Source organism: Cobetia sp. PDI-12MA (genome assembly GCF_059507695.1).
On record NZ_CM183351.1, the window covers coordinates 2812358 to 3273730 of the forward strand.

The 461373-nt window shown below is 63.4% G+C and carries 371 protein-coding genes, 18 tRNA genes, 1 other RNA gene, 1 pseudogene and 2 riboswitches (2 of these 393 only partly in view); of the genes and pseudogenes, 166 read left to right on the forward strand and 225 right to left on the reverse strand.

Annotated features, from left to right (window positions below; all coding sequences use genetic code 11):
• On the forward strand, window positions 1–591 hold the 3' portion of the coding sequence (locus tag AC5WNI_RS12010; RefSeq protein WP_175088627.1) for a LysR family transcriptional regulator. It extends 372 nt beyond the left edge of the window; only the last 591 of its 963 coding nucleotides appear in the window; the start codon falls outside the window, past its left edge; the stop codon is at window positions 589–591.
• Between the two features lie 159 nt (window positions 592–750).
• Here the strand turns inward: AC5WNI_RS12010 and AC5WNI_RS12015 are convergent, their stop codons facing one another.
• Complete coding sequence (locus AC5WNI_RS12015; protein WP_175088626.1) at window positions 751–2478, reverse strand: putative bifunctional diguanylate cyclase/phosphodiesterase; 1728 nt, start codon at window positions 2476–2478, stop codon at window positions 751–753.
• Between the two features lie 707 nt (window positions 2479–3185).
• Here AC5WNI_RS12015 and queC point away from each other — a divergent pair.
• From queC to AC5WNI_RS12035, 4 genes are read left to right on the forward strand one after another with little or no spacing between them, the layout of a single operon-like run.
• Complete coding sequence (queC, locus tag AC5WNI_RS12020) at window positions 3186–3929, forward strand: 7-cyano-7-deazaguanine synthase QueC (RefSeq protein ID WP_368449593.1); 744 nt, start codon at window positions 3186–3188, stop codon at window positions 3927–3929.
• Window positions 3929–4621: a 7-carboxy-7-deazaguanine synthase gene (queE, locus tag AC5WNI_RS12025; protein ID WP_175088624.1), complete on the forward strand. Its 693-nt coding sequence runs from the start codon at window positions 3929–3931 to the stop codon at window positions 4619–4621. The genes queC and queE overlap by 1 nt, the downstream gene beginning before the upstream one ends.
• A gap of 8 nt (window positions 4622–4629) precedes the next feature.
• Window positions 4630–5529 carry a 6-carboxytetrahydropterin synthase gene (locus AC5WNI_RS12030; RefSeq protein ID WP_368449595.1) on the forward strand — a complete coding sequence of 300 codons (900 nt, stop codon included), beginning with the start codon at window positions 4630–4632 and terminating at the stop codon, window positions 5527–5529.
• Entirely contained in the window at window positions 5526–5813 is a 288-nt protein-coding gene (locus AC5WNI_RS12035) for a YkgJ family cysteine cluster protein (RefSeq protein ID WP_175088622.1), read from the forward strand. The genes AC5WNI_RS12030 and AC5WNI_RS12035 overlap by 4 nt, the downstream gene beginning before the upstream one ends.
• Window positions 5814–5842: 29 nt before the next feature.
• Here the strand turns inward: AC5WNI_RS12035 and AC5WNI_RS12040 are convergent, their stop codons facing one another.
• From AC5WNI_RS12040 to AC5WNI_RS12050, 3 genes are all read right to left on the reverse strand, one after another.
• The gene (locus AC5WNI_RS12040) at window positions 5843–7066 is read right to left on the reverse strand and encodes a CobW family GTP-binding protein (RefSeq protein ID WP_495928511.1); all 1224 of its coding nucleotides are present in this window, start codon (window positions 7064–7066) and stop codon (window positions 5843–5845) included.
• A 213-nt stretch (window positions 7067–7279) separates the two neighbouring features.
• A complete protein-coding gene (locus tag AC5WNI_RS12045; protein ID WP_495928512.1) occupies window positions 7280–8431 on the reverse strand; it encodes an iron-containing alcohol dehydrogenase in 1152 nt (383 codons plus the stop codon).
• A 412-nt stretch (window positions 8432–8843) separates the two neighbouring features.
• The gene (locus AC5WNI_RS12050; protein ID WP_175088619.1) at window positions 8844–9842 is read right to left on the reverse strand and encodes an NADP-dependent oxidoreductase; all 999 of its coding nucleotides are present in this window, start codon (window positions 9840–9842) and stop codon (window positions 8844–8846) included.
• Between the two features lie 264 nt (window positions 9843–10106).
• Between AC5WNI_RS12050 and AC5WNI_RS12055 the strand changes: the two genes are divergently transcribed.
• Window positions 10107–11063 carry a LysR family transcriptional regulator gene (locus tag AC5WNI_RS12055; protein ID WP_285461446.1) on the forward strand — a complete coding sequence of 319 codons (957 nt, stop codon included), beginning with the start codon at window positions 10107–10109 and terminating at the stop codon, window positions 11061–11063.
• A 205-nt stretch (window positions 11064–11268) separates the two neighbouring features.
• Here the strand turns inward: AC5WNI_RS12055 and AC5WNI_RS12060 are convergent, their stop codons facing one another.
• From AC5WNI_RS12060 to AC5WNI_RS12105, 10 genes are all read right to left on the reverse strand, one after another.
• On the reverse strand, window positions 11269–13083 hold the full coding sequence (locus tag AC5WNI_RS12060; RefSeq protein WP_487885934.1) for a SurA N-terminal domain-containing protein: 1815 nt from the start codon (window positions 13081–13083) through the stop codon (window positions 11269–11271).
• A 277-nt stretch (window positions 13084–13360) separates the two neighbouring features.
• Window positions 13361–13633 (reverse strand): HU family DNA-binding protein, encoded by a 273-nt coding sequence (locus AC5WNI_RS12065; RefSeq protein WP_043331296.1) that lies wholly within the window; start codon window positions 13631–13633, stop codon window positions 13361–13363.
• A 177-nt stretch (window positions 13634–13810) separates the two neighbouring features.
• The gene (gene lon, locus AC5WNI_RS12070) at window positions 13811–16219 is read right to left on the reverse strand and encodes an endopeptidase La (RefSeq protein ID WP_487885935.1); all 2409 of its coding nucleotides are present in this window, start codon (window positions 16217–16219) and stop codon (window positions 13811–13813) included.
• A gap of 232 nt (window positions 16220–16451) precedes the next feature.
• Window positions 16452–17741, reverse strand: coding sequence for an ATP-dependent Clp protease ATP-binding subunit ClpX (gene clpX / locus AC5WNI_RS12075; protein WP_043331299.1), 1290 nt, complete (start codon window positions 17739–17741; stop codon window positions 16452–16454).
• Between the two features lie 85 nt (window positions 17742–17826).
• Window positions 17827–18447: an ATP-dependent Clp endopeptidase proteolytic subunit ClpP gene (gene clpP / locus AC5WNI_RS12080; RefSeq protein WP_043331300.1), complete on the reverse strand. Its 621-nt coding sequence runs from the start codon at window positions 18445–18447 to the stop codon at window positions 17827–17829.
• Between the two features lie 122 nt (window positions 18448–18569).
• On the reverse strand, window positions 18570–19922 hold the full coding sequence (tig, locus tag AC5WNI_RS12085) for a trigger factor (protein ID WP_487886379.1): 1353 nt from the start codon (window positions 19920–19922) through the stop codon (window positions 18570–18572).
• Between the two features lie 315 nt (window positions 19923–20237).
• A tRNA-His gene (locus AC5WNI_RS12090) sits at window positions 20238–20312 on the reverse strand.
• Window positions 20313–20380: 68 nt separating this feature from the next.
• A tRNA-His gene (locus tag AC5WNI_RS12095) sits at window positions 20381–20455 on the reverse strand.
• A gap of 93 nt (window positions 20456–20548) precedes the next feature.
• Window positions 20549–20625, reverse strand: a tRNA-Arg gene (locus AC5WNI_RS12100).
• A gap of 86 nt (window positions 20626–20711) precedes the next feature.
• Window positions 20712–20788: transfer RNA gene (locus tag AC5WNI_RS12105), tRNA-Pro, on the reverse strand.
• A 598-nt stretch (window positions 20789–21386) separates the two neighbouring features.
• On the opposite strand from AC5WNI_RS12105, the gene folD reads away from it, so the two are divergent.
• Together folD and mtnN are read left to right on the forward strand one after the other, a co-directional pair.
• Window positions 21387–22256 carry a bifunctional methylenetetrahydrofolate dehydrogenase/methenyltetrahydrofolate cyclohydrolase FolD gene (gene folD / locus AC5WNI_RS12110; protein WP_175088614.1) on the forward strand — a complete coding sequence of 290 codons (870 nt, stop codon included), beginning with the start codon at window positions 21387–21389 and terminating at the stop codon, window positions 22254–22256.
• 85 nt (window positions 22257–22341) lie between these two features.
• Window positions 22342–23052, forward strand: coding sequence for a 5'-methylthioadenosine/S-adenosylhomocysteine nucleosidase (gene mtnN / locus AC5WNI_RS12115; protein WP_176677555.1), 711 nt, complete (start codon window positions 22342–22344; stop codon window positions 23050–23052).
• A 106-nt stretch (window positions 23053–23158) separates the two neighbouring features.
• On the opposite strand, the gene cysS is transcribed toward mtnN, so the two are convergent.
• Complete coding sequence (cysS, locus tag AC5WNI_RS12120; protein WP_487886380.1) at window positions 23159–24541, reverse strand: cysteine--tRNA ligase; 1383 nt, start codon at window positions 24539–24541, stop codon at window positions 23159–23161.
• 202 nt (window positions 24542–24743) lie between these two features.
• On the reverse strand, window positions 24744–26423 hold the full coding sequence (locus AC5WNI_RS12125; protein WP_487886378.1) for a glutamine--tRNA ligase/YqeY domain fusion protein: 1680 nt from the start codon (window positions 26421–26423) through the stop codon (window positions 24744–24746).
• Window positions 26424–26661: 238 nt separating this feature from the next.
• Between AC5WNI_RS12125 and AC5WNI_RS12130 the strand changes: the two genes are divergently transcribed.
• A complete protein-coding gene (locus AC5WNI_RS12130) occupies window positions 26662–27156 on the forward strand; it encodes a peptidylprolyl isomerase (RefSeq protein WP_175088611.1) in 495 nt (164 codons plus the stop codon).
• A 152-nt stretch (window positions 27157–27308) separates the two neighbouring features.
• A complete protein-coding gene (locus AC5WNI_RS12135) occupies window positions 27309–28082 on the forward strand; it encodes a UDP-2,3-diacylglucosamine diphosphatase (protein ID WP_175088610.1) in 774 nt (257 codons plus the stop codon).
• A 123-nt stretch (window positions 28083–28205) separates the two neighbouring features.
• Here the strand turns inward: AC5WNI_RS12135 and AC5WNI_RS12140 are convergent, their stop codons facing one another.
• From AC5WNI_RS12140 to AC5WNI_RS12150, 3 genes are all read right to left on the reverse strand, one after another.
• Window positions 28206–32120 (reverse strand): ATP-binding protein, encoded by a 3915-nt coding sequence (locus tag AC5WNI_RS12140; RefSeq protein ID WP_495928513.1) that lies wholly within the window; start codon window positions 32118–32120, stop codon window positions 28206–28208.
• Window positions 32121–32261: 141 nt separating this feature from the next.
• A complete protein-coding gene (locus AC5WNI_RS12145; RefSeq protein ID WP_495928514.1) occupies window positions 32262–33023 on the reverse strand; it encodes a MiaE family protein in 762 nt (253 codons plus the stop codon).
• Between the two features lie 4 nt (window positions 33024–33027).
• Window positions 33028–33522 (reverse strand): DUF1289 domain-containing protein, encoded by a 495-nt coding sequence (locus AC5WNI_RS12150; RefSeq protein ID WP_495928515.1) that lies wholly within the window; start codon window positions 33520–33522, stop codon window positions 33028–33030.
• A 592-nt stretch (window positions 33523–34114) separates the two neighbouring features.
• Here AC5WNI_RS12150 and acnB point away from each other — a divergent pair.
• The gene (acnB, locus tag AC5WNI_RS12155) at window positions 34115–36718 is read left to right on the forward strand and encodes a bifunctional aconitate hydratase 2/2-methylisocitrate dehydratase (protein ID WP_285461485.1); all 2604 of its coding nucleotides are present in this window, start codon (window positions 34115–34117) and stop codon (window positions 36716–36718) included.
• A 163-nt stretch (window positions 36719–36881) separates the two neighbouring features.
• On the opposite strand, the gene AC5WNI_RS12160 is transcribed toward acnB, so the two are convergent.
• Window positions 36882–37502 carry a porin family protein gene (locus AC5WNI_RS12160; protein WP_284892873.1) on the reverse strand — a complete coding sequence of 207 codons (621 nt, stop codon included), beginning with the start codon at window positions 37500–37502 and terminating at the stop codon, window positions 36882–36884.
• 409 nt (window positions 37503–37911) lie between these two features.
• Between AC5WNI_RS12160 and rraA the strand changes: the two genes are divergently transcribed.
• Window positions 37912–38412: a ribonuclease E activity regulator RraA gene (rraA, locus tag AC5WNI_RS12165; RefSeq protein ID WP_043331314.1), complete on the forward strand. Its 501-nt coding sequence runs from the start codon at window positions 37912–37914 to the stop codon at window positions 38410–38412.
• Between the two features lie 91 nt (window positions 38413–38503).
• Here rraA and AC5WNI_RS12170 read toward each other — a convergent pair whose 3' ends face one another.
• Both AC5WNI_RS12170 and ppsA read right to left on the reverse strand, forming a co-directional pair.
• Window positions 38504–39784 carry a dicarboxylate/amino acid:cation symporter gene (locus AC5WNI_RS12170; RefSeq protein ID WP_495928516.1) on the reverse strand — a complete coding sequence of 427 codons (1281 nt, stop codon included), beginning with the start codon at window positions 39782–39784 and terminating at the stop codon, window positions 38504–38506.
• A gap of 434 nt (window positions 39785–40218) precedes the next feature.
• The gene (gene ppsA, locus AC5WNI_RS12175; protein WP_282627779.1) at window positions 40219–42606 is read right to left on the reverse strand and encodes a phosphoenolpyruvate synthase; all 2388 of its coding nucleotides are present in this window, start codon (window positions 42604–42606) and stop codon (window positions 40219–40221) included.
• Window positions 42607–43001: 395 nt separating this feature from the next.
• On the opposite strand from ppsA, the gene ppsR reads away from it, so the two are divergent.
• Together ppsR and ppnP are read left to right on the forward strand one after the other, a co-directional pair.
• Window positions 43002–43835, forward strand: coding sequence for a posphoenolpyruvate synthetase regulatory kinase/phosphorylase PpsR (gene ppsR / locus AC5WNI_RS12180; RefSeq protein WP_043331317.1), 834 nt, complete (start codon window positions 43002–43004; stop codon window positions 43833–43835).
• Between the two features lie 102 nt (window positions 43836–43937).
• A complete protein-coding gene (ppnP, locus tag AC5WNI_RS12185) occupies window positions 43938–44225 on the forward strand; it encodes a pyrimidine/purine nucleoside phosphorylase (RefSeq protein ID WP_166018755.1) in 288 nt (95 codons plus the stop codon).
• Between the two features lie 135 nt (window positions 44226–44360).
• Here ppnP and AC5WNI_RS12190 read toward each other — a convergent pair whose 3' ends face one another.
• The 7 genes from AC5WNI_RS12190 to AC5WNI_RS12220 all read right to left on the reverse strand — a co-directional run bounded on the left by AC5WNI_RS12190 (window position 44361) and on the right by AC5WNI_RS12220 (window position 52201).
• On the reverse strand, window positions 44361–45740 hold the full coding sequence (locus AC5WNI_RS12190) for an MATE family efflux transporter (RefSeq protein WP_487885769.1): 1380 nt from the start codon (window positions 45738–45740) through the stop codon (window positions 44361–44363).
• 120 nt (window positions 45741–45860) lie between these two features.
• Window positions 45861–46274: a rhodanese-like domain-containing protein gene (locus AC5WNI_RS12195; protein ID WP_487885770.1), complete on the reverse strand. Its 414-nt coding sequence runs from the start codon at window positions 46272–46274 to the stop codon at window positions 45861–45863.
• Between the two features lie 62 nt (window positions 46275–46336).
• A complete protein-coding gene (gene mmsB, locus AC5WNI_RS12200) occupies window positions 46337–47251 on the reverse strand; it encodes a 3-hydroxyisobutyrate dehydrogenase (protein ID WP_175088604.1) in 915 nt (304 codons plus the stop codon).
• A gap of 85 nt (window positions 47252–47336) precedes the next feature.
• On the reverse strand, window positions 47337–48521 hold the full coding sequence (locus AC5WNI_RS12205; protein ID WP_487885771.1) for an enoyl-CoA hydratase/isomerase family protein: 1185 nt from the start codon (window positions 48519–48521) through the stop codon (window positions 47337–47339).
• A complete protein-coding gene (locus AC5WNI_RS12210; protein ID WP_487885772.1) occupies window positions 48518–49336 on the reverse strand; it encodes an enoyl-CoA hydratase in 819 nt (272 codons plus the stop codon). Before AC5WNI_RS12210 ends, AC5WNI_RS12205 begins: the two co-directional genes overlap by 4 nt.
• A gap of 52 nt (window positions 49337–49388) precedes the next feature.
• Window positions 49389–50555, reverse strand: coding sequence for an acyl-CoA dehydrogenase family protein (locus AC5WNI_RS12215; RefSeq protein WP_495928517.1), 1167 nt, complete (start codon window positions 50553–50555; stop codon window positions 49389–49391).
• 65 nt (window positions 50556–50620) lie between these two features.
• Window positions 50621–52201, reverse strand: a complete 1581-nt coding sequence (locus AC5WNI_RS12220) for a CoA-acylating methylmalonate-semialdehyde dehydrogenase (RefSeq protein ID WP_285461462.1) — start codon at window positions 52199–52201, stop codon at window positions 50621–50623.
• Window positions 52202–52497: 296 nt separating this feature from the next.
• Here AC5WNI_RS12220 and AC5WNI_RS12225 point away from each other — a divergent pair, with 296 nt between their 5' ends.
• From AC5WNI_RS12225 to AC5WNI_RS12235, 3 genes are all read left to right on the forward strand, one after another.
• Window positions 52498–53019, forward strand: coding sequence for a MerR family transcriptional regulator (locus tag AC5WNI_RS12225; protein ID WP_348994677.1), 522 nt, complete (start codon window positions 52498–52500; stop codon window positions 53017–53019).
• A gap of 392 nt (window positions 53020–53411) precedes the next feature.
• Window positions 53412–55109, forward strand: a complete 1698-nt coding sequence (locus AC5WNI_RS12230; RefSeq protein ID WP_487885786.1) for an AMP-binding protein — start codon at window positions 53412–53414, stop codon at window positions 55107–55109.
• A complete protein-coding gene (locus tag AC5WNI_RS12235; protein ID WP_175088599.1) occupies window positions 55106–56101 on the forward strand; it encodes an SAM-dependent methyltransferase in 996 nt (331 codons plus the stop codon). Before AC5WNI_RS12230 ends, AC5WNI_RS12235 begins: the two co-directional genes overlap by 4 nt.
• A gap of 439 nt (window positions 56102–56540) precedes the next feature.
• On the opposite strand, the gene AC5WNI_RS12240 is transcribed toward AC5WNI_RS12235, so the two are convergent.
• The 3 genes from AC5WNI_RS12240 to AC5WNI_RS12250 are packed head-to-tail and all read right to left on the reverse strand — an operon-like array spanning window position 56541 to window position 59013.
• Complete coding sequence (locus AC5WNI_RS12240; protein WP_285461463.1) at window positions 56541–57503, reverse strand: 5-oxoprolinase subunit C family protein; 963 nt, start codon at window positions 57501–57503, stop codon at window positions 56541–56543.
• Window positions 57500–58246, reverse strand: a complete 747-nt coding sequence (locus tag AC5WNI_RS12245) for a 5-oxoprolinase subunit B family protein (protein WP_175088597.1) — start codon at window positions 58244–58246, stop codon at window positions 57500–57502. The genes AC5WNI_RS12240 and AC5WNI_RS12245 overlap by 4 nt, the downstream gene beginning before the upstream one ends.
• Window positions 58246–59013 (reverse strand): 5-oxoprolinase subunit PxpA, encoded by a 768-nt coding sequence (locus AC5WNI_RS12250; RefSeq protein WP_054555509.1) that lies wholly within the window; start codon window positions 59011–59013, stop codon window positions 58246–58248. The genes AC5WNI_RS12245 and AC5WNI_RS12250 overlap by 1 nt, the downstream gene beginning before the upstream one ends.
• Window positions 59014–59296: 283 nt before the next feature.
• Here AC5WNI_RS12250 and AC5WNI_RS12255 point away from each other — a divergent pair, with 283 nt between their 5' ends.
• From AC5WNI_RS12255 to AC5WNI_RS12275, 5 genes are all read left to right on the forward strand, one after another.
• A complete protein-coding gene (locus AC5WNI_RS12255) occupies window positions 59297–59737 on the forward strand; it encodes a VOC family protein (protein ID WP_054555510.1) in 441 nt (146 codons plus the stop codon).
• Window positions 59738–59869: 132 nt separating this feature from the next.
• Window positions 59870–60781 carry a LysR family transcriptional regulator gene (locus tag AC5WNI_RS12260; protein ID WP_285461465.1) on the forward strand — a complete coding sequence of 304 codons (912 nt, stop codon included), beginning with the start codon at window positions 59870–59872 and terminating at the stop codon, window positions 60779–60781.
• Window positions 60782–61005: 224 nt separating this feature from the next.
• Window positions 61006–62025 (forward strand): TRAP transporter substrate-binding protein, encoded by a 1020-nt coding sequence (locus tag AC5WNI_RS12265; RefSeq protein ID WP_487885774.1) that lies wholly within the window; start codon window positions 61006–61008, stop codon window positions 62023–62025.
• Window positions 62026–62285: 260 nt separating this feature from the next.
• Window positions 62286–62843 (forward strand): TRAP transporter small permease, encoded by a 558-nt coding sequence (locus tag AC5WNI_RS12270; protein WP_043331335.1) that lies wholly within the window; start codon window positions 62286–62288, stop codon window positions 62841–62843.
• Window position 62844: 1 nt separating this feature from the next.
• The gene (locus AC5WNI_RS12275) at window positions 62845–64149 is read left to right on the forward strand and encodes a TRAP transporter large permease (RefSeq protein ID WP_175088593.1); all 1305 of its coding nucleotides are present in this window, start codon (window positions 62845–62847) and stop codon (window positions 64147–64149) included.
• Window positions 64150–64518: 369 nt separating this feature from the next.
• Here the strand turns inward: AC5WNI_RS12275 and AC5WNI_RS12280 are convergent, their stop codons facing one another.
• From AC5WNI_RS12280 to AC5WNI_RS12290, 3 genes are all read right to left on the reverse strand, one after another.
• A complete protein-coding gene (locus AC5WNI_RS12280) occupies window positions 64519–64704 on the reverse strand; it encodes a hypothetical protein (RefSeq protein ID WP_487885775.1) in 186 nt (61 codons plus the stop codon).
• 252 nt (window positions 64705–64956) lie between these two features.
• On the reverse strand, window positions 64957–66534 hold the full coding sequence (locus tag AC5WNI_RS12285; protein ID WP_495928518.1) for a glycine betaine ABC transporter substrate-binding protein: 1578 nt from the start codon (window positions 66532–66534) through the stop codon (window positions 64957–64959).
• Window positions 66531–67271, reverse strand: a complete 741-nt coding sequence (locus AC5WNI_RS12290; protein WP_285461469.1) for an ATP-binding cassette domain-containing protein — start codon at window positions 67269–67271, stop codon at window positions 66531–66533. Before AC5WNI_RS12290 ends, AC5WNI_RS12285 begins: the two co-directional genes overlap by 4 nt.
• Before the next feature lie 441 nt (window positions 67272–67712).
• Between AC5WNI_RS12290 and AC5WNI_RS12295 the strand changes: the two genes are divergently transcribed.
• From AC5WNI_RS12295 to AC5WNI_RS12320, 6 genes are all read left to right on the forward strand, one after another.
• Window positions 67713–68882 carry an isovaleryl-CoA dehydrogenase gene (locus tag AC5WNI_RS12295; RefSeq protein WP_487885776.1) on the forward strand — a complete coding sequence of 390 codons (1170 nt, stop codon included), beginning with the start codon at window positions 67713–67715 and terminating at the stop codon, window positions 68880–68882.
• 56 nt (window positions 68883–68938) lie between these two features.
• Window positions 68939–70546 (forward strand): carboxyl transferase domain-containing protein, encoded by a 1608-nt coding sequence (locus AC5WNI_RS12300; protein WP_225347061.1) that lies wholly within the window; start codon window positions 68939–68941, stop codon window positions 70544–70546.
• A gap of 83 nt (window positions 70547–70629) precedes the next feature.
• Window positions 70630–71469 (forward strand): enoyl-CoA hydratase-related protein, encoded by an 840-nt coding sequence (locus tag AC5WNI_RS12305; protein WP_487885777.1) that lies wholly within the window; start codon window positions 70630–70632, stop codon window positions 71467–71469.
• Between the two features lie 154 nt (window positions 71470–71623).
• Complete coding sequence (locus AC5WNI_RS12310; RefSeq protein ID WP_495928519.1) at window positions 71624–73891, forward strand: acetyl/propionyl/methylcrotonyl-CoA carboxylase subunit alpha; 2268 nt, start codon at window positions 71624–71626, stop codon at window positions 73889–73891.
• Window positions 73892–73897: 6 nt separating this feature from the next.
• Window positions 73898–74824 carry a hydroxymethylglutaryl-CoA lyase gene (locus tag AC5WNI_RS12315; RefSeq protein WP_487885779.1) on the forward strand — a complete coding sequence of 309 codons (927 nt, stop codon included), beginning with the start codon at window positions 73898–73900 and terminating at the stop codon, window positions 74822–74824.
• A gap of 262 nt (window positions 74825–75086) precedes the next feature.
• Window positions 75087–75422: a zinc ribbon domain-containing protein YjdM gene (locus tag AC5WNI_RS12320; RefSeq protein WP_487885780.1), complete on the forward strand. Its 336-nt coding sequence runs from the start codon at window positions 75087–75089 to the stop codon at window positions 75420–75422.
• A gap of 212 nt (window positions 75423–75634) precedes the next feature.
• Here AC5WNI_RS12320 and AC5WNI_RS12325 read toward each other — a convergent pair whose 3' ends face one another.
• Window positions 75635–76003, reverse strand: coding sequence for a hypothetical protein (locus AC5WNI_RS12325; RefSeq protein WP_175088584.1), 369 nt, complete (start codon window positions 76001–76003; stop codon window positions 75635–75637).
• A 467-nt stretch (window positions 76004–76470) separates the two neighbouring features.
• Between AC5WNI_RS12325 and AC5WNI_RS12330 the strand changes: the two genes are divergently transcribed.
• A complete protein-coding gene (locus tag AC5WNI_RS12330) occupies window positions 76471–77325 on the forward strand; it encodes an SDR family oxidoreductase (protein ID WP_175088583.1) in 855 nt (284 codons plus the stop codon).
• 159 nt (window positions 77326–77484) lie between these two features.
• Here the strand turns inward: AC5WNI_RS12330 and trxC are convergent, their stop codons facing one another.
• From trxC to AC5WNI_RS12345, 3 genes are all read right to left on the reverse strand, one after another.
• Complete coding sequence (trxC, locus tag AC5WNI_RS12335; protein ID WP_487885781.1) at window positions 77485–77922, reverse strand: thioredoxin TrxC; 438 nt, start codon at window positions 77920–77922, stop codon at window positions 77485–77487.
• A 249-nt stretch (window positions 77923–78171) separates the two neighbouring features.
• Window positions 78172–79239 carry a YeiH family protein gene (locus AC5WNI_RS12340; protein ID WP_282627777.1) on the reverse strand — a complete coding sequence of 356 codons (1068 nt, stop codon included), beginning with the start codon at window positions 79237–79239 and terminating at the stop codon, window positions 78172–78174.
• Between the two features lie 79 nt (window positions 79240–79318).
• Entirely contained in the window at window positions 79319–80962 is a 1644-nt protein-coding gene (locus AC5WNI_RS12345; protein WP_487885782.1) for a GMC family oxidoreductase, read from the reverse strand.
• 635 nt (window positions 80963–81597) lie between these two features.
• On the opposite strand from AC5WNI_RS12345, the gene AC5WNI_RS12350 reads away from it, so the two are divergent.
• The 4 genes from AC5WNI_RS12350 to AC5WNI_RS12365 all read left to right on the forward strand — a co-directional run bounded on the left by AC5WNI_RS12350 (window position 81598) and on the right by AC5WNI_RS12365 (window position 85624).
• The gene (locus tag AC5WNI_RS12350; protein ID WP_176677586.1) at window positions 81598–82824 is read left to right on the forward strand and encodes a TRAP transporter substrate-binding protein; all 1227 of its coding nucleotides are present in this window, start codon (window positions 81598–81600) and stop codon (window positions 82822–82824) included.
• A complete protein-coding gene (locus AC5WNI_RS12355; protein ID WP_175088580.1) occupies window positions 82824–83405 on the forward strand; it encodes a TRAP transporter small permease in 582 nt (193 codons plus the stop codon). Before AC5WNI_RS12350 ends, AC5WNI_RS12355 begins: the two co-directional genes overlap by 1 nt.
• Window positions 83406–83415: 10 nt before the next feature.
• Complete coding sequence (locus AC5WNI_RS12360; protein WP_166018783.1) at window positions 83416–84693, forward strand: TRAP transporter large permease; 1278 nt, start codon at window positions 83416–83418, stop codon at window positions 84691–84693.
• A 172-nt stretch (window positions 84694–84865) separates the two neighbouring features.
• Window positions 84866–85624, forward strand: coding sequence for an IclR family transcriptional regulator (locus AC5WNI_RS12365; RefSeq protein WP_175088578.1), 759 nt, complete (start codon window positions 84866–84868; stop codon window positions 85622–85624).
• A gap of 206 nt (window positions 85625–85830) precedes the next feature.
• Here AC5WNI_RS12365 and AC5WNI_RS12370 read toward each other — a convergent pair whose 3' ends face one another.
• The 4 genes from AC5WNI_RS12370 to AC5WNI_RS12385 form a co-directional block, all read right to left on the reverse strand.
• A complete protein-coding gene (locus AC5WNI_RS12370; RefSeq protein ID WP_175088577.1) occupies window positions 85831–86307 on the reverse strand; it encodes a universal stress protein in 477 nt (158 codons plus the stop codon).
• A 45-nt stretch (window positions 86308–86352) separates the two neighbouring features.
• A complete protein-coding gene (locus AC5WNI_RS12375) occupies window positions 86353–87696 on the reverse strand; it encodes a TRAP transporter large permease (RefSeq protein ID WP_217485790.1) in 1344 nt (447 codons plus the stop codon).
• Window positions 87693–88271, reverse strand: a complete 579-nt coding sequence (locus tag AC5WNI_RS12380) for a TRAP transporter small permease (RefSeq protein ID WP_495928520.1) — start codon at window positions 88269–88271, stop codon at window positions 87693–87695. The genes AC5WNI_RS12375 and AC5WNI_RS12380 overlap by 4 nt, the downstream gene beginning before the upstream one ends.
• Window positions 88272–88424: 153 nt before the next feature.
• The gene (locus tag AC5WNI_RS12385; protein ID WP_254626987.1) at window positions 88425–89501 is read right to left on the reverse strand and encodes a TRAP transporter substrate-binding protein; all 1077 of its coding nucleotides are present in this window, start codon (window positions 89499–89501) and stop codon (window positions 88425–88427) included.
• 486 nt (window positions 89502–89987) lie between these two features.
• On the opposite strand from AC5WNI_RS12385, the gene pdxR reads away from it, so the two are divergent.
• Window positions 89988–91553, forward strand: a complete 1566-nt coding sequence (pdxR, locus tag AC5WNI_RS12390) for a MocR-like pyridoxine biosynthesis transcription factor PdxR (RefSeq protein WP_175088576.1) — start codon at window positions 89988–89990, stop codon at window positions 91551–91553.
• Between the two features lie 237 nt (window positions 91554–91790).
• Here the strand turns inward: pdxR and AC5WNI_RS12395 are convergent, their stop codons facing one another.
• The 3 genes from AC5WNI_RS12395 to thiO form a co-directional block, all read right to left on the reverse strand.
• A complete protein-coding gene (locus AC5WNI_RS12395; RefSeq protein ID WP_487886324.1) occupies window positions 91791–93254 on the reverse strand; it encodes an NAD(P)/FAD-dependent oxidoreductase in 1464 nt (487 codons plus the stop codon).
• Window positions 93255–93370: 116 nt separating this feature from the next.
• Window positions 93371–93757, reverse strand: a complete 387-nt coding sequence (locus AC5WNI_RS12400; protein WP_175088574.1) for a nuclear transport factor 2 family protein — start codon at window positions 93755–93757, stop codon at window positions 93371–93373.
• A 260-nt stretch (window positions 93758–94017) separates the two neighbouring features.
• Complete coding sequence (thiO, locus tag AC5WNI_RS12405; protein ID WP_487886325.1) at window positions 94018–95157, reverse strand: glycine oxidase ThiO; 1140 nt, start codon at window positions 95155–95157, stop codon at window positions 94018–94020.
• A gap of 216 nt (window positions 95158–95373) precedes the next feature.
• Here thiO and AC5WNI_RS12410 point away from each other — a divergent pair, with 216 nt between their 5' ends.
• Both AC5WNI_RS12410 and AC5WNI_RS12415 read left to right on the forward strand, forming a co-directional pair.
• Complete coding sequence (locus tag AC5WNI_RS12410) at window positions 95374–96489, forward strand: AAA family ATPase (RefSeq protein WP_282627774.1); 1116 nt, start codon at window positions 95374–95376, stop codon at window positions 96487–96489.
• The gene (locus AC5WNI_RS12415; RefSeq protein WP_487886326.1) at window positions 96486–98237 is read left to right on the forward strand and encodes a cobaltochelatase CobT-related protein; all 1752 of its coding nucleotides are present in this window, start codon (window positions 96486–96488) and stop codon (window positions 98235–98237) included. The genes AC5WNI_RS12410 and AC5WNI_RS12415 overlap by 4 nt, the downstream gene beginning before the upstream one ends.
• A 34-nt stretch (window positions 98238–98271) precedes the next feature.
• On the opposite strand, the gene AC5WNI_RS12420 is transcribed toward AC5WNI_RS12415, so the two are convergent.
• From AC5WNI_RS12420 to xsc, 4 genes are all read right to left on the reverse strand, one after another.
• Window positions 98272–99417 (reverse strand): UvrD-helicase domain-containing protein, encoded by a 1146-nt coding sequence (locus tag AC5WNI_RS12420; RefSeq protein ID WP_495928521.1) that lies wholly within the window; start codon window positions 99415–99417, stop codon window positions 98272–98274.
• Entirely contained in the window at window positions 99410–101071 is a 1662-nt protein-coding gene (locus AC5WNI_RS12425) for an ATP-dependent nuclease (RefSeq protein WP_495928522.1), read from the reverse strand. Before AC5WNI_RS12425 ends, AC5WNI_RS12420 begins: the two co-directional genes overlap by 8 nt.
• 213 nt (window positions 101072–101284) lie before the next feature.
• Window positions 101285–102295: a phosphate acetyltransferase gene (pta, locus tag AC5WNI_RS12430; RefSeq protein WP_495928523.1), complete on the reverse strand. Its 1011-nt coding sequence runs from the start codon at window positions 102293–102295 to the stop codon at window positions 101285–101287.
• Window positions 102296–102459: 164 nt separating this feature from the next.
• Entirely contained in the window at window positions 102460–104280 is a 1821-nt protein-coding gene (gene xsc, locus AC5WNI_RS12435; RefSeq protein WP_254626986.1) for a sulfoacetaldehyde acetyltransferase, read from the reverse strand.
• A gap of 253 nt (window positions 104281–104533) precedes the next feature.
• Between xsc and AC5WNI_RS12440 the strand changes: the two genes are divergently transcribed.
• Window positions 104534–105385 carry an IclR family transcriptional regulator gene (locus tag AC5WNI_RS12440; RefSeq protein WP_175088567.1) on the forward strand — a complete coding sequence of 284 codons (852 nt, stop codon included), beginning with the start codon at window positions 104534–104536 and terminating at the stop codon, window positions 105383–105385.
• A 132-nt stretch (window positions 105386–105517) separates the two neighbouring features.
• Window positions 105518–106402 carry a DMT family transporter gene (locus AC5WNI_RS12445; protein WP_495928524.1) on the forward strand — a complete coding sequence of 295 codons (885 nt, stop codon included), beginning with the start codon at window positions 105518–105520 and terminating at the stop codon, window positions 106400–106402.
• Window positions 106403–106575: 173 nt separating this feature from the next.
• Here AC5WNI_RS12445 and AC5WNI_RS12450 read toward each other — a convergent pair whose 3' ends face one another.
• The 5 genes from AC5WNI_RS12450 to AC5WNI_RS12470 all read right to left on the reverse strand — a co-directional run bounded on the left by AC5WNI_RS12450 (window position 106576) and on the right by AC5WNI_RS12470 (window position 112994).
• Window positions 106576–108429, reverse strand: coding sequence for a dihydroxyacetone kinase subunit DhaK (locus AC5WNI_RS12450; RefSeq protein ID WP_495928525.1), 1854 nt, complete (start codon window positions 108427–108429; stop codon window positions 106576–106578).
• A 312-nt stretch (window positions 108430–108741) separates the two neighbouring features.
• The gene (locus tag AC5WNI_RS12455) at window positions 108742–109944 is read right to left on the reverse strand and encodes a GGDEF domain-containing protein (protein WP_217485788.1); all 1203 of its coding nucleotides are present in this window, start codon (window positions 109942–109944) and stop codon (window positions 108742–108744) included.
• A gap of 412 nt (window positions 109945–110356) precedes the next feature.
• A complete protein-coding gene (locus AC5WNI_RS12460) occupies window positions 110357–111061 on the reverse strand; it encodes a glutathione S-transferase (RefSeq protein ID WP_285461263.1) in 705 nt (234 codons plus the stop codon).
• A 53-nt stretch (window positions 111062–111114) separates the two neighbouring features.
• Window positions 111115–111402, reverse strand: coding sequence for an HlyU family transcriptional regulator (locus AC5WNI_RS12465; protein ID WP_306424366.1), 288 nt, complete (start codon window positions 111400–111402; stop codon window positions 111115–111117).
• Window positions 111403–111728: 326 nt separating this feature from the next.
• Entirely contained in the window at window positions 111729–112994 is a 1266-nt protein-coding gene (locus tag AC5WNI_RS12470) for an argininosuccinate synthase (RefSeq protein WP_282627791.1), read from the reverse strand.
• A gap of 267 nt (window positions 112995–113261) precedes the next feature.
• Here AC5WNI_RS12470 and rnt point away from each other — a divergent pair, with 267 nt between their 5' ends.
• Window positions 113262–113957, forward strand: a complete 696-nt coding sequence (rnt, locus tag AC5WNI_RS12475) for a ribonuclease T (RefSeq protein ID WP_175088563.1) — start codon at window positions 113262–113264, stop codon at window positions 113955–113957.
• Between the two features lie 167 nt (window positions 113958–114124).
• Here rnt and grxD read toward each other — a convergent pair whose 3' ends face one another.
• Window positions 114125–114457 carry a Grx4 family monothiol glutaredoxin gene (gene grxD, locus AC5WNI_RS12480; protein WP_166018798.1) on the reverse strand — a complete coding sequence of 111 codons (333 nt, stop codon included), beginning with the start codon at window positions 114455–114457 and terminating at the stop codon, window positions 114125–114127.
• A 316-nt stretch (window positions 114458–114773) separates the two neighbouring features.
• Here grxD and argF point away from each other — a divergent pair, with 316 nt between their 5' ends.
• A complete protein-coding gene (gene argF, locus AC5WNI_RS12485) occupies window positions 114774–115691 on the forward strand; it encodes an ornithine carbamoyltransferase (protein WP_495928526.1) in 918 nt (305 codons plus the stop codon).
• Between the two features lie 129 nt (window positions 115692–115820).
• Entirely contained in the window at window positions 115821–116900 is a 1080-nt protein-coding gene (locus AC5WNI_RS12490; RefSeq protein WP_217485787.1) for an ABC transporter ATP-binding protein, read from the forward strand.
• 87 nt (window positions 116901–116987) lie between these two features.
• Here AC5WNI_RS12490 and AC5WNI_RS12495 read toward each other — a convergent pair whose 3' ends face one another.
• From AC5WNI_RS12495 to AC5WNI_RS12505, 3 genes are all read right to left on the reverse strand, one after another.
• Window positions 116988–117860: an AraC family transcriptional regulator gene (locus AC5WNI_RS12495; RefSeq protein WP_495928527.1), complete on the reverse strand. Its 873-nt coding sequence runs from the start codon at window positions 117858–117860 to the stop codon at window positions 116988–116990.
• Window positions 117861–118121: 261 nt separating this feature from the next.
• Window positions 118122–118197, reverse strand: a tRNA-Ala gene (locus AC5WNI_RS12500).
• 75 nt (window positions 118198–118272) lie between these two features.
• Window positions 118273–118348, reverse strand: a tRNA-Ala gene (locus AC5WNI_RS12505).
• A gap of 301 nt (window positions 118349–118649) precedes the next feature.
• Between AC5WNI_RS12505 and uvrY the strand changes: the two genes are divergently transcribed.
• The 7 genes from uvrY (at window position 118650) to AC5WNI_RS12540 (ending at window position 124200) form a co-directional block, all read left to right on the forward strand.
• On the forward strand, window positions 118650–119312 hold the full coding sequence (gene uvrY / locus AC5WNI_RS12510; protein WP_043331360.1) for a UvrY/SirA/GacA family response regulator transcription factor: 663 nt from the start codon (window positions 118650–118652) through the stop codon (window positions 119310–119312).
• A gap of 270 nt (window positions 119313–119582) precedes the next feature.
• On the forward strand, window positions 119583–121616 hold the full coding sequence (uvrC, locus tag AC5WNI_RS12515; RefSeq protein WP_285461261.1) for an excinuclease ABC subunit UvrC: 2034 nt from the start codon (window positions 119583–119585) through the stop codon (window positions 121614–121616).
• A gap of 250 nt (window positions 121617–121866) precedes the next feature.
• Window positions 121867–122415 carry a CDP-diacylglycerol--glycerol-3-phosphate 3-phosphatidyltransferase gene (gene pgsA, locus AC5WNI_RS12520; RefSeq protein ID WP_043331361.1) on the forward strand — a complete coding sequence of 183 codons (549 nt, stop codon included), beginning with the start codon at window positions 121867–121869 and terminating at the stop codon, window positions 122413–122415.
• A 156-nt stretch (window positions 122416–122571) separates the two neighbouring features.
• Window positions 122572–122646 (forward strand) — tRNA-Gly (locus AC5WNI_RS12525).
• A 112-nt stretch (window positions 122647–122758) separates the two neighbouring features.
• Window positions 122759–122832 (forward strand) — tRNA-Cys (locus AC5WNI_RS12530).
• Between the two features lie 489 nt (window positions 122833–123321).
• Window positions 123322–123406: transfer RNA gene (locus AC5WNI_RS12535), tRNA-Leu, on the forward strand.
• A gap of 341 nt (window positions 123407–123747) precedes the next feature.
• Window positions 123748–124200 (forward strand): SpoIIAA family protein, encoded by a 453-nt coding sequence (locus AC5WNI_RS12540; protein ID WP_175088560.1) that lies wholly within the window; start codon window positions 123748–123750, stop codon window positions 124198–124200.
• A gap of 44 nt (window positions 124201–124244) precedes the next feature.
• Here the strand turns inward: AC5WNI_RS12540 and AC5WNI_RS12545 are convergent, their stop codons facing one another.
• Complete coding sequence (locus tag AC5WNI_RS12545; protein ID WP_487886304.1) at window positions 124245–125678, reverse strand: hypothetical protein; 1434 nt, start codon at window positions 125676–125678, stop codon at window positions 124245–124247.
• Window positions 125679–125943: 265 nt separating this feature from the next.
• On the opposite strand from AC5WNI_RS12545, the gene AC5WNI_RS12550 reads away from it, so the two are divergent.
• Together AC5WNI_RS12550 and AC5WNI_RS12555 are read left to right on the forward strand one after the other, a co-directional pair.
• Window positions 125944–127674: a proline--tRNA ligase gene (locus AC5WNI_RS12550; RefSeq protein WP_487886305.1), complete on the forward strand. Its 1731-nt coding sequence runs from the start codon at window positions 125944–125946 to the stop codon at window positions 127672–127674.
• 174 nt (window positions 127675–127848) lie between these two features.
• Complete coding sequence (locus AC5WNI_RS12555; RefSeq protein ID WP_495928528.1) at window positions 127849–128781, forward strand: lytic transglycosylase domain-containing protein; 933 nt, start codon at window positions 127849–127851, stop codon at window positions 128779–128781.
• 133 nt (window positions 128782–128914) lie between these two features.
• On the opposite strand, the gene AC5WNI_RS12560 is transcribed toward AC5WNI_RS12555, so the two are convergent.
• The 4 genes from AC5WNI_RS12560 to yrfG all read right to left on the reverse strand — a co-directional run bounded on the left by AC5WNI_RS12560 (window position 128915) and on the right by yrfG (window position 132952).
• Window positions 128915–130474 carry a phosphoenolpyruvate carboxykinase gene (locus AC5WNI_RS12560; RefSeq protein ID WP_487886307.1) on the reverse strand — a complete coding sequence of 520 codons (1560 nt, stop codon included), beginning with the start codon at window positions 130472–130474 and terminating at the stop codon, window positions 128915–128917.
• Window positions 130475–130783: 309 nt separating this feature from the next.
• Complete coding sequence (gene hslO / locus AC5WNI_RS12565; protein WP_175088555.1) at window positions 130784–131698, reverse strand: Hsp33 family molecular chaperone HslO; 915 nt, start codon at window positions 131696–131698, stop codon at window positions 130784–130786.
• 154 nt (window positions 131699–131852) lie between these two features.
• Window positions 131853–132245, reverse strand: coding sequence for an RNA-binding S4 domain-containing protein (locus AC5WNI_RS12570; RefSeq protein ID WP_175088554.1), 393 nt, complete (start codon window positions 132243–132245; stop codon window positions 131853–131855).
• The gene (gene yrfG / locus AC5WNI_RS12575) at window positions 132242–132952 is read right to left on the reverse strand and encodes a GMP/IMP nucleotidase (RefSeq protein WP_175088553.1); all 711 of its coding nucleotides are present in this window, start codon (window positions 132950–132952) and stop codon (window positions 132242–132244) included. The genes AC5WNI_RS12570 and yrfG overlap by 4 nt, the downstream gene beginning before the upstream one ends.
• A 201-nt stretch (window positions 132953–133153) precedes the next feature.
• On the opposite strand from yrfG, the gene nudE reads away from it, so the two are divergent.
• On the forward strand, window positions 133154–133750 hold the full coding sequence (gene nudE / locus AC5WNI_RS12580; RefSeq protein ID WP_175088672.1) for an ADP compounds hydrolase NudE: 597 nt from the start codon (window positions 133154–133156) through the stop codon (window positions 133748–133750).
• A gap of 257 nt (window positions 133751–134007) precedes the next feature.
• On the opposite strand, the gene AC5WNI_RS12585 is transcribed toward nudE, so the two are convergent.
• Window positions 134008–134367: a hypothetical protein gene (locus tag AC5WNI_RS12585; protein ID WP_175088552.1), complete on the reverse strand. Its 360-nt coding sequence runs from the start codon at window positions 134365–134367 to the stop codon at window positions 134008–134010.
• Between the two features lie 646 nt (window positions 134368–135013).
• Between AC5WNI_RS12585 and AC5WNI_RS12590 the strand changes: the two genes are divergently transcribed.
• Together AC5WNI_RS12590 and AC5WNI_RS12595 are read left to right on the forward strand one after the other, a co-directional pair.
• Complete coding sequence (locus AC5WNI_RS12590; protein WP_495928529.1) at window positions 135014–136591, forward strand: helicase HerA-like domain-containing protein; 1578 nt, start codon at window positions 135014–135016, stop codon at window positions 136589–136591.
• An 833-nt stretch (window positions 136592–137424) separates the two neighbouring features.
• On the forward strand, window positions 137425–139038 hold the full coding sequence (locus AC5WNI_RS12595) for a diguanylate cyclase domain-containing protein (RefSeq protein WP_285461255.1): 1614 nt from the start codon (window positions 137425–137427) through the stop codon (window positions 139036–139038).
• 214 nt (window positions 139039–139252) lie between these two features.
• Here AC5WNI_RS12595 and ilvD read toward each other — a convergent pair whose 3' ends face one another.
• Window positions 139253–141097, reverse strand: coding sequence for a dihydroxy-acid dehydratase (ilvD, locus tag AC5WNI_RS12600; protein WP_175088549.1), 1845 nt, complete (start codon window positions 141095–141097; stop codon window positions 139253–139255).
• Between the two features lie 430 nt (window positions 141098–141527).
• On the opposite strand from ilvD, the gene AC5WNI_RS12605 reads away from it, so the two are divergent.
• Complete coding sequence (locus AC5WNI_RS12605; protein WP_043331370.1) at window positions 141528–141869, forward strand: YegP family protein; 342 nt, start codon at window positions 141528–141530, stop codon at window positions 141867–141869.
• Between the two features lie 303 nt (window positions 141870–142172).
• Here the strand turns inward: AC5WNI_RS12605 and lon (AC5WNI_RS12610) are convergent, their stop codons facing one another.
• The 9 genes from lon (AC5WNI_RS12610) to nrdR form a co-directional block, all read right to left on the reverse strand.
• Window positions 142173–144620, reverse strand: coding sequence for an endopeptidase La (gene lon / locus AC5WNI_RS12610; RefSeq protein WP_175088548.1), 2448 nt, complete (start codon window positions 144618–144620; stop codon window positions 142173–142175).
• A 237-nt stretch (window positions 144621–144857) separates the two neighbouring features.
• Entirely contained in the window at window positions 144858–146138 is a 1281-nt protein-coding gene (locus AC5WNI_RS12615; protein ID WP_175088547.1) for a DUF945 family protein, read from the reverse strand.
• 115 nt (window positions 146139–146253) lie between these two features.
• Window positions 146254–146727, reverse strand: a complete 474-nt coding sequence (locus AC5WNI_RS12620; RefSeq protein WP_043331372.1) for a phosphatidylglycerophosphatase A family protein — start codon at window positions 146725–146727, stop codon at window positions 146254–146256.
• Window positions 146724–147842 (reverse strand): thiamine-phosphate kinase, encoded by a 1119-nt coding sequence (gene thiL / locus AC5WNI_RS12625; RefSeq protein WP_495928530.1) that lies wholly within the window; start codon window positions 147840–147842, stop codon window positions 146724–146726. Before thiL ends, AC5WNI_RS12620 begins: the two co-directional genes overlap by 4 nt.
• A 1-nt stretch (window position 147843) precedes the next feature.
• On the reverse strand, window positions 147844–148359 hold the full coding sequence (nusB, locus tag AC5WNI_RS12630) for a transcription antitermination factor NusB (protein WP_175088545.1): 516 nt from the start codon (window positions 148357–148359) through the stop codon (window positions 147844–147846).
• The gene (gene ribH / locus AC5WNI_RS12635; protein ID WP_043331374.1) at window positions 148356–148838 is read right to left on the reverse strand and encodes a 6,7-dimethyl-8-ribityllumazine synthase; all 483 of its coding nucleotides are present in this window, start codon (window positions 148836–148838) and stop codon (window positions 148356–148358) included. Before ribH ends, nusB begins: the two co-directional genes overlap by 4 nt.
• A 111-nt stretch (window positions 148839–148949) precedes the next feature.
• On the reverse strand, window positions 148950–150104 hold the full coding sequence (ribBA, locus tag AC5WNI_RS12640; protein WP_285461252.1) for a bifunctional 3,4-dihydroxy-2-butanone-4-phosphate synthase/GTP cyclohydrolase II: 1155 nt from the start codon (window positions 150102–150104) through the stop codon (window positions 148950–148952).
• Window positions 150105–150260: 156 nt separating this feature from the next.
• Window positions 150261–151415, reverse strand: coding sequence for a bifunctional diaminohydroxyphosphoribosylaminopyrimidine deaminase/5-amino-6-(5-phosphoribosylamino)uracil reductase RibD (ribD, locus tag AC5WNI_RS12645; RefSeq protein WP_495928531.1), 1155 nt, complete (start codon window positions 151413–151415; stop codon window positions 150261–150263).
• A gap of 275 nt (window positions 151416–151690) precedes the next feature.
• A complete protein-coding gene (nrdR, locus tag AC5WNI_RS12650) occupies window positions 151691–152179 on the reverse strand; it encodes a transcriptional regulator NrdR (protein ID WP_043331377.1) in 489 nt (162 codons plus the stop codon).
• A 397-nt stretch (window positions 152180–152576) separates the two neighbouring features.
• Between nrdR and AC5WNI_RS12655 the strand changes: the two genes are divergently transcribed.
• Both AC5WNI_RS12655 and AC5WNI_RS12660 read left to right on the forward strand, forming a co-directional pair.
• Complete coding sequence (locus AC5WNI_RS12655; protein WP_166018817.1) at window positions 152577–152825, forward strand: GlsB/YeaQ/YmgE family stress response membrane protein; 249 nt, start codon at window positions 152577–152579, stop codon at window positions 152823–152825.
• 363 nt (window positions 152826–153188) lie between these two features.
• Complete coding sequence (locus AC5WNI_RS12660) at window positions 153189–155087, forward strand: sugar phosphorylase (RefSeq protein ID WP_495928532.1); 1899 nt, start codon at window positions 153189–153191, stop codon at window positions 155085–155087.
• Between the two features lie 88 nt (window positions 155088–155175).
• On the opposite strand, the gene AC5WNI_RS12665 is transcribed toward AC5WNI_RS12660, so the two are convergent.
• From AC5WNI_RS12665 to AC5WNI_RS12710, 10 genes are all read right to left on the reverse strand, one after another.
• On the reverse strand, window positions 155176–156387 hold the full coding sequence (locus AC5WNI_RS12665; protein ID WP_175088541.1) for a glycosyltransferase family protein: 1212 nt from the start codon (window positions 156385–156387) through the stop codon (window positions 155176–155178).
• Between the two features lie 41 nt (window positions 156388–156428).
• Window positions 156429–157325: an HAD-IIB family hydrolase gene (locus AC5WNI_RS12670; protein WP_495928533.1), complete on the reverse strand. Its 897-nt coding sequence runs from the start codon at window positions 157323–157325 to the stop codon at window positions 156429–156431.
• A gap of 296 nt (window positions 157326–157621) precedes the next feature.
• Complete coding sequence (locus tag AC5WNI_RS12675) at window positions 157622–158923, reverse strand: TRAP transporter large permease (RefSeq protein ID WP_495928534.1); 1302 nt, start codon at window positions 158921–158923, stop codon at window positions 157622–157624.
• Entirely contained in the window at window positions 158923–159567 is a 645-nt protein-coding gene (locus AC5WNI_RS12680; RefSeq protein ID WP_175088538.1) for a TRAP transporter small permease subunit, read from the reverse strand. Before AC5WNI_RS12680 ends, AC5WNI_RS12675 begins: the two co-directional genes overlap by 1 nt.
• A 169-nt stretch (window positions 159568–159736) precedes the next feature.
• On the reverse strand, window positions 159737–160801 hold the full coding sequence (locus AC5WNI_RS12685; protein WP_175088537.1) for a TRAP transporter substrate-binding protein: 1065 nt from the start codon (window positions 160799–160801) through the stop codon (window positions 159737–159739).
• Between the two features lie 102 nt (window positions 160802–160903).
• Window positions 160904–161788 carry a FadR/GntR family transcriptional regulator gene (locus tag AC5WNI_RS12690; protein ID WP_495928535.1) on the reverse strand — a complete coding sequence of 295 codons (885 nt, stop codon included), beginning with the start codon at window positions 161786–161788 and terminating at the stop codon, window positions 160904–160906.
• A 221-nt stretch (window positions 161789–162009) separates the two neighbouring features.
• Window positions 162010–162291: a hypothetical protein gene (locus AC5WNI_RS12695; RefSeq protein ID WP_107336213.1), complete on the reverse strand. Its 282-nt coding sequence runs from the start codon at window positions 162289–162291 to the stop codon at window positions 162010–162012.
• A 276-nt stretch (window positions 162292–162567) separates the two neighbouring features.
• Window positions 162568–163830 (reverse strand): serine hydroxymethyltransferase, encoded by a 1263-nt coding sequence (gene glyA / locus AC5WNI_RS12700; RefSeq protein ID WP_495928536.1) that lies wholly within the window; start codon window positions 163828–163830, stop codon window positions 162568–162570.
• A gap of 232 nt (window positions 163831–164062) precedes the next feature.
• Window positions 164063–166804, reverse strand: coding sequence for an ABC transporter permease (locus tag AC5WNI_RS12705; protein ID WP_495928537.1), 2742 nt, complete (start codon window positions 166802–166804; stop codon window positions 164063–164065).
• The gene (locus AC5WNI_RS12710) at window positions 166797–167600 is read right to left on the reverse strand and encodes an ABC transporter ATP-binding protein (RefSeq protein ID WP_495928538.1); all 804 of its coding nucleotides are present in this window, start codon (window positions 167598–167600) and stop codon (window positions 166797–166799) included. Before AC5WNI_RS12710 ends, AC5WNI_RS12705 begins: the two co-directional genes overlap by 8 nt.
• Window positions 167601–167692: 92 nt before the next feature.
• Between AC5WNI_RS12710 and AC5WNI_RS12715 the strand changes: the two genes are divergently transcribed.
• Both AC5WNI_RS12715 and ppk2 read left to right on the forward strand, forming a co-directional pair.
• Window positions 167693–168433, forward strand: coding sequence for an arylesterase (locus tag AC5WNI_RS12715; RefSeq protein WP_352230734.1), 741 nt, complete (start codon window positions 167693–167695; stop codon window positions 168431–168433).
• A 214-nt stretch (window positions 168434–168647) separates the two neighbouring features.
• Window positions 168648–169568, forward strand: a complete 921-nt coding sequence (gene ppk2 / locus AC5WNI_RS12720) for a polyphosphate kinase 2 (protein WP_495928539.1) — start codon at window positions 168648–168650, stop codon at window positions 169566–169568.
• A gap of 39 nt (window positions 169569–169607) precedes the next feature.
• On the opposite strand, the gene AC5WNI_RS12725 is transcribed toward ppk2, so the two are convergent.
• Window positions 169608–170528, reverse strand: coding sequence for a DMT family transporter (locus tag AC5WNI_RS12725; RefSeq protein WP_175088531.1), 921 nt, complete (start codon window positions 170526–170528; stop codon window positions 169608–169610).
• A gap of 144 nt (window positions 170529–170672) precedes the next feature.
• Between AC5WNI_RS12725 and AC5WNI_RS12730 the strand changes: the two genes are divergently transcribed.
• The gene (locus AC5WNI_RS12730; RefSeq protein ID WP_285461244.1) at window positions 170673–171698 is read left to right on the forward strand and encodes a zinc transporter ZntB; all 1026 of its coding nucleotides are present in this window, start codon (window positions 170673–170675) and stop codon (window positions 171696–171698) included.
• Between the two features lie 27 nt (window positions 171699–171725).
• Here AC5WNI_RS12730 and AC5WNI_RS12735 read toward each other — a convergent pair whose 3' ends face one another.
• Window positions 171726–172049 (reverse strand): Rdx family protein, encoded by a 324-nt coding sequence (locus AC5WNI_RS12735; protein WP_175088529.1) that lies wholly within the window; start codon window positions 172047–172049, stop codon window positions 171726–171728.
• Between the two features lie 354 nt (window positions 172050–172403).
• Here AC5WNI_RS12735 and AC5WNI_RS12740 point away from each other — a divergent pair, with 354 nt between their 5' ends.
• From AC5WNI_RS12740 to AC5WNI_RS12760, 5 genes are all read left to right on the forward strand, one after another.
• On the forward strand, window positions 172404–173711 hold the full coding sequence (locus AC5WNI_RS12740; RefSeq protein WP_285461273.1) for an MFS transporter: 1308 nt from the start codon (window positions 172404–172406) through the stop codon (window positions 173709–173711).
• A gap of 269 nt (window positions 173712–173980) precedes the next feature.
• Window positions 173981–174421, forward strand: a complete 441-nt coding sequence (locus AC5WNI_RS12745; protein WP_043331389.1) for a PAS sensor domain-containing protein — start codon at window positions 173981–173983, stop codon at window positions 174419–174421.
• Between the two features lie 300 nt (window positions 174422–174721).
• Window positions 174722–174967 (forward strand): PA3496 family putative envelope integrity protein, encoded by a 246-nt coding sequence (locus AC5WNI_RS12750; RefSeq protein WP_175088527.1) that lies wholly within the window; start codon window positions 174722–174724, stop codon window positions 174965–174967.
• Between the two features lie 193 nt (window positions 174968–175160).
• Window positions 175161–176822, forward strand: coding sequence for an energy-dependent translational throttle protein EttA (ettA, locus tag AC5WNI_RS12755; RefSeq protein WP_175088526.1), 1662 nt, complete (start codon window positions 175161–175163; stop codon window positions 176820–176822).
• 290 nt (window positions 176823–177112) lie between these two features.
• A complete protein-coding gene (locus AC5WNI_RS12760; RefSeq protein ID WP_175088525.1) occupies window positions 177113–178462 on the forward strand; it encodes a DUF2254 domain-containing protein in 1350 nt (449 codons plus the stop codon).
• A gap of 173 nt (window positions 178463–178635) precedes the next feature.
• On the opposite strand, the gene AC5WNI_RS12765 is transcribed toward AC5WNI_RS12760, so the two are convergent.
• The 14 genes from AC5WNI_RS12765 to ftsB form a co-directional block, all read right to left on the reverse strand.
• Window positions 178636–178797 (reverse strand): DUF1328 domain-containing protein, encoded by a 162-nt coding sequence (locus AC5WNI_RS12765; protein WP_043331394.1) that lies wholly within the window; start codon window positions 178795–178797, stop codon window positions 178636–178638.
• Window positions 178798–179224: 427 nt separating this feature from the next.
• The gene (locus AC5WNI_RS12770; protein WP_285461243.1) at window positions 179225–179608 is read right to left on the reverse strand and encodes a TlpA family protein disulfide reductase; all 384 of its coding nucleotides are present in this window, start codon (window positions 179606–179608) and stop codon (window positions 179225–179227) included.
• Window positions 179609–179616: 8 nt separating this feature from the next.
• Complete coding sequence (gene lpxL / locus AC5WNI_RS12775; protein ID WP_495928540.1) at window positions 179617–180534, reverse strand: LpxL/LpxP family Kdo(2)-lipid IV(A) lauroyl/palmitoleoyl acyltransferase; 918 nt, start codon at window positions 180532–180534, stop codon at window positions 179617–179619.
• A gap of 60 nt (window positions 180535–180594) precedes the next feature.
• Window positions 180595–181746 carry an alanine racemase gene (gene alr / locus AC5WNI_RS12780; protein ID WP_495928541.1) on the reverse strand — a complete coding sequence of 384 codons (1152 nt, stop codon included), beginning with the start codon at window positions 181744–181746 and terminating at the stop codon, window positions 180595–180597.
• Window positions 181747–182126: 380 nt separating this feature from the next.
• The gene (locus AC5WNI_RS12785; protein ID WP_495928542.1) at window positions 182127–183497 is read right to left on the reverse strand and encodes a TolC family outer membrane protein; all 1371 of its coding nucleotides are present in this window, start codon (window positions 183495–183497) and stop codon (window positions 182127–182129) included.
• 374 nt (window positions 183498–183871) lie between these two features.
• Window positions 183872–184849: an RNA polymerase sigma factor RpoS gene (rpoS, locus tag AC5WNI_RS12790; protein ID WP_043331399.1), complete on the reverse strand. Its 978-nt coding sequence runs from the start codon at window positions 184847–184849 to the stop codon at window positions 183872–183874.
• A 61-nt stretch (window positions 184850–184910) separates the two neighbouring features.
• Window positions 184911–186164 (reverse strand): peptidoglycan DD-metalloendopeptidase family protein, encoded by a 1254-nt coding sequence (locus tag AC5WNI_RS12795; protein WP_495928543.1) that lies wholly within the window; start codon window positions 186162–186164, stop codon window positions 184911–184913.
• Complete coding sequence (locus AC5WNI_RS12800) at window positions 186157–187110, reverse strand: DUF368 domain-containing protein (protein ID WP_495928544.1); 954 nt, start codon at window positions 187108–187110, stop codon at window positions 186157–186159. The genes AC5WNI_RS12795 and AC5WNI_RS12800 overlap by 8 nt, the downstream gene beginning before the upstream one ends.
• Window positions 187107–187763, reverse strand: a complete 657-nt coding sequence (locus tag AC5WNI_RS12805) for a protein-L-isoaspartate(D-aspartate) O-methyltransferase (protein ID WP_254626994.1) — start codon at window positions 187761–187763, stop codon at window positions 187107–187109. The genes AC5WNI_RS12800 and AC5WNI_RS12805 overlap by 4 nt, the downstream gene beginning before the upstream one ends.
• Window positions 187764–187948: 185 nt before the next feature.
• Window positions 187949–188695, reverse strand: coding sequence for a 5'/3'-nucleotidase SurE (surE, locus tag AC5WNI_RS12810; protein ID WP_043331401.1), 747 nt, complete (start codon window positions 188693–188695; stop codon window positions 187949–187951).
• Between the two features lie 51 nt (window positions 188696–188746).
• Complete coding sequence (truD, locus tag AC5WNI_RS12815; protein ID WP_348994674.1) at window positions 188747–189922, reverse strand: tRNA pseudouridine(13) synthase TruD; 1176 nt, start codon at window positions 189920–189922, stop codon at window positions 188747–188749.
• A complete protein-coding gene (gene ispF, locus AC5WNI_RS12820) occupies window positions 189915–190421 on the reverse strand; it encodes a 2-C-methyl-D-erythritol 2,4-cyclodiphosphate synthase (RefSeq protein WP_175088667.1) in 507 nt (168 codons plus the stop codon). Before ispF ends, truD begins: the two co-directional genes overlap by 8 nt.
• Before the next feature lie 85 nt (window positions 190422–190506).
• Entirely contained in the window at window positions 190507–191304 is a 798-nt protein-coding gene (locus AC5WNI_RS12825; RefSeq protein WP_254626982.1) for an IspD/TarI family cytidylyltransferase, read from the reverse strand.
• Window positions 191301–191705: a cell division protein FtsB gene (gene ftsB, locus AC5WNI_RS12830; RefSeq protein WP_225347115.1), complete on the reverse strand. Its 405-nt coding sequence runs from the start codon at window positions 191703–191705 to the stop codon at window positions 191301–191303. Before ftsB ends, AC5WNI_RS12825 begins: the two co-directional genes overlap by 4 nt.
• 123 nt (window positions 191706–191828) lie before the next feature.
• On the opposite strand from ftsB, the gene AC5WNI_RS12835 reads away from it, so the two are divergent.
• A complete protein-coding gene (locus AC5WNI_RS12835) occupies window positions 191829–192140 on the forward strand; it encodes a YqfO family protein (protein ID WP_166018843.1) in 312 nt (103 codons plus the stop codon).
• Window positions 192141–192192: 52 nt separating this feature from the next.
• On the opposite strand, the gene AC5WNI_RS12840 is transcribed toward AC5WNI_RS12835, so the two are convergent.
• Entirely contained in the window at window positions 192193–192777 is a 585-nt protein-coding gene (locus tag AC5WNI_RS12840) for an NUDIX hydrolase (RefSeq protein WP_175088518.1), read from the reverse strand.
• Between the two features lie 142 nt (window positions 192778–192919).
• Between AC5WNI_RS12840 and AC5WNI_RS12845 the strand changes: the two genes are divergently transcribed.
• On the forward strand, window positions 192920–193549 hold the full coding sequence (locus tag AC5WNI_RS12845) for a CoA pyrophosphatase (protein ID WP_175088517.1): 630 nt from the start codon (window positions 192920–192922) through the stop codon (window positions 193547–193549).
• A 197-nt stretch (window positions 193550–193746) separates the two neighbouring features.
• Window positions 193747–194412 carry a 2OG-Fe(II) oxygenase gene (locus tag AC5WNI_RS12850; protein WP_285461233.1) on the forward strand — a complete coding sequence of 222 codons (666 nt, stop codon included), beginning with the start codon at window positions 193747–193749 and terminating at the stop codon, window positions 194410–194412.
• 56 nt (window positions 194413–194468) lie between these two features.
• Here AC5WNI_RS12850 and AC5WNI_RS12855 read toward each other — a convergent pair whose 3' ends face one another.
• Window positions 194469–195959, reverse strand: a complete 1491-nt coding sequence (locus tag AC5WNI_RS12855) for an MFS transporter (protein ID WP_217485786.1) — start codon at window positions 195957–195959, stop codon at window positions 194469–194471.
• Between the two features lie 269 nt (window positions 195960–196228).
• Window positions 196229–196963, reverse strand: a complete 735-nt coding sequence (locus AC5WNI_RS12860; protein ID WP_175088515.1) for a class I SAM-dependent methyltransferase — start codon at window positions 196961–196963, stop codon at window positions 196229–196231.
• Window positions 196964–197292: 329 nt separating this feature from the next.
• Between AC5WNI_RS12860 and AC5WNI_RS12865 the strand changes: the two genes are divergently transcribed.
• The 6 genes from AC5WNI_RS12865 to thiC all read left to right on the forward strand — a co-directional run bounded on the left by AC5WNI_RS12865 (window position 197293) and on the right by thiC (window position 205217).
• The gene (locus AC5WNI_RS12865) at window positions 197293–198327 is read left to right on the forward strand and encodes a lysophospholipid acyltransferase family protein (protein WP_254626981.1); all 1035 of its coding nucleotides are present in this window, start codon (window positions 197293–197295) and stop codon (window positions 198325–198327) included.
• 271 nt (window positions 198328–198598) lie between these two features.
• Window positions 198599–199735: a PQQ-dependent sugar dehydrogenase gene (locus AC5WNI_RS12870; RefSeq protein WP_254626980.1), complete on the forward strand. Its 1137-nt coding sequence runs from the start codon at window positions 198599–198601 to the stop codon at window positions 199733–199735.
• A 479-nt stretch (window positions 199736–200214) separates the two neighbouring features.
• Window positions 200215–200976, forward strand: coding sequence for a TIGR04283 family arsenosugar biosynthesis glycosyltransferase (locus AC5WNI_RS12875; RefSeq protein ID WP_254626979.1), 762 nt, complete (start codon window positions 200215–200217; stop codon window positions 200974–200976).
• A gap of 16 nt (window positions 200977–200992) precedes the next feature.
• A complete protein-coding gene (locus AC5WNI_RS12880; RefSeq protein WP_175088512.1) occupies window positions 200993–201694 on the forward strand; it encodes a TIGR04282 family arsenosugar biosynthesis glycosyltransferase in 702 nt (233 codons plus the stop codon).
• 153 nt (window positions 201695–201847) lie between these two features.
• Window positions 201848–201974: riboswitch (TPP riboswitch) on the forward strand.
• A 146-nt stretch (window positions 201975–202120) separates the two neighbouring features.
• Window positions 202121–202780: a thiaminase II gene (gene tenA / locus AC5WNI_RS12885; RefSeq protein ID WP_043331406.1), complete on the forward strand. Its 660-nt coding sequence runs from the start codon at window positions 202121–202123 to the stop codon at window positions 202778–202780.
• Between the two features lie 160 nt (window positions 202781–202940).
• Window positions 202941–203081, forward strand: a riboswitch (TPP riboswitch).
• Window positions 203082–203207: 126 nt separating this feature from the next.
• A complete protein-coding gene (gene thiC, locus AC5WNI_RS12890) occupies window positions 203208–205217 on the forward strand; it encodes a phosphomethylpyrimidine synthase ThiC (protein ID WP_175088511.1) in 2010 nt (669 codons plus the stop codon).
• A gap of 132 nt (window positions 205218–205349) precedes the next feature.
• Here thiC and AC5WNI_RS12895 read toward each other — a convergent pair whose 3' ends face one another.
• The 5 genes from AC5WNI_RS12895 to AC5WNI_RS12915 all read right to left on the reverse strand — a co-directional run bounded on the left by AC5WNI_RS12895 (window position 205350) and on the right by AC5WNI_RS12915 (window position 210058).
• Complete coding sequence (locus AC5WNI_RS12895) at window positions 205350–205628, reverse strand: peptidylprolyl isomerase (RefSeq protein ID WP_495928545.1); 279 nt, start codon at window positions 205626–205628, stop codon at window positions 205350–205352.
• 87 nt (window positions 205629–205715) lie between these two features.
• Complete coding sequence (locus AC5WNI_RS12900; RefSeq protein ID WP_153636380.1) at window positions 205716–206222, reverse strand: hypothetical protein; 507 nt, start codon at window positions 206220–206222, stop codon at window positions 205716–205718.
• Window positions 206223–206542: 320 nt separating this feature from the next.
• Window positions 206543–206911, reverse strand: coding sequence for a phasin family protein (locus AC5WNI_RS12905; protein ID WP_175088510.1), 369 nt, complete (start codon window positions 206909–206911; stop codon window positions 206543–206545).
• A gap of 412 nt (window positions 206912–207323) precedes the next feature.
• A complete protein-coding gene (locus AC5WNI_RS12910) occupies window positions 207324–208619 on the reverse strand; it encodes a nuclease-related domain-containing protein (protein ID WP_175088509.1) in 1296 nt (431 codons plus the stop codon).
• A 122-nt stretch (window positions 208620–208741) separates the two neighbouring features.
• Window positions 208742–210058 carry a GNAT family N-acetyltransferase gene (locus tag AC5WNI_RS12915; protein WP_282627758.1) on the reverse strand — a complete coding sequence of 439 codons (1317 nt, stop codon included), beginning with the start codon at window positions 210056–210058 and terminating at the stop codon, window positions 208742–208744.
• A gap of 238 nt (window positions 210059–210296) precedes the next feature.
• Between AC5WNI_RS12915 and AC5WNI_RS12920 the strand changes: the two genes are divergently transcribed.
• Together AC5WNI_RS12920 and pncB are read left to right on the forward strand one after the other, a co-directional pair.
• Window positions 210297–210539, forward strand: a complete 243-nt coding sequence (locus AC5WNI_RS12920; RefSeq protein WP_175088508.1) for a DUF4190 domain-containing protein — start codon at window positions 210297–210299, stop codon at window positions 210537–210539.
• Window positions 210540–210698: 159 nt separating this feature from the next.
• Window positions 210699–211871, forward strand: coding sequence for a nicotinate phosphoribosyltransferase (gene pncB, locus AC5WNI_RS12925; protein ID WP_175088507.1), 1173 nt, complete (start codon window positions 210699–210701; stop codon window positions 211869–211871).
• A gap of 307 nt (window positions 211872–212178) precedes the next feature.
• Here pncB and AC5WNI_RS12930 read toward each other — a convergent pair whose 3' ends face one another.
• The 4 genes from AC5WNI_RS12930 to gap form a co-directional block, all read right to left on the reverse strand.
• Entirely contained in the window at window positions 212179–213045 is an 867-nt protein-coding gene (locus tag AC5WNI_RS12930; RefSeq protein WP_254626978.1) for a dienelactone hydrolase family protein, read from the reverse strand.
• Between the two features lie 95 nt (window positions 213046–213140).
• Window positions 213141–215546 (reverse strand): PAS domain-containing protein, encoded by a 2406-nt coding sequence (locus tag AC5WNI_RS12935; protein ID WP_175088506.1) that lies wholly within the window; start codon window positions 215544–215546, stop codon window positions 213141–213143.
• Between the two features lie 316 nt (window positions 215547–215862).
• On the reverse strand, window positions 215863–216306 hold the full coding sequence (locus AC5WNI_RS12940) for a hypothetical protein (RefSeq protein WP_175088505.1): 444 nt from the start codon (window positions 216304–216306) through the stop codon (window positions 215863–215865).
• A gap of 696 nt (window positions 216307–217002) precedes the next feature.
• Window positions 217003–218007, reverse strand: a complete 1005-nt coding sequence (gene gap, locus AC5WNI_RS12945) for a type I glyceraldehyde-3-phosphate dehydrogenase (protein WP_175088504.1) — start codon at window positions 218005–218007, stop codon at window positions 217003–217005.
• 365 nt (window positions 218008–218372) lie between these two features.
• Between gap and edd the strand changes: the two genes are divergently transcribed.
• The 5 genes from edd to AC5WNI_RS12970 all read left to right on the forward strand — a co-directional run bounded on the left by edd (window position 218373) and on the right by AC5WNI_RS12970 (window position 225090).
• Complete coding sequence (gene edd / locus AC5WNI_RS12950; RefSeq protein ID WP_175088503.1) at window positions 218373–220223, forward strand: phosphogluconate dehydratase; 1851 nt, start codon at window positions 218373–218375, stop codon at window positions 220221–220223.
• Between the two features lie 55 nt (window positions 220224–220278).
• The gene (gene glk / locus AC5WNI_RS12955; protein WP_175088502.1) at window positions 220279–221304 is read left to right on the forward strand and encodes a glucokinase; all 1026 of its coding nucleotides are present in this window, start codon (window positions 220279–220281) and stop codon (window positions 221302–221304) included.
• 37 nt (window positions 221305–221341) lie between these two features.
• Window positions 221342–222220, forward strand: coding sequence for a D-hexose-6-phosphate mutarotase (locus tag AC5WNI_RS12960; protein WP_175088501.1), 879 nt, complete (start codon window positions 221342–221344; stop codon window positions 222218–222220).
• Window positions 222221–222424: 204 nt separating this feature from the next.
• A complete protein-coding gene (gene pgi, locus AC5WNI_RS12965; RefSeq protein WP_175088500.1) occupies window positions 222425–224107 on the forward strand; it encodes a glucose-6-phosphate isomerase in 1683 nt (560 codons plus the stop codon).
• Window positions 224107–225090: a carbohydrate kinase family protein gene (locus AC5WNI_RS12970; RefSeq protein ID WP_175088499.1), complete on the forward strand. Its 984-nt coding sequence runs from the start codon at window positions 224107–224109 to the stop codon at window positions 225088–225090. Before pgi ends, AC5WNI_RS12970 begins: the two co-directional genes overlap by 1 nt.
• A 242-nt stretch (window positions 225091–225332) precedes the next feature.
• Here the strand turns inward: AC5WNI_RS12970 and AC5WNI_RS12975 are convergent, their stop codons facing one another.
• The 10 genes from AC5WNI_RS12975 to AC5WNI_RS13020 form a co-directional block, all read right to left on the reverse strand.
• Window positions 225333–226376 (reverse strand): porin, encoded by a 1044-nt coding sequence (locus AC5WNI_RS12975; RefSeq protein WP_175088498.1) that lies wholly within the window; start codon window positions 226374–226376, stop codon window positions 225333–225335.
• 495 nt (window positions 226377–226871) lie between these two features.
• Window positions 226872–228257 (reverse strand): TRAP transporter large permease, encoded by a 1386-nt coding sequence (locus tag AC5WNI_RS12980; protein ID WP_175088497.1) that lies wholly within the window; start codon window positions 228255–228257, stop codon window positions 226872–226874.
• On the reverse strand, window positions 228254–228838 hold the full coding sequence (locus tag AC5WNI_RS12985; protein WP_175088496.1) for a TRAP transporter small permease: 585 nt from the start codon (window positions 228836–228838) through the stop codon (window positions 228254–228256). Before AC5WNI_RS12985 ends, AC5WNI_RS12980 begins: the two co-directional genes overlap by 4 nt.
• A gap of 97 nt (window positions 228839–228935) precedes the next feature.
• A complete protein-coding gene (locus tag AC5WNI_RS12990) occupies window positions 228936–229925 on the reverse strand; it encodes a TRAP transporter substrate-binding protein (RefSeq protein WP_175088495.1) in 990 nt (329 codons plus the stop codon).
• Between the two features lie 432 nt (window positions 229926–230357).
• Window positions 230358–231338, reverse strand: a complete 981-nt coding sequence (locus AC5WNI_RS12995) for a ProQ/FINO family protein (protein ID WP_495929208.1) — start codon at window positions 231336–231338, stop codon at window positions 230358–230360.
• Window positions 231339–231441: 103 nt separating this feature from the next.
• Window positions 231442–231993 carry a dihydrofolate reductase gene (locus AC5WNI_RS13000; RefSeq protein ID WP_253061289.1) on the reverse strand — a complete coding sequence of 184 codons (552 nt, stop codon included), beginning with the start codon at window positions 231991–231993 and terminating at the stop codon, window positions 231442–231444.
• Window positions 231990–232784, reverse strand: a complete 795-nt coding sequence (locus AC5WNI_RS13005) for a thymidylate synthase (protein ID WP_043331428.1) — start codon at window positions 232782–232784, stop codon at window positions 231990–231992. Before AC5WNI_RS13005 ends, AC5WNI_RS13000 begins: the two co-directional genes overlap by 4 nt.
• A 214-nt stretch (window positions 232785–232998) precedes the next feature.
• Entirely contained in the window at window positions 232999–233802 is an 804-nt protein-coding gene (gene lgt, locus AC5WNI_RS13010; protein WP_175088492.1) for a prolipoprotein diacylglyceryl transferase, read from the reverse strand.
• A 127-nt stretch (window positions 233803–233929) separates the two neighbouring features.
• Window positions 233930–234712 carry a sulfite exporter TauE/SafE family protein gene (locus AC5WNI_RS13015; RefSeq protein WP_175088491.1) on the reverse strand — a complete coding sequence of 261 codons (783 nt, stop codon included), beginning with the start codon at window positions 234710–234712 and terminating at the stop codon, window positions 233930–233932.
• Window positions 234713–234785: 73 nt separating this feature from the next.
• Window positions 234786–237599: a response regulator gene (locus AC5WNI_RS13020; protein WP_175088490.1), complete on the reverse strand. Its 2814-nt coding sequence runs from the start codon at window positions 237597–237599 to the stop codon at window positions 234786–234788.
• A gap of 162 nt (window positions 237600–237761) precedes the next feature.
• Between AC5WNI_RS13020 and AC5WNI_RS13025 the strand changes: the two genes are divergently transcribed.
• Complete coding sequence (locus AC5WNI_RS13025; RefSeq protein WP_175088489.1) at window positions 237762–238724, forward strand: NRDE family protein; 963 nt, start codon at window positions 237762–237764, stop codon at window positions 238722–238724.
• On the opposite strand, the gene ptsP (AC5WNI_RS13030) is transcribed toward AC5WNI_RS13025, so the two are convergent.
• Both ptsP (AC5WNI_RS13030) and AC5WNI_RS13035 read right to left on the reverse strand, forming a co-directional pair.
• Entirely contained in the window at window positions 238717–241017 is a 2301-nt protein-coding gene (gene ptsP, locus AC5WNI_RS13030; protein WP_175088488.1) for a phosphoenolpyruvate--protein phosphotransferase, read from the reverse strand. The genes AC5WNI_RS13025 and ptsP (AC5WNI_RS13030) overlap by 8 nt on opposite strands.
• A 308-nt stretch (window positions 241018–241325) precedes the next feature.
• Window positions 241326–241799 (reverse strand): annotated as a pseudogene (locus AC5WNI_RS13035) (RNA pyrophosphohydrolase); the annotation flags it as partial.
• Window positions 241800–242059: 260 nt separating this feature from the next.
• Between AC5WNI_RS13035 and AC5WNI_RS13040 the strand changes: the two are divergent.
• Together AC5WNI_RS13040 and AC5WNI_RS13045 are read left to right on the forward strand one after the other, a co-directional pair.
• The gene (locus AC5WNI_RS13040) at window positions 242060–242716 is read left to right on the forward strand and encodes a histidinol-phosphatase (RefSeq protein ID WP_175088487.1); all 657 of its coding nucleotides are present in this window, start codon (window positions 242060–242062) and stop codon (window positions 242714–242716) included.
• 258 nt (window positions 242717–242974) lie between these two features.
• Window positions 242975–244366, forward strand: a complete 1392-nt coding sequence (locus tag AC5WNI_RS13045; RefSeq protein WP_175088486.1) for an FAD-dependent oxidoreductase — start codon at window positions 242975–242977, stop codon at window positions 244364–244366.
• 93 nt (window positions 244367–244459) lie between these two features.
• Here AC5WNI_RS13045 and rsd read toward each other — a convergent pair whose 3' ends face one another.
• The 6 genes from rsd to AC5WNI_RS13075 form a co-directional block, all read right to left on the reverse strand.
• The gene (gene rsd / locus AC5WNI_RS13050) at window positions 244460–244963 is read right to left on the reverse strand and encodes a sigma D regulator (protein WP_175088485.1); all 504 of its coding nucleotides are present in this window, start codon (window positions 244961–244963) and stop codon (window positions 244460–244462) included.
• 126 nt (window positions 244964–245089) lie between these two features.
• Entirely contained in the window at window positions 245090–245650 is a 561-nt protein-coding gene (locus AC5WNI_RS13055; RefSeq protein WP_175088484.1) for a disulfide bond formation protein B, read from the reverse strand.
• 275 nt (window positions 245651–245925) lie between these two features.
• Complete coding sequence (gene gshA / locus AC5WNI_RS13060) at window positions 245926–247524, reverse strand: glutamate--cysteine ligase (protein WP_175088483.1); 1599 nt, start codon at window positions 247522–247524, stop codon at window positions 245926–245928.
• Between the two features lie 164 nt (window positions 247525–247688).
• Window positions 247689–250067, reverse strand: coding sequence for a Tex family protein (locus AC5WNI_RS13065; RefSeq protein WP_175088662.1), 2379 nt, complete (start codon window positions 250065–250067; stop codon window positions 247689–247691).
• A 205-nt stretch (window positions 250068–250272) separates the two neighbouring features.
• Window positions 250273–250770, reverse strand: a complete 498-nt coding sequence (gene msrB / locus AC5WNI_RS13070) for a peptide-methionine (R)-S-oxide reductase MsrB (RefSeq protein WP_175088482.1) — start codon at window positions 250768–250770, stop codon at window positions 250273–250275.
• A gap of 143 nt (window positions 250771–250913) precedes the next feature.
• Window positions 250914–251675, reverse strand: coding sequence for an SDR family oxidoreductase (locus tag AC5WNI_RS13075; protein ID WP_054555586.1), 762 nt, complete (start codon window positions 251673–251675; stop codon window positions 250914–250916).
• Window positions 251676–252204: 529 nt separating this feature from the next.
• On the opposite strand from AC5WNI_RS13075, the gene AC5WNI_RS13080 reads away from it, so the two are divergent.
• From AC5WNI_RS13080 to AC5WNI_RS13100, 5 genes are all read left to right on the forward strand, one after another.
• Window positions 252205–252768 carry an FxsA family protein gene (locus tag AC5WNI_RS13080; RefSeq protein ID WP_175088481.1) on the forward strand — a complete coding sequence of 188 codons (564 nt, stop codon included), beginning with the start codon at window positions 252205–252207 and terminating at the stop codon, window positions 252766–252768.
• Between the two features lie 636 nt (window positions 252769–253404).
• Window positions 253405–253698: a co-chaperone GroES gene (locus AC5WNI_RS13085; protein WP_043331438.1), complete on the forward strand. Its 294-nt coding sequence runs from the start codon at window positions 253405–253407 to the stop codon at window positions 253696–253698.
• Between the two features lie 57 nt (window positions 253699–253755).
• On the forward strand, window positions 253756–255405 hold the full coding sequence (groL, locus tag AC5WNI_RS13090) for a chaperonin GroEL (protein ID WP_175088480.1): 1650 nt from the start codon (window positions 253756–253758) through the stop codon (window positions 255403–255405).
• Window positions 255406–255757: 352 nt separating this feature from the next.
• Window positions 255758–256576, forward strand: coding sequence for an RNA methyltransferase (locus AC5WNI_RS13095; protein ID WP_175088479.1), 819 nt, complete (start codon window positions 255758–255760; stop codon window positions 256574–256576).
• Window positions 256577–257019: 443 nt separating this feature from the next.
• Window positions 257020–257223: a hypothetical protein gene (locus tag AC5WNI_RS13100; RefSeq protein WP_175088478.1), complete on the forward strand. Its 204-nt coding sequence runs from the start codon at window positions 257020–257022 to the stop codon at window positions 257221–257223.
• A 257-nt stretch (window positions 257224–257480) separates the two neighbouring features.
• Here the strand turns inward: AC5WNI_RS13100 and rpsA are convergent, their stop codons facing one another.
• The 7 genes from rpsA to AC5WNI_RS13135 form a co-directional block, all read right to left on the reverse strand.
• Complete coding sequence (rpsA, locus tag AC5WNI_RS13105; protein ID WP_043331442.1) at window positions 257481–259160, reverse strand: 30S ribosomal protein S1; 1680 nt, start codon at window positions 259158–259160, stop codon at window positions 257481–257483.
• 306 nt (window positions 259161–259466) lie between these two features.
• Window positions 259467–260186 carry a (d)CMP kinase gene (gene cmk / locus AC5WNI_RS13110; protein WP_175088477.1) on the reverse strand — a complete coding sequence of 240 codons (720 nt, stop codon included), beginning with the start codon at window positions 260184–260186 and terminating at the stop codon, window positions 259467–259469.
• Window positions 260183–262414 (reverse strand): bifunctional prephenate dehydrogenase/3-phosphoshikimate 1-carboxyvinyltransferase, encoded by a 2232-nt coding sequence (locus AC5WNI_RS13115; protein ID WP_175088661.1) that lies wholly within the window; start codon window positions 262412–262414, stop codon window positions 260183–260185. Before AC5WNI_RS13115 ends, cmk begins: the two co-directional genes overlap by 4 nt.
• A gap of 68 nt (window positions 262415–262482) precedes the next feature.
• Window positions 262483–263622 (reverse strand): prephenate dehydratase, encoded by a 1140-nt coding sequence (gene pheA, locus AC5WNI_RS13120; RefSeq protein WP_175088476.1) that lies wholly within the window; start codon window positions 263620–263622, stop codon window positions 262483–262485.
• A gap of 13 nt (window positions 263623–263635) precedes the next feature.
• Complete coding sequence (gene serC, locus AC5WNI_RS13125; RefSeq protein WP_175088475.1) at window positions 263636–264730, reverse strand: 3-phosphoserine/phosphohydroxythreonine transaminase; 1095 nt, start codon at window positions 264728–264730, stop codon at window positions 263636–263638.
• A gap of 58 nt (window positions 264731–264788) precedes the next feature.
• Window positions 264789–267566 carry a DNA gyrase subunit A gene (gene gyrA, locus AC5WNI_RS13130; protein WP_175088474.1) on the reverse strand — a complete coding sequence of 926 codons (2778 nt, stop codon included), beginning with the start codon at window positions 267564–267566 and terminating at the stop codon, window positions 264789–264791.
• Between the two features lie 247 nt (window positions 267567–267813).
• Window positions 267814–268308, reverse strand: a complete 495-nt coding sequence (locus AC5WNI_RS13135) for an acyl-CoA thioesterase (RefSeq protein WP_175088473.1) — start codon at window positions 268306–268308, stop codon at window positions 267814–267816.
• A gap of 351 nt (window positions 268309–268659) precedes the next feature.
• Between AC5WNI_RS13135 and AC5WNI_RS13140 the strand changes: the two genes are divergently transcribed.
• Both AC5WNI_RS13140 and AC5WNI_RS13145 read left to right on the forward strand, forming a co-directional pair.
• A complete protein-coding gene (locus AC5WNI_RS13140) occupies window positions 268660–269580 on the forward strand; it encodes a recombination-associated protein RdgC (RefSeq protein WP_175088472.1) in 921 nt (306 codons plus the stop codon).
• A 62-nt stretch (window positions 269581–269642) separates the two neighbouring features.
• Window positions 269643–270911, forward strand: a complete 1269-nt coding sequence (locus tag AC5WNI_RS13145; RefSeq protein WP_175088471.1) for a 1-acyl-sn-glycerol-3-phosphate acyltransferase — start codon at window positions 269643–269645, stop codon at window positions 270909–270911.
• 85 nt (window positions 270912–270996) lie between these two features.
• On the opposite strand, the gene AC5WNI_RS13150 is transcribed toward AC5WNI_RS13145, so the two are convergent.
• Entirely contained in the window at window positions 270997–272538 is a 1542-nt protein-coding gene (locus AC5WNI_RS13150; RefSeq protein ID WP_175088470.1) for a TrkH family potassium uptake protein, read from the reverse strand.
• A gap of 331 nt (window positions 272539–272869) precedes the next feature.
• On the opposite strand from AC5WNI_RS13150, the gene AC5WNI_RS13155 reads away from it, so the two are divergent.
• The 20 genes from AC5WNI_RS13155 to AC5WNI_RS13250 all read left to right on the forward strand — a co-directional run bounded on the left by AC5WNI_RS13155 (window position 272870) and on the right by AC5WNI_RS13250 (window position 292755).
• Window positions 272870–273583 (forward strand): beta-ketoacyl synthase chain length factor, encoded by a 714-nt coding sequence (locus AC5WNI_RS13155; protein WP_052384260.1) that lies wholly within the window; start codon window positions 272870–272872, stop codon window positions 273581–273583.
• An 8-nt stretch (window positions 273584–273591) separates the two neighbouring features.
• Window positions 273592–274395: a lysophospholipid acyltransferase family protein gene (locus tag AC5WNI_RS13160; RefSeq protein ID WP_175088469.1), complete on the forward strand. Its 804-nt coding sequence runs from the start codon at window positions 273592–273594 to the stop codon at window positions 274393–274395.
• A gap of 145 nt (window positions 274396–274540) precedes the next feature.
• Complete coding sequence (locus AC5WNI_RS13165; RefSeq protein WP_043331448.1) at window positions 274541–274810, forward strand: phosphopantetheine-binding protein; 270 nt, start codon at window positions 274541–274543, stop codon at window positions 274808–274810.
• Window positions 274800–275072: an acyl carrier protein gene (locus tag AC5WNI_RS13170; RefSeq protein WP_043331449.1), complete on the forward strand. Its 273-nt coding sequence runs from the start codon at window positions 274800–274802 to the stop codon at window positions 275070–275072. The genes AC5WNI_RS13165 and AC5WNI_RS13170 overlap by 11 nt, the downstream gene beginning before the upstream one ends.
• Before the next feature lie 65 nt (window positions 275073–275137).
• Window positions 275138–275686 carry a COG4648 family protein gene (locus tag AC5WNI_RS13175; RefSeq protein WP_282627753.1) on the forward strand — a complete coding sequence of 183 codons (549 nt, stop codon included), beginning with the start codon at window positions 275138–275140 and terminating at the stop codon, window positions 275684–275686.
• A 124-nt stretch (window positions 275687–275810) separates the two neighbouring features.
• Complete coding sequence (locus AC5WNI_RS13180; protein ID WP_175088467.1) at window positions 275811–277811, forward strand: ApeI family dehydratase; 2001 nt, start codon at window positions 275811–275813, stop codon at window positions 277809–277811.
• Complete coding sequence (locus tag AC5WNI_RS13185; RefSeq protein ID WP_254626977.1) at window positions 277808–278671, forward strand: glycosyltransferase family 2 protein; 864 nt, start codon at window positions 277808–277810, stop codon at window positions 278669–278671. Before AC5WNI_RS13180 ends, AC5WNI_RS13185 begins: the two co-directional genes overlap by 4 nt.
• Window positions 278668–279708 carry a lysophospholipid acyltransferase family protein gene (locus AC5WNI_RS13190; protein ID WP_175088466.1) on the forward strand — a complete coding sequence of 347 codons (1041 nt, stop codon included), beginning with the start codon at window positions 278668–278670 and terminating at the stop codon, window positions 279706–279708. Before AC5WNI_RS13185 ends, AC5WNI_RS13190 begins: the two co-directional genes overlap by 4 nt.
• Before the next feature lie 113 nt (window positions 279709–279821).
• Window positions 279822–281426 carry an HAL/PAL/TAL family ammonia-lyase gene (locus tag AC5WNI_RS13195; protein WP_175088465.1) on the forward strand — a complete coding sequence of 535 codons (1605 nt, stop codon included), beginning with the start codon at window positions 279822–279824 and terminating at the stop codon, window positions 281424–281426.
• 65 nt (window positions 281427–281491) lie between these two features.
• Window positions 281492–281989 carry an acyl-CoA thioesterase gene (locus tag AC5WNI_RS13200; RefSeq protein ID WP_175088464.1) on the forward strand — a complete coding sequence of 166 codons (498 nt, stop codon included), beginning with the start codon at window positions 281492–281494 and terminating at the stop codon, window positions 281987–281989.
• Window positions 281989–282585, forward strand: coding sequence for a LolA-related protein (locus AC5WNI_RS13205; RefSeq protein ID WP_175088463.1), 597 nt, complete (start codon window positions 281989–281991; stop codon window positions 282583–282585). The genes AC5WNI_RS13200 and AC5WNI_RS13205 overlap by 1 nt, the downstream gene beginning before the upstream one ends.
• A complete protein-coding gene (locus tag AC5WNI_RS13210) occupies window positions 282582–284948 on the forward strand; it encodes an MMPL family transporter (protein WP_175088462.1) in 2367 nt (788 codons plus the stop codon). Before AC5WNI_RS13205 ends, AC5WNI_RS13210 begins: the two co-directional genes overlap by 4 nt.
• 96 nt (window positions 284949–285044) lie before the next feature.
• A complete protein-coding gene (locus tag AC5WNI_RS13215) occupies window positions 285045–286424 on the forward strand; it encodes an NAD(P)/FAD-dependent oxidoreductase (protein WP_175088461.1) in 1380 nt (459 codons plus the stop codon).
• 9 nt (window positions 286425–286433) lie between these two features.
• Window positions 286434–287204 (forward strand): DUF3261 domain-containing protein, encoded by a 771-nt coding sequence (locus AC5WNI_RS13220; RefSeq protein ID WP_175088460.1) that lies wholly within the window; start codon window positions 286434–286436, stop codon window positions 287202–287204.
• Window positions 287197–288540: a beta-ketoacyl synthase N-terminal-like domain-containing protein gene (locus AC5WNI_RS13225; RefSeq protein ID WP_175088459.1), complete on the forward strand. Its 1344-nt coding sequence runs from the start codon at window positions 287197–287199 to the stop codon at window positions 288538–288540. Before AC5WNI_RS13220 ends, AC5WNI_RS13225 begins: the two co-directional genes overlap by 8 nt.
• Entirely contained in the window at window positions 288534–289142 is a 609-nt protein-coding gene (locus AC5WNI_RS13230; protein WP_175088458.1) for a hotdog family protein, read from the forward strand. Before AC5WNI_RS13225 ends, AC5WNI_RS13230 begins: the two co-directional genes overlap by 7 nt.
• Complete coding sequence (gene fabG, locus AC5WNI_RS13235) at window positions 289142–289915, forward strand: 3-oxoacyl-ACP reductase FabG (RefSeq protein ID WP_175088457.1); 774 nt, start codon at window positions 289142–289144, stop codon at window positions 289913–289915. Before AC5WNI_RS13230 ends, fabG begins: the two co-directional genes overlap by 1 nt.
• Entirely contained in the window at window positions 289915–291168 is a 1254-nt protein-coding gene (locus AC5WNI_RS13240; protein WP_175088456.1) for a beta-ketoacyl-ACP synthase, read from the forward strand. The genes fabG and AC5WNI_RS13240 overlap by 1 nt, the downstream gene beginning before the upstream one ends.
• A 183-nt stretch (window positions 291169–291351) precedes the next feature.
• A complete protein-coding gene (locus tag AC5WNI_RS13245) occupies window positions 291352–291864 on the forward strand; it encodes an excinuclease ATPase subunit (RefSeq protein WP_368449715.1) in 513 nt (170 codons plus the stop codon).
• 9 nt (window positions 291865–291873) lie between these two features.
• Window positions 291874–292755, forward strand: a complete 882-nt coding sequence (locus AC5WNI_RS13250; RefSeq protein WP_175088454.1) for a 4'-phosphopantetheinyl transferase family protein — start codon at window positions 291874–291876, stop codon at window positions 292753–292755.
• 7 nt (window positions 292756–292762) lie between these two features.
• On the opposite strand, the gene AC5WNI_RS13255 is transcribed toward AC5WNI_RS13250, so the two are convergent.
• From AC5WNI_RS13255 to AC5WNI_RS13315, 13 genes are all read right to left on the reverse strand, one after another.
• Entirely contained in the window at window positions 292763–293065 is a 303-nt protein-coding gene (locus AC5WNI_RS13255; protein WP_175088453.1) for a hypothetical protein, read from the reverse strand.
• A gap of 1 nt (window position 293066) precedes the next feature.
• Window positions 293067–293687 (reverse strand): nucleotidyltransferase, encoded by a 621-nt coding sequence (locus AC5WNI_RS13260; protein ID WP_175088452.1) that lies wholly within the window; start codon window positions 293685–293687, stop codon window positions 293067–293069.
• A gap of 1 nt (window position 293688) precedes the next feature.
• Window positions 293689–294522: a pentapeptide repeat-containing protein gene (locus AC5WNI_RS13265; protein ID WP_175088451.1), complete on the reverse strand. Its 834-nt coding sequence runs from the start codon at window positions 294520–294522 to the stop codon at window positions 293689–293691.
• A gap of 135 nt (window positions 294523–294657) precedes the next feature.
• Window positions 294658–295017 (reverse strand): RidA family protein, encoded by a 360-nt coding sequence (locus tag AC5WNI_RS13270; protein WP_175088450.1) that lies wholly within the window; start codon window positions 295015–295017, stop codon window positions 294658–294660.
• A gap of 289 nt (window positions 295018–295306) precedes the next feature.
• Window positions 295307–296197 carry a universal stress protein gene (locus AC5WNI_RS13275; protein WP_175088449.1) on the reverse strand — a complete coding sequence of 297 codons (891 nt, stop codon included), beginning with the start codon at window positions 296195–296197 and terminating at the stop codon, window positions 295307–295309.
• Window positions 296198–296376: 179 nt separating this feature from the next.
• Entirely contained in the window at window positions 296377–297864 is a 1488-nt protein-coding gene (locus AC5WNI_RS13280; protein ID WP_175088448.1) for a SulP family inorganic anion transporter, read from the reverse strand.
• A gap of 261 nt (window positions 297865–298125) precedes the next feature.
• Window positions 298126–299187 carry a DMT family transporter gene (locus AC5WNI_RS13285; protein ID WP_175088447.1) on the reverse strand — a complete coding sequence of 354 codons (1062 nt, stop codon included), beginning with the start codon at window positions 299185–299187 and terminating at the stop codon, window positions 298126–298128.
• A 6-nt stretch (window positions 299188–299193) separates the two neighbouring features.
• On the reverse strand, window positions 299194–300054 hold the full coding sequence (locus tag AC5WNI_RS13290; protein ID WP_175088446.1) for an HAD family hydrolase: 861 nt from the start codon (window positions 300052–300054) through the stop codon (window positions 299194–299196).
• Between the two features lie 134 nt (window positions 300055–300188).
• Window positions 300189–301202: a cyclodeaminase gene (locus tag AC5WNI_RS13295; protein WP_254626976.1), complete on the reverse strand. Its 1014-nt coding sequence runs from the start codon at window positions 301200–301202 to the stop codon at window positions 300189–300191.
• A gap of 58 nt (window positions 301203–301260) precedes the next feature.
• Window positions 301261–302370 carry a pyridoxal-phosphate dependent enzyme gene (locus tag AC5WNI_RS13300; RefSeq protein ID WP_175088445.1) on the reverse strand — a complete coding sequence of 370 codons (1110 nt, stop codon included), beginning with the start codon at window positions 302368–302370 and terminating at the stop codon, window positions 301261–301263.
• A gap of 3 nt (window positions 302371–302373) precedes the next feature.
• Window positions 302374–303849 (reverse strand): aminotransferase, encoded by a 1476-nt coding sequence (locus AC5WNI_RS13305; RefSeq protein ID WP_175088444.1) that lies wholly within the window; start codon window positions 303847–303849, stop codon window positions 302374–302376.
• 96 nt (window positions 303850–303945) lie between these two features.
• Complete coding sequence (locus AC5WNI_RS13310; protein WP_495928547.1) at window positions 303946–305499, reverse strand: NAD-dependent succinate-semialdehyde dehydrogenase; 1554 nt, start codon at window positions 305497–305499, stop codon at window positions 303946–303948.
• Window positions 305500–305751: 252 nt separating this feature from the next.
• Window positions 305752–306300, reverse strand: a complete 549-nt coding sequence (locus AC5WNI_RS13315; protein WP_043331576.1) for a hemerythrin domain-containing protein — start codon at window positions 306298–306300, stop codon at window positions 305752–305754.
• Between the two features lie 311 nt (window positions 306301–306611).
• On the opposite strand from AC5WNI_RS13315, the gene AC5WNI_RS13320 reads away from it, so the two are divergent.
• A complete protein-coding gene (locus AC5WNI_RS13320; RefSeq protein ID WP_175088442.1) occupies window positions 306612–307979 on the forward strand; it encodes a replication-associated recombination protein A in 1368 nt (455 codons plus the stop codon).
• Window positions 307980–308110: 131 nt separating this feature from the next.
• On the opposite strand, the gene lolA is transcribed toward AC5WNI_RS13320, so the two are convergent.
• Together lolA and AC5WNI_RS13330 are read right to left on the reverse strand one after the other, a co-directional pair.
• Window positions 308111–308779 (reverse strand): outer membrane lipoprotein periplasmic chaperone LolA, encoded by a 669-nt coding sequence (gene lolA, locus AC5WNI_RS13325; RefSeq protein ID WP_175088441.1) that lies wholly within the window; start codon window positions 308777–308779, stop codon window positions 308111–308113.
• Window positions 308780–308979: 200 nt separating this feature from the next.
• Window positions 308980–312978: a DNA translocase FtsK gene (locus AC5WNI_RS13330; protein WP_175088440.1), complete on the reverse strand. Its 3999-nt coding sequence runs from the start codon at window positions 312976–312978 to the stop codon at window positions 308980–308982.
• Window positions 312979–313148: 170 nt separating this feature from the next.
• Here AC5WNI_RS13330 and aat point away from each other — a divergent pair, with 170 nt between their 5' ends.
• The 3 genes from aat to infA all read left to right on the forward strand — a co-directional run bounded on the left by aat (window position 313149) and on the right by infA (window position 315247).
• Entirely contained in the window at window positions 313149–313865 is a 717-nt protein-coding gene (gene aat, locus AC5WNI_RS13335; protein ID WP_175088439.1) for a leucyl/phenylalanyl-tRNA--protein transferase, read from the forward strand.
• 36 nt (window positions 313866–313901) lie between these two features.
• Window positions 313902–314705: an arginyltransferase gene (locus AC5WNI_RS13340; RefSeq protein WP_175088438.1), complete on the forward strand. Its 804-nt coding sequence runs from the start codon at window positions 313902–313904 to the stop codon at window positions 314703–314705.
• A gap of 323 nt (window positions 314706–315028) precedes the next feature.
• Window positions 315029–315247, forward strand: a complete 219-nt coding sequence (infA, locus tag AC5WNI_RS13345; protein ID WP_024953359.1) for a translation initiation factor IF-1 — start codon at window positions 315029–315031, stop codon at window positions 315245–315247.
• A gap of 534 nt (window positions 315248–315781) precedes the next feature.
• Here the strand turns inward: infA and clpA are convergent.
• The 3 genes from clpA to icd form a co-directional block, all read right to left on the reverse strand.
• Window positions 315782–318046, reverse strand: a complete 2265-nt coding sequence (clpA, locus tag AC5WNI_RS13350) for an ATP-dependent Clp protease ATP-binding subunit ClpA (RefSeq protein WP_175088437.1) — start codon at window positions 318044–318046, stop codon at window positions 315782–315784.
• 33 nt (window positions 318047–318079) lie between these two features.
• Window positions 318080–318481, reverse strand: a complete 402-nt coding sequence (clpS, locus tag AC5WNI_RS13355; protein ID WP_175088436.1) for an ATP-dependent Clp protease adapter ClpS — start codon at window positions 318479–318481, stop codon at window positions 318080–318082.
• A gap of 486 nt (window positions 318482–318967) precedes the next feature.
• A complete protein-coding gene (gene icd / locus AC5WNI_RS13360; RefSeq protein ID WP_043333852.1) occupies window positions 318968–320230 on the reverse strand; it encodes an NADP-dependent isocitrate dehydrogenase in 1263 nt (420 codons plus the stop codon).
• A gap of 100 nt (window positions 320231–320330) precedes the next feature.
• On the opposite strand from icd, the gene AC5WNI_RS13365 reads away from it, so the two are divergent.
• The 11 genes from AC5WNI_RS13365 (at window position 320331) to AC5WNI_RS13415 (ending at window position 332093) form a co-directional block, all read left to right on the forward strand.
• Window positions 320331–321101, forward strand: a complete 771-nt coding sequence (locus tag AC5WNI_RS13365; RefSeq protein ID WP_175088435.1) for a pseudouridine synthase — start codon at window positions 320331–320333, stop codon at window positions 321099–321101.
• Entirely contained in the window at window positions 321101–321550 is a 450-nt protein-coding gene (locus tag AC5WNI_RS13370; RefSeq protein WP_175088434.1) for an NUDIX domain-containing protein, read from the forward strand. The genes AC5WNI_RS13365 and AC5WNI_RS13370 overlap by 1 nt, the downstream gene beginning before the upstream one ends.
• Window positions 321551–321751: 201 nt before the next feature.
• Window positions 321752–322933, forward strand: coding sequence for a tRNA 2-thiouridine(34) synthase MnmA (gene mnmA, locus AC5WNI_RS13375; RefSeq protein WP_175088433.1), 1182 nt, complete (start codon window positions 321752–321754; stop codon window positions 322931–322933).
• The gene (gene hflD, locus AC5WNI_RS13380; RefSeq protein WP_175088432.1) at window positions 322930–323565 is read left to right on the forward strand and encodes a high frequency lysogenization protein HflD; all 636 of its coding nucleotides are present in this window, start codon (window positions 322930–322932) and stop codon (window positions 323563–323565) included. Before mnmA ends, hflD begins: the two co-directional genes overlap by 4 nt.
• Before the next feature lie 143 nt (window positions 323566–323708).
• Entirely contained in the window at window positions 323709–325076 is a 1368-nt protein-coding gene (gene purB / locus AC5WNI_RS13385; RefSeq protein ID WP_166018922.1) for an adenylosuccinate lyase, read from the forward strand.
• A 269-nt stretch (window positions 325077–325345) separates the two neighbouring features.
• Window positions 325346–326590: a JmjC domain-containing protein gene (locus AC5WNI_RS13390; protein WP_495928548.1), complete on the forward strand. Its 1245-nt coding sequence runs from the start codon at window positions 325346–325348 to the stop codon at window positions 326588–326590.
• Complete coding sequence (locus tag AC5WNI_RS13395; protein ID WP_175088430.1) at window positions 326587–327018, forward strand: GNAT family N-acetyltransferase; 432 nt, start codon at window positions 326587–326589, stop codon at window positions 327016–327018. Before AC5WNI_RS13390 ends, AC5WNI_RS13395 begins: the two co-directional genes overlap by 4 nt.
• A 339-nt stretch (window positions 327019–327357) precedes the next feature.
• Window positions 327358–328110 carry a hypothetical protein gene (locus AC5WNI_RS13400; protein ID WP_175088429.1) on the forward strand — a complete coding sequence of 251 codons (753 nt, stop codon included), beginning with the start codon at window positions 327358–327360 and terminating at the stop codon, window positions 328108–328110.
• A 195-nt stretch (window positions 328111–328305) separates the two neighbouring features.
• Window positions 328306–329616: an isocitrate lyase gene (aceA, locus tag AC5WNI_RS13405; RefSeq protein ID WP_175088428.1), complete on the forward strand. Its 1311-nt coding sequence runs from the start codon at window positions 328306–328308 to the stop codon at window positions 329614–329616.
• Between the two features lie 518 nt (window positions 329617–330134).
• A complete protein-coding gene (locus tag AC5WNI_RS13410; RefSeq protein ID WP_175088427.1) occupies window positions 330135–330638 on the forward strand; it encodes an outer membrane lipoprotein in 504 nt (167 codons plus the stop codon).
• A 354-nt stretch (window positions 330639–330992) separates the two neighbouring features.
• Window positions 330993–332093 carry a lipid A deacylase LpxR family protein gene (locus AC5WNI_RS13415; RefSeq protein WP_217485784.1) on the forward strand — a complete coding sequence of 367 codons (1101 nt, stop codon included), beginning with the start codon at window positions 330993–330995 and terminating at the stop codon, window positions 332091–332093.
• Window positions 332094–332279: 186 nt separating this feature from the next.
• Here the strand turns inward: AC5WNI_RS13415 and AC5WNI_RS13420 are convergent, their stop codons facing one another.
• The gene (locus tag AC5WNI_RS13420) at window positions 332280–332564 is read right to left on the reverse strand and encodes a hypothetical protein (RefSeq protein ID WP_166018928.1); all 285 of its coding nucleotides are present in this window, start codon (window positions 332562–332564) and stop codon (window positions 332280–332282) included.
• Window positions 332565–333056: 492 nt separating this feature from the next.
• Between AC5WNI_RS13420 and AC5WNI_RS13425 the strand changes: the two genes are divergently transcribed.
• Entirely contained in the window at window positions 333057–333539 is a 483-nt protein-coding gene (locus tag AC5WNI_RS13425) for an FKBP-type peptidyl-prolyl cis-trans isomerase (protein ID WP_043333860.1), read from the forward strand.
• A 202-nt stretch (window positions 333540–333741) separates the two neighbouring features.
• Here AC5WNI_RS13425 and AC5WNI_RS13430 read toward each other — a convergent pair whose 3' ends face one another.
• The 5 genes from AC5WNI_RS13430 to AC5WNI_RS13450 all read right to left on the reverse strand — a co-directional run bounded on the left by AC5WNI_RS13430 (window position 333742) and on the right by AC5WNI_RS13450 (window position 340541).
• The gene (locus AC5WNI_RS13430) at window positions 333742–334440 is read right to left on the reverse strand and encodes a DUF3047 domain-containing protein (protein ID WP_175088426.1); all 699 of its coding nucleotides are present in this window, start codon (window positions 334438–334440) and stop codon (window positions 333742–333744) included.
• 82 nt (window positions 334441–334522) lie between these two features.
• A complete protein-coding gene (locus AC5WNI_RS13435) occupies window positions 334523–335170 on the reverse strand; it encodes a CDP-alcohol phosphatidyltransferase family protein (RefSeq protein ID WP_175088425.1) in 648 nt (215 codons plus the stop codon).
• A gap of 59 nt (window positions 335171–335229) precedes the next feature.
• Window positions 335230–336993, reverse strand: a complete 1764-nt coding sequence (locus tag AC5WNI_RS13440) for an ABC transporter permease (protein ID WP_175088424.1) — start codon at window positions 336991–336993, stop codon at window positions 335230–335232.
• Window positions 336969–338252 (reverse strand): ABC transporter substrate-binding protein, encoded by a 1284-nt coding sequence (locus AC5WNI_RS13445; RefSeq protein WP_175088423.1) that lies wholly within the window; start codon window positions 338250–338252, stop codon window positions 336969–336971. The genes AC5WNI_RS13440 and AC5WNI_RS13445 overlap by 25 nt, the downstream gene beginning before the upstream one ends.
• A gap of 66 nt (window positions 338253–338318) precedes the next feature.
• Window positions 338319–340541 (reverse strand): dihydrolipoyl dehydrogenase family protein, encoded by a 2223-nt coding sequence (locus tag AC5WNI_RS13450; RefSeq protein WP_175088422.1) that lies wholly within the window; start codon window positions 340539–340541, stop codon window positions 338319–338321.
• A gap of 297 nt (window positions 340542–340838) precedes the next feature.
• Between AC5WNI_RS13450 and msrA the strand changes: the two genes are divergently transcribed.
• Complete coding sequence (gene msrA, locus AC5WNI_RS13455; protein WP_175088421.1) at window positions 340839–341516, forward strand: peptide-methionine (S)-S-oxide reductase MsrA; 678 nt, start codon at window positions 340839–340841, stop codon at window positions 341514–341516.
• 85 nt (window positions 341517–341601) lie between these two features.
• Here the strand turns inward: msrA and AC5WNI_RS13460 are convergent, their stop codons facing one another.
• The gene (locus AC5WNI_RS13460; RefSeq protein WP_175088420.1) at window positions 341602–342927 is read right to left on the reverse strand and encodes an MFS transporter; all 1326 of its coding nucleotides are present in this window, start codon (window positions 342925–342927) and stop codon (window positions 341602–341604) included.
• Window positions 342928–343114: 187 nt separating this feature from the next.
• On the opposite strand from AC5WNI_RS13460, the gene AC5WNI_RS13465 reads away from it, so the two are divergent.
• Complete coding sequence (locus AC5WNI_RS13465) at window positions 343115–344080, forward strand: LysR family transcriptional regulator (RefSeq protein WP_175088419.1); 966 nt, start codon at window positions 343115–343117, stop codon at window positions 344078–344080.
• 133 nt (window positions 344081–344213) lie between these two features.
• Here the strand turns inward: AC5WNI_RS13465 and AC5WNI_RS13470 are convergent, their stop codons facing one another.
• From AC5WNI_RS13470 to AC5WNI_RS13530, 13 genes are all read right to left on the reverse strand, one after another.
• A complete protein-coding gene (locus tag AC5WNI_RS13470) occupies window positions 344214–344813 on the reverse strand; it encodes an NlpC/P60 family protein (protein ID WP_175088418.1) in 600 nt (199 codons plus the stop codon).
• Between the two features lie 310 nt (window positions 344814–345123).
• The gene (locus AC5WNI_RS13475) at window positions 345124–347751 is read right to left on the reverse strand and encodes a DUF1266 domain-containing protein (protein ID WP_175088417.1); all 2628 of its coding nucleotides are present in this window, start codon (window positions 347749–347751) and stop codon (window positions 345124–345126) included.
• Between the two features lie 228 nt (window positions 347752–347979).
• A complete protein-coding gene (locus tag AC5WNI_RS13480) occupies window positions 347980–351063 on the reverse strand; it encodes an efflux RND transporter permease subunit (protein WP_175088416.1) in 3084 nt (1027 codons plus the stop codon).
• A gap of 3 nt (window positions 351064–351066) precedes the next feature.
• Complete coding sequence (locus AC5WNI_RS13485) at window positions 351067–352335, reverse strand: efflux RND transporter periplasmic adaptor subunit (RefSeq protein ID WP_487885760.1); 1269 nt, start codon at window positions 352333–352335, stop codon at window positions 351067–351069.
• A gap of 84 nt (window positions 352336–352419) precedes the next feature.
• The gene (locus AC5WNI_RS13490; protein WP_175088415.1) at window positions 352420–353046 is read right to left on the reverse strand and encodes a TetR/AcrR family transcriptional regulator; all 627 of its coding nucleotides are present in this window, start codon (window positions 353044–353046) and stop codon (window positions 352420–352422) included.
• Window positions 353047–353363: 317 nt separating this feature from the next.
• Complete coding sequence (locus AC5WNI_RS13495) at window positions 353364–353843, reverse strand: YcgN family cysteine cluster protein (RefSeq protein WP_054555633.1); 480 nt, start codon at window positions 353841–353843, stop codon at window positions 353364–353366.
• Between the two features lie 69 nt (window positions 353844–353912).
• Window positions 353913–354269, reverse strand: coding sequence for a YcgL domain-containing protein (locus AC5WNI_RS13500; protein WP_306424362.1), 357 nt, complete (start codon window positions 354267–354269; stop codon window positions 353913–353915).
• A 115-nt stretch (window positions 354270–354384) separates the two neighbouring features.
• Entirely contained in the window at window positions 354385–355566 is a 1182-nt protein-coding gene (rnd, locus tag AC5WNI_RS13505; protein ID WP_175088414.1) for a ribonuclease D, read from the reverse strand.
• Between the two features lie 219 nt (window positions 355567–355785).
• Window positions 355786–356412 carry a recombination mediator RecR gene (gene recR / locus AC5WNI_RS13510; protein ID WP_043333870.1) on the reverse strand — a complete coding sequence of 209 codons (627 nt, stop codon included), beginning with the start codon at window positions 356410–356412 and terminating at the stop codon, window positions 355786–355788.
• A complete protein-coding gene (locus AC5WNI_RS13515) occupies window positions 356412–356744 on the reverse strand; it encodes a YbaB/EbfC family nucleoid-associated protein (protein WP_175088413.1) in 333 nt (110 codons plus the stop codon). The genes recR and AC5WNI_RS13515 overlap by 1 nt, the downstream gene beginning before the upstream one ends.
• A gap of 163 nt (window positions 356745–356907) precedes the next feature.
• The gene (dnaX, locus tag AC5WNI_RS13520) at window positions 356908–359130 is read right to left on the reverse strand and encodes a DNA polymerase III subunit gamma/tau (RefSeq protein ID WP_175088412.1); all 2223 of its coding nucleotides are present in this window, start codon (window positions 359128–359130) and stop codon (window positions 356908–356910) included.
• Between the two features lie 416 nt (window positions 359131–359546).
• An RNA gene (ffs, locus tag AC5WNI_RS13525) (signal recognition particle sRNA small type) lies at window positions 359547–359643 on the reverse strand.
• Window positions 359644–359772: 129 nt separating this feature from the next.
• On the reverse strand, window positions 359773–360951 hold the full coding sequence (locus tag AC5WNI_RS13530; RefSeq protein WP_254626974.1) for an AbrB family transcriptional regulator: 1179 nt from the start codon (window positions 360949–360951) through the stop codon (window positions 359773–359775).
• A 179-nt stretch (window positions 360952–361130) separates the two neighbouring features.
• On the opposite strand from AC5WNI_RS13530, the gene AC5WNI_RS13535 reads away from it, so the two are divergent.
• From AC5WNI_RS13535 to AC5WNI_RS13545, 3 genes are all read left to right on the forward strand, one after another.
• A complete protein-coding gene (locus AC5WNI_RS13535) occupies window positions 361131–361964 on the forward strand; it encodes a response regulator transcription factor (RefSeq protein ID WP_175088411.1) in 834 nt (277 codons plus the stop codon).
• Window positions 361961–363658 carry a sensor histidine kinase gene (locus AC5WNI_RS13540; RefSeq protein WP_487886209.1) on the forward strand — a complete coding sequence of 566 codons (1698 nt, stop codon included), beginning with the start codon at window positions 361961–361963 and terminating at the stop codon, window positions 363656–363658. The genes AC5WNI_RS13535 and AC5WNI_RS13540 overlap by 4 nt, the downstream gene beginning before the upstream one ends.
• A gap of 92 nt (window positions 363659–363750) precedes the next feature.
• Complete coding sequence (locus AC5WNI_RS13545) at window positions 363751–364962, forward strand: ABC transporter substrate-binding protein (RefSeq protein WP_175088410.1); 1212 nt, start codon at window positions 363751–363753, stop codon at window positions 364960–364962.
• Window positions 364963–365107: 145 nt separating this feature from the next.
• Here the strand turns inward: AC5WNI_RS13545 and mscK are convergent, their stop codons facing one another.
• Window positions 365108–368653: a mechanosensitive channel MscK gene (gene mscK / locus AC5WNI_RS13550; RefSeq protein ID WP_282627747.1), complete on the reverse strand. Its 3546-nt coding sequence runs from the start codon at window positions 368651–368653 to the stop codon at window positions 365108–365110.
• A gap of 436 nt (window positions 368654–369089) precedes the next feature.
• Between mscK and AC5WNI_RS13555 the strand changes: the two genes are divergently transcribed.
• From AC5WNI_RS13555 to AC5WNI_RS13570, 4 genes are all read left to right on the forward strand, one after another.
• Window positions 369090–370304: a phospholipase A gene (locus AC5WNI_RS13555; RefSeq protein ID WP_254626973.1), complete on the forward strand. Its 1215-nt coding sequence runs from the start codon at window positions 369090–369092 to the stop codon at window positions 370302–370304.
• Window positions 370305–370731: 427 nt separating this feature from the next.
• Complete coding sequence (locus tag AC5WNI_RS13560; RefSeq protein WP_495928549.1) at window positions 370732–371070, forward strand: ElaB/YgaM/YqjD family protein; 339 nt, start codon at window positions 370732–370734, stop codon at window positions 371068–371070.
• Complete coding sequence (locus AC5WNI_RS13565; protein WP_043333873.1) at window positions 371070–371492, forward strand: phage holin family protein; 423 nt, start codon at window positions 371070–371072, stop codon at window positions 371490–371492. Before AC5WNI_RS13560 ends, AC5WNI_RS13565 begins: the two co-directional genes overlap by 1 nt.
• 34 nt (window positions 371493–371526) lie before the next feature.
• A complete protein-coding gene (locus AC5WNI_RS13570) occupies window positions 371527–371877 on the forward strand; it encodes a YqjK-like family protein (RefSeq protein WP_175088409.1) in 351 nt (116 codons plus the stop codon).
• 94 nt (window positions 371878–371971) lie between these two features.
• Here AC5WNI_RS13570 and AC5WNI_RS13575 read toward each other — a convergent pair whose 3' ends face one another.
• Window positions 371972–373168, reverse strand: a complete 1197-nt coding sequence (locus AC5WNI_RS13575; RefSeq protein WP_175088408.1) for an MFS transporter — start codon at window positions 373166–373168, stop codon at window positions 371972–371974.
• Window positions 373169–373414: 246 nt separating this feature from the next.
• On the opposite strand from AC5WNI_RS13575, the gene AC5WNI_RS13580 reads away from it, so the two are divergent.
• Entirely contained in the window at window positions 373415–374323 is a 909-nt protein-coding gene (locus AC5WNI_RS13580; protein ID WP_175088407.1) for a LysR family transcriptional regulator, read from the forward strand.
• A 28-nt stretch (window positions 374324–374351) separates the two neighbouring features.
• On the opposite strand, the gene AC5WNI_RS13585 is transcribed toward AC5WNI_RS13580, so the two are convergent.
• From AC5WNI_RS13585 to AC5WNI_RS13665, 17 genes are all read right to left on the reverse strand, one after another.
• Complete coding sequence (locus AC5WNI_RS13585; RefSeq protein ID WP_175088406.1) at window positions 374352–375548, reverse strand: BaiN/RdsA family NAD(P)/FAD-dependent oxidoreductase; 1197 nt, start codon at window positions 375546–375548, stop codon at window positions 374352–374354.
• Between the two features lie 181 nt (window positions 375549–375729).
• Complete coding sequence (locus AC5WNI_RS13590) at window positions 375730–377319, reverse strand: ABC-F family ATPase (RefSeq protein WP_175088405.1); 1590 nt, start codon at window positions 377317–377319, stop codon at window positions 375730–375732.
• Window positions 377320–377413: 94 nt separating this feature from the next.
• Window positions 377414–377695 (reverse strand): peptidylprolyl isomerase, encoded by a 282-nt coding sequence (locus tag AC5WNI_RS13595; protein ID WP_175088404.1) that lies wholly within the window; start codon window positions 377693–377695, stop codon window positions 377414–377416.
• 275 nt (window positions 377696–377970) lie between these two features.
• Window positions 377971–378058: transfer RNA gene (locus AC5WNI_RS13600), tRNA-Ser, on the reverse strand.
• 201 nt (window positions 378059–378259) lie between these two features.
• On the reverse strand, window positions 378260–378835 hold the full coding sequence (locus tag AC5WNI_RS13605; RefSeq protein ID WP_175088403.1) for a YiiD C-terminal domain-containing protein: 576 nt from the start codon (window positions 378833–378835) through the stop codon (window positions 378260–378262).
• A gap of 8 nt (window positions 378836–378843) precedes the next feature.
• Window positions 378844–379404 carry an NAD(P)H nitroreductase gene (locus AC5WNI_RS13610; RefSeq protein ID WP_175088402.1) on the reverse strand — a complete coding sequence of 187 codons (561 nt, stop codon included), beginning with the start codon at window positions 379402–379404 and terminating at the stop codon, window positions 378844–378846.
• A gap of 131 nt (window positions 379405–379535) precedes the next feature.
• Complete coding sequence (gene queF / locus AC5WNI_RS13615) at window positions 379536–380414, reverse strand: NADPH-dependent 7-cyano-7-deazaguanine reductase QueF (RefSeq protein ID WP_175088401.1); 879 nt, start codon at window positions 380412–380414, stop codon at window positions 379536–379538.
• Between the two features lie 133 nt (window positions 380415–380547).
• Complete coding sequence (locus tag AC5WNI_RS13620) at window positions 380548–381321, reverse strand: ABC transporter permease (protein WP_043333883.1); 774 nt, start codon at window positions 381319–381321, stop codon at window positions 380548–380550.
• Complete coding sequence (locus AC5WNI_RS13625) at window positions 381318–382286, reverse strand: ABC transporter ATP-binding protein (protein WP_175088400.1); 969 nt, start codon at window positions 382284–382286, stop codon at window positions 381318–381320. Before AC5WNI_RS13625 ends, AC5WNI_RS13620 begins: the two co-directional genes overlap by 4 nt.
• Window positions 382287–382655: 369 nt before the next feature.
• Window positions 382656–382730, reverse strand: a tRNA-Gly gene (locus AC5WNI_RS13630).
• A gap of 35 nt (window positions 382731–382765) precedes the next feature.
• Window positions 382766–382841 (reverse strand) — tRNA-Glu (locus AC5WNI_RS13635).
• Between the two features lie 74 nt (window positions 382842–382915).
• Window positions 382916–382990 (reverse strand) — tRNA-Gly (locus tag AC5WNI_RS13640).
• A gap of 70 nt (window positions 382991–383060) precedes the next feature.
• A tRNA-Glu gene (locus AC5WNI_RS13645) sits at window positions 383061–383136 on the reverse strand.
• Window positions 383137–383209: 73 nt separating this feature from the next.
• A tRNA-Gly gene (locus AC5WNI_RS13650) sits at window positions 383210–383284 on the reverse strand.
• A 37-nt stretch (window positions 383285–383321) separates the two neighbouring features.
• A tRNA-Glu gene (locus AC5WNI_RS13655) sits at window positions 383322–383397 on the reverse strand.
• Window positions 383398–383470: 73 nt separating this feature from the next.
• Window positions 383471–383545 (reverse strand) — tRNA-Gly (locus AC5WNI_RS13660).
• A 26-nt stretch (window positions 383546–383571) separates the two neighbouring features.
• Window positions 383572–383647: transfer RNA gene (locus AC5WNI_RS13665), tRNA-Glu, on the reverse strand.
• Window positions 383648–383916: 269 nt separating this feature from the next.
• Between AC5WNI_RS13665 and msrB (AC5WNI_RS13670) the strand changes: the two genes are divergently transcribed.
• The 4 genes from msrB (AC5WNI_RS13670) (at window position 383917) to htpX (ending at window position 388122) form a co-directional block, all read left to right on the forward strand.
• On the forward strand, window positions 383917–384339 hold the full coding sequence (gene msrB, locus AC5WNI_RS13670; protein WP_175089283.1) for a peptide-methionine (R)-S-oxide reductase MsrB: 423 nt from the start codon (window positions 383917–383919) through the stop codon (window positions 384337–384339).
• A gap of 233 nt (window positions 384340–384572) precedes the next feature.
• Entirely contained in the window at window positions 384573–385550 is a 978-nt protein-coding gene (ylqF, locus tag AC5WNI_RS13675; protein WP_175089281.1) for a ribosome biogenesis GTPase YlqF, read from the forward strand.
• Between the two features lie 238 nt (window positions 385551–385788).
• Window positions 385789–387027, forward strand: a complete 1239-nt coding sequence (locus tag AC5WNI_RS13680) for a pyridoxal phosphate-dependent aminotransferase (protein ID WP_166019970.1) — start codon at window positions 385789–385791, stop codon at window positions 387025–387027.
• A 195-nt stretch (window positions 387028–387222) separates the two neighbouring features.
• Window positions 387223–388122, forward strand: coding sequence for a protease HtpX (gene htpX / locus AC5WNI_RS13685; RefSeq protein WP_175089279.1), 900 nt, complete (start codon window positions 387223–387225; stop codon window positions 388120–388122).
• Window positions 388123–388233: 111 nt separating this feature from the next.
• Here the strand turns inward: htpX and AC5WNI_RS13690 are convergent, their stop codons facing one another.
• Together AC5WNI_RS13690 and AC5WNI_RS13695 are read right to left on the reverse strand one after the other, a co-directional pair.
• Window positions 388234–388857, reverse strand: coding sequence for a TetR/AcrR family transcriptional regulator (locus tag AC5WNI_RS13690; protein ID WP_175089278.1), 624 nt, complete (start codon window positions 388855–388857; stop codon window positions 388234–388236).
• Between the two features lie 10 nt (window positions 388858–388867).
• Window positions 388868–389761, reverse strand: a complete 894-nt coding sequence (locus tag AC5WNI_RS13695; RefSeq protein WP_217485844.1) for a dimethylarginine dimethylaminohydrolase family protein — start codon at window positions 389759–389761, stop codon at window positions 388868–388870.
• A 189-nt stretch (window positions 389762–389950) separates the two neighbouring features.
• Between AC5WNI_RS13695 and AC5WNI_RS13700 the strand changes: the two genes are divergently transcribed.
• The 5 genes from AC5WNI_RS13700 to argE are packed head-to-tail and all read left to right on the forward strand — an operon-like array spanning window position 389951 to window position 394208.
• Entirely contained in the window at window positions 389951–390727 is a 777-nt protein-coding gene (locus AC5WNI_RS13700) for an ATP-binding cassette domain-containing protein (RefSeq protein WP_175089320.1), read from the forward strand.
• Between the two features lie 18 nt (window positions 390728–390745).
• Window positions 390746–391519: a transporter substrate-binding domain-containing protein gene (locus AC5WNI_RS13705; protein WP_175089277.1), complete on the forward strand. Its 774-nt coding sequence runs from the start codon at window positions 390746–390748 to the stop codon at window positions 391517–391519.
• Window positions 391520–391562: 43 nt separating this feature from the next.
• Window positions 391563–392288: an ABC transporter permease gene (locus tag AC5WNI_RS13710; protein ID WP_175089275.1), complete on the forward strand. Its 726-nt coding sequence runs from the start codon at window positions 391563–391565 to the stop codon at window positions 392286–392288.
• Window positions 392281–393045 carry an ABC transporter permease gene (locus AC5WNI_RS13715; protein ID WP_175089273.1) on the forward strand — a complete coding sequence of 255 codons (765 nt, stop codon included), beginning with the start codon at window positions 392281–392283 and terminating at the stop codon, window positions 393043–393045. Before AC5WNI_RS13710 ends, AC5WNI_RS13715 begins: the two co-directional genes overlap by 8 nt.
• Before the next feature lie 8 nt (window positions 393046–393053).
• Window positions 393054–394208 carry an acetylornithine deacetylase gene (gene argE, locus AC5WNI_RS13720; protein WP_487885898.1) on the forward strand — a complete coding sequence of 385 codons (1155 nt, stop codon included), beginning with the start codon at window positions 393054–393056 and terminating at the stop codon, window positions 394206–394208.
• 97 nt (window positions 394209–394305) lie between these two features.
• Here argE and nhaC read toward each other — a convergent pair whose 3' ends face one another.
• A complete protein-coding gene (nhaC, locus tag AC5WNI_RS13725; RefSeq protein WP_175089269.1) occupies window positions 394306–395862 on the reverse strand; it encodes a Na+/H+ antiporter NhaC in 1557 nt (518 codons plus the stop codon).
• 303 nt (window positions 395863–396165) lie between these two features.
• Window positions 396166–397344 (reverse strand): 4-phosphoerythronate dehydrogenase PdxB, encoded by a 1179-nt coding sequence (gene pdxB / locus AC5WNI_RS13730; protein ID WP_175089268.1) that lies wholly within the window; start codon window positions 397342–397344, stop codon window positions 396166–396168.
• A 211-nt stretch (window positions 397345–397555) separates the two neighbouring features.
• On the opposite strand from pdxB, the gene AC5WNI_RS13735 reads away from it, so the two are divergent.
• Window positions 397556–397834: a WGR domain-containing protein gene (locus AC5WNI_RS13735; RefSeq protein WP_043334304.1), complete on the forward strand. Its 279-nt coding sequence runs from the start codon at window positions 397556–397558 to the stop codon at window positions 397832–397834.
• 93 nt (window positions 397835–397927) lie between these two features.
• Here AC5WNI_RS13735 and AC5WNI_RS13740 read toward each other — a convergent pair whose 3' ends face one another.
• Window positions 397928–398278, reverse strand: a complete 351-nt coding sequence (locus AC5WNI_RS13740; RefSeq protein WP_175089266.1) for a glutaredoxin family protein — start codon at window positions 398276–398278, stop codon at window positions 397928–397930.
• A 3-nt stretch (window positions 398279–398281) separates the two neighbouring features.
• Window positions 398282–400498 (reverse strand): bifunctional 23S rRNA (guanine(2069)-N(7))-methyltransferase RlmK/23S rRNA (guanine(2445)-N(2))-methyltransferase RlmL, encoded by a 2217-nt coding sequence (rlmKL, locus tag AC5WNI_RS13745; RefSeq protein WP_495928550.1) that lies wholly within the window; start codon window positions 400496–400498, stop codon window positions 398282–398284.
• A gap of 487 nt (window positions 400499–400985) precedes the next feature.
• Between rlmKL and rmf the strand changes: the two genes are divergently transcribed.
• The gene (rmf, locus tag AC5WNI_RS13750; protein ID WP_043334308.1) at window positions 400986–401195 is read left to right on the forward strand and encodes a ribosome modulation factor; all 210 of its coding nucleotides are present in this window, start codon (window positions 400986–400988) and stop codon (window positions 401193–401195) included.
• Between the two features lie 833 nt (window positions 401196–402028).
• Here the strand turns inward: rmf and AC5WNI_RS13755 are convergent.
• From AC5WNI_RS13755 to doeA, 8 genes are all read right to left on the reverse strand, one after another.
• Window positions 402029–403072, reverse strand: a complete 1044-nt coding sequence (locus AC5WNI_RS13755) for a quinone-dependent dihydroorotate dehydrogenase (protein ID WP_175089263.1) — start codon at window positions 403070–403072, stop codon at window positions 402029–402031.
• A gap of 231 nt (window positions 403073–403303) precedes the next feature.
• A complete protein-coding gene (locus AC5WNI_RS13760) occupies window positions 403304–404428 on the reverse strand; it encodes a hypothetical protein (RefSeq protein ID WP_175089262.1) in 1125 nt (374 codons plus the stop codon).
• 335 nt (window positions 404429–404763) lie between these two features.
• Window positions 404764–409602, reverse strand: a complete 4839-nt coding sequence (locus AC5WNI_RS13765) for an NAD-glutamate dehydrogenase (RefSeq protein ID WP_175089261.1) — start codon at window positions 409600–409602, stop codon at window positions 404764–404766.
• A 357-nt stretch (window positions 409603–409959) separates the two neighbouring features.
• On the reverse strand, window positions 409960–411090 hold the full coding sequence (gene trmA / locus AC5WNI_RS13770) for a tRNA (uridine(54)-C5)-methyltransferase TrmA (protein WP_175089260.1): 1131 nt from the start codon (window positions 411088–411090) through the stop codon (window positions 409960–409962).
• Between the two features lie 207 nt (window positions 411091–411297).
• Window positions 411298–412242 (reverse strand): glutamate racemase, encoded by a 945-nt coding sequence (gene murI, locus AC5WNI_RS13775; RefSeq protein WP_175089259.1) that lies wholly within the window; start codon window positions 412240–412242, stop codon window positions 411298–411300.
• Between the two features lie 49 nt (window positions 412243–412291).
• Window positions 412292–412795 (reverse strand): Lrp/AsnC family transcriptional regulator, encoded by a 504-nt coding sequence (locus tag AC5WNI_RS13780; protein ID WP_175089258.1) that lies wholly within the window; start codon window positions 412793–412795, stop codon window positions 412292–412294.
• Window positions 412792–413877 (reverse strand): N(2)-acetyl-L-2,4-diaminobutanoate deacetylase DoeB, encoded by a 1086-nt coding sequence (gene doeB, locus AC5WNI_RS13785; protein WP_175089257.1) that lies wholly within the window; start codon window positions 413875–413877, stop codon window positions 412792–412794. The genes AC5WNI_RS13780 and doeB overlap by 4 nt, the downstream gene beginning before the upstream one ends.
• A 45-nt stretch (window positions 413878–413922) precedes the next feature.
• A complete protein-coding gene (gene doeA, locus AC5WNI_RS13790; protein ID WP_175089256.1) occupies window positions 413923–415233 on the reverse strand; it encodes an ectoine hydrolase DoeA in 1311 nt (436 codons plus the stop codon).
• 457 nt (window positions 415234–415690) lie between these two features.
• On the opposite strand from doeA, the gene AC5WNI_RS13795 reads away from it, so the two are divergent.
• Window positions 415691–416707, forward strand: coding sequence for a 2-hydroxyacid dehydrogenase (locus AC5WNI_RS13795; protein WP_175089255.1), 1017 nt, complete (start codon window positions 415691–415693; stop codon window positions 416705–416707).
• 54 nt (window positions 416708–416761) lie between these two features.
• On the opposite strand, the gene AC5WNI_RS13800 is transcribed toward AC5WNI_RS13795, so the two are convergent.
• Window positions 416762–417217 carry an Lrp/AsnC family transcriptional regulator gene (locus AC5WNI_RS13800; RefSeq protein WP_043334316.1) on the reverse strand — a complete coding sequence of 152 codons (456 nt, stop codon included), beginning with the start codon at window positions 417215–417217 and terminating at the stop codon, window positions 416762–416764.
• A gap of 132 nt (window positions 417218–417349) precedes the next feature.
• Here AC5WNI_RS13800 and AC5WNI_RS13805 point away from each other — a divergent pair, with 132 nt between their 5' ends.
• Complete coding sequence (locus AC5WNI_RS13805; RefSeq protein WP_487885897.1) at window positions 417350–418528, forward strand: PLP-dependent cysteine synthase family protein; 1179 nt, start codon at window positions 417350–417352, stop codon at window positions 418526–418528.
• 106 nt (window positions 418529–418634) lie between these two features.
• Here the strand turns inward: AC5WNI_RS13805 and AC5WNI_RS13810 are convergent, their stop codons facing one another.
• Complete coding sequence (locus tag AC5WNI_RS13810; protein ID WP_175089253.1) at window positions 418635–419195, reverse strand: DJ-1/PfpI family protein; 561 nt, start codon at window positions 419193–419195, stop codon at window positions 418635–418637.
• A 257-nt stretch (window positions 419196–419452) separates the two neighbouring features.
• On the opposite strand from AC5WNI_RS13810, the gene AC5WNI_RS13815 reads away from it, so the two are divergent.
• The 3 genes from AC5WNI_RS13815 to AC5WNI_RS13825 all read left to right on the forward strand — a co-directional run bounded on the left by AC5WNI_RS13815 (window position 419453) and on the right by AC5WNI_RS13825 (window position 422551).
• Window positions 419453–420316, forward strand: coding sequence for a hypothetical protein (locus tag AC5WNI_RS13815; protein ID WP_175089252.1), 864 nt, complete (start codon window positions 419453–419455; stop codon window positions 420314–420316).
• Window positions 420317–420510: 194 nt separating this feature from the next.
• Window positions 420511–421437: a LysO family transporter gene (locus AC5WNI_RS13820; RefSeq protein WP_054555660.1), complete on the forward strand. Its 927-nt coding sequence runs from the start codon at window positions 420511–420513 to the stop codon at window positions 421435–421437.
• Between the two features lie 76 nt (window positions 421438–421513).
• On the forward strand, window positions 421514–422551 hold the full coding sequence (locus tag AC5WNI_RS13825; RefSeq protein WP_175089251.1) for a LacI family DNA-binding transcriptional regulator: 1038 nt from the start codon (window positions 421514–421516) through the stop codon (window positions 422549–422551).
• Window positions 422552–422567: 16 nt separating this feature from the next.
• Here the strand turns inward: AC5WNI_RS13825 and AC5WNI_RS13830 are convergent, their stop codons facing one another.
• The gene (locus tag AC5WNI_RS13830; RefSeq protein WP_487885896.1) at window positions 422568–423158 is read right to left on the reverse strand and encodes a gluconokinase; all 591 of its coding nucleotides are present in this window, start codon (window positions 423156–423158) and stop codon (window positions 422568–422570) included.
• Between the two features lie 293 nt (window positions 423159–423451).
• Here AC5WNI_RS13830 and AC5WNI_RS13835 point away from each other — a divergent pair, with 293 nt between their 5' ends.
• From AC5WNI_RS13835 to betT, 8 genes are all read left to right on the forward strand, one after another.
• On the forward strand, window positions 423452–424810 hold the full coding sequence (locus tag AC5WNI_RS13835) for a GntT/GntP/DsdX family permease (protein WP_043334321.1): 1359 nt from the start codon (window positions 423452–423454) through the stop codon (window positions 424808–424810).
• 358 nt (window positions 424811–425168) lie between these two features.
• Window positions 425169–426551 (forward strand): efflux RND transporter periplasmic adaptor subunit, encoded by a 1383-nt coding sequence (locus tag AC5WNI_RS13840; protein WP_175089249.1) that lies wholly within the window; start codon window positions 425169–425171, stop codon window positions 426549–426551.
• The gene (locus tag AC5WNI_RS13845; RefSeq protein ID WP_254627050.1) at window positions 426548–429673 is read left to right on the forward strand and encodes an efflux RND transporter permease subunit; all 3126 of its coding nucleotides are present in this window, start codon (window positions 426548–426550) and stop codon (window positions 429671–429673) included. The genes AC5WNI_RS13840 and AC5WNI_RS13845 overlap by 4 nt, the downstream gene beginning before the upstream one ends.
• On the forward strand, window positions 429670–431088 hold the full coding sequence (locus AC5WNI_RS13850) for an ATP-binding protein (RefSeq protein WP_175089248.1): 1419 nt from the start codon (window positions 429670–429672) through the stop codon (window positions 431086–431088). The genes AC5WNI_RS13845 and AC5WNI_RS13850 overlap by 4 nt, the downstream gene beginning before the upstream one ends.
• Before the next feature lie 33 nt (window positions 431089–431121).
• On the forward strand, window positions 431122–431865 hold the full coding sequence (locus tag AC5WNI_RS13855; RefSeq protein ID WP_175089247.1) for a response regulator: 744 nt from the start codon (window positions 431122–431124) through the stop codon (window positions 431863–431865).
• Window positions 431866–432064: 199 nt separating this feature from the next.
• The gene (locus tag AC5WNI_RS13860; protein ID WP_175089246.1) at window positions 432065–432460 is read left to right on the forward strand and encodes a hypothetical protein; all 396 of its coding nucleotides are present in this window, start codon (window positions 432065–432067) and stop codon (window positions 432458–432460) included.
• Between the two features lie 259 nt (window positions 432461–432719).
• Window positions 432720–433904, forward strand: coding sequence for a Spy/CpxP family protein refolding chaperone (locus tag AC5WNI_RS13865; RefSeq protein WP_175089245.1), 1185 nt, complete (start codon window positions 432720–432722; stop codon window positions 433902–433904).
• Between the two features lie 963 nt (window positions 433905–434867).
• Window positions 434868–436907 carry a choline BCCT transporter BetT gene (gene betT / locus AC5WNI_RS13870; RefSeq protein ID WP_043334330.1) on the forward strand — a complete coding sequence of 680 codons (2040 nt, stop codon included), beginning with the start codon at window positions 434868–434870 and terminating at the stop codon, window positions 436905–436907.
• A 167-nt stretch (window positions 436908–437074) separates the two neighbouring features.
• Here betT and AC5WNI_RS13875 read toward each other — a convergent pair whose 3' ends face one another.
• The 3 genes from AC5WNI_RS13875 to ptsP (AC5WNI_RS13885) are packed head-to-tail and all read right to left on the reverse strand — an operon-like array spanning window position 437075 to window position 442985.
• Window positions 437075–438865 carry a PTS fructose-like transporter subunit IIB gene (locus AC5WNI_RS13875; protein ID WP_175089244.1) on the reverse strand — a complete coding sequence of 597 codons (1791 nt, stop codon included), beginning with the start codon at window positions 438863–438865 and terminating at the stop codon, window positions 437075–437077.
• Window positions 438862–439905: a 1-phosphofructokinase family hexose kinase gene (locus AC5WNI_RS13880; protein ID WP_175089243.1), complete on the reverse strand. Its 1044-nt coding sequence runs from the start codon at window positions 439903–439905 to the stop codon at window positions 438862–438864. The genes AC5WNI_RS13875 and AC5WNI_RS13880 overlap by 4 nt, the downstream gene beginning before the upstream one ends.
• Entirely contained in the window at window positions 439905–442985 is a 3081-nt protein-coding gene (gene ptsP / locus AC5WNI_RS13885; protein WP_175089242.1) for a phosphoenolpyruvate--protein phosphotransferase, read from the reverse strand. The genes AC5WNI_RS13880 and ptsP (AC5WNI_RS13885) overlap by 1 nt, the downstream gene beginning before the upstream one ends.
• Window positions 442986–443372: 387 nt before the next feature.
• Here ptsP (AC5WNI_RS13885) and cra point away from each other — a divergent pair, with 387 nt between their 5' ends.
• A complete protein-coding gene (gene cra / locus AC5WNI_RS13890) occupies window positions 443373–444380 on the forward strand; it encodes a catabolite repressor/activator (protein WP_054555669.1) in 1008 nt (335 codons plus the stop codon).
• Between the two features lie 69 nt (window positions 444381–444449).
• Here cra and AC5WNI_RS13895 read toward each other — a convergent pair whose 3' ends face one another.
• Window positions 444450–447194 (reverse strand): sensor histidine kinase, encoded by a 2745-nt coding sequence (locus AC5WNI_RS13895; RefSeq protein ID WP_175089241.1) that lies wholly within the window; start codon window positions 447192–447194, stop codon window positions 444450–444452.
• Window positions 447195–447245: 51 nt separating this feature from the next.
• Window positions 447246–447902 (reverse strand): putative pterin-binding protein, encoded by a 657-nt coding sequence (locus AC5WNI_RS13900; protein ID WP_242007689.1) that lies wholly within the window; start codon window positions 447900–447902, stop codon window positions 447246–447248.
• Window positions 447903–448174: 272 nt separating this feature from the next.
• Between AC5WNI_RS13900 and AC5WNI_RS13905 the strand changes: the two genes are divergently transcribed.
• Together AC5WNI_RS13905 and AC5WNI_RS13910 are read left to right on the forward strand one after the other, a co-directional pair.
• Window positions 448175–450394 carry a metallophosphoesterase family protein gene (locus AC5WNI_RS13905; RefSeq protein ID WP_495928551.1) on the forward strand — a complete coding sequence of 740 codons (2220 nt, stop codon included), beginning with the start codon at window positions 448175–448177 and terminating at the stop codon, window positions 450392–450394.
• Window positions 450378–451352, forward strand: a complete 975-nt coding sequence (locus AC5WNI_RS13910) for a histone deacetylase family protein (RefSeq protein WP_254627049.1) — start codon at window positions 450378–450380, stop codon at window positions 451350–451352. The genes AC5WNI_RS13905 and AC5WNI_RS13910 overlap by 17 nt, the downstream gene beginning before the upstream one ends.
• Window positions 451353–451494: 142 nt before the next feature.
• Here the strand turns inward: AC5WNI_RS13910 and AC5WNI_RS13915 are convergent, their stop codons facing one another.
• The 4 genes from AC5WNI_RS13915 to modA form a co-directional block, all read right to left on the reverse strand.
• Complete coding sequence (locus AC5WNI_RS13915; protein ID WP_175089239.1) at window positions 451495–452310, reverse strand: MOSC domain-containing protein; 816 nt, start codon at window positions 452308–452310, stop codon at window positions 451495–451497.
• 59 nt (window positions 452311–452369) lie between these two features.
• On the reverse strand, window positions 452370–453593 hold the full coding sequence (modC, locus tag AC5WNI_RS13920; protein ID WP_487885686.1) for a molybdenum ABC transporter ATP-binding protein: 1224 nt from the start codon (window positions 453591–453593) through the stop codon (window positions 452370–452372).
• On the reverse strand, window positions 453586–454278 hold the full coding sequence (gene modB, locus AC5WNI_RS13925; RefSeq protein ID WP_043334370.1) for a molybdate ABC transporter permease subunit: 693 nt from the start codon (window positions 454276–454278) through the stop codon (window positions 453586–453588). The genes modC and modB overlap by 8 nt, the downstream gene beginning before the upstream one ends.
• Before the next feature lie 174 nt (window positions 454279–454452).
• Window positions 454453–455253 carry a molybdate ABC transporter substrate-binding protein gene (modA, locus tag AC5WNI_RS13930; protein WP_175089237.1) on the reverse strand — a complete coding sequence of 267 codons (801 nt, stop codon included), beginning with the start codon at window positions 455251–455253 and terminating at the stop codon, window positions 454453–454455.
• A gap of 516 nt (window positions 455254–455769) precedes the next feature.
• On the opposite strand from modA, the gene AC5WNI_RS13935 reads away from it, so the two are divergent.
• Window positions 455770–456684, forward strand: coding sequence for a LysR family transcriptional regulator (locus AC5WNI_RS13935; protein ID WP_175089236.1), 915 nt, complete (start codon window positions 455770–455772; stop codon window positions 456682–456684).
• A 75-nt stretch (window positions 456685–456759) separates the two neighbouring features.
• Here AC5WNI_RS13935 and AC5WNI_RS13940 read toward each other — a convergent pair whose 3' ends face one another.
• Both AC5WNI_RS13940 and AC5WNI_RS13945 read right to left on the reverse strand, forming a co-directional pair.
• Window positions 456760–457449, reverse strand: a complete 690-nt coding sequence (locus AC5WNI_RS13940; RefSeq protein ID WP_175089235.1) for a glutathione S-transferase C-terminal domain-containing protein — start codon at window positions 457447–457449, stop codon at window positions 456760–456762.
• A gap of 86 nt (window positions 457450–457535) precedes the next feature.
• Window positions 457536–458255, reverse strand: coding sequence for a glutathione S-transferase N-terminal domain-containing protein (locus AC5WNI_RS13945; RefSeq protein ID WP_166020010.1), 720 nt, complete (start codon window positions 458253–458255; stop codon window positions 457536–457538).
• A 389-nt stretch (window positions 458256–458644) separates the two neighbouring features.
• Here AC5WNI_RS13945 and AC5WNI_RS13950 point away from each other — a divergent pair, with 389 nt between their 5' ends.
• Together AC5WNI_RS13950 and AC5WNI_RS13955 are read left to right on the forward strand one after the other, a co-directional pair.
• The gene (locus tag AC5WNI_RS13950; RefSeq protein ID WP_054555679.1) at window positions 458645–460204 is read left to right on the forward strand and encodes a carbon-nitrogen hydrolase family protein; all 1560 of its coding nucleotides are present in this window, start codon (window positions 458645–458647) and stop codon (window positions 460202–460204) included.
• 4 nt (window positions 460205–460208) lie between these two features.
• A complete protein-coding gene (locus AC5WNI_RS13955) occupies window positions 460209–461054 on the forward strand; it encodes a M90 family metallopeptidase (protein ID WP_175089234.1) in 846 nt (281 codons plus the stop codon).
• Window positions 461055–461267: 213 nt separating this feature from the next.
• Here AC5WNI_RS13955 and AC5WNI_RS13960 read toward each other — a convergent pair whose 3' ends face one another.
• A protein-coding gene (locus AC5WNI_RS13960) for a LysR family transcriptional regulator (protein WP_153636487.1) crosses the window boundary here: on the reverse strand, window positions 461268–461373 show its end. It continues 818 nt past the right edge of the window; 106 of the gene's 924 nt are visible here — the last part of the coding sequence; its start codon lies off the right edge, out of view; the stop codon is at window positions 461268–461270.

Consider the following 461373-nt stretch of genomic DNA (forward strand, 5'->3'; position numbering starts at 1 on the left):
GTGCGCCTGGAAGATCACCTCACCGACCTGATCGGCGGCGGTTATGACCTGGCCATTCGCATGTCGGAGCTGGAAGACTCCAACCTGATCGCGCGTCCGCTGGCGGCACACCGTCACCTGATCTGTGCCTCGCCGGCCTTCATCGAGCGTCATGGCATGCCCCAGACCCCCGCCGACCTGTCTGGCCTCCCGGCAGCGGTGTATTCCCGCGATGGCTTCATTCTCGATCGCCTGCGCGTCTGCACCGAGAGCGGTGTCGAGGAAAAGGTGGCGCTGGATTCGCGCCTCAAGGTCAATGATGCCGACGTGCTGATCGGTGCCATCAAGTCGGGTGCCTGCTATGGCATGGTGTCCGCGATCAACATCAAGGACGAGATCCTGGATGGAGAACTGGTGCCGCTGTTGACCAACGTGCCGATGAAGCCCTTGCCTTCGATCCACCTGGTCTACCCGCACCGCCAGTACCTGCCGCAGAAGACACGTCGCTTCAGCGATTGCCTGCAGGAGGTCGTCGGCACCCCCCCCGTCTGGGAGCAGCGCATTCCGGGCTTCGAGAACATGTACGGCTACGGTAGCGGTTGCAGCGAATGAGACATCGCCACGACTCCCGAGTCTGAATGCAAGCCGTCCCCTCCCACGGCCACTGCCAGACCCGAACGTCCAGCATGAAAACGCCCGCCATGCAGAATCACTGCGTGGCGGGCGTTTTCATTCAAGGCTCCCTTCTCTTATCCCCTCAGGACAAGGCACTCAGGGGCAGGGATGGATTGACGGCTTGCGCTTGAGCCACTCGACCAGCTCCGGCAGGCGCTTGGGCCGTGCATAACGGAAGCCCTGTACCAGATGACAGCCCATCTCGACCAGCAGGCGCTCCTGCTCTGCGGTCTCGACGCCTTCCGCCAATACTTCCATGCCCAGGCTGTCGGCCAGCGAGATCGCATGAGAGACGATGGCGCGGTCGCGGGCATCATGATCAAGACTACCGACGAAGCGCTGATCGACCTTGAGGCGGCAAGCACGCAGGTCGCGCACGTAGAGCAGTGACGCGAAGCCGGTGCCGAAGTCATCGATCGCCAGGCGCACACCGCGTTCGATCAGGCCGGTGAGACGCTCCACGACGCGATCGAGATCCGGTACGCGTGAAGATTCGGTGATCTCAAGCTCCAGGCGTTCCGGCGCGAAGTCATGACGTGCCAGGGCCTCCGAGACGCGCTCGGGGAAGCCGGGGTCACGAAACTCCTGAGCCGAGACATTGATCGCCACCGACAGCGGCTTGCCGTTCGGCGTCACCAGGTCACGCGTCGCCGAGAGGGCCGTGTCCATCACCCGCGCGCCGACGGTGCCGATCAAGCCGTACTGCTCCGCCAGCGGGATGAAGCGCCCCGGGCCGATGGTGCCAAGCTCGGGATGGTCCCAGCGCACCAGTACCTCGACACCGACGGCCTCGCCACTGGCGAGGTCGAACTGGGGCTGGAAGGCGAGATCCAGCTCTTCGAGATGCTCGCGCAGGTCACTGGTCAGGCGATAGTCGTTGAGGTGCTGCATGTGCGCGCCGGGCGAGAATACATGCAGGGGGCCGCAGACATCGATGTCATCGTATTCCCCATGCAACATGGCGAGTTCGGCCAGATGCATGAGGCGATGGGCGCGCCGCGCGTGCTGCGGTGCCAGACTGATGCCGACCCGCGCCGTGACCGGCAGGGCCTTGCCATCCAGTCGCATCAGCATCACCAGCCGTTCGCACAGCTCGTTGGCACGCGCGATCAGGCTGGCCTCATCCCCGATGAAGAACAGCGCGAAGGCGTTGCCTAGGGGGCGGCAGACCAGAGCGTCGCGATACTGCAGGGACATGGCTTCTGCCACCCGCTCCAGCAACGGATCGATGCGTTCGGCTCCGTGCGCCGAGTTGATGATTTCCAGGTGGGTCAGCGACAGGTAGATGATGCCGCCATCGATGCTACCGTCGACGCTTTCTTCCAGCAGCAGTTCATCGATCTGGGCATTGAAACGATCGCGCGACAGCAGGTTGATGGGCTGCAGCCGGCGCAGGGCGATCAAGACCTTGTCATCCACCCCGGCCGCCCGAGCCTCCGCCAGCCCCGAGAACGGCGCCTTGAGGCGGACTCGCCGCTCGCTGACCGGTTCGAGACGCGGCCGCTCTGTACCGAACAGCTCCTTCCAGCCACAGGTGTTGGCCACCAGACACTCGGCATCGAAGATCGCCATGCGCCACGGCAGATTGGCCTTCTGCACCAGCAGCCATTCTCCCAGCTCTCCGGTAATGCCCATCAACCAGAAGCCGGGCTGGCCGCTGATGCCACAAGGCTCCGGCTGCTTGGGCAGCGGAGATGGCAGCTCCGGCACCCTGTCTTCCTGGCGAGCGCGCGGCGACGTCCAGGCGAGTTGGCCGAAGCGGTCATGAATCCACAACGGCTCTTCGATGGACGACAGCAATTTGATCAAGATATCGAGAGGCACGCTCACTCCACCTGCAGTCATAAGGAAAATGGCTTGATGCCCCGCAATGGCCGCCTGTCGCCAGTGGTGCTGGCCGTAGGCTGCGCAACGCGGGCAACACCACCGGGACATGACACGTCATTCACGCTACCGGCTGTTCTCGCGCTTATCTGCTTACACCTGCTTTCTTTGTCGCCGCTGGCTGCAGCAAGGCCCGGCCAGCATGGCTAGTGCGGCAATGTCCGAGCGTCCATGCGACTCTTCCCATGGCCATGGACAGGCGCCAGAGTGCTGCACCTTGTCTTTTCTGATCGCCCTTTTGAACGCACCATCGAACGCCAGACGCCTCCCCGCTACGCATGTCACTTAGAAGCTGCTCCAGACGGCATTCGATAGCCATTCAACCGGCTCCTCGATCAGTCATCCCGAAGTCCGTGCCGTCAGGGAAGGCACTACATGTACCAGCATGCAGCACGCAGTCGACACTCTCTACGCTTCGCTAATACTCCGAGTCTATGCCAGCCTGTGGTGCGGGTACCAAGGCTATTTTCTCGCCGACTCAACGCTTGGTTGCCATGGCCGCTGCAAAACCTGACGACAGGCGACGTATCCGCGGCCCGCGCCAGTGCACGAGTGGCATCAAGGCGTGTGGAAGAGTAGGATAGGCGCCCGTTTCGCCCGGACCGGATCCCGGGCGCCGAATCCATCGGTCAAAGAAATTCTCCGTCATGACTCTCAACGCCCAGAATTCCGCTGTACCCGCTTCTGCCTCCTCTGCAGAGCGCCCCCGCGCCGTCGTCATCTATTCCGGTGGCATGGACTCCTTCACTGTCCTGCACCAGGCACTGCAGGAGGGCTTCGAGGTACACGCTCTCTCCTTCCATTATGGCCAACGTCACTCGCGTGAGCTCGACGTCGCGCGCCAGGTCTGCGAGTCGTTGGGCGTCGCCCACGAAGTCGTCGACATTCGCGCCATCCATGGCCTGATCGACAACTCCGCACTGACCAACAGTGACCAGGCGATGCCCAAGGCCGACTACGACGAGGCCTCCATGACCTCGACCGTGGTGCCCAACCGCAACATGATCCTGCTGTCCCTGGCCATCGCCAAGGCCGTCAACATCGAGGCCGAGGTCTGCTTCTATGGCGCCCACGGTGGCGATCATGTGCTCTACCCGGATTGCCGTCCGGAGTTCGTCGACAAGATGAACGCCGTCGCCGCGATCGCCAACTTCTCGCCGGTGGAGATTCGCGCGCCCTTCCTGCACGCGAGCAAGGACGAGATTCTGGCCGCGGGCATCGCCATGCAGCTCGATTACGCCCAGACCTGGACCTGCTACGAAGGCCGTGAACTGGCCTGCGGGGAATGCGGCAGCTGCCGTGAACGCCTCGAGGCCTTCGCCGCCCATGGACTGAGCGATCCGCTCGGTTATGAAACGACCGACTCCGTCAAGGACGCAGGCACTCGCTGATGTATACGGTAAAGGAAGCGTTCTACACCCTGCAGGGCGAAGGTGCTCGCGCAGGGCGCGCCAGCGTGTTCTGCCGCTTCGCCGGCTGCAATCTGTGGAGTGGCCGCGAGCAGGACCGCGACACCTCGGTCTGCCGCTTCTGCGACACCGACTTCGTCGGCACCAACGGCCAGAATGGCGGCAAGTTCCGCACCGCAAACGCGCTGGCGGACTTCCTGGCCAGCCTGTGGCCGGAGCACACCGGCATCGCCACGCCCTATGTGGTCTTCACCGGCGGTGAGCCGCTGTTGCAGCTCGACAGTGAGCTGGTGGACGCGATGCACGCCCGCGGCTTCGAGATCGCGGTGGAGACCAACGGCACCGTCGAGCCGCCTGCCGGCATCGACTGGCTGTGTGTCAGCCCCAAGGGCGCCAGCGAGCTGGTCCTCACCGGCGGCGATGAGCTCAAGCTCGTCTACCCGCAACCCGAGGCCCTGCCGGAGCGCTTCGTCAGCCTGGACTTCGCGCACTTCTATCTGCAGCCACTGGATACCGCCGCCCTCGACGCCCTGCCCGCGCCTGCCGCGGCCCGCGAGCATTACCGCGAGGTGCTGGCGTGTGACACGCCGATGAGCCAGTGCGTCAGCTACTGCATGCGCAATCCCCAGTGGCAGCTCTCGCTGCAGACCCACAAGATCAGTGGTATCGATTGATGACCGCAATGACTCCCAAGACCCTGTTCGTCAGGGCCCTCACCGCGGTGGATGCCTCGGTGTGGAGCAATACCCGCGGCCTGTACGGCATCAGCCAGCATCTGGATCTGGAGCTGGACGGTGCCGTCGGCCATGACGGCATGCTGTTCGACTTCGGCGACGTCAAGCCGTGGGCCAAGCGCATGATCGACCAGGATGCCGACCACACCCTGATCGTGCCCAGCCAGGCCGAAGGCGTGAGCGTCACGGACTGTCCAGAGGGACTGTGCCTGCGCTTCACCCAGCCCTATGCCATGGAAGTGCGCGGCCCGCGTCAGGCCTTCTGCCTGCTGCCGGTAGCCGAAGTCACCACCAAGGTGCTGGCCAGCCACTTCGAGAAGCTGCTGACTCGCCGCCTGCCGCCGCGCGTCGAGGCGCTGCGCGTACGTCTGCGCGACGAGACCATCGAGGGTGCCGCCTACACCTACAGTCATGGCCTGCGCCATCACAGCGGCAACTGCCAGCGTATCGCGCATGGGCATCGCTCTCCGCTGATCATCGAACGCAATGGCGTGCGGGACACGGCACTGGAAGCCGAGTGGGCCGAGAAGCTCAACGACCGCTATCTGGCCGAGGAAGGCGATCTGATCGATCGCCCGGGACGTGAGCTGGTATTCAGCTATGAGGCGCCGCAGGGCAGGTTCCGCATCCGCCTGCCGCGCAAGCAGGTCTGGCTGTTGCCGACACCGACCACCATCGAGTGGATCGCCGACTGGCTGGCGCGTCAGATCGCCCTCGACAGCGGTGACAGCATTCGCGTCGAGGCCTACGAGGGCATCAACAAGGGCGCCATCGCGCGGCATACCCCGCAGACGGCGCGCGAGCCTCTCGTCCTCCCCGAGCACGAAGACGCGTCCGCTACCTCATGACGCAGACCCTCTCCCCTTCTGCGGATGCTGCCGCTCCCGGCTGTCGTGCCGGTTGTGGCGGCTGCTGCATCGCCCCTTCGATCTCGAGCCCGATTCCCGGCATGCCCGATGGCAAGCCGGCGGGGGTGCGTTGCGTGCAGCTGGATGACGACAACCTGTGCAAGCTGTTCGGCACGCCGCAGCGCCCGGCGGTGTGCGGTGACTTCGATTTCGATCACGAGCTGTGTGGCGATTCCCGCGAAGAAGCTCTGCACCTGATCGGCGAATGGGAGCGCCTGACGTGAAAGGCGCGCCCTGAGGGGCCCGCCTCAGCTCACTCGCCGAAGAAGTTGAAGGGCCTGGCGGCACCGTCGCTGCGACAGGCCAGCAAGGCTGCATTCAACTGACGGGAATCCTCTAGCGGCAACGCAGCCACCATCCCCTCCTGCTCCTCTCCGGCCAGCGGTGCAATCAGCTCAAGCCGCGAATCCTCGCGCCAGCAGGACGGAGCAAGCTCGGCACGTCCATTGGCGCGGTTATAGCTGCGCCAACCATCCTGGGTGTGAAAGACGCCCTTGATGCGCCACTCACGCGGCAGGGCATCGAGCCACTGGGTCAGCTGATCGAGATCGAACACCTCGCTGGCGGCGATTCGCCAGCCCAGACTGGCATGCTCAAGCCCCTCGGCCTGTTCGATCACCGGTGCCCCGGGCAGCGGCATCACGTCTGAGGCGGGCGATTCATCACCTGCGGACGCCTCAAGAGCCTGGCCCGCATTGGCGTATGCGGCACGATGCGCGGCCGGCATCGTCACATTCACCTGTTCTGCCAACGGCTCATCGACACTTCCGCTCGCGCCCTGTCCTGCCATCAACCAGTCAATGATCCGGGCTTCCTGACCGTTCATGAGTGCCTTGAGTACATGGGTCTCGCCGTCGGCTCTGCCCAGCTCACCGACCCAGCGCTTGCGCGGCCACATCCCCGCCAGAAACTCATGCGCGGCCGCCAGCTGCTGCTCGGTCGCCAGATCTCGCTTGCTGAGCACCACGCCTCCTGCCAGCGTCAGCTGGTCCTGGAAAGTACCGTGTTCGCGCGTGCGGGTATCGTCCAGTGCGCGCGGGTCCAACAGGGTGATGACTTCCTCAAGCGCAAGTGCCGAGGCCAGCCCTTCGCTGCGCAGCACATCGATCAGCCCCGCCGGATGGCCCAGCCCTGAGGGCTCGATGATCAGACGATCAGGCCGGGTCTGATGGATCAGGCTGACCAGCCCCGCCTGCAGTACGAAGGCCAGCTGACAGCACAGACACCCGCCAGGCAGCCCCTTGACGCTGACATCCTCGCGCCCGGCAAACAGCGCCTGATCGATCCCCACCTGTCCGAACTCATTGACCAGGATTGCCCAGTGCTCATCCGCTGGCTTGGCCGCGACCAATGCCTGGATGAAACTGCTCTTGCCTGTTCCCAGGAAGCCGGTGATCAGATGCACTGGTATCCGCGTTTGGCGTGCAAAATCCGTCGGGGCGTCGCCGGTATCGGCGCCGCGTGAATCCAGAGACATGCTGAAATCTCCGCAAGATGAAGGGCGTGCAAAAGGTTATAGGGTAACAAAAACCGGCCGACGACGAAGTCTCGTCAAGCGAATCCGGCCTTCTGGCATGACGCGATCTGGCGGACGGCAAGCTGCGGCAAGGGGGAGATATGCAAAACCCCTCGCCACCAGGGGTGACGAGGGGTTTGAAGCTGACAATCGGGCCAGACTGACGTGCGGTGATCAGGCAGCGCGGGTCAGGATACGACGCGCCACGTCCGGCGTGATATCGCCGTGCTCACCGATGGCGGTGAAGCCGTGACGGGTCAGGTTGTCGACCAGCTGATCGATGCTGTCGGCACTGATACCGGCTTCGCTCAACGACACCGGCGCGCCCAGACGAGTGAAGAAGTCACGGGTCCTGTCGATGGCGGCGCGCGCGACGCTCTCCTCATCGCCTTCCAGCGCCCAGACGCGACGTCCGTATTGCGCCAGCTTGGCACGCTTGGCCTCGAACAGCTCCTCCCACAGTGCCGGCATCACGATGGTCAGGGTGCGACCATGATCGACACCGTGCAATGCGGTGATCTCGTGACCGATCATGTGGGTGGCCCAGTCCTGCGGCACGCCACGCCCGATCAGGCCGTTGAGGCCCAGGTTGGCAGCCCACATGATGTTGGCGCGCACGGCCAGATCATCCGGTTGACTCAGCACCTTGGGGCCTTCCTCGATCAGCGTCATCAGCAGCCCTTCGGAGAAGCGGTCCTGCACCGGCGCATTGACCGGACAGGTCAGGTACTGCTCGCTGACGTGGATGAAGGCATCGACGACGCCATTCACGCTCTGACGCTCCGGCAGGGTCAGGGTGGTGGCCGGGTCCAGCACCGCGAAGCGCGGGTAGGCCAGCTCACTGAACATCGGCAGCTTGTCGTGGGTCTCGTAGTTGGTGACCACGGCGTTGCCATTGGACTCGGAGCCCGTGGCCGGCAGTGTCAGCACCACGCCCAGCGGCAGCGCCGTCTCGGGGTGCTTGCCCTCGGCGAGAATCTCCCACGGATCACCGGCGTGACAGGCGGCGAGCGCGAGGAACTTGCTGCCATCGGCGACGCTGCCACCTCCTACCGCCAGCAGATAATCGATCTTCTCGCGCTTGATGACTTCCAGGGCTTCGAGCAGGGTGTGATAGCTCGGGTTAGGCTCGATGCCGCCGAAGCTCCACCACTGACGGCCTTCCAGCGCGGCTTCGATCTGATCCATCACGCCGTTGCGCTTGATCGACCCGCCACCGTAGGTGACCAGCACGCGGGCATCCGCCGGAATCTCGTCACGCACCTTGGCGATCTGGCCGGCACCGAAGTGCACGCGGGTCGGGTTCTGATAGGTAAAGTCCTGCATGATGCTCTCCTCGCGGAGTCAGGGGCGACACGGCAACATGAGATGACAGAGCCGTGGTCAGGCGCCACCTGACACAGAGTGACATGTGGGCAAATGACAGATAAACGCGACGATGACGCCACCTGCCCACGAACGATGGCCTGCATTCTAGAGCAGTGACCAAGACCAAAGTAGAGCGCAGGCCGCACGTCTTTGGTTCGTGAGAGTCACCAATCCTCACGACCGGTGATATTTGAGGACCAGTAATGCCTGGTGACCAGTAACGTGTGATGAACAGGAATGCGTGATGACCAACGCCGGGCCACCCACGCAAAAGGCCCGCCGCAGCGAGCCTTTCGTAAGTGCCTGAGCAGCGCGCATACGCGCGACGTCAGGTATTCGGGTCTTCAGTAATGCTGTGTCAGTTCTCAGATCAAAGACGCACCAGCATCTTGCCCTTGTTGCCACCCGAGAACAGCTGGAGGAAGGCGTCCGGCGTCTGCTCGAGCCCTTCTTCCACCGTCTCTTCATAGTCGATATCGCCCTTGGCGACCTGCGGCCCTACCTCTTCGAGGAAGCGGCTGTAGTTCTGCCAGTGATCAAAGACGATGAAGCCTTGCATGCGCGCACGACGGATCAGGATCATCGAGATGTTCGAGGGGCCAGGCGCCGCCTCGGTATCGTTGTAGCTGGAGATCATGCCGCAGACGGCGATGCGTGCGCCGACATTCAGGTTGTTCAGCGCCGCCACCAGGCAATCACCGCCGACATTCTCGTAGTAGACATCGAAGCCGTCCGGGCAGGCTTCCTTGAGCGCCTTCGTCAGCTGCTCGGCATCCTTGCCCTTGTAGCTGACCGCCTTGACGCCCCGCGCTTCCAGCCAATCGAGCTTTTCCTGGCTGCCGGCGATGCCGACGACAGTGCCGCCCTTGGCCTTGGCCAGCTGGACGGCGAGCGAGCCGACCGCACCGGAGGCCGCGCTGACCAGCACGTTATCGCCCTCTTTCATCTCGGCGATGATGTTGAGGCCGGTCCAGGCGGTCATGCCCGGCATGCCCAGTACGCCCAGGTAGGCCTGCTCCGGCACCTCGATGCTCGGCAGCGCCTCGACCTGGTCACCCGACAGCTGTGCGATGTCGCGCCAGCCGCCCATGTGACGTACCTTGTCGCCGCGCTTGAAGCGAGAGTCACGTGACTCGATCACTTCACCGACGGCTGCGCCCTGCAGCGGCTCATTGAGCTCGAAGGGGTCGATATAGGTCTTCACGCCGCTCATGCGGCCACGCATGTAGGGATCGACGGACAGCCAGCTGTTGCGAATGCGCACCTCGCCTTCGCCGAGCTCGCTCAGCTCTTCCTCACGCAACTGGAACAGGTCGCGTTCCGGGGTGCCTTTCGGATAGTCGGTGATCGTGTAATAGCGTGTCTGCATGCGATGCTCCTTGCGAATGATCTGGTCAAACGACTTGTGATCAGAATCGTCATCAGGCCGCTGGCCCGAGGCCTCAACCCTGTGACGACTGGTCGCCGCAAGCGTTGCTCGGCGACGAAGTGCCCCCAGATTACGCGCGCTCCCGATATCACACCAATGACAGAAACTGAATCCCGGTATGCATGAGACTGATATCATGTGCGGTTGAAACTGCACACTTTCATCCCAGTGACTGGGTCGCCTCGCTACCGGGAACCGCTTGCCATGCACCTGGCTGAACTTGCCCGCCATGATCTCAATACGCTGGTTGCGCTGCATGCGCTGCTGGAAACCCGCAGCGTGTCGCGGGCCGCTGAGCGCCTCAACCTGAGCCAGCCTGCGGTGTCTCGCACCCTGGGCCGTCTACGCGAGGCCTTCGATGACCCCCTGTTCGTGCGGGCGCAACGCGGTCTGCGTCCCACCGCACGCGCAGAGGCCCTCAGGCAGCCCCTCGCCCGTCTGCTGCAGGAGCTGGGTGCCCTGCTGGCGCCACCCGAGTTCTCGCCTGGAGATAGCCAACGGCGCTTTCAGCTGGCCACCACCGATTACGGCATGCACGCCTTCGTGGCACCCCAGATCGCCCCGCTGCACGAGCAGGCACCCGGCATCCGTCTGGATATCCAGGCCTATGGCGGCAATGTCGAACAGCAGCTGGAAGAAGGCGGGCCGGAGCTTGCAATGTGCGTGCCCACCGCCAGGGTGCCGGCTGGCGTGCATGGTCGCGAAATCGGGGATGACCAGTTCGTCTGCGTGATGCGCCAGGACCATCCGCTGGCAGCGAAGGAGACCTTGAGCCTGGAGGGCTTCCTCGCCGCCAGTCACCAACTGATCAGCATGGGCGGTGATGAGCGAGGCGCGGTGGACCTCAAGCTGGCGGAACTGGGGCTGAGTCGTCAGGTCGTCATGCGCCAGCCCCATTTTCTGGCCGCCTTCAGTGTCAGCTGCCACAGCGATCTGTTGCTGTGCGTGCCGGGCTGTCTGGCCATCAGCATGCTCGATCAGCTGCCGCTAGCCCTGCGTCCGTTGCCCATCCCTCTCAACCGCTTCTCCTACTGGCTGGTGTGGCATGAACGCCTGCACCATGACGCTGGCCACCGCTGGCTACGCCAAACGCTCTCCACGGGCATTCAGGCCCGTCACCGCGAACTCTCCCGGCAGCTGCGTCAGCGGCTGGGCTCGTGACTTGATACATGACTCGTGATCTGACACCAAGCTCGTGACCTGACGCCACCCCCGCACGTAGCCTCGCGGCCTGAGCTTCGATACCTGAGTCTGCGAGGCTTGAACCCAATGGCTTGAACCAAAAAAGACCGCCCCCCCCAAGGGGTGACGGTCTCATTGGCAGGCAACGCTGCCCACGCCAGTTGCCTGGCTCATTTGCGCTCGATCAGTTGCGCTCGATCTCGGCACGCTCGCGCAGAGATTCCTGCAGGCCCGTGACAGCGGCCTGAGCACGCAGACGCGTCGCCAGACGCGAGAGGAACCGATCCATCTCGCCCGGCTCAGCCTCGCCGATCTCGGTCAGAGCGATCAGCGCGATGCCACCACTCAGCGACGCCTTGCCGTAGACCGGCTGGCCATCCTGCGGGTGCGCCAGCGTGAAGGCCTGCTTGACCAGACTCTGCGGCAGCTGGGTGCTGGCCTGACGGCTGACGTCATCAGCCTGCTGCCAGTCGATCCCCTCGAGTGATCCACCCTGGCGCAGCGTCTCCAGACGCTTCTCGGCCAGTGCCTCGAGTGCCTTGGCAGTCTTGTCGGCCTTGGCTTCGCGCTGAACCTGCTGCTTGACCTCATCCAATGCCAGCGTTGTGGCCTCACGCTGCTCGAGAACGCGCAGCACCAGACGACGGCTGTCATCCAGTTCGATGACATCACTGTTGTAGCCCTCTTTCAGCACTTCGTCACCGAAGGCTGCCGCCATCACACCCGGCTCGGACAGCAGTTCATCATCGTTTTCCTGCGCGACCCAGTCGGTCTTCTCAAGCGGCAGGTCCAGATCCTCGGCGACGCTGGCCAGATCATCCGCCGCGAAACTCTCATCCTTCAGCTGCTGCGCCTTCTCGTTGAAGGTATCACGGGAAGCGGCCCGACGGGCTTGCGTCAGCAGCTCGTCGCGCATGTCCTCGAAGGGCGCGATGTCCAGACCGGTCACCTTGATCAGGTGCAGGGTGTCGCCGGTATCGACGATACCCGACACCTGGCCTTCATCCAGCGCGAAGGCCGCATCATCGAAGTCTTCGCCGAAGATACCGCGGGTGATCACGCCAAGCTCACCGCCGTCCTCGGCCGTGGAGCTGTCTTCGGAGACCTCGGCCGCCACCTTGGCGAAGTCTTCGCCGTTGGCGAGTGCGTCACGTGCGCCCTCGAGCTTGGCACGTGCCGCCGCATCATCGTCACCCTTCTCGACCATGATGTGCGCGATCTCCCGCGGCGCGTCGGCACGCTTGGCCTCATATTCAGCCTTCAGCGTGTCTTCGCTGATATCGCCACCGCTGGCCAGCTCGTTCTGGTCCAGCAACACGTAGGCCAACTTGACCTGTGCCGGGCGACGGTAGTTGTCCTGGTGGCTGTCATACCAGGCCTTGAGCTCGTCTTCGCTGACCGTCACCGGCGCATCGAGGTCCGCGCTGCTCAGCGTGGCATAGCGGAAGGTGCGCGTCTGGCGCTGCAGCTGGCTGAGCTTCTCTTCTTCGCCCGGCAGCACGAAGGCACTGGCGGCAAAGCCGTCGGTCAACTGCTGGCGCAGGGTGTCGCTGCTCAGCTGCTGGCGGAAGGAGGTGGGAGAGTAGCCGGCGCTGGCCAGACGATTGCGGAACAGGTCGGCGTCGAAGCGCCCCTTGTCATCCTGGAAGTCCGGAATGCTCACGATCAGTTGATCGAGCTGCGCATCGGACATGTGCAGGCCGCCTTCCTCGGCGTATTGATCCAGCAGGCGGGAATCGATCATCTGGTTGATGATCTGATTGCGCGCTTCGCGCTCCTGTTCCGGCGCTACCTGGCCAGAACGGATGGCACGCTGGACTTCGGTTTCCACCGCCTGACGGCTGATGGTGTCGCCATTGACCGTGGCCACGTCGTCACTGCTGGCAGTGAAGGCGCCAATGATCGACTCAACACCAAAGAAGGCAAAGGTGACGACAATGAAACCAACGATCGTCTTGGCCACCCAGCCATGCGACCGGTCTCGAATTCGTTGCAGCATGCAGGCCTCGAACTACAGGGATTGGAATGGCCACAAGGGCCGCGACTCAGTGACTGATGATTATACGCATGCCGCAGACAGATGCAGGTGACTTTGCACGACTGACTGACTCGCCAGGGTCATCAAACGCTTGCGCCCTTCCGACATGGCCGGTTTCAGCCACAAAAAAAGCGCATCGCCAGGCGATGCGCTTCGATGTTCTGGTGCCGGTTCGGCAGTCATCAGACCACTCCCGAACCGGTACCGCGCCACCGGGTGCCTGCGAAGCAGGCAGACCTCAGTTGACGGCGTCTTTCAGTGCCTTGCCAGCCTTGAAGCTCGGCACCTTGGCAGCACTGATCTCGATCGGAGCGCCAGTCTGCGGGTTACGGCCAGTACGTGCAGCACGCTCCTTGACGATAAAGGTGCCGAACCCGACCAATGCCACGGTCTCACCCTTCTTCAGGCTATCAGTGACGGTGTCGACCATCGCATCGAGTGCACGGCTAGCTGCTGCTTTCGGAATATCGGCAGATGCAGCAATGGCTTCGATCAGCTCGGATTTATTCACTCTTCACCCCTTGAATTTGCAAAAATTACCAGAAATCAGCGCGAAAATTACGGGTGCTAAACGCGATCGCGACGAAGCGGAGTTTATAGCAACGCCCTCAAACGACTGTCAAGCAACCTCACGCGCAAAACCGCACCACGCCGCCGTTTCGACAGCGGCATGGCCAAAAAAATCCCGTCAATGTGTACTGATCATTGTCTGACGACCACCGGCATCGTCTGAACGAGAATCGTCCTTCTCAGCAGTAGACTTTTCTGCTAGAGCCACCTCAAGCACTTCGTCGATCCAGCGCACCGGCCGAATATCGAGTGCATCCTTGATGGTGTCCGGAACCTCCTTGAGGTCACGGCGATTTTCCTCGGGAATCAGCACAAGCTTTATACCACCGCGTCGCGCCGCCAGCAATTTCTCCTTGAGGCCACCGATCGGCATGACTTCGCCACGCAGGTTGACCTCACCGGTCATTGCCACCTCACAGCGCACGGGGCGTCCACAGTAAGCGGATACCATCGCGGTGACCATGGCAGCGCCCGCACTGGGGCCGTCCTTGGGCGTGGCGCCTTCCGGCACGTGAATGTGCAGGTCTTCCTTCTCGAAGCGCTCAGCCTCGATACCGAAGGCCTCGGCACGCGCACGCACCACGGTGTGGGCCGCACTCACCGACTCCTTCATGACGTCGCCCAGTGACCCGGTCTTGCTGACACGCCCCTTGCCCGGCGTGACGACAGACTCGATGGTGAGCAGCTCACCGCCGACGGAGGTCCAGGCCAGGCCAGTGACACGGCCGATCTGGTCCTCGGCATCGGCGAGGCCGAAGCTGTACTTGCGGACACCAGCGTAGTGCTCGACCTGCTCGGCCTCAAGGTGCATGGAAGACAGTGCGCCCTCCTTTGCCTCGGCGACCACACGCTCGCGCACGATCTTGCGGCAGACCTTGGCGAGCTGGCGCTCAAGCTCACGCACACCGGCTTCACGCGTGTAGTAACGGATCAGCTCGAGCACGGAGGCTTCGCTGAAGGTCAGCTCGCCCGGCTTCAGGCCATTGGCCTTGAGCTGCTTGGGCGCCAGGTAGCGCATCGCGATGGCCAGCTTCTCGTCTTCGGTGTAACCCGGCAGACGGATGATTTCCATGCGATCGCGCAGCGGGCCGGGAATGTTCATCGAGTTGGACGTACAGATGAACAGGGTCTCGGACAGATCGTAATCAAGCTCGAGATAGTGATCGGCGAACTTGTCATTCTGCTCCGGATCCAGCACCTCAAGCAACGCCGAGGCAGGATCACCGCGGTGGTCCATGCCCAGCTTGTCGATCTCGTCGAGCAGCACCAGCGGATTCTTCACGCCCGTCTTGGCCATGCGCTGGATGATCTTGCCCGGCAGTGCCCCGATATAGGTGCGGCGGTGACCGCGGATCTCGGACTCATCGCGCACGCCGCCCAGCGCCATACGGGTATAGTGGCGGTTGGTGGCACGTGCGATGGACTTGCCCAGCGAAGTCTTGCCGACACCCGGCGGGCCGACCAGACACAGCACCGGCCCCTTGAGCTTCTTGACGCGCTTCTGCACGGCGAGATACTCGAGGATGCGTTCCTTGACCTCATCCAGACCGTAGTGGTCCTCGTCCAGCACCTTGGCGGCGTGGTCGATGTCATGACGCACACGCGTGCGCTTCTTCCACGGCACGTCGCACAGCCAGTCCAGGTAGGTGCGCACCACGGTCGCCTCGGCGGAAGTCGGCCCCATCATCTTGAGCTTGTTGAGCTCTTGGGTCGCCTTCTCCTCTGCCTCCTTCGGCATGCCGGCGTCCTTGATGCGACGCTCGTACTGCTCGACCTCGTTGGGCACGTCATCCAGCTCACCCATTTCCTTCTGGATGGCCTTCATCTGCTCGTTGAGGTAGTACTCGCGCTGCGACTTCTCCATCTGCTCCTTGACGCGGGTACGAATGCGCTTCTCGACCTGCAACAGGTCGATCTCCGCTTCGATCAGCGTCATCAGGTGCTCGATGCGGTCACGCACCTTGTCCATCTCGAGCAGCGCCTGCTTGTCATTGATGCCCAGCGACAGATGCGCGCTGATGGTATCCACCAGACGGCTCGGGTCTTCAATGCCCTGCAGGCTGCCCAGCACTTCGTTGGGCACCTTCTTGGAAAGCTTCACATACTGCTCGAACTGGTTGAGCAGCACGCGCACCAGGGTTTCCTGCTCTCGCTCGGACAGCGGCTGGCTGTCACGCAGCGCGACGTCGGCGATGCTGTGGCCGTCGTCGTGCAGGCGAATCGCCTGGATATCGGCGCGCGAGCTGCCCTCGATCAGCACCTTGACAGTGCCATCGGGGAGTTTGAGCAGCTGCATGATGTCGGCAACGGTGCCGATGGCGAACAGGTCTTCCGCCGTCGGGTCGTCCTGGCTGGCTTCACGCTGCGCCGCAAGCAGGATCTTCTTGTCGCCTTCCATGGCCACTTCGAGGGCCTGGATCGACTTTTCCCGGCCGACGAACAGCGGAATCACCATCTGGGGATAGACCACCACATCCCGCAGCGGCAGCAGCGGAAGTGTCAGGGTCTGATCTTCGTTCTGCTCCATGGCAGACGTTCCTCGGTATTCTGTGGGTGGGCCGCCTCACACGGCACTTTGATACTGAGACCATGGGGGCAAGGCCATGATTTTGCAATGATCCCGACACGCCTGGCGGTAACTCAACGCTGAATGAAGCCGTGCGTGACCCGCGAATGCATCACAGTAAGAATGGCTTGCGAGCGCAAACGCAACGGGGGGCCTTGCGGCCCCCCGTTGGTGCGACTCAGGCCCGGACGTTTCAGCCGTCCTTGCCGGCCACCTTGCCCTGACTCTCTTCGTTCTTGGAGTAGATCAGCAGCGGCTTGCTGTCGCCGGCAATCACCGACTCATCCACCACCACCTTGCTGACACTCTCCTCGGACGGGATGTCATACATGGTGTCGAGCAGCACGGACTCGAGGATCGAGCGCAGACCACGTGCGCCGGTACGACGCTCGATGGCCTTGCGAGCCACGGCACGCAGCGCATCCTCACGCAGGTCCAGCTCGACATCTTCCATCTCGAACAGGCGCGAGTACTGCTTGACCAGCGAGTTCTTCGGCTCGGTCAGAATCTGCACCAGGGCATCTTCGTCCAGCTCGGTCAGTGTCGCGATGACCGGCAGGCGGCCAACGAACTCGGGGATGAGACCGAACTTGACCAGATCACCCGGCTCGACGTCTGCCAGCACGCGGCCCACGGTCTTCTCGTCCTGCTTGCTCTTGACCTCGGCATTGAAGCCGATGCCACCCTTCTCGGCGCGTTCGCGGATCACCTTGTCCAGGCCAGCGAAAGCACCGCCGACGATGAACAGGATGTTGCCGGTATTCACCTGCAGGAATTCCTGCTGAGGGTGCTTGCGACCGCCCTGCGGCGGCACCGAGGCAGTGGTGCCCTCGATCAGCTTGAGCAGCGCCTGCTGCACGCCTTCACCCGAGACATCACGCGTGATGGAGGGGTTGTCGGACTTGCGCGAGATCTTGTCGATCTCATCGATGTAGACAATGCCGCGCTCGGCCTTCTCGACATCGTAATCGCATTTCTGCAGCAGCTTCTGGATGATGTTCTCGACGTCCTCACCGACATAACCCGCTTCGGTCAAGGTGGTCGCATCCGCGATGGTGAACGGGACGTTCAACAGGCGCGCCAGCGTCTCGGCCAGCAACGTCTTGCCGCTACCGGTCGGGCCGATGAGCAGAATGTTGGACTTGCCCAGCTCCACTTCATCCGCGGCCTTCTGACCGGCGCGCAGACGCTTGTAGTGGTTGTACACCGCCACGGACAGCACACGCTTGGCGCGGTCCTGGCCGATCACGTAATCGTCGAGAGTGGAACGAATCTCACGCGGCGCCGGCAGGCGATCATCATCACCTTCGGCGTCGGCTTCGAGGACCTCTTCGCGAATGATGTCATTGCACAGATCGACACATTCGTCGCAGATGTAGACGGAAGGTCCCGCGATCAGCTTGCGCACTTCATTCTGGTTCTTGCCACAGAAGGAGCAGTACAGCAGTTTGCCGTTCTCGTCCTTGCCTTTGCCGTCAGCCATTCGCGTACCTCTCAATGGCGGCGACTCCCCGGGGAGCCGCCGGAAATGCATGTTTGCCGACGTCAGGTCAGCCGTTTACGCGGGATCATTCCACGTCGGGACGGCGTTCCAGCACGGCATCGATCAGGCCGTACTCCACTGCCTGATTGGCCGCCATGAAGTTATCACGGTCGGTATCATTGGCAATGGTGTCGAAGTCCTGGCCAGTGTGATGCGCGAGAATGCGATTGAGCTTCTCACGGATGGTCAGGATTTCCTTGGTGTGAATCTCGATATCCGTGGCCTGACCCTGATAGCCGCCCAGCGGCTGGTGGATCATGACGCGGGAGTTCGGCAGCGCGTAGCGCTTGCCGGCGGCACCGCCTGCCAGCAGCAAGGCACCCATGCTGGCTGCCTGGCCGATGCACACGGTGGACACGTCGGGCTTGATGAACTGCATGGTGTCGTAGATCGCCATCCCTGCAGTCACGGAGCCACCCGGCGAGTTGATGTACAGATGGATGTCCTTGTCCGGGTTTTCAGACTCGAGGAACAACAGCTGAGCCACGACCAGATTGGCCATGTAATCCTCAACCGGACCCACAAGGAAGATCACCCGTTCCTTCAGCAGGCGGGAATAGATGTCATAGGCCCGTTCGCCGCGAGCATTCTGCTCGACAACCATCGGAACCAGACCGCCAGCATTCTTGATGTCGAAGTCGTTCATGGGGGCTTCCTTCATCCGATGACATTGATATCCATTGAGCATGCCACTTTACCCCGCCCACTGACCAGAGACCCGGCCGTAGCCGGGTCCTGGTCTAGCAAGCACTAGGGGTCAACCAAGCTTCAGGCTTGCTCGCCTTCGGCTTCAGTAGCCTCTTCTTCTGCTTCTTCCTGCTGCTGTGCAGCCTGCAGGGCTTCCTGGTAGGACATGGCAACGTCCTTAACCTGAGCCTGTGCCAGCAGCTTGTCAACGGCCTTCTCTTCAAGCAGCACGGACTTGAGCTGGTTGCGAGCCTGTTCGTTGGAACCATAGTACTCGGTGACCTGAGCCGGGTCCTGGTACTGCTGAGCCATTTCTTCAACGCGAGCATTCAGCTCTTCGTCGCTGACGTCCATCTCGTTGCTGCTGACGACTTCGCTGAGCAGCAGGCCAGTCTTGACGCGCTGTACCGCCTGGTCCTGGAACAGCTCGCCCGGCAGCTGGGAGACGTCGAAGTCTTCGCCCAGACCGAACTGCTGTGCAGCCTGACGCTTCAGACCGTCGATTTCCTGGTCGGCCAGGGCCTGCGGCACGAAGATGTCGTTGGCCTTGGTCAGTTCGGCCAGCACCTGCTGCTTGACGCGATTCCCGATCGCGTTCTTCAGCTCACGCTGCATGTTCTTCTTTACTTCCACCTTGAAGCTTTCGACATCGGCAGCTTCGAGGCCAAACTGGGCGATGAACTCTTCGTTCACTTCCGGCAGTTCCTGAGCCTTGACGGCGTGGACCTTGACCTTGAAGGTCGCTTCCTGACCGGCGAGGTGCTCGGCCTGGTAGTCAGCCGGGAAGGAAACCTTGATTTCCTTGTCGTCGCCGGCAGCAGCGCCGACCAGCTGCTCTTCAAAGCCCGGGATGAAGCTGTTGGAGCCCAGCACCAGCTCGTGACCTTCTGCCTTGCCGCCTTCAAAGGCCTCTTCACCGAGGAAGCCTTCAAAATCGATCTTGACCTGGTCGCCGTCAGCGGCAGCGCGCTCGACGTCGGTCCAGGAAGCGTTCTGCTTGCGCAGGGTCTCAATCATCTCTTCGACGTCGGCGTCGGTCACTTCGGCCTGCGGACGCTCGATTTCAGCGCCTTCGATCGGCTTCAGTTCGATTTCCGGGTAGATTTCCAGAGTCGCGACGAACTCCAGATCCTTGCCGGCTTCATCGACGGTCGCATCGATCTTCGGCCAGCCAGCCGGGTTCAGTTCGTTTTCGGTGACGGCGGTCACGTAATGCTGGCGCATAATCTCGCCAACGATCTCGTTGCGCACGTCCTTGCCGTAACGCTGTTTCACCACTGCCATCGGCACGTGGCCCTTGCGGAAGCCGTTCAGACGAACGGTCTTGGCGGTTTCCAGAAGACGGGCGTTGACGGCCTGGTCGACTTCAGAAGCCGGCACCGTGATGGTGACCGTGCGCTCGATCGGAGAAGTCGTTGCGACAGAAGCTTGCATGAAAGTTCCTCTACCCACTGGTGGCGTTCGAATCATAAAGGCGAAGATTGTAGAAACCCCGCCACGCGCTGGCAAGCGCGGATATGACCCCTTCATATGGTGCCTTGGTCCAAGTTATTCAAGGACCCCGGCCATTTTCTGCTCCACCTACCCGCCAGACAGGCGCCTGGAGCGCCCGGCGACTCGGAATCGTCATGCATGGAGCAGTGCGAAAAAACCAAAAAAAAGGAGGAGAAAGCCATTGGCCTTCTCCCCCTTTTGCGGCATGCCGCCCGCCCAAGTGGGCCAGGCAGCATCCTGATATTCATCGAGACGTGGGGTGGATGATGGGGTTCGAACCCACGACCACCGGAGTCACAATCCGGGGCTCTACCACTGAGCTACACCCACCACTTCTGGAGGTTGGACAGAAAGCCTGCCGTCTCCATCTCGTTGATACTGCTCAAGCTGACATGCAATGGGGTGGATGATGGGGTTCGAACCCACGACCACCGGAGTCACAATCCGGGGCTCTACCACTGAGCTACACCCACCACTGCATGAACATCTTCACATCGTCTGGTCGCAGTCATCAGGCTCAATGAAGAGCATTCCGACATCCACTTCGATGACAAACGTCATCTCGATGGCACGCCCAGCAGGACTCGAACCTGCAACCTACGGCTTAGAAGGCCGTTGCTCTATCCGGTTGAGCTATAGGCGCAGAAACTAATGCTGCGAGTCAACCTCCGGACAAAGCCCTGAATACTGTTTCAAAAGGCCGAAGCCTTGCAATACATTGCATTCAAGTGGTCGGGATAGAGGGATTCGAACCCCCGACATCCTGCTCCCAAAGCAGGCGCGCTACCAGACTGCGCTATATCCCGAAACCGTCTTCAACCGACCGTCGAACCCCGTCGATGCGAGGCGTATTCTACCGAACTTTCGTCTGCGGTCAAGCCCTTACGTGAATTCTTTCCAAAAGAATCGTTTGCCCCTCGCGCTGTCATGCCAATGTCATGTCGCGAGCTTTCATCCATGAAACTCCCCCAACTTCTCTGCTTGCTGATACAGGACGCCTTACCTGTCATCGCTTCTGCCACTGACGCAGTGATGACTTGCGACGGCTGAGTGCCGCCGGTGGACTGACTATCGTCCTCACGCCTTCTACTTCTCCGCCCTACAACCTCCCCTTCCACCCCACCCTTCTCCTTTCCTTGCTTCTACCTATGCCTCTACCTTTATCTTGGCCTTTACTTGCACCCCTGAAGATGGAGCGTCAAGGCGACAATCGCATGGCATGCCCCCACTCTCGCCTGCCTCCTGACGCCGTCACCTGGCCTGTGGGCGACTGCGGAAGACCTGACGCCCATGACAGCTTTCGACCAAGGTCGTCATTCGGCGTTGACTGGAGGGCGAGGCATGCGAAAATTGGCCATCGTTGTCCCTCCTGCATTTATCGCCCACGAGAAGGAATGATCGCTGATGTCAGCACAACTGATAGATGGCAAGGCCATTGCCGAACGCGTACGCCAACAGGTAGGCCGTCAGGTCGATGCGCGTCGTGATGCCGGTGAACGTATTCCGGGGCTTGCCGTCGTGCTGGTCGGCGAAGACGCGGCGTCCGAGGTCTATGTCCGCAACAAGCACCGCGCCTGCGAGAAGGCTGGCATCCTCTCCACCCAGCACCGGCTGTCCGCTGACACCACTCAGCAGGAGCTGGAAGCCCTGGTCGACCAGCTGAATGACGACACCAGCATCGACGGCATCCTGGTACAGCTGCCGCTGCCGGCGCATCTCGATTCACGCCCGATTCTCGAGCGCATCCGCACCGACAAGGACGTGGACGGCTTCCACCCCTACAACCTCGGCCGTCTGGCGCAGCGCCTGCCGGTGATGCGCCCCTGCACGCCCAAGGGCATCATGACGCTGCTGTCCGAGAGCGGTCTGCAGGTGCGCGGCATGGACGCCACCATCGTGGGAGCTTCCAACATCGTCGGTCGCCCGATGTCACTGGAGCTGATGCTGGCCGGCTGCACCACCACCGTCTGTCACCGCTTCACCAAGGACCTGGAAAGCAAGGTCCGCCAGGCCGACCTCGTCGTGGTCGGCGTCGGCAAGCCGGGCCTGGTCAAGGGTGAATGGATCAAGGAAGGCGCCATCGTCATCGATGTGGGTATCAACCGCCTCGACAACGGCTCACTGGTCGGTGACGTGGAGTTCGCCCCGGCAGCGGAACGTGCAGGCTGGATCACGCCAGTACCGGGCGGCGTCGGCCCGATGACCGTTGCCTCTCTGCTGGAGAACACCCTGTTCGCCGCCGAGCTGCACGATGCCCAGCTGGCCGGCAAGTAAGTACAAGCCCTCTCGCTGACACCTCCCCTGGCCACGGGGCATCGCGTGACAGGATGCCCCGCAGGCCCTGCTTCAGGATTTCACCATGTCCCTCAAGACACTTGGCATCATCGGCGCCATGGCCGAGGAAGTCGCCATCCTCGCCGAACTGCTGGAAGACAGCACCACGACTCGTCATGCCGGCTCCACCTTCCACGTCGGTCAGCTGCATGGCCTCAAGGTCGTGCTGCTGCAGTCCGGGATCGGCAAGGTCAATGCCGCCGTGGGCGCCTGCCAGTTGATCGAGCGCTACCAGCCGGACGCCATCATCAACACCGGTTCCGCCGGGGGCTTCGCCTCTGATCTGGAGATCGGCGATGTGGTCATCTCCAGCGAAGTGCGTCACCACGACGTCGATGCCGTGGTGTTCGGCTACGAATACGGCCAGGTGCCGCAGATGCCGGCCGCCTACCCGTCAGACCCGGCACTGGTGAAGATCGCGCGCGAGTGCGTCGAAGCCCAGGGCGAGATCAAGGCACGTGAAGGCCTGATCTGCACCGGAGACATCTTCATGGCAGACCCGGAACTGGTCGCGCTGACTCGCTCACGCTTCCCGGACATGCTGGCCGCCGAGATGGAAGCCGCCGCCATCGCCCAGACCTGCTTCGTCTATGAGATGCCGTTCGTGGTCATCCGCGCGCTGTCTGACATCGCCGGCAAGGACAACAACAGCCAGTCCTTCGAGGAATTCCTGCACGTCGCCGCACGTCAGTCCTCGCGCATGGTCGAGGCCATGGTCAAGCGCCTCGCCAGCTGATCAGCCGCTGCCTGAGAGCGACCCCGCCCGACCGGCCATGAAAAAACCGCCGCCCCTCTCGGGACGGCGGTTTTTTTCGCGGTGACAATGTGTCATGCCAACCGTGTCAGCCTTCCAGCACCCAGGTCGTCCCCTCGCGGGAATCCTTGAGGATGATGCCCTGAGCGGCCAGCTCGTCACGAATACGGTCAGCACCCGCGAAGTCCTTGGCCTTCTTGGCAGCAGCACGCGCCTCGATCTGCGCCTGGATCTCGTCTTCCGACAACGCCAATGCGGCTGTGTCACCCTTGAGGAAGACCGCCGGGTCCTGCCCGAACAGCCCCAGCAGGCCGCCCAGCGACGTCAGCTCGAAGGCCAGCGCCGGCGCCTGATGCGGCGCCTCCTTCTTGGCACGGTTGAGCTCGCGGGCCAGCTCGAACAGCACCGACAGCGCACCGGCCGTATTGAAGTCGTCATCCATGGCAGCCACGAAGCGTGCCCGCCAGTCACCTGACACCTCACCCTGTTCGGGCGTGACGTTCTCCAGCGCATTGTAGAAACGCTCCAGCGAACGACGCGCCTCATCCAGCGAGTTGGTCTCGTAGCTGATCGCGCTGCGGTAATGACTGGCCACCAGCAGGTAACGCACCACTTCCGGGTTGTGCTGCTCCAGCACATCACGAATCGTGAAGAAATTGCCCAGCGACTTGGACATCTTGTCCTGCCCGACACGCACTGCACCGGCGTGCATCCACACGTTGGCATACTGCTGACCAGTGGCGGCTTCGGACTGGGCGATCTCGTTCTCGTGATGCGGGAAGGTCAGGTCCGGACCGCCGCCGTGGATATCGAAGGTGTTGCCCAGGCAGCAGGTCGACATCGCGGAGCACTCGATATGCCAGCCCGGACGGCCCGCGCCCCAGGGGGATGGCCAGCTGGCCTCGCCCGGCTTGGCGGCCTTCCACAGCACGAAGTCAAGCGGGTCTTCCTTGGCCTCTTCCACTTCCACGCGCGCGCCGGACTGCATATCATCGAGCTGACGGTTATTGAGCTTGCCATAGCCCTCGAAACGACGCACACGATAGTAGACGTCCCCGTTGCTGGCCGCGTAGGCAAAGCCCTTGTCGATCAGCGTCTCGGTCATCGCGATGATATCGCCGATGTGCGCGGTCGCCCGTGGCTCGCGATCAGGCCGCAGGATACCCAGACGCCCCTCGTCTTCGTGCATCGCCTGGATCATGCGCTCGGTCAGCGCCTCGAAGGCTTCGCCATTCTCATCGGCTCGCTTGAGGATCTTGTCGTCGATATCGGTAATGTTGCGCACATAGGTGACGTCATAGCCACGCGCACGCAGGTAACGCGTGATGATGTCGAAGGCCACCATCACACGCGCATGGCCGATGTGACAGAGGTCATAGACCGTCACGCCACAGACGTACATGCGCACCTTGTTGCCTTCCAATGGCACGAAGGGTGCCTTGGTCCGGCTCAGGGTACTGTAGATGGACAGTGTGCTCGCGGCATCTTCGAGTGAAATCATTCAGTCATCGCCCTTGGCTACTTTGCTGACAGCGCTCTGTCAGCCTTGCGAAATGGAGCGACCCGCAGGCCGATCATGCAACTTCGTCATCGAAGGTACAGGATCCGCCTGCGGGCCGTGAAGCGGGTCAAAAGTCATGCCAGCAGACCTCCCGCAGGAGGCCTGGCTGCCATCAACCCTTCTTCTGGGCCTTGGCCCAACCGTCCTTCAGGCTGACGGTACGGTTGAAGACCAGCGCGCCATCGACGCAGTCATGGCGGTCGGCGACGAAGTAGCCGATACGCTCGAACTGGTAACGCGTTTCCGGCACGGCATTGCGCAGGCTCGGCTCACCGAAGCCCTTGACGATGCTCAGCGAGTTCGGATTGAGATGCTCAAGGAAGTCGACATCCTTGTCACGGTCCGGCTCGGCTTCCAGGAACAGGTTCTCGTACTGACGCACCTCGACCGGTACCGCGTGCTCGGCGCTGACCCAGTGGATGACACCCTTGACCTTGCGGCCTTCCGGGTTCTTGCCGAGGGTATCGAGGTCGACACTGCAACGCAGCTCGACGATCTCGCCGGCTTCATCCTTGATCACTTCATCACAGCGGATGACGTAACCGTTGCGCAGACGCACTTCCTTCTCGGGCGCGAGACGGAAGAACTTCTTCGGCGCATCTTCCATGAAGTCATCGGCGTCGATCCACAGCTCACGGGTCAGCGGAATCTGGCGCGTGCCCATGTCGTCACGTGCTGGATGGCCGGGCACCTCGAAGACTTCCTCATGGCCTTTCGGCAGGTTGGTCAGCACCACCTTGAGCGGATTGAGCACGCACATGGCACGCAGCGCGTTGTCTTCTAGGTCCGAGCGAATGGCGTGGTGCAGCATGCCGATCTCGACCATGCCACCATCCGCACGGCTCACGCCGATCATGTCGCAGAACTTGCGGATGGAAGCGGCCGTGTAGCCACGACGACGCATGCCCGAGATGGTCGGCATGCGCGGATCATCCCAGCCATCGACGACGCCTTCGTCCACCAGCAACTTCAGCTTGCGCTTGGAAGTGACGGTGTAATCCAGATTCAGACGCGCGAACTCGATCTGACGCGGCGTGCTCGGCACCGGCAGGTTAGCCAGGAACCACTCATACAGCGGACGATGGTCCTCGAATTCCAGCGTACAGATGGAATGCGTCACGCCTTCCAGTGCATCGGACTGACCGTGGGTGAAATCATAGGACGGATAGATCTTCCACTTGTCGCCGGTCTGGTGATGGCTGGCATGACGGATGCGGTAGAGGATCGGGTCGCGCAGATTGATGTTGGGCGCCGCCATGTCGATACGGGCACGCAGCACCTTCTCGCTCTCGCCGAATTCACCCTTCTTCATGCGCTCGAGCAGGTCGAGGTTTTCCTCGGGGCTACGCTCACGGTAAGGGCTCGGGCGACCCGGCTCCTTCAGCGTGCCACGATACTCACGAATCTCGTCCGGCGACAGGTCATCGACATAGGCCTTGCCTTCACGCACCAGGTGCTGGGCCCAGGCATAGAGCTGGTCGAAGTAATCGGAAGCGAAGCGCACCTTGCCGGCCCACTCGAAGCCCAACCATTCGACGTCTTCCTTGATGGCGTCGATATAGGCCTGCTCTTCCTTGGCCGGGTTGGTGTCATCGAAGCGCAGGTGACAATCGCCACCGAGCTGCTGCGCCAGACCGAAGTTCAGACAGATCGACTTGGCGTGCCCGATATGCAGGAAGCCGTTGGGCTCCGGCGGGAAACGCGTGACAACCTTATCGGCACGGCCGGCCTCGAGTTCTTCGCGGATCTGGTTAAGCACGAAGTTCGGGGCGCTCTGGGTCTCGGTACTCATGAAGTTTCGCTGCACCTCTGTGTGGTTCCTGGGCGTCGTATTGCGGGTCGTCATGTGGTTGAACGAACGTGCGCAAGGACAACAAGACGGATGATCGGGGCTGCATCCACGCGCCTGCCGCCCGCTCAGGCTTTCGTGTCTGGATGCAAAGCCGCTATTATAGCGCGACGCCCGCAGGCGATGCCATGAAGCCGCGCCTGCCTGACACTTGAGCAAGACAGATGACCGGGAAGCCCGAATGATCGTTCTTCACACCAACTACGGCGATATCACCCTCGAACTCAACCACGAGAAGGCCCCGAAGACCGCGGCCAACTTCGAGCAGTACGTGCGTGAAGGCCACTACACCAATGTCCTTTTCCACCGCGTCATTCCGGGTTTCATGGTTCAGGGCGGTGGCTTTGACACCGACTTCAACCAGAAGCCGACCAATGGCGTGATCGAGAACGAAGCCGACAACGGCCTCAAGAACGACCGCGGCACCGTGGCCATGGCTCGCACCATGGACCCGCACTCAGCCAGCGCCCAGTTCTTCATCAACGTCAATGACAACGACTTCCTGAACTTCACCAGCAAGACCAGCCAGGGCTGGGGTTACTGCGTGTTCGGCAAGGTCGTCGAAGGCATGGACGTGGTCGAGAAGATCGAAGCGGTCAAGACTACCCGTCGCGACGGCCACGCCGACGTGCCGGCAGAAGACGTGATCATCACCAGCGCCGAAATCACCGAATAAGCGATTTCGCCTGATCACGCCGCAAGGCGTGCCTGCCGCCCGGCCTTGCCTCGTGATCGCGAGTGTCAGGCTGGGCGGTTTGCGTTATGAACCCCAACGGCAGTGCGCCCTTGCGATGCCCTGCTGACCGCCCACCTTCGCGGACCCCGACCATGAACACGACTGCCACCACCCTCTTCATCTCCGACCTGCACCTGCAACCCGACACACCCGAGATCGCCCAGGGCTTTCTCGACTATCTGGCACGCCTGGCATCCTGCCAGCCTGCCGTCGAGCGTCTGTTCCTGCTGGGTGACATCTTCGAGGTCTGGGTCGGCGATGACTATCGCAACGACTTCACCGACAGCATGAGCGCTGCGCTCAAGCGCATCGCCGAGCGCGGCACCGCGATCTTCTTCATGCACGGCAATCGCGACTTCCTGGTCGGCGAGACCTTCGCGGCCGAGGCCGGCGTGACACTGCTGCCCGACCCGAGCGTGATCGAGCTGGACGGCGAGCGTGTGCTGCTGATGCATGGCGACAGCATGTGCACCCGCGACGAAGCCTACATGAAGTTCCGCGCCATGACCCGCGACCCTCAGTGGCAGGCACAGATTCTGGCCATGCCGCTTGAGCAGCGCCTGGCGCTGGCCCAGTCACTGCGCATGCAGTCCGGCGAGACCAACAGCGAGAAGGACGAGGCGATCATGGACGTCACGCCCGAGGAAGTGGTGCGCGAGATGCGTGAGCACGACGTGCGCACGCTGATCCATGGCCATACGCATCGTCCGGCGGTGCATGAACTCGAGATCGATGGCGAGCCGGCGCGCCGGATCGTGCTCGGCGACTGGCGTCCGACCCAGGCCTTCGACATCATCGCTCGTGGCCAGGGGCCAGAGCTGCGCGAATTTGCGCTGCCGCTGGTCGATGCGATCACTCACGACTGATCGCCGCTGAGCACCCAACGCATGTGACAACACCACTGAGCGCTCCGCACACACCAAAAAGCCCCGCTGCCGATCACGGCAACGGGGCTTTTTCTCACGCTCTCACGGCGCCAGACGCTTCGCTCAGGCCGGCGACGACGCCTTGCGGCGCGCACGTCCCTCGGCAACCTCCACCAGCTGATGCCACCCCAGCACCGCAGGGGCATCGGCGCTCGGCAGCTCTTCCAGCAACACCTTCAGACGCTGACACCGCTCGGCATCATGGGCATCGACCAGACGCAGCCAGGTGGCAAGCCCCATGGCTTCATGGTGGGTGTTTTCCTGTTCGATGGAGTAGGACAGCCCCTGCTCGATCAGGGAGCGCACCTTCTCCAACGGCAGTCCCTGAGCACTGCGCAGGCTCGCGACCAGATAGCTGACTTCTGACAGGTAGAAGGAATTGCGCTCCTGGGCGACCAGCAGCACCTTCTCCATGTATTCCTCAGCGGCAGCGTACTCGCCCAGCGCCATCACGGCGTCCATGTACCACAGATTGGGACGCTGATGACGCTCGCGCCCGGTCAGCTCGGCGAACTCGTTCATGCTCGACTGCAGCATGGACAGGCCATCACGGTCGCCATTCATCGCCCGCGCCCAGCCCAGCACACCATGCGCGGCCATGTGCCAAAGGTGAAGGTCCGCTGAACGCGTCACTTCCAGGGCCCGCTCGGCACGCTGGGTCGCCAGATGGGTGTGGCCCAGCTGACGATACAGGGAGGTGGAGAACATCAGCGCCATCGCCAGCGAACCGGGCTGACCGATCTGCTCGGCCATGCGAATCGCCGCTTCGGCCTGCTGCTCGGCCTTCACATAGTCGCAGCGCAGGCACGATGTCCAGCTCTGCAGACAGGACGCCGCCACCTGCGGGTGATCGCTGAACGGCAGCCATTCGAGGACCATCGGATGGTTGACCGGATCGATCTCATCCAGGTGCTCGCCCGCCACACGCACGCGACCGGCCCAGAACTCGCAGTGGGCACGTGCATAATCGGCCAGACGGCGATAGCGATCATCGGAAAGCTCTTCCGCCAGCTCGCTGAGGCCTGAGGCCAGCGCGAAGGCATCGGCGTGGGCATGACGCTCGCTGCAGCCGACCCACAGGCCCCACTTGACGATGAAGGCCTGTTCGAGGTCCGGCTCGTCGTCCTCTACCAGCGCAGGACTGCTGAGCAGGTTGCGCGCCTGCACGAAGCTCTCGTGGGCGATGCGTGAGCCATGGCCTTCCAGCGCGAAGCCGGATTGGCCACGTACCGTCAGCAGGCTGACCTCGCGTTCTTCCTGACCATCGACATGCTTGAGGCAGGCCAGGCCGTTGTCCGCCATCTTGAGCGCGGTGCGGTTGGCGCTGATCTTGAGCGCCTCACGCGCCGAGAGCTCAAAGTAACGCGCGGCACGGCTGAAGTTCTGCGACTTGCGCAGGTGAACGGCGAAGTAGCCGGGGTGACGACTGACCCAGGCGGGATACTTGTCCTCGATCAGCGCGACCACCTGATGGTGAATCCGGCGCCGCACGTCCCGCGGGCAGGACAGATAGGCCGCTTCCTGGATCAGCTGATGGGTAAACTGGTAGTCGAATTCACTGTCGCTACTGCAGGCTTCGATGATCTCCAGACGCTGCATGTTCTCGATGGCACGCTTGAGGCGGCCCTCCTCGAACTCACAGCTCTGGCGCACGAAGCTCAGCTTGAAGACACGCCCCAATACCGCGGCGGCGTGGGCGACATCACGCCCTTCTTCCAGTTGATCGATACGGCTGGAGAGCAGGCCGATCAGGCCCTTGGGCAACTCGTCCAGCTGCACCGGACGCCCTTCACGGCGGTCCATGTCGAGACGACGGCAGATTTCCTGCAGGTAGAGCGGCACGCCATCGCAGCGCTCGATGAGCTGGCTGCGCATGCGCGGACTCAGGTGCAGGCGATAACGACGTGACAGGTGCGACAGCAGGCGCGAGACCTGCATCGGGTCGAGACGACCCAGTGCGATATGCTGATCCCAGTTGAGCTTGACTGCCAGGCTGTCGCGACCGTTGTGGCTCGCGGCCAGCATGAAGCCGATATTGATCGGCAGACGTGCCTGCAGGCCAGCCAGCACCTTGAGCGACGGCTCGTCGAGCCACTGCAGGTCATCGATCATCATCACCAGCGGGCGCAGGCTGGCTGACTTCTCGATCACCAGATGCAGCACGCGCACGACGCGCTCGACCGTCTCGCTGGACTGGATCAGCACTTCGTCTTCCGCAGTATCTTCCGCCGTGCCGAGCACCGCATGGAAGGAGCGACGCACTTCCTCGCTGATGCCCTGCAGCGCCTCGGAGGACTCGAACAGCTGCTCGACGCTTTCGCGATCGATATTGCCGTCCAGACGCCAGCGAATCAGCGCCGATACGACACTGTAGGGTTCCAGCTGCGAGAGGCGCGTGGTCGGCATCCAGCACAGCCCGACATCCTGGCTCTGCTCCAGCTGACGGAAATTGACCATCAGGGCCGACTTGCCCATGCCGGTGTTGCCACTGACCAGCACGCTCTGACGCAGGCCGATGCTGGCGCGGGCCAGCGCATCGCGCAGACGACGCAGCTCGCCCTCACGCCCGATCAAGGTCGGCAGCGAGGATTCGCGGGTGGCGACGCTGCTGCCCAGCACCAGCGCACGCAGACGCACGCGACCGTCAGCGGCCAACAGGCGCGAGGTCAAGCGGGGCTGCAGGTCCAGTGCCGGCGGCATGTGCTGACTGGCTTCCTGGGAAATCACCAGCTCGCTGCCTTCGGCGGCGGTCATCAACTCGAGGGAATATTGCGTGACCTGACCCAGCGGATCGGCCAGCTGACGCTCCGGCAGGTAGATCACCTGGCCGGAGTGCAGGCCCGCCGACAGCGAGAAGACCGGCGGTTTGCCTTCGCCGTCCCACAGCTTGGCGATCTCATCGGGGATCGCCTTGCTGCAGTGCTCATAGAGCGCGACCAGCTCGGCGAGCTGATGCGCCGGGCCGTGGGTACCGAAACATGCCAGACCCACGCCCCCCGTGGCACCCGGCAGCCAGAAGCCGCCCAGGTGGTGGCACTGCTGCTCCAGCCAGCGCAACAGCTCGATCTGCAGCGTCAGGCAGGCACGCGCCCAGACGCGGTCACGATGGCTGTCCTTGACGCTCAGGCGAATGGCCATGACCGACAGCTGACGGTGATCGATTTCCTCTTCACGCAGCGGCGCACTGTCCAGCGACAGGGTCCGTGAGATGGCGCCCTGCGGCGTCATGGCGCTCATGGTCTCGCTCTTGCCATCGGACCAGTAGCGCGCCAGCTGCAGGAAGCCGGGGTCCGGCTGCTGACCGGAGAGCGCCAGCTGCTGCAGGAAGGCATTGAACTGCTCATGGGCCGCGGCCGACTGGCCGCCTTCGGCCAGCTGACGCACGAGACGCTCATGGAAGGGGCCATAACCGGAGAAACGGCTGACCAGCGTGCGCAGTACGTCATCGGGCAGCGGCTCGTCCGTGGCCAGCACCCGCTCGGCGAACTGGATGACGCGCTGACGCCACTCGCCACGCACCTTGATCATCCAACGCTGGAAGTCAGGGCACTGGGTCAAGGAAAGCTCCTCGACCAGGTCGCCACGATACAGGGTGAGAATCTCCCCCAGGGTTGCGACGGAGGGCGGCGCCAGCAGCAGGCCGTTGAGCTCGTCGAGATCAAGCTCCCAGTGCTCCGGCAGCGAGAGCGCGATGGTCTGGCGCGACACCGTCAACAGGTTGTCGGCCTCCTCGCCAAGACTCTGACGCAGACAGTGCAAGGCGTGGCGAAGGTTGGTCCGTCCGGAGGACAGCCCCTGATCCGGCCAGAGCAACTCCGCCAACCCGGCACGGGAGACGGCCTGATCATGCAGCAGCAGATGCAGAAGTAGCGCCTTGACCTTGTCGTAGCTGAACTGAGTCAGCGTGTCATCACCCAACGTCAGCTGGAAATGTCCCAGCAGTGCCAGTTGAGCTTGACCAGATGTTTCCTGCGTCATGTGTCATCCATTTCAAAGTCGCGAACGAAACGCCAGCCCTGCCACGGCGCCGGTGATCCCCTGTCCTTTATCCTTGCTTTGGCCTCTCGTGCCTTGCCCCATCGCGTCCCGCCCCATCCTGGCCGAGGCGCGCGCTGCCCGTCATGCGCTCGGCTGACCACTGTGGAAGCGGAAGACAGCGTCGGGGGTTTCGATCAGCTCTCGTTCCACTTCACGCAGCACCGCGAGACGGGGCTCCAGTGGTTCATTGGTATATTGCTCTGCCAACATGAGGTAATCCTCATAGTGACGTCCTTCTGACTTAACCAAAGTGCGATAGAACTTTGCAAGCTCTGGTTCCAGATACGGGATCAGGCGCGCGAAGCGCTCACACGACCTTGCCTCTATCAGGGCGCCGATCAGCAGGATGTCCACCAAGCGTTGCGGGTCTTCGTCCCTGACCTGCTGACGCAGGCCTTCGGCATAGCGCGAGGCCTTGATATGCCGATAGACGATGCCCCGCTTCTCCATCAGCCCGACCACCTGCTCGAAGTGCAGCAGCTCCTCGCGCGCCAGCTGTGACATCTTGGTCAACAGCAGTGGCCGGTTCACGTAACGGTACATCAGGCTCATGGCGGTAGAGGCGGCTTTCTTCTCGCACTGCGCATGGTCGATCAGCAACAGCTCCGGGTTCTCAAGCGCCGCCTCAACCCAGCTCAGGGGCGTCCTGCAGGGCAGAAAGGCCAGCAGCGACGCCGGCAGCAAGGCATCGGTATCTTCATCGCTTGGCCCATGCGACGCTGCGATCACGAGCGCCCCAGCCTCACTCTCGCCATGCTGCCCAGCATGAACATCATCATGCTGCTTGCTCTGCTCAGGCGCAATAACATTGCGCTCGGTCACGTCGGTCATTGAATTCATCATCACGTCAGTCTTTTGCCTCGTTCGCTTGCGTCTGCTGCTGACTGACAGGAGACACCTCAACGACGGAGTTCATATCATTATCGGCACGCTTTGCCGCTTCCACCATGATTTCATCGTTTATTCGGGCAAAAAGCTGTTCGGGCTCAAGTTCTCGCACATGGGCCAGTGGCGCGATGCCATACGCCGACAGGACCTTGATGCGGGTGCGCCCGACGCGCAGCAGCTCAACGGCGCGTGACAGCGCCGATTGATCGGCACGAAAACGGATACGATGGCGTGTCAGCTGCTCGGCCAGCCTGGTGTCATCGGCGACACGCAGCCAACGGGCAGCGACCTGGCTGCGCAGCTCGTCCAGTTCCAGCATGCGTTGGGCACGCTGGTCACTGTCATAACCGAACCAGGCAAGGATCTCATGATCATGACGCTGGCAGCCGCGGCAGACGCTATCGCCGACCGTAGTGGAGCAGACACCTACGCAAGGAGAAAGAATACGGCTCATGTTGCCCTCGGGGGAGGCGGAAAGTGTGATTCGGGGTAGCCCCATCATACCGTGCGTACCCGAGAGCCGACAGCATCGCGCCATCGGTGCCAAAAGGGCATCTCGTCAGCGCCGCGCTGCGCCACTCCTCACGTCATTCATCGCGCCCTGCCATTGCCCCGGCGCTCCCTCTGAAGCCTCTTCCCTGACTCTCTCCCTCTTATTGCCTCGCTTCCTGCATCATGCCGGCTGCCCTTTACCGGCCGGCTGACTCTCCATGTCCTGCGCGGGTGACTCTTTATCTCGAATGGTGAGCACTCGCTGGGGGTCATCAGGGTAGCCTTATCGTGTTTACTCAACGTGACTTCCTGACAATCAGAAGCAATATCAGAATGTTACGTCGTAATGGGCGACCAAAGTCTCAGCCCCCGTCACTGAGCGCTCCTTAACATTGTCGACAAAGTTGAGTAGACTCGCATTCGCCCCGTAGCGCCTGATTCGCTCGCAATAAGACGCTTGAATTACCCGCAAGAAGCCTCGAGGTGCCCCGCCCTGCGTCTTCAAGACGACTGGCCCGCGCATTTCGACACGATTACAGATGAGGGTCTCCCACGTGCTTGAAGCCTACCGTCAACAGGTTGAAGAACGCGCCCAGCAGGGCATCCCGGCAAAGCCGCTGACTGCCGAGCAGACCGCAGAACTGGTCGAACTGCTCAAGAATCCGCAGGCCGGTGAAGAAGAGTTCATCCTCGATCTGTTCACCAATCGCATTCCCCCGGGCGTTGATGAAGCCGCTTACGTCAAGGCTGGCTTCCTGACCGCCATCGTACGTGGCGAAGCCGCTTCTCCGCTGATCGACAAGACACATGCCGTCAAACTGCTCGGCACCATGCAGGGCGGCTACAACATCGCCACGCTGGTCGAGCTGCTGGACGACGAAAGCCTGGCCAAGGAAGCCGGCGAACAGCTCAAGCACACCCTGCTGATGTTCGACGCCTTCCACGACGTCGCTGACCGCGCCAAGGCCGGCAACGCCGTCGCCCAAGCCGTGCTGCAGTCCTGGGCCGACGCCGAATGGTTCCTGTCCAAGCCGGCGCTGGCCGAGAAGATCTCGCTGGCCGTCTTCAAGGTGCCGGGCGAGACCAACACCGATGACCTGTCTCCGGCGCCTGACGCCTGGTCACGCCCGGACATCCCGCTGCACGCCAACGCGATGCTCAAGAACCCGCGTGAAGGCATCAACCCGCAGGAAGATGGCGTTGTCGGCCCGCTGGCCCAGATCGAGGAAGTGAAGGCCAAGGGCTTCCCGGTCGCCTACGTCGGTGACGTGGTCGGCACCGGTTCCTCACGCAAGTCCGCCACCAACTCCGTGCTGTGGTTCTTCGGCGACGACATCCCGTTCGTGCCCAACAAGCGCGCCGGCGGTTTCTGCATCGGCAGCAAGATTGCCCCGATCTTCTTCAACACCATGGAAGATGCAGGCGCCCTGCCCATCGAGATGGACGTCGAGAAGATGGCCATGGGCGATGTCATCGACATCTACCCGTACGAAGGCAAGGTCTGCCGTCACGACACCGATGAAGTCATCTCCACCTTCTCCCTCAAGACTCAGGTCCTGCTGGATGAAGTGCGTGCTGGCGGCCGTATCCCGCTGATCATCGGTCGCGGTCTGACCGACAAGGCGCGTACCGAGCTGGGCCTGGAGCCGTCTGACGTCTTCCGCCTGCCTGAGCAGCCGAAGGACACCGGCAAGGGCTTCACCCTCGCACAGAAGATGGTCGGCAAGGCCTGCAACCTGGAAGGCGTGCGTCCGGGCATGTACTGCGAGCCGAAGATGACCACCGTCGGCTCCCAGGACACCACTGGCCCGATGACCCGCGACGAGCTGAAGGATCTGGCATGTCTCGGTTTCCAGGCCGACCTGGTGATGCAGTCCTTCTGCCACACCGCTGCCTACCCGAAGCCGGTCGACGTCGAGACTCACCACACACTGCCCGACTTCATCATGAACCGCGGCGGCGTCTCCCTGCGTCCGGGCGACGGCATCATCCACTCGTGGCTGAACCGCATGCTGCTGCCGGACACCGTCGGCACCGGTGGTGATTCCCACACCCGCTTCCCGATGGGTATCTCCTTCCCGGCGGGTTCTGGCCTGGTGGCCTTCGCCGCCGCCACTGGCGTGATGCCGCTGGACATGCCGGAATCCATCCTGGTGCGCTTCAAGGGCGAACGTCGTCCGGGCATCACACTGCGTGACCTGGTCCACGCCATCCCGCTGTACGCCATCAAGCAGGGCCTGCTGACCGTCGACAAAGCCAACAAGAAGAACGCCTTCTCTGGCCGCATTCTGGAAATCGAAGGTCTGGAAGATCTGACGGCCGAACAGGCCTTCGAGCTGTCCGACGCCTCTGCCGAGCGTTCCGCCGCCGGTTGTACCATCACGCTGTCCGACGAGAGCGTGACCGAGTACCTGAAGTCCAACATCACCCTGCTCAAGTGGATGATCGCCAACGGTTACGGCGATGCCCGTACCATCGAGCGTCGTATCGCGGGCATGGAAGAGTGGCTGGCCAATCCGAGCCAGATGCGTGCCGACAAGGACGCGGAATACGCCGAGATCATCGAGATCGACCTCTCCGAGATCGATCAGCCGGTGCTGTGTGCGCCGAACGATCCCGACGATGCCCGCCTGCTGTCCGACGTCGCCGGTCAGAAGATCGACGAAGTCTTCATCGGCTCGTGCATGACCAACATCGGTCACTTCCGTGCCGCAGGCAAGCTGCTCGAGAAGCAGCCGGCCGGTAGCCTGAAGACCAAGCTGTGGCTGGCTCCGCCGACCAAGATGGACCAGCACCAGCTGACCGAAGAAGGCTACTACGGCATCTACGGCCGTGCCGGCGCGCGCATGGAAATGCCGGGCTGCTCACTGTGCATGGGTAACCAGGCACGTGTGGCCGCCAAGTCCACCGTGGTGTCCACCTCCACGCGTAACTTCCCGAACCGTCTGGGCGACGGCGCCAACGTCTTCCTGGCCTCTGCCGAGCTTGCGGCCATCGCGGCCGTGGTCGGTCGTCTGCCGACTGTCGAGGAATATCAGGGCTACATGGGCGAATTCGATGCCATGGCGGGCGAGATCTATCGCTACCTGAACTTCCATGAGATCGAAGAGTTCCAGAACGCCGCTTCCAACGTGATTCCGGTCACCCAGGAAGCCTGATCAGGCGGGGAGTCATGCTGCCCCCCCTGCATGGCTCCCCTCTGACAGCAGCATTGGCATCATGCAACTGGCGTCATGCCAGACAACGAAACGGGCCGCCCCTCAAGGGACGGCCCGTTTTTTTCATGCCTGCGACAAGCTTAGCGGATGCAAGGGCCCTACCTCAGAACTTGTAGCCGACCGAGGCGGTGAAGGCATCCACCTGATAATCACTGTCGAAGTCATACCGCTCGTACTCGGCACGGATCAGGAACGGGTCCAGATTGACCTGTGCGCCGGCGCCATAGACCGGATCAAAGCCGTCGTTGTCCTTCAGGTCGACGCTGGAATTGCCCAGATTGCCATCGACATCGGTTTCCCACTTGGCCATCCCCGCCTTGGCGAACAGCGAGAAGTACTGACCGATGGGCAGGATACCCACCACGTTCACACCGTAGGCCTTGGACTCGAGCTCGGTATTGCTGAAGTCATTGCCCTTGAGCTGGACGGTGCCCAGGTCGGTATAGAAGGCCTCAGTGGCGAAGTACGGATTGTACTGATATCCCACGAAGGCCTTGTAGACGTTGTCGTCATCATCCACATCGAAGTCATCGCTGCCGGACTCGATGAAGTCACCGGCTTCATCGGAATCATCGTTCTCAAGGCTGGAGAAGCCGGTACCGGCACCGATGTAGAGCCCTTCGCTGGCATTGCCAGCCGCCTGAGCATGACCACTGAGCGCCAGAGCGAGAGCGGCGAAGGAAACGGTAGCCAACGGGGCGGCCAGAAGACGTGACTTGCTCATGTATTGCTCCTTGATCCAATGGGCGGCACAGGCAGCTGCCTGCCAGACACTGATGGCGAGACCGCGCCTGTCATGGGTTGAAGAGGCATCGTGGTAGATATAGAACAGTGTTTCAAGAGTGGCGTTTTGACTACTTGTGACGTCGCAAGCCGGCAACATCCGCCTGCCGCTGCCCTTTTGCGACCAGTTCGGCTGATCACCAGCTCAGTTGATTACCATTTCATCCAGCCGCCAGGCCGCTTGCCTACCAGCTAGCCTGTCGAGGCGCTGGTGTCACTTTGCCGCCAGGCCTTGGTAGAGATGCAAAGCCCTGGCGTATCGGGCATTCTCGGGGTTGTGGCATTGCAGCAATCATAGCGCTCCGTCCCTCAAGCGGCCCGCCTCGGCCGCCCAGCACAAGGAATCTGACATGACGCATCCCATCTCCACCCCCGACCTCTGCGATGAGTTCCCCGACGTGCAGGTGCTCGAGCCACTGTTCATCAATTACGGCGGCGTCGAGTCCTTCGGCGGCGAAGTCGTGACCATCAAGTGCTTCGAGGACAACTCGCTGGTCAAGGAAGCCGTCGCGGAGCCCGGCGCAGGCCGCGTCCTGGTCGTCGATGCCGGCGGCTCGATGCGCTGTGCGATGTTGGGCGACATGCTCGCCGAACAGGCTGCCAAGAGTGGCTGGGCCGGCGTGATCATGTATGGCTGCATCCGCGATGTGGATGAGATCCACGCCACCAACCTCGGCGTGCAGGCCCTGGGCTGCTACCCGCGCCCCAGCATCAAGCGCGGCGAAGGCCAGCGCGATATCCCGGTCACCTTCGCCGGCGTCACCATCGTGCCGGGCGACTACCTCTACGCCGACAACAACGGTGTCATCACCGCCAAGGAAGCGCTGATCCGTACCCAGCCGACTCCCTGAGTCGCCGTCTCGCGCCGCTGTGCGCGCCGCAATGAAAACGCCCCCGCAACCAGGCTGGTTGCGGGGGCGTTTCGCGTCCAGAGTCGCGGACTCAGCGAGTGCTGGCGGGCTCAGCGGCCTGTGAACCAGCTTGAGCACTGGCCTGAGAGGCCGCAGCCGCATCATCGGCACGCGCGAAGCGATCCACCACGGCGGCGCAGGCAGCGTCACCAGTGATGTTGAGCGCGGTACGCGTCATGTCGAAGATACGATCCAGCGCGAACAGCAGCGGCAGGCCTTCGATGGGGATACCGGCGGCCAGCAGCACGGCGACCACCAAGAACGACGGCCCCGGTACACCGGCCTGGCCGATAGCACCCAGAGTCGCGGTGAACACGATGGCGGCGTAGGCGGAGAATCCGAGATCGACATTGAAGACCTGGGCGAAGAACATCGCCACCAGCCCGTAATAGATGGCATTGCCGCTCATGTTGATGGTCGCGCCCAGCGGCAGCACGAAGGCAGAGGTGGCATTCTTGAGGCCCAGTTCCTTCTCGCAGACTTCCATGGTGACCGGCAGGGTCGCCATGGAGGACGCCGTGGACAGCGCGACGGCCTGTGGCTTCTTCATCGCGGACATGAAGCGACCCAGCGGCACGTCAGAGCCGAACTTGACCACCAGCGGGTAGAACACGAAGCCGTAGATGAGGATGGCGCCCATATAGACGAGGAACAGCTTCATCACCAGCGTCAGTACATCGAAGCCGAAGGTGCCGACGGCGTCCGCCATCAGGCCGAAGACGCCGATCGGCGCGATCAGCATCACCACGTTGATCATCCACACGAAGGCTTCGATGACGGAGTTCAGGCCTTCGATCAGCGGCTTGCCACGCTCACCGGTCTTGGACAGGCCAATGCCGAGGAACAGGCAGAACACCAGAATCTGCAGGATATTGGCATCGGTGAGTGCACCGAAGATATTGGTCGGCACCATGCCAAGAATGGTGTCCATCACGCCTGGCACGCTGCCCTTGTCAGCGTAGGCATTGGAGAACATGCCCTTGGCGCTTTCCAGGTCCACTCCGCTGCCCGGCTGGAAGACATGCCCCATCACCAGCGCCAGCATCACGGCCACGGCAGAGGTCAGCATGAAGAAGGCGAAGGTGGAGATACCGATCTTGCCGGCGGAAGGGCTGTCACCCAGATTGGCGGCTCCCGACACGATGGAGACCGCGATCAGCGGCACGACCAGCATCTTGATCAGGTGAATGAACAGCTCACCCAGTGGCGCGAACATCGAGGCGTCTTCGCCCATGTAAGCCCCGACACCGGCACCCAGGATCATGGCGATGACGACCTGGACGCCGATGTTTTTCCATAAAGACTGTTTCACGTTACGACTACCTTGGATTGTGTCTGAAAGGTCGGTTGTTGCGTGCCACCGCGCTGCTGGCTACCGGTGAGGCCTGCCGTCATGGTCACCAAGGACTCATGGTCACCTTGGACTCATGGTTACCTTGGATTCATAGGCACCATGAATATTGTGGTCAGCAGGGTGGCTGGGATTATAAATGACTGCCTTTTTTACATAAGGCAGAAGGATAATCCTTTAGTCGCGCAATCGAGATCGTTTTGTTGCTATTTATTACTAACTGACGTCTTTGGGCCGCACTCTCCCCCATTGGTCTAATGTTTGAGCTGACCAATCTTTCAGGTTTCAGGCACGAAACGAAAAGCGCCCACCGCACGTCGAGTGCGATGGGCGCCCTGGGTGACAACGACCGTCTGCGCCTCAGCGTGTCAGGTCACCGTCGTGGAGAGTCTGGGTCATACCAGCTCCTTGTCCGCCAGCATGAACCAGGTTTCCAGCACGGAATCCGGGTTGAGAGAGACGCTGTCGATGCCCTCTTCCATCAGCCATTTGGCCAGCTCCGGATGATCCGACGGCCCCTGACCACAGATGCCGACATACTTGCCCTGCGCCTTGCAAGCACGGATCGCCATCGACATCAGCTGCTTGACCGCCGGGTTACGCTCATCGAAGAGGTGAGCGACGATGCCGGAGTCGCGATCCAGCCCCAGGGTCAGCTGGGTCAGGTCGTTGGAACCGATGGAGAAGCCATCGAAGTGCTCGAGGAACTGATCCGCCAGCAGCGCGTTGGTCGGCAGCTCGCACATCATGATGACTCGCAGGCCGTTCTCGCCGCGTACCAGACCATTCTCGCCCAGCAGCTTGATGACCTGCCCCGCCTCGCCGGTGGTGCGCACGAAGGGCACCATGATCTCGACGTTGGTCAGCCCCATCTCGTCACGCACGCGCTTGAGAGCACGGCATTCCAGATCGAAGCAGTCACGGAAGGTGTCGGACACGTAGCGCGAGGCGCCACGGAAGCCCAGCATCGGGTTCTCTTCGCCCGGCTCATACATCTTGCCGCCGATCAGATTCTCGTACTCGTTGGACTTAAAGTCCGACATGCGCACGATGACCTTCTGGGGGTGGAAGGCGGCCGCCAGGGTGGAGATGCCCTCGACCAGCTTGTCGACGTAGAAGTCGACCGGGCTTGCGTAGCCTGCAGTGCGCGCATCGATGGTCTGCTGCAGATCGATGGGCAGGGTAGCGTAGTCGAGCAGCGCCTTGGGGTGCACGCCGATCATGCGGTTAATGATGAACTCGAGACGCGCCAGCCCCACACCGGCATTCGGCAGACGCGAGAAGCTGAAGGCGCGGTCCGGGTTGCCGACGTTCATCATGATCTTGAACGGAATCTCCGGCATCTCGTTGACGCTGGTGACGGTGCGATCGAAGTTGAGGATACCGTCATAGACGTGGCCGGTATCGCCTTCGGCGCAGGAGACCGTCACTTCGCGGCCTTCGGCGAGCACCGAGGTCGCGTCGCCACAGCCGACCACGGCCGGGATACCCAGCTCACGCGCGATGATCGCCGCGTGGCAGGTACGTCCACCACGGTTGGTGACGATGGCGGAGGCGCGCTTCATGACCGGCTCCCAGTCCGGATCGGTCATGTCGGTGACCAGCACGTCGCCGACCTGCACCTTGTCCATCTGCTCCGGGTTGTCGATCACGCGCACCGCACCCTGGCCGATACGCTGGCCGATGGCACGTCCGGTGACCAGAGTGCGGCCCTTCTCGCGCAGCTGGAAGCGCTCGAGGTTGCCGCCCTCTTCCTGGCTGACGACCGTTTCCGGACGCGCCTGGACGATGTAGAGCTTGCCGTCGTCACCATCACGCGCCCATTCGATGTCCATCGGACGCTGGTAGTGCTTCTCGATGATCATGGCCTGTCGCGCCAGTGCCTCGACATCGGCATCGCTGATGCAGAAACGGTGGCGGTCCGGCACCGGCACGTCGACGGTCTCGACGGAGCGACCCGCACTGGTGTCGTCGGTGTAGACCATCTTGATCAGCTTGGAGCCCAGGTTGCGGCGCAGTACCGCCGGGCGGCCGGCGGCCAGCGTGCTCTTGTGGACGTAGAACTCGTCAGGATTGACCGCGCCCTGCACCACGGTCTCGCCCAGGCCCCAGGAGCCGGTGACGAAGACGGCGTCGCGGTAGCCGGATTCGGTGTCCAGGGTGAACATCACGCCGGAAGCGGCCGTCTCGGAGCGCACCATCTTCTGTACGCCGGCAGACAGCGCGACCAGTGAGTGATCGAAGCCCTTGTGCACGCGGTAGGAAATGGCGCGGTCGTTGAACAGTGACGCGAACACCTCGTGAACCGCACGCTTGATGTTGTCGAAGCCTTCGATGTTGAGGAAGGTTTCCTGCTGACCGGCGAAGGAGGCGTCGGGCAGATCTTCCGCGGTGGCGGAAGAACGCACGGCGACCTTCAGGTTCGGGTGCCTGGCCTGAAGCTCGGCATAGGCACGCTCCATCTCGGTCTCGAAGGCCGGCGGCAGCGGCGTATCGATGATCCACTGACGAATCTCGGCACCGACGCGCGCCAGCTCGACCACGTCATCGACATCGAGGGCATCGAGGGCGGCATTGATACGCTTGTCGAGGCCTTCGTGAGCCAGAAACTCGCGATAGGCATAGGAGGTGGTCGCAAAGCCGCCGGGCACGGTGACACCGGCATCGGCCAGATTGGAGATCATCTCACCGAGCGAGGCGTTCTTGCCGCCAACGCGATCAACATCGTTCATGCCGAGCTGATCGAAATCGACGACGTATTCGGATGTGGCTTGCTGTGACAAGGGAACCCCCTGGTACCAATGGATGGAAACGAGTGACCGATGGAGGACGATGAACCGCCTTCCGTTCAGCAATGACGCCACCCTAACAAGCTCTCTCTAGCATTAGCCATTGGTCTAACCGGCTAGTCAGTGGAGGAGGACTACAACCCTGAGCCTGTTCCAGACGTTCTGCCCCCATCGTCGGCGAACATGTCGACAAGCCAGAGATGGCCGCTACAGGAATGTAGTCATGAGGCGCTTTGGTGGAGAACGGGAACACGGGATTTCTCATATCGCGCCACTGGCCCTGTGCCGGATATTGCAAGCGCGACAGTGAACACCGACACTTGGGATCTTCACGGGGCAACAGCCTGAGCGGGCTGGTGTCTTCGATTCGTTCTTCACGAGTGCCCGTCATGACCCGAACCGCCTTCTTCATTTCCGATGGCACCGGCATCACCGCCGAGACACTGGGACGCAGTCTGCTCGCCCAGTTCGAGAATACCGACATCCGCATGGTGACCAAGCCCTACATCGATTCGGCCGAAAAGGCGACGGCACTGGTCAAGGCCATCGAGAGCGCACATGCCAACGACGGCGAGCGCCCGATCATCATCGACACCATCGTCGACCAGAACATCCGCGACATCATCTCCGAGTCCTCCGGTTTCAAGGTCGACATCTTCTCGACCTTCCTCAAGCCGCTGGAAGAGGAACTGGACACCCACTCGTCCTACAGCGTCGGCAAGACCCACTCCATCGGGCAGGACGATGTCTACATGAATCGCATCGATTCGGTGCATTTCGCCCTCGACAACGATGATGGCGCGCGCACGCATCAATACGACAAGGCCGACGTCATCCTCATCGGCGTCTCACGCTGCGGCAAGACGCCGACCTCGCTGTATCTGGCGCTGCAGTTCGGTATCCGCGCGGCCAACTATCCACTGACCGAGGATGACCTGGACGAGTCCGGCACCCTCAAGATGCCCGCCTCACTGGCGCAATATCGTCACAAGCTGTTCGGGCTGACCATCGACCCGCGCCGTCTGGCCGCCATCCGTACCGAGCGTCGCCCCAACAGCCGCTACTGCTCGATCGACCAGTGTCTGCAGGAAGTCGAGCAGACCGAGGCACTCTTCCGCCGCTCCAAGGTGCCCTACATCGATACCACGCGCTTCTCGATCGAAGAGATCTCCACGCGCATGATCGCCGAGACCGGCCTGGCGCGCCGCTTCTCACCGCGCTGACCTCGACGCCAGGTCATCACTAATCGAACAACACGACACACGTCGGCCACGACGACAGACATCGACCACAACAACAGCGCTACTCACCCAGGAAGTCCTCCTATGTTCAACACCAACCACTACTTCGACGGCCAGGTGGCCTCCATCGCCTTCCAGAGCGCAGACCTTCCTGCCACGGTCGGCGTGATGGCCATCGGCGAATTCGTGTTTTCCACCAGTCAACGCGAATACATGACCCTGATCAGCGGCGACATGCAGGTACTGCTGCCGGGCGCGGAAGAGTGGTATCAGCTCGCCGCCGGCGAAAGCTTCATCGTCGAAGCCAACCAGAGCTTCGAGGTGCGCACCACGGTCGAGTCCGCCTATCTGTGCAAGTATGAAGACGCTTAAGGCACTGGAAAACAACCGCCTGAGGCACTGGAAAACAGCCGCCTGAGGCGCTGAAAGCCAGGCATGAAAAAGCCGCCGTGACCCGAGAGGGTACGGCGGCTTTTTCGTCACGACAGCGGCTTCTCGATACCAGGCTCAGGCCCGCTGCCTGAGGACCGAACGCAGCGCCAGATAACTGATGCCACCCATCAACAGGTAACTTGTCGCTACCCCGGCAAAGATGCCGATCACGCCATACAGAGCGCCGCCCAGCCAGGCCAGCGGCACCAGCAAGGCGAACAGACGCACCAGCGAGAGCATCATCGCGCGGCGTGGCTTGTGCAGCGCATTGAGGCTGGAATTGGCGAGAATGATCACACCCTGGGCCCCGAGTGCGGCGGGAATCAGCCACAGATAGGTACTGACCAGCCCCGCGACCTCCTGACTCTCGGCGAAACGCGCCGCGATCCACTCGCCGCCCAGCCCGAGTCCCAACCAGACGACCAGCTGCCAGACGAGAATGAAGGCCAGCACGCCATGGATGGCGCGCCACACGCGCTTCTGCTGCCCGGCACCATCGTTCTGGCTGATGAAGGGCGACAGCGTCATGGACAGCGCCAGCACCAGAATCAGGGCCAGCGACTCGATGCGTGAGCCGATACCGTAAGCCGCCACCGCTGCGTGGCCATGCTGACTGACGATACGTGTGACCAACGCGGTGGCAATCGGCGTCATCACGCTGGTCAACGCGGCAGGCAGACCGATCGCCCCGATCTCGCGCCATGACGTCACCAGCCGCATCACGCTCAGGTGACGAAAATCGAGCCGCGCGCGCAGTAGTGGCAATGCCAGCAAGCCCAGCGTCATCGCAAGCCACGACAGCACCGTGGCCAGCGCCGCACCCGCCACGCCCATGCCCTGCCAGCCACCGATACCGAAGATCAGCAGCGGGTCGAGCAGCGCATTGAGTACACCCGCCGCCGCCATCACCAGCGAAGGCACCAGCGTATTGCCCTCGGCGCGCAGCACGCTGCCCAGCACACGCGGCAGCAACACGAAGGGCGCGCCGAAATACCACACCTGCATGTAGTCGCGGATATGCGGCATCAGGGTGTCATCGGCTCCCAGCAGCCCGAACAGCGGCTCGATGCTGGCAAGCCCCGACACCAGCATCACCAGCCCCAGCAGCAGCCCCAGCAGACTGGAATCCGTGGTGCGCGCCTTGACGGTCTCGAGCTCGCCTCGTCCCAACCGACGCCCCACCACTGCGGTGGTGCCGATGGACAGCCCGATGGCGATGCTGATCACGCCGAAGATGACCGGGAAGGTCATGGTCACCGCCGCCAGCTCCGCGGTGCCCAGCTGGGCGATGAACCAGGCGTCCACCAGGTTGAACAGCATCATGGTGACGATGCCGCCGATCACCGGCCCCGTCATGCGGGCCAGCGTCGAGGCAATCGGGTCACGCAGCAGATCACGCGTACCACGCCGAGACGAGGCATGTTTGGGGGTGACAGGGGTAGCAGGGTCAGGCATACAGGCTCCGGACAGAAAACGACCCCGACCGGCGAGGCGCCAGCGGGGTCGAACAGTGTAAAGCATCAGCGTGTCAGGTGAGGGGCAACGCTGGATCGCGCCGAGCCTCCCCGCGCGGCATCAGTTGCCCTGCATGAAGGGCGAGACGACCTCTCCCCCCGCCTCACGCCAGGCCGCGAAGCCGCCACCCAGATGGGCCACCGGCCCGAAGCCCATGTCCTTGAGCGACTTGGTGGCCAGTGCCGAGCGTAGCCCGCCGGCACAGAACAGCACATAGCGCCCTTCGCGCGCGAAGTCGGCACGGTGATAGGGCGAGGCCGGGTCGACCCAGAATTCCAGCATGCCGCGCGGCGCGTGGATGGCGCCGGGGATGCGCCCTTCCCGCTCCAGCTCACGCACATCGCGGATGTCCACCAGCGTCAGAGGCGTGCCGCCAGCGCGGGCCTTTTCCAGCGCCTCGCGCAGCTCACGGGGCGACAGGGTCTCGATCTCCATCTCGGCGGCTGCCACCAGCTCACTGACCGGTCGAATCATGGGGTGCTCCTTGCAGATGATGTTGTCCTGGGATGCCTGTCAGCGACTGGCGACGTGACAGTTCACGCCTCCGCCTCGCCGCAGCGATAGAAGCGCTGGATGCTCGAGAAATCGAGGCGCCCTGCGCCCTGGGCGGCATGCTGGGCGAACAGATTACGCGCCTGGGAGCCCATTGGCACCGCCGATTTCGAGCCCAGCGCCATCTCCCAGGCAAGGCCGAGATCCTTGGCCATCAGGTCGACCAGGAAACCACCCTGATAGTCATTGGAGGCCGGCGCCGCCTCCATCACCCCAGGCCAGGGGTTGTAGACGTTGAGCGCCCAGTTGCCGCCGGATGACTGCTTCATCACCTCCGAGAGCACGGCCGGGTCCAGCCCGTTCTTGACCCCCAGCGCCAGCGCCTCGGCGGTTCCGCTCATCAGGATACCCAGCAGCATGTTGTTGCAGATCTTGGCGACCTGACCGCTGCCGGCCGGGCCTGCATGGAACAGATTCTTGCCCATCACTTCCAGCAGCGGCATGGCACGCGCATAGCCGTCGGCCTCGCCGCCGACGATGAAGCTCAGCGTGCCGGCACGCGCACCACCGACCCCGCCGGACACCGGGGCATCCATGAAGGTGATGCCACGCTCGGCGGCGTGGCGCGCGACCAGACGGGCATCATCCGGCGCGATGGTCGAGGCGTCGATCACCAGTACCGAGGCGTCGAGCGTGGCCAGAAGCCCCCCCGCCCCGTCTTCCTTGTCACCCAGATAGAGCTTTCGCACGTGCTGGCCGGCCGGCAGCATGCTGATCAATACCTCGGCCCCCTCAGCGACCTCGCCGGGAGATGCCGCGCGGGTGGCGCCCGCCTCGACCAGTTCGCTCATGGCCGACTCGACCAGATCGAAGACCCTTACCGCATGGCCAGCCTTGACCAGATTGAGCGCCATGGGCCCGCCCATGTTGCCGAGTCCGATGAAACCGATGGATGTCATGGCAATGCTTCCTTGTGAACAGATTCTTGTTGTCATTGGCGTACAGCAGCAAGTCTGCGCCTGCCGCCTTTGCTGAAAAGCGCGCTCAGAGGTCCATCAGCGGATGCTCATCCTCTTCCCATAGCGGTGCGAAGAAGCCATCGATGTATTCCTCGGAGACCTGGGCGATCGAGGCATAGGCCCACTGCGGCTGCTTGTCCTTGTCGATCAGCAGGGCGCGCACCCCTTCGGCAAGCTCGGTGCCCATGCAGCAACGCACCGACAGGGTCAGCTCGTCGCGGAAGGCTTCCGCCAGCGAGGAGTGGCGATGGCGCCCCAGCATGCGAAATACCAGATGCGGTGAGCTGGGGCAGCCGGCCAGCAGACGCTCGCGGTTGGCGTTCAGCCACGCGTTGCAGTCACTGCGCGCCTGGGGATCATCGAGGATCCGCTGGCAGGCCTTCAGCACTTCGCGCCCGGCGACCAGCTGCTGAATGTGATCGAAGAGCGGCAGCACCTGCCCCGGCGGTGCCAGTTCGCGGCGCTCGAACTCGCTCAGCACCTGGCTCAGATGACGCGACGGGTGACGACCGAATTCCCCCTCGCACAGCGCCTGCTTGAGCGCCTCGCGTTGCTCATCGGGAATCAGGCGTGTCGCAAGCCCCAGATCCAGCGCATCGCGGGCATTCAGCTGTGCGCCGGTCACGCCGAGATATTCTCCGATGCCACGCGGCAGGCGGTTGAGCAGCCAGCTGGCACCGACATCCGGGTACAGGCCGATGCTGACTTCCGGCATCGCCAGTCGCGAACTCTCGGTGACCACGCGCTCACAGCCGCCGGCGAACAGCCCCATGCCGCCACCCATCACGATGCCGCCCCCCCACACCAGCAGCGGCTTGGGGAAGGTATGCAGCCGGTGATCGAGCCGATATTCGGCAGTGAAATACCGGGTGGCGAAGAAATCATCCAGCGCCTCGAGGGGGTCTTCGCCTTCACTGGCAGGCGCCGTGGTCATCGCCTGATAGAGCGCCACGATATCGCCACCGGCACACAGCGCACGCTCGCCGGCACCTTCCAGCCACACCATGGCGATGCTGCTGTCCAGCTCCCAGACATCCAGCTGCGCCTCGATGCGCTCGATCATGGCCAGCGACAGCGCATTCAGCGAGCGCGGCGCGTTCAGACGCACGATGCCCAGCTGCTTGCCGTCGCGGGCGCGACGCGTCTCGAACACCACAGGCGCCTCGACCTCGGTCGCGGCCCTGGCGGTGACACCTTCTATTTGGCTCATGAGCGCCCTCCTTCCTTCGCCTCTTCCTGACGCGAGACCCATTGCGGGGCGCGCTTCTCGAGGAAGGCACTCACGCCTTCCTTCTGGTTGGGGTCATCGAACAGCTCGACGAACAGCTCGCGCTCCATGCGCAGGCCATCGCTCATGCCGCGATGGCGCGACGACATGATCAACGCCTTGCAACGTGCCACTGCGCTCGGACTCTGGTTGGCGACGCTCTCGGCGATCGCCAGCGCGCGCTCGAGGCTCTCGCCGGTCTCGACCATCTCTTCGGCCAGCCCGATGCGACCGGCGGTCTCGGCGTCCACCTGTTCACCACACAGGATCATGCGCTTGGCCCAGCCTTCGCCGACCAGCCACGGCAGGTGCTGGGTGCCGCCCGCGCACGGCAACAGCCCCACCTTGGCCTCCGGCAGCGCCAGCCGGGCCTGACGCTCGACGATACGCATGTCACAGGCCAGCGCGCACTCGAGCCCGCCGCCCATCGCGTAGCCATTGACGGCGGCGATCGTCACGCCCGGGAAGTTGGCGAGCCGCTCGAAGGCCAGACCGAAGCGGCGCGCCATGGTGGCGGCGACGCCCTTGTCACCATCGGCGAAGGTCTTGAGATCGGCACCGGCAGAGAAGAACTTGTCCCCCTCACCGGTGATCACCACGGCACTTATGCTGCCATCGCCCTCCAGCTCGTCGAGCAGCTGCTCCAGCTCGATCAAGGAAGCTTCCGTCCAGGTGTTGGCCGGCGGGTTGTTGATGGTGACCCGGGCGATATGACGATCCTTCTCGAGAACGAGGCATGGCCCTTGACTGGATGACATCATGTAACTCCCTGAAAGATGGTAACCAATGACAAATGAAGTGGAGGTGGCGTTACGCCAGCGACTCGATCATGCCCGGGGTCAGAAGACGGCGCGCGATGATCAGACGCATGATCTCGTTGGTGCCTTCCAGAATCTGGTGCACACGGGTGTCACGCACCAGCCGCTCCAACGGGTACTCGCGGATATAACCGTAGCCGCCATGCAGCTGGAGTGCCTGATTGCAGACCTCGAAACCCATGTCGGTGGTGAAGCGTTTGGCCATCGCACAGTGAGCGCTGGCCTCGGCGTCGCCCTCATCGAGCTTGAAGGCCGCCAGCCGCACCAGGGTGCGCGCCGCGGTCAGTTCGGTGACCATGTCGGCCAGCTTGAACTGCAGAGCCTGGAACTGGGCCAGCTCGCGCCCGAACTGCTTGCGCTCGCCGAGATAATCCCGCGACAGCTCCAGCGCCTTCTGGGCCGCCCCCAGTGAGCAGGTGGCGATGTTGATGCGACCACCATCCAGCGCCTTCATCGCGAAGCGGAAGCCCTCGCCCTCCTCGCCCAGACGATTGGCCGCCGGGACCCGCACACGATCGAAGCTCACCAGCCGGGTCGGCTGGCTGTTCCAGCCCATTTTGTCTTCTTTCTTGCCGTAGCTGATGCCTTCGGCGTCAGCCGGCACCACGAAGGCCGAGATACCCGCCGCGCCGCTGTCCGGCTCGCCGGTGCGCGCCATCACCACCAGCACGTCCGTGGCGCCGGCACCGGAGATGAACATCTTGGAGCCACTCAGATAGTAGTCATCGCCCTCACGCTTGGCGCGGGTACGCAGGCTGGCGGCATCACTGCCGCTGCCCGGCTCGGTCAGGCAGTAGGAGCCGAGCTTGTCGCCCGCCACCATCGCCGGCACCCACTGCTCGCGGCAGCTCTGTGTGGCGAAACTGGCGATCATCCATCCCACCATGTTGTGGATGGTGATGTAGGCGGTGGTCGAGATGCAGCCAGTCGCCAGCTGCTCGAGAATGATGGAGCTGTCGAGGCGCGGCAGGCCAAGGCCGCCGTGCTCCTCGGGGACGTAAAGCCCCATGAAGCCGGCCTCGCCCGCCTTGCGAAGTGTCTCGATGGGGAAGTGGGCCGTGGCGTCCCACTCGGCGGCATGCGGGGCAAGCTCGGCATCCGCGAAGGCACGCGCCCCCTCCTGGAGGGCACGCTGGTCATCGGTCAGCGAAAAGTTCATGCAGCTGCCTCCTGTTGTCCTTGTTCTGTCGGCCCGGGTCTACCGCCCGGGCCTGTCAAAGCGGCTCAGCGCATTTGAATAGAGAAGTTGGGCTGATTGCCCTCCGCCGGCGCGTCATCAAACCAGCGCGCCGTCACCGTCTTGGTCTCGGTATAGAAGCGCACCGCCTGCTTGCCATAGGCATGCAGGTCGCCGAAGAAGCTGCCGCGCCAGCCGGTGAAGGAGAAGAACGGCAGCGGCACTGGAATCGGCACGTTGATGCCGACCTGACCGACCGCGATCTCGTTCTGGAAGCGCCGCGCCGCGCCGCCGGAGCGCGTGAAGATGGAGGTGCCGTTGCCGTAGGGGTTGTTGTTGATCAGCTCGATGGCCTCGGACAGGTCCGCCGCCTCCATGCAACACAGCACCGGTCCGAAGATTTCCTCGCGATAGAGCACCATCTCCGGCGTCACCCTGGAGAACAGACACGGCCCCAGCCAGTTGCCGTCGGGGTAGCCCGCCACCGAGACACCGCGGCCATCCAGCAGCAGCTCGGCACCTTCCTGCTCGCCCTGCTGGATCCAGCCGGTCACGCGCTCCAGCGCCTGCGGCGAGATCAGCGGCCCGTAGCTGGCGCCCTTGTCATCCCAGGCGCCCGGGCGCACCTCGGCCAGCGCATCGCGCACCCGCTCGATCAAGGCCTTCGAATCACCGACGAAGACCGCCACCGAAATCGCCATGCAGCGCTGACCCGCCGCGCCGACACTGGCACCGACCAGCGCATTCACTACCTGGTCCGCCGGAGCGTCCGGCATGATCACCATGTGATTCTTGGCTCCGGCGAAGCACTGGGCGCGCTTGAGGTTGTCGGTAGCGGTGCGATAGATGTGCTGCCCCACAGGCACCGAGCCGACGAAGCTGACGGTGCGCGGAATCTCGTGGGCGAGCAGATGATTGACCTGATCGCGCCCGCCCTGCACCACGGTCAATATGCCCTCGGGAGCCCCCGCCTCCATGAACAGCTCCGCCAGCCGTAGCGTGGTCAGCGGCACCTGCTCGGAGGGCTTGAGCACGAAGGCATTGCCACAGGCGATGGACAGCGGGAACATCCACAGCGGTATCATGGCGGGGAAGTTGAACGGCGTGATCCCCAGGCAAACCCCAAGCGATTGGGTCACGGAATAGCTGTCGATGCCGGTGGCGACATTCTCCACCGTCTCGCCCATCAGCAGGCTGGGGATGTTGGCGGCATGCTCGACCACCTCGATGCCGCGCCACACATCACCCTTGGCGTCCTCGAAGGTCTTGCCTAGCTCGTGGGAAATGATCTCGGCCAGCTCGTCATGATGCTGCTTGAGCAGATGCTGATAGCTGAGCATCAGACGGGCGCGGGTCGGCACCGGCGTGTTGCGCCAGCGCTGGAAGGCCTGTTCGGCGTGGTCCAGCGCCTCATCCAGCTCACTCAGCGGTGACAGGGGCACGCGGGCGATCTCGCCGTTGGTGGCCGGGTTGGTGACGCTCAGGTGCTGATCGGCGCGACTTTCGACAAACTGACCATTGATCAGCTGTGGCAGCACCAGCGGCGCGCCGTCACCGGCGACGACGGCGCGCAGGCGTGACAGCAGATCCAGTGAACCGGTAGAGGGCGTGAGAGATGTCGATGACATGGCGTGGCATTCCTGTGGCTGTTGTTATTGGGAGGAAGACAGTGTGTCAACAGAGTCGAAGTCATCAGGCAGACCCGTTTCGCAGAACCGGGCCGTCCTGCAGAACCCGGCAAGCCGAGACTGTGATCTGACTCAACCTAGCATCTGCTTGGTTGGCTGCAAATACTATTCCCCTTTACGTTAACGTAAACAATGCTAGTCTGTAGAAAATTCACGGCCAGACGCCGCTGGCACCCACTGCGCCAGGGAGCACTCCCCTCTCCCTGGCGCGCACAGCATCCGGAGCGGCAGCGCCCATGACAGATACGATGATGACCCCGAGTCCTGACCCCAGATCCCGAGCAACGCCTGATGGCACGAGGCACGACGCCGGTACGGAGTCCCTGCTGAGCACCACCAGCACCAGCGATGCCATCCGTCCGACCCAGCGCACCTGGAGCATCGGCGAGCTGGCACGGCATTTCGACGTGACCACGCGCACCATCCGCTTCTACGAGCAGGAAGGACTGCTGCACCCGGAGCGACGCGGTCAGACACGCGTCTATCGCGACAAGGACCGCGTGCGTCTCAAGCTGACCTTGCGCGGCAAGCGACTGGGCTTCTCGCTGGCCGAGATTCGTGAAGTGGTCGACCTCTACGACGCCGCCGACGGCGGTGGCGAGAAACAGCTCACGCGCCTGCTTGGCATTCTGAGCGAAAAGCGCGAGGGCCTTGAGCGTCAGCTGCGCGATCTCACCGCCATGCAACGCGAGCTGGATGACGTCGAGACACGTGCCCGCGAAGCCCTCGCCCGCCTGGCTGGCGACAGCGAGAGCTGATTGGAGTCCATAACGCCAAGCCCCACTCGCGCCAGCAACAGCTATATAGCTGACAGTTATATAAATAACAGCCATACAAGTGACAGCGACTAGACTGTCCATGGAAAACTGCCCATCAGGAGAACATTCACCCCGGGAGAGACCAGCGCCTCGCGAGTGCGGGCGACAGCAGGCTGCCGGAGAGCAGCGCGTCGCCCGCTGACCAAGCGACTCACGACACGACAGCACGACCAGACGACAAAAACGATAAGAACGATAAGAACGACAACACAGCGTCACCGCCTCCCTGAGGCGGCTCCCCCTGACAAGCCTTGCCTCACCAATAACAATCAAGGACACAGGAAAGCATCATGTCACAGGACGCCATCGCCACACGCCAGCCTGCCAGCGAAATGACACGCGCAAGCCGGTCAGTCAGCTATCTCAGCACCACCTCCGACACGCCACTGATGGGAGAAACCATCGGTGATTGCCTTGATCGCATCTGCGCGCGCTGGCCCGAGCGCGATGCCCTGATCAGTCGCCATCAGGGACTGCGCTACACCTGGGCCGAACTGCACGCAGAGGTCGAGCGCGTGGCGCGCGGCCTGCTGGCGATGGGCATCGAGCGCGACGACCGCGTCGGCATCTGGGCGCCCAATCGCGCCGAATGGACGCTGATCCAGTACGCCACCGCCAAGATCGGCGTGGTGCTGGTCAATCTCAACCCGAGCTATCGTGGCCATGAACTGGCCTACGCCCTCAAGCAATCCGGCGCGGCGACGCTGATCTTCCAGTCTCGCTTCAAGGCGTCCGACTATGTGACGATCCTCGAGGAGCTGTTCCCTGAGGCCAAAGAGGCCCGCGGTCGTGATGGCATCCACAATGGCGCGCTGCCGGGCCTCAGGCGCCTGATCTGCTTCGAGGCCGAGGATGCCCTGCCCGGCATGCTCAACTGGCAGGATGTGCTCAGCGGAGCCGATAGCGTCTGCGTCGAGACACTCAAGGAGCTGCAGGCCAGTCTGACCTTCGATGACCCGATCAACATCCAGTACACCTCCGGCACCACCGGCGCCCCCAAGGGCGCGACCCTCTCGCATCACAACATCCTCAACAACGGCTTCTTCGTCGCCGAGCGCATGAATCTCAGCGAGCACGACACGCTGGTGATGCCGGTGCCGCTCTATCACTGCTTCGGCATGGTGATGGGCAATCTGGGCTGCCTGACCCACGGCGCCGCCATCGTCTATCCGGAAGCGGGCTTCGATCCGCTGGCCACCCTGCAGGCGGTCAGCGAGGAAGGCGCCACCGCGATGTTCGGCGTGCCGACGATGTTCATCGCCGAACTCGAACACCCGCGCTTCGCCGAATTCGACCTCACCAGCCTGCGCACCGGCACCATGGCCGGCTCCATCTGCCCCATCGAGGTGATGCGACAGGTCATCGAGCGCATGCACATGCGCGAGGTCACCATCGCCTACGGCATGACAGAGACCAGCCCGGTCAGCTTGCAGACCACGCGTGAGGCGCCACTGGACAAGCGCGTCTCCACCGTCGGCACCCTGCATCCGCATCTGGAGATCAAGATCATCGACCCTGACAGCGGGCGCGTGGTGCCAGTCGGCGAGAAGGGCGAGCTGTGCACGCGAGGTTACAGCGTGATGCTGGGCTACTGGAACAACCCGGAGGCCACCGCCAAGGCCATCGATGCCGGCCGCTGGATGCATACCGGCGACCTCGCGACGCTGGATGAAGACGGCTACGTGACGATCGTGGGACGTATCAAGGACATGATCATCCGCGGGGGCGAGAACATCTATCCGCGCGAGATCGAGGACTTCCTCTACACCCACCCTGCGGTGTCGGATGTGCAGGTGATCGGCGTGCCCGATGAGCGGTATGGCGAGGAAGTGATGGCATGGGTCAAGCTCAAGGAAGGCGAGCAACTCGATGAACCGACGCTCAAGGCGTTCTGCCAGGGACGTATCGCTCACTTCAAGGTGCCGCGCTACATCAAGTTCGTGGAGGAATTCCCGATGACCGTGACCGGCAAGATCCAGAAGTTCAAGATGCGCGAGGCCGCGACACAAGAGCTGGGGCTGGCCAGGTGAGTACGTCACGTGAGGGGGAGGATGACACTCCCGCCACACGCCACCTGAGCAGCGCTCGTCAGCAGGTCGCCCACTATGCGGCGAGTCATCATCATGCGGCCCTCGACGAGGCGCTCGAGACGCTGATCGATGCCCACCCGAGCGGCGAACTACCGGTCATGGCACTGGCCGGGCTGGACCAACTGCACCTGGGTGGCGTGACGGGCACTCGCGAGCTGCTGGCCCTCGCCCGGCTGGAACCCCAGTCGCGGGGGCTTTCGATGCTCGAACTCGGCGCAGGCCTCGGCGGGCTGGCGCGACATGTTGCCAGCCAGTCGCGTGACACCGGCGCTGACCATCACATCACCACGCTGGATCTCTCGAGCAGCCTCTGCGAGCTGGCAATCGCCCTCAACCGGGCCACCGGACTGCGCGAGTCGATTCGCGTGCTGGAGGGCGACGCCTGCTACCCCGAGTTGCATCCGGCACTGTCGGGTCGCCGCTTTGATCGCCTCTTCAGCCAGCACCTGCTGGTGCATCTGAGCGACAAGGCCAGCACGCTCACGCAGTGGCATGACTGTCTCGAGCAGGATGGCTACCTCCTGCTGCACGAGCCGGTGCTCAGCGTGCAGGCGCAGGCGTTTGGCGAGCGTCCTGCCCTGCCACTGCCGTGGGCACTGTCACCGCGCGGCGACCAACTGGCCAGTTGCGAGGAGCTGCATGAGGCAATGGCCAGCAGCGGCTTCGAGGTCGATGCCCATGTCGAGCTGACCGATCAGGTGCTGAGCTGGCAGGCGCGCCGCATGCGCGAGAGTACCGGCGAGCAGCCCATCGCCTACCGCGAGGACGCGCCTGCGCCCTCGCCGGCCATGCTGGCCGCCCGCGGCCTGACGCCGGAACTGGTCTTCGGCCCGGCCTTTTCCCTGATGCAACGCAACCTGATGCTGGCCCTGGAAGCCGGCTGGCTGGAGGTTCACCTGTGGCGCCTGCGCAAGCGTTCTGCCAGGCAGTGAAGGGCGCGATGAATCAGCAGAACTCACCGCAGGGATGTGACGAGAAAAAATTAGGAAACAGCGCTCGCAAATGACTGGCATCCGCCTGCTTCAACCGTTATTCTTGCCAGTACAGTCCCGTTCGGGGGAAAAGCCGTTCGTTACCCGTCAGCATGTGAGGGTAATGTGCCCGACATGATGACCGCATTGCTTCGTGTTTCATCGATACCCACGAGTCAGTGCAACGTTTCCCGATGCTCGCGCAACGTTTCTCCGGGAATCTGTTCATCAAGGGCGTGATCTGATCAATCACTCCCAACAGCATCAAAGATTCCCTCACGGGAAAACCGAAAGGGCCTCCACTTGGAGGCCCTTTTTTTGTCTGCGCGCTTAGATCCAGTGGCTCAGGTCTGTACGTTTTGGCCTGCAGGCGTCGAGCTGAAAGATACGCTGAGGCGCATCAAGACTGCCAGCCGGCCAGCACCTCGAGGTGATCGCGACGCGCCTGGCCCGGCGTCGCGGCCGCCAGTCGCACCCGGGTACCCGGCACACATTGTCCGAGCCGTGCGCAGGCCAGTGGCGTCAGCGCGCCAAGGCGCGGGTAGCCGCCGATGGTCTGGCGATCATTGAGCAATATGATGGGCTGGCCATCGGCCGGCACCTGCACGGCGCCCAGCGGGATACCCTCGGACACCATGCCCGCTCCTTCACGCTCGAGACGCGGGCCGGTCAGGCGCACGCCCATGCGATCGGCTCGCCCATCCACTGCCCATTCGCTGTTGAAGGCGCGATAGAGGCTGTCGCCACTGAACTCGGCGATCTGCGCCCCCACGACCAGCGGCAATTCGAGCGCCTCGCCTTCCTCGGGGGGCAGCGACTGCTGCCATGCCTGTGCCGACGCCGGCAGCTCGCGCAGCGACAGCTCATTGCTGGCAGCCGTCAGCACATCACCGCTGGCCAGGGCTCGCCCTTCGCCATCCAGCCCGCCGAGGCCGTCGCGCACCGTGCTGGCGGCGCTGCCCAGCACCGGGGCGACATCCAGGCCACCGGGGAAGGCCAGATAGGCGCGCAGCCCGGCGACGGGACGCTCGAACTTTAGCTGCTGTCCGCAGGCTACCTCGAAGGCCTGACCCGGCGCGAGCACCTCGCCGTCGAGGGTCGCGGCCAGGTCCGCGCCGCACAGCGCCAGGGTGCCGGCCTGTTCGACCTTGAGCAGCAAGCCGCCGCCCATGGTGATCTCGAGTCCCGGCGCATCATGGGCGTTGCCCAGCAGCCAGTTGGCCCAGCCCAGCGACACCCAGTCCGCCGCGCCACCCTGGGTCACACCCAGATGACGCACGCCCAGACGGCCAGCGTCCTGCACCAGTGCCAGGGCACCGCTGCGCTCGACGCGCAGCGTCGTCTTCGTCTTCACGTCGCTCATGCGCGTTCCTCCAGCGGGGTGACATCGCCGCCCAGGCGAACGAATTCCTCTCGGCTCACGGAGACAAAGCGCACGCGATCACCGGGCATGAAGCGACTGGACGGTTCACCGGCTTCATTGCGCCCGAACAGGGTGATGGGCGTACGGCCCAGGATGTTCCAGCCACCGGGAGAGCGAGACGGGTAGATCGCGGCCTGACGGTCGGCGATGCCGACGCTGCCGGGGGCGATCTTCTGGCGCGGCGTCTTGAGACGCGGCGTGGTCAGCGCCTCTTCCAGCACGCCCATGAAGGCGAAACCGGGCGCGAAACCGAGGGCGAACACGCAGTAGTCATGCGCCCCGTGGCGCTCGATCAGCGCCTCGACACTGATGCCCAGCCGCGCGGCGATCGGCGCCAGCTCCGGCCCGACACTGTCGTCATACCAGACGGGCACTTCATGCAGCTGTCCCTGCTGGCCACTGCCCGGCGCGAGATCCGCCAGCGCGGCCTGGATGCGGGCACGCGCCTCGCCTTCTTCCAGCGCGGCCACATCGTAGTGCAGCAGCAGCGTGGTGTAGGACGGCACCAGATCGACCAGCGCCGCGCCGAAGGCCTCACGCAGCGCACTGTCGGCGGCCAGCACCCAGGTCATGTTGGATTCCTCGATGCGATCGAACAGCCGGATGATCAGCGAGTCCATGCCGACGGTCTCGAGGCGCAGTTGCGGTGACGTGCCACGGCCGTGGCTATCAGCCCCCGCCATCAGGCACCCGCCAACGTATCGAAGGCTTCACGGATGGCGCGCACCGCGGCCACGGACTCGGCGTTGTCACCGTGCACGCACAGCGTATCGGCGGACAGCACCAGGTCACCGCCGCTGCTGTCGGTCAGCGCTTCACCACGTGCCAGCGTCACGGACTGGGCGATGATCACCTCGCTGTCATGATGCACGGCGCCCGGCTCACGGCGCGATACCAGGTGGCCGCGTGAATCGTAGGCGCGGTCGGCGAAAGCCTCGAACCACAGCGTGATGCCCATCTCGTCGGCCAGTGCCTGCATCGGCGCGGGGTTGGCGGTCGCCATCACCATCAGCGGCAGGCTGGCGTCATAGCGCACCACGGCCTGCATGACGGCGCGCAGCAGCGTCGGGTCGGCGGCCATGTCGTTGTAGAGCGCACCATGCGGCTTCACGTACTGGACACGAGTGCCCTCGGCGCGACAGATGCCATCCAGCGCGCCGATCTGATAGAGCAGCATGTCCTCGACTTCGGCAGGCGAACACGCCATCGAGCGACGACCGAAGCCTTGCAGGTCCGGGTAGGCCGGGTGCGCGCCGATGCGCACGTCATGCTTGACCGCCAGACGCACGGTGCGGCGCATGATGGTGGGGTCGGAAGCGTGGAAACCACAGGCGATGTTGGCGCAGTCGACGAAGGGCATGACCTCTTCATCCAGACCGATCTTCCAGTTGCCGAAGCTTTCGCCCATATCGCAGTTGAGCAGGGGGAGGGAGGGAGCAGAGCGGGACATAGCAAAACCTCACAGGTCAGATCTTGTGTGTTGTTATGCCTCCACTCTATGTAAGGGGCCGCCTTGGTATCCAATCGTATTTTATGATTCGTCATATCGGTGAAATCTTTCATCATCTTGCGCCATGAAAGCACCGGCCGTGTATCGCTTGCCCGACAGAGCGCGTCATGCTTCTGTCTTGGGCGAGCCGAGCAGTGGCGGCAGGGCCTGTCTCCCCGCCCACCGCCTGTCTGAAGTCACGCTTTGCTCAGCCGAATCCCCCTACAACAACAGGAGTTTCACCATGGCCGTCAGCGATCCGTTCCACCTCGCCATCCAGGTCCGCGATATCGCCGAGGCACGCCGCTTCTATGGCGAGTTTCTGGGCTGCCCCGAGGGCCGCTCGTCCGACAGCTGGGTCGATTTCGACCTCTATGGCCATCAGTTCGTCTGTCACCTGAATCCGGCGCTGGCCGACCCGGCAAGCGCCGTCGCTCAGCACCGCAATCCGGTCGATGGCCATGGTGTGCCGGTGCCACACTTCGGTGTGGTGCTGGAGATGGACGCCTGGCAGGCACTGGCGGACCGCCTCATCGCCGAGGGCGTCACCTTCGAGATCGAGCCCCATATCCGCTTCAAGGGCGAACCCGGCGAACAGGCGACGATGTTCTTCCTCGACCCCACCGGCAATGCGCTGGAATTCAAGGCCTTCAAGGACCGCGAGAGCCAGCTGTTTCGCAAATGACCTGAGCGACCCGCGCAGGCGCCCGAGCCCACGCCCGGTCTGACGCGGGCCGGACCCCGTGATGAAAGCTGACGCCCCGCGCTGCATGCGGCAAGATGGGCGGTCACAACGATTCATCACGGGGCATCTGCCATGTTCGACTTCAAGGAACTCGAGGCCTTCGTCTGGGTGGTCCGGCTTGGTTCGTTCCGCAAGGGCGCGACCAAGCTTCACCTGACCCAGCCCTCCATCTCGGACCGCATCAACCGCCTGGAAGCCACCGTCGGCGAATCCCTGCTGGAACGCGCCACCCGCCCCATCCAGCCCACCCTGCGCGGGCGTGAGTTCTTCGCCCACGCCGAGCGCCTGCTCAGTGGCCGCGACGAGGCCATGCGCCTGTTTCAGGAAGAAGGCGCCTTCTCGGGCACGCTGCGCCTGGGCGTGATCGAGACCATCGCCAACAGCTGGTTTCCCGCCTTCATGCGCCAGCTGGCCGAACGCTATCCCAAGCTGACGCTGGAAATGACCGTCGATATCTCGCCCTCTCTGCATCAGCGTCTGGCCGACAATGATCTCGACATGCTGTTCGCGATGGACAGCGCCGCCATGGGGCCCTACGCCACCCAGACCCCGCTGTGCACCTTCGAGATGGGCATGTTCGCCTCACCGGCCCTCGCCGAGCAGCTGGCCGAGGATGGCGAACGCTTCGCTTCCACGCCATTCATCTCCTTCAGCAAGCAGGCGCGCCCCTATACCGAGCTGGTCAGCTATCTGTCGGACCAGGGCATCACCCAGCCCAAGGTGCACTGCACCAGCACCCTGATGACCATCCTGCGCATGAGCAGCGAAGGGCTTGGCATCGGCGTACTGCCGGTCGCTACGGTGGAGGATGTCATCAGCCACGGCGAACTGGTGCGCCTGCCACTGAGGATCCCATTGCCGCCAATGGTCTATGAAGCCATCTGGCGCAATGCCAACTACCCCGATTTCTGTGCCAGCGTGGCACGCCTCGGCTGCCAATGTGCCGAGACCTACTCGCAGCAACACGCGCATTCCACTCCCTGATCAGACCGCCTGTCATGCGCTGAGTCAGGGTTGATCGCGCCCCGCTCCGCATCAGGCCAGCATCAGACCAAGGTCTAACAATATCGCCAAAGGCTTTCATGCGACGACACTATGAAAGATTTCATCGATACTGCGAATCAGAATTAACGATTGGACGGGATGGCCCGTCGCTTGAAGAATGAAATTGTCTGCCGACAACATTCAATAATAATGAGGAACAAGACATGCGTAAGCCCAACGATTCCCTCACTCGCAAGACCCCGACAGTCAAGTCCTTCGCCTGGCTGGCGACAGTGGGTGCCCTGGCCTTCAGTGGCTCGGCACTCGCGGCACAGTGGAACCTCGCCACTCCGTATGGCGATGCCAGCTTCCACACCAAGAACACCAAGCAGTTCGCCGAGGAGGTCACCGAGGCCACCGATGGCGAGCTGACCGTGACCGTGCACAGCGGCGGTTCCCTGATCTCCCACGGCGAGATCAAGCCTTCCGTGCGTCGTGGCACCGTCCAGGCCGGTGAAATCTTCCTGTCGATACTCTCCAACGAATCGCCGGTCTACGAGCTGGACACCCTGCCGGGCGTCGCCTCCAGCTACGAAGAAGCCTTCGCCCTCTGGCAGGCCTCCAAGCCGGACATCACCGAGCTGTTCGCCAAGGAAGGCCTGATGCCGCTGTACGCGGTCGCCTGGCCGGCCCAGGGTATCTACACCGACTTCGACCTGTCCGACGTCTCCCAGCTCAAGGGCCTGCGTATCCGCGCGCCCAACATCAACACCCAGCGCTTCGTCGAGAACGTCGGCGGCAAGCCCACCGAGACCGAAGAAGCCGACATCCCCACCGCCTTCAGCACCGGTCGTGTCGACGCGATGATCACCTCCAGCTCCACCGGCAAGTCCATGTCGGCCTGGGATTACGTCGAGCACTACAACGACGCCAAGCTGTGGCTGCCGAAGAACATCGTCTTCGTCAACAAGCGTGCCTTCGATCGCCTCGACGAGAGCACTCAGCAAGCCGTGCTTGATGCCGCCAAGGCCGCCGAGACCCGCGGCTGGGAAGCCAGCAAGGCCGATGCTGCCGAGAGCGCCAAGGTGCTGACCGAGAATGGCTTCACCATCACGGAGCCCGACGCCAAGCTGGCGGAAGACTTGAAGGCCGCCGGTGACAAGCTATTCCAGGACTGGAAGTCGCGTGCCGGTGAAGAAGGCCAGCAGCTGCTCGAGCGCTACCGCGCAGATCTGGATGCCTGAGATCCCCTCGCAAGCCCGACTGCCCGGCGCTGAATGCTGGACATGTGGCCAAGCGCATCGACCGTGCACTGCCTGAGCAACGTCTGAGCATTGCCTGAGCGCTGCGGATGTCCTGACTGACCCCAGCTGCAGCGTTGCTATCCCGCCACGCGGTACGCCACTCGAGACTCCGACACCTGCCGCCCGCCGGCAGGTGACCCACGGACAAGCCTGTGCGCAGCATCGCGTGGCCACCCTCACCTTCCCTGTGAGCGCCCGTCATGACCTATTTCTTCGACAGACTCTATCGCCTCGGCGCGTGGGGTGCGGCGGCCTGCATGCTGCTGATCTGCACCCTCGTCAGCCTGCAAGTCTTCCTGCGCCTGATCGACGCCATCATGGTGATGTTCGGCGCCGAGCGTCTCGGCTTCGAGATCTCCGGCGTGTCGGAAATGGCTGCCTTCCTGCTGGTCGGCGCCACCTTCCTGAGCCTCGCCTACACCTTCACGCATCACGCCCATATCCGCGTGACGCTGGTCATCAACCGCCTGCCGGCCGCCGTGCGCGTGTGGATCGAAAGCCTCGCACTGCTGATCGCACTCGGCCTGAGCGTCTTGATCACCCATGAACTGGTACTGCTGGTCGGCGAGAGCCTCGAGTACCACGACATCTCCTCCGGCCTGCTGGCGCTGCCGCTGTGGATTCCGCAGAGCGTGCTGGTCGCCGGTACCGGCCTGCTGTGCCTGGCGATTCTCGAGACCCTGATCGCCACGCTGCGCACCGCCTTCACCGCGCCCTCAAGCTACGTGGCGCCCGAGCCCGAAGACGGAGCCGAATGACATGCTGACACTCATCCTCGTCACTCTGCTGGCCCTCGCCTTGCTGCTCGGCAGCGGCGTGTGGGTCGCCTTCTCGCTGATCGGCACCGGCTGGATCGTGCTGACCTTCTTCTCCACCTTCGAGACCGGCCCGATCTTGGCCTCCGATTTCTGGGGTGCCAGCTACGGCTGGGACCTGACCGCCCTGCCGATGTTCGTGTGGATGGGCGAGATCCTGTTCCGCTCGGGACTGGCCGACAACATGTTCCGCGCCCTGGCGCCGTGGCTCAATCGCCTGCCCGGCCGTCTGCTGCACTCCAACATCATCGGCAGCGGTCTGTTCGCCGCCGTGTGCGGCTCCTCCGCCGCTACCTGCGCCACCGTCGGCAAGATGACGCTGCCGGAACTTGAGCGCCGCGGCTACGACAGCAACCTGGCCATCGGTACCCTCGCCAGCGCCTCGACCCTCGGTCTGCTGATTCCGCCGTCGATCATGATGATCGTCTATGGCGTGGTCACCGAGCAGTCCATCTCGCGTCTGTTCATCGCCGGTGTCCTGCCGGGCATGCTGCTGCTGGCCCTGTTCATGGGCTACCTGGCGATCTGGTCAAAGGTCGTCGGTGAGCCGCAGGGCCGTGCCGGCCATGACGAGCCGCACATGGGCTTCATGGCCAAGCTGCGCAACAGCGCCCAGCTGATTCCGCTGCTGGCCCTGATCGGCGGCATTCTCGGCAGCATCTACGGTGGTCTGGCGTCACCCACCGAAGCGGCCGCGGTCGGCGTGGTACTGTCGCTGATCATCGCGCGCCTCAACGGCCACATGACGGCCGCCACCTTCAAGGCATCGCTGTTCGCGGCGCTGCGCACCTCGTGCATGATCGCCTTCATCATCGCCGGTGCCTCCTTCCTGTCCTCCGCGATGAGCTTCACCCAGATTCCGATGCAGCTGGCCGAAGGCATCGCCACCCTGGGGCTGTCCCCGACCATGCTTCTGGTGGTGCTGACACTGTTCCTGCTGGTTCTGGGCTGCTTCCTCGACGGCATCTCGCTGATCCTGCTGGTGACCTCCATCATCATGCCGGTCATCGAAGCCGCCGGTTTCGACCTGATCTGGTTCGGTATCTACCTGATCATCGTGGTCGAGATGTCGCAGATCACCCCGCCGGTAGGCTTCAACCTGTTCGTGATCCAGAGCCTGACCGGCAAGGACATCATCACCATCACCAAGGCGACGCTGCCGTTCTTCCTGCTGATGATCTTCTCCATCGTGCTGATGCACGTCTTCCCGGAGATCGTGCTCTATCTCCCCCAGGCCATGAACGGCTGATCAGGTGACACAATGCCATGGATGGCAGCTGGTAGCGCTTCCGGACTCGGAAACCGCAGCTGTCGGCACCTCTATCGGTCGTCCCTTGTCCCAAGGGCACCGAGCGTCACGGCAGACATACGGTGACGTGCTTGCAGGCCTCCCATAGGGAGGCCTTTTTTATGCCGCCTGCCTGGCACCTGCTGCTCGCCGCTCACAGAGCACCGCTACTCAAAGCATCGCGACGGAAAGCACCGTCCTCGCACACCCAGCCCAGCCCCATACAGCTCAGCTCAGATAGGCACATGGACACGAAACAAGAAAGCCACCCCTTCCTTGCCGTGAGGCAGAAAGGGGCGGCTTTTTCGTCAACCGACAGGCGAGGCTAGATCAGGACAGATGATCTGCCGGTGCGCTGGCCGGGGTGTCGATCATCGCGTGACCTTTGCCACCGCCACCATGCCCACCATGGCCACCATGGCCACCATGGCCGTGGCCATGATCGAACAGGCCACAACCACTCAGGGCCAGAGTCGCCGCGACCAGTGCAATCGGAAACAGATTTTTGATACGCATGAATCTCTCCTTCAAAGGGGGTAGAGGCTGCTGCACGTTCGAGCCGTCCAGGACTGCCCGGCGCTGTCTGCAAGCTCTGTTTGCAAACCCTGTCAGCAAGCCCTGTCTGCAAGCCCATACTTTCCCCTCCACATTACGCTGATCGACGACCAACGTTAAACCTTCACAGCAGCCTTTCCTTTTTTTCTGCACGCCTTGTACAAGAGTTGCGACATGATTGTCGTGTAATGTACCGCGCCGCTTTTTCCCGGCTCAGCGAGCCTTCAGCCCGCGCATGTGGGCAGGTATCACCAGACGCTCGAACAGCTCGAACAGCAGCTCGGCACAGATGGCCAGCAATGCCGCAGGAATCGCCCCGTAGAGCACCAGATCATAGTCATTGAGCGAGAGCCCGGTGACGATCGGTTCGCCCAGACCACCGGCACCAATGAAGGCTGCCAGCGTCGCGGTACCGATGTTGATGATGGCGGCTGTCTTGATGCCGGTGAGCAGGTTGGGCGTCGCCAACGGCAGGATGACATGACGCAGCTGCTCACGACGCGTCAGTCCCATGCCACGTGCCACCTTGACCAGCAGCGGGTCCACCGTCAGCAGCGCGGTGATCGCCGCGCGGATGATCGGCAGCAAGGAGTAGACGAACAGCGCGATCACCGCCGGCACCACGCCGATGCCGAACAGCGGAATCATCAGTGCCAGCAGCGCGATGGAAGGGATGGTCTGCAGCAGGCCGGTGACGTAGAGCACCACCCGCGAGACCTTCGGATTGCGATAGACAAGCAAGGACAGCGGCAGGCCGACCAGACACGCCAGCAGCAGCGCGGACAGCGTCAACTGCAGGTGCTCGATCAGATTGGTGCCCAGCTTGTCCCATTTGGCGCCGCTGACTTCCCGCTGCTCGGTGGTGATGCCCTGCTCCTGAATGAAGCGACTGGCGACCTGGGCGAAGCTCTGCTCATCAGTAGAGACGCGGGCATTGAGCGCCTGCATGCTGTCTTCATCGAGGCTTCCCGCCAGCTGGTTGAGCGCCGCGACGGCATCCTCCGGCAAGGCGGCATTCACGAAGGGCGCCGCCAGATACTCAGGGAAGTAGCCCTTGTCGTCCTCAAGCAGCACGAAGTCGAAGCGCTTGATGTCGCCCTCGGTGGAATAGGCATCGGTGGCGTCGATCTTGCTCTCGCGCAGCGCCTGATAGGCGATGCCGTGCTCGATGCCACGCGGCACCTGGGAAAGCCCGTATTCCGCCGCCAGTCCCGGCCAGCCATCCGGCCGCTTGATGAACTCATGCGACATCGCGACGGACAGGTCCGGGTGATCGGCCATATCGCCGATGGTACTGATGCCCAGCGACTCGGCCTGATCGCGGCGCATGCTGACGGCGTAGGTGTTGTTGAAGCCCAGCGGCTCGAGCACGCGCAGGCCCCGCTCGCGACTCAGCTCATCGAGCGTCTCGAGCGGGGGCACATCATCCAGATTGAGAATGGCGTGGGCCAGAGTGCCGGTGTATTCGGGATAGACATCCAGCTCGCCTTCCGCCAGCCCCTGATAGGTGATGATGGTCTGCCCCAGTCCCAGACGGCGCTCGACCGTGAAGCCGGCGTCCTCCAGCACCTGTGCGAATATCTCGCCCAGCAGATGGCCTTCACGGTCAGCCTTGGAGCCGACCACGATCGGCTTGTCCTCTGGCCATGCCGCGGCTTCCTCTTCCGCGCTCACAAGCGGACTGCTTGCCAGAGCGGCCAGGCTCGCAAGCGCCAGACCGGCGACCATCAAGGCGCCAGACAGCCCGCGGCGCGAGCGTTGCAGGACGGGAGTCGTCATCAGCGTCTTCATGCGCGTGCCTCCAGCAGTCGGGCCACGCGCTCATCCGCTGGCGCCGTGGTGATGGTGTCGGGGCTGGCGGCCTGCAGCACCACGCCGGGTGCCATCACCACCATGTGATCAGCCAGGCTCAGCGCCTCGTTCATGTCGTGGGTGACCATCACCACGCTGCGCGGCTCCTCCTGCTGCATGCGCTGGAACTGGGCATGCACCTCGATGCGCGTGATCGGATCGACGGCCGAGAAGGCCTCATCGAGCAGCAGCAACGGTGGCTCCAGCATCATGGCGCGACACAGCCCGACGCGCTGAGCCTGACCGCCGGAAATCTCGTGGGGATAGCGGGCCAGCAGCGCCATGTCGAGGTCCATCATCTGGAACAGGCGCGCGATGCGTGCCTTTACGCGTTCGGCGCTCCAACCTTCGCGGTCAGCGAGAATGGCGACGTTGTCGCGCACGCTGAGATGGGGAAAGAGGCCGATCTGCTGAACGGCATAGCCGATGCGGCGACGCATGGCTGGCAGGTTGGCGTAATCGACGGCGGCGCCGAATACCTTCACCTCGCCTTCATCCGGGCGGATCAGGCCGTTGACCAGCTGCAGCAGGGTCGATTTGCCACAGCCGCTGGCACCGACCAGGGCGGTGATGCGATCACGCGGCAGTTCAAGATCAATGCCTTCAAACAGGCGCTGACCGGCAAAGCCCTTGTGCAGGCCGCTGAAGCGGACTGCCGGGGCGGTGTCATCACTCATCGAGTAGGTCCTTCTAGGCAGGTGAGCATGAGTCTGAAATGGCGGAAAGCGCTGGCGAGTCGGCGCACTTGCACACCAAAGAGTGCCGGTGACACCAGGCAGGTGACGGGAATGCTCCCCACTGACGCCCTCACGACTTCCTCAATCAACAGTGACTACAGCGTCTCAGCTTATCAAGTCACCCCGGCGATGCCGGAGCAATTTCGTTTCCTGAACTGACTTTCTCTCCCCTGACGTCATTCAACTGAGCTACTCGACCTGGCGCTCCCCCTCGAGCCCCCTCCAGGCCTTCTGTCACAGGTCCTGCGACCTTGGTCAAAGCGCTGCATAATGACCTTTACGTTAACGTCAACTTTGACCTAGAGTAATCCCATCACACGCCAAGGCGGCCCGTGGCGGGCCTTGCTCATCGCGCCTCACCGATCTACAGGATGCCAGATCATGCACAGCCTCTATTCACCGCTGGATTTCGGACTCGACGAGACACACACCCTGCTGCGTGAGCAGGTCAACGCCTTTGCCCGCGACGAGATCGCCCCGCGCGCCGCCGAGATCGATGCCAGCAATGCCTTCCCCGATGACCTGTGGCAGAAGTTCGGCGACATGGGCCTGCTCGGCATTACCGTGTCCGACGAGGACGGCGGCAGCGGCATGGGCTACCTGGCGCACTGCATCGCGATGGAGGAGATCTCGCGTGCCAGCGCCTCGGTGGCACTCTCCTACGGCGCGCATTCCAACCTGTGCGTGAATCAGATCAAGCTCAACGGCACCGCCGAGCAGAAGGCACGCTACCTGCCGAAGCTGATGAGCGGCGAGCATGTCGGCGCGCTGGCGATGTCAGAACCCGGCGCCGGCTCCGACGTGGTCTCGATGCAGCTCAAGGCCGAGCTGCGAGGCGATCACTACGTGCTCAACGGCAACAAGATGTGGATCACCAACGGCCCGGATGCCCACACCCTGGTGGTCTACGCGAAGACCGACCCGGACGCCGGTTCCAAGGGCATCACCGCTTTCATCATCGAGCGTGACTTCCCCGGTTTCTCCACCGCCCAGAAGCTCGACAAGCTCGGCATGCGCGGCTCCAACACCTGCGAACTGGTCTTCCAGGATTGTCAGGTGCCGGTCGAGAACGTGCTGGGTGAGGTCAATCGCGGCGTCAAGGTGCTGATGCGCGGGCTCGATTTCGAGCGCACCGTACTGGCCGCCGGCCCCATCGGCATCATGCAGGCCTGCATGGACATCGTGGTGCCCTACCTGCATGAGCGTCGTCAGTTCGGCCAGGCCATCGGTGAATTCCAGCTGGTGCAAGGCAAGGTCGCCGACATGTACACCACCCTCAATGCCTGTCGCGCCTATCTGTATGCGGTCGCCAACGCCTGTGATCGTGGCCAGACCTCACGCAAGGACGCCGCGGGCGTGATTCTCTACTGCGCCGAGAAGGCCACCCAGATGGCGCTGGATGCCATCCAGCTGCTCGGCGGCAATGGCTACATCAACGAGTACGCCACCGGGCGCCTGCTGCGTGACGCCAAGCTTTACGAGATCGGCGCCGGCACCAGCGAGATCCGCCGCATGCTGATCGGGCGTGAACTGTTCAACGAGAGCGCCTGAGACCTCTCGTCACCCCCTACTCTTTTTCGTATCCCTTCGCCGCTGGAGCTTGCTCGATGGCCATACTGACCTCCCTGATCAATCCGCGCAGTGACCAGTTCCGCGCCAATGAAGCGGCGATGCAGGCCGAGGTCGATCGCCTGCACCAGCTGCTGGAGACCGTCGCGGCCGGTGGCGGTGACAAGGCGCGTGAACGTCACGAGTCGCGCGGCAAGCTGTTCGTGCGCGAACGCATCGACCACCTGATCGATGAAGGCTCGCCCTTCCTCGAACTCTCTGCGCTGGCGGCCCACGACGTCTACGACAGCCCCGTCCCCGGCGCGGGCCTGGTCACCGGCATCGGCCGCGTCAGCGGCGTGGAGTGCGTCATCGTCGCCAACGACGCCACCGTCAAGGGCGGCACCTACTTCCCGATGACGGCCAAGAAGCATCTGCGCGCCCAGGAAATCGCCCGCAAGCATCGCCTGCCCTGCCTCTATCTGGTCGATTCCGGCGGCGCGCATCTGCCCCACCAGGACGAGGTCTTCCCGGACCGCGACCACTTCGGCCGCATCTTCTACAACCAGGCCACGCTGTCTGCCGAGGGTATCCCTCAGATCGCCGTGGTGATGGGCTCATGCACCGCAGGCGGCGCCTATGTGCCGGCGATGGCGGACGAATCCATCATCGTGCGCGAGCAAGGCACCATCTTCCTGGCGGGGCCGCCGCTGGTGAAGGCCGCCACCGGTGAGGACATCAGCGCCGAGGCGCTGGGCGGTGCCGAGGTGCACTGCAAGATCAGCGGCGTGGCCGACCATCTGGCCGACAACGACGCCCATGCCCTGCAGCTGGCTCGCCGCGCCGTGTCGCGCCTCAACTGGCAACGCAAGGGCCAGCTCGCGCTGCGTGAATCGCGTCCGCCACGCCTGGACCCGCAGGAGCTCTACGGCATCGTCGGCACCGACCTCAAGAAACCCTACGACGTGCGCGAAGTGATCGGCCGCCTGGTGGATGACTCGGACTTCGACGAATTCAAGCGCGAGTACGGCGAGACGCTGGTCACCGGCTTCGCGCATCTGCATGGCCATCCGGTCGGCATCCTCGCCAACAATGGCGTGCTGTTCTCGGAAAGCGCCCTCAAGGGCGCGCACTTCATCGAGCTGTGCACCCAGCGCCGGATTCCACTGATCTTTCTGCAGAACATCACCGGCTTCATGGTCGGCTCGCGCTACGAGCACGAAGGCATCGCGAAGCACGGCGCCAAGCTGGTGGCGGCGGTGGCCTGCGCCAAGGTACCCAAGTTCACGGTGCTGATCGGTGGCAGTTTCGGCGCGGGCAACTACGGCATGTGCGGGCGCGCCTATGACCCCAACCTGCTGTTCATGTGGCCCAACTCGCGCATCTCGGTGATGGGCGGCGAGCAGGCCGCCAACGTGCTGGCACAGGTCAAGCGCGACCAGCATGCCCGCGAAGGGCGCGAGTGGCCCGCCGAGGAAGAAGAGGCCTTCAAGGCGCCGGTGCGCGAGCAGTACGAGCGTCAGGGCCATCCGACCTATGCCAGTGCGCGCCTGTGGGATGACGGCGTCATCGACCCGCTGCAGACCCGCGACATCCTCGGTCTGTCACTGGCCGCGGCCATGAATGCCGAGATCGAGGACAGTCGCTTCGGTGTGCTACGCATGTAACCCGTCAAGCGCCACAACAATCCTTGTGGCCTGCACTGAATAGCGATAGTCATCTTCAAGCTAACCAAATGGAAGAAAGCACGATGACAGAGCCGCGCCAATCGAGTCGACTCGAGATAGATCAACACGGCGTCGCCCGCCTCACTCTGCTGCGCCCCGAGGTGCACAACGCCTTCGATGACCTGCTGATTGCAGAGCTGAATCAGCACCTGGAGAGCCTGCACGCCAGGGCGAGCCGCGACGAGGTGCGTGTGGTGGTGGTGGCCTCCGAGGGCAAGAGCTTCTCGGCCGGCGCCGACCTCAAGTGGATGCAGCGCATGGTCGAGTATTCGCTGGAGGATAACCTCGCCGACTCACGCGAGCTTGCGCGACTGATGCAGCTGCTCGATGAGCTGCCCTGCCCCAGCGTGTGTCGTGTCCAGGGCGCCACCTTCGGCGGTGCCGTCGGCCTGGCGGCCTGCTGCGACATCGTGATTGCCGCCGAGCGGGCGCGCTTCTGTCTCTCCGAAGTGCGCATCGGCCTGGCACCGGCTGCCATCAGTCCCTATGTGCAGCGCGCCATCGGCTCACGCCAGATGCGCCGTTATGCCCTCAGCGCCGAGGTGATCGACAGTGCCACCGCGCAGCGTATCGGCCTGGTCCACGAGACCTGCCCCGATGAGCTGCTGGAGGCACGCGTCACGGAAATGGTGCAGACCCTGCTGGCCACCTCGCCTGCCGCCAGTCGCGCCACCAAGGCGCTGCTCAGCGAGGTGGCTCAGGCACCTGACAGTGCCGCGACCCGTGAACGCTGCTGCGAGGTGATCAGCCAGCTGCGCGTCAGCGAACAGGGCCAGGCCGGTCTGGCCGCCTTCTTCGCCGGCACGCCGGCGCCCTGGGTGCCGACCGAGACCCAGACACCCCAGACGTCGAAATCCTCATGAGCACCAGAGGCCTGAAGCCGCTGACGGCGTGTCGATTCTCTCGGCGCTGGTCATCACTCTCGGCCATCCACCTCGGCCATGCCTGCCGGATTTTTTCATAAGAGCTTTTCTCTTCCTGAATTCCCCTTGCCACCTTCGCCACAGGACGCTTGCCATGAACGCCAACCGCGAGACAGACCAGACCCTCCCCGCCGGTTGCGGCGAGATCCGCAAGCTGCTGGTCGCCAACCGGGGTGAGATCGCCGTACGCGTGATGCGCACCGCTCGCGCGATGGGCATCCAGACAGTGGCGGTCTACTCCGATGCCGACGCCGATGCCCTGCATGTGCGCGAGGCCGACGAGGCAGTGCGTCTCGGGCCCGCCAGCGCCCGCGAAAGCTATCTGGACATCGACAAGGTGATCGCTGCCGCGCGTAAAAGCGGCGCCGATGCCGTGCACCCCGGCTATGGCTTCCTGTCCGAGAACGCCGCCTTCGTCAGCGCGCTGGCCGAAGCCGGCATCATCTTCGTCGGCCCGCCCCAGAGCGCGATCGCCGACATGGGCGACAAGTCAGCCGCCAAGATGCGCATGCAGGCGGCCAATGTGCCGCTGGTGCCCGGCTACCACGGTGAGGACCAGCAGGATGAGCTGCTGCAGGCCGAAGCGGACCGCATGGGCTATCCGGTACTGATCAAGGCCTGCGCCGGCGGTGGCGGCAAGGGCATGCGCGTGGTCGAGAGTGCGCAGGAATTCGCGGCGGCGCTGGCCAGCTGTCGTCGTGAATCCCGCGCCGCCTTCGGCGATGAGCGCATGCTGATCGAGAAATACCTGACCCAGCCGCGCCATGTCGAAGTCCAGGTGTTCTGCGACAGCTACGGCAGCGGTGTCTATCTGTTCGAGCGCGATTGCAGTGTCCAGCGTCGCCACCAGAAGGTGCTGGAAGAGGCCCCCGCGCCGGGCCTGACGCCCTCGCTGCGCCGTGAGATGGGCGAGGCCGCCGTGCGGGCAGCGCGCGAGATCGGCTATGTCGGCGCCGGCACCATCGAGTTTCTGCTCGATGCCCCGCAACCGGGCAGCGAAAGCCACGGTGCCTTCTACTTCATGGAAATGAACACGCGCCTGCAGGTCGAGCACCCGGTGACCGAGATGATCACCGGCGAAGACCTCGTCGAATGGCAACTGCGCATCGCGCGGGGTGAACGCCTGCCGCGTCAGCAGGATGAGCTGACGTTGACCGGTCACAGCTTCGAGGCGCGGCTCTACGCCGAAGACCCGGACAACGACTTCCTGCCCGCCACCGGTGTGCTGGAACGCTTCCGGCTGGATCTGGCAGGGGGCGGACTGACCGCCCGGCAGGTACGTCTGGACAGCGGCGTCGCCGAGGGCGATGAAGTCTCGATGCATTACGACCCGATGCTGGCCAAGCTGATCAGCTACGGACCGACTCGCGAACAGGCGCTCGAGATACTGCTGCGCGCGCTGGCAGCGCTGGAGGTGCGTGGCGTCACCACCAACCGCGCCTTCCTGTCCCGCCTGGCGGGGCATCCTGACTTCCGCGCCGCCGAGCTGGATACCCGCTTCATCGAGCGCCATCACGACAGCCTGTTCCCCGGCGCGACGCTGGACCACGCAAGCCTGGCGGCCAGCGCCTTGCTGGCGCTCTCACGCCTGGATGAGCAAGCCAATCACGCATCACATTCGATCCGCACATCACATTCACGCCAGCCCTGCGCCAGCCCGTGGGAGCGCCGTGATGGCTGGCGCAATGGCCTGCCACACCAGGTGCGCCTGGCGCTGTGTCTACCCGCTGACGCCGATGCCGATGAGCGCAGCGACAAGGTGGCGCATATCCTCGCACGCCGCCCCGTAACGCATGCCTCCATGGCGAACACGCACACCTCAAATACGTCATCGGTGAGCGATTCGCGCGGCGACTGGCAACTGGAAGTGACCACTCACTACGGAGATGAAAGACTGACCACACGCCATCTCGGTCGGCTCACTCGCCTTGAAGGCAATGCCATCGCCGTGACGCTGGATGGCCATCGCCGTCGCTTCCAGGCAAGCCACGCGCCGACCCGCGGCGGTGAAGTGCTGATGTTGTCGTCTGCGCAGCAAAGCCAGTCCGGCAGCGCTCCACAGGGGGAATCACGCCTGCTGTGGCGGCGCGCCGACGCCGTGGACCACGCGCGCCACGAGACCCAGGCGACCCTGAATGCGCCGATGAATGGCACCGTGGTCGCGCAGCTGGTCGCACCGGGCAGCCATGTCCCGCAGGGCACGCCTTTGATGGTGATGGAGGCGATGAAGATGGAGCACACCCTCAATGCCCCCGCTGATGGCGAGGTTGCCCAGTTCCACTTCTCGGCCGGTGACAGCGTGGTCCAGGGCGATGTGCTGCTCGAGTTCACGGCCGAACAAGCCGCGACGGACAAGGAGTAAGTCAGCATGCACTTTCCCCGCAAGGTACGCATCGTCGAAGTCGGCGCGCGCGACGGGCTGCAGAACGAGTCCGTGCCCGTCTCGACTGCCACCAAGCTTGAGTTGATCCGGCGTCTGAGCGACAGCGGCCTTGCGCATGTCGAGGCCGCCAGCTTCGTCTCGCCCAGGTGGGTGCCGCAGATGGCTGATCACCGCGAGATCATGCTGGCGCTGCGCGACGGCCACGCCAAGTCAACAACTGCCAAGTCAGCGACCACTTACTCCGTTCTCACGCCCAACATGAAGGGGCTTGAGGCGGCGCTTGAGTGTGGTGTGCGCGAGGTGGCCGTGTTCGGCTCGGCCAGCGAGTCCTTCTCGCAGCGCAACATCAACTGCTCGATCGCCGAGTCGCTAGAGCGCTTTGCGCCGGTGATGGAACACGCCCTCAAGGCCGGTGTGCGTGTGCGCGGCTATGTGTCCTGCGTGCTCGGCTGCCCCTATGAAGGCGAAATAGCCCCCGCCGAGGTGGCCGCCGTCGCTCGCGAGCTCAAGGCCATGGGCTGCTACGAGGTCTCGCTTGGCGACACCATCGGCGTCGGCACGCCGCTCAAGGCCAAGCACATGCTGGAGCAGGTCAATCGCGAGGTGCCGATCACGCAGCTCGCCGCGCACTTCCATGACACCTACGGCCAGGCGCTCGCCAATCTCTACGCCGTGCTGGAGGAAGGCATCGCGGTGATCGACAGTTCGGTGGCGGGCCTGGGCGGCTGCCCCTACGCCAAGGGCGCCTCAGGCAATGTCGCCAGTGAAGATGTGCTCTATCTGCTTGAGGGCATGGGCATCGAGACGGGGGTGGACCTGGCAGCACTGGCCCGCACCGGCGACTGGATCAGTCGCACGCTTGGGCGGCCGAATGGCTCACGCGTCGGCCAGGCGCTGATGGCCAGTGACTGATGGCCAGTGACTGATGGCCAGTGACTGATGGCCAGTGGCTGAGGGCGAATGGATTGAGGCGCTGCCAAGCGAGGCCGCAATGGCGCGCACCGATTGCGACCAAGAGCCGCACTGGATGGTCGCTGTCATGGAATCGGTGTAGGCTTGCCGCCGTTCGCGCACCGCTTGAGCCCGATGCGCGCCTTCCAACACCATGTCTCTGCCTGAATCTTCGCCCGCCTTCTGATCGGGTGAAGCACGAGACAGCTTCCAGGACACCGTGATGAGCGCCCTCCCGAACTGCCCGGCCTGCAATTCCGAATACACCTACGACGACGGCATGCAGTACGTCTGCCCTGAATGTGCCCATGAGTGGTCCAAGGAAGCCACCGTCGAGGAAGCCGGCCCGGTATTCCGCGATGCCAACGGCAACGAGCTGGTCGATGGCGATACCGTCACCGTCATCAAGGACCTGAAGATCAAGGGCACTTCCTCCGTCGTCAAGGTCGGCACCAAGGTCAAGAACATCCGCCTGGTGGATGGCGATCACGATATCGACTGCAAGATCGATGGCGTCGGCCCGATGAAGCTCAAGTCGATCTTCGTCAAGAAAGCCTGATCGGACTGCTTGCCTGACACGACGATGCCCCGCCTGCGCCATGTGCGCGACGGGGCATCGTCGTTTGCAGACTGCCGTTTGCAGACTGCCGTTTTCGGACTATCGTTTCCAGTCCGTCATTTCCGGCTTGCCGAGGCACCTTGTTCAGCCCGGGCTGGCCCGCTCCAGTCCGCTTCAGTCCGCTCTAGCCCACCACCCCAGCAAGTGCTCACTCACTCCTCAGGCGACGACTTGTCGAGCGGCGTGACCTTGGACAGGCGTATGCGGCGCTGGCCGCCGACCTCGAATTCAAAGCGGCCACTCACCTGGACCTCGCGCCCGATATAGGCGCCGATGCGCTCCGGTGGCAGCAGTTCCAGGCGCTGCTGTCCTTCGCCTTCCAGCCAGTAGCGGTTGGGCACGTCTTCGCTGCGCACCCTGCCCTGCACGGCTACCTGCTCGCCCTGCCAGGCCTCGGAGTGTTCCAGCAGCGTCGCCACGCTGGTAGGGCGTGGGCCATTGACGCCATCGCACCCCGCCCCGGCCATCAGCATCACCGCCACGGCCACCATCGCCAGCCAGTGTTGCATCCCCTTGTTCATCTTCATTCCTCGCGCGACTGATACTTCATCGGGGGCTACCCGCTCGCTCATTCACTCGCTTGCGGTTTGAGGGGACTCGGGCACGGCCCGGCAGTCGAGTTCCTCGCCCCTCACGTCGAATGGCGATCTCTCGTGGTCACCCAGACGCACCTGACGCCTGACGTGGACTCATGCACAGTCTGACAGCTGCCACGCGAGGCGATAACTCCCTGACCAATAGAATCAGCCATCAGGATCAGTCTTCAACGCAGGCCGTGAGGCGCCGCGCCACCCGTCAGTCCCATCACGACTCTGAGGCCTGTCATGCTGAGGCATGGTCGCCGCGTGCGGTGTCTGCGGGCACCGCCCTTGTCTCGCGCGCCAGCCGCACCTATATCATTGCCCGCAGGGACACACCGCGCCATCGACGAGACGTGAATGGAGCGCTTCGTCACATCGCCCTGCCGGCACCTCATCAGGAGAATGACATGAAGACAGCCAAGGTGGCCTATATCACCGGCGGTGCTCAAGGCATCGGCCGCGGCATCAGCGACTACCTGCTCGCCCACGGCTGGCGCGTGGCCGTGGCGGATATCGATGCCGAGGCAGGCCAGCAATATCGGGAGATGAAGAAACGACAGGCGAGCGGGCTCGCAGAAGAGCCCGCAGCGCCGTCGGAGGATCTTGCAGAACGCACGGGAGCGCCGTCTGGTGAGCAGCCCACAGAGGACATCGGCGAGCGCCTGCGCGTCTTCACGCTGGATGTACGTGACGAGAAATCCGTGGCCGCCAGCCTCGCGGCTACCTGCGAGGCCTTCGGGCGGCTGGACGCGGTGATCAACAATGCCGCGATCGCCGACCCCTTCCAGGGCAAGCTTGAGGAGCTGTCACTCGAGCGCTGGCATCAGGTACTCGATACCAGTTTGACCAGCAGCTTCCTGACCGCCAAGCATGCGGCGCGTCATCTGCGCGAGACTGGCGGCAGCATCGTCAATCTGGCCTCCAGCCGCGCCCTGCAGTCCGAACCGCACAGCGAAGCCTACGCCGCCAGCAAGGGCGGTATCGTCGCCCTCACCCATGCCATGGCGATGAGCCTGGGGCCGGAGATTCGCGTCAATGCCATCAGCCCGGGCTGGATAGACGTCAGCGCCCTGCAGAAAAGCGGCGAAGCCGAGTCGCTGAGTGACCAAGACCATGCCCAGCACCCCGTCGGGCGCGTCGGCCATGTCGATGACATCGCCGCGTTGGTGGCCTTTTTGATCTCGGAAAAGGCTGGCTTCATCACCGGCCAGAATCATGTCGTCGATGGCGGCATGACACGCAAGATGGTCTATTCCGACTGAGACCAAAAGGCCGACTGATACGACAACGCCGACTGATATGACAACGCCGACTGATATGACAACGCCTGACGCAAAGTCGCGTCAGGCGTTGTCAGTTCACAGACGGCAATCGGGTTTCCCTGAACGCTCAACTGCGGACTTCTCTCGCGCGGGCCGGGGTCACACTGCGTGCGGGGCCAGCCACTGCTTGAGCTGACCGGCCTGCATCACGCCGGATTCGCGCGCCAGCTCCTTGCCCTGCTTCATCACCAGCAGCGTTGGAATGCTGCGGATGCCGAAACGACCGGCCAGCGCCTGCTGGGCTTCGGTGTCGATCTTGGCAAAGCGCACACGTGTACCCACCTGCGCCGCGACTTCATTGAAGATCGGCCCCATCATCTTGCACGGGCCACACCAGCTGGCCCAGAAGTCGATGACCACCGGCATTTCACTGCGCACCACCAGGGCCTCGAAGTTGTCGCTGGTCAGTTCCAGCGGCTCCTTGGGCAGTACGGCGGCGCTGCACTTGCCGCAGCTGGGGTTGTCATCCAGACGCGCGGTGGCCACACGATTGAGAGCGAGACATTGCGGACAGGCCAGCACGAGGGATTCAGACATGATCGGACTCCAGAGAAATGGGGATGCGGCGCGCCACGTGAGGGTCAACCGTCAGACGCGTACCGGTAAGCGCAGATCATACGACTCGTGAGCCAGGAAGCAATTGAGCGATCTTATCGCCGTGATTGGCTGACTGCATGAGCCCGCCTGACCTGAATGTCCGCCGGAACCTGAACCTGTCTGCCCTCAACCGAAAAGCCCCGCCAGTCACGGCGGGGCTCTTCGCGCTTGAGCACACCCGGGAGTCGGTCAGATGCTGGCCAGCCCGAACTTGATGCACAGTGTCACCAGCACCAGCAGGAAAAGCGTTTCCACCACCATCAGGATCACCGGCTTCCAACCGACCACCGCCAGCTTCTGGAACGACGTCTTGACGCCCAGCGCGGCAATCGCCGCCACCAGACACCAGCGCGACAGGTCGGTGAAGCCTTCCACGGCAACGCTCGGCACCCAGCCGAGGCTGTTGATCAGCACCAGTGCCACGAAGGCGATCAGGAAGGTGGGGAACATCGGCACCTTGCCGCCTTCATCGCCATTGGCCTGGCGCGCACTGCGGAACAGCAGCATGAAGACCATCACCGCCGGCACCAGCATCGCCACCCGCAGCAGCTTGACGAAGGTCGAGACATCCCCGGTGTGCTCGGAGATGATGTAGCCCGCCCCCACCACCTGCGCCACATCGTGGATGGTACCACCGAGGAAGATGCCGGCCTCGGCATCATCCAGCCCCAGCAGTCTGACGATCAGCGGATAGGTGATCATCGCCACGGTCGAGAGTGTGGTCACCCCGACCACGGTCATGATGGTGTGCCGCTCACTGGTGGCGTTGCGCGGCATCACCGCCGACAGTGCCAGTGCCGCCGAGGCGCCACAGATCGCTACCGAGCCACCGGTCAGCAGCCCCATGTCGCGGTCCAGCCCCATCACGCGGGCCAGCAGCGCGCCGAACAGGATGGTCGCCACCACCCCGAGCACCACCGTGATCACCGGGCCGAGGCCGAGACTCGCGACCTGCTCCAGCGTGATGCGCACCCCCAGCAGGGCTACGCCGAGGCGCAGTACCGTCTTGGAGGCGAACTCGATGCCCGCCTTGCACGGGCCCTCCTCGGAAAGAAAGTGCAGTGACATGCCGAACAGCAGCGCATAGAGCAGCGTCGGGCCACCGTAGTGATCGGCGATGAAGGTGGTCGCCAGCGCGATGATGATGCAGATCAGAAGGCCCGGCATGATGGTGCGCACGCGCCCTTCCAGGGACCGCCACAGGCTGGTGGGCGGAGTGGGTGTGTCGTGCAGTGATGAACTGTTGTCAGTGGCCACGCGAATTCCTCAATCAAACCAGCAAGCGGTGACGGGCAAGCTGCCCCGCCGCGATGTGTCGTTCAGGCACATAGGCCTGCTAGCTGACCTGGGCCATGTTCACCTGGGCGGCCTTGATCATGTCGGCGGCCTTCTCGGCGATCATGATGGTCGGCGCATTGGTATTGCCGGACACGATCACCGGCATGATCGAGGCATCCACCACACGCAAGCCGTGCAGGCCATGGACACGCAGCTCGTCATCCACCACCGCCAGCGCATCGTGGCCCATCTTGCAGGTGCCCGCCGGGTGGTAGATGGTCTGGCTGAACTGACGCGCGGCCTCCAGCAGCTCCTCATCACTCTGATATTGCACGCCCGGCACATACTCTTCGCTGATCACCGAGGACAGCGGCTCCGCCTGGGCGATGCGGCGCGCCACCTTGATGGCGTCGACCACCACGCGGCGGTCTTCCTCGGCGCTGAGGTAGTTGGACTGGATGGAGGGATAGACGCTGGCATCGGCGCTGGTGATGCGCACCTGGCCGCGGCTATGCGGGCGCAGCTGACACACCGAGGACGTGAAGGCCGAGAACGGGTGCACGCCGTCGGCGGGCTTGTCAGCGCTCAGCGGCTGCATGTGGAACTGGATATCCGGACGCGTCAGACCCTCGCGTGACTGGGTGAAGGCACACACCTGACTGGCCGCCAGCGTCAGCGGGCCGGTGCGCGTGAAGAGGTACTGGGTACCGACCGCCAGCTTCTTGAGCGGATGACGCACCTCGTCATTGAGGGTGCGGCATTGGGTCTTGAACACCAGTCGTACCTGCAGGTGGTCCTGGAGGTTTTCCCCGACGCCCGGCAAGGCGTGCAGACATTCCACCCCGACACTGGCCAGGTGCTCAGGGTCGCCGATACCGGAGCACTGCAGAATCTGCGGACTGCCGATGGCACCGCTGGACAGCAGCACCTCGCGCTCGGCGCGCGCCGTATGGATCGTGCCCTTCACCTCGTATTCCACTCCCACAGCGCACTTGCCTTCCAGCAACACACGGCGACAGTGCGCATGCTTGACCAGCGTCAAGTTGCTGCGCGTGAGTGCCGGGCGCAGAAAAGCTTTGGCCGTGCTGCAGCGCAGGCCCTTGTAGGTGGTCTGCTGAAAATAGCCGACTCCTTCCTGGCGCTCGCCGTTGACGTCCTTGTTGAGCGGAATTCCCACCTCGACCGCCGCCTTGATGAAGCGCTCGGCGATCTCGCGCTTGAGGCGCAGGTCAGAGACATGCAGCGGCCCATCGGCACCGTGCCACTGATTGGCACCACGCGACTGACATTCCGACTTGCGGAAATACGGCAGCACTGAGTGGAAGTCCCAGCCCTTGTTGCCTGCCGCCGCCCAGTCATCGTAGTCCTCATGCTGCCCGCGGATATACAACAGGCCGTTGAGTGAGCTGGACCCGCCCAGCACCTTGCCGCGCGGCCACTGAAGGCGACGGCCGTTGATGCCCTTGTCAGGGTCGGTGAGATAGCACCAGTCGGTGGCCGGGTTGTGCATCGTCTTGAAATAGCCCACCGGCACATGGATCCACGGGTTCCAGTCCGAGCCACCGGCTTCCAGCAACAGCACCTTGATGGAAGGGTCTTCGGTTAGACGATTGGCTAGCACGCAACCGGCTGAACCCGCTCCGATCACGATGTAGTCATAGGCGGCTGATGCGTCGGCATTGGCGTAACGTGTTGTTTTCATTATTTTATATACCATATCGAGACATATTGTCTCATAATAATGGCATCAAAATTGGAATTCGTCAAATACGAAACGTATTGTCTCAATATCTTTGCCAAAGCTGAAAAAGTGCCCTACATTGAGATTTGAAACGCCGGTAACGGTACTTTTCGTCTCGTTATACGACCAACTATGTAAGACGAACTAGCGAGAACGACACAGACCGCCATCAATGGCAGTCACCAGAGAGGCCAGAAGCAGGGCTCATGGGCTCTGCAGACGTGCTTGAGGAGAGCCAGAAAAGGGCTTGAGGAGACTTTGAAGAGAAATTGAAGAGACTTTGGATTGGCTTTGAAGAAATAGCGGTTTGTCTGACAAGCGCTCCAGCACTCTCTGAAGAGACACGCTCTGAACAGGCACTGCGAAAACGCCTGACAAATAAAGACGGGCATATAAGGACAGAAAATAAGAATGGATAAACAAGCACTTGGCTAAAGAAGTGAGCAACGAACGGCTTGCCAGACAAGCAGCGGAAGCAAGCCCCGCACCGCAAGATCCATAACAACGCCAGCACAGGGCCAGTGATACGACATCACTTCCCGGCCGCCAGGCCTGCATCCCACCACAAAAGCAAACACAATACCGGGAGCACTACCATGCCATCGCCACTCAGCAAGCTGTCACGCCGTGACTTCCTCGACATCTCGGGTCGCTTCGGCCTGACCTCGACCCTGCTGGCCGCCACCGGCCTCGGCGCAGGTCTCACCGCGTCCACGCTGGCGCGCGCCGCCGACCAGGAGCAGCAGCGACGCTACAAGACAGCGCCCAAGTTCCAGCTGCGCTTCGGTGCCTCGGGCTTCAACGAGCGCAATCTCGACATCCAGAAATCCGGTCAGCTGTTCTTCGCGCGCGATCTCGAGGAGCGCACCAACGGCGCGATTCGCGTCGAGTTCATGGGCAGCAACGAGGTCTGCAACCAGCTGGACTGCGTCGGCAAGACCCAGCAGGGCATCGTCGACATCTACTCGGCCTCCACCCAGAACTCCTCGGGCAGCGCGCCATATCTGAACGTGCTCGATTTCGCCTATCTGTTCCCCACCGTCGCCTCGATGTTCCACTTCTTCTATCACAAGAAGAGTGAGCAGCTGCTGCGTGAACCTCTGCGCCAACGCCACAACCTCCAGTTCCTGTTCACCCACTGTGACCTGCGCGGCATCATGCTCGGCCTCAAGTGGCAGGACAAACCGCTGGTCACCAGCATCGATGACCTCAAGGGCACCAAGAACCGTGTCACCGGCACCCAGATGGGCCGTATCGCGATGGAGCAGCTGGGCCTCAACCCGGTGCCGGTCGCCTGGGAAGAAACCCTCGATGGCCTGCGCCAGGGTCTGCTGGATGGCGCCGAGACCTGGATGAGCGCCGTAGCCTACGCCGGTATGGCACCGGTGGTATCCCAGGCCGTCGACCTGCGCTTCTTCGCCGGCACCGAGCACACCGGCATGAGCCTGCCCAAGTTCGACAGCCTCGGCTCCGAACTGCAGGACCAGGTGATGGAGTCCGCCTACTGCGCGCAGATCTTCACCCAGGGCATGAACGAGGCTGGCCGCTTCGAGATCGTCGGTGCCACCGAGCACCCTGCCGCCGGCACCGTCTTCGCCGAGAACAATGTACGCGTGGCACCGCTGTCTGACGCCGAACGCTCACGCGCCGAACAGATGTGCTCGCCGGAATTCAATCCCGAGCCGTGGGAACAGTGGCGCGAACGCCTCAACAAGTGGTCCGGCGGTCTCGACATCTATCAGGAAATCCACACCATCGCGCGCGAGATTCCGCGTGATGTCGCCGCCGTCAACGTCAAGCCGCAGCGCTGGTGGAGGGGGTAATGGGCGATACCACCATCTTCAGCCAATCGACGAAGCAACCTGCCATCAAGAAGGCCGCGCCCTGGGCGCGTCCCTTCCTGTGGCTGGACGCCCATCTGGAACAGGTCGTGATCCTGATCGCCTATTCCGGCATGGCCGGCATCATCTTCGTCGAAGTCATCCGCCGCTTCTTCTTCGGCCTGCAGGCGCCCTGGAGTACCAGCATTCCGGTGCTGCTGTTCCTGTGGCTGACCTGGTTCGGCGCCTCGCTCAACGTCAAGAAGCGTACTCACCTGAGTCTCAACGAGATCCGCATGAAGCTGCCGCGCGGTGGCCAGTTTGCCTGCCTGATCCTCGATGCCGTGCTGTGGATCGGCTTCGGCATGATGGTGATCTACTTCACCACCACCCAGGTCACGCTGGCCTACGACAACTACGCCATCGTGCCGGGCACCGACAATGTCATGCAGTGGTGGTTCTACCTCGCCACGCCGCTGGCATGGGTAATGATCATCTATCGCGTACTGCAGAACCTCTACTCCGACTGGGCGCGCTATCGCCGCGGCGATTCCTTCAACCTGCAACCGTCCATCATGGACTGAGGAGGTCAGCATGACAGACGGTATCTGGATCTCCCTGATCACGGCGGGCGTGACCGCCTTCTTCCTGCTCGGCGTGCCCATCTTCCTCGTCATCGGCCTGTGGGTAGTCGGCACCAGTCTGGTGATCGACTTCACGCTGGCCAACGTCGGTGTCACCCTCTTCCAGGGGCTGAGCTTCTTCGGCCTGCTCGCGTTGCCGCTGTTCATCCTCACGGGGGACCTGATCAACGCGGCGGGCATCGCCAAGCGACTCTCCGACTTCGCCTACTCGACGCTGAGCTGGATGCGCGGCGGGATGGGCATGTCGACCCTCGGCGCCTGCGGGTTGTTCGCGGCGATTTCCGGCTCCAACGCCGGTACCACCGCCACCATCGGTTCGATCATGCAGCCCGAGATGGTCAAGAACGGTTACGACGAGCGCTTCGCCGCTGCCACGGCGGCTTCCGGCGGCACCGTGGGCATCATCATTCCGCCCAGCATCATCTTCATCGTCTACGGCTTCATGATGAACCTGTCGATCAGTGACCTGTTCATTGCCGGCATGGTGCCGGGCGCCCTGATGGTGGTCGCGATGATGGTGGCCTGCTATCTGGTGGCACGCAGGAATGGCTGGGGCCAGCTGCAGCCCTTCAAGGCCGGGGTCAGTGCCAGGCTGGCGCGCAAGGCCTACCTGGGCTTCGCGACCATCGGCGTGGTGGTCTACGGCATTTACTCGGGCAAGTTCTCGCCGACCGAAGCCGCCGCCATCACCGTAGGCTTCACCATGATCGCGGGGCTGTTGATCACCCGCGAGATCAGCCTCAAGAAGCTGCCGACCATCATGCTGCGCTCTGGTCAGATCGCCGGCATGCTGGCACCGCTGATCGCCATCTCGGTGGTCATGCAGCAGCTGCTGTCGGTGCTGGGTGCCGGTCAGGCACTGAGCGAGATGCTCAGCGGCATCGACAACTACTACCTGACGCTGGGCACCTGCATGCTGATCATCCTGCTGGCGGGCATGATCCTGGAGAGTCTGCCGGTGACGATCATCCTGGCGCCGATTCTCGCGCCCATCGCCCAGCAGGCCGGGGTCGACCCGATCCACTTCTCGGTCATCTTCCTGGTCGGTGCCGCCATCGGCTTCGTCACGCCACCCTTCGGGCTCAACCTGTACGTGGCCAGCAGCATCACCGGCATCTCCTACGTCAGACTGGTGAAATACGTGATTCCCTATTTCATCGCGTTGATCGCCTGCTGGCTGGCCATCTGCCTGGTGCCTTCCCTTTCCCTGTTCCTGGTAAACCTGTAACACTAGCCTCATCGACAGCCCCGCGAGGGGCTGTCTTCGTCTCATCACGCAAGCCATCAGCGGATGTCGGCCTGCGTGATGAATCGATGCACTGACGCCTTGCCACCCTGCCCCCTGTCGGCCGCGCTGATCGCCCACGACATGCCCCCGACAGTCAGGATGAGGACACTAGATGAGCAAAGACATCACGACGAATTCGACCCTCTTTCGGGCCCTGAGCCTGCTGGAAGACATCGTCACCACCCAGCATGCCGTCAGCGCCGCCGATCTCGAGAAACGCTTCGATATTCCCAAGCCGACCATCCACCGCCTGCTCAAGCAGCTGGAAGAACAGCAGCTGATCAGTCGTGATCTGGATGGCCGTCACCTGCTGCCCGGCCCGCGCTTTCGGCGCATGTCGCTGGGGGCACTGGCCAATGAAGGCCTCAAGGTGCCGCGCCGCGTCCTGCTGGAACGGCTGGCCAGGGAAGTCGGTGAGACCTGCAACCTGACGCTGCTCGATGGCCACGAGGTGATGTACTACGACCGCGTGGAAACCAACTGGCCGGTGCGCATCCAGCTGGCGCCCGGCTCACGCCTGCCGCTGCACTGCACCGCGAGTGGCAAGCTGTTTCTGGCACTGATGCCGCTGCATCGTCGCCGTGCCCTGCTGGCCCATCTGGCGCTGGAGGCGCACACGCCCTGCACCCTGACCTCGCGGGCCACGCTGGAAGAAGCGCTCGATATCGTGGCGCGCAATCAGCTGAGCACCGACGATGAGGAGTTCATCCAGGGCATGGTCGCCATCGCGGTGCCAGTCTTCGATGAGGTTGGCCAGATCCAGGCGACATTGGCGATCCACGCACCGCGCCTGCGCCATTCCATCGACTCCCTGCTGGAGTGGGCACCGCTGATGCGCCAGATCGCCACTGAGCTGGAAGGCACGCTGTGAGGCGTGCACCTTGGGCGCACATGACCCATGAGACGGTCCAGCCAAGTCCCGGGTGACACCTGAGCCACGCTGAAGATGGGCCATGACCCAGAAAGCTCGCCCCCGCAGACAGTCACTGTCTGCGGGGGCGAGCTTTTGCCTGCGAGCTTGTTTCATCTGCAACCTTGCTGCGTCCGTCTAGCCTTGAGGCGTTTCTTTCCTGCGACTCAAGGCGTCGGTACCACCACCACCGGAATGCTGGCGCGCTTGATCACTCCCTTGGTGACCTTGCCCGCATAGGAGGCCACGAAGCCGCGCTTGTTGGTGGCCATGATGATCATGTCGCAGTCATGGCGTGTGGCGTAGCGGATGATCTCCGAGGCCGGATAGCCCTCCACCACATTCAGCCCGGCGATCACCGGGCGCGGATCGCCATCGTCATGGGTGCTCCAGAAGTCCTCCAGCATCTTTTCCAGGCTCTCCCTGGCCTGATCGAGCCGCTGCTGCATCAGACCCTCCAGCGTCGGCTTGTGTCGGATATTGACCTTGAGGGTATTCATCACATCATCCGACAAGGCCTTCACCGCATGCAGCACATGCAGCTCGGCACCCGTCGCCCCCGCCAACCACACCGAGCGCGCCAGTACCCGCTCACAGTCTCCGCGCAGACCTACACAACACAGAATTCGTTTGACTGCCGGCATCGTCCTTCTCCTCGTTCATTGCAGGGCTAGCGTACGGATGGCACTTCAGTACCCCATCACCCTGGGTAGCCACAGCGAGATTTCAGGCACATAGGCGATCAGGAAGATGGCCGCCACCGAGCCCGCCGCGAACGGCAATGCCTTCAGGGAAATCTCCTCGATCGAGGCGCCGCCTATCCCCGAGGCCACGAAGAGGTTCTCCCCCAATGGCGGCGTCTGGAATCCGATGGCCAGCGCGCAGACCACCACGATACCGACGTGCACCGGGTCCATTCCCAGCATGTACATGATCGGCAGCAGCACCGGGGTGAGAATCATGATCGCGGCCAGCGTCTCCATGAACATGCCGACGAACAGCAGGAAGAAGATGATCATCGCCCAGATGAGGTAGAGGTTGTCGGTCATCGCCAGCATGCCCTCGGCGATATGGGCCGGCACGCGTTGCTCGACCAGCAGCCGCCCGAAGACCGTCGCCGTGAAGAGGATCAGCAGCACGCGACCGGTGATCCAGGTGGTGGTTTCCAGGGTGCGCAGCGTCGGCTTCCACTTGAGCTCCTTGTGCAGGAAGATGCCGACGATCAGGGTATAGACGATGGCAACGATGGCGGACTCGGTCGGCGTGAACAGACCGCTGTAGATCCCGCCAAGGATGATGAAGGGTGCCAGCATCGACCAGATACCCTTCCTCAAGGTGGCGCGAATATGTGTCCATGACCAGCTGTTGGTCAGCCCGCGATAGCCGCGTTTCTTCGAGATCACGTAGTTGATCAACAGCAGGAACCCGGCGATCACCACGCCTGGCATGACCCCGGCGATGAACAGTTTCGGGATGGACAGTGTCTGGAAATCCCCGTGCATGGCCACCGCTTCAGGTGGCGGTTGCAGGCCCATGCCGGAAATCCCGAAGATCACCATCGGAATCGATGGCGGAATCACCACCCCCAACCCACCGGAAGAGGCCGTGATCGCCGAGGCATAGCCACGGTCGTAGCCGCGCTTGGCCATCGCCGGAATCATCAGCATGCCAACCGCTGCCGTGGTGGCAGGCCCTGAGCCGGAAATCGCGCCGAAGAACATGCAGGCAAATACCGTGGCGGCGGCCAGCCCGCCCGTCACCGGCCCGGCGAAGGCCTCGGCGATATCGACAAGACGCCGCGAGATGCCGGCGGCCTCCATCAACGCCCCGGCCAGTATGAAGGCCGGCAAGGCCATCAGCGGGAAGGAGCCCACTGAGGTAAAGGCGATCTGCACGAACGCCATCGGGTTTTCATCGATGCTCAGATAGGTTGCAAGCGCCGCGACACCCAGCGAGACGGTGATCGGTGCGCCCAGCACCAGCAGCAGGAAGAAGACGCCAAACAGGATGTAGATGATGGTGGAATCGATCATGACTTGCCGCCCTCCTGTCTTTCACTGGCCTGTCTTTCACTGGCCTGTCCATCACCACCCTGCTTCAATTCCTCCATTGCCTGGGAATCCGGGTCCACGATGTCTTCCTTGCGCACGAACTTGAGATAATTGGTCTGGATGATGCGCACCGTCATGGCAGTAAAGGCCAGCGGCAGAATCAGATAGAAGTACTTCATCGGCACACCCAATGTCTGTGACTTCCAGAACAGATTCATCTTGTTGAACACGAAGTCGTAGCTGTAATAGATGAACACCGCATTGAAGGCGATCCAGATGATATCGGTCAGCACGCCGCAGACGGTTTCCACCCATCGCGGCAGGAATCGAAACTGGAAGGTCACACGGTTATGCGCCGACATGCGTGTGGCGTAGACGGCGCCTAGATAGGCAAACCACACGAAGGCATAGGTCGCCAACTCGTCTCCCCAGGGGATCGAGTAGCTGAAAAGGTTACGCAGCATGATCTGCGTGAAGAGAATGATGACGAACACCACCAGCAGAAACTGGCAGAGATAGTTCTCGAGATTATCCAGAAACTTCAACAATACCCGCATGGAAATACATCCCCCGACATCGCCAGCGATGACCACTCGACGCCACGCATCCCCTGCCAGGGGACATATCGATGACATGCTTCTGTCATGCGACTTGCAGGTGCAGGCAGGGGAATACGGGCGGGCCTGGAGCCTCAGCAGTTCAGCGAATCATCAGGGCGCGGTGGACGGATCGCGTCCGAGGGTCTCGAGCACTTCGACCAGCTTGTCGCGGCCGCCGATGCTGTCGTAGAAATCCGGCCAGATGCTGGAGGCCTTGGCGATCCATTCCTTCTCATCATTGGCGGGCTGGGTGATGGTCATGCCGTGCTCTTCCACCAGTGATTTCTTGATGGAATCCTCGGTGGCCAGCAGGTAGTCGTAGCTATGGGCCGTCGCCTCTTCACCAGCGGCCAGCACCAGCTTCTGCTGCTCTTCGCTGAGACTCTGGAAGGTGCCTTCGCCCATGATCAAGGGTTCCATCGAGAACACGTAACAGCTGTCGGTCACGTATTTCTGCACTTCATAGAACTTCATCGCATCGATGGTGATGTAGGGGTTGTCCTGACCATCGACGACTCCCTGTTGCAGGGCGGTGAAGGTCTCGGACCACGCCAGCGGGTTGGGATTGACGCCCCAGGACTGATACGAGGAGATCATGATCTCGTTCTTGGGCACGCGGATGACCATGCCTTGCAGGTCTTCCGGGGAGGCGACCTCCTGCTTGGAGTTGGTCAGACGGCGGCAGCCGGAATAGGCCCAGCCCAGAATGCGGATACCGGAATCACGTAGCGTATTGTCGCGCAGCTCATCGCCGATCTTGCCGTGGGTCAGCGCCTTGGCATCCTCGGGGCCGTGAATCACATACGGCAGGGTCAGCACGCCGACGGTCGGTGAGAAGGGCGTCAGGTTGTTGATCGCCACCACGGACAGGTCGACGAGGCCCATGCTGGCATTGTTGACGGTGTCCTGCTCACTGCCCAGCTGGCCGTTGGGGAACAGATCCACCTTGATGTCGCCGCCGGATTTCTCTTCCACCAGACTTGCGAAGGTCTTGCCCAGTTCATACTGGGTGCCGCCGGCGGCATCGCCGAGGGCCATCTTCCAGGTCGCGGCATTTGCGCCGGTGGCCATGGCCAGACTCGCGGCAGTCACCGCGATGGCCAGCGTGGACTTGAAGCCGCCGGTGCGAGACACGCCAGTGCGACCGTGGGAGCGGAGGTTTGAAAGGGTCTGTGTCGAGTCGATCATCTTGTCTGTCCCGTCGTTATTGTTGTTGCGGGCTCCTGACGGCTGCGCGTGATAGCGAGCGGGGTACTGCACTTCATATCGTCAATGACCTGGCGTCTGCACCGTTGTCTTGCAGCGCGTCATGTCATCCACGATTGCCATCACCTGCTCATCTACAGCCCCAGGAAAGGGAGTGTGAAATCGCGTCGTGCTAGAACTGTGCTTTCGTTGTACCTGCCGGATCACTTTCCCCCCGTGCGCCATTCCTCGATAGAACCAGTCCGTCGGCATCGATGGGGCCAGTCCCGGCTGACTATTGCTCTCCCGACGGGGGTCTGCCTCAATGATGTCAGGCTGGGCCCGGCGGTCGGGTCGCCCGCGCCGACCTGTGCCTCTCCTCCAGGCGCTTTATGCCAACAAGAAAGCTATGAAAAATGCATATAAAACGAGAACTTGTGATATGAAGTCCTCGTGACGACACTCTCGCGACAACAATAGAGAACATGCATGAGTCATCCGCTGTTTCACCTCGATTCCTCACGCAAGGAAAGTCTGCAATTCCAGATTCGTGAGCAGATCTCCCAGGCGATTCTCGAGGGCCACCTACCGCCCGATGTGGCGCTGCCTTCCAGTCGCAAGCTGGCCCGTGAGCTGAATGTCGCGCGCAATACCGTGATGCTGGCCTATGAGCAGCTGCTGGAAGATGGCTTTCTGATCGCGCGCGAGCGTAGCGGTTATTTCATCAATCCCGAGATTCTCAAGGGCCGCGCCGACACGCCGGTGCGCCTCAATGACATCGATGCCGACAGTCTCGACTGGGATGAGCGGCTGACCTTCAAGCCGTCTGGGCAGCGCGCCATCGAGAAACCCGGTGACTGGCACCAGTACGACTATCCCTTCCTCTATGGTCAGCTGGACCCGGAATTCTTCCCCACCCAGCACTGGCGCGAATGCAGCCGTGATTCGATGAGCGTGCCGTCGATCCGCAGCTGGTCGGTGGACCACCTCAACAACGACGACCCGCTGCTGATCGAGCAGATCCATCAGCGGTTGCTGCCGCGCCGCGGAGTCTGGGCAAGCCCGGAGGAAATCCTGATCACGGTGGGCACCCAGCAGGCGCTGTGGATCAGCTGCATGCTGCTGCTCAAGCAGGGTCAGCGCTTCGCGATGGAGAACCCCGGCTACGTCGACATGTACAACATCGCCAGCACTTTCACGGACGATATCCAGCTGCTGCCCATCGACGACAAGGGCATGCAGCCGCTGGAATCGCTCAAGGACTGCCGCCTGGTATATGTCACGCCCAGCCACCAGTCGCCGACCACCGTCACCCTGCCGCTGGAGCGCCGCCGCCAGCTGCTGGACCTGGCCGAGACCGGCAACTTCCTGATCATCGAGGATGACTACGAGAGCGAAAGCAACTATGCCGACAACCCGACACCGGCGCTCAAGAGCCTCGATCGCCACAAGCGCGTCATCTATGTCGGCAGTCTGTCCAAGACCCTGGCCCCCGGCCTGAGACTGGGCTACATGGTGGCGCACCCGACCCTGATCCGAGAGGCCCGCGCCCTGCGCCGTCTGATGCTGCGCCATCCGCCGACCAACAATCAGCGTGCGGTAGGGCTGTTCATCGCGCGCGGCTATCACGACAGCCTGATCAATCAGATGCATCAGGTGATGCAGCGGCGCTTCCTGCTGATGCGTGACGCCATCCAGCGCCATCTGCCGATGATGAGCACGCCCGCGATCTACGGCGGCTCGTGCTTCTGGATGCAAGGCCCGAAAGCTCTGGATGCCCACCGCCTGGCCGTCCTCGCCCGTGATCGCAGCATCCTGATCGAGGTCGGTGACCTGCACTTCTTCCACGATCGCGACAACCATCGCCACTTCTTCCGGCTTGGCTTCTCGGCGATTCCGGAAGCGCGCATCGAGACCGGCATTCTCAAGCTGGCCGAGCTGGTACCACTGGCGATGCAGGAGACGATGGAAGACTCACCGCCCGAGGCAGAGACAGCCGCGTTGTCCGTCCTGCCCACGGCACATGGCAAGTCAGCCCATCAGCGCGCCAGCTAGCTCCTGGATACGCCCTGACGTACGCCCTGACGCCCCCCCCCTGACATAGGCCCTGACACTCCCGCCTGTAGCCGCCAGTGATGACAGACGGGTGCATCTCCGCTTGATTATCTTTTCGATAACAAAAATGCTCCCGTATTGATCGAATCATCGATCAGTACGGGAGCATCGTGTTCATCGTGATATCAGTGCCGAGTCGCGCCCTACTTCGCATCGCACCCTGTATTTAATCGCCCCCTACCTGGCCTCATCCTTGAAGGCGTACCAGCGATACAGACAGCGCTGGCCGGTGCGGCGGAACGGCGCGAACAGCGGCGACTCGACCTTGTTGAGCACATTTGGGTACGGCAGACGCGACTGGAAGATCGGCAGCACCAGGTCCGCCGCGTCCCTGGCGATCCACTGGGCGAGGCGCTTGCCCGCCTGGGCGGAATACATCACGCCGTTGCCGCCATAACCCATGGCGTAATAGATGCTCTGCTTCGGGTCCGGCTGATGGATGCGCGGCATCATGTCGTGGCTGACATCCACCCAGCCCCACCAGGAGTAATCGACCTCGATGCCGCTCAGCGCGGGGAACTTGCGGTGCATGTCGGCGATCAGCAGCTGCTCGTATTGCGCCTTGGGCGCGTCACGCCCCGAGACGGCACTGCGACTTCCGATCTGCAGGCGATTGTCCGGCAGCAGGCGATAGTAATGACGCAGCACCCGGGTGTCGGTAAGCACCTGATGGGTATGGAAGCGGGTCGCCTCGATTTCCTGCGCCGTCAGCGGGCGCGTCACCAGCGAGTTGGAGAGCACCGGCATCAGCCGCTTGTCGAGCTCCCGATGCAGCTTGCCAGAGGTGTAGCCGCCAGTCGCCATGCCCACCGAGCGCGCCTTGACCACGCCACCCGGCGTCGTCAGGTAGTGCACGCCATCGCGGGTCTCCCAGCTCTCCACCGGACTTGCCGGGTGCACCTTGACGCCCAGGCGGCGCGCCTTGCGCAGATAGCCGAAGGCCAACTTGCCGGGGTGCACGCCGATACCTTCCGGCTCGTGCATCGCACCGCAGGCCTCTTCATCCCCGACCCACTCGTTGCGCACCGTGGCGCCATCGATGATGCGGGCATCGTAATTGAAGGTCTCGCGCAACAGGCACGCTTCCTTCTCCAGCCCCGGCATCATGCGATCGCGGTGGGCGATGTACAGGTGGCCGCCCGGCTGCGGATCGCAGTCGATGTCCTTGATCAGCTCCTTGAAATTCTCCATGCCCTCGACGCACTCGCGGTGCAGGCCGTGGGCGGCCTCGAGACCGTAACGCTCGATCCACTGCGAGCGCTTGAGGCGACCGGTGGCACACTGCGCCTGACCGCCATTGCGGGTCGAACAGCCCCAGCTGACCCGATTGGCCTCCAGCACGGTGGCCTTGATGCCGTACTTCTCGGCCAGCACGATGGCGGCGGTCAGCCCCGTGAAGCCGGAACCGACGATCACCACGTCGGCGTCGATATCGCCCATCACCGGGCCGTCGTCTGCCGGCGGCTCGCCAGCGGTGGCGACCCAGTAGGTCGGCGCGTAGTCACGCCCTTCGCCGGGGGTGGCGCTCACCAGCGGGTCATAGGCCGGGTCATACGGCCGGGAGGCCTGAGTGGCCGGGCGCTGTGGTGACTCGCTGCCCACCTCATCTGGCCGGGCGCCGTGCTGCACGATAGTTTCCATCTCGAACACCTCCTCTCACCCACGGGGCGCACGCCACGACCTGACGCCGTGACGCGCTGCCCTCTGGGCAAAGACAGCTTCAGAAACCTCATCCCTGATCGATACGCCGCTGGCGCTCAGACGTTGACGGGCGGACGGTTCTTGCGGAAGGCGTTCTTGATCGCGATCTTGCCGTCACGCAGCGTGAAGGCGTCGATCATGCGCGCTTCGCTGCGCGCGCCATCGGCGGTGGTGCCGGTGTAGGTGCTGATGACGAAGCCACGGTCGCCATCGGCGAAGATTTCCGCGTCGATCCACTGGGCATCCGGCGCGTTCTGCCATGCAGCGGAGAGACCCGCACGCACGGCGTCCTGACCGGCGAAGGTCTTGCCTTCGAGTTCCGGCCCGGCGATGGCGAGGAATTCACAGTCATCGGTCATCATCGACAGGCAGTCGTCGATGTCGTGACGGTTGAGGGCATCGCAGAAGGCAGTCAGCAGTTCGATGGTGGCTTGGTGAGTCATGGGTCGGGCTCCGCAGTCTTGTTGTTGGGTATGTTGTCGAGCTTGTGGTTTGAGCAAGTGACAAGGGCGGCAGCAAGCGCTGCGCCATGACCCGAGACTACGCCGACACCTGCACTGCCCTTTAGCACCAGTTGACCACCAGCGATTGGGCCAGTTGGTACCAGCGCTGCTGCCCTGGTGCCAACTGGTCCCATCGCGCCGTTCTAGCCCCGCCTGTGGCGGCCATGATCAGCCATAGAGAGCATCAGCCATCGAAAGCATCAGCCAGCCAGAGCGGTGGGCGCCATCACGCCCGGGGGCGTGATGGCCTCCGCTGACATGAAGCTCTCGCGGCCGAGCAGCATGTCACTGAGCAGGCGCGTGGCGGCGGGTGCCAGCACCAGGCCATTGCGGTAGTGACCGGCATTCACGTAAAGGCCATCAAGCCCTGGTACCGCGCCGATGAAGGGCGTGCCATCCGGCGTGCCCGGACGCAGACCGGCCCAGTGATGCTCCGGCGCCAGCTCACCCAGCGCCGGCAGAATGCTCGCGGCGCTGGCATGCAGCGACTCACGCGCCTGCGCGGTGGTGGACTTGTCGAAGTCCTGATGTTCCAGCGTCGAGCCGATCAGAATCCGTCCATCGGCGCGCGGAATCACGTAGCGGCCATCGCACAGCACCACCCGCGACAGCAGCGGCTCATCCACACTGCAAAGCCCCGCCGCCACCGGATTGAACACCATCATCTGCCCCTTCACCGGGCGTACCGGCAGCAGTACACCGGCCGCGGCCAGCAGCCTGCCGCTCCAGGCGCCGCCACATACCACGACGTTGTCTGCGCTGACGGTCTCATCAACAAGCTGCACGCCCGTGACACGCGACGGCGTGGCAAGCACCAGCTGCGTGACCTCGCACTCTTCACGCACCCGGATACGCGGATGCGCCAGCAGGCGCGCACGCAGCGCCTGGCCGAGTCGCGGATTGCGGATGCTGCCGAGCGTCGGCATCCACAGCGCCTGCTGGTGGCCACTGACCAGATGCGGCTCGCGCGCGTAGAGCGCCTCACGCTCGATCACCTCCAGCGGCTTGTGTTGAGTGCGTGCCCAGTCCAGCGCCAGCGCCTCATCCTCGACCCGCAGATAGATCAGGCCCTCCTGGCGGTATTCCGGGTCGACCCCGGTGGCCTCCTTGAGCGCCTCGGCAAGCCTCGGGTATTCGCCTTCCGACCAGCGTGACAACGACGAGATGGCACTCGAGTAACGCCACGGATACAGCGGCGAGACGATACCGCCGCCGGCCCACGACGCCTCGCGTCCGCACTGGCCGCGCTCCAGCAGCGTGACCGTCTGACCGGCCTCGGCCAGCTGCCACGCCATCATCATGCCGATCACGCCGCCACCAATGATCAGGGTATCGCTCATCTGCCTTGCTCCTGCGGGGAATGAATAATCACAAATCTCATATTTCGATACGATTTGCATTATTTTTAGAAACAAAGCTATATTCAAGCCATTACCGCCGCCCGGCAGACCTGTCTCCCCGTGACAGGTCTGCCTACAAGCCTGATACAGGTCTGCCTACACGCCCGATACAGGTCCGCCGGGCAGCCACCGACAAGAATGACGAGGGAGACACCCGTGAGCGACGCCACCTTGACGCCTTCCAGCAGTGATGAAAGCTCTGCCAATGATGCAAGCCCTGCCAGCGATGCAGGCCCCGCCTCCCCGGCCGAGCAGCCGCTGCCCGCCGGTCAGTTGCAGCCCACTGAGCTTCGCGGCGTGCGTGAGCTGTTCGGCATCGACAGCGACCTCAAGGTGCCGGTATTTCTGGAGCGCGACGCCCACGTGCCGGAAATCGACACGGCCTATCGCTTCAATCCCGATGTCACCCTCGCCATTCTCGCCGGCTTCACCAACAACCGCCGCGTGATGGTTCAGGGCCTGCACGGCACCGGCAAATCGACCCATATCGAGCAGATCGCCGCGCGCCTCAACTGGCCGTGCCTGCGCGTCAATCTCGATGGCCATGTCAGCCGGCTGGATCTGGTCGGCAAGGACGCCATCGTGATTCGCGATGGCGTACAGGTCACCGAATTCCAGGAAGGCATCGTGCCCTGGTCGCTGACCCGCCCCATCGCGCTGATCTTCGATGAGTACGATGCCGGCCGTCCGGACGTGATGTTCGTCATCCAGCGCATTCTGGAGCGCGACGGCCACTTCACGCTGCTGGACCAGAACCGCGTGATTCGCCCGCATCCGCAGTTCCGCCTGTTCGCCACCGCCAATACCGTGGGGCTTGGCAATCAGGATGGGCTCTATCACGGCACCCAGCTACTCAACCATGCGCAGATCGACCGCTGGAACATCGTCGCCAAGCTGGATTACCTGCCGCGTGAGGAAGAGGTGAAGATCGTGCTGGCACGGGTACCCGCCAAGGACAACGAGCGTGGCCGCGCCCTGATTCGCGCGATGGTCGCGGTGGCCGACCTCACCCGCAAGGGCTTCGCCAATGGCGACCTGTCGAGCCTGATGTCGCCGCGTACCGTGATCACCTGGGCGGAGAACTGCGAGATCTTCCGCAACCCGGCGCTGGCCTTCCGCCTCTCCTATCTCAACAAGTGCGATGAGCATGAGCGCCCGCTGGTCGCCGAGTTCTATCAGCGTTGTTTCGCCAAGGAGCTGGAGGAATCCGCGGCGCTGATGGAGAGCGATCTGATGGATGAACAGGACAGCGACAAGGGAGCCCGGGCATGAGTGCGGCCCAGCAGGTACGCCGTCGTCAGCAGTATCTCGAGGAGCTTTCGGCTGCGAGTCTCGGGGCACTCAGCGGTCAGGCCGGCTGGGCCTATCGGGGGCGGCGCCTGAGTCGGCATGCTCAGGCGCTGCCATTGCGCACGCCGCATCTGCGCCTTGAGGAAGATGACTGCACGCTCGACAACTATCGCGCGGTCAGCGATGCCATCGCGCTGCGCCTGATCCACACCGACGAGGCGCTGCATCTGGCGGCGCGGCCGGCGCTGCCGGAAACCCGCCTGATCTATGACCTGCTGGAGCAGCTGCGCGTCGAGGCGCTGGTCGACCCTGACATGCCCGGCGTGAAGGAGAATCTGGCGCGGCGCTTCACCGACTGGTGCCTGGCCTTCTATCACGCGGGCCTGACCGAGACGAGCAGCGGCATCCTCATCTACAGCGTCATCCAGTCGTGCTGGTCGCGCCTGATGGCCTGTGCGGTGATCCACGAGACGGAGGATTACATCGAGACGACGCGCGCCTCCTTCTATCAGGCGCTGGGCGCTGACATGGCGGGGCTGAGACGCACGCGTTTCGATCAGGCGGCCTATCAGCAGCACGCGCTGAACATCAGCCTGTGGCTGGAACAGGAACTGGCCGAATCGCTGGATGAGCAGGAAGACGATGAGGACGAAGATGCCTCCGCCGCCAAGCAGCGCTTTGCCCTGTTTCTGGAAAACGAGGATGAGGAAGCGAGTCTGCTCGAGGAGCAGGCGGCATCACAGCTGCCGAGTCATCGGCGTGGCGCGCCGGAGGAATTGCTGCCCTATCAGGTGTTCACCACGGCCTATGACCGCGAGCTGGAGCCTGCCAGACGCATGCGCGCGGCCCTGCTCGACGAGTATCGTCAGGCGCTGGATACACGTCTGGCGGAGCAGAAGATCAACGTGCGCCGCCTGGCACGTCAGCTGGCGCGCCATTTCAGCTCACCGCAGCGTGAAGGCTGGCACTTCGGGGAAGAGGAAGGAATCATCGATGGCCGGCGGCTGAGTCAGGTGATTTCCTCGCCGGCCGAGCGGCGGGTCTTCCAGCGCGAGCGCTGGGTGCCCGAGGCCAGTGCCCAGGTCAGTTTCCTGATTGACTGCTCCGGTTCGATGAAAGTGCATGGCGAGGCGGTGGCGATGCTGATCGAGATTCTCACCCGCGCGCTGGACATGGCCGGCGTGCCCACCGAGGTGCTCGGCTTCACCACGGGTGCCTGGAATGGCGGCCGCGCCCTGAAGGACTGGCGACGCGCCGGCAAGCCCGCGCGTCCGGGTCGCCTGAATGAAGTGCAGTATCTGGTCTTCAAGCCCGCGTCACTGGCGTGGCGCCGTGCACGCCGCAACTTCGGCGCCCTGCTCAAGGCCGATCTCTACCGCGAAGGCGTGGATGGCGAAGCCGTGCAATGGGCCTGCTCACGTCTCGCAGACAACGCCCCTGCCGATGAAGGCGCGCGCCGTCTGCTGGTCGTCATCTCCGATGGTAGCCCCTGTGACAGCGCCACCAACACCGCCAATGACGAGCAATACCTCGACAGCCACCTCAAGCAGGTGGTCGCGCAACAGACCCGCTCCGGCCGCCAGGCCATCCTCGGCCTCGGCGTCGGGCTGGACCTCAGCGCCTACTACCCCAACCAGCTGATCATCGACCTCGAACGCACCCTCGACAACGCCCTCGCCGATGAAATCGTCTATCACATGGCGCTGGCGTGTCGACATCAGGGGATGTGAAATTAATATTCTCGCTATTATTAATCACAACATATCATCTCCCCCACACTACAAAATCAGTTTCATGAACTTGCTTGTCAGGTATAACAAACGCCAAGCTATACTTAGCCCTAGTAACTGCCACATAGAATTTATTTCTTATCGCCTCTGAAACTAGTAAATTCTCTTCTTTGCTAAGAATAAACTTTAGAATATTAGATGTGGGAATAATTACTACTCGATTGAAACCCATCCCCTTACTATCGCCGTAATTATAACACTTCGCATGTTTGGGGAGAATTTTATTACCCGACCGTACATTCCACCTAAGCACTACAGCATTAAACTCATCCAGATAATCACATACATCCGACTCCTTAACTACAAATATCCCCGTGTGCCCCTTAAAACAATCAGGTATTTCTTCAACACCAGAAGCTATATCATTACACATGTCGGCATGTATCATGTTAGAGAATTCACAAATTTGACTTACGCTTCTCATGTTAATATTGAGATATTCAGATTTGAAATTCATTTTACTAAATTCAGCTATTTTCTCATCCATAGTAGCAGGAGTTTTTTTGGCAAATGTAGTCGAATAGACAGTTTGCCTAAAATCTCCCACACAAGTTATAGAGGAATTTATAACTTCGCTTAGTTGCTTTATAACAGTATAATCCCAACCAGCCAGATCTTGAACTTCATCGAAGTATATGTGCGAATAGATATTATTTATTCTTTTGGAAGTCGCATTATTAGTCTTTTGAGAGACACGTGCTGCTAATTTTGCCAAAAAACCTGTATGCGCTTTCTTACCATCACCTGTCAGGAAATGCTGACTATTTATGGTGTCATCTTTGTTTTTTTCAGCTCGCCCTATTCTATACCTTGCTGTTCCTGGTATAAGGTGAGGGTTACTTTCATTAAAGAAAATTCCTTCAATACGATTATTAAAAAATACACTCTGGTAGGGTCTGACAATATCTTCTAGGTAGAAGCTATATAAACCTTTAACTATAAAGCTATCACTTTGCCCACCATTTAAAATTGAAAATCTATGCTTTAGCTCCTTTTGATTATTAGTGGTAAACGTAACAACCAATACTTTACCACCTTCTTTTATTTTCTCTATAGATTCAGTAATAACTTTATGAGTCTTCCCTGAGCCAGCACTGGCCATACATATAATATTAGGCAAAATCAAATACCTCGTCTAGGAATGCCGGGTACTTAAAATGCTCATCCGTATCGAAAAGCTTAATAGCTGAATCAACTTTCTTAGCACCTTTCCCGTCACCATCTTTACTTCTAAACCAGTCTACGAGAAATTCTTTTTTGTTTTGTAATCCAACATTCCCACTATATTTTTTTAAAGTCTGTACTGATAACACTATTTTAGCATAAGAATCTAGATCTATTTCAGAAACAGCATTAGATATGATCAAAGCAGGTTCTAAAGAAAACATCTCATTGTCGGATGATGAAATCATTTTAATATTAGGATAACTTGCATACTCTTCTATGGCTGTCACTACATTCTGAGTATAATCTCCATCATTATCACGCAAAACGTTAATCTTAGTCCCTATCTCTTTTCCAATTTCAATAAATGTTTTAAATCCTACCCCTCGCACTACAATAACATCTATACCATCATGCTCAGGAAGTTTATTATTATGCTTATCCTTATATATTTTTTTGATTACAAGCTCATCTGAGGGGCCTTCTACAAGAACTACTTTTTCAGTCAAAGCTACTCGAAGTGTGTCATATCCTGGTAGCCTTTTTAATACTCTGACAACACTTTTGTCTAGTGAATCAAGTTTCTTATAAGTCTTACCAAGAAGACATATTTTATCAATACTTAATTTATTTAAAACATAAGAACTATGTGTTGTTAAAAAAAGCTGCTTGTTCTCTCTATGCTCATCAATATCACGTATCAACTTATTAAGTTCTATATGAGACAAATGGTTTTCAGGTTCTTCCATCATAATTACATCTACATCTTCAGATTTATTGTAGAAGGCTAGTTTAATTTGCACTTTACTTTGCTCACCCTTACCAACCATATGAAATGGAATCTTATCGACGGCAAGCTGAAGACTACTATTAAGCGAATAAGGGGGTAAGGAATTTGCAGAGAGCGATAATTTTTTCTCAGTTATTTTATTATCAGAATCTAAACCTGCATTTACAGAAACAACTTCAGCGGTATTATTTAATGACTGAAACATTTCTCTATAATTTAAATCCAGACGATACCTTGCATCCTTATCTAACACACTGTCCAAAACGTTTGAAATATATTTATTTTTCCCATGCGTTGGGTGAATTCGTGTAGAATCAACATATAAAGACTTAAACCTTTTAGTTATAGGTTTAATTTTATTCCAAGCAAAATCCAACCACTCAATTTTATAAAACTCTACTGGAATACTAGTTATTGCCTCCCCCGAGTCTCTATACTCATAATAGGCAGTTTCATAATCTTCATCGAATTTTGCTATAACCATCACACCTTGCGCATCAACACCTGCTATGTTATTAGCGCCTTGATACTCCGGCACTCCAGATAAAAAGACTTCAATTCTTATCTCAGGGAAGTCATTTATATTTTTAGGTGAATTTAAGAATTTTGATACGGCACTAGCATTAAAAAAGTCAGATGAAAACTCAGCATTTAGTTGTTTTCCTCGAAATTGAAAATTCAATGCTATTTCGAGAGCTTCAAGAACTGTACTTTTCCCCGCATTATTATCTCCAACCAAAATATTAATATCATCATTAAAGTCAAACTCATCACTTTCAAATCTTTTAAAGTTTATAACTTTCATCTTTTTAACTAACATTTAATTCTCCCTGTCCGAGAAAAACAACATATGCTAAAAACTTAAACACAATCAATTAAGCACATTATAGTGTTTGCAACAACATGAAATTAGCCTCATTAATACTCTAAACAGACTGAAATCAATTTTTTATTGAGTCACTGCATAGCGGGCAAGCAGGGCTTTCGCCAGCTCACCCGCCTAAAACAGCTATCAATAAAAGCTGCAAGCTTTCTATGTACGCTGCTGTGCCTGAACGACAGTGACCGCAATGACATTGAGGATGTCGGCGGTGGAGCAGCCGCGCGAGAGGTCGTTGGCGGGTTTGGCGAGGCCCTGGAGCAGCGGGCCGATGGCTTCTGCGCCGCCGATGCGTTCGGCGAGCTTGTAGCCGATATTGCCGGCTTCCAGATTGGGGAACACCAGCACGTTGGAGGTGCCTTTGACGCGTGAGGTGGGCAGCTTGCGCTCGGCGATTTCCGCCACGATGGCGGCGTCGAGCTGCACGTCTTCATCGATGGCGATATCCGGGCGTTGCTCGCGTACCCGATGCGCGGCCTGCACCACCTTGTCCACCGCGGCGTGATGCGCGCTGCCATTGGTGGAGAACGACAGCATCGCCACCCGTGGGTCTTCCCCGAGCAGTGCCTGGGCGCTGTCGGCGGCGGCCAGCGCGATCTGCGACAGCTCTTCCGCGTCGGGGTCGATCACCAGCCCGCAGTCCGAGAAGATCATCCCGCCCTTCATGTTGTGGAACGGCTTGCACAGCATCATCAGAAAGAAGCTGGAGACCAGCTTGCTACCCGGCGCCAGGCCCAGCAGTTGGATGGCGGTGCGCACCACATCGGCAGTGGTGAGCACGGCGCCGGCCACCGAGCCATCCGCCAGCCCTTCGCGCACCAGCATGTTGGCGAACGTCAGCGGGTCACGAATCTTCTCGGCAGCCTGCTCCGCCGTCATGCCCTTGGCCGCGCGATGCGCGTGCAGCGCCTCGGCAAGCCTGGCGGTGTGCTCGGAGGTGGCGGGGTCGATCAGCTCGAGCCGTGCCAGTGCCTGATCCCCAAGCCCGGCTTCTCTGGCGGTGGCGGCGATGACGGTCGGGTCGCCCACCAGCATCACCTGCGCCAGTCCCTGCTCCGCCGCGTTCACCGCCGCCTGCACCACCCGCATGTCCTGCCCTTCGCAGAGCACGATACGGCGCGGGTCTGCCTTGGCCCGCGCCAGAATGTTGTTGAGTGCCTTCATGTCTGTCTCCTCGCTGCCCTTGCAGGCAGCCGACACATCCAAAAAGCCCCGGACATCAGAAATGGCCGGGGCAAGGGAGAGTTCCAGTCCTGCTTGCGCGTCGCGCTACACCCGCTTCATCACGCTGCCATCCATGACCTGCACAGCGCGATCAGCGACGGGCGTTACACGTAATCCTGATACTTCTCGAGCAGACGCACCGGCTTCTTGAGGGCGTCGCGGCGGAACGGGTCGCCCAGTTCGCGAGTACACATCACTTCGATGACGCAGGTCTTGCCTTCGTTCATCTGCATGTCGACGGCCTTCTTGAGGGCCGGGCCCACGTCTTCCAGACGGTCGACGGTGATACCTTCGGCACCCATGGAGCGGGCGATCTCGGCGAAGCTCTGGTTGTCCAGCTCACCGGCGACGAAGCGACGGTTGTAGAACTCGACCTGGTTCTTCTTCTCGGCGCCCCACTGACGGTTGTGGAAGACGACAGCCGTGACCGGAATGTCGTGACGCACGGCGGTCATGATTTCCATCAGGCTCATGCCCCAGGCGCCGTCACCGGCGTAGGCGATGGCCGGACGTTCCGGCGCGGCAGTCTTGGCCCCCATGATGGTCGGCAGCGCGTAGCCGCAGTTGCCGAAGCTCATCGGGGCGAAGAAGCTGCGCGGCTTGTCGAAGCGCAGGTAGCTGTGGGCCACGGAGTTGATGTTGCCGATGTCGGTGGACACCATGACATCTTCCGGCATCGCCTTTTCCAGCTCGCGCAGTACCTGACGCGGGTGCAGGTATTCGCCGCCGGAGAACGGCTTCTCGTCCTTGGCTTCGTCGATGGCGTCGAGGCTGAAGGCGTCCTTCTCGTGGGTCCACTCGTCAAGCTCGGCTTCCCAGGCGGCCTTCTCTTCGCGGATGGTGCTGAGGCGCGAATCCTTGGTGGCATCGCACTCGAGATTGCGACCGGACAGGCGCTCGGTCAGGGCGATGGCCGCTTCACGCGCATCGCCGCAGATGCCGACGGAGATCTTCTTCACCAGGCCCAGCATCTTGTGGTCGGCGTCGATCTGGATGATCTTCGCGTCCTTCGGCCAGTAGTCCATGCCGTGCTGCGGCAGGGTACCGAACGGCCCGAGGCGCGTGCCCAGCGCGATGACGACATCGGCCTGGGAGATCAGCTTCATGCCCGCCTTGGAGCCCTGATACCCGAGCGGACCACACCACAGCGGGTGGCTGGCCGGGAAGGAATCGTTGTGCTGGTAGCTGTTGACCACCGGCGCGCCGAGACGCTCTGCCAGCGCCTTGCACTCCTCGACGCCATCGGCCATCACCACACCGCCACCGGAAACGATGACCGGGAACTTGGCGCTGGCCAGCAGCTCGGCTGCCTCATCCAGACTCTTGCTGCCACCCGGGCCGCGGTCGACACGTGCCGGCTTGGGAATCTCGCATTCGATCTCGCCATAGAAGTAGTCACGCGGAATGTTGAGCTGGGTCGGGCCCATCTCGGACATGGCGCGATCGAAGCAGCGACCGGTGTATTCCGCCATGCGCGACGGGTGCGTCACGTGGCCCTGGTACTTGGTGAATTCCTGGAACATCGGCAGCTGCTTGCATTCCTGGAAGCCGCCCAGGCCGATGCCGGTGGTGCCGGCTTCCGGCGTGACGATGACCACCGGGCTGTGCGCCCAGTAAGCGGCCGCGATACCGGTGACGCAGTTGGAGATGCCCGGGCCATTCTGGCCGATGACCATGCCGTGACGACCGGAGACGCGAGCATAGCCATCGGCCATGTGGGCAGCGCCCTGCTCATGCACCACCGGAATGAGGCGAATGCCGGCCGGCGCGAAGATGTCCATCGCATCCATGAAGGCGGAGCCCATGATACCGAACATGTCGGTGACGCCATTGGCGACCATGGTTTCCACGAAGGCCTCGGAAGGGGTCATCTTCTGCTTGCCCTGCACGACCTTGCGATTGTCTGCGCTGTCTTGAGTGCTCATGGCGTCTCCAACTCTAGATTTTATGTTTATTGATACATTTAGTTCCGATTACCGAAACATGTGACCAAAATTAGCCCTCACTGAGCGGTCCGTCAAGCCCGATTTCAGAAAATGATCAAAAACACTCCTTTTTTAGAAACTTCTTCCGATGAATGGAGTACTGTTAAAGTAGGCACAGCAACGCAAGGCACTGACGGGCCGAGCGTTTCGGCGCCACACTGCCCCGCGCACGGATTGAAGGAGGGAATAGCCCATGAACAGTGCCACCCAGCCCCAGGCAAGCCTGCCGCGTGACCGCAAGGACGCTGACAGGGAGGCCAGCAAGGAAGGCAGCAAGATAGAAGGCGATACGCCCGCCCAGCGCCTGCTGGCGTTGCTGGAAGTGATCGCCGCCAAGGACCAGTTCTTCACCCTGCAGGGACTGGTGGAAGAGACCGGCCTGCCCAAGCCGACGCTGCACCGCATGCTGCAGCAGCTGGAAGGCAGCGGCATGCTGCAGCGCGAGGCGGACAACCGTCATTACAGCAAGGGCAGCCGTCTGCGCCGTCTGGCGGAGAACCTGCTGCTCAACGACACCGTACAGGGCGCACGCCACGGCGTGCTCAACCGGCTGATGGAAGAGGTTGGCGAGAGCTGCAACATCACGGCGCTGTCCGGCAGCGAAGTGCTGTATCTGGACCGCGTCGAGACCCAGGCCCCGCTGCGCTTCTATCTGCACCCCGGTTCACGGGTGCCGGTGCATTGCTCCGCCAGCGGCAAGCTGTTTCTGGCCCAGATGCCACCCGCCCAGCGCCGTCGCCTGCTGACCGGCACGCCGCTGAACGCGATGACGCGCAACACCCTGACTGACATCGAGTCCGTCGAGGCCGAGATCGAGCAGGTCCGCCAGCAGGGCTTCGCGCTGGATGATGAGGAATTCCTGCCCGGGCTGGTGTGCATCGCGGTGCTGGCACCCAATCCCGATGGGCCTTCCAACATCGGCGTGGCGATCCAGGCGCCGGTAATGCGCCAGTCGCGCGAGGACATGCTCAAGCACCTGCCGGCTTTGGAGCGCGCCGCCCGCGATATCGCCGCCATCCAGCGCGGTGCGATTCCGTCCGCCTGAGGCCAGTGAACTGGGACCAAGGTTGGAGCTGAGCAGAAACCGGGCAGCAACGAACACAAGGTCGTGCTTCCCGTGACGCGCATGAGGGGCTAGCCTGTCGGACTGCCTTTCACACGCCACGTCGAGAACACCATGTCCGCCAGCGATGCCTTGCGTCTTGTCCTGCTATCCACCCTGTGGGGCATGTCTTTCATCTTCATGCGCGTGGCCGCGCCGGAATTCGGCCCGACCACGCTGATACTGCTGCGCATGGGCATCGGCGCGCTGGTGCTCGCCCCGCTGCTGCTGGGCGCGGGCCGGTTGAAGATGCTGTGGGAACACAAGGGCCCGCTTGCGGTGCTGGGGCTGACCAGCCAGGCGCTGCCCTTCTGCCTGCTGGCGCTGGCTACCACCCAACTGGAGGCCGGTTTCACCTCGCTGATCAATGCCACCACGCCGCTGTTCACTGCCTTGCTGGGCATGGCGCTTTTCGCCACACCGATCCAGAAGCAGCAGTATCTCGGCCTAGCCGCGGCCTTCAGCGGCGTCTATGTGCTGTCGAGCGATCGTCTCGATTTCCAGCTCGGCGGCGATGGCTGGTTCATCCTCGCCGCCCTCGGCGCGACCTTCTGCTACGGCTTCGCCTCCAACTTCTCGCGCCAGCGCCTGAATCACCTGCCCTCACCGGTGCTGGCCGCGGGCAGCTCGCTGATGTCGTCCCTGCTGCTGCTGGTTCCGGGCCTGTGGATGTGGCCACAGGCCAGCGTCAGCCTGGAAGCCTGGGGCAGCGCGATCGCGCTGGCGGTACTCAGCACCAGCCTCGCCTTCCTGATCTTCTTCCGCCTGCTGGCCAGCGCCGGCGCCACCGCGACCACTTCCGTCACCTTCCTGGTACCGGTCAGCGCGCTGCTGTGGGGCAACCTGCTGCTCGATGAGGTGATCGATGCGCGCATCCTCACCGGCATGGGCATCACTCTGCTGGGCACCGCCATCGCCACCCGCCTGATCCGGCTGCCGACACGTCAGAAAGTTGCCTGACCGCTTGCCGCATGACGCTTGCCCCATGAACCCAAAGGCCCGCCCCTGAACACGAGGTTCATGGGCGGGCCTTTTTGCGTCATGCGGCTTTGGCTCTAGAGCTTTATGGGGCTGGAGAGCTCAGACACTCGTCATTCGGGTCAACCAGCTCAGCGGGTCAATGGAAGCTTCAATCAACCTGCGGCTTCCTCGGCGGCATCGGCCAGCGCTTCGAAAACACGCGCCACGGCTTCCGCGCCCGGGTCGCTGTTGCCGACCAGATGGGCGGAAGGCACGTAGGCGGAGCGCCCGGCCCGCGCCTTGGCCATCTCGGCGGTGGCATCCGCGCCCTGACGGGCGGCGCACGCCATCGCGGCCCAGTCGACACGAACGCTCGGGGTCGTCTGCAGCGAAGACTGCAGTGCTTCCAGCGCCGGTAACAGCGCATCCAGCAGGCTGCGGTCGCCGCGTGAGGCACCGCCGTAATGCTGCATGCGGGCGACGCCGTGACTCAGGGCATCGTGCCAGCGCTGGCTCATTGGCGCCTGGCCATTCGTGTTCGACTGCTCCTTCCAGCGGGTGGCCGCTGCGGTGAACAGCGTCGAGAGCAGCACACCACTGGAGCCGCCCATGCCGTGGGCCAGCTGCTTGCCGATGGTGGCCATCAGCTCGCCGGAATCACCACATGCCAGCTCGCAGTCTTCCAGCGCCTCGATCACCGCACGCGCACCGCTGGCGAAGGTACTGCCGGTATCACCGTCACCGCTGATGGCATCGAGTCGGTCGAGATCCGCCTCGCTGGCAAGCAGGACTTCCAATGCCGCGCGCAGGCGTTGCTCGACCTGCGGATCGCCCGGCAGGCCGGCACGCGATTTCACGCCACGGGCGGCACGCTCCCGGCAGTCGGCCCTGGCCTGGGCACGTCTGGCATCCGAGGCTTCGTCGCTGGCCGTTCTGACGGCGTCCTGACTCGGGGTGAAGTGCGCCAGTGGCGTCACCGGCTGCACACCCGGCCAGGCGACCGGCGCGCAGCTGGCGCTGAGCGCCTCTTCCAGCAGGCTATCCAGCGGCAGCAGCGTCAGCGAGAAGCCGTGCATGTCCAGCGAGGTCATCAGCGGTTGCGGGCCGACCACGGCATGGATGCCCAGCGCCTGCAGCGACGGATGCGTCAGCGCTTCTTCCAGCAGCAGACTGCGCTCCAGCGCCGAGCAACCGCCCAGATCATTGATCAGCAGCAGATGGCCGCTGGCCGGCAGGTCGCCGCCGACATCCTTGCGCGAATGGCCCTGCACCAGCGCCGTGACCACGGTGTCCATGACGGCATGCACGCCGTGGATGCCCGAGTCGCTGCCAAGCTCCAGCGCCATGGCGCCCGGCTCGCCGTGAATGCCCAGCCCCAGTTCCGGTGCGCGCTGCTCTCGCGGCTTGCCGGGATGGCGGCCGACATTGAAGGCAACGCCCAAGGTTGAACAGCTGTCGGCGACGCGACGCGCGACGGCGGTGATTTCCTTGAGGCCCGCCCCGCGTGCCGCCAGCGCACCGGTGACCTTGTGCACCAGCAGCGTCCCGGCCAGCCCGCGTGGCTGCGGGTTATCGGGCAGCGCCACATCGTCGGCGACGATGACCATCTCGACCTTGAAGCCTTCCTGGCGCGCCCGCTCGGCCGCCAGTCCGAAGTTGAGGCGATCCCCGGTGTAGTTCTTGACGATCAGCAAGGCCCCGGCCTCTCCGGTGACTTCGCGGATCGCCGCCAGCACGGCGTCCACCGTCGGCGAGGCGAACAGCTCACCACACACGGCGGCTGTCAGCATGCCCGCGCCGACGAAGCCTGCGTGCGCGGGTTCATGCCCCGAGCCGCCACCGGAAATCAGCGCGACCTGATCGCGCGCCCAGTCATCACGCACTACCAGGCGCATGCCACTGGCGGGGTCTGACAGCCGCACGCCACTGCCATCCGGGTGGCGCAGTCGTGCGCAGCCTTCCAGCGCCTCGCCGACGACCAGGCGTGGCTGATTGATGAACTGTCGGCCAGACTCGCTGCTACTCATCCTTCTCTCCTTGAGGACACTCGCCCTGCTGATAAAGGCGGCACTTGAGGCCGCCGTTCATGCCTGTCTTGCGTCACGACGCTTCCATGACGCCGGGGGGCCTCGACTCATCCTGCCTTGCCGTCCCCCCAGCGTCGTTCGCGACTTTGCCGGATGCAATAGTCATATCAGAAAATGATGGCATTCGCGCTGCCGCGTTGCGCCACGCCCGTCAATCGAGTGGCCTGAAAGACAAAAGCCCCCGACGCTTGCGCGTGCAGGGGGCTTGGGATGTCGGGAGCCAGCGGGAAGCAGGCAGGCTTGTCATGGCGTTCACCTGGCCTCCTTGGCCCTGGCATCGGCAGACTCGGAATCAGCCGATACGCTATCGCCACGCTCGGTATCGGCAGGAGCGGGCTGCTGCCTTGGCGGCGACTGGGGGGCTGGCCGGGGGGCCGGCGCCTGCTGCGTTAGCGGTGCATGCTGTGGGTGCAGCCAGGAAGGCAGCCGACTCGCGGGGGCCTGCAGATTCGAGGCCTGGTATTCGCTGGCAGAGCATTCCACCGGCGCGTGCACCCTGTAGCCGTGCTTGCCATGGTGCTTGACCCGATACATCGCCTGATCGGCCTGTTCCAGCGCCAGCCCGAAGCGATTGTCGGCATCGCGCCCGAAACAGATGCCGATGCTCAGGCCGACGCAGCCGAGACCACCGCTGATCTCGAGGGGATGCGCGAAGCGCTCCAGCCAGCGACGGGCGATATGTTCAACACGCGGCAGTGTCATGCGGGGCAGCTGAAAGAGGAATTCATCGCCGCCGAAACGCGCCGAGAGATGCTGGTGGATGCCCAGTCGATGCAGCTCATCGTTCAGGCCATGCGCGACCAGCACCAGCACTTCGTCACCGGCACGATGACCGAACTGATCATTGACCTGCTTGAAGCCGTCGAGGTCGATGAAGATCAAGGCACTGTCATCGGCCAGCGGTCGCTGATGCCAGCTGTTGATGGCCTGGCGATTGGCAAGCCCCGTCAGGGCATCGGTACTGGCCAGTGCATTGAGGCGCGATTCGTAGTCCTTCTCATGACTGATGTCGGTATGCGTGCCCAGCAGCCGCAGGGCATTGCCGTGCTCATCGCGCTCGACCACCCGTCCGCGATCGGCGACCCAGGTGATGCTGCCATCGCGGGCCAGCATGCGATGCACGACCTGATAGACCTCGGTGCGCCCCTCGAGGTGATCATTGAGATTGGCGAGCACTTCGTCGCGGTCTTCCGGGTGCAGGTGCTCGCGCCAGACATCGAAATGGGCGTTCAGCTCGCCGGGCTGATAGCCCAGCATACGTCCCCAACGATAGTTGAAGATGGTGAGCTTGCCGCTGGGCACTTCGAGCTGCCAGAGGCGCAGGCCGGTACCGTCGAGCGTCGTCGACAGTTTCTCTTCCAGCCCCGCTAGTCGGCGTTCAAGGCGAGCCTTGTCGCGTTCCATCTGCTGGAGTGCTTGTTCCAGTGATTGTTCACGCAGACTCTTGCGTGCCATGCCAGGCCCCCGGTCGACTCCTTGTCCTGCATCCTGTTTATCCATCGGCACACGGCGGACTCCCCCACTCGCTTGCCGATGCATCGCTCACGGTCTAGTGCTATGTCTTGTTGTCCAGACTTGTTGTTATGCCATGTCGTTCTGTCTTGCGATGCTTATCCGCCTGTTGTGCCTGGCATCCTTGGCGCTTCGCCGCCCAGCCTGGTGGCTGGGCGGCTGTCGCCCGCTCGAGATCAATAAGCATTAACTGTAGCTTAAATATCTAAAACAGAACCTATCGATATAACGTTCAGATGTGACAGCCCGAATGCCGAAAGAATCCCGACGAAAGTCTCAATCACATCAATAGCGCAAAAATGCGCAAGCCATATAATGTTTGCGACTCGCACCCGAGCATCAGCACCTCAGCACCTCAGAGCGCCAGCTCGCCACCCTTGGCCACGGCACGCTGAAAGGCCTCGCGCTGACGGATGCGGGCCAGCCATTCCTGGATATTCGGGTGATTCTTGAGCCCCTGGCGCGCATCAAGCGCCTGGATAGGGAAGCTCATCTGGATATCGGCACCGGTCAGCGAGTCACCGGCAAGCCACTGGCGATGCTCGAGACAGGTATCCATGTAGGCGAGATGCGCCTTGATCTCCGGGCTGATGAAACTGTCATTCACCCCCTTGGCCAGCTTGCGCGCGATCGGACGCACCAACCACGGCACCGGTGGCTTGTCGAGGCGCGAGAATACCAGTCTGAGCATCAGCGGCAGCATCGCCGAACCCTCGGCGAAGTGCAGCCAGAAGCGGTAGTCACGCTCGGCCTGGCTGCCGGCGGGTGGGCGCAGATGGGCAGTGCTGCCGCTGCCCTGGCCGGCGTACAGATCGATCAGGTATTCGATGATCGCACCGGACTCGGCGACCACCACCGGCTCGGCATTCTCTCCCGTCAGGGTGGTGTCGGTGATGATCGGCGCCTTGCCTAGCGGGTGAATCTCCTTCAGCGCCCTGGGCGCACGCATGCTGTTGCTGTCGCGGGCATAGGTCTGCAGACGGTATTCAAGATTCAACTCTTCCAGCAGCCACAGGATGCGCTGCGAGCGCGAGTTTTCCAGATGGTGAACCGTGATCATGGGCGTGCTCCTGAAGGTAGGGTCAAGTGCGCAGCGGTCAGCTCCGGGGGCGATCAGCGCTCGAAGATGCTGTCACCCAGGTCATCGATGGTGCGCTTCGCCTTGAGCAGGGTCAGCTCCACGGCGCCCTCTTCGCCCGGCACGGTGTCGGAGCGCTCGAAACGGTGCTCCAGCATCTCGCCGCCTTCCACCGGCTTGCGGATCACGCCCGACACCCGGTATTGACCATCGTGCTTCTGCGGCATCGCCACGATCAGATAGCCCTTGTATTCAGTGGCTTCCGGTTCCTTGACCGGCGCAGGCTCGCCTGCGGCAAACAGTTTCTTCAGCATACCCAGCATGAGACATCTTCCTTGGCCGGCCGCCATGACGGACGCCGGCACTCTACGTGCAGAAATGACAATGAAAAGGGGCTGTGGCCAGCATCGCATGCACCCACGAGGGAGAAAAGCGCCCAGCAACGCCGCTGAGCGCCATGCGTGCCCTGGATGATCAGCACCTCATCAGACGAAATCGCGCCCGGCTCTGGCCGCCGGCAGCGTGACATCCACAGCCGGTTGACGCGGCACGGACAGCCGGATAGCACGACGCCGACCCCTATGGCAGCGAATGGCTGCAGCAGGGGCCGGCGTCATGGTGTTCCGAGATCAGGCTATCGGATCAGAGATTACTCGATGCCACGTCCCTTGCTGGCCGCGATACGCAGGCGCAGGGAGTTCAGCTTGATGAAGCCGGCAGCATCTTTCTGATCGTAGGCGCCCGCGTCGTCTTCGAAGGTCGCGATGGACTCATCGAACAGCGAATCTTCGGACTGACGGCCGACGACGATCACGTTGCCCTTGTAGAGCTTGAGACGCACGACGCCGTTGACGACCTTCTGGGACTCATCGATGGCCGCCTGCAGCATGCGACGCTCCGGGCTCCACCAGTAGCCGTTGTACACCAGCTCAGCGTACTTGGGCATCATCTCGTCCTTCAGGTGGGCCGCTTCGCGGTCCAGAGTGATGGATTCGATGGCACGGTGAGCACGCATCATGATGGTGCCGCCCGGTGTTTCGTAGCAGCCACGCGACTTCATGCCGACGTAACGGTTCTCGACGATGTCGAGACGGCCGATGCCATTCGCGCCGCCGACCTTGTTCAGGTACTCGAGCACTTCGTGAGCGGCCATTTCCTTGCCGTCGATGGCAGTGATATCGCCCTTGGTGTAGGTCAGATCGATGTAGGTCGCGTCATTGGGCGCCTGCTCCGGGCTGACGCTCCAGCGCCACATCTCTTCTTCGCACTCGGTCCACGGGTCTTCCAGCACACCACCTTCATAGGAGATGTGCAGAAGGTTCGCATCCATGGAGTACGGAGACTTCTTCTTGTTCTTGGCGTAGTCGACTTCGATACCGTGCTGCTCGCAGTATTCCATCAACTTCTCGCGGGAGTTCAGGTCCCACTCACGCCACGGCGCGATGACCTGGATGCCCGGCTTCAGCGCGTAGGCGCCCAGCTCGAAACGCACCTGGTCGTTGCCCTTGCCGGTCGCGCCGTGAGAGATGGCGTCGGCGCCGGTCTCGTTGGCGATCTCGACCAGACGACGCGCGATCAACGGACGTGCGATGGAGGTGCCCAGCAGGTACTCGCCTTCATAGATGGCGTTGGCACGGAACATCGGGAAGACGTAATCGCGGACGAAGGTCTCGCGCAGGTCTTCGATGTAGATCTCCTTCACGCCGAGGGCTTCTGCCTTGGCACGCGCCGGCTCGACTTCCTCGCCCTGACCGAGGTCAGCTGTGAAGGTCACGACTTCACAGTTGTAGGTTTCCTGCAGCCACTTGACGATGACTGAAGTGTCCAGGCCGCCGGAGTAGGCGAGAACGACCTTTTGCACGTCGGACATGCTTGACTCCTGAGTTGATGCTTGTAGTTCCCGCGTACCACTGATGAACGCCGTGGCCGCAGGTGGGGTTGGATCGCCCGGTCCAGACGAGCGAAGACCGCGCAAGCGCAGCCGCTCATCTACCCGAATCACGATGTGACGCCGATTATAGCGAGGCTGGCACCTCACCGATACTGCCAGGAGGGCCAGAGACACCCCGGCACGCGGCCAGCGCCGCGACGCGCCCTTTTCGCCCTGCTACAATTGGCCACCTTGAGCGTCGGCAATACGCACGACGCAGCACGAGATGCTATGACGGGATTGGAGATCTTGATGACCCAGGCGAGCGAGCGCACGCAGATGGCACAGCGCTTCCGTGGCTTTCTGCCAGTGGTGGTCGACCTCGAGACGGGTGGTTTCAATGCCGCCGGTGATGCACTGCTCGAGATCGCTGCCGTCACGCTGACCATGGACGACGATGGCAACATGGTGCCGGATGCGACCTATGCCTTCCACGTGGCCCCCTTCGAGGGCGCCAACATCGAACAGTCGGCACTGGATTTCACCGGTATCGATCTCGACAACCCGGTGCGCAAGCAGGTCGCGGTGGCCGAGAATCAGGCGCTGGGCGAGATCTTCAGCCCGGTGCGCAAGGCCATCAAGGCGCACGGCTGCACGCGTGCGGTGCTGGTCGGCCACAATGCGGCCTTCGATCAGGGCTTCCTGAACGCGGCAGTCGAGCGTTGCGGTATCAAGCGCAATCCGTTCCACCCGTTCTCGTGCTTCGATACCGCTTCGCTTGCGGGTCTGGTCTATGGCCAGACGGTACTGGCGCGCGCCTGCCGTGCCGCCGGCATCGAGTTCGACAACGCCTCCGCCCACTCGGCGCGTTATGACACCGAACGCACCGCGGAGCTGTTCTGCGCGATGGTCAATCGCTTCAAGGACCTGGGCGGCTGGGACCTGGCGATGAAAGAACAGGGCATGAATGACGAGGTGCCGGTCTCGCTCGACGCGCCCGCGCCCTGACTGGCAGAGCTTTTGACAAGCCCTCCAAGCATCAGACATGAAAACGCCCCCGCAGCCTGGCTGCGGGGGCGTTTTTTCTGCTCGGCACTGATCTACCAAGAGCAAGCATGATCAGAGCGGCTCCTATCAGAAGATGCGGATCAGGGGTGCCGATCAGAAGATGCCGATCACTCGGCAGACGCTTCCTGAGCGGCCTGCTTGATCAGCGGCTCCAGCTCGCCGTTCTGGTACATCTCGACCACGATGTCGCAACCGCCGACCAGCTCGCCGTTGACCCACAGCTGCGGGAAGGTCGGCCAGTTGGCGTATTTCGGCAGCTCGGCGCGGATGTCCGGGTTGTCGAGAATGTTGACGAAGGCGAAACGCTCGCCGCAGGACATGACGGCCTGCACGGTCTGCGCAGAGAAACCACACTGCGGCAGCTGCGGGGTGCCCTTCATGTACAGGAGGATCGGGTTCTCGCCAATCTGCTTTTCGATCGATTCGATGGTAGTGCTCATGTGCAATCCTCGGACGGTGGGCGCAAGGCCCGTGAGTGTCATTCCCTCATTCTACTGGGGGTAAGCCATGAATTCAGCCCCCGATAGTGCCCGAGTTGTGGATTGCTGTCTGCAGCAGCGCGCATCGGCCCTGCAGCGCGCGTCATGGCCGCCCTGATAACGGCATGAGCGTTGCACGCTCGAGCCGAGCTGGCTAGGATGGCTCTTTTGACAGGCAGCGCCATCCGGGCGCCGTGATCGTCGGCGACTTCCTTCCCTCCGACGCATGGCGCCCTTTTCGATGGTGCTGCCCGAGACCCTGACAGGAGCCCGCTCGATGGCCACCCGGCACTTTCTGACCCTGCTTGACCTTTCTCCGGAAGAACTCGACTACCTCATCCAGCGCGCCATCACCATCAAGGATGGGCTGAAGAAGGAAGGTCCGGTCTATACGCCGTTCGCCAACCGCACCTTGGCGATGATTTTCGAGAAGTCCTCTACGCGCACCCGCGTGTCCTTCGAGACGGCCATGGCGCAATTCGGTGGCCATGCGCTGTTCCTGTCACCGCGCGACACCCAGCTGGGCCGTGGCGAGCCGATCGGCGACACTGCCCGCGTGCTGTCCGAGATGGTCGATGGCGTGATGATCCGCACCTTCGCCCACTCCGACATCGAAGCCTTCGCCGACGCCTCCAGCGTGCCGGTCATCAATGCGCTGACCGATGACTATCATCCGTGCCAGCTGCTGGCGGACGTGATGACCTGGACCGAATGCCGTGGCTCCGTGAAGGGCAAGACAGCGGTCTGGATCGGCGATGGCAACAACATGTGCCACTCCTGGATCAACGCCGCGCGTCAGTTCGATTTCAACCTGCGCATCTGCTGCCCGGAAGGCTACGAGCCGGACAGCGAGATCGTCGCGGCGGCTGGCCAGCGCGTCAGCATCCATCGTGACCCGCAGCAAGCCGTGCAGGGCGCGGACATGGTGACCACCGATGTCTGGGCCTCCATGGGCCAGGAAGAAGAGCAGCTCAAGCGTGAGGCCGACTTCGCCGGTTTCCAGGTCGATGAAGCCATGCTCGACAAGGCCGCCGACGATGTCATCTTCCTGCACTGCCTGCCGGCACACCGCGGCGAAGAGATCAGCATGGGTCTGCTGGATGACCCGCGCGCCGTCGTCTGGCAGGAAGCAGGCAATCGCCTGCATGCCCAGAAGGCACTGCTCGAGTTCCTGATGCTGGGTCGCCAGGACTGAGCCATCAGCACTGAAGCTCAGGACTGAGCCGCCGCCTGCATCCACGCAGGCGGCGCTCGCGTATGCTCAAGCGAGACGGACACTCCCCTGCCCCGCTGCCTTCATCGCCATCCGGACTGACCTGCCATCATGCAACCGCTCCTTCAGATCGATTCGCTGGAATGTCGCTACGACACCACCGTCGTGACCCGCGACATCAATTTCTCCCTCAACAAGGGTGACATTGCCTGCCTGCTCGGCCCCTCCGGCTGTGGCAAGACCACGCTGCTGCGCGCGATTGCCGGCTTCGAACCGGTGGCAGTGGGCGAGATTCGTCTCGAAGGCGAGGTGCTGTCCAGCGCGACTCATCTGACCGCGCCGGAGCAGCGCCATGTCGGCATGGTCTTTCAGGATTACGCGCTGTTCCCCCATCTGAGCGTGGCGGACAACGTGGCCTTCGGCGTGCGCCGCATGACCCGAGAAACGCGCAATGACAAGGTGACGGAGCTGCTGACCCTGGTCGGCCTCGCCCACCTCGGCGAGCGCTTCCCGCATGAACTGTCCGGTGGCCAGCAGCAGCGCGTGGCCCTGGCCCGCGCGCTGGCACCGGAGCCGCGCATTCTGCTGCTCGATGAGCCGTTCTCGAATCTGGACGTGGAGCTGCGCCGTCAGCTGAGCCAGGAGGTGCGGCGGATTCTCAAGCACCTCGGCATCAGCGCGGTGCTGGTCACGCATGACCAGAATGAGGCCTTCGCGATGGCCGACCAGATCGGCGTGATCCACGGCGGTCATCTGCAGCAGTGGGACACGCCGTTCAACCTGTATCACGAACCCGCCACGCGCTTCGTCGCCAACTTCATCGGCCAGGGCTATTTCATCCCCGGCACGCTGAAGGACAACGAATGCGTGAGCACGGAGCTGGGCGTGATTCGCGGCAACCGTGCCTATCCGTATGCACCCGGCACGCCGGTGGATGTGCTGCTGCGCCCGGATGATCTGGTGTTGGCCGAAGGAGATTCGGAAGCGACCGACCTCAAGGCACGCGTGCTCAGCGCGACCTTCGCCGGTACCAGCACCCTCTACCGGCTGGCGCTGCCTTCCGGGCGGGCAGTCGAGGCGGCCTTCAACAGCCATCACGACTATCAGCCCGGAGAGCAGGTCATGCTGCGCATCCAGGCCGATCATCTGATCCTCTTCGAGCGTGTCGAGGAGAGTGAAGCGGTGCTCTAGCGCGCCACGCACAGGATGATCGCCAGCCATGAAAAAACGGCCTCCTTTCGGATGGCCGTTTTTTCATGGCTCGCTCATGGAGGGCCGCTATTTGAACTGACTCCATTGCTTGGGCGACTGCCCGTACAGGCGCTTGAATTCACGACTGAATTGCGAGGAGCTGACATAGCCCACGGCCATGGCCGCCTCGCTGACGGTCTTGCCATTGGCGATCTGCATGGCGGCGGTATTGAGACGCATGGACTTCACGAACTGGATCGGCGACATCGTGGTCGCCTGCTTGAACTTGCGGTGGAAGACGGCGCGGCTCATGCCGACCCGCCCGGCCATGTCTTCAATGCTGACCGGCTCATCCAGACGGCTGGAGAGGTAATCGATCGCCCGCGCGATCTCATTGCCCACACCGAAGGCGCGTCGCGCCGACTCCCCCGCCTCACCCTTCAGGACGGAGTAGTAAAGCTCCCGCAGCCGCCCTTCTCCCAGTATCGCCGCATCGGTGGGGCTCTGTGCCACCTGCAGCAGTCGCAACAAGGCATCGCTGAAGGCGGCGTCCCAATGCGCCAGGGCAAGCCCCGGCGGCAGTGGGCCGCTGCCCGGCTTGCGCACAAGCCCCGCAGCGCTTTCCATCTCGATGGCAAGCTCCGTCATCACCCGCGTGTCCAGCGAGACGTACACGCCCAACAATGGCGTCTCTGGCGAGGCCGTGGGGGCGCCCGCCTCGACCGGCATCGAGATGGGGCAACATAGATACTGACGGCTGTCATAGACATGTCGCTCGCCGTCCAGTATCGCCTCCTTGGCACCGTTGACGATCACCACCACGGCGGGCTCATAGATGGCCGGCGCGCAACGCACGGGCTCCGTCATGCGAAAGAGCTGCACGCCCTTCACTGCGGTCTCTCGAATGCCTTCTTCGTGGGCGAGGCTCGCCACGAGTCGTGTGATCTCTTGTCTGCTCATGTCGCCAATCTAGCGCCATGCCTGCCTCTCATCAACAACTTGAGACGATCAGGCAATGATTGGCGGCAATTTCAGCCGATCACGAGACTGGATGAGATTTCTCGCCTATCTTCCTCAGCGTTGGCAGACCCGGGAAATGGCGGCTATATATGTGAAGCAGACAGGGGCGAGCTGCAGACAGGGGCAAGCTGACAGGGCCGAGCTGAAAGCCGGGCACAAAAAAGTGGCCACCCCGAAGGATGACCGCTTTTTCAACAATTCTGGTGGAGCCTAGCGGGATCGAACCGCTGACCTCAACACTGCCAGTGTTGCGCTCTCCCAGCTGAGCTAAGGCCCCTCATCAGACTGTCATGTCATGTGTCACCTGCAGGCAAGTGGGCACGTGAAACCTGGACAGACTTGTCGTGAATCATGGTGGAGCCTAGCGGGATCGAACCGCTGACCTCAACACTGCCAGTGTTGCGCTCTCCCAGCTGAGCTAAGGCCCCGTCTTCACGATGGAGCGCATATTACAGAGCGACGAATACGTCGTCAACCTCTTATTTTGGCTGCGCTTTGTGGAGTGCGTGAAGTCTGGGCATCGCATCGCGGAGCACGATTTACCACAGCGGCTCGCTCACTGCCTCACGGCCGACGAAAAGGAGCAGGAATCACGCTAGCACTATATCAGTAGTGGTTATCCTGAACGCGACGCACTGGATAACAGGGGCATCGACAAGCCCTTGTCCAATGGGTACATTGGATCCCGCATTCACTTCATTGCTTATTGACATCTTTACTGGAGCCGCCTTGATCAAGGTTCTTGTCGCTGACGACCACCACCTGGTGCGTACCAGCATCGTCCGTACCATTGAGCTAGAGGATGGGCTCAAGGTGATTGCAGAAGCCTCGGATGGCGAAACCGCGATCAAACTCTGCCGTGAGCACAGCCCGGATATCGTGCTCATGGACATACGCATGCCCGGCGTCGATGGCCTGGAAGCCACACAGAAGATCGTGCGCAGCCTGCCCGACGTCAGAGTCATCGTGCTGACCGCCTATCTGGAAGAGTCCTTCGCCAAACGCCTGCTGGAAGCGGGAGCCTTCGGTTTCATCTCCAAGGGCACGCCCTTTGACGAGATGATCCGCGCCATCCATCAGGTGGCCGCAGGCGAACGCTATCTGTCCCCGGAAATCGCCCAGCGCCTGGTGTTCTCGGGCATGGACACCCAGCGCAGCAATCCCTTCGATCAGCTATCGAGCCGAGAACTTCAGGTGGCGACGATGATCGTCAATTGCCATCGCGTCAGCGAGATCTCGGACCGCCTGCACCTGAGCCCGAAGACGGTCAACACCTACCGCTACCGCATCTTCGACAAGCTTGGTGTGACCAGCGACGTGGAGATGACGCACCTGGCCATGCGTCACCAATTGCTGGATGACTACGTGCTGGACCGTCCTGACGAGGCCTGAGCAAGCACACCTTGCTGGCCTGCCACACGCTGCAGGCCCGCGCTGCTCGTGACACTCCCGAGCAGCGCCGATAACGCCTCATGCAAGAACGCCACCTTCCCCGGGTGGCGTTCTTGCATGAGGTGTTTCTGTCTGAGACCTTCATGCATGGCACGTCCCGACAGGCGCCTTTCCTGCCAGCAGGCATTGCAGCATGGCTCTGCTGCCCCCATGCCTGCGAGCAATCGCCCTTGTTTGATAGACTCGAGGCATCTCTGGACGAGGAACCTCATGGCCAAGCAGCACACTGATCCCACGATGACGGACACCACTTCCCGGTCGTCCGAGAATGAGGACCCGGCAGGCACCGCCAGCCAGCCTGATGCCCAGCCGGCCTCATCAGCGAGTGCGCACGCTGACAGCCGCGCGCGCAGAGACGCCGCGCGTGTCTCCAGCCGCCTGATCACCAGCGACGCGAGCAGTGACCTGCTGCAGGGCAGCGAGGCAACCGGCTTCGACGCCCGCCATTTCCTCAAGCATGTCAGCGACGCGCCCGGCATCTATCGCATGCTGGATAGCGCCGGTGACGTGCTGTACGTGGGCAAGGCCAAGCGTCTCAAGGCGCGCCTCTCCAGCTATTTCCGCAATACCGGCCTGAATGCCAAGACCCAGGCGCTGGTCGGACGCATTGCCGATGTACAGGTCACCATCACGCGCAGCGAGACCGAGGCCCTGCTGCTGGAGCAGACCCTGATCAAAGAGCTGCGCCCGCCCTACAACATCCTGCTGCGTGACGACAAATCCTACCCTTACGTCTTCATCAGCCAGCATCACGACTATCCGGCGATGGAGTTCAAGCGCGTGCGCCACAAGCGCAATGACGGACGCTACTTCGGCCCCTACCCGAGCAGCGTCGCGGTGCGCGAGTCCCTGACGCTGATGCAGAAGATCTTCCGCCTGCGCAATTGCGAGGATTCGGTGTTCGCCCACCGCGAGCGCCCGTGCCTGCAATATCAGATCAACCGCTGCACCGCGCCGTGTGTCGACTACATCAGCAAGCAGGATTATCGCCGCGACATGGAACATGCGGTGATGTGCCTGAACGGCCAGAGCGACAAGGTCACCGACGAGCTCAGCCAGGCGATGGAAGACGCGGCCATGCGACTGGAATTCGAGGAAGCGGCTCGCCTGCGTGATCAGGTCGCCCAGCTGCGCCGCATGCAGGAGAAGCAATACGTCGACACCGGCACCGGCAACGCCGACATCCTGGCGCTGGCCGAGCGCCCCGGCGGACTCTGCATCAGTGTGGTCTCGGTCCGCCAGGGTCGCATGCTCGGCGCGCGCCACTTCTCGCCGGGCAATGGCCTGGACCTGACCAGCAGCGAGCTGCTGACCAGCTTCGTCAGTCAGTACTATCTCGGCCAGGACAGGGAGATGCCCGATGAGGTGCTGACCTCGCTGGCCCTCGAGGACGCCAACCTGCTGGAAGGCGCCTTGAGCGAGAAGGCCGAACGCCGGGTACGGGTCGCGCATCAGGTGCGTGGCCATCGCGCCCAGTGGCTGACACTGGCGCAGACCAACGCCGAGCAACATCTGGCCACCCAGCTGGCCAGCCGCCAGCAGCTGTCCAACCGCTTCCTGTCGCTGCGCGATGCGCTGGGACTCGATGAAGTGCCCAAGCGACTGGAATGTTTCGACATCTCCCACAGTCATGGCGAGGCGACCGTGGCCAGCTGCGTGGTCTTCGATCATGACGGCCCGATCAAGTCGGATTACCGGCGCTTCAATATCGAAGGCGTGACGGCCGGCGATGACTACGCCGCCATGCAGCAGGCGCTGACGCGGCGCTTCAAGCGCCTGCAGGAAGGCGAAGGCAAGCGCCCGGACATCCTGCTGGTCGATGGCGGCAAGGGGCAGCTCAACATGGCGCGCGGGGTGTTCGAGTCACTCGGCGTGACCGACATCATCCTGCTCGGGGTGGCCAAGGGCACCACACGCAAGGCAGGGCTCGAGACGCTGTTCATCGAGACGGTGCACGACACCCTCGACCTCGACAGCCACTCACCGGCGCTGCACTTGATCCAGCATGTGCGCGATGAATCGCACCGCTTCGCCATCGCCGGTCACCGCGCCAAACGCGACAAGGCGCGGCGTACCTCAAGTCTGGAGGGAATCGCGGGAGTCGGCCCCAAGCGGCGCCGCGAGCTGCTCAAGTTCTTCGGCGGTCTGCAGGGGGTGAAACAGGCCTCCAAACCGGAACTGGCCCGCGTGCCCGGCATCAGCGAATCGCTCGCCGAGCTGATCCACCAGGCGCTGCATGGTTGATGAATCAGACGCTGAATGGCTGCCTCCCGTACACGACATGGTGGCCTCTGGCACCATCGACTCAACGCTCAAGGAAGAGTGACAGAGCGTTGGCTTGAATAACCTGCCGTTTGGCATGGCTGAATGCGCCGCCGGCAGGCTAGAATAGACGACTTGTGCGGCGTCAATCGAACGGCTTTCTTCAGGGGCTCGACTCGCCCTCGATTGCGCCCAGCCACCTACGCTTCATGCAAGGACTCGTGCCGTCACGATGAGCATCCCCAATATCCTGACTCTGATCCGCATCCTGTTCATTCCGCTGCTGGTGGTATGTTTCTATCTGCCTTATGCATGGAGCCTGCCGCTGACGGCGCTGCTCTTCGCACTGGCCGCCATCACCGACTGGTTCGATGGCTATCTGGCCCGTCTGTGGAATCAGACCACGCCCTTCGGCGCCTTCCTGGACCCCGTCGCCGACAAGCTGATGGTCGCGGTGGCACTGGGCCTGCTGATAGAACGCTACGACAGCCTGTGGATGACCATCCCGAGTCTGGTCATCATCGGTCGCGAGATCGTCATCTCGGCACTGCGTGAGTGGATGGCCGAGATCGGCAAGCGCGGCAGTGTCGCGGTGTCCTGGGTCGGCAAACTGAAGACGGCTGCCCAGATGCTCGCCCTGTTCATGCTGCTGTTCTTCGCCCCGGGCAGTGTCGGAGGGGACGCCGGCCTCGCCCTGCTGTATATCTCGGCTGCGCTGACGCTGTGGTCGATGATCAGCTACCTGCGCGCCGCCTGGCCGGAACTGGTGCGCTCGGTCTGACACCCCGTTCAGCCACGAGATGCTGCGAATGCCTCAACGCTCACCGCCCCTATGGCCGGTGGGCGTTTTCGTTTCCAGCGACCTGACTCGCGAGACAATTTTTCATTAACTGTTTGACAGCATGGGAATTATCCGTATAATTCGACCTCGAGTTCAGCGGGAATAGCTCAGTGGTAGAGCACAACCTTGCCAAGGTTGGGGTCGCGAGTTCGAATCTCGTTTCCCGCTCCAGTAACACAGGTAGCGCAACATCCACCTGATTTACTGACTCATGTATCTGCAGCAGCATCAGTGGATACTCCTCGGATCAGGCATCAGTTTCGACTGACATCTCGATCATTGAGGCTGGATGGCAGAGTGGTCATGCAGCGGACTGCAACTCCGTGTACGCCGGTTCGATTCCGACTCCAGCCTCCATTTCAGATACCGAAACATCCCCTGTTTCTCTCTGGAATGGCTATGACACCCACCCCCTTCGGGTCGTCACACTTCCCTTGCTTGTTTCGATTTGCATTGCTGCAACCCTGGCGCTTTTTTCGCCTGACTATCACCTGGTCTACGTCTTGCCAAGTCGTTGCCTTGCCACGTGATATCTCTGTTTTCATCTGTCCAGTGATTCTGACAGCCGCCCTGATCCCATGAATGATTCCCCCTGTGCGCCTTCGCGCTCGGTGCTGATCCTCTGTTTTCCTGCCCTTCTCCACCGCGCACCTTTTCGCGTCGCTTGCCGTGATCATGCCGGGTAAAAATCGCTCTGCTCTCCTGTCTCAATGTCACCGCTCACGATGACCATTCAGCGTCGCAATTTCATTGCATAACAGTCAGTTGAATCACGTATTAAGCAAGGTGTCATTGCCATTAAAGTTGACCTTGATCTGAAATATGATAAGTTATGCGCCAGTCTGCGCGGCCATGGTGGAATCGGTAGACACCGGAGACTTAAAATCTCCTGCCTTCGGGCGTGCCGGTTCGAGTCCGGCTGGCCGTACCAGATCAAGCGAGAGTCATACTGAATTCAAGAGCGCCGCTCCTCTCACGAGGGGCGGCGCTTTTTCATGCCTGATACTTTTCAAGCCGGTCACTTTTCATGCCTGATACTTTTCGAGTCTGATGCTTTTGGTGCCTGAGCACTGCTCCGCTCGTCATGCCTCGCGGCCAGATGCCGAAGGAGATAGCCGTTGCTGGCAGCTCCTCGACACGAACAGTGCCGACAATCGCTCGGCCAGACGCCAGCAAGCGGCTTACATGCGACTACACTGAAGAGGTAGCGACGCCAGCGCTGGTTTCCAGCACGGCTCGCCCAGCCAACATGCATCAGTGCAGGAGCCAAACATGCTGACACTGCTCAAGAGTCCCGCCGATCACGTTGTCGCCCTGCATCTCGCGGGGCATATCGATCAGGCTTCGCTCGCCCCCATCATCAAGGAATGCGACGAACGCCTGGCGCGCCATGAGCGAATCTCGCTGCTGGTGGAAATCGAACGCTTTGGCCTGATCACGCCCGCCGCCCTGCTCAATGATATCGGCTATGCCCTGCGCCACTTGGGAGACTTCGAGCGCGAAGCCATCATCAGCAAGGCCGACTGGTTGCGCCATGTCACTGAGTTCAGCAAGCATCTGGTGCGCTCCATCGAGGTGCGCCACTTCTCGCCCGACGAGCGCGAGGCTGCCTATGCCTGGGTCGCCGAGCCACCGCGTGGTGGCTCTGGCATCGGTGCTGGTGCCAATAAAACCCCTACCGGTCATGATGCCCAGACCCCGGCGGCGAAACGCCATCAGGCCTGAAGCCCCCGCCATCGAGTGAGCCTCCAAAACATCCTGCCACCGCCTCATGGCAGGGTGCGCGTCAGCACCAATCCCGCCATCAGCAGCGCTCCCATCGAAACTGCCCAGAGCGTCATCGCGCGCTCCACTTCCGCTCGCTCTGCACAGCGCAGCAGCTGGAAGATCGTGACCAGGGGCAGCATGTAGCGCGTCTCGATCAGCTCACGCGTGCAGACCATCAAGGCAAGCATCACCAACAGCAGGCCAGCATGCCCCAGCCGTAGCGGCGCCCTCAGCCACCAGAGTGCCATGCTGGTGGTCAGCAACATGGTGACCCACAGCCCCACCGGGTGGTCATTGAGCCATAACAGCCAGGTATTGCGGATCGTCCAGCGCTGGAAATTGTAGTCATGCGTCACCTCAAAGCTCATCACCAGCATGACCCACACGCCCGCCAGCGTCATCAGCAGCAGAATGCCCCGCCATGGCCAGGCACCCTGGGTGCACAGACGCCACAGCAGATGCCACTGCCTCGGCAAGTCGGCCAGCCACAACGGCAGAAACACCACGCCGATCACGCCCAGGTAATAGCCGAGATTGCCGGTGTGCCAACCGGCCTTATGACGGCCGGTATCGCCCATGGCAATGCCGTCGTTCCAGAGAACAAACCCGATGAAGGCGGCCACCGGAATCACGGCCACCCACCACCAGCGCACGATCAGGCCCCACCAGACAGAAAGCTGACGCAACGGCGAGCGCAGCGGTGGCGCCATGCCGACAGCCTGAGAGTGAGCCCCAGACTGCGCATGCGCCATGAACAGCAATAGACCGCCCCACAGCCCGAGCAGCACGATGCTGTCCTGCCGCAAGCCGAGCCCGACCAGGATCAAGGCCAGCAACGCCAGGCGCCGCTCATGCACCAGCGCGACGAGCTGCAGCGCGACCAGGGCGATGATCCACGGGTCGGTATACACCAGCGCCAGATAGGGAAAGATGATCGGCAGCCATAGCCACTGCCAGCTCTGACGATTCGCCTGTTGCCGGGCGCCGCTCTCATCGAGCATGGGGTACAGGCGCCGATAGACGCTCGGCAGCGCCCGCCAGACCATGCATGCCATGGCACTGAAGCCCAGCAACGACAGACCTCGCACCCAGTCAACCGAGGGCATCTCAGGCCAGCGTCCGGCCATGGCGTCGGCTGCGAGAGGAAGATTGAGCCACTCCCCCAACGTCTGGAGCGTCATCAACGTCACCGCCATGGTGGCGTGATATAGCGTCAGGGTGGTCAGCTTGGGATGCTGACCCCAGTCGCTGGCGAGAAACTGGCGAACCTGCGCGAAATGCACTCCCTCATCGACGAAAGGGATCGGCAGGAAAAGACTCACCAGCCACAGGGAGGCGCTCAGGCACGCTCCCAGTACGAGCAACACAAGCCCCACCTTCAAGGGCCAGCGATGTCTGGCGCGCACGCATCCCAAGCGCTGATCGAGCGACGACATATCCTTGTCTCCTTGTCAGACCTCCCCGAGAAACCCGTTCACGGCTCTCTCCAAAGGGAAATCCCGTGTCACCAGTATCGGCAGGCCGGCGCGGATTTTTCCAGTCAGGCCATGCACTTTGCCCCTCCAAGGCTCGCGGCAGTACAATGCGCTCAGTCTGCTTCGCTGATACGCCTGTAAAAGGCGTGCCGAAGACCTGCCTGTTCATGCTTCGCGACTGCGAAGCGTACCGATCAAAGCGACAAGTCGAGGGATCGCTGAGCCCATGCGTGCCAGTCAACTGCTGATTTCCACTCTCAAGGAAACCCCGTCCGACGCCGAAGTCGTCAGCCACCAGCTGATGCTGCGGGCCGGTTTCATCCGTCGCCTGACCTCCGGCCTCTACACCTGGATGCCACTGGGCCTGCGCACACTGCGCAAGGTCGAGCGCATCGTGCGTGAAGAGATGGACCGCTCCGGTGCCCAGGAACTGCTGATGCCAGCCGTGCAGCCAGCCGAGCTGTGGCAGGAGTCCGGTCGCTGGGAGCAGTACGGCCCCGAGCTGCTGCGCGTGGTTGACCGTCACCAGCGCGACTACTGTGTCGGCCCGACCCACGAGGAAGTCATCACCGACCTCGCGCGTCGTGAGCTGAACAGCTACAAGCAGCTGCCGGCCAACTTCTACCAGGTCCAGACCAAATTCCGCGACGAGATTCGTCCGCGCTTCGGTGTGATGCGCTCACGCGAGTTCGTGATGAAGGATGGTTACTCCTTCCACCTGGGCGAAGAATCCCTGAAAGAGACCTATCAGGTGATGTATGACACCTACGTGCGCATCTTCACGCGCCTGGGTCTCGACTTCCGTCCCGTCATCGCCGACAACGGCTCCATCGGTGGGACCGGCTCCCACGAATTCCACGTGCTGGCCGCCTCCGGTGAAGACGCCATCGCCTTCTCCACCGGCTCCGATTTCGCCGCCAACATCGAGAAGTGTGAAGCGCTGCCGGCTCCGCTGGGCGAGACGCCTGAGCGCGCGGCACCGACCCAGGAGATGCAGCTGGTCGACACGCCGAACGCCAGGACCATCGCCGCGCTGGTCGAGCAGCATGGCCTGGACATCAAGAAGACCGTCAAGACGCTGATCGTCAAGGCGGCCGAAGGCGTCGAAGGTGGTCTGATCGCGCTGATGGTACGTGGCGACCACGAGCTGAACGAGATCAAGGCCGAGCACCTGCCACAGGTCGCCGAGCCGCTGACCATGGCCAGCGATGAGGAAGTGCGCGCCGCCGTCGGTGCCGGTTTCGGTTCCCTCGGCCCGGTCGGCCTCGAGATGCCGATCATCATCGATCGCAGCGTCGCGCTGATGAGCGATTTCGGTGCCGGTGCCAATATCGAAGGCAAGCACCACTTCGGCCTCAACTGGGAGCGTGATCTGCCGCTGCCGGAAATCGCCGATATCCGCAACGTCGTCGCCGGTGATCCGTCACCGGACGGCCAGGGCGTGATCGATATCGCACGCGGTATCGAGGTGGGTCACATCTTCCAGCTCGGCACCAAGTACTCAGAGGCCATGAACGCCACCGTGCTCGACGAGAACGGCAAGGCACAGCCGCTGTCCATGGGCTGCTACGGCATCGGCGTGACCCGCGTGGTCGCCGCTGCCATCGAGCAGGGCTACGACAAGGGCGGCATCGTGCTGCCGGAAGCCATCGCGCCCTTCCAGGTCGCCATCGTGCCGATGAACGCCCACAAGTCCGTGCGTGTCAGCGAGACTGCCGAGCGCGTCTATCAGGAGCTGACGGCTGCCGGTTACGACGTGCTGCTGGATGATCGTGATCTGCGCCCGGGCAACAAGTTCGCCGACGGCGAGCTGCTGGGCATTCCGCATCGTCTGGTGATCGGTGATCGCGGTCTCGACAATGGCGAGTACGAGTACAAGGGTCGCACCGATGACGAAGCGACCATGATCGCCGTCGACAGCCTGCTGGACTTCCTGGCCGAGCGCAGCGCGAGCTGAACTCGAGCCGCCTGAGCCACTCGCTCGCGGCTGACGCTAGCGCAGTACCCGGGACAGCCCGCTCCTCTTCTCGAGGGCGGGCTGTCTCGTTATGTGCCTTCCTTGAACATCCCATTACCGTCAACGCCGCGGTAACGGCATAATGGCGCCATGATTGATACGCAGGGACTGCGCATGACCATCTCATCGATTTCCCCTTCAGCGCCGCCCGTGACAGGCGCTGCAGGCGACACCTTACATCGCCGCCTGCGCCCATGGCTGGCCGCTGTCCTGCTGACGCTGAGCGCCGCGTCTACCGGCCTGACAAGCCCCCCTGGGCAGGCCGCCGCCGCGATCCCCGAGCATGGGTTGTCGCCGGGGCTGCGTGACAGCCTGCGCGAGGCCTTGGCCGAGCCCGAGGCCTTCGAGGACCCCATCGATGCTCTGCACTGGGTATTGAGCATGCAGCAGCGGCTGGAGCGCTACATGCCCGACCGCGCCGCGCGCATCGACCTGTTGCGCAAGGTGCGCCGCGAAGCGACGCGCACAGGCCTGGCACCGGAGCTGATCCTGTCCGTTATCCAGGTCGAGAGCGCCTTCAAACCCACCGCGGTCTCCCACGCCGGGGCGCGCGGCCTGATGCAGGTCATGCCCTTCTGGAAGCGTGAGATCGGCGAGCCCGGCGACAATCTGCTCGATCAGGACACCAGCCTGCGTTACGGCGCGACCATTCTTGCCCACTACCTCAAGCGCGAGAAAGGTGACATCACCGATGCGCTGGCGCGCTACAACGGCAGCCTCGGCAAGACCTGGTACCCGGAGCGAGTGATGCGAGCCTGGACAACCCGCTGGTGGTATCAGCCGCCGGCGCCCTTCGTCGCCGAGCGCTCGCCCGAAGGCCTGGTCGACACCGCCGACGAAGACCTTGCCAAAACCGCCAACGAAGGCGCGTCACGCCGCACCGAGGCCAGCAACACTGAGCCCGGCCTCGAGCAAAGTGGTGGTGTTGAGCAAGGTGAGGGTATCGAGCAACATACCGGCGCTGCGCAAGGCTCGGAGCCGCTCGCTGCCGAAGATACCTTCGACGGCCCTGCCAACCGCTCGCTGGCCGCCGGAGGCAGTCCCTGACAGCCCCCTGACAGGCCCGACAGCAGGTGATGACGGCAGCTGTTGACGAGAAAGGCAGCAGACACGAAAAAGCCTCGCCCGGAATACCGGACGAGGCTTCTTGCTTAACGCTTGCGATCAATCCCGTTGATCGTCAGACCAGGGTCGGGCCTGCCGCGATGATCGCCTCATCCACGCCGGCGAACTTCTTGAAGTTCTCGACGAACTTGGCTGACAGGTCACGTGCCTTGCTGTCGTAGGCGGCGCGGTCTTCCCAGGTCTCACGCGGGTCGAGCAGGCTGGAGTCGACGCCCGGCACGCGCACCGGCACATCCAGGTTGAGCACGTCGATGTGACGCGTCTCGATGTCCGCCAGAGCACCGTTCTGAATCGCGCTGATGATGCCGCGCGTGGTCGGGATGGAGAAGCGTGAGCCGCCCTCACCGTAGGAGCCACCGGTCCAGCCGGTATTGACCAGGTAGACGCGTGAACCGAAGGCCTCGATGCGCTTGATCAACAGGTCAGCGTATTCACGTGCCGGGCGCGGGAAGAACGGCGCGCCGAAGCAAGTGGAAAAGGTCGCTTCCAGACCAGCGGTGGAGCCCATCTCGGTGGAGCCGACCTTGGCGGTGTAACCGGACAGGAAGTGGTAGGCAGCAGCCTGCTTGCTGAGCACGGACACCGGCGGCAACACGCCGGACATGTCGCAGGTCAGGAAGACGATGGCATTCGGCTCGCCGGCACGGTTTTCCGGCACGCGCTTCTCGATGTGCTCCAGCGGGTAGGCGGCACGCGAGTTCTGGCTCAGACGGTCATCGCCGTAATCCGCACCACGACGGTCATCCAGCACCACGTTTTCCAGCACGGCACCGAACTTGATCGCGTTCCAGATCACCGGCTCGTTCTTCTCGGACAAGTCGATGCACTTGGCGTAGCAGCCGCCTTCGATGTTGAAGACGGTGCCTTCGCCCCAGCCATGCTCGTCATCACCGATCAGATGACGCGCAGGATCGGCGGACAGGGTGGTCTTGCCGGTGCCGGACAGGCCGAAGAACAGCGTGGTCTCGCCGTCGTCACCGACGTTGGCGGAGCAGTGCATCGGCAGCACGTCCTTTTCCGGCAGCAGGAAGTTCTGCACCGAGAACATGGCCTTCTTCATCTCACCGGCATAACGCATGCCCGCCAGCAGGACACGGCGACGCGCGAAGTTGATCAGCACGACGCCGTCGGAGTTGGTGCCATCACGCTCAGGCTCGCAGGTGAAGTGCGGCGCGTTGAGGATGGTCCATTCACTCTTGTCCTTGGCATTGAAGCTGTCCGGACGCACGAACATGGTACGCGCGAACAGGTTGTGCCAGGCCGTCTCGGTGGTCACGCGGATCGGCAGGTAGTGCTCGAGGTCAGCCCCGACATGCAGCTCGGAGACGAAGCTGTCGCGCTCGCCGAGATAATCCTCGACGCGCTCCCACAGGGCGTCGAAACGCTCCGGGCTGAACGGGCGATTGACGCTGCCCCAGTCGATGGCGTCCGAAGTGGACGGCTCGTCGACGATGAAGCGGTCGTTCGGGGAGCGTCCGCTACGGGCTCCCGTCTCCACGACCAGCGCGCCGTTGTCGGCCAGACGTCCTTCGCCGCGAGCCACTGCCAGCTCGATCAGCTCTGCGCTGCTGAGATTGGTGTGAGTGGTCACCGCACTGTCTTGATGCTTGCTCATTCGCGTCTCCGCGGCTCAGGGCCGCCCTCTCTCTTGATGGCTGAAGCCAGATGCCCGAGGTACATGCCACAGGCTTATTTTGTGATCGATCGTTGCTGCCCGATCGCGCATGACGGCATGCCATGACACCGTCGATACCACCAGCACAGGGCATCCGGCCCTGTGCTGGCAAGGCATTATGGCAAAAAGGGTGTCGGGCGGAAACGCCCATTGTTGCAACACCTTGGCGCAGGCACCGCCGCCTGACGGACGACGATATGTCAGACGATCATCGTCCCTGGGGCCAGTCGCCGGCGCGTTGGGAAAAGCTCAATGCACGACGGGACTTTCGGCGTCAGGATCTTCGATGATCGCTTCCACTTCCGCGGCACTGAAGGAATAGCGGGTATGACAGAAGTGACACTGGGTGGCCAGTTCGCCCTGCTCGGCGACGATCTGACGCAGCTCGTCGGCGGCGATACTGTGCAGGGCAGCGCCCAGACGCTCGCGCGAACAGGTGCAGCCGAAACGCAGCGCCTTGGGCTCATAGATGCGCACGGTTTCTTCGTGATAGAGACGATGCAGCACTTCCTGCTGGTCCAGCGCCAGCAGCTCCTCGGCCTTGAGGGTCTCGGCCAGGTGCACGACGCGCTCCCAGGCATCCGGGTCCTTGTTGGCCTCATCGTTGGGCAGCTGCTGCAGCATCACGCCGCCAGTGCGCTTGCCATCGGCCATCAGCCACAGGCGGGTCGGCAGCTGCTCTGACTGGCTGAAGTAACTCTCCAGACAGCCGGCGAGGCTGTCCTGATCGATGGCCACGATGCCCTGATAGCGCTTGCCTTCACGTGGGTCGAGGGTGATCACGATCTGCCCCTGGCCGACCAGCTCCTGCAGACTGGACTCTTCCGTCGGCAACACCGCTTCATCGCCGAGACGAGCGATGGCGCGCAGCTCACCGCCGGGGTTCGACTCGGCCATCAGCTGGCGCACGATACCGGTGCCGCGCACTTCCAGCGTCATGGTGCCATCGAGCTTGATGGTCTCGGTCAGCAGCGCCACGGCCGCCAGCATCTCGCCCAGCTGGCGCGAGATGGCCTGTGGGTAGGAGTGACGATCGAGCACCTCGGCGTAGGCCTTGTCGAGTGTGACGATCTCGCCACGCACGTTGGTGGCATCGAACAGGAAGCGCTGGATCTGATCGAAGCTCGGCGCGGCCGCATCGTCAGTGGAATGGGAATCTTGCATGTCGTGTTCGCTCATTGAGGGACCTCAAGGCAGGCGTGAAGGGAGAGCGCACAAGCGCCCCCATGTCAGGCCGCCAACAACGATGTGCTGACACACATCGGTATGGAAATTCTGCCGGTCGGTGCCAAGGCACCCGGCGGTGACTCGCGCTGGCTCAGCTATCGGCATCCTGACGCTGGAAGCGATGGATGTTGCGGCGCTGTTTCTTGTCAGGACGGCCGGGAGGCGGCGTCATGCCCTGATTGCCGAGGCGACGCGTCTCGGCCTCACGCTCACGGCGCTCGCGGGACTCCTGCGTCTCCTGATAGAGCTTCTGGGCCTCGGGCGCGCCACGGCGCTGGTCGCTGAGGGCCAGCACCTCGACGACAAGGCGATCCCAGCCCTGCGGCACCTCGATCACGGCGCCGATCTCGACGGTCTTGGAGGTTTTCACCTTGCCGCCGTTGTACTGGATCTTGCCGCCCTCGATGGCCTTCTTGGCCATGCCACGCGTCTTGAAGAAGCGCGCTGCCCACAACCACTTGTCGATACGTACCTGATCGCTCATGACGCCCCCTTGCCCTCCCCGTCGCTCGAGACTCCGGCATTGTCCACCTCGGGCCCCGCGCCTTGTGTCAGCACTGCAAAGCCGTCCAGGCCGTGCACACGTTCGAAATCACGCGCAGGGCGCTTCGAATCCGGCTGACGCACGCCCAGCAGATGGGCAATGCCATAGGTGTGGGCACTTTCCAGCACCTGCGGATTGTCATCGATGAACAGGGTACGCGCCGGATCGAAGGGCTCGATCTCGTTGAGCTTGTGCCAGAAGGCCTGCTCTTCCTTGGCGTGGCCCAGATCCGCGGACGACACCACGGCGTCGAAGTAGTCGCCCATGCCGGTCAGCGCGAACTTGAGATCGATGCCATGACGGTCGGCGTTGGTCGCCAGCACCACGCGTTGCGGCTGATCGCGCAGCCAGGCGAGGAAGTCCTCGGCCTCATGGCGATAGCCGATCAGGTGCTGCACTTCACGCTTCAGGGCGACGACGTCGAGCTCGAGCTCACGGCTCCAGTAATCGAGGCTGTACCAATTGAGCGTGCCGGACTCGCTGATGATGCGCGCCTTGAGATCGGCCTGCAGCGCCTCATCGAGTCGGTGCAGCTCGCAATAGCGCCTGGGCAGATGTTCGAGCCAGAAGTGGCTGTCGAAGTGAAGGTCAAGCAGAGTGCCGTCCATGTCCAACAGCACGGTGTCGATAGTGTTCCAGTCAAGCATCGGGTTCTGTCAGCCAGAGGGAAATTTGGCCACATAGTGTAAAGCATGGCCCACGGGCGCGCATGTGCAACAAGGGGGGATGGCGGCTTGTGATTGCCCCGCTCGCGGCGGCCTGCCACGATGAGCGACAGTATTCTCTCTTCTCATACTGCCTCGCGAGGACTTGCGATGGATGATGCGCCAGATACCGTTCACCCGACCATGAATCAATCAGACACCAGCCACACGCTGACGCCGCCGCGGATCGACTCACGCCGCGAGGTCGCTCGCTCGCGCCTGTTCGCCGTCGAGGCGCTGGAGTTGACCTTCTCCAATGGCGCCACCCGTAGCTTCGAGCGCCTCAAGAGCGGCGGTCACGGCGCGGTGATGATCGTCGCCATGCCCGACCCCGACCACGTGCTGATGATCCGCGAATATGCCGCTGGCCCTGAGCAATATGTGCTGACCCTGCCCAAGGGACTGATCGACCCGGGCGAGGACCCGGTGACCGCCGCCAATCGCGAATTGATGGAAGAATGCGGTTATGGCGCACACAACATCGAACCACTGGCCGAACTGAGCCTGGCGCCCAACTACATGGATCACCGCATGAACGTGATGCTGGCGCGCGATCTGTTCGAAAAGCGCCTGCCGGGCGATGAACCGGAACCGCTGGTCGTCGAGCGCCACCGCCTCGATGAGCTGCCGGCGCTGCTGGCACGTGAGGACTTCCACGAGGCGCGTGCGGTCGCGGCGCTGTTCATGGCCCGCGAACGCCTGCTGGCCGGGGAAGATACCTACAGCCCTCGCTGGTGGTAGGGACTTGCTGGCAAGCGCTGTTGGCAGGCATTGATGGCAAGCACTGGCAACAAGGCACTGGCCACAAGCGCCCAGCCCCCCTTCTTTCCTGCCCCCACACCCTGCCTTGCATGCCCCCATACGACGACAAGCCCCCGCCAATGGCGGGGGCTTGTCGTTTCACTCGCGATGCGCTCAAGCGGGTCGTGCTGGCGACTCGTTCAGGCACCGCAAGATCCATTGCGGGTCTGACCTGGGACCAGACCGTCAAGACACGTTTATTCGGTCTTCATGCTGCCATCGGCGGTGTTGGACGAGCCGGATTCCGGGCTGACGCCCATGTGGTCTTCGCCCTTGTCCATGACCTTGCCGTGCTTGGCGGACTCGGACTGGGCCGTGCCACCTTCCACCATCATGGAATCCTTCTTGGTGTTGGCAGAACCACTCTCGGTGTTGCGTTCGGTATCATTATACACCTTGCCATCTTCATGACCCGCAGCGGTACCGCCCTCTACCTTGGTGGAGTGGGCGCCAGTGTTGGCGGAACCGGTGTTGCTGGATTCGTGGTGCTCGGCAAAGGCAGCAGTGGTCGGCAGTGCCAGGGCAGTCGCGAAAAGTGCAGCAGTCAGCTTCTTCATGATCCATCCTCCAGTAGCGGTCTGTTGCAAGAGACGAGCAGATGATCCGCTCGGCCGTTGCCGGTAAGCCTTCAAGAATCCCGAGACTGGATGTCTCGAGTTCCAGGCTCCACAAGACGCTTCTACCAATCTCAACGACGTCTTGTGGTACTGCGTCAAATCTTTGCGGCGCATGTCTCAGACATCCTCTAGCGCGTCGGCTGCTTGTCGGAGCATTCTTGAAAAACGTCACCAGAGTTGTACTCGAGCCTGCTGGTGTCATTCTTGACGAAAGCGTCAATCTGCCGAGGCGTGTTGCGTCACATGCCCCCTGATGCCTAAAGATATGGAACTACAGGGCCTGACTTTCAAGCAGAGAAGGGAAAGAAAAATATCTTTTCTCCAGATTTCCTATACAAGAGTGAGATATCGACTCGCGTTTAATTAGCGCCCATATGGGCTTCTGGCCGCTCATCAGGCGGCTTTCCGCATGTCGATTTCCTGACGCCATGCGTCAAGTGGCGCAAGATGGCTTGCAGTATTTTACTCAACGAAACATTTTGTAACCCTACAGCTCCATGACATCGCCCATCTCTGCGGTCATCGCCAGTGGTCGCCACACCTCCCTCTGCAAGCACCGCTACCACCTGAATGACAGGAGACTCACATGCCAGACGTGCTGATCGGGGGACTCGCCGGACAGGGACCCAAGGGCCACATCACGCTAGCCGGGGCACTGGCCAATCGACACGGCCTGGTCGCCGGTGCGACAGGTACCGGCAAGACCGTCACGTTACAGGTGCTGGCAGAAGAGTTTTCGCGCATGGGAGTGCCGGTGTTCACCGCCGACGTCAAGGGTGACCTCTCCGGCATCGCCGCGGCGGGTAACCCGCATCCGCGCGTCGATGAACGCCTCGCCAGCCTCGGCATCAATGACTGGCAGCCTCAGGCCGCTCCCGTCAGGCTGTGGGATCTGTTCGGCAAGAGTGGGCATGCGGTGCGTGCCAGCGTGGCTTCCATGGGGCCTGAGCTGATGTCGACCCTGCTGGAATTGAACGACACCCAGAGTGGCCTGATGCACCTGGCCTTCGATCATGCCGAGCGTGAAGGGCTGGAGCTGATCGACCTCAAGGACCTGATCAGCCTGCTGAAGCATATCGAGCGTGAGCGCGAAAACTTCGAGGAGCGCTATGGCAGTGTCAGCCCCCAGAGCCTCGGTGCCATGCTGCGCCGGGTGCATGTGCTGGCCACCCAGGGCGGCGAGCGCTTCTTCTCCGAACCGGCGCTCGACATCAATGACATGCTGGCAACCACGGGCGAGGGAGAGCAGACACGCGGCTTCATCAATCTGCTCGATGGGCGTGAGCTGATGCAGAGCCCACGCCTCTATACCACCTTCCTGCTGTGGTTCCTGTCGACGCTCTTTCGCACCCTCCCTGAGCGCGGCGATGCCGATCGCCCGGTGCTGGTGTTCTTCTTCGACGAGGCCCACCTGCTGTTCGATGCCGCTCCCAAGGCATTGCTTGAGCGCCTCGAGCAGACGGTGCGCCTGATTCGCTCCAAGGGGGTCGGCGTCTACTTCGTGACCCAATCCCCCGCCGACATCCCCGATGACGTGCTCGGCCAGCTGGGCAATCGGATCCAACATGCCCTGCGCGCCTTCACTCCGCGCGACCAGAAGGCCGTCAAGACCGCTGCCGAGACTTTCCGCCCCAACCCTACCCTCGATACGGCTCAGGTGATCACGGAGCTGGGCGTGGGCGAGGCACTGGTCTCGGTGCTCGACAGCAAGGGCACGCCCACCCAGGTGGAGCGCACCTTGATCGCCCCACCGCGTGGACGGATCGGCCCGTTGAGTGACGGCGAGCGCGCAGCGCTGCTGGCAAGCTCATCATTGGCCGGTCGCTACGATGAGGTGATAGACCGTGAATCGGCTCACGAGCGTCTCGAGGCGCAACTGACGAGCTCGGCGATGGCCCAGGCTCGGCCGGAGGAGACGCCAGCGACAACGCCTGACACCACGCCGCCTGCTACAGAACGTGATGGAAGCGCTCAAGCCGCTGCCAGCGCTACCCGCCGCGACACCGAGCACACAAGTCCGGTGGCCGAAAGCGCCCCACACTCAGGCGGCAGACAGCGTCAGGGCGTCATGGAGACCCTGCTCAAGTCCGTGATGCGCGCCCTGGGGTCGCAGCTGGGTCGGTCACTGATTCGCAGTCTGCTGCGCTCCTTCACTCGCCGCTGAGGATCGCTCCTTTCAGTCTGAGACCACGCCTACAGCGTGACGCCACGCCAGCAGCCTGAAGCGCTCCTTGGCAAATAGAAGCTTTCCTTGGCAAGCAGCATCTCTCGAGACTGAGAGACTCACCCTTCACGAAAAGCAGGACATCACCCATGGGAATTTGACCATGGGTGATGTCCTGCTTTCGCTATCCAAGACTGCTGACATCATATCGTCGCGCAAACTTCATTCGCTCTCGGCAAGGAGACGCCATACTGATGATTGCTGCTTACCGGCAGCACACCATGACACACACGCGCTTGCCACTACTCTCGGGGAGACTTGACGATGTGCATGAGCAATGAAGCATTGGAATTGTGGCTGAACGACAACTGGTTCTCGATCGAACTGGCGTTGGAAGCCATCGATATGGAAGCGACAGCGGAACCTCAGCTGGCAGAAGCCGCCTGAGCCAGGAGCGTTACGCATGACACCAGCGGGATCCTGCCTGCCCCCACCGGTGATACAAGGTGTGAAACGGCACAGGACACGGATGACAGGACAAGCGGCACACAGACTCTGCCACGCATGACGACGCATCATGGTGGGCAGAGAAAGAACTTGTCGGGGAGGCCGTCGATCAGCCATCGACCGGTCTCCCCGTTTCTTTTGTACCACCACCAGAGTCACGTCCCGGCGCGCCTCTGATCCAGTCGCACCTCAAAAGGCCCCGCCAGTCTTACGTGTATGAACAGTTGATTTCCTGCCCCGGCAAAACGCCCGTTCATCGCTCCCAACCGCCATACTCTTTCTTTGGTCATTCCCTCTCCCCGCAACATGCAAGATAAGGATGTCACATGCTGCCTACTCCGCCCGCGCGACCACCCTTCTCGGGGCACTCGAGTCCAGTTGATACCTCAGATCTCTCGCCACAGGCCGCCGCCGCGACTGTCTTCCTCAATGAGAATCTCGTTCCCGCCCAGCTGCAAGCGTTGTTTGCCCTGACACTCGCCCCTGCGGGAACCTTCAACGAACAGCTCAGAGAGTACCTGGTGACCGCTTGCCGCCTGCTGGGGATGACCACCGGCATCCTGGGTCACGCAGAGGCCAATCGCTATGAAATCATGGCGGCGGTCAATCCGCCGCCCGGCAAGGTCGAGGGCGCGATAGCACCGCTGAACGAGACCTACTGCAATGAAGTCGTTGAGCAGGCTGGCTGCATCGCCTACGCCAATATCGCGACCACGTCAGCACTCGAGGCGCATCCGGCCCTCAAATCGATGCCTTTCCAGAGCTATATCGCCGCCCCGGTATGGACCGAAGGCCGTCTGACCGGCACCGTCTGCTTCGGCGACAGCTCACCGCGCGCGGCAGATTTCAGCGCCAGCGATCGTGCACTGGTCGAGACACTGGCCAGCCTTCTGGGAGGCTTGATCGATCGCGAGAATGAGCGCAAGCGGCTTGCCAGTGAACTGAGCAACCTGCGCCTCGCCTACCAGGAGATGGAGCTGCTGTTCTCGCGCTGCCAGCTTCCGATGGCGATCATGGACTTCCATGGTCATTGGACACGTCTCAACCCGGCGCTGGCGCAGCTGCTGGGGACGGAGAGGAGTGAACTGCAGCGTGGCGCGCTGGAGGATGTCTCTCACCCTGCTGACATGCAGGCCTGTCAGGAGGCGCTTCTGGCCATGCAAGCCGGCGAGATCACCCACTTCGAGCAGCCGCATCGCTATCTGGGCAGACAGGGGCAGATCATCGAAGTCATGCTGCATTTGGATATCATCGACGGCCACTCCGGCGTCATTCTCAGCCAGCACCAGGACCTCAGCGAGCGACGCTCCCACGAGGAAAGCCTGGCCCGCATGCGGCACAAGCTGGCCAGCATGGCACCCTCGGGCCCGGCCGCGCCGTCGGTGCTGGACAAGCTGTTGCCCGCCGAGATCTTCGAGCAGCAGCTGGATGGCGAGATCGCGCGCAGTGCACGTCATGGGCAGCCACTGTCGATCCTGCTGCTCAACGTGGATGCCTTCACCGACTTCAATCGCCAGTACGGCCGCACCGCAGGAGACCGCGCACTGCAACAGGTCTCCACCATCCTGCGCAACGCGACACGCAAGAGCGACCTGCTCAGCCAGCGTGATGATGGCTCGCTGATTGCGGTGCTGGGCCAGACCGATTCCAGCGGCGCCATCATACTCGCCGAGCGCGTCCGCCATGCCACGGCAGAACTGCATGGTCTCGATGGGCCGGTCACCTGCAGCATCGGGCTGACCTGCTATCACCCGGCGCCCGATACGCTCACGCTGGCCAATCGACTCGAGCTCTGTGAGCGCGCCCAGCACGCACTCAAGAAAGCCAAACGCCAGGGACGCAATCGCGTGCGTTTCCTGGAGCTTGAGCCGGTCATCCCGACCGACACCTTCGCAAGCCCCCAGTCACCGTCCGGCTTCCCCTCGCCCGATCTGCCCTGAGTGGCGCCTTTCGTGTGTGCGACCTGCCACGGATGCCCTTCAGACACATTCCCATCAACGACAACGGCCACCCCGAAGGGTGGCCGTTGTCGTTTGACTCACTCAGTACTCACTCAGTACTCACAAAGGAGACATACAGGAGTCACACAGGCTTGCGCGGTGTTTCAGTGCAGAGGCCTGCTCAGAGACCGAGTCAGATATCCGAGACCGACACTCAGTCCAGCTTGCTCAGGTCACGCACGGCGCCCTTGTCAGCGGAAGTCGCCAGCAAGGCATAGGCCTTGAGCGCGGCGGAGACGCGACGGTTGCGCTGGATGCTCGGCTTCCAGGCATCCTTGCCGCGGGCATCCATCGCTTCACGGCGCTCATGCAGCTCGCTGTCGCTCAGCTTGACGTTGATGGTGCGGTTCGGGATGTCGATCAGGATGGTGTCGCCATGCTCGACCAGACCGATGGCGCCGCCCGCCGCCGCTTCCGGAGACGCGTGGCCGATGGACAGGCCTGAGGTACCGCCGGAGAAACGACCGTCGGTGAGCAGCGCACACGCCTTGCCCAGCCCCTTGGACTTGAGATAGGAAGTCGGGTAGAGCATTTCCTGCATGCCCGGACCGCCCTTCGGCCCTTCGTAGCGGATGATCACGACGTCGCCTTCCTTGACCTTGTCGGCCAGGATGTCTTCCACCGCCTGATCCTGTGACTCACAGACGTAGGCACGGCCTTCGAAGACCAGGATGGAGTCATCGACGCCAGCGGTCTTCACCACGCAACCATCGAGTGCGATGTTGCCGTACAGCACGGCCAGGCCGCCCTGGGTGGAGAAGCAATGGTCGTAGTCGCGGATACAGCCCTGGGCGCGATCACCATCCAGGCTCGGCCAGCGCGCGCTCTGCGAGAAGGCGGTCTGGGTCGGGATACCACCCGGGCCGGCGCGATAGAACTCGATGACTTCATCAGTGGGCGAACGCATGATGTCCCACTCTTCCAGCGCCGCAGACAGCGAGTCGCCATAGACGGTCGGCACTGAGGTATCCAGCACGCCGGCACGGTCCAGCTCGCCCAGAATCCCCATGATGCCGCCGGCACGATGGACATCCTCGATGTGATATTTCTGGGTGTTCGGCGCCACCTTGCACATCTGCGGCACGCTGCGGGACAGCTTGTCGATGTCGGACATGGTGAAGTCGACACCGGCTTCCTGAGCGGCAGCCAGCAGGTGCAGGATGGTGTTGGTCGAGCCACCCATGGCGATATCCAGCGTCATCGCGTTGGCGAAGGCGGCGCGGGAGCCGATGGCACGCGGCAACAGATGCTCTTCGTTGCCTTCGTAGTAACGGCGCGCCAGCTCGACGATGCGATGCCCGGCGTTCTCGAACAGGCGACGACGATCGGAGTGCGTGGCCAGCACGGTGCCGTTGCCCGGCAACGCCAGACCCAGTGCTTCCATCAGGCAATTCATGGAGTTGGCCGTGAACATGCCCGAGCAGCTGCCGCAGGTCGGGCAGGCGCTGCGCTCGATCTCGGCGACCGTCTCGTCGTCAACGCTGTCATCGGCGGCGATGACCATGGCATCGACCAGATCGAGGCCGTGATCCAGCAGCTTGGTCTTGCCGGCTTCCATCGGGCCGCCGGAGACGAAGATGACCGGGATGTTGAGGCGCATTGCAGCCATCAGCATCCCCGGGGTGATCTTGTCACAGTTGGAGATGCACACCAGCGCATCCGCACAGTGGGCATTCACCATGTATTCGACGCTGTCGGCGATCAGGTCACGCGACGGCAGGGAATACAACATGCCGTCGTGGCCCATGGCGATGCCATCATCGACCGCGATGGTGTTGAATTCCTTGGCGACGCCGCCGGCCTTCTCGATCTCTCGCGCGACCAGCTGCCCCATGTCCTTGAGGTGGACGTGGCCCGGCACGAACTGGGTGAAGGAGTTGGCAACGGCGATGATCGGCTTCTGGAAGTCGCCATCTTTCATGCCGGTGGCGCGCCACAGGGCGCGAGCGCCGGCCATGTTACGACCTGCAGTGGTCGTACGGGAGCGATACTCTGGCATGGTGTCCTCGTCAAGATGCTTGGCCGCTCTCCTGCGCGAAGAGGGACTGATTCATGGAATTGCGCCTGACAGGGTCAGATAATTGACACAGCTCTTTCTGCGCAATCCTCTGCAGAATCACTCCGCACGGGAGCGGCTTCTGTTTTGGTCAGGCGGCGCCCCGCTCGGGGTACGCACACCTGGTGTCCAGAGGAGACGCGTGCCTCTTGGGTCAACGCTGTCTACCTAGGGTCAATTCTGTCATGTCCCGGCCCTGCTTGCCTACCAGATAGCACCGCCCACGCCATCAGCAGCCCAGAAAGATGCCGACAAGCGCCAAAAGCGTTGAATGAAGCGGCCTCTAGCGTGGGCCTGCGGCGGGAGGCGCTGATTACACTGAAGGACGACACATCAGGCAATGCCAGACACTCACAAGGAACAGGAGTCACCCATGGCCGGAAAATTCGTCATCACACGGGGCAAGGACAGCAAGTTCTACTTTGCGCTGAAGGCAGGCAACGGCGAGAAGATCCTGCAAAGTCAGGGCTATGCCGACAAGCGCGGCTGCCTGAACGGCGTGGAGTCCGTGCGCAAGAATGCCGTCGAGGAAAAACGCTTCACCCGTGAAGTCGCCAAGGACGGACGTTTCTATTTCACGCTGCTGGCCGCCAACAGCCAGCAGATCGGTCGCAGTCAGATGTACAAGTCGGAATCCGGCCGCGACAACGGCATCGCCAGCGTCGGGCGCAATGCCGCCGAGGCGGCCGTCCTCGAGCAACTCGACACCGCCTGAGCACGAGCCAGGCTGACCAGCCCCTTTCACGATCGCCCTCCCGATCACCCTTCCAATCGCTCTCTCGGAATCGACAGCCAATCGACAGACCCAAGCAGAGGAAGAGGAAAGTACTGCAGGAAAAAAGCACGCCAAGAAGAAAGTACAGGCAGCAGAAAGCACAGTAACGACAGAAGCCCCGCCAATCGGCGGGGCTTCTGTCGTCCTGCGGCTGACTTAGGCGCTGGTCGAGCTCAGCATCTGGCGCTCAGGGCCTGGCGATCAGCGCCTGTCACTCACGCCTCGCCGCTGATCACACACCACTCAATGACGCTGGGCGCTGTCACTGTCGAAGACCACACGCGAGACATCCGCGTAGCGCGCCGCGAAGTGCACGATCATGCCTTCCTTCAGGTATTCCGGCAGCTCATCATAATCGCGCTGGTTGGCCTGCGGCAGAATCAGCTCGTAGATATCACTGCGCCGCGCGGCAATCACCTTCTCGCGGATACCGCCCACTGGCAGCACCTGGCCGGTCAAGGTCAGCTCACCGGTCATCGCCAGCCCCTTGCGCGGGGCCTGACGCTTGGCCAACGACATCAATGCCGTAGTCATGGTCACCCCGGCGCTGGGGCCATCCTTGGGCGTCGCGCCCTCAGGCACGTGCAGGTGAATGAAAGACTCGTTGAAGAAGTCGGCCTCGGCATCGTAGGCTTCGAGGTTGGCCAGGGTGTAGGAGTAGGCGATGTTGGCCGACTCCTGCATCACGTCGCCCAGCTTGCCGGTCAGCTTCAGGCCACGTGTCAGGCCATGCACCCGGGTGGCTTCGATGGGCAGAGTCGCACCGCCCATGCTGGTCCAGGCAAGCCCGGTCACCACGCCTTCGCCGGCCAGGACCTTCTCACGACGGAAGATCGGCGCACCGAGGAATTCCTCGAGATTCTTGACCGAGACCTTCACGGTCGGCAGCTCCTCTTCCAGCAACTTCACCGCCGCCTTGCGCACGATGCGGTGCAGTTGTTTCTCCAGCTGGCGCACGCCGGCCTCACGCGCATAGCCCTCGATGACCTGACGCAGCGCGGCATCACTCAGATTGATGCGCTTCCTGGGGATGTTGTCGCGGGTCAGCAGTTTCGGCCACAGGTGGTGCTTGGCGATCGCCATCTTCTCCTCGGCGATGTAGCCGGAGAGGCGTATCTGCTCCATGCGGTCCAGCAGCGGGCCGGGGATGCTGTCCAGCGTGTTGGCGGTGCACACGAACAGCACCTTGGAGAGATCGAGGCGCACATCGAGATAGTGATCGAGGAAGTCGACGTTCTGCTCCGGGTCCAGCACCTCGAGCAGCGCCGAGGCCGGATCGCCCTGGAAGGACTGCCCCAGCTTGTCGATCTCATCGAGCATGATCACCGGGTTCTCGACCTTGACCTCCTTGAGCGCCTGCACCAGCTTGCCGGGCATGGCGCCCACGTAGGTGCGGCGATGCCCCTTGATCTCGGACTCGTCTCGCATCCCGCCGATCGAGAAGCGATAGAACTCGCGCCCCAGCGCCTGGGCGATGGAGCGCCCGATGGAGGTCTTGCCGACACCGGGCGGGCCGACCAGCAGCAGGATCGAGCCGCCGACATCGCCCTTGAAGGTGCCCTCGGCCAGAAACTCGACGATACGTGACTTCACATCATCCAGCCCATCGTGATCACGATTGAGCACGGTGCGCGCGTGGGCCAGGTTGAGCTGATCGGTGGAGGTGATGCCCCATGGCAGCGAGGTCAGCCAGTCAAGATAGTTGCGTGTGGTGCCGTATTCCGGCGAGCCGGTCTCCAGCACTGACAGCTTGTCGAGTTCGTCATCGATGCGCGACTGGACACGCTCCGGCACCTTGAGCTCGTCGAGACGGCCACGGAAGGTATCGACGTCGTTCTCGCGATCATCCTTGGAGATGCCCAGTTCACGCTGGATGACCTTGAGCTGTTCACGCAGGAAGAATTCGCGCTGATGCTTCTCCATCTGCGCGTTGACCTGCTGGGAGATCTCGGTCTGCAGCTGTGCGACCTCGATTTCCTTGCGCAGCAGGGGCAGCACCTTCTGCATGCGCTCCATCACCGGCAGCGACTCCAGCACTTCCTGCAGCTCAGCGCCCTTGGCCGAGGTGATGGCGGCGGCGAAGTCGGTCAGCGGGCCCGGTTCATGCGGGCTGAAGCGATTGAGGTACTGCTTGAGCTCCTCACCGTACAGCGGGTTGATCGGTAGCAGCTCCTTGATGCCGTTGATCATCGCCATCGCATAGGCGCGGGCCTCGTCGCTCTCGGCATCGACCGGTTCGCGCGGATAGGTGACCTCGACCAGATAGGGAGGCTTGCGCGACAGCCAGCGCGTGATGCGGAAGCGACGCAGCCCCTGGGCGATGAACTGCACCTGATCAGCGCCGTCTTCGGGCTTGTGGACGCGCACGGCGGAACCGATCTCGGGGAAATGCTCGACCCCCAGCTCATCCACCTCGACATCGCCGACGAAGGCCAGACCGACAGCATGATGCGGCGTGTTGCCGACCAGCTGCATGGTCTCGGCCCAACGCTGCTTGTTGATCACCAGCGGCTGGACCTGGGCCGGGAAGAACGGGCGATTGTGGATCGGCAGCAGGTAGATACGCTCCGGCAGCTGGTCGCCACTCGGCACCAACCCACCCGAGGAGGAGGAAGGCTCTTGTGACTGGCTGTCATCCTCGAAGCCGGCAAGAATATCGTCGTTATCGGAAATCTCTTCGTGACGTGGCATGCAACCCTCATGAAACCAAGCCTCGGTTGAGGCGATCATCTCCACCAATGCGGCCAGTGAGCCATTTTATCAAGGCAGGCTGGCTGCGCCGCAGGCGCAACACTGCGTGATCAGGGTGGCACCTGATGCGCCCCCGGAAACGACAATACCCACCATGAGGCGGGCATTGTCGTTTCCAGCATACTGCGCGGCGCTGACGTCACTGAGCGCTCGTGACACCGCGCCTCGCCTCTCCCCTCAGTAGATCGGGGTGCCGTTGATCCTCACGCTGTCACCATCGATCTCGACCACGAGGTTGCGGTCGGCGGCCTGCGGAGAGACCCCTGCCATCATGGCCATCATCGGCGGCACGTTGCGGAACTCGAAGCGCCCGCTCAGACGATTCAGGAAGGCCCGCTGACCCGGGACGGTCTGCAGCTCCTGGATGGTCAGGTCAGTGATGTCGGCACCATCGAGAATCATCTGGCCATCACCCTGCATGTCGACACCGAACGCATCGCTCTTGGCATTCAGCGATTCCAGCGTCAGGCGTGGAGAGGTGCTCAGCATGGTGAACAGCGGCGCTTCGACCTTCTCGAGCATGGCGACCTGCTGCGCTTCGCTCAGCTCCTCGAACGGCTTGCCCGCTTCTTCCAGCAAGCCCTGAAGCTGGGTGATGAAGTCATAGACGGCCGCGCCCTGCAGACGATCGATCGAGATGGACACATCACCGCTGGCCATCTGCTGATCACCCGCGCTGACATCCTCTACCGACAGCTTCATCAGATAGCGCAGCTCGGTCGGGTCCAGACGCGTTTCACCGCTGTAACGGATATCGCTGGCGACCACTGGCGGCTGACCGGTGCCGTTGTCGATGGTGAGGGTGTCCAGCACGATCTTGTCGTCCTGGCGGAAGTCATTGTCCGCCCCGCGATAGATGCCATTGAGGCTCAGGGTACCGATGCTGACCTTCTCGGCACCATTGGTGATATCGAACGGCGTGATCTCGCCATCCACGGTGATTTCCGGGGTATCACCGCCATCGTGGGAAGCCAGCAGCTCGCCGCCCTGGAAGTCGATGCGCGTGCCGCTCTCAGGGTCCTGCCAGTCGAAGGCCGGCAAGGTCAGGGTGGTGTCGCTGGCGCCACTGAAGTTGTCGACGCTGCCATCGAAGGCGATCGCCTTGCCATCGCCGAGCACTTCGGCGAAGACATCGCGTGATGGCGTACCGTACAGCACCTTGACGTTGCCCTGCATGCTGGTCGACAGCAGGCCGTGGCCAGCTTCATAGGGCAATACGATGCGCATGGGGCCTTCACCGTCGCCGGTGGCGAGTTCCATCTCTACCCGGCCCGTGGAGCCGAACCAGCCGCTATCGACCTCTTCACGGGTCGCCTTGATGTCGGAGCTCCTGTCGAGCTCTGCCACCATGCGGGCCATTTCATCTTCAAAACGCTGGCTTGAGTAAGCCACGCCGCCGACATAGCCGGCTGCCCCGATGACGACCACTGCCGTCGCGGTTACCAGTCCCTTGCCCATCGCATTGACCCTTGTCCGTTATTGAAGCATCACACCGTCTGCGCGGTGCCTCTTGTCACATCTGCTTCCATCAGTGAAACACGTGCGTGAGCCTCGCTGCCAAGACAGCGAGACGTCAGTGCAACCACAGCCACAGATGCATCGTCGACCAGGCATAGATACCGGCGAAGACATCATCCAGCATGATGCCGAAGCCGCCGGCAACCCGGCGGTCGGCCCAGCGAATCGGCCATGGCTTGAGAATATCGAAGACCCGGAAGACCACGAAGCCCCATAGCGCTGCCTGCCAAGAGAATGGCACGGCGGCCATCGTGATCCAATAGCCGACGAATTCGTCCCAGACGATCCCGGAGTGATCATGCACGCCGAGATCGCGCGAAGTGCGATCACAGATCCAGATCCCGACCAGCGACGCGACCAGCACGATGGCCAGATACGGCCAAAGCGTGAGGTTGGTCATCAGCCAGTAGAACGGGATTGCCGCCAGGGTACCGAAGGTGCCCGGAGCAAAGGGCGCGGTACCACTGCCCAGCCCGAAAGCCAGGAAGTGCACGGGGCGCCGCCAGACACTGGCGGGTGCCCGATTCATGGTGCCACCCCGTTCGCGTTGCGCGGTAACGCATCATCGCAGGAGCCGTCTGTCCCAGAGACCTGTGTGGCAGAGGACTGAGTGACGGAGGTTTGCGAGGCAGAGGCTTGCGAGGCAGAGAAATGCTGCCAGCTCTGGCCCGTAGCTGCCTGCTCAATGCCCTTTTCCATCAGCAGCACACGCGGCGCATCGCTGCCCGGCGCCTGCATGCGCCCGATGACATTCAAGGGCAGGTTGAGCGAGCGCAGGGCGAGCCTGGCCGTCTCGAGGTTCTCTTCAGGCAGCGTGAGCAACAGCTCGTAATCGTCGCCGCCATTGAGGACCGCCTCGCGAGCCCCCTGCTCGCCCAGCGCAGTGATCAGCTCCGGCGCCAGTGGCAGTTCGCCAAGCTCCAGCGCCGCCGACAGCTGACTGGCGCGACAGATGTGTGCCAGGTCACCCATCACGCCATCGGAGACATCCAGGCCCGCACTGGCCAGCTCACGTAGTGCCAGCCCCGCATCGACCCGCGGTTCTGGTCGCAGGTAGGCCGCCAGGCAAGGATTCAGCACATCGCGGACGCCCTCCTGCCAGGCCTTGAGACCGGCATGCGCCAACCCCGGCAGGCCGGTGACCGCGATGAGATCGCCCTCACGGGCGCCGTCACGCCGCAGGATCGGGCGGGCCACGCTGTCGGCCTGCTGGGCAGGCTCGAGCACGCACGGCAGCTCGCCATGCACGGTGATCGTGATGGAGAGCGGGCCGTGCGTGACGTCGCCGCCGACCAGCGCGATGCCGTAGCGATCCGCCAGCGCGTGGAAACCGGCCGCAAAACCATGCAGCCAGTCTTCATCCACGTCCGGCAACGTCAGCGCCAGCAACGCCCAGCGCGGGGTCGCACCCATCGCCGCCAGATCGGACAGATTGACGGCCAGGGCACGATGGCCAATGGACGCCGCAGGCGCATCCGGCGGGAAGTGCACCCCCGCCACCGAGGTATCGACACTGACCGCCATCTGCATGCCATCACTGGCGGCAAGAAGTGCACAGTCGTCACCCGGCCCCAGCAACACGCCCGGTGCCCCGGACAGATCGCGCTGGAAGTAGCGGGCAATCAGCTCGAATTCACCTGGCATGTCAGCGCAGGCGGGCCTGGGTCACCTCGGCGCTGCGCAGCTTGACTGCCAGCTTGTCGAGGATCCCGTTGACGTACTTGTGCCCGTCGGTGGCTCCGAAGGTCTTGGCCAGCTCGACCCCTTCGTTGATCGCCACGCGATACGGCACTTCCATGCGCTTGGACAGCTCGTAGGCGCCCAGACGCAGGATGGCCAGCTCGATCTCGTCGAGATCCTGCAGGCGACGGTCGAGCAGCGGGCTGATGCTGGCATCCAGTTCTTTCTGGAAGCGCGGCACGTTGTGCAGCAGCTCGTGGAACAGGGCCTGGTCGGCGATACGCATCACCTCGACCCAGTTCTCATGCAGCTCGACATCATCGTCGATCTTTTGACCACGGAACTCGGCTTCGATGGTGGTCATGTTCTTGCCAGTCATCTGCCACTGGTAGATGCCCTGCACGGCCAGCTCGCGAGCGGCGCGACGCGCCTGCTGCTGCTTGGACGGCTCGCGCTCGGTACGTTCATTGCGTTCGCTCACGCGTCACCTCCCATGGCCTTGAGCAGGGAGACCATTTCCATCGCCGCCATGGCCGCTTCGGTACCCTTGTTGCCGGCCTTGGTGCCGGCACGCTCGATGGCCTGCTCGATGGAATTCACCGTCAGCACGCCATTGGCGACCGGGGTGTCGAATTCGAGCTGCAGACGCGACAGCGCGGAGTTGCACTCACCGGCGACGTATTCGAAGTGCGGCGTACCACCGCGGATCACCGCACCCAGCGTGATGACGGCGTGCGGCTTGACCTTGGCCAGCACGGCCTTGACGGCCAGCGGAATTTCCCAGGCACCCGGCACGTGGATCAGGTCGATGTTTTCCTCATCGACGCCGTGGCGTACGAGAGAATCGACCGCGCCTTCCACCAGGCTGTCGACGACATGGTGGTTGAAACGCCCGACGACGATGACGTAACGGCCATCGACATTGGTGAAAGTGCCTTCGAGTTGAGCAATCGGTTGCATGGTCAGTCCACAATGCTAGCGCCCCGGAGAACCGGGGCGGGGATATCAATCATACCGGGGCAGGTCGCCAGAAGTGCGCGACCTCCCCCGCCATTTGGAGTGCCGAAGCGCTTATGCGTCGGCGGCGTCTGCCCCTGTCTCGCCGGTCGTGTCATCACTGCCGACCAGTTCGACCACTTCGAGGCCAAACCCGGACAAGGCAGAGAACTTCCACGGCGAGCTGAGCAGACGCATCCGGCCGACACCGAGATCCCGAAGGATCTGGGCACCGGTACCGGTGGTCAGATAGTTGCCCGCACCATCGGATTCGTTGGTGCGCGGCGTACGACGTCGTCCGAGGAAGACATCGAGACGATCCTTGTAATCCATCGCGTCGCTGCCGGTGTCCAGCAGTACCAGCACACCGGCATCGGCGGCGGCGACTTCAGCGAGCGCATCATTGAGCGCCCAGCTGCTGCTGCCCGGCTGACGCAGGGTCAGCAGGTCGCGCATCGGGTCCTGCACGTGCACGCGCACGGTGGTCAGAGACTCGGCATTCGGCGTGCCCTTGACCAGCGCCAGGTGGTGACGGCCCTGGATTCGATCGCTGAAGCAATGCAACGTCAGCTCGCCGAAGGCGGTCTCGACCTGCTCGCTGTCCAGCACTTCCACGGTCTGCTCATTGTGGATGCGATACTCGATCAGATCCGCAATGGTGCCGACCTTGAGGTCGTGCTCGGCGGCAAAGCGCTCGAGCTCTTCACGACGCGCCATGCTGCCGTCATCGTTCATGATTTCACAGATCACGCCGGTCGCGCCAAAGCCCGCCATGGATGCCAGGTCACAGGCCGCCTCGGTATGGCCGGCACGACGCAGCACGCCACCCGGCTCCGCCATCAGCGGGAAGATGTGTCCCGGCTGGACGATATCCTGCGGGCGCGCATTGCGCGCGGCGGCAGCCTGCACGGTCCGGGCGCGGTCAGCCGCCGAGATGCCGGTGGTGACGCCTTCGGTGGCCTCGATGGAGAGCGTGAACTTGGTGCCGAAGCCGGAACCGTTGGCCTGAACCATCAGTGGCAGCTGGAGCTGTTCGCAATGCTCACGCGACATCGGCATGCAGATCAAGCCACGCGCGTGGCGTGCCATGAAGTTGATGTGCTCGGCTGTCACGGCTTCCGCGGCGATGATGATGTCGCCTTCATTCTCACGATCCTCGTCATCCATGAGGATGACCATCTTGCCTTGTCGGATATCCTCGACGAGTGCTGCGATGCCTGATAGCGCCATGCTTGCTCCACTTTACGGGCTGCGCCGGCCCAAGTCGGGCCCACGCGTATTATCAAAAAGTCGGGCGTCAGGGTACCCCGCCACCCCGTTTTGCGCCAGCACCCAGCGACGACGCTGTCGCCAGACGGCGGCAAGTGCTTGCGTGACAAGAAGAAATCAGTCGCCGCTCTCCTGCGGGCCTGGCGATGCTACTGGCACCGCGGTGATGCGCCAATCACGCCCCACCGCCCGGATATCGCGAATCTCGACCCGGCGCTGCTGCGCCATGCGATCCAGCCCCGGCAGTGCCAGCAGCGGACGAGCCTCGCCGCCCAGCAGCGTCGGGGCCATGAAGAGCTGCATCTCATCGACCAGGCCTGCCTGGATCATGGCCCCGGCCAGCACCGCACCGGTTTCCAGCAGCACCTCGTTGGCCTGCTCGTGCTCGGCCAGATAGCGCAGCAGAGCCTCGAGGTCCACGCGTCCATCCGCGCCGGCCGGCAGTGCCACCACTTCGGCACCGGCCGCCTCCAACAAGGTACGTCGCTCAGCCAGCGCCGCTGTCTCGTCCGCGACACACACCAGCAGCGTACGACCGGATTGCGCCAGAATGCGCGCCGCCAGCGGCAGACGCAGGTGGCTATCCACCACCACGCGCAACGGCTGACGCGCCACCAGCGCCTCGAGTCCCAGCGGGTGGTCGTCGAGGCCGAGCTGGTCGGCGCGTACATTGAGGCGCGAATCATCGAAGATGACCGACTCGATGCCGCTCATCACCACGCTGGAGCGCGCGCGCAGACGCTGCACGGCGCTGCGCGCTTCAGGGCCGGTGATCCATTGGGATTCGCCGGAGGCCATCGCCGTGCGACCGTCCAGACTCATGGCCTGCTTGAGGCGCACGAAGGGCCGACCGCGTTCCATGCGTGACAGGAAGCCGGGATTGAGCGCTCGCGCCTCCTGCTCCAACACCCCGAACGTCACCGCGATGCCCGCGCCCTGCAGCAGCGCGATGCCGCGTCCGGCGACCTGCGGATTCGGATCACGCATCGCAATCACCACCCGAGAGACGCCCGCCGCGATCAGCGCCAGCGAGCAAGGACCGGTACGCCCGGTGTGGGAGCAAGGCTCCAGCGTCACATAGGCCACGCAGCCCAGCGCGCGCTCGCCCGCCTCTGCCAGCGCATTGACCTCGGCATGCCCTTCCCCGGCACGCACATGAAAGCCGCTCGCGATCACCTCGTCAGTCTCGGCCTCTACCAGGACACAGCCGACACGCGGATTGGGCTGCGTCGTGTAGCTGCCCAGCCGCGCCAGGCGCAGGGCGTGGGCCATGTGGCGCGCATCACGCGCCGAGGGAGCACTGCGTTCTCGAGAGTGACTGTTGCGAGAGTGGCTGTCACGGGGAGCATGAGAAGCATGAGGAGAAAGAGACATGCGATACCTTGGCGTGAAACGAGAGAAGGTCAGGCGGTGGCCATGCGGTGGCCACCCCTCCGAGGCCTGAAACCTGAGGCCCAGGACCCAGGGCCGAAGCCACGCGGCGTGCCGCGACAGAGCCAGCAGACACAGGCCTCAAGGGCATCGACAAGGATGACCGTGTCGAGACATCAGGGGCGCGCGTCTTCCTCGCCCGGCAGGAAGCTGGGCTCCTGGGCGAGACGATCGATCTCGGCGCGGAATTCATCAAGATCCTGGAAGCGACGATAGACCGAAGCGAAGCGGATATAGGCGACCTGATCCAGCCGCTTGAGCTGTTGCATGACCTCATCACCGATGCGCCGCGCCTCGATCTCACGCTCGCCGGTGGCACGCAGACGCTGACGAATGCGCTCCACCGCGGCCTCGATCAGCTCGGAGGAAACCGGGCGCTTTTCCAGCGCACGCAGCATGCCGGCACGCAGCTTGTGCTCATCGAAGCTCTCGCGCGAGCCGTCGCCCTTGACCACGCGCGGCATGACCAGCTCCGCCGTTTCGTAGGTCGTGAAACGCTCACCGCAGGCCGCGCACTGGCGACGCCGCCGCACCTGGTCACCCTCGACCACCAGTCGGGAATCCGTGACCTTGGTTTCATGAGTTCCACAGAAGGGACAGTGCATGTTGGAGAGCCTGCTTGGGTGCGAGGTGGCTGCGGCCCCGCGCGAAGCACAGCGAGGAAGTGGCGCAGCGCAGCCGAATGACAGCGAATGGCGGGTATTGTAACCGTTAAGGCCCCGCCACGGGAGCCTATGTCAGCCCCGACCTATCTGAACTGGCCTTGGGGAGCGGCCAAAGGGTGACAGGAGTTTCCTGCATTGTCGCCCCGGGTGACGAGCCCCGCGGCGAAAGCATCCATCATCCTGCCCGGCAGGCTTGAAATCCCCGCGCGATAACCGAAAGATGACGTCAGGGTAAGCGCCTCACAAGGACGCTTGCCCGAGCCGTGGAATCCTTTCACGACTGGCGGCGGATGATCTCTGCCGCGAGACTGATCACGATGACGCAAGGAGCTGCGACATGGGAATCATTGCATGGATCATATTCGGTCTTGTTGCCGGCATCATCGCCAAGGTGATCGTGCCCGGCAAGGACCCGGGTGGCATCATCGTCACCAGCATCATCGGCATCCTGGGGGCCGTGGTCGGTGGCTGGGTCGGCACCCTGATGGGCTTCGGGGAAGTGACGGGGTTCAATCTGGCCAGCTTTGTCATCGCCGTGCTCGGCGCCGTCATCCTGCTGATTCTGTATCGCGTGCTGCGCAAGTAAAGCGTGTCATGAAGCGCAGTGGCGTCAGCCGGCCTCAGGCCACATGACGCCAGACAGGACGGCCAGCCGGCACATGCAGGCTGGCCGTCCTGCCTTGCAGGCTTGACGAATCTGGCCCGAGGCGTGCATGACTCAGGGGTAAAGGCGCCAGGCCGTCACCCACGGGCGCCGCTGAGCGATGCGCCATTCATTGATTTCACCAGGCGACGACCAGTCGACTTCATCTGATGCGCGCCCGCCTGTCTCGCCATCGGCCCCGCAGGATGGCGCTGGCGCGCTTCACGAAGATCACCCGCGACACGCTCTGCCCATTGCGACTCACGCGGCAGAGCCAGACCGCTTTTGCTGCCACGAGGATTGCCCATGTCCGATACGTCATCTTCCGATCACTCGACTTCCACTGCAGCCGATCCCGCGCCGAGCGAGGGCAACGCCAGGCCACGCGTCAGAGTCTCTCTCGCCAAACGTCTCTCGCAAGCTGATTTCCAGGCGCACGCCACACGTCTGCTCGCCGAGATCTATCCACAGCGTCATGAAGAAGTCCTCAGACGCCTGGAGACGGTACTGGACTTCCATCGCACGCGCCTCACCCCCCGCGTGCCGGAAGGCGAGCCGCTCTGGAGCGAGGGCGATCAGTGGCTGATCACCTACGGCGACAGCCTGCAGCAGGAAGGCGAGGCGCCACTGGCGACCCTGCACGACTTCCTCGCCAGCCGACTGGACGATAGCCTGTCCGGTGTCCACGTGCTGCCTTTCTTTCCGTGGAGCAGCGATGACGGCTTCAGCGTCATCCACTATCGCGAAGTCAATCCGGCCCTCGGCGATTGGCAGGACATCCGGCGCCTGAGCAAGCACCGCGACCTGATGGCAGACCTGGTCATCAATCACTGCTCGCGCGAGTCACTGTGGTTCGCCGACTATCTGGCCGGCGTGCAGCCCGGTCGCGACTACTTCATCGAGATGGACCCCGACACCGATGTCTCCGAGGTGGTGCGCCCGCGCCCGTCTGCCCTGCTCACGCCGGTGCATACCCGTCGTGGCCTGCGCCATCTTTGGGCAACCTTCTCGGATGACCAGATCGACCTGAACTTCGCCAATCCCGATGTGCTGCTCGAATTCATCGGCATCCTGCTTTATTACCTCGAGCAGGGCGCGGGCATCATCCGCCTCGATGCAGTGGCCTTCCTGTGGAAGCGCCAGGGTACCTCCTGCATCCACCTGCCGGAGACACACGCCGTGGTACGCCTGCTGCGCGCCATCGTCGACCATCTGGCGCCGGGCAGCCTGTTGATCACCGAGACCAACGTGCCCCATGCCGAGAACATGTCCTACTTCGGGCTCGATCGCCTGTCACAGCACGACCTCACTGCCATCGAGGGCAGCGCCCAGGCCGATGAAGCGCACCTGATCTATCAGTTCACGTTGCCGCCGCTGACGCTGCACACCCTGACCTCCGGCGATGCCAGCGCTCTGACCCAGTGGGCCGCGAGCCTGCCGTCGTTGCCCTCCGGCTGCAGCTACTTCAACTTCACCGCCAGCCACGACGGCATCGGCGTTCGCGCCCTTGAGGGCCTGCTGCCCGACCACGAGCGCGACACCCTGGTGCGACTGGTGCATGACTTCGGTGGCTACGTCAGCATGCGCGCCAACCCGGGCCGCGCCGACACCCCCTATGAGCTCAATATCAGCTACTTCGATGCGCTCAAGGGCACGCGGCGCGGCCAGGACCCGTGGCAGATCGAGCGTTTCATCGCCAGTCAGACCCTGATGCTGAGCCTGCAGGGCATCCCGGGGCTGTATATCCACTCGCTGACCGCGACCCCCAATCACCAGGAAGGCGTCGAACGCGATGGCCATCTGCGCGCCATCAACCGCCGCAAGTGGCAGCGTGATGAACTGGAAGCGCTGTTGGCCAGCCCCAACACCGCAACCCATGAGGTCTTCCACGCCCTCAAGCGCCGGATGGCACTGCGCCGCAACGAACCCTGCTTCCACCCGGATGCCGACCAGAATGTCTTCGATGTCGGCCCGGACTTCTTCGTCTTCGAGCGTGTCACCCATGAAGGGCGTCGCTTGCTGTTCGCTCTCAATGTCACCGATCAGCCGCGCGTGCTGCCGCTGCCGGAAAGCTGGCAAGGCGTCGCGCTGACCGACCATCTGTGCCACGACAAGGCCTACGATCCCACCATGGCCCGCCGCCCCTATCAGGCGGCCTGGCTGATGGAGCAAACCGTGCGCCCGCCGGCCATCGAGGTCGTCTGACGCCCGCGCTTCTTCCCTCTGCCCACGACAACGGGGCTGCCACTGGCAGCCCCGTTGTCGTGGGTCTCGCTGTTTCCCGCCGCGAGCGTTACTGGTTGTCCAGCTCCACCGCTTCGTGCATGCGCTCGAGCAGGTCCGGTACGGCTGACTGCACCCGGTTCCAGCTGGGGATGAAGGGCTTGTCGCGCGGATTGTCGAGGAAGGCGCTGCCGGCATCCATGATGTTGGAGGCGAACAGCTCCACCGCCGCTTCCTCGCTGTGGCGGTCCACCGTCAGACCATTCATGACGGCATCGTTGTAGTAGGTCTCGATCAGGTCCAGCGCGATACGGTAGTAGGTCGCCTTGATGGTGCGGAAGGTCTCGCCGTGCATCTCGACGCCCAGCGTGGCCAGCTTGCGATACATCGCCTTGGCGATATCCAGACTCATGCGATTCAAGCCGCCCAACGCATCTTCCGCGGACAGCGGCTGGTGCTTGTGATCATAGGCATCGGCGATGTCCACCTGACACAGGCGCTTGGTGGAATAGTTGCGGTGGACCTCGGACAGCACGCCGATCTCCAGCCCCCAGTCACTGGGAATGCGAATGTCCGCCAGCACATCGGTGCGCATCGAGAACTCGCCGGACAGCGGATAACGATAGCTGTCGAGATAATCCAGGTACGGCAACGGGCCATAGACCTTCTTGAGCGCCCGGATCAACGGCGTGACCATCAGGCGTGCCACGCGGCCATTGAGCTTGCCCTGGGCGATGCGCGAGTAGTAGCCCTTGCAGAACTCGTAGTTGAACTGCGGATGGGCCACCGGGTAGATCAGCCGTGCCAGCAGGCCGCGGTCATAGGTGACGATATCGCAGTCATGCAGTGCCACTGCCTCGGCTATGCCCGAGGCCTGCACGTAGCCTGAGCAGTACCAGACATTGCGCCCCTTGCCGGCCTCCATCGGCGCCAGGCCATGCTCGGTCAGCTCCTCATCCAGTGCCCGCAGGCGCGGCCCGTCGTTCCAGAGGATGCGGTGATGCTGCGGCAGGTGTGAGAAGAACTCCTTGGCATGCTCGAACTGGTCACGGTCGGCGCGGTCCAGCCCGATCACGATCTCGCTGAGGTAGGGCACCTGGGCCAGCTCCTCGACGATATGCTTGAGGGCGGGGCCTTCCAGCTCGGAATACAGCGACGGCAGAATCAGGCTCATCGGTCGCTTGCGGGAGAAGCGCATCAGGTCCGCTTCGAGATCTTCCACCGGACGATCGGTCAGGTTATGGAAGTTGGTGATGATGCCATTCTGGTAAAAATCGCTCATGTCAGCTCCTTGTCTTGCCGAAGACACGCATCAGGCAGGCGTCAGGCGCCCAGACCTCTGGATGTCCATTCTTCCGGCTGGCCATTGGCCAGCCAGTGACGCAATCCCTCGACCCATCCCTGCGGTCCGGGGAGATTGGCGCGAAAACAGCGGCGTTCATCCGCCAGTTGCGGATGATCGGCAAGCTCCCGATCACGCTGTGAGGTATCACCGACGCCGGGAATCAGCACAGCGTTGTCGACGGCGGCCAGCAGCGGCAGGTCATTGGCGCCATCACCGAAGCCCAGCGTCCAGGGGCGCACCCGCTCGCAGAGCCGGTAGCGGGCAATCAGATAGCGCGCTGCCACGCCCTTGTCGCTGTCCCCGGTCACATGGTGGAAGCGCCCTCCATGTGTCAGCTTGAGGCCATGGCTGGCCAGACGCGCACGAAAGTCCTCGAGACGCTCCGGCGCGTCACGCCACACCAGCGGCTCACTGGCATCACGCTGTCCCGCCAGGGCCGCATCCTCCTCCCCCAGCCCCGTCAGCTCGCTGACTCTCGCCACCGACATCGAGGCGAAGCCCTCGAAGGCGAATTCCCCGCTCAGCTGATCCAGTACCGCGAGAATCCTGTCGCGGGACATCGCCACCGCGATACGACACAGGCCGTGTGCATCCGGGGCGCTGGCCGCTTCCAGCGGGTAGGCGCTCAGCCAATCGGCAGGCAGTGCCACCACGCCGCCGTTCTCGGCGATCCATGGCTGGCCCGCCAGGCCCAGCGAGTCCATCAGCGGCGCCAGTTCCGCCGCCGTCTTGGAGGTATTGGGGACGACCCAGACACCGCGCGCGCGCAGGCGGGTCAGCCAGCTGCGCGCCGGGCCCGGCGAGTAATCGTGGTGATCCAGCAGCGAGCCATCCAGATCGGTCAGCAACAACAGCGGTGCTTGAGTCTCTGACATGTGAACTCTCCTCGTGAAGTGCTGCAGCGTGTCGGGGGTCACCTCGACAGGATCTCGTGGCACCGGACAGGCATTGCAAGAGCATTGCAGGGAATGTGCCAAGATGGTGCATCTGCCATGACAGCCTGCCCACTCTCATCGTGGCTGTGTTTGTGTGTCCGCTCATTTGCACCATAAAAGAGCACAAAGCCTGCCTTGCATGATGTCACGCCTCATGGCGGCGCAAATCCAACGTCACCAACGACGACGCCCTCGCATCTGCGAGGGCGTCGAGTCTACGGCTAAGTCTATTGAGCCTAGACCAGCCACAGCGACAGTTGCGGCCACAGCAGCAACATCGCCAGCACGCACAGCTGGATGGCGATGAATGGCAGCAGCGAGACGAAGATATCCTTGAGACTGATGCCTTCCGGTGCCACGCCTTTCAGATAGAAGGCGGCAGGCCCAAAGGGGGGCGACAGGAAGGACACCTGCATGTTGACCGCGAACAGCACGCCGAACCATACCGGGTCGTAGCCGAGCTGCACGATGATCGGCACGAAGATCGGCAGTGTCAGCATCGCGATGCCGATCCAGTCGAGGAACAGCCCCAACAGCAGCAGGATCGCCATCATCACCATGATGATCGCCAGCGGCGGGATATCCAGGCCGAGGATCATGCTCGACACGAAGCGGTTGCCGCCCATCAGGTTGTAGACCCCGACCAGCGCCGCCGCGCCGATACCGATCCAGATGATCATGCCGCAGGTGTTCATGGTCTGGGACAGCGCGCGCTGCATCAGGGTGATGGAGAACTCACCGCGCAGCATCACCGCCACCAGCACGCCGAAGCTGCCCATCGCCGCGGCTTCGGTCACCGAGGCCACGCCACCGTAGATGGAGCCCAGCACCAGCCCCGCGATGACCGCCGGCACACCGATGGCCTTGAGAAGCTCACGCTTGCTCTGGAAGCTGACGCGGCGCTCTTCCTCCGGCATTACCGGCCCCAGTGAAGGGTTGCGCAGACAGCGGATCAGCACGTAGATGATGTAGCTTGCCATCAGCACGATGGCCGGGGTGATCGCCGCGGTGAACAGGTCCGCGATCGACTGGTTGGCGATCAGGCCATAGATGATCAGCACGATGGAGGGTGGCATCATGGTGCCCAGCGAGCCGCCGGCACACACCACGCCGATGGCGATGTGCTTGTCATAGCCGAGCCTGAGCATCTGCGGCAGCGCCAGAATCCCCAGCAGCACGATCTCTCCGCCGATGATGCCGGACATCGCGGCGAGGAAGAACGCCACCACGATGGTCTGGATCGCCACGCCACCGGGCAGGCGCCCTGCCATCACGCGCATGGCATTGAACAGGTCCCTGGCGATCCCCGAGCGGTCCAGCAGCGAGGCCATCAGCACGAACATCGGCACCGCCACCAGCGAATACTCGGTGACGAAGCCATAGACACGACTGGTGACCAGCGGCAGCGCCATCGGACCGAACCAGCCGAAGGTGTAGGCCAGCGCGACCAGGCCGGTGACGAAGGCCAGCGGCAGGCCGGTGACCAGCAGCGCGAAGATGCCGCCGACCAGCAGCATCGTAGCCGTTGCGATATCCATCAGCGCAGCTCCTTGTGGTCAGCTGCGGCGCCGGGAGTGGCGTCGGAGGCGTCATGAGACTCACTGCCGCCCTCGGGCGGACGGGGCGAGAAGAAGGTCTGATAGAGATGCCACAGCGCCTGCAGGGTCATCACCGCCAGCGCGAACAGGATCACGCCCTTGGTCAGCGCCGGAAACGGCGGATTCCATGAGGTCCCGGAACGCTCCAGCTGCCACTCGCCCAGCGGACTGTGCGAGGCACGCCAGAACATCACCCAGCCCGCATAGCTCATCGCCAGACAGAAGACGAACGTCATCACGTCATTGAAGCAGTCCAGCACGTAGCGAAAGCGCGTGCCGACCAGGTCGTAGAGCACGCGCACGCGAATGTGGCGATTGTTGGCCAGTGCCGCCGGGCCGCCCAGCGCGAAGCTGGTCGCGACCAGGAAGATCACCGTCTCGTGCACCCAGGAGGTCGGTGAATCGAGGCCGTAGCGCATCACCACCTCGAACACGCTGATCGCCATCGCCAGCAATACCAGCCACGCCGCGGCGCGCGTGCCCTTGCCCACCAGGCGGTCCAGCGGCGTGCGCGTGCCCAGGTTCGGGTCGTGGTCATCCGACGCCTCGGGTAGCCCCGGCGACGCCACATCATGTTCTGCCATATCGAATTCCTTGCTGACTCGCTGCCTCAAGGAGAATCGGCGCGCCCAGTGAGCACGCCGACCTTGATCTCCCGCGTCTTCATCGTTCTGCGATCGTGTCGCCAAAAGCGTGGCTAGCTGATGCCTCTTGCCACACGGCAGCTGGCGCCCATCCCGCGCGCCAGCGGGCTCACATCAGGTTGCGGTCGGTCAGGAAGCTGACCACGGACTCGTAGACCTTGCCGGTCAGCTCATTCTTCTCGGCCCACACCTTCCACTCCTGCTGAGCGATGCGACGGAACTTGGCGCGCTCCTCCGGCGCCATGTCGATCACCTCGATATCCGGATTGGCACGCGCCGCGCTGACCGCCTTGATGTCACGCGCCTTGAGGGTGAAGACCATGTCGTAGGCCATCGCGTCGGTGGCGGTCTCCATGATCGCCTTGAGATCCGCCGGCAGGCCGTCCCAGATGCCCTTGTTCATCGACACCGCCACCATCGGCAATGAGTGGAAGCCCGGATAGGACGGGTACTTGGCGAAGCTGTGCAGGCCCTGGTCATCATTGGTGGCGAAGACGGTGTAATCCGCCGCGTCGATCACGCCCTTCTCCAGGCCGGTGTAGACCTCGGAGCCCGGCAGGTTGACGGGTGCCGCGCCGGCCTTCTGGAAGATGTTGTAGACCATGCCTTCCGGCGCACGCACCTTGAGGCCCTTGAGGTCATCGACGGTGCGTACCGGCTTCTTGGAGACGAAGGACTCAAGCCCGGTGGCGCCCGCGCCGATCAGGTGCACGCCGTAGGGCTCGACCAGCTCGTTGTAGAGCTCCTCACCGCCGCCGTGCTGCATGTACTCGAGATATTCCAGCGGGTCACCCCAGGCACCCACCAGGTTGCCCAGCATGCCGAAGGCCGGATTCTGGCCCGAGAAGTAGGACGGATCGGTCAGGTGGCCCTGCAGGATGCCGGCGCTGACGGCGTCCAGCGTCTGGTTGGCCTGCACCACGGCATTGACCGGCAGGATCTCGATGGCGATGCGGCCATCCGACATGGTCTTGATGCTGTCAGCCCAGGCCTTCTTGACCTCGAACTGCGGCTCCCCCGCCGTCTCGGAGGTCTGGAAGGTCCATTCGTATTCGGCCGCCCAGCTCGGTGTGGCGATCAGCGTGGCGGCCACGGCGGTGGACAGGGCCAGCGCCTTGAGCGTGACACGGGCGGGAGCGGCAGTGGTGAGCGGTGAGGTAGTGGAACGCGGCATGGTGAAACTCCTGGCTTGTTGTTATGACGTGTTATGACGTTCTGTGGTCAATGGAAGACGTGCAGACACTTTCCGGCGTGGCGAAACGCCGCGAGGTGCCGTTCACTCGCTTGACAGCGGTGCAGACAGGCTGGGCAGCTGGCCGAAGCGGCGCAGCAGCTCCAGCGGTTCCTGGGCGCGCCCGGCAGGATGGCTGCCTTCAGGGCCTGCAGGCATGGCCAGTCCGAGGTCCTGGCCGGTGCGGTCCAGCACATGCAGGGTCGCGGCGTGGGCGGCATCGGGCTGGCGCAGACGAATCGCTTCCATCACCGCGCGATGGCGGCCGAGGCTGTCACCCAGCTCCGAGGCATTGTGATTGGAGGTCGCCACCAGCAGGCTGATCGACGGCTTGAGCACATGGCCAAGCTGCGCCCAGATGACGTTGTGGGTCGCGGCGAAGATGGCGTCGTGGAAGGCGATATCGGCGCGGTCGAACTCCTCCATGGCGCTGCCGCCATGCACCGCTGCGGCCATGCCGTCATAGGCCTGCTCGATGGCGGACAGGTCCTGGGCGGTGGCCTCGGTGGCCGCCAGGGCGGCGACGAAGGGTTCGATGGAGATGCGGAAGGCGTAGATGTCCCGCGCCAGCTGCGGATGCGGCATCGCGTAGCGTGTCATCCAGCCGGTCACGCGCGGATCGAGCAGATGCCATTCGCTGAGCGGATTGACGCGGGTGCCCTGGCCGGTGGTGCGGGTGAGAATCCCGGCATTGACCAGGCTCTGGATCGCGGTGCGCACGGTGGCGCGGCTCTGGGCGTGCTGATCGCACAGGTCCAGCTCACGAGGAATCAGGCTGCCCGGCGGGTAGCGATTCTCGAAGATGGCCTGCGCCAGCCATTCGGCGACATCGACACGCGCGGTCGAGGTGTCGCCGGGTGAGGCAGACGTTCCAGAAGAGGCATTGGCGCGCGGGCTGTCGCCAGCGGCACTCGTGGGGGGCGTGGTCATGATCGAACGTTCCTTGATGGCGTGGCGCGTCATTTGTAGCTCGCGTACATCCTTCACGGGATGCATCGCGGCGCGCTCTTGTCCGTCAAGGAATAGCCCATGTCAGACATGCCAACAAGACACCCTAGACCAAGGGTGAGACCCGACTTTGGTCACACCTTTACGCAACCCCCTGTTGCGAAAGGACTATTCAGGTACTGGCAATTTCCCGTGTGCTGGCGTCAGGCCGTGAATCGCACGCGGCCGATCGACACCGTACGCTCGGCACCGCTGTCCGCGACCACCGTTCTCAGCGCTTCCTCGCCTGCCGCGCCGAAGCTTGCCGACAGCTCGATCTGGCTGACGCCCTGGGCGACCAGCTCACTGACCAGCCGCTCGGCGGCTCTCAGCGTCCCCAGCGTGGCGACGGAAATGCGGACCTCGCCGCTGCCCTGGCTGCTCAGTGAGGTATTGCCGCTGTTCTCGACCAGAATCAGAAAGGCATGGTGCTGCATGACGGCCATGGAAGCCTCCTTGCACGAAGATGAACAGAGTATGTCCGGCATCGAGAATAGCGTAGCGCGTCCGCTCCCGGGCACAGGCTGATCTTTCTGAGCGCTGGTTGACCACTCTCCCACCCGGCTGTGCACCACGCCACTCGGCCTCGGCTGGCCGTGGTGCGGGCACAAAAAACGCCTGCCGCATGCGCGACAGGCGTTTCTCGTCTGGTGCATGACAGCGCAACGCCACTGTCAGCACTGCTGCGGTGAGGGCCAGCCGGGCTGGCACCTCATCACGCCTCAGGCGTAGACGGGCAGGCGTGCACAGACGGCGGAGACCTTGGCCTGCACCTCGGCTTCGGCAGCGGCGGAATCGCCGGCGACCATCGCATCGAGGATGTCGCAGATCCAGCCGGCCAGTTCCAGACACTCCTGCTCCTGGAAGCCACGCGTGGTGACGGCCGGGGTACCGATACGCAGACCGGAAGTGACGAACGGCGACTGCGGGTCACCCGGTACGGCGTTCTTGTTGACGGTGATGTGGGCACGGCCCAGCGCAGCGTCAGCGTCCTTGCCGGTCAGGCCCTGCTTGACCAGAGACAGCAGGAACAGGTGGTCTTCAGTGCCGCCGGAGACGACTTCGAAGCCGCGATCCAGGAACACGGACGCCATCGCCTTGGCGTTCTTGACCACTTGCTTCTGGTAAGCGGTGAAGGCCGGGTCCATCGCTTCCTTGAAGCAGACTGCCTTGGCCGCGATGACGTGCATCAGCGGGCCGCCCTGGCCACCCGGGAAGACAGCGGAGTTCAGCTTCTTCTCGATGTCGGCATCGCCTTCGGCGGACAGGATCAGGCCGCCACGCGGACCGCGCAGGGTCTTGTGCGTGGTGGTGGTGACGACGTGGGCGTGGGGCAGCGGGCTCGGGTAGACGCCAGCGGCGACCAGACCGGCCACGTGGGCCATGTCGACCAGCAGGTAGGCACCCACTTCGTCGGCGATCTTGCGGAACTCTGCCCAGTCGATGATCTGGGAGTAGGCGGAGAAGCCGGCGATGATCATCTTCGGCTTGTGCTCACGTGCCAGACGCGCGACTTCGGCGTAGTCGATCAGGCCGTTCTCGCCCAGACCGTACTGCACGGCGTTGTAGTGCTTGCCGGAGAAGTTCGGACGTGCACCGTGAGTCAGGTGACCCCCCGCGTCCAGGCTCATGCCCAGAATGGTGTCGCCCGGCGAGACCAGCGCCTGGAAGACGGCACTGTTGGCCTGGGAACCGGCGTGCGGCTGAACGTTGGCGTAGGTAGCACCGAACAGTTCGCAGGCACGATCGATGGCCAGCTGCTCGACCTTGTCGACGAACTCGCAACCACCGTAGTAACGCTTGCCCGGGTAGCCTTCCGCGTACTTGTTGGTCAGCTGGGAGCCTTGCGCCTGGATGACGCGGGGGCTGGCGTAGTTCTCGGAGGCGATCAGCTCGATGTGAGCTTCCTGGCGAACGACTTCGTCGTCCATGGCGCTCAGGAGCGCATCATCAAAACCGGCAATCTGCATGTCACGGGTGAACATCGGGTGTCCTCGCCTGAAGGGTGATGACGACAGCGAATTCCGGCGCGGCCGGCTCGCCATCTGGGGGTAAGATCAGGACCAGCATGATACCTCAGCCAGCGGTCCGATTCACATGAATCAGCATCATTGTTAACGCAAGACGGCCCCATGACCGAGACAACGATCATGAGGCCGCAGGTTGACGTCGTCAGGCGTCATCATCCGGCGCTGCGATGACGAGGCCTGATGGCGCTCACTGCAGGGCGCGCAGCCCCGCCATCGGCGGCTGGCGCCTAACTTCTCTCGACAGCCAGAAGCCCAGCCCGCCGATCAGCACGCCACCCGCCAGCGGCAGCAGCACCCACAGCCACGGATGCAGCACCACCGGCAGCCCCAGCCAGCCGGAATAGAGACCGACCGCCGCCCCTTCGGCGAGCATCGCCGCCAGCAGACCACTGAGCAGACCGAGCAGCACGAATTCCGCGGCCTGCAAGCGTGCCAGCAGTCCCTGGCCGGCGCCGAACACCTTGTACAGCGCGCCTTCGTGCTCACGTGCCGGACGACTGGCCACCAGCGCCGCGTAGAGCACGCTGGCTCCCGCCAGCAGCACCAGCCCCAGAATCAGCTCCACCGCACGCGACACCTGGGCGATCAGCTCCTGCACGCGGGTCAGGATGGCGTCGATATTGATCAATGACACGCTGGGATAGTCACGCACCAGCGGCGCCAGCTTGCGCTCATCCTCGAGATGAAACGCCGTCATGTAGCTGTGGGCGAAGCTCTCGAGCGCGCCGGGCGGGAAGATGACGTAGAAGTTGGGCAGGAAGCTGTCCCAGTCGACATGGCGCAGATTGACCACCTGCGCCTTGACGGTCTCGCTGCCGATGGTGAACGACAGGCTGTCACCGATGACCAGCCCCATGCGCTCGGCAAGCTCCTCCTCCATCGAGACCGGCACGCCCTGCGTGGCGGCGAGGCGGCGGCGCGTCTCGCTGTCTGCCTCGGCGAAGTCTCTGATCGGCGCCCACTCGCCCGCCGACAGGCGGTTGTGGTCCGGCAGATCACGATGCCAGGTCAGGTTCAGCTCACGCTGCGGGACGCCCTGCTGCTCGCCGTCCCCCTCATCACTGCGTCCTTCCTGCATGCCGCCTGCCGCCGGCTGATCCGACTGGGCCGACGTATTGCTGCCAGCAGCTTGGAGTCGCTGCTGGGTGCGTCCCAGCAGCGACTCGCCCTTGAGCGCCGTGATGCGACCACGCACCATCGGGTAGAGCTCGCTCTGGCTGTCGCCGGCCTGCTCATCCACCATCGCGGTCAGTTGCTCGCCGAAGGCCTGCTGCTCTCCAGGCTGGATATTGATCGCGAAGTGATTGGGCGCATCGGTCGGGATCTGCGCCTGCCAGCGGGTAATCAGGTCACCGCGCACCAGCGCGATCAACGCCATCGCCGCGAAGGTCACGGCAAAGGCGACCAGCTGACCGAGACTGGCACCGCGTCGCCTGGCCAGCATGCCGCCGGCGAGGCGAATCGGGCGACTCCAGCCACCCTGACCGCGCATGCGCGCCACCACCTTGAGCATCAGCGACAGCAGCAGCTGCCCCACCACCATCAAGAGCCCCAGCGCGATGATGCCACCGACCAGCAGACCGGCCGCCAGAGTGAGGTCACCCGAGTAGAGCCACATCAGGGCACCGAACACCAGACTGGCGATCGCCACCACCACCCACGCCGAGGCAGGCAGCGGGGCCAGTTCGCGCCGCAACACCTTGAGTGCGCTGACCTGACGCAGGCGCAGCAGCATCGGGCCGGCGAAGCCGACCAGCACCGCCAGCGCCGTCAGAATTCCCAACGCCAGCGGCAGCGGCCCCGGTGCGGGCAGCTCCAGCGGCAGGAAGCGCTCCAGCAACGCCACCAGTCCCATCTGGCCCAACAGGCCCAGCACCGCTCCCCCGGTACTCGCCAGCAGGGCCAACCAGCCGAGCTGGGCCGCGAACAGCCGTGACAGTTGACGCTGAGAGGCACCGAAGCAGCGCCACAGCGCGGCGCTATCCAGGTGGCGCTCCACATAGCGGCGCGTCGACATCGCCACCGCGACCCCGGCCAATAGCACCGCCACCAGCCCGGCCAGACTCAGGTACTTGTCGGCACGCTCCAGAGAGCGCCCGAGACGCGGGCGGTCTTCGCGCACGTCCTTGAGACGCACCTCGGCGTTGTCGGCACTCGCCAGCAGCGGCGCGATGGCATCACGTGCCTGCTGCACCGACGCCGGATCGCCCGCCGCCAGCAGGCGATATTCCATCCGCGAGCCGGGTTGGATCAGACCGGTGGCGTCGAGATCTTCCATGTTGAACATCAGGCGCGGGCTGAACTCGGAAAAGCCGCCCTGCTGATCAGGCTCACGCGTGATCAGGCCACTGATGGTGAGCTGCTTGCGCCCGACCGTCAGGGTATCGCCGACCTCGGCCGACAGCGCCATGGCCAGACGCGGCACGATCCACGCCTCGCCCGGCGGCGGGATCTCCGCGCGCGAGCTGGTGCCTGGCGCCTGAGCCTCCTCGTCCGTGGCGTCCGACTCCAGTTCCACCCGGCCGGCGAGCGGATAGCCCGGCGACACCGCCTTGAGACTCGACAGCACGAAGCTGTCGTCGTGGGAGGCCATCGAGACCATGCCCAGCTGCGGCGACATCTCAAGCCCCGCCGCGCGGAAGGCCTCGGCGAAGCGCGGATCGAGCGGGTTGCTGGACTCCAGCACCAGGTCCCCGCCGAGCAGCTGGCTCGCCTGACGATTGAGGCCGCGGTCGAGTCGGTCAAGGAAGAAGCCGATCATGGTGGTCGCGGCGACCGCCAGCATCAGCGCCAGAAAGAGCGCGCGCACATCACTGGCACGCAGATCACGCAGCAGGCCACGCAGTGCCAGCGGCAGACGCGCCCCACGCGTGCGCTGGGCATTGGCGGAAGATGTCGCCGCGTGGTCAGACACCCGGGACTCAGACATCGTCGCCTCCTTGTGGCGTCGCCACGGCCGGTGCGCTCGCGTCATCCTTCCACTCCACCAGCTTGCCGGCCTCGAGATTCAGGCAGCGATCACAGCGCCTGGCCAGCGTCAGATCATGGGTGACCAGAATCAGCGTGGTGCCCCGCTCACGGTTGAGGGTGAACAGCAGCTCCGCGATGCGCTCGCCGGTGGCGGTATCCAGGTTGCCGGTCGGCTCATCGGCGAACACCAGCCCCGGCCCCGCGACGAAGGCACGCGCGATGGCCACGCGCTGCTGCTCGCCACCGGACAGATGACGCGGCAGGTGGTCGAGTCGCTCTCCCAGCCCGACCCGCGCCAGCCAGTCACGTGCCTGCGCCTCGATATCGCCCTGCGGGGCCAGTTCCAGCGGCATCAGCACGTTCTCCAGCGCCGTCAGCGTCGGCAGCAGCTGGAAGTTCTGGAACACGAAGCCGACCTGTCCCGCACGCAGCGCCGCACGGCCATCCTCGTCAAGCCCTGCAAGCGAGCTTCCGAACAGGCGGATATCGCCCTCGCTCGGGCTGTCCAGACCCGCCAGCAGGCCCAGCAGCGTCGACTTGCCGGAACCGCTGGCCCCGATGATGGCGACGCTTTCACCGGCCTGCACGGCAAGCTCCAGGTCCTCGAGGATGGTCAGGCGCCCTTCGCCACTGGTCACCCGCTGCGCCAGCCCGCTCACTTCCAGCACCGGTGCAGGCGTTGCGCTGGCCTGCGCGTCTGACGAGGTTTGATCCGACTCAGGGGTCACGTCGTTAATGGAGGCGTTATGTGACATCGTGTCTGCTCGCTTATGGTAGAGAACGGGGTGGGCACGAACTCCAGACCCCGAATCGGGTATGAATAGTGTGCAGATGATGGAGATGATGAATGCAGAAATGGCTAGTGAATCGCCGTGACACCCAGTGCCTGGCGAGCGGTGGCAGAGCCTCCGGCACGCCGGGGCTCAAGCGGCTGCGCAATGCCCTCGCCAGTACGGCACTGAGCCTCGTGGCCGTGCTGACACCTCAGATGGCGCTGGCCGATGCGCCGGCCCCGTGGCTGGTGGTCGGTGACTCCATCTCGGCCGGCTACGGCATCGACAGCAGCGAGGGCTGGGTCGCACTGCTCGACGAGCGCCTCGAGGACCGCCTGGGCAACGATGCGCCTGAGGTCATCAATGCCAGCATCAGCGGCGACACGACCGAAGGTGGCCTCAATCGTCTGCCGGCCCTGCTCGAGCGACACGACCCTTCACTGGTGATGATCGAACTGGGCGGCAACGACGGTCTGCGTGGCCTGCCACCCGCCCGCATGCAGGCCAATCTGGCCAGCATGATCGAGGCCGTGGAAGACGCCGATGCCCAGCCCGTGCTGCTCGGCATCGAGATTCCGCCCAATTACGGCCCGGCCTACACCGATGCCTTCCGTCAGGTTTACCGGGATCTGGCCGACGAATATTCCGTGCCGCTGGTGCCCTTCATCCTCGAAGGCATCGCCACGGCCCCGGCCAGCGAGAAGCTGATGCAGCAGGACCGCATCCACCCCACCGCCAAGGCACAACCGCAGCTGCTCGACACCATCTGGCCGACACTCGCGCCACTGGCGCAACACGCGACGTCAGCGGAGTAATCAATATCAGGCGCGGCGCATGTCTCGCCAGCTTGCATGCGCCTACCTTGCCGCGAGATGACAATCGGCACCTGGCTGATCAATGCCTGTCAGGCAGGCCACCGGGGCCATGAGGCCTTGCATCGCTGACTCCAACAGCCCTGCCACCGAGTCGCCGCTGAGCGCCGATCGCCAGTCCCCGGGGCCAGGCCCCATCCTCACAGGGAGTACTGCCATGAGTAAATCCAACAACAGGAAGGCGGATGTCGGCAAGGCGCATTCGAAGGCCAAGGATGCCAAGAGCAAGGACACCATGGGCAAGGCCGGCAAGAAGCACGCCACTGGCGATGCCCCGCGCATGACGCTGGGGCCGGTCTCCAGTGACGCCTACCCCTACGACGAGCGCCTCAAGCGCAAGGTCTATGAAGCCGAGAAGCGCGCGCTGCAGATTGAGCTGCTCAAGGTGCAGCATTGGCTGCGTGACAGTGGCGGACGCCTGGCCATCGTCTTCGAGGGGCGTGACGCCGCCGGCAAGGGCGGCACCATCAAGCGCTTCATGGAGTATCTCAATCCGCGTTTCGCGCGCATCGTCGCCCTCGACAAGCCCAACGAGACGGAAAAGGGCCAGTGGTATTTCCAGCGCTATGTCTCGCGCTTTCCCGCCAGTGGGGAAATCGTGCTGTTCGATCGCAGCTGGTACAACCGCGCGGGGGTCGAGGCGGTGATGGGGTTCGCCACGCCGGAAGAAGTCGAACGCTTCCTGGTTCAGGTGCCCCAGCAGGAGCGTCTGTGGGTCGAGGATGGCCTGCACCTGGTCAAGCTGTACTTCTCGGTGTCCCGCGAGGAGCAATCGATCCGCTTCGCCAAGCGCGCCGCCGACCCGTTGACCCACTGGAAGCTGTCACCGATGGACGCCGTGGCGCAGGAGAAATGGGATGAGTACACCGATGCCGCCGAGGCGATGTTCGCGCGCACGCACAGCGATCATGCCCCCTGGACGCTGATCCGCTCCGACGACAAGCGCCGGGCCCGTATCGGCGCGCTGCGCCATGTGCTCAGTCAGCTCGACTACCCCGGCAAGGACAAGAAGATGATCGGCACCCCGGACCCGTTGATCGTGGTGGATGCCGATCGCCTCATCCTGCCCGACGACTGACGATCGAGTGGCGGGCTGTGCACTGACGGCGCAGCTCGCTCAGGTCGACCGTGACAGCTCCGCCGGCGCCTTCTGCAGCTGCTGCAGACCGAGTCCGGCCAGAATCAGCACCAGCCCTGCCAGCGTCGAGGTCAGAATCGGCTCGCCGACGATGAAGTGCAGAAGCGTCAATGAGATGGGGGGCGACAGGAAGATCAGATTGGAGACCTTGGCGGTGCGCGATACCTTGTGCACCGCCAGCTGCCAGAGCACGAAGGCAATGCCCATCTCGCACAGGCCGACATAGATACCCGCCGTCAGCGCCTGGGGGTTGGCGCCTGCGCCGATGAAGTTGCCAAAGCCCGGCCCGAAGGCCACCAGCAGCGTCAGCACCGGCAAGGCGATGCTGAAGTTCTGCCACTGGGCGACCAGCGGCGCGCGCGGATCACGCGCATTGAGCAACCAGTAGAGCGCCCATAGCAGGGTCGAGCCCAGCGCCAGCCCGACGCCCAGCGGGTCGGCGAAGGCGACATCGAATATCTCGCCTCGCGTGGCGATGGTCCAGACACCAGCGTAGGCAATCAGCCCCGCCGCGACGTCGATGCGCGTCAGGCGCTGCGCGAGAATCGGCACGGCGAGAAAGGCCATCGCCAGCGCCCAGGTGTAATTGAGCGCCATCGCCTCCTGGCCCGGCAGCCGCGCGTAGGCGCCGAACAGCACCAGATAGTAGCCGACCGGATTCATCAGGCCAGCCCAGAGTGCCGTGCGCCAACCGCCCCGCCAGCCGGTGGTGAGCGCTTCGCGCAGCTTGCCCTGACGCCACATCAGCACGCCGATCAACAGCCACGACACCAGTGCCGCCAGCCATACCAGCTCCAGCGGCGACATCTGCGCAAGTGCCAGCTTGAAGGCGGTCGCCACCGTCGACCACAGGGCCACGGCACCCAGACCGTAGAGCATGGCTTCCCTATCCTGACTCATGGCATCCTTCCTCGCATTTCGGGTATCGCCTTCCTGGCGATGAGTGGCATGGCGATGGCAGCGACACTGCCCACGGCCTGACATTCGAGCATCGCGTGCCCTGCCCGCTGCTGCAAGCCGCGCCACCAAAAAGGAATTTCGTGAATGAGTGACGCCACCGATCCGCAAGCCGCGCCGACACCTGCGCCCCCCGCGGAAGATCCCCCGATCACGGCACTGGTCAGCGCCTATCGCCTGGATGGCAAGGGCGGCGCCAGACTGCTCGATGATGACAGCCTGCGTGAGCAATGGCAGGACCCCGACGCGCTGATCTGGATGCACCTCGATTACACCCGCGGCGACGTCAATGACTATCTGGACGACCTTGCCCAGCTGGATGAGCCAAGCATCGAGGCCCTAACCGAGCTGGACACCCGCCCGCGCGTGGCGCGCTTCGGCGGCGGCATGGTCACCACGCTGCGCGGCATCAACCTCAATCCCGGCGCCGCGCCGGAAGACCTGCTGTCACTGCGCCTGTGGATGAGCCCGACCCGCCTGATCACCCTGCGCCGCCGACCGTTCCAGTCAATCACTCAGGTGCGTGAGCAACTGGAAGCCGGCCAGGGCGCGGAAAGCATCTCCTGGCTGCTGGCGATGCTCAGCGATGCGCTGGTCGATCGCGTGGCGGAGCTCAGCCATCGCCTCGATGAGCAGCTCGCCATCCTCGAGGAAGACCAGCTCAATGATGTCGAGATCGACCCCGATGACATTACGCGCCTGCGGCGTCCCCTGATCACCCTGCGACGCTTCATGGGGCCGCAGCGCGACTGTCTGGCACAACTCTCCCAGGGGCCATTGTGGATCGATGAACAGGCGCGTCTGGACCTGCGCGAGATCGCCAACCAGCTGTCGCGCTACGTGGAGGATTTTCAGGCCATGCAGGAACGCGCGCTGATCATCCATGAACAGCGCATGAGCGAGCACAACGAACAGCTCAACCAGCGCATGTATCTGCTGTCGGTCATCACCGCCGTCTTCCTGCCGCTGGGCTTTCTCACCGGCCTGCTGGGGGTCAACGTCGGCGGCATACCGGGCAGCGACAGCCAGTGGGGCTTCGCTGCCTTCGTCGGCATCACGCTGGGCGTGGTGGCGATGCAGCTGTGGCTGCTCAAGCGCAAGAAGTGGTGGTGAGCGCGCCCAAGGCGGAGCAAGCGCTGCTTACGCGCCCTGCTCACGACTGGCGCGGTCGATATGACCTAGATCGCGCTCAGGATCGAGCACATCACGCACGCGTTGCTTGAGGTCACGACTGTCAGGGAAGCCGCCGTCGCGCTTGCGCTCCCACAACACCAGCCACTCCGAATCTGGAGTGGCCTGGCACAGCACCTCGAAATGGCCGCCGTGACTCGGCGCCAAGGCCACCTCACCGAGGTCTTCCCCGAAGGTGGACAGCAGTTCCTGTGCATACCAGGCCGCTCGCAACAGCCAGTTGCAGCCGGTGCAGTAGTGAATCCGGACTTTCAGCGTGGATGCCTGATCCATGGTGGTGCCTGCTCCAATCAATGATGTAATGATCACTTCACTGCACTGTCGCGCAATGGTCAACACCATAAAGCTACACACAAACTGTACATAAACTATACTTGGCGCAGTCATTCCTTCAGTTGAGGTCGCACTGCGATCGATCCTTCTTCAACCGGCAGTACGGACGTGATCTGCATCACGACTTCCCGTAAACGACGCCGATAGCGGAGCCCTGGCCACATGTCACCCCTGCCTTCCTCTACCGAGGCCTCCTCACCGACAGACGCTAAAGACCGCGAGACTGAGCGGGAGTCTGCAGACAAAGCCCACGAGAGGCCGTCGGGCAGCGGACAGAGTCGCTTCTTCGAGCGCATGACCGGCGATGAAGATTCGCGCATGTGCAAGGACATCTCCGAGGATGCCTGTCACCAGCAGCCCGGCAACTTCTGGCGTCACCTGCTGGCCTCGCTGGGCACCAAGCTTGCCGACGAGATGGCCAGTGCACGACTGGTATTGCCGTGGCTATTGGGGTTGATCGGGGCGCCGGTGTGGATGGTGGGACTGCTGGTGCCGATTCGCGAGGCCGGCGCCCTGCTGCCTCAACTGCTGGTGGCAGGCTTCATTCGCCCGCTGCCGCAACGCAAGTGGGTGTGGGTCGCCGGGGCCTCCACCCAGGCCTTGATGGCGCTGGGGCTGGTGATGATCACCCTGCTTGCCGAGGGCAACTTCGCCGCGCGTCACGGACTCGATGGCACCCTCGCGGGCAGCCTGGTACTGGTCCTGTTGATCCTGCTGTCGCTCGGGCGCGGGGTGGCCTCCATCGCCACCAAGGACGTGCTGGGCAAGACCATCGCCAAGCAGCGCCGTGGGCGCCTGATGGGCTGGAGTGGCAGTGTGGCGGGGGCGATGACCCTGCTGGCCGGCGTCGCCTTGATGCTGCTGGGCGAGCAGCCCGGGCAGCAGGTGCTGGCGATACTGATGGCCATCGCGGCGCTGGGCTGGACACTCAATGCCTTGTGCGCCGCCATGATCCGCGAGGACAGCGGTGCCACCAGCGGCGGCGCCAATGCCTGGGAGACGGTGCGCGACGGGGTCATCCAGCTCAAGCATGACGCCGCCTTTCGCAACTTCAATCTGGCACGCGCCCTGCTGCTCTCAAGCGCCCTAGCACTGCCCTATATCGCCTTGCTCGGCCAGCAGCAGAGCGGTGATAGTCTGGGTGGTCTGGGCGTGCTGGTGGTGGTATCAGGACTGGCCGGGATGCTGGCCAGTCCCATCTGGGGCAGGCTGGCCGACACCTCCAGCCGCCGCGTGATGCGCAACGCAGGGGCCGGCGCTGCCGTCTGCTGCGCCCTGGCCGGCAGCATGGCCTGGTGGCCACAGGCGCTGGCCGACAGCATCTGGAGCTATGCACTGGTCTACGGTCTGCTGGTGATCGCCCATGCCGGTATCCGCCTGGGGCGCAAGACCTACGTGGTCGATCTCGCCACCTCTGACAATCGCGCCCTCTATGTCGCGCTCTCCAACACCCTGACCGGCGTGCTGATGCTGGTACTGGGGCTGTTGATCGGCGGGCTCGCCCAGTGGCTGGGCAGTGAATGGTTGCTGATGATTCTGGCGGTCGTCGCGGCCTGCGCCGCACTCTGCGCGCGGCGCTTGCCGGAGGTGGAGGACGACTGAGCATCCGGGGCGGGCGTGACGGCTCCCCTGCTACCCCTGCTACCCCTCTCTCCCCTTCTTCATCTGATCGACTCCTACGCTAACAGGGCCTGACAACCATGTCGGGCCTTGTCACATTAGCGGCTGCGATTGCATAAGCCGCGTCTCCCCGCCATAGTGAAACCGATCATGGTGCTGGAATGTCCGGGCACACGGACAGGCACCCTATACCCGTACTCTCGGGCTCGGTCTTCAGGGCCGGGTTCTTAAGCCGCAAGGATCAGAGTCAGATGAAAAGACCCCACATGATCAGCCCCGAGCTGCTCGAGAGAGTCGTGAATGCCTCGGACGATGGCATCGTGGTGGCGGAACAGGAAGGCGACGAGAACATCCTGATCTACGTGAATCAGGGCTTCGAGCGCCTCACCGGTTACAGCGCCGACGAGATTCTCTACCGCGATTGCCGCTTCCTGCAGAATGATGACCGCGATCAGCCGCAGCTGGACAACATCCGCGCTGCGCTGCGCGACAAGCGCCCGTGCCGCGAGATACTGCGCAACTATCGCAAGGATGGCAGCCTGTTCTGGAATGAACTTTCCATGACACCTGTCTTCGATGAGCATGACAATCTGCAGTATTTCGTCGGTGTCCAGAAGGATGTCACCGGCCTGATGACCGCCAAGGAAGAGCTGGAACGCCTGCGCGCGGAGCACCCCAGCGAGTCCAACTGACCGCCGGACGCTGAAGGCCGCATACTGAAGAACGGTCACTGCAGAGCAGTCACTGAAGATCAGGTGCCGCCTGGCACCATCAACGCCCACCCCACCGGTGGGCGTTGTCGTTATGGGGCCTCTCGCCATTGGCCGTTGGCGAAAGCCCTGACAGGCCGAGCGAAAGGCTTGTCATCCTCGCCGACGGGCGGTATATAGCCAGAGAGCCTTCGGCGCATCGCCGCTGGCGGTGCCCGGTGTCACAGGCCAGTCCAGGCGCTGGATATCGGGCAGGTCGTTCCAAGATCGTGAGGTCCGCCCATGGCCCGTGAACAATTCCTCGATGATATCGATGCCACGGCACTCGCCGAAGACAGCCCCACCGAAGTGGATTTCGAGCTGTCTTCCTCCAGCGCACCTGCCAAGCCACAACGCAATGACTCTCGCCAACGTCTTGAAGCCCTGCTCGAGGAGCGCGCCCTGGCTCGCTCCATCCGCGAAGGCTGGGACGATGAAGCCGACGACGATGACCTGATCGACGCCAGCGACTGGGGCGAAGAGGAGTAAGCTCGCCACCAGCGGCGTGCAGGGGAAGGGATGCCGGGGAGCGGTCAGGCCATGGAAGGGATCGACGTCAGGACAGGGAATGTCATGCAGTGAGTCGCCGCGCTCGCCGGGCACAGGCTGCCCGGCTGGCCAAGCGTGACGCCGGGCACTATCATCTGCGCGTCATTCCATTCTCCAACCAAATTGGGATTCCATGGCGCAATACGTCTATACCATGAACCGGGTGGGCAAGGTCGTTCCCCCGAAGCGCGAGATTCTCAAGGACATCTCGCTGTCCTTCTTCCCGGGTGCCAAGATCGGTGTGCTCGGTCTCAACGGCTCGGGCAAGTCCTCGCTGCTGCGCATCATGGCCGGCGTCGATCAGGACTACAACGGCGAAGCACGTCCCATGCCGGGTCTGAATGTCGGCTACCTCCCCCAGGAGCCGGAACTGGATGATTCCAAGAACGTGCGCGAGTGCGTGGAAGAATCCCTGGCCCACATCAAGAACGCCCAGGCCGAACTTGATGAAGTCTATGCCGCCTATGCCGAGCCGGACGCCGATTTCGACGCCCTCGCCGCGCGTCAGGCCAAGCTGGAAGACCTGATCCAGGCCTCCGACGCCCACAACCTAGAGCGCAAGCTGGAAGTGGCTGCCGAAGCGCTGCGTCTGCCGCCGTGGGATGCCAATGTCGGCGTGCTGTCCGGTGGTGAGCGCCGCCGAGTCGCACTGTGCCGTCTGCTGCTCTCGAGCCCGGACATGTTGCTGCTGGACGAGCCGACCAACCACCTGGACGCCGAATCCGTCGCCTGGCTGGAACGCTTCCTGCACGACTACTCCGGCACCGTGGTCGCCATCACCCACGACCGCTACTTCCTCGACAACGTCGCCGGCTGGATTCTCGAGCTGGACCGTGGCCAGGGCATTCCCTTCGAAGGCAACTATTCCTCGTGGCTCGAGCAGAAGGACGCTCGCCTGCAACAGGAAGCCAAGCAGGAAGCCTCACGCAACAAGGCCATCCAGCAGGAGCTCGAATGGGTTCGTCAGAACCCCAAGGGCCGTCAGGCCAAGAGCAAGGCGCGTCTCAACCGCTTCGAGGAAATGCAGTCCGGTGATTTCCAGAAGCGCAACGAGACCAACGAGATCTACATTCCGCCGGGACCGCGTCTGGGCGACAAGGTCATCGAGCTGCACAACGTCACCAAGCGTTTCGGCGACAAGCTGCTGTTCGATGATCTGTCCTTCACCATCCCCCCGGGTGCCATCGTCGGTATCGTCGGCGGCAACGGTGCAGGTAAATCCACGCTGTTCAAGCTGGTGACCGGCAAGGACACCCCGGACAGCGGCGAAGTCGTGCTGGGCGAGACCGTCAAGGTCGCCTACGTCGAACAGCTGCGTGATGGCCTAGAAGACAATCAGACCGTCTGGGAAGCCGTCTCCGGCGGTCAGGACATGCTCAACATCAATGGCCATGAAGTCTCGTCGCGCGCCTATGTCGGCCGCTTCAACTTCAAGGGCACCGACCAGCAGAAGCGTCTGTCTGATCTGTCCGGTGGTGAGCGTGGCCGTCTGCAGCTGGCCCAGACCCTGAAGCAGGCTGCCAACGTGCTGCTGCTGGATGAGCCGTCCAACGACCTGGACATCGAGACCCTGCGCGCGCTGGAAGAGGCTTTGCTGGCCTTCCCGGGTTGTGCGATGGTCATCTCGCACGACCGCTGGTTCCTGGATCGCATCGCGACCCACATCCTCGCCTACGAGGGTGACTCCAACGTGGTGTTCTTCGAAGGCAGCTATACCGAGTACGAAGCGGACTATCACGCGCGCGTCGGCAACGATGCTCCCAAGCGCATGAAGTACAAGCGTATCGACGCCTGATGAGCCGGCGGGGTCAGCCACGCTGATCGACGCAAGCCGCTAGACGCCCTCACCGCTCACCCGGTGGGGGCGTCTTGCCATCGGGCCCTGCTGTCCGTTCCAGTCTGTCCGTTCCATTTCGTCCGCTCTGTCTGCGCTGTTCTGCTTCTTCACCCCCCTCCTCAGCTCCAGACCCCTTCTGCCAGCACGTCATGCTGACTTGCAGTGATCGGCGCGAGCCGTCATAACAGGAGCTTGCCAATTCATCCGCTCGGGAATCGTCTATGAATCGCTGGCTACAGCACCCCCTCATGTGGCTGCGAACCTGGACCACCAGCATCGCCTATCTCCCCAGCATGCTGGCCATGGTCTATACCCTGCTGGGATTGATCTCGGTGATGCCCTCCGGGCTGCCGGATCCTTCCTCGTTGCCGAACAGCGACTTTTTCGAAGCACTGACCTTCAAGGAACATGACACCCCGCGCACCTTGCTGGCGGCGCTGGTCGGCGGCCTGATCTCGCTGATGGTCTTCAGTTTCACCATGGTGATGAGCGTGCTAACCCAGGCAGGCGCGCAGTTCTCCCACAAGCTGCTGCTGGGCCTGGTGACCGAGCGCCACCACCAGCTGGTGCTCGGCCACTACCTGGGCAGTCTGCTGTTCCTGCTGGTCAACCTGATGGTGCCCAATACGGGAGACTCCCCGACCCTGTGGCGCTCGCTGGCCGTCTATCTGGGCGTGCTGATGATGGTCAATTGCCTGGGGATGTTCGTCTACTTCATCCATCAGGTCTCGCAGTCGGTGCAGATCAACGCCGTTGCTCGGCGCCTGTCCGGTCGTACTCGCCTCTCCCTGGAGCGCCTGCGTGAGCGCAATCGTGACGATGGCTTCTGCGAGCGCGAGGTCAGCCGTGACGACGACCAATGCCAGCTGCTGCGGGCACGCCGGCGTGGCTACATCCAGCAGGTCGACTTCTCGGCGCTGCGCCAGCTGGCCATCAAGCATGACATGGTGGTGCATCTGGATTTCGCGCTGGGCGCCTTCATCGTCAGCGGCATGCCCTTGATGCGCATCGAGTGGCCCAACGGCCTGCCAGAGGGCGCGACGGCAGGGGAAGAGCTCGATGAAGAGCAACAGGCCGTGTTGATCAAGAACCTGCGTGCCGCGCTTGGCTATCTGGATGGGGAGTCCGTCGAGGACCTGCACGAGCACGGCCTGACCCAGCTGATGGAAGTCGCCATCAAGGCGCTGTCGCCCGGCATCAATGACCCCGGCACGGCACGGCTGTGCATGCACCAGCTGACGGAGCTGCTCAGCGAGCGCATGTCGGTACCGCTGTGCAACTGTTGCGTGGATGATCACAAGGCCGTCCGCGTCAGCTGGCAGATGGAGTCCTTCGCAAGCCTCCTCTACCGCTCCATCACGCCGATTCTGCATTATGGCCGTGACGACCTCTCGATCTGCCTGGCCCTGCTGGAGCTGCTGAAGACCCTGTCGCTGATGGGTGCGCAATACGGCCATCTGGTGCTGCTGCAACAGCATGCCGACAAGGTGGTGGAGGCGATTCTCGTCCAGGCCGAATTCGAGGTGGATCGCCGCTTCATCGAGCATGGCCTGCAGGCCGGCCACCATCGCCTGAATCTGCCCAGCCCTCAGTGGTGAAAAGGCCAGCGCCTGAACGAGCAACGCCCGCGACGGTCGATCACCATCGCGGGCGTTGTTGTCTGTGAGTCATGCTGTCCGTGAGCCGTACTGTCTCAAAGTCGTCCATCCGATCACATGGCGGGCTTGCACCCGGTTGCCGTCAATCTGACCCGTGGCAGGGAATCAGAGCCTCACGGCTTGCGGCGGCTCTTGAAGAAGGACACTAGGAACAGCACCAGGAAGATCACGAACAGGACCTTGGCGATGGTCGCTGCGGTGCCGGCGATGCCGCCGAAGCCCAGCACTGCGGCAATGACAGCGACGATCAGAAAGATGATGGCGTAGTTGAGCATGTCAGTTCCTTATGTCATGTGAGAATTGTCGCGGCGGAGTCAGACCCTGACGGATGACACCTCAGGCGCACTCCAGAGTGCTGAAAACGGCGATCAGGAGGCGTGTCAGCCACCTGACTCGTTATTGCCAAGATGGTAATAAACTAAAGCTTTGTCAACATGATGTCGCAGTTCAGTAAAAGAATTTTCCCCAGCCCTTCTGATGGGTTGAAAGCCTGTCCCGTCATCCGCACATCTTGTAATAGGTACACGACAGGCGGCACTCGGTTGACCGCACGCATGCAGCTCGGGCAGGTGATGTTGCTTGTCGGGTGCCGCTTTACACAGCAAAGACCCCCGTTCGGCATCTCGCCGAACGGGGGTCTTTGCTGTGCATCACTCGCGTCATCCCTGACAGTAGAGGGAGATCGATGCCAGGGGTGTCGGTCTACAGTGCGGCGATCAAGGCCTCGGCGTAGGCGACGAGATCAGGCTCGCTCATCACCTCGACGCGGTTCAATCCACTGTCGAGGCTCGCCGGCTGGCCATGGCGAACCAGCAAGGTGCGCGGATAGCCCGCGCCGCCGATGCGCTCACTCAGCTGAGCATGTGCATCGCTGAGATAGACCCCACGGGTCTGCTGCACGCATAAGGTCACCAGTGGCAGACCGCCACGGGCAAGCGCCGCCTCGAAGACAGGCAGTGCCGGGCGCTGACGTTCGGTGCAATCCGGGCACCATTCCGCGACCTGATTGAGCACGAAGGTATCGCCAGCGGCCAGCCGCGCTTCCACCTCGGCCAGGGTGACGTGAGAAGAGATGTCGTTGCTCATGGTTCACCTCAGTACAGGGACGGATCGGTTTTCTCGGGGCGTGTCTTGAAGCGACGGTGCAGCCACAGATACTGCTCGGGATGCTTGCGGATCGCCCCTTCGATGAAGGCGTTGATGCGCGTGGCATCGGCGACGTCATCACCACTTGGGAAGTCGTCCAGCGCCGGCAGATACTCCAGCGTATAGGTACGATTGTCCGGATTGCGGTGGAACATCAAGGGCATCACCGGCGCGCCCGTCATGCGGGCGATCTTGGCCGTCAGCTTGATGGAGGCGGCGTCGATGCCGAAGAACGGCGCGAACACGCTGACCTCGCGACCGAAGTCCTGATCTGGTGAATACCACACGCCATGCCCACTCTTGATGCGACGTACCACACCCCGCAGGTCGTGACGATCGATGGCGGTGCCGAAGATGCCATTGCGCGCACGGGTCATGAAGCGCTCGAACAGCGGGTTGTCGTGGGGGCGATAGACGACATCGGCCGGGAAGAACAGCGAGTGCAGTGCGCCGCCCAGATCCAGAGTCGAGAAGTGGATGCCCACGATGAGCGCCCCCTTACCCCGGGCCATGGCGCGCTCCATGTGCCCCTGCCCCTTGAAGGTCACGCGATCACGCATGTGCTCAGGATCACGACACCAGCCGGTGGCCGTCTCGAAGATACCGATGCCGTTGGCGTGGAAGGTCTTGCGTACCTGACGCGCGCGCTCCGCCTCGCTCCACTCGGGAAAGCACAACTTGAGGTTGGTGTCGGTGATATGACGACGACGCTTGCCGAAGCGCCATGCCAGCTCACCCAGGCCACGCCCCAGCCACAACTTGGCGCACCAGGGCAGATAGGCCGAAGCCTTCATGGCACCGATGCCCAGCCAGGTCAGCCAGTAGCGGGGGTGTGCAAAACTCTCGGGATAGCTCTTCTTGGCCATGACTCTCTCGTTCGACGGGCAACGGCGGCCATTGTAGACCGCGCGAGCCTTGCCGTCAGGTCAGGCGTGCGTATCCAGCGGCTGAGCGCTGGCCAATTGCGCGACATCCTGGTCGTCCGCCACACTGCCAACACCGCCATGGTAGTGTCTGGGCACGCGCGGCAGCAGCCCCGTGAGCAGTGTATAGCTGATGGTATCGCAGCTGGCGGCGACGCGATTGACCTCAAGCCCCTCGCCCCACAGCACCACCCGTGAACCGACTCCCGCCTCGGGCAGGTCGGTGATATCCACCGTCAGCATGTCCATCGACACCTTGCCGGCCAGCACCGTTTCCTGACCATCCACCAGTACTGGCGTGCCATCCACGGCGTGGCGGTCATAGCCATCACCATAGCCGCAGGCGACGACACCGATACGCGTCGGACGCGTCGCCACGAAGCGGCCCGAGTACCCTACCGGCTCGCCGATGGCGATCTCACGCACGGCAATGATGGCCGAAGACAGCGTCATCACCGGCTTCAGACGCCGGCTGGCGTCATTGGCGCCTTCCAGCGGATCTGCCCCGTAGAGCATGATCCCCGGGCGGTTCCAAGCCGCATGCGTCTCTGGCCAGGCAAGCGTCGCCGGTGAATTGGCCAGACACAGCGGTAGCCCCGCATCGGCCGCCAAAGCCGTCACCGCCGCCATCTGCTGCTGGAAGTAGTCCGGTGTCAGGCTATCAGCGCTGGCGAAGTGCGTCATCAGGTGCAGGTCACGCGCCTTGCCACACGCCTCGAGGCGCGCCTTGGCGTCCAGCACCTGCTCCGCCGTGAAACCGAGACGATGCATCCCCGAGTCGAACTTGATCCAGCAGGACAGCGGCTGCGCAAGCTCACTCTGTTCGAGGGCCGCCAACTGCCATTCGCTGTGGATGGCGCACCAGAAGTCATGCTCGGCCGCCAAGGCGTACTCCGCGGCCTCGAACACCCCCTCAAGCAGCACGACCGGATGAGAGATGCCGCCGGCCCGCAGCACCAGCGCCTCCTCTATCGTGGCCACCGCAAAGGCGGGGGCGAGATCCGCCAGTGCCTGCGCGCACGCCACCGCACCATGCCCGTAGGCGTCCGCCTTGATGACGGCCAGGGCGCGCGAATGCGGCGCCAGCTCGCAGGCCAGCTGATAATTATGACGCAATGCATCGAGATCAATATCAGCGCGCAGTGGGCGGGACATGAGGGGACTCCAGAGTGATAGGGGAAGATGACAGACAGCAGAGCAAGCCCCTCAATTATTTGCCATCATCGCCGTCAGGTCACGCTGCAAACCACCAAACTTTCCCCAGATCACCGATAGAAACCACTACCTGTCAAAATAAATACAGGATTTTAGACCAACACCGCCACGAAGCCACCTGCTTCCAGGCCGCGCTGCCCTTGCACGCTGATTTTCGGCGCCTTTCTGGCTAGTCATCACTTGCCTGATGAACACATGCCTGGCGATCAGTGGCCTGACCAATTTATGCCCTCAAACGCATGTTCCCAAAATGCATGCACCCCCGCAGGCAGGGCCTGTGGAGGTGCATGCAGTACGTGGCGACAGCCAGCGCGGAACGATCAGGGCGTCGCGTTTTCCAGCTCGTCGGAGCTCTCATCATTCAGCACCAGTGATACCTGACGATCTGCCTTGAGGCTCTCGTTGAGGTCACGCACGCTGTTGATATCGATGATACCTGCCGCCTGACGCAGGTTGAGCAGATCAAGCACATAGGTGTAACGCGAAGAGGCGTAGTCCGCCAGCGCCTGATACAGGGTCTGCTCGGCGTCCAGCACGTCGACGATGTTGCGCGTGCCGACTTCATAACCGGCGCGAGTCGCTTCCAGTGCACTGCGGCTGGAGACGATCGCCTGCTTTCGCGCCTTGACGGTCAGGACGTCGCTGCGCACCTGACTGTAGAGCGAGCGCACACTCTGGGTGGTGGAGCGCTGCTGGTCGAGCAGGTCGTACTGGCTCTGCTCGAGCAGATGAGTGCTCTGACGTACCTGGGCGGAGGTGCGGCCACCGGTATAGATCGGCAGGGAGGCCTGGATACCGATCTGGTTGTATTCCTGATACCCCCCGGCAGTATCGATGTCGGTTTCATCGTAGGAGTAGGTCGCGAAGGCGCCGACTTCCGGCAGGTGGCCTGCGCGGGAGGTCTTCACATCGCCTCTGGCGACATCGACACCCTTCTTGGCAGCACCGATCAGCGGATTGTTGGACAATGCCATCTCGACCCACTTGCTGCGGCTGGCCGGCACCGGCGCTTCGATCGCCAGATCTTCTTCCAGGCCATCGATGGAATCGTACTGCTGGCCCGTCAACTGCTGCAGGGCCTCGAAGCTGACCTGGAGATCGGCTTCGGCCGCGATGCGCTGGGCGCGCGCATCATCGAAGGATGCCCTGGCTTCCTGCACATCCGTGATCGCGATCAAACCGACCTCGAACTGCTGATTGGCCTGGTCCAGCTGGCGGGAAAAGGCCTTCTCCTGAGCAATACGCGCATCGAGCACATCACGATTGTTCAGAATGGTGAAATAGGCAGACGCCACGTCATAGAGCAGCTGCTGCTGATCGGAATCCAGCAGCAATTTCTGCTGACGGGTGGTGTCCTTGCTGGTCGCGAGCTCATACCAGTCGGCGGCATCGAACAGCTGCTGGTTCACGTTGACCACGATGTTGCTGTCGGTGTAATCGCCCTCGGTGCCGCTCTGGGAATTGCCGGTGACATCGGTACGCGACACGGTCCCCGTGGCAGTGATCTGGGGCAACAGGTCAGCAAGCTCGATACGCTCATTGTCCTCGACGCTCTGATAGAGCGAGCGAGAGGAGGACAGGCTGGCATTGTGGGTCAATGCATCACGGGTGATGTCGAGCAGATTGGCAGCCTGAGCCTGGGTCGCAAAACCCATCGCCAGCACCAGTGGCAGTATGCGAATGTTGGCCATGTATGCGTTGTTCCTGATCAGTGACAGTCGTGACCTGCATGGCGCCTCGAAAGCACCAGGACAAGGTAAAAGGTAGCTCACACATCGGCTGGACTACTGCCTCAGCCCTGCTCAAGCGAGTCGTGAAAAAGTGGCCTTAGTCTAATCGCCACCCATTTGGGCGTCCAGTTAGTTGGCTAACTTTATTGCACGATACAGCGTTTCCAAATTGACAACAATGTCAGGGAGCACCCTGCGCTCGAACGTCAGAACACCCCACTCTGCCAGTATAATGATGACACAATATGAAAACGGCCCACTCAAATCACGAGCGGGCCGTTTTCACTGGCAACCTGCATCAAGGCACCGACAGCCATGACGAGGGTGCCCGCGCATCATTCGAAGATGGATTCGAGCGTCAACCCCTGCTTCTCGAGCATGCGTCGCAGCTTCTTGAGCGCCTCGACCTGAATCTGACGGACCCGCTCCCGCGTCAGACCGATTTCCTCGCCCACTTCCTCCAGCGTCGCGGCTTCGTGACCACGCAGCCCGAAGCGACGCACCACCACTTCCATCTGCTTCTCGGTCAACTCCGCCAACCACTCATCGACATGCGCCTTGACGTCGACATCCACCAGACTGGACTCCGGGCTGGTGTCATTCTCGTCGGCGATCGTCTCGATCAGCGGCTTGTCGCTCTCGCCGCCCATCGGATAGTCGACGGATGACACGCGTTCATTGAGCCCCAGCATCTTCTTGACGGTATCGACCGGCTTGTCCAGGAAGTCGGCGATCTCCTCCGCGGTGGCCTCGTGATCCAGTTTCTGGGTCAGCTGGCGCGCGGCACGCAGATAGATGTTGAGTTCCTTGACGACATGAATCGGCAGACGAATGGTGCGCGTCTGATTCATCAGCGCCCGCTCGATGGTCTGACGAATCCACCAGGTGGCGTAGGTCGAGAAACGGAAGCCGCGCTCAGGGTCGAACTTCTCCACCGCGCGGATCAGCCCCAGATTGCCCTCCTCGATCAGGTCGAGCAGCGACAGACCACGGTTCAGATAGCGCCGCGCGATCTTGACCACCAGACGCAGGTTGGACTCGATCATGCGCTGGCGGCCGGCGGGGTCGCCCGCCTGTGCCAGGCGCCCGAAGTAGACCTCCTCCTCGGGCTTGAGCAACGGGGAAAAACCGATCTCGTTGAGGTAGATCTGGGTCGCATCCAGGCTTTGGTAGTGCTTGCGCTCTTCACGATTCAAGGCGCGTTCGAATGCCGCCTCTTCCGCTTCTGCCTCAAGCGTATCGTCGTCCTCCTCGACATCCTCAAGGGACAACTCAACCTCAGCCTGATCGATATCCTTTTCCAGCATGCTCATGTCGATACCCCGTTGTCTCTGGTCTGGTGCCAGGAACTTGTTGTTGTGGCAGCGGTGGGAATCAGCGTTTAGGCAGGAATTTCAATGGGTCCTTGGGCTGCCCATCCTCGCGAATCTCGAAGTGCAGCTGCGCACGTTCAGCGTCAGTGGCTCCCAGAGTGGCGATGACCTGTCCGGCGTCGATCACATCGTTCTCTGATACACGCAAAGTGTCGTTGTGGGCGTAGGCGCTCAAATAGCGGTCGTTGTGCTTGAGAATGATGAGGTTACCGTAACCACGTACTCCGCTTCCGGCGTAGACCACGATTCCCGGCCCTGCTGCCTTGACAGGTTGCCCCTTTTGACCAGCGATATCAATGCCGCCGGTGACACTCTCGGACTCACCGAACTTGCCGATGATCTCGCCTTGCGTAGGCCACTGCCAGTCAACGTTTTTTACCGGAACATAGGTCTTCTTGGCCGGTGCAGCCTTGGCGGTTTCGCCAGCGACGTTGGCGCCCTTTTCAACCTTGGCAGCCTCATTTTTCACGCTAGCGGCCGCTTTCTCGCGCTCTGCCGCGGCGGCAGCGGCGGCTTGCTCGGCCTTTTCCTTGGCGGCCTTGCGCGCCTCGGCCTGGGCGGCGGCCGCACTGGCAGCTGCCTCGCTGGCCGTCTGGCTGGCTGTCTGACTAGCCGAGCTACTGGCCTGCGCAGCACCGCTGCTGACCTGCTCTGCGCTGTCATTGGCGGCGTTGCGCGCCGTCTCGGCGAGCGCTTCTTCACTGCCTTCCTGGTAGACAGGCCCCAGCCCGGCCGCCGCCGCGGCCCCGGTGGCGGCCGATGACACGCCACTCGAGCCGGTCGTCAGCGACTGGGCCTGGCTGGTGCGCTGTTGCTGCTGAGCCATGGCGGACTCATCCGGCGCCAGCCAGTCCGGCAGTTCGCTGCCGCCGGCGATCGAACCATCGCTGCCCCCGCCCATCGGCGTGGCAACGACGCCACCGCTCGAGGCGACGCTCGTACCGGAAGCGCCCGCCCCACTCGCCGGCAGCTGGGTATTGGGGTCCAGACGCAGCGTCTGCCCCGGCTGCAGGGTGTAGGGCGGATTCAAGCCGTTCATGCGCGCCACATCCCGGAAATCCTGGCCACTCTGCCAGGAGATGCCATACAGGGTGTCACCGCGCTGAACGGTATAGGTGTCGGAGGTGATACGCGCATTGCCGGCGTTGAGGTCCTGAACCTGCGGGCGAGTGGTCGCCGTGCTGCAGGCTGTCAGCGCACCCAGCGCCAGACCTGCCAACGTCAGTTTGATTCCCTTGTCCATCCTGTCACGCATGTTCCTGCTCCTTGCGGGAATTGCTGGAGTCGTCATCCGGGCCGGAGCGTTCTCCGGCAAACCAGACAAGCAATACGCCGGCCAGCATCAGGGCGAGTGCCGCCCACAGCTGGGCAGGCTCACCGGTCACACTGGTGTAGGTATCCGGCATCATGAAGTGGTAATCCAGCGGAACCTGTTCACCCTTGGGCCCCAGACGATAATCGGTGATGGTGCGCCACGGCCACAATACCGGCAGCGAGCCGAGAATGAAGCCCGTCAGCAGCATCAGTGTCGCGGTGTGATGATGACGAAACAACCACGACAACAAACGCGAGAAGGTGAACAGCCCGATGGTGCAGCCGCTGCCAAACAGCACGATCAGCTGCAGATCGAAGCTCTTGATGCCAGTCATCACCGTGCCGTAGAGGCCCATGGTCAGCAACAGGAAGCTGCCGGAAACGCCCGGCAGCAGCATGGCACTGATGGCGATGGCACCGCCGACCACCAGCACCCAGGAGGCATCGGTGGCGGCAGGCAACAGGCTGGGCAACTTGCTGGCCAGCACCAGCCCCAGCGCCAACCACACAAGATACCCGATCCGGAAGGTGGTGATACGCCGCGCGACCACCACCCCGGAGCACACTACCAGCCCGAAGAAGAAGGCATTGAGCAGCAGCGGCTGCGCCTCCATCAACCAGGTCACCAGATGCGCCACGCTGATCAGACTGGCGAAGATGCCAGCGACCAACGGCAGCAGAAAGGCCAGATTCAAATGCTGCCACAGCGCCTTGAAGCCCTGCTCACGCCATACGCCGATGGCGGAGGGGCCGAAGCGCTTGATGGACTCGATCAATTCTTCATAGATGCCGGTCACGAAGGCAATCGTGCCGCCTGATACCCCGGGCACGGCATCCGCCGCCCCCATGCCAGCGCCCTTGAAGAACACGCTCAAAGCTCGTTTCACCTGATCACTCCCTCGAGCAACGGCACGAAGCGCACGGCCTCGAACCGCTGAATATCCTGAGTGTCGCCGACGCGGCGCACTCGTGTCAGCCACTGACGGTCACTGTCGTCCTCGGCCAATGGCACGATCATCACCCCCTGCGGGGCCAACTGCTTCAACAACGCCTGCGGCAGATGCGGTGCGCAGGCGGTCACCACGATCAGATCAAATGCCGAGTCATCGTCCTGCCAACCATGGCCACCATCGGCATGGCGCAACTCGACATTGTCGAGCCCGAACCAGCCAAGGCGTTGAACGGCCCTGGCATGCAGCACGGCGATGCGCTCGAGCGAAGACACCCGAGCGAACAGACGCGCCAGCAGCAATGTCTGATAGCCCGAACCGGTGCCGACCTCCAGCACCCGACACTCTTCGCGCGGGCGCGGTGCTTGCGCCAGGGCAAGCTCCGTCATGCGGGCGTGCATGTAAGGCTGGGACAGGGTCTGCCCCTGCCCCAGCGGCAGGGCGGTATCTTCATAGGCACGGTGCGCCAGCGCCTCATCGAGAAACAGGTGACGCGGCTCACTGGCCATCAGCTCCAGCACCCGCTCATCACGAATGCCGGCATCCTCCAGGCGCGCCACCATGCGGTCTCGCGTGCGCTGGGACGTCATGCCGATACCGCTCAGCTGCGCCGTGTCCGGTCGCCTGAGATGCAAGGGCCCGGCGATTCCCGCTGCGCTGTCTGACTGCGCAAGCGGGAAAGCGTTCTGATACGCGTCCTTCATGGTCTTGATTCATATCCTGTCGAGCGAGGACTTCACAGCGAAATCTTGAGCCTTGCCTGGCGCTGCATCGCTCAGGTCAACGCCTCGAGCCACTGCGCTACATCATGGCGCGCCCCATGGGAGGTGAGGTCCGTCATCAACGGCGTGATGGACACATAGCCCGCCGCGATGGCGGCGAAGTCGGTGTCGTCACCATCATCGATGCCATCGCCGGCCAGCGCGATCCAGTAGCGGGTGCGGCCACGCGGGTCCTTGACCTCGATCGGGGCGCCCGCTGGGCCACGATGGCCCTGACGCGTGACGCGAAAGCCGCGAATCTCGCTCCACGGCACATCCGGCACATTGACGTTGAGCAACGAGCGCGGCGGCAATGCCAGAGTCTCGGCCGCGCCGACGAGGCTCGCCGCCACGCGTCCGGCGGTCTCGAAGTGGGTCTTGCCGCACAGTGACATCGCGATTGCCGACATGCCCAGCGAGCGCCCTTCCATCGCCGCCGCCACTGTGCCGGAATACAGCACGTCATCGCCCAGGTTGGCACCATGGTTGATGCCGGAAATCACGATGTCAGGCTTCTCGTCCCAGACGCCATTGACGCCCAGATAGACACAATCCGCGGGTGTGCCGTCGACGCTGTAGAAGCCGTTCTCCATCGCGGACAGCAACAACGGCCGACTCAGCGTCAGCGAGTTGCTGGCTCCTGAGCGGTCACGGTCCGGCGCGACCACACGAATGCGTGCCTGCCCGGCCAGCGCGTCATGCAGCGCCTTGAGCCCCGGAGCGTGCACGCCATCATCATTGGAAAGCAGAATCCTGCGCATCATCTCACTCCTTTGCGAATCATCGGATAGTCGTCATGTCACCTGACGGCACTACAGCAGCGGGTGGGCGATCAGTTCACGCAACAGGCCCGTCGCGAAGCTGCCGCGCGGCAGATCGAAATGCAGCCAGACGCTGGCCTCACTGCCTTCGGCGTGCGCCTGCTCTGGCGTGATATCCCACTCCAGACGCGGCTTGCCGGGCATCAGGCGCAGCGGACGACGCTCCGTCTTGACGCCGGCCTTCTCGAGCCCCTCGCACAACTGTGGCCAACGCGTGGCCAGGACCTGCTCGAGCTGGGCGACCTGCGCATGAGCCTCCGCACGCCCGGTGCCCCACAGCGGGCCAGTGGGATGAATATCGCCACTCGCCAGACGCTGCGCCAGCGTCTCGGCCGACTCGCTGCCGTCGGTGATGAAGCGTGAGCCCGTCCCGTTGAGCGCAAATACCTCTCCGCTCAACGCCGTCGCCCAGCAATTCGCCTTGAGGCGCGCAGCCAGCACCTCATTGAACAGGAAGCTGCGCGCGGTCGACAGCAGCATGCCGCTGCGGTCATCGCGCTTGCGCCAGCCACGCACCAGCACGGCACGTGCCCGACCGAGATTATGTCCCTGATGACCGAAGCGCTGCGGCCCGAAATAGTTGGGCACACCATCGCGTATCAGCGTCTGCCAGCGCGCCTCGAACTCGGGATGCGCGACGGCCTCACCGCTGACACGCAGCGCGAATCGGTTGCCGCGATGCACGCCCCGCTTGAGCTTGCGCGGATGACGCACGCTGGCCAGCACGCGGACGCCCTTCTCGGCCAACGCATCGCTGAGATCCTGCGGCGCTTCACGCCCCGGCAACCACACGGAGACCCACTGCCGGGTGATCGCCTGCTTGTCCTTGAGACCGGCTACGCCGATATCACGCGGCGCGACCTCGCACAGGCTGGCCAGTTCACGGCACAGCTCATCGGTGGTCAGGCCGCGTTTCTCGACCCACAGCCACTGATGCTCACCGTGGCCTTCGGGCACGAAGTCCATCAGCTCGGTGACCCGGAAGTCCTCGGGCGTGTGGCGGAAGTCGCCTGCTCCCAGCGGGCCGCCATGCGCATGCGGCCAGCGCTGCATCAACTCGGCTTCCTTGACCCACGCCTCGCTGCCCGCAGCGTCCAGTGCCGCCAGCGCCTCGGCAAACAGCGCATTCGCCTCGGGCGACTCAGACATGTCATTCACTTCAGACATGCTCGGCTCCGCCCGCGGCTGGCAGCGCGCCCAGCAGCACCACGGCCTCGGCGGCGATGCCTTCCTTGCGACCGGTGAAGCCGAGCCGCTCGGTGGTGGTGGCCTTGACGTTGACAACCGCCAGCGGCACGCGCAGGTCTTCGGCGATCACTTCCCGCATCGCCTGGATGTGCGGCGCCATCTTCGGCGCCTGCGCCAGCACGGTGAGATCGACATTGCCGACCCCGAAACCGGCGGCATTGACCAGCCCGATCACATGGCGCAGCAGGTCACGGCTATCAGCGCCGGACCACTCGCTGTCGGTGTCCGGAAAATGCTTGCCGATATCGCCCATGGCACAGGCGCCGAGCAGCGCATCGCACAGCGCATGCAGCAGCACGTCACCGTCGGAATGCGCCACGAAGCCATGCTCGTAGGCGATCTTCACGCCCCCGATCATCAGGTGATCGCCATCGCCGAAGCGATGCACATCGAAGCCGTGGCCGATGCGCAGTGCCATCGGCACATGGCCAGCCTGTTGGGGAGAGGTCGCAGATTGCGCGGAGGAAGTGGCAGCAGCGGGTGTTGCAGATTGCTCAGTCATGTCAGGCAGACGTCCGGGGGCTATCGGGAAGCGCCTCGCGCGCGGCCAGCAGCAGGCGCGCCATGGCGAGGTCTTCCGGATGGGTGATCTTGAGATTGTCGCGGGCGGCGGCGACCAGCACGGGGGCACGGCCACAGGCCTCCAGTGCCGAGGCCTCATCCGTGATGAGCGCGGGGTTCTCCCCAAGCGCTTCACGCAGCGCCCGTCGCAACAGGCCCAACGGGAAGGCCTGCGGCGTGAAGGCATGCCACAGGCCGACGCGGGATTCGGTGTGCGCGATGCTCGGCGCACGCTCTTCATCGCCACCGCCATCGCCATGCGGACGCGAGTCGACGGCCGGCGCGGCGCGTTTCATGGTGTCGCTGGCGGGGGCCGCGAGGATGGCGCCATCGGCACTGCGGCGAGCGGTCGCGACCAGCGCATGGATATCGGCTTCGCGAACGCAGGGACGCGCGACATCGTGCACCAGCACGAGGTCATCGTCATGGGCGTGGCGGCTCAGGCAATCCAGGCCCGCCAGCACGCTGTCGGCACGTTCGCTGCCGCCATCGGCGCGCAGCCAGTCCTGCCACGGCACCATCGACGGCGTGAAATAGCTATCGTCGGCGCCCAGCACCAGACAGAGCCCTGCCTCGGGCAGCGCGCGCTTGAGCGTCGCCAGCGTCGCCTCCAGCACGCAGCCGCCGGGCGACAGCTCCAGATACTGCTTGGGCCGGTCGGCCTGCATGCGGCTGCCCACGCCGGCGGCCGGCACCAGATACCACAGACGGGGCTCGCGCGAGGCGTCTGTCGGCATCATGGCGTGATCACCTTGGGCAGCCCGCCTTCCAGGCCCTTGCCCTCCAGCGCACCGTCCGCCACTTCATCGGGTGATGGCGCCTTGCGTTCCGGCACCGCGACATTGGGCACCCACAGGAACTGCTCGTCCTTGCGCACCATGCCGAGGTCATTGCGTGCACGCTCCTCGATGGCCGCCAGACCATTCTTGAGGTCGACCACTTCCGCACCGAGTCGCTGATTGCGGTTGTCCAGCACCGCATCTTCCTTGGACAGCTGCTGCACGCGTGCGCGAATATCGAATAATTCGGTGATGCCATTTTCGCCCCACCACAGCCGATACTGGAGCAGTGCCAGCAGCAGCAGCAGTGAGATATTGATCCATTTGAGCATGGCGATGTCCTTGGCCGTTGCAGCGCGCATTATGCCATCATCCGGGAGCGCGACGCAGGCACTGCCAGCATCCGTTGCCACGCTTGACGCCCCCCTGTCGATCAGGGCCACCTGATGACAGCGCCCTCTCACCCTTCTGCCAGGAGTCATCCGATGTACAAGCTTGCGTTCTTCGTCCCGGAGAATGACGCCGAACACGTCAAGGAAGCCGTCTTTGCCACCGGTGCAGGGCGCATCGGCGACTACGAGGCCTGCTGCTTCGAGACACGCGGCACCGGCCAGTTTCGGCCACTGGCCAGCGCCAATCCGCATATCGGGACCTGCGGCACGCTGGAGCGCGTCGCCGAACTGAAGATAGAGCTGGTATGTGACGATTCGCTCATCGCCGCTGCCGTGGCGGCGCTGCGCGACGCCCATCCCTATGAAGAAGTCGCCTTCGATTGCTGGCGACTGGAAACGTTCTGACCCCGCGTCCCCCGAAGAACGAGGCACGCGAGGTCAGCAATGGCCAGACGATCTAGCTCGCGGGCAGGAAGGTGGTGTTGAAGAAGTGCTCGCGGGCTTCCAGGTCGATCTGCTCGAGATGCAGCGGGAAATGCTCGTCACCCTCGCCGTGGCGGCGATCCTCGAAGTAGCGGCGCAGCGTGACTTCCATAGTCGGGAAGGCCAGCGACTGCCAGGGAACCTCCTCCTCGCTGAACAGCGCCACCTCGAGACTCTCGACGCCCGCCGAGTAGTCGCTGATCAGCTCGGCCCGAAACAGCATGTAGACCTGATTGATATGCGGCAGGTCGATCAACGTATAGAGCCCCTGCAGCTTGACCTCGGCGCCGGCTTCCTCCCGTGTCTCGCGAGCAGCGGCGTCGCTGGTGGTCTCGGCGTTCTCCATGAAGCCGGCCGGCAAGGTCCAATACCCCAGCCGCGGCTCGATGGCACGCCGACAGAGCAACACCCTGCCGTCCTGTACCGGCAAGGTGCCCGCGATGATGCGCGGATTCTGATAATGGATGGTGCCGCAGCTGTCACACAGGTAGCGCAGACGATCATCGCCCTGCGGCACTGCCAGACGCACCGTTTCACCACAGTGACTGCAATAATTCATTCGCTCTCCCATGAAATCTCAAGGCGCCCTTCAGTGACATCCCGTCTCCGCTTCCTCGCTGCGCGGTGGGCCCGGCGGCATGGCAGTCGCCTTGACCGGCAGGACCCTCGCGCCACATGATGGATGACTACGAGGAAACGACATGCTAGAAGCCCTGCGCCAACGCCTGCAAGCACATCACCCCCTCGCGACTGACCACCAGCTGCCACGCGCCGCCGTCCTGATCGCGCTGATCGATCGTCCCGAACCGACGTTGCTGCTGACGCGGCGTGCCAGCCATCTCACCGAGCATCCCGGCCAGGTGGCCTTCCCCGGCGGCAAGGCCGAACCCGATGATAGCAACCTGTTGGCCACCGCGCTGCGCGAAGCCGAGGAAGAAGTCGCGTTGCCGCCCAGCGCCGTGGAGGTCTTCGGCCAGCTGAGCGACGTGATTTCCCTGCACGGCATGCGTGTCACGCCCTTTGTCGGACGCATTCCCGCCGACCTGCCGCTGCGCGCGGACCCCAGCGAGATCGAGCAGATCTTCGAGATGCCGCTGAGCATGTTGCTGAGAGACGAGCGCGAGCATACCGACGTGATCACCGTCGGTGACGAGACCTGGTACGTGCCCAGCTATCGTGTGGCCGACCAGGTACTGTGGGGACTGTCTTCGATGATGCTGGTCGAACTGATGGCCATCGGCTTCGGCCATGCCGTGAGCCTCAAGGCAGCGCCACCGCCCGGTGCCCCGCTGCGCCATCTGCCGCCGCGCCCCGTGCCGCCTCGGCCCTGAAGCTCAAGATCCTGAACTCCTGAGCTACTGAGCTCCTGAGCAGCTGAACCAGACAAGGTGTGTTCCCGCCGAGCGGCTCGCCATTGCCCTGATGGCTTTGCAGCACTGCCATTGCCCCGACGATATTGCACCGACAATGGCACTGGACTATAACTCCTCGCCCACGATGCCACGCCACTTCCCGTTCGGAGCGCCTGATGCCCGCTGCACCTGCACCCGCCCCACTGCTGGACCCTGTCGCACTCAACCTGCTGATCGATGAACTGGTCGAGCATGGCTACAGCGTGCGCCCCGACTTCCTGCCGCGGCAGGTCATCGCTCAGCTCAATGATGAACTGACGGCGCTGGAGACGCGGCAGCAATTGACAGCGGCGGGTATCGGTCGCGGGCGCGAGCATGATCTGCGCCCGGACATCCGTGGCGACGCGATTCGCTGGCTGGACCGCAACTCACGCGCCCAGCGCGCCTACCTGGAAGCGATGAACGTGCTCAAGGATGAGCTCAACCGCGCCCTCTATCTGGGGCTGTTCGAGTATGAGGCCCACTTCGCCCACTATCCGGTCGGCAGCTTCTACAAGAAGCATCTCGACAGCTTTCGCGGCCGCGGCAACCGCCTGATCTCCAGCGTGCTCTATCTCAATGAGGACTGGCCGCGCGATGGCGGCGGCGAGATCGTGCTCTACGACCCCGAGGATGACAGCAGCGAAATGGCACGCGTCACCCCCGAGGCCGGCACCTTCGTGTGCTTCCTCTCCGAGCAGATCCCCCATGAGGTGCTGCCGACGCATCAGGCGCGCGCCAGTGTCACCGGCTGGTTCCGGCGCAACAGCTCACAGGGCAACCTGGTCGATCCCGCACGCTGATTCCCGGGCGGGAAGTCCCGGCCAGACAGGTCTGGACAGCACCGCGCCAGTGGCCCTCAGCCGCGCGCCAGCGGCGCGTCATCGCGTGGCGGCCCCTGCCGCTGCGCGTCCTGCGAGGCCTGCACAACCTGCAATGTTTGCTCATCATTCAAGGCCTGCTCGTCGTGCAGCGCCTGCTCCTCCTTGACCTCGATCTCCTCGAGACTGTCCAGTGAGGCCTCCGTGATCAGCTCCGGCATATCAGCGACCAGCTCACGCGTGACCTCGACCAGCGGGTCATCGGCTTCGGCGTCACGCAGGTGCTCCTCGGCGGCCTCGACCAGTTCAGGCCCGACCACAAGCTCGGTGCCCAGCGGTGTCTGCGGAGCATGGGTCTCGAAGGGCGCCAACGGCTGCGGCGCCGGACGCATCACACGCCGCCAGACAAAGAAGAGCAGCATGCCGCCCCCCATCACCGCCAGACTCAGCGCCATGCCGGGCATCGCGCCCATCTCGGCCATCGGCAGCGATACCGCCGGCGGTGACAGGGTCGACCCCACCGCATTGATCAACAGCAGGCCCTGACTCATCCGCACCAGGGCACCGGCGGGCGCACGGTCGGCGGCATGGCTGACCGCCACCGGATAGAGCGTGAAGGCGGCACCGCCGAGCAGGAACAGCACCGTCAGCTGGGCGATGCCCTCGCGCGCCGGCCCCATCAGCAAGGCGGCGAAGCCGACGATGGCGATCGACAGGATGATCAGCACCTGCTGGCGATCGTGGCTGTCAGACCAGCGGCCGATGGGGTATTGCAGCAGCATGCCGCCGAGAATCACCAGCGCCATGCGCTGACCGATCTCCGCGGTGCTCAGGATACCGCCATCGCCCAACGCCAGAGGCAGCAGGCTATAGATGACCGCCACCACCAGCCCCGAGGCCAGGCAGCCGAACACGCCTGTCGGCGTGATGCGAATCAGGCGCCACGGGCTCAGGGGCTCGGACTGTTCGATCAGCGGCGAGACACGCGGCAGCAGCACCAGCGGCAATACCGAGGCCGCCGCCAGCATCGCCACCAGCATGAAGGCCGCCTCGAGGCTCAGCATGGCAGTCACGCCCAGCAGCAGCTGACCGAGCACCCCCGCGCCATAGAGCACGATCATGTAGAGCGCCAGCAGACGCCCGCGCACAGCGGGATCGGCAGCGCTCAGCAGCCAGCTCTCGATGACCAGATACACCCCGACCAGCGACCAGCCGATCATCATGCGCAGCAGGAACCACACCACCGGGTGATCGCCCAACCCCATGGCCAGAGCCGCGACCGCCACCAGCGAGCCGAAGCCGGCATAGGCGCGGATATGGCCGATGCGCAGCAGCAGGCGGTCGTTGACCAGCGCGCCGAGCCCGAGGCCCAGATAGTAGGCCGAGCTGATCAGGCCGATCGCCTCGCTCGAGACACCGGCGGCAGACAGCCGCAACGGGACCAACGAGGTCAGCATGGCGTTACCGATCCCCAGCAAGGCAAGGCCGAGCAGGGGCGCAAGGGACATCAACAGCAGATGACGGGGCATGACCAGATCCTCGGCCGGCCGCCAGTCAGCGATCAGCCAATGCCGCAAGGTGCGGATATCGTCGGGAGGGGAAGTTTTCCCTGCGTGAATACGTCAAGGCGCGGGCAATATAGTGACAGTCCGCGCCAAATCCAAGCATTTTTGCGTCATTTGGCGACCATGTCTTCTTGCGTGTCGCTGCGCGCTGCCCTGCGCCCTATTCATGCGCTGTCCTGCGCTCTATCCATGCCCTGTTCCACGCCTTGTCCCGCGCCTTGTCCCGCGCCTTGTCAGGCGGATCGGGGCACGCGGAAGATGACACTGTCGTTGGCGACCTGCTCAAGCTCGAGTCCGTGCGTGCGCGCCAGCCAGGCAAAGGTCGCCGGGCTGAACAGGCACACATGCGTCGGATCACGCAGGTAGTGCCAGCGCCTGAGCGCTTCCGGGTCATCCGAGGCGGGCTGCGTCATCACCCCCAGCAGGCCGCCGGGCTTGAGGCAGCGCAACCACTGGCGGAAGACTTCCCCCGGCGCGTAGAGATGCTCGATCACCTCGGTGCTGACGATGAAGTCATGCTGGCGGGTGAGCGCTGCCGGGTTCGGATGATAATAGAGATCGTGCAACGCCATCGGATGGCCCGCCTCCTCGAACATCTGCGCCAGGGCAGGCCCCGGTCCACAGCCGAAATCGAGCCCGCTGGCACCGGCCGCGAGCCGCTCGCACATCGGCGTGAAGAGCTTGGCCAGGAAGCTTCGATAACGCGGGTCTGCCGGGTCATTCTCGTGCTGGTCGTAGATATCCTGCTCTGCCCTGGCATCCAGGCGCTGGGACGGCGCCAGATACAGCAGATGACACTCCGGGCAGCGCAGGTAATCGCGCTCATCGGCGGGTGGGCGCTGACCGGTCTCGGGGCATGGCCTGCGCCGCTGCACCAGGTGCAGTACATGCTGGCTCCGGGGCGCCTCACACAGCGGGCAGACAGTATCTGAAGGCGGATAGGGAACGAGGGAATCAGGGGCTGACATCAGGGCTCCGTGGCTGGGGACACTGCCGGTGGGTGGATGTCACCACACGGCTGGCGGTGACAACTCGGCGCCACGCACGCTACCGCGGCGACACGGGCAATTCAGCAGCAGGTGAACGTATCGCAGGTGGCGACTGTCTGAGTGCTGAATGATACCCCGCGCCAGTGTCTTGCGCCTGCCACGATGGAGCCTGCAGGCACCGCCCCCCTCTGGCACAATGAGCATCATTCGAGTGCGGCACCGCGACACCTGACGATGTCACGGCGCCTGCCTTCGCGTCAGACAGGCGCGATCTTTCACGCCAGACCACCGGAACTTCACGTGTGACGATGGACAAGACTCTCAAGCGGTTCGAACAGGCCATGGAACAGCGCCTGACTCCTCTCAAGGCCAATTCCGTGGCCTGTCTGTGGCAACGACTGTCCGGGATCAGCACCCGCCAGCTCTGGTGGCTGGCGCGCCCGTTGGCGCGTGTGGTGCAGCTGTGCAATCCCCGCGAGCGCCGGGTCACGCGCCAGAATCTGGGCCAGGCCTTCCCGCAGCTCGACAAGCAGGCGCGCGCGCGTCTGGCGAGCGACAGCCTCGCACATTCCACCGCCACCATGCTGGAACTGGGCAAGGTGTGGCTGGGTGATGAAGACGCCGTGCGCGATTCGATTCTCGAGGTCCACGGTCGCAACCTGCTCGACGAGGCGCGTGCCGAGGGGCGCGGCGTCATCGTGCTGGCGCCGCACTTCGGCAACTGGGAAGTGCTCAATTTCTGGCTCTCCAGCCACTTCCCGTTCACCGCCATGTATGAGCCGCCCAAGTTCGAGCGTCTCGACCCGATCATCCGCAACGGCCGTGAACGCATGGGCGCGAGCCTGGTGCCCACCAACTCGCGCGGCGTGGCCGCCTTGCTCAAGGCACTCAAGCGCGCCGAAGCGATCGGCATACTGCCGGATCAGGAGCCGGGTCGTGGCAGCGGCGTCTTCGCCGACTTCTATGGCCGCCCCGCCTATACCGCCACCCTGCTGCCCAAGCTGGTGGCGAGAACCGATGCACGCGTCGTCACCGGTGTCGCCCAGCGTCTGGAAGATGGCCATGGCTTCGCCATCCACTTCCTCGCCGCGGATGAAGGTGTCTATTGCGAAGAGGAAGTCGCCTCGGCACGCGGGGTGAATGCCTCGGTGGAAGCGGCGATCGCCTTGGCGCCGGCCCAGTATCAGTGGGAATACAAGCGCTGGCGCAAGAGCCCGCAGGAAATGGAGCAACAACCGGGCTGGCAGGAATCCCGCTTCTATGCGCGCACCTATTCCTTCTTCTCGCTCAAGGGCTGGCGCCGCTACTTCAAGCATCGCCGCAAGGCCAGCAAGCACGGCTGAGGGCAGCACTGGCGCAACAGGCCATCAGCTCCCAGACTGAATGCGCATGGCTCAATGACAGGAGGCAAGGATGCCGATCGAGACTCACGCCGCTCACCTCACAAGCGCATCGTCCCGTCGCCCCTCACTGTCCCGAGCGGTGTCGACATGCCTGCCGGCAAGCCTGGTGACAGGCTTGCCGACAAGATTGGTCACAGGTGCCGCGGCGGCCTGTCTCGCCTTGTCTCTGCCAGCCCAGGCAGAGACAGGAACTTCCTCCTCACTGTCGCTGATGAGCGCTCAGCAAGTGCCCAGCGATGCCCCAGCGCTCAAGCTGCCTGAGGGCACCACGCTCGAGCGGCTGGCCTCGCTCGACAGTCCACGTATGCTGCATCTCACTGACGCTGGCGAGCTGCTGATCGGCTCGCGGGCCGAGCGTGTCTATCGCGCTCAACTGAGGCCGGACGGCAACCTCTCTGCCGTGAAGACGCTGGTCGAACTGTCGGGCTACCCTCACTCGCTGGTGGTACGCGGCGACAAGCTCTATGTCGCGACCACTGCAGCCTTGCTGGTCGCCGACTATTCACACGGCGAATCTCTCACCCGCGATGACTTTCGTGAGCTGATCGCCCTGCCCGGCGGCGGTGGCCACAACTCGCGCACCCTGAGTCTCGGGCCTGATGGCGGCCTCTATCTGGCGCTGGGCATCCAGGGCAATTGCTCGAATCAATATCTCGCAGGCAGCGAGCAGGGCTACTCCTTCAGTGAACGCCGCGGTGGCGTGCTGCGCCTTGAGGAATCCGGCGATGCCCCGCACTGGCAGCCCTGGGCCAGCGGGCTGCGCAACCCGGTAGGCCTCGCCTGGCAGCCAGGTAGGGAAGATGAGCCACGTCTGCTGGCCACCAACAACGGCCCCGACCACTGGGGCTACGAGCAACCTCGCGAGTTGGTGGTCGCAGCCCGCGAAGGCAGCTTCCATGGCATGCCCTGGTATCAGTGGGTCGATGGCCGCTGGCAGACGGATGACTGCATCACGAGCGATTCACCGCGCGAGCGTGACGAGATTGCGCCGCCACTGGCCGAGGTTCCCGCTCGCAGTGCGCCGATGGGAATCGCGGTGGTACCGCCAGAACATCCATTGGCCGCAGACATGGATGTCGTGGTGGCCGTCCACGGCAGCTGGGGCACGGCTCCCTCCGGCAACGCCGCAGGTGATCCGGCCAGCCGTCGTGAGCCTCGCCTGCTGGGCCTCAAGCTGGCGACGCCAGACACTGAAGCACGCCTGGTGCCAGTGCTGACCGGTCTGCAGGACAGCAGCAGCGGCCAGCGCTGGATTCGCCCGCTCGATGTCCTGTTCGGCCCTGATGGCAGCCTGTACTTCACCTCGGATAGCGGCGCGGCTGGCCTCTATCGCCTCACCTTCGATTGATGGACTGACCTCCAACAGAACGCTCCCTTGAGAAGCGAGGTCTTGGCCCTCTTTCCGGGCCTTCTCTCCAAGCCCTTTGTCCAAGCCTTCTCTCCAAGCCCTTTGTCCAAGCCCCCTCTCCGGGCGCTCTCTCCAGGAGCTGCTTGGCAGAGAGCCCATGAATAGGGCCTATGGCTGCAGTGGTTGCCTGCTGCAGATTCTGAAAACCTGCCGTTCATGCCCCGCCTTCGAATTACAGAAATGTAGTCCTGTATCCTCGCATGCACCCAATGGCCAGCTAGGCATTGTGAGGTCATGGAGCGACACTGGGTCGACGCCAAGCGTTTAATGAACGATGACGCGTTGAGAGAGCGTCTCTCGCTCGTGCATCCAGCCTAAGAACTCCTGCGTATGATCCAACGGATACGCCATCGTCGGAGCCTGCCGCCATGAACCAGCAGCCACCCCCAGCAGCACGGACGCCCGCCAGCCAGGACTCCTTGCCAAGCACATGCACGCACCTGACGCGCGCTCCCTGGCTGAGCATCGTGATGCCGGTGCATGACGAGGCAGCCGGCATCGTGCAAACCCTGATCGCCCTGAATCGCCTGCGCGCGGGAGGGGACTGTGAAGTGATCGTGGTGGATGGCGGTTCGACGGATGGCACCCCCTCACTGGCCCATCCGCTGTGTGATGCCGTGCTGGGCAGTGAGCCGGGCCGGGCACGCCAGATGAATGCCGGAGCCGCGCATGCACGCGGAGAATGGCTGCTGTTTCTGCATGCCGATACCGACTTGCCCGACAATGCGCTGGCATTGCTCAAGGAGGCCGTCACGACGCATCGCCGCAGCGACTGGGGCCGCTTCGATGTCAGCATCAAGGGCGAGTCGCCGTGGTTACCGATGATCGCCGCCATGATGAATCTGCGCTCGCGGCTGACCAGCATCAGCACGGGCGACCAGACCCAGTTCGTGCAGCGCTCGACCTTCGAGGCCATCGGTGGCTTTGCCGACATGCCACTGATGGAAGATATCTGGCTGAGTGCCCAGCTCAAACATCTGACCCCGCCAATGAACCTGACGGCGCGCGTTACCACCAGCGGTCGGCGCTGGGAGACCCACGGCGTCTGGCGCACCATCGTCAAGATGTGGGGACTGCGGCTGGCGGCCTGGTGCGGCGTCTCCCCTGCACGCCTGGCACGCCTTTACGGCTATCGCGCCGCGGCGCAGGCCTGTGAGCAGCGCGGCATGCCCCATGCGTGATGCGGCGTTGCCTACCTTGCCCACAACTGATGCCGCGTCAGAGGTGCGCCCGACCCTCATCATCTTCGGTCGCCTGCCCATCGCCGGCCACTGCAAGACACGCCTGATCCCCGCACTCGGCCCCGAGGGTGCAGCTCGACTCTATGAGCGGATGCTGTGCCATATCGCTGACCAGGCCTGCGCCGCGCGCCTTGGCAAGGTCGTGGTGATGCTGACGCCCGCTGCCGAGCCGTCGAGACAGACACCTGAACAGGCGGCTCTGCAGGTGGCGCTGGAAGCCCGGCTGCGAAGCGTTGTCGACACCTCAGCCGACCTCACCTTCGAGGTACAGCCACAGGGGGACCTCGGTGAACGGATGTCCCGGGCCATGGCCCGACATCTACCCGAGGGGCCGGTATTGCTGATGGGCTCCGACCTGCCGGCGCTGGACAGCCAGCGCCTGCGCGAGGCAGCCCACAGACTGCGCACTCACGACGCGGTCCTGCAGCCCACCGAGGATGGGGGCTATGGCTTGATCGGCCTCAAGGCGCCCTGCCCGCAAGCCTTCCTGCTGCCACGCTGGAGCCACGCCCATGTCTGCCGGGACACCCTGGCGCGGCTGGCACGGGCAGGCAGAACGTACTCTTGCCTGCCGATCAGCTGGGATGTCGATGAGCCGCGTGACCTTGCGCGACTGTCGCGCCACCTGCCGGCGCTCATGGCGGACATTGTCGCTTGAGACTGTCCATGAACCCGCTCGAGGCTCATCACAAGCCCGCTTGAGGCTCTTCACACCTTCGGCAGGCCTCCCAAAGTCGTATGCATTTTTGCTCACACTGCCCTTCTTCTGCGCCGCAGGGCTGTTACACTCGCTGCATCGTGACTCATATGTCACAGCTTGACGGGGTGCCGGTAAGACCGGCTGAGATGTCATGCGCAGGCAATGTCCTTGCGTGAATGACGATCCCGCCGAACCTGATCCGGCTAGTACCGGCGTAGGGATCAAGCGTGAAGCGATGCCACTCGATAACGTCACCACTTTCTCACGGTGACTGTCGGCACCTCCCCCGCTTTTCCCCTGCTCCTGTTCCGGTACTGGCCACGCTTGCGCCAGAGAACTGCCGCCCCATCACGGGTCGTCAGCACGCTCACCGAGGGATGCGTCATGCCTAGTTTCAACGACCTGACCAGTGCCTGCGCCGAGGAATGGCGTGACTATCTCGAGCACGACTTCGTTCGCCAGCTGGGCGAAGGTCGTCTGCCGGAGGAGTCCTTCCGCCATTACCTGCAGCAGGACTACCTGTTCCTGATCCACTTCGCGCGTGCCTGGGCGCTGGCCGCCTACAAGAGCCGCACCCTCGCGGAGCTGCGTCAGGCCACGGCCAGTCTCGACACCATCCTCAATACCGAGCTCGATCTGCATATCGGCTACTGCAGCGAGTGGGGCATCAGCGAGGATGATCTGAGCGAGCTGCCGGAATCGCGCGCCACCCTGGCCTATACCCGTTACGTGCTCGATTGCGGCCAGCGCGGCGACCTGCTCGATCTGCACGTGGCGCTCGCGCCCTGCCTGATCGGCTACGGCGAGATCGCCGAGTGGCTGCTCGATCAAGACACCACCGAGATCGAGAACAACCCGTACGCGGACTGGATCGCGATGTACTCAAGCGATGACTTCAAGGAAGCCGTCGAAGCCGAGCGTGAATGGCTGGATGCGCGACTCTCGGAGGTCTCGGAGCGTCGACTGGGTGAACTGGTCGATGTCTTCCGTGACGCCACGCGACTCGAGATCGACTTCTGGCAGATGGGTCTCGATCGCGCTTGAGTCATCACAGACTGACGTCCCGGTGCTCGCCATGAGCCGCTCGGGATGACGCCATCCCCCATGGATGGCACGACTGACAGGCCAACAGAGCCTGGATGAGAGAACGCTCCCCGGGGCAAGCCTGACGCTTCGGGCAACACACTCTCGCATTGAAATCTGCACACGCTTGACGGGGTGCCGGTGGAACCGGCTGAGATCCTGCATGCATGCTTCGCCGCCCTGACGCGCGAGCTTGCCAGCAAGGGGTCCCGTGGAACCTGAACCGGTTAGGACCGGCGTAGGAATCAAGCTGATGGCCAGCCGCTGCGCGCGGCCGCCTCGCTCCCGGGCCACCTGTTGGCAAGGAGTCGGCGACGACCATCCTCTCCCTGCGCACGGTCTTCCCATGATGACGTCAGCCGTGACGTCGCCCTTTGAGGAGACCTGCATGAGCACTGCCCCGACAACACAAGACCCGCAAGCCACCAACGCCGCCGAGTCACCGCTCGCCTCGCAGCCTGAGTCTGCCCCCAAGGCACGCGCGCGCGCCGTTCGCAAGGATGGCAGCCGCCACCTCGCCAGCGAAGCACAAGTCGACGCCGCCGCCATCGCGCCGCTGAGCGGCTCGCGCAAGATCTATATCGAAGGCTCCCGTCCGGACATCCGCGTGCCGATGCGCGAGATCGTCTGCTCTCCGACCCAGACCTCCAGCGGTCTGGAAGAGAACCCGCCGATCGTCGTCTACGATACCTCCGGCCCCTACACCGACCCGGCGGTCGAGATCGATATTCGCCGGGGTCTGGCACCGCTGCGCGAAAAGTGGATCGAGGAACGCGGTGATACCGAACAGCTCAATCAGCTGAGCAGTGAATATGGCCGCGTGCGCCAGGCCGACCTGCGCCTGTCGTCACTGCGCTTCGAGCTGGACCATCGCCCGCGTCGTGCCCTGCCGGGCAAGAATGTCACCCAGCTGCACTATGCGCGCCAGGGCATCATCACGCCGGAGATGGAATACATCGCGATTCGCGAGAATCAGCGTCGTATCGCGCTGCGTGAGGAATATCAGGGCAGCGAAGCCGTCGAGAGCATTCTGGGCCACCAGCACCCGGGCCACAGCTTCGGCGCCAACCTGCCCGACGAGATCACCGCCGAATTCGTGCGTGAGGAAGTCGCACGCGGCCGCGCCATCATTCCCGCCAACATCAATCACCCGGAAAGCGAGCCGATGATCATCGGCCGCAACTTCCTGGTGAAGGTCAACGGCAACCTGGGCAACTCGGCGGTCACCTCCTCCATCGAGGAAGAGGTCGACAAGATGACCTGGGCGATCCGCTGGGGTTCCGACACCGTGATGGACCTCTCGACCGGCGCCAACATCCACGAGACCCGTGAATGGATTCTGCGCAACTCTCCCGTGCCCATCGGCACGGTGCCGATCTATCAGGCGCTGGAGAAGGTCGATGGCGTGGCCGAGAACCTCGATTGGGAGATCTTCCGCGACACGCTGATCGAGCAGGCCGAACAAGGCGTCGACTACTTCACCATCCACGCCGGCGTCCTGCTGCGCTATGTGCCGCTGACTGCCAGTCGCGTGACCGGCATCGTCTCGCGCGGCGGCTCGATCATGGCCAAGTGGTGTCTGGCGCATCACGAGGAAAGCTTCCTCTATCGCCACTTCGAGGACATCTGCGAAATCTGCAAGGCCTACGACATCAGCCTGTCGCTGGGCGATGGCCTGCGCCCGGGCTCGGTGGCCGATGCCAACGACGCCGCCCAGTTCGGTGAGCTCGAGACGCTCGGCGAGCTGACGAAGATCGCCTGGCAGCACGATGTCCAGGTCATGATCGAAGGTCCGGGTCACGTGCCGATGCACCTGATCAAGGAGAACATGGACAAGCAGCTCAGCGAGTGTGACGAGGCGCCCTTCTATACCCTCGGTCCGCTGACCACCGACATCGCCCCGGGTTACGACCACATCACCTCCGGCATCGGTGCCGCGATGATCGGCTGGTTCGGCTGCGCCATGCTCTGCTACGTGACCCCCAAGGAGCACCTGGGCCTGCCCAACAAGGACGACGTCAAGACCGGCATCATCACCTACAAGATCGCCGCGCATGCCGCCGATCTGGCCAAGGGCCATCCAGGCGCGCAACGTCGTGACAATGCGCTCTCCAAGGCACGCTTCGAATTCCGCTGGGAAGACCAGTTCAATCTGGGCCTGGACCCGGACACCGCGCGCAGCTTCCACGACGAGACGCTGCCCAAGGACTCGGCCAAGGTCGCCCACTTCTGCTCCATGTGCGGGCCGAAGTTCTGCTCGATGAAGATCACCCAGGAAGTGCGTGATTACGCCAATGAGCATGGCCTGACCGGCGATGCCGACAGCGTGATGGCCGGCATGCAGGAGCAGGCAGACAAGTTCAAGCGTGAAGGCAGCCAGCTCTATCAGGAGGTCTAGTCAAGCGCCTGACGGCGCACAGGGAAGCTGACTTGCCAAGCGACACAAAAAACGCCCCGACCAGTGATGGTCGGGGCGTTTTCGTCACATCCTGCCAAACGCTCATGACATCTCATGAGCGTGACAGAAGGCTCACGTACGGCTGGTGACTTCCAGCAGGTGATAACCGAACTGGCTCTTCACCGGGCCCTGCACGGTGTTGATCGGGGCGCTGAACACGACTTCGTCGAATTCCTTGACCATCATGCCCGGGCCGAAGGCACCCAGGTCGCCGCCACTGCGGCCGGACGGGCAGGAGGAGTGCTCGCGAGCGGCATCAGCGAAATCGCGGCCGTTCTCGATTTCGGTCTTGAGAGCTGCACACTGTTCTTCGCTGGAAACGAGAATATGACGCGCTGTGGCCTGTGCCATGTCTATCACCTGTCACTGATCGAATAAATGCCGTCGGCAATCACCGGCGGCGTGGCAGGTCATTGTGGCCCAAGGCAGCGCTCGCCGCTAGCGTCCTGCACAGACCCGGCGCTGATACTGGATGGCATCGAGATCATTGCTGCCGAGCAGTGCCGCCGTGGCAGCGTTGCATTCCGCCTCAGCCAAGTCATCGGCAGCGGAGGTTTCCGCCCACTGGATGTTGCCGACACTGGGCCGGTAACTGACCGCAGCGTTGCATGCCATGCGCCGCGTACTGTTGTAACGCTGCGAAGGCAGAGTCGGAGGGTTGCTGGTCATTTCCCGGCACGTCGAGGCAAACATCTCGCTGGCTGCCTGACTGCAACGGGTATGGGCCATGGCATTCTGGCGCTTGTTGGCACACACCGAGTCATTGAGAACACGCCAATGCAGGGTATCGAAATCGATCACCTGCCCTTGATAGCGGGTCTCGACATGCTCGCGCTGAAGCCCTGCTGTCGTCGTCAGATGCGAGGCGACACCCTCACCGAATTGCCCACTCAAGCCCGAGACCGCATCCATTAACGCTGCCAATGCCGCACTGACAGAATTCATCACACACTCCTTGTGTTGATGCCTCCCGGCATACGCCGCCGGGGAGCCTTGCTCGATCATCAATGACCGTCACTTATGGTGACATGACCTGATAGCGCTGACTCATGACGAGACTGATAACGCCGACTGACAGCACCGGCGCACTCCCAGCGACATTACCCGTACACCGTCATCATTGCCTTAACGCTCAAGGGGAGGGTGCCAACGCTCCCCTTTCCAGCAACGAGTAATCAGATTCAGTACCCCAGACACGCGAACGCCCACCCGGAAGACCGGGTGGGCGTTGGGGACGCTCGCCTGAGAGCGTCGGCAGCAGTCGCTTACTTGGCGACTTTCTGCATAGCCTCGGAGGCGGACTTGGCGTTGCTTTCTGCCAGTTCCTGACCTTTCTTGGCGTATTCCTGGTTCAGCTCGACCACTTTCTGGGTGTCGTTCTGCAGCTTCTCGCCCAGAGACTTCACGGTTTCCTGCTGCTCCTTGACGAAGTTCTTCAGACCTTCACTGTCCTTGATCTCGAGCATGGAACGCGCCTGGGTCAGGGAAGCATCAGCATAGGACTTGGTCAGTTCCATCTGTGCGCCGATCAGCTTCTCGCTGTAATCGATGCTCAGGGCGCTGAACGCACGCAGCGGAGACAGGAACATATCGTCGAACTGCTGAGCGGACTTCTCGAAGTTGGCATTGAACATGTAGGCACCCTCCAGGGTATTGGCATCACGCTGAAATGAACCGGAGCCTTGCTCCGTTCGATTATCAGGATTGAACCGGGCTGGTGCACCGTAGTGACCGAGCCATCATTGTCAAGCCGTCACTATCAAGCCGTCACGGTCAGATAGTGCTATCGACCAGGTTCCATCCTCGCTGCAACGCAGCATAAGACAGTCTTTGTTGCACCGCAACATCAAAAACACTGCAACGACTGGCCTGTACGCCCTGGTTGATGCAGTCGCTTGATTGCACTGGAGAAAAACAATCAGAAACCAGAAAGAAAATTGACGCCCTGAGCTCCCGTCACGCCATGCACCGCGCCCTTGAGCGCCAGACTGGCGCCATAGGCCTGGGGCACAGGACCGGAGTCAAATACAACGCCGTGCTACTGCCTTACTGGGCTGAGGCGTCGCGACAGCGTTTGCAGAGCAGGCGCCCGCCCAGCGCACGTGCCTGTTCTGACTGGCGACAGAAGTCGACACTCTGGGAGGAAAGCCACCGCCGACAGCCCTGGCAGCGCGGCAAGCCTTCCTCATCCTGCGACCGGGCAGAAGACACGCCCTGCTGATTGCCGGGCGCAGTACCCTGTTGCTCGCCTGCCCCTTGCCGGCTCGCGGAGCCTTCCTGGCTGCCCTGCCCCGGATCCTGGTGCCCGGGCTGCCAATGTGCAGCCTGCAGCCCTCGGCCCCCGAAACCACACTGTCGCTTCAGAGCAGCCGTGGATGTCACGCCACGCTGGACCGCCAGCGTCGTGTCGTCCGACGCCCCCTCCATGTCATCGGACTCTGCCGCCATGACAGCGCTTTCGCCTGAGGTCCGCGACTGCCCTTCAGGCGATAGAGGCGGTTGCCATAGATAGGCCAGCGTGGACACCGGAGTGGCACCACCGCCCTCCGGCGAGCGTGTGTCAGCGGCCAGGCCCAGCTCCGCCACCCAATCGGTATTGGGGGCCACATGCCGGGTCGCGATGGCGCGCCCCAGCTGGCGCAGGCGGCGTTGATCGAGGCGATGGGTAAAACTGCGCAGCCGAGTCACGTAAGCGGTCTTGCTGCTTACCTGCAGGCACTGACGCTTGAGGCGCGCGAAGGACAGCAGCGCACGACTGTCGACGATGTCTTCCGGCGGGCGACTGACCTGAGCCGCATCAGCCACCACGATGCGATAGCGCAATTGCGGCTGCAGCGTCATCCCAAGACGCACAGGCAACAACGAGGAGGCCTCCAGCCATTGCACGATGGCGCGACTGCGCTCAGGAATCGTCTGCAAGGGACAAGGCGTCACGGCGTGCGCCATGACGCCATCTTCGTCCGCGGGAACCTCGCCCTCCTGCGCGACTCGCCCATCATGAGCCAACAGCTCACCGAAGGGGGTGATCGAGAGCGTCAGATCAAAACAGGAGGCGTCCAGCACCCAGACCTGCATGAGGCTGTTGATCAGCAGGTGATCGATCTCGATCACGCCCTCTGCCTGGGCCAGCCTCACATCATGCAGCACGACCCAATCATCCCGCGTCCCCAACAAGGTATCCAGCTGGCTTGCCAGCGCACGGCGACGAGCCTGACGGGCACGTATCGCGCGCAGCGCCTCCAGCACCTTGTGGCGCTCGGGCGCGGCAAGCGCAGCATCCTGCGCCAGCACCTCGAGCACCAGCAGGTCATATTCCCGTGAATCACAGTCCTTGATCAGCATGGGCGCCTCTGAATTAGAGCATTCATATATAACTCAGTGTAGTGCTCTATTCGCAATCTTTCTTGCCTCGGACTTCGCGGAAAAATCCGCCAGCGGATAGCAGTGACGGAGACTGAGGATCATCACTCCTGCCCTGGTCGGGGAGCGGGCTCCCGGTAGGGCAACATTGCCGTCACCTGCTGACGCGCCTTGCTGAGCCAGCGCGCCTCCTCCTCGACCGCCTCTGCCACCGCCTCCTGAAGCCCGGGATGCATCAGCCAATGCAGCGACCCGGTGGCATACGCCGCGAAACCGCGGCTGATCTTGTGCTCCCCCTGAGTGCCGGGGTCGAAGCGCTTGAGCCCTCGCTGTAGACAGAATTCGAGCCCCTGGTAATAGCAGACCTCGAAGTGCAGGCAGTCGGCATGCACTTCGCTGCCCCACCAACGACCATACAGGCAATCATTGCCGATCAGACACAAGGCTGCCGCTACCGGCGTGCCCTGCTCATCACGCGCCTGCACCAGCAGCAACCGCTCGGGCATGCTGCGCCTGAGCTGCTGGAAGAAATCGAGCGGCAGATAAGGCCGCTGCCCGCGCTCGAGATAGGTCATGCAGTAGCAGCGGTAGAAGGCCTCGATATCATCAGAGCCAATCTGCGCCCCCTCGAGCCTTGCCAGCGTGAAGCCTTGCTCGGCGACCTTGCGCCGCTCGCGACGGATCTCCTTGCGCCGTTTGGAGCGCAGACTCTCAAGCCAGGTGGCAAAGTCCGGCTCGCCGCGTGACTGCCAGTGATATTGCATCCCGGGACGCGAAATCAGCTCCGGAATCGCCGCCTGCCAGTCTTGCCGCTCCTCTGCCGAGACAAACAGCAGATGAAACCCGCTGTGCTCATAGCGACGCAGCGCGCTACCCGGCTCAGCCGCGGGCGCGATGCCGGCCTTGAGATGCGGCCACAACCACTCAAGCAAGGCACGCCGGGCGGCGGGCGACGTCAACTGCGGCGAGGTGACAAGGCGTGGGCCGTCGCTGGGAGTGAACGGTACGGCAGTCAACTGCTTGGGGTAATAGCGCCCACCGGCCTGCTCCAGGGCCTCCGCCCATTGCTGGTCGAACACATATTCGCCACGCGAGTGCAGCTTGAGATAGCGCAGCAGCCCCGCCAGCAAGCGACCTTCAGCATCTCGCACCACCAGATGGGCAGGGTGCCAACCACTGGCGGCGCTGGCCGCACCGCAGCTTTCCAGCGCGCTCAGATAGGCATGCTGCAGAAAGGGATATCCATCGCCTGCCAGCGCATTCCATTCACTGGCGGTGACGGCATCGAGGGAACCCAGCACCTCCAGACGCCAGCCCTGTTTCTCTGCGGCATCTGCGGTGCTCGCAGCCTGCTGCTGGTCTGGCGCCGCCCCTGTCACCGCCTGAGCTGCCTCATCCTCTGCCTGCCATCGCCCTGTCACCGTACTCTCCTCATGGTCTTGCCATGCCCACCGCTGGTGCAGACATGCCGCATATCCCAGGACATGCTAGTGTGTCGTCATGATGCAGGACAACGAGACCCACATGACAGAGACTCCCACGCCGCCCGACGACACGTCCACGAGCGGCACACAGACCCGGGGGAGCGCTCAAGAGTCCTCCCAAGGGCCCTATGCGCCAACCCCGCCCGCGCAGGACACTCATGCCAGCACGAATCTCATGGCAGTAGCCGCCTTCGCCCTGAGCGTGCTCGGCTGCCTGCTCGCACCTGCGGCTCTTGGTGGCGTCGTGTGTGGCCACATCGCGCGCAGCCAGATCCGCTGCAGTGGCGAAGCCGGTGACAGCTGGGCCCTGGCCGGTCTGATTCTCGGCTACTTGCTGATCGCCCTGTCGCTGGCCGGCCTGCTGATGTTCGGCGGCATGATGCTGACCATGTTCGGCATCATGGCCTTCAGCACCTGACCTGCGCCTGGGCACTCCGGCTTGAACGTGCAGCGCGCCTGCACGGATAATGCGCCGACATTGCTTCCCCGTGCCAGCGGGACATGCCTGCCTCTCGCAGCGCCTGCCCTGCCAGCGATTCCGGTTCCCCCGAGCCGCCTTGATACTGAGCGAGCCTCGATGTTGTACTCGATTCTCGATAATGATTTCTACAAGTTCACCATGCAGAACGCCGTGGTGAAGCTGTTTCCGTATGCGCGCGCTCGCTACGCCTTCATCAACCGTGGCGAGCATTCGTTCCCGCCGGGGTTCGGCGAGGCCTTGCGCATGGCGGTGGACAGCATGGCCGAACTGGCATTGAGCGTGGAAGAGAAATCCTTCCTCGAGCTTCACTGCCCCTTCCTGGACCCGACCTATCGCGACTTCCTGGCGGGCTTCCGCTTCGATCCCTCCGAAATCACCATCACCCAGACCGGTGATGAGCTGGAGGTGCATATCGAAGGCTACTGGTATCGCACCATCCTGTGGGAAGTCCCGCTGATGGCGATGATCAGCGAGCTCTGGTATCAGCTGGGCGGAGATCAACGCGACAGCGATCAGGCCCTGCGCGACAGCACCCTGGCCAAGATCGAGCACTACAAGCGACTCGGCATCCGCGTGGCGGAATTCGGTACTCGTCGTCGGCACTCCTACGATGTGCACGACAAGGTGGTCGCGGGCCTCAAGGACCACGGCCGTGGCTGCTTCATCGGCACCAGCAACGTGCACATGGCGCAGCGCCACGGCATCAAGCCGATCGGCACGCACGCCCATGAGTGGTTCATGTTTCATGCCGCGCGCTTCGGCTTCAAGATGGCCAACATCCTGGCGCTGGAGAACTGGGTCAAGGTCTATCGCGGTGACCTGGGGATCGCCCTGTCTGACACCTTCACCAGCCAGGCCTTCTTCAAGAGCTTCGACAAGAAGTTCGCCAAGCTGTTTGACGGCGTGCGCCACGACAGTGGTGATCCCATCGAGTTCGCCGAGACCACCATCCGTCACTATGAGTCGCTGGGGATCGACCCCAAGACCAAGACCATCGTGTTCTCCGATGGTCTGGACACCGACAAGGTCGATCGCATCGTGCGCTACTGCGCCGGGCGTATCGGCATGTCATTCGGCATCGGTACCAACTTCACCAATGATGTCGGCCCGCAGCCGATGAAAATGGTGATCAAGATGACCGAAGCCCGCCCCGAGGGTCAGGAGTGGGTGCCGGTGATAAAGCTGTCGGATGTCTCGAGCAAACACACCGGCGACCCCGACATGATTCGTCTGGCGCACCAGGTGCTGTCGCTCAAGGAGCTGGATTGAGGCGCGCGCTCAGCGATCGCTGAACGCCCTGCCATGGCCTCCTGCCAGAGATCTTGAAACAGGCTGATGAAACAGCCTCTGGAAAAGCCCCATGAAAAAGCCCGCCCGGAAACTTCCCGGGCGGGCTTTTTCATGTCGATCACCTTCAGCACCGGTGACGGCGGCTCAGGTCTCGACGTCTCAGGTCTTGCAGCTCAGGTCTTGCAGCTCAGGTCTTGCAGCTCAGGCCTTGCAGCTCAGGTCTTGCAGCTCAGGCCTTGCAGCTCAGGTCTTGCAGCTCAGGCCTTGCAGCTCAGGCCTTGACGCATCAGGTCTTGACGGATTTCTTCGGTGTCTTGAAGACCTCATTGAAGAGGTTGAGCATGACCTGCCACGAAGCCGAATCCGCGGCCGCGTCATAGCCCAGCGGCAGATCGTACCTGGCCGCCTTGGCATCCGACTCCGGATTGGTGAAGGCGTGCCTGGCGCCCGGATACTGGATCAACGTGGTGCGCGTCTCGAGTGACTGGAAGGTCGCGACCAGCTTGTCGAGATCCTCCTGCGGCACCAGCGTATCTGCCGCGCCATTCTGGATCACGACCCGGCCGGCAAACGGCTCGGGCTCCGTCACGGCAATCGACGGGCTGCCATGGAAGCTGACGACCGCCTTGAGCGGCGCTCCGGTCAGCGCCATGTTGAGCACCACGGCACCGCCGAAACAGTAGCCGATCGCCGCCATGCGCTCGCCATCGACCTCCGGACGTGAGCGCAGCACCGCCAGCGCCGAATTGAAGCTGGATTCGGCCTTCGGCCAGTCACTCATCACCGCAGAGGAGAAGGCACCGGCTTCCTTGGGGTGCTCGGCCGTGCGCCCACCGCCATACATGTCGACGGCCATGACCACGTAGCCCAGTCCTGCCAACTGTTCGGCGCGCTTGCGGGCGTAGCTGTTCAAGCCCCACCACTCATGCACCAGCAGGATGCCGGGTCGGCGCCCCTGCGCCTTGGCATCGCGTGCTATCAGGCCTACGTGCTCCTCACCATTGGCTCGATAGGTCACCGTCTCCGTCACCACCTGCGGCCCCTCGAGACGATTGACCAGCGGTGCATCCTCGGCGGCCATGGCCTGTCCGGCGGAAAATACCGACTGCGCAAACAACAAGGTGCCAGCGCACCAGCCACGTAACATTCGCATCGCCCACTCCTTGTATGACGTGATCCACTTGCATGACGCGATCCACAACCCGAGACATCGGCTGCAGGTGTGTCCGGTTGATCACCGGCGTTGACTCAATTGTCCTCGTTCAAGGACTGCGATGCCAGCACCACCCGATCGCGACCACTGCGCTTGGCACTGTAGAGCGCCATATCGGCACGGTGCAGGTAGCCATCCCGGGTCTCCCCCGGCTGGGGTGTCGCTACTCCCATGCTGATGGTGCAGCGCAGTGTCAACGACTTGAAGCGCACCTCCAGCGCCGCGATCTGCTGTCGCAGGCGCTCGGCCATTCCGACACCGGTGGCGGTACCGGCATCGGTGAGCAGGACGGCAAACTCCTCGCCGCCAAGGCGCGCAAAGCAGTCATCGCGCCGCAGTTGGGCACGACATGTCTCGCCAAGACTGATCAGCACCTGATCACCCGCCGCATGGCCGTGAGTGTCATTGACACGCTTGAAGTGGTCGATATCAAACAGGATCAACGCCATCTGCTCCCGCGATGACGAGCTCAGCAGGGTATCGAGCGTGTCGAGGAAGCTGGCTCGCGTCATGGCGCCCGTCATGGCGTCCGTCATCGCCTCATGCTCACGGCGCTGTTCGACCAGCTTGCGCTCATGAATGTTGCGTGACACCGACAGCACGCGCTGATAACGCCCGGTGACGGGGTCCATCGAGGGCGTCGAGATCGACTCGAACCACAGCGTATGCCCGGCCTTGTGCTGGATCCTGAAGTCGATTCGGAATACCTCGCCGAGACAGGCGGCACGATGGACCTCCTGCGCGATGCGCATCATGTCATCGGGGTGGATCAGCTGCTTGATCTCCTGGCCGATGATCTCCTGAGGGCGATAGCCGCAGAGCTTTTCCACCGAGGGGCTGATGTACTGGCAGATGCCGTGGGAGTCCTCGATGCTGACCAGATCGCTGACGGAGTTGAGGATGAAGCGATAGCGCTCCTCGCTCTGGCGCAGCTCATCCTCGATACGGTAACGGGCGGTGGCATCGTCGCAATAACCATTCCAGATCACGCCGCCCTCGGGGGAGTCGATCATCTGCGGCAGCCCGACACAAGCCAGCCTGCGTTCCTGACCATCCGGATGCTGATAGCGTATCTCCGCCTCCCAGGGCGATTGCTGCCGGGCACTGGTCTGCAGTGACACGAGCAGCTGCTCTCTCTCGTGACCCGCGATGCGCGTCAACAGCAGCATGGGGTCGTCGATGACGGCCTGCGGGTCGAGCCCCAGCACTTGCGAGGCGACAGGTGATAGGTAGGTATAACGCAGCTCGCCCTCCTGGCTCAGGCGGCACTGGAAGAGGACGCCGCGCATCTGCTGGACAAGGTTGTCCAATTGGCGCCGATGCGCTTCGCGCTGGGTGACGTCACTGAGCTTGCCGAGCACGGCGGTGACCTCTCCCGCCGGAGAGTAGCTCAGCTGCATGTCATCCTGGAGATAGCGCTTGCGCCCATCCACATGCACGAAGGCGTAACACAGACTCAGACGACCATGGCGCTCCCGCACGGCCTCACCGAAGCGCTGCTGGCAGGTGGTTAGCTCATCCGGCACCAGCCGGGCCTGCCAGAGGCCCGGGCTTGCCATCAGCAGATCATGTGAAAGCCCGGTGAGCGCCTCGCTGCCTGCCGACAGATACTCCAATTCCTCTGGCGGCCATTCACCACCGGTCGCGTAGTGCGCGCCGGGCGTCTCATCCACCCGCCGCGCCAGACGCTGCTGTTGATCGACCACATGTTCGAGACGTTGATGTACCTGCGTGATGTCGCGCGCCATCACGGCCACCTGACGCCCCTCGTCGGCGAGTGAGCGCCCCAGACTGACCATCTGCACGGACAACCTGGATTCCCCCCGCGGCAGCGACAGGCTGATATCGCATTGCCAGGGGTCGGCTCTCTCCAGGCTACGCAGGACATGTGGAAGGTAGAGATACTCAAGCGAGAGGCGGGAATGTGCACAGGCCGCGTCGTGATAGAGGTGCCAGGCCGGGTTGGCATGACTGATCACCAGTCTTTCATCCTTGAGCAACAGGATCGCCATCGGGTCACGACTGCGCACCATCATCAGACGATAGGCACGTTCCAGCTGCTGCTCCTGCTCATTGGCCTTGTCACGCTGCGTGATATCCGTCACTCGACCACACAGCGGATGCCCAACGCCGGAACTCCACAGACATTCCTCGAGCAACAACAGCTGCCCACTGCGGTCGCGCATGCGATACGTCGTGCGCTCGACCTGCCCCATCGAGGCGCGAAAGTCACTCAACCGCTGCCGGTCGGCGGTGATCACCAGCGAAAGCCAGAGCTCCGGCTGCTTGAGAAAATCCCGCACCGTATATCCCAGCAGGCGTTCCGCCGCTGCATTCATGGCAATCAGGCGCTGACCATCAGCACTGAGCGTGAACAACACATCTGCCACGACAGCATAATGATGCTGCAGCAAACGACTATCCGCGAATGATTCAGCCAACGTGAAACCCCTTTTCTGTCATGCAGCTTGCCCAAGAATGCCCTATCCATGACGCTGGCAGCCAGCAGCACCCCCAACGCTTGGTTGCGCGAAGATCCGGGCAGATGACGGCTTATGAACGACTGCGACCTTTCCTTCTTGCGTCTGACTATCACTCTTATCGGCAGCGGACGCGCAATGTTGTGGGCGAATATCACGCAAGCGGCGCCCAAGGGGAAAACTCATGCATGCAAAAAGCCCGAAGCATAAGCTTCGGGCTTTTTGGGGACTCACCTTGATCAGACCTGCCCTTGAGCGGAGCTGGCATGGGAAAGATCTAGCCTTGCGCGGAACGCGGCATGGCATCGTCGATGAGCGCAGAAGAAGACGGGCGGGAAGACGCAGCACGAGAGGTCACCGGTTCGGAGCCTGACGGCGAGGCATCAGGTGTTCCGCTGCGGCCTTCGTTGCTTTCGCCAGCCGGCTGGGCAGTCGCGCGCGAGGCCTTGCGCTTGTGACGCCGCGATTGCCTGCTGTCCTTGTCCTGCCGGGCCGAAGGCGCCTTGACCGGCAGCCGCGCTCGCAGGTGCTCGAGAAGCGCGCGAAAATCATCCGGCTCCATGCCGATGCGCTCCGCTGCGGCACTTTCCTGCCATAGCACATAGATCGCCGGCTGCTCACGCCCCAGGTCCATACCCACGACCTTGCCCTCGCGCTGGGTACGCGGGTCACGCAAGGTAGCACCGATCAATTCATGAGCTTCGCGGATGGCATCGTGCATCTGAGACAGCCTGCTGTGGAAGTCGAGATAACTGCCGGAGAGTGTGCGGCAGTGTGGCAATACCTTCCCTGAATTGCGCACAACAATGGATCACTCACAGGCCATATGACCGCCTGCATGATTTGACGTTGTCATGACCTGGCTCACCGATGGACGCAAGGCCAACAGATGCGAAGTGTAACACACCGCCACAGTTTCGCTAATTTCACTCGACCGTGCATTACGATGACGACATGTTGCCCACCTTTCTCGACGTATCAGCGCACGTTTCACACCACCTGAACCAATCCTGTCGCGATCGTGCTCAGAAAAGTTGCCATAAGACCACGCCACTGACGCAAGGCAACGACACCTTGCGCCCTGGAGCAGCTCTAGCACTTTCATGGTGCGCAAAAAAAACCTCTCCCATTGGGAGAGGTTCAAGAATGGATGACGCGATGTCATTCCGAGCAGCATCGAAGCCGGTCTTGGCGCCAACCCTGACCGACCACCGATTCAAAGGGGACGAATGGCATTGCCTTGTCCGTGGAGCCTTAGCGCGACGCGAGAACCCTCGGGCCACTCGTCCTCACCTGTTGGGAGCCTGCCCTGCTGTCTTGCCGACAGACTGACAGCCCCCCCGAATTCTTGCTGCCCCGTGTGGCCTTGTCGTTTGATCGTTCATGGATCAAGGGCCGCGCGGGGCTCATCAAGCGGTTACTTGGCGGCTTGCATCGCCAGCGCAGTGTCAAGCATACGGTTGGAGAAGCCCCACTCGTTGTCGTACCACGCCATGACCTTGACCAGGCGATCTTCGCTGACGCGAGTGTGATTGCTGTCGAAGGTGGAAGAGTGTGCATCGTGGTTGAAGTCGATGGACACCAGCGGCAGCTCGTTGACGGCCAGCACGCTGGAACCTTCGGCGGCCTTGGCCACGATGGCGTTGATCTCTTCGATGGAGGTATCACGCGACGCGGTGAAGGTCAGATCGACCAGTGACACGTTGATCACCGGCACGCGGATCGCCAGACCATCAAGCTTGCCGTTCAGTTCCGGCAGCACCAGACCCACTGCCGCAGCGGCACCGGTCTTGGTCGGGATCATGGAATGGGTCGCGCTGCGGGCACGGTACGGGTCGGAGTGGTAGACATCCGACAGGTTCTGATCGTTGGTGTAGGCGTGAATGGTGGTCATCAGGCCATTCTCGATGCCGACTTCATCATTCAGCGCCTTGGCGACCGGCGCCAGGCAGTTGGTGGTGCAGGACGCGTTGGAGACGACCTGATGCTCAGCCTTCAGCACATCTTCGTTGACGCCGAACACGACGGTCGCATCGGCATCGCCGCTCGGCGCGGAAATCAGCACACGCTTGGCGCCGGCTTCGATGTGCTTGGCAGCGGCAGCACGCTTGGTGAACAGACCGGTGCATTCCATCACCAGGTCGATGCCCAGGCTGGACCACGGCAGCTGGGCCGGGTCACGCTCAGCCAGGATGCGGATCTTGTCGTCACCGACGAACAGATTCTCCTCGTCGTGCGAGACGGTTTCGGCGAAACGGCCGTGGACGGTATCGCGGCTCAGCAGGTGAGCGTTGAGCTTCGGATCACCCAGATCGTTGATGGCGACGACCTGGATACGATCGTTGTACTGACCTTCATACAGCGCACGCAGCACGTTGCGACCGATGCGACCAAAACCATTGATGGCGACGCGTAATGTCATGACTCAACTCCTGTGGCGTATGGCGGGTGCAGGACCAGACCTGATCGAAGAACGCTAGCTTGCAATACGTTCCATGAAATTATCCTACACGCTTTTCCCATAATTTGGCCGAAAGTCGTCCAGTCTTCAAGCAGTTTTTTTGTTAAATTTACCGAATATTCCGAACAAAACCGTTTCTCGAGCGCCATGACACGCTACTGTAGGCTACCCCGGCAACCCAACGACACGACACGGGTGATGCGAGAGGCTTTACACCGCCATCACCACTGGATAGCGTCGCCGGGTAGCAGCACGCCCACACAGCGGGAAACGCTTTCTTTCGCCAGCCTCGGCGCCCTGCGCCGCCTGATACATGAGGTAAGAGCATGTCAGTCAACCAGACCGTAGAGCACGTGACCCAGCGCATCATCGACCGCTCCCGCGAACGCCGCGCCGCCTATGAGCAGTTGATGGAAAGCCAGCAGCGCCGCGGCGTGCACCGCTCCGAGCTCTCCTGTGGCAACCTGGCGCACGGCTTTGCCGCCTGTGGCGAGACCGACAAGAATCGTCTCAAGCTGATGAACTCGGCCAACCTGGGCATTATTTCGTCATATAACGACATGTTGTCCGCCCACCAGCCCTTCGAGGACTATCCGCGCATCATCAAGGAAGCCGTCCAGGCGATGGGCTCCACCGCCCAGTTCGCCGGCGGCGTGCCCGCGATGTGCGATGGCGTGACCCAGGGCCAGCCGGGCATGGAGCTGTCGCTGTTCTCGCGTGACCTGATCGCCATGGCCGCTGCTGTCGGCCTGTCGCACAACATGTTCGATGGCGCGCTGTTCCTCGGCGTGTGCGACAAGATCGTCCCGGGCCTGTTCATCGCCGCCGCGCGCTTCGGCCACCTGCCGACGCTGTTCGTGCCGGCCGGCCCGATGCCCTCCGGCCTGCCCAACAACGAGAAGGCGCGTGTCCGCCAGCTGTTCGCCGAAGGCAAGGTCGGTCGCGATGCGCTGCTGGAAGCCGAGTCCGCGTCCTACCACAGCCCGGGCACCTGCACCTTCTATGGCACCGCCAACTCCAACCAGCTGATGGTCGAGCTGATGGGCCTGCACCTGCCGGGCGCGTCCTTCGTCAATCCGGGCACCCCGCTGCGCGACGCCCTGACGCGTCACGCTGCCGAGCAGACCATCCGCAACAGTGAAGTCGGCGGCGATTACCGTCCCTTCTATCGCCAGATCGATGCCCGCGCCATCGTCAATGCCATGGTCGGCCTGCTGGCCTCCGGCGGCTCCACCAACCACACCCTGCACCTGGTCGCGATGGCCGGCGCTGCGGGCGTGACCATCACCTGGGATGACTTCACCGAGCTATCCGCGGTGGTGCCGAGCCTGACGCGCATCTACCCGAACGGCCAGGCCGACATCAATCACTTCCAGGCGGCCGGCGGCATGAGCTTCCTGATCCGTGAACTGCTCAAGGCGGGTCTACTCCACGACATCCCCACCCAGGACGGCGGCACCCTGGCCGGCTATGTCCGCGAGCCCTTCCTCGAGAACGGCAAGCTGGTCTGGAAGGACGGCCCCACCGACAGCCTCGACGAAGATGTGCTGCGTCCGGTGGCCAACCCCTTCGCCCCGACAGGCGGCCTGACCGTGCTGGACGGCAACCTTGGCCGCGGCGTGATCAAGGTCTCTGCCGTCAAGGAAGCGCATCGTCTCGTCGAGGCACCGGTGAAGCTGTTCAGCGATCAGGATGAGCTCAAGGCCGCCTTCGAAGCCGGCGAGCTGGAGCAGGACATGGTCGCCGTGGTGCGCTACCAGGGCCCGCGCGCCAACGGCATGCCGGAACTGCACAAGCTGACGCCCTACCTCGGCATCCTGCAGGACCGCGGCTTCAAGGTCGCACTGGTGACGGATGGCCGCATGTCCGGCGCCTCGGGCAAGGTCCCGGCCGCCATCCACATGACGCCGGAAGCGCTCGATGGCGGCCCGCTGGCACGCCTGCGCGAAGGTGACGTGGTCCGTCTGGACGCCAATGCCGGCACCCTCACGGCGCTGGTAGATGAAGCCGAATGGGCCGAGCGCGAGGCCGCGACCATCACTCGCGACAGCTACCATCACGGCCTGGGCCGCGAGCTGTTCTCCGGCATGCGTTCACTGGTCGGCGGCGCCGAGGAAGGCGCTTCCAGCTTTGCTGGCTACGGCGACCTGCCGGGCAGCGGCCACGACCTGATGTGATGGGCACACCCTGTCACTCTCCTGAGGCACTGACGCAAAGGAAGGATGCCGGACGATGACCCGCAACACCTCCCATCGCCTTGCTCTGGTAGGCGATATCGGTGGCACCAATGCCCGGCTGGCACTTGTCCAGTCGGGCAGCCACACCCTGCAGCACATCCAGACGCTCGCCTGCGCCGAGCATGCCGGACTCGAGGAGGCCATCCAGGCCTACTATCGGATGCTGGGCCTGTCAGAGGCCGAGCAACCCGTCGAGGCCTGCCTGGCCTTCGCCTGCCCCGTGCATGATGAACGCGTCAGCATGACCAACAATCACTGGACGTTTCTCAAGCGCGAGGTGCGCGAATCATTGAGGCTCGAGCGCTTCAAGTGCCTCAATGATTTCACCGCCATGGCGCTGGGCGTGCCACACATCGCGGCCAGCGAACGCCTGGCCATCGGTGAGGAGCTCACCGAAGGTAGTGGCGATGCGGCCTCGCCACGCCTGGTGATCGGCCCCGGCACCGGGCTGGGTGTCGCGGGGCTGGTACGCGGCACGCACAACTGGATTCCGCTCGCGACCGAAGGGGGGCATGCAAGCTTCGCCCCCACCGACGAGATCGAGGATGGCCTGCTCGGCATCTTCCGACGTCGCCATGGTCGCGTCTCGGTGGAGCGCCTGCTGTGTGGCCAGGGCATGCTCGAGATCTATCAGGCCCTGGGCGAGCTTCGCGGCATGGCGACGCCTCTCGACAGTGCCGCCAGCGTCAGCCAGGCCGCCCATGCGGCGGCAGTGCAAGATGAAGCCTCCATCAGGAGCGAGGCACTGGCACTCGAGGCGGTGATGCGCTTCATGAAGATTCTTGGTGCGGTGGCCGGCGATGCAGCCCTGACACTGGGGGCACGCGGCGGTGTCTATCTGTGCGGTGGCGTGCTGCCGCGCAATTTGGATCTGCTGATGCGCAGCGATTTCCGCCACGCCTTCACCGACAAGAATCGTCTGAGCCGTTACAATGCCGCGATACCCACCTGGGTGGTGACCGCGCCGTGGACCGGCCTGCTGGGCGCCGCCGAGGCTCTGCACAATGAAGAGGTGACATGATGCATTGTCACCTCCTGAACCATCGAGGTAGCTCGAGATGATCCCCGAAAGTCTGCGCGAACTGATCGCCGACACCGCTGGCCAACGCACTGTCGAATGGCAGGGCCGCTCGCTGTTGATCCTCAACCAGGCGTGGGGCGAGCTGGTGGTCTGCCACCAGGGGGCTCAGGTGCTGCACTATCAGCCGACGGGCGATTCTCCCTGGCTGTGGGTGACGGAAACGCCCGCCTCCCTGCCGGGCAGCATTCGCGGCGGCATTCCGCTGTGCTGGCCCTGGTTCGCGGATGAGTTCCCCGAAGGCGAAAGCGAACTGCACGGCCCCGCTCGCAAGGCCGACTGGCGCATCGATGCGGTGGACGAGGAAGAGGAAGGCGTCGAGATCCATGCCTCACCGGTCTCAGCGCTGCATGCCGCCCTCTCTCCGCGTGTGGTGATCTTTGCCAGCCGCCGCTTCCTCAAGGTCGAGCTGATCACGGAAAACCGTGGCGACGCCCCCGTCAAGATGACCGGCGCGCTGCATACCTACTTCGCAGTGCCGAATGCCTTCGCGTGTCGTGTCACCGGTCTGGCCGGCGCCAGCTACCTGGACAAGCGCCAGGACTTCTCGCGCTTCGACCAGCAGGGCGAACTGGGCGTGCGCGGCCCGCTGGACCGCATCTACCAGACCAGCCAGGTTCAGGTGCTCGAGGACGGCAAGCGTCAGCTGCGCATCGCCAAGCAGGGCTCTGACTCCACGGTGGTCTGGCATCCCGGTGACGCGCCGCCGGCCGACACCAGCGTCGAGAATGCGCGCAGCTTCCTGTGTGTCGAGACCGCCTGCACGCGTCTCGATCCGGTCTGGCTGCCGCCGGGCGCTCAGCATCTGCTGGCTCAGCACATCTCACCGCTGAGCGGTGATGAGGCAAGCGGCGTGTGAATGACAGCCGGCCACGTGGCTCACGGCGTGGCCGGCACCTTGCGCACCTTGTCGACCAACCGAGAGCGCTTTGCGCCTGAATCGTGTCATCGACATGACTCGCGGCTGACAGTGACTCTCGCCTAGCCTACAAGCGTGCGTCGGGCCGCCACAGAATGCGACCCGCCCCGATGAACTTCCACAACCCATACGATGGACACTTCCATGCTGCAATTGACCCGTAGTGTTTCCTGGCAGGCGCTGACCCGGCTGGGCGAGGTGACCCGCAACGACCGCATCCGCGATTACTTCGCGGCGGATCCCAAGCGCTTCGAGAAGATGAGCCTGCGCGTGGGCGGCCTGTTTCTCGACTACTCCAAGCACCACATCTCCGATGAGGTGATGGAGGCGCTGGTCGAACTGGCTGAGCACTCTGCACTCGTTCAACGTCGCGCGCAGATGTTCTCCGGCGACATCATCAACGTCACCGAGAACCGCCCGGTACTGCACACTGCGCTACGCAGCCAGACCAACACGCCGGTCATCGTCGATGGCAAGGACGTGATGCCGGAAATCCACAAGACGCGCGAGCAGATCCGCGCCTTCTCGGAAGCCGTGCGCAGCGGTGAGTGGAAAGGCTTCGACGGCCAGCGGATTCGCGACGTGGTCAACATCGGCATCGGTGGCTCTGATCTGGGCCCCAACATGGCCTGCCGAGCGCTGCTCAAGCATCGCCACCCGGAAATCAATTTCCACTTCGTCTCCAACGTGGATGGCAACCACATCCAGAAGGTGCTCAAGCGCCTGGATCCGGCCACCACGCTGTTCATCGTCTCCACCAAGACCTTCTCCACCCAGGAAACCCTGCTCAACGCCAAGACGGCGCGCCGCTGGTTCCTGGAGCACGCCGGCGAAGATGCCGACGTCGGTGCCCACTTCGTCGCGGCTTCCACCAACCGCAAGGCGGCCAAGGAATTCGGCATTCGCGAAGAGAACGTCTTCGAATTCTGGGCCTGGGTTGGCGGTCGCTACTCCATGTGGTCTTCCATCGGCCTGCCCATTGCCCTGTCCATCGGCTACGAAGGCTTCATGGAGCTGCTGGAAGGCGCCCACGAGATGGACCAGCACTTCATCAATGCACCGATGGCCGAGAACATGCCGGTCCTGATGGCGCTGATCGGCATCTGGTACATCAACTTCATGGGCGCCGAGACCCAGGCCATCGTGCCTTACGACCAGGCCCTGCATCAGCTGCCCGCCTTCCTGCAGCAGCTGGATATGGAATCCAACGGCAAGTCGGTCGACATCTTCGGCCGTCCGGTGGACTACAAGACCGGCCCGATCGTCTGGGGCGAGACCGGCTCCAACGGTCAGCATGCCTTCTTCCAGCTGCTGCACCAGGGCACCCGCTACGTGCCCATCGACTTCATCGCCTCGCTGAAGCCGGAGCCGGGTACCGAAGAGCACCACTTCGCGCTGATCACCAACATGCTGGCCCAGGCCAATGCCTTCATGGAAGGCAGCCAGGATGGCAGCAACCTCGATCCGCACTACAATTGCCCGGGCAACCGCCCGTCGAGCACCCTGCTGCTGGATGAGATGACCCCGCGCAATCTCGGCGCACTGATCGCCCTCTACGAGCACAAGGTCTTCGTGCAGGGCGTGATCTGGAACATCAACTCCTTCGACCAGTGGGGCGTGCAGCTCGGCAAGCGCATCGCCGGGGAGATCAGTGCGCGCATCGATACCGACGTGAAGGCCTTCGATCCGTCCACCCAGGGCCTGCTGGCACTGGTCCGCGAGCACTTCCCTGCCGGTGGCGCCACCCAGGCGGATGACAGCAACGACAAGCCGGGCAAGAAAGCCAAAGGCTCCACGACGACCACTCGCAAGGAAACCTCCTCCTGATGACTCCGGTAATCGCGTTCGGCGAAGCGCTCGTCGACATGCTCTCCAACAAGCTCGGCGGCCAGGCCGTCGAACAGGAAACCTTCACGCCCTACGCGGGCGGCGCACCGGCCAACGTCGCGGTTGCCTGTGCCCGCCTCGGCCTGCCGAGCCACTTCGTCGGCATGCTGGGTCAGGACAGCTTCGGTGACTTCCTGCACGACGAACTGAGCGCTCATGGCGTGCAGATGGAACACGTCAAGCGCACCAGCCATGCGCGTACCGCGCTCGCCTTCGTGTCTCGCGATGAAGAGGGTGAACGCCGCTTCGACTTCTATCGTCCGCCGGCCGCCGACCTGCTGTTCCGTCCGGAGCACGCCGGGCCTGAGCTGTTCGCGACTCCCGCCATCTTCCACCTGTGCAGCAACAGCCTGACCGATGCCGGCATCGCGGACACCAGCTTCGTGCTGGCATCACGCGCACGTGCGGCAGGCTCTCTGGTCAGCGTGGATGCCAATCTGCGTCACAACCTGTGGCCGAACCAGCAGGTCGATGTGACCCTGGTCACGCGCCTGCTGGACAACGCCGACATCCTCAAGCTGTCCCAGGAAGAGGTCGAGGCCCTGACCGGCAGTCAGCCGCAGACCGACTGGCTCGAAGCGCGTCTGAAAGCCGGTGTGCGCCTGATCGTGCTCACCGATGGCCCGGGCGTGATCCGTGCCCTGGTGCGCAAGCAGAGCGGTGATATCGAGACCGTCAGCATCACGCCGCCCACCGTCAAGGCGGTCGATACCACCGCCGGTGGCGACGCCTTCATCGGGGGCTTCCTGTCAGCGCTCAGCGAAGCCGGCATCCATGCCGACAACCTGAGCGACTGGTGCGAAGACGAGAGTCATCTCAACGCCGCACTGGAGCGTGCTGCGGCCTGCGGCGCCTTCGCCGTGACTCGCCCGGGTGCCTATGCTGCACTGCCCAAGCGTGAAGACCTCGACGCCATGAAATGATGGCCGGACAATAACGCTGACGAATAACAGACAAGCGTTATCATTTTCCCAGAAAGCACATGATAAAAGCCCCCTTGATCAGCAGATCAAAGGGGCTTTTTCGTGGTCATGACGCTCATGTTTGTGCACTGACTACCCTCCCTTCATCGAACGAGGAGTCAGTCATCACGGAAGTGACAGACGTAAAAAAGCCGGCCCCGAGGGACCGGCTTTCGTTAGCTTGCTAGACGATTGAAGACGTCTTAGAAGCCGTAGTAGATGCCGACTGCAGCGCCGTCACTGGCATCGCCAGAACGATCGTACTGGGCGTACTCGATGAAGGTATACATCGCGGAAGAGATGTTGTAGGTGGCACCGACGGTGAATTCGTTGAAGCTGTCATCGCCGCCATTTTCGACAGCCAGATCAGACCCATCTTCTGCATCGACATACTGGTAGGCACCGTAGACGTCGCCCATGCCGTAGCCGTAACGCGCGCCGATACCGTAGTAGTCGACATCGGCGTTGTCAGCATCGGCAGCGAAGCGCTCGGCTTTCACCGCAACACGCAGCGCATCGACGGTGTACTGAGCGGTCAGACCATACTGCTCACCGATATCACCCTGGCTTGCACCAGTACCGTCATCTACGCCGTCGAACTGGCCCAGATCGTCATACACGGCAGCGATGGAGAAACCACCGACAGTGTACTTACCACCGGCATAGAAGGATGCCTGGTTGGAATCGGTGACGTTCTCGTCTTCACCGTCACCTTCGAAGTTGGAACCGACGGCGAACTGCAGGCCACCCATGACCGGAGACATGTACTGCAGCTTGTTACCTTCACGAACCGTGCTGCCACCGGTGATGTTGCTGCTGGAGTCGGTAACGTCGAAATATTCGTTGTTGGTTACCGGATCCTGGATCCAGTCATCCATCAGCTGATCCCAGGAACCAATACGCGCATCACCGAAAGAGCCCTTGGCGCCGACATAAGCCTGGTCACCGGTGTCGAGACCTTCGCTGCTCTTGGCTTCGTCAGCGTCGTATTCCCACTCGGCCTTGAAGTAACCGACGATGTCGTCGTTGATCTTGTGCTCGCCCTTGGCACCGAAGGTGGAACCGTTGTCGGCCAGTTCGCTTTCCGGATCACCGCCGAGCTGGTCAATATAGGTGTATGCCAGCTGAACGTTACCGTAGATGTCCAGCTTGGTGCCGTCCTGGTTGTAGACGGTTGCAGCGGAAGCGGAAGTAGCAGCCAGGGCAGCAGCGCCGGCGATGGCAGTAGCCAGAAGTGTCTTTTTCATCGCGATAGTTCCTTAACTAGCGTTAACTGTTCGATCGTGTCTGCCGATGGCAGTGGCCGAGGTTCCGGGCGCTTGATGACGCCTCTAAAACTCTGTGGCCTAGTTATTATCCAATGCTCGCAGGGAAACCATATACCGGGCTTTCAGGATGTGCAACAGAAAAAAACACTGTTTTCGATCACCACTCCTGAACCTATCCATCGGTCGGTTGTCTGGCGTGAGCATACTCTAGGGCCCACGAATGAAGGATTCATGACAACCATGCGTCTTGACGCCGATTTCTGCATCATCGAGCGCATCGCTGAGCGTTAATCCCGGATTCATTGTGGAAAAACCTCGTTTGCGACAAAAGTCGCAGATCAAATACCCGTCAACTGCTGTGCTTGTCTGATGCCAAGCTGTGGTTTCCTCTCAGCTTTATCTTCATCAAAGGCACCGTCCCTGTGCCAGTGATTGATTGATGAGTCTGCTATCAAGATCTGCAGATAGTTATCGTCAACTGCTCAACCAGTTGGGCAGGAACAGCGAGATCGCCGGCACATAGGTGATCAACACCAGGAACAGCAGCAACAGCGACAGCCACGGCAATGCTGCCCGAATGACCCAGGTCATCGGCTTGCCGGTGATTCCCGCCGTCACGAACAGATTCAGCCCCACGGGAGGCGTCAGCATGCCGATCTCCATGTTGACCACCATGATGATGCCGAGATGGATCGGGTCGATCCCCAGCTGCGTCGCGATGGGAAACAGGATCGGCGCCATGATCAGCAGGATGGCCGAGGGCTCCATGAAGTTGCCCGCCGCCAGCAACAGCAGATTCATCACGATCAGGAAGCCCCATGCCGGCAGTCCCCAGCCGATGATGGTTTCGGCGATGGTGTGCGGAATGCGCTCCGTGGTCAGGACATGCGCGAACAGCATCGCGTTGGCGATGATGAACAGCAGCATCATCGAGACGCGCGCGCCATCCAGCACCACCTTCTTGACCTCCTGATCGGTGAAGGACCCCAGAAGCCCGGCAGGCACCTGCCACAGCGCGCGCAACCCCGCACTCCCCCAGGCTTCGTTGCCCTTGCGCCACGGCACGTTCTTCAAGGGCCCCATGTCGCGATAGCCCACCACGGCGATCAACCAGGCATACACCGTGGCCACGGCCGCGGCTTCGGTGGGACTGGCCACGCCGCCATAGATCGAACCCAGCACGATGAAGATCAACATCAGACCGCCCATGGCGATCAGGCCGGAGCGCGCAAGCACCCGTACGCCAGGGAAAGGCTGAGCCGGCAACTTCTTGATCCGCGCCGCGATATAGATCGCGACCATCAGGATACCGCCCATCAGGAGGCCCGGAATCAGGCCGGCCATGAACATCTTGGCCGCCGAGACTTCCGTGGCGGCGGAATACACCAACATCACGATGGACGGTGGAATCAGAATACCCAGCGTACCCGCATTGGTGATCACACCCGCCGCGAAGGACTCGGTATAGCCCTGGCGCACCATGCCCGCGATCACGATGGAGCCGATGGCCGCCACCGTGGCCGGAGAAGAGCCGGACACGGCGGCAAACAGCATGCACGCCAATACGGAGGCCATCGCCAGCCCACCGCGCACGTGGCCAATGGCGTCGGTGGCGAAGGTGATCAGGCGACGTGCCACGCCGCCGGTCGAGAGAAAGGTGCTGGAGAGAATGAAGAACGGGATCGCCAGCAGGGTGTAGTGATGCGACAGGGCTTCGAACAGCTTGATCGCCACCGACCCCAGTGAGTCACTGGAAAACAGCAGGATCGTGGTAACGCTCGAGAAGCCCAGCGCAAAGGCGATCGGCATGCCGAGAAAGATGCCGCCGAACAGCAGCGCAAACAGAGTGGCTATGGTCATCGTGGTGTTCCCTGATCACTGTCACGGCCAGCATCGCCGTTGTCCTGGCCATCCGGCTCATCCGACTGCACCAGGTGCATGCTGTCCTCGCCTTCGTCATGAAAGCCGAAGCCACTGGCATCGCCACGAATCACCTTCCAGCCCAGTACCGCAAAGCGCAGCATCAGCAACAACATGGCAATGGGCAGAATGGTGAGGGCATACCACTTGGGAATCGCGATGTCCTCAAGCTCGATGCCGATCATCTTCATCAGCGAGAGATATTCATAACTGCCGACCAGCAGCAACACGCAGTACGCCATGCAGATCGCCAGCGCCAGCAAGGTCGCCACGCGCTGCCAGAGCACCGGCAGCATCTTGACCACGACATCCACACCGATATGCGCGCCCTGCTTGACGCCCCAGGACACGCCGATCAACACGAACCAGCCCGCCAGATACAGCGTGGCTTCCTGTGACCAGCTGATGCCGGTATTGAAGACAAAGCGCAACACCACCTCAACGAAGACCAGCAGCACCATCGCTACCAGCAGCAGCGAGAACAGCGTCTCTTCCGCCTTGTGAAGCCATCTTAGTGCCATGGCAAGAATCCTCATGTCGCTCAAGGACACTTGCCCCACGCGTGATCGCCGATTTTCTGGCGCTCAAGATGGGGCAAGTGATGGATGGCCTGACGGCTTACTGGTTGGCCGCTTGCGCGGCGTCGATGATGTCCTGACCGATGTCGTCGGCAAACTCGCCCCATACCGGCTTCATGGCGTCGACCCACTGCTGACGCTGGGCATCGTCGAGCGTGATGATCTCGCTCTGGCCGGAATCGAGGATGGCCTGCTTGGCCTCCATGTTCTTGGCTTCGGAGAGCTGGTTGCCGTAGACGATGGCCTCATCGAGCGCCGACTTGACCTCGCCACGCACATCATCCGGCAGGCCATTCCAGAAGCGTGCCGAGGACACCACCATGTAATCCAGCACACCGTGGTTGGATTCGGTGATGTACGGCTGCACCTCGAAGAACTTCTGGGAGTAGATATTGGAGTAGGTATTCTCCTGACCGTCGATGGCCTTGGTCTGCAGCAGAATGAAGACCTCGGAGAACGGCTTCTTCAGCGAGACGGCATCCACCGCGTCAAACTGGGCCTCGAGCACATCGGAGGTCATGATGCGGAATTTCTTGCCGTCGGCATCCTCCGGTGTCTTGAGCGGCGATGACGCGGACAGCTGCTTCATGCCGTTATGCAGATAACCGAGCCCCACCAGCCCCTTGGATTCCAGCGACGTCAGCAATGACTGGCCCGTCTCGCTGCTCTGGAAGCGCTCGACAGCGCCCATGTCCTTGAACAAGAAAGGCAGATCGAAGACCTGCAGCTGATCGGTATATTTCTGGAACTTGGACAGTGACGGCGCGGCCAGCTGCACATCGCCCAGCAGCATGGCTTCCAGCACCTTGTCGTCCCCGTACAGCTGCGAACTGGGGTAGAGCTCGACTTCCACCTTGTCGCCCAGACGCTCTTCTACCAGCTGCTGGAATTTCTTGCCCATCTGGCCCTTGGGGGTATTTTCCGCCACCACATGGGAGAACTTGATGGTGATCGGGTCGGCCATGGCCGTCGCTGAGGCAAACAGGATGGCGGCACTCAGGGCGGTCAGGGCTGGCTTGATAAGGCGCATGGCGAATCCTCTTGAATTGCGGATATTGTTGGTCTTGTAGGGCATTCGATATCCCGTCTGCGCGGCTCCGACACGAAGCCGCGCAGAGGTGCGGCGCGAGCAGGGATAGCCGAGACACTGCGAGCATTGCGCCACAGCCGCCAGATAGACGAGACAATCCAGACAATTCAATAAGTTGCAAACGCACAGTTCACCCACAACTCGCGCACAAGTGAGCCGAATTCCGCGGGCCGCCGGCGATTTGTGAGGAGTTGTGCGGATTTCCGCCCACCAACGACAAGGCCCCTGTGCGGGAATCCGCACAGGGGCCTTGTCTGTTAGTACCGATCATTGTCGATCGAGCGTCTTCCTCAGCTGTCACACCACCTGCCAACACATTCTCAGAGACGGGGCTCAGGGACGGTACTCAGGGACTTTGTTCAAGGACGGTGTTCAGGGACGATGCTTGGTCATCAGCTCGCTGAGCTTGTGGCTGATACGCTGATCGGTCGCCTGCTCTTCACGCGCCTTCTGTTGACGCGTCAACTCATCGAGCTGCTGACGGGCATGGCGTGCTTCATCTTCCGTCACGGCACCCACCGACTGGCCCGACAGATCCACGCGCTGCGTGCCCGCCCGTACCGCCTTCAGATACCGCGGCAGATGGACATAACCCGCCAGCGCGCGCCGCACCAGCTTGTCATCCCAGGGCTCGTTTTCCAGCAGCTCGATATGGATGCCGATCTTCAGCGGCCGGGTATGGCCCTTGAAGAAGGTATCCGGATAGCGCTTGTACCACTGCTTGAGCAGCGCATGGGGAGAAGGCGCTGCCTCAGGCCGAGACGCCTGCTGCGCCTCGCCCTGCGTGACTTCGTTCTGCTGATGCGCTTCCTGCTCCTGCGGTACCTGAGCTTGCGGTGCCTGAGCCTCGGACGAGTCGGCAGCCGCCGCTGTCTGCGCGGCAGCTACCGGCTGACTCACGTTCAGGCGCTCTGAGGCCAGACGCTCTGCCTGAGCCTCCTGTTGCGCTGCCAGACCCGCCTCCACATTCGCGGAGGGTTGCGGCGCTGTAGCCTGCTCAGCCAGTTCGCGCAATTGCGCATCTCGCGCCAGCAATGCCTCATTCACCGCGTTCAACTGCGCCTGCTGCTCCTGCAGTGTCTGGCGCGCCGCCGCGAGCTGCTCAGCGAGCTGCTCACGCTCATGACGCTCCGCGGCCAGCGCTCGCTCGGCTTCTGCCAGAGCACGCTGATGCGCATCGGCATCTGCCGTGACTGCAGACGCCGCCTGCTGCTCCAGCTGGGCCAGCGCATCGCGCAGGCGGGCATTTTCCGACTCCAGGGCCGTACGGGCCTGGCGCTCTGTGTCACGCTGCTGTCGCTGTGTGTCGGCTTCATGTTCAAGCGCAGAATACAGCGCTTCGAGGCGATCCATCGTCAAGGCCTGAGCCTCCCTTGCACGCTATGGGCAGTTCCGTTTGGCACCAGTCTGTGTCAGTACCTGCTGACTGTAAAGGTCACGCCGGCCAGCCAGTGGCTCAGACGTCGCGGCGCTCGAAACGCACGAAGTCATAAGCCGGCAGACCCTCACCGCTCTCCCCCGGGACGCGCTGCGCTTCCTGCCAGCTCGCATCCAGCGCCGGGAAATGGGCATCGCCCTCGATCTCGACCGCAACCTCGGTGAGATAGAGGCGCGTCGCCACTGGCAGCGCCTGGGCGTATATCTGACCGCCACCGATCACCATGATCTCATCGACGCCTTCGATCATCGCGTGGTGGTCCGCCATGCTCAGTGCGGCGGCCAGGTCACTGCAGACCCGTACGCCATCGTGATGGAACTCGCTGTCACGCGTGACCACGATGTTGAGGCGGTTGGGCAGCGGCCTGCCGATGGAGGCGAAGGTCTTGCGACCCATGATCACCGGCTTGCCCTGGGTGACATGCTTGAAGAACTTCAGGTCTTCCGGCAGGTACCACGGCAACTGGTTGTCGACGCCGATCACGCGGTTGACCGACATGGCGGCAATCATCGCGACGGGCACGACGGTGTCAGCCGCCGCAGTCAGCGGAGAGAATTCATTATCGCTCATACAGCCACCTGCGCCTTGATATGCGGATGGGATTCATAGCCTTCGATGGCAATGTCATCGAAGGTGAAGTCGAACAGGTCCGTGACCTCCGGATTCAACACCAGCTGCGGCAGCGCCAGCGGCTCACGCGTCAACTGCTCACGCGCCTGCTCGAGATGATTGCTGTACAGGTGGGCATCGCCGAGGGTGTGGATGAACTCGCCCGGCTTGAGACCACACACCTGTGCGACCATCTGGGTCAGCAGCGCATAGCTTGCGATGTTGAACGGCACGCCCAGGAAGATGTCCGCGCTGCGCTGATAGAGCTGGCAGGACAGGCGGCCATCGGCGACGTAGAACTGGAACAGCGCATGACAGGGCGGCAGCGCCATCTCGTCCACCAGCGCCGGATTCCAGGCCGAGACCATCAGGCGGCGCGAATCCGGGTTGGTCTTGATCTGCTCGATCAGCTGGCTGATCTGGTCGACGGAACCACCTTGCGGATTCGGCCAGCTGCGCCACTGGTAACCGTATACCGGCCCGAGGTCGCCATTTTCATCGGCCCACTCGTCCCAGATACGCACGCCGTTTTCCTTCAGGTACGCGATGTTGGTATCGCCTTTCAGGAACCACAGCAGCTCGTGGATGATCGAGCGCAGGTGCAGCTTCTTGGTCGTGACCAGCGGGAAGCCTTCGGCCAGATCAAAGCGCATCTGGTGGCCGAAGACACTCAGGGTGCCGGTGCCGGTGCGATCGCCCTTTTGTGTGCCGTTTTCCAGCACATGGCGCATCAGATCTAGATAGGGTTGCATGGTGGCGAGTCCGTACGGCGTGTCAGAGGCTGGCGCGGCGAGCGGAGCCGTAGGTAGCCCTGCGCCAGCCTCTTCATGAATTCGAATCGTTCACTTGACGATATGTGACGCTGCCAGATACGCAAGAACGCGGCCCGATGGCCGCGTTCTTGCGTATCTGGCAGGGGGCCAGTTTACACCGAATGCCCCCTGTATTCACGCCTGCATTGCCACCTCAGGAAGCCCGAGGCACCGGCGGCTGCGCCACTTCCTGACCGCGCGACCAGGCCATCAACAGCAGCCCGAACAGCACCATCGGCAGCGACAGCAGCTGGCCCATGGTCAGCCAGTCGAAGGCGATGAAGCCAAGCTGGGAGTCCGGCTGACGGAAGAATTCGGTGATGAACCGGAAGCAACCGTAGCAGAGCAGAAACAGACCGGAGATCAAGCCCTTCTGGCGCGGTTCACGCGAGACGAACCACAGGATGGCGAACAGCACGACGCCTTCCAGTGCAAACTGATAGAGCTGCGAGGGATGACGCGGCTCCGGCCCGTAGAGCGGGTAGACCATACCCCAGGAGACATCGGTGATGCGCCCCGGCAGCTCCTGATTGATGAAGTTGCCCAGCCGTCCTGCGCCGAGGCCGATCGGCACCATCGGCGCGATGAAATCGGTCAGCTGGAAGAAGGTCAGCTGATGGCGACGCGCGAACAACAGCATCGCGATCAACACGCCCAGCAGGCCGCCATGGAAGCTCATGCCGCCATCCCAGACCTTGAAGATCCACACCGGGTCCGCCAGCAGCTTGTCGAAACCATAGAAGAGCGCGTACCCCAGGCGGCCCCCCAGCACCACACCCAGGGCGCCGAAGAAGATCAGGTCGCCCACCGCGTCCTGACTGAGGCCGACGCGTGCGCGACGTGCTCGTGCCAGCCCCCAGGCCGCCGCGAAACCGATCACGTACATCAACCCGTACCAGTGAATCTTGAAGGGCCCCAGCGCCAGCGCCACGGGGTCGATCTCAGGATATTGCAACATGTGAAAACCTTGAATGAGGAAGTCGGGCTCTATCAACGTACTGAGCGATGCAGGCATCGCCTCTCAGGCGGGCAAAGCATAACAGTCAAAGCATGAACACGACCTGCCTGAGGCAGCGTATTCCCGCTCACGCCAGCAGAAACCGCAGTCCGACGACTACCAGAATCAGCGCGAACAGGCGCTTGAGCAGCAGGGCCGGCAAGGCATGCGCCAGCCGCGCCCCGAGGCGCGCAAACGGCACGGACACCAGCACGATGCCCAGCCACGCCACCCAATGGACATAGCCGATGGCGTGTTCCGGCAGGTTGGGGGCATGCCAACCGACCACGATGTTGGTCAGTGCGGCGGTCAGCGCGATGGGAAAGCCTGCAGCGGCGGCGGTCCCCACCGCCTCGGTCATGCGCGCCTGCCAGCTGGAAAGCATCGGCACCATCACCGTGCCGCCACCGATGCCGAACAGCGAGGAAATCACGCCGACGGTACTGCCACCCACGAACTGGCCGACCCGCCCGGGGGCCTGTGCCATCTGGCCCACCTTGAGATCCAGCCCGAGCTTGGCCGCCACCAGCAGCACGAAGACGCCGAAGGCCAGCTTGAGGGTCTCGCCGCTCAGTTCACTGGCCAGCACCACGCCCAGCCCGGTGCCGACCACCAGCCCCGGCAACAGCCGCTTGAGCCAATCGATGCGCACCGCACCGCGCTCATGATGTGCCCGCGCCGACGACAGCGAGGTCACCACGATGGTGGCCAGCGAGGTGCCGATCGCCAGGTGCATCAATACCTCCGGCGCGACGCCTTGCAGCACGAAGGCCGCGGCCAGCACCGGCACGATGACAAGCCCTCCACCTATCCCGAACAGACCCGCAATCATGCCGGCGACTGCGCCCAACAAGGGATACCACCACCACATACCTGACTCCTTTCATGCTGCATTGCGGTGACTGTCTGCCGAGAGTGGCCAGGGCCTCTCAACGCCATGACCGTCAGCCCTCTGTTGATACTGGACCTTCGCCGCTGCCGGACGCGCGTGGCGTGAGCGTCACGTCAGGCAGCCACATGCTGACCTTGTCGATCAGCGCCTGGGGCCGGTAGGGCTTGCCCAGATAATCATCCAGCCCGGCGGCGAAGAAGCGCTCGCGATCAGCTTCACTGGCATTGGCGGTCAGCGCGATGATGACACTGCGCCGCTCACTGCCGGCGGCGGCTTCCTGCTCGCGCCAGCGCTGGCTGACACTGACGCCGTCCATGCCGGGCATGAAGATATCCATGAACACCAGGGCGTAGAAATGCTGTCCACGTGCGGCCAGCGCCTCTTCGCCGCTGCTGGCGGTATCGACCAACAACCCTTGCCGCCCGAGCACCGTGCGCGCCAGCATCGCATTCACTGGCCCGTCATCGACCACCAGGATACGGGTTTCGGTGGGCTTGCCCGGCCATGTCATCGGCAGCAGGATTTCCAGCGCCTGCTCGTCGTCCAGGTTGATCTGGCGATAGCTGCCGCCCAGCTCGTCGATCAAGCGCCGCGCCATGACAAGACTCGAGGGCGATTGATGACCGATATCGAGCCCGACATGCCCACGCAGCTCAAATCGCAGGCAACAGCAGCCAGCGCCCTCGTCATCTGAACCCTCGGCAGAGAACGCTGCATCGCGACAGGCCGGCAGCTCACAGCCTTGCTGCAGCTCAAGCAGCAAGGATTGATGACTGGCGCTTTCGTGGCGCATGCAGCCTTCCGCCAGATGCTCGAACAGCTGTGCAAGCCGACGCACATCACCGCGCAATGCCTCCGGCATCGGTCCCAGCTGCCACTCGAAGGGGCAGCCGACATCATGATGACGCTGCTGCATGTCCTCGAGCAGCGCCCCCAGCGTCTCGGTCGGCGAGAAGTCATTCTCTTCCAGCGGCGTTCGTACCACTTCCTCACGCTCGGTCAGGGCATCCAGCAGTTGCGCCACGCTGTCGAGGCGGCCCTGCAGCAGGCTGAGCTCGGCATCCTCGATATGGCGCTCACGCCGGAGCTGACCAAGCTTGCGCACCAGGCCTTGCAGCGGCGGCGTCAACTCAGCGTGCAGCATGTCCAGATAATCACTCTTCAGACGCGCCTCTTCGCGAGCACGGTCACGCGCGACCAGCAATTGCTGGCTGGCCTGATCGTGCTCTGACTCATCGATCATCACGCCAAGCACCTGCGCCGGGTTATTGTTGAAGCGACACAGCTCCAGACGCATGCGCCGCATGCGCCCCTCGGCGTCATGTACCCGGAGTTCACGACTGCTGGGCACGCTGGGGTTGGGCTCCAGCATCAGCAAGCTGCCCACCGACCGGCCCAGCGCCTCATGCAATACCAGCCCGAACAGCTTCTCGAAGGCCGGGTTGGCCATCGCCAACAGCCCATGACGCATCACGAAGGCCGGCAGCGGCAAGGCATCCAGCTCATGGCCGCGACCACGACGCAGCAAGGCCACCGCCCCACGGTGGCGACGCAGGATGTCATCCGCCGGATAGGCCTGCCGCCCCACCGGCGGGTACTCCTCCATCACTTCACCGTTCTCGATACGCTCGCTCTGGCGCGCCAACCATTCCAGGGGCTGCCCCAGGCGCTGATCCATGCGCCTGAGCCGCCACTGCAAGATGAGCATAATGACGGCAAACACCAGCAGCAGCGCGCCACCACTGCCCAGCAACAGGGTCAGCAACGGCACCTGACCGGGCACCTCGAGTCGCGTACTGGACACCAGGCGCCAACCCGTGACTGGCAAGCTGTCCCACACCACCACCTGAGTCCCGCGCGGGTCGACCAGCGTGACGCCACGCAGACTGGTATCCATCGCGCGGGCGATATCCGCGGGCAGCTCCCGGGAATGGCCGTCGCCGACATTGCTGCTGGCCGCCCAGACGTTCAGGTGGTCATCGACCAGCCAGAAGGCATCCGAGGGGGCATGCCCCGGCAGCAGCAGGCGCGCCTCCATCTGCGGCAGCGCGAGATCCAGCCCGACACGCGCCTTCTGACCATTGCCGAGCGAGACCTCAGCCAGCGCCGTGATCTGCGGCAGACCGGCAGGCCCGGGGTGCGGCGGCAGCCAGACCACGCGTGCCGCACCATTGTCGGTATTCTCGGCAAGCTGACGCACGGTGTCCGGCAGCACTCCGGTGTAGGGCATGAAATCGCTGCCCGGCGCGAAGGCGTCCAGCACGTTGAACCAGGGATAGAGCATGACCATGCTGTTATCGAGACTCACGAACAGGCGTGAGATCAGGGGGTCCGACGAGTAGAGGTCCGACAGCAGCCACTGCATATGCATCAGTCGCCGCCCGGCGTCACGATCCTCATCGCTCAACGGTCCTTCGAATTCACCATAGAGTGCGGCTCCCCCGCGCGATACCGGCCTGAACAACTGGCCCTGCTCGGTGAGCGAGAACTGGTCCAGGCCATCGTCATAGGCGCTGCTCCCGGTGGCGCCGAAATCGAGATGGCGCCGTGCGTAGCGTGCCAGGATCTGCAGGCGACGCTGCTGGGTTTCCAGGCGCTCACTGACCAGCGCCGTGGCCAGCGCATGCTCCTTCCTGAGTTCCCCCAGCGCGGTATCGACGGCCGCATGCTGCGTGCTGTCCCAGACCACGGCAGCCCCGACCAGAAAGCACAACGCCACCGCCAGCTCCGCAAGCAGCAGCGGGCCAGCCGTCAGCCGAATCATGCGCGCCCAGACCTTCTCCAGGCCACTGGCGGGATTCTGGGGATTCGAAGCCACCGCCGCCGCAGGCGGTGACTCGACAGAGGAAGCACGGCGCGAGAACATGATCTGAAAGCATCCTGTAGGTGAGGCGTCGGCAAGCCCGACCGCTGACCAGCGCAAGCTGTCGAGACAAAGCAGCAGCATACGCAAGCCGCCGTCAGGCGTCATGCAGTGCCAGCGTGACAGAGGCGCTATTTTCTCCCGACCCCCTGATGGAGTGGCGACATGTGCCTGATGGCATTTGACTGGCAACCGGACTCGGCGCAAGGCGAATGCCTGCTACTGATCGGCAACCGGGATGAGTTTCACGCGCGCGCCACCGCCGGACTCTGCGTATGGCCGGATGGTGTCCTGTGCGGCGGACGCGACCTGATGGCCGGCGGCGGTTGGCTGGTCATGCACCCCGCCGGCAGCCTCGCCACGCTGACCAATGTGCGCCAGCTGGACCACCCTGCCCCGACGGCCAGCATCAGCCGTGGCCAGCTGGTCGCGGCAGCGGCGCGTCAGGCGCTGGGCCGATGCTCACGCTGGGGCCTTGAGGACTGGTTGCGCGCACTGGTCGCGGGAGAGAGCGTGCCCGCGGCACTGGAGGGAGCGGACGCACGGAAGCTGTCTGCACTGACGCTTGAGGCCGTGGACTGGTGCAACCTGCTGGTCTGCGATGGCAAGACGTTATGGCGCCTGCATCATGGCCCGCAAGGGGCCGAGGTGAGCCGCCTTGGCGCGGGCGTCCACAGCCTGAGCAACGGCCATCCCGAGGCCGACTGGCCCAAGCAACGACGCCTGAGTGGCCGCCTGACAGCCCTCCTCGACCGGTCAGCCCGTGCTGGTCAGACAACCGCACGAGCATTGAGCGACGATGCGTTGCTCGACCTGCTCAAGGATGACTGGCGGCCCGCGCCGGCTCAGCTGCCGGTCACCGGGCTAACGCCCGAACGCGAAGCCCTGCTGTCCAGCCCATTCATCGTCAGCGCCGAATATGGCACCAGGGCCTCGACTCTGGTGCGCTGGCAACGCCACCCGGCAAGGGACACGGCTGATGCATCCGATGTGGTGCAGACCCTGACCCTGCTGGAGCGCCGCTTCAGCCCTGAGGGCCACACCATCGCCAGCCGCAGGGCCATGACATGCTCGATCGCCACAGGGAGCGGCGAGGAAGGAGACATCGGCAGCTGGCGGCTCAGCTAGTCGTCTCGCCGGCCTTCTGCGCCACGGGCGCGTTGTCGCGCGGCGGCAACAGATGGGCCAGATCCCAGGCCTGCAGACGGTGGAGCAACAGGTCATGAACCTCATCGGCGGTGGGCTGACACAGCACCTCGTCCACCAGTCCCTGCGCCGCACTCAGTGACACCCGCCGAATGGCCGCACGCACGCGCGGCAGGCTCGGGGCATTCATCGACAGGCTGTCAAAGCCCATGCCCAGCAGCAGCAAGGCCCCGGCGGGGTCGCCCGCCAGCTCACCGCAGACGCTCACCGGCATCTCAAGCGCACGCGACTCTTCCGCCAGGCGCGCCAGGGCACGCAACACCGCCGGATGGCAGGCATCGTAGAGACTCGCCACGCGCGGGTTGTTGCGGTCCACCGCCAGCAGATACTGGGTGAGATCATTGGAGCCCACGGAGAAGAAGTCGACCCGGGTGGCGAGCGCTTCCAGCTGGTAGAGTGCCGCGGGCACCTCGATCATCACGCCGACACTCGGTCGCGAGACGTTGATGCCCTCTTCGGCCAGCTCGACCAGCGCTCGATTGACCAGCGCCAGCGCTGTATCGACTTCTTCGATCCCCGAGATCATCGGCAGCATGATGCGCAGATTGTCCAGCCCTTCCGCGGCACGCAGCATGGCTCGCAGCTGCACCATCAGGACCTCGGGGTGATCAAGCGTCACCCGGATGCCCCGCCAGCCCAGGAAGGGATTGGCCTCGTTGATCGGAAAATAAGGCAGATCCTTGTCACCGCCGATATCCAGCGTGCGCATGGTGACCGGCAGCGGCGCGAAGCCCAGCAGCTGCTCACGATACAGACGCGCCTGCTCCTGCTCGCTGGGGAAGCGGTCACTCATCATGAACGGTACTTCGGTGCGGTAGAGCCCGACCCCGCCGACCCGCGACTTGAGCGATGCGACAGAATCCAGCGCCAGACCGGTATTCACCATCAGCGGCAGACCATGGCCATCCGGGGTCACGCTTGGCAGATCCTGCTCCTGTTCCAGCAGCGCGCTCAACGCCTGCTCCTCCTCGATCAGCCGTGAATAGTAGGCGCCGAGATCAAGCTCGGGACGCACTACCAGTCGACCACGGTGTCCATCGAGAATGACCGGTGCTCCGCCCAGTCGCGACAACGGAAGATCTACCATGCCAAGCACGGTGGGAATCCCCATCGCACGCGCCAGAATGGCGACGTGCGAAGTACTCGAGCCACTGACCGCGACCAGTCCCTTGAGGCGTTCACGCGGGACCTCTCCCAGCGTGGCGGGACTGATCTCATGACCGATGAGGATGGTGTTTTCCGGGTATTCGATCGGGCCGCTGTCACCCTCTTCCTGCAGGTGTGACAACACGCGACGCCCAAGATCCCGTATATCGGCGGCTCTTTCGCGCAGATAGTCATCATCGACACGCTCGAGATACTGCACATGGCGGCGCACGATATCGGCCAGCGCCGCCGGCGCCCACTGTCCTTCACGGATGCGCTTCTCGACCTCCTGCCCCAGCGCCGCGTCGCCCAGCATCTGCTGATAGACCTCGAACAGCGCATGTTCCTGGGTGGAGATACGACTGGCGAGACGCTCCGCCGCGACGCGAATCTCTTCGCGCACGGCGTTGATCGCCTCCTTGAGGCGTGCGATCTCAAATTCGATATCGGTGGGAATCAGATCGGGGACGGCGTCCAGGTCGGCGGGCGGAGACAGCACGAAGGCCTTGCCGATGGCGATGCCGGGGGAGCCGGCCACGCCGGAGAAGGTCGCCTGGCCGCTGGTACCGGCCAGCTTGCCCAGCGCCCCGGTGGCCAGCGCGTGGGCCAGCACTCCCGCCAGCTGCGCGCCGAGGGTGACAAGGAAGGCTTCTTCACCTTCATCGAAACGACGCTTCTCGTGTTGCTGGATGACCAGCACCCCGAGTACACGACGCTGATGAATGATGGGGACTCCAAGGAAACTGGAGAAGCGCTCCTCTCCGGTCTCCTCGAAATACCGGAATTGGGGGTGTGCGGGCGCATCCTCGAGGTTGAGCGGCTCTTCCCTGAGCGCCACCATCCCGACCAGGCCCTCGCCACGCGCCAGACTGACCTGCCCCACCGACGACGAGCGCAGACCGATGGTATCCTTTAGAACGAAGCGATCGCTTTCCGGTGCCAGCAGATAGACGGAGCAGACGTCCGTCTTCATGGCCTTGCGTATGCGCAACACCATGGTCGCCAGTGCCGCGTCCAGAGAACGTGCGCCATTGACCTCCTGAACGATACGACGTAGCACCTCAAGCATGGAGTACCTCAAGCATGGTGTATCTCGCGCATCGAAGACGTCGAGAAGGTGATTGCTCAGCCAAGGCGGCGTGACCCACGCTTAGCCACCCGCGCCCATCAACGCCATCAGCCGGACGAATGACGCCCGTGACCCTTGGAGCTGGCGCCACCGGCCCCGGAGCCAGCGGCACCTGTGCCATCGAGCCCCTTGGCCGCCGCGTTGGCAGTGCCGACCGGCGAGCCACTGGCCCCAGGCGTCCCGCAGGCACCTCGCGCCTCATGCAGCGATGCCCCCTCGGCGAGTGCCTTGAGCCGTTCGGTGTCCACCAGACGCTGCAGGCGCGGCGCCAACTCACGCAGGGCGCGCCGATAGACCTCGCGCTTGAAGGCCACGACCTGCCCCAGCGGATACCAGTAGCTTACCCAACGCCAGCCATCGAATTCAGGATTGGGCGTGGTATCCACACTGACGCGGTTGTCCTGGCAGCGAATCTGCAACAGGAACCACTTCTGCTTCTGACCGATGCAGATCGGTCGGGAGTGCGTTCTTACCATGCGTCTGGGTAACCGGTAGCGCAGCCATCCACGGGTGCAGGCCAGTATCTCGACGTCCTCAGCTTTCAGGCCGATCTCTTCTTCGAGTTCACGAAACAGCGCCTGTTGCGGTGTCTCGTTTGGCTTGATGCCCCCTTGCGGAAACTGCCACGCATTCTGTCCTACCCGGCGCGCCCAGAGCAGCTGGCCCTCACAGTTGGCAATGATGATGCCAACGTTGGGGCGAAAGCCGTCAGCGTCGATCACGGATGTCACCTTTGATTCGTTAATTGAAACCATTCTTCCACAAAGGCTGAAAGCGCTTCAATACGCGGTTTGGCGGTGTGAAAGCCCGAGCACCTCTGCAATAATCGCTGCCTTCACGCTATTGCAGTGCAACACGGCCGGGCGAGACTGCTCGTCGGCCACCGTACACCCGCGCAAACACTGGGCCGGCACCCTATCGTGCTCTGTTGTCCGTGTCTGTCGCCCAGCCGAGTGTGGCTGGGCAGAGCAAGGAGTTTTCCGTGAGTCTGGCCATCTTTGATCTCGACAATACCCTGATCGCCGGGGACAGTGATCACGCCTGGGGCGAATTTCTGGTCGAACAGGGCGCTGTCGACGCCAACGTCTATCGTGAAGCCAATGAGCGCTACTACCAGCTCTACCAGAGTGGCGAGCTGGACATTCACGAATACCTGGCCTTCTCACTCAAGCCGTTGTCCGAGAACAGTCCGGAGCAGCTGGCGGCCTGGCACCAGCAGTTCATGGCCGCCAAGATCGAGCCCATCATCCTGCCGCGGGCGGAAGAGCTGCTGGCACGTCACCGGGCACGCGGCGACACCCTGCTGATCATCACCGCCACCAATCGCTTCATCACCGCTCCCATCGCGGACCGCCTGGGCGTCGATGAGCTGATCGCCATCGAACCCGAGGTCGTCAACGGCCGCTACACCGGGCGCGTCAGCGGCGTCCCCAGCTTCCAGGCCGGCAAGGTGACCCGCCTCGAAGCCTGGCTCGCCGAACGTGACCACACCCTGGATGGCAGCACCTTCTACAGCGACTCCATCAATGACCTGCCACTGCTGGAGCGTGTCGATACTGCCATCGCAGTGGACCCGGATGAGCAACTGCGCGCCGCCGCTGACGCGCGCGATTGGCGAATCATTTCACTGCGCGACTGATAAAAGACTGATTTACATGGATTTAATCGACCCATAAGGTCGAGCAACCTCAGCTATAAGGTTTTCATGTGGCTACAAGCATTCACCATAAAGTCGACCTTATTTGCTGAATCATTTCGCACAAGATGTGTCTATAATGTGTGTCCATCGAACCGTCGAGCCTGGTGCGGCAACTTTTGCCCCGTCACGGCAGGACGGCCTCCGGAATCCCGGTCGGGTCCGGGGGATGTCCCTCACCAACCTTGAGCGTGAGCAGCCATGTCCTCAACGACATACGATGTCCTGATTGTGGGTGGCGGCGTGTCCGGCACCGCCCTTCTCTATGAACTCGCCCGCTACACCGACCTCAAGTCGGTCGGCCTGGTGGAAAAGTACGACCACGTCGCGATCGTCAACTCGCACGGTCGCAACAACTCCCAGACCATTCACTGCGGCGACATCGAGACCAACTACACGGTCGAGAAGGCGCGTGTGACCAAGCGCACCGCGGGCATGGTGGTCAACTTCGCCACCAAGCTCAGCGAGAGTGAGCGCGATCACATCGTCTACAAGTATCCGAAGATGGTGCTGGCGGTCGGTGCCAAGGAATGCCAGTTCCTGCGCAAGCGCTTCGACACCTTCAAGCAGCTGTTCCCCAACCTGAAGCTGCTCGAGCGTGACGACATCGCCGAGCTGGAGCCGAAGGTGGTGGAAGGTCGTCGTCCTGACGAGGAGATCGTCGCGCTGGGTTCCACCGACGAATATACCGCCGTCAACTACACCACCCTGTCGGAAGCCTTCGTCAGCGAAGGCGAGAAGGCAGCGGCCGAGAAAGGCATGAACTTCGACGTTCGCCTCTCGACCGCCGTGGAAGACATCCGCAAGGAAGGTGACGTCTACAAGGTCAAGACCGACAAGGGCGAGCTCAGCGCACGTTATGTCGTGGTCAGCGCCGGCGGTCACTCGCTACTGTTCGCCCACAAGATGGGTTACGGCCTGGACAAGTCCTGCCTGCCGATGGCCGGCTCCTTCTACTTCACCCCGAAGGTGCTCAACGGCAAGGTCTACACCATCCAGAACGAGAACCTGCCGTTCGCCGCCGTGCACGGCGACCCGGACGTGCTGGTGGAAGGCAAGACCCGCTTCGGCCCGACCGCCCTGATGCTGCCGCTGCTGGAACGCTACAACGGCAAGACCTTCTGGGAATTCCTCAAGGTGCTGCGCATGGACCGCAACGTCGTCAAGGCCCTATGGGACCTGATGAAGGTGCGCGACATCCGCAACTACATCTTCAAGAACTTCATGTTCGAGGTGCCGGTGCTGCGTGAGCGTCTGTTCCACGGCGACATCAAGAAGATCGTGCCGAGCCTGGACGTCAAGGACGTCAGCTTCGCCAAGGGCTTCGGTGGCGTTCGTCCGCAGTTGATCGACAAGAGCAAGCAGAAGCTCGTGATGGGCGAAGCCAAGATCAATCCGGGCACCGGCATCGTCTTCAACATGACGCCGTCACCGGGTGGCACCAGCTGCCTGGGCAACGCCGAGAAGGACATGTATCTCGCCCAGGAATTCCTTGGCTTCAACATCGACAAGGAAGCCTTCGAGCGTGATCTGCTGACCGGCGAGATCGAACTGACCGAGATCGAGCGTCCGGAAGCCTCCTCACTGATGTAAGCCTCTTTCGAGACACGCCTCGGGATGAGCATCAAAAAGCCCCGCCAGCATTCGCTGGCGGGGCTTTTTGATGGCTGCCTGACGGGAGGCGCCTCAGGACACCGACTGGCCCGACGGGGCAGATTGGGCAACAGGCTCGTGTACCGCATGCAGACGCTGGATCAGCTGATCCTCCAGGGCGAAGCGCTCGGTCAGCCCCTGCTGCAGGCGGGCCAGCCATTCCGGCAGTCGGGCGCGATAGTGCTGGCAGCGGGTAGGGCTGGAGAAATCCTCGTCGAAGGACAGCACCAGCTCGGTGGAGGGCTCCAGACGCTGCATCAGCTGCTCGCAGACTGCCAGTGCCGCGGTATCCTCGAAGACACGGCCTTCTTCCTTGAGCTGAGGATAGACCTCGAAATGCCCTGCCGAGATGTAGTCCATCAAAAGCTCGATGAAACGATTGACGCGTGTCATCTCGAGCTGATCGAGGTCATTGACGCAGGCCTCGTGCAGATCCATGAAGCAGACCAGCATCTCGCGTCGCTGGTCCAGCCAGCGATCAACCAACTGATGAACGCCACGAAAGCGTTCCGCCGCAGTGGTGCATTCCTCCAGCATGGGCGCCTCCTCTGGCATGACCCGAACGATAGGGGCTGACATCCGGTGCTCGCCCCGCTGCCAACCCACTATCCTCCATGCCGTGCACGCTGCCAACCCCCCACCATGGTGGCAGGGCTAATTGCCTCAACGGCGGAAGCTGCTCCACAGCATCGCCAGCGGTACCAGCGCCAGCCCACAGAAGCCGATCAACGACCACTGCGGGATCGAAAGCCCCAGCCATTGCGCGCTGATCTGGGCGCACTCACCGGAGGCGTTGAGCACCTGGGTGATCACGTCCCATACCGGCAGCACTTCCAGCATGTAGTTGAGGCCCGGGCCACAGGCCGGCACCTGGTCCGGCGGCAGAGACTGCAGCCAGACATGGCGACCCGCCAGCACGACCGCACCGATGCTGCCGGCCAGTGCGCCCAGCGCGTAGATACGCGTGCCGACACGCCCGGGGCCATGCAAGGCCCCCAGCAAGAAAAATACGCCTGCCACGGCCACCGCCACGCGCTGGAAGATGCACAGTGAACACGGTGCCAGGTCGAAGGCGAACTGCAGCACGAAGGCCACGCCCAGCAAAAAGGCGCATCCCAGCGCTCCCAACAGACACCATTGACGCCCGCTCCAGCTCGCCAGGCTGGCAAGCCCACCCTTGCGCGCTACCGGCCGCTGCCCAGATTGTTTGTCCGCTTGTGTCATTTGCCGTCCTTGCCGGTAAAACTCCAGTGGAGTCATGGGTGAGAAATGACGCAGCCGCAAGGCCATCAAGGCCCTGCGACTGCATGGAGGCATGCATCGCGTCGTGCCCAGCAACCGCGCTCAGTCGTCAGGGTGCGCAGGCCACATACATCATCGGCGCCTCAAGCCTGAGGCGCCGATGATGCAGCGATAGCCGAATCCGTCACTATCAGCGACTGATACCTATCATGCCGTGTCGCGATGACCTGAACATGAATTGGCGTTGCGTCTCGAGATCACGCCGGTTGCGTAGCATGGGCGGACGCGAAGTACTCGGCCATGAAGGTGTCGAAATCCTGATGATCCCCCTTCTCGATATCGCCCTGCTGCTGCAGCGAGGTCTCGACCAGCTGATCGAGCAGATAGCCGCGCGCACGCTCCGTCGGTTCTGACTTGAACTGCTCGGCCTGGCCCCTGGCCAGCGCCAGCACTTCGTCGACGAAGTTGCTGCCGTTGTCGAGCATGCTGGCCAGCAGACGGCCAGACGGTGTGGTCTGGGCATCATCGAAGCGCGGTGCGAGTGCCGCCAGCGCATCACGGTGCGCGCTGCCAGCCTTGTCGCCACTGTCGAGCAGGCCCGCGACTTCCCCCAGCTCATCCATGATATTGGCTGCCAGATCGCGCAGGCGTCGCTCTTCACCATTGACGCTCAGGGTCAGCGCCGGGTCACGCCCTGCCTCGACCACGCGACGCTTGCTGTCGTCGAGCGTGGCGCATTCCTCGTCGTCGATCCACGGACTCTCTGTCAGCAGACACCAGATCAGGAAGGTATCGAGGAAGCGGATCTGCGTCTCGTCGATCCCGACCGGCAGGAAGGGATTGAGATCCAGACAGCGCACTTCGATGTATTCGACACCGCGCCCTTCCAGTGCCTGACTGGGCGTCTCGTTCTGCCGGGTGACACGCTTGGGACGGATGTCGGAGTAGTACTCGTTCTCGATCTGCAGGATGTTGCTGGAGAGCTGCGACCAGCTGCCGTCGGCCTGCTTGACGCCCAGCTTCTCGTAGTCCTTCCACGGCGTGACAATGGCGTGACGCAGAGTGCCGACGAAGTTGTCCAGCGAGTTGAAACAGATCTTGAGCTGCGCCTGCACCTTGTTCTGATAGCCCAGGTCCGACATGCGCAGACTGGTGGCGTAGGCCGAGACCAGACTGCGGTCCGCCTGACGCTTGAGGCGATCATCATTGCCGCCATCGAGGAAGCTCTCGTCGATCCCCGGCGAGGCGCCGAACAGATAGAGCAGGATCCAGCTATGGCGGCGGAAGTTGCGGATCAACTCGAAATAGCGACGCGAGCGGAAATCACGCGCATCTTCCGCCTCTGCCCCTTCCAGCCCCTGCAGCAGGCTCCAGAAATCATCCGGCAGCGAGAAGTTGTAATGGATACCGGCAATCGACTGCATGATGCGCCCGTAACGGACATCCAGCCCCTTGCGGTAGATATGCTTCATGGTGCCGCTGTTGGAGGTGCCGTAATCGGCGATCGGCACGCTGTCATTGCCGTGCAGACGTGGCGGCATGCTGGCCGGCCAGATCAGCTCATCGCCCAGGTTGCGATAGCTGAAACGATGCAGGTCAGCCAGAAACTCCAGCGACTCCTTGGGACGAGTGAACACCGGGGTGATGTACTCGAGCAGAGACTCGGAATAGTCCGTGGTGATGTACGGGTGGGTCAGCTTCGACCCCAGAGAACGCGGATGCGGCGTCTGGCTGATGTCACCGCCAGCGGTAACCCGCAGGCCTTCCTTCTCGATACCACGGCGCAGGCGCCCGAAGAGACCCTGACGGGCCTGGGGCGTGAGTCGCGCGATGGCGGACGCGAGTTGCTCGGACAAGGTATGAACCCTTTCGCATGGGGAGAAGCCCAGCCTCTCCGGTCGAATTGGATGACCATGGCCCGCGTGCTGCACCGGATGCCATGCAAGACGCGAACGGCAGGTACCGTTCGCGTCAGGTCAGTATGCCCACATTATGGGCGCGTAAAAAATGCTTTCAAGGCTTATGATTTTGACTTGCGCGCATTGAGCAGTGCTGCCGCCATCGCATTGTTGGCCGGTGCCGCGCCGCCGCTAGCGCCAGAATTGCTGCCGCGACCGCCGCGCTCCTGACGGCCACCACCGCCTTGCGCGCGCCCACCACGACCGCCCTCTGCGCTGCGTCGCGCCTCGCCAGCCGCGCCTTTGTCGGCGGGAGTATCGCTCATGCGCATGCTCAACGCGATGCGCGCACGCGGGATGTCGACTTCCATCACCTTGACGCTGACGATGTCGCCCGCCTTGACCACTTCCCGCGGGTCGGCAACATACTTTTGCGACAGGGCAGAGATGTGTACCAGGCCGTCCTGATGCACGCCGATGTCCACGAAGGCTCCGAAGTGAGTCACGTTGGTGACAACGCCCTCAAGTTTCATGCCCGGCTCGAGATCCTTGAGGGTCTCGACGCCTTCCTTGAACTCGGCGAAGCGGAATTCGGGACGCGGGTCACGTCCCGGCTTGTCCAGTTCGCGCAGAATATCGGTCACCGTCGGCAGGCCGAAGTGCTCATCAGTGAATTCCGTCGGCTTCACGGTGCGCAGGAAGGCGCTGTCACCCAGCAGACTCGGCAGATCACGCCCGTGTGCCTTGGCGATGCGCTCGACCAGCGGATAGGCCTCCGGGTGGACGGCGCTGGCATCCAGTGGGTTCTTGCCGGAGGCGATGCGCAGGAAGCCGGCACACTGCTCGAAGGTGCGCGGACCCAGCCGGCTGACCTTGAGCAATTCCTGGCGCGAGGCGAAACGGCCATTGGCGTCCCGGTGCGCGACGATATTCTCGGCAAGCGTGGTGTTGAGACCCGCGACACGCGACAGCAGCGCGCTTGAGGCCATGTTGAGATCGACGCCGACACCGTTGACGCAGTCCTCGACGACGGCTTCCAGACTGCGCCCCAGTTGCACCTGACTGACGTCGTGCTGGTACTGGCCGACGCCGATGGACTTGGGCTCGATCTTGACCAGCTCGCCCAGCGGGTCCTGCAGACGACGCGCGATGGAGACCGCGCCGCGGATGGTCACGTCCAGATCCGGAAATTCGCGCGCCGCATATTCCGAGGCCGAGTAGATGGACGCGCCGGCCTCATTGACCATCACCTTCTGCAGACGACGGCCGGACAGGCGCGTCAGCACATCGGCGGCCAGCTTGTCGGTCTCGCGTGAGGCGGTGCCGTTGCCGATGGCGATCAGCTCGACATCATGCCGTTCGATCAGCTTGACCAGCTCGGCCACCGAGGCGTCCCAGCGATTGTACGGCGCATGCGGATAGATGGTGGCCTGATCGACATACTTGCCGGTGGCATCCACCACCGCGACCTTGACGCCGGTGCGTAGCCCCGGGTCCAGCCCCAGTGTGGCCTTGGGGCCCGCCGGCGCTGCCAGCAACAGGTCCTTCAGATTGTCGGCGAAGACCTGGATGGCCTCCTGCTCGGCGCGCTCGCGCAGGCGGCCGATCAATTCGCTTTCCAGATGGGTATAGAGCTTGACGCGCCAGGTCCAGCGCACCACTTCCTTCAACCAGCGGTCCGCGGCGCGCCCCTGATCATCTAGGGAGAAATGCGTCGCGATGGCACCTTCCATCGGGTGACGCGGCAGGTCGTCCTCGCCTTCCAGCTTGAGCGCGAGGCTCAGCACGCCCTCGTTGCGACCCCGCAGCATGGCCAGCGCACGGTGCGAGGGCGCCTTGTGCAGCGGCTCGTCATGCTCGAAGTAATCGGAGAACTTGGCGCCCTCCTGCTCCTTGCCCTTCATGACGCGCGCGCTGAGGATGCCATCGTCCCACAGGCGTTGACGCAGGCGACCGACCAGGGCGGCATCCTCCGCGAAGCGCTCCATCAGAATCTGCTTGGCACCATCCAGCGCCGCCTTGGTATCCGCCACGTCCTTGTCGGCAGCGACGAAGCCGGCCGCCTGAGCTTCCGGCTCCAGCGTCGGGTCCGCGAGCAGCGCATCGGCCAGAGGCTCCAGCCCCGCTTCACGCGCGATCTGGGCCTTGGTACGACGCTTCTTGCGATACGGCAGATAGAGATCTTCCAGGCGCTGCTTGCTGTCGGCGGCCAGTACATCCCGCTCAAGCGTGGCGCTCAGCTTGTTCTGCTCGGCGATCGACTCGAGCACGACCTGACGCCGCTCCTCCAGCTCACGCAGATAGCGCAGGCGCTCTTCGAGCTGACGCATCTGGGTGTCATCGAGCCCGCCGGTGGCTTCCTTGCGGTAGCGCGAGATGAACGGCACGGTCGCGCCGCCATCCAGCAGCTCGACGGTGGCGGTGATCTGTTCTGCGCGCACCCCAAGCTCACCGGCCAGCGCCTGTTGAATGCGGCGAGTGGTGTCAGCGGGCGACAGCATCGGTGCAGGACGGGGGGTGGTAGCGTCAGTTGCAGTAGCGTCCATGAAACGTCAGTCCCTTACAGCAGAATTCATGCGGCAATATACAGACGGCCCGGTCGTGGAGTTGACCGGGCCGTCTGTATCACGATGTCGTCACGTTACCACAAAGCGGCAAGATTGCTTTAGCCGCTCAATGCGCCAATCGGGTTGCCTCCCAAGCGCCTCACGCGGGCACGAAGCGCAGCGCGACACCGTTGTTGCACCAGCGCAGGCCGGTGGGTTCGGGGCCATCCTCGAAGACATGCCCCTGGTGCCCGCCACAGCGCGCACAGTGATATTCGGTGCGCGGCCAGATGAGTCCGTAGTCGATCTTGGTCAGCAGGCGTCCTTCGATATGATCGAAGAAGCTGGGCCAGCCAGTGCCGGACTCGAACTTGGTGGCAGAAGAGAACAGCGCCAGATCACAGCCGGCACAGCGATACTCCCCCTTGCGATGCTCCTTGTTGAGCTCGCTGGAGCCCGCACGCTCGGTGCCCTCCTCGCGCAGTACGCGATACTGCTCCGGGCTCAGGCGTGCACGCCATTCATCTTCCTCCAGGGTCAGCGGCGTGATGTCCGCGCCACGCTCGAGTTCCAGCTGCGGACGTGCGGCAGACAGCCTGGGCAGGGCCAGCATCGCTCCCGTCCCCAGCACCAGCCCCATGAATTGGCGTCGTTGCATGACGTGTCTCCTTATGACAATGAACGGCAATACTGACCTCTACGCGCAGCAACCTGCGTTGGATGCATTCGCCGCAAGAGAAAGCCCCCACGATGCTGTCATCGCGGGGGCTTCAGTCTCATCGGCTGACACAAGCCATGGGGTCAGATGCGCAGACCACCATCACATTCGATCACTCGCCCGGTGAAGTAGTCATTGTCGAAGATGAAGGCCACACTGCTGGCGATATCTTCCGGGCGACCCAGATCGCGCATCGGGATGCCACTCTTTATCTTGTCGAGCATCTCCGGCTTCATGCCGGCGGTCATCTCGGTGGCGATGAAGCCCGGTGCCACGGCACCGACGCGAATCCTGTAGCGTGCCAGCTCCTTGGCCCAGGTCACGCTCAGCGCCGCGACACCGGACTTGGCGGCGGTGTAGTTGCTCTGCCCCATGTTGCCGGCGCGCGAGATGCTGGAGATATTGACGATCACGCCCGGCTGGCCGGCTTCGATCATCTGACTGGCCGCTTCACGGGTGCACAGGAAGACACCGGTCAGATTGACATCGATGACCTGCTGCCAGCTGGACAGCGACATGGTCTTTTCCACCACGCCATCGCGTGCCTTGATCAGCAGGCCGTCACGGGTGATGCCGGCATTGTTGACCAGACCGCTCACCGGCCCCAATGCGCCCTTGATGGCCGAGAAGGCCGCGGTGACGGAGTCTTCTTCCGCGACATTGGTCACGAAGCCCTGCGCCTTGATGCCTGCAGCTTCCAGACTCGCGACGGCGTCATCCAGGCCGTCCTGTTCGATGTCCAGCAGCGCCAGCACCGCTCCCTTCTCGCCCAGATAGCGCGCCATGGCCAACCCCAGCCCTCGAGCGCCGCCCGTAATCGCGATGACCTTGTCGTCAAGCTTCATGTCCCGTCTCCCAGGTTGTCTGCCGGCAGTCAGTAACTGCTACCGGATGCGAGGCCCGCATGCCGTACGAGCGTCACGATCTATGTGTCGAGTGTCCCGCACCGCGCCCTTCAGTGTTCAGCGTCATCGTGACAGAGAATGCCTCGGGATGACGCCCGCTGCCAGTTCGCGGTAAATTTTCATGATGCAGTGCAACAGATCGCGGCGTGTCCTGCCTCAACGCAGGCGAGATCCGCCAACGCTACGCAATGACAGCGTCAACGCACACTATCAACAGCGTGCGCGTAATCAGGGGATACTGATGAGTGAGCCTGGGCCCGCCCCTTCTATTGTGCACTGCAACATGCAGCATCGTTCAGCATGGCACCGCTACCCCTGCAGCGCCAGCCATCCACGCCACCGACCATCAACCGCTCACCAGCGGATCATGGGCCGTTCAAAGGGCCCGATTCGACTGTTCCCCGTCCGGCGGCTGGTTTACCCTTGACGCATTGGCGCAACCTGCCATTTACCTGCTTCGGGAGAGACGATGCCCATACTGTTAGTGATTACCCTGTTCGGGTTATTGGATTTCGTGGTGTTGTTCAGCCTCGGCAGCCAGATCGGCCTGCTGCCGACCCTGGCGCTGGTGCTGATCACCGGCGCCGTCGGCCTGCATCTGATTCGCCGCGAAGGTCGCGCGACGCTGATGCGCGCCCAGGAACGCCTGCAACGTGGCGAGATGCCTTCCGGCGAACTGATGGAAGGCGCGGCGCTCATCTTCGGCGGTGCCCTGTTGATGGCGCCGGGCTTTCTGTCTGACGCCTTCGGCCTGCTGTGCCTGCTCCCCGCCTCACGGGGACTGTTGACGCGTGGACTGAGCGGCAATGGCACGATCGCGCGCTTCTTCAAGGGACGCTTCTCGGCTGCGGGGGCTTCCCGCAGCACCCGCGCAGGTGACTGGGAAGCCGACACCCGTGCTGACGATGCCTCACGCAGCGGTGGCGATCAGCAGCACACAAGCGGCAATCGCGCTGGACAGCAAGGCAGCAGCCAGCAGACCGGCGAGCCGCTGGAAGGCGATTACATCAGCCGTGACGAGCCGCGCCTCTAGCGCCTTTTCACGCGCCATCACCACGCGCAATCGCCTGCTTGGGAGTCATGTTTGAAAGTCTTGCATGACAGCGATGGGCCCGGTACTGGAAGCCAGTGCCGGGCCCTTTTGATTTGTGATACCTCGCCTCACAGGCCCCATCATGCTCTCCTGTCCTCTTCTGTTCTGTAATGACCTGCCCTGTCCTGCCCCTGTGCCAATGCCAGTCACTGGTCGGATTCGCGCTCCGTGAGCTACCCGTCCGAACCTTGCATCTTGCAATGACGTTCCCCCTGACCGATGACCACCTTCTGGCGTCTTGTACCAATGGACACCGTCTGGGGGCTGCCAGCTATATGCCAGCAGTGAACGGCTCGGATACACTCAAGCCGTTGATTCATCTAGCGGAACCTTGCGGAAGACAGGCTGCAGCCCGGGTGCGTAGCTTTCATGCGACGCACAAGATGCGCCGATTTGAATTTTTTTTATGATCGCCTACTTGAAAGCTGTCCCCCCGCCACCATAAAAGCGGTGCAATGGATAACGGCCACGCCCCCAGCGGCGGGGCCCAACACTCGCTAGGCAACCCCATTGAACGCCAGACTCACCGACAAAGAACGGGAGCTGGCGGGATTTACCATCAGGAGAACGTGAGCAATGAACATTCGTCCCTTGCACGATCGCGTCGTGGTTCGTCGCGTGGAAGAAGAACAGAAAACTGCAGGTGGCATCGTTCTGCCCGGCAGCGCCCAGGAAAAGCCGACCCGTGGCGAGATTCTCGCTGCCGGTAACGGTCGCATCCTCGAAAACGGTGAAGTTCGCCCGCTGGACGTGAAAGTCGGCGATACCGTGATCTTCAAGGATGGCTACGGCGTCGAGAAGCAGAAAATCGACGGCGAAGAGGTGCTGATCATGAGCGAGAGCGACATTCTCGCCGTGGTGGAAGGCTGAGTTTCAGCTTTTTCGGGTTCCAACGCTTCGACTTACTGATTAAAGGTAGAGATAAACATGGCTGCAAAAGACGTTCGTTTCTCCGATGATGCACGCAAGCGCATGGCGCGCGGTGTCAATGTCCTGGCCGACGCGGTCAAGACTACCCTCGGTCCGAAAGGCCGTAACGTGGTACTGGAAAAATCCTTCGGCGCTCCGACCGTCACCAAGGACGGCGTTTCCGTCGCCAAGGAAATCGAACTGAAGGACCGCTTCGAGAACATGGGCGCCCAGATGGTCAAGGAAGTCGCTTCCAAGACGTCTGACGTGGCTGGCGACGGCACCACCACCGCCACCGTGCTGGCTCAGTCCATCGTCAACGAAGGCCTGAAAGGCGTGACCGCGGGCATGAACCCGATGGACCTGAAGCGTGGCATCGACAAGGCCGTCATCGAAGCCGTCAAGGCCGTGCGTGAGCTGTCCGTGCCGTGCACTGACACCAAGGCCATCGCCCAGGTCGGCACCATCTCCGCCAATGGCGACTCTCGCATCGGCGAGATCATCGCGGAAGCGATGGAGAAGGTCGGCAAGGAAGGCGTCATCACCGTCGATGAAGGTCGTGGCTTCGAAGACGAGCTGGAAGTGGTCGAAGGCATGCAATTCGATCGCGGTTACCTGTCTCCGTACTTCGTCACCAACCAGGACACCATGGCGGTCGAACTCGAAGACCCGTACATCCTGCTGGTCGACAAGAAGATCTCCAACATCCGCGAACTGCTGCCGGTGCTGGAAGGCGTTGCCAAGTCCGGCAAGCCGCTGGCGATCATCGCCGAAGACATCGAAGGCGAAGCGCTGGCGACTCTGGTCGTCAACACCATGCGCGGTATCGTCAAGGTCGCTGCCGTCAAGGCACCGGGCTTCGGTGACCGTCGCAAGGCCATGCTGCAGGATATCGCTGTCCTGACCGGTGGCACCGTGATTTCCGAAGAAGTCGGCCTCAACCTCGAGCAGACCAACCTGGACCACCTGGGCACCGCCAAGCGCGTGACCATGTCCAAGGAAAACACCACCATCATCGATGGCGCCGGCAACGAAGGCGATATCGAAGCACGCGTTGCCCAGATCCGCGCTCAGATCGAGGAAACCTCTTCTGATTACGACCGCGAGAAGCTGCAGGAACGTGTCGCCAAGCTGGCCGGCGGCGTTGCCGTCATCCGCGTCGGTGCTGCCACCGAAGTCGAGATGAAAGAGAAGAAGGCTCGCGTCGAAGACGCCCTGCACTCCACTCGTGCCGCCGTCGAGGAAGGCGTCGTGCCTGGTGGTGGTACTGCCCTGGTTCGCGTGCTGGGCCAGCTGGCCGACCTGAAAGGCGACAACGAAGATCAGACTCACGGTATCGCCATCGCACTGCGTGCCATGGAAGCGCCGCTGCGTCAGATCGTCACCAACGCCGGTGAAGAAGCCTCTGTCGTGCTCAACAACGTCAAGGCTGGCGAAGGCAACTATGGCTACAACGCCTCTACCGGCGTCTACGGCGACATGTTCGAGATGGGCGTGCTGGACCCGGCCAAGGTGACCCGTTCTGCACTGCAGTCCGCGGCCTCCATCGGCGGTCTGATGATTACCACCGAGTGCATGATCGCTGAAGATCCGGAAGACAAGGCCGCTGCCGGCGGCGGCGACATGGGTGGTATGGGCGGCATGGGTGGCATGGGCGGCATGATGTAAGCCAGCCTCTCCCCACGGCTCACCCGTCGTGATCCGAACCGCTCCTGCGCAAGCAGGGGCGGTTTTTTCATGCCTGTCATTCGGCGAGCGCTGCGAGCTCCACACGGTGTGCACCGCGAGCCCCATACAGTGAACGCCGTGACTCTCATGTGGCAAGCGCCACGCCTCTCGGTACCTGACGCCTCCCGCTCACCACGCTACACTAGGCGCCACTTTTTGCCGCGACCCGAGACATTGCGCCTGGTGATGACAGTGCATCGAGGCTGACGTTGTATTGCAGCTGAAATGCCTACGGTCACGACAGGTGACGCTACCACTCAGGCCGCGCGCCTCGCTTGCCCAGGATCTTCACATGACTGACACCCCCGCCGCTTCTCCTACCACTAGTGCCCTCGACAATGTGCGTGTCGTGCTGGTGCAGACCTTCCACCCCGGCAATATCGGCGCCACCGCTCGCGCCATCCTGACCATGGGCATCAAGGACCTGGTGCTGGTCAATCCGCGCTGCTTCCCCGATGAGGAAGCGACGCGCATGGCCAGCGGTGCCGCGGAGCTGCTGGAAAATGCACGCGTAGTCGAGCGCCTGGAAGACGCCGTCAATGACTGCCAGCTGGTCATCGGGGCCAGCGCTCGCCTGCGCAGCGTCCCGCTGCCCCACTTCGATGAGCCACGCGAGATGGCGGCCCACGCCATGGATATCGCGCGCGATGGCAAGGTGGCGCTGGTATTCGGCCGCGAACGCTTCGGGTTGACCAACGAGGAGATCGCCTGCTGCACGCATCAGGTGTCGATCCCCACCAACCCGGACTACGGCATCCTCAACGTCTCACAGGCCGTCCAGGTGCTGGCGCACGAGTGCCGCAGTGCATGGCGCCTGACACTCGACAAGCCTCAGGAGGCGCCTGTCGCGCGCCGTGAGGACGACCAGTTGCCGACCCGCGAACAGCTCGGCTACTTCCATGAGCATCTTGGTCGCGCCCTGCAGGGCTCCGGCTTCCTCAACCAGCCCCACTCCCAGACCGAAGAGCGGCTGCGCGCCCTGTTCGCGCGTGCCGAGCCGACACGCCGCGAGCTCTCCATCCTGCGCGGCATGCTGTCCAATCTTGAGCGCCAGACGGCAGCGGCGAACGCTGGCGCAGACAGCGAGCAGAGCGATCACGAGGCGACCTGAGTCGTGCACGGCCCTCCGTCATGCACTGAGACTCGGACTGTTGCCACTTGGCTCTCGCCACTTCGCAACAGCCTGTCAGCGCAACGTCATCCTTCTGACATGGATCAAGGTGCACTGTAGACCTTCCGCTATGCTTGATAGGCAGGACGTCAGGCACCGCAGAACTCGTCACACAGCCTAGGTATAGAAATACCGGTACAGAAATACCGGCATAGAGATACGGCATAGCCCCATGCAGTAGCTGCAGCCCAGCAGTGCTCACGCGCGAAGGCTGCAGTGTCAGGCAAAGGCTCCTTCGCGAACTGTCGCAGAGCAGGCAGAGACGCCGCCACGCCAACACGCGAAGGGCCATGGCAGGCCAGCGTGGCGACGCACCTCGAGAAATCCAGAGAAGAGCCGACCCTGATCCCATCCACGACCATGGACTCACGGAGCGCCTTTACATGACTCAGACAGCCGCACGACAGACTCAGACCCCGGACGCGGAACAGCTGGCCAGCGACCTCCACCAGCTGGAAGCTCGCCTGCGCAAGACCAACCCGACGCAGGAACCGACGCTCTACCGCAGCCTGTACTGCATGATCTCGCTACGCCAGATGCAGCTGCTGGCCAAGGTCAGTCAGCCCGCAGCCTCGCAGGCACATTGAGCGACGCCAGATGAGGTGGTTGGCAGGTGGCGACTGGTAATGACCAGCAACAACGCTCAACGATGACCAGCAGCCACGCGTAACGACCAGGCATGAAAAAACCGCCACCCCGAAGGGTGGCGGTTTTTTTCGTTCCCGCATGAGGGCGAACCTCACACAGGATACCGATTCGGAGACGCTGATGTGACAACCAGAGGCATGTCGCTTCAGCGTGGATCCGGACACCCCGCCTCACGAGGAGGCGGAGTGTCTCGGAATCACTCCTGACCCAGCTGCTGCTTGATCAGATCACCGATGGTAGTCGGGCCGTTGCTCTCGACTTCCTGGGTACGCGGCTTGGCAGCATCGCGACGCGGTGCTTCAACCTGGTCCTTGGACTTGACGGACAGGTTGATCAGGCGGCTCTTGCGATCCACACCGACGATCTTGGCTTCGACAGCATCGCCGACGCTCAGGACGTTGCGTGCGTCTTCGACACGGTCAGCGCTGATTTCAGAAGCCTTCAGGATAGCGATGACGTCAGTCGCCAGCTCTACCTGAACTTCCTTGGCATCGATGTCGACAACACGACCGGACACGATGGCGCCCTTGTCGTTGACGGCCAGGTACTCGGAGACCGGATCGCTCTCGAGCTGCTTGACGCCCAGAGAGATGCGCTCACGCTCCGGATCGATGGACAGGATGACCGCTTCAGCTTCTTCGCCCTTCTTGTAACGACGCACGGCTTCTTCGCCAGCTTCGTTCCAGGAAATGTCGGAGAGGTGAACCAGGCCGTCGATGCCGCCTTCCAGACCGATGAAGATACCGAAGTCAGTGATTGACTTGATGGTACCGGAGACACGGTCGCCCTTGTTGTGCTTGCCGCTGAAGTCTTCCCACGGGTTGGTGGTGCACTGCTTGATACCCAGGGAGATACGACGACGCTCTTCGTCGATGTCCAGAATCATCACTTCCACGTCATCGCCGACATTGACGACCTTGGACGGGTGGATGTTCTTGTTGGTCCAATCCATTTCGGACACGTGGACCAGACCTTCGACGCCCTCTTCCAGCTCGGCGAAGCAGCCGTAGTCGGTGAGGTTGGTGACGCGTGCGTTGATCTTGGCGCCTTCCGGGTAGCGAGCCTTGATGTTGACCCACGGATCTTCGCCCAGCTGCTTGAGACCCAGAGACACACGGTTGCGCTCGCGGTCGAACTTCAGCACCTTGACATTGATCTCGTCGCCGACAGCAACGATCTCGGACGGATGCTTGATGCGCTTCCATGCCATGTCGGTGATGTGCAGCAGGCCGTCAACGCCGCCGAGGTCGACGAAGGCGCCGTAGTCGGTCAGGTTCTTGACGATACCCTGAATCTGCTGACCTTCCTGCAGAGTGGCCAGGAGGGCTTCACGCTCAGCGCTGTTCTCGGCTTCGAGGACGGCACGACGAGACACGACAACGTTGTTGCGCTTGGCGTCGAGCTTGATGACCTTGAAGTCCAGTTCCTTGTTCTCGAGGTGGGCGGTGTCGCGCACAGGGCGGACATCGACCAGAGAACCCGGCAGGAAGGCACGGATGGTGTTGATGTCGACGGTAAAGCCACCTTTGACCTTGCCGTTGATCACGCCCTTGACGATCTCGTCTTTCTCGAAGGCGGCTTCCAGCTCTTTCCACGCTTCGGCACGCTTGGCCTTCTCGCGGGACAGGCGGGTCTCACCGAAGCCATCTTCCACGGCTTCCAGTGCGACCATGACTTCGTCGCCGATGCTGATGGACAGCTGGCCACTTTCGTCACGGAACTGTTCAGACGGAATCTGACCTTCAGACTTCAGACCGGCATTGACAGTGATCCAGTCGCCATCGATATCCACGATGGTAGCGGACACGATTGCGCCCGGCTCCATGTTGATGTCCTGGAGTGACTGTTCAAATAAATCAGCAAAGCTCTCGCTCATGGTATTCCTACATGATCAACGTTTGGGGCGGCTTGCACCGCAGTCTCCGTACCACCAGCAAGCACGGGCCATATCTACATATCCCCGGGGGCGTTGACGCTGGTTCGAGATACACCGGCTTTCCGCTTGCCGCCGATGCACCCCATGACACCTTGCCGGGGGGTTGATGACACCTCGGTGTCATCTGGGTTCTGCATCATCACTCGCAAAGCGAGCGAAACCCGCTGCTGCCCGACCCGGAGGCCGTATTGCAACAGCAGGCGATCAATCCGTTGTTCTGACGACTTACAGGCTGAGACTCGAGTCTCAGCGCGCCGCTACCAGGCCGTATTCGACCAGCAGCTGCTGGATGCGTTCGATCACTTGCTCGATGTCGAGATCCGTCGTATCGAGGATCACGCCGTCGTCTGCAGGTTTGAGCGGGGCGACTGCCCGGCCCATATCACGCGCATCGCGCGCCTGTATTTCTGTCAAAAGGCTCGAAATATTAGCATCGACACCCGCTTCCTGCAACTGGGCATGACGACGACGCGCACGTTCCTCGGCGCTTGCCGTCAGGAAGATCTTGAGCGGCGCACCGGTGAAGACCACCGTGCCCATGTCGCGACCATCGGCCACCAGGCCCGGCGCACGCGCAAAGGCACGCTGGCGCGCCAGCAGTGCAGTCCGCACGCGCGGCTGGGCCGCGATGATGGAGGCATTGTTGCCGACCGACTCGAGACGGATGTCACGGGTGACGTCCTCGCCTTCCAGAATCACGCTGGTGGCATCGCCTTCGGCATCGAACTGCACATCGAGGTGCTCGGCGATGGTCGCCACGGCATCCTCGTCTTCCAGCGCTACGCCATGGCGCTCGGCGGCCAGCGCCGTCAGGCGATACAGCGCACCGGAGTCCAGCAGATGCCAGCCCAGGCTCGCCGCGACCAGACGGCTGATGGTACCCTTGCCTGCCCCGCCGGGGCCATCAAGGGTCAACACCGGCGCGTCGCAGATCTGGCTGTGATGAGGTGTCGCTTCCCCGCTCATGAAGCCTCCTGGCCGGGTGCCACGGCACCGAGATTCTCGACCTGCATGCCGACTTCAGCGGCCAGCGCCACGAAGTTCGGGAAGGAGGTCGCGACATTGGCGCAGTCATCGATCAGGATCTCGCCCTGGGCGCGCAGCGCCGCGACACTGAAGGCCATCGCGATGCGGTGATCGCCGTGGCTGTCGACCAGGCCGCCGCCGTAGGCGCCGCCGCGGATGTCGATACCGTCCGCGACCACTTCGTGCTCGACGCCGATCTGCGCCAGACCGTCCGCCATCACCTGGATGCGATCGGATTCCTTGACGCGCAGTTCCTCGGCGCCACGCAGACGGGTCATGCCCTCGGCGTTGGCGGCGGCGATGAACAGTGCCGGGAATTCGTCGATGGCCAGCGGTACCTGGTCTTCCGGAATGTCGATGCCCTTGAGCGGCGCATAACGGATGTGCAGGTCTGCCACCGGCTCGCCGCCGACTTCGCGCTCATTGGTGACGCTCAGGTCGGCACCCATCGCCTTGAGGATGTTGATCACGCCGATGCGCGTCGGGTTGATGCCGACGTGCTCCAGCACCAGATCGGAGCCCGGCGTGATGGCCGCGGCGACCAGGAAGAAGGTCGCGGAGGAGATGTCGGCCGGTACATCGATCGGGCAGGCTTCGAGGCTGCCACCACCGTTCAGCCACGCCTCGGCGCCCTGACGCTCGACCTTGTAGCCGAAGCCATTGAGCATGCGCTCGGTGTGGTCACGCGTCGGCGCCGGCTCGATGGCACGCGTCTCGCCTTCGGCGTAGAGACCGGCCAGCAGCAGGCACGACTTGACCTGTGCGGACGCCATCGGCATCTCGTAACGGATGCCCTTGAGCGGCTGACCACCGTGGATACGCAGCGGCGGACGGCCGTTGTCGGCGGTATCGATCACCGCGCCCATCTCGCGCAGCGGATTGGCGACGCGGTCCATCGGACGCTTGGTCAGCGAGGCATCACCGGTCAGCTCGGTGTCGAAGGCCTGACCGGCCAGCAGACCGGCGAACAGGCGCATCGCGGTGCCGGAGTTGCCGACATACAGCGGGCCCGGCGGCTGCTTCAGGCCATTGAGACCCACACCGTGAATGGTGACACGCCCCTGATGCGGGCCTTCGATGACCACCCCCATGTCGCGGAAGGCCTGCAGCGTGGCCAGGCTGTCTTCCCCTTCCAGGAAGCCTTCGACTTCGGTCACGCCGGTCGCCAAGGCGCCCAGCATGATGGAGCGATGCGACATGGACTTGTCGCCCGGCACACGAATGCGCCCCTGAACCTGCCCACCCGGCAGTGCACGGTACCGCACGTTCTGCTGTTCCATGGTCTGATAACTCGTCTGTTTCAAGAGGGTATTGAAGTAGTGTCGGGCGTGGCTTGCGCGGGTGAATATCCCCAGCATCGCCTCACCATCGCCCGCGGTCACGGCAGCGCGCACCCGCGCTACCCCGGCCTCGAATTCATCCAACGCCTCCAGCACCGCATCACGGTTGGCCAGATAGACGTCGCGCCACATCACCGGGTCACTGCCCGCGATGCGCGTAAAATCACGGAAACCGCCCGCCGCGTAGCGGAAGATCTCCAACCGCTCATCCTGGCGCGCCAGGCTGTCGACCAGCGAGAACGCCAGCAGGTGCGGCAGGTGGCTGGTGCGCGCCAGCACTTCGTCGTGGCGCGCCACGCTCATGCTCAGAAGCTGGGCACCACATACCGACCACATGGCCGCCACGCGTGCCACGGCCTCGGCGTCGCTGTCCGGCTCCGGCGTCAGAATCACCTTGTGATCGCGATAGAGCTCGGGATTGGACGCCGCGACACCGCTCTTCTCGGACCCGGCGATCGGGTGACCGAGCACCAGATTCGGCGGCATGCGACCGAAGACGCCGAGCGCTGCATCGCGGATCGCGCCCTTGGTGCTGCCGACATCGGTGATGACGGCATCATCCTCCAGCAACGGCGCCAGCTCGACCATCACGCTCTGCATCGCCATCACCGGCACGCACAGCACGATCAGTGAGGCGCCCGGCACCAGCGCCGCCAGTTGCGTGCTGCCACCGTCGATCAGCCCCATGCGCTGACCGAGGCAGATCTCGTTGGAGTCACGATCACAGGCGAGAATCTCGCCGCGATGGCCCGCCGCGCGCAATGCCGCGGCCAGCGAGCCACCGATCAAGCCCAGCCCGACCAGCAGGATACGCCGCTCGCCGGCCAGACGCTCGGCTGACGGCAGCGAGGACAGCAGGTCTGACGGCGCCACATGGCGCGTGTGGTCAACCTTGCTCACAGCACACCGACCGGGTAGGACCCGAGCACCTTGACGTCCGCCGCGCACTGGCGCAGCTCTTCCAGCGTCGCCGTGATGAGCGGGTCATCGCGGTGGCCACGGAAGTCGATGAAGAAGACATAGTTCCAGGCACCGGAACGTGACGGACGCGTCTCGACGCGGGTCAGGTCGATCTGGTGACGGTGGAACGGCGCCAGCAGGTCGTGCAGTGCCCCCGGCTGGTTGCGCATCGCCACCACGATGGAGGTCTTGTCATCGCCGGACGCCGGCACCGAGCTGTCACCGATGATCAGGAAGCGCGTGGAGTTGTCGGGGCTGTCCTCGATCTTCTCCTCGACCTTCTCCAGCTCATAGAGCTTGGCCGCCATGTCACCGGCAATCGCCGCACTGTGCCACTCGGTGCGCACCTGACGCGCAGCCTCGGCATTCGAGGACACCGCGATGCGCTCGGCGTGCGGGAAGTGGGCATCCAGCCACTTGCGGCACTGGGCCAGCGACTGGGCGTGGGAATAGATGCGCGAGATCTTCTCGCGACGCGTGTTCGGGCCCACCAGCAGGTGATGGTGAATGCGCAGCACCACTTCGCCGGAGATCTTGAGCTGCGAGCCCATGAACGAATCCAGCGTGTGGTTGATGACGCCCTCGGTGGAGTTCTCCACAGGCACCACACCATACTGCACCGCGCCGGCCTCGACTTCGCGGAACACCTCGTCGATGGCCGCCATCGGCTTGGTCACCGCGCTGTCACCGAAGTGCTTGAGCGCGGCCTGCTGGGTGAAGGTACCTTCCGGACCGAGATAGGCCAGGCGGATCGGCTGTTCCAGCGCCAGACAGGCGGACATGATCTCGCGGAACAGACGCGCCATCTCCTCGCCTTTCAGCGGGCCGGGGTTGTTGGCCATGATGCGGCGCAATACCTGGGCTTCGCGCTCCGGGCGGTAGAACTGCACCTGGCCGTCCTCGCCCACGTCACCGGCCGCCAGCTTGACCTCGGCAACCTGCTGCGCGCAGCCCGCGCGCTCGCTGATCAGGTTCAGCAGCTCGTTGTCGATGGCATCGATGCGGTGACGCAGGTCGTCCAGCGTCACCGCCTTGCCCGCCGCCTGCGGCGCAGGGCTTTCCTTGGAATCCGACATCTCACCTCCTCCCTTAGCCGTGACGGCGCGCGAAGTCGCCCATGAAGTCCACCAGCGCAGTGACGGCAGCTTCCGGCACGGCGTTGTAGAGGCTGGCACGCATGCCACCGACGCTGCGGTGACCGGCCAGATTCAGGAGACCCGCCGCTTCGGACTCGGCAAGGAAGGTCTTGTCGAGACGATCATCGGCCAGCACGAACGGCACGTTCATGCGTGAGCGGTTCTCGGCGACGATCGGGTTGGAATAGAAGTCGCTGCCATCGATGGCCGCGTAGAGCGCCTGCGCCTTGCGATCATTGATCGCGTTCATGGCGGCGAGGCCACCGACTTCATCCTTGAGCCACTCGAACACCAGTCCGGAGAGATACCAGGCGTAGGTCGGCGGCGTATTGAACATGGAATTGGCCTCGGCGGCCGTCTTCCAGTTCAACATGGTCGGGCAGTCCTTGCGGGCACGATCGAGCAGATCTTCGCGCACGATGACCAGCGTCAGACCCGCCGGACCGATGTTCTTCTGGGCGCCGGCATAGATGACGCCGAAACGGCTGACATCCAGCGGGCCAGACAGGATGGAAGACGACATGTCACACACCAGCGGCACGCCATCCGCTGCCACCTCGGGGATATAGTCGAACTCGAGGCCACCGATGGTCTCGTTGGCGGTGTAGTGCAGATAGCCCACATCACCCGAGAGCTGGATCGCGTTCTGGCGCGGCACGGCAATCAGGCCATTGCTCTCGCTGGAGGCTGCCACGTGGCTGCCCACCGCCAGATGCTCGGCTTCCTTGATCGCCTTCTTGCCCCAGATACCGGTATACAGATAGTTGGCGCTGCCACCCTCGCCCAGCAGGTTCAGCGGCACACCCGCAAACTGGGTCGAGGCGCCACCCTGCATGAACAACACGCGATAGTTGGACGGAATCTCGAGCAGTTCGCGCAGGTCCGCCTCGGCCTTCTCGGCGATGGCCACGAATTCGTCGGAGCGATGACTCATCTCCATGACGGACAGTCCGCGGCCCTGATAATCCAGCATCTCGGCGCGAGCGCGCTCCAGGACAGCGGTCGGCAGTGCAGCAGGACCGGCGCAGAAGTTGAACTTGCGTGTCATGTCGTCTTATTTCCCGAAAGTGAAGCGACCGCCCCGAAGGCGGTCGCAATCCAGCGTCTTATTCCGCGTCTGTCGGCGGGGTATCCGTCGACTCGGCGTCATCTCCCGCCTGCACCTGTTCATCGGTGCTCAGCGCCTCTTCATCCAGCTCATCCTTTACCACGACGACCTCTTCCGGCTCGTCGACACGCACCGTCGTCACCAGACGCTCCTCTTCCGCGGTGCGGATCAAGGTCACGCCCTGGGTGTTGCGCGAGGTGGTGGACACCTCGGCGACGCGGGTACGTACAAGGGTGCCGCGGTCGGTGATCAGCATCAGTTCGTCGTTGTCGCTGACCTGTACCGCGCTGACCAGGTCGCCGTTGCGCTCGCTGGTCTGCATCGCGATCACGCCCTGGCCACCACGGCCACGCAGCGGGAACTCTTCCAGACGCGTGCGCTTGCCGAAGCCATTGGCGGACGCGGTCAGGATGTAGCACTGCGGCACCTCACCGCTGGCGACGCTGTCTTCCGTCGCGCCTTCGGTGGCTGCCACATCAGCGCTCTCGACGCCTTGCGCCGTCGCGTCCGCAGCGTCATCAACCTCGATCTCGTTGTCATCGATCGCGGTGGTGCGCGGAATGATCAGGCTGATGACCTGTGCATCGTCGAGCAGACGCATGCCGCGTACACCACGGGCGGTACGGCCCATCACGCGCACGTTCTGCTCTTCGAAGCGGATCGCCTTGCCGTTGGAGGACACCAGCATGACGTGGTCGGAACCGGACGTGATGTCGGCGCCGATCAGGCGGTCGCCTTCCTCGATGTCCAGCGCGATCAGGCCGACACTGCGCGGACGCGAGAACTGGCTCAGCGCGGTGCGCTTGACCGTGCCGTTGGCGGTGGCGAAGAAGATGTAGCTGTCGGCGGCATAATCGCGCACCGGCAGGATGGTGGTGACCCATTCGCCGTCGTCCAGCGGTATCAGGTTGACCAGCGGCTTGCCACGCGAGCCACGTGACGCCTGCGGCATCTCGTAGACCTTGAGCCAGTACACCTTGCCCTTGTTGGAGAACAGCAGCACGGTGTCATGGGTCGAGGCGACCAGCAGGTGCTCGATGACATCCTCGTCCTTCATCGAGGTGGCGGACTTGCCGCGACCTCCACGCTTCTGGGCCTGGTAGTCAGACAGCGGCTGGGTCTTGGCATAGCCGCTGCGCGAGACCGTCACCACCATGTCTTCCTCGTTGATGAGGTCTTCGATGGTCAGGTCACGACGGCTGGTCATGATCTCGGTGCGGCGCTCATCGGCGTATTGGGCACGCACTTCGCGCAGCTCTTCGCGGATGACTTCCATCAGGCGGTCGGCAGAGGACAGGATCTCCATCAGCTCGGCGATGCGCTCGAGGATGGAGGAGTACTCGGCCAGCAGTTTCTCGGTCTCGAGACCGGTCAGGCGATGCAGACGCAGCTCGAGGATGGCCTGAGCCTGGGCCGGCGACAGACGGTAGTGCCTGGCGTCTTCAGACAGCCCCAGACCTTCCGGCAGGTCTTCCGGACGGCAGGACGTGGCACCGGCGCGCTCGAGCATCTCGACCACCTGACCCGGCTGCCATTCACGACCGATCAGCTTTTCCTTGGCTTCCGCCGCGCTCGGCGAGCCCTTGATCAGCTCGATCACCTCATCGATGTTCGAGATCGCCACCGCCAGACCTTCAAGAATATGGCCACGCTCACGCGCCTTCTTGAGTTCGAACAGGGTACGACGAGTGACGACTTCGCGACGGTGGCGCACGAAGGACTCCAGAATCTGCTTGAGATTCAGGATCTTCGGCTGACCTTCGTGCAGCGCGACCATATTGATGCCGAACACGGTCTCGAGCTGGGTCTGGGAGAAGAGGTTGTTGACGACCACTTCACCGGACTCGCCACGCTTGGTCTCGATGACCACGCGCAGACCGTCCTTGTCGGACTCGTCACGCAGTTCGGCGATGCCCTCGATCTTCTTGTCCTTGACCAGCTCGGCGATCTTCTCGATCAGGCGCGCCTTGTTCACCTGGTAGGGAAGCTCGGTGATGATGATGTGATCACGGCCGTTCTTGTCGTTGTGCTCGATGGTATGCACGGCACGCACGTAGATACGACCACGACCGGTGCGGTAGGCATCGAGGATGCCGGCACGGCCGTTGATGATACCGGCAGTCGGGAAGTCCGGCCCCGGAATGAATTCCATCAGCTCATCGACGGTCAGATCGCCGTTGTCGATCAGCGCCAGACAGCCATCGATGACCTCGCCCATGTTGTGGGGCGGGATGTTGGTGGCCATGCCCACGGCGATACCGGAGGAGCCATTGACCAGCAGGTTCGGGGTCTTGGTCGGCAGCACGCCAGGGATGCGCTCGGTGCCGTCATAGTTGTCGACCCAATCGACGGTGTCCTTCTCGAGGTCGGCCAGCAGCTCGTGCGCCAGGCGCGCCATGCGCACCTCGGTGTAACGCATCGCCGCGGCGCTGTCGCCATCGATGGAACCGAAGTTGCCCTGACCATCCACCAGCACATAACGCATGGAGAAGTGCTGGGCCATGCGGACGATGGTGTCGTAGACCGCACTGTCACCGTGCGGGTGGTATTTACCGATCACATCGCCGACGACACGGGCAGATTTCTTGTAGGCCTTGTTCCAGTCATTGTTCAGCTCGTGCATCGCGAACAATACGCGACGGTGAACCGGTTTGAGGCCATCGCGAACATCCGGCAAGGCACGCCCGATGATGACGCTCATCGCGTAATCGAGATACGACTGCTTGAGCTCGTCCTCGATGTTGACTGGCAGTATCTCTCTGGCGATCTCACCCATGATTCGTCAAATCCTTGAACTCAACTGTTGGCGCCACTGCAGCAACGACGCATGCTCCGTCGGTACTGCAGCGCGGCAGTGACGTGAAGCGGACACGGGGTGCCAGCTCCGCGGCACCGAAGTGGCGGCATTATATCACTTGCGAGCGCGCCTAGCAGCTCACACGACGCCGCAAGGACACCTCAGTACGGTAGTACGGCCGTCAATGTGCACGGCCTGCTGGCTCATGCCTCGCCGCTGAGAGCGATCAGGCCGTTTCTTCACTCACCAACGCGCCCAGCAGCGAGCCGATCTCGCCATCCAGCGGCATGGCGCGACCGGTGTCGGTATTCATCAGCACGAAGGTGAAATCCGCTCTGGAGACCAGCGCTCCGGAACGCGGATGCACCTCGCCCATGCGCCGCTCACCCAGATGGATCTCCTGGCGCATGATCATCTTGCGACGCCCGAGTTCGGCCAGCCGCGTGGTGATGATCAGCTCATCGTGCACGGTGGCGGGATAGTGCCAGTCCAGGTTGAGGTTGACCGCCACCATCGCGATGCCTTCTCGCTTGAGCGCGGCCAGATCGAGGTGCGCGAGCATGAACTCCCAGCGCCCTTCCTCATAGAACTCCAGATAGCGGGCATTGTTGACGTGCCCATAGCCATCAAGATGGTAGCCACGCACTGTCAGGGCCGTGCGACTGACGACGCCTGCGTGACTGCCGTTCGCTGTCTGCGGTGAATTGCTGTCGTGTTGCATCCCTGCCTCCCGTCCATGAAACGATCGCGCCGTATGGCCGTCGTCAGCTGATCTTATGCCGGTGACGGACAGAAAAACAAACGCTTGGCTGAAAATCGCGACTGCCGCCACCCGAGCGTCGGACAGAGGTCGGAGAGAAATGGAACAGAGGAAAATGCCTGCCAGAGCCTTCTCCTCACCTCCACGCACAGGCGCCATACCGTCGACCACTCCAGCCTCCCTATTCCCCTTCCCCGAACCACCGGATCACCACCGCGAGACCCACGGCGGATGACCCGCCGCATGAGTTTCGCCATAATATGCGCCATTCAGACGGGCTGCCCCCGTTCACCGGACTCAAGGACTGGTCGCATGTGGTTCAAGAACCTGCAATTGTATCGCCTGCACGATAGCGCACCGCTGGAAGAGGGTCGTCTCGCCGACGCCCTGCCGGAGCACGTCTTCCGCCCGGTCACCGGCGTCGAAGCCAAGCGTATCGGCTGGGTGGCACCAGCAGGTCGCAACAGCGACCTGCTGGTGCACGAGATTCAGGGCCATTTCCTGATCAGCGCGCTGCGCCAGGAGCGCGTACTGCCCTCCGCCGTGGTCAAGGAAGAACTCGAGGAGCGCGTGGCCGAGCGCGAGACCGCCGAAGGCCGTCCGCTGCGTCGCCGCGAGAAGCTGACCCTCAAGGAGCAGATCTACGAGGAGCTGCTGCCGCGCGCCTTCACCCGCTCCTCGCGCACCGACCTGTGGTGGGACAGCCGTCGCGGCCTGATCGCCGTCAACGCCTCGAATGCCAAGCGCGCCGAGGAAGTGCTGGACCTGCTGCGCCAGACGCTCGGCACGCTCAAGGTCACGCCGCTGGCCGTCGCGCAGCTGCCTTCCCAGGTGATGACCACCTGGCTGAAGGATGTCAGCTCGCGCCCGGAAGACCTGATCGTCGGTGATCAGGTCGAACTCAAGGCGCCGGGCGGCGAGGATGGCGTGCTGCGTGCGCGTCAGTTCGATCTCGACGGCGAGGAAATCCAGACGGCGCTGAATCTGGGCCGCGTGGTCAGCAAGCTGGCGCTGGAAGTCGATGGTCGCGTCGCGCTGGTGCTCGGTGAGGACATGGCGCTCAAGAGCCTCAAGTTCGCCGATGCCGTGGTCGATGAAGCCAATGCCCAGGATGATGGCGAAGACCCCATCCTGCGCCTGGAGACCGACTTCGCGCTGATGGCCCAGGTGCTGTCCGGCGTGATCGAGCAGATGACCGCCTGGTTGGGTGGTGAAGCCCAGCCCGCCAGTTGAGCCTTCGGCCCGCAGCCGACTTTCTCTTTTCTCAGAATGACAAACCCGGATGACGTGCGTCGATGACTGACACTGCAACACCCAAGCCTGCCACGACCAGCGAACAGGACCCGTTCGTCGATATTCGCCCTTACCACGACGACGAGGTAGCGGAGGTGCTGGTACGCCTGGAGCAGGACCGCGAGCTGCTCGACACCCTGACTCGCTTCCGCCTGCCGGGCCTGACCCAGCGTTTCCCGTGGCTGGCACGCCAGATCGCGCGCCTGGCCATCAAGCGCGAGATGATTGGCGTCAAGGATGTTGCCAGTTTCCAGAGCCGCATCGCCGTCTACATGGCGCGCATGATCCACACCACCACTACCAGCTTCGAGACGGTGGGGCTGGAGCGCCTGTCGCCGGATACGCCGTATCTGTTCCTGTCCAACCATCGCGACATCTCGCTGGACCCGGCCTTCGTCAACTACGCCCTCTATCGTCACGGGCGTGACACGGTACGCATCGCCATCGGTGACAACCTGCTGCAGAAGCCCTTCGTCACCGACCTGATGCGCCTCAACAAGAGCTTCATCGTGCCGCGCTCCGCCAAGGGCAAGCGTGCGATGCTGGCCGCCTACCAGTCGCTGTCGGGCTATATCCGTCACTCACTGATCCACGACCAGCACTCCATCTGGCTGGCCCAGCGTGAAGGGCGCGCCAAGGATGGACGAGACGGCACCGAAAGCGCCATCATCAAGATGTTGACCATGGCCGCGCGCACCGCCGACAAGACACGTCCATTCAGCGAGGCGGTCAGCGAGCTCAACATCGTGCCGGTATCGATCAGCTACGAGTTCGACCCCTGTGATCTGCAGAAGGCGCGTGAGCTGGCAGCCGTCGCCAATGAAGGGCGTTACGAGAAGGTGCAGTACGAGGACATCAAGTCCATCGCTGCCGGTATCAGCGGCCACAAGGGGCGCGTCAAGCTGGTATTCGGCGAGCCGCTCAAGGGCGACTTCGAGACCCCGGAAGACGTGGTGAAGGAAGTCGACCGTCAGGTGCTGGCCTACTACACCCTCTACCCGAGCCATCAGCTGGCGCTCGAGAAGCTGGCCGCCAGCCGCCAGCAGCTGCGTGAGGAGCCGCGCCTGGCCTCGGCACTGGATGTCTCCGCCATCAGCGGTGCCGAGCGCGCCACCTTCGAGAACCGCCTCGCAGAGGTACCCGCAGAGCTCAAGGACTGGTGGCTGGTGCAATACGCCAACCCGATCCTCAATCGCGAAGGGCTTTCGATCGACCTCGATGAGAAGCTCGATGCCGCCGAGGCGACGGACGGCGAGAAGGTCGCGCAGTAAGCCAGCACTGCGGAGCAAGACACTTGAGTCTTGTACCTGTCACGAAAAAGCCACCGTCAATCGACGGTGGCTTTTTCGTGGGCCGCTACTTGCGCCAGAAGCTGGGCGAGAACAGCACCAGCACGGTCAATATCTCGAGACGCCCCATCAGCATGCCGAGGCACAGCAACCACTTGGCGCTGTCCGGCAGGCTCGAGAAGTTGCCCGCCGGGCCGATGATCTCGCCCAGCCCCGGGCCGACGTTGGTGACGGCCGTGGCGGCGCCGGTCACCGCAGTGATCAGGTCCAGCCCGATGAACGACAGCGCCAGCGCCAGGCCACCGATGGTGATGAAGAAGAAGAACGAGAAGGCGATCACGGCGCGCACCACCTCATCGGGCAGCGCGCGACCGTTGTAGCGCTGCGAGAAGACGCCATTGGCATGGATCAGCGAGCGCAGATGGTTTCCGAGCATGATCAGCCCGATCTGCAGGCGGAAGATCTTCATGCCGCCGCTGGTCGAGCCGCTGCAACCACCGACGAAGGTCAGATAGAAGAAGGCCACCACCGCAAAGGGCCCCCAGGCACTGTAGTCGTCGCTGGCGTAGCCGGTGGTGGTCACCACCGAGATGACATTGAAGGTCACCTGGGTCAGCGCCGTGAAGATGGCCTCGCCATTGACGACGCGATATAGCGTCAGCAAGGCGATCACCCACCCCAGCAGACGCAGGAAGCCGCGCACCTGGGCATCACGCCACAGGACGCCGGCCTGGTCCTGCCAGGCGCGGATGAACAGCACGAAGGGCAGCGCCCCCAGCAACATGAACGCCGACGCCATCCACAGCAGATAGGGCCGATCGGAATAGATACCCATCGAGCTGTCGTAATTGGAGAAGCCGCCGGTGGCCAGCGACGTCATGCCATGCACCAGCGCATCCAGCCAGTGCATGCCACCGAGCCAGTAACAGACGATGGCCAGCAACGTCAGCCCGACATAGACCAGCCCGATGGCCTTGGCCACGCCACCGGCACGCGGCAGCACCTTGTCGGACCAGTCCGAGGATTCGGTCTGGAACAGGCGCATGCCGCCGACCTTCAGAAACGGCAGGATCGCGATCGCCATCACGATGATGCCGATGCCGCCGACCCACTGCATCAGGCCGCGCCACAGCTTGAGACCATCCGAGAGCCCTTCGATGTCAGACAGCACGGTGGAGCCGGTGGTGGTGATCGCCGACACCGACTCGAACACGGCATCGGTCACGCCCAGGTGGGTGGCACCGAAGATCAAGGGCAGGCTCGAGTAGGCCGACACCAGCACCCAGCTCAGCGTCGTCAGCACGAACATTGCACGCGGCTTGAGCTGCAGCTCCACCTTGCGCGATACCGTCAGCATGATGGCCGCCGAGCCGAGCGTGATGCCCAGCGAGATCAGAAAGGCACTGGCATCCGCATCCGCTTCACCAAGCAGCACCAGCAAGGGCGCCAGCATCATCAAGGCCACCACGCACAGCAGCAGGCCGAGCACCCGGACGACCGGCAACCACTCCGAGAGCGAAAGAAGGCGAACCAGCGCCTGCGAGTGCGCTCGGGTCGCCTGCCCTGCGCGCGCCCGTCTGCGCCGCCGTTTCGGCAAGCCAGCCTTCATGCCACCGACCTGTTGATGACAGTCATCATTGTGCGTCCTCAGCGTTCTTGCCCATGACGCCTCGGGCGCCAGTTTCAGTGCGGCGATACCCTACACCCTCTTCCGCCGCTGTCCAGCGCCGCCACAGCGGTGACCAACTGCACGGCCCCCACCCCCGTTACCTCACGCCAGGCGCCTTGTGCCGCCCTGCAAGCTGCTATCCTGCCAACGACACGCGTAGCCACGCCGCCTGCTCAGTGCCAACACACCTGAGTCCGGTTGGGCTGCCCAACCCCTGTGCGGTACACTGAGGCCCCAATATGGCAACGATGCGTTCACGGACAAGAACCTCATGCGTCTGACTGATTGGCGAGCCTGGCAGGCGAGTGCGACCCGCACCGCCCACGACAGCCGCGTAGATATCACCCCTTCCCCGCGTGCCGAGCAAGTCCCGGCCATGCAGCGTCGTCGACTCAGCCCGGTCGGCCAGGCCTGCTGCAAGCTGCTGTTCGCGCTCGACCCTGACGCCGACCTGCCCATCATCCATGCCTCGCGCCATGGCGATACCGGCAAGATTCTCGCCCTGCTGGATGCCGCCACCCAGTCCGACGAAGCCCTGTCACCGGCGCGCTTCTCGCTCTCGGTGCACAACGCCGTACTGGGCATGTACTCGATCACCGGCAAGTCCCATCAGCCGCTGGAAGCCCTCGCCGCCTGCGGCAACGAATTCGAGGCGCTGATGAGCGAGGCGCTCGGCTATCTGAGCGAGCGCGAGGATGTCATCGTGCTGTTCTCCGATATTGCCGCGCCAGAGGCCTTTCTGCACCACGGTGACTACCCGGCGTGCGCCAGCGCCGTCGCCCTGCGTCTGAGCCGCCGCAGTGACGATGACAGCGCATGGACGTTGAGCGCCACGCCTGGCGAATCGTTGACGGACAGCGCCCCGACGCCGCTCGAGGTCATTGCCTGGCTCGAGCAGGCCGGGGCCGAGACGCTCGCCTGTCGCCGCCATCACTGGCAGCTGAGCCGCGCTCACGCCGCCTCACCGACGCCGCCAGCAGACTGATGCCTCGCATGCTGTCGTCCCCCCTCGGACGCCTGTGGCGTGGCATCGCCACGGCCTTCAGCTTCCTGACCTTCGGGCTGGGCGGCTTGCTGGTGGGGGGAATGTGGCCACTGCTGACACTGGTGGTACGTCGCCCCGAGAAACGACAGAAGCTCGCGCGCAGCATCATCCATCACTGCATGCGCGGCTTCGTGGGTCTGATGCGCGGCCTGGGCGTGCTCGACTATCGCCTGCACGACTGCGAGCGCCTGCAGCGTCCGGGCCTGCTGGTGCTGGCCAATCACCCGACACTGATCGACGTGGTCTTCCTGCTCGCGCTGATTCCCCACGCCGACTGCGTGGTCAAGGGGCGGCTGGCGCGCAACCCCTTCACCCGTGGCCCCATCCGCGCCGCGGGCTACATCACCAATGAAGAGCCGCAGGGCGTGCTCGAGGCCGCCGGCGCGAGCCTGGCGCGCGGCAATGCCTTGATCCTGTTTCCGGAGGGCACACGCAGCGTGCCCGGGCGGGCGCTGAAATTCCGCCGCGGCGCCGCCAACATCGCGCTGCGCACGCCAAGCGAGATCACCCCCGTGCTGATCGACTGCCAGCCCAGCACCCTGACCAAGGGCGAGCCCTGGTATCACATCCCGGCCCGACGGGTGATGCTCAACATCAAGGTGCTGCCTGACATGACGGCGCATGTCGCACCGCCATCGGCAGCCGAGGATGAGATACCGCTATCACGCGATGCCCGCCAGCTGACGCGCCGCCTGGCCAGCGACTTTGCCGCTGAACTGGCCGCCTTCCAGCAACGGATTCGCGAGTCATGACAGCGCTCTGCTCCGTACTGCCCTGATCTTGATGTTGATCAGATAGCGAGAAAAAAGTGATTAAGATATTCGGCCTTCCCGCCGTTAATAAAGCCTGCTGCCATTCATACCGGCCATTATCGGTACGCCGACACGAGGAATACTCATGAGCGATAGCGCCAAGCTGGAACTGGAACTCAAGCAACTGATCATCGACACCCTGGAGCTTGAGGACATCACGCCGGACGACATCGTCGCCGATGAGCCGCTGTTCGTGGACGGCCTGGGTCTGGATTCGATTGACGCCCTGGAGCTCGGTCTCGCGCTGCAGAAGCAGTACGGCATCACGCTGGACGCCGAAGCCGAGGACACCCGCGCGCATTTCGCCAGCCTCAATGCCCTGCGTGAACTCGTGGAGGCCCGTCGTGAGCGCTGAGCAACAGACCGCGTCCCGCGAAGAGATCTACGCCCATGTGCGCAGCACCCTGATCGAGCTGTTCGAGATCGATGCCGCTGACATCCACCCCGAGGCACTGCTCTACGAAGACCTCGACATCGACAGCATCGATGCGGTGGACCTGGTGGTCGAACTCAAGAAGTTCACCGGCCGCCGCATCGAAGCCAATGACTTCAAGAGCGTTCGCAGCCTCGATGATGTCGTGACCGCCGTCGAGCAGCTGATGCAGCGCCAGGCATGACATCACTGTCCTCTGGTCGAAGGCGGCGCCCATCACTGCCAAGGCTTCTGCTTGGTGGGCTGGGCGTGGTGGCCGCCGTATGCTGGCCGCTGCTGGTCTATGCCCTGCTCTCGCGGCTGACGGCAGACCCGACGGGCGACGCGACCAGCGGACATGTCTCGCCCTGGGTGTGGGCGCTGATCGCGCTGGGCGCCCTGCTGATCCAGCGTCTGCCCCTGCCGTGGTTCCCGTGCCTGACGCTGGCCGCGCTGCTGGTCGCCATCAGCCTGCTCAGCGAGGCGGAACTGGGGCTGCGCGCCTATCCGGTGCTGGTCAATCTGGCCATGCTCAGCGTGTTCGCCACCAGTCTGTGGCGTGGCATGCCGATCATCGAGCGCCTGGCACGTCTCAAGGAGCCTGATCTGCCCGCCGCAGGCGTGCGTTATACCCGCAAGGTCACCCGAGTGTGGTGCGGCTTCCTCGTCTTCAATGCCAGTGTTGCCGCGGCCACGGCGCTGTATGCCGACCTCGCGACCTGGACGCTCTACAACGGCCTGTTGAGCTACGTGCTGATGGGGCTGCTGTTCTGTGGCGAATGGCTGGTACGCCGTCGCCTGCGCCACGCCGATGGCTGAACCTGGTCCTCGATGAGCTTGGCTATCGATAGCTGAGTCCATGCGTGGATACGCCCGGCGTGGATTCGCCCGGCGTGATACGCCCCCAGATGAATTCGACTTTCTGAAGAGTTGCCTGCCTCACATGTCTGATGCCCGCCAGCCTGCCAGTCGTGCCACTGAGCAAGACACCGCCCAGCGCGCCACCTCCCTCATCCATCAGGGCTGGCGCCAGCTCGCCCGACTCGCGCCTGCGGCGCCGGCCTGCTGGCTGGCCAGTCCCGGTCAGCCGCTGCGCCCGCTGAGTCGTGCCGAGCTGATGGCACGCGTTGATGCCTGGCATCAGTGGCTGGACAACCTGCCCGCTGCGCATGCTGTCCGCCGGCCCGGTGCGCGCTGGGTGCTGTTCCAGCCCACGGCGCTTGGTGCCTGCGTGCAGCTGCTGGCGCTGTGGGAGCGCGGCATGCTCGCCGTGCTGCCAGGAGATGACCGCCCGGACACCCTGGCCCGCCTGGCCGAGAGCAGTGATGGCAAGCTGCCCGAGGCCAGCGGCGATGGCTGGCCGTCGGAGCGACCCGGCACTGTCAGCTCTCCCGCTGCACCGAATGCACCGTTCGAGATCACGCCGGACGGCGCGCGTCTCGCGCTGGAGCTCTGCACCTCCGGCTCCACCGGCGAGCCGCTGCGCATCGCCAAGCGCTTCGATCAGCTCGAGGCCGAACTGGCCGTGCATCGCACGCTATGGCCGCTGGCGTCAGACACTCCAGACGCTGACCCAGCGTCTGAGCCAACCACAGACACCGTCAGTCTCAGTCAGGTCAGCCATCAGCACATCTACGGTCTGCTGGTGTCGCTGCTGCGCCCGCTGAGCGAAGGGGTGCCGTTTCTCAGCGAAGCCTGTCATTACCCGGAGCAGCTGGCCGCCGCCATCGCGCAGCTGTCCGGCCTCGGGTATCGCTGCCAGCTGGTCAGCTCACCGGCCCAGCTGGCGCGCCTGCCCCAGGCCAGTGACGAGCCCCGCGTGGCGGACAACTCCAAGGACAACGCCCAGGTGTTGCGGGTCTTCTCTTCAGGTGCTCCGCTGCCGGCCGAGGCTGTCCGCCACGCCGAGAACTGCCTGCAGGCGCCGGTGATCGAGATCTACGGCAGCACCGAGACGGGCGGCATCGCACACCGCCGCCAGCACGAGACGCCCGACTGGACACCGCTGCCGCGGGTCGAACTCCGCTTCTCGCCCGCCTTCGCCGTGCGCTCGCCGTTTCTGGAACAGCCGGACCAGTGGTGGCAGCAGGCCGACAACGCCGCGCCAGTGGCGGCTGAGCCTCCGTCGCAGGGCGAGCAGAATGAAGCGCCACGCTTCCAGCTGCTGGGGCGCAGTGATCGTCTGGTCAAGCTGGCCGGCAAGCGGGTCTCGTTGAGCGCGGTGGAGCGCTGCCTGAGCGAGCAAGCGGAGGTGCTGGAGGTACGTTGCCTGCCGATGCCCACTCGCGAGCATCGCCTGGGCGCGGTGGTGGTGATGGAGGAGAGCGCGCTGCCGCAGGACCACGCCAGTCGCCACGACCTGATCGCGCGTCTGCGGCGTGCACTGATGCCGGGCTTCGAGCGCATCGCCCTGCCGCGCTACTGGCGCTTCGTCACGCGCCTGCCACTGAATGCCCAGGGCAAGTTCACGGCGGACTCCGTCGCACGGCTGTTTGCCGATCTCGACGATCATCGTCTGCCACGCTGGCTGGGCGAAACCTCCAGCGGCGCGCAGCAGCTGACGCTGGAAGCCGAGGTACCCGACAGCCTGTGCTACCTCGAAGGGCATTTCGCCACCCAGCCACTGGTGCCCGGCGTGGTGATGCTCAAGTGGGCACGCGATCTCGGCCGCCGCCTGCGCCTGGCAGGTGTCGGCGTGGAGGAAAGCCGTTTTCAGCGTCTGGAGCGCATCAAGTTCTCCAACCTGTTGCTGCCGGGCATGCGCTTCACGCTGGCCGCGACACTGGTCGCCGACAGCCACGGCCTGCGCGTCGACTTCCGCCTGGAATCCCGCGCAGGCCTGCATGCCAGCGGCCGCTTGCGCTACGGTGCTGAAACCGATGACACACCTCTCAGTTCGCCACTCAGTTCACCCCAGACGACATCCACACCGGAGGCGTCATGAGCCAACCCCAGGCGCCGATGACCGGCCACACATCCTCTCCCCCCGTCAGCGAGTCGCCACTGCGCGCCTGCGTGGTGATTCCGGTCTACGACCACCCCGCCACCATCGCCGGCGTGTGTGCGGGTCTGGCACCGCTCGGGCTGCCCATCGTGCTGGTGGATGATGGCTGCAGCGCGCCCTGCGCCGAGGTGCTGGATCAGCTGGCAGCCGAGGGTCATCACCTGGTGCGTCGCGAGCAGAACGGCGGCAAGGGGGCTGCGGTGCGCAGCGGCCTGCAGGCTGCCGAGCGGCTCGGCTTCACCCATGCCCTGCAGGTGGACGCCGATGGGCAGCACGACGTCAGCGATCTGCCCGCCTTCCTCAACGGCATGCAGGAGAACCCCGACTGCCTGCAGATCGGCTATCCGCAATACGATGCCAGCGTGCCGCGCATCCGCTTCTATGGCCGCTACGCCTCGCACATCTGGGTGTGGATCAACACCCTGTCGCTGGCCATCCGCGACACCATGTGCGGCGTGCGCCTCTACCCGCTGGCCGCCACCAACCGGCTGCTGGCGCGTCATGACTGTGGCGATCGCATGTCCTTCGACACCGAGGTGCTGGTCCGCTGGTACTGGGCCGATGGCGAGGTCGCCAACCTGCCGGTGCATGTCAGCTATCCCACCGGAGGCGTCAGCCACTTCCGCCCCGGTCACGACAATCTGTTGATCAGCGCCATGCACACGCGACTGTTCCTCGGCATGCTGCTGCGCTCGCCGAAACTTGCCTGGCGCACGCTGTCGGGACGCAATCTCAAGACAACATCCACTCATGTCAGCCGCCCCTCGCAGCCTGACGACGCGAAGGGGAAACACGAATGACCCATTGGGCACGCCTGTCGGAAACCGGCTCCACCACCGGCATGCGCCTGATGGTGACGATTCGTCGTCGCCTCGGTGCCTGGCCGTTTCGTATCGCGCTGTTCCCGGTGCTGGTGTGGTACTTCCTGCTGCGCGGGGTGGCGCGCCGGGCCTCCTTCGACTTCCTCAAGCGTCTTGAGCCAGAGCTTGGCGGCGTGCGCCTGTGGACAAGAAGCTTTGCCCACTTCATGCAGTTCGGTGAGGCGATCATGGACAAGGTCTCGGCCTGGAGCGGCGAGATCCCGCTGTCCTCGCTGACCGGCACCGGCCCGGAAGACCTGCGCGACGCTGCGCTGCGGGGCGAGGGCGGCATCATCCTCGTCGCCCACCACGGCAATCTGGATGTGATCAATGCCATCGGTGAGCGCCACGACATCGACCTGTGCGCGCTGGTACACACGCGCCATGCCGAGAAGTTCAATCAACTGCTGGAGCAGGCCACCGGCCGCAAGCCGCCGCAGATGATCGAGGTCAGCGAGATCACGCCTGTCACCGCCATGGCGCTGGGTGATCGCGTCAATCGCGGCGGCTTCGTGGTCATCGCCGCCGACCGCGTGCCGATTCCGCCCACGCTCGACGATACCAAGGCAGATTCCCCTTCGGTAGAAGCCAACACGGCAGAAGGCAGCCGACCCGCGTCACCGGCCAGTGCCGCGGCCTCACCGCGCGTGCTGCACTGTGACTTCATCAATCAGCCCGCACCCTTCCCCCAGGGGCCCTTCATGCTGGCCGCGCTGCTGCGCTGTCACGTCTATACCCTGAGCTGCATTCGCGAACAGGGCGGCGCCCATCCGCGTTTCCGGGTCGACTTCGCGCCCTTCGATGACAGCCGCGCCGTCAAGCGCAGCGGTCGCGAGGCGTGGATCCAGCAGGCCATGCAGCGCCACGCCCGTCATCTGGAAGCGCGCGTGAAGCACCATCCACTGCAGTGGTTCAACTTCTTCGATTTCTGGCATCAGGCGCCAGACAGCACGTCGGCTCCGAAACAGGACGCCTGATCCGCGCCGGGCCTGCGACAACGCTGCTTCGCGCCCGGCTACGCAGCCTTCACCTTGTTCGGCCTTCACGTTCAGCGCATTGTCACGCTTCTCTCTTCGCCAGGTACCTCGTCATGTCACAGCCCGCCACCTCTGCCTCCGCCCTGATTCTCGACGGCAGTGATATCACCCTCGAGCAGTTGATCGATGTCGCCGAAGGCCGCCGTGAGGTGCGCCTGACCTCGGATGCCGCCTTCCGCGCCCGTATCGAGGCCGGCCCGGCCCTGCTGGAACGCCTGCTGGAAGAGGAAGGCGTGGTCTACGGCGTCACCACCGGTTACGGCGATTCCGTGACGCGAGCCGTGCAGGGGGCAGAGGACCTCGAAGCCCTGCCGCGCCACCTCTACACCTTCCACGGCTGTGGCATGGGCGCGGACCTGGATGTGGTCAGCAGTCGCGCGGTGGTGATGGTGCGCCTCGTCTCGCTGTGCCGTGGTGTCTCCGGGGTCAGCATGGCGCTGCTGGAGCGCCTCGTGTGGCTGCTCAATCACGACATCCTGCCGCGCATTCCCGAGGAAGGCTCGGTGGGCGCCAGCGGCGATCTCACCCCACTGTCCTATGTCGCCGCCGTGCTGTGTGGCGAGCGTGAGGTCTGGGTGCGCCCCGGCGCAGGCCAGCCCCACGCGCTGCGCCCGACGGCGGAGGTCTTCGCGGCACACGGCCTGACGCCCTATGTGCTGCGCCCCAAGGAGGGACTGGCGCTGATGAACGGCACCGCCGTGATGACGGCCCTCGCCGCGCTGGCCTACGGCCGCACCACCTACCTCAGCCGCCTGAGCGCACGCATCACCGCGCTCAGCGTGCAGGCGCTGGAAGGCAACCCCTATCACTTCGATGCCGACCTGTTCGCCGCCAAGCCGCATCCCGGCCAGGCCCGCGTGGCCCAGTGGCTGCGCGATGATCTGGCCCACCCGGCGGCGCCGGAAGTGGATGCCACGCCGATCAACTCACCGCGCCTGCAGGACCGCTACTCGACGCGCTGCGCTCCCCACGTCATCGGCGTGGTCGAGGACAGCCTGCACTGGTGGCGCAGTTTCCTGGAGACCGAGCTCAACAGCGCCAACGACAATCCACTGATCGATGTCGAGGCCGGCAAGATTCTCCACGGCGGCCACTTCTACGGCGGCCATGTGGCAATGGTGATGGACAGCCTCAAGACGGCGGTCGCCAACCTGGCCGACCTGCTCGACCGCCAGCTGGCACTGCTGGTCGACAGCCGCTACAACCGTGGCCTGCCCAGCAACCTCAGCGGTGCCACGCCTGAGCGCGCGCCGCTCAATCATGGCTACAAGGCAGTGCAGATCGGCGCCTCGGCCTGGACGGCGGAAGCCCTCAAGCTGACCATGCCCGCCAGCGTCTTCTCGCGTTCCACCGAGTGCCACAATCAGGACAAGGTCAGCATGGGCACCATCGCCGCGCGGGATGCGTTGCGCGTGCTGACATTGGTGGAACAGGTCGCCGCCGCCACCCTGCACGCCGCCGTGCAGGGCAGCGAACAGCGCGCCGACATCACGGGCCAGGCCGCCACGCCGCCCAGGCTGGCCGCCTTCACCCGCGAGCTGCGTGAAGACATCGCGCCCCTCGAGGAAGATCGCGCTCTGGAAGCCGACCTGCGCCTGCTGTGCGCGCGCATCCGTGAGCGCCATTGGGTCCTGAGCGCAGACGAGGCCAACGCATGAGCGAGCGGACAGCCTTGAGCGAGGAAAAAGCCATGAACGAGGCAGCCTTGAGCGAGAGACAAGCCATGAATCAGCCCACAGACACCCCGATGCCGACCGCCACGGTAGAGATGGAAGTGCCCTTCCACGACGTCGACATGATGGAAGTCGCCTGGCACGGCCATTACGTGCGCTATCTCGAGATCGCCCGCTGCAAGCTGCTCGACATGCTCGACTACAACTACCCGCAGATGCGCGATTCCGGCTACGCCTGGCCGGTGATCGACCTGCGCCTGCGCTATGCCGGCCCCGCGCGCTTCGGCCAGCGTATCGCCGTTACCGCTCGACTGCGCGAGTGGGAGAACCGCCTCAAGCTCGACTACGTGATCCGCGATGTCGAGAGCGGCAAGCGCCTGACCCGTGGCTACAGCGTGCAGGTCGCGGTCGGGCTGGAGGATGGCGAAATGCTGCTGGCCACGCCCGCCGCGCTCAGCGAGCGGCTGGCCGCCTGGCAGGCCGAACAAGCGCTGACACACAACAGTGATGCGCCTGCGACCCCGAACCCGACACAAGGAACGCCGTGATGACGTCACGCCTTGCTATTGCCGCCACTGCCCTGCTGCTGACTGCCGGTGCCCCCTGGGTCAGCGCATCCGAGACCAGCGACTCAGACGCCAGATTCGACGCCCGCGCCCTGACGCAACAGCTGGCACGCACCGCCCCTGTCTGCGGTGATTTCCAGCAGACACGCTGGCTCGAGGATGTCGGTGCAGAGCTCGAGAGCCGGGGTCATTTCCGTCTGATCGGCGACCCGAACGCGCCCGCAGGGCTGGTGTGGGAAACCACTTCGCCGATTGAAGACCGTCTCGAGATGCGCCCCGATGCCAGCCAAGGCCCGAATGGCGAACCGCTGCCGGCCGACCAGCAGGCGATGGCGGAACTGCTGATCAGCTTCTTCCACGGCGACTGGCAGGCGCTGGAGGAGCACTTCTCCCTCACGTTGACGGGCACGCCGGATGACTGGCAGGCCAGCCTGACGCCCAACGATGCTCGCCTGGCCGAGGCCATCGAGCGCCTCGAGATCGACGGTGGCAGCTGGCTGGAACACGTGAACCTCGACAGCGGCGACGGTGACCGCCTGGAGCTGGCCCTCACCGCCGGCGGTCACTGCGAGCGATGACATCACCCAGTCATGAGCCACGCAAGGGGCTGGATCGCGCCGTCTGGCGCTGGCTGTGGGCCGCCGCCCTGCTGCTGTGCGCCCTGCTGCTGGCCGCGAAGATCGTCCCGCAGAGCCCATGGCGCGGGGCGGTCGACACCCGCATCACCGCCATGCTGCCGGAGCAGGAGCGCAGCCCGTTGGCGGCGCGCGCCGAATCGCTGGATGACACCGCCAACCGGCTGGTGATTCTGGTCGGCAGTCGCGATGCCAGCGCCGCCGCACGAAAGCAGCGTGACGCTGCCGCCCGGGCGCTGCGGCAGGCGCTCGCGCCCATCGCGAGGCTGGATGACGGCAAGAGCTTCGAAAGCCTGCGCCTGCCGGCAGAGGTCCAGCCGGCCCTGATCGCCCCGTCGCTTGCCGGCCTGAGTGATGATGACTGGCAGGCGCGCGCGCTCAGGCAGCTGTTCCAGCCCGGCGGCCAGCGCGACCTGATCCGCGATCCCTTCGGGCTTGCCGGCGCCTGGCAGAGCTGGCTGACGCCCGCCAACCTGTCGCTGTCCGGCGGCCAGCTGTTGCTGCGCGCGCCGACATCAAGCGGTGAGCAGCCCGGTAACGGCTATCGCCTGATCAGCGCCACCCTGACGGGCAGCGCCTACGCGATGAGTGACCAGCAGGCGCTGGAACAGGCCGTGAATGGCGTGAAGGCCGACTATCCCGACATCCGGCTGCTGCGCTCCGGGCTGGTCTTCCATGCCAGCAACGGCGCGCGGCAGGCCAAGCAGGAGATGTCGACCATCGGGCTCGGCTCGCTGATCGGCGTGCTGCTGTTGCTGTGGGCGGTGTTCCGCACCCCACGGCGGCTGCCGTTGCTGCTGGTGCCGGTGGCAACGGGCGTGCTGTTCGCGCTGCCGCTGACCTGGTGGGCCTTCGGCAGCCTGCATGTGCTGACGCTGGCCTTCGGCGCCAGCCTGATCGGCATCTCCATCGATTACGTGTTGCATCTGGAATGCATGCGCCGTCTGGCGACGAATGGCCGTGGCGGGCTCACCGCGCTGTGGCCGGGCCTGACGCTGGGGCTGTGCTCCAGCCTCGCCGCCTATCTGGCCATCACCCTGACGCCGATGCCCGGGCTGCGCCAGATGGGCATGTTCGCGGCGCTCGGCTTGATCGGTGCCTGGCTGAGCGTGCGCCTGTGGCTGCCGCAACTGCCACTGCCGGCGCAGGCCACCCGCGTGGATTCCCCCGCCGCCCGCGCCACAGGAGGTCTGGCGCGCGCCATTCCCGGCAAGCGCAGCTGGCAGGCGCTGGCGCTGCTGCTGGTGGCCGCGCTGGCCAGCCTCTACGGACTGCGCAGCGATGACCGTCTCACGCAGCTCAACCCCTCGCCTGCGTCTCTGATCAATGAGCAACGCGAGGTCCAGCGCCTGCTCGCCGAACCGGACGGCCTACGCTACCTGATCGTGCAGGCCGAGACCGACGCCGCCCTGCTCACGCGCCTACATGCGCTGGAAGGCACCTTCCAGCGACTGAATGCGCAACAGCAGTTGGGCCACTGGGCGAGCCTCGCTCAGCAACTGCCGACGCTTGCGCAGCAGCAGGCCAATCTCGGCGCCATGCGTGAGCGCACCCGCACCCTGCTGCCCCAGGTGCTGAGCACCTCAGGCCTGCCGCCCGAGCTGGTCAAGCGTGCCGAGCAGGCCATCGCAGACGCCCACCCGCTGCGCCCGGCGGACTGGGTCGCACTGCCCGCCGGCGAGATGGGCCAGCGACTGTGGCTCGACTCGCGCAGCGCCGCCATCGGTATCGTGCGCTTCGGCGATGTCACGGCTGCGGGCAGTGAAGCGCTTGCGCGCCTCGCCGTGGATGACGACAGCCTCGAGTATGTCGATCAGGTCGCCAGGCTCTCGACGACGCTGGGCAGGATTCGCAGCGAGATGGCTTGGCTGGTCGGCGGCGCGGTGGTCTTGATCAGCCTGCTGCTGGCGCTGCGCTATCGCCGCAGCACCTGGCGCGCCCTGCTGCCGCCGCTGGGCGGGGTGGTGCTGACACTGGCGGCCCTGACGCTGGCAGACGTCGGCCTCAACCTCTTCCACCTGCTGGGCCTGTTGCTGGTACTGGGGATTGGCCTGGATGCGGGCATCTTCTGTGCCGAGCATCCGGCGCGCCGCTCTTTATCAACTACAGCGTCAGGTGCAGCACAGACCAGCAACAGCCGTGCATCGCAGGCCAGCCTGCTGGCGATTTCGCTGTCGTGCGCCTCCAGCCTGCTAGCCTTCGGGTTATTGAGCTTCAGTCAGACACCGGCGCTGGCGGCACTGGGGCTGGCCTGCCTGCTGGGGCTGAGCGCCACCTGGTGCCTGGTGCCCTTCGCGCGCAGTTGAGGCGAGCCATGAGCGAGGGGCAAGCAAGCCGCAGGGAACGCAGCGCAACATGAACACATAACGATAACGATATCGACGACGACAGGGGACGATGCCATGGAATCGGCAGATCGCAGCAACAACCCACCACGCAAGGAAGTCATCATCATCGGCGCCGGACCCGCCGGTGCGGTGGCGGCGGCGTGGCTGGCACGCGCGGGCCATGCGGTGCGCGTACTGGAGCGCAGCCACTTCCCGCGCTTCTCCATCGGCGAGAGCCTGCTGCCACGCTGCATGCAGCATCTGGAGGCCTGCGGCTTGATGGAGGCCGCGGCCGCCGGTGGCTATCAGCGCAAGACCGGTGCGGCCTTTACCCGCCGCGGCGAGCATCGCGTGATCGACTTCCGCGACAAGTTCAGCGACGGCCCCGGCACCACCTGGCAGGTGGAGCGCGCCGACTTTGATCAGCGCTTGATCGAGGGCGCGCGGGCGGCGGGTGCCGAGGTCGAATTCGGCGTGACGGTCACGGACTTCACGCCTGCCGATCATGCTGCGTCTCACACTCGCGGGCCACGCCTCACGCTGGACGATGGCCGGGAGCTTGAGGCCGCCTTCGTGCTGGATGCCAGCGGCTATGGCCGCGTGCTGGCGCGCCTCGAATCCCTTGAGCGTGACCCGCGCCTGGAGCCGCGCATGGCGCTGTTCGGCCATGTCCACGATGGCATCGCCGACCTCGCGCCGCCCGCCGAGGGCTATCGTCGCGACAATATCCTGATCGCCTCGCATCCGACGCATCCCGATGTGTGGTACTGGCTGATTCCCTTCGCCAATGGCCGCGCCTCGCTGGGCGTGGTCGGCCCGCGCGAGCTGATCGAGCCTGCCGCCGAGGACGATGCGCAGACACGCCTGTGGCAGTGGGTGATGGAAGAACCGCGCCTGGCGGAGTTGCTGCGTGAGGCTCGACCGGCCAACGCCGTGCAGTCACTGGGCGGTTACAGCGCCGATGTCAGTCGCCTGCATGGCCCGGGCTATGCGCTGCTCGGCAATGCCGGAGAATTTCTGGACCCGGTATTCTCCTCCGGCGTGACCATCGCGCTGGAATCGGCGCTGCGTGCCGCGCCGCTGGTCGCGCGTGAGCTTACCGCGACCCGCGATGAGCAGCGCCCCGACTGGGCCAGCGAATACGAGCAGCCGCTGCGCCGTGGCATCGAGGTCTTCCGCGAATTCGTCACCGCCTGGTACGACAGCCGTCTGACCGACATCATCTATCATCCCGAGCCGCATGCACGGATTCGCCAGATGATCAGCTCGGTGCTCGCCGGTTACGCCTGGGACACGGCCAACCCCTTCGTCAGCGCCAGTCGCCGCCGCCTGACGGCCCTTGCCAGGCTGACCGCGCCCGAGCAGACACTCGCGCCTGACGCGGAGCCGGAAAGCGACTCACTCGCTGGCCTCAGCGCCTTCGGCCGCGCAGCAAGCATCGGCGAGAACAGGTAAAGTAGCGTCATGAAAAACATCTCTTTCGCCTCTCACGTTGTTTTCACCGGGCTGCGTTCAGCAAGGCTGCGCTCAGTCGGGCTGCGTTCATCAGGGCAGAGCAGCCGCCTCGGGCTGGCCAGCCTTGCCGTGGCCGCCACTCTGCTGTTGAGCGGCTGCAGCCTGCTCGCCCCAAAGCCGCTGGAGGCTGCCAGCCCGATGCCGGCGCTGGCGAATCTCGAGCAGACCAGCACCCAACGTCTGATTCTGCGTGTGGCGCGTATAGAGAGTGATGACAGCGCACAGCGTGCAGTCGATGGCGAGGGTGCGCAGGAGCACAATCTGCCGCCTCTCATCGGCGTACTGCGCCAATCGCCCGAGGCCATGCGGCTGGTCATGCTCAGCGTGCAGGGCCAACGCCTGCTGACGCTGGTGCATGACGCCGATGGCAGTCGTTTCGAGAAGGCACGCCCCGAGGTGCTCAAGAAGCTGCCCTTCAGCGCCGACTGGCTGGCACGGCGTATCGCCTGGGTGCACTGGCCAAAGGACGCGATCGATGACGCCTTTGCGAACACAGGCTGGCAACTGGTACAACGCGGCGACTGGCAGCAACGCCGCCAGCCCGCGCAGCGCATCATCACACATGATGGTGTGACCATCGCCGAGCTGAGCCGCGATGCCAGCGGCCGCGTGACGCTGCGCGACCCGGCAGCCGACATGCAGCTGACGCTGGAACCGCTGGCAGCGCCCAGTACACAGAACGATTCTGACGACTCACCGGAAGCTCCCGCGCATGACTGAATCTGTTGCAACCGTGGCCACCGCAACCCCCAAGGGCCGCGACACTGGCAACGCCTGCCGCCTGTCACGCCCCGGCATCGTCTGCCCGCTGGGCGCGGACCACGGCCTGATCAGCAGTGCGCTGTTCAGCGCCAGCCGTGGCCTGCGTGTCAGCGATGACTTCAGCCCCGGCACGCCGCTGTCACTGGGACGCGTCACCGCGCGGCTGGTGGATGACAGCGACTGGCCGGCCCCGCTACGCTCACGCAACAACCGCCTGCTGGCCACCGCGCTTGAGCAGCTGGCACCGGAGCTTGAGGCTCTCAAGCGTCAGGGCATCGCCCCAGAGCGCATCGGCGTGGTGCTGGGTACCAGTACCTCCGGCATCGGCGAGACGGAAGCCGCGATGGACGCCCAGCGCGCCGCCGTCGCCCAGGGCACGCCGAGCGCCGACAGCTGGCCGCAGAGCTTTGAATATCGTCGCCAGGAACTGGGCGCACCCGCCGAGTGTGTCGCCTGGATGAGCGGCGCGCGTGGGCCGATCTACACCCTGTCCACCGCCTGCACCTCCAGCGCCAAGGCCCTGGCCAGCGCACGCCGCCTGCTGGCCTCCGGCCAGTGCGATGCGGTGATCGCCGGTGGCGCCGACAGCCTGTGTCACATGACGGTGAAAGGCTTCATGAGTCTGGAGGCCGTCAGTCGCAAGGAGAGTCTGCCGCTGGGGGCCGAGCGCGATGGCATCAATCTGGGCGAGGCCGCGGTGCTGTTCGTGGTCACGCCGGAGCGCGGCGGCGTACAGCTGACCGGCGTCGGTGAATCCAGCGATGCCCACCATATTTCCGCGCCCTGCCCCGATGGCAGCGGCGCCGAGGCCGCCATGCGCGGCGCACTCGCCAGTGCCGGACGCACCCCCGGCGAGATCGACTACATCAACCTGCACGGCACCGCCACGCCGCTGAATGATGCGATGGAAAGCCTCGCCATCAGCCGCCTGTTCGGCAGGGATGCCGGTTCTGATGCCGGTTCTGACAGCGTTTCTGATGCCGGTTCTGATACCGACGAGCCCCGTCTGCCCGCCGTCAGCTCGACCAAGGCCCTCACCGGCCATACGCTGGGGGCCTGCGGTGCGCTGGAAGCCGCATTCTGCTGGCTGGCGCTGGAACATGGTCGCCTGCCGCCGCATGCCACGCCGCGTGAGGCACTGGACCCGACGCTGCCTGCGCTCAACATCGTCTATCGTGACCGTCCCGAGACCCCGCCACTGCGGGTGATGAGCAATGCCTTCGCCTTCGGCGGCAACAACATCTCGCTGGTGCTGGAGCGTCACACCACCGACCCGGAGTCCTCTGCATGCTGACCCCGAGCACCGACTCAGTTTCCATTGCTGACTCTGATGTGCAGCCCCGTGAGGCGGGCTATCCCGCCATGCCCTGCGCCATTGGCCCCTATGTGCCCCATGATGCCGGCATGTGTCTGCTGGATAACGTGCTGCGCTGTGACGAGCATTCGCTGAGCGCCGACATCACCCCGACGCCAGACAACCTGTTCGCCGAGCACAACGCCGACGGGCAGACCGTGATCCCCGCCTGGGTCGGGCTTGAGTGGATGGCGCAGGCCATCGCTGCCTGGTCGGGCCTGCAGGCCGCACGCAGCGGCCAGCCACCACGAGTCGGCTTTCTGCTTGGGAGTCGCCGTTATGAGAGCGAAGTCGCCGCCTTTTCCTGCGATTGTCGCTGGCAGATTCATGTTCAGCTCGACTATCGCGCTGACAACGGTCTGGGCGCCTTCGAGGCCACCATCAGCGACGAGCACGGCGCCACCGTCGCGCGTGCCGGCGTCAATGTCTTCGAGCCGGCGCCCGAGGCGCTGCCCTCTGCGGCGTCTACGCAAGAGACCGCACAAGAATCCTCACCCGGACAGCAGGATGCTGCCGGTGCCTCATCGCAAGGTAACGTCTGATGTCTGTCACCCCCCCCGCTACTGAAACTGCCACCGCCGCCCCTGAAGCGCGCGAGTGGATTCTGGTCACCGGCTCCAGCCGGGGTATCGGCCGCGCCATCGCGCTGCGTCTGGCCCGCGAAGGCTACAACCTGGTGCTGCATTGCCGCTCGCGCCGCGACGCTGCCGAGGAGGTCGCGCGTGAGATCAGCGCCCTGGGCGGTGACTCGCGCATCCTGAGCTTCGATGTCGCCGACCGAGAAGCCGCGCGCAATGCGCTCGAAGCGGATATCGAGGCGCACGGCTGCTACTACGGCGTGATCTGCAATGCCGGTATCCATGCCGACAACGCCTTTCCGGCGCTTACCGATGAAGACTGGGACAGCGTGATCCGCACCAACCTCGATGGCTTCTACAACGTCATCAAGCCGCTCTCGATGCCGCTGGTACGCCGTCGCAAGCCGGGGCGCATCATCGTGATGTCCTCGGTGTCGGGCATGATGGGCAATCGCGGTCAGGTCAACTATTCCGCCGCCAAGGCGGGACTGATCGGCGCGGTCAAGGCGCTGGCGGTGGAGCTGGCCAAGCGCCGCATCACCGTCAACGCCGTCGCACCCGGCGTCATTGCCACCGAGATGACCGAAGGCGTCGAGATGGAAGAGGCGCTGAAGATGATTCCCATGCGCCGCGCAGGGGAAGCCGAGGAAGTTGCCGCCACCGTGGCCTTCCTGTGCTCGAAGGACGCCGGCTACATCACCCGCCAAACCATCGCCGTGAATGGAGGGATGTTCTGATGGCGACCGCTCCTGCAATTCGTGGCAATCGCGTCGTGGTTACCGGCATGCATGGCTTCTCACCCATCGGCAATGACTGGCCGACGTTGCGCGCCAACCTGGCCGCCGGGCGCACCGGCATCCGCTATATCGAGGACTGGGACAAGTACGACGGCCTCAACACCCGCCTCGGCGCGCCGGTCAACGATTTCGAACTACCCAAGCACTACAACCGCCGTGCGCTGCGCAGCATGGGCCGTGTGGCGCAGCTGGCGACCCGCTCCAGCGAACTGGCGCTGGAAGCGGCCGGCCTGAGTGACAGCCCGCTCAAGGAAAGCGGCCAGATGGGCATCGCCTACGGCGCCTCGGCCGGTGAGCCGGACGCGGTGGCCGACTTCGGCAACATGCTGATCAACCACTCCACCGATGGCCTCAGCGCCAATTCCTATATCCGCATGATGGCGCATACCGCGCCGGTCAACATCGGCGTCTTCCTCGGCATCAAGGGGCGGATTCACACCACCTCCAGCGCCTGCACCTCGGGCAGTCAGGGCATCGGTTACGCCTATGAGGCGATCCGCTTCGGCCGCCAGACCGCGATGGTCGCCGGTGGCTGCGAGGAGCTGTCCGCCGCAGACGCCGCGGTGTTCGACACCCTGTTCGCCACCAGCACCTGCAATGAGCGCCCGGACCTGTCACCGCGGCCCTTCGATGCCGAACGTGATGGCCTGGTGATCGGCGAGGGTGCCGGTACGCTGATTCTGGAAGAGCTGGAGCACGCCCTGGCGCGCGGCGCGACCATCCACGCCGAGATTCTCGGCTTCGGCACCAATTCCGATGGCCGTCACGTCACCCAGCCGGACGCCAACATGATGGAAGCCGCGATGCGCATGGCGCTGGAAGATGCCGGTGTCGATGCCTCGGAGATCGGCTATGTCAGCGCGCATGGCACCGCCACCGAGCGCGGCGACATCGCCGAGAGCCACGCCACCCATGCCGTGTTTGGCGATTCCACGCCGATCAGCGCCTTCAAGAGTTTCACCGGCCATACCCTGGGCGCCTGTGGCGCGCTGGAAGCCTGGATCGCCATCGAGATGATGCGTGAGGGCTGGTTCCACGGCACCGCCAATCTCACCAGTCTCGACCCGCGCTGTGCGCAGCTCGACTACCTCACCGGCGCAGGCCGCGAGATCGAGACGGACACCGTGATGAGCAACAACTTCGCCTTCGGCGGCATCAATACCTCGCTGATTCTGCGTCGCTGGCAGGAGTGACTGCACTGCGAGCGAGCTGGCGCACGACTGTCGCTACCAGACGACTTTGCAGCGGGTCAGTTCTGGCGCAAGATACGCGCCCGCTGCATGGTCTATGGTGTGATTGGCTCACGCCTATGGCTGTCTGACGGCGATATTCGCTGGCCTCGAGCCAGTCAATCACACGGTAAGGAGGGGTTTCACATGGCGTCATCCGTTGCTCAGTCATTCCCTTGGGTGTTGCGTGCCACTCGCTCTGCACGAGGCATGGCAATGGGCGCCGCCCTGGTGATCGGCTCTGCCAGTCTGCTGGCCTCCGCACCGGCAGAGGCGCGCGATACCCAACACTTCCTGCCGATCATGCCGGTAATGGCCAGCACCGCGGCCAGTCAGCGACTGGGCAAGGACGTGGCCTTCTTCTTCGGTGACAAGCAGCCCTACGAGCGCATCGAGAAGCGCGGCTGGGCACGGGTGAACCCGAAGACCAACGCCACCAACAAGAGCGATGCGGAAGCCTGTCGCTGGGTGTTCCTGTCGGCGCTGCGTGCGCTGCAGGAAAAGGCGCGCGAATACGGGGCCAATGCGGTCATCAACATCCGCAGCGACTATGACAAGGTGCCCTACTCCAGCAGCGAGAAGTACGAGTGCCACGCAGGCAATATCATCGCGGGCGTCGCGTTGCGTGGGGATCTGGTGATCCTGCATCCGAAGAACTGATTCGCCATCATGACGGCCAGGCAAGGCAAGGATGTGAGCGAGGCAGACGAGCCGGTTGAGGATAACTCGGCAGACGAGCCTGCGACGCGCCTGACCGATCACCCCGCCTATCGCTGCGTGGTGCTGGGGCATGCTGCAGCGGATGGCTCCGCTTCACTGAGCGCTGGTTTACTGAGCGCTGATTCGCTGAGCGCCGACTTGTCCAACGGCGAGCCGCTGATTTCGCATGATCCCCATGCCTTCGCCGCCGCCCTGGCATCTTCGGCAGCCTGCGCCTTGCCCAATCCCTGCTCTGAATCTTCCCCTCGGCCAGCCCGCCTGTGGCTGGCCGAGGCGTGTGTGCTGCCAGCCTCCTGTGCTGATTCGGCTGCTCCCTCTATCAACTCCTCGACTGAGGCTTCCTGCTATCGCTCGCTGCGCGCTCGCCAGCCGGATGTGGATAACGCGGACACCCTCGTGTCATCTGCCAAGGCCCGCCGTCGCCAGCAACGTGAAGCCGAGTCACACCTCGCTCGCCTGCTGCTCGGTGAACTCGCCGCTGCCCAGGGTATCCAGCTTGCGCTGGCCGACTGGTCGCCGCGCGGCCAGGCACCCCACCATCCTGGGCTACCGGCAGGCTGCCATGTCTCCATCGCCCACCGCCACGGCCATGTGCTCGTCGGCCTCGCTACCGCCCCACTCGGGCTGGATCTCGAATACCGCAACCCGCGCCACGCCCAGGACCTCGACGCCCGCATCGCCATGCTGCCTGCAGACGCACGCGAACGCCTCGCCGAGGCATCACACCTCAGCGAGACAGAACGACTGGACGGGTTTTATCGGGAATGGGTGAGGTATGAGGCTAGAATTAAATTAACAAGGCTTAACTTTTGTGACAGTATATCCACCTAGCGATATATCAAATTTTTTGTAACATCACCCTTAATAGATCGAGCTTTGCATTAACTTCTCTAGACAAATATCTATACTCTTCTGAGATTTGCTCCTGGCTTTTATTAGCCAAAAAAAATAGACTTTTCGAGATATCTTTTATCAGCTTGACAAAACAATCCTCCGCATTTACACCATTACTATTAACCCACCGATTAATTGCCTTATCAGACAGACCAAATATAGGCTCTTTAAAAGCACCTGAGCTGTTTATAATTTTAATAGCTTGACGCTGCGCGTCTATTCTATTAGAAAACTCAGAGTCTCTCATTTCAGCTAACTCCCGCAAGTGTATATTTCATCCATTCATCTATATAATCCATACAAGATTTGGCCTCGGATATTTCTATGTCTGTTAATTGCACGCCGATACCTCTTGTACATAGCATGCGAGCTCTCCTATAAATATCATAGATATCTTCTTGTATATCCAAACTATTCAATCCGATCTGTATAGAAGAATCTCTAGAAAAAACAGGTTCGCGACAATATTGCAGAGAATAACAAGTTGCAAAGTTCCTCATAGATAAAAAAATATTAGATAATTCAAAAACCTCTGAGAAACTGGAGCTCAAGATTTCTTCTTTAGCCTTCAAAAAGATAGCATAAAATTTCTCACAATCTGCTACTGCGTTTGTATATTTAGCCGGCGAGCCTAGCTTAGCTACTGGATCACTTCCATCCAAGGTATAAATTAACTTAGATTCCAAATGAAGGTGCCATGCAAACGGATTACCTTGTACCCATAGCTCTTGCAATCGGCAATATGAATATATTGAATATATCAAAGGATCAAAACCATGTTCCGCGTTATCTAGAATGGCCAATAAATCTACGTCAGAAGAAGTATCTATTTCCCCACGACACACAGAACCAAAAGCATAAATATACATATCAGCGCCTATTGAACCTTTTAACAACTATAGATACAAAAAAACCAAACATCACGAGTTTTATTGAATATATAAATGCCAAATATGTATTTGAGTATTCTAACGGCTTAATAACTCCAAGAAAAACTTGTACAGAGATTACAGCTGATTGAAGATAATCACTTATGGAATTAGTATCTCCAAAAAAGAAAACATGAGCCATAGCCATAACTATTAACAAAAAAACCATACATCTAACTAGTTTAGTCGCAGACTCACCATTACCCCAGACTAAATCCAAAAATTTAAAGTTAACCCATTCAAGAAGAGCTTGAAAACGTCTAATCCCCTTGTATTTATCTCTATAATACTTTTCGTCAGAATGCCATGACTTTTTTAGATGTGTTTCTGTTGCTTGTAGCTCTACACCCATTGCTTTATTAACAGCTTTAGAATCACCAAGCTGCTGATAGTTCAATCGCAATGACCGCGCAAACTTTAGCTTTAGATTCTCCCTACCATTAAACTCAGACTTCAAAATATCAGTGTCTACTTGAGTCTTATCAAAAGTAGAATAAATAAAATCGCACCCATGAAAACTAGAGCCCGACAGATTACTATTTAAAAACTTACATCCTATAAAGTTACAGCTATCAAAAGTGCAATTTTTAAAATAAACAGAATCAAATATAGTGTAACTAAAATCAACTCTTTTAAACTGTGCTTTTTTAGCAACCAAGCGCAAAAATAACTTATTCCTAAACTGCTCACCTGCGGAGTCTGCTTTAACTACCTCTTTCTCTCCTGTATTAATTTCTTTGTCTTCAATAACTTCTCTTCCATTAGGCTTTAACATAAAAACCCTATATCACAAATAAATATAAATTATCTTTAGATTATATGATTATCTTAGCTTAAATGTCAAAAAAACAATTACTTTAAAAACCCGCCAGAGAAATCTCAGACGGGCTTAGAAAAATCATACTGCGAGTTACTTAACGGCAGCGACCACGGTAATTTCACACAGCAGTTCCGGGCTGGCCATGGCGGCTTGTACGCAGGCGCGGGCGGGGGCGTGACCTTGTGGTACCCAGGTATCCCAGATGTCGTTGAAGGTCTTGAAGTCATCCATTGTCTTGAGATAGACGGTGGCGGAGAGCAGGTGCTCGCGGTCGGTGCCGACTTCTTCCAGCAGCGCATCGACACGCGCGAGCATGCTGTTGGCCTGGTCCGTGATATTCCCGAAGCGGTGGTCCGGTCCGGCAACCTGACCACACAGGTAGATGGTGTTGTTGTGGATCACGGCGCGGCTCATGCGCGGCTTGGTGTCGTGACGTTGGATATCGCTCATGGAGAGTGTCCTTGTGCCGTTCTTCTTGGAGTGGTGAAAGACGCGCCTGCGTAAGGGAAAGCCCCGCAGCGGCATGACGCGCAATGAGGATAAGCGGCCATCAGCGTTCCAGATTCCGGCGAGCGGCGCAACGCGACCTGCGGGGTATTTTCCAGTCGTCGAGAGGGTTTCTGCCTTGCGTACCTGTAGCCACTCCCCAAGGGGTAGAAATGACGACGCCGCGCCGTCCCGACATGACAGGGAAAGGCGCGGCGTTCTCATTGCCCGGCAGGGCGTGGGCTGAACAGTGCTAGCGCAGGATCAGCAGCGGCACCGTGGCGTTGCGAATCATCTCGGTAGTGGTGCTGCCGACCAGCAACTGACGGATGCGCGAGTGACCGTAGGCGCCCATCACCAGCATGTCGATGGCGTGTTCCTTGGCATATTCACGCAGACAGGCTTCCACCTCCCCCGCTCTGAAGCTTGCCTGCACGCTGAAACCTGCCGCGGTGAGAGTGTCGCGCGCGGCGTCCAGCGGTGCTTGATGCTCCACCGTTTCCGCGCCGACCATCACCAGATGCAGCTCCGCGCCTTGCAGCAGGGGACTGGCCGCCAACACCTCGACGGCGCGCTTGATGGTGCTGCTGCAATCGAAGGCGATCAGCACCCGCGTCGGCAGATTGAACTCGCCCGGCACCACCAGCACGGGGCGATGCAGGCTGCGGATCACGCGCTCCAGATTGCTGCCCAGGTGCTCGCTGGCCTGCTCCGCCCCTTCACCACGCTTGCCGATCACCAGCAGGCGAATCTCGTCCTCAAGCTCCTCCAGGGTCTCGACCAGCTCGCCATTGCGCTGGCGTGGGCGCGGCTCGGCGATACCCGCCTGCACGGCGCGCTCGTAGGCGGCCTCCAGCATCAGGCGGCCCTGCTCCTGGGCGATACGCCCGCGTTGCTCATCCAGGGTGGCGAGCTCTTCCAGCAGGTGCTCGCGCGCGCCGAGCCCGATGCTGCCGGAGAGATCACTGCTGGCCTCGCCCGCCCCTTCCTGGCGGTCGATCACATGCAGGAAGCTCAGCGGCGCCGAGAGACGTTGGCTTGCCCATACGGCGGCATCACACACGGAGACGGCAAAGGCGGAGCCGTCAATGCAGGCGGTGACCTTGTCATGGCCTGTCAGGGCACTGGCAGAGGATTGGCTCATGGCGTGCTTCCTTATGCTGACGATCAAGGTTGGCGCTTCAGGCGCCTGTTTCGAGATTACCACTTTCCGACCCCATCAACGCAAACGGCGGGTAGCCCGTGAAGGACTGCCCGCCGTCTTTACGCATCAATCACGCTGCTGGCGCCCCGCCCTCGATCAGGCGGGAGGCGCCAACGGGATCAATGACCCATCAGTTTCTCGACCGCATCCGGCTTGTCATGCACCGCGAAGCGATCCACCAGCGTGGCGCTGGCTTCGTTGAGGCCACGCACCTCGACCTCGGTCCCCTCGCGGCGGAACTTGACCACCACGGTGTCCAGCGCGCCGATGGCGGTGATGTCCCAGAAGTGCGCACGGCTGACGTCGATGACGACACGCTCGACGGTCTCCTTGAGGTCAAAACCGGCCTGGAACTGCTCGCTGGAGGCGAAGAACACCTGACCGACCACGCGGTATTCGCGGGTACGGCCATCGGCATTCATGTCGCTGCCGATATGCAGCACCTGACCGATCTTGTTGGCGAAGAACAGCGCCGAGAGCAGCACGCCGACCAGCACACCGATCGCCAGGTTGTGAGTCGCGACCACGACGGCCACGGTGCCCAGCATGACGATGTTGGTGGACATCGGGTGGGTCTTGAGATCACGGATCGACTGCCAGGAGAAGGTGCCGATGGAGACCATGATCATCACCGCGACCAGTGCGGCCATCGGAATCTGCGAGACCCACGGGCCGAGGAACACGACCAGAATCAGCAGCACGACACCCGCCACCATGGTGGAGAGGCGCGTACGACCGCCGGACTTCACGTTGATCATCGTCTGACCGATCATCGCGCAACCCGCCATGCCGCCGAGGAAGCCGGTGACGACGTTGGCCGCGCCCTGGCCCTTGCACTCACGGTTCTTGTCGGACGGCGTATCGGTCAGGTCATCGACCAGCGTGGCCGTCATCAGGGATTCCAGCAGACCCACGACCGCCAGCGGCAGCGAGTACGGCAGGATGATCCACAGGGTTTCCAGATTGAAGGGGATGTCCGGAATCAGGAACACCGGCAGGCTGTCCGGCAGCTCGCCCATGTCGCCGACGGTGCGGATATCCAGACCGACGATCATGGAGAAGATGGTCAGCACGATGATGCAGACCAGCGGCGACGGCAGCAGCTTGCCGACCTTCGGCACCAGCGGCAGCAGATAGATGATGCCGAGACCGGCCGCCGTCATGGCGTAGACGTGCCAGGTGACGTTGGTCAGCTCCGGCAGCTGGGCCATGAAGATCAGGATCGCCAGCGCATTCACGAAGCCGGTGACCACCGAGCGCGACACGAAGCGCATCAGCGAGCCGAGCTTGAAGTAGCCGAAGATGATCTGGATCACGCCGGTCAGCACGGTGGCGGCCAGCAGGTATTCCAGGCCGTGGTCCTTGACCAGGTCGACCATCAGCAGTGCCATGGCACCGGTGGCGGCGGAGATCATGCCCGGACGGCCACCGGCGATGGCAGTCACCACGGCGATGGAGAAGGAGGCATACAGGCCGACCTTGGGGTCGACACCGGCAATGATGGAGAAGGCGATGGCTTCGGGGATCAGGGCCAACGCCACCACCAGGCCGGACAGGATGTCGGGCCGGAGGTTGGAGAGCCACTGCTGTTTGAGGCTGCTTGTCATCGAGTCGTCCGCAACAGGTTGGGGAGGGTGGTGTGCGTGCTGAATCCTGGCGCTGTCGAGTCAGTCTGACGGCCGGTTGTGGCAATCTTCATCACTGCGTCAGGGCAGTGCCGCTCGCGCCTGGCTCGCGTCGTGAAGTGCTATCGTTTCCGGTCGCCCTGTGGCTTTCTTCGCGCCATGAGCTATTCGCTCCGGTCGCCGTGAGGCGTCCAGAGGGCTGTCATTTGACAGTGAATAAACTCGGGGATGGGCGGGATTGTATCAGTTGCCGCCCGCAGACGCATCCGCAGAAGGGGCGCGCATGGCCTGCAGGTGACGCAGGCGGCGGTCGATCAGGCTCTTGATCAGCATCGCGCCCAGCACCATGGCGCCGCCTACCCAGCCGCGCAGTGTCAGCGACTCGTCCAGCACCCACCACACCCACAGGATGCCGAACACGCTTTCCAGCAGCATCAGCAACGCCACCTCGGCGGACGGCAGATACAGCGGGCCGCGCTGGATCAGCGTGAAGCCCAGCGGCGAGAGCACCAGACACAGCAGCACCAGCCAGCCGGCGCGCTGAGCGAAATCATCGCTGTGCGAGGGCCATAGCTGGGTGAGCACGCTCTCGAGGACCTCTGCTGCACCCTCCCCTGCACCCTCTCCTGCCCCAGAGACTGCCAACCACGTGCAGGCCAGCAGGCCACACAGCGCGGTCAGCAGTCCCGACAGCGTCAGCATCGGGCTCATGTCGAGCCCCGGGCGCGTGCGACACAGCGTGAAGTTGCCCGCCAGCGACAGGCTGCAGCCCAATGCGAGCAGATTGCCGGTCAACGAGCCGCTGCCCGCCTCGTCCATCACCAACAGCGTGATGCCCGCCAGCGAGACCAGAATCGCGCCCCATACATGGCGCGGCTGGCGCTCGCCCAGCCATAGCCGCGACATCAGCGCTGCGAACAGTGGACTGGCGGCGAGGATGATCAGCACATTGCCGGCGCGGGTGTATTGATTGGCGAGCACGAAGCCCAGCGTGGAGCCGGTGAACAGCAGCGCGACCCACAGTCCCGTGCGCCCGCAGCCACGCATGCGCGCCAGCGCACTGACCAAGCGCTGGCCAGGCCCGCCGCGCTGGGTGAGCAGCAGAATCAGCGCGAAGCCGATGGCCGTCAGCAGGCCGCGCCAGAACACCAGCGGGCCATCGGCGACATCGGCGAGGCGCAGCAACAGCGCATCCGGCGAGATCAGCAGCACGCCCAGCGCCGTCAGCGCGACGCCACGCGCCTGCAGGGCTCTGGCATCCGGGTTGTGATCGGGCACGAGGTGGGGGTCAGTCGACGGCTGCATGCACGCTCAGTCCGATTCGATGGACAGGTGCGACTGGCGCCAGTCGACCACCGGCCAGCCACGCGCTTCGGCGAACTGGCGCAGCGGCGCATCCGGCTGGGTGGCGTGGGGATGATCGACCCGCTCCAGCAGCGGCAGGTCGTTGTGGGAATCGGAGTAGCCCCACAGTGCCTGCGGCGCACGCTTGAGCTGGCTTGCGTCTTCCAGCCAGGCGTCCAGCGCCGCCAGCTTGCCTTCGCGGAAGGTGACGATGCCGGTGGTCTCGCCGGTGAAGCGGCCCTCTTCATCGAAGGCAGGATGGGTGGCCAGCGCGCCATCGGCGGTCAGGCGACTGGCGATGGGGCCGACCAGATGGTGCATGGAGGCGGAGATGATCAGGGTGCGATGGCCCGCCTCGCCGTGTTCAGCCAGACGCGCGATGCCGCCTTCCAGCAGACGCGGCATCACCATTTCTTCCACGAAATCATCGACTTCGCGCCGCACCTCATCGCGATGTCGCCCGATGAGCGGACTGAGCAGATGACCGGTGTGCTCGTGGATATCCAGAGTGCCGGCGTGATACTCGCTCTGATGGCGCTCGCCGATGGCCATGAAGGCCTCGACATCCTCGATCCAGCCACAGGCGGCCATCCAGCGCATCCACATGCCGGTGCAGTCGCCATCGAGCAGGGTATCGTCGAGATCGAACACCGCCAGCGGGGAATCCAGCTGGCAGAAATGGCGCAGATACCCCTCACCCGGCGGGGATAGCGGTGGCAGCAGCGTCACGGCATCGCAGTCGGCGCAGAGGTCCGCCAGCGGCGAGCGGCGGACCTCTACCCCGGGAGCAGCATTGAGGGCGCGCGGCGCAGCAGAGGGTGAGGGCATGGTTCGAGTCACGACAGGCTCCGAGTGGACGAGGGAGTCAACGGCTTCCTGCCGTTACTGCGTGACCCTCGCATGCGGCGCCGCGCTGGGCAAGTCCGTCGCGCCTTCACGACCCGCTGTCGCTGCGTGCGGCGCTAGCGCTGGGCGAGTCGAGCCAGCGCCAGGCTGGCAATCGCGGTGTCCTGCACGCCGGTGCCGGTCAGGTCTGCCACCGTGATGCGGGTATCAGTGGCGGTTTCGGTCTCTTCACCTCTGTTCTGGTCACCCTCACGCAGGCGACGCCCATCGGCCAGCAGCTTGCCCAGCTCGTACACCTCGCACGCCTTGGCCTGGTCTTCATCCAGCCCCTTCAGCTCGCCATTGATTTCCGACTGGGCACGGCTGTCACACACGAAGTAGTCGCAATCGGTCAGCACATCGGCTTCCAGCTCGCGCTTCTCGGGGCTGTCGGAACCCATCGCGGTGACATGCACGCCTTCCGGCAGCATCGAGTATTCCAGCAGCGGCGTGTGAGATGGCGTGGCAGTGACGATGATGTCGGCGTTCTGACACACCGCGTGCAGGCTGTCATGACTGCGTACGGTGAGGCCCAGTCGCTCCTCCGTCTCACGCGCGAAACGCTCGGCCCGCTCCTTGTCGCGTGCCCAGACATCGACACTCTCGATGTCGCGCACCAGCCGCAGCGCCTCCAGCTGCAGGCTCGCCTGCTCACCGGCGCCGATCAGCGCGACGCGCTTGCTGTCGGGGCGTGACAGGGCCTCTGCCGCCACGGCACCGGCCAGCGCGGTACGAATGGCGGTGAGATAGCCGCCGTCATCCAGCAGGGCCCTGGCCAGTCCCGTCTCGGCGGAGAACACCACCATCAGGCCATTGAGGCTTGGCAGGCCGCGGGCGGGATTGTTGAAGAAGCCGGGACTGATCTTGATCGCGAAGTGCTTGAGCCCCTGGATATGGGCGGTCTTGACGTCCACCTCGCCGTTGGCCTCCTCGATGGCCATCGACAGGATCGGCGGCTGCACCACCTTGCCTTGGCCCAGCGCGATGAAGGCATCGCGAATGGTGCCCAGTGCCGTGGCGTCCAGCCCCACGACCTGCTCGATCTGTTCACGGGAATACGTCTGCATGCTTTCTTGAGCCGGTTGTGTCATGCGCCCTCCTCCTGGTGTGCCGTCAGCTGTCTCACGCTGTGAGCCATGGGCGAATAAATCACTGCTGAGCGTCCGCCAGCAGCGCTCGGGCCTGATCGAAGGTCTCCAGACTGACGCCGTTGCCGCTGATGATCAGCGCGACACGCTGGCCGCGGATCGACTCGGCCAGCACCGGGTCGGTCTCGCCCAGCCGCGAGGCCTCGAGTGCGGCAAGCCCGACCACGGCGGCGCCCTCGACCAGCAGCTTCTCCTCTTCCAGCAGCATCAGCATGGCGCGGGCGATGGCGCGCTCGCTGACCTGATGGTGGTGATCCATCACGCGGCGCACCAGCGGCAGCGTGGTGTGATTGCCAAGCCCGATGCCGCCGCCCAGTGAGTCGCCGAGACTGGCGACCTCTTCCACCTCCACCGGTTCGCCTGCCTGCAGGCTGTGCCACATGGCTGCGCCTTCGGTGAGGCTGATGCCATGCACCTGCATCTCGGGGCGAATCGCCTTGAGCGCCGCCCCGATGCCGCCGAGCAGGCCGCCGCCGGACAGTCCGATCAGTACCTGATCGAGCTGCGGGCAATCCTCCATCAACTCAAGCCCGATGGTGCCCTGACCGGCCACGATCAGCGGGTCATCGAAGGGCGGCACCGACAGCATGCCCTCCTCCTCGACCAGCCGATTGACCTCGTGGAAGGCCTCGTCCTGGCTGCGCCCGACCCGGCGCACCTCGACACTGCCACCAGTGGCACCGCCCAGCTCACCCAGCGCCTCGATGGCACGCACCTTGTTGGCGGGCACCTGCTCGGAGAGACAGATGACCGCCCTGAGGCCACGGCGCATCGCGGCGTAGGCCAGCGCGCGACCGTGATTGCCGGTGGAGGCGGTGGTCACGCCGCGCTGAAGGCGCTCGAAGGCCTCTCCGGTGTCCTGTTCCGCCACGGCGGCCAGCAGATTGCTGGCCCCGCGCAGCTTGAAGGCGCCGGTGGGCTGGCGGGTCTCCAGCTTGAGCAGAATCTCGGCATCGAAGCGGCGCGACAGCGCCGGTGACGGCACCAGCGCCGTGCGTTCGACACCCGTGGCCGTCGATGAATGAAACAGCCGCTGGCGCGCGGCATAGATATCGGCCAGCGCCAGCGGCGTTTCCCGTGTACTCTTGAGCGGGGGTAAGGTCAATGCCATGACTTACTTGTCACCAGAAGCGGGATCACCGGAAGAGAGATCGCCATTGTCGACGAGCTCCTGATGCACCTTGTCCACGGCGCGACGCGCGCGGGCGACGATGTCATCGATTTCCTCGGGGGTAACCACCAGCGGCGGCGCGAAGCCGAGGATGTCGCCCTGCGGCATGGCGCGTGCCACCAGGCCTTCCTCAAGGGCCGCCGCGGAGATGCGCGGGCCGACCTTGAGCGCTGAGTCGAACGCCTTGCGCTGTGACGGCTGCGGCGAGAACTCCAGTGCCGCCAGCAGGCCGATGCCACGCACATTGCCGACGATGGGGTGATCGGCGAAGGCGGCCTGCATGGCGTTCTGCAGATAGGCGCCGGTATCGCGGGCATTGTCGACCAGGCCCTCGCGGCGAATGATCTCCAGATTGGCGACGCCGGCGGCGGCGCCCAGCGCATGCCCGGAGTAGGTCCAGCCGTGGCCGATGGGGCCGAATTCGCCGGTGCCCTGCTCCAGTACCTTCCATACACGGTCGCCGACGATGACCCCGGACAGCGGCTGATAGGCGCTGGTCAGGCCCTTGGCGATGGTTACCAGGTCCGGCTTGATGCCGAAGTGCTGGAAGCCGAACTGGCTGCCGATGCGCCCGAAGCCGCACACCACTTCATCGCAGATCAACAGGATGTCGTGACGCTTGAGCACGGCCTGGATGGCCTCCCAGTAGCCTTCCGGCGGCGGCACGATGCCACCGGTACCCAGTACCGGCTCGCCGATGAAGGCGCCGACGGTCTCCGGCCCCTCGGCCTGGATCATCGCCTCGAGCTTCTCGGCGCACCAGGTGGAGAATTCGCGCTCGCTCATCTCGGCGCACTCGGCAGGACGGCGGTAGTAGTCCGGCGCCTCGGTGTGCAGGATGCCCGGAATCGGCAGATCGAAGTGATCATGGAAGGCCGCCAGCCCGGTCAGCGAGCCAGAGGCGATGCCGGAGCCGTGATAGCCGCGCCAGCGCGAGATGACCTTCTTCTTCTCCGGCTTGCCGATCACGTTGTGGTAATAGCGCACCAGCTTGAGCTGGGTCTCGTTGGCATCACTGCCGGACATGCCGTAATAGACCCTGGCCATGCCGGGGCCGGCCAGCTCGAGAATCTTCTCGGACAGCGCGATCTGCGGCTCGTTCGAGTGGCCGACATAGGTGTGGTAGTAACTGAGCTTGAGGGCCTGCTCATGGATGGCATCGGCGACTTCCGTGCGCCCGTAACCGATATTGACGCAGTAGAGGCCGGCGAAGCCGTCGATCAGCTCACGTCCGTCACGCTCACGGATGCGGATGCCTTCGCCGCCGGTGATCACGCGGCCCGGTGCATCGCCCTGGGCGTAATCGCGCAGGTGGGTCGAGGCATGGAAGGTGACCTTGCGGTCACGGCGAATCAGTTCATCGGTCGAGGTCGCATCATCGAAGCTGGCGGCCTGGCTCAGGGTGTTATCGGTGCTCATGTGACTCTCCGAATGCTTAACTAGGGGCGATCGACCGGCGGTGCTCAATGGCCACCGGTCGCCATGAACGACATGTGACAGTGAAGGATGTCCGTCTCAACTTCCGGAGGCGCTTTCCAGTCCACCCAGACAGTAGTACTTGATATCGAGATATTCCTCGAGCCCCTGACGGCCACCTTCGCGACCCAGGCCGGATTGCTTGACGCCGCCGAAGGGAATCGGCGCGCCGGTCATCTTGACGGAATTGACCGAGACCATGCCGAAGCGCAGGCCACGCATCAGTCGCCAGATGCGGCGCACATCGTGGGTATAGACGTAGGCGGCGAGGCCGTATTCGGTGTCGTTGGCCATCGCGATCACCTCTTCCTCATCGTGCCAGGCGGTGATGCCGGCCACCGGCGAGAAGGTTTCCTCTCGCCAGACACGCATGTCCGGCGTGATGTCGGCCAGCAACACCGGCATGAAGAAGTTGGGGCCCGGCGCCATGCTCTGGTCACCGTGGATCAGCCGCGCGCCGCGCTCGACGGCGTCATCGACGATGGTCTGCGCCTTGGCGACGGCGTCGCGGTGGATCAGCGGGCCAAGGTCGATCCCCTTCACTTGGCCATTGCCGACCTTGAGCTGCTTCATGATGCGCGCGAAGTGGCTCAGGAAGTCCTCGTAGAGGCTGTCGTGGACCAGGATACGGTCGGCCGCGAGGCAGTCCTGACCGGAGGTCTGGAACTTGGCATCGACGGCGGCGCGCGCAGCCTCCTCGGGGTCCATGTCCGGCCCGACGATGAAGGGTGCATTGCCGCCCAGCTCCAGCGAGACACGCTTGACGCTGTCGGCGCACTGTTTCAGCAGCAGACGCCCGACCCGGGTGGAACCGGTGAATGACAGCCCGGCGACGCGCGGGTCGTCACACAGCTGCTTGGAGACCTCGGAGGCCTCGCCGGTGATGACGCTGAAGACACCGGCGGGAATGCCGGCGCGCTCGGCCAGCTCCGCCAGCGCCAGCGCCGAGAACGGCGTCTCGCCGGCCGGCTTGACCAGCACCGTACAGCCCGCCGCCAGTGCGGCCGCGGCCTTGCGGGTGATCATCGCCAGCGGGAAGTTCCACGGCGTGATCAGCGCCGCGACACCGATAGGCTCACGCACGGTGCCCAGCGCGGCATTCGGGATATGGCTGGGGATGGTCTCGCCGAAGGCACGATTGCCCTCCTCGGCGAACCAGTGAACGAAGCTGGCGCCGTATTCCACCTCGCCACGCCCATCGTCCAGCGACTTGCCCTGCTCACGCGTCATCAGCATGGCCAGGTCTTCCTTGTGGGCACGGATGAGGTCGAACCAGGCATCCAGCAGCTCGCCGCGCTGGTCGACGCGCAGCTTGCGCCATTCACGCTGGGCCTCATCGGCGGCGGCGATGGCGGCGTCAATCTGCGCCTCCTCGAGCCACGGCACCTGGCCGAGACGCTCGCCGGTGGCAGGGTCGAAGACCGCCTCCTCGCGCCCGCCTTCGCCATGCACCCAGCAGCCATTCACGTAGGCGAGCTGGCGAAACAGGCGCTGGTCTTCCAGAGCAATGCCTTCGCTGGCGAACTGGGCAGGCTCGGATGTCGCTCCGTCCTGGGAAGTTGCCCACTGTCGTGCAAGAGATTGAGCACTCATCGCTTGTCTCCCGGGCCGCTCGGCCGTCATCTGAGAAGGCGGAACACCGCCAAGGACAACGCCCACCGAAACGCGGCGGGCGTCATGTGATGAGCTCAGTGTGGGGGAGATGAGACGTGGAGACTTTCGGAATACCCGCCAACGACTTGGCGTTCTTTCTGTTGTGGCGGGCAAGGTGCGGATTCTTTCTGTGTGGCGAGTTCCTGACTAGACCGCTATGGATCAGAGCGTCACTGATCGAACCGACGTGGTTCAGGCGGTCACGACATCACTCTCGGTCAGCTCGGCGTAGAGTTCCGGGTAGGCTTCCTGAAGGCGCTCAAGCTCGGTGCGCGCATGCGGGATGGCATCGGTCAGCTGCTGCCATTCCTCGTCACTGAGGTTGTCGCGCATCAGCGGGAACAGCTCCTGGCGCTCGGCACGCAGGTAGTCACGGTGTGCCTCCACATACTCGCGCAGGTCGGCATTGAACTGGTCCATCGGGATGATCTGGTCCATCAGGATGCTGTCGAGGTTGTCGGACAGCTTGTCCAGACGCTCGTGCAGGGTGCGATATTGCTGGATGAGGCGCTGACAGAGTGGCGCGGCGTCTTCGGAGCGTTCGCACAGCATCTGGGTGCATTGACGCTCCAGCGGAATGATGAAGCCCTGCATGTAATCGAGAATGTAATCCACCACCTCACGCATCATGCGAAAGTCGGGACGCTCACCACTGACGAGCGTCTTGTGGCGATGCGAAAGCACGTGCAGCAGACGAGCCATGTTGGCGTGGTCCTGGCGCAGCTGAGTCACATTGGGCATGACTTCCTCCTCCTTACGGAACAGGTGGCCGATGCTGGCAGACAGCGCTGCCGCCTCGGGCATTGCTACCGAATGTAGCAATGTCGTCACCTAGAAGTGTAGGACACATCCCCCAAGCGCCAGTTAGACGTTGGGTGGGATTGCCTGAATGAGCGTCTCATGCTGTCAGGAAAACATGACAGTCTGGTGCGATGCCACGCGCGGCCTGAGGCCGCTGACTGAGCGCACCGCCACTGCTGATTTGTACAGGTCTGCAGGATCGGCCATGATGAGCGCAATACTGCCCACGCCTGCCGGAGCCAGACTCGCCGATGGATCTTTTTGCCGATACCGCCTCGAATTCCCATGCGCCACTGGCCTTCCGCATGCGTCCACGCACCCTGGATGACTACATCGGACAGACAGCGTTGGTCGGGCCTGACATGCCGCTGCGCCAGATGGTGGCCTCCGGTGTGGTGCGCTCGATGATCCTGTGGGGGCCGCCGGGGGTCGGCAAGACGACGCTGGCCGAGATTCTGGCCAAGGGCTGTGATGCGCACCTGGAGCAGCTCTCGGCGGTGATGGCCGGCGTCAAGGACATCCGCGAGGTGGTAGAGCGCGCCAGACACTTCCAGGCCAGCGATCGCCAGACGGTGATGTTTCTCGATGAGATCCACCGCCTCAACAAGAGCCAGCAGGATGCCCTGTTGCCGCATGTGGAATCCGGCCTGCTGACGCTGATCGGCGCGACCACCGAGAACCCGTCCTTCGAGGTCAACTCGGCCTTGCTGTCACGGGCGCGGGTCTATGTGCTCAAGGCCCTGGAGACGGACGACCTGATCGAGGTGCTGACGCGCGCCCTGCAGGATGAGGTCAACGGCCTCGGCAAGCGTAATATCGAAGCCAGCCGCGAGACGCTGACCCGCATCGCGCGCTCGGCCTCCGGCGATGCACGCCGTGCCCTGGGCCTGCTGGAGACCGCCTGTGACTTCGTGCGTCGTGAGCCAGACGCCCAGGGAGGAACGCGCGAGATACTCGAGGACAGTTCGCTTGAGGCCGTGCTGGGTCATCAGGCCTCCAGCTTCGACAAGCAGGGCGATGACTATTACGACCTGCTGTCGGCGATCCACAAGTCGATACGCTCCTCGCGGCCCGACGCGGCACTGTTGTACATGGCACGCTTCATGGATGGTGGCGGCGACCCGCTGGATGTCGTGCGGCGCCTGACGGCGATTGCCTCCGAGGATGTCGGTAATGCCGACCCGCGCGCCCTGCCACTGACCATCGCCGCCTGGGACGCCTATCTGCGCCTCGGTGACTACGAGGGCCAGCGCGCCATCGCGCATGCGGCGATTCATCTGGCCATCGCGCCCAAGAGCAATGCCATCGAGGTGGCCTGGAAGGAAGCCAAGGCCTTCGTGCGCCAGCAGCCCCACTTCGGAGTGCCGGTCTACCTGCGCAATGCCCCGACCACGCTGATGAAGGAGCTGGGCATGGGCGAAGGCTATCGCTATGCCCACAACGAGCCCAATGGCTATCCGGCCGGCAGCTCCCACGATGCCTGGCCAGAAGAACTGCCGACCCAGCAGTTCTATCGCCCGACCCAACATGGTGGCGAGAAGCGCTTCGCCGAGATTGAGCGCTGGCGCCGCGAGCAGGACGCCGCCGCAGACCGTGGCGAGACGCCCGGACAGAGCTGATCAGCGGCGAATCTCACACGCACATGACTGCCGAGTCGCAACTGGCACAAACAGGAACGCCCGAACCGTCTGGTCCGGGCGTTCCTGTTTGGTCAAGCGTATTCAGGATTTGCGCTGCACCTTGGGCGCGATCACTGCTCGCGAATGACGTCGGCGCCTTGCGGGATCTGGAACACGAAACGGCTATCCTGAAGCGACGGGTTGTACTGCACGTTGCTGAAGTCGATCGCCGTGCGCTGACCGGTGGAATCCGCCATCTGCAGCATGTCGAGCTGCTCGCTGTCGAAGGTCAGCTTGAGGCTTTCAAACAGCGTATCGGCCTGCTTGGGCGTCAACGTGAAGGTCTCACGTGCACCCTGCTGCTGTCGCTTGACCGCATAGTTGGCGGTCAACTCACTGGAACGACCTGACAGCAACAGTGCCGGCGTATGGGTGACGCGCTCATCCAGCGGCTGCACGGTGACCTGCTCGAGGTCCGGATCATGCAGATAGACTTCCTTGCCATCCGACACCACTTCCTGACGGTACGGCGCATCGACGCTCCAGCGGAACTTGCCCGGGCGCGACAGCCACATCTTGCCCTTGGCTTCCTGCAGACGCTGACCGGAGGCATCGAGGATCTGCTGATCGAAGTCGGCAGCATAGGTCTTGAGCGGCTCCAGCAGGCGCGACAGGCGATCGCCTGCCGATTCCTCGGCGTGAGCTGGCAGAGCGGCCATGCCCAGCATCAGAGCGGCGCCCAGCCCCTTGGCCAGACGAGCGGTCAACGAAGATGCGAAAGAACGCGACAATGTCTTCATGAAACTCCTTGCGATGAGGAAGACCAGTGGCGAGCCTCGGCATCGAGGCCCTGCACCTGACCATCATCATTTCAGCGATTCGGGATGATTGCTGCCAACATCCTGCTGGCAGTGATCTGTTATCTGACGTCTTTGACACGAAGGGGAGCAAAAAGCTCCCCTTCGTGTGTTCCGGCGTGCAGCGACAAGGCCTGCGGCGACTAGCCGCTGTGGTTGGGCGCGATCACTTCCCGCGAACCATTGGTGCCCATCGCGGAGACGACACCCGCCATCTCCATCGCCTCGACCAGACGCGCGGCGCGGTTGTACCCGATCTTGAAGCGGCGCTGCACGGCAGAGATGGAAGCACGACGCGACTCGACGACATAGGCCACGGCCTCATCGTAGAGCGCATCCTGCTCGGCATCGCTGTCCTCGCCTTCAGCCTCGAGACCGGCCAGCGCATCGGCCTGCACACCACCGGTGAGGATTTCCTCGATGTACTCTGGCGAGCCGCGACGCTTCCAATCGTCGACCACACGGTGGACCTCGTCATCATCGACGAAGGCACCATGAACACGCGTCGGCATGCCAGCACCGGCCGGCAGGTAGAGCATGTCACCGTGGCCCAGCAGGTCCTCGGCGCCGCCCTGATCGAGAATGGTGCGCGAGTCGATCTTGGAGGAGACCTGGAAGGCCATGCGCGTCGGGATGTTGGCCTTGATCAGGCCGGTCACCACGTCCACTGACGGACGCTGGGTGGCCAGAATCAAGTGAATCCCCGCGGCACGGGCCTTCTGGGCCAGACGTGCGATCAGCTCCTCGACCTTCTTGCCGACGATCATGAACATGTCGGCAAACTCGTCGATCACCACCACGATGTAGGGCAGCTTGGCGAGCACCGGCGGATGCTGGTGCATCTCCCAGGGCTGCGGCTCCCACAGCGGGTCAGCGATCTGAGCGCCGTGCGCCTCGGCTTCATCGATCTTGGCATTGAAGCCGGCCAGGTTGCGCACGCCCATGGCGGCCATCAGCTTGTAGCGACGCTCCATCTCGGCGACACACCAGCGCAGGGCGTTGGCAGCCTCCTTCATGTCAGTCACCACCGGCGCCAGCAGGTGCGGAATGCCGTCATAGACCGACAGCTCCAGCATCTTGGGGTCGACCATGATCATGCGCACTTCGTCCGGCGTGGCCTTGAGCAGCATCGAGATCAGCATCGAGTTGATGCCCACCGACTTGCCCGAGCCGGTGGTACCGGCGACCAGCAGGTGCGGCATCTTGCCAAGGTTGGCCACGACAGGTGCGCCACCGATGTCCTGGCCCAGCGCCAGCGTGACCGGTGATTCCGCCAGCTGATAGGCATCGGAATCGAACACTTCGCGCAGACGGATCATGGCACGGTTGGGATTGGGAATCTCGATGCCGACCGTCGGACGGCCCGGAATCACCTCGACCACGCGCACGCTCTTGACCAGCAGTGAGCGCGCCAGGTCCGTCGACAGATTGGATATCTTGGACGCCTTGACACCCGGTGCCGGCTGAATCTCGAAGCGCGTGATGACCGGTCCCGGCCAGACATCCGCCACCTCGGCCTTGACGCCATACTCGCGCAGACGCACCACCAGCAGCTCGGCCATCTGGTCGAGCTCTTCTTCGCTGTAGTTGGGCTTCTGGGCATCCGGCGGCGTCAGCAGGCTCAGCTGCGGCAAGTCCCCTTCCGGCTCCTCCTCGTGATCGGCGCCTTCATGGCGCTGACTCTGCATGTGCTCCACGGTCCACAGGGTCGGACCGGAGGGGTCGCTGGCAGCCGCCTGCGCATCCTCCGCCGTCGCCAGGCGACCACCGCCGGGCACCATGCCGGACTCATCGCCGTCATAGGCCCAGGAGGGACGCTCGGCCGGCGCGGGGGCCGCTTCCGGCGTGGCTGTCGGTGCCTCGAAAGGCGGCACATGCTCGGCCTGAGGCGTGACGGAATCGGGCTCCGCTGGCGCGACCGGCTCGGCTGGTTGATGAGGCGCCGCAGGCGCATCTGCCTGTGTCGGCGTGTTGCCCGTCGGCTGCTCGAAGGCATCATCCCAGGAGACAACCGCCTTGCGAGCAGGAGTTTCGGAAGCGGCCGCCGTGACACCGGCCGCCATCACACCCGCACCGGCTGCCAGCCCTGCGGCCGTGGCGAATCGACCACCACTGCCGGGCAGGGGCGCATCATCGTCGTCCCTGGGCTCTGGCGGCTGATTGCGGCTATCCGGCGCGGCACCGCTGCGCTCGCGCGCAAGTTGCGCGTCGCGCTCACGCTGTGCCTCTTTCTCACGCTGCGCCTCTTTCTCAAGCTGCGCCTGTCGCTCTGCCGCTTGCTGCTCGGCTGCGCGCTGTGCTTTCTGTGCTGCTTCGCGCTGCGCCTCCTGCTCTGCCAGACGTTGCGCTTCCTGATCAGCCAAGCGCTGCGCTTCCTGCTCGCGAGCCAGCTCTTGAGCCTGAGACGGAGCCTTGTGAGCCTCGGCCTCGCTCTGCGCCTGAGCTTCCTGTGCCATGTCGTGACGGGCGGTTTCATGACGAGCCGTGTCATGACGAGCGGTCGGCGCAAAGGCTGAGGCAGCGTCCCAGGCAGCAGGGACAGCCGTACTGTCGGAGACTGATGCTGTATCTTCGGCGGCAGGGATTGGCGTTGCCGCCTTGGGGGCCTGAGCCGTAACCGAGGCATCAGCATGACGCTGGCGCTCAGCCTCTATGGCAGCGGCTTGCGGCAGACGAGAGCGCGTGACATCGGCATGCGCGACACGCGGCGCGGAGGCAGCCTCTGCCGTCACGGCGGTCTTCAGGGCCGCGGCCAGGTCAACCCCTTCGATGCTGACATTGGCGCTCTGAACCGTCATGCGCTCGGTGTAGGCAGCGCCCGGCACCTTGGCGGAAGGCGTGGTTTCAGCAGTCTGCCACGGGATATCGGTGCTGCGGTCGTCCGTGAAGTCATCGCGAGCGCTGATGGCCTCGTCGGTGCCGCCGTCCAGTGACGGCTCGACACGGCGCTGGCCGCGCGGCTTGGCGGCGATGCCTTCTGCCTCCTGCCGGCGACCAAGCAGAATCTCGTCACTGTCCTCGTCCCACTCATCCTCACGGGCACGCCGGCCCGGCAGCAGACGCTGCCACCAGCTCAGTCTGGGTGCTGGTTCATGATCCGCGTCATCCTCTTCACCATCCTCGTGAGTCAGCGGCTCTTCGGCGTAGGCTGCCTCGTCATCGTAGGCGTCCTGATCGTCGCGGCGGCTGTTGAAGCGCTCGGCGAACCAGCCGGACACCCGCATGCAGCCATTGCCCAGCTCATCCATGACCGTCAGCCACGACATGCCGGTAAACAGCGTGAAGCCGCACAGGAAACTGGCCAGCGCGACCAGTACCGTGCCGCCCATGCCGATCAGTGGCGTCAGCGCACCGGCAATGCCTTTGCCGAGAATGCCACCCGCGCCGTTGGTCAGCTGGCTGTCGGGGCTGTAGAACTGGATATCGCCGATGACGCAGGTCGCCATGATCAGCAGGAACAGGCCGCCAGCACGCACCGCGATGGTCGTCGGGTCCCACACCAGCTCTGTACTGGGCTGACGCATCAGACGCCAGGCACCGAAGCCCAGCATCGCCGGCCACCACAGGGCACTGCCGCCGAACAGCGAATACAGCACATCTGACAGCCAGGCACCGATGCTGCCCATCCAGTTGCTGGGCGTGAGCTCAGGGCCGCTGTAGGACCAGCCGGGGTCCGTCGGCGCATAGCTGAACAGCGCCAGCAGCATGAAGACGCATAGGCTGAGCATGAGAATGACCACGCCTTCACGACTGACGCCCTGCAGGGTGGTGGTCAGGCGTGACGGTGGTCGCGCTGCCTTCTCCGCACGCTGCTCGGCGCGGATGGCCTGACGTTCGGCGCGTTCGGCCTGACGCTCGGCGCGGCGCTGGGCTGCAGGGCTTTCTTCCTGCACGCGCGGCTTGTTTCTGGTCTTGGCAGCAGGCTGGCCGCTGGCATCCTTCCTCGCGGGCTTGCCCGAGACGCGCGGCGTCTTGCGTGTCGGGCTGGACTCGTTGGCCGAAGCACCGCGCAGACGCGCGAAGAAGCCCGGCGAGTCCGCTTTCTGACGGGCACGCTTCCTGGGTGTTGCTGCCGCACGGCGGCTACGGGTTTCAGGCTTGGCCTGTTCCCGACTTGTCTTTCTGGCACTCTTGGCAGTCAAGTCGCCATCCCCCTTGCACCTTGTGGGCGATTTTCCATGTACCTTCAGCCGGTTATCATAACCATTCGATGGCAGTGACGTCATAATTGCCGATTCACGTCCGCTCATGACGCCAAGGCGCCAGGAGCCCATTGCTCCGTGCATGTTCCCGAACCGACAAGAGGCTGCCCATGCTTCCCTGGCTCCCCCCTGCCCCTGTCCGCTTTCCGCATGCTTCCACCGCCCTGAGCGAGCCCGACGGCCTGCTGTGTGCAGGGGGCGAACTCAGTCCCGAGTGGCTGCTGGCGGCCTACCCCCGCGGCATATTTCCCTGGTTCAGTCCGGGTGACCCCATCCTGTGGTGGTCACCGGACCCACGCATGGTGCTCAAGCCAGAGGGAGTCCGTGTACGCCGCAGTCTCGCCAAGCGCCTGCGCAATGCAGGCCTGAGCTACAGTATCGACCGCGACTTTACCGGTGTGATCAATGCCTGTGCCAGCATTCCTCGCGATGGCCAGGCTGGCACGTGGATATTGCCAGAAATGCAGCAGGCCTACATCGCTCTGCATGCCATGGGACACGCCCACAGCGTTGAAGTCTGGCAGGGCGATTCTCTGGTGGGCGGCCTGTATGGCGTCGCCTGTGGACGCATCTTCTTCGGCGAGTCGATGTTCTCGCGCGTACCCGATGCCTCGAAACTGGCGCTGGTGATCCTGTGCCAGGAATTGAGGGCACGGGATTTTCCATTGATCGACTGCCAGATGCATACTCCGCACCTGGCAAGTCTTGGCGCCCGCAGCATCGCCCGCAGCGATTTCATCAGCTATCTTGACCAGTATGCCACTGGCCAAGGGCATGAGGGCAAGTGGTCACTGACATCCTGGCCCACGCAGCACGCCCGGGAATGATGACCACGGCAATTCCAAGAGGGAGATGATGCAACGGTGAGCAGCAATACCCCCAAGCAACCGCAACGCGATCTGCGCTTCTTTCTGACGGTACCGCACGCCTGCAGCTATCTGGAAGGCCGCCAGGCGACCACGCTGTTTCTCGATCCGCAGGAAGCGCCCAATTCCGGTGTCTATGACGCCCTTGCCCTGCTCGGCTTTCGCCGTAGCGGCTCTCATCTCTATCGTCCACATTGCGGTGATTGCCGTGCCTGCATTTCCGTACGCGTGCCGATCGCCGACTTCGCGCCCAACCGCACCCAGAAGCGTCTCGTGCGCCGCAATGCCGACCTGGTCATCGAAGAAGGGCCGGCACTCTTCGACCCCGAGCACTATCGCCTGTACGCCCACTACATCCGCAGTCGTCATGCGGATGGCGACATGTTCCCGCCCAGTCATGAGCAGTATCGAACCTTCCTCACGTCCCGCGATGACTATGCCCGTCTGGTGAGCTTTCGCCTCGATGGTCGTCTGGTGGCCGTCGCCGCCATGGACCGCATGAGCCATGGCCTCTCCGCCATCTATACCTTCTACGACCCGGATGAGTCACTGAATCAGCGCTCGCTGGGGACCTACGCGGTGCTGTGGCAGATCGAGCAGGCACGCCGCGAAGGCCTGACCCACCTCTATCTGGGCTACTGGATCCGTGACTGCCGCAAGATGAACTACAAACAGCATTTTCAGCCGCTCGAGTATCTGGATGGCAGCCACTGGCGGCGACGCATACCGGCCAACCATACCGACAGTCATCTGCCACTGAGCCTGGTCAAGCAAGGCGCGTCAGTGGCACCCGGCGAGTGACGCGCTCTGCGGGCGCCCTCTCGACGCAAGCGCGTCTGACAACGTCAAGATGAGCATCGTTCAGCTAGCAGGAGCTCACCAGACAGCGCCGACTGCCGACCAACCGCCTCCCGGAAGTTGCCCCGGCGCAAGAAGCCGATTTTTATCTTCCTCCTGAACTGCCCACAGGCGCTCAAGGAGCGTACAATCGCGCTTCGACTTTGCCTTGCCGCCGCCCTTACGGCACAATATCGCGTATCGAAGTCCCGAATCGGGCACTTTTTGTGCTGAGGCGGCTCGGAACTACCAGCAGTATTCCCTGTAATAAGTGAGGATCAGCCTATATGGCGCGTGAAGATCATATTGAAATGGAAGGCGTCATCGTCGACACCCTTCCGAACACCACTTTCCGTGTTGAACTGGAAAACGGCCACATCGTGACCGCCCACATCTCCGGCAAGATGCGCAAGAACTACATCCGCATCCTGACTGGCGACAAGGTCAAGGTTGAGCTGACTCCGTACGACCTGTCCAAGGGCCGTATCGTCTACCGTTCGCGCTAAGCACGGTCAGACTGCCCTGCCGGTTGCCATGCCATCGATCACTCTGCACGTCCTGGACCTGCATGCGATCATCATGACACCGGCTGGCTGAACCGGTCGTTCCCGGCACCTCAGGCACCAGCGTCACCTCCGCCTGAACCCTCCGCCCGGACCCGGAACGCATCGAGGTTGCAAGACTTGCCCTCCACGGCGAGACACCCGCCACCTCGATGGCGTATGCCTGAGTATTCCGATGATGCCGCCTTGTCCCATGAATGTGTCTTGAGCCCGAACGCCAATCAGGTCTTCGCTCCCATTCAATGATGACAGGCGGCTCATCCCCGCTGAGCACCGTCCCCCTATACGCATTCGCTTCCCCCGCCCTCCCCTTGAGGATCGCGAGCCCCTTGACGTGCGCGCGTGTCCGGCTTGAGCAATCGACTCCATGCTCGCTACGTGCGGACAGCTTGCTGACTGGCGACCATAAAAAACGGCCAGTGCTTGAAGCACTGACCGTTCATGTCGCCCCTTCAGGGCAGGAAGCTGAGCGTCAGATCACGCCATTTCCGCTTCCGTTTCCAGGTGAAGTTCGCCGTTGTCGACCGTGACATGCACGATGCCGCCCGACTCGGACAGGTCGCCGAACAGTATCATCTCTGCCAGCGGCTTCTTGAGCTTCTCCTGAATCACGCGTGCCATCGGGCGAGCACCCATTGCCGGGTCGTACCCGAGGGTCGCCAGCAGGTCGCGCGCCTCGTCAGCGACATCCAGCTGCACGCGCTTCTCATCCAGTTGCGCCTGCAGTTCGACCAGGAACTTGTCGACCACATTGCGCACCACGGCGAGATCCAGCGCGCCGAACTGGATGATGCCATCCAGACGGTTGCGGAATTCCGGCGAGAACGTCTTGCGGATGACTTCCATGGCGTCGGTGGAGTGATCCTGATGCTTGAAACCGATGGAGCGACGCGCCACCTGCTCGGCACCCGCGTTGGAGGTCATCACCAGGATGACGTTGCGGAAGTCCGCTTCGCGACCGTTGTTGTCGGTCAGGCGGCCGTGGTCCATCACCTGCAGCAGCAGATTGAAGACTTCCGGGTGCGCCTTCTCGATCTCATCCAGCAACAACACGCAGTGCGGCTGCTTGGTGATGGCTTCGGTCAATAGACCGCCCTGGTCATAACCGACGTACCCCGGCGGTGCCCCGATGAGACGCGAGACGGTGTGACGCTCCATGTACTCGGACATGTCGAAGCGCACCAGCTCGATACCCATCAACGCCGCCAGCTGGCGGGCGACCTCGGTCTTGCCGACGCCTGTCGGGCCAGCGAACAGGAAGCTGCCCACCGGCTTGTCCGGCGCCTTGAGGCCTGCACGCGACAGCTTGATCGCCGCGGACAGTCCGGTGATGGCGTCGTCCTGCCCGAACACCAGCATCTTGAGATCGCGCTCGAGATTGGACAGCAGCTTCTTGTCGGAGCTGGAGACCGTCTTCGGCGGAATGCGAGCGATGGAGGCGACGATCGCCTCGACCTGCTCGGTATCGATGGTGTCGACGCGGATGCTCTCCGGCAGCAGGCGCTGGTGGGCACCGGCCTCGTCGATCACGTCGATGGCCTTGTCCGGCAGCTGACGGTCGTTGATGTAGCGGTCCGCCAGACGCACTGCCGTTTCCAGCGAGGCATCGGTGTACTTGATGGCATGGTGCTCCTCGAAGCGACCACGCAGCCCCTTGAGGATACGGATGGTGTCATCCACCGACGGCTCCATGACATCGACCTTCTGGAAGCGACGCGCCAGGGCGCGGTCCTTCTCGAAGATGCCGCGGAATTCCTGGAAGGTGGTGGAACCGATGCAACGCAGCTCGCCGGAAGACAGCAGCGGCTTGAGCAGGTTGGAGGCATCCATCACGCCACCGGAGGCGGCACCCGCACCGATGACGGTGTGGATCTCGTCGATGAACAGGATCGAGCTCGGTTCCTTGCGCAACTCCGCCAGCAATGACTTGAGACGCTTCTCGAAGTCACCGCGGTACTTGGTGCCGGCCAGCAGCGCCCCGAGATCCAGCGAGTAGACCACAGCCTCCTTGATGACGTCCGGCACATCCTCCTCGACGATGCGCTTGGCCAGACCTTCCGCAATGGCGGTCTTGCCGACACCGGCCTCACCGACCAGCAGCGGATTGTTCTTGCGGCGACGCACCAGAATCTGCACCACGCGCTCGAGCTCGCCATCGCGGCCGATCAGCGGGTCGATCTTGCCCAGACGCGCCTGCTCGTTGAGGTTGGTGGCGTAGTTGGTCAGCGGATTGTTGCCGCCTTCGCTGCTCGCCTCTTCGCTCTCTTCATTCTCGACCGACGCCTGGGGCGTCTGGGTGTGACCCGCGACCTTGGAGATGCCATGCGCGATGTAATTGACCGCATCCACACGCGCGACATTCTGCTGCTTGAGGAAGTAGACGGCCTGGCTCTCCTGCTCGGAGAAGATGGCCACCAGCACGTTGGCGCCGGTCACTTCACTCTTGCCGGAGGATTGCACGTGGAAGACGGCACGCTGCAGTACGCGCTGGAAGCCCAGCGTCGGCTGAGTCTCGCGGTCTTCCTGCTCTTCCGGAATCAGCGGGGTGGTGGAATTGATGAAGTCCTGAAGATCGACTCGCAGCTTGTCCAGATTGGCACCACAGGCGCGCAGGACATCGGCAGCGGAGGCATTGTCCAGCAGTGCCAGCAGGAGGTGTTCCACGGTCATGAATTCGTGGCGTTTGGAACGTGCCACGGTGAAGGCCGTGTTCAGGGTCAGTTCAAGTTCTTTGCTCAACATGGCAAGTCCCCTCTAGGCCGCGTCTTGGACGGATCACTCCGCCCGGTCGATGTCGCACAGCAGCGGATGCTGGCACTCTCGAGCATATTGATTGACTTGGTGGCATTTCGTTTCCGCGATGTCGCGACTGAAGATGCCACAGGTTCCTTTTCCCTGATGATGGACAGCGAGCATGATCTGTACTGCCTGCTCCTGATCCTTGTTGAAAAAGGTGGTCAGCACCTCCACGACGAAGTCCATCGGCGTGAAGTCATCATTGTGCAGAACGACCTTGTACATGGGCGGTGGAGCCAGTTCAGGCTCAGCGGTCTCGAATGCCAGATCTCCTTCGTGGTCTTCCTGGTATCCGGGTTCCTGAGCCGACGGGGCCTGATTGCTGATCGACAGTGTCTCCAGTAAGGGAGGACTGCCGCGCGATGTCTCTGTCTTGAACATAAGGGGCTGATCCGGTGAACACAAGCCGTGACGAAGCAGATTGCCTCAACGCGACGCGAAGAAGGACAAGCGCTGCCACGTCGTCTCAATGTGGGTGTGATAAGGAAAAGATGGGGGCTTGTCGATCTGGTTGCAAGCTTTGGTCGCGCACGCCCGGGCGTACACGTTCATGCCTGCATCGCGACGCTCTGACATGAATGCGGGCATTTGCATGCATTTTCGCTCACATACGCGACAGACACTTCTCGTCAGGCGTCGCCAACTGACGACCCATTCAAGCGTCTCGCCGCTCAATGAAACCCGGAATGCTACCGCGCAGAACGCTCCACTCAGAATGCCCAGGAGTGGCAATCGTTGGCGGCAGCCTGAGCGCGCAGCCGAGAAGCTTCCATCTCAAACGCAAGAAGGCCCCCGGACATGTCCGGGGGCCTTCTGCTGAAACCTGTCACGCAACCTGATACCTGGACATCAGATCAACGCAGGGTCTCAGGCATCCATGTTGTCAGCGACAGCCTGACCGAACTCGGAGCACTTCAGCAGCTTGGCATCGTCCATCAGGCGATGGAAGTCATAGGTGACTTCACCCTTGGCGATGGCCTTCTCGACGCCTTTCAGCACGAGATCAGCCGCTTCGACCCAACCCATGTGACGCAGCATCATCTCGGCAGAGAGGATGACGGAGCCCGGGTTGACCTTGTCCTGGCCAGCGTACTTCGGTGCAGTACCGTGAGTCGCTTCGAACATGGCGACGGTGTCGGACAGGTTGGCACCCGGCGCGATACCGATACCACCCACTTCCGCCGCCAGGGCGTCGGACAGGTAGTCACCGTTCAGGTTCAGGGTGGCGATGACGTCATATTCCGCCGGACGCAGCAGGATCTGCTGGAGCATGGCGTCAGCGATGACGTCCTTGACCACGATGTCCTTGCCGTTGTTCGGGTTCTTGAAGGTCATCCACGGACCGCCATCCAGCAGCTCGCCGCCGAACTCGTCCTTGACGATTTCGTAGCCCCAATCCTTGAAGGCACCTTCGGTGAACTTCATGATGTTGCCCTTGTGCACCAGGGTCAGCGACTCACGGTCGTTGTCGATGGTGTACTGGACAGCCTGACGGACCAGACGCTTGGTACCTTCTTCGGAGACCGGCTTGACGCCGATACCGCAGTTCTCCGGGAAGCGGATGTTGGTGACACCCATCTCTTCGCGCAGGAACTTGATGACCTTGTCGGCTTCCGGGGTCCCCGCTTTCCATTCGACACCGGCATAGATGTCTTCGGAGTTTTCACGGAAAATGACCATGTCGACGTCAGCCGGCTTCTTGACCGGGCTCGGCACACCAGTGAACCAGCGCACCGGGCGCAGGCAGGTGTACAGATCCAGCTTCTGACGCAGAGCGACGTTCAGGGAGCGAATACCACCGCCCACCGGAGTGGTCAGCGGGCCCTTGATGGAAACGATGTAATCCTTGACAGCCTCGAGAGTCTCTTCCGGCAGCCAGGTGTCAGCATCATAAACGTGAGTGGCTTTTTCACCGGCGTAGACTTCCATCCAGTGAATCTTGCGCTCGCCGCCATAGGCCTTGTCGACAGCAGCGTCGATGGCAATCTTCATGGCCGGAGTCACGTCCACACCGATACCATCGCCTTCGATGAACGGGATGATCGGATTATTCGGAACGTTGAGGGTATTGTCGGAATTTGCGGTGATCTTGGCACCGCCTTCCGGGACGACAATCTTCTGGAACCCCATTGATAACTCCCCTGTCATGGATTCAGTGGAGGCGCGAGTATAGCACCCGTGCCGCTTCTCACAGTAGGCTTATACGGCAGCCGCGACAAAAGTCTAAACCATGTCTCTCATATATCTGCTTCACAAGCCCTACCGCGTTCTGACGCAGTTCACCGACCGCGATCAGGGCCGCCAGACGCTCGCTGACTTCATCGACGTGCCGGATGTCTATGCCGCCGGGCGCCTCGACTATGACTCCGAGGGACTGCTGCTGCTCACCAGTGATGGCGCGCTCTCCCACCAGATCGCGCACCCGAGGAAGAAACAACCCAAGACCTACTGGGTACAGGTGGAAGGTACCCCCGATGAGCAGGCCATCGCCGCGTTGAGAGCCGGTGTCGAGCTCAAGGATGGCATGACCCGACCGGCGAAGGTCAGGCTGATTGACCCGCCAGCGTTGCCAGACAGGCAACCCCCTGTGCGCTTTCGTGCCAGCATTCCGACCCACTGGCTGGAGATCATCATCAGTGAAGGTCGCAATCGCCAGGTGCGTCGCATGACCGCCCACGTCGGCCTGCCGACCCTGCGCTTGATCCGCGCGGCCATCGGGCCATGGAAGCTCGATGGCCTTGCACCCGGTGAATGGCGCAGCGAGGAAGTCGAGATGCCAGCGCCACCTCGTCGCGAGTCCCGCTCGCCACGCCATAAGGGCGCGACGGGCAAGCCGGGCGAGCGCCGCACCGGCAACGCTGGCCCCCGGGGCAGTGGCAGTAGAAGCAGTAAAGCCAGCAATGGCAAGGGTTTCAGCAAGGGCTCAGGTCAAGGTTCAGGCAAGACACCCGGCGGCGGCGCCCGTCGCCCCTCATCCCCCAAGAAAGGAAGGAAATCCTGATGGCTGCTCGCTGGCCCCCGAATGTCACCGTCGCCTGTGTCGTCGAACGCGCCGGGCGCTACCTGATCGTCGAGGAAGACAAGGGCGGGCCCTGCACGGTGTTCAACCAGCCGGCCGGCCATCTCGAACCCCATGAGCGCATCATCGACGGCGTAAAACGCGAAGTTCGCGAGGAAACCGCCTGGCGCATCCTGCTCACCGGCTATCTCGGCCTCTATGTGCACGTGGCCGAGGACGGCACCCACTTCCACTCCCACAGTTTCGAGGCCGCCGCCCTTGAGCACCTGTGCACGCCGCTGGACCCTGACATCGTCAGAACGCACTGGCTGTCGCTTGAGGAGATCGAGCAGCTCGAGGACATGGGCCGCCTGCGCAGCCCGCTGGTGACCCGTCGTATCCGCGATAGCCAACGTGGCAAGCGTTTCCCGCTGGATGTGCTGCACGATTGAGCGATCGCCCGCGCCGGAAGTCAGCCGCCAGGCGTGCTTTCAAGCGGCGCTTGCGGCCCAGCGCGGCAGACGGTGCAGGCGGGGTGAATCCCTGCCCCGCATTCAGGTATAATCTCGGCCATTCGAGCGGCGCCAGAATGACGGGTCTGCCGCCTCCCCTGTTTGTGACAACCCGCGGCCATGCGGGTGACGAGAGAACTGATGACCGCTGAAACCGGTACCGGAACCAAGGTCATCGTCGGCATGTCCGGCGGTGTCGACTCCTCCGTCTCTGCCTTGTTGTTGATGGAGCAGGGCTACCACGTCGAAGGCCTGTTCATGAAGAACTGGGACGAAGACGACGGTAGCGAATACTGTACCGCCCTCGAAGACCTGGCCGATGCCCAGGCCGTGTGCGACAAGCTCGGCATCAAGCTGCACACCGCCAACTTCGCCGCGGAGTACTGGGACAACGTCTTCGAGCACTTCCTGGCCGAGTACAAGGCCGGTCGCACGCCGAATCCCGACATCCTGTGCAACCGCGAGATCAAGTTCAAGGTCTTCCTCGAGTATGCCGAGATGCTGGGCGCCGAGCTGATCGCCACTGGTCACTACGTGCGTGGCGGCGTGCGTGAGGGCCTCCCGCGCCTTCTCAAGGGCCTGGACACCAACAAGGACCAGAGCTACTTCCTGTACGCCGTGCCGCAGGCGGCCATCGCGCGCACCCTGTTCCCCGTCGGCGAGCTCGAGAAGCACGAAGTACGCGCCATCGCCGAGAAGCATGAGCTGATCACCGCGCGCAAGAAGGATTCCACCGGTATCTGCTTCATCGGCGAGCGGCGTTTCGCCGACTTCCTCAAGCAGTACCTGCCCGCTCAGCCCGGCAAGATCGAGACTCCCGATGGCGATGTCATCGGCGAGCACATGGGCCTGATGTACTACACCCTCGGCCAGCGCCAGGGGCTGGGGATCGGTGGCCTCAAGCGCTATCCGGACGCGCCCTGGTTCGTGTGCGCCAAGGACCTGGAGCGCAACGTGCTGATCGCCGTGCAGGGCAAGCACCACGACCTGCTCTACACTCAGGCGTTGAGCACCGAATCCGTCGACTGGGTCGCAGGCGAGCCGCCGCAGACCGACGCCAATGGCGAGCTGCGCATTCGCTGCAAGAACCGCTATCGCCAGGAAGACCAGGCCGCGACCTTGATCGTCAATGACGGCCAGCGTGTCGAGGTGCGTTTCGATGAACCGCAACGTGCCGTCACGCCCGGCCAGTCTGCCGTCTTCTATCTCGGCGACATCTGTCTGGGCGGCGGCGTGATCGATGCCGCCTGGAAACTTCCAGCGGCGGATGCCAGCGCTTCCACCGCCCCGCTCTCTGGCCCCGAGGAGTCCGCCGCGCAATGACCAGCGTGCCGATCCGTCCCGTCACTGATACCACTACCCGCCAGGCACTTTCGCTGGCGGGTGTCTTCCAGGCAGCCGCACTGGTCGATGAGCTGGCCCGCCACGGCCAGTGCGATGAGCGCGCCTGGGAAACCCTGGTCAATGCCACGCTGGATACCAATCCGGAAAGCTTCGAAGCCATCTACGGCGGGCACCATAACCGCCTGCGGCTCGGCATCGACACCGTCAGTGCGGTGATGGAACGTCGCCAGGTCTCACCCGTGGTGATGCGTTACGGCTTCTCGCTGGTGATGCTGATGAGCAAGCTCAAGAAGGACCCGGACATGCTGGAAAAGCTGGGCGCGGGCCTGACGCGCATCCAGGGCCAGGCCGAGCACTTCGGGCCGACCCACGAGAACGTGATCGCAAGCCTGGGCGAGCTTTACCAGCAGACCCTCTCCACCTTCCGCTACCGGATCGTGGTGCAGGGCGATCCCGGCCTGCTGCAGCAGCGCATGATGCCGGAACGCATCCGCTGCGCCCTGCTGGCAGGCGTGCGCTTCGCACTGCTGTGGGACCAGCAGGGCGGCCGTCGCTGGAAGCTGGTCTTCCAGCGCAGCGCGCTCAAGAAGTCATTGCAGCAGCTGGGCTGAGCCGAGCTCGCGCCAGCGCGTCACCTGACGCAACCTGATTCACACCCGAATTCGCTTCAACAACGCTGGAGCCCGTGAACCGGGCTCCGAGACACTTGAACCGGCAGCGCGTCATGTCCTGCCACCATCGGAAGATTCTCATCATGCAGCTGTCCGCCCTCACCGCCCTGTCTCCTGTCGATGGCCGCTATGGCGCCAAGACCGAGGCCCTGCGCGAGCACTTCAGTGAATTCGGCCTGATCCGTGCCCGTGTCATCGTCGAGGTGCGCTGGTTGCAACGCCTGGCCGCCCACGCCGAGATCGCTGAAGTGCCGGCCTTCTCCGCGGATGCCAACGCCGTGCTGGATAGCATCGTCAGTGAATTCAGTGTCGAGGATGCCCAGCGCATCAAGGACATCGAACGCACCACCAACCACGACGTGAAGGCGGTCGAGTACTTCCTGAAGGAAAAGGTCGAGAGCAACGCCGAACTCAACGCCGTCACCGAGTTCATCCACTTCGCCTGCACCAGTGAAGACATCAACAATCTGTCTCACGCCCTGATGCTGCGTGGCGGCCTGGACAAGGTGCTGCTGCCGCAGATGCGTGAAGTGACCGAAGCGATCGTCGCGCTGGCCCACCAGCACGCCGAACAGCCGATGCTGTCGCGCACCCACGGTCAGACTGCCAGCCCGACCACCCTCGGCAAGGAAATGGCCAACGTCGCCGCGCGTCTGCGTCGTCAGCTGGCGCAGATCGAACGCATCGAGATGCTCGGCAAGATCAACGGTGCCGTGGGCAACTACAACGCCCACCTGACCACCTATCCGGCCATCGACTGGGCGGCCAACGCCGAAACCTTCGTCGAGAGCCTCGGGTTGACCTTCAACCCGTACACCACCCAGATCGAGCCGCACGACTACATCGCCGAGCTGTTCGATGCCATCTGCCGCTTCAACACCATCCTGATCGACTTCGATCGTGACGTCTGGGGCTACATCTCGCTGGGTTACTTCAAGCAGCGCACCGTGGCCGGCGAGATCGGCTCCTCCACCATGCCGCACAAGGTCAACCCGATCGACTTCGAGAACTCCGAAGGCAATCTGGGCATCGCCAACGCCGTGCTGGGCCATCTGGCACAGAAGCTGCCGATCTCCCGCTGGCAGCGTGATCTGACCGACTCCACCGTGCTGCGCAACCTGGGCACCGGCCTGGCGCAGGGTCTGATCGCCTACCAGGCGACCCTGAAAGGCATCAGCAAGCTGGAAGCCAACCCGGAGCGTCTGAACGCCGACCTGGACAACAGCTGGGAAGTGCTGGCCGAGCCGATCCAGACCGTCATGCGTCGTTACGGCATCGAGAAGCCCTACGAGAAGCTCAAGGAGCTGACCCGTGGCAAGCGTATCGACCAGGCCGGTTTCGCCGCCTTCATCGAGACGCTGGAACTGCCGGAAGACGTCAAGACCGAGCTGAAGGCACTAAGCCCGGCCAGCTACATCGGCAACGCCATTGCACAGGCCAAGGCGCTCTAAGCGGCGCAGGTCACTGCAAATCTTTGGACGCCGGGGCCTTTGCTCCGGCGTCATGCATTGCGCATTGGACGCATGCAACACGCAGCACGCTGAATGACACCCTGGATTCACGACCACTGACGTTCTTCGTCAGTGGGCACGACATGCCACGCTCTCAAGGCTCGGCATGGAACGCATCGCCTTCTGCCATCCGGCAAAACGGCTTCAACGACGTCATCGCGAGACCGCCGCCCCCTGACAGGCTGCCGTTCGCGTTCGAGAGGTTCTGCATGAGCACATCCCCCGCCCCCCGCGACACCGACACGCCTCTGGCGCTGTTGGGCGGCCTGAGCATCCGCGAATTCCTGCGCGATTACTGGCAGCAGAAGCCGCTGCTGATCCGCGGGGCCTTCGCAGACTTCGAGACGCCGCTGGAAGCCGATGAACTGGCCGGTCTGGCCTGTGAGGATGGCATCGAAGCGCGTCTGGTCGAGGAAAACGGCCCGGACAAGCCCTGGCAGGTCAGCCACGGCCCCTTCGATGAGGCGACCTTCGCGCGTCTCGACGCCAAGGACGACAGCCAGTGGAGCCTGCTGGTGCAGGCGGTGGATCACTACGTCCCCGACGTCGCCGCGCTGTTCGAGCCCTTCACCTTCCTGCCGCGCTGGCGCCTCGATGACATCATGATCAGCTACGCGCCGACCGGCGGCAGCGTCGGCCCGCACCTGGACAACTACGATGTCTTCCTGCTGCAGGCCCAAGGCCAGCGTCATTGGCAGCTGGGCGGCATGCACACAGACGACGCCGAGATCATCGATGGCATCGACCTGCGCATCCTCAAGCACTTCGAGGTCACGCCGGGCGAGGACTGGGTGCTGGAACCCGGCGACATGCTCTACGTACCGCCGCGCCTGGCGCACCACGGTGTCAGCCAGTCCGATGACTGCATGACCATCTCCGTCGGCTTCCGCGCGCCTTCCGCCGATGAAGTCGTCACCTCCTACGCCGACTATCTGGGTGCCAGCCTGCCGGAATCGCTGCGCTACCGTGACCAGGGCATGGCACCGGTCGCCAATGCCGGCGAGCTGGACGACGCCTCGCTCGAGCGTATGCGCGAATTGCTGCTCAGTACGCTGGATAACCCGACCCAGCTGGCGCAGTGGTTCGGCCGCTACATGACCCAGCCCAAGTACCTGGAGCAGCTCGCCGCTCGCGAACCGGCCCTCAAGACGCATGAGCTGGTCGAGTATCTGGAAGATGAAGGCGTACTGGTGCGCTCTCTTGGATCACGCTTCGCCTTCCGTCACGGCGAAGATGGCAACAGCACGCTGTTCGTCGATGGCGATGGTATCCTGGCCCCCCAGCCGCTGGCGGAAGCGTTGGCCTCCGATCAGCGCCTTACCGCGGTGTTGCTTGACTACACCACGGCAGACCTTGATCGCAGTGCCGTGGCCAGCCTGCTGACGGCGCTGATCAACCGCGGCAGCCTGATACTGGAATGTGACCTTCAGGACGAAGAGGACGATGAAGAATGAGTGACGCCATGATCAGCCTGGAACGGGGCGACTGGCAGACGTTGGGCAACGAGGCCAGCGAGATCCGCCGCGTCGTGTTCATCGAGGAACAGCAGGTACCGCGGGAGGAGGAGTGGGACGGGCGCGACGACGCCTGCGAACACTTCCTCGTGCATCTGGATGGCCGCACCGTCGGCACGGCCCGTCTATTGCCGGGCGGCCATGTCGGCCGTGTCGCCATTCTCTCCGAAGCACGCGGGCTGGGGCTTGGCCAACGCCTGATGGAAGCGGTCATCCATGCTGCGCGTCAGGCTGGCCACGCTGAAGTGCTACTGGATGCTCAGACCCATGCGCTGGAATTCTATCAACGTCTCGGCTTCACGGCTTACGGCGACGAGTTTCTCGATGCCGGCATACCGCATCGCAGCATGCGCTTGATTCTGAACTGAATTTTAGCTTAATCCTTAAGAAACCGGCCCTATCCAGGGCCGGTTTTTTTTGTACCCTGAAGTTTCTTGTAGTCTGGCTACAACCCGCTCCTTGACCAAGTCATAATTCCCCAAACCGCATGGATACTGACATCATGACGTCATTGAGAATGAATTAAAACGACTGTTTGTCAGCAGGAATTACGCAACGTTGAATCTGTTGTAAAACGATCGTTTTAATACGACCAAGGAATGAAAGACAGCACTCAATTTCGGAGCGATGCTAGAGATCAAGCCATTTACGCTGCACTGCAACATGACGCACTGCCCGACTCGGCACCGCCTTCAGGAGATTCGCCCATGTTCACCTCAGACTCACGAACGCAGGTCGCCTTGATAGGTGGTAGGGGTGACCAGGTACTCGGGGAACCTGATGATGCCGCTCTGGCCGAGCAATGGCACAACGCCGAGATCCGCACACGGATTCTCAAGCTGGCGCGTCCCCTCAAGGACCTGCTGCCACCGCAGACAGCGGAGTCGGTGGCGGCACAGGCGCAGACGATCTGCCATCTGAGTCGCGACCAGCGCTGGCAGCTTCCCGGCGAGCAATGGCAACTGCGCTCACAGGGCAGTGGCTGGCAGCTTGAGCGCAACGGGCAGCCGGCAACCGCTGGCGAGACGCAGGAGGCGCCTGACCAGCTGTCACTCGCCGGACTCACCGATGACGTGACGGGAATGCAGCTGGGCAACCGCCCGCTTCCCCGGGCCCTCTGGACACTGGCCGCCGCGCGGCATCGCGGCGAACGTCATTCGGTGCTGGCCATTGCCCAGATCAGCAGCGTGCGCGAGGCGCTGTGCTGGGGAGAATTGGTCTCACGACTGCGCGCGCCAAACGGCAGGCCGCCGCGCATCGTCCTCACCCTCAGCCACTGCACGCTACCCACGCTGGAAGCCAGCCTGTACTTCCTGATGCCCTGGTTGGACGGCATCACGCTGACAGCGGCACCCGGCCTGGAAACAGCCTGCCTTGGCGTGATCAAGGCTCGCTTCAGACTTGCTGAGCCAGCGGAGCTCGACAACGCCACCGACGACGTCTTCTGTCGCACGGCGTGACTCCTCTGGTGATGCCTGAAAGATCAATAACAACAAACTGTCATGCAGCAACCTCAAGACGCAGAGCACCGCCACTCCCATTTCACGCGTCGCTCTCGCGTCGACCGTCAGACGATAGACAAGCGAACAGATACAAGACACAGACAATACGCCAGGGGCTGAGCCCCGACGACGAAGCCATCAGGAGATGCCACCATGAGTCACACACGTGCCGATCAGATTGCCGCGCTCGAGAAGGACTGGGCCGAGAATCCGCGCTGGAAAGGGATCACTCGCCCCTATTCCGCCGAGGATGTGGTGCGCCTGCGCGGTTCCGTCCAGGAAGCCAACACCTTGGCGACCCGCGGTGCCGAGAAGCTCTGGAAACTGGTCAATGGTGATGCCAAGAAGGGCTACGTCAACTGTCTGGGCGCCCTGACCGGTGGCCAGGCCATGCAACAGGTGAAGGCCGGCATTGAGGCCATCTACCTGTCCGGCTGGCAGGTCGCCGCCGACAACAACACCAGTGAGGCCATGTACCCGGATCAGTCGCTCTATCCGGTGGATTCCGTGCCGACCGTGGTCAAGCGCATCAACAACACCTTCCGCCGCGCCGACCAGATTCAGTGGCAGAAAGGGGCCAACCCCGGCGATGTCGGCTTCGTCGATTACTTCGCGCCTATCGTGGCGGATGCCGAGGCCGGTTTCGGTGGCGTGCTCAACGGCTACGAGCTGATGACTGCCATGATCCGTGCGGGCGCCTCCGGCGTGCACTTCGAGGATCAGCTGGCCTCTGTCAAGAAGTGTGGTCACATGGGTGGCAAGGTACTGGTGCCGACCCAGGAAGCGGTGCAGAAGCTGGTGGCTGCTCGCCTGGCCGCTGACGTGGCGGGTGTCCCGACCCTGGTCATCGCGCGTACCGATGCCAATGCCGCCGACCTGATCACCTCGGATGTCGACGACTACGACAAGCCGTTCCTGACCGGTGAGCGCTCCGACGAAGGCTTCTATCGCGTCAAGGCAGGTCTGGATCAAGCCATTGCCCGTGGTCTGGCCTACGCGCCCTACTCCGACCTGATCTGGTGCGAAACCGCCAAGCCGGACCTCGAGGAGGCGCGCCGCTTCGCCGAAGCGATCAAGAAGGAATACCCGGACCAGCTGCTGGCCTACAACTGCTCGCCTTCCTTCAACTGGAAGAAGAACCTCGACGACGCCACCATCGCCAAGTTCCAGCAGGAACTGTCGGACATGGGCTACAAGTACCAGTTCATCACCCTGGCCGGTATCCACAACATGTGGTTCAACATGTTCGATCTTGCCTACGACTATGCGCAGGGCGAAGGCATGAAGCACTATGTCGAGAAGGTGCAGGAAGCCGAATTCGCCGCAGCCGAGAAGGGCTACACCTTCGTGGCGCACCAGCAGGAAGTCGGCACCGGTTACTTCGATGACATGACCAACGTCATTCAAGGCGGCAACTCCTCCGTCACAGCGCTGACGGGCTCCACGGAAGAAGACCAGTTCTAGGCCGCTGACATCGCGGTATGGCACCTCGCAATGACAGGATTGCGCGAGGTGCCACCCGCAGACTGACCGAAGCCCGCTCACGCGGGCTTTTTCGTGCCTTGGCGCCTTGAATGCCCGCCGTGGATGCCCGCCGCGAATGTTCATCAACGTCGACGGATATCCCAGCGCTGACATTCATGCGGCATGGCTCATGCAGAAGTGCTCACACGGAAGTCCTTACGTGGCAGCACTCATGCGTCGGTACTCACGTGGTCGGTACTCACGTGGTCGGTACCCACGTGGTAGCACTCACGCGACCGGGAAGTGCAGAAGTTGCGTCACCTCAGCGTTTCAGGTCGGGAACCCGTCAAGGCCGACGTGGTCTATAATGTTAAGAAACAGTGTTCTCGCACGCCCGTCGTGACAGGAACCTGCTGGCGGCCCAAGGAAGTGATCGCCTACCTGAGTCTTGCTCTCTCAGCACTCAGCATTCTCCATCACAACCTCAAGCTGCACCGCATCATGCGAGGAGATACACCATGACACTCTCACTGACTCACAAACGATCGACTGGCGCACGCCGCTGGCTGCCCGTGATCGCACTCGGCGTGCTGACACTTGGCGGCTGCGCGAACAGCGACATCTACTCCGGCAACGTCTACACCGGCGATCAGGCCAAGCGCGCACAGTCCGTCAGCTACGGCACCATCACCTCACTGCGCCCGGTGCAGATCCAGGCACAGGATGAAGGTAGTGGCGTGCTCGGTGGCCTGGGTGGCGCGGTTGTCGGCGGCCTGCTCGGCAGCCAGATCGGCGGCGGCTCCGGCCGTGCGATCGCCACTGCCGCGGGCGCCATCGGCGGCAGCGTGGCTGGCAAGTCGATCGCTGACAAGGTCGACCAGATCGATGCCTACGAGATTGAAGTCCGCCGCGATGCCGGCGACAGCCTCATCGTCGTCCAGAAAGCCGATACCGCCTTCTCGGTTGGCCAACGTGTCCGCCTGGTCGGCTACGGCGCCAACCTGAGCGTCGCGCCTTACTGAGTTCTCGATGGTTGGCGCTCCCTTGCAGGGGGCGCCGACCGCTTGGTTTCTGTGCCCTTCTGCGGTGCCTGTCGCAGGCCCCGCCCAGGAAGCGTCGCCTCGCTTTCTCCTGCCTCCCCCCTTCGCTTCGTCCCCCCCTCCTTCCAACTCACACAGCCATGGATCGCCTCAATGGGTAGTCTGCAGATTGCCTATTGGTTAACAAGCTATGAAATCGGGATTTTTTGTGCAAAGTTATACGTCTGCAGCCAAAATTGACTCTGTGTACAACTTTCCGTCCCAGGAGTTGCGATGCGTCCCGTCACTGCCCGTCCAGCAGGTTCTCGCCCAAGCACCCGCAAGCTGTCTTGTGGCATGTCATCTTCAAGAAGCTCCCCCCGCGCTTGTCCCAGCGCAGTCACTGACAGTCCCGGCGGTACCGCCGCCCTCAGCCATGCCCCGCAGATGGCACCGGCCTTCTCGACCCGGCGCCTGGGCATGGCATTGATCATGCTGGGTGCGGTGGCATTGGCCCCCATGGTGGAGGCAGCCGAGGACGAGGGTGGCGTGCTGTCATTGAAGGTCGAGAACGACATTCTCACCTCCGGCGATGATGGCCATTACACCAACGGCTTTGCGTTGAGCTACACCTTCGAGACACCACAGCAGCACTGGTCACGCTCATTCGCGGACTGGGTGCCCGGCTTCAGCGCTGCGCGACTGGACGCCACGGCCTACCGCTTCGGACAGCAGATCTATACCCCCAATGACATCACGCGAGATCAACCTGATCAGGATGACCGCCCCTACGCAGGCTACCTGTTCGGTGGCGTCTCGCTGTTCGCCGGTGAAGAAGGAGATGACTGGCGACGGGTGGATACCTTCAATCTGGATCTCGGCATCGTCGGCCCGGCCTCGGGCGCCAAGGATGCCCAGAAGGCGGTACACAAGCTGACCAGCAGCGATGAGCCGGAAGGCTGGGATCACCAGCTGCACAACGAGCCGGTGATCAATACCGGCTGGCAGACGCAGCTATGGCTGCCCGCCAGGGCCGCGGGGCTTGAGGTGGAGTACGGGCCATCGGCTTCCGTGGCGCTGGGCAATCTCTACACCTATGCGGGCGTCGGAGGCGGAGTGCGCATCGGCCAGGGGCTGACCCGCAGCTACGGGATACCGACAGTCGCGCCAGCCCAGGGCGGCCGTCAGTACTTCCATTCCGACGGCGACTTCGCCTGGTACCTGTTCGCCAATATCGAAGGCCGCGCGATGGCCTACAACATGCTGCTGGATGGCAATGGCTTCGAGGACAGCGCCTCGGTGGACCGTCGCCCACTGGTCGGCGACCTGCAGCTGGGCTTCGCGCTCAGCTGGCAACGCTGGCAGCTGGCGTTCGTCAACGTGTGGCGCACTCACGAATTCGAGACGCAGCAGGAGAGCGATCAATTCGGCTCGCTGACGCTCTCGACCTGGCTGTGAGTCAGCGCTGAGCTGCAAGCGGCACTGACAGGCAGCGATGGCTGAGCAGAGTCCGATGAGAAGAGCCTGATGGGCAGAAACAGATGAGCAGAAACAGATGAGCAGAAACAGAAAGGCCGGGCAGATAGCCCGGCCTTTCTGTCTGCGGGAAACGTCAGGCTTCCCGGAAGGTTGCTGCTGGTGAGATCAGTGCATCTTGACCTTGCTCATGCCCCAGCAGATCAGCTTGCCGCCGATCAGAACGATCAGCGCCAGCACGATCAATGCCATCAGCATGGAGATGGGATTGACGATGAAGGTCGCCCCCAGGATACCCAGGGCCACGCCCCAGACGTAGCGGTCACCGCTATCGATGCTCAGAGCCTCCGGCAGGACACGCTTGACGGTGGCACCCAGCGAGCCTTCCCAGCGGTTCAAGCACAGCATGAAGATCGCAGCGAAGCTCACCAGCCAGATCAATGTCACGGTCATCGAAATTCTCTCCTGAAAAATAGGGTCGCATGGCGCCTGAGTTGTCATTTCCCGTCAGGCGACGGGACAGAGTGTGCAGAGCGAGGCCACCTCGGGCCGCGCGTCAGAATCCGCAATATCCGAGTAGGCAGAGTAACCAGACCCCGTGGCCCTCGCAAGCCATCGCCCCAACCTTGCATGGCCGCCAGCAGGAAGGCCACTATACGCTGACAGGGCAACTCCGCCAGACACCTGATGATCCGACAGTTTTGCGCCTTTCTTCACCAATGACTTCGGGGTGAGAAAAAACCCTGCCTCGGGGTTGAAATGCACGCCTGCGAGCGTCACCTATACTTTCAAGACAAGGCAACGTGCGCTGGATTGCCTCTCCGGCAATGTCATCAGCGGGCCAGGAGCCACGTGATACGCGGCTTTTTTCCAGTTTCCCCCCTGACAGTCACCTCAGGGGCACGTTACCATTGACGTTCATATACCTATCGAAAGGCTCTCATCATGCAAATCGCCCAGAATGCCGTCGTATCCTTCCACTACACCCTGACCAACAACGAAGGGGAAGTGCTGGATAGCTCCGAAGGTCGCGAGCCGCTGGCCTACATCCACGGCGCTGGCAACATCGTCCCGGGCCTCGAGAAGGAACTCGACGGCAAGACTTCCGGCGACGAGCTGAAAGTTGCCGTCTCTCCGGAAGAAGGTTACGGCGAAGTCCAGGAAGCCCTGGTCCAGGAAGTACCGCGTGAAGCCTTCCAGGGTGTCGAAGACATCGAAGCTGGCATGCAGTTCCAGGCGCAGACCCAGGGCGGCCCGCTGATGGTCACCGTCACCAAGGTCGAAGGCGACACTGTCACTGTCGATGGCAACCACCCGCTGGCCGGCGAAACCCTGAACTTCGACGTGCAGATCACCAACGTGCGTGAAGCTTCTGCCGAAGAGCTGGAACACGGCCACGTTCACGGCGAAGGCGGCGTGGAGCACTAAGCTCCGCCTCTTCCCTCATCTGAGGCCTCGCCCCGGATGAGCACCTCCCATACTGTGGGAGGTCGGAACCGAAAGCCCCGCGACTGAGTCATCAGTCGCGGGGCTTTTTCGTGACTGCCTTCGTGTAGGCCCGGCTGGCTTGGCGCGCTGGTCAGACTGGCTCAGCCCTCTCTCCACAGGCCTGATCACTCATGCTCCCGGATCAAACGCCGCAGTCGGGCGGCGTGGCATCGCTGGAAAGGCTCAGGCCACGAAACAGCGCCGTGGCATCACCGCCGGCATTGTCGCCGTCAGCCATCAGCGCAAGACCGGCAATCTCGCTCGGCTTGCTGTCAAACAGTGACGCGTAATCAGCACGCAGGTCGCGCACCACCGCCACCCACTGCCCCACCTTCACGTCGCCGGATTCGACCGCCAGCAGCACGGCACGATCCGTGAAGGCATTGTCCCAGTGACTGCCTTGCGCTTCGTTGCTGGACCAGACGTAATTGATGGCTTCCACCTGCCACGGCAGGATGCCGGTCTTGTTGACCACATAGAGGCGTGCCGGATAGTCATCGCCGCCCTTGGTCTTCTCGTTCAGGCCCGGATAGATGCCATCCACCTGCCAGCACCATTTCAGGTAGGGCGTCTCTTCAAGCGAGATATCCTGCTCCAGATAGCGTGCGGACGCCTGACCCTGGGCGCGCGCCTCGAGCGCAGGGCTGCCGTCGCGCTCCACCACGCGATAGGCCGTCTGGCCTTCGAAGGTCTTCTCACCCCAGGCAAGAATCTGCGCAGGCGAGAAACTCCTGTCAGCCGCGTGGGCCACGGAGGGCAGTAGCGCCGTCAGCAGGCCGCTGGAGGCGACTGCCGCAAACAGGGGCAGGAATGACGGCAACTGACGGGAAGCAATCTTCATTGGCAGAACTCCGATGTGCCTGAGCAAGGCAAGTGAGGAAGGTGAAAAGCCATGTCACCGGAACGGCCAGGTTCGCAACGCATCAATCTGGGACGATGCCGTGATGCTCGTTCTGGTCCTGCGCTCGCAAGGTGACATACCCTCCCCATACGCGCGTCAGCGTGGTCAGGATGCATGCCGCGGCGAAGATCCACGCCAACCATGCGAAATGCTGTGGCATCAGGCAAGCCAACACGAAGAAGGCAATGGTCTCGGTGCCTTCGGTCAGGCCATCCAGATAATAGAAGGCCTTGCGCGTGAAATTGGGTCGCTCCAGCTGATGCTTGGCCGCCATGATGGCGAAGGCCAGAAAGCTCGAGCCCGTGCCGACGAAGGCGAACAGCAATGCCACCGCCGCCATCGCATTGGCGGCAGGATCCGAGAGTGCGAAACCCACCACCACAGCGGCATAGAACAGGAAATCGAGACAGATATCCAGAAAGCCACCGGCATCGGAGCTCAGGCCGGCGTGCCGCGCCAGCGCGCCATCCAGCCCATCCACCACCCGATTGATCAGGATCGCGGCCAGCGCGAGCCCGAAGTGCCCACAAGCCAGCAACGGCAACGCCAACATGCCGATGACGAAGCCCGCGAGGGTCAGCTGATCCGGATGCAGACCGCGCGCCGCCGCACTTTTCGCAAGACGTTTCAGAGGCGGCTGTACCCAGCGTGAGGTCCACTTGTCCAGCATGTTGCATCTACTCCCATGAGATCGTTGAGGTCATCGTCATTCCAGCGCCCGACAGGTGCTCAGCCGCGCGTCGGCGAGACCGAGCGCCCGGCAGGTACCGCACGCGCCAGCAAGTAGACCACCAGCGGCAGACAAGCCTGCAGGCAGGCGGCCACCGCGGTCAGACGTGGGTCGGCCCCCGTCGCCAGCGCCAGGGTTTCGGTGGTCAGGGTCGGGACACGCCCGCCGCCCAGCACCACCGTCGGCACGTATTGCGCGATGCTGACCGCGAAGGCCACTGCCCAGCTGATGGCCAGCGGCCTGAGCATCAGGCGCAGGCGGATACCGATCAGCACCTCGAGCCGTGAACGCCCCAGCAGACGTGCCGCTTGCTCGAGTCGGGTATCGAAGCGTGCCCAGGGGCCGGCCAGCGTCAGCCAGGCATAAGGCAAGGCGAACAGCAGATGGCCGATGACCACTCCCGTCCAACCGGGGCTGGCCCCCAGGCTCAACCAGCCGACCTGAAAGCCGAACAGGAAGCTGGCCTGCGGCAGCAGCAATGGCAGATAGAGGCAGACCACGAAGCCGCGCAGGCGGCCACTTTCCCGCTCACGCTCGAACACCGCCACGCTGAGGATGACGGCCAGCGTCGCCACCAGCAGCGCCAGCCACAGGCTGTTGCTGAAGGCATCACCCAGGCCTGCGAGGGCCTGGTGCCAGCTCTCCCAGCCCCAACGAGACGGCAACAGCGCAGGGAAGAACCAGCTCCTGGCCACCGATTGCACGCCGATCACCACGAAGGCGAGCAGTGAGATCAGCGTGACCCCGCCCAGCACTCCGCGCGCGACACACCCGAACATGACTTCACTCGCCAGCGCCAGGCGGCTTGCGCGCGCCGGGTGATGGCTCAATACCCAGTCGCGGTGCCAGGTGAGCAGAGCGCGCCCCAGCGCCGCGCCCAGCGCCATCATCCCGATCACCAGCAGGGCCAGCATCAGGGCGCCGACACTCGCCGGCAGGCGCGCCGTCGGGTCACTGTCACGCCACAGTTCGACCAGGCGCACCGCCAGCGTCGGCGTGCGCGTCGGCCCTAACACCTGTGCCACATCCACCACCGCCAGCGAGTAGGCCAGTACCGCACCGATGGGCAAGGCGATCGCGCGCATCACCTGGGGCATCAGAATGCGCCAGCGCAGCTGAGGGATGCTGTAGCCGAGCGCCTGGCCTGCCTGCAGTTGCGCCGTGACCGGCAGGCGTGACAGCGCCGTCTGCGCCATCAGCATCAGAAATGGCGCCTCCTTGAGCGCCAGCCCGATCGCCAGCGAGAAGCCATGGGCATCCGGCAGCGGATACTGCGGCGGTACCAGTACCTCGAAAGGTGCCAGCAGCAGGCGCATCAGCACGCCGCTGGGCGCCGCCAGCCACAGCAGCCCCAGTGCCAGCGCCAGATGCGGCATCGCCAGTATCGGGGCCAGCAGACGCTCCATGCGCTCACCGAAGCGAGTCCCGGCGGCGGCCGAGACCCACCCCAGGGTCAAAAGCACCGCCAGCAGCGTACCGCCGAGGCCACTGACCAGCGTCAGACGAAAGCCCTCCGTCAGTCCGGGCAAGGCCCACCAGCGTTGCCAGGCGACCGCCGAGACCTCCTCGAAGCCCAGTGTCGGCCACAGCCCGAAGGCCGGCGCGACCAGTCCGGCCAGCCCCAGCGCCGTCGGGCCGAGCAGCAACAGCAGGACGCCCCAGCGCAGCACGCGGGCGGGCGTCAGCGGCGCATGACCAGTGGCGGGCGCGACACGCCAGCGATCAGCGACCCATTGCGTCAGTTGCGATAGCGTCGCGCCCACTCGGCCTCCAGCGCATCGGTCCAGCTCGGATGTGGCTCGCTGAGCGGTGTGCCCAACGCCTCGGGCGACATGCTGCCCGGCAGGCTCGGCAAGGCCTCGAAGGCGGCGCGTTCTTGTGGCGGCAGGCGGGCGACATTCAGCACCGTGTCATCGCCCCAGCGCGAGGGGTCGGCCTTGGCGGCCTGGGCCTCGGCGGACATCAACTGATTGATCCACACCAGAGCAGCGGCCTTGTGCGGTGCACTGGCCGGAATCGCTAGATAGTGCACATTGCCGAGGGTGCCACCGTCATGGATATACGGCTCGATGGTCGGTGGCAACCGCCCTTCCTGACGGGCATTGGCCACTTCCTGAGGCACGAAGGTCAGCGCTATCCACACGCTGCGCTGAGCGAGCAGTTTCATCTGCTCTTCGGCACCGGCCGGCTGACGCTCGCCCTGCGCCCACATCAGCGGATGCAGCGCATCGAGGTAGTCCCACAGCGGTGCGGTCAGCCGCGCGAACTGGGCCTCATCGACCATGGCAGCGGCCAGCTCCTCGCGCTGCTCGGCGGGCATCAGTTCCAGCAACGCCTGCTTGAGGAAGGTGGTGCCGTGGAAGCTGGGCGGCTGCGGATAGGTCACGCGTCCGGGATGCTTTCTGGCCAGATCCAACAGGGCCTGCATCGAGCGCGGCGGCGACTCCAGCAGCGCGGTGTCGTACATGAAGATCAGCTGCGCACGCCCCCAGGGCGCCTCCAGACCGTCAGTGGCGAGTCCGAAATCGCGCGCGCCGATCTCCTCGAGCAGATAGTCGCTGTTGGGCAGGCGCTCCACGAAGGGCCCCCACACCAGCTCGGCCTGCTTGAGCGCACGGAAGTTCTCGCCGTTGATCCAGATCACATCGATGCTGCCATCACGGCGCCCGGCCGCCTTCTCGGCCAGCAGGGTCGAGACGCTCTCGGCGGTATCGGCGATCTTGACGTGGCGCACCTCGATACCATGCCGCGCTGCTGCCGTTTCGGCCTGGGCACGCAGATAGGCGTTGGTCGCCTCACTACCTCCCCAGGCATGAAAGTCGATACGTTGACCGCGTGCGCGTTCGGCGATCACCTGCCACTCGAGCGAAGCGAGCTCAGGGATCGGGCGCCCGGCCTGCGCATCTGCGGCATACGCCAGAGAAGCGGCCCAGGGGCTGGCAATGGCGCCGGCCAGCAAGACCAGCGAACCGCCCATCAGCGCCAGGGCACGACGGCGACCCGCCAGATGATTCGTCTTCATGAAGGGCTTCTCCTGATGGAAAAATGCCGCGTCCCGGACATGCGGGTGCGCGGCATCAGTCATCGATTAGTGTTTTTCAGCAGCCGGAGCACTCGCGGTGTCCGTCGCCTTGAGCGTCTTGGTCGGTTCGAAGCGGCCGTTGCGGCGCCAGGTGAAGTAACGATCGAGCACCTTGAGCACGCCTTCCGGCTTGTGGGCATTCTTCCACATGCCCGCCGCGGCCTTGTTGGCTTCCGACAGTGTCGGGTACGGATGGATGGTGGAGAGTATCTTGTTGAGACCGATGCCATGTTTCATGGCCATGGTGAATTCTGCCAACCACTCCCCTGCATAGGCACCGACCAGCGTCACACCCAGGATGCGATCACGCCCCTTCTCGGTGAGCACCTTGACGAAGCCTTCGGTGGCCCGCTCGGCCAGCGCACGATCGCTCTCGCCCATCTCGTAATGGGTGACCTCGTACTCATAGCCCTGGGCCTTGGCTTCGGTCTCATTGAGGCCAACACGTGCCACTTCCGGCTCCGTGTAGGTGACCATCGGCATGATACGGTAGTCGACCTTGAAGGTCTTCAGACCACCGAACAAGGCGTTGACTGCCGCGTGCCACGCCTGATGACCCGCCGCATGGGTGAACTGGTAGGGGCCGGCCACATCGCCGCATGCCCAGATGTTCGGCTGCAGAGTCTGCAGCGACTCGGAGACATCGATGGTACCGCGCTCGGAAACCGCGATGCCCAGCTCTTCCAGACCGAAGCCTTCGACGTTGGCTTCGCGCCCGATGGCCACCAGCAGCTCGTCGAACTCGATCCAGCTCTCCTCGCCGTCGGGAGAGCTCACGACCAGATGGCGCATTGGCTGACTGTCCTTGTCCTTGAGCACCTCGATGCGCGTGGCGGTGGAATTGATGCGCAGATCGACGCCCTCACCAGCCAGCTGCTCGTGCATCAGCGTACTGACCTCCTCATCTTCACGCGGCATCACGCGTGGCGCACCCTCGATGATGGTGACGTGACTGCCCAGGCGCGCGAAGCTCTGACCCAGCTCCATGCCGATCGGACCGGAACCCAGCACGACCAGGCGCTTGGGCTGCACCCTGAGATCCCAAAGGTTGTCAGAGGTCAGCGGCGTGATCAGCTCGATCCCGGGGATCGCAGGCACACGCGGACGAGCACCGGTGGCGATCACCACATTGCGGGTGGTCAGCACACGCCCATCGACTTCCACTTCCCAGGGCGTCTTGAGTCTGGCATTGCCGGTATGGACTTCCACGCCCAGGCTCTCGTAGCGCTCGATGCTGTCATGCGGTTCGACACTCTCGACCACGTCCTGCACATGGCCCATCACCTTGGCGAAGTCGATCTCCGGCTCATTGGCGGTGATCCCGAAGCGCTGGGACTGACGAATCTCATGAGCCGCACGCCCGGCACGAATCAGCGCCTTGGAGGGCACACAGCCGGTATTGAGGCAGTCACCGCCCATCTTGTGACGCTCGATCAGCGCGACACGCGCATTGACGGCGGAGGCGATATAGCTGGTCACCAGACCCGCCGAACCGGCACCGATCACGACCATGTCGTAGTCGAAGGTCTTCGGCTTGTCGAAGGCCGCCTGCTGCTTGCGCTTGCGCAGAACACCGACGATCTTCTTGGCGATCAGCGGGAAGACGCCCAGTGCGATGAAGGAGACGATCAGCCCCGGCGAGAGGATACCGGACAGCGACTCCAGCTGGCCCAGCTCACGCCCGGCATTTACGTAGATGGCGGTGCCCGCCAGCATGCCCAGCTGGCTTGCCACGTAGAAGGTGACCACGCGCATGCGCGTCAGGCCCATCACCAGGTTGACGATGAAGAACGGGAAGACCGGCACCAGGCGCAGGGTGAACAGGTAGAAGCCGCCCTCACGCTCGACCCCCCGGTTGAGTGACTCGAGCTGACGGCGGAAGCGCTTCTCGATGCTCTCGCGCAGCAGAGTGCGGGAAATCAGGAAGGCAAGCGTCGCACCGATGGTGCTGGCGAAGGAGATCAGCAACAGCCCCCAGCCGAAGCCGAACAGCGCGCCACCCAGCAGCGTCAGCAGTGCTGCACCGGGCAGCGAGAGTGCGGCCATCGCCACGTAGACGACGAAGAAGGTGCCCGCGACCTTGTACGGCGATTCCGCGAACAACGCCTGGAATTCCGCCTGGCTGGCCTTGAGGCTCTGCAGGGTGAAGTAGTCCTGTGCCCCGCTGGCAAAGAACACCACGATGGCAGCGACGATGGCGCCTAGAAGCAGTAACTTGCGTTTATTCACTGGCGATTTCCTTTTCGATTCCTGCCGTCATGGGCATGTCATTGGGAGGTACCGTGTCCTTACGAGGCATGTCGCTGACTGGATGCACTGATTCGCGTAGCGGAGTGAATGGCAGTGGCTTGATCACGACAACGGTAACGTTTCATTCTGCATGTTCGCATCCATCCCACGTTGATTCGCGTAGAACCCTGATACAGGCAGTGAGTGAATGGCAAGGCCAGCCACCTCGCGGCCCACCGGGACATGGAGATTTCCATGTTCTCACTTCGAAGGAACGACGCCTTTCCCGGAGACATCATGACCCGATACACGCGAATCCCTTCCTCTGCGCTCAAACGCCTCACGCCACTGGCAAGCCTGCTCGGCGGTCTGCTGATTGTCGGCCACGCCAATGCCTTCGACCCGGAAACGGCGCCCAAGGGCGTCGCCGAGGGTGTCGCTCAAGGCCAGGAAGTCGCCATCTTCGCCGGTGGCTGCTTCTGGTGCATGGAGGGCCCCTTCGACAAGCTTGATGGCGTGATCTCGACCACCTCCGGCTATACCGCCGGCGAACAGGACAACCCGACCTACAAGCAGGTCTCCTCGGGGCGCACCGGGCACACCGAAGCGGTCAAGGTGGTCTACGAGCCGGAAAAGGTCAGCTACGACACCCTGCTGGATGTCTTCTGGCACAACATCGACCCGGTCGCGGTGGACCGCCAGTTCTGTGATGCCGGCACCCAGTACCGCAGCGGCATCTACCCCCTCGATGAGGCCCAGCGTGACGCCGCAGAAGCCAGTCGCGAGGCGCTGAAGGACAGATTCCCCGAAGGCATCGCCACCGAGATCGAGGCAGCAGGCCCCTGGTATGCGGCCGAGGACTACCATCAGGACTTCTACAAGAAGAACCCGGTGCGCTATCGCTTCTACCGCGCCGGCTGTGGCCGCGATGATCAACTGGAGGAGATCTGGGGCGACGACGCGCCCACGCACTGATCTCGCCCTCCAAGCCCTCTGAACGACAACGGCTCGCCAGATGGCGAGCCGTTGTCGTTTGCGTGCTCTGCTGTCTGGGCTGATCTCAGTCTCGATACTGCGTGGCGGCCCGGCGCCAGCACAGGGTCGCCAGCGAGAAGGTCACCGCCAGCACCAGTACGCTGGCGGCCACCACCCCGGGCCATCCGGCAGCCTGCCAGAAGGGCTCCAGCCAGAAGCCACCGAGACTCGCGCCCAGATAGTAGGCAGTCAGATACAGCGCACTGGCACTGGCCCGCGCGCCTTCGGCATTGCGTCCGACCCAGGCCGAAGCGGTGGCATGCGCGAGGAAGAAGCCGAAGGCATTCAGGCTCAGGCCGATCAGCATGCCGATCAGCGAATGGCTCAGCGTCAGCAGCGTGCCGAGCACCACGATGCCGGTGCCCAGCATCATGGTCAGTGCCTGACCGCGTCGCTGAGCGATCGCCAGCGCGGCCTCGCCGTCCTCAGGCGCGCCCCCCGACACCAGCCGCCGTGCCAGCCGGCCAGACTGGGAGGCGCCGAAGGTGCCTGCCAGATAGGTCAGGAACAACAGCCCCAGCCATTGACTGCTGAGCGACCAGGGCGCCTCACTCAGTCGGAATGTCATGTAGCTGTAGAGATTGACGAAGATGAAGAAATTCAGCCCGCCGAGCAAAAACACCGGCCACAGACGGGGGTTGCGAAGATGACGCCCCAGACCTGCCAGCATGCTGCTCAGCTTGAGCGGCTGGGCGACGAAGCGTCTCTGGCGCGGCAGCAGCTGCCATAACACCCCCAGCACCAGCAGGCTGACACCGCCGATAGCGGCAAAGCTGACCTGCCAGCCCCAATGCTCCGCAATCACGCCCCCCGCGACCCGCCCGGAGATGCCGCCCAGTGAATTGGCGCTGATATAGAGCCCCACCGCCACCATCAAGGCGGGTTGCTCCATCTCGTCACTCATGTACGCCACTGCCACCGCCGGCAGGCCGCCGAGCAGAAAGCCCTGCAGCGCGCGCACCGCCAGCAGCGACCAGAAGCCCTCGGCGAACAGGGCCAGTCCTGAACAGGCCACCCCGCCGGCCAGGGTCCACAGCAGGATACGCCGCCGTCCCAGCGCATCGGACAGCGGACCGAACACCAGCAATGCGAGAGCCAGCGTCAGGGTGCTTACCGACAGGGACAGACTCGCCTGCAGCGAGCTCAGGCCCAGATCCGTCGCCAGCAGCGGCAGCAGCGGTTGCACCAGATAGAGGTTGATGAAGACCACGAAGGAACCCAGACACAGCGCCTGGGTCATGCGCCGCCAGTCACGCCCGCGCGCCTTGAGCGGTTCGGGCAGCTCTGCCTGTGCGGCGGAGTACGAGGAGGCGGAATCGGGGGAAGAAGACGCGGAAAGCGATGAAGCCATCAGGTACCTGCACTCAATCAAGCATGGGGATGGCGCCAGTCTGCGCCGCGCGCCCGCATCAGTAAAATATCTCGACATGATGCTGCCCATCAGCAAAGCTGATGGCAATGGCGGCACTGGGATGACGCAAACTGCGCCGAGAAGGGAGCCGCGCTGAAAGGAACTTCGCGATCAAAAGGACCCCGTGATGAAACTGCCCTTCGATCTGCGTGCACTCGAGATTTTCGTCAGTGTCGTCGAGCACCAGAGCTTCACCACTGCCGCTCAGGCACTCAGCCTGGCCCAGTCAGCGGTCAGCCAGTCGATCGCCGGGCTCGAAAGCCGACTGGGCACGCAGCTGCTGGTCAGAGGCTCACGCGGTCTGCGCCTGACACCGGCCGGCGACACGCTGCTCGAGCATGCCCGCCCCTTGCTGCAACAGGCACAGCGCGCGGCACTGGCGATGGCCGAGCTCGAGGGGCTGGTCAAGGGCGAGGTGCGCATCGGCGTCTCCTCGATGCTCGGCTCCTACTACTTCCCGCCCCTGTTGATGGCGTTCAAGGCACGCTACCCCGACATCAAGCTCAGCGTGATCGAGGGCGGTACCCTGAGCCTGCGTCGGATGATCGACAATGCCGAGCTGGATCTGGGCGTCATCGTCGAGGATCAACTCGGCACCGATACCCATGGCCTGATCCGGCGCCACTTCCTGAGTGAGGAAATGGTGGTCTGTCTGGCGAATGATCATCCGCTGGCCGCACGCACGCAGATCAGCGTCGAGGAGTTCTTCGCCGAGGAGCTGGTGGTCTTCAAGCGCGGCTACTTCCATCGCGACTTCATCGAGCGCCTGGCCAGTCAGCATGGACTCGCGCCGAGCATCGCCTTCGAATCGAACCTGATCGCCCTCAACAAGGCGATCGTCGCGCGTGGCTTCGGGATCACCACCTTCCTCAAGCGTGTGGTCGAGGATGACCGTGAAGAGAACAACCTGACCGCTGTCTCCTTCGATGAGCCCGCCTGGCTTGAGCTGTCACTCGCCTGGCGTCGCGAGCGCGGCCTGTCGCGTGCCGAGCAGGCGCTGGTCGATTTCGTCATTGAGCACTCGGCGGCCGGGAGGCCCGCCCTGAACGCTGATGGTCAGGCTGACAGCGCTGCGCTGGACTCTCCTTCCTGAACAGTGGCTGACAAGTTCCAGGGCTCAGAAACGACATCACCCGGCCAGGGCCGGGTGATGTCGAAGAGGTGCTTGTCTCTTCAAGGGCTTGTCTGTTTCAGCGCTGGTTTTTTCAGTGCCAGGCATGATCGGCTCACTGGCTGCGCATGGCCAGCTTCATCTGCATGGCCTCGTAGGGCATCGGGCGACGCGACTGCCAGTAGTGCCTGGACCAGTAGACGTTGTCCAGCCGCGACAGCTTCACGCCACGCGAGGTGGAGGCATGCAGGAAGTAGCCATTGCCGACATAGACCCCCACATGGTTGTAACGACGAGAGGGACGAAAGAAGACCAGATCGCCCGGCTTGAGCTGCGACTTGTCGATACGCTTGCCACGCTTCACCTGGTCGTTGGTGGTACGCGGCAGATCAATGCCGAAGCCATCACTGAAGACATGCTGCATCAGGGCGGAGCAATCGATGCCGCGGGAGTTGGTTCCCCCCAGACGGTAGGGCGTCCCGGCCCAGCGATCATGCTCTTCCAGCAGGACATCGCGGATGCTCGGCCCAGTCATGGCATAGTCCTGCGACTCGGCGACCGGCTGGGGCGCGGACTGGCGATAGCGCTTGAGCTTCGGCAGTTCCGGCAGGTCCACATCGTAGTAGGCCACTTCATTGGACGGTGTTGAGTGACTGGCACAGCCCGCCACACCCAGTGGCAGGATCAGAAAACAGCATAATAACGCGTGGCGCATCCAGCATTCCTCGTCGTGGGCCCGGCGCTGGAAGGGTGAAGGTGAGCAGCGCTTGCGGACGGCGATAACCATTGATGCATGACGATGATCGTTGATCGATCAGAGATAACACGGTGACCATCTGACAAGGTGGGCCGGATCAGGCAGCAGCACACCTTGCAACACGATGACGACAGTCAGATGACAAACCCAAGTCGTTCGCAGGATAGTAGTTCATGTCTCCGCAAACCGTATGCCATTACCGCAGATTTTAGACCAAAGCATCAGAGAAGGTGCCCCTGCCGCTCACCCGACCTGGGTTGAATCCCGCTCAGTGCAACGTGCGAGCGTCTCCGCTCAGCACATCCAGATGCAACGCCGGCCAATGCCCCGGGCGCGCGCCCGGGAAATCGAGACTCGACCAGGCACCGGCCAGAGGTGGCGCCACCGTCAACCACTGGATGAGCGCATCGCGGAAGCCGCGCAGGAAGTTGTCACGCTGGTCGGTATTGCCCATGAAGAAGGCATAGCCGGCGAACAGCCCACGGGCATATTCCTTCCAGCTGCCGTAGTGGTCACGCGCCATCGCATAGGCGCTGTCCAGATAGGCAGTGAAGGTCGCATCATCCAGCCAGCCCAGCTGTCGCCCGGCAATCGCGAGGTCCACCATCTGGGCGATGTCCCACGCCGCCATATCCAGCTCGTTGCAGCGCGCCTCGTTGTCCCTGACGCGTCGCAGACGGTCCAGATGCACCTGCTCATCATCGCCGCGCTCGGCGCTTTCCAGCACGTCGATCTCATTATCGAGACGAGCGCGATTGAGGGTGTAGGGGCCGTAATTGATCTGGTATTCGTCCCGATCACCGGCATCGCGCAGGAAGTCGAGGAAGCCCTTGAGCGCCTCGGCGTTGGCGAGGCCGTAATGACCTTCGAGCCAGCCGCTGAGTTCCTCGACGCCCCGCCCGTACTCCACCATCGGCTCGCCCCAGCACGGCGTATTGAGCGGGCCGCTCAGCGCCAGCGCCGTGAAGCGATCCAGACTCGGGCGCAGCCCCGGCTCCTGCCAGTCGCTGGCGCGCCAGTCGAGCCAATGAAACAGGCTGCCGGGGTCATCGAGATGCCAGCGGATCTCGTTGACCAGCGGATGGTCCTCGAGTTCCGGCACCGCGGATTCCCATACCGCCCAGGCTTCCAGCAGGCGCGTGGCGTCCGGATAGTAGCGGCACAGGGCACTGCGCAGACGCTCGGCACACTGGGCCAGCTCATCGGCGGGGAAATCACCGCTGTCCTGCACCATCAGCAGATAGAAGGCGTACTTCTCGGCCATCACCACACTGGCAGGATAGCGATGACAGACGGCCAGCCGCTGACGGCGTTCCAGCTCGACGGCATCGGCACGTCCGAAGGGCGTCTGGGCATCGGGCAAGGCACCACGCGCGGCATCGGCGGCCAACTGATTGAGATGATGCGCCTGCGCCGGCAGCCAGAAGCGCGCCATGCCCTGCACACCATCGCGGGTGTCCAGCGCCAGCGTCTCGTTGAGATATTGACGTGCCTCTTCGCGGCGCGCCGTATCGACCTCGGCGACAAGACCCTGACGATAGAGCAGGTCCGGCTCGCGGATACTGGCGATGGCCAGCACCCAGTGGCGACTGTCATTGCGCCACGCACGAATCGCCGCTCGGCAGCGCTCACGCTGGGAGGCAGGCAGCAGCGCATGCAGCTCGCAACGCAGCGGCGTCAGCGGCGACGCCATCAGCGGACGCCAGTCACTCTCGGTGTCGCGGGTCAGATCGACACCCTCGAACAGGCTGCGACCGCGCTGATAGGCGCGAGCCACGCCCTGCCAATCGGCATAGCGGCGCGCCAGCAGGTCGATGCCGTGGGCGGCGAAGTCCTCGCCCTCCTCACGACTCAGCCAGCCGGCACATAGCCCGGCGAAGGCGAGATCGACCAGACGCAGCCAGTCCCAGGCGGCGAATTCCAGCGGCTCACCACGATCGAGATACTGCAGCAACAGCTCGCCATAGGCCGCGGGTGACGGGGGCTTTTCCAGCCCGCCATCGGCGACGTCGATGCTGGAGGAGGCATGCGCGGGGACGCCCTTGCGCCCTTCCGACTTGCGTTCGGCCTCTTCCTGAGCCGCGTCCGCTTCCAGCTCATCCAGCCACTTGGCACGCTCGCTGTCGCTGGCCGTCATCAGGCGTGCGCTGTCGATGTCCCAGCCATAGCGATGCCCCTGTGAGGCCAGCCACAGCAACAGTCGAATCAGCTCATCACGCCCGGTGATCGCCCAGGTCTCGGCCAGCCAGCGCGTGACGTCCGGCCAGTGCGCCGCGGCGTCAAAACCGCTGGCACCGTCTTCGTGCGGGCCGCTGTCATCGGTGGTCAATGTCTGGCCACCGAGCCACGGCGAGAAGATGGCGCGCGCCATCCAGACCCGGTCGCGCTCACCCTGAGGCCAGAGCTCAGTAACCGCCACCGGAGGCTGTGACTCCAGCGCCTCCAGCAGACGCGGCCAGGTGACGCCGGCGTCTTCGTGCTCCAACTGGGACAGCGCGAGACTGGCCTCGAAGAAGCCATCATCGCCTCGCGTCCAGCCCGCATCGCTGCGCGAATGGGCCAGGGCCTTGAGCCAGTCATCCAGCGAGGTGAAGCGCCCGCCGATCGCCGTGAGCAGACGTATCAGCCAGGCACGCGTGCGCGCCTCTGACAGCCAACCGGCGGTAAGTGCCAGCGCCAGCAATTCCAACGCCTCCAGCTGGTGCAGCGGGTCCGGGGTGTCATGGGGGAAGGCCTCCAGCAGACGCCATCCCAGCTCCCCCGCATCCGGGACTTCCTGGGCCTTCAGACGCGCGCACGCCTGGGCCGGTGTCCACACCGTTTCCGGCGCGGCACTGAAACCCCAACCGCACAACACCAGCTGTTGCCCCCACCAGGCACTCAGGGGTTCGACCAAGGCACACCTCACGACTCGATAGGATTCGACTGACGCAACACTTGCGACCGGGCAACTCGCAACCGGCGGCGCATAGTGTAACGGAAAGGGGCTTGCGGCGATGCCCCTCACGCAGGATAGCGAGCACGAACCACACCATGACGCCCGATGACAAAGGCACTGTCATCGGGCGTCATGGTGTGGGTGGCCGCAGACAGCGAAGACCAAGATTACCGCATTCTCATCACATCAGGATGTCTTCATAAACTTGTTGCTGGTCGGGATACGGAAGAAGGCGCAGTACGCCACCGGCAGCACCACCAGCGTCAGCAGGGTCGCCACGCCCAACCCGAACACGATCACCACCGCCATGCTCGAGAAGAAGGCATCCGGGAACAGCGGAATCATGCCCAGCATGGTGGTGATGGCCGCCATCGACACCGGCCGCACACGGCTGACGGCCGCCTGCACCACCGCCTGGAAGCGATCCTCCTGCTCATCGAGCTGCACGTTGATCTCCTCCACCAGCACGATGGCGTTCTTGAGCACCATGCCGATCAGGCTCAAGGTGCCGAGCAGCGCCATGAAGGTGAACGGCGCACCGAACACGATCAGACCACTGACGATACCGATCAGCGTCAGCGGCACGATGGACCAGATGGCCAGCGCCTGACGCAGGTTGGAGAACAGCAGCACCGTGATCACGAACATGCCCAGCAGCCCCATCGGCAGCGAGGAGAACAACGCCTGCTGAGCTTCGGATGAGGTTTCATACTCGCCGCCCCACTCCAGGTGGTAGCCCTCGGGCAGCTCGATGGCCTCGATCTTGGGACGGATACGCCCCAGCACGCTGGCGGCCGTTTCCCCGGACAGCGGCATTGGCTCGGCGTAGACCGCCAGCATGCGCTGACGATCACGACGCTTGATCAAAGGGTCACGCAGCTCTGTCTTGAGCGGCCCCATCACCGAGCCCGCCGGCACGTAGGTCTCCTGCTCATCGCTCCAGACGTTGAGACTCGCCAGGGTGTCGAGATCGAAGCGCTGACGCTCCTCACCGCGCAGCAGAATGGGGATCAGCTCGGAGCCTTCGCGATAGACACCGACGCTCTCGCCGTCGCTGTTGATCAGCAGCGCCTGATGCAGCGAGTCACGTGTCACGCCGACACGCCGCGCCTGATCATCCAGGAATTCGGGCTCGATTCGATTGACGCGATTGCGCCATGACAGACGAATGCTGTCGGCCAGCGGCTCCTCCTCGAAGACGCGACGTACCTTGCCCGCCAGCTGACGCAGCACTGCGGGGTCTTCGCCGTACAGGCGCGCCTCGAGACTCGCCTTGGCCGATGGCCCGACCTGCAACGCCTGCACCTTGTATTCCACTTCAGGGTACTCGGCGCGCACCAGGCGTATCACCTCCTCCATGCGCGCTTCGCGGCTGGCCCGGTCTCGGGTTTCGACGATCAGCTGCCCGAAGCTGGCATAGCTGTCTTCCGGCGAGTAGGTCAGCGTGAAGCGCTGGGCGCCCCCACCGGTGACGCTGGTGACATGCTTGACCTTGTCCATCTTGAGCACCTGCTGCTCAAGGTCCGCGATGCGCGCTTCCGTCGCCAACACGTCGGTGCCCTCCGGCATCCAGACATCGACGAAGAACAGCGGGGTCGAGGCATCCGGGAAGAAGGCATTCTTGACCTGCCCGAAGCTCATCACGGCCGCCACCAGCAACGCCACCGCGCCCCCCAGGGTCAGCCAGCGCAGGCGGATCGCCCAGCTCAGCAAGCTGCGGAAGCCACGGAAGATGACGCCTCGATAGGGGTCTTCCTCCTGATTCTCGTCCGTGCCACTGCCCGCCGTCTCCCGCGCTTCGCGAAAGAACATGTCGAAGAAGAACGGTGTCAGCGTCAGGGCGGTGATCCAGCTCAACAGCAACGAGTAGCACAGCACCCAGAACAATGACCCGACGAACTCGCCGGTGGCATCCGGCGACAGACCGATGGGCGCGAAGGCGGTGATCGCGATCACCGTGGCCCCCAGCAGCGGCATGCGGTTCTGGTTGACGACCTCGAAGGCGGCCTGACGCTTGGTCTTGCCACGCTTGAGGCCGATCAACATGCCCTCGGTGACCACGATGGCGTTATCCACCAGCATGCCCAGCGCGATGATCAAGGCCCCCAGCGAGATCTTCTGCAGCTCGATGCCATGGATCGACATCATGACGAAGGTGCCGAGAATGGTGATCAACAGCACCAGCCCCATCAGCACGCCACTCTTGACGCCCATGAACACCAGCAGCACCAGAATCACGATGCCGACGGCCTCGGCCAGGTTGATCAAGAAGCCGGACACCGCCTCATCCACCACCTGGGGCTGGTGATAGACCGTGGTCAGCTCCATGCCCAGCGGCATGCGCGACTCAAGCTCGCCAAGACGCTTGTCGACCAGCGCACCGACCTCGACCACATTGACGCCAGAGGCAAACGAGATACCCAGCGACAGCGCCGTTTCGCCATCGGTGTGATAGAGGCGTGACGGCGATTCGGTGTACTCGCGGCTGACCGAGGCGATATCGCCGAGACGAATCAGGCCACCATTGCCGGGGCGCCCGACCACCAGACGCTCCAGGTCCTGCACGCTCTGGAACTCGCCACTTGGCTGCAGTTCCAGCGACAGGCCGTTCTGACGGATACGCCCGGCGTCGCCGACCACGTTCTGGGCATTGAGCAGGTTGGCGAGCTGATCCGGCGAGATGTTCAGCGCCTGCATGCGATCACGATCCAGCGCGACGATGACCTGCTCGCTGCGCGCGCCGACGATGGAGACCTTCTTGACCCCCTCCACCAGCGTCAGCTCGCGCTGCAGGAAGTCGGCCTGGTCCTCGAGGTCATGCGCCGAATAGCCCTCGCCGCTCAGGTTGTAGAGCAGGCCGAACACATCGCCGAAGTCGTCATTGACGATCGAGGAGCCACTGCCGGGCGGCAGGCTCGACTGGGCGTCATTGACCTTGCGGCGCAGCAGATCCCAGTACTGCTGCATCTCGCCTTCGCGCACGCTGCTCTCGAGCTCCAGCGTGATCTGGGAAAGACCGGAGCTGTTGACCGAGCTGACGCGCTTGAGATTGGGAATCTGTTGGATCGCCTTCTCCAGCGGCAGCGTGACTTCCTCTTCCACCTGCTTGGGCGTCGCACCCGGATACTGGGTAATCACCACCGCGTTGCGGATGGTGAACTCGGGAAATTCCAGCTGGCCGAGGCCGAAGAAGGAGGTCACGCCACCCACCGACAGCAGCAGCACGACCATCCAGCTGATGACCTTGTGTCTCAGGAAGTAATCGACCATGGATCAGAGCCCCGCTTCCTTGACCCAGGGACGCACAGGCTCCCCGGCTTCCATGCGACTGGCGCCCGCCGTGACCAGTCGGTCACCGGCACTCAGTTCTCCCGTGATCACCAGTCCTTCGCCGGTGGCCTGCAGTACCGTGACCGGCACGGCCTCGACGGTGCCCTGGGCGCTGACTTCCTGCTGCTTGCCCTCGCTCTTGCCCTCATTCCTGCCGTCGTCTGAGCCGGTGTCCGTGGTGGCGTCCGTGTTGATGGATGCGCTCGCCTGGGCGTCACCGCCCTTGGGCACGTAGCGCCACACCACGGGCAGGTCCGGGCTTTCCTCCTGAGCGACCACCGCCTCGATCGGCACGCGCCACTGGCCCTGGGTCGCCGCCGTCAGCTGCTGCATGTCCAGCTCCACGGTGGCGCTCATGCCTGACAGCACGGTGATGTCCTGCGGCTCCGGCAGCGTCAGGGTGACTTCATAGCTAAGCGAGCCCTCGCTGGCACTGGTGTCGTGCTCCTTGTAACGGGCCGGGTAGCGCGTCTCACCACTGCCGAAGCGCACCCAGGCCAGGGCGGCATCCTCAAGGCGCCCGGCCGCGGCACGCTCACGATCGATGGCGCGCACCTGGCGCTCCGGCATGTTGAAGATCACATCGATCTGCCCCGGCTGCTGCAGCACGGCGATGGTTTCCTGGGCGGCGACCACCTGATAGTTGTCCACCGGCACGCGCGCGATCACCCCGTCATAGGGCGCCTTGAGATAGGTGTAGCTGAGCTGGTCCTGCGCCCGGGAATACTGGGCCTGCGCAGACTGGAATTCGGCCTGCGCCTCATCGAAGCGTGCCCGGCTGATGGCGCCCTTCTCCACCGAGTACTTCATGCGCTTGTAGGTCGCCTGCGCCAGATTGAAGCTGGAACGGGCATTGTTGAGCTCGCTTCTGGCATCGCGATCATCCAGACGGGCGATCAACTCGCCCTTCTCGACCTCCTGTCCGGCCTGGACCTTGAGTTCGCGCAGCTCACCGCCGATGCGGAACGACAGGTTGGAGCGCTCCGAGGCCTCGACCACACCGGGATAGCGCTGGATGACACCGCCGCCTTCATCCGACAACGACAGCAACTTGACCGGATGCACCTTCTGCTTCTCCAGCGGTGCCTCGGCCTCGCTGCAGGCCGCAAGCCCGAGGGCCAGCAGGAGTCCGCCTAACAGCTGAAGGACGCGGCCTCCCCGCCAGGCGAAAGGAGTACGCAGGTGTGGCATGGCACCAGGTCGAAGTTTCATCAGCGGGCCCTTGAATCGTTGGAATGAAATGGCACAAGCGAAAATCTGTCATCTGTCCGGCGTGCGCTGCGGGGTTGGCTGCCCTCACTGGCGAAGCGCGATCGCGTCCCAGGCCATCTCGAAGGCCTGGTCGAAGCTGTCATCACTGATGGCTGGCACCTGGCAACCGGAGCCCTGCAGCAGGCTGTAGATCGACCGAAACATGAACACCTCGATGAGGGCGAGATCGATCTGCTTGAGAATGCCGGTCTGCTGGCCCAGCGCGAAGGCGTCCAGCAAGGGCGCGGCGCGCTCCTGATTGGCCACCTTCAGGGCATCCTGCATATGGGAAGAGTGCAGAAACTGATCGTGAAAGCGGAACAATGCGGGCTGATGGCGCCCCAATGCCACCAGGGCATTCCATACCCGACACAGTGCCGATTTCAGCTGCTGGGCGGCCGGCGGCAGCGTTGACGGCTCGTCCTCGAGCGCCTCTACAGGCTCGGCCTCGAAGGCCTCGATGGCGACCGCGATGATCCGACGGCTGACCTCACGAAAGGTCGCCTCCAGCAGGTCATCCTTGTCACGGTAGTAGAGATAGAGCGTGCCGGGCGACATGCCGGCGGCACGCGCGATGCGCGCCACGGAGGTCACGGCAAAACCATGCTCGGCCACCTCATGCAGCGTGGCTTCCAGCAACGCCTGCTGCTTGTGTTCATCACGATGGCGCATGGCCCGTCTGCCTCTGGTCTGATCTGTTCTGGTCTTGAGCGAATCCCCACAAAATAAATGAACGTTCATTTATTTTCAACCAGGCATTGTGTACCTGAGTGCACGCCCGCGCCTTGGGTCGTGCAAATCAACTCATGCAAATTATCTCATGTGGAAGATCAAGCCGTGACTGAGGGTCAGAGGCGTCAAATACAAGGCCAGTGAATGCCTGACTCGAAATGCCAGATACGAATTGCCAGATACGAAAAAGCGCAGCTCATCGAGCTGCGCTTTCTGAAGGCATCCACCTGAAATCTGACACGCGCCCGCGGCGCGCTTCAGCTCTCGGGGTCGATGATCGCGATGATGTGGTCTTCCAGGTCCTGCTGGCGCACAGACACCTCGGAGACGGCAAAACGTGACACCGAGACCCCGGCACGCTTGACGCTCTTGGCATCGCCGGTCAACAGCGGGTGCCATTCGGGCAGCTCACGGCCTTCATTCAGGCGGCGATAGCCGCAGGTTTCCGGCAGCCAGCGCAGCTTGCCCACCGTCTCGACATCCAGCGGAATGCAGCCCGGCACGCGCGTAGCGCGATTGGGATAATCGCGGCAACTGACCTTGCGCACATCCAGCAGGCGACAGGCGACATCGAGTACCGCGATATCGCCACTGTCTTCATCCTCGAACTTGAGCAGGCAGCATTGGCCACAACCGTCGCACAGCGCCTCCCACTCGGCGGTATTCAGCTCCGAGAGTGCGTGGCGCTCCCAGAAACGCTCACGCTTTCCGCCGTCAGGCTGCGGAACATCGCTCATCTTGCTCTCCTCGCCCTGCCGGGCAGCAGGGTCGTTTCATCAGTACGGTCTTGTCTGCCGGACAGGGCGTCAGTAATGCGTTTCCGGCGGCGTCACGCCAATCTCCTTGAGGAGGTTTTCCTTGGCCGGCGGCATCTGCAGATAGAAGCCCTGCTCGCGAATCTTCTCGAGCACCGTGGTGCTGGCAACGCGCGCCAGCGGCTTGTCGGCACGAATCAGCAGTGTCATCAAAGGGGTCGGCGTGCCGAAGATGCCCAGCAGGGATTCCGGCACATCCTCGAGTCCGCGCGCCTTCTCGACGTAGAGGTACATCTCGTCCTTCTTGGCGCTCTTGTAGATCTCGCAGATCATCTTGTCGTCTGTCATCGGGCTACCCATCATCTTGCAGCGCTTGCGCGCATCAGCGAGCTCTGGCGTCACGGGCATGACCCGAGAGCTCACTATCGGTTTCTGGCCTGTTCATGACCTGTGTTGCTGGCAAGCCAGGCTGCGCGAGCCTCGCGCATGCCCCTTGCAGTCTGGCCCACGGAATCGGCGTACGTCAGCTCTCGAGCGCCTTGGCCAGGCGCGCGGCCAGCAGCTCACCGCGCCAGCCCTGCGGCAAGGGCAGCGGCTCGCCCTCGTGATCGGCAATCACCAGCGCTTCCATGTCACGGCGCTTGCCGAGAATCTCCGGCTTGAGCTGCTGTGCCTCGGCCACCGCATTGACCTCCCGCTTGAGGCGTTTCATGCAGTTCTTCCACTCCGGCGCCAACGGCGACGGCGGCACGCGCGGCAGCTGACTGTCATCGATCATCGCCACGTCCTTGAGCAGCGTCAGCACGGTGTCCCCGTGGCGCTTGATCTGCGGCGGATGCATGCCATCGACCTTGGCCAGTTCGAAGCGATTGGTCGGCAGTCGCTCACAGATACCGAACAACTGCGCATCGGCCAGCAGGCGCGAACGCGGCACGTCGCGCAGACGAATCTGCTCCTCGCGCCAGTCGCACAGCACCTGCCAGGCGGCCAGGCCACGCGGCGAGAGCTTCCACAGGCTGCGATGACGCTTCCAGTACTCCGGGTCCGGTGTGGCACCGCCGCTGCTGCCCGGGTCCCGGCAGTCCTCTTCAAGCCAGGCCATGCGGCCCAGCTCGAGCAACGCATCGCGCTGCTCGGACCACACCTGCGGCAGGAACAGCACGTCCAGCGCGGCGTAGTCGCACTGCGCCTGACTCAAGGGGCGCTTGAGCCAGTTGGAACGCGTCTCTTCCTTGGGCACGGTGACGCCCACCACACGCTCGACCAGACGCTGATAGCCCATCGAGGCTTCGCCGCCGGTCAGGCCTTCGGCGATCTGGGTATCGATCAGCGGCGTCGGCGCCACGCCCGCCCAGCGCAGGAAGACTTCCATGTCCTCGCCACAGGCGTGCAGCAGCTTGAGCGGACCCTCTGCCCCCAGCAGACGCTTGAGCGCCTCGCTGGCCGGCACCACGGTGGGGTCGATCAGGAAGATGCGCGGCGTCTTGCCGTCCGCACCGGGCAGCTCGCCGTCACGGGCGGCCATCAACTGCACCAGTGCCGGAATCGGGAAGAAGGTCGACTCGCGGATGAATTCGGTGTCCAACGCCAGCCAATCGGCGCCTTCCAGTTCTGCACAGGCAGCAGCCAGCGCCTCGGGGGTCTCGATCCAGACGGCCTCGAAATCGAGTTCTGACAGCAGTGCGGTGGCGGGTTGATCACTCATCAGCAAGGAAATCTCGTGGTGACAGGCTTGCCCGGGCAAGCGGTAATTGAAGGTGACGGGCACTCGCCAGACACCGGGCGGTAAACGACCGCGGGCGTGGTGGTTCCTGACCACCACGCCCGCAGACGTGCTGCTGTAGTTGCTTTGATACCGAAGCTGCCTTTTGCAGAAGCTGCCTCGACATCGATGCCGGTGCCGAGCATCGGCACCGGCATCGCATCAGATCTCGCCGAGGGTGAACGGCAGACGGCCGCTGAAGGCACGACTGAGCGTGCCGCCATCGACGTATTCAAGCTCGCCGCCCATCGGCACGCCATAGGCCAGACGCGTCAGCTTGAGCGGCTGCCCACCGTGTTGCACATCGCGAAGCTGCTCGGCGATGTAGTGTGCGGTGGCCTCGCCCTCGACCGTCGGGTTGGTGGCCAGCACCAGCTCCTCGATCTGGCTTTCGCGGACGCGGGTCTCCAGCGCATCCAGCCCGATATCCTCGGGCCCGATGCCATCCAGCGGCGACAGATGACCGTGCAGCACGAAGTAACGCCCCACATAGCCTCCCGCACCCTCGATGGCGAGCTGGTCGGCGGGCGATTCCACCACGCACAGCACGCGCTCATCACGCCGCGGACTCAGGCACAGCTGACAGACCTCTTCCTCTGTCAGCGTGCGGCAGCGCGCGCAATAGCCGACGCGCTCCAGCGCCTCACCCAGCACGCCGACCAGACGATCGGCGCCCATGCGATCACGCTCCAGCAGATGCAGCGCCATGCGCTGTGCCGTTCGCGGGCCAACGCCCGGCAGCACGCGCAAGGCATCCAGCAACTGATCTACCAGCGGCGAAAACCCCATCAGAACGGCATCTTGAAGCCGGCCGGAAGGTTCAAGCCAGCAGTCGCCTCTTCCATCTGCTTCTTGGAATTGACTTCGACCTTGCGCACCGCGTCATTGACGGCGGCCGCCAGCAGATCTTCCAGCAGTTCCTTGTCTTCTTCCATCAGGCTCGGATCGATCTCGACGCGCGCGACGTCATGACGACCGTTCATGGTGACCTTGACCATGCCCGCGCCGGATTCGCCCTGGACTTCCGCCTTGGCGGCTTCTTCCTGGACCTTCTGCATGCGCTCCTGCATTTCCTGCGCCTGCTTCATGATGTTACCCATACCGCCTTTTCCACCGAACATGGCTCACCTCATCAATAACGTGTTGAACATGACCTAACGATAAATGCCGTCTGCCCGACGTGCCATGTCGTGGCACCTCCGGCCTATGGTATGCGTGCCTTGTCGGCACACGCACCGCGAAGTCGGGGAAGCGTCAGCGATGCCCGGCACCGCCGACGCTCGATCAGAAGTTGTCCGGCTCGAAGGAGTTGACGCTTTCCTCGATCAGACGAGCACCCAGCTGTTGCTCCATGGACTGGATATGCGGGTCAGCACGCAAGGCTTCAACCGCGCGCGCGTGACGTTCGCCCAGCAGACGAATGCGACGACTGTGCGGCGTTTCCAGACCCTCCGGCAGCGGCGCGACGCTGATCTCCAGCGCACGCTCCACACCCTGGCCCGCCAGCGCCTTGCGAATGCGCTCCTGGTGGACTTCGGCCATCATCGCCGACTGGGCGGGGTCCAGCCTCAACTTGAGGTGGGTGCCGTCGTCGTGCTCGACCAGGCAATGAGCGCCGATATTGCGCGTGATGCCGCCCAGCCCCAGCGAGGGGAACAGCTCCAGCCATGCGGCGTGATTCAAGCGACCATCGGCACTAGGGGCGCTCGGGGCTGACGTGGGCGCAGCCACAGGTGCGGGTGCCGGCTCCGGCATCGGTTGCGCTGCCACGGCTGGCTCGTTTGCGACCGGCTCAGGCGCCGGCGATGCAGCGGGCTCGGGTTGTGCTGGCGCTGAGTACTCAGCGGGCTCTAGCGCTGCTGGTACAGGTTCAGCGGGCTCTAGTGCTGCTGGTACGGCTTCAGCGGGCTGCGGAGCCGATGACTCAGCAGCTTCTGGCTGTGCTGGCGCGCAACCGAAGGCGGCACTCAGGCGTGACATCGCCGAACTGGGCGCAGCGGGCGCCTGTGCGCGAGCTGCCGTCTGTTCTGGCGCTGGCGCCGACACCGGCGCGGCCGCTGGCTGAGGCGCGTCTTGCGCTACGTCGCGAAAGCCGGCATCCCGGGCGTCCTGCGGAACGTCCTCCGTCGCCCACGGGGGCGGCTCGTCGGCCATCGGCGGCTGTGCGTCGGTCGCTGGCGCGGCCACTGATGCGGCATGCTGGGGCGCGGGCGCCACCGGGGCCGCCGGCGCTTGCTGAGGCTGAGCCGGGGCTTCTTGAACAGGAGCCTGCTGAACCGGGGCTTCTTGAACAGGGGCCTGCTGAGCCGGAGCTTGCTGAACAGGAGCCTGTTGAACAGGCGCCGGGGCTTGAGCGCCAGGCGCGTTCGCCCCCTCCGCCTGGCCGGTCATCGGCAGCGGCGTCTGCGCCGGGCGCGGCACGCCCTGCGGGCGGAAGGCCAGCATGCGCAGCAGCGTCATTTCCAGCGCGGTGCGCGCATCCGGGGCGTTGGCCATGTCGCCACGCCCCTGCAGGGCGATCTGGTAATAGAGCTGCACGTCTTCACCGGTGAAACGGCTGGCCAGCGCCAGCAGCGCATCACGGTCGCCATGCCCGTTGTCCAGGGCGCTCGGCACCATCTGGGCGATCGCCAGGCGATGGAAGACAGAGGCCATGTCGTCCAGCACCCCGCCGTAGTCCGGCCCCTGCTCGGCCAGTGTCGCGACCTCCGCCAGCAGACTCGCGGCGTCCAGCGAGGCCAGACACTCCAGCAGCGCCAGCACATGGCGGTGATCCAGCGTGCCGAGCATGGCGGCGACATCTTCGCGCCGTACCTGACCATGGCCGAAGGCGATCGCCTGATCGGTCAGACTCATGGCGTCACGCATCGAGCCATCGGCGGCCTTGCCGAGCAGCCAAAGTGCGTCTTCCTCGAAGCTGACTTCCTCGCGAGCGAGAATGTCAGACAGGTGCTCGACCACGCGCACCGGTGGCATGTTCTTGAGCGTGAACTGCAGGCAGCGCGACAGGATGGTGACCGGCAATTTCTGCGGATCCGTGGTCGCGAGCAGGAACTTCACATGGGGCGGCGGCTCTTCCAGCGTCTTGAGCAGCGCATTGAAACTGTGGGTCGACAGCATGTGCACCTCATCGATGAGATACACCTTGTAGCGGCCCTGGGTCGGCGCGTACTGGACGTTGTCCAGAAGCTCACGCGTGTCCTCGACCTTGGTCCGCGAGGCGGCGTCGACTTCGATCAGGTCGACGAAGCGGCCATCATCGATCTCGCGACAGGTGCCACACACGCCACACGGCCTGGAGCTGACGCCCTCTTCGCAGTTCAGGCACTTGGCCAGAATGCGTGCCAGCGTCGTCTTGCCGACACCGCGGGTCCCGGTGAACAGATAGGCATGGTGCAGGCGCCCCTGATCGAGGGCATTGACCAGCGCACGGCTGACATGCTCCTGACCGATCAGTTCGTGAAAATTGCGCGGGCGCCACTTGCGCGCCAATACCTGATAGCTCATTGAGCGGGGCATTCCTTGGGCGATCTGAAACATGAGCTGAAATCTGCACGACCCGGCTGGGCGTTACCCCCGACGATCGACAGACGGAGACCGATGACGTGGCCTCGCTGAGAATGCGCTCATTCTAGCGACTTGCCGTGTGGCTTCAAAGCGCGATGCCACTTGCGCATCAGGATTGAGGGCACGACGCCGGATGACAGGCGTGGTGCGCCCCCGAATTACGGGTACGACGAAACGCCAAGCGGGGCTCGGGTCAGGCAGGAGATGACAGGTTCAGACAGCGAGGGTGTGGCGAAAGGCTTCAGGCAGCGTGAAGCGAAGGTCTTGCAAGGGGTTGCGATGGAGCGTTGCACAGCAGGCGGGATGATGCGGACATTTCACGAGCAGCCATTTTCAGGGCCCTGAAATGGAGGCGGCCCCATCAGCCACATCCCGGCACACGCGTCAGCCACTACCGTTGCTCCCTTCCGGGCCTGGCGGGGTTTGCAGCCTAGCATTGCGGGAGGACCGACAGGGCCACCACAAACATGATCATTTGGTAAACTACCGAGCCAATCGCTTGAACTTCAAGCACTTGGCGTGATCAAGGCGCACACTATAACAGCGCATCGCCGCCCTCACAAGGGGAGATCGCGCCGCGGGCTATAGCGTTGCCTCACGCGCATGGCGGTGACGGAAATGACGCGCCATCACGGGTAGCAACAGCATCAGGACGATCAGGCGCAGAAGGTGATGGAAGGCGACGAATATCGGGTCGAGATCGAGCGCCACCGCCAATAGCGCCATCTCGCCGATACCGCCAGGGGCCAGGGCGAGGAAGGCCACGTCACGTGGCACCCCCATCAGCTGATGGATCAATTCGGCAAAGCAGCCCAGCACCGACAGCGAAATCAGGGTCGCCACGCCCGACTGGCCCATCACCCCGACCAGCACCCGCGGCGCAAGACCCTTGAAGCGCGCCCCGATGGCGCAGCCCAGTACCAGCTGCATGACATCGGTGCCCCACACCGGTGGCGAGAAACGCACCACGTCGCCAAGCGACAGCACCAGCGCCAACAACAGCGGCGCCAGCAGCGAGGCATTCGGTATGCGCAGTCGCCTGGCCAGGGGTAGCAGAATCGGCAGCACCGCGATCAACCACAGGCCGCTTACCGCCACATCCCTGCCAATGCCGGGCGTGCCCGACGCACCTTCCAGCACCCAATAGAGCGGCGGCAGAATCATGATCACCAGCAGCACTCGCAAGGATTGCGCCACCGCGATGCGCTGCGGGTCGCCACCGATGCGCTCGCCGATCACCACCATCGCCGTCAGCGCACCGGGCACCGAGGAGAACCACGCGCTGGTGGCGTCAAAACCACAGCGGCGATACCAGGCGGCGCAGGCCAGCGTCGAGGCCCATACCCCCGCCAGCAGCAGCAACGCCGACAACCACCAGCTGGAGAGGTGCGAGACCAGCTCCGGTGAGACGCGCGCGCCCAGCGTCAGACCCAGTACGCCCAGAAACAGGTTGCGCAGGCGGTCCGGCACACCGAGCCTCAACCCGGCCATCGCGCCCAGCAGGTTGGCGACCAGCGGCCCCAGCATCCACGCCAGCGGCATGCCGGTGAGCTGGAACAGCCAACCACCCACCACGCCCAGCGACAGTGAGGTCAGCAGCGGCCTGAGCGGCGCGTCAGCCTTGAGCGAGACGGCAGCCCTGAGCGACGTGACAGCCGTGAGCGAGATAGCAGCCCTGAGCGACATGACAGCCGTGAGCCAATGGGCTGGCGAGAGACGAGAGGCGCGCACCTTGAGGCGCTGCAGCGGAATGAATGGCATGCTGGCTTCCTTGTCAGCGACACGAAACAGGCCACCAATGATACGCTGGCGCAAGCGCCATTGGCTGCCTGTTTGAGGCATTATTACGCCTTCAAGCGGCCACTGCAGGTCGCAGACCGGTCCTGAGCCTGACTCTCATCACTCTTGTCGCGTACCTCACGCGCATTTGCGGAGCCCGGATGACTTCTCCCGACTCACTCCCCTCAGCGGCTGACGGCTCAACGGCTGACGATTCAGCGGCTGACGCCTCAGCGCGTGGCCCAGCCACCGCACCGCCCCCGGCCCTGCTGCTGGTCGAGGACGACGCCCTGTTGTCCAGCACGCTATGCAGCGTCTTTTCCGCCGAGGGCCTTGCGGTCACCCACCTGGCCGATGGCGCTGCGGCACTTGCATGCCTGTCGACCCACCGCGATCACGGCTTCGCGCTGATCGTGCTCGACCTCAACCTGCCCGGCGCTTCCGGGCTCGAGATTCTCGCCGCGCTGCGCCAGCACGACCGCCAGACACCGATGCTGATTCTCACCGCGCGCGGCGCCATCGAAGATCGCGTGCGCGGGCTGGACCTGGGCGCCGATGACTATCTTGCCAAACCCTTCGTGCTCGATGAGCTGGAAGCCCGCGTGCGCGCCCTGCTGCGCCGCCATGTCACTCTTCAGGCCAGCCAGCAGGCCAGTCAGCAGCCAGCGCCCTCGCCGGGCATCGCCCCACGCCTGACCCTCGGCAGCCTGGCCTTCGAGCCACTCAATGCACGCTTTCTGATCGCCGATTCCCCACTGGCGCTGCCGCCCCGCGAACAGCGCCTGCTGGGTTGTCTGATCCAGCATGCCGGCGAGCCGGTGGACAAGGCGCGCCTGACCCGTGAGGCCTTCGGCGAGGAGGAAGCCGTGGGCGACAACGCCATCGAGGTATATGTGCATCGCCTGCGCAAGCGCCTGGAAGGCAGCGACGTCAATCTGCGCACCATCCGGGGCCTTGGCTATCTACTGGAACAGACCACGGACGGCAGCGCTTGAATTCCGCCCCCTCACCACGCCCGCAGACGGCGGCAAAACGCAGCATCAGCCTCTATCGGCGCCTGCTGAGCTGGCTGCTGCTGCCCCTGCTGGCGCTGGGCACGCTATTGCTGGTGCAGGCATTCCTGTCGGCGCGCGAGGCAGCGGACCGCGCCTATGACCGGCTGCTGGAGGCCGCGCTGGTCACCATTGCGGAGCAGGTCAAATGGCAGGACGGCCAGCTGTGGCTCGATCTGCCGCCCGCCGCCCTCGAGATGCTGGCAACCGACGCCCAGGAGCGCGTCTTCTACAGCCTGGTGGACGCCGATGGCGAGCAGGTCACCGGCAATACCCACCTGCCGGACGCCAATCGCGCCGCCGATGGTCGCCTGACCCCACAGGAATCGCTCGGACGCAGCGGAGAGCTGTCGTTTCGCGATATCGCCTGGCAGGGGCAGGCACTGCGGCTGGGCAGCCTCGACACCCGGCTGGGCGGCTGGGGCGATGACCCACGCCACGGCCAGCGCTACAGCATTCGCGTCGCCCATACCCGCGAGGGGCGAGACACCCTGACGCGTGAGCTGTTCAGTGGCTCGCTGGTGCGTCTGGCGGGCATGGCCACGCTGGCGCTGCTGGTGGTGCTGATCGGCGTACGGCTGGCGCTATCACCGCTGACCCGGCTGCGTCGCGCCATTCGCGAACGTGACTCTCGCAGCCTAGCGCCGCTCAACCTGCCCCTGCCGCGCGAGCTCGAAGAACTCAAGCACACCATCAATGACCTGCTGGCGCGCATGCGCCGCGTGCGCGCCAATCAGGAGCGCTTCATCGGTGATGCCTCCCACCAGCTGCGCACCCCGCTGGCGGGACTCTCCGCTCACGCCGAGCTGGCACTGCGTCAGCAGGACCCCAGCGCCTGGCATGCCGCGCTGGGCCAGATGCAGGCCACCGCCAGCCATACCGCACATCTGGCCAATCAACTGCTGTCGCTGACACGACTCAACAACCCGGAAGTGCAGCCGCCGCGCGTGCCGCTGGAGCTGTCAGCGCTGGCGCGCGCCACCGTCAGCCGCCTGTTCCTGCGCTGTGATCGCGCCGGGGTGGACCTCGGCCTCGAGATCGCCCCGGATATCGATGGCGCCGCCTGGACGCTGGGCGTCGAGTGGCAGCTCGAGGAAGCACTGGCCAACCTGATCGACAATGCCTGCAAGCACGGCGCGCGCACCGTCACACTCACCCTGAGCCGGATGGCGGCGCCGAGCGATGCTCTACCAGCGCAAGCGGACAGTGCCACACTGGCGGGCCGCTGGCGGCTGAGTGTCGAGGATGACGGCCCGGGCATCGATGCCGAACGGCGCCTGCTGGTGCTGCGCCCCTTCCACCGCAACACCCAGCCCGACAGTCATGTCCAGACGCCGGCGCAGCAGCACGATGAGCTCAAGCATCACGAGGGAGCCGGACTGGGGCTGGCGATCGTCGATGGCATCGCGCGACACCACGATGCGCGCCTGACGCTCAGCGACTCGACAGCACGCAGCGTGACGCAGGCTGCTGACTCTGCATCCCGCGCAAACGATGCAAACGAGCCAGGCGCGTCCTGCGGGCTATGCGTCAGTCTGCATCTGGCACCCTGTGCAGCGCCTGAGGTGAGAATGGATGGGGATGATGAATCAGCACAGGCCGGCAAGCCTGCCAGGACAGGAGGCACAGCATGCTAGTGAGACGACCGCCAACCGGACGACAGCTTTCTGACAATCACCGCTCGGGCAGACGGCGCGCTGGACGACTGACGGCCTGCCTCGCGCTGGCCATGCTTGTGAGCCCCGTCAGTCAGGCGGCGACCCGGGCGGCTTTCGATCCGCTGCTCGAAGAGCATCAATCGCTGTGGTTGCAGGGCGGCCAGCCACTCACGGCGCCCGCGCCTGACAGTGGCGCCAGCCTCGCGGCCGACCTGACGATCCACGCCGCGCTGGATCTGCCCGAGATTCGTCCGCTGCTGCTGCGTTACAGCCGCCAGCACCCTGAGCGAGTGCTGCACTACGTCAATCGCTCCGCCCTGGGGCTTGAAGCACAGTATCTGCAGGCACCGCTGACGCCGCAGGCCGACCTGATGATTTCCTCGGCGATGGGCTTGCAGTACCGACTCGCCAACCAGGGGCACGCCCTGGCACTCGACGCACCAAATCTGGCCGCCTGGCCGGCCAACTCACGCTGGCGCAATGAGCTGTATGCGATGAGCTTCGAGCCGATCGTGATGGTGGCGCGACGTGATGCGCTCAAGCGACTGGCGGACCTCGACGGCCTGCGCAACCCCCTCGATGTGCTGCGCAGCCATCGCGATTTCTGGCATCTCCTCGAGACACGCCGCGAGCAGCTACGCGGTCGCATCATCAGCTATGACCCGCGCCGCAGCGGCTCCGGTTTTACCTATGCCGTGTCCGATGCCCGTCAATCGCCGCGCTACTGGACGCTGGTACGCGCCATGGGTCAGGCCGATGCCAGACTGGTCAGCACCAGCGGCGCCATGCTCGAAGCACTGGCCAGCGGCGAGGTGGACATCGCCTACAACCTGGTCGGCCCCTATGCGGTGACCTTCGCCCGCGCCCACCCGGAGCTGGTGGTGATCGTGCCGGAAGACTACGTGCTGATTCAGCGCCGGCTGGCCTTCGTCCCCCAGCAGGCTCCTCACCCCGAGGCCGGTGAGGCCTTTCTCGACTGGTGGCTGAGTCTGGAGGGTCAGCAGGCGGTGGCCAGCGACAGCCAGCTGGGCGCACTGCACCCCGAGGTGAGTGGCGAGGGCAGCGCACAGCATATGCGCGAGCAACTGGGCGATGCGCTACGCCCGATCGAGATCGGCCCGGGCCTGTTGGCGACACTCGATCGCCTCAAGCAGGCCAGTTTCCTGAGCCGCTGGGTACTGGAATTCGAGGCCCCTGCTCCCTTTGCCAGTGAAGCGAGCCAGGGCAAGGGCCAGAATCAGAGTCACCCCCCGTCAGCCACGCCGCCAGAATTGAACCAATGATGCGTGTCGTCAGGGCTGGCTAGCCCCTCCCGTTCTGTAAACGGACTGGACACAGGACCGAGCCCATCACGCTCAAGGCGCCCCACGGGGCGCCTTGAGCGTGATGCCATGCGGCATTCAATGAGACAAGCGGGAAGGTTCAGCGTCAGCGATCGCCGGCATCTCCGCCGCCATCACTACCATCGGGGTCCGGTGCGGCCTCGCGCAGCCCGACATCCTCACGGCCAGCCAGGCCCTCAGTGGGCTTGCGACGCGCGATCAGTGCCCCCCCTTCCCGGTGCTCGCTGCTCTGATACTCGGTGCTTTCCGTCTCGCTGCTTTCCGGTGAGCCGCTGGCGGGGCGCAACGGCTCCGCCGAGGCGCTGCGCTGCTCGACGAGACGCTCGGTGCCATCGTCACGATGCAGCCAGACATCCATCTGCTGGAAGGCGACCTTGAGGCCATGCTCACGGAAGCGTGCATCCACCCAGCGGTTGATCTCATCGGTGGCGTAGAGGCGATCGGTCAGGTCATTGACATAGATGCGCAACTCGAAGCCGAAGTTGTCCTGGTTGTAGGACAGGCAGAATACCAGCGGCTCCGGATCCTTGAGCACTCGCCTGTTTTCCTGGGCGGCCTGCATCAGCAGCCGATGCGCCAGATCCAGATCACTGCCATGGGCGACACCGAAATTGAGCACCACCCGCGTGACGTTGTCCGACAGCGACCAGTTGATCAGCTGATCGGTGACGAACACCTTGTTGGGAATGATGATCTCCTTGCGATCGAAGTCCGTCACCGTGGTGGCACGGATCCGGATGCGATTGACCGTGCCATGCAGGTTGCCGATGGTGATGGTGTCGCCGATGCGCACCGGGCGCTCGAACAGGATGATCAGGCCCGAGATGAAGTTGGCGAAGATCTCCTGCAGACCGAAGCCCAGCCCGACACTCAATGCCGCCACCAGCCACTGCAGCTTGTCCCAGCTGACACCCATGCTGCCCAATGTCATCACGAAGCCGGTCGCCATGATCACGTAGGACAGCAGCGAAGTGATCGCGTAGCTCGAGCCCTGCTTGAGCTCGAGCCGCGACAGGATCGAGACCTCCAGCAAGCCCGGCAGGTTGCGCGCCATCATCACCGCCACGGCGAGGGTGATCATGCCCGCGATCAGATCCGCCAGCGAGATGGGCGTCGCCGAATCACCCTCGACGGAGGCGGCGATTTCCCACACCACCACGCTGTCGAGATAGCTGAGCACATTGAGCAGGTCGGCCCACACCACATAGAAGATCGCCAGGAAGCTGATGACCAGGATCAGCTTCGAGAGACGCAGTGACTGGGAGTTGACCTGCTCCATGTCCAGCGGCGGCTCTTCCACCACCTCGACACCGCCTTCGGCGCCCTCCTGAACCTGGGCGCGGCGACGCGCCACGGCGCGACGATAGGCCAGTCGCCGCGCGGCGACTGCCAGACCGCGCACCACGGTGGCTTCCACCAGAATCCAGGCCCCGAACAGGAAGATGGTGGTGATGAAGCGGCCACACAGGCGCAGCGCGGTGTACTCGTAACCGAGGCAGATCAGCACGCCCAGCGCCACCGGCACCAGCGCCATCGCAAGGCCCAGAATCAGCCGGAACAGCTTGAGCCCGAAGAAAGGCACATGCGCCAGAATAAGCCGCGAGAGACAGAAGCTCATCGCCATCAGGCCCACGAACAGAATGGCCAGCCCCAGCGGACGCTCGAGCAGATTGAGGTCAGCCTCGCTGATGATGTTGGTGGTCAGCACCACCGGCAGCAGCGCGAAACCCAGCCACCAGATATGGCGACGCAGCTCCGCCACGTAGGTGGCCGGCCACTGGAAGTGACGCTCGGCGACGCCGTCCTTGACCAGCAACCGGCGGAAGATGGCGAAGATGCCCCACGCCAGCGACAGCTTCAACAGTGCCTGCCCCAGCGCCCACAGCATGAGACCTTCACCCAGCGATAGCACACCGCCGATCAGCGCCAGCGCCAGCGCGCCAGGAATGGCCAGCAGGACGTTGAGCAGAATGGCGCGCGGCGTATGCAGCTGGGTGTCCTGCTTCAGACGCCCTATCTGGGCATGCAGATCCGCCAGGCGCGCGCGGATGCGTGAACGCTTCCAGGTGATGAAGATCAGCAGCAGCAAGCCCGGCAGCGCCACCCACAGGTCACTGAGCTGAAAGCCCTTGGACAGCCCCGCCACCACGCCGCGCCAGACGGTGGGCTTGAGCTCCTCGGCAAGCATTTCCGGGGTGCGTGACAGCCATTCCAGATCCAGCGGCTTGCCATTGGCGACCCAGAACAGCTGCTCCTCGATGGTCTGGCGCAGGCGTCCGGAGACTTCGAGCAACTGCTGCTGGTTGAGCTGCAGATCAATGGCGCGTGCCAGCAGGCTGTCGTATTCCTTGTCGAGCTTGTCGACCAGCTCCTTGCGCGCCTCCAGCTGACCGATCAACGCCTGACGCAGCTCGGCGCTGACCTGACTGACATCGGCATTGCCGCCGGGGCGCTCCAGCGCCGCGGCCTCGCCCAGCACGTGCGAATCGAGATAGCCCGGAATATCGGCGAGCTGTTCGCGCACCTTGTTGAGCTCGAACTGCTTGAGGCGCAGGTCGGCGATCTCTTCCTTCAAGTCCTTGCGCACATCGACCTGCGGCAGGCGGCTCTGCTGCTCGCGAAGGATACGTGCCAGCAGGACGCTGCCCTTGATGGCCTCGATCTGCTCGCTCATGGTGCGCTCGACCTGGGTGACGCGATCAAGCTGGGTGCGCACCTCCAGCCCATCGCGAATCACGGCGTTGACGCGATCGGTGATCGCCAGCAACTGGCTGCTGAGCTCGCGATTGCGGTTGAGCACCTGCTGGAAGATGGGATTGTCGGCCAGCGCGGCATTCGCGCCACTGGTGGCATCGGCGATGGTCTGCTCGGACTGGTTGCGGCGCTTGTCGTTGACCAGCGTCTGGATCTGTTCCAGGCCCTGCTCCAGATTGGCGATCTGGCGGCTGTAGAGGGTCTTGCGCACCTGGGCCAGCTCACGCAGCAGAGAGCTTGAATTGAGCTCTGAATGACTCAGCTCGCCACGCGTCTCGGCCAATGCCAGGCGGGCCTCGATCAGGTCACGCCCGGTACCGGACAGGTCGGCATCGGTGTTGCCACCCAGCTGGGTCTGCAGGCGCTGCACCTGCTGCTGCGCATCGGCCAGGGTCGAGCGCGAACGCTCCGGCAGGCTCTGGGCATTGATCAGGCGCCGGTTGGTATCGGCCAGCTTGTCCTGCAGTTTCTGCAGCGAGTCGAGGATCGAGGTCATGCGCTTGTCCAGCGCCTCGACCGACTCATCTTCCAGTGACGCGATGCTGGGCGGGGTGTAGTCCTGAGGCAGACGCGCCAGCTCGGCCTGCGCCTTCGCCAACTCCGCCGGCGCCTCCTTGACCTCACTCTTGAGGGAATTCAGGCTGCTGGTGGCCTCGGCGAGGTCGTCAAGCACCGTCAGGGTATCCTTGAGGTCCGCGATACGCTGACGAGTGTCGGCATCCGGTTTCTCGACGCTCTGCAGGTCTTCAAGCTGAGTCTGGACATCAGCACGCTTCGGGGCATCCGCACTGGCCGTGGCCGGCACCCAGGCCAGCAGCACCATCAGCAGCAAGGCGCCTGCCAACATCATCAGTCTCAAGGGCTTGTCACCTGTCACAGCTGTCTCCTCAATGATCACCACCGCGCTTTTTCATCGGCTCTGCTGCCCCGCCAGGCCGCCGTCAGCCATGCAGAATGACATCGTGTCAGGCCGCAGACGCGGGCAAGGGCCGCATTGTCGACTGGCGTTGCATCCCACGCAATCCTTGTCGGCAAACGTCCGCCGGCGTCGCCCAGCAAAGGATAAGGGGGAGAATGAACGAGAGAATGAACTAGACAGCGAAGTGAAGCATGAAGCAAAGAGTGACAGGACGAAAAAGCACTGCTTGCAGGCCAGCGTGAGCGACATGCATCGTCGCATCGAGACGACGCACCTGTCGGAATCTTCGTGCTGGAACCGGACACTGCGCCGCCAGTAGAATGGCAGACATGTCATGAGCATTGCTCCATAATGCCCTGCTCCCCCGCCGCGGTGTAACCGACAGGATACTTCCATGCCCCTCCGCCTTGCCTCCATCGGATTCCGGTCCGTTCCTGCACGCCTCTCGGGAGTGCTGGCCACAGTACTGCTGGGTGCTGCCGCACCAGCAGCGGCCGACGTGCCCTACACCATGGATGCCGAAGGACGCGTGGTACTGGCCAACGGCGAGCGTTTCGCTCCCGAAGCACTGGGCATGACTGCCGCCCAGGCCCGTGCGGGTGCCATGAGTCAGGCTGACTGGCGCGAACTGGCAGCTTCTGCGCCAGGCACGGCGGAGGACGTCGAGAGTGACCCGCGTACCGAGCAGGTATTTCTCTCCAACCGGGAGGATGCGGACTACGCTCGCGACTCGGCGGAGGCGGCTGAAACCGAGGGGGCGCAAGGCCATAGCCCTGGCGCGCCCCTCGATGAAAGCCTGGCCCAGCAGCGTGCCAAGGAGCGTGTCGTTCTCGAGGACGATGCCGAGAAGAATCCGCTTGCCATCACCGCCTACAAGCGCAACTACCTGCTGCCCTGGGCCTACAACACCAACCCGGATGCCAACGGCTTTGCCGAAGTCACCCGGGAAGGCGAGGTGGACAAGACCGAGGTGAAATACCAGCTCAGCCTCAAGGTCGAGCTGATGGATGACATCTTCGGTGACAATGGCGACCTGTTCTTCGCCTATACCCAGCGCAGCTGGTGGCAGGCCTACAACTCCGATGCCTCGGCGCCGTTCCGCGAGACCAATTACGAACCGGAAGCCTTCCTGCAGTTCGACAATCGTTATGAGTTGTTCGGCTGGACCAATACCCGCAACCGCATCGGTTTCGCGCATCAGTCCAACGGACGTTCCGACCCGCTGTCGCGCAGCTGGAACCGTGTCTACGCCGACATGATGTTCCAGAACGGTGACTGGGCCATCGCGGTCACGCCGCACTGGCGCGTACCGGAGGAGTCCGGCGAGGACGACAATCCGGACCTCTACAACTACATCGGCTATGGCGACATCACGGTCGGCTATACCTCCGATCAGCACGAAGTCACCTGGATGGTGCGTGGCAACCCCTCCAAGGGCAACTACGGCAACCAGCTCGACTACTCCTTCCCGCTGTTCGGCAAGGTGCGTGGCTACGTGCAGTACTACCACGGCTACGGTGAGAGCCTGATCGACTACGACCACAGCGTGAATCGCTTTGGCCTGGGCTTCTCGATCAATACCTTCTTCGCCGGCTCGCCAGAGACCTGATGCAAGAGTTCTGATGCAGGAGACCTGATCAAGGAACTCGCATACCCCTCCCGCAACGGGCAGCCCAGGCTGCCCGTCTTGCCATCTGCTCACCGTATGCACCGCCCATGTGGACTGCCCATGAGCGCCAGGTGGCACATCCATGATCCAGATCATGCCTCCCGCACGCGACATGGCGATATCGTGCTCTGTGCGTGTCTTGCCCTTGTGTTTGTCGCATTCGACCCCCACGACTTGTGCATGACCACGCAAGACACGTCATGACGACGTGCTGACGATACTTGCAGGAAGTCTCGTGCAAGTGGATTCAGGTCATGCCCTGCCGCCTGCGGCGCCCCAGGGAAGAGAGAGTTCGAGAGTCAAGCGCAGACAACACCGCGCTCACCATTCGCGAAATCTGATTCGACATACGGGAAGGAGTTACACCATGGCTATGCAAAAGATCGGCGATCACACCACTTCCGCGACCGGTGCCAACACCGACCAGCTGAAGGAAGATCTGCGCCATCTGTCCCAGACCGTCGAGGAACTGCTGCACGCCTCGGCCGAAGATTCCCGCGAGAGCATGAAGGAAGCCCGCGCCCGCGCCCAGACTCGCCTGGAAGCCACCCGCGCCCGCCTCAGCGCCCAGGGCGATCGTCTCGCCGCCGGCGCACGCGAATCCGTTGACTGCGCTGACCGCTACGTGCACGACAATCCGTGGACCAGTGTCGGTATCGGCGCGGTCGCCGGTGTCGTCGTCGGCATGCTGCTTGGCCGTCGCTGATGCAGGAGCAAGGGCCGGTTGAACGCGTACTTGGCGCCATCCGACGTCTGACTGCGAGCCTGGTCGAGAGTGGCGAGACGCGCTTGCGTCTCGCCGTGCTGGAGCTCGAGGAAGAACGCGAACGGCTGTTCGTGATGCTGCTGCTGTCGGGTATCGCCCTGATGCTGATCTGCTTCGGCATCGGCCTGGCGATCCTGCTGGTGGTCGTGGCCTTCTGGGATACCCATCGCCTGCTGGCCATTGCCCTGAGCGGCGGTATCCTGCTGGCCTTGGGGGGATTGATCGCCTGGCGCGTCAAGGTGATCGCTTCCCAGCGCAGCCTGCTGCGTTCCACGCTCAGCAACCTGAGCCGTGACAGCGACAGCCTCAAGGATGTGCGTGCCGACGCACTGGAACGCCAGCGCCAACGCGAAAACCTTTGATGCCCCGCCTGCCAGTGCCTGCCAAGGAGACGAGATGAGTTCTTCCAGACAGTCCCTCGCGCGACGCGAGCCGGCGCTGCCCCCCGTACAGGGGAGCGGACGCCGGTCAGCACATCCGCGTGACGCCCGGCGTGCGGAACTCGAAGCACGCATCAGTCAGCAGCGCCTCGATGTCAGCCATGCGATGCGCGAACTCAAGGAGGCCACCGCCCCCATCGACCGCGGCTGGGCCAAGGTCCAGCAATACCGCGGTCCGTTGGTGCTGGTGGGCGGCCTGATCGCGGCGCGGGGCGGGTTCCGGCCAAAGAAGGGCCTGAGCCTGCTCAAGCGCGGGTTGATGGGCTGGGTGATGATTCGCCGTCTGAGAGTACTGTTCGACAAATGATCACGGCATTACAGCGAAAGCCCCGCCACCTGAGATTCAGGTGGCGGGGCTTTTTTCGTCTCTGCGACGTGCAGCTCCGTGACCCCTGCCGCGATCAGGCGCTGCGGCTGTCACGCTTGAGCAGATACACGCCCAGATAGAGCACCGCGAAGATCAGCCCCAGCACGGCGGCGGCGCCGAAGACATTGCTACCGTCACCGGGCAGGAATTCCAGGAAGGACGTCAGGAACTGTCCCAGGAAGATCGCCATCGTCAGGTAGGAGAGATTGCGACCGCGCACCGAGGCGTGGCTGCGCTCCACCGTCATGTGGTTGAGCAACGGGATCGAGAAGCCGAAGCCCATGCCGGACAAGACGGCCCCGACACTCATCAGGGTCATGTTCTCGGCCTGCTGGAAGACGAACAGGCTGCCGGCATAGAGCAGGAAGGCAAGTACCAGCGTCGGCATCTCGCGCAAGGCACGTGAGACCTTTGGCATCAGCATCGCTGCCACCACCGCGACCAGCGAGATCGCCGCCAGGAAGATGCCGGTGGAGGCCTCGTTCAGCCCCAGCAGGCTCAGGCGCTTGGGCAGCATGACGATGGCGGTGAAGAACAGGGTCATGGCCATGGCCGCCGCCAGATAGACACTGGTGAGCGAAGCTGACAGCGCCTGCTGACCCGACTGGCCAGCCGTTTCATCAGGGGCTGCAGGTGACTGCCTCGGCACCATCATCCACAGCATGGCCAGCAGCAGCCACGCCAGCAGATAGAGCAGGAAAGGCAGCTGCCAGGCAAACCCCGCCAGCACACCACTGACGAACAGGAAGATCACCCCGCCAAGCTCGATGGACATGCCCTGCTGGGCGATCATCGCCAGACGCGCATGGCCGTGGTACCACTCGGAGATCAGCGTGGTGCCCCCCGCCATCACCAGCGCGGTCACGCCCCCCAAGAGGATGCGATCGGCAAATACCGACACCATGCCTTCCAGCAGGGCACCGCCTGCCCCCAGCAGACCATACAGAAACAGCCCGCCTGTCAGCGCGCGATAGGCACCGATACGATCGATCATGCGCCCCGCGATGGGGGCAAACAGCACGGCACCCAGCGACGGCAGGGTGATCAGCCAGCTGGCATGGCTCTCCACCTCAAGCGCCGAAGCGATGCTCAGAAGCCCCGGCGCGACCACGGTGCCCACCATGATGGTCAGACAGGCAATGGCCAGCAGCGTGAAACGGCCGCCGGCAGAAAGCGATTGTGAGGCCCCGCGCGTATCCTGCGCGGCCACTCCACTCGTTGATGTCGTCATATTGGCTCCACTCGAATTCAGAACCCTCCTGTCAGCCGCTACGCGTCCCGCCTTCTCGCTGGCTTGCGTGCTCGCGAGGCAAGGCCAGCGGCAATCAGCCAGAAACAGGAGACAAGGCGAGACGGCAGAGACTGAAGAAGGGAGGCTTGGCAGGCCTTCAGACTAGCGAGTGCAGGCTTATAATAGAAATGACAATACTTGATATGACTTATACTGACTGGACATCAATCAGCCACGAGGGCCGGCATGGAACTCCGCACACTGAAAACCTTCGTCGCGGTGGCGACGCACAGAAGTTTCTCGGCCGCCGCCCGTGAGCTGCATACCGTGCAACCCGCCATCAGCCGCCAGATCGCCGACCTCGAAGCCGAGCTGGGCGTCAGCCTGCTGTGGCGCAATACGCGGGAAGTGAAGGTGACGGCACCGGGGGAGGCCCTGCTTGAAGAAGCGCAGCGCATGCTGGCGCTTGAGGCACAGGCACGCAAGCGCGTGGCGATGGCTGCCAGCGGCCAGACCGGCACACTGCGCATCGGCTACATGAGCTCGGCCTGCGCAAGCTTCGTGCCCGGACTGATGCGCGACTTCGTCAGCGACCATCCCGAGGTCAGCCTGTCATTGCATGAGATGAGTGCCCAGCAGCAGCTGGATGCCTTCGCGCGTGACGAGATCGACATCGGGCTGTCGCGCCCGCTCCCCAGCGAGCAGCGTGACAGCCTGACCGCCGTGGCAGTCTACGAGGATAGGCTGATGGCGGTGGTACCCGAGGGGCATCGTCTGGCGCACCGCAAGCGACTGGCTCTCAGCGAGCTTGCGCAGGAGGATTTCGTGCTGTTTCAGCGCGGGCAGGCGACGGGGCTGTTCGATCAGATCATCAGTGCCTGCGGCGATGCCGGCTTCTCACCACGCATCCAGCGACAACCGGCCTTGATGCAGACACTGCTCAGTGAGGTCGCGGCGGGACTGGGAGTCGCCATCGCGCCCGGCTGCATTCGCCGCCTGCAACGTGATGGCTGCCAGTTCATTCCCCTGCGCCCGGCACTCGGCGCGGTACCGCTGGAGCTGCACTACCCCACCACACCGGCCCGTCCGGTGATCGAGGCCTTCGTCGCGCTGGTCGAGCAGCGCCTGCCCACCATCCGCCAGCAGATGGCGTGAGGCGCAGCCAGTGGCGAGAAGGTGCCGGTCAGCAGTTCAGGCCGCAGGCCACCGCCGAGGACCACGCCCACTGGAAGTTGTAGCCGCCCAGTTCGCCGGTGACATCCAGCACCTCGCCGATGAAGGCCAGCTGCGGCAGATCGCGCACGCTGAAGTCCTTCTGTGAGATGGCATCGGTGACCACGCCGCCCATCGTCACCTCGGCGGTGCGCCAGCCTTCGGTGCCCGCCGGCTTGAGCTGCCAGTGATTGAGCGCCTTGGCCAGCTGTTCAAGACGCGCGTTGGAGAGCTCGGCGAGACTGCGCTCGCTGATGCGGCCGGCATCAGCGTCCTGCCACTCGACCAGCGACTGGGCGAGGCGCTTGGGCAGGCGCTCGCCAAGCCAGGGGCCGATCTGGCGTCTGGGATGCTGCTCACGCAGGGCGAGCAGCTCGGCGTAGGCATCCACGCCCGGCAGCAGGTCGATGTCCAGCGGCTGACCGGGTGTCCACCAGCTGGAAGCCTGCAGCATCGCCGGTCCGGAAAGCCCGCGATGGGTGATCAGCATCGGTTCGCGATAATGGCCCTTGCCGGCGGTGACACTGACGTCACAGGCAAGCCCTGACAGCGGCGACAGACGCTCCTTCCACTGCGAGGTCAGCGTGAACGGCACCAGCGCCGCGTAGGTCTCGGTGACCTCGAGCCCGAACTGGCGCGCGATGTCGTAGCCGAAGCCGGTCGCGCCCAGCGTCGGGATCGACATGCCGCCGGTGGCCACCACCACGCGTCCCGCCGTGTGCGTGCCATTGCTGGTCTCGACCCGCATGCCCTCGCCCGCGCGCTCCAGCGAGGTGATGCGCGTACTCAGGCGAATCTCCGCCCCGGCCCATTCACACTCCGTCAGCAGGATCGCCAGCAGATCCTTGGCGGAATCGGCGCAGAACAGCTGTCCCGGCTTCTTCTCGACGTGCTCCAGCCCATGACGCTCCACCAGTTCCAGGAAATGGTGCGGCGTGTAGCGCTTGAGCGCCGAGATGCAGAAGTGCGGATTGCGCGAGAAGAAGTTGGCGGGGCCGGCATCCAGATTGGTGAAGTTGCAGCGCCCACCGCCGGACATCAGGATCTTCTTGCCGGCCTTGTTGGCGTGGTCCAGCACCAGCACGCGCTTGCCCTGATAGCCTGCCGTGGCGGCACACATCAGGCCTGCCGCGCCTGCGCCGATGATGATGACGTCGTATGTGGCCATGCGGGACACTCCGTGAAGCGAAGAAAGGAAAGGGAATCGGCCGTGCAGACACACGCGGGCCGGCATTCTACCAGAAGCCTGTCGCAGCCAGCGGCCGGACATGGAAAACAAGACACCCCCACCGTCAGAGACGATGAGGGTGTCTTGTCAGACCGGACAGACTAGCCAGTCACGGCGCGCCTCAGACGATGACGCCCTGACTGCGCAGGTAGTCGTCGTAGGTGCCGGAGAAGTCGACCACGCCATCGGCCTTCAGCTCGATGATGCGGGTGGCCAGCGAACCGACGAATTCGCGGTCGTGGCTGACGAAGATCAGGGTGCCCGGGTAGTTTTCCAGCGCGAGGTTGAGTGCCTCGATGGATTCCATGTCCAGGTGGTTGGTCGGCTCATCCATCACCAGCACATTGGGCTGCTTGAGGATCAGCTTGCCGAACAGCATGCGGCCCTGCTCGCCACCGGAGATGACCTTGACCGACTTCTGGATGTCGTCATTGGAGAACAGCATGCGACCCAGGGTGCCACGCACGACCTGCTCGCCGCCGCCGGTCCACTGCGCCATCCAGTCGTAAAGGCTCATGTCGTTGGCGAAGTCATGGGCGTGGTCCTGCGCGTAGTAGCCGACGTCCGCGGCGTCGGTCCACTTCACTTCACCGGCGTCCGGGTGCATCTCGCCGACCAGGGTGCGCAGCAGCGTAGTCTTGCCGATGCCGTTCGGGCCGATGATGGCGACACGCTCACCGGCGGCGACCGTGAAGCTGAAGTTCTCGAACAGGGTGTTGCCGTCGAAGCCCTTGGAGAGCTTGTCGATCATCACCGCGTTGTTGTGGACCTTCCTGGTCTGCTCGAAGCGGATGAACGGGCTGACGCGTGAGGACGGCTTGATCTCGTTGAGCTGGATCTTGTCGATCTGCTTGGCACGCGAGGTCGCCTGCTTGGCCTTGGAGGCATTGGCGGAGAAGCGACTGACGAAGGACTGCAGCTCGGCGATCTGTGCCTTCTTCTTGGCGTTGTCGGCCTGCAGCTGTTCACGCGCTTGGGTAGCGGCGGTCATGTACTCGTCGTAGTTGCCCGGGAACAGACGCAACTCTCCGTAATCCAGGTCCGCCATGTGGGTGCAGACGCTGTTCAGGAAGTGACGGTCGTGCGAGATGATGATCATGGTGCTGGAACGCGCGGTCAGCACGCCTTCCAGCCAGCGGATGGTGTTGATGTCCAGGTGGTTGGTCGGCTCATCGAGCAGCAGGACGTCAGGATCGGAGAACAGCGCCTGCGCCAGCAGCACGCGCAGCTTCCAGCCCGGCGCGACTTCACTCATCGGCCCCAGGTGCTGTTCGATGGGGATATCGAGGCCCATCAGCAGCTCACCGGCACGCGCTTCGGCGGTGTAGCCATCCAGCTCGGCGAATTCGACCTCGAGGTCGGCGACCTTCATGCCGTCTTCCTCGCTCATCTCCGGCAGCGAGTAGATGCGGTCACGCTCGGCCTTGACCACGGCCAGACGCTCGTGACCCATGATGACGGTGTCGAGCACCGTGTATTCCTCATAGGCGAACTGGTCCTGGCGCAGCTTGCCCAGACGGGTATTGGGCTCGAGCATGACGTGACCACCGGACGGCTCCAGATCGCCACCGAGAATCTTCATCATGGTCGACTTGCCGCAGCCGTTGGCGCCGATCAGACCGTAGCGATTGCCACGCCCGAACTTGGCGGAGACGTCTTCAAACAGCGGCTTGGCACCGAACTGCATGGTGAGATTGGCGGTAGAAATCACGAGGGAATATCCGTTTGAAATGAAAAAGGTGGGCGGTGACGAAGTGTCACGCTGGCGCCGGGAGATACGGGGAGCCGCAAAGGCCTGGCAGATATCAGCCGCGGAAGAAGACTTCCAGCAGGTGATAGCCGAACTTGCTCTTCAGCGGCCCCTGCAGGGTATTGAGCGGCCCCTTGAAGATGGCGCGATCAATGCCGCCGACCATCTGGCCGGGACGCACTTCGCCCAGGTCACCGCCCTGCTTGCCGGAGGGACAGGTGGAGTGCTTCCTGGCCAGTTTCTCGAATGGCTGGCCGCGCTCCAGTGACTGCTTGAGACGCTGCGCCTCGGCCTCGGTCTTCACCAGAATGTGGCGTGCCATGGCAATACGAGCCATCTCATGTCCTCTTGCAGGCGGAATCGGTCTTGCCTCACGCCATCTCGTGCCCCGGGCATTCCGGAGGCGGACCCGACGTCACCCGAGCACGCCACTGACGGCATGACAGCGTCATGAGTGTCGATCAGGCGTTCGGGAAAGGTTCGACAGGCGATGGGGTGAGTCTGAAGGCGGGCATGATAACAGCTCAGGATGACAGACGCTGTAGTGCAAGCTCGATAGCTCGCTCAGAAACGCGAAAAGCCCGCATCGTGAGATGCGGGCTTTTCTGAATCTGGTGGAGGGGGAGGGATTCGAACCCTCGAAGCCTTTCGACTTACACACTTTCCAGGCGTGCTCCTTCGACCACTCGGACACCCCTCCAGATCAGTGCTCTCATTGGTCACCCGACTGCGTCGTGTTTCCCTTGAGAACGCGGCGTATATTATCGATAACCTTCGAGTGGCGCAAGCCTTTTTTCCAAAAACTTTCAGATAGATAGCGTCAGTGCACTCGCTCTGCCTCCGCCCTGCGCTTTCAATCTGTGCTCTCGACCCATCCATTGGCCCGAGGCCGTGCTCGTCATCACGGCCCCAGCACCACGTAATCGCCACGGGCCTCGAAACACAGTCGCGGAGCGGACTGCCCTTCGAGCTGACACCACAGCTGCTGGGTCAGCGACAGTCGTGCTCGCCGTCCTGCCGCCAGGCGCTCGCCTACCTCGTGCAGCGCCGCCATGTCATCCGGCGCGCAGATGATGTGATAGTCGCCACTGACCGGAGCCAGAAACTGCTGGCTGGCCTGCGACACCACGATATCGCGCTGGATACCGCGGGCACGTAGCCAGAGCGTCAGCCAGCTCCAGCCACACAGGGTCGCCTCGAGACTCATGGCGCCGCCGAAGGCAGTGCCCTTGTCATTGAGATTGGGCGGCAGATGCAGATGCCAGCTCAGCTGACCCGTCGCACGCTCGGGCTCTGACCACTGCATCTCGACAAGCCCCAGATGAGCAGCCAGCGGGATCGCCTGCGTCAGCCAGCCACGAAACCGTGACAGGTCGTCGCTGACCGGTGCCACGAGACTGCCCGACCGCCCCTGCCCGTCACGCGGCAAAGGCAACGGTGGCCAGGCCTCACCACTCAAGCGCGACGGCTCGTTCATTCAGCGCCTCACTGCCAGCGTTCGACGAAGTCGGCACTGTTGCGGTTCGGCAATGGCTTGAGGCGTCCGCCCGGGGTGCCAAGATAGAGGAAGCCGACCAGCTCATCCTGCTCGCCCATGCCCAGCCCTGCGTGCACGATGGGGTCAAAGGCGTAGCCACCGGTGCGCCACATGCCACCGAGCCCCTGGGCCTGAGCGGCATACAGCATGGCGTGGGCGGCACAGCCGGCACTGACCACCTGCTCGACACGCGGCACCTTGGGGTGGTCCGGCGTGACCCTGGCGATCACCGCGATCACCATCGGCGCACGCAGCGGCTTCTTGCTGGCAGCGGCCTGGGCGGCATCGTCACCGGCCGGCGACTTGTTGCGCTCCGCCTCGGCGAACAGCTCGCCGAGGCGCTCAAGCCCGCCACCCGTGAATTCAATGAAGCGCCAGGGCGTCAGCTCGGCGTGGTCCGGCGCGCGCAGGGCGGCCTGGTAGATGGCCTCCATCTGCTCAGCGCTCGGGGCCGGCGCCATCAGCTTGCCCATGGAATTACGTTCATGCAGTAACGTAAGCGCGTCCATCGTCTCTCCTGTCACAGACTTAAGATAAGAATGATTCTCAGACTAGCATGTCGCCGGTACGTCGTCTCATCACTCGCTGCTATCTATCTGATTGGCAAGGCGCTATCTGACCGGCGAGGAGACATAGACGACTACTGCCGGGAGAGACGCAGCGGCAGACTGGCGCGGGCCTCGACCTCGAGATCCGCCGTGGCGCGCCACGGGCTGATATCCAGGCCGCCACGCCGCACGTAGCGCGCCATCACCAGCAGAGACTCGGGCTTCACGCGCGCCATCAGGTCGACGAACAGGTGCTCGACGCAGTGCTCATGGAAATCCTGGTGCTGGCGATAGCTGATCAGATAGGCCAGCAGGCGCTCGCGATCAATACGCGGGCCGCGATAACGAATCCAGACGCTGCCCCAGTCGGGCTGACCAGTGACCGGGCAGTTGGACTTGAGCAGATGGCTGTGCAGGTCTTCGCTGACGATGTCGGCGGCATCGGCGCTGAGCAGCTCCGGCGACGGCGTGTAGTGCTCGACGCTGATCGGCAAGTCATCGAGGCACTCTCCCGGCAGGCACCCGACGTCCAGCTCGGCATCGTCCAGCTCCATCAGGCGCACCTCGACCGGCGCACCGGCCGCGGCGGCGAGGTCACGCTCCAGCGTTGCCTGCACCGCTGCCTGATCGGGGAAACGACTCTGATTGAGACTGTTGAGATAGAGCTTCCAGGACTTCGATTCGATCAGGTTCGGCGAGGCTGCCGGCAGGCGAAAACGGGCCACGCGCACCCACGGCTTGCCGGCCTCATCCAGCCAGGAGACTTCAAAGGCGTGCCACTCATCCTCACCGACGAACGGCAACGCCGCGTCATCGATGCCGATGGGGCCACGGTTGGCTGCCCGCGTGATGGGGAACAGCAGGCTGGCATCGTAGTGCTCGGGATAGGCGGATTCTCGCCCGAGCGGGGCATCCTTGAGGGTCTCGGGGCGCGCCTCATCGGGCACGTTGACGGCAGTGGGGTGAGCCATGACAGCACTCCAGTGAAATAGGCCAATAACGCATCGGTATCAGGGGCGCAGACAGCAGAACGCCGGCAGAAGCCGGCGTTGCATGCACTGGCGCGATAGCGCGCATCTTACCATCATCGTCTGGGCGACATCTTCAGCTGCGGATGCCCTTGCCACGCTCCAGCAGCCACAGCGCGAAGGCGAACAGGCCGATGATGAAGGCCACGATAGCCGCCATCGCCGGGCCGACGCTGATGTCCGAGACGCCCAGAATGCCGTAGCGGAAGGTGTTGACCATGTAGAGGATCGGGTTGGCCAGCGACACCGTCTGCCAGAATTCCGGCAGCATGTGGATGGAATAGAAGACGCCCCCCAGGTAGGTCAGCGGCGTGAGCACGAAGGTCGGAATGATCGAGATGTCATCGAACTTGCGGGCGAACAGCGCATTGATGAAGCCACCGATGGAAAACAGCAGCGCCGTCAGCACCACGACCATGATGGTCAGGAAGGGATGATGGATATCGAGGTCCGTGAACAGGAAGGCCACGGCGGTCACGATGATGCCGACCCCCAGCCCGCGCACGGCGCCACCGATGATGTAGCCGAGCAGGATGATCCACGATGGCAGTGGCGAGACCATCAGCTCCTCGATGCTGCGCTGGAACTTGTTGGAGAAGAATGACGAGGCCACGTTGGAATACGAGTTGGTGATCACCGACATCATGATCAGCCCCGGCACGATGTAATCCATGTAGCTGATGCCGTCCATGGTGCCGATGCGCGAGCCGATGAGATTGCCGAAGATGACGAAATAGAGCGTCATGGTGATGGAAGGCGGCAACAGTGTCTGCGGCCAGATGCGCGTGAAACGACGGACTTCCTTGACGACGATGGTGACCAGAGCCACCCATAGCTGACGGGGGTTCACTGCGTGATCTCCTTGGCAACATTGGAGGCGATACCGCTTTCGGCGTTGGAACGCTCGACCAGGTCGACGAACAGCTCCTCGAGACGGTTGGCACGATTGCGCATCGACACCACGGTGACACCGGCGCGATCCAGCGCCGCGAAGGCGGTATTGATCGACTGGCCCTTGCGCACGGCGAGCGCCAGCTGCTGAGGATCACTCAAGGAAACCTCGAACCCGGCAATCACCGGCGCCTTGGTCAGCGACTCACGAATGTCGAGCAGGAAGGTTTCCGCATCCAGTTCCTTGAGCAGCTCACGCATGCTGGTGTTATGCACGATCTCGCCATGGTTGATGATGGCGATGTTGCGGCACAGGCTCTCGGCCTCTTCCAGGTAATGCGTGGTGAGGATGATGGTGGTGCCCTCCTCACGATTGATGCGGCGCATGAATTCCCACATCGAGCGGCGCAATTCGATATCCACACCGGCCGTCGGTTCATCGAGAATCAACAGACGCGGCTTGTGGATCAGCGCACGGGCAATCATCAGGCGGCGCTTCATGCCACCGGACAGCATGCGTGACGGGGTATCGCGCTTGTCCCACAGCCCGAGGTCCCTGAGCAGGCGCTCGGAACGCGGGCGGGCTTCCTTCATCGGCATGCCGTAATAACCCGCCTGGGTCATCACGATGTCCTGCACTTTCTCGAACTGATTGAAGTTGAACTCCTGCGGCACGACACCGAGGTGATACTTGGCCTTCGAGAAGTCCTTGTCGATATCGATTCCTGAGATCTCGACCTTGCCTGCGGTCTTCTGCACCAGCGAACTCACCACGCCGAGGGTCGTGGACTTGCCGGCCCCATTGGGGCCCAGCAGCGCGAAGAAATCGCCCTCGGGGACATCAAGATCAATCCCCTTGAGCGCCTCAAAACCGTTGCCGTAGACCTTGGTCAGGCCACGGATAGACAAGGCAGGTCGTGACATCGGACACCTGTAATCGATTGACGCTGTCAGTCAGCACAGCAGAAAAGACGCATCTGAGAACAATTGCGCACCAGTGATGGCATTGTTGCGCAGTCCGCGAACATGAAAATCAGACGCAAGATATTGGATGCGCATGGTAACGCATTCGGCGCTGCCACATCAGACACACGGCAGAAAGGCATCAGTGCGCCACGGGAAACAAGCAGAGAGAGAAAATCACGCGGGGGACAGCACCAGCGAGCGGCGCAGAACAGGGTGGAGAGGAATTCCAGGCACAAAAAAATCGCCAGTGACGTAACACGATGATCGTGTCTGTCAGGCGATGGCGTACTGCTATGTCATGCTTTTGCTTGCAACGTCACATTCGACTGGAGCGGGAAACGAGATTCGAACTCGCGACCCCAACCTTGGCAAGGTTGTGCTCTACCACTGAGCTATTCCCGCCTGTCGAAACACAAAAACTGCGGCGTAAAACAGAATGGCGTCCCATAGGGGGTTCGAACCCCTGTTACCGCCGTGAAAGGGCGGTGTCCTGGACCACTAGACGAATGGGACGTACTGGAGCGGGAAACGAGATTCGATCGGACTGGCGAACCAGCTCGCGACCTTGTCGCATTGCCTTTTCCTACTGGAGCGGGAAACGAGATTCGAACTCGCGACCCCAACCTTGGCAAGGTTGTGCTCTACCACTGAGCTATTCCCGCACCGGGTGCCATGAACCTGTGCTCACGACATCTGTCTTACTGCTGGCTTGCCACACCATCATGCTCTGCATGGCGTCCCATAGGGGGTTCGAACCCCTGTTACCGCCGTGAAAGGGCGGTGTCCTGGACCACTAGACGAATGGGACGTACTGGAGCGAGAGATGAGATTCGACCGGACTGACGTTCAGCTCGCGACCTTGTCACACCACTTGTTCCTAATGGAGCGGGAAACGAGATTCGAACTCGCGACCCCAACCTTGGCAAGGTTGTGCTCTACCACTGAGCTATTCCCGCAACACAAGCAGATCATGCGACCACACAAGACCGAAGATGGCGTCCCATAGGGGGTTCGAACCCCTGTTACCGCCGTGAAAGGGCGGTGTCCTGGACCACTAGACGAATGGGACACACTGGAGCGGGAAACGAGATTCGATCGGACTGGCGAACCAGCTCGCGACCTTGTCGCATTGCCTTTTCCTTTGGAGCGGGAAACGAGATTCGAACTCGCGACCCCAACCTTGGCAAGGTTGTGCTCTACCACTGAGCTATTCCCGCACTCCGGTCTCTACGCTGCAAGAAAGTGGCGTCCCATAGGGGGTTCGAACCCCTGTTACCGCCGTGAAAGGGCGGTGTCCTGGACCACTAGACGAATGGGACATAACGTTCTTGCCTCGTCGAGGTGGCGCGTATATTACAAAGCCCCTCCCCCTTCGTCAACCCCCTGCTTCAACAGGATTTTTCCGGCGTTGGCCAAGTGCATCCACCACATGCTTGTGGTCACGCCCTGACGCCCGCATTCTTGGGGTATGTACCGGGTTTCGCGTGAAGACCGGCAGTCACTCTTTTCGGATCGCCGCGCAGGAGAACTTGCTTGCAGGTTCACACGAGCACGCATTCGAGAAACGCATAGATAGAGAGTAGAGATCATGAGCGAACAAGACCCGCAGACTCAGGACAAGTTGATTCGCAGTGAAGAGGAATGGCGCAAGCGACTGACGCCGGAACAATATCGGGTGACGCGCGAGGCAGGGACCGAGCGCCCCTTCACCGGCGATCACGAAGTCAGCCCGACGCCGGGTACCTATCACTGCATCGCCTGTGACGCCAAGCTGTTCGACAACGACACCAAGTTCGACTCCGGCTGTGGTTGGCCGAGCTTCGACCGCCCCCATGCCGATGCCGCCGTCGAGGAGCACTTCGATACCAGCCATGGCATGCGTCGCGTGGAAGTGCGCTGTCGCCGCTGCGAATCCCATCTGGGGCACGTCTTTCCGGATGGCCCGACTGACACCGGCCAGCGCTACTGCATCAACTCCGTCGCGCTGCGCTTCAAGCCGACCCGCGCCTGACGCCCGGGGCATGGAGAGTCGATAGAGGCGCCGGGCAGTGATGACCGGATAGCGCGCCTCCATGGCCAGGCCTCCTCTGATAGAATGCGTCGCCATACGCGTCCCCTCCTCTTCCGCATACCATGTAGCGCCATCCCTGATGGATGAGCGCCCTGCCTGGCATGCGGGAAGAAGGAGGCAGGACAGAGGTGACAGATCAACCGTCATACCCCTGACGGCAGGAGAGAAGCGACATGCTGGGCTGGTATCCGGGACATATGCACAAGGCACGCCGTCAGATAAAGGACGCGCTGCCCGAGATCGACGTGGTCATCGAAGTCCTCGATGCCCGCCTCCCCTACTCCAGCACCAATCCGGTGCTGTCCGAACTGACCCGCCACAAGCCGGTACTCAAGCTGCTGTCTCGCACCGATCTGGCGGACCCGGCACGCACTCGCGAATGGGTCGAGTATTTCGATGGCCTGCCCAACACTCGTGCATTGGCGATCACCACGCTTGAGGCGCGTGATCTCAAGCAGATCCCGCGGCTGTGCCGCGAGATGGCCGGCCATATCCGCGTCGATCGTGATGCGCGAGTGATGGTGATGGGCATCCCCAACGTCGGCAAGTCGACGCTGATCAATGGTCTGGCGGGACGCAAGATCGCCAAGACCGGCAACGAGCCCGCCGTCACCAAGCGCCAGCAGAAGATTCGCATCGACGGTGGCATCGCCCTGATCGATACCCCCGGAGTGATGTGGCCGAAGATCGAAGACCAGGCCAGCGCCTATCGCCTGGCCGGCAGCGGCGCGATCCGTGACACCGCCATCGATTACACCGATGTGGCGGTGATCGTCGCGGCCGAGCTGGCCAAGCGCTACCCCACGGAGCTGACCGCACGCTACAAGCTGAAGTCACTGCCGGCCTACAGCGCCAACCCTGACGCCGAGCGAGTCGAGAGTGATGGCCCGCGCAAGGTCGATCTGATGGCGCTGTCCGGCTTCAATGGGGTCGCGATTCTGGAAGAGATCGCCAGCAAGCGCGGCGGCCTGCGTGCCGGTGGCATCATCGACTTGCACCGCGGTGCCGAGGTGCTGCTGCATGAACTGCGCGATGGCAAACTCGGGCGCCTGACATTGGAAACACCCGCCGACATTCCTGCCGAGCCGGTGCCGGAAGCCAGTGGCGAGACGGAAGATGGGGCCGAAACGCATGAGCAAGAGAGCGAATAACGCTACCAGAACAAGGCGCTAACGCGACTCTCGCCTGGCTCCCGCCCGCGGGAGACGCTTGAATGCCAGTTGAAAATCCCGTCAGAAAACCTCTGGCGGGATTTTTTTCTGCCTGAACATCTCAAACCACAAATTTAACCACGCTATTGGCCCTTGGCCGTGGCGCGGCAGGCCAGCGGCGCGATATGCTGGACGCTCGCCCCTACACCTTACGTGACGGAGATCTACGGAAAGCATCATGGATACCGAGCAAAGAAAGCCCCGCGAAATTCGCAAGTCACACAAGCTGGACAACGTTTGCTATGACATTCGCGGGCCGGTTCTCGAGCACGCCAAGCGTCTCGAGGACGAGGGCCATCGCATTCTCAAGCTCAATATCGGCAACCCGGCGCCCTTCGGCTTCGAGGCACCGGAAGAGATTCTGCAGGACGTGATGCGCAACCTGCCGACAGCGCAGGGCTATTGTGATTCCAAGGGGCTTTACTCTGCGCGCAAGGCGATCATGCAGGAGTGCCAGCGCAAGGATATCCAGGGTGTCGGGATCGAGGACATCTACGTCGGCAACGGCGTCTCGGAGCTGATCGTGCTGGCCATGCAGGCATTGCTCGACGATGGTGACGAGCTGCTGGTACCGGCGCCGGATTACCCGCTATGGACTGCTGCCGCCAACCTGGCCGGTGGTCGCGCCGTGCACTATCTGTGTGACGAAGCACAGGACTGGGCGCCCTCCATCGAGGACATCCGCGCCAAGGTGACCAGCCACACCAAGGGCATCGTGCTGATCAATCCGAACAACCCGACCGGCGCGGTCTATCCGCCCGCGGTGGTGAAGGACATCCTGCAGGTCGCGCGCGAATTCGGTCTGGTGGTGTTCTCTGACGAGATCTACGACAAGATCCTCTACGACGGCACCGAGCACGTCTCCACCGGCGCGCTGGCCGATGATCTGCTGATCGTGACCATGAACGGGCTGTCCAAGAGCTACCGCTGCGCGGGCTTCCGCTCCGGCTGGATGATTCTCTCAGGCGACAAGCGCCCGGCGGCCGACTTCATCTCCGGCCTCGACATGCTGGCCAGCATGCGCCTGTGCGCCAATGTGCCGGCGCAGCACGCCATCCAGACGGCGCTCGGCGGCTATCAGTCGATCAATGACCTGGTACTGCCGGGCGGACGTCTGCTGGCCCAGCGTGACGCAGCCTGGAAGAAGCTCAACGAGATACCCGGCGTCAGCTGCGTGAAACCCAAGGGCGCGCTCTACATGTTCCCGCGTCTCGACCCCGAGATGTATCCCTTCGAGGACGATCAGCAGATGGTGCTGGAGCTGTTGCTGGAAGAGAAGATGCTGCTGGTGCAGGGCACCGCCTTCAACTGGCCGAATCCGGACCACCTGCGCATCGTGACCCTGCCCTACGCCGACCAGCTGGAAGAAGCCATCGAACGCCTCGGCCGCTTCCTGGCGCGACGTCGCAAGGCCTGACGTCGGCTCAGCCCCCGCGATCAAGGGGCTACGCAGGTCGCCTCCAGTGGTGATACCTTGCTGTCCTTGCAAACCGTTCTTGCAGACTATCGACGCAGATTCTGCCCGCGCCACCGCCAGTGATTCATCTCACTGTCAGTATCGCGGGCAGATAATTGCGCCCTACCGATATATTGGCATTGGAGACCTGACCCCATGATGCGGATAGCCCTTTTCCTGATCACCAACCTGGCGGTGGTGCTGCTGGCCAGTGTCACGCTGCGCCTGCTGGGCTTCGATGGCTACATGGAAGCCAACGGCATCAACTACACGGCACTGCTGATCTTCTGCTTCATCATCGGCATGGCCGGTTCCGTGATCTCGCTGTTCCTGTCCAAGACGATGGCCAAGTCCTCGACCGGCACCGTGATCATCGAACAGCCGCAGAATGACACCGAGCGCTGGCTGCTGGACACCGTCGGAGAACTGGCGCGCGACGCAGGCATCAAGATGCCGGAAGTCGGCATCTTCCCGGCGCAGCAATCCAATGCCTTCGCCACCGGCTGGAACCGCAATGATGCGCTGGTCGCCGTCTCGGCCGGCCTGCTCAATCGCATGCGTCCCGAGGAAGTGCGCGCCGTGCTGGCGCACGAGATCGGTCACGTCGCCAACGGCGACATGGTGACGCTGACGCTGATCCAGGGCGTGGTGAACACCTTCGTGATGTTCTTCGCGCGTATCGCCGCACACGCCATCGACGCCTTCCTCAAGCGCGATGACGAGAATGGCGGCCTTGGCTTCTTCGGCTACATGGCGGTCGTGTTCGTACTGGAAATGGTGCTGGGCCTGGTGGCCTCGATGATCGTCGCCTGGTTCTCGCGCTGGCGCGAATACCGTGCCGATGCCGCAGGCGCAGGTCTGGCGGGCAGCGGCTCGATGATCAATGCCCTGGCTCGCCTCAAGCAGGAACATGAGCTGCCGGACCAGATGCCCGACACCATGACCGCCTTCGCCATCACCACCGGCAAGAGCCGCAAGCTGATGGAGCAACTGTTCGCCAGCCACCCGCCGCTGGATGAGCGTATCGCCGCGCTCAAGGCCGCTGCCTACAAGTAAGCTCCGCCAATCCCGCACGGCCTGATTGGCCCCTGCAGACAGCAAAAAGCCCGCCACGTGATCCACATGGCGGGCTTTTCTGTCAGTGGGCGCCGCTCGGCAGGCCGCCTCTCATGCCACCGCTTCCCACCCCGACAGCCCCAGCAGATTCACGGCAGCGTCGAGGCCTATCTGTTGCATCTCGCCCACGTTCAGCGAATCACCCCGCAGGGCGCCCTCGATCCACAGGCCATCGACCAGCCCGTTGAGCGCGATGGTCAGATGTTGCAGCCGGGTCTCGTCTTCCTGACGCCCTTCCGCCACCAGAACGTCCTCCACCAGATGACGGAACAGCTCGGTCGTTTCGCGATAGGCCTCGCGGCGAATCTCCGCCATGCGAGGGTCGCCATAGGTGAGCGGCAGAAAGTTGGCCCACAGCAACAACGTCTGCGGTGTCACGATCGGCGGTGACAGATTGGCCTCAAGAAAGGCCTTCAACCTTGCATGAGGTGCCAGCTCTCGTCCTTCTATCGTGTCGGAGGCATCGGACAGCAAGCGCTCAAGAAAGCGACGATAGGCCGCGTAGAGCATGTTGTCCTTGCCTTCGAAATAGAAGCGGATCAACCCATTCGAGACACCGGCATATTCGGCGACACGCCGCACTGTCGTGCGCGAGATCCCCTCGCTGGCAATGCAGGTCAGGGTCGCTTCGATCAGGTCATCCTCTCGGGCATTGTTGTCTCGACGACTGGCCATGGAACGTGAATTACCCCTCGCGCAGAATCGGATTGGTCAGGCAAGTGGGGCCACCTTCGCATGCCATGCACAGGGCGTCACCTTCAAAAGTGCGCACACGCACGCCGGCGGCTTCCATCACGGCACGCGTGCCGGGGAAGCCATCGATCATCACGCAATCGTTCGGCGCCAACGGCATGACATTGAGGCTCAGGCCCAGCGACTGATGGAACTCTTCTTCCGGGGCAATCACGAAGCGGATACCGCGCGCTTTCATCAAGGTCCAGAGTGCAGCGGGGATCAACTTGGGATGTACCAGATAGGCGTCATCCGCCAGCGGCGAGATAACCGACATCAGATGCAGGCAGGCCGCCTCGCCCTCCCAGACGGGCAGGTCGAAGCCCAGCACCTCGATCCCATGCGGATTGAGCAGCGCGTTGAGCTGACGCACGCCCTCCCGGTTGGAGCGGAAGCCCATGCCGACGACAAGGGTGTTCTCATCCAGCCACAGGGTGTCGCCCCCCTCGATGGCAGCCTCACCTTCCAGCCGACCGATGACCGGAATGCCGGCCTGCTCGTAGACCTGACCATGCCGGTTCGGTTCGTCCTGGCGCAGCGGCTTGCCCATCTGGAGCAGCACGGCGCCGGCACGCGTCACCACCGAGGCATCGCGGGTGAACATGGCATCTGACAGCCCATCATTGGTGTCCTCCATCCAGACGATCTCGGCACCGCTCTCCTCCACCATCTCGACCAGAGCCTGGTACTGACTGATGGCTTTCTCGGCATTGAAGTAGTGGTTGTAATGCCAGACCGCCGGATCGGCATTGCGCAGGCTGTCGCCAGGACGACGCATCAGGACACGCGTCATTCGAGCGGCCATCGAGTGGCAACCGAATCGGGTGGAGGCAGGGGTATTCGACATGGAGGAAACCTCATTTTGATGGTCTGTCAGTCACAATTGACCCGAATGTTATACAGATGCATAATTTTTACACAGATGCATAGTTTTATACAGACACATGACTTTATGCAACTGCATAATCAGTATCCGAGTGCATAACAACAAGATCAATCAGAGGACTCGCGCGTGCCTCACTCTCCTGTCACTCCGATGACCGACACGAATGACGATGCCGTCATCGACATTCGCGGCCTCTGGAAGTCCTTTGCTGGACGCGAAGTCCTCAAGGGCATCGACCTCACCGCCCAGCGTGGTGACGTGATCTCACTGATCGGCAGCAGCGGCTCGGGAAAGTCCACCCTGCTGCGTTGCATCAACCTGCTCGAGACACCCAGCGACGGGGCCTTGCGCCTGCTGGGCGAGGACGTGGCGCTGCGGCGGCGCGGTCAGCGACTCGAACCCGTCAATCGCCGACAGCTGCGTCTGCTGCGAGCTCGCCTGGCGATGGTCTTCCAGAACTTCAATCTCTGGCCTCACATGACCCTCGAAGCGAACCTCATGGAAGCGCCGATTCAGGTGCTCGGTCAGTCCCGCGCAGAAGCTCGGGAGCATGCTCACCAGCTGCTGGAGCGCGTCGGACTGTACTCCCACCGCCAGGCCAACCCGAGGACGCTTTCCGGTGGCCAGCAGCAACGTGGCGCCATCGCCAGAGCCCTGGCCATGTCCCCGGAGGTGCTCCTATTCGATGAACCGACCTCGGCACTGGATCCCGAACTTGTCGGCGAGGTGCTCGAGGTGATGCGCGATCTGGCTGCCGAAGGACGCACCATGGTCATCGTCACCCATGAGATGAAGTTCGCCGCTGATGTCGCGAACAAGGTCATCTTCCTCGACCAGGGCAACATCGAGGCCCAGGGCACCCCCGACCAGATATTTCGCACCCCCTCTTCCGAGCGCCTCAAGCAGTTCATCGGCTCGATTACCTGAACCAGGAGAAAATCAACAATGAAATCCCTGTCCGCTATCGCTTCTCTGGGCGCCGTCGCCCTGACCCTTTGCACTACCGCCCAGGCCGACGTCGTACGTGTCGGCTTCGCCAGCGAACCCTACCCGCCCTTTGCCACTCCGCAGTCCGATGGCAGCGTGACCGGCTGGGAAGTTGATATCACCAATGCCGTCTGTGCCGCGGCAGAGCTTGAGTGCGAGATTGTCACCTCCTCCTGGGATGGCCTGATTCCGGCGCTGACCACCCGCAAGATCGATGCGATCGCCGCTTCACTCTCCATCACCGAGCAACGCCGAAAGGTCATCGACTTCTCGGACAAGTACTACCAGACCAGCGCTGCCGTCATGGGTGCCAAGGGCGACGAGATCACGCCGACGCCAGAAGGACTGGCCGGCAAGACACTGGGCGTGCAGTCGGCCTCGATTCATCAGACCTATGCCAAGCGCCACTTCCCCGACACTCGAGTGCGTGAATACCAGACCCAGGACGAGGCCAATCAGGACCTGTTCGCCGGACGCATCGATGCCACCCTGGCCGATATCCTGGTGCTGGATGGCTATCTCGCGACTGACGATGGCGAGCTGTGCTGTGACATGAAGGGCAATGTCGCGCACGACGAGAGCATCCTGGGGTCCGGCGTTGGATTCGGCGTACGCAAGGATGATGGCGAGCTGCTGGAGCGCCTGAATGCCGGTATCGCCGAGATTCGTGCCAGCGGGCGTTATGACGAGATCAGCAAGCAGTACTTCGACTTCGATATCTACGGAGATTGATACCGTCTCGTCTCGACTTCGCCATACCGCATGAGGAAATTGCATGGCTGACTATCGCAACATGAGCATCGGCGAGCTGCTGTCGCTGACGCCGCCGGGCTGGGGAGGCGCTCTGCTGGATGGTCTGGTGCTATCGCTGCAGGTGGCGGCGAGCGGCTATCTGATTGGCCTGGTGATCGGCATGGCGGGCGCTGCGGGCAAGATCTCGGGTGGCCCCGTCACCCGCGATCTGCTCACCGGCTATACGACGGTGATACGCGCGGTTCCCGAGCTAGTACTGATCCTGCTGGTGTATTTCGCGGCGCCCGATGCCCTGAACCATCTGGCGAACGCCGTCGGCCTCGGCCCCCTCGAGGTCAGCCCCTTCGTCGCCGGCGTGGCCGTCATCGCTCTGGTTCAGGGCGCTTATGCCACCGAGGTCATCCGCGGCGCCATCAATGCCATCCCCAAGGGGATGCATGAGGCCGCACTGGCGCATGGCATGCCCCCCTTCACCATCCTGCGCCGCATCACGCTGCCATTGTTGCTGCCAGGCGCCCTGCCGGGCCTCTCCAATCTATGGCTGATCGCGACCAAGGACACCGCACTGCTGGCGGTCGTGGGCTTCACGGAGCTGACACTGGCCTCGCGTCAGGCGGCCGGCTCCACCCGCCATTACCTGCTGTTTCTCGGCGCCGCGGGGGCGCTCTATCTGATCGTATCGCTTGCCTCCAACCTGCTGTTCAAGACACTGGAGCGTCGCATGGACAAGGGGGCCCACCATGGCTGAGCCCAGACTTCCGCCCCATCGCCTCATCCTGATCGCGATTGTCGTCGCCACCCTGGTGGTGATCGGTACCCAGATGCACTGGGAGTGGGTCGCCCAGTACCGAGGCGAGATCGGCAAAGGCATACTGCTGACGCTCTTGCTGCTGGTCTCCACCAGTGTGGCGGGCTTCCTGCTGGCCGTTCCGCTGGGATTGGCGCAGGCACGAGGGCCGCGCCCGTTGGCGTGGCTGGCGCGGGGATTCTGCAATCTGATTCGCGGCACCCCGTTGCTGCTGCAGCTGTGGATCCTCTACTACGGACTGGGGTCTCTGTTTCCGTATATCCCCGGCTTGCGTGGCAGCTGGTTGTGGCCGGTGCTGGCAGATCCGTGGATCTACGCCTTCTGTGCATTGACCCTGTCGTTCGCGGGCTATGAAGGCGAGGTCATGCGCGGCGCCTTTGCCGGCGTACCGCGCGGCGAGCTTGAGGCGGCTCGTTCGCTGGGCATGTCTCCCTTCAGCATTCTCCGACGCATCTGGCTGCCCAGAGCCGTACAACGGGTATTGCCCACGCTGAATGGCGAGCTGATCATCCAGCTCAAGGCGACGCCACTGGTCGCGACCATTTCCGCCATCGACACCTATGCCGTCTTCGGGCGTATCCGCCAGGAAACCTATATCGTCTACGAGCCGCTACTGCTGATGGCCTTGATCTATCTCGTCATCGCGGGACTGATCACCCTCGGCTTTCGCACCCTCGAGAAACGCCACGCTTCATGAGGCCTGACATGCAACGCGCCCTCGATATCCTCACTCGCCTCATCGCCTTCGATACCACGTCGGACCGCTCCAATCTGGCATTGATCCACTTCGTGCGTGACCTGCTGGCCGAGCACGGCATCCAGGCGACCGTGCTGCCGAATGCCGAGGGCGACAAGGCTTCATTGCTGGCGACGATAGGGCCGCCCGTCGCCGGGGGCGTAGTGCTTTCCGGTCACACCGACACCGTGCCCGTCACGGGGCAGACCTGGTCGCAGGAACCGTACCAGGCCACGCTCAAGGAGGGGCGCCTCTACGGTCGCGGCTCGGTGGACATGAAGGGCTTCATCGCGCTGTGCCTGGCGATGGTGCCGCAGTTTCTCGCATCACCTCTCAAGCGGCCGATCCATCTTGCCTTCTCCTATGACGAAGAAAGCACCTGCATGGGCTGCCTGCCGCTGATCGACCACATGCGCGAGACACTTCCCGAGGTCGCCGCTGTCATCATCGGCGAGCCGACGCAAGGCCGCGTGGTGTCAGCGCACAAGGGCGTGCACTCCTGGCGCACTGAGGTGACAGGCGTCCCGGCCCATTCAAGCCGGCCAGACCTTGGCGTCTCGGCCACCTTCTACGCCGCGCGCATCATCTCGGCACTCGAGCGCACGGCAAACGAGCTGCGCATCAATGCCACCCGGGGAGAGCTGTTCGAGCCGCCCTATTCCACCCTGCACGTCAGTGCCATGCAGGGCGGCAATGCCCCCAATATCATTGCCAAGGACGCTCGCCTTCATTGGGAGCTGCGCAATCTGCCCAGTGATCCGCCTGACGCGGTGCGTGCACGCTTCGATGACTTCACCGCGCAACTGGCGCGCGAGATGCAGCAGCATTCAGCCGACTGCCGCATCCAGACACTGGAGGACTATGCCTCGGTGCCGGCACTCACCCCGGAACCCGACGGCAAGGCAGAAGCGCTGGCCTTCGCCCTGACGGGACAGAGTGAGCGCTGTGGCGTCGGCTTCTGCTCGGAAGCGGGCTGGTTCCAGGACCGCGGCTTCTCCACCGTCGTGTGTGGGCCCGGCTCCATCGCGCAGGCCCACAAGGCAGACGAATACATCGAGATGGCGGAACTTGAGCGATACCGTGACTTTCTCGCGCGTCTTCTGCAGCACCAGTGCGCGGATTGAGCGCTGAGCAAAACAGCTGCACCCTGACCTTGAGCCGTAAAAAAGCCCGCCACGTGATCCACGTGGCGGGCTTTTTCTCTCCATACATCGGAACTGGTCAGCGTGACTCCGAGGTCTCGTGGGGCGTATCCAGCACCAGCGACTCGGCCAGCGGTGTCGGCTCAACGCCTTCAGTCCCCTCGCCCTCTTCAAGGCGCTCCAGCTTGAAGCCGACCATGGCATAGGCCACCGCCAGCGCCAGATTGATCAGGTTGAACAGCGCAAAGGGCAGGTAGCTCAAGGTCGCGACGCCGAGGGTGGCCGCCATGTAGGCGCCGCAGCTGTTCCAGGGAATCAGCGGCGAGGTGATGGTGCCGGAATCTTCCAGCGCGCGTGACAGGTTGACCGGCGCCAGGCGACGACGACGGAACTCGGCGCGATACATGCGCCCCGGCAGGATGACCGAGATGTATTGATCCCCGGTTACCACGTTGGAGGCCAGGCAGGTGCCTAGTGTGGTGATGACCAGCGAACCGGCGTTGCGTGTCGCGCCCAGAAGGCTCTGCACCAGGCGCTCCAGCAGGCCAAGGCGCTCGATCACACCACCGAAGGTCATCGCCGACAGGATCAGCCACACGGTGTTGAGCATGCTGCTCATGCCGCCCTTGGAGAGCAGCGAGTCGATCACCTCATCACCGCTGTGGGAGACATAGCCATCGAACATCGACATCCACACGCCCTTGAGCAGCGCCATGGCGGTGGACATGTCAGTGACGCTTGCCAGCCCCACCACCGCCTGCGGCTGGAAGATGACCGCGAAGACGGCGCCCAGCGCCGCGCCGATGAAGATGGCCGGGAAGGCGGGCATCTGACGCACGGCCATCACCAGCAGCACCAGAAGCGGAATCAGCAGGTGCAGGCCGATGTTGAACTGCTCGCCCAGCTGGGCACGCAGGTTGGCGACCTGCTCCGGCGTCTGCAGACTGGAGACGGAGTCGTGGCCGAGCCACAGAAAGCCTGCCAGCGCGAGCAGGATGCTGGGCACGGTCGTCCACAGCATGTGACGAATGTGCGCGAACAGCGTGGTGCCGGCCGCTGCCGGCGCCAGATTGGTGGTATCGGACAGCGGCGAGAGCTTGTCGCCGAAGTAGGCCCCGGAGATCACCGCGCCGGCGGTAATCGCTTCGGATAGCCCCAGGCCATCGGCAATACCTATCAGTCCGATGCCGATGGTACCGGCGACCGTCCACGAGCTACCCACCGACAGCGCTACCAGCGCGCACAGCAGACAGGCGGAGGCATAGAAGTACTGCGGCGCGATCACGTCCAGGCCGTAGTAGATCATCGCCGGCACGGTGCCGCCGAGAATCCAGGTGCCGATCATCGCGCCGACCGCCAGCAGGATCAGGATCGCCCCCAGCGATATCTGGATGCCCTTGTTGATTCCCTCCTCGATATCGCTCCAGCGATAGCCATTCTTGAGGCCGATGATCCCTGCGATCATCGCGCCGGACAGCAGCGCGACCTGATTCGGTCCCCAGGAGGCATCGGCACCGAACAGCACCACCGCCAGCACCAGCATGGCGATGACCAGCACGATGGGAATCAGGGCATCCAGCAGAGAAGGCGGACGATAGCCGCCGTCCTCAGCAGAGTTATCAGGGTGTTGTTGCATACAAGACACCATCTTCAAGGAATGAGGACGCCGACACGCCGCGTGGTGACGGGCATGGCAGAAGACACGGAGAATGGGGAGCAACGCCGCAGCGTCAGGCGAGGCATGCCGTCAAGGCCAACCCCTGCGCGTGTCGCCAGGCGATCTGGGGCGCATTATATCGACCAAGGTCGAAGACCGAAACGGTCATGGATGCAGGCATGTAGCAAGGCCCTCGTCCATAAAGCGACCTCCACAATGCGAACGCCCCCGCCAGCAGGGCTGACGGGGGCGTGGCAGGGCGCCTTGCGAATCACGCCGTGATCATTTGCTGACCAGCTTGACGCGGGAGAAACCGAAGCCCTCGAGCACCTCTCGCAGTTCGCGGGCATTCTTCTTGAGCTCGACACGCAATGTGGAGAACTCGCGACGCAGCGGATATTCGCGTCGATAACGCACGAACCCCTCGGCATTGCCGAAACGGCGCTGATAGCGACGCAGACCCAGCGCATCGCGGCGCACGTCATAGCAGGCGCGTACGCAGAGTCCCAGCGCCTCTTCCGGCGGTGCCCAGCCCGTCAGCACCAGCTTGCGCAGCCACGGGTCCGGCTTGAGCTGACCCAGCTTGCGGCGCGCCGGCAGCCCGAAGTGACGACAGGCCTGCTGATAGATGATCTCGGTGCCCTGCATCTTGCCATCCAGGCTATGCCCGGCGATGTGCGGCGTGGCAATGTCCACCAGTGCGGCCAGCTCGGCATCGATATCCGGCTCGTTTTCCCACACATCCAGCACGGTCAGCAGATCAGCCTGCTCCTTGAGGCGCTGCTTGAGCGCCGCGGTATCGACACAGCCACCGCGGCCGGCACTCAGCAGCACGCTGCCGGGCTTCATGGCGCGGATACGCTCGGCATTGATCAGATGATGGGTCGGATGCTCGCCACCGGTGACCATCGGGGTGTGCACGCAGATGACATCACACTCGGCGACCAGCTCATCGAGGTCCACGAAGCGGGACTTCTCGGGACGCGCATCGCTCTGGCCCTCAAGCGCGGCGCGCGGCGGGTCACAGACCAGCACCTCGGCACCCAGCGACTCGAGACGCTTGACCAGCCGTGACCCGACCTGCCCGGCTCCGACCACGCCGAAGCGGCGGTCCAGCTGCAGATCCAGCCCTTCCTGCTCGGCCAGATGCCATAGCGACGACAGCACGTAATCCACCACCGAGTCGGCATTGCAGCCCGGCGCGTTGGTGAAGTGGATATCGTTGGCTGCGAGCCATTCGAGATCGGCATGGTCGGTGCCGATGATCGGCGAGCCGACGAAGCGCACCCGCGTTCCTTCCAACAGCGCCTGATCCACGCGCAAGGTAGAGCGACAGATCAGCATGTCGACGTCCTTGAGGACGGCATTGGTGATCTCGCGAGTCGGCATGCAGGTCACCTCTCCCAGTTCGGAGAAGAATTCCTCTGCCAGAGGGACGTTATCGTCCACGATGATGTGCATCTGTTGCCTTTCCTTGCTGTGGCAATGAGTGTCGCTGCGGGTTCACGGGCCAACATGTGCGCCTGAGTGACTTCACACCTTGCCGCAAGGCACGTGAAGATTACAATGGTATGCTTGCTTGCCCGCCGCCGTGCCATCTTAGGCGCACGCAACGGGCGTCACAAGCTCATGATTGAGTCCAGCCACCATCGTTTCGCCTCGGGAGTCACGCGTGATCATCCGCTGGGAAAGCCACCACGATTACGTTCTGGTCCATGTGCATCAGGACATGTTCGGCGACTGGATCGTCAGCCGCTCATGGGGCCAGATCGGCACCCAGTTCGGCGGATTGAAGCACGATCTCGCCGAAAGCCACGAGCAGGCCATGACCTGGGTCAGCGACCTCGCCCACATCCAGGCCTCACGCGGCTACACCAAGGTGCTGGAGGCCACGGCCGACAGCCCGGAAGCCGAAGACGCCATGCGCCAGATGTCACTGCTGGAGAGCTAGTGCGCAGCACGGTGCCGGACACGAAAAGACCGCCGCTACCCTGAGGTAGCGGCGGTCTTTTTTCACCAGCATCACGCGACACGCCTGCGCCTCTCAGCGCAGAAAGCGACGCCCATTGCGCAGGGTGGGGCCCTGCGGCTCAATGGCTGAGTCGTGCTCGGCCGGGGGCGTCATTTCGACACCCTGCTCGATGCCCTTTTCGACACCCTGCGCGCGCAACCACTCCGGCAACACCTCTTCGCCATCGGCCAGCGAATACTCCGCACCCGAGGCGCTCGCCAGTACAGGGATGCGCGTCGCGTAACGCTCGCTCAGCTGCGCATCGAAGGCAATCTCGACCCGCGTGAGCGTGATATCCGCCCCCAGCGCCTGCAGCGTGGCTTCCAGCCGAGCGCACAGATGACAGCCCGCCGTGGTGTAGAGCCACAGCGGGACGCTGGCCATCGCTCAGCCCTTCACATCGCTGGCGCGACGGATGCGGAAGACGTGGTGGATATCCGGACGACGCTTGAAGTCCGGGTCCAGCAGCTTGCGCGACAGGTCTTCCACCACATGGTGCTGGCTGACGCTGTCATCCATCACGAAGCGACGATGGTTGTTGGAGAAGATCAGCGTGCCGCCCGGCGCCAGACTGGCCATCGCCAGGTCGATCAGGCGCGCGTGATCACGCTGGATATCCAGGGTGCCTTCCATCTTCTTGGAATTGGAGAAGGTCGGCGGGTCGAGGAAGATCAGGTCGAACTCCTCGCGGGAGCGCTCCAGCCACTTCAGGCAGTCGGCACGCACCAGCTGATGGCGTTTCTCGCTGATGCCGTTGAGCTTGAAGTTCTCGCGCCCCCAGTCCAGATAGGTATTGGACATGTCGACGCTGACGCTCTCGCTGGCACCGCCCAGCACCGCATGCACGGTGGCCGTCGCGGTATAGCAGAACAGGTTGAGCACCCGCTTGCCATCCGCTTCCTTGCCCAGCAGCTTGCGCACCGGACGGTGATCCAGGAACAGGCCGGTATCCAGGTAATCCTTGAGATTCACCCACAGCCTGGCATCGCCTTCCTGCACCTCGATACGCTGACCGGAGCTGTCCTGACGCGTGTACTGCGCCTTGCCTGCCTGACGCGTGCGTTGCTTGATGTGGATATCGTTGGGCGAGCAGCCCAGCACCTGCGGAATCGCCGCCAGTGCATCCATCAGACGGCGCTGCGCCTGACTGGCATCCACGGACTTGGGCGGCGTGTATTCCTGAACGTGCACATGACGGCCATAGATATCAATGGCCAGCGCGTACTCCGGCATGTCGGCATTGTAGAGGCGATAACAGGTGGTACCGCTCTGCTTGAGCCAGCGTGCCAGTGACTTCTGGTTCTTCTTGAGGCGATTGGCGAACATCTGGCCGCCCTCGCTCAGCGCGGGCTGACTGCGGGCATCTTCGGCCACGCTGTCTTCATCGGCCGTACGCTCACGCGCCGCCACATCGATCATCAACAGCTTGCAGTCGAGCTGACCGTTGCGGAAGGCATACTGGCGATGCGCACGCAGGCCGAGGCGGTGGCCGAGATCCGGGTTGCCGGTGAACATGGCCAGCGTCCAGCCGCCGAAGTGACGTTTCATGCGCTCACCGAGGCTTGCGTAGAGCGGCACCAGTGCCGGCAGCTCGCCCAGACGCTCACCGTAGGGCGGGTTGGTCATCACCAGGCCAGTGGTGGCGCCCTCGGGACAGGTCAGCTCGGCGACGGAGGCGCCTTCCAGCTCGATCAGCGCCGGAATGCCGGCACGCATGGCGTTGGAGCGCGCGGCAGAAATCGCCTGCGGGCTGTGATCGCGACCGAACAGACGTGCGGTGACCTTGCGGCGCCCGGCAATGGCACGCTGCTCCATCTCTTCCCACAGGCCCTTCCAGATGCGCTCGTCATGGCGCCCCCAGTGGCGGCAGGCGAACTCCTGGTTCAGCGACTGCGGCGCGATATCCGCCGCCATCAAGGCTGCTTCGATCAACAGCGTGCCGGAGCCGCACATCGGGTCGACCAGGCTCTCGCCACGCGCCGCACGCGCCGGCCAGTCGGCCCGCATCAACAGGGCCGCCGCCAGGTTCTCCTTGAGCGGCGCATGGGCGAGATCAGGACGGTAGCCACGCTGATGCAGGCTGCGCCCCACGAGGTCGATGCCCAGGGTGATGTAGCCATTGTGCAGGTGCGCGTAGATGCGCAGATCTGCATTCTTGCCATCGACGGTCGGCTTGTTGCGGCCTTCCTCGAACATCGCCTCGACGATGCCGTCCTTGACGGTCTGGGCACCGAAGAAGGTGTGGCGAATATCTTTCCATGTTCCGTGGAAATCGACGGCGATGGATGCACGATCCGGTAACTCCATCGCCCAATCGACACCCGCACTCGCCTTGCGCAGTTGCTCGCCAGTATCGACGCCACCCACGCGAGTGAGCAGACGAATGATGCGGTTGGCCAGTCGCGACCACAGGATGGTGCGGTAGGCGGTTTCCTGGCTACCGTTGAAGTGTACGCCAGCGACGGTCGTGCCAGTCACCTCGGCACCCAGAGCCGTCAGCTCATCGGCCAGCAGCGTTTCGATGCCACGTGGGCAGGTCGCAAACCAGGTAGAGAGCGAGTTGCTGGGCGCGCGGGGTGTAGTCGCAGAGGTCGTATCAGTCATGAATATCTCACCGGCAGGCGCCGGACTTATTCCTGTGAGTTGGCTTCTGGCACTAGCGATATTCCTATACGGCTGTCGACAAGCCAGAGGCAGTGTTCTAAAAACTATAGGTGTAGCTGCAATTCGGAAAGGTGACACGCCATGCGAAATCGAGGATCAAGGGACACGAGCCTCATTCGGGCAGCCTGTCTGTGCCGCTCAGGAGATCGGACTTCCGGCACGGCAAGGCAGTCGCTCTTTCACCATCACGCTCGAGCATATACAGGCAAGACCTTCCATCATCTCACACTCGTGACCTTTTCCGACAAGAATGGCCAACGACGCGAGGTGATGATGCACGAGGCCGGCAGTGCCCGACAGGGCATCGGCCAACTCTCTCACTCGGCATGTCCAATGGCAGGACAACCGCGGCCAGACAAGGTCTCGCCGGGTATGTCTCGCCATCACTGACACGCAGTGCCGATGGGTTCTCACTTAGAGGTCATCCATGAAGAGACAGAAACGTGATCGCTTTCAGCGTGCCTATGTTCACGGCTACAAGGCTGGTGTCACCGGCCGTTCCCGTGATGATTGTCCCAGTATCGATGTCAATCTACGTGAATTCTGGATGAGCGGCTGGCGTGAAGGCCGCGGAGACCAATGGTCGGGAATGACCGGCGTCTCCGGCATCCACAAGAACCCCATGGTGCTCAGCTGAGCACCGCATGACGCCAAGGTTCATCATACGCGACTAGGAGGTCATCCCATTTCAGGAAAGCGGCTCGTCACGGAATGACACTGGCAATACGGCGCCTGGCGCCCTTCACCCCGCCGACGCAGCCTGAAGCGCTGCCCAAGCGGATTCTCCGGCATCACGCCACCGCCTCCTGACAAGTTACAGGGCCGGCTGGCACGTACAGAGAGGACTCGAGGTGTTCACGGTGAGTCGGTTTAGCGACATCACCCGGAAAATCCCACGGAAGTCGCCCAGCGACACGTCAAATCACCAGGGAGGTAACGCCTTATTTCTATCTTGATGACGCGCGGCACTGACAGGCAAGAGACGCAGTAGGCAATGGGGCCAACTCGCTTCACTTCCTGAAAGGCCGAGATGTTGGCGCTCGTGTCGTTTCAATCGTGGTATGGCTCCAGAAGAGAAGGCGCAGCAGGCGACGGCCTGCGAGGACGACGGTCCAGCGCGGAGCACGACACGGGCAAACGTTCACCTTGACTGCATCAGCAGGTTCTTTCCAGGCCTGCTTCAACCATCCACGCACCCGATGAGCTCAAGGGGCCAACCCCCAACCGCCGTTTCTGACGGCAAAAGCGCTTCGCATCGTGCACGCTGGCTGGACATGGCAGCCAACACGACAACGGCAGATCACGCATCACTTCCCTGCCGTTGTCATATCATCATTCACGCCGGTACCGAGGCCGCCTTCTGATGTCAGGAGGCGGCTTTTCCGTGTCAGCCCTTCCCCCACTCGCAGTCTCTTAAAGCGCCGTGAGTGGGAGATACCAGCATCACGCTGCGACGGAACCCAGGCTGGATCACACCTTGATCAGGGTATCGGCCTTCTCCAGTGCGCGCGCGCACTCACCGACCAATACCGGGCCGCGGTAGATCAGCCCGGAGTAAAGCTGCACCAGATCCGCCCCCGCGGCGATCTTCTCGCGCGCACTCTCGCCATCGGTGATCCCTCCCACACCGATGATCGGCATGTTCGGCAGCGCTTCACGCAGGCCACGAATCACCCGCGTCGACGATTCACGCACCGGGGCGCCGGAAAGTCCGCCCGCCTCCTGCGCATGCGGACTTCCCGCGACTGCCGTGCGCTCGATGGTGGTGTTGGTGGCGATGACACCATCGATGCCGTTGTCCGCCAACGCCCGCGCCACGAACAGGATTTCCTCGCTGTCCATGTCGGGCGCGATCTTGATCACCAGCGGCACCTTCCTGCCGCGCTCGGCATCGAGCTGATCGCAACGCTGGCGAAGCCCGGCCAGCAGCTGGCTGAGATGATCACCGAACTGAAGATTGCGCAGCCCCGGGGTATTGGGCGACGAGATATTGGCGGTGATGTAGTCGGCGTGAGCATGCACGGCATCGAGGCAGACCAGATAGTCGCTCAATGCATCATCCACCGCCGTGGTCAGGTTCTTGCCGATGTTGATCCCCAGCACGATACCAGAGGCAGCACGCGCCTGACTGGCCTTGACCTTCGCGACCAGATGCTCGACCCCGGCATTGTTGAAGCCCATGCGGTTGATGATCGCCTGATGCTCCGGCAACCGGAACAGACGTGGCTTGGGATTGCCGTCCTGCCCTTTCGGCGTCACCGTGCCGACCTCCACGAAGCCGAAGCCCAGAGCGGCGAGCGCATCGAGGTGATCGGCATTCTTGTCGAGACCTGCCGCCAGGCCAACGCGATTGGGGAACTCGAGCCCCATCAGCGAGACCGGATCACGTGGCGCTTCACCGCCCAGACCGCGCGCCATGCCGAGGCGATGTGCCATGTCCAGCGCACTCAGCGTCACACCATGAGCTGTTTCCGGGTCGAGCTTGAAGAGAAGCGAGCGAGCAAACGAGTACATGATGATCTCCAGACAGCGGGCGGCAGGGTCGTGACGACAGCATAGCTGGGCGCGAAGTATACCCGAAGCCCGTGGGGACAGACACTGTGCGCCGGCATGCTCGCGCTGCTGTCGATAAAATCGCTCACGCCAAGGCCGACACCATTGCTCATGCTCAGGGCAACAAGAAAGGGCGGCCCGCTGGGCCGCCCTGGTGTCACACCCGACTATGCCGGAGTCATGCCATGCAGATCATTTCACGTCGAGCTGCTGCACGCGCACGGTGTAGTTGTTGACACCCTGCATGGAGGAGCCGAACTTCTGACCGCTGACCCAGACGGTGTAACGCCCCGGCTCCAGCACGGTCTTGAGGTGGAAGTCGCCCTGGAAGCCTTCGCCCTTGTCGCTGGCGACGGTGTTGCCACTCTCGTCCAACAGGCGCATCTGCAGCTTGTAGGTGCCTTCGCTGCCCGGGAAGGTCTCGCTGTCGATGGTCACGGTGCCACGGTCCGCGACATCGAATGTCATGACCTCGCCCTTCTCGAGAATGCGCACGTCAGTGACGATCTCGTCGAAACGACGATCCGGCTCCGCTTCGGCTTCCGTCACGGCAGCACTGCCCGTGGCAGCAGCGGCAGACGTCTCGGCTGCAGCAGTCGCGGCTGCCGAAGTAGTAGTGGCGGCGGCGCCCGTGGCAGAAGCGCCTTCAGCTGCCGCATTGCCTGTCTCGGCCGCCTTCTTCTCGCGGGCGGCCTGTTCGGCAGCGGCAACGGTGGCCGGCTTGATGGTCGCGACTTCATCGTTGGCATCGACGAAGGCGGTACGACGGCCATCGCCATCGGTGTCGAGGAAGACCAGGCCGTTGCCGGTCTCGATGCCGCTTTCCTCGGCAGACAGCTTCTCGCCACTCTCGCTCAGGCCTGCGACGTTGATTTCATAGGTGTTGCCGCCGGACTTGCCAGCCCCCAGCTTGTCGGCGCGCACACGCAGCTTGTAGACGCCCGGCTCCAGCTCGGCATTCATGTTCAAGCCATCGGAGGCCCTGTCACCTTCTGCAGTGGCCACGACCTCGCCCTGCTCACTCTCGAGCGTGGCCTTCATGGTATAGGGGTCGGTCACATCGAAACTGGCGACGCCATCGATTTCGTAACGCCCGGCTTCCTTGATGGTGAACTGGTGCACGCTGGTGCCGCCGAACAGGAAGTTCTGGCTGTGGGCATCACTGCGCGGCTTGAGGAACTTTGAGATGTCCAGCTTGCCTGCCGCTTCTTCTGCACGCTGCTGAGCGGGGCTGCCATCGGCCAGCACGGCCTGGGATGCCAGCGTGGACAGACCGAGCGCGAAGGCGCAGGCGAGGGGTAATGCACGATATGACATGGTGTCTCTGCCTTGTTGTACTGATGCTTAGAAAACAGAAGCCTCCAGCGAGCGCCGCAGCGACTCCGAGACTTGAAATGAGGGTCTGAAAATCAAGGACTGAAAACAGGGTCTGCAGAAAAGGATGCCACCATCAGGGCCTGTATCAGTCTCTGCACTGGTCGCCATTCAGCATACCAGACAGCTGGCGACAGTTACCTTACCGCAGGCTTCAGCTATCAATTTTTTATTTATCCCCCATGAAAAAGCCCTCACCGGGGGTGAGGGCTTCTATCAGCGAGTCATCAACTACTCGCCACTTGCGTCAGCTCTTGCTGCATTCGAGGCCGAATGCATCAGGCTTCGCGCTTGGACTCGGCCAGATCGACCAGCTCGCGCAGGGCGACCGCGAACAGCGGGAAGCTCAGCTGAGCACCGCCCTTCATCTCGCCGAGCAGTGAGCACCAGCGGCTGACCAGACTCTCGTGGCTGGCCATCCAGCTGTCGACACGCTCATCGATCTCGCGCGGTGCATTGTCCTGCTTGAGCACGCTGACGGTCAGGGCCAGCTGCTGACGATCGAGATCATCGCGGAAGCTCTCACGTGCCTGCGCCTGCCAGCTGTCCTGCACCTCAAGGCCGTTGATCTTGTCACCGACCCACGGCAGCTCCAGACGATGGCCGATGCCGTAGAAGGCTTCTGCCACGCGATTGATCTTCTCGCCGGTCGCCTTGGCCGCCTCGATGATGCCAAGCCCTGCATAGAGACTTGAGGTCGCGGCGATGGTGCTGGCCAGGGCCTCCGGCACGCCTGCCTCGACATAGCTGTCGCGACGCGCTTCCCAGTTCTCGCGGGCTTCGCCCTTGAGACGCTCTCCGATGCTCTCGGAGAGCTGAGCCAGACGCGGGGCGAAGTGGCCGATGCATTCCTTGACGCCCATGGCGCTGCGCTGACGCAGGAACCAGCGAGTGGCACGACGCATCAGGCGCATCAGATCGCCCATCATGCGGTACTGCAGTTCTGCCGGCACCTGGTGATCGAGGGCCTCGATCTGGGTCCACAGCGCTTCCAGATTGAAGCTGTCACGCGCCACGATGTAGGCACGCGCGATTTCCGCCTTGTCGGCACCGGTGGTGTCTTCCAGGCGACGCACGAAGGCGATGCCCATGTGGTCGACCAGGTCATTGGCGATCTGGGTCGCGGCGATTTCACGCTTCAGACGGTGCTGATACATCTCTTCCGGGAAGCGCTCCATCAGCACGCGCGGGAAGGCGCGCTCGAGGTGCTGCTGCACGTAGCTGTCGTCCGGCACGTCAGAGGCGATCAAGCTGGTCTTGAGATCGCTCTTGGCGTAAGAGACCAGCACGGACAGTTCCGGCAGGGTCAGGGCTTCACCGGCGTTGGAACGCTCGATCAGCGCCTCATCGGACGGCAGGAACTCGAGTTCACGGTCCAGGGTGCCGGCCGCTTCCAGCTCATTGATGAAGCGACGGAAGACGCCCATGCCTTCCTTGGACTGCTGCTCGGAGAGCGACAGCGCCTGGGTCTGGCGATAGTTGTCCTTGATCACCAGCTCGCCGACTTCGTCGGTCATCTCGGCCAGCTGCTGGTTGCGCTGCTTGTCGGTCAGGTCACCGCGGGCGACGATGTCATCCAGCAGGATCTTGATGTTGACCTCGTGATCCGAGCAGTTCACGCCACCGGCATTGTCGATGAAGTCGGTGTTGACGCGCACGCCACGCTTGGCCGCGGCTTCCATGCGCCCACGCTGGGTCAGCCCCAGGTTGCCGCCTTCGCCCACTACCTTGCAGCGCAGCTCACGGCCGTCGATGCGCAGGCCATCGTTGGCCTTGTCGCCAACCTCGGCGTGGGTCTCGGTGGAGGCCTTGACGTAGGTACCGATACCGCCGTTCCAGATCAGGTCGACCTGCGCCTTGAGCATCGCATTGATCAGCTCGTTGGGCGCCAGATGGTCGGCACTGATGTCGAAGACTTCCTTCATCTGCGGGCTGATGGCGATGGTCTTGGCATCACGCGAGAACAGACCGCCACCTTCGCTGATCAGGCTCTTGTCGTAGTCGTCCCAGCTGGAACGCGGCAGACGGAACAGACGCTCGCGCTCGGCGAAGCTCTTCGCGGTGTCCGGATTCGGATCGACGAAGATGTTGCGGTGGTTGAAGGCACCGACCAGGCGGATCTTCTCGGACAGCAGCATGCCGTTGCCGAAGACGTCACCGGCCATGTCACCGATACCGACAACACTGAACTCATCTTCCTGGATGTTGATGCCCATCTCGCGGAAGTGACGCTGCACGCTGACCCAGGCGCCCTTGGCGGTGATGCCCATGCCCTTGTGGTCGTAACCGTTGGCGCCACCGGAGGCGAAGGCATCGCCCAGCCAGAAGCCGTACTCGTTGGAGATGGCGTTGGCGATGTCGGAGAAGGTCGCGGTGCCCTTGTCGGCCGCGACGACCATGTAGGGATCGTCTTCGTCATAGCGCACGACGGCCGTCGGGGCCACCACGTCACCACCGGACAGGTTGTCGGTGATGTCGAGCAGTGCGCGGATGAAGATCTGGTAGCAGGCGATACCTTCCTTCTGGATCACGTCGCGGTCGGTGGTTTCCGGCATGCGCTTGCAGACGAAACCGCCCTTGGCGCCGACCGGCACGATGACCGCGTTCTTGACCTGCTGTGCCTTGACCAGACCCAGCACCTCGGTGCGGAAATCCTCATGACGGTCAGACCAGCGCAGGCCACCACGTGCGACCTTGCCGCCACGCAGGTGAACACCTTCGACACGCGGCGAGTAGACGAAGATCTCGAACATCGGGCGCGGCTTCGGCACGTCAGGAATGCTGCGCGTGTCGAGCTTGAAGCTGATGTAGTCCTTGGCCTGGCCATCTTCTGCCGGCTGGAAGAAGTTGGTACGCAGCGTGGCCATCATCAGGTCGACGTAGCGACGCAGCAGGCGGTCGTCGTTCAGGCTGGAGACCTGGTCGAGCAGACCATTGATGCGCTCGCGACAGGCGTTGACGTCATCCTCGCCACCCTGACCCTGCGGGTCGAAGCGCAGGTTGAACAACTGCACCAGCTCGCGAGTGATGTCCGGATGACTGCCCAGCGCATTGGCGATGTAGGCCTGGGAGAGACCGAAGCGGATCTGCTTCAGGTAACGCGCGTAGGCACGCAGCATCGCCACTTCACGCCAGTCCAGGCCAGAGCCGATGATCAGGCGGTTGAAGGCATCGGATTCGGCTTCGCCGGACCAGATCTTCTTGAAGGCTTCGATGAAGCTCTCGCGCACTTCGGAGAGCTCGACCGCGCCCTTGCCGTGATGCTCGAGATCGAAATCGTGCACCCAGCAGGAGGAATCGGTGCGGGTGATCTCGTAGGGACGCTCACCGATGACACGCAGACCGAGGTTCTCGAGCACCGGCAGTACGTCGGAGAGCGGAATCGGCTGATGCTTGTGGAACAGCTTCAGGTTGACACCGGAGTTGTCGTCCTCGACCAGACGATAGGTGCTCAGGCCGACGGCCTGACCTTCGTCCAGCGCGCGCAGGTGGCCCACGTCATAGACGGCGGTGCGCGGCGAGAAGTCGTCACGGTAGCTGCCCGGGAAGGCATCACGGTAGCGAGTCATCAGCTCGTTGGCCTGCTCTTCACCGAAGCCTTCGACCATGGCGGCGTGCAATTCGTCACGCCAGCTGCGGGCCAGCTGAGCGATCTTGTTCTCCAGCGCGCGCATGTCGTACTGGCCCGGTTCATCGCCCTTGAAGCGCAGAATGAACTGGATACGCGTCAGCACGGACTCGGAAAGATACGGCGTGAAGTCACCGAAGGTGGCGTTCAGCTCTTCGCAGAGCAGATTCTGGATGCGCACGCGCAGGTCGGTGGAATAGACGTCGCGAGGCACGAACACCAGTACCGAGAAGAACTTGCCGAAGCGGTCTTCACGCACGATCAGACGCACGCGACGACGCTCGCGGATGTTGAGGATGCTGGTGGCGGTACGGGTCAGCTCGTCCGTGGAGATCTGGAAGAGATCATCACGCGGATAGACTTCCAGAATCTGCAGCAGGTGCTTGCCATTGTGGCCCTTCGGGTTGACGCCGGCGGCTTCCATGACGTCCTGCACCTTGCGACGCAGAATCGGCACGTTGCGCGGGCTCTGGTTGTACACCGTGGAGGTGTAGAGCCCCAGGAAGCGGCGCTCGCCGATCACGCGGCCTTCTTCATCGAAGCGCTCGACGGTGATGTAGTCCGGGTAGGCCGGACGGTGCACGCGGGCGTGGAAGGCGCTCTTGGCGAAGGACAGCAGTTCCGGAATCAGCACGTACTGATCGCTGTTGACGCTCTGCTGGTGACGGGACTGCTCGTGATAGCGCTCGAGGTCCAGCTTGAGCACGCCCAGTTCGGAGCCTTCAACCTTGTTCAGCACACGGGTGCCGTCTTCCTGCTCGTCGACGGTGTACTCGTCATAGCCCAGGAAGGTGAAGTGGTCGTTGCCCATCCACTGCATGAAGTCGCAGGCTTCCTGGTGGTCAGCCTCGGAGACGGTCGGCGGACGGTTGTCACGCAGCTCCTGCAGCGCCTGGGCGCCCTGGCTGCGCATGGCGTCGAAGTCAGCGACGGCAACGCGCACTTCGGCCAGCACTTCACGCAGGCTGGTCTCGAGGTCTTCCAGTGTCTCGGCGTCGTTGTGACGATCGACCTCGATGTAGATCAGCGACTCGCGGTGCTGCGGGGCGTTCTCGGCACGCGGTGCCGTCACGCGCTCCAGCTGGCCAGCGTCATCACGTGCGACTGCCAGCACGGCGTTGTGGATGGCGTGGACGGTGATGCCACGACGATTGAGCTCGATACGCACGGAATCGACCAGGAACGGCATGTCCGGGTGCAGCACTTCGATGATGGTGTGCGTCGACTGCCATCCATGCTTCTCGAAGTCCGGGTTGTAGGCACGCACCTTGGGAGCCTCAAAGCTCTGCAGGAAGTGCCATACGGCCAGGGTGGAACCGTAGAGGTCATCCAGCTTGCGCTCGGCCATGTCCTCGAAGGAGGCCGTTGCGTGATAGTCGCGCGCAAACGCCGCGATCACGTCCACCTTGTCCTTGGGAAGTCGCTTGTCCAGCTGCTCTTCGAGCTGCGCAAGAAATTCCTGCTTGCCGTCCGTCGCCACGTGTAGCATCAATCACCTCGACTGACCTGATGGATGTATCAGGGAAAATAGTCATAGAGAGTCTGCGCCGGCCAAAAGGCGTTGCAGCACAGACTCATGCAGTGCATCACAGACTAGCGCAGTCTGCGCCTCTGCCCCATGCCTGTTCCATATTGGTCATGCAGCATTACATCTGTGCATCGGGTATTGACTTGGCGGTCCGCGCATGAAACGAAAGTCTAATTCGGGTGACTGTCATGTGCGCAAAAAAAGCCCCGTCGTCCCCTACCTGACAGGTAGATGACGACGGAGCTCTGGTTTTTCAAACGATTGGCGCGATGCCTGACCCATGCGGGCGTGACGACAGTTGCCGATTTGATGACGCGCTTATCTGCGCACCAGATAGACACCGCACTCGAGGTGGTCGGTATACGGGAACTGATCGAACAGCGCGAAGCGTTCGATACGGTGCGTGCGACACAGCACCTCAAGGTTGTCGATCAGCGTCTGCGGGTTGCAGGAGATGTAGACGATACGCTCGTAGCGCGCGGTCTGCTCGCAGCTGTCGGCATCGAGGCCGGCACGCGGCGGATCGACCAGCACGGTGCGGAAGTCGTGGTTGTCGAGGTCCATCTCCGCGACACGACGGCCCGCCTTCTCGCCTGCCAGCGCCAGCGAGAAGTCCTCGGCCGACATGCGCGCCACCTGGGCATTGTCGATGCTATTGGCCGCCAGGTTGACCTGCGCCGAGGCCACGGAAGTGCGCGAGATCTCGGTGGCCAGCACGCGGCGGAAGTTCTCGGCCAGCGCGATGGTGAAGTTGCCGTTGCCGCAGTAGAGCTCGACCAGATCGCCCTGCTCACGGCCTTCCGCCTGCGCCTTGTCAGGATGGGTCACGTCTCGTGCCCAGCTGAGCATCGAGCGGCAGATCTCGGCATTGGGCTGGGTGAAGCTGTTCTCGACCTGCTGATAGATGTACTCGCGGCCATCGACCTCGAGACGCTCGAAGACGTGATCGCGGGTCAGCACGATATGCTGCTTGCGCGAACGCCCGATGATCATGATATCGAGCTCTTCTTCCAGCGCGCGCGCCTCGGCTTCCCAGTCTTCGCCGAGCTTGCGATGGTAGATCAGCGTGACCAGTGCCTCGCCGCTCAGAGTGGTGAGGAACTCGCACTGAAACAGACGCTCGCGCAATACCGGGCTTGCCTTGAGGCGCTCACGCAGCAGCGGCATCAACTCATTGATGCGCTGGCTGGCGACCGGAAAGTCGTCCATGCGCACGACCGTCTTCTTCTTGTTGCCTTCGTCGTCAAACTCGACCTCGAACATCGCGTAGTAGAGGTCATCATCCTCGTGCCAGATACGGAACTCGCAACGCATGCGGTAATGGCTGGGCGGCGAGGGAAATACCTCGAGTTCCGGCGCATCGAAGGCAGCGAAACGTGCGCGGGTCTGCTCGGCCTTCTCGGCGAGCTGCTGTTCATACTGACTGGGATCGACGACGGCGATGGCCACACTGACTCCTGCCTGCGGGCATACCGCAGCACTGAAACGATGAGCAAAGGGACGCGGGCACGTCATGGTGAACCATGCCGATCACGTCCATTCAAAGGTTGGGCGCGCTAGCCTACCATCGGCAGCGCGAAGCTCAAGCGCCGAATGGCGGGCCAAGGCGGGCGCAGGCAGGTGCAAGGGGACCGTGAGAGCCAACGCCCCTGCCCCTCAGCCGTCGCACGACAGCGCCTGCGGCGCGGCGAAGCCCTGGCTGGCCAACGCCGTGGCCAACCCCGGCTGCCGGGCATCCGTCGCCAGCGCCATGTGCTCATGCGGTGCTGGTTGAACCGCTTGAGCGACTTGCCGAGCAGCCTGAGCGAATTGCTGATCAGCCGCTGCCGCAGGGTCAAGCGCCAGCACCTCTGCCACGCGGCGGGCGATTGCCGCGCCGGAATCCACCAGCGCCACCCGAGACTCGCCCAGTACCTGCGAGATGTCGGCACCGAGCAGCGGGAAATGCGTGCAGCCGAGAATCACCACCTCCAGCGCCTCGACCGCCGCCAGATCTGCCAGACTGGCCGCCACCACCTCGGGGCGCGCCGGCTTGCCGCGCAGACGCCGCTCGGCCTCCGCGACCAGCGGATCGGCGGCGACACGAATCACCTGACAATCCGCCGCGAAATCGTGGATCAACTGCTCCGTATAGGCACGTCTTACCGTGGCGGAAGTCGCCAGCAACGCGAACACCGGCGGCTCGCACTTCTCACGACGTGCTGCACTCTGACGCGCACGTGCCAACGCCGCCGCCGGCTTGATGGCGGGCACGGTGCCGATCACCGGAATCGACAGCGCTTCGCGCAATACCGCCAGCGCCAGGGTGCTGGCGGTATTGCAGGCCACTACCAGCGCACGCGCCCCACTTGCCTCCACCGCCGCCACGCACACCTGCGCGATACGAGCCACCAGCCAGTCATCGGGTTTGGTGCCATAGGGCAAGGCGGCATTGTCACAGACATAGGCCAATGGCAATGAGGGCCATTGGCGGCGGATCTCTGAGGCCACCGAGAGCCCTCCGACCCCCGAATCGAAGATCAGCACCGGGGCACCGGGGGATTCGGCCTGGACGTGGGACGGACAATCGACGGAGCCGGAAGGGGCGGCGAAAGGCACCATGGTGAGAGTATCTCGTGCTGCATGAAGGAAGGGCGACGGAGCTGGCGCGCTATTTTACCTGCTTGGTGACGATGTAGGTGAAATAGCGATCGATACCCAGTTCCGAGACCAGCCAGCGGTCGATCAACCGCTGGTAGGCATCGATGCTGGCCGTCTCCAGCCGCAGCAGATAATCCACGCCTCCACCGACCGCCACGCACTCGATCACCTCATCCGCTTCACGCATCGCCCGCTCGAAGCGCTGGAAGCTGCCAGCATCATGATGCTTGAGGTGGATCTCGACCCACACCGGCGTGCGCGGGGCGGCCGCCTGGGAAGCGCCGCCCTGCTGATCACTCAGGCGCTGCTGATTGATGATGGCAGCGTACCCCTCGATGATGCCGGCCTGCTCGAGGCGCTTGACGCGCTCCCAGCACGGACTGACCGACAGGTTGATCTCCTCGGCCAGCCGCGACTTGGTGATGCGGCCATCGCGTTCGAGTATCGCCAGAATCTTGAGATCGAAGGCATCCAGTTTCGGCGCTGGCAGCGAGCGTGAAAGGGGCGCGCTCATGAGTCCTCTCGCGCCAGATCGTCCACGACTTCCGCGATCACCGCCAGGGTATCGCCCAGACTCACCTGCGCCGGGAAACGCCGCGCCACCAGCACGCCATCACGCTCCGCGCGATATTCCACCGCCGCCTGACCGGCGCGCCCCAGCGGATAGACCCGCGCCACACATTGCCCCGCCGTGACCTGCTCACCGAGTGCCACGCAAAGCTCCAGCAGCCCTTCATGCTCGCTCTGTACGTAACAGCTGGCATCCGGCATGTCGATCAGCAGCGGCGCGTTCGCCTGGCTGGCACGCTGGCGCTCGATGACCTGCTCCAGATCCGCGCGACTGCGCTCGCGCAGCACACCACTGAAGGCGAGGAAGTTGTCGACGCCACGGTCGGCGATCGCCTGACGCTCCGGCGTGGTGGAGCCACCGCCGCCCAGCTCCGTGGTGACGAAGACCTTGCCCTGGCGCTCCACCGCGGTGTCGTAGAGCGCCTCGGCGTCCAGTTCGAACATCATCATCGCCGAGGGCGCCCCGAAGGCCAGCGCCCCGGCCAGGCTCTCGGCTTCCTGCAGACGACACTGCTCGACGCCCAGCGACTCCTCGAGATAGTCGAGACGGTGCGCAGCCGCGAACGGCAGGATATCCAGGGTGCGACCGCCGGAATGCAGGTCCAGCGCATAGTCGCACTGCGGCACCAGCACCCGGGTGAAGTAGTCGGCGATCTGCTCGGTCGGACCGCCGGTGGGGCTGCCGGGGAAGCTGCGATTGAGATTGCCGCCATCGAGAGGCGAACAACGCCGCCCGGCCCTGGCAGCCAGCGCATTCATGGTCGGCACGATGATGACGCGCCCCTGCACGTCCTCAGGCGTGAGACGCGCCGCCAGCTTGTAGAGTGCGGTGATGCCCTCGTACTCGTCGCCATGATTGCCGCCGGTCAGCAATACCGTTGGCCCCTCACCATTGGCGATCACGCTGATCGGGGTCATCACCGCGCCCCACGCCGACTCGTCAGTCGAGATCGGCAGCTTGAAGAAACCGTGCTGAACGCCATCGGCGAACAGATCGATGGTCAGACTGACGGGGGACTCTCGCATGACACCACTCCTTGTTATGGCGGGCTGCTGACACTTGTCGGCAGGCTATTTGACGAACAGCTGGCGCGGCACATCACACAGCGGCTCGGCACCGTTTTCCGTGATCAGGATCGACTCGGTGATCTCGAGCCCCCAGTCGTCCATCCACATGCCGGGCATGAAGTGGAAGGTCATGCCCGGTTCCAGCACGGTCTCGTCACTGGGGCGCAGACTCATGGTGCGCTCGCCCCAGTCCGGTGGATAGCTGATGCCGATGGGATAGCCGCAGCGTGCGCCGCCACGGTCGAAGCCGTACTTGTCCATCGCCGCGCCCAGCGCCAGCGCAATGTCACAGCAGCGATTGCCGGGCTTGGCGATGGCCAGTCCACTCTCGATGCCTTCCAGCAGGGCAGACTCACCGCGCACGAAATCGCGCGGCGGGCGGCCGAGAAATACGGTACGCGACAGCGGCGCGTGATAGCGCTTGTAGCAGCCGGCCAGCTCGAAGAAGGTGCCCTCTCCCTGGCGAAATGGCGTGTCATCCCAGGTCAGGTGCGGCGCAGCGGCATCACTGCCGGTGGGCAGCAGCGGCACGATGGCCGGATAGTCGCCACCGAGAATCTCACCCTCGGGGCCGATCACGCCCTCGACGCCGACCCGGTAGATCTCCGCGACCAGCGCACTCTTTGGCAGGCCCGGCTCGATCATCTCCAGAATGCGTGAATGCATGCGCTCGACGATGCGCCCGGCCACGCGCATGTAGGCGATTTCCTGCTCAGACTTGATCGCGCGACACCAGTTGACCAGCGAATTGGCATCCACCAGCCGCGCGTGGGGCAGCTCCTTGACCAGCGCCAGGTGCGCCCGCGCCGAATAGTAATAGTTGTCGAGCTCGACCCCGACGACCCCATCGTGCCAGCCACGCTGCGGCAGGATGGACTGGGCGAGAAACTCCATCGGGTGCATGTCCGGATTCTGCACGTAGTAATCCGGATACCACAGGATGTTGTCCTCGCCCATCCAGCAGGTACGCAGCGCGCCGTTGCCGTCCTGACGACGCCCATACCAGACCGGCTCGCCGGAAAGCCCCAGCAGCACGCATTGGTGCACATAGAAGGACCAGCCGTCGTAGCCGGTCAGCCACGCCATGTTGGAGGGGTCGGAAATCACCATCACATCGATGCCGGCGCGCGCCATGGCCTCTCGTACCCGCTGGATACGCGCGCGATACTCGCCGATGGTGAAGGCCTGACGGCCAGCGGACAGCGCGCGTGGCGTCCAGTCACTCTCGGTGGCCGGTGCCTCGCTGCTGGGCAAGGTGGCCAGGCCAGCGAAGGCTGGCTGGGGCGCACCAGTATGGGGCGGGAATTGACTCATGCAGCGCTCCTTTTCGATCAGGCCTTGAGGCAAGCAGCACGTTGGGGCGGAGCCAGTGGCCATACGCAGGGCCAGGCAGCGGGTGACCGACCTGCCAGCCGCACCGGGCTGACAATGGCTGCCTGCACCGCGAGCGGACGATGCGCCCCGCGGGTCGGCAGGGTCGGCGTACATGCATACATCCGAATTCCCCTCTGGATTCGAGTCTGTCACTCTGCCAACAACGGGTCAAAGGACGACTCTGGCACTGTCGCCCTTCGCTTGAGCCCTTGCAAGGCCTGCGCCATCGCCGCCCGCGAGCAGGCCATGCCCGCAAGACAATGGCGCAAGACAATGGCGCATGATGAGGCGACAACTCCAGTCCCTTTGCACAGAGCCACGAACAGAGCCTACGAACAGGCCGGGACGGCTCAAAAATCCCGACCCGCCACCCAGCGTTACTGAAGAGGAGAACAGCATGCGGATACTGGTACATCATGAACGCGCCGAACGCTGGTGCGATGCTCTGCGTCAGCGCCTGTGCGATACCGCCGGCGCCAAGGGGTCGCGGCAAGGCGAGTCGTCGGAACCGTCATCGAAGCAGTCATCGAAACAAGCGCCGCTGGAAATCGTTGCCGATGACGGCGAGATGCTGGGCGATGTGCTGGTGGTATGGGCACCGCCCGCAGCGCTGTTCGAGCGCCACCGCGGTCACGACGTCAAGGCGATCCTCAATCTGGGGGCGGGCGTCGACAGCCTGCTCGACAATCCGGCACTGCCTGACGATGTGCCGGTGCTCAAGCTGAGCGATGCCGGCATGGCCAGTCACATGCTGGATTACGTGCGCTATGGCCTGCTGCATTTCCGGCGTGATTTCGACCGCTATGCCAGACAGCAGACGGACTCACACTGGGCCCCGCACCGCGTGGTGCGCGCCCATCAGTACCCGGTGGCAGTGCTCGGGCTCGGCGCCATCGGCAGCCAGATCGCCGAATCACTGGCGGCAGACGGCTATCCGGTACATGGCTTCAGCCGTAGCGCCCACACGTTGCAGGGCGTGACCTGCCACCATGAGACCGGCGAAGGGGGCCGCACCCTCCAGCAAGTGCTGGGCGACGAGTCGCTCGGCCTCAAGGCGGTGATCAACCTGTTGCCCAATACGCCGGCCACGAGAGACGTGTTGAACGCCGATGTCTTCCAGTCCCTGCCCGACGACGCCGTGCTGATCAATCCGGGGCGTGGCAGCAGCGTGGTCGAGGAGGATCTGGTCGCGGCGCTCGAGGAAGGCAAGCTCAGGGGCGCCCTGCTCGACGTCTTCCAGCACGAGCCACTGGCCGAGGACAGTCCGCTGTGGCACCAGCCGCGCGTGGTCATCACACCGCATGCCGCCGCGCCGACCCCGGTGGCCGAGGCCGCCGACCAGTTGGCGGACAACATTCGCCGCATTCAGCAGGGTGAAGTGCTGACCGGCATCAGCCGCGAGCACGGTTATTGAGCGCGCTGGTGCGAGGAACTTGCCCAGCGATCAGGCTTCACTGCCTGAAAGTGGTCACAGCGGCAGCGCGGTGGTCGTCTTGATGCGCTCCATCGCGAAGCGGGCCGACACGTCGCTCAGCTCGTCGATGGTGTTGACCAGCCGCTTGTAGACGCGGTCGTAGGCGTTCATGTCCTCGACCTGCACCTTGAGGAGATAGTCGTAGTCACCGGCCATGCGATAGAACTCGGTGACTTCCTCGATCTCCTCGACGATGGCCACGAAACGCTCGAACCAGGCCCGCGAGTGATCGCGGGTCTTGAGCTGCACGAAGGCCGTCAGCCCCATGCCGATCAGCTCGGCGTTCAGCAACGCCACCCGTGCGGTAATCACACCACACTCTTCCAGGCGCTTGAGGCGCTTCCAGCAAGGAGACGTGGTCAGATGCACGGCTTCCGCCAGCGCCGCCAACGACAGGCTGGCATCGCGCTGCAGCAGCCGCAGCAGGGCGCGGTCCGTGGCATCGAGCACTATTTTCTCCATTACCTTCACCTCGCAATGAATTCTTGCCATGAAACATGGCTCACGCCATGACAACTGGCAAGTTTTGCTTGGCGGCTGGTCGTAGCATGAAAGCTCCTTCCTGCGACCGGAAATGGCGCCATGCCGACCACCGACTTCCCCTCGACAGCGCCTTTCATTGCGGACGCCGACGCCTGCACGCACGCGGCTCAGCGCGAGTCATGGCGCCAACGCAGCCTCATGAAGCTTGCGGCCTTGAAGGCCGCCACCCCGGCGACCCCGCTGCTGGAACTCAGCCCGCTGCTGGAACTCAGCCTGCGCGGGCTGGGCGAAGCGCGCATCCTGATCAAGGACGAGCGGGCGCATGCCAGCGGCTCGCTCAAGCATCGCCTGGCGATGTCGCTGTTCGAGCAGGCCTTACAGCAGGATTGGCTGACGCCCGATTGTCCAGTGATCGAAGCTTCCTCGGGTTCCACCGCGGTCTCTGAGGCGTGGCTGGCACGCAGGCTGGGGCTTCAATTCATTGCCGTGGTGCCCAGGGGCACCGCCTTTTACAAGCAGGAGGCGATTCGTGGCGAGGGCGGGCGCGTGGTGGAAATCGAGGACTCCGCTCGGCTCTGTCAGCATGCGCAGGCGCTTGCCGATGACAGCGGCGGCCACTTCCTCAATCAATTCCGACATGCCGCTACTGCCGGCGACTGGGCAAGCGACACCAGCCTGCCCGGGGAGTGCCTGACACAGATCACCGCGCGTGAGCTGCCCGAGCTGCAGGCGGTATTTCTCGGCGCCGGCACCGGCGGCAGCGCTGCCAGCTTTGCGCGCCATCTGCGCCACAAGCGTCATCTGCATCAGGAGGGGCATCGAGCCCGCGTGATCGGCGTGGATCCCGAGCACTCGGTCTATCACGCCTGCTGGCAGCACCATCGTACCCACGGCACTCGTACGACCCGCCTGCCCGCCCCGCAGGCGGTCAACCCCATCGAAGGCATCGGGCGGCCCTGCGTGCTGGAGGCATTCGACCCCGCCCATTTCGATGACTACCGGCGTATTGCGGATGCGCGCAGTCAGGAGGCGGCGCTGTGGCTGGCCGAGCATGCCGGGCTTGAGGTAGGCCCCTCCACCGGCACCGCCTTCGCGGGGCTGCTCGAGAGTCTGGCGCTCAGGCGCGCTCGCGGTGAGTCGCTGGCCGGCAGCTGGTTGCTGCTGGCCTGTGATCACGCCGAGCGTTATGCCACCACGCTGGGCGACCCTGCGTGGCGAGCCGCACAGCAATCACGACTCGCCCCGCAGCGGGCCTGGCTCGAGGCGTTTGCCGACTGAAACGACGGCACCCTTACGACACCCCGTCTGAAACGACGACACCCCGCCGAGTGGCAGGGTGTCGTCAGGCACATCCGATGCGATGACGGGCGCTAGCGGGGGCGCATCACACCAGCAGCGCCTGGAACTGACGCAGCCATTCCGGATGCGCCGGCCAGGCCGGTGCGGTCACCAGCTTGCCGGAGGTCACGGCGTCGGTCACTTCCAGCGACACGAACTCACCGCCCGCCAGCGTCACCTCCGGCGCACAGGCCGGATAGGCGCTGACGCGATGGCCTTCCAGCGACATGGCGGCGACCAAGAGCTGCGGACCATGACATACGGCGGCGATGGGCTTGTCGGCCTCGACGAAGTGACGCACCATCGCCAGCACACGCTCATCCAGACGCAGATACTCGGGGGCGCGGCCACCGGGGATCAGCAGCGCGTCGTAACTCTCGACGGCGATCTCGGCGAAGCTGGCGTTGAGCGCGAAGTTGTGGCCCGGCTTCTCGGTGTAGGTCTGATCACCCTCGAAGTCATGGATGGCGGTCTTGACGATATCGCCTTCCGTCTTGTCCGGGCAGACGACATCCACGCGATGCCCCATCGCCTGCAGCGCCTGGAACGGCACCATCAGCTCGTAATCTTCTACAAAATCCCCGGCAATGATGACAATGCTGGCCATGATGATCTCCTGATTGGACCCAACGTCTAGGTACGCGCCGCGCGCGGCGGAAGGACAAGGCAGTTACAGAGTACCTATCCATTGCACATGAGCAAGCGCTGAAATATCGTCGTGGCCGCCTGACGGGCGTTGGCTTGATTGTGGATCGCCTCAACATCATTACATCATCATGTGCAGTCGCCCTGCCCCGTCGCTGCCTGACCGCTCGACACCCCCATTCACAGGCCACGGCTCCAGTGCCGGTCTCGGGAGTCACCATGACCCTGCCATCTTTCGCCTTGTCTCACGTTTCTCAAGCCCCCGCGCGGCGCGGCGCTTGCACCGCCACCCGCGCTGATCGACCCTCGACATGGCAGCGCCTGTGCCGTGCAGGCCTGGTAGCGCTGCTGCTGTCGGCAGGCAGTGCCCAGGCGGCCAACGATGAGGCCGCCGTCAGCCCTGACACGCCCCTGGCGCCTGTCGCCAGCATCGCGCCGGTGCCCTTCACCGCCTACTACACCCTGGTGCTGGATGGCTGGCCGGATGTGCCCATCACCCAGCGCGTCAGCCAGAGCGGCGAGCTGTACATTGCCAGCATGGAGGCCTCCATCAAGGTTGCCAGTGGCTATGAGCAGGGCCGTTTCACGCTCGCGGAGGGTCGCCTGCTGCCCGAGGGCTATCGCTCCGGCTATCGCCTGGCCGGCATCGGCAAGGACTACAACCGGGAAGCGCCGCAGGCAGGCGATGCCCGCCTTCCTGACCGTCAGAGCCTGCTGGTGCTGCTGAGCCAGCAGGTCGACAGCCAATGGAGCGAGCAGGCCTGTCTGCCCGCGACGCCCTGCTCTCTGGATTATCTCGACCACAAGGGCCGCCAGCGCACCTTGATGTACGAGATCCAGGGTCAGGAAACGCGCCAGGCGGCGCAGCGTACCTTCCGCACCCTGCGCATCGAGGCATGGCGCCAGCATCGTGAGCACAAGCACTACCGTATCTGGCTGGCGCCGCGCTGGCCGGGCCTGATGGTCGGCCTCGATTACCTCGACTACGAAGGCGTCATGGACAAGGACGGCGACCACAACGGCGAGGTGCCGCCGCGCTCGGCCCATCTGACCCTGAACCAGCTGAGCAGCGCCCGCCAGTGATGAAAGCTCCCGCTTCTCGAGTGGCTGATCATAAGCCCCGCTGATACGCCATCAGCAAGTCTCTCGCGCAATGCTGATGGCGGGGTTATCCAGACCCCACGCCAACCGATATAGTAAGGTCCTTCGGCGGTATTCACCGCCAATCAATCACTTGCGCCACCCTGCTATCCGGGTGGCAATGCCAGGGAAGGGTCATGCTGTCGGGTCTCATCTTCATTCTGCTGCCGCTGATACTCGGCTATCTGGTACGTCTCACCGATCCTGGCCGCCTGGCGGTGGTCAACCGGCTGGTCAATGCCTCCATCTATCTCATCCTGTTCCTGATGGGCATGGGGCTGGCGGCACTGGAGCAGTTGAGTGTCGGCATGGCCGCCATGAGCGGTCAGGCGCTGACGCTGTTCGCCATCATCACGCCGCTGAACCTGCTGGCGCTGTGGTGGCTGTCGCGCCGCAGCCCGCTGCGCGCCAATCCCGCCCAGGCGGTGGATGGCGCGCCGATGACCCGCTGGCAGGCGCTGTCCGGCTCGCTGACCCTTGCCGCCGTGGTCGCGCTCGGCGTCGGCGCCGGCGTGCTGCTCAAGACCTTCGGCACCCAGCTGGATACCGACACCCTCGCCGAATGGGCCCTCTATGTGCTGCTGGCGCTGATCGGCTGCCAGCTCAGAAGCTCCGGCATGAGCCTGCGCCAGATCCTGCTCAATCGGCATGGCCTGATCATCGCGCTGACGGTAATGGCCAGCTCGCTGCTCGGTGGCCTGCTGGCGGCGCCTCTGCTGGCGCTGGAGTGGAATCAGGGCATGGCGATCTCGGCCGGCTTCGGCTGGTACTCGCTGTCGGGAATCCTGGTCGGCGATCAGCTTGGGCCGATTCTCGGCGGCGCCGCCTTCTTCAATGATCTGGCGCGCGAGCTGCTGGCCTTCGTGCTGATCCCCCTGACCATCCAGCGCTACACGCCGCTTGCCATCGGCATCGGTGGAGCCACCTCGATGGACTTCACGCTACCGGTGATCCAGCAGACCGGCGGCGTGGCCTGCGTCCCGGTCGCCGTCGTCTCGGGCTTCCTGCTGTCGCTGGCGGCGCCGCCGATGATCCTGTTCCTGCTCTCGCTGAGTCACGTCTGATCCGTCGGGCAAGGCTTGCTCCCGGGCCGCCTTAACAGGGACACTCTTGACCTCCTTCGCAGCCGCCTGAATGTCCATGCCCTCTCAGCCACACAAAGCTTCCCGCCTCAAGCGCGTTACCCTGGCCGATATCGCCGCCCGACTGGGCGTCACCAAGGTCACGGTGTCGCGCGCGCTCAATCAGCCCGAGAAGGTGTCCGCCGCGATGCGCGAGCGGGTAACCGAATGTGCCCGCGAGCTGGGTTACATGCCCAATCGTCAGGCCGGCAGCCTCGCCAGCGGTCACTCGCGGCTGATCGCACTGCTGATTCCTTCGCTCTCCAACGCCGTATTCTCTGAACTGCATCGCGGTCTGGAAGCCCCGCTCGCGGCTGCAGGCTATCAGCTGCTGATCGGCCACACCGGTTATTCGATGCAGGAAGAGGAGCGCCTGATCGAGACCTGGCTCTCCTTCGGCATCGACGGGTTGGTGCTGTGCGGCAGTCGCCATAGCCCTCGTACCCGCGAGATGATCGCGCGCTCGGGCTGTGCGGTAGTGGAGTGCATGGAGAAGCGCGAGGCGCCGCTCGACATGGCGGTGGGGCTGGACCAGCATGCCGCTGGGCGCGCGATGACCGAGGCCATGATCGCCCTGGGCCATCGCCATATCGGCTTTCTCGGTGCGCGCATGGATCGCCGCGTCGAACAGCGCCTGGGTGGCTGGCGCGCGGCACTGGAGGCCGCCGGCCTGTCACAGCAGGCGCTTCTGACCACCGATGCCCCTTCCAGCGTGCGCATGGGCGGCGAGCTGCTCGACGAGATGCTGACCCGCTGGCCCGAGACCCAGGCCGTGTTCTGCTGCAATGACGACCTGGCAGCCGGCGGGCTGTTCGAGTGTCAGCGCCGCGGCCTGTCGGTGCCCGACCAGCTGGCGCTGGCCGGCTTCAACGGCCTGGAGATGACCCGCGGCACCTGGCCGCCGCTGGCCAGCGTGGTCACGCCACGCCGCGAGATCGGCGAGCGCGCCGCCGCCCTGTTGCTGGCGCGCTTGAGCGGTGATCTCGACGCCACGCCCCACGGCCTGTGGGAAGACCTGGGCTTCAGTCTTCAGAAAGGTGGCAGCCTGGCACCGTAAGACGTCCGGCGACCGACTAGCGCTCTGGCGCGTCGAGGATCTGCTGACAGACACTCTCGACCAGCGCCTGGGGCGTGGCACTGATGTCGAGGGTATGGATGCGCCCTTCATCGTCGCCGGGCACCTCGAGCGTCGCCAGCTGGTTGTCGAGCATGTCAGCGCCCTTGAAGAAATGATCGGTTCGCGCCTCGAGGCGCTCCAGCAGCAGCTCGCGCGTGCCTTCGAGGAACACGAAGCCCAGCGCGGAGTCCCCGCCACGCAGTTGATCCCGATAGCGTCGCTTCAAGGACGAGCAGGCCAGTACCAGACTGCGCCCGTCGTGGCGCGCCGCCTCGATCAGCTCCGTCAGACGGGCCAGCCAGCCATGGCGATCATCGTCATCCAGCGGAATGCCGCGCGCCATCTTGGCCACGTTGGCCTCACCGTGATAATCGTCGCCATCGATGAACTGCGCGCCCAGGCACGCGGCCAGCTGCTGCCCGACATGTGACTTGCCACAGCCCGACACCCCCATGACCACAAGCCGCACGCCCCCCTGGGCGGCCAGAGCCTCTGACCTGGTCGGCATCGACGCGACCGCTGATGCTCCTTCTGCCTGCTGCTGCATGAAAACCCTCTCCCCCTGAATGAAAACGATGGCCCACCAGCGTAGCCGATGTTGCCGATCAACCCCTTGTCCGGCGCCTCGGGACGGCTGTCGCGCACTGAGCGACTGCCCGTTGGCGGGCAGTCAGCTGCCAGACGCGACAGGCATTTGCCCCTCATGCACCTTTCGGATCATTGCGTAAGTGTGAATGTTACCGGTAACTTTCATCCTGCACGACCCACGATGCCTCACACAATACGCCTTTGGGCAATGGCCGATGATCACGCCGTTGCCAGCCGCAAGAGTTCGCCATCATGTCCCCAGATAGCACCCTCGTCCTTGCCGCCCTCGGCGGCATTCTGCTGCTGCTTTACCTCGTCATGCGCCTGCGCCTGCATGCCTTCGTTGCCCTGCTGGTGGTAAGCCTGGGGGTCGGGCTGGCCACCGGCATGCAGCCCGACGCCATCATCGACTCCGTCACCAACGGCATGGGCAACACCCTGGGCTTCGTTGCCACCGTGGTCGGTCTCGGCGCGATGTTCGGCAAGATGCTGGAAGTGTCCGGCGGTGTCGATCGCATGGCCAACACCCTGCTGGGGCGTTTCGGCACCTCACGCTCACAATGGGCGTTGGCGCTGACCGGCTTTCTGGTCGCGATTCCAGTGTTCCTGGATGTCGCCTTCATCATCCTGGTGCCGCTGGTCTACGCGCTGGCACGCCGCAGCGGCCGCTCGTTGCTCTATTACGGCATTCCGCTGCTCGCCGGTCTGGCCGTGACGCACTCCTTCATTCCGCCGACCCCGGGGCCGATCGCGGTCGCCAAGCTGATCGGTGCCGATCTCGGCTACGTCATCCTGTTCGGGGCGCTGTGCGGCCTGCCGGCGATGATCGTCGCGGGGCCGATCTTCGGTCGCTTCATCGCGGCGCGCATCGACGCCAGGATTCCGGATTACATGGAAAATACCGGCAGCGTGATGAGCGATGAAGAGGTCAATCAGCGCGCCCCGGGCTTCGGTCTGATCCTGTCCATCGTGCTGCTGCCGCTGGCGCTGATCGTGCTCAACACCGTCTCGGGCTTCCTGTTCGGTGACGACAGCCCGCTGGTCGGCTGGCTGGGCTTTCTCGGCCATCCGTTCGTGGCACTGAGTCTGGCCACCCTGATGGCCTTCACCCTGCTGGGCACACGCCGTGGCATGACGCGCGAACAGGTGATGGAAGTCGCCACCAAGGCGCTCGAACCCGCCGGCATCATCATCCTGGTCACCGGCGCGGGCGGCGTCTTCAAGCAGATGCTGATCGATTCCGGGGTCGGTGACGTGCTCGGCAACCTGATGGCCGACAGCAACCTGCCGCCGATCCTCCTTGCCTTCCTGATCGCCACCGCCGTGCGTGTCATCCAGGGCTCGGCCACTGTCGCGATGATCACCGCCGCCGGCCTGATGGCCCCGGTGATCGATACGCTGGCACTGTCCGGCCCGGTGCTGGGGCTGGTGGTGATCGCCATCGCCAGTGGCGCCACCGTGCTCAGTCACGTCAATGACTCCGGCTTCTGGCTGGTCAGCCGCTACTTCGGCCTCACCGAGAAGGAAACGCTGAAGAGCTGGACGGTGATGGAGACCCTGATCGGCGTGATCGGCGTCTGCATGGCGCTGCTGATCGGCCTGTTCATCTAGTTTATCCCGTTCATCCAGTTCAACTATTTCAACTACTGAATCTGGCCTGCCCACGCGGTTCTGCCCGACTGATAGAGCGATTCATCCGTCAGCAGGCGCCGCCCGCCAAGCGCACTCGTGAAAAGCTGCCACTTCGTGTGGCAGCTTTTTTTTGTGGGGCGCCAATCACGCAATTGCAGATTGCGCCTGTTGCACGCTATTTCCCATTTTGGCATTGCGCCTGAATGGCATCATGCGATCATCCACACATTCGTCTGCATTTCATGGCCATGATCCACCGCCCGCTCTGACCGACGCCAAAGCGACTGGCCAGAAGACGGCTGCGCATCAGGCCAGTCACTTTTCGTTCGGAGTCCGCATGGACCATAGCCCAGAGACGCCAGCGTCGTCTTCCGCGTCGCCCGCCCCTGCCGTCCACCCCGCACCCTCCACGCGGCGCCTGATCTGGATGCGCCTGCTGGCGCTGATCATTCTCGCGCTGGCGATCGCGCTGGCCGCCTGGTGGATGAATCATCGCCCCGGTGCGCCGAAGCGTGCCCCGAGCGAGGCACCTGCGCCCACGGTCGAGGTGGTCACGGTCAGCCATGCCGCCAACGCCCCGACGCTTGAGGGCTTCGGCCGCGTGATCGCCGATCGCCAGACCACGGTCTCCACGCGCGTCAGCGGTCAGCTGGCGCCCTTCCCCGAAGGCATCGAAGCCGGCCGCGAAGTCCGCAAGAACCAGCTGCTGGCCAGTCTCGATCAACTGGATTATCAGCTGGCACTGCGTCAGGCCGAGGCGGATCTCGCCACGGCAGAAGCCAGCCTCGCCTCTGAAAAGGGCGAGCAGATCCGCGCCGCCTCGGAATACAAGACCTTCGGTCGCAATCTGCCGGCGGCCCAGAAAGCGCTGGTGCTGCGCGAGCCTCAGCTCAAGTCGGCCCAGGCCGCCGTGGAAAGCGCCCGCGCCAGCCGCGATCAGGCCAAGCTCAATCTGGCCCGTACCGAGATTCGCGCCCCCTATGACGGCCTGATCAGCGAGCGTCTGGTCGGCGAAGGCAGTGATCTCAATGCCTTCACCGACCTGTTGACGCTGGTGGCCACCGACCGCTTCTGGGTGCGCCTCAATCTGCCGCAGGCCGACATGGAGTGGCTCTCGACCCACGCCCGTGATGGCCAGGGCACGCCGGTACTGATCTCGAGCAAGGCATGGCCGGATGGCCAGCACCGCCATGGCGAAGTGTGGAGCGTGCTGCCGTCGCTGGAAGAAAACGGCCTGCTGACCCAGGTGATGGTGGCGGTGGAAGACCCGCTGGCGCTCAATGTCTCCGAAGAAGCGCGCGCCAGCACCCCGGCGCTGCGCATCGGTGATGTGGTCGAGGCGACCCTGACGCCCCGACGCACTGCCTCGTTGATCGAACTGCCGATCAGTGCGCTGCGCAGCGGCCAACAGGTCTGGGTACTGACGGCGGACGATCATCTCGAGAAGCGCCCGGTAGTCGTGCGCCATCTGGGCAATGACACCCTGCTGGTCGCCGACGGTCTGGTGGACGGCGAGCGCGTCATCACAAGCTCCCTGAGCAGCGTCGAAGCCGGCATGGCACTGCGCGCGCGCGGCGATACGCCGACACCGACCGCCCGGGCGACGGATGCCAAGGCGGCTGACGACAAGACGACGGCTGGCGACAAGAGCACCGCAGCTGGCGACAAGAACGCCACGGTTGCCGACCAGAACGCCACGACCACCGGAAGTGACTCATGACGGCACAGTCGCGCCTCAAGGGCCCCATCCGCTGGATGCACGATCACGGCGTCGCCGCCAACCTGCTGATGCTGTGCCTGATTCTTGGCGGCCTGCTGATGTCCAGTCAGATCAAGAAGGAGGTCTTCCCCTCCTTCGAGCTCGAGATCATCAACGTCAGCGTCAGCTATTCCGGCGCCACGCCGGATGAGGTCTCCGAAAGCCTGTTGCAGGCGATGGAGTCCGCGGTGCAGGACGTGGAGGGCATCGAGGAGATCACCGCCACCGCCGAGGAAGGCCTCGGCTCGCTGTCCATCGAGCTGCAGGACGGCGTCGAGACCATGCGCGCCTATCAGGACATCCAGCAGGCCATCGACAGCATCACTACCCTGCCCGATGAATCCGACCCGCCCGTCTACTCGCTGGCAGGCCGCTCGCGCAGCGTGATGGAGCTCAAGCTGCATGGCCAGACCGATGACCAGACCCTGCGCAATGTCGCCGAGCGTCTGCGCCTGAGCCTGCTCGACAGCGACGACATCACCAAGGTGGAGCTGACCGGCATCCGTGACCGCGAGGTGCATGTCGCGCTGGAGGAAGGCGCGCTGCGTCGCTATGGCCTGTCGCATCAGGATATCGCCGGCCTGATCGGCAATCAGGCGCTCAACCTGGCCGGGGGCAGCCTCGACACGCAGCAGGGCGAATACCTGGTGCGCTATGAGGCGCGTCGCGACGGCGCCGCCGAGTTCTCGCAACTGCCGGTGATCTCCAGCCAGGAAGGCAATGTCGTGCGTCTGGGCGATATCGCCACCGTCACCGACGGCTTCGCCGACAGCGACAAGGAAGTGCTCTACGACGGCGAACCGGCGATTGGTCTCGACATCTATCAGGTCGGCTCCCAGACGCCCAACGAGCTGTCCACCGCGACCATGGCGATGCTGCCGCAATTGACCGCCAGCCTGCCGCGCGGACTGACGCTGAGCGTCGAGGACGATGACTCGCTGGTTTATCAGGACCGCCTGGAGCTGCTGCTCAAGAATGCCTGGATGGGGCTGGTACTGGTGCTGGTGCTGCTGGGGCTGTTCCTCGAGGCGCGTCTCGCCTTCTGGGTCACGCTGGGCATCCCCACCGCCTTCCTCGGCGCGATGCTGTTCCTGCCGCTGGTCGGCGTATCCATCAACATGATCTCGATGTTCGCCTTCATCATCGCACTGGGCATCGTGGTCGATGACGCCATCATCGTCGGCGAGAACATCCACTCGCACCGCGAGCGCGGCGCCAGCATGCGCGAAGCCGCCATTCTCGGCGCGCGCGAGATCGCGGTGCCGCTGGCGTTCTCGATCCTGTCCAACATCGTGGCCTTCATTCCGCTGCTGTTCCTGCCCGGCTTCCTCGGGCTGGTATTCGGCATCATCCCGCTGGTGGTGATCAGCATCTTCGCGCTGAGCTGGATCGAAGCGATCTTCATCCTGCCCGCGCACCTGGGCCACACCAGCGAGAAACCGATACGCTGGCTGGCACCGCTGGACCGCGTGCGCCATGGCGTCCAGCACGGGCTGGAGCGTTTCACGCGTCGCCGCTTCCAGCCCTTCCTCGAAGGGTGCCTGAACTATCGTGGTCTGACCGCCGTCTGCGGTCTGGCGCTGCTGGTGCTGGCGATGGCCTGGATGGCCAGTGGCCGCCTCGGCTTCTCGCTGATGCCGCGTGTCGAGTCCAACCGTGCCGGCGTCACCGCCAACCTGCCGGTGGGCAGCCCGATCAGCCAGGACCGCGAGGTACGCACCCTGCTGCTGGACGCGCTGGAGCGGGTTCGTGAGCGCGACGACGCCCCCGCGATCTACTCCACCAGCGCCGAGATCGAAGGCAACTCGCTGAGCATCATCGCCAACCTCGACACCACGGTAGAGGATAACTGGTCGCCCTCGCAGCTGATCACGGCCTGGCGTGAGGAAGCCGGTACCATCGCCAATACCGAGTCGCTGCTGTTCGAATCCGATATCGGCGGGCCGGGGCGCGGCGCGGGCCTCACCATCCGCCTTTCCTCCTCTGACAGCGGCGCGCTGATGGCCGCCGCCGAGTCACTGGCGACGTCGCTTGAGGATTACAGCTCGCTGTCGGACATCGACAGCGGTCTGGATGACGGCAAGCGCGAGCTCTATCTGCAGCTCAATGCCTACGGCCGCTCGCTGGGACTGGATGGCGCCACCCTGGCCAACCAGCTGCGCGGCCCGCTGTCCGGCGCGACCGCCCTCAAGCAGCAGCAGGGCCGCAATGAGGTCGAGGTCAAGGTGCTGCTGCCCGAAGAGCAGCGCGCAAGCCTTGCCCAGCTGGAGAACTTCGGCGTGCAGACCGGCAACGGCGTCAGCGTGCCCCTGGGGCTGGTGGCCGACATCGAGCAGGGACGCGCCGCGTCCAGCATCCTGCGCATCGATGGCCGCCGCGTGATCGAGGTCACCGCCAACGTGACCCCGTCCGACGCGGTCAGTCAGGTGATCACCAGCCTGGAAAGCGACGTCTATCCCCAGCTGAAGAGCCAGTATCCGAGCCTGAGCATCGGTTATGGCGGGCGTCAGGAAGAGACTGCCGACAACCTGGGGTCACTGCAGGTGTCGTTGCTGCTGACGCTGGCAGCCCTCTATCTGCTGCTGGCGCTACCGTTCAGAAGCTATCTGCAACCGCTGCTGGTGATGACGGCGATTCCCTTCGGCCTGATCGGCGCGGTCATCGGCCATCAGCTGATGGGCTATGGCCTGTCGGTGATCAGCCTGATGGGCATGCTGGCGCTGTCGGGCATCGTCATCAACGACGCCCTGGTGCTGATCGACTACGCCAACCGCCAGCGTCTGGCCGGTGCCACCGCGCGTGAGGCGATCATCATGGCGGCCACACGGCGTCTGCGTCCCATCCTGTTGACGACGCTGACCACCTTCTTCGGCCTGGCGCCGATGATCTTCGAGACCTCACGCCAGGCGCGCTTCATGATCCCGATGGCGGTCTCCATCGGCTTCGGCATCCTGTTCGCGACCGTGATCCTGCTGATCCTGGTGCCCTCGCTCTATCTGCTGCTGGAAGACCTGCAGCACAATCTGCGCCGCCTGCTGGGGCTGCCGCCCCGCACCCCGCGTCAGGAGGAACAACCATCATGATGCCCACCGTCACCGCCTGGCACTCACGGCTGTCAGTGCGGCTGTTCGTGATCCTGCTGCTGACCAATGTCGTGATCGGCGGCAGCATCTACATGTTCATCTCCCACAGCATGGACAGAGGGTTCGCGGAGTATCTGGAGCAGACCCAGCAGGAGCGCATCGAGCTGATCTCGTCCGACCTGGTCAGCGGCTACGCCGCGGAAGGCAACTGGGAGTGGATGAAAAGCCGGCGCAACTGGGGGCGCATCGTGCATTCCCAGGCGCCGGCGGACAGATTCGAGACACCGCCGGGCGCCAACCTCGATCGCCCCCAGGACTACATGCTGCGCGATACCCGCGGCCAGCGCCTCAATGGGCCGCCACGCCCTGCCCCCGGCATGCAGTTCAAGGATCTGATGCTGGACGGCAAGAAGATCGGCGAGCTGGGCTACCTGCCGGTGAGTGAATTCCTGCGCCGCGGCAAGGACCAGTATCTGGAGCGCCAATCGCGCAACCTGGCGACCATCATCCTGTCCTCCACCTTCGCCTCACTGCTGGCGGCGGCCGGCATCGCCTGGTGGCTCGGCCATCGGGTGCGGGACCTCGCCAGTGGCGCCAGCCGTCTGTCGAGCGGCGACTATGCCACCCGTCTGCCGGTGCGCGGCCGGGATGAGCTGTCGCGGCTGGCCGGTGACTTCAATGCGCTGGCGCAGACGCTTGAGACCAACCGCGATTCCCGCCAGCGCTGGGTGAGTGACATCTCCCATGAGCTGCGCACGCCATTGGCGGTGCTCAAGGGCGAGATAGAGGCCATGCAGGACGGCTTCCGTCCGATGAGCCAATCAAGTCTCGGCTCGCTGGAACAGGAAGTGGACGCTCTCAACCGCCTGGTGTCGGATCTGCGCCTGCTGGCCCAGAGCGACGCCGGCACGCTGGAAGCCTGGCGCGAGCCGCTGGAGCTGAATGCCCAGCTCAACGATAGCCTGGACGACCTGCGCGGCTGGCTGGAAGACAGCGGCATCCAGCTTGAGACCGACATCCAGCTGCCGCTGCGCGTGCAGGGCGACATGCAGCGCCTGCATCAGCTGTGGAGCAACCTGGCCAGCAACACTCGCGCCTATACCGACTCGCCCGGCAAGTTGAAGGTCAGCCTGCTGCGCGAGGCTGCCTCACCCGGGGACGGCGCCGGTCACCCCGGCTGGGCGGTCGTGCGCTGGGAAGACTCGAGCCCCGGCGTGCCAGAGGCCGAGCTTGCCCACCTCACCGAGCGCCTGTATCGGGTCGAGAACTCGCGCAATCGCTCCAGCGGGGGTTCAGGCCTGGGCCTGTCGATCGCCAGCGCGCTGGTCAGTGCGCATGATGGCCAGCTGGTACCGGGGCAGTCATCACTGGGCGGACTGCGATGGGACATTCGCCTGCCGCTGTTGTCTACTTGAAACAGTCATTTTCATCTGCAAGGACTCTTGACCATGAGCGACGTTCACGCCGACACCCCTGACGCCCGGGCCGAGACCCAGAAACCGCTGATTCTGGTGGTGGAAGACGAGCCCAAGATCGCCAGCCTGCTGTGCGATTATCTGGACGGCAGCGGGTATCGCACCCGGCATGTCGACGACGGCAACGCCGTCATCGCGGCGGTCAATGACGAGACACCCGCCTTGGTATTGCTGGACCTCATGCTGCCGGGCACCGACGGCCTGACCCTGTGCCGCCAGCTGCGGGCCGAGGACAACCTGCTGCCCATCGTGATGCTGACCGCGCGGGTCGAGGAAGTGGACCGCCTGCTGGGGCTGGAGCTGGGCGCCGATGACTACATCTGCAAACCCTTCAGTCCGCGTGAGGTGGTGGCGCGCATCAAGGCCGTGCTGCGTCGCAGCCAGGCGCTTGATCAGACCCTCTCGCAGACCTCCGACAAGGGCCAGCTGGTGCTCAATGAGGAAGGTTGGCAGGCACTGGCCGATGGCAGTGACCTGGGCCTGACCGCAGTCGAGTTCCAGCTGCTCAAGGTGATGATGCAGTCGCCGGGGCGCATCTTCTCCCGCGACCAGCTGATGGACCACATGTACCGCGACCACCGCATCGTCTCCGAGCGCACGGTGGATTCCCACGTCAAGAAGCTGCGCCGCAAGATCGCCAATGTCTGGCCGGAGCGCGACGTGATTCGCTCCATCTATGGGGTCGGCTACAAGTTCGAGCCTGACGTGCTGGACTGATATCTCGCCTCGCGCAGGCCCTGAAACCTTTCAGAAACATGACAACCGCCGTCTGTGACCACAGACGGCGGTTGCGTTTTTGTTGCACCCACGGTGCGAACTTGCTGTCCAACTGCGACGGATACTGTCATCACTGCCTAAGCGAGAGCCATTTACTGCTGCTCAAGCGCGGGTCTACGCCACAAGTGAGGTATTCGTCATGTCCCACAGTCCTGCCAATCGTGCTCTCTCCCGCACTCGCCTGATCGGTGCCGGCGTACTGAGCGTCATGCTGATGGCATCACCGCTGAGCGTGACCAGTGCCAGCGCCGCCGATGTCTCGCTGAACGTGCTGCTGGATGGCATCAGCCTGAACGTCAGCCAGCGTGCCACCCTCGACAAGCAATATCGCCACTATCGCCAGCAACGTCAGGCCGCTAAAAGCCACCACGACGCCAAGGCGCTTACCAAGGCGCGCAAGGCCTACCTGGCCGATGTCGATCGCGTCCTGAACCGCCATCAGACCCAGCGCTTCCACCAGCAGTTCGACCGCCACTATCCGGCGAATGCCCAGGCGAACGCTAAGGCGGCGAAGAAGCGCCACCACGGTGGCTGATGGCAACCGCGTCTGAGTGCCCCGGGTTGAAACCTGACGTCATCACCTTGATCAAGGACTCAGTCCCTACAGGATTCAGTCTCTACAGGATTCAGGCCACAAGATCACGCTGCAGAAAAGACACAGCAAGCCGTTGCATGTTCCGCCCAGGCGCGTTGCACGCAACCCCATGAAACGTTGCACAATGCCGGCACATTCACTGCTGATAATGCTCTTATCGCTTGATTCCGGCCCTTTATCTAGACACTCGGAGTACGCCATGAACCGCATTTCTCGCAAGCTCATCGTTTCCGGTCTGCTGACCGCCCTGGCACTGCCGATGACCGCCGTGGCCTCAAGCAACGACAAGCACCATGACGGCGCCGACCGCAAGGAAGGCCTCGACAAGATTCTCGCCAGCTGGCATCTCAGCGATGAACAGCAGCAACAGCTCGACGCACTCAAGCAACAGCAGATGGAAAGCCGCAAGCAGCTCAAGGAGCAGAAGTTCGACTCCCGCGAAGCGCGCCGCGACGCCATCCAGGCACAGCGTGAAGAACACAAGGCCGCCCTGGCAGAGATTCTCGACGAGAATCAGGTCAAGGTGCTCGAAGCCTACTGGGCTGCCGGCAAGCCGATGCACGGCAAGCACATGGGCAAGCATGACGGCAAACGTCACGGCGAAGGCAAGCATGCCGACGAGCGTGGCGGCGAACGCGGCGGCAAGCACATGGCCGGCGAGCGTGGCGGCAAGCATATGGCCGACGACGGCAAGCAGCGCATGCAGCTGATGGGCGCCCTGTTCGACAGCTGGGACCTGGATGACGACCAACGCAGCGCGCTCAAGGACTCCTTCAAGTCCATGCGTGACGACATGGAGTCACTCAAGAAGACCGACTTCGACTCGCGTGAAGCGCGCAAGGCCGCCTTCGAGGAACTGCGCAAGACCCAGCACGATCGTCTGGCCAAGGTGCTGGATGCAGACCAGATCAAGGTGCTGGACCTGATGCACCAGCGTGACAAGCGCGGTCCGAAGATGGCCGACCGTCAGCAGCAGGAAGGCATGAAGGCGCTGCTGGCCAGCTGGAACCTGAGCGATGACCAGATGCAGGCGCTCAAGGAAGTCCGCAAGGAAATGCGTGACGAGATGCATGACAGCATGAAAGAGATGCACGACGACATGCGTGATGCCATGCAGGACGCCGACACCAAAGAGGAGCGTGTCGCCGCCCGCCAGGAAATGCGCAAGGAAATGAAGGAGCAGCGCCTGGAACTGCGTGAGGAAGGCCGCGAGAAACTCGCCGATGTGCTGTCCGCCGAGCAGCTCGATGCGCTGGAAGCCTTCATGGCCAATGGCATGCGCCATCACGCTGGCAAGCATCATGGTGGCATGAAGGGTGACATGAAGGGCGGCGACATGAAGCGCGGCCCGATGCATGACGCCGACCAGTCTGAAGATGCCTGAGTCAGGCCATCACCCGGGCAGCTGAAAGCCGGCTGATCGTGGGCCCGGCGAGGTAAGAACCGGACAATCCACGCCCCCGGACACAGCCATTCAGCTGCCCTGCTGACGTCACTTTCGCCGCCCCGGCCACGATTCTGTGGTCGGGGCGGCGTCGTTGTGTCCTTTTACCGACAGCGATTTTTCCGAGCACGACACCGCGCCTGCGAGGCTCTGCCATCGGGCCTCGCGGCGACGTGATCGCGACACGAGGATAAGTGGAAGCGACAGTTGCACTGCCTTTTTCCCCAAAGGGGGGTTATATTTTTATTGAACAATCAATTAAAATAATTCTGCAAGGCTTTGAGCATTACACGGCGTGATGATGTGAGTCGCGTTTTCCTGACTGCTGAGCTCCCCTCCGCTGCCGATCTCGACCGGCGGCAGCAAGACGGGATGCCTGCAACCGTCACAGGAAAGCGGACCCGGCAGATGCCGACGAGACTGACGCCTGCCATCCCGGCAACTTCAAGGGAGCAAGCGACGGCGACCGCCACGGACTCGCGAGCAGACACCGGAGTGACCCGCCCCTTCGCGAGAAGGCGGGTGACGTCCAGGGACGCCGAGTAGACGTTCGAAGTGATGAGAGCAGCACGATGAAGGCCAGGCGTTCCCCAGCGCTCGACCCGCCATCGTTCTTCTGCGGCCAATCTGGCCTGCAGAAAAGGGGCCGCACCACGGTGCGCGCCCGGCGTCTCTCATGAATTGCCCACCGGCATTTCTTGCTTGCTGCCCAGCGATGCCCCTGCAATCGCGTCGCCACGGCAGTCGACACTGCCGCTGCTGCAAGTTCCGCCCCGCGCGTGAGCTGAGCACGGCCCGTGCCGTTCGTGTCCGTCTTTTCCTGCACGCCACCCGCAATTTCTGCGGCTGACGGGCAGCTAAGCACCACGCACGAGTGAAACTTCCCCTGATAAGGAGTTGCTCATGCAGAAACCTGCTTCCGCCGAGAACGCCACGCCGTCCTCGAGTCGTATCAACCCGACGGTCTTCTACGGATCGATCATCGGTATCCTCGCCTTCCTGGCCTTCGCGATGCTGTTCACCGAACAGGCCGACGCCTGGATCGGCAGCGCCCTGGGCTGGACCATCGACACCTTCGGCTGGTTCTACATGCTGGCCATCGTCGCCTATCTGGTCTTCGGGGTGCTGATCGCCTGCTCGCGCTTCGGGCGCATTCGCCTCGGGCCGGATGATTCACGCCCGGAATTCTCGCTGCTGTCCTGGTCGGCGATGCTGTTCGCGGCCGGCATCGGCATCGACATCCTGTTCTACTGCATCGCCGAACCGCTGTCCCACTACGTGGCGCCGGTGACCGGTGACCCGCAGACCCAGGCGGCGATCCGCAATGCCATGGTGGAAACCTTCTTCCACTGGGGCCTCTCCGGCTGGGGCATCTATGTGCTCGCCGGCATGTCGCTGGCCTACTTCAGCTACCGCCACCGCCTGCCGCTGGCGATCCGCTCGGCCTTCTACCCGCTGCTCGGCAACCGCATCAATGGCCCGATCGGCAACGCCGTGGACATCTTCGCGATCATCTCCACCGTGTTCGGTATCGCCACCTCGCTGGGCATCGGCGTCATCCAGCTGAATTACGGCCTCAAGTTCATGCTCGGCGTGCCCGAGAACCTCGCCGTCCAGGCCGCGCTGATCATCGGCGTGATGGTACTGGCGACCATTTCCGTGATCACCGGTGTCGAGAAAGGCATCCGCATGCTGTCCGAGTTCAACATGCTGCTGGCCACCGCGCTGCTGATCTTCGTGCTCGCCGTCAGCGACACCTCGCAGCTGCTCAACGCCCTGGTACTCAACGTCGGTGACTACATCACCCAGTTCACCGCCAAGAGCTTCGATACCTACGCCTACACCCCGGGTACCGATGAGTGGATGAGCGGCTGGACGCTGTTCTTCTGGGGCTGGTGGATCGCCTGGACCCCGTTCGTCGGCCTGTTCCTGGCGCGTATCTCGCGTGGCCGTACCATCCGTCAGTTCGTGTTCGGCGCGCTGCTGATTCCGCTGAGCTTCATGATGGTGTGGATGAGCGTGTTCGGTAATTCCGCCATCGACATGGTCGCCAATCAGGACGTCGCGGCACTGGCCACCGAAGCCCTGAACGCACCGCAGAACACCATCTACACCTTCCTGGAGCAGCTGCCCTACTCCACCATCACCACCGCCGTGGTGGCGATTCTGGGTATCGTGTTCTTCGTGACCTCCGCCGACTCCGGCGCTCTGGTACTGGCCAACTTCACCTCCATCCTCAAGGACGTGAACCACGATGCGCCGATCTGGCTGCGCATCTTCTGGTCCGCCATCATCGGCCTGCTGACGCTGGCACTGTTGATGGTCGGGGGCCTGAGCGCGCTGCAGAGCGCCGTGGTGATCACCGCCGTGCCCTTCTCCATCGTGCTGATCTTCATGATGATCGGCATGTACAAGGCGCTGATGATCGAGGACCGCAAGGAGAACGTGCGTCAGGACAACAGCTGCGTCTACGAAGGCGTCGACTGGCATGAGCGTCTGGACCACGTGCTCGACTTCGCCCAGAGCGGCAGTTCCGAGGCGACTCTCAAGCGCTCCATCCGCCCGGCCCTCAACCAGCTGGCCGAGGAGCTCAATCGTCGCGGTCAGGTCTCGAGCGTCACCGAAGAGACGCTGGAAGATGAGCCGCTGCCCCGCGTGACGCTGGAAGTCGAGTTCGAGGACGCCTCCAACTTCGTCTACCAGGTGCGTGCGGTGCGCCAGCAGACGCCGAGCTTCATCGACGCCAATGATGACTTCTACCTGCGTCTGGAAGTGCACCTCTCCGAGGGCGGCAGCGGTCAGGAGCTCAACGGCCTGTCGCGTGCCCAGGTGCTCGACGAAGTCGTTACCGCCTATCAGCAGCATCTGGCCTTCGTGCGCCACGATACGGTCAACGAAGCGCCGGCGATGCCGGGCGTGATCGGCAAGTCAGAACTGGACTGATCGGTATTGGACTGATCAAAGTTGGACGGATCGGAGCTGGACTGAGCCGTCGCTGAGCGCCTGCGCTCGGCCTGCAATGCAAAAGCCCCCGCCGGGAGACCGGCGGGGGCTTTTTGCGTCTTGCCTTGTGCGTTTGCGGCTTGCGTCCTTGCCTGCTTGCCAGCGGCTCAGGTCGCGGCAGCGGTCTCGACCTGCTGGGCGCCCTTCTTGATCAGCGCATAGCCGATACCCGTCACCAGGGTGCCGGCGACGATGGCGCCCAGGTACATCAGCGGGACGTTGATGGCGTTGGGAATCAGCAGCACGAACAGCCCGCCGTGCGGCGCCAGCAGCTTGGCACCTATCAGCATCGACAGTGCGCCGGTGACGGCACCGCCGACCATGCAAGCCGGAATCACGCGCAGCGGGTCCTTGGCGGCGAACGGAATCGCACCCTCGGAGATGAAGCACAGGCCGAGAATGAAGCTGGCCTTGCCCGCCTCACGCTCAGGCTCGGCGAACTTGCTACGCGCGATGAAACTGGCCAGCCCCATGCCCAGCGCCGGCACCATGCCGGCCGCCATGATGGCCGCCATCGGCGCATAGGTCTCGCTGGCCAGCAGGCCGACACCGAAGGCGTAGGCGGCCTTGTTGACCGGGCCACCGAGGTCGAAGCACATCATCGCGCCGAGCAGAATGCCCAGCAGCACGGCATTGGCCGAGCCCATCGATTCGAGGAATTCAGTCAGCGTCGCCATCAGCCCCGCCACCGGCGTGCCGACGACGTAGATCATCACCAGACCGGTGACCATACTCGCCACCAGCGGGATGATCAGGATCGGCTTGAGCGATTCGATCGACTGCGGCAGCTTGACGAAACGGCTCAGCCCCAGCGCACTGTAGCCCGCCAGGAAGCCGGCGATGATGCCGCCGAGGAAGCCGGCGTCCAGGGTGGCGGCCAGCCAGCCACCGATCATGCCCGGCGTGATGCCCGGGCGGTCGGCGATGGAGTAGGCGATGTAGCCCGCCAGCACCGGAATCATCAGCTTGAAGGCAGAGCCGCCGCCGATCTGCATCAGCGCCGCCGCCAGAGTGCCTTCTTCCTCGAAGGCCTTGATGCCGAACACGAAGGACAGCGCGATCATCAGGCCACCCGCCACCACCATCGGCAGCATGAAGGACACACCGGTCAGCAGGTGCTTGTAGGGGCCGCGCTTCTCGCCCTTCTGCTGGCTGCCCTGACCGCCCGCGGCGGTGGCGGATTCCACCTCGGCGCCTTCCAGTGCCTGCTCGATGGTATCGCGCGGCTTCTTGAGCGCGGTGCCGGTGGAAGTCCGCCAGACCCGCTTGCCAGCGAAGCGCGTCGGGTCGACCTCGATATCACAGGCCAGGATCACCACCTCTGCCGCGGCGATCTCCTGCTCGGTCAGCGCATCCTGCGCGCCCACCGAGCCCTGGGTCTCGACTCGCGTCGGGTAGCCCAGCGCGCGCCCTGCCTCGCTCAGGGCCTCGGCGGCCATGAAGGTATGCGCCACGCCGGTCGGGCAGGCGGTGACCGCAACGATGGACGGCTTGTGCGCCACCTCTCCATCAGCTGCGCCGGTGGTCGTCGTGCTGGACGTCGTGCTGACAGTCGCAGCCACATCGGCGATGTCCTTGGCTTCCAGCACGCGGGCGCGGGCCTCGGCATTGGCCAGGAAGGCGGCGGGGTCCGGCAGCGCCTCTTCGATGGGCGCGACATGCACGCGCTTGCCGACGAAACGCTCGAGGCCGGCGCTGGTCATCGGCGACGCCGCGACGATCACCAGTTCGGCGGCGGCGAGCTGGGCATCGCTCAACACGAGTTCACGCTCGAATTGCGAGCGCATGTCGATGAGGGGCTCCCAGTCGCGACGACGGGCGGCCTGCTCCAGGCGGCGCGCCGCCAGGAAGCTGGTCGCCATGCCGCTCGGGCAGGCGGTAACGATGATGACATTCATGGGCGTGGCTCTCCGGCTGTCGCGACCTCGGCACTGGCCAATGTCTCGATGCTGGTGTGTTGTTGGAGGGTTTCAAGCTCCGGGGCGGCGGGATTGCCCGGCCCCGGGTGGGTCACGGCCTCGGCGGAAAGCGCCGTGGCATGACGCAGAATCCGTTCACGCATGGCCGCCGTGGGTGTCGGATGGCAGAGCACCCCATGCAGCATGGCGGCCAGCAGGGTATCACCGGCACATACGGTACTGACCACTCGCATGCGCGGCGGGCGTGCCCGCAGTGTCTCGGCGCCGGGGCTTGCCCACAGCACGCCTTCCGGACCGGCAGAGATCAGCGCCTGCTCGATGCCGTGTTCGACCAGACTCGCCAGCGCGCGCTGACGGGCGGAGTCGCTCTCCAGCGGCTCGCCCGCCCACAGCGCCAGTTCCTGCTCGTTGGGCTTCACGCCGCTGGGCGGCACCACCAGACCGGCTTCGAGTGCCGTGCCGCTGGTGTCCAGCCAGCAGGCAATGCGGCGGGCACGCACCCGCTGCACCAGGCTCGCCAGCTGCTCGCTGCTGACACCCGGCGGCAGGCTGCCGGCGATGACGACGGCACAGCGCTCCGGGCTGCCCTCGGCCTGCTGGCGATCGATCCACTCATCGATGCGCCCCTCAAGCCGCGTGAAGGCGGCCTCATCGACCTGCATGCCCGCGCCGTTGATATCGGTGACACGGCCACTGGCCTCCCCCAGCTTGACGTTGATGCGGGTCGCGCCCGCGACGCGTTCGAAGGCATCACTCAGCCCCCACTCGGCAAAGGCGGCCTCGAAATCGGCCTGGTTGTCGGCGCCCAGAAAGCCGCTCAGCGTCACCGGATGGCCCAGTGTCGCCAGCACACGGGCGACGTTGATGCCCTTGCCCGCCGCCTCGAGATGGTGGCTGCGCGCCCGGTTGACCTTGCCCGGCACCAGGCTGTCGAGGCCGATGGTCATGTCCAGCGCCGGGTTGAGCGTCACGCACAATACCGGGCAGTCGGCGGCCTGACGCGTCGTGTTGTCACTCATCACACTGACTCCCGCGGGCTGTTTCCATTACTGGCCGCACTACTGTCCGCATTACTGGCCGCACTACTGTCCGTATTACTGGCCGCATCACTGGCCGCAGCGCCTGAGGTGACCTCGGCAACCGAAGGCTCGCCCTGCTCGAGCAGCGCTTCCAGAGCACTGCGCACGTCTTCCGAGGTCGGCTGGGCCAACGCGACCCGCGCCTGCTCACGCGCCGTGGCCAGGTCCAGCTCGCGCACCCGCGCCTTGACCAGCGGAATCTGGCGGCTGGACACCGACAGCTCATCCACGCCCAGCCCGACCAGCACGCCGACGGCCTGGTCATCACTGGCCAGCTCACCGCAGACGCCGACCCAGGCACCGTGGGCGTGGGCGGCACTGACGGTCATCTCGATCAGGCGCAACACCGCCGGATGCAGGCCATCGGCCTGCGCCGAGAGCGTCGCATGGCCACGATCGATCGCCAGGGTGTACTGGGTCAGGTCATTGGTGCCCACCGAGAAGAAGTCGACTTCCGGCGCGATGCTGGCCGCCGTCAGCGCCGCCGAGGGAATCTCGATCATCACGCCGACCTGCACGTCGCGCACCGGTGGCTGACCATGTTCGGCCTCATAGGCGGCGTCCAGCTCGGCGCGGACACGATCGACGATGGCACGCGCGCCACGCAGTTCGGCCAGGTCCTTGACCATCGGGAACATCAGGCGAATCGGCCGCGCCCCGGCGGCCGTCAGCAGCGCCCGCACCTGGGTCTCGAGCACTTCCGGGCGCGTCAGGGCGAGGCGAATGCCGCGCAGGCCGAGGAAGGGGTTGTCCTCACGCGGCAGCGGCCAGTACGGCAGCGGCTTGTCGCCGCCGACATCCAGCGTGCGTGCCACCAGCGGCCGCCCCTCGAGCGCATCCAGCGCCTCACCGTACTGGGCGGTCTGGGTGGCGAGGTCCGGCGCCTGGGGGTGCGCCATGAACACGAATTCGGTACGCAGCAGGCCGACACCCTCGGCACCGCGCTCGACGGCGTCGCCGGCATGGGCGGTGTTGCCCAGATTGGCGACCACCTCGACATGAAGGCCATCCAGGGTCGTGGCGGGTGCCATGCGCGACTCCCAGGCGGCGGCCTGACGCTGCTCATGCCCGGCGATCGCCTCTTCGGCACGCGCGCGGCGACTGGCCGAGGGCATCACGCTGACGCGGCCTCGTTCACCATCGACGATCAGCTCGCTGCCATCGGCGATCGCCAGCACGCTCGGGCCAGCCCCGACCACCGCCGGAATGCCCAGCGAGCGCGCCAGAATCGCGCTGTGCGAGGTCGCCCCGCCCAGCGCCGTGACCAGGCCCCGCACGCGAGTGGTATCCAGGCGCGCCACATCCGACGGGCCGATGTCCTCGGTCACCAGCACATGCGGTGTCTCGGGGGCGCTGGGCAGCGGCGTATCGGTCAGCACGCCGAGCACCCGCCGCCCGACATCGCGCAGATCGGCGGCGCGTTCAGCCAGCAGGCGATCGGCGAGGTTCTCCTGGGCGCTGGCGGCGCTGTCGATGGCCGACCACCACGCCGCTTCGGCGCTGTGGCCTTCATCGAGGCTTTCGCGCGCCGCGGCAAACAGCTCCGGATCGCCGAGCATCTCCTCGTGCATCGAGAGAATCTCGGCCATCTCGGCGCCTTCGGCGCGATTGACCAGCGCCAGCAACTGCTCGCGGGCGGTCTGGATACTGGCCACCAGGCGCTCGGCCTCACGATCGGCGCCGGCATCGCTGCGCGTCTCGTAGACGAAGCGCGGCAGGCGCATCACCCAGCACGGCGCGATGGCCATGCCCGGCGAGGCGGCCACCGCGGGCACCACGCTGTCGGCGGCGGGAGCGGCCTGCTGGGTGTCGCCGGTGGCTTGCTGTTCGCTGGCCTCCAGCGGCGTGGCGGCGTCGGCGCGCCAATCGGCCAGCGGCTCCACCGCCTCGCCGAGACCGGCCTGCACCGCGCTCACCATCATGCTCAGCGCCGCCTGATTGGCCGCCGAGTCATCGCCGGAGGCGCTGAAGATCAGCGTCTGGCCGCGGCGTGCGCCCAGCCCCAGCACCTTGGTCAGACTGGCGGCACTGACCACACCGCTGTCATCGCCTTCCAGTCGCAGCGCCGGAATGACGCCATGCTGCTCTCCCGCCTCGCGCGCCGCCTGCACCAGCTGCTTGGCCGGACGCGCATGCAGGCCGTGGGCGTTGAGCAACACGACCTGAGCCAGCTGCGCCGTGGCGGACTCCCCCGACAGCCGCGCCAGCAGGGCGCTGGCCGACAGGCCCGGCAGGCTTTCGCCCGCACCCTCTTCCAACAGCGTCAGCAGGCGCTCAAGCAACGGCTGATGCTGGCCCTGCTGGGCATCGACTGCCAGACAGGCCAGCGCAGTGATGCGTCCGTGGCGCGTCTCCAGTGCCTTCTCCGGCGTGACGATGGCCAGCGCCGAGCGGGTGACATCCTGCTGCGACTGCGTCAGCCACACGCCCTGCCCCAGCGCCACCGGTTGGGCGGCGAGCATGGCCGAGATGAAACCATCACTGACACAGCCGGCCTGGCGCAGGCGCGCGGCCCCCGCCAGCACCAGCTCGTCACGATCACGCGCGGGGAAGCCGCACAGCAGCGTCTCGGCATCCAGACGCGGCGGCACCACCTCGCGGCCCAGCTCGCTCAGCACTTCCTCGGCGGTCGTCGCCGAGGCCAGGCGCTCACTGACGCCGTCGCGATCGAGCACACGCGTCAGCGCGCGCAGGATATCGAGATGCTCATCGGACTGTGCCGCGATGGTCACCAGCAGGAAGACGCGATTGCCATCGTGCCACTCCACGCCCTGCGGAAACTGCAGGACACGCACCCCGGTGGCCAGCACGGCCTCGCGGCTGTCCGGCGTACCGTGGGGGATCGCGATCCCCTGCCCCAGGTAGGTGGAAGACTGGGCTTCACGCGCCAGCAGGCCCTCACGGTAGTCGGGCGTGGCGCGCCCACCGGCGACCAGGGCGTCGGCGGCCTGTTGCAAGGCATCGCGCCAGTCGCTGGCATGGGCGGCGAGAAGAATGTCCTCGCGATCAAGACTGAGCATGGCTGGCTCCTTGAGGCTCCCTTCTGATGAGGAGCCTGGATGTTGGCGGTGCGCTGCAAGCGTATATCTCAGCTGCCGCGACACGTCACTTGGCGAGTTCCGACAGGGTAGCGGCGTCATGGCGTGATGACGAGCATGCTGAATCGTGTCACCTCAATAGGGCTCATGCTGGCCGTTTTCTTGCGCCCGATCAAGCGAACACAAACCGAAAACGCGCTTCTGGTGACTAGACATTGGGCGTAGAGCCGCCTGTGGCGCGGGCTCGAGAGGCGTTGAGCGAGGCGTGCCCGGCGCAGAGAGGATTTGCACCCGAGCCCACAAGTGCGCATCATTCCTCGCACATGGAGCACGCAGATCCCGTTCCCCCTTTCCAGCAAGGACAGTGGCATGACCCTGGCAGAAATCGCGCGTCTTGCAGGCGTTTCACGCACCACCGCCAGTTATGTGGTCAATGGGCAGGCACAGGCACGACGTATCAGCCCCCAGACGGTCGAGCGCGTCATGGCGGTGGTACAACGTCATCACTATCGGATCGATGCCCAGGCAGCTGCGCTGCGGCGTGGTGAAAGCCGCACGCTGGGCTTCATGCTGCCGGATCTGGAGAACGCCAGTTATGCCCGCCTGGCCAAGTTGCTGGAGCGCGGGGCGCGTGAGCGCGACTATCAGCTGTTCATCGTCTGCTCCGACGATGAGCCGGAAACCGAGCGCGAGCTGGCGCGCATGCTCAAGGCGCGGCGGGTCGATGCGCTGATCACCGCCAGCTGCCTGTCCCCCGATGACCCCTTCTACCGCGAACTGGCGCTGGATGGCTTCCCGGTCATCGGTGTCGATCGCGCGCTGGATACGCGCCACTTCGCCAGCGTGGTCAGCAACAATGAAGATGCCGCTCGCCAGCTGACCGAAGCTGTGCTGGAACACGCACCGCAGCGACTGCTGTGGCTGGATGCCTTGCCGGAGATCGATATCACGCGGGCGCGCGCCAGCGGCATGCAGGCGGCGCTGGCGCACTATCAGCAGCGCACCGGCAGCAGCGAGCTTGAGGCCACCACCCTGCATGCCGCGCGTTACGAGCGCGAGGCGGGCGCGGCGGCGCTGACCGAGCATCTCCGCCATTCACCGCTGCCGGACGCCATCGTCACCGCCTCCTACACCCTGATGGATGGCGTGCTCGATGTGCTGTTCGCCGAGGGGCCGCCTGCCAATCCGCCCAAGGCGATGGCCAGCTTCGGCGACGACCGCCTGCTCGACTTCCTGCCGCTGCCGATCCATTCACTGCCCCAGCGTCACCAGCAGATCGCCGATGCGACGCTGACGCTGGCACTGCAGGGCATTCAGGGCCAGACCACGCCCGGTGTGACGCTGGTGGAACGCGAACTGCGCCGCCGCCAGCACTGAGCTGATGTCTGAGGTGATGCCTGAGGTGATGTATCTGGCCGAGGGCGGCTTTGCTGGCGCCAGGCTGTGCTAGCGCCAGGCCTGACCGGCATCGTGGGCGATGCGGTGATCACGAATCTCGGCCAGCAGCGCCGCCACCGCGGCCTCGATGCGGGTGCGCGGCGTGTCGGATGCCAGCAGCAGCTCCAGCTGCAGGGCGGCATCGCGCAGCAGGTCATGATCCAGGGTGGCGGCGCTGCCCTTGAGCAGATGGGCTTCATGCTGCAACTGCTTCAGGTCCATATGATCCACCGCCCGTGACAGGCGCTGGGACTGCTGCTCTAGCTGCTCCTCGAAGGCCGCCTCGAGGGCCGCGATGCTGTCGGCATCCAGTTCATCCCGCAGCGCAGGCGTCGCGGCCTGTGCAAGCTCCGCCGCTGAGCCGCCAGATGTCCACGACTCCCCTGTGTTCATGCTCGTGTGCCCCCCTTCTGCCCCTTCCCGTTCGCTCTCGTCCTCGCCCGCATGCTCACGCCGCTCGATGGGGCCAGCCGCCGACGGCTCACTGACCTTGTCTGCTTCAGCTTCAGCTTCAGTCTCAGTTTCAGCTTCAGCCTCGGCCTCGGTGGCACGCGCCTGGGCCTCATGGATCATGCGACGCCGCGCAGCGGGGGAATCGAGTGATGCCACCAGTGACGCCGCACGCGCGAGTGCCTCACCGGTTTCCGGCGGTGCCTCGAAGTGAGGCGGTCGCTCAGTGGTAGGGGAATAGTTGATCGGATCGAAGGGCTGGGTGCTGGCGAGGGCATTGACGCGCCATTCGCCGAGGTCCTGGCTGCCCGACTGCCAGCGCGCCAGCATGCTGGCGAGCTGCTGACGCCGGATCGGCTTGGACAGGAAGTCGTTCATGCCCGCCGAGAGACAACGCGCACGCTCCCCCGCCGCCACATTGGCCGTCATCGCGACGATAAGGCTCGGCGCACGCCTGTCACTGTGCTCCATGGCGCGCCAACGCCGCGCCACCGCAAAGCCGTCCAGTCCCGGCATGCGCAGGTCGAGCAGCACCAGCACCGTATCGCGCTGGCGCGCATACCACGCCAGCGCCGCCTCGCCACTGTCGACCGTCGTCACCGTGTAGCCCAGGCCACTGAGCATGGAGTGGGCCACTTCGCGATTGATGTGATTGTCGTCGACCACCAGAACATGCTCGCCACGGCTGAGCGGCAGGGGCGCGGAGGTGAAGGCCGGTCGCTTGAGCGCCGCGGCGCGTGGCAGCGGCAGCTCGAACCAGAAGCAGGCACCCTTGCCCGGGCGTTGCTTGAGGCCCAGTCGCCCACCCATCAGCTCGACCAGCCGCCGTGAGATCGAAAGCCCGAGTCCGGTACCGCCGAAGCGGCGCGCAGTGGAGGCATCCCCCTGAGTAAAGGGCTCGAACAGCTGGGCGGCCTGTTCTTCACTGACTCCGATGCCGGTGTCATCGACCTCGAAGCGCACGCGCCCCGCCGGCAATGCCTCGACCAGCAGACAGACACGCCCCTGCTCGGTGAACTTGAAGGCATTGGAGAGCAGATTGAGCAGCACCTGACGCAGGCGCACCGAATCGCCCATGACCTGCTCGGGCAGCTGGGCGGAGCGGCGGTCATCGAAGACGATGCGCGTGCTGTCCATCTGCGGCAGCAGCAGGTCGATCACGCCATCGATGGCCGTGTGCAGTTCGAAGGGGCGTCGTTCGACGCTGAGCTTGCCGGCCTCGATCTTGGAAAAGTCGAGGACATCATCCACCAGCCCCATCAGCACTTCGCCGCTGTCGCGCAGACTGCTGGCATAGCGATGCGCACTGCTCTGCAGCGGTTCGGCCAGCAACAGCTCACTCATGCCGATCACACCATTGAGCGGGGTGCGAATCTCGTGGCTCATGGTGGCAAGAAACTCGGACTTGGCGCGACTGGCCTGTTCGGCCCGCGCCGCCTCGTGCTTGAGGGCCGACGACATCGCCAGCATCTGCAGGCGGGCCTGTTCACGCCCGCGGGCCTGCAGCCAGACCTGACGGCAGACCATCAAGGTGGCCAGCAGCATCAGCGCCAGCAGCAGCAACATCAACTGCACCAGGCTGTCGCGGCTCTGACGCTCGCGGGCCAGCTCCTCGGCCAGGCGTGCGCGTACCCGCAGCAACAGCGTCTGGGTGGTATCGCCCAGCGCATCGCTCAGCTGCTGGAACTCCGCCGCCTCGCGACCCTCGGGCCCCAGCACCTGGGAACGCTGTGCCGCGTCAATGTCTGCGGAAGCGTCGTCAGCCTGGGCGCCCTGCACCGGGCCCGTGCCCTCGAACACCGGGCCATGCCGCCACTTTTCCAGCCGCAGATCGAGATACTCGATCTGGCTCATCAACTCATCGGCCAGCAGCGGCACGGCCGGCAGGGTCATCAGGTGGCGCTGGAAATCCCCCCGCCGGAAGATATAGGTGCGGCTGTAGAGCAGCTCGTAATTCTGCAGCACCTCATTCCAGATGCTGGCACGATCGGCTGGCCCGGCGACGCGATAGCGCGCTATCGAGGAGGAAAGGCTGACCGCCTCGCGATCCAGCTTGTAGATCGACCAGACGGCGTCGTCGCGGGTGCGGTCTTCCAGGCTGACCTGGTTGTGCAGGATGGTGCCACCGATGCCGATGGAGGCCAGCAGACACAGGATGCTGATCGCCATGCCCAGCCACAGCGGCCAGCGCGCGGGGGAATTGCCGCTTCCGCCTACACCCGACGCGGCAATGCCCTGATCAGCAAGGGACTGATCAGCAGCGGTGCCTGAAAGCGGGGATCTTTCATCCGGCGACTGATTCACTGCATGACTCCATGTCATCTTGCGCCTGAGGGGTCAGGCGCCAGCCCTCGCTCACTCCAGCGTCAGCCCGGTGACCTGCCAGACACTGCGAAAGCGTACCTGCTCATTGAGCAATTCCGGATGAGCATCGAAGGGATACAGCACGAACAAGGGCCCGAGGTCACGCACCGGCATGCGCTCGCCGTCGCGGCGCGTGGCCAGCAGGACATCGAAGTCCTCGATGTCGCTGAGGGGAATCTCGGCCACGAAGTCATTCAGTGCCCGCACCTTGAGCCCCCTGGCATCTTCAGACACCCGCGCCACCAGCTCGCGCAGCAGCGGGCCGGAGAAACTGACACGTCCCTGGGTCCAGGGGGTGTGGGTGGCCACCACGCGCGACGGCATGGCCTCGAGCATCGCCAGATCGAAACGCGCCCGCGGTGCCTGCAGGGAACCGGCATTGCCACAGCTGACAGCGCCCTCGACCGTCAACACCACCGGCCCGCTGGGCGCAGGCAGGCAGTCATTGGCCGCCAGCACGTGGCGCTCGCCTGTCGCCAGCGGCGCCTCGGCGGCCAGGGCCGCAGGGCTGAAGAGACTCGCTGACAGGGTTGCGATCAGGCTCGTTGCCAGGGCGACCTTGCGCCAGATGGAGCTGCGCGAGCCGTGCCCGCGATTGACTGGCCTGGACAGCGGACTCACGAGGCGCTTCGCCGATGGATCATTCATGCCGGTTTCCCATGCTATTGTGCGAACGCCATGTGCATTCAAGGGCCCAACTTTACGCTAGCTCGCGCATGCTTTGCGAGCCTGCGAACCTCGCGCCATGACGAGTTGTCACACTCAACGCACGGAGCCACTCATACGCCCAGGCCCAGGCCCAGGCCCACGCCTGCGCCCATGGCTGGCGTTCGTCGCCTGTTACGCTATCGCTTGTTAAGCGTCAGCTGATGATAGTCAGCTGACCGCTATCCGTCTCCACCTGCCATCGAGCCTGCTTCATGTCTGCCATTTCGTCCGCTTCGCTGCCTGCCAACGGCTCTCCCACACCGACTGCTGCCCTGCCCCGCGTGCTGGCAGGCCCGATATTGCGCCGTGTCACCGCCGAGGGCGTGATGCTGTGGCTGGTGACCTCTCGCCCACAGCAGGCGCGGGTGTGGCTGCTGCCGGAGCAGGACGCGACACCTCCCACGCGAGGGGAGGATGGCCTGCCGACGACATCAAGCTGTCGGCTGACGGAGCATCTGGCGATGCCGCTGGGGGAGCACGCCTGGCTGCTGTTGATCGAAGCGCATCCCGACACGCCCTTGCCCGCCGACTGCGCCATCGCCTACGAGCTGGGCCTGGCGGAGCCGTCAGCGACAACGACAGCGTCATCGACAACGGAAGCGTCAGCATCATCGACAGACACGCTCGAATGGCAGGGCATCGCCGACTGGGCGCCACAGATCTGCTACCCCGGTGAAAGCCTGCCGCGCTTTCGACTGCCGTCACGCCTGACGCGTGTCGCGCATGGCAGTTGCCGCAAGCCGCACCACGGCTTGAGTGACGACGAGCAGCAGGCGCAGCAGAGTGCGGAAGATGCTGCGTCGACCGATCGCCTTGAGACGCCGCCGCCCAAGGGCCCGGGTGGCGATGGACTGGTGGCGCTGGATCGCTGGCTGAGCGAGCGACGTGAGAGCGTCGCCGAGTGGCCGGAGGTGATGCTGTTCACCGGCGATCAGATCTACGCCGACGATGTCGCGGGGCCGATGCTGGGCGCGATCGATCAGCTGATCGCGGGGCTGGGGTTGCCGGAGGAGACGCTGATGGAGGCCGAGGTCTCCGACACTCGCGAGCTGCGCCAGCACCCCTCGCACCTCTACCACCGCCCGCAGCTGCTGCCGGACATGCCGGCCAACGAAGGTGTGGCCGCCAGCTTCTTCGGTGCCAAGCGCAAGCCCATCTTCACCTCCACCGGTGCCGACAACCACCTGATCGGCCTGTCGGAAGTCATCGCCATGTACCTGCTGGTGTGGTCTGACGTGCCGTGGGAGGCGCTGGGCATCACGCTGGAAGATCCCTTGTCGCTCGAGGGCCATGACGACGCCACCCGCGAGCGCCATGCCACCGAGGCCCGCCATCTGCGGCGCTTCTGTGGCGGACTCGGTCAGGTACGTCGCCTGCTGGCCAATGTCCCCAGCCTGATGATCTTCGATGACCACGATGTCACCGATGACTGGAACCTCAGCGCTGCCTGGGAGGAAGCCGCCTATGGCCACCCCTTCTCGCGCCGCATCATCGGCAATGCGCTGACTGGCTATCTGCTGTGTCAGGCCGCCGGCAACGGGCCGGAGCCACTGGCGGAGCTGCTGGAGGAGGCTCGGGCGCTGTTCACTCATGCCCTGACTGGCACTGACAAGGAGCTTACCGACAAGATCTCCGCCGACACGGCGCAATCTGATCACACTGCCAAGGCCGCAGACGGCCATTTCGATGTCGAGCGTCAGGAGGCGCTGATCGCCCACCTGCATCGCTGTGAAAGCTGGGATTATCAGCTCGACACCACGCCGCCGCTGATCGTGGCCGATACGCGCACCCGCCGCTGGCGCAGCGAGCGCAAGCTCTCGCATCCCTCGGGGCTGATGGACTGGGAGGCACTGAGTGAACTCCAGCAACGCCTGGTCGGCCATCCGGCCGTGGTGCTGGTGTCCCCGGCGCCGATGTTCGGCGTCAAGCTGATCGAGAGCATCCAGAAGCTGTTCACGCTGGCCGGCAAGCCGTTGATGGTCGATGCCGAGAACTGGATGGCGCATCGCGGCGCGGCCAGCGTGATGCTCAACATCTTCCGCCACTCGCGCACGCCGCAGAACTTCGTGATCCTGTCCGGCGATGTGCACTACTCCTTCGCCTACGACGTGCGCCTCAAGCATCGGCGTTCGAGCCCGAGCATCTGGCAGATCACCAGCAGCGGCATCCGCAATCGCTTCCCGGTCGGCCTGCTGGATGTGCTCGACCGTCTCAATCGCTGGCTGTACGCCCCGCGCTCGCCGCTCAACCTGCTGACACGCCGGCGCAACATGCGTGTCACGCCGCGCCGTCACGATGCGGCCAGTCAGGGCGAACGCCTGCTGAATGCCTGCGGCATCGGGCTGGTCGATCTGGACAGCGAAGGCCGCCCCGCTGCCATTCGCCAGCTGACCACCGACGGCCAGGAGGTGCACTTTGTGCCCCGTCGCTGATGCCCACTGCCCGCCGCTGGCGCTGATTCACCATCCCGGCTACCGGATCGCGCTGCCCGAGAAGCATCCCTTCCCGATGGACAAGTTCAGCGTGCTCAAGCGTCTGCTCGACCGCCAGCTGGCCGACTGCGCCTCGGCCGTCGACTGGGTGACGCCTCAACCCGCCGAGGAAGACGACCTGCTCAGCGTGCATACCCGCCGCTATGTGCATGAATTTCTCACTGGCACCCTGAGCGTGCAGGCTCAGCGGCGCAGCGGTTTCGTGTGGAGCGAGGCACTGCGCGAGCGCAGCGTGCTGGCCGTGGGCGGCACCATGACCACCGTACGCGAAGCGCTCAAGCGCGGGCTGGCCTGCAATACCGCGGGCGGCACCCATCACGCCCACCCGGAGGCCGCCAGCGGCTATTGCCTGCTCAATGACATCGGCGTGGCGGCGCATCAGGCGCTGGCGGACGGCGTGAAGCGCGTGCTGATCGTCGATCTCGATGTGCATCAGGGCGACGGTACGGCGTTGATCTTCGCCGACGAGCCGCGGGTCTTCACGCTGTCACTGCATGCCGAGAGCAACTTCCCGGCACGCAAGCAGCAAAGCGATCTGGACGTGCCCTTGCCCAGGGGCATGGGCGATACGGACTACCTGGCGGTGCTGAAGCGTACACTTGAGGAGGTGCTGACGCGGGTACGCCCGGAGCTGGTGATCTTCGATGCCGGTGTCGACCCGCATGTCGCGGACAGGCTCGGCCATCTCGAATTGAGCGACAGCGGCCTCTACCGGCGCGAGCGGCATGTCATCCAGCGCTGTCGCGCGGCGGGCGCCGCCGTGGCCTGCGTGATCGGCGGCGGCTATGACCGCGATATCGAGGCGCTGGCATGGCGTCACAGCCAACTGCATCGCGCCGCGCTGGATATCTGGCGCGAAGCCCATGGACAACCTGTCCTGTTCGGGCCTCCCGCCTGAGCAACGGAGCCCACGCTCCGGAGTGACAACGAAAACGCCCGCCATCGTTGATGGCGGGCGTTTTCATGCTGCTGTCCAGCGCCAGCGACATGCGATAGCGACATGCGATGTCGGCGGACCAGCAGCCGCTACATGACAGGACTCACTTGAAGCGCGTCACTTCCACCTCATCGCCGACCTTCACGCTCGCGCTGCGTGAAGGGTCAACCGCGACCAGGTTGTAGCCGAAGTGCACCTGGCCATCCGCGAAGCGGCGCACCCGTGCCAGCGTCTTGAGCGGCTCACCGTCGTCACGCTTGTCGCCCGTCGCCGGGTCGACGTTGACCATCGCACAGCGGGTGCAGGAGGACACCAGCGTGAAGCGTGTCTCGCCGATGCGCACTTCCTGCCAGCCATCCTCGGCCCATGCCTCGGCGCCGCTGATCACCAGGTTGGGCCGGAACTGATCCATGCCATGGTCCGCACTCGGGGTCTGGGCGTTGAGCGCCGCCAACGAAGCCTGATTGGCCAGCAGCAGCGGAAAGCCATCGGCGGCGCTCACGCGCTGCGCGATGATCTCGCGATAGCGCTCCGAGCGCTCGCCCAGCCAGCAGAGCCTGACCGGCATGCCGATCTGCTCGCTCAGCCAGGCATCAGCCTCAAAGCTCACGCTCAAGGCAGTGAACCGATCGGCCCATACCTGGATGTCGAGACGCTCGGCCTGGTCATCGGTAGCAAAGCTGACGCTGCCGCATTCGGGGCGGTCCAGATGCCACAGTCGCCACTGGCCGCTGGCGTCTTCGCGCAAGGCCAGGCGCTGCATCTCGGGATGCGTGCGCGCGGTGACGAACTTGCCACGCGCCGCGACCACCACGAAGCGGCGGTCCTGCGCGAGCCCTTCCTCGCCGAGCGTCACTGTCTCCAGCGCTTCAGCGGCGCCGGACTTGAGGGGATAGCGCCACAGGTGGGTCAACTGCATGGGAGGTTTCCTTGCCAGAGTCCATCAATTCGAGAAATCAGTGAACGGCGCGAGCGGTGTCAGCTCGCGGACGAAGCAGAGCCATTCGGCTGGGCCGCATTCGGCTGGGCCGCATTCGGCTGGGCCGCAATCGGCTGGGCCGCATTCACCACGGGGATGTCGTCATCCATGGCGTCAAGACTGATCACGTCGGGGCCCGAGAGCGCCACGCTGGAGATCAGCGCCTTGACGCCCAGCCCGACCTTGAGGCCCAGCTCCTGACAGACCAGACGATCGACTCGCGCCCTCACCCGCTGGCCGGCAATGCCCAGCACCAGCTCGGCGCTGGCGTGGCCACGCTCGCTCTCGATCTCGTGGATCACGGCCGGCAAGGCATTGCGCAGGCTGGTGTGGGACGGCGTCTCCAGCGCGATGCTGATGTCACGCGCCCGCAGACGCAGTCGCACACGACGCCCCACCGGCATCGCCAGCCGCGCCAGCTTGAGGCTCAACCCGGCGCCCAGCCCCAGACGCGTCAGCTGCCAGTCATCATCGTGCGACAGCACCTCGGCGGTCAGCAGCGAGCCCGCTTCGAAGCGGCCGGTCTGCGGTGCCAGGTCCAGCCGTGACAGCATGTCACCGATCTCGCCGCTGGCCGTGATGCGGCCGTTGTCCACCAGCGCCAGACGGTCGGCGACTGCGAACAGCTCGCGGGTGTCATGACTGACGAACAGGATCGGGATCTCGATCTCGCGCGCCAGCCGCGTTATGTAGTGCAGCAGCTCCTGCTTGCGGGCGCCGTCGAGTCCGGTCAGCGGCTCATCCAGCAACAGCATGCGCGGGTGTGACAACAGGGCGCGGCCGATCGCGACACGCCGCGCCTCGCCACCGGACAGCTGGCCGGGCATGCGCGACAGCAGGTCCTCGATGCCCAGCAGCGTCACCATCTCATGCAGACGTGACTGGTTCCGTTGGCGCTGGGCGGGTGTCAGGGCGCGCGGCATGCCGTAGCGGAGGTTGCCGCGCACGCTGTAATGCGGAAACAGGCGCGGTTCCTGGAAGACTACCCCGAGCCTGCGGCGATGCGCCGGCACGAAGATATCGTTCTCGCCGCCCGTCAGGCACTCGCCGTCCAGGCGCAGATGGCCATGGTCGGGACGTTCGAGGCCTGCGATCAGGCGCAGGATGGTGGTCTTGCCGCTGCCGGAACGCCCGAAGAGCGCCGTGACGCCGCGCGCCGGCACCTTGAGCGTGGCATCCAGCGTGAAGGCGCCCTGCTGACGATGGAGGTGGAAATCAAGCATCACGCCCCTCCATGCGCAGTCGCGCGCGACGTGCCAGCCATTCGGAGGCCAGCAGCGACAGCATCGCGATGACGACGGCGATGGCGCACAGCCTGGCCGCGGCGCCTTCCTGGCCCGGGGTCTGGATCAGGGTATAGAGCGCCAGCGGCAGTGTGCGGGTCTCGCCGGGGATATTGGCGGCGAAGGTGATGGTGGCACCGAATTCCGACAGCGCACGCGCGAAGGCCAGCATGCCACCGGTGAGAATGCCCGGCAGCGCCAGCGGCATGGTCACCGTGAACAGCACACGCAGCGGGTTGGCACCCAGGGTGCGGGCCGCGGCCTCCAGCCCCGGGTCGATGGCCTCCAGCGACAGGCGCATCGCGCGCACCATCAGCGGAAAGGCCATCACCGCTGCCGCCAGCGCCGCGCCCTGCCAGGTGAAGGGCAGCACGATATCGACCTTGGCCAGCCACTGGCCGATGGCACCATTGCGCCCGAAGGTGACCAGCAGCAGATAACCGACCACCACGGGCGGCAGTACCAGCGGTAGATGCAGCAGACCATCGACCAGTGCCTTGCCACGAAACTCACGTCGCGCCAGCCACCAGGCCGCCGCAAAGCCGGGAATCAGGCTCAGACCGACCGCGACGCAAGCCACCTTGAGGCTCAGGCTCAGGGCTTCCCATTCCAGCGCACTCAGCATGGATCTTCCTCAGACGAAGACAGGTTCTCGCACATGACGTGACGCCAAGAGCCGGCAGACAGCCCTGCCCTCCTTGCTCACGCCGATGTGACAGCAGGCTTCCAGTGTAGCGGCCTCATCTTGCCGATGACATGCCAGCGTATGACGCAAGGCACCTCGACACTGATCCAGCGGCTAGTCGGTCTCAGGCTGCGCAGCAGGCTCCTGCTGGGCGAGCGTGCTGAAGCCGAAGCGATGGAAGATGGCGCCGGCCTCGTTGCTGGAGAGCCAGGCCGAGAAGGCCTCGGCCTGTGACGACGGCGCATCACCGCCACGACTGATCAAGGCGGCGGGATAGCGGATGGGGTCATGGCTGCTGTCGGGCAGCAGGCCGATCTGATGCACCCGATGACTGATGGCGGCGTCGGTGGCATAGACGATCCCCAGCGGGGCCTCGCCATGCTCGACCAGCGCCAGCGCGGCGCGCACGTCCTCGGCGCTGGCCAGGCGCGAGCGCAGCGTCTGCCATTGTCCCAGCGCTTGAAGCGACTGACGCGCATAGATGCCCGCGGGCACGTGGTCGGGGTCGCCGACGGCCAGGCGAGTGTTGCTGCCGGTGGCGGCGAGGCGCTCGGTTACATCAGTGACATCCTCGGCATTGCTGACACTGGCATCCAGCTGGCTGGGGCCAGGCGCGACCAGCGCGAGACGGTTGCCCAGCAGGTCGTGACGGCCGGTGACGACGATACCGGCCTGCTGCTCCAGCCAGTCCATCCAGCGCTCATTGGCCGACAGGTACAGCTGCGCTGGAGCCCCATTGGCCAGCTGACGCGCCAGGGTCGAGGACGAGGCGTAGACCGGCTGGATATCCACGTCGGCGAGACGCTCGTAGCGCGCCTCGATGGCATCCAGCGCATCATGCAGCGAGGCGGCGGCCATGACACGGATCTGGGGGCGTTCGGCTGCCTGAGCGGGCGCGGCCAACAATGCCAGCATCAACGGGGCCGCCAGCCTGGCGCCCCTCCACAGCGCTGATGAAGGAGATAGCGCTGACGAAGGAGTGGGCACTGATGACGCAAGCCGTAGCGGAGAGGCAAGCAAGGCGGCCCGGGCGCGCAAGCGGGTAGCGAATGACATCTACAGGGTCCTTGAACAGTGACACGCAGCGACGAGGCCTGCTGCGCATTGATCTCGCCATGATGCCGCGCTCGCTCGCCATGTGCATCTCATGTGGGCGCAATTGCCGCGCAGGGCGCGGAAACCGTCAACCCTGTTTGTCGAACGCCAGCGACAGCCGCCAGATGGCGGGTATTTCGCAGCATCCGGCTACAGGCAAACGCGAATCACTCACATGTATGCCATTCTCTCGGCCAGATCGGCTACAATGCTGGCCAAAATGGCAGGGAGACGCTGGCCCCACACCCCAGCAACGACGCGATTCCTGCTTTCATGCTTTCTTTCACGCCATTTGCCGCTTCAACGGCAGACAACAGCGGCGGGTGCCACCAAGTCATGCCTCCAGTACTTGACGAATTTCAGGGCCTCAGTGCCTTCGATGCCATCATGCGCTACGGCAATCTGGGCGCAGGAGCCGAGCATCTCGGTATCTCCAAGTCCACGCTCAGCCGCCGGATCAGTCATCTCGAACATCAACTCGGCCAGCCACTGCTGCATCGTCAGGCCAACCGCCTGATTCCCACCGAGGCCGGCACGCTGTTCTATCAGTACTGCCAGCAGATGCTGTCGCTGGGCGAGCGCTCGCAGATCGCGCTGGATGAACTGCGCGAGGAGATCAGCGGTGATATCACCGTCAGCGCGCATCCGCACTTCCTGCGTGGCTGGTTCAATCATGTGCTGACCGACTTCATCGAAGAGTATCCGGGCATCCGCCTGACCCTGACCGCCAACCACCTGCCGCCGTCGCGTGATGACGACCAGGTGATGCTGTGGCTGTGGGAAGGGCCGGCCAAGGACACCGGGCTGCGCGAGGAGATCCTGGGTCAGCAGCAGCAACATCTCTATGCCCACCCCAGCTATCTGCGCCAGCATGGCCATCCGCAGCATCCCGGCGAGCTGACCTCCCATGACTGGGTCAACCTGATCGACCGCCATCACCCCAATCTGGTGCTCAACCACCCCGAGGAAGGCGAGTATCGCCTGAGCCTGCCGCCGTCACGCTTCACGGTCGACAACGTGGTGGTGCACGCCGACCACATCGCGCACGGTGCCGGTATCGGCCTGCTGCCGGACTACCACGTGCGCACCCGGGCGACGGCGCACCCGGGACAGTTCGAGGCCTGCCTGCCCGAGTGGAAGGGGCCGTCGATTCCGGTCAGCCTGCACTATCCCTTCGGCCATCCGCCGCGCAAGCTCGGCGCCCTGCTCGACCATATCCGCCGTCGTGTGCCGACGGACTGGACCCGCTGACCGGTCGGCCTGACAGCGCTGCAGGCCGACAGATCAGCGGTTGCTTCACGACTTCACAGCAGCACTGACCGTTCGTCAGGATTGCTGCCCGAACAGATGACGGCGCGCTTCCTCATCCATCGACACATTGGCGGCCGGATTGATGTCATCGATACGCGCCATTGCCCGCTTGACGCCATCACGCTCGGCAATGCGGGCACGATAGGCGGCGACCGCCGGGAAGCGCGTCAGATCGATCTCCTGCTTCTCGGCCTTCAGCCACGGCCAGATGGCCATGTCGGCGATGCTCAACTCGTCCCCCGCCACGAAGTCACGCCCCGCAAGCTGGCGCTCCAGCACGCCGTAGAGGCGCTCGCCTTCCTTGTGATAGCGCTCGATGGCGTATTCCACCGGTTCTGGCGCGTAGTGCTTGAAGTGGTGCACCTGACCGAGCATCGGCCCCAGGCCGCCCATCTGCCAGTGCAACCACTGCAGCACATCATTACGCGCGCGCGTCTCGCGCGGCAGGAACTTGCCGCATTTGTCGGCCAGGTACTCCAGAATCGCGCCGGACTCGAACACCGAGATCGGCTCACCGCCATCAGCAGGCGCATGGTCGACGATCGCCGGCATGCGATTGTTGGGCGAGATGGCCAGAAACTCCGGCGCGAACTGCTCGCCCTTGCTGATGTTCACCGGAATGAGACGGTACTCGAGTCCGGCTTCCTCCAGAAAGATCGTGATCTTGTGGCCGTTGGGCGTGGTCCAGTAATACAGATCGATCATCATGGGCTCCTTGTCTGGAACAGCACGACATGGCCCGAACGCCCTTCAGCGTTCGGGCCATGAGAAAGGTCATCTCCGATGCCAGATTACTGCGCAATCTCGCTGGCACGTGGCGCCTTGCGCGCCATGCCGTCGTAGAGATCCATCATGCGCTCGCGCCACTGCACCAGCGGATCACTGGGGTCTTCCGTCTCGCCGAAGGGCGAGGTGTCAGAGACGATATGGGCCCAGATGAAGAAACCGAAGATCAGGTAATCTGCCGCCGCCGGGGCATCACCATCCATGAAAGGCTGATTGGCGAGCAGGCCACGCAGCGGCTTGAAGGCGCTGTCGAGAATGCCGCGCGCGATCTCGACGTTATGGAACTCCTCGAAGGACATGCCGAAGCGGGCTTCACGGGCGCTCTGGAAGTACTCGCGGTCATCCGGGTGAATGGCCTGCACCAGATCCAGCGCCACCAGGCGGAAGAAGCCGACGGCCATGACCTGCTCGGCATAGACCTTGACGAAATTCAGACGCGCCTGCGCCTGGGCATCACCGATCAGCGGGCCATTGCCGGCGTTCGGATAATGCGCGTCCAGATGCTTGAAGATGTCATAGCTGTCCATCGCCACGCCGTGCGCATCCTTGAGCACCGGCACCGTGGTGGAATCGCAGAAGTCGATCGGGCTCTTGTCGGTGAACAGCATCGGCACGAGTTCTGCCTCGATGCCCTTGTGCGCCAGGGCCAGACGTGCGCGCCAGCAGAACGGCGAGAAACGCAGGCGGTCATCACGGCCACGCAATTCATAGAGGACTGGGGTCATGCGGGACTCCTTGGTTGTCATTGAGGTCTGGTGTCACTAAGGCCTGAGGTCATTGGGGCCTGGTGTCTTTCAAGCTTGATGTGAACGGCGTGACTTCGCTGCGCGCGTCCTGCCCCTGGCAATGTTTTGGACGTTGTGCCGCGCAAATGCAAGCAAAATGAGCATTCGTTCAATATCGCACCGAGCGCCATTCAGGGCGCCAGGGCTCGCCGGCCCTTGCAGTGACGCGAGGTTGGACCCATTGATGAGGGTTGCGTGACCAGGGCCGGACATTGACCAAAGGATATTGATGACACCCGGCCTCGACAGCGCGAATAATGGGGCCTATCACTTTCGCGCCAGCCACTTCCTGCCCTGATCCCCTCTTTCATTATTTCCAAGGAGTCTCGATGTCCGTCGAAGACCTGCACCTGAACCTGCGCAACCTGCAGGAATCGGACTACCCCCAGCTCAAGCGCCTGATGGACGGCATCTACGACGACATCGGTGGCGCCTGGCCTGAGCACACCATCAACCGTCTGATCGCCGAATTCCCCGATGGCCAGATCGTGATCGAGGATGGTGACAGGCTGGTCGGTGTCGCCCTGACGGCGCTGGTGGATTACGACGCCTTCTCCAACCCGCACAAGTACGACGACCTGATCGGCCAGCGCGAGATCATCCTCAACAAGGAGGATGGCGATGCGCTTTACGGTCTGGATGTGCTGATCGACGTCGACTACCGCGGCTATCGCCTCGGTCGCCGCCTGTACGAGGCGCGCAAGGACCTGTGCCGCTCGATGAATCTGCGCTCGATTCTGGCCGGTGGACGCATCCCCCAGTACCACGAATATGCCGCCGAGCTCTCGCCCTCCGAGTACATCGACAAGGTGGAGCGTCGCGAGATCCACGACCCCATCCTGTCGTTCCAGCTGGCCAACGGCTTCCTGGTCAAGCGCCTGTTGCGCCAGTACCTGCCGGAAGACGAGGATTCCCAGGGCTACGCCACGCTGCTGGAGTGGAGCAACATCCTGTTCGAGCCCGCCGAGCGCGTGCTGGAAAGCCGCAAGACGATGATTCGCGTCGGCGCCGTGCAGTGGCAGATGCGCAAGTTCGACAGTGTCGAATCCGTGCTGCAACAGGTCGAGTACTACGTCGACGCCCTGTCGGATTACCAGAGTGACTTCGCCGTCTTCCCGGAGCTGTTCAACACGCCGTTGATCGGCCTTTTGGAAGACCAGAGCGATCCGGTACGCTGCATCCGCTACCTCGCTGGCTTCACCGAGCGCTTCAAGCAGGAAATCTCGCGCATGGCGGTGGCCTACAACATCAACATCGTGGCCGGCTCCATGGTCGAGATCGGTGACGACAACGAGCTCTACAACGTCACCTATCTATGTCACCGCGATGGCGAGATCGACCGTCAGGCCAAGCTGCACATCACGCCTCAGGAGCGCCGCGACTGGATCATCAAGGGTGGTGACGAGCTGGCCGTGTTCGAGACCGACGCCGGACGCATCGGCATGCTGATCTGCTACGACGTTGAGTTCCCGGAACTGTCGCGCCTGCTGGCCGATCAGGACATGGACATCCTGATGGTGCCGTTCTGGACCGACACCAAGAACAGCTACCTGCGCGTGCGCAACTGCGCCCAGGCGCGTGCCATCGAGAACGAATGCTACGTGGTGGTCTGCGGCAGCGTCGGCAACCTGCCGTCCATCGAGAGCCTCGACATCCAGTACGCCCAGTCAGCGGTGTTCTCGCCGTCGGACTTCTCCTTCCCGCATGACGCGGTGATGGCCGAGACCACGCCGAACACCGAGATGATCATGTTCTCGGATCTCGACCTGGAGCGTCTCAAGGTGGTGCGCAGCGAAGGCTCGGTGACCAACCTGAAGGATCGCCGCAAGGACCTCTTCGAGCTGCGTCTGCGTGACTGGTCGTGGAAGTCCGGCAGCCGTCAGGACTGAGGCGATGACGCACTGGTGGCAATGGCTGTGGCAGCGCTCCGCTCGCCACGGCCGTGAAGGCTCAGCCCCCGACGCCGGCGCTGTCTCGACCTCATCCCCCGCCGGCGAGACAGCGCAGGATGACGCGTGGCAGGCAGTTTGCGAGCGCCTGCCGATCCTCGAGGGACTCGACGCCGAGGCACTGGCGCGTCTTGAGCGGCGCGCCCGCCATCAGCTGAGCGACTGGAAGCTGACCAGCGCCGAGCCGCTCGCACAGGTCGAGGCGCTGGCGCTGGCTGCCCAGGCGATGCTGCTGCTCAACGGCTGGGCGCATGCCGAGCGCTGGCAGGACGCCGGCGCTCGCGTGCACGAGATCATGCTGCCGCTGCAGGCCATCCGCCGTGAGGTGGAAGAGATGGATGACGCCGGTGTGGTGCATGTCTTCGAGGACACCCGCGCCGGCGAAACCTGGTATCAGGGGCCGGTGGTGGTCACCCAACAGGACCTGGCCGCCAGCGGTGACTGGAGCGGCTTCAACGTGGTGATCCATGAATTCGCCCACAAGCTCGACATGGCCAACGCCACCGATGCCGATGGCTTTCCGCCCCTGCCGCGCCATATCAGCGCGGCGGAGTGGCACGCCACCTTCACTGCCGTGTGGGATGACCTGAACGCGCGCCTGTCACGTGGTGAGCCGACGCCCATCGATGACTACGCCGCCAGCCACCCCGCCGAATGCTTCGCCGTCTGCTGCGAGTATTTCTTCAGCGCGCCGGATGAGCTCAATGCGGCCTATCCGGCGCTGTATGCCCTGCTGGAACGCTTCTTCCAGCAGTCGCCATTGGCGCGCTGCCCGCCGCCTTCCGACTGACCACGCCTGACAGACCTGACCACACGCCTGGCAGATCTGACCACACGCTTGGCAGACAAGCCGCCAGCAAGGCGAGGAAATCGCGATAGAGAAGAGATAGCGGTCGCTTACCGCGCCGGGCATCGCCTCAAGCTAACGGTATATCGTTCGAAGGCGCATCAGTAGACACGCCGACTCGCTCAGCAGAGGTCGCAAAAGCCACCTCTGCATCGCTCACTGTGGCTCCGCCAACAGATAATCCCAGACACGCTGTGCGGTGGGCCGCATCGGGCGCTGATTGGAGCGCACCAGCCAGAAGTTCTGCTCGGCGGGAATCGTC

Excerpts from the sequence above, each read along its gene's own strand:
- AC5WNI_RS13230 (WP_175088458.1), top strand. The coding sequence starts at position 288,534 with ATGCTGACCCCGAGCACCGACTCAGTTTCCATTGCTGACTCTGATGTG.
- AC5WNI_RS12660 (WP_495928532.1), top strand. The coding sequence starts at position 153,189 with ATGTCCGATACGTCATCTTCCGATCACTCGACTTCCACTGCAGCCGAT.
- AC5WNI_RS13945 (WP_166020010.1), bottom strand. The coding sequence starts at position 458,255 with ATGACCCCAGTCCTCTATGAATTGCGTGGCCGTGATGACCGCCTGCGT.
- AC5WNI_RS12655 (WP_166018817.1), top strand. The coding sequence starts at position 152,577 with ATGGGAATCATTGCATGGATCATATTCGGTCTTGTTGCCGGCATCATC.
- lolA (WP_175088441.1), bottom strand. The coding sequence starts at position 308,779 with ATGAAGACATTGTCGCGTTCTTTCGCATCTTCGTTGACCGCTCGTCTG.
- modC (WP_487885686.1), bottom strand. The coding sequence starts at position 453,593 with ATGCTTGATTTCCACCTCCATCGTCAGCAGGGCGCCTTCACGCTGGAT.
- AC5WNI_RS12710 (WP_495928538.1), bottom strand. The coding sequence starts at position 167,600 with ATGTCACATAACGCCTCCATTAACGACGTGACCCCTGAGTCGGATCAA.
- AC5WNI_RS12845 (WP_175088517.1), top strand. The coding sequence starts at position 192,920 with ATGCTAGAAGCCCTGCGCCAACGCCTGCAAGCACATCACCCCCTCGCG.
- AC5WNI_RS12220 (WP_285461462.1), bottom strand. The coding sequence starts at position 52,201 with ATGTCATCGACATCTCTCACGCCCTCTACCGGTTCACTGGATCTGCTG.
- murI (WP_175089259.1), bottom strand. The coding sequence starts at position 412,242 with ATGGTGCCTTTCGCCGCCCCTTCCGGCTCCGTCGATTGTCCGTCCCAC.
- AC5WNI_RS13950 (WP_054555679.1), top strand. The coding sequence starts at position 458,645 with ATGTCCGTCGAAGACCTGCACCTGAACCTGCGCAACCTGCAGGAATCG.
- aceA (WP_175088428.1), top strand. The coding sequence starts at position 328,306 with ATGAGTCACACACGTGCCGATCAGATTGCCGCGCTCGAGAAGGACTGG.
- AC5WNI_RS13905 (WP_495928551.1), top strand. The coding sequence starts at position 448,175 with ATGTCTGCCATTTCGTCCGCTTCGCTGCCTGCCAACGGCTCTCCCACA.
- AC5WNI_RS12060 (WP_487885934.1), bottom strand. The coding sequence starts at position 13,083 with ATGCTGCAACGAATTCGAGACCGGTCGCATGGCTGGGTGGCCAAGACG.
- AC5WNI_RS12995 (WP_495929208.1), bottom strand. The coding sequence starts at position 231,338 with ATGGATCGCCTCGAAGCGCTGTATTCTGCGCTTGAACATGAAGCCGAC.
- AC5WNI_RS13500 (WP_306424362.1), bottom strand. The coding sequence starts at position 354,269 with ATGCCCGTGACGCCAGAGCTCGCTGATGCGCGCAAGCGCTGCAAGATG.
- tenA (WP_043331406.1), top strand. The coding sequence starts at position 202,121 with ATGCCTAGTTTCAACGACCTGACCAGTGCCTGCGCCGAGGAATGGCGT.
- AC5WNI_RS13435 (WP_175088425.1), bottom strand. The coding sequence starts at position 335,170 with ATGCTGGACAAGTGGACCTCACGCTGGGTACAGCCGCCTCTGAAACGT.
- AC5WNI_RS13460 (WP_175088420.1), bottom strand. The coding sequence starts at position 342,927 with ATGGCTTCATCGCTTTCCGCGTCTTCTTCCCCCGATTCCGCCTCCTCG.
- AC5WNI_RS13275 (WP_175088449.1), bottom strand. The coding sequence starts at position 296,197 with ATGAGCCAATCCTCTGCCAGTGCCCTGACAGGCCATGACAAGGTCACC.
- lon (WP_175088548.1), bottom strand. The coding sequence starts at position 144,620 with ATGCCACGTCACGAAGAGATTTCCGATAACGACGATATTCTTGCCGGC.
- betT (WP_043334330.1), top strand. The coding sequence starts at position 434,868 with ATGCAGAAACCTGCTTCCGCCGAGAACGCCACGCCGTCCTCGAGTCGT.
- AC5WNI_RS13020 (WP_175088490.1), bottom strand. The coding sequence starts at position 237,599 with ATGTTCTCGCGCCGTGCTTCCTCTGTCGAGTCACCGCCTGCGGCGGCG.
- AC5WNI_RS12415 (WP_487886326.1), top strand. The coding sequence starts at position 96,486 with ATGAGTGCGGCCCAGCAGGTACGCCGTCGTCAGCAGTATCTCGAGGAG.
- AC5WNI_RS13150 (WP_175088470.1), bottom strand. The coding sequence starts at position 272,538 with ATGAAGGCTGGCTTGCCGAAACGGCGGCGCAGACGGGCGCGCGCAGGG.
- AC5WNI_RS13840 (WP_175089249.1), top strand. The coding sequence starts at position 425,169 with ATGGACCATAGCCCAGAGACGCCAGCGTCGTCTTCCGCGTCGCCCGCC.
- AC5WNI_RS13365 (WP_175088435.1), top strand. The coding sequence starts at position 320,331 with ATGTCTCTCATATATCTGCTTCACAAGCCCTACCGCGTTCTGACGCAG.
- ppsR (WP_043331317.1), top strand. The coding sequence starts at position 43,002 with ATGACCCGAACCGCCTTCTTCATTTCCGATGGCACCGGCATCACCGCC.
- xsc (WP_254626986.1), bottom strand. The coding sequence starts at position 104,280 with ATGAGCACTCAAGACAGCGCAGACAATCGCAAGGTCGTGCAGGGCAAG.
- glk (WP_175088502.1), top strand. The coding sequence starts at position 220,279 with ATGACCCGCAACACCTCCCATCGCCTTGCTCTGGTAGGCGATATCGGT.
- AC5WNI_RS13165 (WP_043331448.1), top strand. The coding sequence starts at position 274,541 with ATGAGCGATAGCGCCAAGCTGGAACTGGAACTCAAGCAACTGATCATC.
- AC5WNI_RS13710 (WP_175089275.1), top strand. The coding sequence starts at position 391,563 with ATGGCTGACTATCGCAACATGAGCATCGGCGAGCTGCTGTCGCTGACG.
- ptsP (WP_175089242.1), bottom strand. The coding sequence starts at position 442,985 with ATGCTCAGTCTTGATCGCGAGGACATTCTTCTCGCCGCCCATGCCAGC.
- edd (WP_175088503.1), top strand. The coding sequence starts at position 218,373 with ATGTCAGTCAACCAGACCGTAGAGCACGTGACCCAGCGCATCATCGAC.
- AC5WNI_RS13280 (WP_175088448.1), bottom strand. The coding sequence starts at position 297,864 with ATGACAAGCAGCCTCAAACAGCAGTGGCTCTCCAACCTCCGGCCCGAC.
- clpP (WP_043331300.1), bottom strand. The coding sequence starts at position 18,447 with ATGAACGACTTCGACATCAAGAATGCTGGCGGTCTGGTTCCGATGGTT.
- AC5WNI_RS12345 (WP_487885782.1), bottom strand. The coding sequence starts at position 80,962 with ATGAAAACAACACGTTACGCCAATGCCGACGCATCAGCCGCCTATGAC.
- AC5WNI_RS12310 (WP_495928519.1), top strand. The coding sequence starts at position 71,624 with ATGAACGCCAACCGCGAGACAGACCAGACCCTCCCCGCCGGTTGCGGC.
- AC5WNI_RS13855 (WP_175089247.1), top strand. The coding sequence starts at position 431,122 with ATGAGCGACGTTCACGCCGACACCCCTGACGCCCGGGCCGAGACCCAG.
- AC5WNI_RS12795 (WP_495928543.1), bottom strand. The coding sequence starts at position 186,164 with ATGCGTGACAGGATGGACAAGGGAATCAAACTGACGTTGGCAGGTCTG.
- AC5WNI_RS12375 (WP_217485790.1), bottom strand. The coding sequence starts at position 87,696 with ATGATCGATTCCACCATCATCTACATCCTGTTTGGCGTCTTCTTCCTG.
- AC5WNI_RS12735 (WP_175088529.1), bottom strand. The coding sequence starts at position 172,049 with ATGGATCAGGCATCCACGCTGAAAGTCCGGATTCACTACTGCACCGGC.
- AC5WNI_RS13740 (WP_175089266.1), bottom strand. The coding sequence starts at position 398,278 with ATGGCCAGCGTCCCGCTGTGGCTCTACACCACGGCGGGCTGTCATCTG.
- AC5WNI_RS12295 (WP_487885776.1), top strand. The coding sequence starts at position 67,713 with ATGCACAGCCTCTATTCACCGCTGGATTTCGGACTCGACGAGACACAC.
- thiC (WP_175088511.1), top strand. The coding sequence starts at position 203,208 with ATGAGCACTGCCCCGACAACACAAGACCCGCAAGCCACCAACGCCGCC.
- AC5WNI_RS12325 (WP_175088584.1), bottom strand. The coding sequence starts at position 76,003 with ATGAACAAGGGGATGCAACACTGGCTGGCGATGGTGGCCGTGGCGGTG.
- AC5WNI_RS12785 (WP_495928542.1), bottom strand. The coding sequence starts at position 183,497 with ATGGCCAACATTCGCATACTGCCACTGGTGCTGGCGATGGGTTTTGCG.
- AC5WNI_RS12940 (WP_175088505.1), bottom strand. The coding sequence starts at position 216,306 with ATGCACGATGCCATCCGCGAAGCTCATGAATTGATCGGTGCTACCTTG.
- AC5WNI_RS12550 (WP_487886305.1), top strand. The coding sequence starts at position 125,944 with ATGCGTGCCAGTCAACTGCTGATTTCCACTCTCAAGGAAACCCCGTCC.
- pdxB (WP_175089268.1), bottom strand. The coding sequence starts at position 397,344 with ATGCACATCATCGTGGACGATAACGTCCCTCTGGCAGAGGAATTCTTC.
- AC5WNI_RS12045 (WP_495928512.1), bottom strand. The coding sequence starts at position 8,431 with ATGCAGGACTTTACCTATCAGAACCCGACCCGCGTGCACTTCGGTGCC.
- AC5WNI_RS12215 (WP_495928517.1), bottom strand. The coding sequence starts at position 50,555 with ATGAACTTTTCGCTGACCGATGACCAGCGTGCCCTCCAGGAGGGGGCG.
- AC5WNI_RS12855 (WP_217485786.1), bottom strand. The coding sequence starts at position 195,959 with ATGCCCCGTCATCTGCTGTTGATGTCCCTTGCGCCCCTGCTCGGCCTT.
- AC5WNI_RS12240 (WP_285461463.1), bottom strand. The coding sequence starts at position 57,503 with ATGAGCGACGTGAAGACGAAGACGACGCTGCGCGTCGAGCGCAGCGGT.
- AC5WNI_RS13310 (WP_495928547.1), bottom strand. The coding sequence starts at position 305,499 with ATGAGTGCTCAATCTCTTGCACGACAGTGGGCAACTTCCCAGGACGGA.
- AC5WNI_RS12760 (WP_175088525.1), top strand. The coding sequence starts at position 177,113 with ATGTGGCTGCGAACCTGGACCACCAGCATCGCCTATCTCCCCAGCATG.
- AC5WNI_RS12555 (WP_495928528.1), top strand. The coding sequence starts at position 127,849 with ATGACCATCTCATCGATTTCCCCTTCAGCGCCGCCCGTGACAGGCGCT.
- AC5WNI_RS13300 (WP_175088445.1), bottom strand. The coding sequence starts at position 302,370 with ATGGCATTGACCTTACCCCCGCTCAAGAGTACACGGGAAACGCCGCTG.
- ettA (WP_175088526.1), top strand. The coding sequence starts at position 175,161 with ATGGCGCAATACGTCTATACCATGAACCGGGTGGGCAAGGTCGTTCCC.
- AC5WNI_RS13295 (WP_254626976.1), bottom strand. The coding sequence starts at position 301,202 with ATGACACAACCGGCTCAAGAAAGCATGCAGACGTATTCCCGTGAACAG.
- AC5WNI_RS13220 (WP_175088460.1), top strand. The coding sequence starts at position 286,434 with ATGAAAAACATCTCTTTCGCCTCTCACGTTGTTTTCACCGGGCTGCGT.
- AC5WNI_RS13420 (WP_166018928.1), bottom strand. The coding sequence starts at position 332,564 with ATGACCGTGACATTGATCTGGCTGGTGAGCTTCGCTGCGATCTTCATG.
- nhaC (WP_175089269.1), bottom strand. The coding sequence starts at position 395,862 with ATGCAACAACACCCTGATAACTCTGCTGAGGACGGCGGCTATCGTCCG.
- AC5WNI_RS12970 (WP_175088499.1), top strand. The coding sequence starts at position 224,107 with ATGACTCCGGTAATCGCGTTCGGCGAAGCGCTCGTCGACATGCTCTCC.
- AC5WNI_RS13955 (WP_175089234.1), top strand. The coding sequence starts at position 460,209 with ATGACGCACTGGTGGCAATGGCTGTGGCAGCGCTCCGCTCGCCACGGC.
- AC5WNI_RS13005 (WP_043331428.1), bottom strand. The coding sequence starts at position 232,784 with ATGCAACCCTATCTAGATCTGATGCGCCATGTGCTGGAAAACGGCACA.
- rmf (WP_043334308.1), top strand. The coding sequence starts at position 400,986 with ATGAAGAGACAGAAACGTGATCGCTTTCAGCGTGCCTATGTTCACGGC.
- AC5WNI_RS13595 (WP_175088404.1), bottom strand. The coding sequence starts at position 377,695 with ATGGCTCGTATTGCCATGGCACGCCACATTCTGGTGAAGACCGAGGCC.
- AC5WNI_RS13875 (WP_175089244.1), bottom strand. The coding sequence starts at position 438,865 with ATGAATGTCATCATCGTTACCGCCTGCCCGAGCGGCATGGCGACCAGC.
- AC5WNI_RS13205 (WP_175088463.1), top strand. The coding sequence starts at position 281,989 with ATGACGTCACGCCTTGCTATTGCCGCCACTGCCCTGCTGCTGACTGCC.
- aat (WP_175088439.1), top strand. The coding sequence starts at position 313,149 with ATGCTTCCCTGGCTCCCCCCTGCCCCTGTCCGCTTTCCGCATGCTTCC.
- AC5WNI_RS12805 (WP_254626994.1), bottom strand. The coding sequence starts at position 187,763 with ATGACGTCCCAGCGCACGCGAGACCGCATGGTGGCGCGCCTGGAGGAT.
- rnt (WP_175088563.1), top strand. The coding sequence starts at position 113,262 with ATGACCCAGGCGAGCGAGCGCACGCAGATGGCACAGCGCTTCCGTGGC.
- msrB (WP_175089283.1), top strand. The coding sequence starts at position 383,917 with ATGAGCGAACAAGACCCGCAGACTCAGGACAAGTTGATTCGCAGTGAA.
- AC5WNI_RS12750 (WP_175088527.1), top strand. The coding sequence starts at position 174,722 with ATGGCCCGTGAACAATTCCTCGATGATATCGATGCCACGGCACTCGCC.
- AC5WNI_RS12990 (WP_175088495.1), bottom strand. The coding sequence starts at position 229,925 with ATGCGCCTTATCAAGCCAGCCCTGACCGCCCTGAGTGCCGCCATCCTG.
- nudE (WP_175088672.1), top strand. The coding sequence starts at position 133,154 with ATGAATCAATCAGACACCAGCCACACGCTGACGCCGCCGCGGATCGAC.
- AC5WNI_RS13470 (WP_175088418.1), bottom strand. The coding sequence starts at position 344,813 with ATGCGCCACGCGTTATTATGCTGTTTTCTGATCCTGCCACTGGGTGTG.
- AC5WNI_RS13880 (WP_175089243.1), bottom strand. The coding sequence starts at position 439,905 with ATGAGTGACAACACGACGCGTCAGGCCGCCGACTGCCCGGTATTGTGC.
- mnmA (WP_175088433.1), top strand. The coding sequence starts at position 321,752 with ATGACCGCTGAAACCGGTACCGGAACCAAGGTCATCGTCGGCATGTCC.
- rsd (WP_175088485.1), bottom strand. The coding sequence starts at position 244,963 with ATGCTGGAGGAATGCACCACTGCGGCGGAACGCTTTCGTGGCGTTCAT.
- AC5WNI_RS12150 (WP_495928515.1), bottom strand. The coding sequence starts at position 33,522 with ATGAGCCGTATTCTTTCTCCTTGCGTAGGTGTCTGCTCCACTACGGTC.
- argE (WP_487885898.1), top strand. The coding sequence starts at position 393,054 with ATGCAACGCGCCCTCGATATCCTCACTCGCCTCATCGCCTTCGATACC.
- AC5WNI_RS13810 (WP_175089253.1), bottom strand. The coding sequence starts at position 419,195 with ATGGCCAGCATTGTCATCATTGCCGGGGATTTTGTAGAAGATTACGAG.
- AC5WNI_RS12245 (WP_175088597.1), bottom strand. The coding sequence starts at position 58,246 with ATGGCGGGGGCTGATAGCCACGGCCGTGGCACGTCACCGCAACTGCGC.
- AC5WNI_RS12725 (WP_175088531.1), bottom strand. The coding sequence starts at position 170,528 with ATGAGTCAGGATAGGGAAGCCATGCTCTACGGTCTGGGTGCCGTGGCC.
- AC5WNI_RS13625 (WP_175088400.1), bottom strand. The coding sequence starts at position 382,286 with ATGTCACGACCTGCCTTGTCTATCCGTGGCCTGACCAAGGTCTACGGC.
- AC5WNI_RS13155 (WP_052384260.1), top strand. The coding sequence starts at position 272,870 with ATGCGTCTGACTGATTGGCGAGCCTGGCAGGCGAGTGCGACCCGCACC.
- gyrA (WP_175088474.1), bottom strand. The coding sequence starts at position 267,566 with ATGGGTGAGATCGCCAGAGAGATACTGCCAGTCAACATCGAGGACGAG.
- AC5WNI_RS12860 (WP_175088515.1), bottom strand. The coding sequence starts at position 196,963 with ATGTCAGCCCCTGATTCCCTCGTTCCCTATCCGCCTTCAGATACTGTC.
- AC5WNI_RS13255 (WP_175088453.1), bottom strand. The coding sequence starts at position 293,065 with ATGAGAGACTCTGAGTTTTCTAATAGAATAGACGCGCAGCGTCAAGCT.
- AC5WNI_RS13185 (WP_254626977.1), top strand. The coding sequence starts at position 277,808 with ATGAGCCAACCCCAGGCGCCGATGACCGGCCACACATCCTCTCCCCCC.
- AC5WNI_RS13215 (WP_175088461.1), top strand. The coding sequence starts at position 285,045 with ATGGAATCGGCAGATCGCAGCAACAACCCACCACGCAAGGAAGTCATC.
- AC5WNI_RS13085 (WP_043331438.1), top strand. The coding sequence starts at position 253,405 with ATGAACATTCGTCCCTTGCACGATCGCGTCGTGGTTCGTCGCGTGGAA.
- AC5WNI_RS12865 (WP_254626981.1), top strand. The coding sequence starts at position 197,293 with ATGGACAAGACTCTCAAGCGGTTCGAACAGGCCATGGAACAGCGCCTG.
- AC5WNI_RS12400 (WP_175088574.1), bottom strand. The coding sequence starts at position 93,757 with ATGACTCACCAAGCCACCATCGAACTGCTGACTGCCTTCTGCGATGCC.
- AC5WNI_RS13695 (WP_217485844.1), bottom strand. The coding sequence starts at position 389,761 with ATGTCGAATACCCCTGCCTCCACCCGATTCGGTTGCCACTCGATGGCC.
- ispF (WP_175088667.1), bottom strand. The coding sequence starts at position 190,421 with ATGGCACTGCGCATCGGCCACGGCTTCGATGTGCATCGCTTCGGCGAT.
- clpS (WP_175088436.1), bottom strand. The coding sequence starts at position 318,481 with ATGTTCAAGACAGAGACATCGCGCGGCAGTCCTCCCTTACTGGAGACA.
- AC5WNI_RS13495 (WP_054555633.1), bottom strand. The coding sequence starts at position 353,843 with ATGAGCGATGTTCCGCAGCCTGACGGCGGAAAGCGTGAGCGTTTCTGG.
- AC5WNI_RS13075 (WP_054555586.1), bottom strand. The coding sequence starts at position 251,675 with ATGAAGCTTGACGACAAGGTCATCGCGATTACGGGCGGCGCTCGAGGG.
- AC5WNI_RS12280 (WP_487885775.1), bottom strand. The coding sequence starts at position 64,704 with ATGCGTATCAAAAATCTGTTTCCGATTGCACTGGTCGCGGCGACTCTG.
- AC5WNI_RS13765 (WP_175089261.1), bottom strand. The coding sequence starts at position 409,602 with ATGCTACACGTGGCGACGGACGGCAAGCAGGAATTTCTTGCGCAGCTC.
- AC5WNI_RS12315 (WP_487885779.1), top strand. The coding sequence starts at position 73,898 with ATGCACTTTCCCCGCAAGGTACGCATCGTCGAAGTCGGCGCGCGCGAC.
- AC5WNI_RS13610 (WP_175088402.1), bottom strand. The coding sequence starts at position 379,404 with ATGGACGCGCTTACGTTACTGCATGAACGTAATTCCATGGGCAAGCTG.
- AC5WNI_RS12730 (WP_285461244.1), top strand. The coding sequence starts at position 170,673 with ATGAGTGACGCCACCGATCCGCAAGCCGCGCCGACACCTGCGCCCCCC.
- AC5WNI_RS12560 (WP_487886307.1), bottom strand. The coding sequence starts at position 130,474 with ATGAGCAAGCATCAAGACAGTGCGGTGACCACTCACACCAATCTCAGC.
- nrdR (WP_043331377.1), bottom strand. The coding sequence starts at position 152,179 with ATGCACTGTCCCTTCTGTGGAACTCATGAAACCAAGGTCACGGATTCC.
- AC5WNI_RS12190 (WP_487885769.1), bottom strand. The coding sequence starts at position 45,740 with ATGCCTGACCCTGCTACCCCTGTCACCCCCAAACATGCCTCGTCTCGG.
- AC5WNI_RS13400 (WP_175088429.1), top strand. The coding sequence starts at position 327,358 with ATGTTCACCTCAGACTCACGAACGCAGGTCGCCTTGATAGGTGGTAGG.
- AC5WNI_RS13605 (WP_175088403.1), bottom strand. The coding sequence starts at position 378,835 with ATGAACGAGCCGTCGCGCTTGAGTGGTGAGGCCTGGCCACCGTTGCCT.
- rraA (WP_043331314.1), top strand. The coding sequence starts at position 37,912 with ATGACGCATCCCATCTCCACCCCCGACCTCTGCGATGAGTTCCCCGAC.
- glyA (WP_495928536.1), bottom strand. The coding sequence starts at position 163,830 with ATGTTCACCCGTGACATGCAGATTGCCGGTTTTGATGATGCGCTCCTG.
- AC5WNI_RS12250 (WP_054555509.1), bottom strand. The coding sequence starts at position 59,013 with ATGTCCCGCTCTGCTCCCTCCCTCCCCCTGCTCAACTGCGATATGGGC.
- ilvD (WP_175088549.1), bottom strand. The coding sequence starts at position 141,097 with ATGCCAGAGTATCGCTCCCGTACGACCACTGCAGGTCGTAACATGGCC.
- yrfG (WP_175088553.1), bottom strand. The coding sequence starts at position 132,952 with ATGCTTGACTGGAACACTATCGACACCGTGCTGTTGGACATGGACGGC.
- AC5WNI_RS12440 (WP_175088567.1), top strand. The coding sequence starts at position 104,534 with ATGAACAGTGCCACCCAGCCCCAGGCAAGCCTGCCGCGTGACCGCAAG.
- AC5WNI_RS12870 (WP_254626980.1), top strand. The coding sequence starts at position 198,599 with ATGAGCGCTCAGCAAGTGCCCAGCGATGCCCCAGCGCTCAAGCTGCCT.
- AC5WNI_RS12465 (WP_306424366.1), bottom strand. The coding sequence starts at position 111,402 with ATGCTGGGTATGCTGAAGAAACTGTTTGCCGCAGGCGAGCCTGCGCCG.
- modB (WP_043334370.1), bottom strand. The coding sequence starts at position 454,278 with ATGCTGAGTGCGCTGGAATGGGAAGCCCTGAGCCTGAGCCTCAAGGTG.
- AC5WNI_RS13320 (WP_175088442.1), top strand. The coding sequence starts at position 306,612 with ATGGATCTTTTTGCCGATACCGCCTCGAATTCCCATGCGCCACTGGCC.
- ribD (WP_495928531.1), bottom strand. The coding sequence starts at position 151,415 with ATGGCCCACGCCCTGCGCCTGGCGCGGCTGGGCAGCTACACGACGCAG.
- AC5WNI_RS13225 (WP_175088459.1), top strand. The coding sequence starts at position 287,197 with ATGACTGAATCTGTTGCAACCGTGGCCACCGCAACCCCCAAGGGCCGC.
- AC5WNI_RS13415 (WP_217485784.1), top strand. The coding sequence starts at position 330,993 with ATGTCATCTTCAAGAAGCTCCCCCCGCGCTTGTCCCAGCGCAGTCACT.
- AC5WNI_RS12135 (WP_175088610.1), top strand. The coding sequence starts at position 27,309 with ATGAACACGACTGCCACCACCCTCTTCATCTCCGACCTGCACCTGCAA.
- AC5WNI_RS13200 (WP_175088464.1), top strand. The coding sequence starts at position 281,492 with ATGAATCAGCCCACAGACACCCCGATGCCGACCGCCACGGTAGAGATG.
- AC5WNI_RS13485 (WP_487885760.1), bottom strand. The coding sequence starts at position 352,335 with ATGAAACTTCGACCTGGTGCCATGCCACACCTGCGTACTCCTTTCGCC.
- AC5WNI_RS12055 (WP_285461446.1), top strand. The coding sequence starts at position 10,107 with ATGCACCTGGCTGAACTTGCCCGCCATGATCTCAATACGCTGGTTGCG.
- AC5WNI_RS12715 (WP_352230734.1), top strand. The coding sequence starts at position 167,693 with ATGCAGAAATGGCTAGTGAATCGCCGTGACACCCAGTGCCTGGCGAGC.
- AC5WNI_RS13845 (WP_254627050.1), top strand. The coding sequence starts at position 426,548 with ATGACGGCACAGTCGCGCCTCAAGGGCCCCATCCGCTGGATGCACGAT.
- modA (WP_175089237.1), bottom strand. The coding sequence starts at position 455,253 with ATGCTGGCATTGTTGGCCGCGCCCGCTCAGGCAGCCGAACGCCCCCAG.
- AC5WNI_RS12265 (WP_487885774.1), top strand. The coding sequence starts at position 61,006 with ATGCGTAAGCCCAACGATTCCCTCACTCGCAAGACCCCGACAGTCAAG.
- AC5WNI_RS12825 (WP_254626982.1), bottom strand. The coding sequence starts at position 191,304 with ATGATGCCGACAGACGCCTCGCGCGAGCCCCGTCTGTGGTATCTGGTG.
- AC5WNI_RS12330 (WP_175088583.1), top strand. The coding sequence starts at position 76,471 with ATGAAGACAGCCAAGGTGGCCTATATCACCGGCGGTGCTCAAGGCATC.
- AC5WNI_RS13580 (WP_175088407.1), top strand. The coding sequence starts at position 373,415 with ATGGAACTCCGCACACTGAAAACCTTCGTCGCGGTGGCGACGCACAGA.
- AC5WNI_RS12355 (WP_175088580.1), top strand. The coding sequence starts at position 82,824 with ATGGGCGATACCACCATCTTCAGCCAATCGACGAAGCAACCTGCCATC.
- fabG (WP_175088457.1), top strand. The coding sequence starts at position 289,142 with ATGTCTGTCACCCCCCCCGCTACTGAAACTGCCACCGCCGCCCCTGAA.
- AC5WNI_RS13560 (WP_495928549.1), top strand. The coding sequence starts at position 370,732 with ATGGCTATGCAAAAGATCGGCGATCACACCACTTCCGCGACCGGTGCC.
- cra (WP_054555669.1), top strand. The coding sequence starts at position 443,373 with ATGACCCTGGCAGAAATCGCGCGTCTTGCAGGCGTTTCACGCACCACC.
- AC5WNI_RS12905 (WP_175088510.1), bottom strand. The coding sequence starts at position 206,911 with ATGTTCAATGCCAACTTCGAGAAGTCCGCTCAGCAGTTCGACGATATG.
- infA (WP_024953359.1), top strand. The coding sequence starts at position 315,029 with ATGGCGCGTGAAGATCATATTGAAATGGAAGGCGTCATCGTCGACACC.
- AC5WNI_RS12545 (WP_487886304.1), bottom strand. The coding sequence starts at position 125,678 with ATGTCGTCGCTCGATCAGCGCTTGGGATGCGTGCGCGCCAGACATCGC.
- AC5WNI_RS13095 (WP_175088479.1), top strand. The coding sequence starts at position 255,758 with ATGACTGACACCCCCGCCGCTTCTCCTACCACTAGTGCCCTCGACAAT.
- AC5WNI_RS12395 (WP_487886324.1), bottom strand. The coding sequence starts at position 93,254 with ATGGAAACTATCGTGCAGCACGGCGCCCGGCCAGATGAGGTGGGCAGC.
- AC5WNI_RS13015 (WP_175088491.1), bottom strand. The coding sequence starts at position 234,712 with ATGTGGTGGTGGTATCCCTTGTTGGGCGCAGTCGCCGGCATGATTGCG.
- AC5WNI_RS13480 (WP_175088416.1), bottom strand. The coding sequence starts at position 351,063 with ATGGTCGATTACTTCCTGAGACACAAGGTCATCAGCTGGATGGTCGTG.
- AC5WNI_RS13305 (WP_175088444.1), bottom strand. The coding sequence starts at position 303,849 with ATGAGCACCGATAACACCCTGAGCCAGGCCGCCAGCTTCGATGATGCG.
- alr (WP_495928541.1), bottom strand. The coding sequence starts at position 181,746 with ATGTCCCGCCCACTGCGCGCTGATATTGATCTCGATGCATTGCGTCAT.
- lgt (WP_175088492.1), bottom strand. The coding sequence starts at position 233,802 with ATGTTGCAATATCCTGAGATCGACCCCGTGGCGCTGGCGCTGGGGCCC.
- pgi (WP_175088500.1), top strand. The coding sequence starts at position 222,425 with ATGCTGCAATTGACCCGTAGTGTTTCCTGGCAGGCGCTGACCCGGCTG.
- AC5WNI_RS13570 (WP_175088409.1), top strand. The coding sequence starts at position 371,527 with ATGAGTTCTTCCAGACAGTCCCTCGCGCGACGCGAGCCGGCGCTGCCC.
- AC5WNI_RS12960 (WP_175088501.1), top strand. The coding sequence starts at position 221,342 with ATGATCCCCGAAAGTCTGCGCGAACTGATCGCCGACACCGCTGGCCAA.
- AC5WNI_RS12665 (WP_175088541.1), bottom strand. The coding sequence starts at position 156,387 with ATGAGCGATTTTTACCAGAATGGCATCATCACCAACTTCCATAACCTG.
- AC5WNI_RS13145 (WP_175088471.1), top strand. The coding sequence starts at position 269,643 with ATGACTGACACTGCAACACCCAAGCCTGCCACGACCAGCGAACAGGAC.
- AC5WNI_RS13265 (WP_175088451.1), bottom strand. The coding sequence starts at position 294,522 with ATGTTAAAGCCTAATGGAAGAGAAGTTATTGAAGACAAAGAAATTAAT.
- AC5WNI_RS12385 (WP_254626987.1), bottom strand. The coding sequence starts at position 89,501 with ATGATCGACTCGACACAGACCCTTTCAAACCTCCGCTCCCACGGTCGC.
- AC5WNI_RS12540 (WP_175088560.1), top strand. The coding sequence starts at position 123,748 with ATGCTGACACTGCTCAAGAGTCCCGCCGATCACGTTGTCGCCCTGCAT.
- AC5WNI_RS12260 (WP_285461465.1), top strand. The coding sequence starts at position 59,870 with ATGTTCGACTTCAAGGAACTCGAGGCCTTCGTCTGGGTGGTCCGGCTT.
- AC5WNI_RS12160 (WP_284892873.1), bottom strand. The coding sequence starts at position 37,502 with ATGAGCAAGTCACGTCTTCTGGCCGCCCCGTTGGCTACCGTTTCCTTC.
- AC5WNI_RS13490 (WP_175088415.1), bottom strand. The coding sequence starts at position 353,046 with ATGCGCCATCGTGATGAACACAAGCAGCAGGCGTTGCTGGAAGCCACG.
- AC5WNI_RS12300 (WP_225347061.1), top strand. The coding sequence starts at position 68,939 with ATGGCCATACTGACCTCCCTGATCAATCCGCGCAGTGACCAGTTCCGC.
- AC5WNI_RS12050 (WP_175088619.1), bottom strand. The coding sequence starts at position 9,842 with ATGCAGACACGCTATTACACGATCACCGACTATCCGAAAGGCACCCCG.
- surE (WP_043331401.1), bottom strand. The coding sequence starts at position 188,695 with ATGCGCAGGATTCTGCTTTCCAATGATGATGGCGTGCACGCTCCGGGG.
- pncB (WP_175088507.1), top strand. The coding sequence starts at position 210,699 with ATGTTGTACTCGATTCTCGATAATGATTTCTACAAGTTCACCATGCAG.
- AC5WNI_RS12225 (WP_348994677.1), top strand. The coding sequence starts at position 52,498 with ATGACAGATACGATGATGACCCCGAGTCCTGACCCCAGATCCCGAGCA.
- pheA (WP_175088476.1), bottom strand. The coding sequence starts at position 263,622 with ATGTCGGATTCCAAGGAAAGCCCTGCGCCGCAGGCGGCGGGCAAGGCG.
- tig (WP_487886379.1), bottom strand. The coding sequence starts at position 19,922 with ATGCAAGCTTCTGTCGCAACGACTTCTCCGATCGAGCGCACGGTCACC.
- AC5WNI_RS12585 (WP_175088552.1), bottom strand. The coding sequence starts at position 134,367 with ATGAAGAAGCTGACTGCTGCACTTTTCGCGACTGCCCTGGCACTGCCG.
- AC5WNI_RS13055 (WP_175088484.1), bottom strand. The coding sequence starts at position 245,650 with ATGACACAAGCGGACAAACAATCTGGGCAGCGGCCGGTAGCGCGCAAG.
- AC5WNI_RS12490 (WP_217485787.1), top strand. The coding sequence starts at position 115,821 with ATGCAACCGCTCCTTCAGATCGATTCGCTGGAATGTCGCTACGACACC.
- AC5WNI_RS13940 (WP_175089235.1), bottom strand. The coding sequence starts at position 457,449 with ATGATCGATCTGTATTACTGGACCACGCCCAACGGCCACAAGATCACG.
- AC5WNI_RS12365 (WP_175088578.1), top strand. The coding sequence starts at position 84,866 with ATGAGCAAAGACATCACGACGAATTCGACCCTCTTTCGGGCCCTGAGC.
- ribBA (WP_285461252.1), bottom strand. The coding sequence starts at position 150,104 with ATGGCGCTATCAGGCATCGCAGCACTCGTCGAGGATATCCGACAAGGC.
- AC5WNI_RS12285 (WP_495928518.1), bottom strand. The coding sequence starts at position 66,534 with ATGAAGACGCTGATGACGACTCCCGTCCTGCAACGCTCGCGCCGCGGG.
- AC5WNI_RS13195 (WP_175088465.1), top strand. The coding sequence starts at position 279,822 with ATGTCACAGCCCGCCACCTCTGCCTCCGCCCTGATTCTCGACGGCAGT.
- AC5WNI_RS12685 (WP_175088537.1), bottom strand. The coding sequence starts at position 160,801 with ATGCCGCGTTCCACTACCTCACCGCTCACCACTGCCGCTCCCGCCCGT.
- AC5WNI_RS13410 (WP_175088427.1), top strand. The coding sequence starts at position 330,135 with ATGACACTCTCACTGACTCACAAACGATCGACTGGCGCACGCCGCTGG.
- clpA (WP_175088437.1), bottom strand. The coding sequence starts at position 318,046 with ATGTTGAGCAAAGAACTTGAACTGACCCTGAACACGGCCTTCACCGTG.
- AC5WNI_RS13935 (WP_175089236.1), top strand. The coding sequence starts at position 455,770 with ATGCCTCCAGTACTTGACGAATTTCAGGGCCTCAGTGCCTTCGATGCC.
- pgsA (WP_043331361.1), top strand. The coding sequence starts at position 121,867 with ATGAGCATCCCCAATATCCTGACTCTGATCCGCATCCTGTTCATTCCG.
- hslO (WP_175088555.1), bottom strand. The coding sequence starts at position 131,698 with ATGCAAGATTCCCATTCCACTGACGATGCGGCCGCGCCGAGCTTCGAT.
- AC5WNI_RS13530 (WP_254626974.1), bottom strand. The coding sequence starts at position 360,951 with ATGCCATTCATTCCGCTGCAGCGCCTCAAGGTGCGCGCCTCTCGTCTC.
- AC5WNI_RS13315 (WP_043331576.1), bottom strand. The coding sequence starts at position 306,300 with ATGCCCAATGTGACTCAGCTGCGCCAGGACCACGCCAACATGGCTCGT.
- AC5WNI_RS13820 (WP_054555660.1), top strand. The coding sequence starts at position 420,511 with ATGCTGTCGGGTCTCATCTTCATTCTGCTGCCGCTGATACTCGGCTAT.
- AC5WNI_RS12675 (WP_495928534.1), bottom strand. The coding sequence starts at position 158,923 with ATGGATATCGCAACGGCTACGATGCTGCTGGTCGGCGGCATCTTCGCG.
- AC5WNI_RS12450 (WP_495928525.1), bottom strand. The coding sequence starts at position 108,429 with ATGAGTAGCAGCGAGTCTGGCCGACAGTTCATCAATCAGCCACGCCTG.
- AC5WNI_RS12130 (WP_175088611.1), top strand. The coding sequence starts at position 26,662 with ATGATCGTTCTTCACACCAACTACGGCGATATCACCCTCGAACTCAAC.
- AC5WNI_RS13850 (WP_175089248.1), top strand. The coding sequence starts at position 429,670 with ATGATGCCCACCGTCACCGCCTGGCACTCACGGCTGTCAGTGCGGCTG.
- AC5WNI_RS12035 (WP_175088622.1), top strand. The coding sequence starts at position 5,526 with ATGACGCAGACCCTCTCCCCTTCTGCGGATGCTGCCGCTCCCGGCTGT.
- msrB (WP_175088482.1), bottom strand. The coding sequence starts at position 250,770 with ATGCAACGACGCCAATTCATGGGGCTGGTGCTGGGGACGGGAGCGATG.
- AC5WNI_RS12370 (WP_175088577.1), bottom strand. The coding sequence starts at position 86,307 with ATGCCGGCAGTCAAACGAATTCTGTGTTGTGTAGGTCTGCGCGGAGAC.
- AC5WNI_RS12030 (WP_368449595.1), top strand. The coding sequence starts at position 4,630 with ATGACTCCCAAGACCCTGTTCGTCAGGGCCCTCACCGCGGTGGATGCC.
- AC5WNI_RS12930 (WP_254626978.1), bottom strand. The coding sequence starts at position 213,045 with ATGCGAATGTTACGTGGCTGGTGCGCTGGCACCTTGTTGTTTGCGCAG.
- AC5WNI_RS13815 (WP_175089252.1), top strand. The coding sequence starts at position 419,453 with ATGACCCTGCCATCTTTCGCCTTGTCTCACGTTTCTCAAGCCCCCGCG.
- AC5WNI_RS12850 (WP_285461233.1), top strand. The coding sequence starts at position 193,747 with ATGCCCGCTGCACCTGCACCCGCCCCACTGCTGGACCCTGTCGCACTC.
- AC5WNI_RS13825 (WP_175089251.1), top strand. The coding sequence starts at position 421,514 with ATGCCCTCTCAGCCACACAAAGCTTCCCGCCTCAAGCGCGTTACCCTG.
- AC5WNI_RS12495 (WP_495928527.1), bottom strand. The coding sequence starts at position 117,860 with ATGAGCAGACAAGAGATCACACGACTCGTGGCGAGCCTCGCCCACGAA.
- AC5WNI_RS13835 (WP_043334321.1), top strand. The coding sequence starts at position 423,452 with ATGTCCCCAGATAGCACCCTCGTCCTTGCCGCCCTCGGCGGCATTCTG.
- AC5WNI_RS12840 (WP_175088518.1), bottom strand. The coding sequence starts at position 192,777 with ATGAATTATTGCAGTCACTGTGGTGAAACGGTGCGTCTGGCAGTGCCG.
- AC5WNI_RS13805 (WP_487885897.1), top strand. The coding sequence starts at position 417,350 with ATGCCGACCACCGACTTCCCCTCGACAGCGCCTTTCATTGCGGACGCC.
- AC5WNI_RS13780 (WP_175089258.1), bottom strand. The coding sequence starts at position 412,795 with ATGAGCGCGCCCCTTTCACGCTCGCTGCCAGCGCCGAAACTGGATGCC.
- AC5WNI_RS13915 (WP_175089239.1), bottom strand. The coding sequence starts at position 452,310 with ATGCAGTTGACCCACCTGTGGCGCTATCCCCTCAAGTCCGGCGCCGCT.
- lon (WP_487885935.1), bottom strand. The coding sequence starts at position 16,219 with ATGGAGCAGAACGAAGATCAGACCCTGACACTTCCGCTGCTGCCGCTG.
- AC5WNI_RS12920 (WP_175088508.1), top strand. The coding sequence starts at position 210,297 with ATGGCAGTAGCCGCCTTCGCCCTGAGCGTGCTCGGCTGCCTGCTCGCA.
- AC5WNI_RS13515 (WP_175088413.1), bottom strand. The coding sequence starts at position 356,744 with ATGTTCGGTGGAAAAGGCGGTATGGGTAACATCATGAAGCAGGCGCAG.
- AC5WNI_RS13045 (WP_175088486.1), top strand. The coding sequence starts at position 242,975 with ATGTCCTCAACGACATACGATGTCCTGATTGTGGGTGGCGGCGTGTCC.
- AC5WNI_RS12895 (WP_495928545.1), bottom strand. The coding sequence starts at position 205,628 with ATGGCACAGGCCACAGCGCGTCATATTCTCGTTTCCAGCGAAGAACAG.
- ppk2 (WP_495928539.1), top strand. The coding sequence starts at position 168,648 with ATGAGTAAATCCAACAACAGGAAGGCGGATGTCGGCAAGGCGCATTCG.
- AC5WNI_RS12040 (WP_495928511.1), bottom strand. The coding sequence starts at position 7,066 with ATGTCTCTGGATTCACGCGGCGCCGATACCGGCGACGCCCCGACGGAT.
- AC5WNI_RS13700 (WP_175089320.1), top strand. The coding sequence starts at position 389,951 with ATGACCGACACGAATGACGATGCCGTCATCGACATTCGCGGCCTCTGG.
- AC5WNI_RS13395 (WP_175088430.1), top strand. The coding sequence starts at position 326,587 with ATGAGTGACGCCATGATCAGCCTGGAACGGGGCGACTGGCAGACGTTG.
- AC5WNI_RS12975 (WP_175088498.1), bottom strand. The coding sequence starts at position 226,376 with ATGAAAAAGACACTTCTGGCTACTGCCATCGCCGGCGCTGCTGCCCTG.
- thiL (WP_495928530.1), bottom strand. The coding sequence starts at position 147,842 with ATGCCAGGTGAATTCGAGCTGATTGCCCGCTACTTCCAGCGCGATCTG.
- AC5WNI_RS13535 (WP_175088411.1), top strand. The coding sequence starts at position 361,131 with ATGACTTCTCCCGACTCACTCCCCTCAGCGGCTGACGGCTCAACGGCT.
- AC5WNI_RS12770 (WP_285461243.1), bottom strand. The coding sequence starts at position 179,608 with ATGAGCAACGACATCTCTTCTCACGTCACCCTGGCCGAGGTGGAAGCG.
- groL (WP_175088480.1), top strand. The coding sequence starts at position 253,756 with ATGGCTGCAAAAGACGTTCGTTTCTCCGATGATGCACGCAAGCGCATG.
- AC5WNI_RS13135 (WP_175088473.1), bottom strand. The coding sequence starts at position 268,308 with ATGCAACACGACAGCAATTCACCGCAGACAGCGAACGGCAGTCACGCA.
- htpX (WP_175089279.1), top strand. The coding sequence starts at position 387,223 with ATGATGCGGATAGCCCTTTTCCTGATCACCAACCTGGCGGTGGTGCTG.
- AC5WNI_RS13715 (WP_175089273.1), top strand. The coding sequence starts at position 392,281 with ATGGCTGAGCCCAGACTTCCGCCCCATCGCCTCATCCTGATCGCGATT.
- AC5WNI_RS13565 (WP_043333873.1), top strand. The coding sequence starts at position 371,070 with ATGCAGGAGCAAGGGCCGGTTGAACGCGTACTTGGCGCCATCCGACGT.
- AC5WNI_RS13160 (WP_175088469.1), top strand. The coding sequence starts at position 273,592 with ATGCTGTCGTCCCCCCTCGGACGCCTGTGGCGTGGCATCGCCACGGCC.
- AC5WNI_RS12205 (WP_487885771.1), bottom strand. The coding sequence starts at position 48,521 with ATGAGCCAAATAGAAGGTGTCACCGCCAGGGCCGCGACCGAGGTCGAG.
- AC5WNI_RS12695 (WP_107336213.1), bottom strand. The coding sequence starts at position 162,291 with ATGGCCGTCATGCAGCACCATGCCTTTCTGATTCTGGTCGAGAACAGC.
- AC5WNI_RS13795 (WP_175089255.1), top strand. The coding sequence starts at position 415,691 with ATGCGGATACTGGTACATCATGAACGCGCCGAACGCTGGTGCGATGCT.
- AC5WNI_RS13900 (WP_242007689.1), bottom strand. The coding sequence starts at position 447,902 with ATGAATGATCCATCGGCGAAGCGCCTCGTGAGTCCGCTGTCCAGGCCA.
- purB (WP_166018922.1), top strand. The coding sequence starts at position 323,709 with ATGCAGCTGTCCGCCCTCACCGCCCTGTCTCCTGTCGATGGCCGCTAT.
- AC5WNI_RS12985 (WP_175088496.1), bottom strand. The coding sequence starts at position 228,838 with ATGGCACTAAGATGGCTTCACAAGGCGGAAGAGACGCTGTTCTCGCTG.
- clpX (WP_043331299.1), bottom strand. The coding sequence starts at position 17,741 with ATGGCTGACGGCAAAGGCAAGGACGAGAACGGCAAACTGCTGTACTGC.
- rpoS (WP_043331399.1), bottom strand. The coding sequence starts at position 184,849 with ATGAGCATGCTGGAAAAGGATATCGATCAGGCTGAGGTTGAGTTGTCC.
- AC5WNI_RS13430 (WP_175088426.1), bottom strand. The coding sequence starts at position 334,440 with ATGAAGATTGCTTCCCGTCAGTTGCCGTCATTCCTGCCCCTGTTTGCG.
- AC5WNI_RS13210 (WP_175088462.1), top strand. The coding sequence starts at position 282,582 with ATGACATCACCCAGTCATGAGCCACGCAAGGGGCTGGATCGCGCCGTC.
- AC5WNI_RS12360 (WP_166018783.1), top strand. The coding sequence starts at position 83,416 with ATGACAGACGGTATCTGGATCTCCCTGATCACGGCGGGCGTGACCGCC.
- rnd (WP_175088414.1), bottom strand. The coding sequence starts at position 355,566 with ATGAGTGATCAACCCGCCACCGCACTGCTGTCAGAACTCGATTTCGAG.
- gap (WP_175088504.1), bottom strand. The coding sequence starts at position 218,007 with ATGACATTACGCGTCGCCATCAATGGTTTTGGTCGCATCGGTCGCAAC.
- AC5WNI_RS12705 (WP_495928537.1), bottom strand. The coding sequence starts at position 166,804 with ATGTCTGAGTCCCGGGTGTCTGACCACGCGGCGACATCTTCCGCCAAT.
- AC5WNI_RS12680 (WP_175088538.1), bottom strand. The coding sequence starts at position 159,567 with ATGGCAGAACATGATGTGGCGTCGCCGGGGCTACCCGAGGCGTCGGAT.
- thiO (WP_487886325.1), bottom strand. The coding sequence starts at position 95,157 with ATGAGCGATACCCTGATCATTGGTGGCGGCGTGATCGGCATGATGATG.
- AC5WNI_RS13555 (WP_254626973.1), top strand. The coding sequence starts at position 369,090 with ATGCCCCTCCGCCTTGCCTCCATCGGATTCCGGTCCGTTCCTGCACGC.
- AC5WNI_RS12320 (WP_487885780.1), top strand. The coding sequence starts at position 75,087 with ATGAGCGCCCTCCCGAACTGCCCGGCCTGCAATTCCGAATACACCTAC.
- AC5WNI_RS12270 (WP_043331335.1), top strand. The coding sequence starts at position 62,286 with ATGACCTATTTCTTCGACAGACTCTATCGCCTCGGCGCGTGGGGTGCG.
- AC5WNI_RS13270 (WP_175088450.1), bottom strand. The coding sequence starts at position 295,017 with ATGAGCGATATCCAACGTCACGACACCAAGCCGCGCATGAGCCGCGCC.
- AC5WNI_RS13390 (WP_495928548.1), top strand. The coding sequence starts at position 325,346 with ATGAGCACATCCCCCGCCCCCCGCGACACCGACACGCCTCTGGCGCTG.
- AC5WNI_RS13065 (WP_175088662.1), bottom strand. The coding sequence starts at position 250,067 with ATGCTGTCGCCCGCTGACACCACTCGCCGCATTCAACAGGCGCTGGCC.
- AC5WNI_RS13100 (WP_175088478.1), top strand. The coding sequence starts at position 257,020 with ATGACTCAGACAGCCGCACGACAGACTCAGACCCCGGACGCGGAACAG.
- AC5WNI_RS13465 (WP_175088419.1), top strand. The coding sequence starts at position 343,115 with ATGAAACTGCCCTTCGATCTGCGTGCACTCGAGATTTTCGTCAGTGTC.
- truD (WP_348994674.1), bottom strand. The coding sequence starts at position 189,922 with ATGTCTGAAGTGAATGACATGTCTGAGTCGCCCGAGGCGAATGCGCTG.
- ppnP (WP_166018755.1), top strand. The coding sequence starts at position 43,938 with ATGTTCAACACCAACCACTACTTCGACGGCCAGGTGGCCTCCATCGCC.
- queC (WP_368449593.1), top strand. The coding sequence starts at position 3,186 with ATGACTCTCAACGCCCAGAATTCCGCTGTACCCGCTTCTGCCTCCTCT.
- AC5WNI_RS12210 (WP_487885772.1), bottom strand. The coding sequence starts at position 49,336 with ATGTCATCCAGTCAAGGGCCATGCCTCGTTCTCGAGAAGGATCGTCAT.
- AC5WNI_RS13140 (WP_175088472.1), top strand. The coding sequence starts at position 268,660 with ATGTGGTTCAAGAACCTGCAATTGTATCGCCTGCACGATAGCGCACCG.
- ptsP (WP_175088488.1), bottom strand. The coding sequence starts at position 241,017 with ATGCTTGAGGTGCTACGTCGTATCGTTCAGGAGGTCAATGGCGCACGT.
- AC5WNI_RS13260 (WP_175088452.1), bottom strand. The coding sequence starts at position 293,687 with ATGTATATTTATGCTTTTGGTTCTGTGTGTCGTGGGGAAATAGATACT.
- AC5WNI_RS13680 (WP_166019970.1), top strand. The coding sequence starts at position 385,789 with ATGGATACCGAGCAAAGAAAGCCCCGCGAAATTCGCAAGTCACACAAG.
- AC5WNI_RS13240 (WP_175088456.1), top strand. The coding sequence starts at position 289,915 with ATGGCGACCGCTCCTGCAATTCGTGGCAATCGCGTCGTGGTTACCGGC.
- AC5WNI_RS13190 (WP_175088466.1), top strand. The coding sequence starts at position 278,668 with ATGACCCATTGGGCACGCCTGTCGGAAACCGGCTCCACCACCGGCATG.
- AC5WNI_RS13575 (WP_175088408.1), bottom strand. The coding sequence starts at position 373,168 with ATGACGACATCAACGAGTGGAGTGGCCGCGCAGGATACGCGCGGGGCC.
- AC5WNI_RS12615 (WP_175088547.1), bottom strand. The coding sequence starts at position 146,138 with ATGGGCAAGGGACTGGTAACCGCGACGGCAGTGGTCGTCATCGGGGCA.
- trxC (WP_487885781.1), bottom strand. The coding sequence starts at position 77,922 with ATGTCTGAATCCCTCGTGCTGGCCTGTCCGCAATGTCTCGCTCTCAAT.
- AC5WNI_RS12910 (WP_175088509.1), bottom strand. The coding sequence starts at position 208,619 with ATGCTGATCAAGGACTGTGATTCACGGGAATATGACCTGCTGGTGCTC.
- serC (WP_175088475.1), bottom strand. The coding sequence starts at position 264,730 with ATGACACGCAAGTTCAACTTCTGCGCCGGTCCTGCTGCACTGCCGACC.
- AC5WNI_RS12140 (WP_495928513.1), bottom strand. The coding sequence starts at position 32,120 with ATGACGCAGGAAACATCTGGTCAAGCTCAACTGGCACTGCTGGGACAT.
- AC5WNI_RS12425 (WP_495928522.1), bottom strand. The coding sequence starts at position 101,071 with ATGTTAGTTAAAAAGATGAAAGTTATAAACTTTAAAAGATTTGAAAGT.
- AC5WNI_RS12445 (WP_495928524.1), top strand. The coding sequence starts at position 105,518 with ATGTCCGCCAGCGATGCCTTGCGTCTTGTCCTGCTATCCACCCTGTGG.
- AC5WNI_RS12620 (WP_043331372.1), bottom strand. The coding sequence starts at position 146,727 with ATGAATCGGGCACCCGCCAGTGTCTGGCGGCGCCCCGTGCACTTCCTG.
- AC5WNI_RS12740 (WP_285461273.1), top strand. The coding sequence starts at position 172,404 with ATGACCGGCGATGAAGATTCGCGCATGTGCAAGGACATCTCCGAGGAT.
- AC5WNI_RS12670 (WP_495928533.1), bottom strand. The coding sequence starts at position 157,325 with ATGTCAGAGACTCAAGCACCGCTGTTGTTGCTGACCGATCTGGATGGC.
- AC5WNI_RS12350 (WP_176677586.1), top strand. The coding sequence starts at position 81,598 with ATGCCATCGCCACTCAGCAAGCTGTCACGCCGTGACTTCCTCGACATC.
- mmsB (WP_175088604.1), bottom strand. The coding sequence starts at position 47,251 with ATGACATCCATCGGTTTCATCGGACTCGGCAACATGGGCGGGCCCATG.
- AC5WNI_RS13755 (WP_175089263.1), bottom strand. The coding sequence starts at position 403,072 with ATGTACTCGTTTGCTCGCTCGCTTCTCTTCAAGCTCGACCCGGAAACA.
- AC5WNI_RS13830 (WP_487885896.1), bottom strand. The coding sequence starts at position 423,158 with ATGCAGCAGCAGGCAGAAGGAGCATCAGCGGTCGCGTCGATGCCGACC.
- AC5WNI_RS13285 (WP_175088447.1), bottom strand. The coding sequence starts at position 299,187 with ATGCAGCCGTCGACTGACCCCCACCTCGTGCCCGATCACAACCCGGAT.
- AC5WNI_RS12980 (WP_175088497.1), bottom strand. The coding sequence starts at position 228,257 with ATGACCATAGCCACTCTGTTTGCGCTGCTGTTCGGCGGCATCTTTCTC.
- msrA (WP_175088421.1), top strand. The coding sequence starts at position 340,839 with ATGACCCGATACACGCGAATCCCTTCCTCTGCGCTCAAACGCCTCACG.
- AC5WNI_RS12255 (WP_054555510.1), top strand. The coding sequence starts at position 59,297 with ATGGCCGTCAGCGATCCGTTCCACCTCGCCATCCAGGTCCGCGATATC.
- AC5WNI_RS12590 (WP_495928529.1), top strand. The coding sequence starts at position 135,014 with ATGCCAGACGTGCTGATCGGGGGACTCGCCGGACAGGGACCCAAGGGC.
- AC5WNI_RS12290 (WP_285461469.1), bottom strand. The coding sequence starts at position 67,271 with ATGAGTGATGACACCGCCCCGGCAGTCCGCTTCAGCGGCCTGCACAAG.
- rlmKL (WP_495928550.1), bottom strand. The coding sequence starts at position 400,498 with ATGACTGATACGACCTCTGCGACTACACCCCGCGCGCCCAGCAACTCG.
- ribH (WP_043331374.1), bottom strand. The coding sequence starts at position 148,838 with ATGCAACCGATTGCTCAACTCGAAGGCACTTTCACCAATGTCGATGGC.
- AC5WNI_RS13865 (WP_175089245.1), top strand. The coding sequence starts at position 432,720 with ATGAACCGCATTTCTCGCAAGCTCATCGTTTCCGGTCTGCTGACCGCC.
- dnaX (WP_175088412.1), bottom strand. The coding sequence starts at position 359,130 with ATGAGCTATCAGGTATTGGCGCGCAAGTGGCGCCCGCGCAATTTTCAC.
- folD (WP_175088614.1), top strand. The coding sequence starts at position 21,387 with ATGTCAGCACAACTGATAGATGGCAAGGCCATTGCCGAACGCGTACGC.
- AC5WNI_RS12305 (WP_487885777.1), top strand. The coding sequence starts at position 70,630 with ATGACAGAGCCGCGCCAATCGAGTCGACTCGAGATAGATCAACACGGC.
- AC5WNI_RS12125 (WP_487886378.1), bottom strand. The coding sequence starts at position 26,423 with ATGAGTACCGAGACCCAGAGCGCCCCGAACTTCGTGCTTAACCAGATC.
- AC5WNI_RS13445 (WP_175088423.1), bottom strand. The coding sequence starts at position 338,252 with ATGAAGACGAATCATCTGGCGGGTCGCCGTCGTGCCCTGGCGCTGATG.
- AC5WNI_RS12195 (WP_487885770.1), bottom strand. The coding sequence starts at position 46,274 with ATGATTCGACCGGTCAGTGAGCTGGTGGCAGCCGCCGAGATGGAGATC.
- cmk (WP_175088477.1), bottom strand. The coding sequence starts at position 260,186 with ATGAGCGGGGAAGCGACACCTCATCACAGCCAGATCTGCGACGCGCCG.
- AC5WNI_RS13545 (WP_175088410.1), top strand. The coding sequence starts at position 363,751 with ATGCTTGTGAGCCCCGTCAGTCAGGCGGCGACCCGGGCGGCTTTCGAT.
- AC5WNI_RS13585 (WP_175088406.1), bottom strand. The coding sequence starts at position 375,548 with ATGGCCACATACGACGTCATCATCATCGGCGCAGGCGCGGCAGGCCTG.
- grxD (WP_166018798.1), bottom strand. The coding sequence starts at position 114,457 with ATGAGCACTACCATCGAATCGATCGAAAAGCAGATTGGCGAGAACCCG.
- AC5WNI_RS13245 (WP_368449715.1), top strand. The coding sequence starts at position 291,352 with ATGGCGTCATCCGTTGCTCAGTCATTCCCTTGGGTGTTGCGTGCCACT.
- doeA (WP_175089256.1), bottom strand. The coding sequence starts at position 415,233 with ATGAGTCAATTCCCGCCCCATACTGGTGCGCCCCAGCCAGCCTTCGCT.
- AC5WNI_RS12460 (WP_285461263.1), bottom strand. The coding sequence starts at position 111,061 with ATGATCACGGTTCACCATCTGGAAAACTCGCGCTCGCAGCGCATCCTG.
- AC5WNI_RS12745 (WP_043331389.1), top strand. The coding sequence starts at position 173,981 with ATGAAAAGACCCCACATGATCAGCCCCGAGCTGCTCGAGAGAGTCGTG.
- AC5WNI_RS13250 (WP_175088454.1), top strand. The coding sequence starts at position 291,874 with ATGACGGCCAGGCAAGGCAAGGATGTGAGCGAGGCAGACGAGCCGGTT.
- AC5WNI_RS13370 (WP_175088434.1), top strand. The coding sequence starts at position 321,101 with ATGGCTGCTCGCTGGCCCCCGAATGTCACCGTCGCCTGTGTCGTCGAA.
- uvrC (WP_285461261.1), top strand. The coding sequence starts at position 119,583 with ATGGCCAAGCAGCACACTGATCCCACGATGACGGACACCACTTCCCGG.
- rpsA (WP_043331442.1), bottom strand. The coding sequence starts at position 259,160 with ATGAGCGAGAGCTTTGCTGATTTATTTGAACAGTCACTCCAGGACATC.
- AC5WNI_RS12835 (WP_166018843.1), top strand. The coding sequence starts at position 191,829 with ATGTACAAGCTTGCGTTCTTCGTCCCGGAGAATGACGCCGAACACGTC.
- queE (WP_175088624.1), top strand. The coding sequence starts at position 3,929 with ATGTATACGGTAAAGGAAGCGTTCTACACCCTGCAGGGCGAAGGTGCT.
- AC5WNI_RS13000 (WP_253061289.1), bottom strand. The coding sequence starts at position 231,993 with ATGAGCGATAATGAATTCTCTCCGCTGACTGCGGCGGCTGACACCGTC.
- AC5WNI_RS13180 (WP_175088467.1), top strand. The coding sequence starts at position 275,811 with ATGTCTGATGCCCGCCAGCCTGCCAGTCGTGCCACTGAGCAAGACACC.
- AC5WNI_RS13425 (WP_043333860.1), top strand. The coding sequence starts at position 333,057 with ATGCAAATCGCCCAGAATGCCGTCGTATCCTTCCACTACACCCTGACC.
- AC5WNI_RS12765 (WP_043331394.1), bottom strand. The coding sequence starts at position 178,797 with ATGCTCAACTACGCCATCATCTTTCTGATCGTCGCTGTCATTGCCGCA.
- AC5WNI_RS12595 (WP_285461255.1), top strand. The coding sequence starts at position 137,425 with ATGCTGCCTACTCCGCCCGCGCGACCACCCTTCTCGGGGCACTCGAGT.
- queF (WP_175088401.1), bottom strand. The coding sequence starts at position 380,414 with ATGGCTCACCCCACTGCCGTCAACGTGCCCGATGAGGCGCGCCCCGAG.
- AC5WNI_RS12380 (WP_495928520.1), bottom strand. The coding sequence starts at position 88,271 with ATGCGGGTATTGTTGAAGTTTCTGGATAATCTCGAGAACTATCTCTGC.
- AC5WNI_RS12230 (WP_487885786.1), top strand. The coding sequence starts at position 53,412 with ATGACACGCGCAAGCCGGTCAGTCAGCTATCTCAGCACCACCTCCGAC.
- ylqF (WP_175089281.1), top strand. The coding sequence starts at position 384,573 with ATGCTGGGCTGGTATCCGGGACATATGCACAAGGCACGCCGTCAGATA.
- AC5WNI_RS12145 (WP_495928514.1), bottom strand. The coding sequence starts at position 33,023 with ATGATGAATTCAATGACCGACGTGACCGAGCGCAATGTTATTGCGCCT.
- argF (WP_495928526.1), top strand. The coding sequence starts at position 114,774 with ATGGCCACCCGGCACTTTCTGACCCTGCTTGACCTTTCTCCGGAAGAA.
- pdxR (WP_175088576.1), top strand. The coding sequence starts at position 89,988 with ATGAGTCATCCGCTGTTTCACCTCGATTCCTCACGCAAGGAAAGTCTG.
- AC5WNI_RS12455 (WP_217485788.1), bottom strand. The coding sequence starts at position 109,944 with ATGGCACGCAAGAGTCTGCGTGAACAATCACTGGAACAAGCACTCCAG.
- mtnN (WP_176677555.1), top strand. The coding sequence starts at position 22,342 with ATGTCCCTCAAGACACTTGGCATCATCGGCGCCATGGCCGAGGAAGTC.
- doeB (WP_175089257.1), bottom strand. The coding sequence starts at position 413,877 with ATGCGAGAGTCCCCCGTCAGTCTGACCATCGATCTGTTCGCCGATGGC.
- AC5WNI_RS12570 (WP_175088554.1), bottom strand. The coding sequence starts at position 132,245 with ATGAGCGATCAGGTACGTATCGACAAGTGGTTGTGGGCAGCGCGCTTC.
- AC5WNI_RS13760 (WP_175089262.1), bottom strand. The coding sequence starts at position 404,428 with ATGTCATATCGTGCATTACCCCTCGCCTGCGCCTTCGCGCTCGGTCTG.
- lpxL (WP_495928540.1), bottom strand. The coding sequence starts at position 180,534 with ATGGCCAAGAAGAGCTATCCCGAGAGTTTTGCACACCCCCGCTACTGG.
- AC5WNI_RS13690 (WP_175089278.1), bottom strand. The coding sequence starts at position 388,857 with ATGGCCAGTCGTCGAGACAACAATGCCCGAGAGGATGACCTGATCGAA.
- recR (WP_043333870.1), bottom strand. The coding sequence starts at position 356,412 with ATGGGGTTTTCGCCGCTGGTAGATCAGTTGCTGGATGCCTTGCGCGTG.
- AC5WNI_RS12690 (WP_495928535.1), bottom strand. The coding sequence starts at position 161,788 with ATGACCACGCCCCCCACGAGTGCCGCTGGCGACAGCCCGCGCGCCAAT.
- AC5WNI_RS12900 (WP_153636380.1), bottom strand. The coding sequence starts at position 206,222 with ATGAATTCTGTCAGTGCGGCATTGGCAGCGTTAATGGATGCGGTCTCG.
- icd (WP_043333852.1), bottom strand. The coding sequence starts at position 320,230 with ATGGGGTTCCAGAAGATTGTCGTCCCGGAAGGCGGTGCCAAGATCACC.
- AC5WNI_RS13080 (WP_175088481.1), top strand. The coding sequence starts at position 252,205 with ATGCCCATACTGTTAGTGATTACCCTGTTCGGGTTATTGGATTTCGTG.
- AC5WNI_RS12605 (WP_043331370.1), top strand. The coding sequence starts at position 141,528 with ATGGCCGGAAAATTCGTCATCACACGGGGCAAGGACAGCAAGTTCTAC.
- AC5WNI_RS12275 (WP_175088593.1), top strand. The coding sequence starts at position 62,845 with ATGCTGACACTCATCCTCGTCACTCTGCTGGCCCTCGCCTTGCTGCTC.
- ftsB (WP_225347115.1), bottom strand. The coding sequence starts at position 191,705 with ATGCGCGCTGCAACGGCCAAGGACATCGCCATGCTCAAATGGATCAAT.
- AC5WNI_RS13025 (WP_175088489.1), top strand. The coding sequence starts at position 237,762 with ATGTGCCTGATGGCATTTGACTGGCAACCGGACTCGGCGCAAGGCGAA.
- AC5WNI_RS13705 (WP_175089277.1), top strand. The coding sequence starts at position 390,746 with ATGAAATCCCTGTCCGCTATCGCTTCTCTGGGCGCCGTCGCCCTGACC.
- AC5WNI_RS13290 (WP_175088446.1), bottom strand. The coding sequence starts at position 300,054 with ATGCCCTCACCCTCTGCTGCGCCGCGCGCCCTCAATGCTGCTCCCGGG.
- pta (WP_495928523.1), bottom strand. The coding sequence starts at position 102,295 with ATGAAGGCACTCAACAACATTCTGGCGCGGGCCAAGGCAGACCCGCGC.
- AC5WNI_RS13860 (WP_175089246.1), top strand. The coding sequence starts at position 432,065 with ATGTCCCACAGTCCTGCCAATCGTGCTCTCTCCCGCACTCGCCTGATC.
- hflD (WP_175088432.1), top strand. The coding sequence starts at position 322,930 with ATGACCAGCGTGCCGATCCGTCCCGTCACTGATACCACTACCCGCCAG.